Raw genomic sequence first — 380145 nt, forward strand, 5'->3', positions numbered from 1 at the left:
AATCCTTATTTGAGTCTATGGATTTGTCTGGTGGTAAAATCATTAGTCAGGTAGTATTTTTTCTTATTCTCACATTTATTAGCATTACAGCATTAAACCAAGCAGGTATTAATACTCAGATTATTACCAATAATATCAACATGATTATTGCAGCCTTTTTGTTGGCTTTTGCAATAGCTTTTGGTTTGGGCGCAAGATTAGTAGTGGGTAAATTAATGCATACCTTTTATGCAAGAAAAATGTTTGAAGCAGGTCAGAAAATTATATTTAATGACAAGGCGTATGTTATAGACGAAGTAAAAAGTATATCGGTAATACTTAAAAATGATGAAGGTAGATTGGTAGTGCCTATCAATGATTTAATGGAAAATCAAGTACAAATGCAGGATCAACTATAAGGTTAGGGTTATAGATTTTATTGTATATAAAATGCGATCCTGCCGTACTTGACCTATAAGGATGACCTCTTCAGTAAATGAAGAGGTTTTCTTTTTTTATTAGCGTTTCTTTTTATTACGCTTATTGTAATTTTTATCTCCTCTGGTTTTAGGCTTTTTATACTTCTTTGCAATCTCTCTTCTGTAAGAACCACCTAAATTTACCTTTTTGTTTTTTTCTTTCTTTTCATGAAAAGCAGGACCAGGAATATCTTCTGTGCTGCGCTTTGTAGGATTGTTTCGCTCTCTAATTTGAGGACGCTCTTCTTCAATTAATTCATTAGAAATTTCTATAACATCAGGAATCTCTTTTGTTTCAATCTTTAATTGCATTAAATCCTCAATACGATCTTTAGCTTCTTGTTCCTTTTCAGTAGAAAATAACAAAGCATGACCTTGTTTTTCTGCACGACCAGTTCTACCGATTCTGTGCATATAATTTTCTGGATAGTCTGGCGTGTCAAAGTTTATAACATGCGTTACATCATCAATATCCAACCCTCTGGCCATTACATCTGTAGCAACTAACAATCTGTGTTCACCTTCACTAAATTGCTCTATACTTCGCAATCTGTAGTTTTGAGTTTTGTTAGAGTGAATAACACAGCTCTGACCAGGAAAAAGTTCTTCGAGCTTGTCAAATAAACGATCTGCCATTTTTTTATAGGCAACAAAGATTAAAACTCTAGAAAATTCATCTTTATCGCTTAGCAAATATTCTAATAAATTGACCTTAGTATAGAAATTAGGAACATTATAACGTTCTTGTTTAATATTCTCTAAAGGTGTACCAGAAACAGCAATCTGAATTTTTGTAGGACTTATAAAAAAATCAGTTATCAACTCATCTACATCTGCGGTCATTGTAGCAGAAAACATAATGTTCTGTCTACGTTCTGGCAATATGTCAAAGATATTCATAAGCTGATGTCTAAATCCTAAATCTAGCATAACATCTACTTCATCAATGACCAACTTCTGAATAGATTTAAGTTGCAAAACTCTACTCACAGCAAGGTCATATAAGCGTCCAGGAGTAGCAACAATAATATCTAATCCTTGTGCTACAGCTTGTTTTTGCGTATTTATATTAGTACCACCATAAACACCCAAAACACGATTGTTTATATACTTAGACATTTTTTCTATTTCGCTAACAACCTGCACAACCAATTCGCGCGTTGGCACCAAAACCAAAACTCTGGGATTGTCTTGTCTAGAATACTTTAGATGTCTTAAAATAGGCAACATGTAAGCAAAAGTCTTACCAGTACCTGTTTGCGCTATACCAACAACATCTTTACCAGATGCTACTATGTTAAAAGCTTCAGCCTGTATTGGAGTAGGATTCTCAAACCCTAAGTCTTCAATGGCATTGAGTAAAGGAGTGTTTAGATTTAAATCTTGAAAAGTCACAACTATAGATTTTGTGCAAAGCTACTATTAATAATCAACATCAGTCCAACAAACCAGCATTAACTGTAATACTGTATGTAGCATTAAACGTTTTATTTGCTTCCAATTCAATAATTCCTTCTTTGTTTTTAATGTGCTGATCGGTATTTTCTGCATCTGCAATACCAATCCAAGGTTCTATACAAACGTATGGAGCGTTTGGTTTTGCCCATATACCTAAAAATGGAAATCCATCAAATTTTACATTTAGTATTTCCCCCTTGAGCTGATGTTTTAAAGCTACTTTTCTAGATTTTAAATCTTTAAAAATTAATGCATCTTCATTAAATAAATCTCCACGAAGATTAATGCGGTTTGGTGCATCAAAAGCAGTTTTCGTCTTTTCAGTAACCAAGCCATTGTCCATATTTAACAGATAAGATTGGCTGGTTTCTTCCTTTTCAAATTCTAAAAAATAATCGGTGTATAATTCGTCTTTAAATAACGGACACGTAAAAGCAGGATGACCTCCAAGTGAAAAGAAAATTGTTTTAGAATCAGTATTTTTTACAGTATGATGGATGTAGAGTGAACTGTCTTTAAGCTCGTATGTAATTAAAAATTCAAAGTCAAAAGGATATATAGTCTTTAGCTGATCGTTGGGTTTTAGTTGAAATGTAACTTCAGATTTTGTGTTAGAAATCACTTTAAAATCGTTGTTATGTCTCACAAAACCATGCTTTGGCATGTTGTATTGTTTGCCTTCGTAGATATAACTATCGTTTTTCATGGCACCTATAATTGGAAATAAGTTAGGAGCATGACTTCCCCAAACATCAGGATTTGCTTCCCAAATAAATTCAGTATTATTTTTTACTGATTGTATACTGCACAATTCGGCACCTTTTGGTTTAATTTCAATTTTAAGGAGGCTATTTTCTAAAAATGGCATAGTTTTTTTATTTTTTATTGAAAGATACAATTCTTATACTCTAGAAAATGTATTCTATTTATTTTTACAAAATTAATTTTTCCCTTTTTGAGAACTTCATATAAACAGAAATTAGCAAATTCTAAAAATTTTAAGCAGCAGTTATTGCTATGGGCACAACAATATGATGATGTTGTTTGGCTAGATTCTAACGGTAATAAAGACCACTATAATAGTTATGATGCTGTATTGGCTGTAGATGCTTTTACGAGTTTACAAACCGATTATACAGACGCTTTCGATCGTCTAAAAGAGTACCAGAAAAGTACCTCTGACTGGATTTTTGGGTACCTTACATACGATCTGAAAAATTCTATAGAAGCATTAAAATCTAATAATTATGATGGTTTAGAGTTTCCGGATTTATATTTTTTTCAGCCTAAAAAGATTATTTTAATTAAAGGCGATACTGTAGAGTTTCAATACCTAAGAATGGTAGATGATGAGATAAATAGTGATTTGTTGGAGATAGAAAAATCTGATGCTCTCAACGTCCTTGAATCTGAAAATCCTATCAAAATAAAACTTAGAATTCATAAAGATGAATACTTTGAGAAGGTCAACAAAATGTTAGCACACATACATAGAGGAGATATTTATGAAGCTAATTTTTGTCAGGAGTTTTATGCTGAAAATTCTACTATAAACCCTGTAGAAACGTACACAAAATTAAATCAAATCTCTCAACCACCTTTTGCAACATTTTTTAAATCTTTTGATAAATATTTGTTATCAGCATCTCCAGAGCGCTACATCAAAAAAATAGGAGAAACTGTAATATCGCAACCTATAAAGGGAACTGCTAAGCGGTCTCAAAATAAAAACGAAGATCAGCAATTAGCTATAGATTTAGCTAATGATCCAAAAGAACGAAGCGAAAACATTATGATCGTAGATTTGGTTCGTAATGATTTGTCTAAAACAGCAGAGAAAGGTAGTGTTAAGGTAGGGGAGTTGTGCAAAGTATATTCATTTTTGCAAGTCCATCAAATGATTTCTACCGTAACTTCAAAAATTTCAGAAAGCACACATCCTGTTGATGTTATACAAACTACATTTCCTATGGGAAGTATGACAGGAGCACCAAAAATTTCAGCAATGAAAATTATTGAAGATTTAGAAGAAACCAAACGAGGTTTGTATTCTGGAGCAGTGGGTTATTTTGAACCAAGCGGAGATTTTGATTTTAATGTTATTATTAGAAGTATATTGTATAATGCATCCAAAAAATACATTTCTTATTCTGTAGGAAGCGCTATAACAGCTAAAAGCGATCCTCAAAAAGAGTATGAGGAGTGCTTAATTAAAGAAAAAGCCATGCGAGAGGTGTTGGAGGGTTAGCATTGTAATACTTAAAATCTTAGCGTTTTTGCGCCTTTGTGAGATGATTAATTCAATATATTTGAAGAATGCTAGTATCATTTAAAAACCATATAAACACTAAATTCCCGTTTCTAAAAGATACACGTTTGGTCATTGCCATCTCTGGTGGAATTGATAGCGTTGTGTTAGCTCATCTTTGTCATAAACTCAATTTTAATTTTGCCTTAGCACATTGCAATTTTAATTTAAGAGGAAAGGAAAGCGATGCAGACGAAGCCTTTGTTTTAGATTTAGGAGAGCAATTAGATGTAGAAGTTTTTATTCAGAATTTTGATACTGAAGTCTATGCTGAAGAAAATAAATGTTCTATACAAATGGCAGCACGAGAGTTGCGATATGACTGGTTTTCTGAATTAGCACAACAACTAAACTTCGATTACATCTTAACAGCACATCATGCAGATGATAATCTAGAAACGTTTTTAATCAACTTCACCAGAGGTACAGGACTTAACGGTTTAACAGGAATACCGGAACTAAATGGAAACATTGCTAGGCCTTTATTGCCATTTTCTAGAGAAACGATAGAAGCATACGCAAAGAGTGAAAACATTGCCTGGAGAGAAGATAGTAGTAATTCTTCGAGAAAATATTTAAGAAACAAATTAAGGCATGATGTGATTCCAATTCTAAAGGAGATTAATCCAAATGTTTTAGATAGTTTTCAGAATACTCTATCAAACCTCAAGGAAACCGAAACTATAGTAAGCCAAACCATTGATGATTTTTTGAATAGAGCAATAGTTAAGAAGGAAGGTGGTACTGTGACGTATTACATTTCAGAATTTAAAAATCAAAATAATCCTAAAGCATTCTTATACGAAGTTTTCAAAAACTGTGGTTTTACCGAATGGAATGATGTTGAAGGTTTATTAGAAGCCGAGACAGGAAAATATATAGCTTCTGGCACACATAAACTCACCAAGCATCGCGAGTTTTTAATTCTTACAGATTGTCATTCTGAACTTGTTTCAGAATCTATCTCGTTAAATCAACCTATCAAAATAAGCGAAGTCGAAGTGCAAAAAAGCCAAGTTAAAACACCACTCGGTGTTTTGTTTTTTGATGAAGCAGAGGCTTTGAGAGATAATGCTCAAAACACAATTTATGTAGATTTAGAAAAGCTGAAATATCCTTTAGAATTTAGGTTATGGCAAACAGGAGATGTTTTTCATCCTATTGGTATGAGGGGCAAAAAGAAAGTGAGCAAATATCTTAAAGATGAAAAATTAACACCAAGCGAAAAAGACAATACTTGGGTTTTAACTTCAGAAGACAAAATAGTTTGGGTTGTTGGGAGAAGAGCAGATGACCGTTTTAAGGTATCAGGCCGAACCAATCAAATTTTAAAAATAGAATTAAAATAATATTGTCATTCTTGCTTAGACAGGAATCCATTTATAATATGACATTAAAAGGAAACATCGTAGATATTGAAAACCGCAGTATTTACAAAGGAGAAATCACCATAGAAAATGGTAAGATTAAATCCATTGAAAAAAGAGATTGTGAAGAAAACCACTATATCTTGCCAGGCTTTGTAGATGCACATATCCATATAGAAAGCTCTATGTTAGTGCCAAGCGAGTTTGCAAAAGTCGCTGTAAAGCATGGCACAGTAGCTACAGTTTCCGATCCACACGAAATCGCCAATGTGCTTGGTGTAAAAGGTGTGGAGTTTATGATAGAAAACGGAAAACAAACGCCTTTTAAATTCAATTTCGGTGCACCATCTTGTGTTCCTGCAACAAGTTTTGAGTCAGCTGGAGCTGTTATAAATTCCGATGACATAAAAGGCTTAATGGCAAATCCAGATATTAAGTATTTGGCTGAGATGATGAATTATCCAGGAGTCATTTACGACGATGCTGAAGTGCTCAAGAAAATTGAATGGGCAAAATATTACAACAAGCCTATTGATGGTCATGCGCCAGGTTTACGAGGTGAGGATCTAACCAAATATATTTCTGCAGGTATTTCCACCGATCATGAGTGTTTTACCTATGAAGAAGGCTTAGAAAAACTTCAAAAAGGCATGAAGGTTATTATCAGAGAAGGTAGTGCTGCCAAAAATTTTGAAGCATTGATAGGCTTGCTAGATGAGCATTATCAAAACATAATGTTCTGTAGTGATGATAAGCATCCAGATGATTTGTTGATAAGACACATTAATCAACTTTGTGCAAGAGCAGTTGCAAAAGGGAATGACATTTTTAAAGTTCTTAAGGCGGCTTGTGTCAATCCTGTTAAGCATTACAATTTAGAGGTTGGTTTGTTGCAAGTTGGGGATACAGCAGATTGTATTGTGGTTGAAGATTTAACCGACTTTAAAACCCTTCAAACCTACATCAATGGAGAATTGGTTTACGATAATGGTGAATCTAAAATACAACATGTCAGTTTCGAAATACTCAATAATTTTAATACTGAAAAGAAACAAACTTCAGATTTTCTAATTCAATCTAAAAAATCTAATCTGTCTAACGAATCTAACCCATCTAAAATCAGAGTTATAGAATGTTTGGATGGTGAGTTGGTTACCAATCAAATCATTGAGGATGCCAAAGTTGTAGATGGTAATCTTGTTTCAAACACTGAAAAGGACATCTTAAAAATGACCGTTGTTAACCGTTACCAAAATGACAAACCAGCCATGGCATTTATAAAGAATTTTGGACTCAAAGAAGGTGCAATTGCAAGTTCCGTTGGTCACGATTCCCACAATATCATTGCAGTTGGAGTATCTGATGAAGCTATTTGTAAAGCGGTTAATTTGTTAATTGAAAATGAAGGTGGTATTTGTGCAGTAAGTAATACAGAACAAAAAGTAGTCGCATTACCAGTTGCAGGTATTATGAGCGATAAAAATGCTGAAACCATTGGGAAACAGTATTCAGAATTAGACCAAATGGCGAAACAATTAGGCTCTACACTTCACGCACCATATATGAGCTTGTCGTTTATGGCATTGTTGGTGATTCCAGCTTTAAAACTGAGTGATAAAGGACTGTTTGATGGAGGGAAGTTTGCCTTTACGGATTTACAAGTTTAATCAAAATTTACTGTTTTAGCATAGCGTGTTAAAAGGTCTTGTAGGTTGTTGAAATCAACAGGTTTGGCTATAAAATCGTTCATTCCTATTTCTAAAACTCGCTTTTTGTCTTTTTCAAAAGCACTTGCCGTAACAGCAATAATAGGAGTGTGGTAATTTTTTCCAGAGAAGTCTTCTTTAAGACGTTGTGCAGCTTCTATACCATCCATTATTGGCATGTTTAGGTCCATAAAAATGATGTCATACGTTTTTTGTTCGCAACAATGTAGAGCTTCAATACCATTGCTTGCTATGTCAGACATTATGCCCATTCGCATCAAAATCTTTGAGAGTACTTTTTGATTTATTTTATTGTCTTCAACAATTAGAACCTCTTTAATACCTTCTATTTTAGAATTGATCGAAATTTTGTCTGTACTTGTAGTTATATCTAAAGGTTCGGATTTTGGTAACCTAAGCGTAAAACAAAAGCAAGTCCCTGTATTAGCTTTGCTTTTTATGCTCATTTCGCCACCCATTAATTCAATTAATTTATTGGCTATGGTTAGTCCTAATCCTGTGCCTCCATGCTTTCTGGTAGTAGATAAATCACCTTGTTCAAAAGCTTCAAACAGTCTGTGTATTTGGTTTTCGTCTAAACCAATTCCTGTGTCAATAACTTCAAAAGCTATTAAATATTCGTTATTTATTAGTTTGCTATCTACAGAAAGGGTAACGCTGCCTTTTTCCGTGAATTTTAAGGCGTTACTTATAAGGTTTATTAATATTTGTTGAATTCTTAATGTATCGCCTAATGCACAAACATTTTGTTCGCCTTTAATAATTGTTTTGAATTCTAGATTTTTTTCTAAAGCTTGAAATTTAAAAATCTTAACAAGTTTATTTATTTCATCATCTAAATAAAAAGGAAGCTTTTCTATTGAAAGCTTTTCGGCTTCGAGTTTAGAGTGGTCTAAAATCATATTGATTAAGCGCAAAAGGTGGTTCGCAGAGTACTGAGCTATTTCTAAGTGTTCTTCTTGCGATTTGCTCAAAGAATCAAAATGTAGCATTTGTAGCATACCTATTAAGCCGTTGAGTGGTGTACGCATCTCGTGGCTCATATTAGCCAAAAAGCGAGATTTGTACTCAGCATTTTTGTTGGCTTCATCTATAGAGTTTTCTAGGTCTTTTATTGTTTTAGCTAGCTTTTCTTTAAGCAAACTATAGCTGTCGTTGAGTTCGTTAACCTCTTTTATTTTAGAGCTGTATGTTGGAGTGTTGTTTTCAATATGTTTAAAATTTGACTTCACGAATTTTTCAATTCTAAGTTTTAAATGGTCAACATCTTTTGAAATAATCCTTACAAAGTAATAGCTAATAACTATAAGCAATAGTGCTAAAATTATGGTTTCTATAATAAAAGATCTTGTAAGTGCTCTATTGAAGCTGGTAAGCTCCGCATTAGATTTATGGTTAAGGGTTTCGTAAAGTTCTTCGATATAGGTTTTTTGCTGATTTATTTTGGCAAAAATTCCTTCGTTATACGAAACACCAATTGTTTTGTTTTTTAGAGCTAGTTGTTTAAAGTTGTATGAGTATTTATTCAGCAAGCTTCTGGCATCATTGCTAATGTTGTAGTATTTGTTAATGCTATCAATTAAATAATCAAATTCGGCAAGGTAATCTTCATCGCCACGCATTAGGTAATCTTTTTCGTGACGTCTAAGTTGTAAAAGCAAATCTCTATCCAATAAGTTTTTCTTCTCCAGCTCGTGAGCCAGACGTCTCATTTCACCTTCAATACCAAAATCTCTGAAACCTCTGATTTTTACTTCAGATTTAAACTGCTTTGCTAATGTTAAATGATGAGATTGCGCTTTTACAATTTGCTCTAGCTCATTTTCAATCTTTAGTGCATTAGAATGATGCTTTAAATTGTTTAATTCTGAATTAAATTTTTCCAGATTATCAATATATGTATCTATGAATATTTGGTTTCCAGAAGTGTACAGTTCAGGTTGTTTGTAACCAGAAATTAAAAAAGATTGAAAGTTCGTAAAATTCTGACTGAAAGCGTTAGAGGTTTGCGATATCTTTTGGGTAAAATTCACAACGTTTTTAGTCTTATGGTCTTTATGTAGGTAAAGAAAAAGCCATAAAACAATGATTAAAATAATTACCGAAAATGATAGGTACACATAGCTTTTTAGGCGACGAGGGGAAAAAATAAACATTAACTTAAGGGCTGCTATTAAAAATGTAAAATTAATAATAGCTTATCTGTAGATGTAAAGTTAAAGTTAAATAATGTTTAATATAAAACCTTAATTTTATACACCAGAAAATAAACTAAACGACCCAAATAATGATTAAGAATTTTACACTTGTTTTACTACTTTGTTTAGCGTTAGTTAATTGCAAAGACGAAAAACATCAAGCTCTCGAAAATCCTGAAACTGCTAAGGTTGAAGATACTTTTGTAAAGGATAATTACACTAAGCAAGAGGTAATGATAGAAATGCGAGACGGTATTAAACTTCATACAACCATTTATTCGCCAAAGGACACGTCTAAGACTTATCCAATGTTAATGATGCGTACTCCTTATAGCTGTAAACCTTATGGTGAAGAAGAGTACAGAAGTAAAATTGGACCAAATAAATACCTTATGGAAGAAGGTAATATTATGGTGTATCAAGATGTGCGCGGTCGTTGGAATAGTGAAGGAGTTTACGATAATATGCGTGCTTATATTCCTAATAAAACAGGCAAACAAGTTGATGAAGCTAGCGATACTTATGATACCATTGAATGGTTAGTTAATAATGTTGAAAATAACAATGGCAAGGTTGGTACGTATGGTATTTCGTATCCAGGATTTTATACTACGTATTCACTTTTAGACGCGCATCCTGCATTAAAGGCAGCGTCTCCGCAAGCGTGTATTGGTGATTTCTTTTTTGATGATTTTATTCATAATGGTGCTTATTTGTTGAGTTATTGGAGAGCAACGTCTGTATTTGGCTACATGAAGGACACACCAACAACAGAGTCTTGGTACAATTTTCCAGATTTAGGAACCGAAGATCAGCATCAGTTTTTCTTAGATCATATGCCATTAAGCAAGCTGAATAAATTTTACGACAGCACCAATGTGTTTATGGAACAGTTAAAAACACATGTCACTTATGATGATTTCTGGAAAAGCAGAGGCATTATTCAACATTTAAAAGATATAAAACCAGCAACGATGGTTGTTGGTGGTTTCTTTGATGCTGAAGATTTGTATGGACCATTCAATACTTACAAAAACATTGAGAACAATAGTGATAATTACAACACTGTAGTTTTTGGACCTTGGAGTCATGGTGATTGGGCAAGAAATTCAGAGAGGCAAGTTGTGGGTAATATTCACTTTGGTGATAGTATTTCAGACTATTTTCAAAAAGAAATTGAAACAAAGTTCTTTAATCATTTCCTTAAAGGTGAAGCCGATGGTAAAACAGGATTGCCAGAAGCACACATGTTTAATACAGGTACAAAATCATGGCAATCTTTTGAAAGTTGGCCACCAGAAAATACAGCCAAAGAAAGTTATTTTTTACAACCTTACGAGCGTTTAACGCAACGTGCTACTAGAAATATCGAAACTTCAGATTTTATAAGTGATCCAAAGAAACCAGTACCTTATACAGAAGATATTAAAGTTGGGTTTACACCACGAAAATTTATGACAGACGATCAGCGTTTTGCATCAAGACGTCCAGATGTATTGACGTTTGAAACCGAAGTTTTAGAAAATGATATCACACTAGCTGGTGATATTTTAGCAAAGCTAAACGTGTCCACAACAGGTACAGCAGCCGATTGGATTGTAAAAGTAATCGATGTGTATCCTGCAGATACAGAGAATACTGACGATGTGCAAGATCATTTGAAGTTGAGCAACTACCACATGATGGTACGTAGCGAAGTGTTACGTGGTCGTTTTAGAAATAGTATGGAAACACCTGAACCTTTTGTGCCAAACAAAAAGACAGCTGTAAACATTAAGTTGCAAGATGTGTTTCACACGTTTAAAAAAGGGCATAAAATCCAGGTGCAAGTACAGAGTACATTCTTTCCTTACATAGACGCAAATCCGCAGACGTATGTAGATAATATTTTTGAAGCGAAAGAATCAGACTTTAAAGCGCAGACGCACAAGGTGTTTAATGATTCGTCTATAGAGTTTTCAGTTTTGAGATAAACAATCTTTGAGCTAACTGCCAAAAGCTAATAGCCAATAGCTAGAACATGCCAATTATACAATCCACATACAAACCACCATTTTGGGCAAAGAAGAGCTTTGTGTCTACAGTATTTTCAGGATTAGCCAGAACTGTGAATGGTGTTGCGCAAACCAGAGAACGCCTGGAGTTAGATGATGGCGATTTTTTAGATTTAGATTGGAGTTATGCTAAGCAACCATCAGACAAAGTAATTATTCTATTACATGGTTTAGAAGGTAATGCACAACGACCATACATTACAGCATCAGCAAAATTATTCAATGAAAATGGAGTAGATGCATGTGCTGTAAACTTTAGAGGTTGTAGTGGTGAGCCTAATCGTTTATACAGAAGTTACCATTCTGGTGCTACGGAAGATTTAGAAGCAGTCATTGATTATATTTTAAAACAAGACAAATACAGCGACATTTATATCAAAGGCATTAGCCTTGGTGCTAACATGGCTTTAAAATATGCAGGCGAACGAGAGAAATTACCAAAAGCACTAAAAGGTATTGTTGCAGTATCGTCGCCATGTTATCTAAAAGGGTCTTCAGACGCTTTGATGCATATAAAAAACCGACATTATGCCATTAGGTTTTTAGGACATCTTAAAGACAAGATAAAACCTAAATTAGAGCAATTTCCACAAGATATTTCTATTGCAGATTTTAATACTATTAAAACCTTATTGAATTTTGATGAGGTATACACCTCAAAAGCTCATGGTTTTAAAAATGCTTTGGACTACTATGAGCAATGCAGTAGTTTACAGTTTCTACCAAATATTACTATTCCAACTTTAATCATTAATGCACTAAATGATTCTTTTTTGTCAGCAGAATGTTATCCTGTTAAGGAAGCAAAGCAAAATCCAAATCTTTATTTAGAAATGCCTAAGTATGGAGGACATGTTGGGTTTATTGATAAACGGAATGTTTATTATAATGAGAAACGTGCATTAGATTTTGTGAAAAATTAAAAATTAAGGTATGTGAAAAAAATGTTTATAATTAATTGATTTTCAGAATTATTTTGCGAAATGGTTAATTTATTTTAGTTGTAAATATTTGATTATGGCAAAAGGTAAAAATTCTAAACCAAATTCTAATTCTGGTAAAGGGAGTAGTAAAAAATCCGGAAGTTATGTTGGACTAGGTGAGTCTAAAACACCAAAAGTTAATGGTACTACCAGAGGTGTTAATACAGGAGGTAGACCTAAAAAATAGTGTAATAAAATATTACTAAAAGTACTATTCCAAGTATCATAAAACCAATTGATAAAAAATTTAAAAAAGAGGTCGTTTTATCGAAGATATTTTTTTTGGAGTCTAATAACTCCTGTTCTTTTCTATATCCCCTTTTTCTTTCTTTACTCTTTTTTGATTTTGATAATTTAAGTATACTTAATTGAGTTTGTATGTATTGTTCTTCGTAACTGTTTGCATAATAAGCTGTTATTTGAGAAATAAAGTTTATTATTATGGCTGCTAGCAGAAACGAACCAGCAAAAACTAAAATACTGGTATCTTCTATAGGTATTTTACCTGTCTTAAATTCTCTTAGAGTTTCAAGTAGCACATAAAGTCCACCACCACTAATTGTAATAGTTAATAGGTCTGTGCGTTTTTGCGAGTATGAGCTATTCTCTTTGGTAGTTCTTAAGTGCTCGTTCCACTCTTCATACTTAGTTTTCTTTATATGATTTTCATCCATTTTACCTGCTGTTTTTACCAAAATTATAAACAATAATATAACTAAGAATTATTAATCTTACTGATAAATCTACTATCTCTTTGTTTTCTTTTAAATATCCTAACTCTTTTCTCATTTTTAAAAATAAATATATTGTAAATTAATAATTTAGGTTAATCTAAGGTCAAGTTTATGTATTATATATCGTTGATTTTTGTGGTTAAAAAACTTTAATTAAGAATTCATACTACTTTTAATGTTTGTTTACTATAAATAAATTACTTTATAAAACTAATTATTAAACTCATCGAATATGAGTATTTTATATTGTCCGCAATTTTCCTACATTTAAGCAAATCAATTCTTTATGCTCAAAAAAGTTTTTGGAAGTGCCGTTTTTGGTGTCGAAGCTACAACGATTACAGTAGAAGTAAATGTAGATAAAGGTGTAGGTTACCATTTGGTCGGACTTCCAGATAATGCCATAAAAGAGAGTAATTACCGTATTGCAGCAGCTTTACAAAATAACGGTTACAGAATTCCAGGAAAGAAGATTACTATTAACATGGCTCCAGCCGATTTGCGTAAGGAAGGTTCTGCTTACGATTTAACTCTGGCTGTTGGAATTTTAACAGCATCTAATCAAATTAAAGCCGAAAATCTAGACGAGTATCTTATCATGGGAGAGTTGTCGTTAGATGGTAGTTTGCAACCTATAAAAGGTGCGTTGCCAATTGCTGTAAAGGCTAGAGAGGAAGGTTTTAAAGGTTTTATTTTGCCAAGCCAAAATGCCAAAGAAGCAGCAATAGTCAACGACTTAAAAGTTTATGGTGTCGATAATATAAAACAAGTCATCAATCATTTTGATAAAGGAGAAACCTTAGAGCAAACCATTATCAATACCCGAGATGAATTCTATAAAAACCTCGATTTCCCTGAATTTGATTTTGCTGACGTCAAAGGCCAAGAAAGCATAAAACGCTGTATGGAAATAGCAGCGGCAGGTGGTCATAATATTATTTTGATTGGTCCACCAGGTTCTGGAAAAACGATGTTGGCAAAGCGGTTGCCAAGTATTTTGCCACCAATGACACTGCATGAAGCTTTGGAAACAACCAAGATTCATTCCGTGGTTGGACGTGTTAAAGATCATACAGGTTTAATGGCGCAGCGACCATTCAGAAGTCCACATCATACGATTAGCAATGTAGCCTTAGTTGGAGGCGGAAGCTATCCGCAACCAGGTGAAATCTCACTATCGCACAACGGAGTTTTGTTTTTAGATGAGTTACCCGAGTTTAAACGAGAAGTTCTCGAAGTGATGAGACAACCTTTAGAAGATAGAGAAGTGACCATTTCCAGAGCAAAATTTACAGTTACCTATCCAAGTTCGTTTATGTTGGTGGCAAGTATGAATCCAAGTCCAGGAGGCTATTTCAACGATCCTGACGCACCTGTAACGTCGAGTCCTGCCGAAATGCAACGGTACATGAGTAAGATTTCGGGACCATTATTAGATCGTATCGACATTCATATTGAAGTGACTCCAGTTCCTTTTGAAAAACTATCCGATGACCGAAAAGGTGAATCTTCAGTAGATATTAGAAAACGTGTTACATCAGCACGAGAATTACAAACTAAACGTTTTGAAGATTTAGAAAATGTGCATTATAATGCACAGATGAATACTAAACAAATACGCGAGTATTGTAAACTCGATAAAGCTTCGTTAGAATTACTAAAATCTGCTATGGAACGCTTAAATCTTTCAGCAAGAGCGTACGACAGAATCTTAAAAGTGTCTAGAACTATTGCTGATTTAGAAGGTTCTAATGATGTCACTGGAGCACATATAAGCGAAGCTATTCAATATAGAAGTTTGGATCGCGAAGGCTGGTTGGGATAATTTTTTTACACATAACTGCAACCTTTTATGTTTTTTTCATCTTATAAGAAAAACCAATATTATGAAGCATAAAATTTTACCTTTAGTTTTATTTGTTGCAGTTTGTTTACAATTAACTAGTTGCAATAATGACGATGATATGTCAGTTGAAACTGTTGCGGTTACAGTTCCTGTTATAAAATCTAAATCAGAATTCAGAAATTCTATAACAATAGGAGATGCGCAGCCCACAAATTCTGATGGAAAAATATATGTGTATACGGATTTGTTGTTTTATATAGCTCAAAATTCAGGGATTCATATTTTTAATAATCAAAATCCTGCTTCGCCAGTAAATTTAGCATTCATTCAATTGGATGGTGTTAATGATATTTCTGTAAAGAATAATATTCTTTATGCTGATAATTATATGGATTTGGTGGTTTTTGATATTAGTGACTTGTCCAATATTCAATTGGTGAATACAGAAGAGGATATGTTACCGCATTACGCAACATTTCCAAATGATATATTGTATTATCAAGGGAATTTATATCCAGCTTCAGAAGATGAATTTGTTGCAGGTTATACTACAGTGCAGATGACGCGAGAAGAGGTGGAGAGTAATGTAAATATATATGATTGGAGTACAGATGTGTTTTTAGAGCTTTTTGATGGTGCAGTTTTGTCAAATGAAGTTGGTGTTGGTGGTTCTTATGCTAAATTCCAAATTTTTAACAATGCGCTTTACACAATAAGCGATTATTCACTGTTAACATTCGATATTACCAATTATAACTCAATAACACAAGTCTCTGAGACTTGGATGAATGCCTGGTTTGGAGGTGAGTTAGAAACTACATTTATTAGAAAAGATTACATGTTTATTGGTGCTACAAACGGTATGCACATTGTTGGGCTTCAGGATGAGTTTAACCCAGCTTACACGTCTTCATTTTTGCATGCAACAGGTTGTGATCCTGTGGTTGTTGAAGAAACTACAGCTTACATTACAGTAAGAGGAGGTAATAGCTGTGGGGCTATAGAAGATCAGGTAAATGTTATAGATGTTTCAGATATTTCGTCTCCAGTAGAGTATTCTACTTACTTTTTATCAAGTCCTTATGGTCTGGGAGTTAAGGATAATGTGCTCTATGTGTGTAATGATAATGGTATTAATGTCTTCAATGCCGCAAATCCAAGTAGTTTGGTTTTAGAAAACACATATAATGTTAATTCTAAAGATGTTATTCCTTTGGAGTCTCACCTTATATCTGTTGGTGAAAATGTAATACATCAATATAACTATACAAGTAACTTTGGGCTAGAGCTTATAGGTACTGTACAGTTTTAGACTTGTCTTATGTAATGCGTTTAATATTAAAGGGTTATTGATTGTTTAATAGTAAATATTAATAAATTTATTACATATACATAAACAAACAGATTTATACCAACTTGGATAAAAAACTTCGAATACTCATACAAAAATGTATAGAGAAAGATAGGGAAGGGCAGCGTGAATTGTACATGCTGCTTTCGCCTGTCTTGTATGGTATTTGTCTAAAGTATATGAAAAATAAAACTGAAGCAGATGATGTTTTTCAGGATGCATTTATAAAGCTTTTTCAAAAGATAGATCAGTATAAATTTAATGGAAGTTTTGAAGGTTGGGCAAAACGAATTTTTGTAAACGAGGCTTTAGAAGTTTTGCGAAAAAAGCAACGCAGACTTCATATTGCTATTGAAGATACAATTGTAGAAAACAGTATAGATGGTAACAGCGATAATAATGGTATGGCTATTTCTCAAAATGAATTATTAGAGCATATACAGCAATTACCAGATAATTATAGAATGATTTTTAATCTATTTGTTTTTGAAGATTACAGTCATAAAAAAATAGCTGAAAAATTAAATATAGCAGAGGGAACATCAAAATCCTTATTGAGTAGAGCAAAGCGCCTTTTAAGGTTGAAAATTAATGAAGAAACGAGCAAAAAAGTGTCATGAAGAAGGATAATATTGAAGAAATATATAGCGATTTAAAATCCTTTTCTAAGGAGCCACCAAAAGAGTTGTGGGATAATATTGAAGCCAGATTGCATCCTAAAAAGAAGCGAAGAGTCATCTTTTGGCTTTTTGGTTCGGCTGCGGCAATTTTGGTTCTGTTGTTTGGTTTTTTGTTGTTTAAACCTGCTTCAGGTATAGAAAATATGCCAATAAATGAATCTGTAAATAAAGTCTCTGACGTTGAGAAAAACCAGCCTAAAAACGATGCGCCCAAAAATGAATTAGACTCTACTAATAGCAACAATGCAGTTGCTGAAACAAAAACAAGTAATGACTCTACCGAAAATAGAGAGATGAACACCAATAAAGCATTACAGAATGTGGTAAATAAAAGGTCTTTAGCAAATAGTGATTCTTCAAATGCTGTTGATGAATCTTCTAATAGCAAGAAGCATAAAAATAAACTTACTAATGAGCATTTGAGTAATGGAAGTGAAGTGGTTAGTACAAAAGATAATGATTTTAAAAATAAAACTAAAAAAGAGGTCATTGGAAATAGTAATTTAATTCCAGATTTAAAGCAAAAGAACAAAAGTTTAATAGATGATACCAAAGAGGCTGTAATTGCGAGTGTGGATTCGCTAACACAAGATAAAACAGATACAAAGTTAGATTTGTATAAAGAACTGGTTGCAGAGAATAGCGTAGAAAAGGACTCGGTAAAAACCGATGTGATAGAGCGTTCTAAATGGTCGGTTGAGGTTTTAGGAGGTTTGTCTAGTACGGCTTCGGATGCTTCTTTTCAAGGTACAACGGTAAATACAAGTGCACAAAATGATTTTGTGTATACCTTTAAGGTTGGTTATGCTATTACAGATAAAATAGTAGTCAAAACAGGACTGGGAAAAAATAGTTTAGGACAGCAAGTTGATAACATTGCGTATGCAACACAAGAAGGATCTCTTTCTTCTGGTGGTGGACAATCTATTGTGGCTGATGAGTCTGTTGTGTTTTTTGCATCTCCTGAGTTGATTAATGACTCTACTTCGTATAATGATTTTGGTGAAAATGGCACCTTACAACAACAGCTAGATTATTTTCAGGTGCCTTTAGAAGTGTCTTGTAAATTACTAACAAAAGAAAAATATGATATTTTACTAGGTGTTGGTGTTAATGTGAATTTTATTTCAAACAACATGGCTTATTTAAATGGTGAAGAAATAGGTGAGAGCAAAGACGTTAATAACACTGTTTTTGGAGCAACACTTAACACCAATTTTTCTTATAATCTCACTAAAAAGACCATTCTGTTTGTAGAGCCAAGCTATAACTACTTTCAAAAGCCTATAGATAATAATGCACAAAATTTTAAAAATACACAGTTTAGGATTTTGTTTGGAGTGCAGTTAAAGCTCTAGTTTATAGTCTTTCAGGTTTAATCATACTTTTACTCTGCATTCAATTCAATTGTTTGCTTGGTTAAGATTACTGTCTTAGAACATGGATAAAGGGTAGACTAGTTTTGGGTATAAAAGTTTGTCATTATTTTTTAATGTATTTTTACTAGATACACAGGGTTTTTATTAAAAACATAAAAAAGTAATACATGAAATTTTATAAACTTCTAATCATACTTGTCTTGTTGGTAGGCTGCCAGAATTCTGAAAACGTAAAGAAAAATTCTAAGCCAGAAGCAAAAGTTGAAATTGTTGATGTTCCACAACTTAATTTAGAGCAAGCTAATCGCTTAGCGTCATTGCCAATCCATTGTATTAATACCGAATATCCTAACAAGCTAGGACAGGTTTTAGGAGGTGGTGAAGATTTAAAATCTCCGCAAGAATTGCATCCTGCATTTTATGGCTGTTTCGATTGGCATTCGGCTGTGCATGGCCATTGGAGTTTAGTAAAACTGCTGAAAGAATTTCCGGAGTTGAATAATCGTGATGAAGTCATTCAAAAATTATTAGCTAACATTTCAAAAGAAAACATAGAGCAAGAGGTCTTATATTTCAAAGGAAAACACAATACCTCTTACGAGCGTACTTATGGTTGGGCTTGGTTGTTAAAGTTGGCAGAAGAACTGCATACTTGGAGTCATCCTGAAGCTAAAACCTTAGAAGAAAATCTTCAACCTTTAACCAACCTAATTGTTGAGCGTTATTTAGAATTTTTACCAAAACTGAATTATCCAATTAGAGTAGGTGAGCACCCAAATACAGCTTTTGGGTTGAGTTTTGCTTATGACTATGCTTTGGCTACTGAGAATACACAATTACAAACTTTGATTGAAACCAGAGCAAAGGAATTTTATTCAGACGATCAAGATTGTCCGTTAGAGTGGGAGCCGAGTGGTTTCGATTTTTTATCACCTTGTTTAGAGGAAGCTGCATTAATGAAGCGCGTTTTGGCTAAAGATGAATTTTTGTCTTGGGTGAATGATTTTCTTCCGGAATTAAATAATGAAGATTTTGATATCGAAGTTGGTAAAGTGTCAGATAGAACCGACGGTAAGTTGGTGCATCTTGATGGAGTAAATTTTTCAAGAGCATGGAGTCTAAACTACATTGCGAAGGATTTACCAGAGTTTAATCATCTTCAAAATTTAGCAAACAAGCATATTAACTATTCTTTGCCAAGCATTGTAGGTGATAGTTATGAAGGAGGTCATTGGTTAGGTAGCTTTGCTATTTATGCGCTAAACTCAGTAAGTAACTAATGAAAAACTGGTTCAAAAATATTGGGCCAGGACCTTTGGTTGCAGCAGCTTTTATTGGTCCAGGAACCGTAACCGTTTGTACTCTAGCAGGTGTTAATTTTGGTTATGCCTTACTTTGGGCAATGGTATTGTCGGTTTTTGCAACCATAGTTTTGCAAGAGATGGCAGCACGATTAGGAATTATTGCCCAAAAAGGATTATCTCAGGTTATTCGAGAAGAGGTAAAAAGTCCTGTTTTAAGAGGTTTTAGTGTTGTTTTGGTATTATCTGCCATTGTTGTAGGTAATGCAGCTTACGAAGCAGGAAACATCAGTGGAGGTGCGTTGGGTTTAGAAACACTTTTAGGTCATCCAACCGTTAGTGTGTTTAATGTAGAGTTGTCTGTTGTTCCATGGGTTTTGGGTTTGCTAGCCTTTATATTACTGTACTTAGGAACTTATAAAGTGCTTGAAAAAGTTTTAGTCGGTCTCGTTATTTTAATGAGTTTGGCATTTCTGTCAACAGCAATTCTTACCAAACCAGATGTTATCAGTATACTGAAGAATATGCTACTGCCACAATTCCCTGATGAAGGTATATTAACTATTGTAGCACTTATTGGTACAACTGTAGTGCCTTACAATTTGTTTTTGCATGCGTCTTTGGCAAAAACGAAATGGAATAATAAATCAGATATTAAATTAGCCAGAAAAGATACTGTTTTAGCTGTGGTTTTAGGCGGTATTGTTTCTATGAGTATTATTATTTCTGCAGCAGCAATCAACATAAAAGAAGTAGGTAATGCAGCAGATTTGGCTTTGGCTTTAGAGCCATTATTTGGTGTTAATGCCAAATACTTTTTGTCGGTTGGTTTATTTGCCGCAGGAATCACAAGCGCTATTACAGCACCTTTGGCTGCAGCTTACGTGGCAAGTGGTTGTTTAGGATGGCAAACAGACTTAAAATCTAAGCGTTTTAGGGCAGTTTGGATATTTATCTTAGGTCTTGGAGTTGTGTTTTCTTCGGTAGGCTTTAAATCCATAGAAATTATAAAATTCGCTCAGGTTGCTAATGGTTTACTATTACCTGTAATTGCAGGCTTTTTATTGTGGGTTATGAATAAAACATCGGTTTTGGGAGTTTATAAAAACTCAAAATTCCAAAACTTTTTGGGCTTAATTATCTTGGTAATCACTATCTTATTAGGACTAAAAGTAATTTTAAGTGTTTTTAATCTTATATGAGTTTTAAAACTGTAGATATTAATGCCGATGTTGGCGAAGGTATGGGTAACGAAGCGTTGTTGATACCTTATTTATCATCGTGTAACATAGCTTGTGGAGGTCATGCAGGTGATGTCAAGACCATGACTGAAGTAGTGCGTTTAGCCAAAAATCATAAGGTGAAGATAGGTGCGCATCCTTCATTTCCTGACGTGTTGAACTTTGGAAGAGCAGTTATGGATATCTCAGCGGCAGATTTGTTCAGTAGTTTAAAATCGCAAATCCGAAGTTTGCAACAAATTCTGCATAACGAAAATGCACAATTGCATCATATAAAACCACATGGTGCGCTTTATAATTTAGCAGCTAAAGATGAAAAAACTGCAAGAATAATTATTGAAGTTGTAAAAAGCATTGCTATGCCAATTCAACTTTATGTGCCCTATAATTCTGTGATTTCTAAGCTTGCAGAACAGGAAAAAATCAGTGTCACTTTTGAAGCTTTTGCAGACCGAAATTATGAAGAGAATTTAAGCCTTGTTTCGCGAAAAAAAGAGGATGCAATTCTGCATGAAAATTCAAGAATTTTGAACCATATTTTAGGGATGATTCATCGTGAAAAAGTAACTGCAATTAATGGAGTAGAAGTGCCGATAAAAGCATCAACATTTTGTGTACATGGCGACACTAAAAATGCATTCGAAATTTTAGATTTTTTAATTAAAGAATTGCCAAAATATAATGTAAAAATTCAGTAGTTTTTTCATGGATTATGAATTGAAGTTTTCGCGTTACAATGAGTGTTCTATTTTAATAGAATGGCCTGCGGTAATGGATGAAAATATGTTGAAAGACATATTGGATTATAAAAAATCGATTCAAAATTCAAGTGTTGAATTAGTTGTTGAGGTAATCAATACATTTAATTCATTATTAATAATTTATGATTTAACTATTGATAATGTCTATGGTGAAATTTTACGATTAAAATCGCTAAAAATTAAAGCAGAAACTATTGAAGAAGCATCATCAAAATTATGGCGAATACCTGTCTGCTATGATGCTGATTTCGGCATAGATTTGGAAGCGTTTTCTAAAGAAAAACAGCTTTCAAAAAATGAAGTTATTGAACTTCATTCTTCTGCAATATACACTATTTTTTTTATTGGGTTTTTACCTGGTTTTTTGTACTTAGGAGGTCTTAATAAGAAGCTTCATTTAGATCGAAAATCCACACCTAATTTAGATATAAAAAAAGGGTCTGTTGGTATAGGTGGAAATCAAACCGGAATCTATCCAAAAAATAGTCCTGGAGGATGGCACATTATTGGTAAAACTCCTGTTGATTTTTTCAATGCAAAAAGTAGTCCTCCATGTGTTTTTAATGCAGGTGATAAACTTCAGTTTTTTGCAATTTCAAAAACGGAATTTTTAGACTTAGAGCAGGATGTTAAAAACAATAAATTTCAACTAACACCAGAATTGTATGCTTAGGATTTTGCGAGCAGGATTTTTTTCAACCATACAAGATCTTGGGAGGTTTGGTTACAGGGATAAGGGTGTTCCTGTTTCTGGAGCTATGGATTTGTATTCTGCGCAGTTTGCAAATGCGTTATTAGGTAATACTAAAGATGCTGCGCTTATTGAAATGACAATGCTTGGTGGGAAATTTCAGTTTTTAGAGCCAACTGTAATTGCGGTTTCAGGTGCTTTTATGAATCCAATGCTAAATGGTGAAGTTGTGCTTCAGAATAAATTAATTAAAATTCAACCGAATGATGTATTGCATTTTGGTACAGCAGAGAAGGGGTTTAGGACATATTTGGCTGTAAAAGATGGCTTTAAAACCGAAACGATTTTAGGAAGTAGGAGTATGTATCCATCTGTTACAACTCAAAGTGTTCTTAAAACGAATGACCAGATTATTTATAAGCCTTTTCAAGGTGTCCAACAAACATTTTCTAAAGTGAGATATGATGATACGTGCTTAGAGTCCAGTGTTTTAGATGCTTTTAAGGGTGTGGAGTTTGGTATGCTTTCAGAAAATCAAAAGCAACAATTGTTTTCAAAGGATTTTTCGGTCTCAAAGAATAACAATCGTATGGCATATCAGTTAGAGCCTAAGCTAGATAATAACTTGAAGCCAATATTAAGCTCGCCTGTTTTGCCAGGAACTGTTCAGTTAACACCCAATGGCACTTTAATTGTTTTAATGCGAGATTGCCAAACTACAGGAGGTTATCCTAGAGTGTTGCAGCTTACCCAAAGTGCAGTAAATGTGTTGAGTCAAAAAACTTTAGGAAACAGGTTGAGATTTGTTTTAAAAGAATAAATTTGTAAGAAAATAATGAATAAATGTTTATATGTTTCATAATTTCAATACTTTAGTTTCTCTATTAATCAAAATCTCAACTTTATGAAAAAATTATTATTACTGCTCTTGGGTCTAGTTATTGGCGTAGCAGGAACCTATTATTATTTATCAAGCAATCAAAATTTAGAAGAAATGACTAAACCAAAGGGATTAATTACACCAAGTGAAATTGAAGCATTAGATCAAGCCTATAATAGCAGACATACTATTATTAGTGATTCATTAATTGGTACACCAGACAATAGGTCATCTTGGTATTCTATAGAAGAGATAGAGTCTTATATCGCTTATGCAAAACAACAAGCAGGTTCTCTAGGATATACTTTAGATGGATTAAGACTTTATGCTGGTGCTTATCCAGACACTAAGGAGGGTCCAGGATTAATGACCATGTTCTTTGTTCCAACAGGTTCCCAAAATGTTTCTGAAGGCTCTATAATGCCAACAGCTCAAGGTGGTGGAAGTAATGATTTAAAAGGTGCTGATGGATTGAATATTGGTCAGCATGGTTTTCCGCCGAGTGCTAATTATCCACAATAATCTAATTTATGGATGAATTTTTAAAGGAAAATTATGCTTTAATTACTTATTCCGTAGAGTTTTTTGCTTTTTTAGCAGGTTTAATTTCGTACAGAAAATATAAAACTACACCAGCAAGAATTATAGTTTATTTTTTAGGATTTGCATTTGTTGTAGACTTGATTGGTCGATATCCTCATTTTTTATGGCAAATGGATTTGTTTCATCTTATTGAAGGAACTTTAATTGAAAGAAACTATTGGTGGTACACCATATTTTGGTGGTGTGGTTTATCATTTTTTGTTTATTATATAAACCATCAAATAGTTCAAAACATAAAGTTTAAGAGAATAATCCGTTTAGCATATTACTTATACCTACTTCAGGTAATATTAGCTTTGGTGTTTAGATTTGAATACTTGTTTAAACCAGATGAAAGGATAATTAAAATAGCAAGCCTTTGGATTGTAATGTTAAACATAATAATCTATTTTTTCGAAACCTTAAATTCTGAAAGAATCATTCGATTCTATAAATCTCTATATTTCTATTTTAATACAGCAATATTTATTTGGGTTTTGATCATGATTCCAATGGATTTTTTTGAGGCATATTTTAATCCAGAGGATTGGAACTATGTTCTTTTTAAATGGAAGATATATTTATCACTAAATATTTTCTTGTATTTAACTATTTCTAGCGCATTAATCTTTTGCGCCCCTGAAAACAAGCTGTTATTTTCTAATGGAAGGACTTGATGAATTCTTAAAGGAGAATTATGGATTAATTACCAATTTGGTAGAATTAATACCAGCCATTATTGGTTTAATTTTATTTAAGAAATATAAAAATACACCTGTAAAATATATAATATACTTTTTAATCTATGTTTTTTTTCTAGAATTAATTGGCGGCTATCCTGTTTTCCTTAAGGATATAGGATATTTTTATTTAATAGAGGGTACGCTTATAGAACAAAATCATTGGTGGTATACAATTTTCTGGTGGATTGGTTTGTCTACTATAGTGGCATACGTAAACTATCAGATAGTAGGAGAAAAGCGTTTGAAAAAGATTATTAAGTATGCTTATGGTTTATATTTATTGCAGGTAATTTTATATATCATTTTTAATTTCAAAAGTATATTTAGTCCTGAACGTTTTATAAGCATAGCAAGCTTATGGATAGTAATGCTGTGTATTATAATTTATTTTTTTGAAACTCTTAATTCAGATAAAATAGTTCTTTTTTTTAAGTCTTTTTATTTTTATTTCAATTCCATATTCTTTGTATGGATTTTAGTAATTATGCCCTTAGAATTTTTTCAAGATTATTTCATTAAGGAGGATTGGAATTTTGTTCTTTTTAAATGGAAAATTCATTTAACACTAAATATATTTCTTTATTTATCTTTAGCAATGGCACTTATATTCTGTGACTCAGAAAATAAGGTATCTATTAGTAATGGAAAGTATAGATAATTTTTTAAAAGCTAATTATAGTTTTATTACCCATTTTGTAGAATTTGTACCTGCATTATTAGGTATTGTTGTTTTTAATAAATACAAAAAGACAACAGCGAAATATATCATCTACTTTTTAATCTATGTGTTTGTTATAGATTTAGTAGGTGAGTACCCAAATGTTCTTATAGATAATGGATATTTCCACCTTATCGAAGGTACCTTGATTGAGCGAAATTATTGGTGGTTTAATTTGACTTGGTTTATTGGTTTGTCGAGCATAATGGTATATGTAAACTATAGTATTTCTAAGTCTAGGTTATTTAGAAAAATTCTTAAATATGGATACCTCTTATATCTTCTACAAATAATTTTTTATACAATATTTAAATTTGAAGATCTATTTGGTTCAGGTTACTTCATAAGTATTGCGAGCCTTTGGATTGTTTTACTAAGTATAAGTGTTTATTTTTTTGAAATTTTAAATTCAAAAAGAATAGTTTTATTCTATAAATCAATTTACTTTTATTTCAATACTTTATTTTTTATTTGGATTTTGATAACTATGCCTTTAGACTTTTTTGAGGTGTATTTTATCAAAGAGGATGGAAATTTTGTTATTTTTAAATGGAAAATTTACTTGTTATCAAATACATTTCTTTATTTATCTCTGGCAGTAGCACTTTTGTTGTGCAAAACGGAAAACGAATCATAAGTACTGAGGCAGAACGTAACCTCATAGTTTATATGATCATTGTACTATTAGTTATATGTACTTTGGTTATTTTGTTTTTTGTTATTTACCAAAAACGTAAAAACCAATTATTATTAAAAAACATTGAACAACAAAAGCAATTTGACGAAGAGCTTATAAAAACACAACAGGAAATTCAGGAGCAAACCCTTAAGAATGTTGGTAGAGAACTACATGACAATGTTGGTCAGTTATTAGCCTTTGCAACTATGCAAATGAATAGTGTCTATAGAAATGCTTCTGAAGACCTAAAACCTAAAGTAGACAATGCATCAGAAGCTTTAAAGGAAAGTTTGGCTGAAGTCAGAGCTTTATCGAAATCATTGAACAGTGATGTGATGCAGAATTTGGGTTTTAAAACGATTTTAGAAAATGAAATCAATCGCTTAAACAAATCTGGGTTAATAGAAGCGACCTTTAATATTGAAGGAGAAAACCATCTCCTTGAGAATAAAAAAGATGAAATTATTTTGTTTAGAATAATACAAGAGTTTCTTTCTAATACCTTAAAATATGCTGAAGCTGAAACCTTAAAAGTTTATTTAGAATATGCTACAGATAAGCTTAAAATTAAGGTTGAAGATGACGGAGTAGGTTTTGATCTTAAAAGTGCTGAACAAGGCTCTGGAATGACCAATATGAAAAAACGTGCAGAGCTTATAGAAGCAGAATTTAATTTAGAGTCTGAGCCAGATAAAGGAACTGTGCTTACAATTACTTATCCTTATCGAAGTGTTTAGCTTTCACACGCTTCCCATAAAGCATCATTAGGTAGAGGTGCTGTAATACCTAGTTTTTCTTTCTTTACAGGATGTGTAAATTCTAGTTTTCTGGCGTGTAAGCTTATGCTGGCATCTTTGTTACTTCTTGGAAAACCATACTTTAAATCTCCCTTTATAGGGCACCCAATTTTAGCTAACTGACAACGAATTTGGTGATGTCTACCTGTTTCTAAATCAATCTCAAGTAAGTAGAAATTATCTAAAGTTTTTAAGATACGATAATTTAAAATTGCTTTTTTACTGCCTTCAACTTCGTTATCAAAGGCAGTAGATTTATTGTTTTTTGGGTTTTTCTTCAACCAGTTAACCAGTCGGTCTTGAGATTTAGGTGGTTTGTTTTTTACCAAAGCCCAATAGGTTTTATTGGTTTTCTTTTCAGCAAATAGTTTATTTAAACGCGGTAAGGCTTTACTGGTTTTAGCAAAAAGCACAATACCTGTAGTTGGTCTGTCTAAACGGTGTACTACACCCAAATACACGTTTCCTAGTTTGTCATATTTATCTTTTAAAAAGTCTTTTACAACATCACTTAATGGTTTATCACCAGTTTTGTCACCTTGTACGATATCACCAGCACGCTTGTTAACCACAATAATGTGGTTGTCTTCGTATAGAACTTGTAAGTTAGATTTGTTAGATCTGTTAGATGCTTTAGACATGTTAGATTTTTAGAGAGGATTTAAATTTTGAAATCATTTTTATAATTTCATTTAAGTCATTGTTTACTTTCTTTAACTCTTGTTCTGAGATAAATTTTAAATCATAAGCAATTAATAACTGTGTTTCTATTTCGTAAGCAGAACCTATTGATATGGTTAAGAATCTAATAAAAATCTTTGTTGGAAGATCTCGCTGAGCCTTCTGCAATATTTGAAGGAATAGAAACAGAGGCTCTTCTTAATTGATTTACTAAACCAAATTTTTCTGTCTCTGGAAAATTAGATGTTAATTTATAGATTACAGAACAGAAAGCTCTACTTCTTTGCCATATTTGAAGTTCTTTAAACTTATGAGTCATAGAAATTAATTTAGTAAAAAAGAGCGATCTAACTAGTCTAACAATCCAATTGATCTAATTTAGTATTGCTCTTTCTCATTAGGAAAATCCTGACTCTTTACATCTTCAACATACTGACCAATGGCATTAGTCATGTCTTCATAAAGATTCATGTAGCGACGCAAAAATCTAGGATTAAATTCGTGGGTCATACCAATCATATCATGCACAACCAGTACCTGGCCATCAACACCATCACCAGCTCCAATACCAATTACAGGAATGCTTACGCTCTCTGCAACCTCTTTTGCCAAAGCAGCAGGTATTTTTTCTAATACAATGGCAAAACAACCTGCTTTTTCCAGCATTTTAGCATCCTCTCTTAAGCGTTCGGCTTCTTGTTCTTCTTTAGCTCTTACTGTGTAAGTCCCAAATTTATATATGGATTGAGGTGTAAGACCTAAATGTCCCATTACCGGAATTCCAGCATTTAAAATACGCTTTATAGAATCTTTAATTTCTTTTCCACCTTCGAGTTTTACAGCATGTCCACCAGATTCTTTCATAATTCTAATAGCAGAGCGAAGCGCTTCTTTAGGGTCACTTTGATACGTGCCAAAAGGCAAATCTACTACAACCAAAGATCGGTCAATAGCTCTAACCACTGATGAGGCATGATAAATCATTTGGTCTAATGTTATAGGCAGTGTTGTTTCGTGACCAGCCATTACGTTACTTGCAGAATCACCAACTAAAATAACATCAACTCCTGCACCATCTACAATTTTTGCCATTGTATAGTCGTATGCGGTAAGCATTGATATTTTTTCGCCTCTAGACTTCATTTCTACAAGGCTTTTTACGGTTATTCTTTTATATTCTTTTTTTGCTACTGACATAATGTTTTAAAAATTAGTGTCTGTAAAATTAACAAATAGTTTTAAAATTAGAGTCAAACTATTTATCTATATTACCATAATTTTAGATGTTAAAAAAGAGTTAAAAAGAAAAAATAACTAACTGAATTATAGTTAGTTTTAGTTTTGAAAGCTATTTTGTCTTAATTAATCAATTTAAAACAAAAATTATGAAAAAAACAATATTTACTTGTATCTGCGCATTAGGATTTTTATCATTTATTTCTAACTAAAATATAAAGAATGATAATACCATTGAAGATGACTGTGATTTATCTATAACAATTAATGGTGGCCCAGGATGTATTTATAATAACACATACCCAGGGTGGTGCACTGAAGAAGAAATGGAAGCTTTTGCTAATAATGTATATAGTTCTCCAGGCTGTAATAGACCAAATGTACCAACGAAAGCCTAGCTTTAATTAAGAATTAAATTTAAAAATAACCAAGTTAAAGACAAAATAGTTTTTTTATAGTAAGAATTATGAAATATTACACACTCCTTATTTTTTTAGTTTCAGCAATCGGTATATCACAACAAGATAATAATTTAAAAGAAGTGAGCTATACGTTTAATGTAAATATATTTAATTATAGTGAAGGTATAGAGTATAAATCTAAGCTCTTTTTTAATGATAGCACTAGCCTTTTCATTTACAATAACAGTAGCATAGAAGGGGAATCGGGCTTTTTTAAAAAAGTAAAAAATAGAGCTAATAGTTCAAATTATGTACATCTTTTTAGAGATTATGATGATATTGGTTATAAGTTTTTTTATAATTTTAACACAAAGGAACTAACTTGTAGAGAGTTGCTTAGAGAACAGTATGAGGTTATTGTAAAAGAAAAGGATATTGAATTCAATTGGGAAATAACAAAAGAGACTAAGCAAATAGGTAAATTTATATGTTACAAAGCTTTAACAAAAAATTTTAGGGGAAGAAATTATGAGGCTTGGTTTACTTACGATATTCCTGTAGCTACGGGACCTTGGAAGTTTCATGGCTTACCAGGTCTAATATTGGAAGTACACGATGATAAAAATTTAGTGGATATTACTTTTAATAGTATATCTGATAATATAGAAGAAAAAATTGAGTTTTCTGAGCCTACATCTGACGAAATTATGAGTTTAGATGAATATTTAATAGAAAACTTTAGATTGTATACAAGTTTTATTGATAACCAAAAAGGATTAAAAGCTACAGGGCAGCTACCATCAAACACTATGCCCTTAAATTATATGAATTTAGAATATAATAAAGAACAAATAAAACTACTCAATTCATATAATCAAATTGAGTACGATGCTTATGAAAAATCACTTAAATCGAAAGAATGATAATTTTTCGTTTTCTTTTATCATTAGGCACTTAATTTTTATAATTACTTTATTTTTATTTAATATTTCTCATGGTCAAGACCGAGTGGAAATTTCAGGAAGAGTACTAGACTCCTTAGGTCAGCCAATTGAGTTTGTCACAGTAGTTTTGTTTGATTTAGATAATAATTATATCTCGAACTACAGAACTCAAATCAATGGTAGATTTAAGTTTAATTTAAAACCAAATAAAAGTACTTACATTTTAAAGTTTAAATCATTGGCTTATAAAGCAACTGATTTTGAAGTCGAACTCATAGATGATTTATTTAAATATGAGTTTAATGTTACTATGCATAGCGATATAACCCAATTAGACGAGGTGGTAGTAGAAGCGGAACATCCTGTAAGTATAAAAAAGGATACTGTTTCATTTAAAGCACCTAGTTTTGTAAAGAAGAACGATGATGTTTTAGAGGATTTACTAAAGAATCTGCCTGGGCTTGAAGTGGATGAAGATGGTACGGTAAAAGTAAACGGAATACAAATAAGTAAATTATTGATTGGAGGTGATGATATTTTTGACCAGAATTATAAAATAGCAACAAAGAGTATTGATGTAAATGATATTCAGGAAATTGAAATTGTATATAATTTTAATGAAAATTCTGTTCTAAGAACAATAATTGAATCAGAGAAAATTGCTATAAACGTTACTATTAAAGATGAAAAGTTAGGGGCTGTGTATGGTAGAGCTAACTTTGGTTATGGTAATGAAGATAATTATTTAGCCGATTTAACACTTTTTAAACTAGATAAAAACATTAAAACATTTCTTATAGGTAAAACAAATACTATTGGAACTAAGGCCCAAGATAATTTAAATTCTACAATGTTTAATCGTAATGCTTCAGGGAACCTTGAAAATTACCAATCGTTTTCTAATGATATAATATCTACGGATGTAGTAACTATCAATACATTGGTAGATGAAACATATATCAATAATAATAAATCGTATTTTAATTCCTTTCATGTCTTAACTAAACCCAAAAAAAATATACATCTAAGAGGTATCTTTTATTATTTAGATGATGATATTATAAAGAGAAATTCATTCAACGCTAATTACAAAACGCTTCCAACTTTTGCTATTAATCAGTCTAAGCTTCATAATGAAGATTTGCAAGAATTTAACTATGAATTGAACATGAAAAATGCAAATGGAGGAAAGTCTTACATTGAATACAATGGAGTTGTTAATACTTCAAAACAAGCAACAGATGTTGTTTTAAAGGTTGAAGAAAATCAATTTGAAGAAACTCATAAAATTAAAGATTATTATATTTCTCAACAGGTTAGTGCTACTTTTAAAATGAATAGAAAAAATGCACTTACGCTAAGTGCATTTTTCTTACAGGATAAAAATCCACAAATATATTTTACCACCAACCCAATAATTGATGGTCAAGAAGCTGTTTTTCAACAATATGAAAACCCAATAATGCATTTTGGGGTTTACTCTAAATTGATTAGTAATAAAAGTCAATGGAATTTTGGTTTTGTTAATAAAGATGAGAAGTTGAATAGTAAGGTGTTAAATGAAAGTGGTGAGATTCTTCAGGTAGATGATTTTAATTTTATTAATAAGTTGAAATACAATAGCAAAGATTTTTTTGTATTTAGAGAATATAATTTTTCTTTCGGAAAGAATTTTAATTTAGACATTAAAGCCAAGGCAGGATATAATTATGTTTCATATAAAGATGAAACTCTATTATCAAACTTCCGAGAAACAAACGAACAATTTTATATAGAACCAGAATTAGAGTTAAGCAAAGAAATTAATAGGATAGGTAAATTTAATTTACAATATTATTTTTCTTTTAAACAACCACAAATTAGTGATATATATAATGGTTTGGTGATGACGTCTAATAGAGGGTTTAAAAAAGGGCTTAATTCTTTGTTTAATCTATATTTGCATAGAATAAGTTTGTTACATGCTAAATCAGATTTTAGAAAGAACATTTTTATTAAATCTTCATTAAGTTACAGTTACAATCAAAATACTTTTGGATATGAATTTATTAATTCATCAGATTTTGATATACTAGTTAAGGATAAGGCTAGAAATAATAGTGTATTAATGACGTCTATTAAGATTAATAAAAATATAAACACTATTAGATCAGGTTTATTTTTTGAATATGGTGGAGTGCACAGACGCAGTTTTGTCCAGATATTGGATAATCCTGAAATTGCTAAGAACATTATTAACAATATAGCAATTAAATACGGAAGCTATTTTAGAGGAAAAATTAACTTCAAATCTGGGGTGAAATTTCAGCATTCAAAATTTAGGACAAAAACTATAAAGAATGATAATACTCAATTTAGTAGTCATTTACAATTTGTATATGATATTAGTGATAAACTAATTTTTTCATTAGATACAAACCAAGTCTATCCAAGTAAATATAATGGTGTTGATAAATTGTACAATTTTGTTGATTTTGAACTAAAATATTTGGCTGTAAAAAACAAATTAAATATTAAACTTATTGGTCAAAATTTAGCCAATGAGAGAAGTTTTCAGAATAGCTATGTTACTTTAATAAAAGATGTTAATACAAATATCTTTTTTAATAAGGTCTTTTTCAATCTTTCTGCTTCCTATCGTTTTTAAAAACTTTCTTTAATCTAAGACACAAATACTGACAAATCATTAATTTGAATTAAAATTATTTCAATCATGAAAAAACTAATACTGTTAATTGTATTTTCTTTATCCCTCAGTATTCAGGCGCAAGACACAGATGCTAAAGCTGTAAAAACAACGATAACTGACTTTTTTGAAGCTTTTCACAATCAAGATACTACTGCTTTAAGAACTATGGCAAAAGGTGATATAAAGTTGCAATCTATTTCGGTAAATAAGGAAGGAAAATCAGTATTAACAGAAAGTGAATACAATCAGTTTCTAAAAAGCATTGCAAGTATTCCAAAGGATAATACATTTGAAGAGAAGTTATTAAGCTTCAATATTCAAGTAGATGGAAATATGGCAAATGCTTGGACACCTTATGAATTTTGGTACAATGGTAACTTTAGTCATTGTGGTGTTAATTCTTTCCAACTAATAAAAGAAGATGACGAGTGGAAAATTATTTATTTAGTTGATACCAGACGAAGAGAAGGATGTCAAAAGTAGATCATTAGATTTTTAGAACTTTGGATTTCTAGATTTACAATAGATTCTAATGCGTCATACAAATCTAACCAGTCTAAAAAGTCTAACTAATCTAAAAAAATCTAATTTAACAATCACTCAAATGCACACCAACAGCTAAACCACCTTCAGAGGTTTCTTTGTATTTAGTGTTCATGTCTTTAGCGGTTTCCCACATGGTGTTTACAACTTTATCTAAAGGTACTTTTACGTTATTAGGATCGGTTTCTAAAGCTAATTCTGCAGCATTGATAGCTTTTATAGCTCCCATAGAATTACGTTCTATACAAGGTATTTGTACCAATCCACCAATAGGATCGCAGGTAAGGCCTAGGTGATGTTCCATAGCAATTTCAGCAGCTACTAAAACTTGTTCTGGTGTTCCGCCAAGTAATTCGCACAATGCACCAGCAGCCATTGCAGAAGATACACCAATTTCGGCCTGGCAACCTCCCATTGCAGCACTTATAGTAGCACCTTTTTTAAAGATGCTACCGATTTCACCAGCGACGAGTAAGAATTTTTTGATATGCTCAAAATCGGCATCATGGTTTTCAATTACCATGTAGTACATTAATACAGCAGGTATAACACCAGCACTACCATTTGTTGGTGCTGTAACCACACGACCAAGCGATGCGTTAACCTCATTAACTGCTAAAGCAAAACAGCTTACCCATTTTAGGATTTGTCTAAACTTTACTTCTGTTTTTCTAATCGTTTTAAGCCATTCTTGAGGACTTTCGTAGGTATAATCGCCAATCAAATTTTTATGCATATCATATGCACGTCTGCGTACGTTGAGTCCACCAGGAAGTGTACCTTCGGTATGGCAACCAACGTACACACACTCTAGCATGGTATCCCAAATGCGTTGCAATTCAAAATCAATGGTTTCTATATCTCTTATAGACTTTTCATTTTCTAAAACAACACCAGAAATAGGTAAATTAAGCTGATGACAAAATTTCAATAATTCATCACCATAAGAAGTGGGATAAGGAAACGTACAGTAGAAGACGATTTTATTAGCTTTTGAAACTTTACGTTCTTCTTGCACTACAAATCCGCCACCAATAGAGTAGTAGGTAGACTTATAATTTCTACCATTAATTAATGCCGAAAATGACATGCCATTAGCATGAAATGGTAAAAAGTTACGATTGAACTTAATGTCTGTATTCACATCAAAAGTAATAGGTCTTTCGTTGTTAAACATTAAGGTATTTGTATTCTTAATTGAAGAGATGATGATGTCTATAGTGTCAACAGGAATACGCTCTGGATCAGCACCTGTTAAACCAAGTAAAACAGCGAGATCTGTAGCATGGCCTTTTCCTGTTAAAGACAAAGAACCGTAAAGATCTACCGTGATTTTTTCAACTTTATGAAAGCGATTTTTCTTTTTAAGCTCCGTGATCCAACGTTCAGCAGCACGCCAAGGTCCTAAGGTGTGAGAACTCGATGGTCCTACACCAATTTTTAGCATATCAAAAACAGAAATACATTCCATAAAAATCTAATAAGAATTGGGGCAAAGATACATTTTGTTTAGAATGTCATATTAAAAAAAAACAGTCTTAATTTTAAGAATTAAGACTGTTGAAATGTTGTTATCTATTTTAAGCTTATCTCTTTTTAAATTCTGTGATACCATAAAAATTCATCACTGCATTTAAGTCAGATAAATCTACTCTACCAACATTAACTGAAGGCACAACAACAACTCTAAAAACTTGGTTTTGAGTCCATATAGAATCAAGGTTGTCTAAATCAGAGCCTTCCAAGAAAAAGTCAACATAACTTTGCGTAAAGTCATAATTATACACTAAATCATTACCATCATTAAAAATAACGGTCTGAGGCAAAGGTCTCCATATTTCTGTACCGTTGCTGAGGGTTTCCCAAAGAATATAAACTAAAGGGACATCTGTTGGTAATACTTGAAAACCGTAAAACTCTCTTACTCGGTAATCATTATCAAAGTTAGTGCTTGGGTTAAAGTCTACATTTTCAATTTCAAAAGCAGAAGCTTCAAAGAAATAATTATTCTCTTGTACAATTTCTTCATTTGTACAGTTTGTAAATAATACAGTGGTTAAAAACAAGATAAGTATTCGTTTCATAATAACTAATTTTTTGTCAATAATACATCAAAACATATTCCAAAGTACAGAAAAGTGTAAAATCTTTTCATAAAAGTAATCTGACATCATGTCACATTTTTTGTCATGGCATAATCATTGACTATTAGTAAACGAGTTTAAAAATTAAATACACAAAAAATATATACACTAATATTATGAGTAAGATTATTGGAATTGATTTAGGTACAACCAACTCTTGCGTTTCTGTAATGGAAGGTAACGAGCCAGTTGTAATCCCAAACGCTGAAGGTAAGAGAACTACACCTTCGGTTATCGCTTTCGTAGAAGGTGGTGAAATTAAAGTTGGTGATCCGGCAAAAAGACAAGCAGTAACTAACCCAACAAAAACGGTTTATTCTATTAAACGTTTTATGGGTAACAAATATTCTGAGTCTAAAAACGAAGCAGAACGCGTGCCATATAAAGTGGTAAAAGGTGATAACGATACGCCAAGAGTAGATATCGATGGTCGTTTATACACACCACAAGAATTATCAGCTATGATTCTTCAAAAAATGAAGAAAACTGCTGAAGATTACTTAGGGCAAGATGTGTCTGAAGCTGTTATTACAGTGCCTGCTTACTTTAACGATGCACAAAGACAAGCCACTAAAGAAGCTGGTGAAATTGCAGGTTTAAAAGTTCGTAGAATTATTAACGAGCCTACTGCAGCAGCATTGGCTTACGGTTTAGATAAAAAATCTACTGACCAAAAAATAGTAGTATTCGATTTTGGTGGTGGTACGCACGATGTTTCTATCCTAGAGTTAGGTGACGGAGTATTCGAAGTATTATCTACAGATGGAGATACACACTTAGGTGGTGACGATGTAGATGAAAGAATTATAGATTGGTTAGCAGAAGAGTTTATTGCAGACGAAGATATGGACTTACGTAAAGATCCAATGGCTTTACAACGTCTTAAAGAAGCAGCTGAAAAGGCTAAGATAGAGTTATCATCTTCTGCACAGACAGAGATTAACTTACCTTACGTAACAGCTACTGCTAGTGGACCAAAGCACTTGGTACGTACATTAACACGTTCTAAATTTGAGCAGTTAATTGACGACTTAATTAAACGTACAATAGAGCCATGTCAAACAGCTCTTAAAGCAGCAGGTTTATCAAAATCTGATATTGACGAAGTTATTTTAGTAGGTGGTTCTACACGTATACCAGCTGTACAAGCAGCAGTAGAGTCTTTCTTCGGAAAAACACCAAGTAAAGGTGTTAACCCAGACGAAGTTGTATCTCTTGGTGCAGGTATCCAAGGTGGTGTATTAACAGGTGATGTAAAAGACGTTCTTTTATTAGACGTAACTCCATTATCTCTTGGTATTGAGACAATGGGTAATGTAATGACCAAGTTGATAGAAGCTAACACTACGATTCCTACAAAGAAATCGCAAGTATTCTCAACTGCAGCAGACAATCAGCCATCGGTAGAAATTCACGTATTACAAGGTGAGCGTCCAATGGCAGCAGATAACAAAACAATTGGTCGTTTCCATTTAGATGGTATTCCACCAGCAAGAAGAGGAACACCTCAAATTGAGGTAACGTTTGATATTGATGCTAACGGTATCATTAAAGTATCTGCTGAAGATAAAGCAACAGGTAAGAAACAAGATATTAGAATTGAAGCGTCTTCTGGATTAACTGAAGAAGAAATCCAAAAGATGAAAGCTGAAGCAGAAGCTAATGCAGATGCAGATGCTAAAGCAAAAGAAACTGCTGATAAATTAAATCAGGCAGATGGAATGATTTTCCAAACTGAAAAGCAGTTAGAAGAATTTGGTGATAAATTATCTGACGATAAGAAAAAGCCAATCGAAGATGCTTTAGCAGAATTAAAAACGGCTTATGAGTCTAAAGATATCGCAGTTATAGAACCAGCTTTAGAGAAAATAAACGAAGCTTGGAAAGTAGCTAGCGAAGAAATGTACAAAGCACAAGCAGAAGCTCAGCAAGGTGGAGCAGCAGGTCCTGATGCAGGAGCGCAAGGTCAGCCGACGGACGAAGCTAGCGATGTAGAAGACGTAGACTTCGAAGAAGTGAAGTAATTATTTGTTATTCCTGCGAAGATAGGAATCAAGAATAAAATAAAACGCAATCATTCATTTGGTTGCGTTTTTTTATGTCATAAAAATTAACCATATTTGGTTGCCTACCAATCAATTCAATATACAAATGAAGAACTTCTACGTTGCTCTTATCTTTTTCTTAATTTCATTTATAGCAAGTGCCCAAGAGCCTTTTATAACAACATGGGAGGTCACAAACGAAAGTTTGGAGATCACAATTCCTGTTCCATCATCAGAATACAGCTATGATTATACTATAGATTTTGGTGATGGTACAACAATGACTAATGTAGCTTCATCCATAACCCATACATATTCGTCAGCTGGTATTTATACTGTTGAAATATCTGGTGTGTTTCCAGCAATTAGAATCTATGATTCTGATTATGAAAATCAGATAAAATTGAAGAGTATTGAACAATGGGGAGATGTAGCTTGGCAAACAATGTATAGAGCGTTTATGAGATCTTATAATTTGGTTATCAACGCAACAGATGCACCAGATTTATCTCAAGTAACAGATATGTCTTATATGTTTGTACATGCAGAGAGTTTAAACCAATCTATTAACCATTGGGATGTGTCTAATGTAGAAGATATGTCTTGGATGTTTGAAAGTGCTTTAGTTTTCAATCAGCCTTTAGATAATTGGAACGTATCTAATGTTACAAATATGTTTAGAATGTTCTATGGTGCTGTAAGTTTTAATCAGCCTATTGGTAATTGGGATGTTTCTAACGTTACAAGCTTTGGTTTTATGTTTTCAAGAGATGTAAATGTACCTTCTACATATCCTGGTCTAATTTTTAATCAACCACTTAACTCTTGGAACACATCTAACGCAATCAACATGGATGGAATGTTTTATGGCGCAGAAGCATTTAATCAACCATTAGATAGTTGGAATGTCTCGAGTGTAACAACGATGGTATCCATGTTTAATGGTGCGACTCAATTTAATCAGCCTTTAAATAATTGGGATGTGTCTAATGTTACAAATATGGCTGGAATGTTTAGTGGTGCCACCGCTTTTAATCAACCATTAAATTCATGGAATACTAGTAGTTTAAACACTATAAGTTCAATGTTCAGTGGTGCATCAGCTTTTAATCAGCCAATAGATAGCTGGGATGTGTCAGGAGTAGATGATATGAATTATGTTTTTTACAACGCATCTAGTTTTAATGGTACTATTAATGCGTGGAATGTGTCAAATGTTGTTACAATGAGCTCCATGTTTTATGGAGCAAGTAATTTTAATCAGCCTTTAAACAATTGGAATACTTCTAATGTACAATCTATGTCTGAAATATTTAAAAATGCATCAAATTTTAATCAACCATTAGATAATTGGGATGTGTCTAATGTTGAATGGTTTGATGAAATGTTTATGAATGCCACTTCTTTTAATGGTGCAGTAAATGGTTGGGATTTTTCGAGTATAGATAATCAAGGTTTTTTTGGTGATGGTGTTGCAGATATGTTTAATGGTGCAATACATTTTAATCAGCCTGTAGATCAGTGGAATATATCTAATCTTATCAGTCTAGCTTGGTTGTTTAGAGGTGCTAGCGCATTTAATCAGCCTTTAGATAATTGGGATGTTTCTAATATAAAAAAAATGACATCAATGTTTGAGGATGCATCAGCTTTTAATCAACCATTAAATAGTTGGGATGTTAGTAATGTAGATTATGTACAGTCTATGACATCAATGTTTGAAGGCGCATCGAGTTTTAATCAACCATTAGATAATTGGAATGTTTCTAACGTTTCATGGATGAATAATATGTTTAAAGACGCTTCCAGTTTTAATCAGGATTTAAGTAGTTGGGACGTTTCTTATGTAGACCGTTTTAATAATATGTTTGAAAACGCATCTAGTTATAATCAACCTTTAAATTCTTGGGATTTTTCAGATATGGATACATCGATTTCTATATATGGATTATATAAGTTTTTAAGTCATACTAATATGAGTATAGAAAATTATGATGCTTTTTTACAGCATTTAACTACATATGATTTTTCAGCAATTTTAGGCGCAGAAGGGTTACAATATTGTGATGAAACCTCAGTAGATTATCTCGAAAATCAACTGAACTGGGATATTTATGGGCATAGTCCAGCATTGTGTAATATGGTATCAGGTACTGTTTATTTCGACTCCAACAACAATGAATGTGATGCAAGTGATGTTGAGGTGTCTAACTATTTCGTGTTTTTAGAAAATACAGAGAATCAAAACCTTTATGCAACTCAGATTATGAATGGTAATTACGAACTAGCACTATCAGGCAATAGTTTTACAGCTTCAGTTCAAGGATTACCAGATTTTATGACGGCAAGCCCTATTGATGTATCAGTAGAATTTTTAGAAGAGTCTATGAGTGAAACATTAGATTTTTGCCTTACGGCTAGTCAAACAATAGAAGACCTTAGTGTTACGATAGTTCCAATTTCTGAAGCACGACCTGGATTTGAAAGTACCTATCAATTAATTGTTGAAAATATTGGAACAGAATCTATTTCTAATATTGAAGTAAATTTAGAATTTGATGATACTATGCAAAGTTTTGTGTCTTCAATACCCACACCAAATACAACTACGACAGATAATTTACAATTTAGTTTTTCATCATTAAATCCTTTTGAAACAAAAGTTGTAGATATTAAAATGCAAGTACTTACGCCACCAATTGTAAATAGTGATGATCTACTAACATTTAATGCTTCAGTTTTACCAAGCACAAATGACTATTCGCCAGAAAATAATACATATCAATTAGAACAAATTGTTGTGAATTCTTATGATCCTAATGATATAAATGTGCTTCAAGGCGAGAGTATAACTGTTAGTCAAACAAGTGAATATTTGGATTATGTTATTCGCTTTCAAAATACAGGTACCGCAAGTGCTGTAAATGTTGAAGTTCAAAGTTTACTTCATAATAACTTAGATCCTTCCTCTTTTAGAATGTTGAATTCTAGCCATGACTATACCGTTAAAATAGAAAACAATATTATCACATTTACTTTTGAAAATATTCATTTGCCAGATGAGACTTCAGATTCAGTAGGGAGTAACGGATTTATTGCTTACAGATTAAAACCAAAATCAAACATTCAGGTTGGTGAGGTAATGGATGGTATTGCTGCAATTTATTTCGATTTTAATGAACCAATCATAACTAATATGGTATCTACAACGGTTGTGGAAAATTTAGGGATTGATGAGTATGAAAGTAATTTAGTATCCATTTATCCAAATCCTTTTAATAATGTTATTTACTTAAATTCAAAAAATGGAATAGAGGTTAATGTCATAGAAATAATAGACCTTCAAGGAAAAGTTTTAATTAAGAGTTCTAACGAAACAGATAAAATTAAGACTGATCAATTATCATCAGGTGTATATATACTTTCATTAGAAACCAATTCAGGGATATTAAACTCCAGGATTATAAAGAATTAGTTTTTTGAGGGCTATTAAAAAAACGCAATCATTCATTTGGTTGCGTTTTTTTTTCATTTTATCTATACTTTTTAATTAAAATTCTTCTTTTTGTTATACTTGTGTAAGAAGTCTAATAGCTGATGTTTTAGATTTTGAAGGCTATTAATCAATCATGAAAAAAAGAGTATCAAGTCTTAGACAAAAGATATTTTGGCTTAGAGATTCTGTAAAAGGAAATCCTATAAAAACAGAGTTGAATAGCACACAAAAGCTACTCAATAATTCTGTGCCAGATTCATTCTCAATGCAGAGTTCATTAGAGCATTTACTACAGCATGCAATAACTACAACAGATTTTTATAAAGGGTGTAATTTGCTCAATGGATTAGATAGCTTTCCTATTATTAATAAAAATACTATTAGAGATCATTTTGATGAATTTAAGTCTTCAAAATATGATGTTTCTAAGTGTCGCAAGGTCTCTACAAGTGGATCTACAGGTTCGCCTTTTAGTGTGTATCACAACAAAGAAAAAATTAAGAAGAACATTGCAGATAATATTTATTTTTCTGAAAAATCTAACTACCAGTTAGGTGATTTTTTGGTATATGTAAAAATCTGGTCAGACACTTTTAGCTTTAAAAAGAAACTTGATTTTCAGTTAAAAAATATGCATCCTTTAAGTGTTTTTAATCTGTCTGATAACGAAATAAAGGCTTTTGTTAGTAGGTTAAATAAACAATCCTCAGAGGTATGTTTTATAGGTTATGCATCATGTTTTGAGAAAATATGTAAGTATCTCGATAAGTTAAAAGAGAACCCAATAACTTTCAAAACAAAATCAATAATTACAATTTCAGAAGCTTTAAATGATTATACCAGACATTCTGTGCGGAAGTATTTTGGTGTTCAGCCTCTGTCCAGATATTCAAACAACGAAAATGGCATTATTGCACAGCAGATAGAGGAAGGAGATTTAAAATTTAAGATTAATGATTCTAGCTATGTTGTAGAAATATTTGATTTAAATTCTGATAAGAAATTAAACTATGGCGAACGAGGAAGAATAGTTGTTACCGACTTGTACAATTGGGCAACACCATTAGTTAGGTACGATACAGGTGATGTAGGAGTAATGCAATTAGACGATAACAAAAGACCTTATTTTACAGAGGTTTCAGGTAGAAAACTAGATCTGCTTTATGATACAAAAGGTAACCTAGTGCCTTCTCATCTATCAGCTAAGTTATGTAAATATGGCCAGTACAAACAATTTCAATTGGTACAAAAAACTAAAAATATATACCAAGTCAATCTTAATACAGATACAAAAATAGATGAAGAGGAATTGGTAAAAGAGTATAAGTCTTATTTTGGTTCTGATGCTGAGATAAAAATCAATTATGTAGATGATATTCCTTTATTAAACTCCGGAAAACGCAGAGAAGTCGTCAATGAGTATTACAATTCAAATCAATTAAATGGGTAAGAAAACCGTTTACTTTATTTTAGGGTTACTTGCCTTTGGTTTTAGATTATTTCAAGAACTTCAATCGTCTATCATTACAGGTATCAATGGAGGTTACTACCCAGTTCAAGTAAGAAGTATTTTAGAGCATGGTCATTTAGCTATGAATGATATGCCATTTATATTTTATGTAAATGCTTTATTGATAAAGAGTTTAGCATGGCTTTTTCCATCACAGCCGTTAGAGGCTCTCATTATTTTTGGTATAAAAATATTAGGTGCATTAAGCATTCCCTTGGTAGTAATTCCATTATATAAGATTATTAATAATTATCTTGAATATAAGCCAACAAAGCTGTTAGAATACAGTTTAGTCACGTTTGTTCTGTTTTCATTTTCGCCATTATATTTAAGTGCTGAAATGATGAAAAATGCCTATGCTATTGTAGGTTTTACTTACTTTTTGTACTTATTCCTTAGTTTTTTTAAGTGCAGATCTGTTAAGCATGGAGTACTTATGCTATTAACACTGATTTTTATTGCGTTTACACATTTTGGTGTTTTTGCTATTTCTATCATTTTTCTGTTTATTTATTTGGTAAGTATTTATAAAGTAAAAGCCCTTGTGCCTATTCTAGTTATGGCAGCTTTAGGTTTTCTGGTTGTATGGTGGTTAGATCCCTTTAGAGCTTATAATGCTATTAATATTTTTGAAGAATGGTTTGGTTTGCCATGGCGAATAGCTTTCTATCCTGCTGGCATAGCTAGTTTTATATTTAGTGTTTTAATAAGTGTAGCATTGTTTTTTTCTATTAGAAATGATGAAGTTGTAGCCAAGCAAAAACAACTAATCACGATATTTTTATGGTTTATTGTAGTGCTGTCAATACCACTGTTACGTTTTGAACTCTGGAGGCGCTTTAATCTCATGCTTTTTATACCGCAAACGATAGCTTTGCTTTTGGTGTTTCCATACCTAATAGCATCGTACCAAAAGAAGTTTGTTGTATTGCTATGTATGGTGTCTATATTATCTATAATTTATAACCTAATAATACCAAAGCAGAGTAGTATTAGTACAGACTCTTATAAGGATTTAGCTTTTGTGGCTGATGAGGTTTCTAATCCAGAGCAAACGATTATAATGGTTAGGCATGGACTAGATTGGTGGATCGTTTGGCAGTTAAAAACTAAAATAGCACAATCTCACATTAAGGTAGATAAATCTATGGTTTCTAAGTATAAAGACATTATGTTTTTAAGGCAAAATAAAGGACATAACGATTTGTATCCAGGTCCAGGAAGTCCGTTTTTTAATCCTTCAGTCCCTAAAAATAGTATACTTTTGTATAAGTCAGATTATTTTGAATTATATAAAAGAACTGATTAACAGCAACTCAAGAAATACTTTTTTTATTGAATTTAAGGCGAAACATTTTTTGGTTTTTAGATAAGATTAAAGGGCAACCTTTAAAACAACTTTGTGTAAAAACTCATGATATTTTAGAAGATAAAAGCCGAAAGAAAGCAGAAGCAGAAAATGCAGAGCAATTAAAGAAACTAATAACTCATGCAACTCAAACGACTAGGTTTTATGCAAATAAAAAGTATAGTGTTCTTCAGGATTTTCCTGTAATTAATAAAAATAGTATTCGAGAAGATTTTGATGCATTTTTTTCTTCAAAATATAAAAAAAGCGAATGCAAAATAGTTTCAACAAGCGGTTCTACTGGTTCGCCTTTTAGTCTTTATCAAAATCAAGAAAAAGTATTTAAAGTACAAGCAGATAATATTTACTTTTCAAAAAAATCTGGCTATGAAGTTGGTGATTTTTTAGCCTTCATAAGAATTTGGCCCAAACAGATTAATATTAAGCTAAGATTTAATTTTTTGCTGAAAAACTTTATGCCATGGAATATACTTGATTTGTCAGATGAAGGTATAAAACAGCTTATTTCAAAATTAAATAAACAAAATAATCTGGTTAGTTTTTTAACCTATCCTACAGCCTTAGAGAAGATTTGCAAATATATAGACGCGCTAGAAAGTAATCCTGTTCAATTTAAAACAAAATCTATAATTACAATGTCTGAGGCATTGAATGATTATACCAAAGATAAGACAGAGCAATACTTTGGTATTACGCCTTTATCTCGATACTCTAATAACGAAACAGGTATTATGGCTCAGCAAATTAGTTCTAACGATCAACGGTTTAGAATTAATGACTCTAGCTATGTAATGGAAATACTAGACTTAGACTCTGACAAAGCGTTGCCTCATGGCCAACCAGGAAGAATAGTACTTACAGACCTGTATAATTTTGCAACACCTTTGCTTCGTTACGACACTGGTGATATAGGTGTTATGGAACAGGACGAAAATGGTATAAAATATTTTACTAATATTTCTGGAAGAAAAGTAGATCAATTGTACAATACCAAAGGGGATTTAATTCCATCACATTTATCACTTCGATTAATGGATTATGGTAAGTTTAGACAATTTCAATTGGTTCAAAAAAGTAAAACAGAGTATCATATCAATCTTAATACAGACACAAAAGTAGACGAAGCTAAAATCATTACAGACTACAAAGCGCATTTTGGTAATGATGCAGTTATAACAATTAACTACGTTAACGAAATACCGTTACTATCTTCTGGCAAGCGTAGAGAAGTGGTAAATGAATATTACAAATAACTATGCAGTATGCATTAAGTCTAAATTTCTGTCTTTTTCAGTATGAATAGGCACACCAAAAGCGAGTTTAAAATCTCCAACAGATTTTAAAACCAAAGAAGCACCACCAATTATAGTGTGGTCTCCAATAGAAAGCCCTTGGCTTACAGAAGCACCCAAACAAATAGATGAACAAAAACCTATAGTAACGTTTCCTGCAATAGTAACTCCAGAAGATAAGCTAGAAAAATCTGCCATAACAGAATCGTGCCCTAAAGAAGCTTTTGTGTTGAGAAGACAAAACTTGCCAATCTTAGCATTGGCATTAACAATAGAACCAGCCATAAGTACAGCGCCTTCAGGAACTAAAATGTCTTCAGCCAAAATAGCACTAGGATGAATAATAGGAACAAAATCAATTTTAGGAGCTATTTTTTTTATGCTTCGGTAGATGTTTAATCTTAGGTCATTATCGCCAATACCAATAACAATCCCTTCAATGTTAAACTCTTTAATTACATGAGAAAGTGAACTTAGATTTCCAATGATTTTATGACCATATACTTTGGAATTTAACGGTTTATATGAATCAATAAAACCAACAAGATTGTAATCATTATTCTTCAAAATAATATCTACAATCATTTTAGCATGGCCAGAAGCACCATATATTAATATATTTTTCATATCGTTAGGTTTCGACAAATCAATTGGTCTAGGGTCAACAACTTAAATTGCCAAAGTAGATTTGGTTATGCTTCGAAGATATTTAATCACTAACAAATAGCGCAGTAAATACGCTTAACAGTGTAATTTCATCCATTAAATGTTAAAATACTGAGCTATTTAAAGCTATTTTTGTACAAAATTCTAAAAATTTAGTATCTCAGGATTATACAAATTATGACGTTTAATAGATCTTTTTCAGTACAAAACAAGCCCAAAAACTTAGCAGTTAAACTCAATGCTAAAGCAGAACAGTCTGTGGTAAAAGGACATCCTTGGGTATTTTCTAATAGTATTGTAAAGATTAATGACGATGCAAATATTGGAGATTTAGCTATTGTTTTTAGTAAGAATAAAAACAAAGTCATAGGCATTGGTTTGTACGATGCTAATTCGCCAATACGAATTAAAATGATTCATAACGCGCAGACTAAAGTGGTTATTAATCATGAATTTTTCCAACAAAAAATTGAAGTTGCATATCACAAGCGTGAAGAATTACTTAAAACCCAAACCAACAGCTACCGATTACTATTTGGCGAAAATGATGGTTTCCCAGGATTAATAGCAGATGTTTATGATACTGTTTTGGTTGTAAAATTGTATTCTGAAATATGGTTGCCATATCTTCAATGGATTTTAGAAAGTCTTCAAAGTGTATCTAATTCAGAAACTATTGTACTTCGATTAAGTCGTCAATTAGAAAACAGTAAGCATCATCATTTTTCTGATGGAGATGTTGTTTTTGGCAGCTTAGAGAATGAAGTTGTAAAGTTTATAGAGCATGGAGTTCATTTTTCTGCTAATGTTCTAAAAGGTCATAAAACAGGATATTTTTTAGACCATAGAGATAATCGTAGACGTGTAGGAGAGCTAAGTAAAGGTAAAACCATGCTTGATGTATTTTCTTATGCTGGCGGATTTTCTGTGCATGCATTAGCTAATGGAGCCAAAGAAGTAACGAGTTTAGATATTAGCAAACAAGCGCTAGATGTTGCGAGAGAAAATGGAAAGTTAAACGACTATTCTGGAGTGCATAAAACCATTTCTGGAGATGCCTTTGTAGAAATGGAAAACCTCATAAAACAAAAAAATACTTTTGATGTGGTGGTTATAGATCCACCAAGTTTTGCCAAGCAGCAAAGCGAAATAGAACTTGCCAAAAAGAAATACAAGCAATTAGCAGAATTAGGAGTACAGCTCACGTCTAAAAAAGGTTTATTGGTTTTGGCATCGTGTTCATCTCGTGTAACAGCGCAATCCTTTTTCGATTTGAATCAAAGTGTATTAAATGCACAAGGTAGATTGTATGATACAGTTTTAAAAACTAAACACGATGTAGACCATCCTGTAACGTTTCCTGAAGGAGCTTATTTAAAATGTGGTTATTATCGTTTTTTAGAGTAAAAGTGCTATGCGTGCATAATATTTTTTATATTTGAATAAACTAAATTAAAATGCAAACAAAACTAACCGAATTACTCAGCATAAAATATCCTGTAATACAAGCACCAATGTTTTTGGTGTCTAATGTGGCTATGGTTACAGAAGCCATGAAATGTGGTATTGCAGGCTGTATTCCTGCATTAAATTACAGAACATTAGACGAGTTAAGGGCTGCTATAAAAGAATTGAAAGCCAATAAAGTAGAAGGTGGTGCTTTTGGGTTTAATCTCATTGTAAATAAATCGAATCCTAAAGCAAAAGACCAACTAAGAGTAATTTGCGAAGAAGGTTGTGATTTTATTTTAACCTCTTTAGGTAGTCCTGAAGAAACCATAAGAGAAGCACACGCAGTTGGTATTAAAGTGTTTTGTGATATTACCGATTTACGTTTTGCACAAAAGGTTGAAAGTCTTGGCGCAGATGCTGTTGTAGCAGTTAATAATGAAGCTGGTGGACATCGTGGTAACATTTCACCAAAGGATTTAATTTCTAATTTGGTTGAAAATTTAAAAATACCAGTAATCTCAGCAGGTGGAGTAGGACAAAAGTCAGATATAGATAAGATGTTGAGCTATGGTGCTGTAGGTGTGTCTGTTGGTAGTCCTTTTATAGCTTCAGTAGAAGCTGGAGTTACAGACGAGTATAAACAAGCTTGTGTAGATTATGGAGCAAAAGATATTGTAATGACAGAGCGAATTTCTGGTACACCATGCACAGTAATAAATACACCTTATGTTCAAAAAATAGGAACTAAAGCTACTTGGATAGAAAGCCTGCTTAACAAAAACCGAAAGCTTAAAAAGTGGGTAAAAATGATTCGTTTTTCAATAGGTATGAAAGCTACTGAAAAAGCAGCCAAAAAAGCCACCTACAAGACCGTTTGGGTTGCAGGACCAAGTATAGAGCACACCAAAGAAATATTGCCAGTAAAGGATATAGTGGCTAAGCTGGTTAATTAGAAGCGGCTAGTAATTCCTCTTTCTTTTTCTTTTTGCGTTTGCCAGTAAAAATATTAAAAGTGTAACTCGCTGAGAGTCCTCCTAACATGGTAGATATTAGTTCGCTATTATCAAATTTTCCTGTAATGATATAACCATCATAAAACTCTTTAGACAAACCAGCTAAAGACGAAAGACCAAAGCTATACCAAAAAGCTTTGTTTTTATTTTTGGTTTTAGAGTAGACGTAAGTGTAAGTAACACTAGATATAGCTGCACCAACGGTAAAATGTAAGCCATCATCTTCTAGAGTAACCTGAGCCGAACTTAGATTGAAACAGAAAAGTGCAAATAAAATAAGTAAAGTTTTCATGTTTGTAAAAGGTTGGTTGGTAGTAATCTAACCGATTTGGTTAGGAATCCTAAATTTTTCGCTGTGACTAATATTTTTACGATAAAAGCGTTAATTTCGCTGTGTTTTACGATAAAATTTAACACCAGTTTGAAGAACACCACACTCAGAATTGCAGCATCAATTATAGTTTTGTTTTTAGTGATATCTTGCTCATCCTCAACAACAATAAAGTCGGGAGATATAGTGTTTAGAGGCGCAACACAAAGTGACTTATCTGAAGCTATAAACGAGGTGACCCAAACCGAAAAAGCTACAAATTACACACATATGGGAATTTGTAGTGTTGAAGATGGAAGTGTATTTGTCTACCACTCAGATTTGGGCAAAGGTGTGCTAAAAGAGCCTTTAGAGTTGTTTTTAAAATCAGACGATTCTTCAACTTATACAGCAGATGTATACCGAATAAAAAATAGTACCCAAACACAAATAGCAACAGCAATATCTAAAGCTAAGAATCTAGTTGGTGAGCCTTACAACGTCACCTATATTTTAGAAGACAAAGGCTATTACTGCTCAGAGTATATCTACGAATTGTTTAAAGAAGACAATGTGTTTACTCTAGAGCCTATGACCTTTAAAAATGCTAAAACCAATACCTTTCACAACGGTTGGGTTACGCACTACAAAGATTTAGGCATAGAAATACCAGAAGGCAAATCAGGCTGCAACCCAAATGGTATGGCAGCTTCTGAAACTTTAGTTTTTGTAAGGCGCTTACAATAATGTTTAAAACTACGTAAGGTTACGTATTGACTTGTTGATTTAAAAATGCGAACTTCGCTTATCGTTGGGTATAAATCATTGAAACGAATTCATATCCAAACCGTTAGGCACAATTAAGAGAAAATGCCAAGATTATTAAAAAATGACACCATTAGGTTAATAGAAGCAAGTACTGAAGCTTTAGGCTTAGCTCAAATTGGAATTTGTACGTTTAGAAAAGATCAACTTAAAGTAGAACAAGTCCGATATTCTGCTGAAATTGGACTTATCGGTAGTGCGATTGAATTAGCAATGAGTTCAATCTTAATTCAAGCGCTCGGAAAAAAAATCATTTATCGGGATTATAAAAAAGGGAAATATAAGACCGCTTCAGAAATTTTAAATGACTTCCGCTCTCTTATCAGACAAGCTTCTTCTAATACTCTATTTTTACTTAATGACGTTCCTAATCCTGACGATCATTTCCAGAAATTACTTGATCTTACAAATAGATTTCAGCTAATAATTACGAGTCGTGCTAACGGGCTGCATAATGGATATGGTCTTAAATATGAAATTGTTGCATCTTTTTTTCAAGACGTAAGTGATTTTATAAAGTTAATTGGCTTATCAAACAACTTTAAACCATATTTAGCTTGTATCCCTGAATTAGTAGGTATTACAATTGATAAAAAAGTATTAATAGATGAACTTTATCAAGATTTACAGCAAACTTCGAATGTTGAGGAAAAAAGAAATCTAATCACATCTTTATTCCTCATTCTCCCAGAAATCCCAAGTAATTTACCAGATTGGATAGAAAAGTTCGATAGCATTAAGGTTGCTCCTAAAAAGAATGATATTGTTTATTTAATTGACGCATTAGAAAAAGCAAATCCAGTTTCTCTTAATAAAGTTACTGATGGCAGTCAATCACTTGATGTTAAAATTGTAGGTAGAGATGTCGAAGGAGCTATACCTATTTCTGCTCAATTTTTAAAATCAGAATTCACGCAAATAAAAGATCAATTTTATGCAGATATTGCAACTGCAAATGGAAGACTAAAAAGTAAGCAACTTGACTTACCTCCTAAATCATCAATAAATAATGTATTTGCTCTTGGTCTCTATGATTCGAAAATTATTGAAAATGATCTAAAATTCACTGGACATCAATCTTGGCCATTTATTGTAGAAGCTCTCAATGTAGCAAAGAATAATACAACAGCACCTTATTGGTTTATAATTAGAGAAACTAAAGATTTAGGACAGCTCAAAGCAAATCTAAAAAAAGCTCAAAGGCTTGGAAATAGCTCATTGAAAAAGAATATAACAATTGTATTAGGCGGTATCGAAGCTATGGAAAACAATACTCCAATTGAGTCGACTTCCGTTTTTATCAGTAAAATTCTTAAGGATATTGAAAAATTCAACAATGAGCTTGAACATATAGAAAAAATATACCAAAAGAATGGTTTACACGGTTTAAGCGAAGATTACGATAATGAATTTAGGCTTTTATTTTCGGAAAGTATTTCTATAAGTGATTTATTGCAAAAAATTTTAGAAGATGATTCAATTGAATTGAGTAATAGAAAATATTGGGTTGCTAAATTGACTCTTATTATGCCTGAAAAACAAGATTTACCTATTCTCGCATCAATTTTAGGGAACTCGGATTTCAATAATGCGCATACGAATATTCGAAAAGTTTTTCGCGCTTATGATTTCTATAATTATGGACCAAAAATAAAAAGTGCCTAACAATGTATAAAAATAATTGCTACATTAGTGCTTAACCAAAGGTAGTTGCAATTTTGTTACGTCTGATTTTCCTGCGAAAAATCCTCGCACACAAAACCGCTACTATTCTTATACGTTACCGATAAGCGCAACTCCCAAAATTAAGCCTCAAACCTTTGGCATTGAATTTGTTTGTAACAAAACACAAGATTTTACTACCAATAAGTAAAACAAGGTTTAACTTAAAAAAGAAAAATTATGATTCAGTATAAAGGAGCATTAGTTTTAGGAGCATTAATTGGTGCAGCAGCAGGTGTTTTATTAGCACCTGATAAAGGCAGTGTTACCAGAGATCATCTTAAAAAAGAAGGCAAGGAGATAAAAGACAAACTTGTAGATGACTTTACAGAAGTAAAAGAAGATTTGTCTAAAGCTGCAAAATCTGGTAAAGACAAGTTTAAAGAAGACATGAAAGACTTTGCGTCCAAAGCCAGTTATAAAACAGAAGAAGCCATTACATTTTTAGAAAAGCAATTGGCTATCCTTAAAGAGAAGAATAAGACCTTACAACAAACGAGTTAAAAGTGTTTTCTTACTTTTTTATTCATTTTATCGAATTTAATTGATTTTTAGACTCTTGGATGTTTTTTTTGCTATAGATTGGTTTAACACTTACAGTAAAAGTTTGTAAGTATTTTTAACCAACTAAAAGCCTATGAAAATTTTTAAGAGATACACAGCAGGCACACTATTGTTAGTCTTCATAATGTCTTCATGTTCTAGAGACTTAGACAGTTTTAAAGAAGAAGCTACAACTATTAGAAACAATGTAGAGGTAGATAGTATTATTCCAGACTCAATTTTATTAAGCATCTTAGAGGAAGAAACTCTTTTTATAGAGCAAGCAATATCCCAACGTATCGTAGACACAACAGGTATGGATGTTGTAAAAACTAATCCCAAAAAGGTATATGCGCATTATATGCCATGGTTTCAGAGCAAGGATTATGATGGATATTGGGGAGCGCATTGGACAATGGCAAACAAAAATCCAGAAATTATTGATGCCAATGGTAAACGAGAGATTGCTTCGTATTATTATCCTGAGATAGGACCCTATTCATCATCTGATCCAGATCTACAAGAATATCATTTTTTAATGATGAAAATGTCTGGTATAGATGGTGTTATTTTTGATTGGTACGGAAGTAGAGATTACTATGATTACAACATAATGAAACAAGCCACAGAAACATTTATGTGGCAGTTAGAAGACTTAGGCTTAGATTTTTCTATTATGTACGAAGATAGAACAGCTGTGCAAGCTGTAGATCTTGGCTTTGCAGTAGATACCATAACTGCTGCACAAGAAGATTTTGAATATGTAAGAGATAACTACTTTACAAGTCCAAGATATATGCAATGGGAAGGTAAGCCATTATTGTTTGTGTTTGGGCCACATCATATTCAGTCTCCAGAAGATTGGGATCAGATTTTTACTGTTTTTCCAGAGCATAACAAACCAGAGTATGTAACACTTTGGGGAGCTAATGCTTGGGTAGGAGATAACGCAACAGGAGAATTTGCTTGGGTAGACGAAACGCATTTAACAGCTCATGGTCATTATTATTGGCACATGACACAACCTCAAAATATAGACAAATTAAGAGTTGGCAGTGTCTATCCTAGTTTTAATTCCTTTAGTTTACAAGGAGGTTGGGGATTAGATCATGATTGGCAAATTTATCCAGATGGTGGTGATACATTTGTAGAAACATTAAATTACACACATCATGAAACCTCAGATTTTATACAACTCGTAACTTGGAATGATTTTGGTGAAGGAACAATGATAGAGCCCACAGAAGAATTTGGGTTTTTATACCTTCAACTTTTACAAGGATATACAGGTGTTTCTTATACACCACAAGATTTAAAAACTGCTCAGGATCTTTATTTTTTAAGAAAGTCTGTTGCTCAAAATAATCAAGGTACAGCGTCTCGATCTGCAAATAACACACCCAACACTCAGCGATTTTTAGATAGAGTTTATTATTATATAAAACGAGGACAAATGAATAGAGCTCGCATTTTACTTAGAGCAGTAGAGCGATTTTACACTACAGATTAGTAATAACCTGTTTATATTATAGTGTTAATAAAATCAACATTGACCACGTGTTTGCCTTCAAACGGAAATATTTGTAATCGGTTTTCAAATAATTCTTCTGCACGTTGTTTTTCATACACAATACGCTCTGCATCTAAGTATTCATCTTCTGTGCCATAAATAAGTTTTACTTTGGTGTCTTCAGAAAGATACTCAAAGTCTTTAGCGGTCAATTCCTTAGGAATGCCTCCAGAGTGTAATACCAATTGCGAACATTGTAATTGGCGTTTGGCTAAATAACGCATAGCAACACTCACGCCTTGTGAGTAGCCAAAAACGATTAGGTTTATATTCTTTGGAAAAGTTTCAGCTTCAAACACAGCATCAAAATAGTTAAGAATGTTTTGCATACCACTTTCGGTATTGTCTCTTGTTAGCCAATTAGCACCAACATGCATTTTGGGTTGCATGTAGTATTTACTTGGTGCTTGTGGAGCTATGATATAGTTTTCTTCAGCATTTAGATGTTTAAAATAACGTAAAAAATAACGACTTAGGTAACCCATACCATGGCACACAAACCACACATTTTTAGTGCGTTCTGTAAGTGTGTTTAAAGTAGAGTAGGAGTTGCTCGTTGTATATGTGATTTCTTTTTCTTCTGAATTCATTTTTCTTGGTAGTTTCAGTATTTTTGTGTTAAATGATTAAAGATCTCGTGGCTAATCTACGAGGTATTCAAAGGATACAATTTTAAACATTTCGACGTTAATATCGGAGTGTTTAAATCTCGATTATCGAGTAAAATTAAACTTTTTATATGCAATTATCTAAGGAAATGATCTTGGCAAAAGCCAACGAAGTTTCAAAAAATACGTTAATGGAAACGTTAGATATAGAAATGGTAGACTATGGCGAAGATTTTTTAGTAGCCAGGATGCCAGTAACACCTAAAGTGCATCAGCCAGATGGTGTGTTGCATGGTGGAGCTACAGCTGCTTTAGCTGAGAGTGTTGGTAGTTTTGCGTCGCACATTTTTACAGATTTAGAGCATTATTTTGTGAGAGGTTTAGAGATTACAGCTAACCATTTAAAAAGTGTAAAAGAAGGCTATGTGTACGCTAAAGCTACTTTTTTGCACAAGGGTCGTACCACACAATTGTTAGATATTAGGGTTACAGACGAGCAGGATAATTTAATATCGGTTTGCCGTTTATCTACAATTTCATTACCGCTTAAAAAGTAATAGATGACTCAAGATTCTTTTTTTGAAACTTTAGAACTTCAGTATAAAAATAATTTGCCTTTTGTGGTCTACAGCAGACCCATAAATTCGGTTATAAAATGTTGGTTGCAAGAAGATGATGCGTTGCACACAACTTCAGACTTTAATGAAAGTGGTTTTGTTTTTTCACCCTTTGATCTAAATAATAAGAGCATATTACTTCCCGAAACCCATTGCCAACATTTTACAATAGACGCTTTGGATATAGATTTGGATGATGAGTTTACGTCTTCTTCCATAGAAAATAATGGAGAAGAAGCTCATATACACCTTGTTGAAAAAGGTATAGATACCATTAAAAATGGTTTGCTAGAAAAGGTTGTGCTATCTAGAAAAGTTGAAAAAAGCCTTGTAGACTCTAATCCAATAACCATTTTTAAACGTTTGTTTAATACCTACAAAAATGCGATGGTGTATTGCTGGTATCATCCGAAGGTAGGCTTGTGGTTGGGCGCAACACCAGAGCTATTATTTAAAGTAGAAAGCAGAAGACTTACAACAATTTCTTTAGCAGGAACTCAATCTTATGCAGAAAATAGTGAGGTATCATGGACAACTAAAGAATATGAGGAACAACAGATAGTCACAGACTACATTACAAAACAAATAGAGCCACATGCAGATGTCATAAAAGTTTCTGAAGTAGAAACTGTAAGAGCAGGAAACCTGTTGCATTTAAAGACGTACATTCATAGTCAAATAAAACCAGAGAGTAGCCTATCATCTATTATAGAAGCTTTGCATCCTACACCAGCAGTTTGTGGATTTCCAAAGGAAGCATCAAAGCATTTCATTCTCAAAAATGAAAGTTATAACCGTGAGTATTATACTGGTTTTTTAGGTGAGTTAAATTTAAAAGTCTCAAAAACCAGAAATACAAATAGACGTAATGTAGAGAATAATGCTTATGCGGTTGTAAAAAAGCACTCTAACTTCTACGTTAATCTACGTTGCATGCAACTAAAGAATGGTAAAGCTTTAATATATGTAGGAGGAGGTATAACAAAGGATTCAATCTCTCAAAACGAATGGGAAGAAACAGTAAACAAAACCAAAACTATCGCTAACGTTTTAAGTTAAAACGAAGAGAATCCTTATCTTTGTTATTCGATGAAATACTCTAAAATTCCCTTATCCCAGACGGTTGTTACACTATGCAAAACGCATAATGTTAAGCATATAATTATTTCTCCAGGAAGCCGAAATGCACCATTAACCATAGGTTTTACGCACGATGAGTTCTTTAATTGCTACAGTATAGTAGATGAGCGTTGTGCTGGTTTTTTTGCTTTAGGAATAGCGCAACAAATACAAGAACCTGTAGCATTAGTGTGTACATCTGGTAGTGCATTGCTAAATTATTATCCTGCAATTTCAGAAGCCTATTACAGTAATATTCCATTATTGGTGTTGTCTGCTGACAGACCAAAACACCTCATAGATATAGGAGATGGGCAAACTATAAAGCAAAAGAACGTGTATGGAGAGCATGTATTGTACAGCGCAAACCTTAAGCTAGATATAAAAGATAAAGAGCTTAAAACTGCTGCTGATGATTTGCCTATTATGCGAAGTATAGAAAATAAGCTTGAACGTTTTTTAGGACTTCAAAAAGATATACAATCGCATAACGAATCTGAAATACATGATGCCATAACCATTGCAAGACTAAAGTCTGGACCTGTTCATATTAACATTCCTTTTGATGAACCGCTTTATGAAACAGTAGATGAATTAAGTATAAATCCAAAGCCTTTTAGTATTTCTGATAGAACAGAGAAGATAGATGAATTTGAAATAAAAAGTCTATTAGATGTATGGCACTCAGCAAAGCGAAAAATGATATTGGTTGGTGTTTTGCAACCAAACTCAATAGAAGAGCAATGGATACAAGAATTAGCAGATGATGATAGTATTTTGGTTTTTACAGAAACAACATCCAATCTACATCACCCAGATTTTTTTCCAGGAATAGACAAAATGATTGCTCCGTTAGAAGAGGAAGAATTGCAGTTATTGCAACCAGACATTCTTTTAACCTTTGGAGGATTAGTGGTTTCAAAAAAGATAAAAGCTTTCTTAAGACAATATAAGCCAGAAGATCATTGGCATGTTGACTTATTTAAAGCAAACGACACATTCTTCAATTTAGATAAACATATAAAGCTAACACCAAATACATTCTTAAAAACCTTTTTACCTCAAGTAACACATCATACAAAAAGCGATTACAAGACCAACTGGTTAAAGGTGAGACAGAAACGCAGAAAACTTCACGATGATTATATAAAGACTATTCCATTTTCAGATTTTACGGTTTTCAACGTGTTATTAAAAAGCATACCAAAACAAAGTAACCTGCAGGTTGGTAATAGCTCTGCAATACGATATACACAGTTGTTTCAGCTTAGAAAAGATATTGCTGTATTCTGTAACAGAGGTACAAGTGGTATAGATGGTAGCACAAGTACAGCAATTGGTGCAGCAGTAGCCAATAAATTGCGTACTACATTTGTAACGGGTGACTTAAGTTTTTTCTACGATAGCAATGCACTTTGGAATAACTATATTCCAAGGAATTTCAGAATCATTGTAATTAATAACCAAGGAGGTGGTATTTTTAGAATATTACCAGGCCATAAGAATACAGAAAACTTTGATACGTTTTTTGAAACTAAACATCAGTTAACAGCAAAGCAACTCTGCGAGATGTATGGTTTTGAATATGTTAAAGCAACTAATGAATCGTCTTTAGAAGAGGTGCTAGACAGGTTCTATAATGTCTCAAAAAAGCCAAAGTTATTAGAAGTGTTTACACCATCTACAACCAATGATAATGTGCTTTTAGATTATTTTAAGTTTATAAAGTAATTTTAGTGTTACTAATGTGATAAGATGTGACTTTTCAGCTTTTTAGGTGTCTAAAAAATACTTACCTTTAGTGAGACAATTTATTTAACCTAAAACAAATATTAAAATGAGTAAAAGAGACGAATTAATCGCAAAGTACGCAGCTGATTTAAAAGACAAGTGTGGTGTTAATCCAGATATGGATCTATTAACAAAAGTTACTGTAGGTTTAGGACCTTCAATCTACAATGCAGATTCTTCAACAGTTTCTGGTTCTGACGAGAGCGAGTTGGCAACTGTAAAAAACAATTACTTAATTAAGAAATTAGGATTAAGTGAAAGTGATGATTTAGATGGTGCTATTGCTTCAGTAATGGATAAGTACGGTCAGTCTAATAGAAATAAGTACAGAGCAGTTGTGTATTATTTACTATGTACTCATTTTGATAAAGCGTCGGTTTACTAGTAGACTTTAGTATATATAAAAACATTAAGACCTTTCTTTTTTTTTGAAAGGTCTTTTTTATTTCTAAAACTTTCTACTTTTCACATGCAACTTATTTCTACCTTTGCAGCATGATACATTTAGGAGAATACAACACATTAGAAATATTAAGAGATACTGAACCAGGATTGTTTTTAGGTGATGGTGAAGAAGGAGAAGTTTTGTTGCCAAACAGATACGTCCCAGAAGATTTTGAGATAGGCGAAAAACTAGAGGTTTTTGTTTACTTAGATAATGAAGAGAGACCAGTAGCTACAACAGATAAGCCTTTTATAAAAAAGGGAGACTTTGCGTTATTACGTTGTAATGAAGTTACAAAATTTGGTGCTTTTTTAGATTGGGGTTTGGTAAAAGAATTGTTTTGTCCGTTTAAGGAGCAGGCCTTTAAAATGAAATCAGGTGGCTGGTATTTAGTGTATTGTTATCTAGACGAAGACACAGAACGCCTTGTAGCATCAAGCAAAACCAATCGATTTTTAGATAATAAAGAGCTTACTGTTCAACAGTTTGATGAGGTGGATTTAATTGTGTCGCATCCTTCCGAAATAGGAATGAATGTTATTGTAAATAAAAAGCATCTAGGACTAGTCTTTAAAGATGATATTTACAAAGATATTAGTGTAGGAGATAGGCTAAAAGGCGTGGTTAAAAAAGTACGACACGACAATAAGTTAGATATCTCTCTAAATCAAATAGGTTATAGAAACATAGAGCCAAATGCAGAGTTTATTCTCAACGAATTAAAAGATAATAGCGGCTTTTTACCATTGCACGATAAGTCTAGTCCAGAAGACATAAAAGAGCATTTACAAATGAGTAAAAAAGCGTTTAAAAAAGCTGTAGGTTCTCTTTATAAGGATCGATTAATAACCATTGAAGAAAACGGAATAAGATTAGTTTAATCTAACTAATCTTATTTATTTTCAATGCGTTGTTGAATTGTATTTAAGCTTTCGTATAAGTTATCAAAGCAAATGTCATTCCACTGGCAAAAACTGCTTTCAATTTCAGCATTCATACGTGTAGCATCAGTATAACTAACAATGCCATAAGCTGCTAAATTTGGTAATTTTTGCCTTGCATTTTTTAAATCTAATAAGGAGATAGAATAAGAATTAATTCTGTTGGCAATAATTCCAAATGGTTTAGAGGTGCCATAATAATTTTTAATAGAATTAATTGTTGGGCTTACAGCTTTTAAATCTATGTGAGTTCCTTCGTTAAACTCAATAACAGCGATGTCTCTAAAAAAATGCGTAACTCCAAACTCTGTTGAAGTTTTACCTATGATTTTTGACGCTAAAGGTGTGTGTTCAATTCCCATGTACTTCAGGTTTTAATAATAGCTAAAACTTTAAGAATCATGACTTAAAGCTATAATTAGACACGCACTTTTTTAATAAGTCACATCAAGAAATTAAATCCAATAGAATTGCAGAGAGAATTCACTGTAGAGTACTACAAAAAAAGCCTTTTTTAAAGATTAGAAAGAGTGTCTTCTACCCAGTCAATAGCGTCTTCAATATTTCTGAAAGCTCTTCTGTTGAACTTAAAAAAGCGTTCTTCTATTTCAAAAATACGCTCCGTCATAGAGCTATGTGCTACTGTAGCACAAGCCTTAGCATTAGGAAACATCTTATTGAATTTTTCAGCGTCCGAAAGATCTATAGAGTAAGAGTTTATTCTATTAGAAATATACCCAAAAGGTCTAGTTCCGTATTGAGACTTTATAATATCAGCAATTTCACCAAAATTATCAAAGTTAACGTCTATACCCTCGTTAAAAACCACAACTATATATTGGTTGTTATAACGGAGTTCGCCCAACTTTAATTTCTTCTTTATGAAATTTGTATTATTAATCTTAGGGGATGTAATCATAATAATAAAAATCAACGGCAAATATAGTGCTGAGGCTTAAATAACCAAACACATATTTAGTAGCTATGTATTATTATTAATTCCTTATTTTTGCTATCAAAATATTGAAAAAAATGAGTTCTATAGATTGGAAAGTTGCCAAATCTTATGAAGATATAACATATCATAAATGTAATGGCGTTGCTAGAATAGCGTTTAACCGTCCGGATGTAAGAAATGCCTTTCGTCCTAAAACCACATCAGAGCTATATGATGCTTTCTATGATGCTAATGAAGATGTAAATATTGGTGTTGTTTTATTAAGTGCAGAAGGACCATCATCCAAAGATGGAATATGGAGTTTTTGCTCTGGTGGAGATCAAAAAGCACGAGGACATCAAGGTTACGTAGGAGATGATGGTTACCACAGATTAAATATTTTAGAAGTTCAACGTCTTATTCGTTTTATGCCAAAAGCTGTAATTGCAGTAGTGCCAGGTTGGGCTGTAGGTGGTGGACATAGTTTGCATGTGGTTTGCGACTTAACATTGGCGAGTAAAGAGCATGCCATTTTTAAGCAAACTGATGCAGACGTTACCAGTTTTGATGGAGGCTATGGATCTGCTTATTTAGCAAAAATGGTAGGGCAGAAAAAAGCCAGAGAAATTTTCTTTTTAGGAAGAAATTATTCTGCTCAAGAGGCCTATGAAATGGGAATGGTAAATGCCGTTATACCTCACGACGAATTAGAATCAACAGCTTATGAGTGGGCACAAGAGATTTTAGCAAAGTCACCAACATCTATAAAAATGCTAAAATTTGCAATGAATCTAACAGACGATGGTATGGTTGGTCAGCAAGTATTTGCAGGTGAAGCTACACGATTAGCGTATATGACAGACGAAGCTAAAGAAGGACGTGATGCCTTTTTAGAAAAAAGAAAGCCAAATTTTCCAAAAAAGTGGATTCCTTAAAATTAATGGCTTAATGAAAAAAATTAAACCATGGCTTTCTGCCATGCGGCTTAGAACTTTACCGCTTTCTGTTTCTGGTATTATTTTAGGAACTTGTTTTGCTACATACAATGGTCGTTTTAATTGGTGGGTATTGGTATTGGCTATTTTAACCACTGTAAGCCTTCAGATATTATCTAATCTAGCAAATGATTATGGTGATGGAGTAAAAGGTACAGACAACGATGATAGAGTTGGTCCTAAAAGAGCGATACAAAGTGGAGCTATTACTCCAGAGGAAATGTTAGATGCTATAAAGTTTAATATTGTCATAGTTATAATACTTACGCTGTCATTAATTATGGCAGCTTTTGGGCCAGCTAATTTTTTGTTCTTACTTCTATTTGTGTTTTTAGGAGGTCTTTCTGTTTATGCAGCTCTAAATTACACTATGGGAGATTCACCGTATGGCTATAGAGCTTTGGGTGATGTTTTTGTATTTATATTTTTTGGTTTAATCAGTACAATAGGTAGTTATTTACTTTATGTACACACTATCGATCATGTTGTTGTGTTACCTGCAATAGCTCTTGGGTTGCTAAGTGTAGGTGTTCTAAATCTTAACAATATGAGAGATTTAGAAGAAGATGCTAAAGTAGGTAAAATTACAATTGCTGTAAAATTAGGTATAAAACGAGCTAAGCAATACCACTATTTTCTAATTATAGGTGCAATGTTTGCTTCTATAATTTTTTCAATACTGTATTATGTAGAACCATACAACTTTCTTTATTTGGTTGCTTTTGTGCCATTATTAATTCATATTAAAAAAATTAAAGCAGCAAAAGAGCCTGATGATTTTGATGGTCAATTAAAAGTATTGGCTCTAACAGCATTTCTTTTTGCATTATTGTTAGGTGTTGGGTATGTATTATATTAATTTTAGGGAAATTATTTTTCAAAAATTAATATTGAAATGAAAATCACATTTTACGGTCATGCTACATTAGGCATACAGATTAAAGATATCCATATTTTAGTAGATCCTTTTATCACAGGAAACGAAAAAGCTTCAGAGATTGATATAGAGCAGATTAAAGCCGATTATATCTTACTAACTCACGCACACCAAGACCATACCTTAGATGTAGAAACTATTGCAAAGCGTACAGGAGCTGTTATTGTTTCTAATCATGAAATTGTAACACATTATCAAAATTTAGGATTTGAAGGTCACCCAATGAACCATGGAGGCTCGTGGGATTTTGAGTTTGGTAATGTAAGATATGTTAACGCTATTCATACATCATCTTTTCCTGATGGAAAATACGGTGGACAACCAGGTGGTTTCATTATAGAAGGTGAGCACAAAAATATTTACATAGCTGGTGATACTGCATTAACTATGGATATGAAGTTAATTCCATTACGTACAAAACTAGATTTGGCTATTTTACCAATTGGAGATAACTTTACTATGGGAGTTGAGGATGCTATCCTAGCAAGCGACTTTGTAGAGTGCGATAAAGTATTAGGTTATCACTTTGATACCTTTGGTTATATAGAAATAGACCACGATGAAGCCAAGCGCAAATTCTTTGAAAAGGATAAAGATTTAATGCTTTTAGGTATCGGTGAGAGTGTAGAGTTGTAAAAAATGACAAGGAAAGAATTCTTATTTGTTATTTGGAAAAAGGCATTTAGACCAATTCTTTTTTTAGGAGTCATATATTTTTCAATAGACTTCCTTTATAAGTTATCCATTGATGGTGGAGAGGCAATCAGTACGTTAATTATTGGTGTTTTTTTCCTTTTATTACTTTACTCAGTAGTTCAACTTCTAAATGTAGTTTTTGATTATTTTTCAGTACAATTAAAGTCAATTCTTCCTAAAAAAGTAAAGGTTTGGTTCAAGTTTATCTCTAAATTATTTAGATTCTTGCCACCTATATTATTGGGTATTGCTATTTATTATCTGTGGAATAAAGATAGGTTAGCAGCTTGTTTTATGGGTGCTTACTTTGTATATGAACTGTATAGGTTAACAAAAAATGGAAGAGAGAAAAAGGATGTTTTAGACATTGCTAATTAGAAAAGTTATTCTAAGATACTTCCAACTTATATCCAATACCATGCACATTGGTTAACTTAATATTTGGATCATCTTGTAGTTTTTTGCGAAGTTTAGAGATGTAAGTGTCTAAACTTCTTCCTACAACAACACCATTATCTTCCCAAATACGTTTTGTAAGTTCTTCTCTGGAAATAATTTCATTTGGCTTTTCAGAGAAGATTTCAAGGATTTCACATTCTTTTTTAGAAAGACTTATTTCCAAAGCTTGTTTTACGAGCTTATGTTGTTCTGGGTAAAAGATAAAGCCTCCTAATTTTATTCTATCATCGTTGTCTTCTTTAGGTTTTAAAAAGGTTCTTCGTTTTAAAATGAATAGAACTATCAAAATTAAAACGAGTAGTAATGCAACAGGAATCCAAAGCGATAAACCAGTCTTATTATTGTTTTGAAATTTCACCAATAATAAATAACAAGATTTAGATAAAACGCGACCACCACAAGGAACAATTTCATTATCCTTTTTGCGCTTCATTTGGTAGCTATAAGCAATTTGGTTATCGCTACACTGTACAACTTCTATAATGTAATTTGAAGGTAATTCAGCAGTTTTAAAGTTTCGGGTTATAGTCTCTGCTAAAAATCCAGGCTCAATAGACAATTCTTTTTGAAATTGAAGTTTATAAGTCCTTGTGTCAATTTCTTCAATCGGTAAAACCAAAGAAGTAGAATCATTTTGTGCCAAAAGTAGCTCATGACCAACAGCTCTAATAGCTACTTTTATTGCATCAGAATTAGTCTCTTGCATTTTAGAAGCACAAGAGCTTAGTACAATAGCAACTACTAATAATAGATTAAAGCGATAGTGTTTTTTCATAAGCTATGTAAAGAACAGCATTTTAAACACTTTTTACAAGGCTTCACATTTCTTTTACACTTTTTTGACACTTTCTGAGCGCTAACCATCTAGTTTTGGATAAAATCTTAGAAATGAAAAAATGTCTTATCATCTTATTATTAATATCTCTTCTTGGGTGTAAGAACTCAAAAAGTGATGCCTTATCTAATGATGTTCAAATTCAAAATAATAACACATCTCAGCAGTCGATAAGTCTGGTTTTAAAAGAGAATGCAGATCTAACGATTAACGAAAGAATAGAGCTATACAGAACTCTAAAACGTAAAGAAGCTGATGCCTACAATTTTGAAAACAAGGACGAAATTACAATGTATGGTTACGGATTGCTTTGGGATAATAAACCAGGTGAAGCTTTAGAGGTTTTTAAGTTGATTGTAGAGCAATTTCCTGATTGGTATAACGCTTACGATAGTTTGGGTGAAGCATATTTTAATCTGGGTGAAATGGATTTAGCCATTAAAAATTATGAAAAATCCTTAGCAATGAATCCAGATAACTTTAATGCTGAGGATATGATAGCTCGCATTAATTTTCCGAATAAAAAACCAATAACTCCTTCAGAAAAATTTGCAAAAATATTTCCTATTGAAGATTATAAAGCCGATTTAGATCAATTGGCTAATAAGTTATTAGAAGTTCATCCCAATGCATTAAAATTTATTTCTAAAGCCAATTTTTGGAAAACAGTAAACGAAAAGAAAGCTGCCATAAACGAAAACACAACCTATGCTGAGTTTTCTTGGTATTGTCGCGAGATTATTTCTAGTATCAACTGTTCGCATACATCTAACAATTTCTCGCAAGATTGGGATGCTATGCCAATACAATTGTTGTTTCCTTTAGATGTAAGATGGATTAACGAACGACTGTATGTCATTGATGCTTGTACCAATGCCAATAAGGTTTCTGTAAAAGATGAAATCACTAAAATTAACGGATTGCCAGTTGAGGATATTGTTTCAGAAATTTACAAGCATATTCCATCTCAAGGACATATAGAGACTTATAAACGTCATAAATTTAATTATTGGGCAACAGCCATGATTCCGTATGCGTTGAATTTTCCAAAACGCTTTTCAATTCAAATAAAAGGACAAAAAGTACCAGTTATCTTAAACACTTTAGATGCTTATCCAAGTTTTAAAGAACCTTTTACCAAACCTTGTCCAGATAACCTGTGTCTCGATTTTAAGGATAATAAAACTGCTATATTAACCATTTCGAGCTTTAATTATTACCCTTGGAACAACCTTAGCGAGTTTGAAAATTTTATTGATGATGGTTTTCAAAAAATAAACCAAAATAAGACTGAAAACCTCATTATAGACTTGCGTTTTAATGGTGGAGGCTCAGCAGAATCAAGTATTCACTTACTAAAATACTTAATCGATAAACCATTTGCATACTTCTTAAATATAGATGCAGAAACAGAAGAAATTATACATCAACCCTTTAAGAAAACTTACAAAGGAAGACTGTATTTTTTAATTGATGGCAATGGCAATTCCACAACAGGCCACTTTATGGCAATGGCAAAATACCACAATCTTGGTACTGTTATAGGCGAAGAATTAGGATCTAATCACTTTTGTACGGCTGGCCAAACAGTTTTAAGATTAAAGCATACAAAGTATCAATATTATGTAGCAAACACGACATCTCAAGTAGCTATTAAGGGACTAGATGATAGTAAAGGGATACTTCCAGATTATGAAGTAATACAACCTATAAACGATTACCTCAATAATCAAGATTCTGTTAAGGAATTTGCTTTAAAACGTATTCAAAATCAATAAAATAAATCAATTATGAAACGAACAATTATTCTATTAATCTTTATGGCAGTTTGCCTTTTTACTGGTTGTAAAAATGAAGCAAACATAAACAGTGAGAGTTTATTGGTGTCAAAAGAAGAAGTACCAGAAAAAAGTACAGCAAATTTAGAAGGAAAAATTGCAATTAATTTAGAGAAGAGTGTTGTAAAATGGAAAGGTTCTATGCTTTTTAGCTTTGGAAACCACTTTGGAACGGTAGATTTTAAAGCAGGTTCACTAGAGTTTGAAAACAATGAAATTAAAGACGGTAGTTTTGTTGTAGATATGACTACTATTGTTAATACAGATGGAGATTATAGTGAAGATTTGGTAAACCACTTAAAGAATGAAGACTTTTTTGATGTTGAAAAATTCCCAGAATCTAAATTAGAGTTTATAGGTTTTGAAAAAGTTAATGACAATAGACTTAAAATAGATGCAAACCTAACTGTTAAAGATGTTACAAAGCCTGTAACGCTGTACAATGTAGATTACTTTCCTGAGGAACGAAGACTTTCCACTAAATTTAAAATAGACAGAACAGAGTTTGGAATCAATTATAATTCAAAAGGTTTTGCAAAGGTTAAAGATTACGCTATTTCTGATGCTGTAGAACTTGAGGTCGAAGTGTATTTTGATAACTAATTTAGTTGAAAATGAGAAACTACCTAACAGCACTTCTCAAAACAACCTTATGCAATAACTTAGGGAAAAAGCGTTTCAGGTAAACACCTTTAGTTTCACCTTTGCCAATATAAGCTTCAAACTTTTCTTTTTTAATGGCTTTTAGCATGCGTTTGGCAAAAACATCGACATCTAAACCATTTTCGGTTGCAGAATCTTGCTCGTTTTGTATAGAGCCATTACCAGTTAAAGCATTGCGAGCAACGTTGGTATTTACAAAACCAGGACAGATCATGGTAACTTTTATGTTGTCTTTATCATGCTCTAACCGTAAGGCATCAAAAAAACCATGGAGGGCATGCTTTGCACCACAGTATGCGGAGCGGTAAGGTGAGCTAAACTTTCCCATTAAACTGGTAACAGTAACAAAATGACCAGATTTTCGAGCTATAAAATGTGGAAGTAAGGCTTTAGACAAAGCCACTGTGCCTAAATAATCAATATCCATGAGTTTTTTGTCCACTTCAATAGCCGTATCTATGATTAAAGAGCGTTGACTAATGCCACCATTGTTGATGAGAATATCAACGTTGCCAAATAATGAAATAGCTTTTTCTGCTGTAGTAGGCATGGATTTATAATCTGCCAAATCTAGAGGGAGGACTTTGATGTTTTCAGATTGTTGGCATTTCTTTTTAACATCGTTTAAAACCGTTTCTCTCCGAGAAGAAATTATAAGTTTGCAATTCTGTTTTGCCAACTGTATAGTTAAGGCTTCACCAATTCCGCTTGAAGCTCCTGTAATCCAGATTATTTTGTTTTCAAATGTCATTTCTGCTTGTTAGAATTCAGCCATTCTTGTCGTAAATCATCACTTAATTTTCCGGTACCATCATGTTTCCAGCCTGGAGGTTTAATTAAATATTGAAAACGATCTTTTAGAGATTTCTTTCCTGTAAAAGTGTCTTTCAGCATGTTCCACCACTCAATAAAGGCAATCTTTACTGGGTTGTACGTGTTAATATTATTTACAAGTCCATATTTTACTTTTTCATCTTCTAATTCTGGTTGAAATGTGCCAAAGAGTTTATCCCAAATGATGAGTATCCCAGCATGATTTCGGTCGAGATAAATTGGGTTACTACCATGATGTACACGATGGTGCGATGGTGTGTTAAATACCGCTTCAAACCAACGTGGCAGTTTGTTGATAGCTTCAGTATGAATCCAAAATTGATACAATAGGCTTATGGACATTTGTAATAAAATCATAGCAGGATGAAACCCTAAAAGTGGAAGCCATAACCAAAAAATAAAGGAATAAAAACCTCCAGACCAAGTTTGTCGTAATGCTGTACTTAGATTGTAGTGTTCCGAAGAATGATGCACCACATGAGATGCCCAAAATAAGCGGCACTCGTGCGAGATTCTATGAAACCAATAATAGGCCAAATCATCCGCAAAAAAGAGCAGAACAAAAGACCACCAAGCGACAGGAATTGTAAACAATCTAAAGTTTTCATAAACCCAAGAAAGTGCCAATAATACTAAGACTTTACTAGCAAAGCCCAGAAAAACATTGCCTAAACCCATAGCTATAGAAGCAAAGGCATCTTTGGTCTCGTATCCTTTGGTTTCCTTGTACTTTTCTCTTGTGGTTACATAGAGTTCTAGCAACATAGAAAAGACAAAGAAAGGAATGGCAAAATGAATAAGGTTTGGGAACTCAGGCATCGATATTTTTTTAAAACATTAACTTTAAAGACGTTCTTAACTCGTATTTTTATAGCTTCAATTTATGAATTAAAATTATGAAGTTAAAATTATCTCTTATTCTTTTGCTAATACCATTATGTAATGCCTTTTCTCAAATTGATGAATCTAAGACAGGTGCTTGGTACATGTATTTTTTTAGTCATCAGTTTAAAGATAGTCAATGGGGATTTCAAGGAGATTTTCAATATAGAGATTGGCAAGGATTAAGTGATATGGAGCAGTTGCTATTACGCTCTGGTATTACGTTTTCGCCTAAAAATGCAGGTGTAAAATTTACTTTAGGATACGGAAATGTAACTTCTGGTGTATATGGTGATAGTAACGATACATCTTCGGAAAGTAGAATTTATCAAGAAGCTTTAATACCACAAAAATTAGGCAACAGATTTTATCTTACTCACAGATTTAGATACGAACAACGTTTTGTAGAAGATCAGGATTTTAGAACACGTTATCGCTACAATTTGTTTCTTAATATACCGATTAATAGTAAAGAATTATCACCAAAAACAATTTACGCAGCTTTTTATAACGAGCTTTTTATAAATGGTCAACAAGACATAGGTGATGGGAGAGAAGTAGAACTTTTTGACAGAAACCGAACCTACTTAGGTTTTGGATATGTCTTAAATCCTAAGATTAAGTTTCAATTGGGTTGGATGAACCAAAAGACAGATTCTTGGGGAAAAGGACAATGGCAAATTAGCATGCATCATAATTTATAGTCTAAAAAGTAGATTCTAAAAAGCCCGAAAATTTTGGTAAAATGAAAGCAACGTATCATAAGTATACTCTCAATTTTAAGCGTCCTAGTGGTACATCGAGAGGTGTAATGACGACTAAAGAAACTTGGTTTATTATTCTAACATCTAATGGCAAAGAAGGAATAGGTGAGTGTGGCATATTAAGAGGTTTGAGCATAGGCGATAAACCAGATTATGAAGACAAACTAAAATGGACTTGCCATAATATTCATTTGGGTTTAGAGCGTTTATTAGCAGAACTGATAGAATATCCAAGTATTCAGTTTGGGTTAGAAATGGCTTTTAAATCTTTAGAGAGTGAGATTAAATTCAATCTTTTTCCTTCAAAATTTACAAAAGGACAAGATGCTATTCCGATTAATGGATTGGTTTGGATGGGAGATGAAGCATTTATGAAGACGCAAATAAAAGAGAAAATTGAAGCTGGTTTTGATTGTATTAAAATGAAAATTGGTGCTATAGATTTTAAAACCGAATTAGATATTTTAAAATCTATACGAAGAGAGTTTTCAGTTTCAGATATAGAATTGCGTGTTGACGCTAATGGAGCATTTTTACCGAGTGAAGCGTTAGAAAAATTAAAGCAATTATCAGAGTATCAATTACACTCTATTGAACAGCCAATTAAAGCAAAACAGCATGAAGAGATGGCAAGCTTATGCGACGTTACACCTCTGCCAATTGCGTTAGATGAAGAGCTGATTGGAGTATTTTCTGAAGAAGCTAAATTAAAAGTGCTCCAAACTATAAAGCCACAATACATTATTTTAAAGCCAAGTTTAGTTGGTGGTTTTAGCGGAAGCCAGCAATGGATTAACATTGCAGAAAGCTTCAATATAAAATGGTGGATAACTAGTGCATTAGAGAGTAATATAGGTCTAAATGCCATTGCGCAATGGACATACACTTTAAATAATACAATGCCACAAGGTTTGGGTACAGGAAGCTTATTTACTAATAATTTTACTTCTCCATTAACCGTAAAAAATGGTACTTTGCAAAACAACTTAAACACTGACTGGAATTTTAAATTATGAGATTAAATTATATACAACAAGCATACAAAGGATTGCACGATGGCTGGCGCTATATTGTGGGAATAATGATTGTAATATTTTTTGTGGTTGCTGGGCAAATACCATATACAGTTGCCGCGATTGTTGAGGCTCATAGACAAGGGCTAAACCTTTTTGAACTAAATGAAAGTGATTTGATGGGACTTTTAGAGTCTAATCTTAACTTGGCATTAATGTTATTATCGTTTGCTGTTGCTTTGGTAGGTATTTTTCTGGTTAATAAGTTTTTACACAAAATGACTATAACGCAACTAACCACATCGAGATCTAAAATAGATTGGAAACGTTTTTGGGTTATATTTTTTGCTTGGGGAATTATTTCTTCAGGATTAGTGTTGTTAGATTATTTTGCTTCACCAGAGCATTATGTGTTTAATTTTGATCTTAATAAGTTTTTAATTCTTAGTGTTATAGCCATTGCATTAGTGCCTTTGCAAACCAGTTGCGAAGAATATTTTTTCAGAGGTTATTTAATGCAAGGTATAGGTGTTGTTACAAAAAATAGATGGTTGCCATTAATTGTAACCTCTGTAATTTTTGGATTGCTTCATATTGCAAATCCTGAAGTAGATCAATTAGGCTACGGAATAATGGTGTATTATATAGGTACAGGATTATTTCTGGGTATAATGACCTTAATGGACGAAGGACTAGAGCTTGCATTAGGCTTTCATGCTGCAAACAATCTTTTTACAGCCTTATTAGTTACAGCAGATTGGACAGCTTTTCAGACGTATTCAATTTTAAAAGATACATCAGATCCTACCAGAGCTGGGTTTGGAGATGTTTTTATGCCAGTATTTGTTATGTTTCCGCTAATCTTATTTATTCTGTCTAAAGTTTATAAATGGAAAAATTGGAAAGAAAAATTATTTGGAAATATACAAGAACCACCAAAAGAAGACTATAAAATTATAGACGAATAGTATGATACCTGGTTACGATAAAGTTCACAATAGATTTAAATTAAATGGTTTACATTTTGACCATGAAGATCTAAAAGAAGTAGCTTACAGTCTTATAAAAGAAGGAGAGCCTCACGAAAAAATAACAGGAAACTTTTTAATAGACTGGCTTAATACTAAGGACTATATCGAAGTAAAAACTTCAGGATCTACAGGAAAGCCAAAATTGATAAGGTTGCAGAAGCAAGCTATGGTAAATTCTGCCATTGCCACAGGAGATTATTTTGGTTTACAACCTGGGGATACAGCTTTAGATTGTTTACCAAGTCACTACATTGCAGGCAAAATGATGTTGGTAAGAGCTATGGTTTTGGGTTTAGAAATAGACCTTGTAGAGCCAAGTGCGCATCCTATTTTTGATTACGAAAAGCACTACGATTTTAGTGCAATGGTTCCTCTTCAACTTAAGCATGTTTTAAAGTATACATATAATATAAAAACAATTATCGTTGGTGGATCTAAAGTTCCTCAACCTTTATTAGAACAAATTAAAACATGTGATTCAAGCTTTTTTGAAACCTATGGTATGACAGAGACTGTAACACATGTTGCAGTAAGAAAATTACTTTCCAAAACATCTAAAGGAGAGAAGTACTTTAATGCTATTCCTAATGTTAGTTTTACCCAAGACGAAAGACAATGTTTGGTTATAACTGCCTCTAATCTGGTAGAAAAGCCATTAATAACAAACGATATTGTTGATTTAAAATCCGAAACAAGCTTTCAGCTTTTTGGTCGCTATGACAATGTTATTAATTCTGGAGGTGTAAAACTATTTCCAGAACAGATTGAAGATAAATTACAGTCAGTTATAAACGAACGTTTTATTATAGCTGGAGAAGCTGATGAAACTCTGGGAGAGCGTCTTGTTGTAATCGTAGAAAACCCGAAAAATTCTGCTGAGAGTATAGCAAATAACATTAAGCAAGTAAAAGGCTTAACAAAGTTTGAAGTGCCAAAACAGGTCTATACTGTAGATAAATTTGTAGAAACGGTTAGTGGTAAAATACAACGCAGCAAAACCATAGCATTAGTTTTAGGTTAGGTCTATTTTTGCTTAGAAAAGACCCATAAAATAAAAAACCCAATGCAAAAGCATTGGGTTTTTCTATATATTAGAACTAAGGATTAGTTACCCTCAGATAAGTTTTTCATTTCTTTTTCAACCATTTCGTAGAACTGATCGATTTTAGGCATTACAACGATACGAGTACGTCTATTCTTTGCTTTGTTTTCAGCAGTATCATTTTCTACTAAAGGCACGTAGTGGCTACGACCAGCAGCAATTAATTGCTGAGGGTTTACCTCTAAGCTCTCTAATACACGTACAACAGAAGTAGCACGTTTTACACTTAAATCCCAGTTATCAACCAATGGTGGTTTGTTGTATGGTACATTATCTGTATGAGATTCTACCATAGCTTCAAAATCTGGTTTACTGTTGATGACTTTAGCAACTTTACCTAATATTTCTTTAGCTCTGTCTGTTACTGTATAACTTCCGCTTTTGAATAATAATTTATCAGCAATAGAGATAAAAACAACACCTTTTTCAACATTAATTTCAATGTCTGGATCATTAATACCAACTGCTTTTTTAAGACTTGTAACAACAGCAAGAGTTACACTATCCTTTTTAGTTAAAGCATCTTGTAATCTAGAAATTTTTAAGTCTTTTTCTTTTAAGCTTTCTAAAGACTTTTCAAGGTTTTCTGCACCTTTTTGAGTTAAGGTTGTTAAGTTTCCTTTAGTATCAATTAAGTCTTGGTTAGCTTTACGTAAATCCGCTAACTGGTCTTTCATTGTTTCTACTCTAGCATTTGCAGCAGCAGCATCAGATAAACATTTATTTAATTTTACAGTTGCACTGTTTAATAAATCTTGTGTTTCTTGATGTTTTGCCTCAAGTGCTGCATATTCTTTCTTCGATACGCAAGATGCAAGCAACACCATTGAGCAAACACTTAATAACATTAGTTTTTTCATAATTTTCATTATAGTTTAAATTGTTAATTTTAACATATCAAAATTATAGAAAAGAAAATAGGCTAGTACATAGATTAACAAAAACTTTAACAGTTTTATAAACAATTAAAAAGACCTATTCTTCTTTATAAAGTAAGACCAGACAATAGATGAAATTTTGTAATAGCTATGACGCTTAGGAAGTTGCCTGCGCTTATTTAAAACGCTTTTTAAATTTAAATAAAACGAAAAATGAGCTTTTAAAATGGCTAAAAAATGTAATGGTTTTAATTGAAATAGAAACCTCACACCAGCAATACCATCTAAAAGCATTCTGATTATAGCCTTAGAAAAAACATTGTTGTCTGCATTTTTTACTAGCGTTATAAGACTATTTCTAAAGTTTAAGTACGTCTTTTTTGGATTGGTGTTGCTTAGAGTTGCACCACCAACATGATACACTGTAGACGCACCAACATATTGCGTTTTATAATTGCTATTGAAGGCACGCCAACACAAATCTATTTCTTCCATGTGCGCAAAATAGCTTTCATCAAAACCTTTTAGAGATTTAAAAACCTCATTTTTTATAAAAAAGCAAGCGCCAGAAGCCCAGAAAATATCTGTTATATCATTGTATTGGCCTTGGTCTGTTTCTATGCTGTCAAAAATGCGACCTCTGCAAAAAGGGTATCCATATTTGTCTATAAAACCACCTGCAGCACCAGCATATTCAAATTTAGATTTGTCTTTATAATCTAGTATTTTGGGTTGAAGAATATCTGGCTCAGCTTCAGAATTAAAGGCTATTAAAATACCATCTAGCCAATTTCCTGTAACCTCAATATCGCTATTAAGTAGGCAGAGTAGAGGCTCAGCAACATATTGTAAGACTTCATTGTAGCCTTTGGCATATCCACCATTTTCAGAATTCTGAATAATACTAACCTCAGGAAACGAAGTTTTTAAAAAATCAACAGAATTATCTGTAGAAGCATTATCAGCAACATAAATTTTAGCGCCTTCAGAATATTTTAAAACCGAAGGTAAAAATTGCTCTAGTAGCGATTTTCCATTCCAGTTTAGAATTACAATTGCGATGTCTTTATTGCTGTACATTTATGCCTTTTTATAATTAGGAATATCTCTTAAAAACTGATAGCGTTCTGCTTCTGTATCCATTTGGCAATAATAATGATTTAAACCATTGGTAACCATTAGAAATTCTGCATTTAACGCTAAATTATAACGTGCAATTTGGTCAAAAGTATTTTGGTTTATGGTAATGTCGTACGATTTGCATTCAACAATAAGCAGAATACTACCATCTGGGTTAAAAATTACAATATCGTAGCGTTTTTTTAAGCCGTTAATGTTTAATTCCTTTTCAACATTAATCAAAGATTTTGGGTATTTCTTTTCATTGATAAGGTAATGTACACAATGCTGCCTTACCCATTCTTCAGGTTGAAGAATGATAAATTTTTTCCGAATGACATCAAAAATAGAAACTTTATTTTCTGTACTTTTGAATCGGTATTCAAACTGTGGAAAGTTGAGTTTTTGCACTTCACAAAATTAAAATTATAATATCATTCGAGCAAACGATTTAAGAGATTGGACGAAGTAAAAGCATTAGTAGAAGACTTAAAAAAGGGACAAATTAAACCCATCTATTTTTTAATGGGTGAGGAAGCTTATTATATTGATAAGATTTCAGATTTTATTGAAGATAATCTTTTAGATGAAGCAGAGAAAGGGTTTAACCAAATGGTGCTTTACGGAAGAGACGTTACCATAGACGATATTGTGAGTAATGCCAAACGCTATCCTATGATGGCAGAGCGTCAAGTGGTTATTGTTAAAGAAGCGCAAGACCTTAGTCGTACTATAGAAAAACTGGCATCGTATGCCGAAAATCCACAGCCAACAACGGTTCTGGTTGTTAATTATAAGTATAAAAAAATTGATAAGCGCAAAGCGTTATACAAGGCCATAAACAAAAATGGTAGTGTAGTTTTTGAAAGTAAAAAACTCTATGATAATCAAGTGCCAGATTGGATAAGACGTGTGCTAAAAGGACATGGTTATGATATTTCGCCTAAAGCAGCCCAAATGTTGGTTGAGTTTTTAGGAACCGATCTAAGTAAGGTAAATAATGAGCTCGATAAGCTAAAAATTGTTTTACCAAAAGGCACTCAGATTACACCAGAACATATTGAAGAAAATATTGGTATAAGTAAAGACTTCAATAATTTTGAGCTTCGTAAAGCTGTTGGTGAGCGTAATATTGTAAAAGCACACCAAATTGCTAAGTATTTTGCTGATAACCCTAAGGATAATCCTATGGTGGTGACTGTAGCTTTACTGTTTAATTTCTTTTCTCAGTTGTTGCATCTTCATGGTATGACTGATAAGAATCCACGAAGTGTAGCTTCTGCCTTAAGAGTTAATCCTTACTTTGTAAATGAGTACCTTACAGCTGCTCGCAACTACCCAATGAAGAAAGTAAGCGCTGTTGTAGCTTTGCTTAGAGAATTTGATGTAAAAAGCAAAGGAGTAGGAGCAAACGCAGTGCCTCAAGGAGACTTGCTAAGAGAGTTATTGGTAAGGATAATGGGTTAATTATTCAATCAACAAGCGTTTTCTTATAGTATTTTTTCCATTGGTATCTTCAATGGTTATGAGGTATATTCCAGAAGTTAAATCTGAAACATCAATATGTTTTTTGCTTGATGCTTTTACCAACTGACCTGTTATATTATAGATTTTAGTTTGAAGATTATCTTCGCTCAATGTAATTTGGGTTTTAGCTGGATTAGGATAAAATGAAATCGATGTCAATTCAGTTTCATTCACAGAAAGGGTAGAGGTATTGAAGCTATACAAAGCTGGTTGAAGAGCACCATTTTCTTCTGCTGTTATGTAATATTCTTCAGCATTTATTGGACATATACCTTCAATTTGAAACGAATAATTTTCTGGTACAGCAATAGAGGTTTTTGTAACTGTTCCGTTAGAGAATAATCCAGAATTAAATCCAGTTAATTCAATCAAAAATGCACCATTACCATCAAATCCTGTGATAATAATTTCGTTACTTAATATGTTGAATGTAGCTCCAGATACCAAACCACCTGCTGTAATACTATCAACCATAGAAATGCTATGTGAACCAGGCGTTTTTGGTAATTCGTAAATATTGGTATTGCCATCTAGCCAATTTCTGGTAAATACATAAAGGCTGTTATTATAATGTATTAAACTCTCTGCATCAAAGTTGGTAGCAAACGGACTCGTTGTAAAATCTGTTTGGTCAGCATAGCTAAAATTGATGACATCTGCGGTAACAGAAGTGTTATTCAAATAATCTGAAATTGCGATTCTATAAACCTTTAAATCGGTTCTATCTCCTTCATAATTACCAAAATCTCCAATATATATGTAAGTATCATCTTGTGTAAGATCTTCCCAATCTACATTAGTAGCGTTAGTAATGGTTACAGTTCGTGTTACATTTCCAGTAGAAAGATCTATATCAAAAAGTTGGTTGGTATTTGCACTGTCGTTGTGTGTAATCAGTGTATTGTTAATATACAATAATCCTGAAGTTTCATTAACAGTTGTATCTAAACCTGTTTCTAATATGAATTGTTGTGCGCTGATAGAAATAAAGGACAACAAGCAAAATATGGTAAAATTGAGAATTGACTTCATAACTGAAAATTAAGACTTAAACTATAGTTCTCTGTAATAATGCAATAATTCTTCGTCTGAGGTTGGTAATACTCCTGTGCCTTTTAGTTTTAATCCTAACCGTTCTATTAACTTTCTTGAGGCTAAATTTTCTTCCAAAGTGTATGCGCTAAGTTTAGTGAGACCATAGTTGTTTTTCAGTAGTTCTATAAGCGCAGATGTTGCTTCAAACGCATAGCCTTTTCCTTCGTTAGATGGCAAAAACGCAAAACCAATATCTGGTATTTCTATGCCTTCTCTGTGGTAAACACCGCATGTACCAAGTTTTATGTTATCAGATTTTCTAATAACTACAAAATTGCCATAACCATGAGTTGCTATTTGTGGTAATGCTTTTTCTTTAATGTATGCCTCTGCATCTTCTTCAGACTTTATATTTCTGTCACCAATAAATTGAATCCATTTTGGCGAATTCATTAATTCTAAAATGAATGGAGCATCATCTGTTGTTATTGGTCTAATGTAAAGACGTTGGGTATTGAAAGAATCTTTCACAGTTCAATTAATATGAATACATTATTATTCTATTGGCTCGGAAAACCTTATTTTTACTTCCTTAAAAAAGTTTTTTCAATATACAGAATTTATACATGAAATTATTCTCAAAAGAACAAATATACGAAGGAGATAAACTCACTACCGAACGTCAAAAAATTTCTTCTACCGATTTAATGGAGCGTGCAGGAACACAAATTTTTAATTGGATTCATATGCGAATGCAAGGTGCGCAAGTACCAATACATGTGTTTTGTGGAATAGGTAATAATGGTGGAGATGGATTGGTGTTGGCAAGACATTTGTTAACTCATGGTTATAATGTAATTACTTACATTGTAAATTGTAGTGATAAGCGTTCTAAGGATTTTTTAATTAACTATGATAGAATAAAAAATGTAACCAAAGATTGGCCTGTAATGTTGAGTTGTGGTGCCGATTTCTCAGATGTAGTTATAGATGAGAGAGATATTATAGTTGACGCTGTTTTTGGTATAGGTCTTAACCGTCAGCCAAATGAATGGGTGCAAGAATTGTTTCAAAAATGGAGAGCATCTAAAGCATTTACCTTATCTGTAGATATTCCTTCTGGTTTATATACAGACAAACCAATAGAAGATGAAAATGCTGTAGTGCACGCTAACTACACCTTAAGTTTTCAGTCACCAAAATTGATATTCTTCTTACCAGAAACTTCAAAATTTACAGTACAATGGGAAGCCTTAGATATAGGTATAGATCGTGATTATTTAATGCAAACCGAAACTGAAGTTGAATTAATTTCAAAATATGAAGTCTTACCATTATACAAACCAAGAGAAAAATTTTCTCACAAAGGAGATTTTGGGCATGCTTTGGTGATAGGTGGTAGTTATGGAAAAATTGGCGCAGTTAATTTAGCCAGTAGAGCTACTTTAAGTGTTGGTGCAGGTTTGGTTACTGCCTATATTCCAAGATGTGGTTATCACAGTATGCAGGCATCTTTTCCAGAGGCGATGGTAATTACAGATAAAGATGAAGAAAATATTTCAGAGATTTCATACAGTATAGAGCCTAATGTTATTGGTGTTGGTGTAGGTTTAGGTACAGCAGAAAAGACGGTTAACGCATTAGAGTCTTTTTTTAAAACAAACAAAACGCAATTGGTTATAGATGCAGATGGACTAAACATCTTGTCTAAAAAGAAAGAATTACTAAAGTTATTACCAGAACAAACTGTGCTAACTCCACATCCAAAAGAACTAGAACGATTAGTAGGTGAGTGGTCAGACGATTTTGATAAGCTTAAAAAAACTAAAGAATTTTCTAAAACATATAACGTCATTGTTGTTATAAAAGGAGCAAACACAATTACAGTTTTTGGAGACAAGCTTTATATAAATACCACAGGAAATCCAGGAATGGCAACTGCTGGTACAGGTGATGTTTTAACAGGAATTATAACAGGCTTAATTGCTCAAGGTTACGAGCCATTAGCTGCAACTATTTTTGGAGTGTATTTACACGGAAAATCAGCTGATATCTCTTTGGAAGAATACGGTTATCAAAGCTTAATAGCAAGCCATATTATAGAAACTCTAGGCGAAGCTTATATAGACTTATTCAAACAACCAGAACAAGAGCAGCAACAGCAAGAGCAACAAGAACAAAATGCACAATAAAAAAAAGCCTTCATTATGAAGGCTTTTTTTAGTTAAATATTTAGTTCTTTAAATAGTTCTACAAGTTTTGGATTTGATGGTCTAGGAGCATCAGCGCTAACTATATTTCCATCAGGATCAATTAAAATAAATCTAGGTATACCTTCAATGGCATAATCTTTTACAAACTGAGAATTCCAATCGTTATCAGCCATTAATTGAATACCACCTAATTCTTTGTTTTTCACCATTTCTACCCATGTATTGTGCGCAGATGCTTTATCAATAGATGTACTTACAAAGGCAATATTTTTGCCATGAAATTGCTTTTCAACCTCTTTTAAAGAAGGGATTTCTCTTATGCATGGTCCACACCAAGTTGCCCAAACATCTACATAGACGTATTTTCCTTTTAAATCTTTTAGCGAAGTTGTGCCACCTTTATGGTTTTCATATTCAACAAAAGCAGGAGAAGGCATTCCCTTAGCAAGTTTAGAAACTTTATCGTATTTAGCAGTTATTTCCTCTTTGTATTTTTCATCAGAAGATAGCTTCATGATGCCATCGTAAAAGGCTTTAAGATTTTCGTTACTTGGAGAAATATCGTAACGTAAGCTTTTAGAGAAATCTTCTTTTAAATCATCGATACCAGCATTACTAACTTCATCAAAAATTAAAGATGGATTATCGCTATCTCTTAATTTTTTAGCATAATGGCTTTGTACTAACCTTTTGTAACTATCTAAAGCTTCATAATCTTTACTATTGTTATAATCAATAGAACTAAAACGTGTCATGAAATCATCAGAAGCTTTAAATTCAGCTTTTTTGGCAAAATGTTTATGATAACTAGGATAGTTTAAAAGATTTATAAGGTAATCATAATCAATGTTCTTCTTCTCTGTGGTTTTAAACTCGGAAGAAAGATTCTCTTTACTTTCTAATGATTTAACTTTACTATTTTTTAAATCTTCCATTACTGCTATAAACTCAGGCTCTTCCATAGCATAAACTTTAGAGATGTCTATATCTGCTTTCTCTTCAATTAAAATTTTTTCGGCTAAGAAATTGTTTTTGCCAGAACCAATACCTGAGTATTTAATGGTTTCATCAAACTCTTTAGTGTCTAATGAAACGTTAATACTATCACCTTTTTCTAAATACATGTAGGCTACTTCTCTGCCATGATCTAGATTATAGTATCCGTTTTCTACAGTTAATGTGTCAGAAAACGTACCATCTTGTTCAAGTTGAATTTCTTTGATTTTTTCTCTTCCTTGGAAAACTGAAACCGATTTTACAGTTGGGTTTTCAATTTTACCAGAAAATAAAACATAGTCTATTTTAGGTTCCTCTTTGCAGGCAAACAAGGTTGTGACGATACTTAATGTTAGTAGTCTTTTCATACTTTTGAATTTGATTGTTATCAAAAATAAGCATTGAATATTTCATTTTCAAGAAAGTAGGAATTATTAACAATTTCTTGTAAAACCAAAAAATATTCTCAATTTTGAAGCTTACAAATTTCAACTATGGATAGCTATCACATTATATCATCAGACGCGTTAGACATTGTCACTATTTACAATATTTTTAAGGATAATAAGAAACTTAAACTTTCAGAGTCGGCAATTCAAAATATAGAAAAATGTAAAGCTTATCTCGATAACAAATTAGCCAATAACAAAAAGCCAATGTATGGTATTAATACTGGCTTTGGCTCGTTATATAACGTTAAGATTTCAGAAAAAGACTTAACTAAATTACAGGAGAATTTGGTAATGTCTCATGCATGTGGCACTGGTGACCGAGTACCAGAATCTGTAGTTAAGGTAATGTTGTTATTAAAAATACAATCCTTAAGTTATGGTCATAGTGGAGTACAACTAAAAACAGTAGAGCGATTAATAGAATTTTTTAATAATGATATTTTTCCGTTTGTATATACACAAGGCTCATTAGGTGCTTCGGGTGATTTAGCACCATTAGCGCACTTAGCTTTACCGTTGTTAGGAAAAGGAAGTGTTGTGCATGATGGCGAAAATTATGAAGCTTCAGAATTATTGAAAAAATTTAATTGGGAACCTATAAAACTTGAAGCAAAAGAAGGTCTTGCGCTTTTAAACGGTACCCAATTTATGAGTGCGTATGGTGTGTACTTATTATTAATGTCTCATAAGACGTCTTATTTAGCTGATATCATTTCGGCAATATCTTTAGATGCTTTTGATGGCAGATTAGATCCATTTCATGATTTAGTACATGATGTAAGACCACATCCAGGACAACGTAAAGTAGCAAAACGTTTTAACGAACTTTTAGAAGGTAGCGAATTAATTACCAGAGAAAAAGAGCATGTACAAGATCCATATTCATTTAGATGTATACCTCAAGTTCATGGAGCTACAAAAGATACTTTAGATTTTGTAGAGAAAGTAATTTTAACAGAAATCAATTCTGTAACAGATAACCCAAATATTTTTTCTGAAGAGGATTTAATTATTTCAGGAGGAAATTTTCATGGACAGCCTTTGGCTTTGGCTCTGGATTATTTAAAAATAGCTATGGCAGAAATAGGCAATATTTCTGAACGAAGAATATTTCAGTTAGTCTCAGGATTACGAGGTTTACCAGCATTTTTAGTAGACAATCCAGGATTAAATTCAGGCTTTATGATTCCGCAATATACAGCTGCAAGTATTGTAAGTGCCAATAAGCAATTAGCATCACCAGCAAGTATAGATAGTATTGTGTCTAGTAATGGACAAGAGGATCATGTAAGTATGGGAGCCAATGCTGCTACACAGGCTTATAATCTTGTTAGAAATGTTGAGCGTGTTATTGCTATAGAATTGATGAATGCTTCTCAGGCATTAGAGTTTAGAAGACCTATGAAAACGTCTCCATTATTAGAATCTTTCTTAGAGCACTACAGAAAGGTTGTGCCATTTATAAAAGAAGATCAAGTATTGCATGATGATATAGAAACTTCTATTCAGTTTTTAAAAGATGTTGATATCGAAGTAGAGGAGCTCTTTTTAAATAACTATGGTGTAGAGAAACACTAATGGTATTTAAAAAAAAGATATGCTAAGAACCTTTTTCTATAAGGTTTTTAGCCCAAGTTATAGCATCATCTAATTCACTAAAAATTTCAAAAGGTTTTCCAAAAAATAGGCGCTCAATTTTGGCATTGTTTTTTGAAACATAATCATCTGAAACCACAGCAAATCCTGTAAGGTTTTTGGCTGTAGTGGTTTTTGGGTAAACATGAGGATCTACAGAGTAAGAGTGTATTCTGTGTGTTATATAAACATAAGGAGTTTCATAATGTTCGTCCATAATGTTTATCAACTTTTGATTGATTTCATGGTCTATATGTTCACCTTCGTTAATAACTGCGATTACATAACTGTCGTAAAAAGATAGTGTGCAGAAATTTAGTTTTAAAATAGTTTCTAGCATGCTATTAATTGTTTTAGGGGAATTCAAAATAAAAAAAACTCCTTTAAAAAAGGAGTTTTTTTTATTTTATTTTTTTAATCTGTTTAAGATTCAGTAGGCTTGCTAGAGCTTTTTACCTTAATATTTAATTCCTCTTTTTTAGCATCTAAATCCATAGTAATTGTATCACCTTCCTGTATCTTAGAGTTAATAATCTCTTCGGCAAGTGCATCTTCAACATACTTCTGGATCGCTCTGTTCAGAGGTCTTGCTCCATATTGTTTATCAAAACCTTTATCTGCAATGTAATCTTTAGCTTCATCTGTAAGAATAAGGTTGTAGCCTAAATCCTTGATGCGTTTTACTAGTTTTACAAGTTCAATATCAATGATTTTATTAATATCTTCTTTCTCTAAAGCATTGAATACAATAACATCATCAATTCTATTTAAAAACTCAGGAGCAAATGCTTTTTTAAGGGCATTTTCTATAACACCTTTTGCATATTCAGTCTCTTGAGATTCTTTTGCAGAGGTTCCAAAACCTACACCAGTACCAAAATCTTTAAGTTTACGAGCACCAATATTAGAAGTCATAATGATTATAGTATTTCTAAAATCGATTTTTCTTCCAAGACTATCAGTTAAATAACCGTCATCTAGTACTTGTAAAAGCATGTTGAATACATCTGGATGCGCTTTTTCAATCTCATCTAAAAGCACTACTGCGTATGGTTTACGTCTTATTTTTTCGGTAAGCTGTCCGCCTTCTTCATAACCAACATATCCAGGAGGTGCACCAATAAGTCTAGACACAGCGAATTTTTCCATATACTCACTCATGTCTATACGCACAAGTGCATCTGTGCTGTCAAACAACTCGTTAGCTAAAACTTTTGCTAATTGTGTTTTACCAACACCAGTTTGTCCTAAAAAGATAAACGAACCAATAGGCTTGTTAGGATCTTTAAGACCAGCTCTATTACGCTGAATAGCTTTTACAACCTTTGCAACAGCATTGTCTTGTCCAATAACTCTACCTTTGATAAGGTCTGGTAATTTTGCAAGTTTGTTTAGTTCTGTTTGCGCTATTTTATTTACAGGAATACCTGTCATCATAGAAATAACATCAGCTACATTGTCTTCTGTAACAATTTCTCTATGTTGCTTGGTTTCTTCTTCCCATTTTTCTTGAGCCGTTGCTAGTTCTTTTTCAAGACGTTTTTCATCATCCCTTAACTTAGCAGCTTCCTCGTATTTTTGTTTCTTAACAACACTGTTTTTAGTTTCCTTAACCTCTTCAAGTTGTTTTTCTAACTCTATAATTTGTTTAGGAACATCAATATTAGTGATGTGTACACGAGAACCTGCTTCGTCTAAAGCATCAATGGCTTTGTCTGGTAAGAAACGTTCTGTCATGTAACGGTTTGTTAACTTCACACAAGCTTCTATAGCTTCAGGAGTGTAGTCTACGTTATGATGCTCTTCGTATTTTGCTTTTATATTGTTTAATATTTCTATTGTTTCTTCAACAGAAGTAGGCTCAACAATAACCTTTTGGAAACGACGCTCTAGGGCACCATCTTTTTCTATATACTGTCTGTACTCATCTAATGTTGTAGCACCTATACATTGAATTTCACCTCTTGCTAATGCAGGTTTAAACATGTTAGAAGCGTCTAAACTTCCTGTTGCTCCACCAGCACCAACAATGGTGTGAATTTCGTCAATAAATAGAATAATATCGTCATTCTTTTCAAGCTCGTTCATAACGGCTTTCATGCGCTCTTCAAACTGACCTCTGTATTTTGTGCCAGCAACTAAGCTTGCTAAATCTAAGGTAACCACACGTTTGTTAAAAAGTGTTCTTGACACCTTTCGTTTTACAATACGTAGTGCTAAGCCTTCTGCAATAGCAGATTTACCAACACCAGGTTCTCCTATTAGAAGAGGGTTATTCTTTTTACGTCTACTTAATATCTGAGAAACACGTTGTATTTCTTTTTCTCGACCTACTACAGGGTCTAATTTGCCTTCTTCGGCAAGTACTGTTAGATCTCTACCAAAGTTATCTAAAACAGGTGTTTTAGACTTTTTATTTGTTTTACCAGACTGGCTACCTCCAAAAGGATTTTGCTTTGCATCCTCTTCTTCATTCATTTCATCATCAGAATATGATTCGGCTTTAGGCTCGTCTAGATAATCGTCTTCACTTGTAATCATAGATTTAAATTCGTCTTTAACATTATCATAATCAACTTTAAGTTTATTTAATAACTTAGTCGTTGGGTCATTTTCATTTCTTAAAATACACAACAAAAGGTGTGCAGTATTTATTGAAGTGCTTTGAAACAACTTAGCTTCTAAGAATGTTGTTTTTAAAGCGCGTTCTGCTTGCCTTGTGAGGTGCAAGTTTCTCTTTTCGTTAGATGTTGTGGCAATATTGGGATTAGCCGGACTTAGAATCTCAACTTTGCGTCTTAGGTGATTTAAATCAACCTCTAATGCGCTCAATATATCTATAGCTTTTCCGTTGCCATCTCTTAATAGACCTAACATTAAATGTTCTGTGCCTATAAAATCGTGGCCTAAGCGTAAAGCTTCTTCTTTGCTAAATGCTATAACATCCTTAACTCTTGGGGAAAAATTATCATCCATAGTAAACTCCTTTCTGCATTAAAAATAGTAAAAACATATTACGTATAAGGCAAAAATCATACCTTAAATAAAATGGTTTAACGAATAGACTAAAAAAGCATTTCAAATCAAAGCAAATTCAATGATACTTATTAACGAAAAAGATATTAAAAATTGTTAATAAAAACTCCTAAAATTAGCGTTTAAAACCACTTTAAACACTACTGAAATGCTTATATTAGCACGTTTTGAAAACCTAGAAAAAATCTAATAAATTTTATATATGGCAGAAGGAGAAAAACTCATTCCGATTAACATTGAAGATGAAATGAAATCAGCCTACATTGATTATTCAATGTCGGTCATTGTGTCACGTGCGTTACCAGATGTAAGAGATGGCCTAAAACCTGTTCACAGACGTGTACTTTACGGTATGCACGAACTAGGTGTTAGAGCAAATTCAGCACACAAGAAATCAGCAAGAATCGTAGGTGAGGTTTTAGGTAAGTACCACCCTCACGGAGATACTTCGGTTTATGATACTATGGTACGTATGGCTCAGGAATGGAGTTTACGATATATGTTAGTAGATGGTCAGGGTAACTTTGGTTCTGTGGATGGTGATAGTCCTGCTGCAATGCGTTATACAGAGGCTAGAATGCAGAAGATTTCTGAAGAAATGTTAGCAGATATTGATAAAGAAACTGTAGACCATAAACTTAATTTTGATGATACCTTAGAAGAACCAACAGTTTTACCTACACGTATTCCTGGTTTATTAGTTAATGGTGCTTCTGGTATTGCCGTTGGTATGGCAACCAATATGCCACCTCACAACCTTACAGAAGTTGTAAACGGAACCATAGCGTACATCGATAACACGGATATTGAAGTAGATGAGCTAATGCAGCACATTAAAGCACCAGATTTTCCAACAGGTGGAACAATCTACGGTTATGATGGTGTTAAAGAAGCATTTCATACTGGGCGTGGTCGTATTGTAATGCGTGGTAAAGCCAATATTGAAGAAGTCAATGGACGTGAGTGTATCATTGTAAATGAAATTCCTTACCAAGTTAACAAAGCAGATATGATTAAAAAGACTGCAGACTTGGTTAACGATAAAAAGCTAGAAGGTATCTCTACTATTAGAGATGAGTCTGATAGAAAAGGGATGCGTATCGTTTACGTTTTAAAGCGTGATGCCATTCCTAACATCGTACTTAATAAATTATACAAGTATACAGCTTTACAGTCTTCTTTTAGTGTAAATAATATTGCTTTAGTAAAAGGACGTCCACAACTTTTAAATCTAAAGGATTTAATTCACTATTTCGTAGAACACAGACACGAAGTGGTTGTAAGACGTACAAAATATGAATTACGCAAGGCAGAAGAAAGAGCTCACATATTAGAAGGATTAATCATTGCTTCAGATAATATAGATGAAGTAATTGCATTAATCAGGGCTTCGTCTAATGCTGAAGAAGCGAGAGAAAAATTAATAGAACGCTTTAAACTTACTGAAATACAAGCTAAGGCTATCGTAGAAATGCGATTACGTCAGTTAACAGGTCTGGAACAAGACAAGTTAAGAGCAGAGTATGAAGAGTTAATGAAAACTATAGAAGACCTTAAAGATATTTTAGACAAGAAAGAGCGTCGTATGAATATCATTAAGGAAGAGCTTGAAGTTATCCGTGATAAATATGGTGATGAGCGTCGTTCTGTTATAGAATATGCAGGTGGAGATTTAAGTATTGAAGATATGATTCCAGATGAAAAAGTAGTCATTACTATTTCTCACGCTGGTTATATTAAGCGTACGTCTTTAACAGAATACAAAACTCAAAATAGAGGAGGAGTTGGTCAAAAAGCATCAACAACTCGTAATGAAGATTTCCTAGAACATCTATTTGTTGGTACAAACCACCAGTATATGTTGTTCTTTACTCAAAAAGGAAAATGTTTCTGGATGCGTGTTTATGAAATTCCAGAAGGTTCTAAGACTTCAAAAGGTAGAGCTATTCAAAACCTTATTAATATAGAGCAAGACGATAAGGTAATGGCGTTTATCTGTACTCAAGACCTTAAGGATGAAGATTACATCAACAGTCATTATGTCATAATGGCTACGAAAAAAGGTCAGGTTAAGAAAACAGCATTAGAACAATACTCTAGACCTCGTACTAATGGTATTAACGCTATAACCATTAAAGAGGGTGATGAATTATTAGAAGCTAAGCTTACAACTGGTGAAAGTCAAGTAATGTTAGCGCTTAGGTCTGGTAAAGCCATTCGTTTTGAAGAAGCAAAAACAAGACCAATGGGACGTAATGCTTCAGGTGTTAGAGGTATAACTTTAGCAAATGATAACGATGAGGTAATAGGAATGGTTGCTGTTAATGATTTTGAAAGTAATATCTTAGTAGTGTCTGAAAATGGATATGGAAAACGTTCTAGTTTAGATGATTATAGAATTACTAATAGAGGAGGAAAAGGTGTTAAAACCATTTCAATCACAGACAAAACAGGTAACTTAGTCGCTATTAAAAACGTTTCTGATGAGGACGATTTAATGATTATTAATAAGTCTGGTATTGCAATTCGTATGGAGGTTGCAGACTTAAGAGTAATGGGAAGAGCAACCCAAGGTGTTAGACTTATCAACCTAAAAGGAAATGATTCTATCGCGGCAGTTGCTAAAGTGATGAAAGATGATGAAGATGAAAATGTAGAAGAATTAGATATAGAAAATGCCGGAGATCAAACAACAAATGAAGATGGCACGGCTATTGATAATACAGAAACAGAGAACTAAAATTAACAACAATAAATTATTTAACTAAAAATGAAAAAATTATTGACATTAGTGCTGGTTTTTACAGTTACAGCTGTGTCTTTTGCTCAAAAGGATGAAATTAAAGCATTAGAAAAAGCACTAAAAAAATCAAACTTTGCTGACGCTAAATCTGCTGCATCTGTAGCTGAAGGCTTGAAAGGGAATATGGATGATAAAACAAAAGCTAAGTTTTTATTTCTTCAAGCTCAAGCTTTGTATGCTAATGGTGCTGCTTCAGATAGTGATTTAGATAAGACAATTAAGACTTTAGAAGAATTAAAAAATCATGAATCTTCTATAGGAAAGTTACGCTATACTGAAGATGCTAATGAGATGAAGACTAAAATCTACAACTCTTTTTTAACTAAAGCAAACAGTGCATTTGAGAGTGGTAAATTAGCAGAAGCATCTGTAGCTTATGAGAACATTTACAAAATTTCTCCAAAAGACACTTCATTTTTATACAATGCTGCTTTATTATCAGCACAGAATAACGATTATGATACTTCGTTAAAGCATTTTATTAAGCTTAAGGAGTTAGGTTATACTGGAATAAAAATGACTTACCGTGCTACAAACAAAGAAACAGGTAAAGAAGAGCCATTTGTCGATAAGGGAGCAAGAGATTTCTCTGTAAAAACATTAAAGACTCATATTAAACCAGTAGATGTACTAGAGGAATCTAAAAGAGCATATATCGTAAAAAATATAGCATCTATTTATGTTTCTCAAGGTAAAAACGAACAAGCACTTGCAATTACTAAAGATGCAAGAAGTGAGTTTCCAGATGATAAAGAGTTATTATTAACAGAAGCAGTTGTATTAACAAAGGTTGGTAATAATGAAGAAGCTTTTGTTTTATTTAAAAAGGCTTTAGAAGAAGATCCAAATAATGCTAACTTAAACTTTAATGTAGGTGTAACAGCGATGGAAGCTAATCAATATGATGTTGCAAAATCAGCATTTGAGCAAGCTCTTAAACTTAAGCCAGATTATCTAAATGCTGCAATGAACCTTTCGTTTATTGAAGTTGACAAAGGAAATTCATTGTATGATGAGATGAATAAACTTGGCGATTCATCAGCTGATTACAAGCGCTATGACGAGTTAAAAGCACAAAAAGATCAATTATTTAAAGCTGGTGCTGAAATATTAGAGAATTTTGTAACTAACAATCCAGATGTTGCTGAAGCAGGGATTTTTAATCAGTTAGCTAATATTTACAGTGCTTTAGGTGAAACTGATAAGTATAATAAATACAAAGAGAAAGCGAAAAAAATAGAGGAGGGTAACTAAGCTAATTACTCTTTTTATATAGATAAAAAAAATGCGACTTATATAAGTCGCATTTTTTTTTAAATAATTTTTTTGATAACTCTTAGTCTGTGTGTGTGCAAGTTCTTGTCAATATTGTAGATACCGCTATGATCCAAACGATCTATCCTTACTTTTCCGTGTGCGTGGATAATATAATTATCCTCCATTATAATCCCAACATGCACAATATCTCCATCTGCATTATCAAAAAAAGCTAAATCACCAGGTTCACTTTCTTCAATAAAACTCAAAGCAACACCTTGCGTAGCTTGCTGAGATGCATCACGTAATAAATGATAACCGTTTAATTTGTATACCATTTGGGTAAAGCCAGAGCAGTCTATACCAAAAGGAGTTTTTCCTCCCCATAAATATGGCGTGTTAAGATATAAAAACGATGTGTCTATAATATTAGATTTATCACTCTTTTCTATGATCTTATTACCTTCAAATTTTTGATTTAAAAGATCTAAACAATTTAAGTCAGAACCCAGAGGAATAGGGTAAATGCTATTAGCTTCATCTGAAACAAACTGTATTAAATCCTTAGATAAATTAATATCAGACTGAGATAAGATTTGATATTGTTCCTCTTCAATCTCAAGATATTGTTTATTGTCTATCCAGCCTTCATATTTATCGTATGCAAAACGAATGCGACTCCATTTTTTGCGCTGTTCTAGCACTTTAAAAAAGTCACCATACAATGCCTGAGTCACCATTTCACTAGTGTCAGTAGGTTCTAATCGTATTGGTACAATCCCTAGATTGCAAACTCCGTATTGCATATATGAAATTTAAGGGCGTTCTAAAACCATTGCAGAAGCACCACCACCACCATTACAAATAGCAGCTGCACCAATTTTTGCATTATTTTGTTGTAAGACGTTTAATAATGTTACTAATATTCTAGCACCAGAACAACCAAGAGGGTGTCCTAAAGAAACGGCACCACCATTTACATTTACTTTATCGTCAGATAATCCTAATATTTTCATGTTAGCTAAACCAACTACAGAAAAAGCTTCATTAAACTCAAAGAAATCTACATCACTTAATTCTACATTAGCTTTAGCTAAAGCTTTAGGCAATGCTTTTGCAGGTGCAGTAGTAAACCATTCTGGTTCTTGAGCAGCATCTGCATAGCTTTTTATAGTTGCTAAAGGAGTTAAGCCTAATTCTTCAGCTTTATCTTTACTCATTAAGACTAATGCAGCTGCACCATCATTAATAGTAGATGCATTGGCAGCTGTTACAGTTCCGTCTTTAGTAAAGGCAGGACGCAAAGCTGGTATTTTTTCCATCTTTACATTAGTATACTCTTCATCTTTATTAACAACAACAGCATCTCCGCGACGTTGAGGGACTTCAACAGAAATAACTTCATTGTCAAATTTTCCGGCATCCCAAGCCGCTTTAGAGCGTTCGTAAGATTGTACAGCAAAAGCATCTTGATCTTCTCTTGTAAAATTATATTCTACAGCACAAGCATCTGCACAAACTCCCATGGCATTGTTGTCATAAGCATCTACTAAGCCATCTTTTTGCATGCCATCTTCTAATGTAGCTGGACCAAATTTAGTAGCACTTCGAGCGTGGTAGTAATGTGGTATAGCACTCATGTTTTCCATACCACCAGCAACGATTATATCGGCATCACCAAGGCTAATTGCTTGTGCCGCTTGCATTACAGCTTTCATGCCAGAAGAGCAAACTTTATTTATTGTTGTACAAGGAACGGTATTTGGGATTCCTGCAAAAATTGCAGCTTGTCTTGCTGGTGCTTGGCCAGTACCAGCTTGTACTACGTTGCCCATTAATACTTCATCTACCATTTCTGGCTTAAGGTTTATTTTATCTAAAGCTCCTTTTATAGCAGCAGCACCCAACTTTGGTGCTGGTACACTAGATAAACTTCCTAAAAAACTTCCTATAGGTGTTCTAACGGCAGATACGATTACTACGTCCTTGTTCATTATTATTTTGTTTATTATTAGTTCCTGCGAAATTAATGATTTTTTGAGATATTTCGGAATGTATTAACGAATATAGAAGGTTAAAATTTTAATATTTGTTACATTTGATTTTATATGAAATGAGCAAGATTATGATGTTGATAATAGCAGTATTAATCATTTGCGAATTCCATCTGACTTTTAAATAGAATAAAAATCAACAGATGAAAGAACTTCTAAACAAATGGTATAAGAATCATGCTTTAGTATATAAAATGCTACTGTTTCTGGTTACGACGCTTTTCATCGTTTATTTATTTCCCAAAACAGGAAAGTTTAGATATTCTTTTGAAAAAGGAAAACCTTGGCAGTCCGAAAATCTTTACGCTCCCTTTAATTTTGCGATTCAGAAGACACAAGAAGAAATTAATGAAGAGCAGTTAGAAATTGAAAACAATGCTCCCGTTTATTTTGAGATTGATCGAGAAATTCCAGAGACCATTAAACTCAACTATATAACTAAGTTTAATGAAGTTTTTAATGACTCTACAACATCTAAAAGGACCTTGTTTAGGCAGGGAACAGATATGGTTGAGACGTTGTATGAAAATGGTATTTTAGATACAGATTATCCGTATTCTAATGACAAACAGGTGGTTTTAGTAGCATCTAATAACACAGTTGAAAAACGTATAGAGTATAGAGGTCTTATTGAAATTAATCAGTTAAGAAATAGATTAGAGAGTTTTTTGAAGCAGTCAACTTCTGCTGAGAATAAAAATAAAATGATATCTCTGTTTTTTGATATTGTTAAGCCTAATGTAACATTAAATGAAACTCTGACAAAAAAGACACTTGAAGAAGAGTTGTCTCAAATTTCGCATACCAGAGGTAGTATAGATAAAGATCAGCTTATTATATCTAAAGGTCAGGTTGTTGAGGATGAAGAGTACAATATTTTAAAGTCTTTAAAATCTGAATATGAGTCTCAGGTATGGAATACAGCCAATTACAATTGGGTTTTAGTGGCATATACTTTACTGGTGGCTTTGGCACTTCTAATGTTGCTTCTCTTTTTGCAAAAATATAGGTTAGAAGTGTTTCAAAATAACACCAAAGTTACTTTTATATTTTTCAATATAGCATTAATGGTTTTGCTTACTACTTTGGTGATTAACTATAATTCACAATATATTTATGTGGTGCCATTGTGTATTTTGCCATTGGTTCTAAAAGCGTTTTTTGATGCCAGATTAGGCTTATTTTCTCATGTGTTAACAGTATTGCTTTTAGGCTTTATAGTTCCTAATAGTTATGAGTATATGTTTCTTCAGATTATTGGAGGAATAGTAACAATATTAACAGTTTCAGAACTTTATAAACGAGCTAATCTTTTCATATCAGTAGGTCAGATTACTTTGATTTATATTATTGCTTATTTTGCTTTTTTTGTAATTCATGAAGGGCAGATAACAACATTAAAATGGGATACATTTGGGTTGTTTATTCTTTGTGGTTTAGCAACACTTTTTGTGCAGCCGCTCATCTATATTTACGAAAAGATTTTTGGGCTTGTTTCAGATGTGTCGCTTTTAGAGTTATCAGATACAAATACCAAGCTTTTAAAAAAATTATCTAACAAAGCACCAGGAACATTTCATCATTCTTTAAATGTGGCTAATTTGGCTGAATCAGCAGCAAATGAGATAGGTGCTAATGCCATGTTGGTAAGGGTAGGTGCTCTATATCATGATATCGGTAAAATGAAAAATCCTACTTATTTTACAGAGAATCAAAGTAATGGTATAAACCCTCATGATGAACTTTCTAATAGAGAAAGTGCTGGTGTAATTGTAGATCATGTACTAAATGGTATAGAAATAGCAAAAAAATATAACTTACCAGATCGTGTAATTGATTTTATAAGAACGCATCATGGTACAAGTGTTGTCTATTATTTCTACATGAAAGAAAAAGCGGAAAATGAAGATGTTCAAATAGAGGATTTTTCATATCCAGGACCAAAGCCCTTTAGTAAAGAAACTGCAATTTTAATGATGTGCGATAGCGTTGAAGCTGCCTCAAAAAGCCTAAAAGAACCTACAACAACCAAGATTAATGATTTTGTAGAGAATATCATTAACAAGCAAATGGAGAGTGGTCAATTTTTAAATGCTAATATAACCTTTAAAGAAATCCAGTCCATCAAAAAGGTTCTTAAGCACAAACTTGCCAATATATATCACTTAAGAATAGAGTATCCAGAGTAAAACAAAAAAAGCCTTACTAAATTAGTAAGGCTTTTTTGTGATCGCGACAGGATTCGAACCTGTGACCGTCTGCTTAGAAGGCAGATGCTCTATCCAGCTGAGCTACGCGACCATTCAAGAGATAAACTCTGAAAATTCAATAAAAGTCGGGGTGGCAGGATTCGAACCTGCGACCTCCGCGTCCCAAACGCGGCGCGATAACCGGGCTACGCTACACCCCGAAAATTGGTTATCTTTTTGCGGAGAGACGGGGATTCGAACCCCGGCAACACTTACGCGTTGACAGATTAGCAATCTGCTCCATTACCACTCTGGCACCTCTCCAATTCAATTAAATAAAGAACGTTCTTTAAAATTGCGGATGCAAATGTAGCTTTTCATATTAATTATCGCAACAATTTTTTTGAGTTTTTTATTTCAAAAGTGTTAATGCTTTGATAGAGTATAGAATATGATTAAATTTATTGACGTATGTCAAAATATTCTAAAGATAGAGCGTTTACAAATTATATTCACAAAAAACTAGCTATTCCGTTAATTTATAATTGTTTAAGTTGGAGTGAGGTGCAATTGAGAAAAGATTACTCTAGATACATAGATATGATGGAAGGTATAGATTATGTTTTTCGAAAAGGAAATTCTATAATGAGCGTTCAAGAGCGATTTAGGGAAAAAAAATATAAAAATTTTACAGATTTTACTATTCGGTATAGGAGGGATTCCAACAAAATTAAAGATCGTCACGAGTCTGAATACTACAAAATGAAAGCACATTATTTTACTTATGGGATAATCGATAGCGCTAAAAATGAGTTGCATGCTGCTTCATCCTTTATAAAATACGCAATTGTAGATTTAAAAAAAGTGTATGAAAAATTAGATGAAAATAAAATAATTATTACCGATAATGGTAAGAATAAATGCGAGATAATTGACGGAAATCGACTGGAGTGTCCTGTAAAATATAATCTGGATGGTTCTTCATCATTTTTTCCGATTGATATATCTTATTTGGTAAAATTATGGGGAGATGATATGGTAATCGATCAGAAGGGATTTTTATAAGAGCCTATAAGTCTTTAGTACATATGATTACAATTTTATTATTGTCTTTATCGGTTGTAAAGAACAAATAAGAATTGCCTCCATCTTTTATCTTTAACTTTTTCCTGATATCGGAAACGGATAATGGAAAATTTCTAGTGGTAATATTGGCTTTAGTGATCTTTTCTTTAGCAATCGATTTTTTATTGTAAGGTATTATTTTCACTATTTTAAAGCTTCTTCCAGGGAAATCTATAACACTACTAGATGTATAAAGATGCGAATGCTTATGAAGCTTACCTATTTTTAATGCATTACCAAGCGTATTAAAAGCTCCTGCTTTTAATACAGCAGAGTTTGGTTCGTATAGATAGGTTAGAGGCTCAGTGTATTCTGCTAAAGCGTTAGACTCATTGTTTAAGTCAAATTCAAAAAATTCATTCTTATGCTTAGTTAAATTTATAGTCTTCACATTTACATCACCTTCATATTCGCGTTCCAGGATCCATAGTAGCTCTTTTACTTCATTGTTAACCGCAATAACGTGAAGTTGTTTTACATGCTTTAAATCACCCTTAGTTGCCGTTAAATCTAATAATGGTGATGTCTTAATCATTACATTCTTGGCATAATTCAAAAATAAGTTTTGAAAAGCCTTAACATCTGGTGCACAATCAGAAAGTAAAAACACCTTGTTTTTAGAGTCGTCTCTTCGAGAAGGATCTATATAAATCCAATCAAAAACCGAATGAGATTGTTTTAAAACACTAATACCATCCTCATTTTTACAATTAATATTGTTAGCTTTTAATGTGGTGTAATTGTGTTTTACAATTTCAGAAAGTTCAGGGTTTATTTCGCAATGTGTTACAGCCTCGATTTGTTTTGAAAAATAGTAAGTATCGATTCCAAAGCCTCCTGTAAGATCTATTAAAGATTTACCAGATACCAAATCGGCTTTGTACTTTGCTGTGACTTCTGATGAAGTTTGCTCAATGTTTAGTTTGTTTGGGTAGTAAATATTTTGAGTATTAAACCAAGTAGGTAGCTTTTTTTCGCAACGTTTTTTGGCTTCAATTTGCTCTATAACAATCTTAGAATCAATGGTTTTAAAAGGTATTCCTTTTAGTAATAAACTGGAAACGTCAGATTTTAAATTGGAATTTATAAATTCCTGAATTTTAGTATTTAGTATTGTCTTGTTCAAACTAAAACTATAAGTCTTTAGTGAGTCTGTTTACAATCTTATGTCCAGATAAAAACTCTTTTAAAATCACTTTAATCGCTGTGTAAGCAGGTACTGCAACGATCATTCCTGCAATGCCAAATAGAATGCCTGAAATGATGATTATTAAAAAGATTTCGAGAGGATGAGATTTTACACTTTTAGAAAAAATAAATGGCTGGCTAAAGAAGTTGTCGACCAATTGTGCTATGATAAATCCTATCATAACATAAGTGGTTTTTGGTAAAATAACATCGCTAAAATTTTCGCCTAAATTACTAGACATACTCAAAACAAGCATTAAAAAACCACTTACTAATGGCCCTACATAAGGCACTAAATTTAATAATGCACATAGGAAAGCGATAACAACTGCGTTGTCTATGCCAAAAACAAGTAGTACTATGGTGTAGATAATAAATAGTATTAAAATCTGAAATATAAGCCCAACAAAATAGCGCGATAATAGATCTTTAATTTTATTCCATGAACGCTTAGACTTGGTTTCGTTTCCTTCTGGAACAAAGGTCATAATACCATCCTCAAACAGTTTGCTGTCTTTTAAAAAGAAGAATGAAATAAACAGTACCGAAAACAAACCAATACTAAAACTTCCTAATCCGCTGACCAAGCTGTTGAAGAAATTCGGGATTAACGAAAAATCGAGTTTAGATAATATATTCGAGTCTTTTATGGACTGCTCAACATCGATGTTATTAAATTCAAAATAGTTGACGATTTGTTGGTATAAATTATCAATGTTGCGTTCTAGTTGATCAAAATCTAAGAGTGCTAAATTTTTGCCTTGATCTGTAATTAGAGGAATAAACATGCCGATTAGTCCAGCTAACAACCCAATGAATACAAGCATAGTTACAACAACTGCTATGGTATTGTTGAACTTTAATTTGCGTCTAAGAAATAGCACAATTGGTCTGCCTACTAATGAAATTACAGCAGCAATAGCTATGTAGACTATTACAGATTGTATTTTGTACAAAAAGACCAAAACCAAAGCAATACCTAAAAGAATTCCTAAGGCTCTTAAGATGCCATTTGCAATGATTTTTGAGTTCTGATTCATATCTCAAAGATGCTGAAATAAATTAAGCAAGGCAAATTTAAGAATTAAGTTGTTTTGTAAATTCATAAAGTGCAATGTTGGTAGCTTGAGCAACATTCATGCTGCTGTTATTTCCATACATATTAATATGAACGACAGCATCACATTGATTTAATACAGATTCTGAAACACCAAAATTTTCATCACCAAGAATTAGTACTATTGGTTTGTTGGATTCAAGTTTAAAAGTGCTTAGTTCTGTGCTGTTTTCGGTAATTTCTAACGCAATGATTTGGTGTGTTTTTTTTAGCTTAAGAATAACATCATCAATCTTTTCTTCGGTTCTGTGGTTCACATATTTTTCGGTAGAACGCGATGTTTTGGTCATGCGTCTTCCTATAGGAATATCATCTCCGCAAAAAATTAGTTCTTCAATATTAAAGGCGTCTGCAATACGAAATAAGCTTCCAATATTAGGTGCATTAGTAATGTTATCACAAACTATAGTGATAGGATGCTTTTGCTTTTTAAAGTTTGAAGTGTAGTGGGTGAGTTGCATATCTAGATTTTAGAAATTAGACTTGAGATAAGAGAAGTTTTGTTTTTCAGAATAAACAAGTCTCATATCTGGTGTCTATTATCTCATTTCTAATTTTCAAAAACATATTTCATAATATTCGCTCCCATTTTTAATGCTTTTTCACGTACCTCTTCTGGGTCATTATGTACTTCAGGGTCTTCCCAGCCATCACCTAAATCACTTTCAAAGGTAAAAAGTAAGACTAATCTATCTTCATGAAAAATACCAAAGGCTTGTGGTGCTTTACCATCATGCTCATGGATTTTAGGTAAACCATTAGGGAATTCGTAAGCAGCGTTGAATATTTTGTGATCTTTTGGTATTTCTTTCAACTCGTTATTAGGAAAAACCTTTTTTAGTTCTTTGGTAATGTACGGCTCCATACCATAGTTATCGTCTATGTGAAGAAAACCACCAGAGATAAGATATTTTCTTAAGTTTTCGGCATCATCTTCACTAAAGAACACATTGCCATGACCTGTCATGTGTAAAAACGGATACTGAAAAATGTCTGTGCTACCAACTTCTACAGTTTGTATATTTTCATTGATGTTGGTGTCTATATTGTCGTTACAAAACTTTACCAAATTAGGTAGTGCTGTAGGGTTGCCATACCAATCTCCACCACCTTTATACTTTAACACAGCTACATCTTGAGCAAAAAGTGAAAAAGTAAAGAGTGTAAGGAATAGAGTTGTTAATTTTTTCATATTATTCATTTACAAAAGCCACCGAATGACAAGCTGCAATAGCAGCAGTCTCAGTACGCAAACGTGTGTTACCCAAAGTTACTGGAATAAAATCAGCAGCCAAAGCCATTTCGATTTCTTTAACGCTAAAATCACCTTCAGGTCCAATAAGTATTAAAGTATTTTCATTGTTTTTTAACTGAGACTTTAAAGATTTTTTATCTGTTTCCTCGCAATGTGCAATAAACTTGGTGGCTTCAAAAGAAGAATCTACAAAATCTTTAAAAGCAATAGGCGCGTTTAGTTTTGGTAAATAGCATTGCAAAGATTGTTTCATAGCAGACTGTAGTATCTTTTCAAAACGCTCTAGCTTAACTACTTTACGTTCGCTGTTATCACAAATAATAGGTGTGATCTCTTCAATACCAATTTCTGTAGCTTTTTCTAAAAACCACTCGTACCTGTCGTTCATTTTGGTTGGCGCAACAGCAAGGTGTAAGCTATAAGGGCGTTTTGGTTGTAAGTTTTGAGATAGAATTTTTACAGAACAATGTTTAGCGTCAGCCAATGTAAGTTCTGCTGTAAACAACCAACCTTTGCCGTTGGTAATGTGTAATTGGTCACCAACTTTTTTACGAAGCACTTTCACGATGTGTCTGCTTTCGTCTTTATCAAAATTAAAGGAGGTTTCTCCTTCTGCGATGTTAGGGTTGTAGAATAATTGCATTAATCTAGGGCTTCTGAGTATTGTAAAACGGTAATTTCTTCAATGGTTTTAGAGTCGTATGTTTTAAGAACAATATAATACCAGTTTTTGTCTTCAATATCTAAAGTGAAAATTTCATTAGTATCATGGTCTTTAACAGTGTCTTCAAACATTTGGTGCATTTGTCCTTCTGGAAACCAGCCTAAATCACCACCTCTTTTTGCATTTAAGTCCATTGAGTGTAATTGTGCTAGCTTATCAAATTTATAACCTTGTTGGTATTGCGAAATAATTTTATCGCGCTTTTCATTAATCTCTTCTAATTCCATTTTATCGCCATCAAAAAAAATGTAGCTAACTCTGTAGTGTAGTGTTTTTTGCTTCTCAATAACTTTATAGTAAGTCTTTTTGTAATCTCCTTTTACAACTTTTTTTCCACCTTTAGAGAGTTTAAAAAGCTCATCTGCCAAGCGTGTTTTGTGTTTTTCTTTGTTGAATGTAAAAACCTTACTCTTATTTGTTTTTTTATGAGTTTTAGCAAAGGTTTTAGCCTCTTCGATAGAACTAATGGAATCGAGTTCGGTTTCTAAAGCATCTTGAGAAAAACTAAAAAAAGGAAAGCAGAGAAGTAGAAAAATTAGCTGTTTCATGGTGTTGTTGATTTAGTCTAATTTATTGTATATACAAAACAACTAAATTTTAAAACGCATTTGAAGCCTTGTGCTATCTGTTATCAACAGATGTTTTAACAATTTAGTTCTTATGAGTAAAATACCTGATAATACTAATAACTATATTGAAAATAAAAAGCAGTTGAGCCAGCAGTCCAATTAAAGTAATAACGGTAATTAATAATTGAAAATTTTGAGTATCATCAAAAAGCGGAAAGCAAGAAGGCGGATAAAGTAACTCCAACAATCAACTACAAATAAAATATAAAGGAAAAATTAAAATGCTGATCGAGGTGTGTAATTGAGTTAAGGCTTTTATTAGTTTGATATTTATTCTTTTGAAGAACCAATAAATGAACCCTAACAGAATATATAGAAATGCAATAAGTTGAAGAATATGAGCATGATGAATTACAAAATATGTATCATGAACATTAATATCTAACACCGCATCTTCAAAATTTAACCAGTAGATACTTAAGGAAATTAATACAATTGCAGTAATCCAGAAATAATAATAAACATTTTGTTTTAATAACTTCATATCTTCAGTCGAGCCGTAGCCATAACATCAAAATCTGAAAAGTCTTTTTCTAAATACTTTAAATATCCAACAATAGCTATCATAGCAGCATTGTCTGTGGTGTATTCAAATTTTGGAATGTAAGTAGTCCAGTCATGTTTCTTTTCGGCATCTTTAAGTGCTTTTCTAATGCCTGAATTTGCTGAAACTCCACCACCAATAGCAATGTGTTTAATGCCAGTTTGCTTTACGGCAAGTTTTAGTTTGTCCATCAAAATGCCAATAATTGTATATTGAATGGAAGCACAGATATCATTTAAGTGCTCTTCAACAAAATTTGGATTGGCTTTAGTTTCGCGTTGTACAAAGTATAGAATAGCTGTTTTTAAACCAGAGAAACTAAAATTAAGTCCATCTACTTTGGGTTTGGTAAACTTATATGCTTTAGGATTTCCTAATTGTGCTCGTTTATCAATTTCTGGTCCTGCAGGATAACCTAGACCTAAAATTTTTCCACTCTTATCATAGGCTTCACCAACAGCATCATCAATAGTTTCGCCAAGAACTTCCATTTCAAAATGGCTATTTACTTGTACAATTTGTGTATGGCCACCTGAGATGGTCATTGCTAAAAAAGGAAACGGTGGTTTTTGGTGATCTTCTTCTTCAATAAAATGGGCCAAAATATGCGCTTGCATGTGGTTAACATCAATTAAAGGAATGTCTAACCCAAATGCTAAAGACTTTGCAAACGAAGTACCTACAAGTAAAGAACCCATTAAACCAGGTCCACGTGTAAAAGCAATTGCACTTAATTGATCTTTAGAAATATCAGCACGCTCAATGGCTTGGTTTACAACAGGAACAATGTTTTGTTGGTGAGCTCTAGAAGCTAATTCTGGTACAACACCACCATATTCTGTATGGATTTTTTGGTCTGCAACCACATTGCTTAAAATAGTGTCATTACAAAGCACAGCAGCAGAAGTATCATCACAAGACGATTCTATACCTAGGATATAAATATTTTCTTTTTTCATTAACTAAAAAGGGCACAATAATTGTTAATTTTACGAATTATAGTCTAAGACTACACTTGTTAACGTATCATTAGTGCAAATGTAGTGAAGATTTAATCAACAATTAATCATTAATCCATATCAAACGAGTACTCAAAATAGTAGGTAAAGTAGCAGGTATCATTCTGTTATTGTTTCTTATTGTCTTTTTAATTTTGGGTATTCCGGCTGTACAAACCAAGCTTGGTAAATACGCTACACAAAGATTAAATGAACAGTTTAAAACCAATATAAACATAGGAAAAGTTGGGCTTCAGCTTAATGGTGATATTGAATTAAAAGAAATTCTCATCAAAGACTACAAGAAAGACACACTTTTGAGTATCGGTGAAATTAACAGTTCTATTATTAGTTTTAAGAATCTTTACGATAGTAAATTCAATCTTGGAGATATTGATATTCAAGATCTTGTATTTAATCTAAAAACATACAAAGGGGAGGAAGACACAAATCTAGATGTCTTTGTAGATAAGTTTGAAGACGATAACCCACGCGAAGGTCCAAGTAGCTTTTTATTTTCATCTAGTGATTTATCTATAGAGAATGGTCTGTTTAAATTAACAGATGAAAACCTTGAGACACCTAAAATTTTTGAATTTACAGAGCTTAATGCCAATACCACTAATTTTTTAATTAATGGACCAGACGTAAGTGCAAGAATTAATAAATTTAATTTTAAGGATAGTAGAGGGATAACGGTAGAGAATTTAAAAGCTAATTTTAAATACACCTTAGACCACATGGATTTTGGTGATTTAAATATTAAAACCACAAATTCTGAATTAGATGGAGATTTAAGATTCGATTATAAAAGAGAAGATCTAAAAGACTTTACAGATAAGGTAAATATAACAGCGAGCTTTAAAGATTCAGAAATATCATTAACAGAATTAAATGTGTTTTTTGATGAATTTGGAGTTAATCAGCGTGCAAGTTTTAATGCTGATTTATCCGGAACTTTAAATAATCTTGAAGCCAAAAACTTAAATGTTAGTACTACAAGGAATACAAGAATAATAGGAGATATCACTTTCAAAAACCTATTTGGAGTAGAGGACGATAGTTTTGCTTTAGATGGAAGTTTTACAAATTTGGCATCTAATTATAATGACTTAACAGCGTTATTGCCAAGAATTCTAGGTAATGCTATACCAACCGTATTGTCTAAAGTTGGAAATTTTAAGATTACAGGAACATCCCAAATAACAACCAAAAAAATTAATGCAGATATAGAAATAAGTACTGATTTAGGTTTTATAAAATCTGATTTAGTACTTACCGAAATTGATGATATTGATAGAGCAAGTTATGTAGGTAATGTCGTTTTTGACGAATTTGATATAGGCAAGTTAATAAGCGATCCGCAAGCCAAATACGTGTCGGCAAACCTGGATGTAGATGGTAAGGGCTTTACGTTAAATAATCTTCGCTCAGATATAAAAGGAGATATTTTTAGTTTAGAATACAACGGTTATAAATACCATGGTATATCGGTTTCGGGTGATTTAGGAAACAAAATATTTAATGGTAAGCTGGTTGTTGATGACCCAAATCTAAAATTAGATTTTAATGGTTTAGTAGATTTTGTTGAAGAAAAAAAGAAGTTCGATTTTGATGCTAATGTCGATTATGCAAATCTTAGAGTGCTAAATTTTGTTACCAGAGACAGCATTTCACAATTTAAAGGTCTTGTTAATATGACCGCTACAGGTTCTACCTTAGATGATGTAAGTGGAGCCGTTAATATTAAGAATACAACCTATAAAAACCAGGATAGCGAATATAGTTTTCAGGATTTTGATATCGTGTCTTCTTTTGAAAGTGGTGAGCGTACAATATCTATAAACTCTCCAGATATTATTAATGGAAACATTAAAGGAAAATTTAAAACCGAAGACATATTAAAACTGGTAGAAAATTCTGTAGGAAGTATTTATACCAACTATGTACCTTTCGAAATTGAAGAAGGACAGTATATAGATTTTAGATTCAATATTTATTCAAAAATTGCAGCCGTCTTTTTTAAGGATTTATACTTAGGCAAAAACACATTTATAGAAGGTAGAATAGAAACAGATGCAAGAGGATTCGATTTTACCTTTAATTCACCAGAGATTAAGTTCAAAGAATATTTTGCCAATAACATTAATCTTACTGTAGATAATAGCAATCCGCTGTATAATACATATATAGAGGTAGATACGCTTAGTGCAGGTGTGTATAATGCTTCAGACTTTAGCTTAATTAATGTAACCAGAAGAGATACTCTTTTAGTAAAAACAGAATTTAAAGGAGGCGAAAATAACAAAGATCAATTTAATCTAAACCTGTTCTACACCATTGATGAAGATAATAAGTCTGTTGTAGGTTTTAGAAAATCTGATGTATTATTTAAAGGATACGAATGGTTTATCAATTCAGAGAAAAACAGTTTTAATAAAGTACGATTTGATAGAACTTTTTCTGCTTTTGATATATTCCCAGTAACCATTAATCAAGGCAATGAAATTATAGAAGTCTCTGGAGTTATAAGTGATAGTATCAATAAAAACCTAAGAGTAGATTTTAAGGATGTAGAGTTGGTAAAGATTACACCTAGAATAGACAGTTTAGACCTTTCAGGTATAGTAAATGGTAAGTTAGATCTTGTTCAAAAAAGCGGAACCTATTTGCCAAAATCTAATTTAGAAATAAGTAATCTTTTTGTAAATGATTATGATTTAGGGAATTTAACGGCAGATGTAGAAGGAAATAATTCATTAACAAATTATAAAGTAGATATATCATTGGTAAACGATAATCTTACTTCATTTTTGGCAAAAGGAAATATAGACGTAGCAGAACGAAGACCAACAATAGATCTAGACGTTACCTTTGAAGAGTTTTTACTAGACCCTCTAAACCCTCTTGGAGAAGGTGTAATAAGTAATATTAGAGGTTTGGTTTCTGGTGAAGCCAAAGTTACAGGTAGTCTCAAAAAACCAAGAATTGATGGAGAGTTATTACTCGATAGAGCAGGTATGTCTATTCCTTATCTTAATGTTGATTATGGCTTCGATTTTGATTCTAAAGTATCCTTAAGAAACCAAAGGTTTATTTTCAATAATGTAGCCATGACAGACTCAGAATATTTCTCTCAAGGTTACTTAAATGGGTATATAGAACACAATAACTTCTCGGATTGGGAATTGGGACTAGATTTAAGTACAGACCGTTTATTGGTTTTAAATACAGAAGAATCTGAAGATGAATTATACTACGGAACAGCTTTTGTATCAGGTGAAGCAAGTATAAGTGGACCTACAGATCAGTTAATTATAGATGTTGATGGTAGCACAGCACCAGGAACAGTTTTTAATATTCCGCTAAATGATTCTGAGAGTTTTGGAGATAACTCCTATATTCATTTTTTAAGTCCAGAAGAAAAGAAAGCCAGAATTAATGGCGAAGTTACCGAAGCAATAGAGGTTAAAGGACTAGAGCTAATTTTTGATTTGGATGTAAACCCAAATGCCACCATAGAAATAGTTATAGACAAAGAAGCAGGAAGTACTATAAAAGGAAAAGGTGAAGGAAACTTAGGATTTTTTATAAATACGAATGGTACCTTTAATATGTGGGGAGATTTTACAGTGTACGAAGGTGTTTATAATTTTAAATATGGTGGACTGGTAGAGAAAAAATTCAAGGTAGAGCAAGGAGGAAGTATTGTTTGGGAAGGAGATCCTATGGGAGCAGAAATTAATCTTAAAGCAATATACAAGACCAGAGCAAATCCTTCGGTTCTGTTAGATAATCCTATCTCTCAAAGAATAGATGTTGAGGTAGATATATATTTAACAGGAGATTTAGAACAACCGCAACCAGACTTCGATTTGCGTTTTCCAACTGTGTCCTCTACAGTTAAGTCAGAGTTAGATTATCGATTATCATCAAAAGATATAAGAAATAACCAAGCACTTACGCTTCTTGGTACTGGTGGTTTTACAACAACTACAGGAGGATTAGATATTACAGGAACACTATCTGAGCGTTTAACAGGAATTTTGAATAATATTTTAGGAGACAATAATGATAATCTAGATATAGGCATTGTTGCAGAAATAGGTCAAGATACACCAGATATACAGACTAATAATTCTGTAGGTGTTACACTTCAAACAAAAATATCTGAAAAGGTTTTGGTAAACGGAAAAGTAGGTGTTCCGTTTGGGAGTGCACAACAAACAACCATAACAGGAGATGTTCAAATAGATTGGTTGCTAAATGAAGACGGCACGCTTAGAGCTAAAGTTTTTAATAGAGAAAACACCATTAGAAACTTTGGAGAAGAGATAGGCTACACACAAGGTGTAGGTCTAACCTATAGTGTAGAGTTCGATACCTTTAAAGAATTACTCGATATTATTTTTTCTGGAAAAAACCGAAAAGACAAAAAGATTACTAAGGACGAAAATGAAGACGAAAACGATGAAAATGACCTTATGCCTGCTTACATGTCTATGAAGAAAAACAAGACAAAATCGAAGTCTTAAATCTACTTTTTCTATTTTTTTTAAAATACTTATTAACGAAAACGTTTGAATTGTTTTTCGTAACATTTTTTTATGACAATACTCACTTTTTTCCGTCTATTGTTTATTAATTTTACTGTATTGAATAAAAAGTAATATGCTAAATACAATAAAAAAAGTTGCTGTTTTAACGTCTGGAGGAGATTCTCCAGGTATGAATGCAGCAATAAGATCTGTTGTTAGAACTTGTGTGTTTCATGGCCTAGAATGTTATGGCGTTTATAGAGGTTACCAAGGAATGATAGAAGGTGATTTCGAAAAAATGGATGCTCGTAGCGTAAAAGGTATCATTAATAAAGGTGGTACAGTATTAAAGTCGGCACGCTCACAAGAATTTAGAACTAAAGAAGGCAGACAAAAAGCCTATGACGCATTAAAGAAAGCTGAGATAGATGCTTTTGTAGTAATAGGAGGTGATGGTAGTTTTACAGGAGCTATGATTTTTAATCAAGAGTTTAATTTTCCTGTAATGGGAATTCCTGGTACTATAGATAATGATATTTTTGGTACTACACATACATTAGGTTACGATACAGCATTAAATACTGTAGTAGAAGCAATAGATAAAATTAGAGATACAGCGAGTTCTCATAACAGATTATTTTTTGTTGAGGTTATGGGAAGAGATGTAGGTCATATAGCACTCAACGTTGGAGTAGGTGCTGGTGCAGAAGAGATTTTAATTCCAGAAGAAGATTTAGGATTAGATAGGTTATTAGAGTCATTACGACGAAGTAAACAATCCGGAAAATCATCAAGTATAGTTGTTGTTGCAGAAGGAGATAAAATAGGAAAAAACGTATTTGAACTAAAGGATTATGTTGAAGAACATATGGAAGAATACGAAGTTAGAGTTTCTGTTTTAGGGCACATGCAACGTGGAGGAAGCCCATCTTGTTTCGATCGTGTTTTAGCAAGTAGAATGGGAGTAAAGGCGGTAGAGAGTCTCTTAACAGGAAAAAGTAATTACATGGTTGGTCTTAAAAATGATGCTATGGATTTAACACCATTTGACCAAGCAGTAAAAGGAAAATCAAAAATTAACATGGAACTACTTAGAGTTTCAGATATAATGACAATTTAAAAACAATAGAAAAATGTCAAACTTAAAATTAGGAATAAACGGATTCGGTAGAATAGGAAGAATAGTTTTTAGAGCAACAGTTAAGCGCAATGATGTAGATGTAGTTGCTATAAACGATTTGTTAGATGTAGATCATCTGGCTTATTTATTAAAATATGACTCTGTACACGGTCGTTTTGATGGTACAGTTGAAGTAAAAGATGGTAACCTAGTAGTAGATGGTAAAACCATTAGAGTTACTGCAGAACGCGACCCAAAAAATCTTAAATGGGATGAGGCAGGAGCAGATATCGTAGCAGAATGTACAGGTATATTCACAACTTTAGAAACTGCACAATACCACATAGATGGTGGTGCTAAGAAAGTAGTAATTTCTGCACCAAGTAAAGATGCGCCAATGTTTGTTATGGGAGTTAATGACGATACGTTAACAGCAGATCATACTATAGTTTCTAATGCTTCTTGTACTACAAACTGTTTAGCTCCATTAGCTAAAGTTATTGAAGACAATTTTGGTATAGAAGAAGCGTTAATGACAACAATTCACGCAGCAACATCAACACAATATACAGTAGATTCGCCTTCTCGTAAAAATTACAGATTAGGTCGTAGTGCTCTTAATAATATTATACCTACATCTACAGGAGCTGCTAAAGCTGTAGGTAAAGTAATTCCTGAATTAGACGGAAAACTTACAGGTATGGCATTTAGAGTACCAACTGCAGATGTATCTGTTGTAGATTTAACGGTAAAAACAAAAAAAGAAACTTCTTTAGAAGCTATTAAAGCTGCAGTAAAAAATGCTGCTGAAGGTTCTATGAAAGGTGTTATGGGATATACTGAAGATGCTGTAGTATCTCAAGATTTTGTAAGCGAAGTACAAACTAGTGTTTTTGATGCTGACTCTGCAATAGAGTTAAATTCAACATTTTTTAAACTAGTGTCTTGGTACGATAATGAGTTTGGTTATTCAAACAAATTAGTAGACTTAGCTCAAAAGGTAAATAGCCTATAATATTTTATAACATAAATTCTAGATTCCGTAGGATTATGTTTTTACATAGGCTACGGAATTTTTGTATATAGATGTCATTATGATTTTAATAACAGATGGAGGTTCTACAAAATGCGATTGGATTGCTATAGATAAAAATGGTAAGCAAACAGCAGATAAAATAAGAACCAAAGGTTTAAATCCTGCAATTGTTGCAGAAAAAAAGCTAAAAAAAACAATTAAAGGTAACGATGAGCTTATGGCAATAGCCAACGATGTAACTCACGTTTACTTTTATGGTGCAGGTTGTGGTACAGAAAAGCCTCGACTTTTACTAAAAGAAATTCTCGAAATATATTTCCCAAAGGCTTTGGTAGAAGTTAAAGAGGATACATACGCAGCTGTAAGAGCATGTATTAATTCTAATGATGAAGCTGCAGTGGTTTGTATTTTGGGTACAGGTTCTAACTGTAGTTATTACGATGGTAAAGATTTGCATCAGCGTGTAAATAGTCTTGGTTTTATATTAATGGATGATGCCAGTGGAAACTACTTCGGAAAACAATTAATTAGAGACTATTACTTTAATAAAATGCCAGATACTATAAGAGTGGCATTTGCGCACAAGCACAATCTCGATGCAGATTTTATAAAGTACAACTTATACAAGCAGACCAATCCAAGTGCTTATTTGGCAGATCATGCGGAGTTTATGTTCATTAATAAAGATTCAGAGTATATCCAAAATCTTATTATAAAAGGGATTCGTCTATTTGCAGAAAATATGATTCTTCAGTTCAAAAAAGAATTAGACTCAGGTGTTCCTGTTCATTTTGCAGGCTCTATTGCCTTTTTCGGAAAAGATGAAATAAAGCAAGTGGCAGATGAACTTGGGTTTAAAGTTGGTAACTTTGTAAGACGACCAATTGAAGGTTTGGTAGGTTACCATATTAACAATCTATAAATGGAAATAGCCATAATTGCACATGATGGTAAGAAAGCAGAAATGGTTCAGTTTTTAAATGAACATTCTGAAATCTTACATCAAAAGAAAATCACATTGATATCTACTGGTACAACAGGAGAGAAGGTGAAAAAAGCAGGTTTTGAAGTTAATGCTTTACTTTCTGGCCCTTTAGGAGGAGATGCACAAATAGCAGCCAGAGTTGCAGAGGGCAAATGTAATATGGTACTGTTTTTTAGAGATCCACTAGACAAACATCCTCACGAGCCAGATATTTTAATGCTTATGCGTTTATGTGATGTTCATAATGTGCCATTGGCCACAAATGAAGCAACTGCAAAGTTATTAGTTAGAGCAGTTTAGAAATAACTGTTGATTTTGTGTTAATAAATCTGATATAGGCTATTGTAAAACTTATTAATTGGTTATATCTTTGTGCAACAATTATAAATGAAACGCAATTATGTTCGATTTTGATCAATATTTAGGATTTTTAGCATTTTTAACCATATTAACTATAGGATTTTGGTTAATGATTTTCCTTTTAACCTTTGTAGTTCCTTATTGGATTTTTGGTTCTGCTATTGAGCGTTTTAAAGAAATTAAAGAAGAAAGAAAAGCTGAAAGAGAGAGTTTAACTCACTAATCAGTAAAAAATATAAAATAAAAAAGAGCGCTTAAGCGCTCTTTTTTTATGTACCATATTAAAGTTATTATACCTGTAGAACACCTAAATTAAAAGGTTTTTCAATAGGAGCGTGGTTAGCGGCTTCAATACCCATACTTATCCAGGTTCTTGTATCTAAAGGATCTATAACAGCGTCTGTCCATAATCTGGCAGCAGCATAATACGGAGATACTTGGTTGTCGTATCTCGATTTTATTTTATTAAATAATTCTTCTTCTTTTTCTTTTGTAATAGTTTCACCTCTCTTTTTTAAAGAAGCGGTTTCAATCTGAAGTAAAACCTTAGCGGCAGATTTTCCACTCATTACTGCAAGTTCTGCACTAGGCCACGCAGCAATTAACCTTGGGTCGTAAGCCTTACCGCACATTGCATAATTACCAGCACCATAGCTATTACCAATAACAATAGTAAATTTTGGTACTACAGAATTACTAACTGCATTTACCATTTTAGCACCATCTTTTATTATACCACCATGTTCAGATTTGCTTCCAACCATAAATCCGGTAACGTCTTGCAAAAAGACCAAAGGAATTTTTTTCTGATTACAATTTGCAATAAATCGAGTAGCTTTATCAGCAGAGTCGTTGTAAATAACACCACCAAATTGCATTTCGCTCGGTTTGGTTTTAGCACCTTTAGTTTTTACAATTTGTCTTTGGTTGGCAACAATACCAACAGCCCAACCGTCTATACGTGCGTATCCTGTAATTATTGTCTGGCCGTATCCTGCTTTATATTCTTCAAATTCAGAATTGTCAACCAAACGTTTAATAATCTCATTCATATCATATTGATCTGCTCTGCTTTCTGGGAGTATACCATAGATATCATCTGGATTTTCAGTAGGTTTAGCAGGTTTAGCTCTGTTAAAACCAGCTTTATCAAAATCACCAATTTTGTCAACAATATTTTTAATGGTGTTTAGAGCATCTTTATCATCTTTGGCTTTATAATCTGTAACACCAGAAATCTCGCAATGTGTTGTGGCACCACCTAAAGTTTCGTTATCAATAGTTTCTCCAATGGCCGCTTTTACTAAGTAGCTTCCAGCTAAAAATATACTTCCGGTTTTATCCACAATAAGCGCTTCATCACTCATAATAGGTAGATAGGCTCCACCAGCTACACAACTTCCCATTACGGCTGCGATCTGTGTAATACCCATACTACTCATTACAGCATTGTTTCTAAAAATGCGACCAAAATGTTCTTTGTCTGGGAAAATTTCGTCTTGCATTGGTAGAAAAACACCAGCACTGTCTACAAGATATATAATAGGTAATTTGTTTTCTATTGCAATTTCTTGCGCTCTAAGGTTCTTTTTTCCTGTTATAGGAAACCATGCGCCAGCTTTAACAGTAGCGTCATTAGCAACTACAATACATTGTTTCCCTTTTACATAACCTATTTTTACAACCACTCCACCAGACGGACACCCACCATATTCAGGATACATGTCTTCACCAGCAAAAGCACCAATTTCAATAGATTTAGATTTTGGGTCTAATAAATAATCGATACGTTCTCTGGCAGTCATTTTGCCTTTACTATGATGCTTTTCTATGCTTTTTTCGCCACCACCAAGCTTTACTTTAGCTAATCTTTTTTTTAAATCTGAAAGTTGAAGCTTATTGTGGTCTTCGTTCTTGTTGAATTTTATATCCATTTATGTAAATATGTAGTTGTACTTATTTTAGGTATTCTTAGTTTTTGATGTCACGAATTTACAAAACAATAATGTTTTATATCAAATATTACACTTTCTTAAATAAAGGTTAATTATATTTCCTTGGAATTATTTTCCTTGGAAAATAAATTTATTATTTCTAAATTTGTACTATCAAAAACAAACAGAATGAAAAATATATTAGCATTTGCAGGTAGTAACAGTAGTACATCAATAAACAAACAATTAGCAAAGTATGCGTCGTCTTTATTAAACGATGTAGAAGTTAATTTAATTGATTTAAATGATTTTGAAGCACCTATGTTTGGTGTAGATCTAGAAAGTGATTTAGATGAAGCGCCAGAAAGCGCTCATAGATTACTTAACTTAATAAAGGAGTCAGACGGTATAGTACTTTCTTTAGCAGAGCATAATGGTGTGTATGCAACGGTGTTTAAAAACCTTTTTGATTGGATGACAAGAATTGAAGGTAATTTTCTATTTAAAAAGCCAATGTTATTAATGGCAACTTCACCTGGAGCAAGAGGAGGGCAGACTGTTTTAACCATTGCAGAAGCAAGATTTCCTTGGCACGATGGAAATATTGTAGCCACATACTCACTGCCATCATTTGATGCTAATTTTGAAAATGGTAAAATTACCAACAAAGAGTTAAATAACGAGCTTCTAGAACAGGTAGAAAAACTACAAAAAGCATTGTAAAATGGGAGATATAGCAAAAGATGTTAATTCAAAATTTAAGGATAATAAAACAAAAGCCTTAATAAATATTTTGTATACCGCTAATTGGATTACAGCAAAACAAAATACATTTTTTGCAGGATTTGGAATTTCCCCTCAGCAATACAATATTCTTAGAATTCTTAGAGGCGCTAACACACCTTTGTCTATGCAAGTTGTTAAAGACAGAATGATAGAGCGAGCACCTAATGCTACGAGGCTTACAGATAAGTTGTGTGCCAAAGAATTGATAGAACGTATTCCTTGCGAAAATGACAGAAGAGTCGTTCATGTTCAAATAACCAAAAAAGGATTAGAATTATTAGAAGAAATATCAGATGATTTTAATGATGATTGGTTGGGTGAGATTACAGAACAAGAAGCAGAACAATTAAGTGATTTACTAGACAAATTGAGATAATAATAAGAAGAAAGGAAAAGAAAGATGAAAACAATAATTCACAAAGCAGAAGACAGAGGATTTGCAAATCATGGATGGTTGCAAGCCAATCATTCCTTTAGTTTTGCAAGTTGGTATAATCCTGAAAAAGTCCATTTTGGCGCATTAAGAGTGTTAAATGATGATATTATTGCACCAAAAATGGGTTTTGGTACACATCCGCACGATAATATGGAAATTATAACCATTCCATTAAAAGGTGTGTTAAAACATCGAGATAATATGGGAGAGGATTGGATACCAGTTGTTCCGGGAGAAGTACAGGTAATGTCTGCTGGTACAGGTGTGCAGCACTCAGAGATAAATGGTTCTGTTGACGAATATTTAAGTTTGTTTCAAATTTGGATTATCCCAGAAGAACGAAGTGTAAAACCTCGTTATGATCAAAAAACGTTTAGTGAAGATGATAGAAAAGGGAAACTTCAAACCTTGGTAACGTCTTTTAAAGATGAAGATGATCATAGTTTAAAAATTCATCAAGACGCCAAGTTATCTCGAATAGATTTAGAAGCCGGATCGTCATTTACCTATAAGCTAAAGAGCAATGCGCATGGAGTTTACGTAATGACTATTAGTGGTGGAGTTTCTATTTCAGAGTTTAATCTAAACTCAAGAGATGCCATAGGAATTTCAGAAACATCTAATTTCGAAATTAAAGCCACAGAAGCTTCAGAGTTATTATTTATAGAAGTACCTATGATTAACTTGTAGTCGTATTTTTATCTAGGATACAGAGCACCACAATTTGTGGTGCTTTTTTATTTTAAAATAACGATATTTGCTTCAACTAACTATCTTAAATTAAGAATAAGAATATGGCGATGAATAAAAATACGGTTTTGGCTTGGGCCACGACTATTATGATTATTGTAGGACTAGGATTAATAGCTCTAGGAGCGTTTCGATACGATGATGTTGCAGGTTGGGGATTTGCAGCTGTAGGAATTGGCTTTTTTGCTATTGCATGGGTGTTTAACGCATTAAAAGGAAGAGTATAACTATGAGTGATGATAAACAAATAATATTTTCAATGTCTGGTGTTACAAAGACATTTCAATCTGCAAATACACCAGTTTTAAAAAATATATACTTAAGTTTTTTCTATGGTGCCAAAATTGGTATTCTAGGTCTTAACGGTTCTGGTAAATCTACTTTATTAAAGATTATTGCAGGTGTAGATAAAAACTATCAAGGAGATGTTGTTTTTAAGCAAGGTTACACTGTAGGTTATTTAGAGCAAGAACCACAACTAGATGAAGAAAAAACGGTTATGGAAGTTGTTAAGGAAGGAGCAGCAGAAGTTGTTGCAATCCTTGATGAGTATAACAAAATAAACGATCAGTTTGGCTTAGAGGAAGTTTATAGCGATCCAGATAAAATGGAAAAGCTTATGAATCGCCAGGCAGAATTACAAGATCAAATAGACGCAACTAATGCTTGGGAGTTAGATACCAAGTTAGAAATAGCAATGGATGCTTTGCGTACACCAGATGGAAGTAAAAAAATAGGAGTACTTTCTGGAGGTGAGCGTCGTAGAGTAGCGCTTTGTCGTTTATTATTGCAAGAACCAGATGTGTTATTATTAGATGAGCCAACTAACCACTTAGATGCAGAGTCTGTGCATTGGTTAGAGCATCATTTAGCACAGTATAAAGGAACTGTTATTGCTGTAACGCACGATAGATATTTCTTAGATAATGTTGCAGGATGGATTTTAGAGCTCGATAGAGGAGAAGGTATTCCATGGAAGGGAAATTACTCTTCTTGGTTAGATCAAAAATCTAAGCGATTAGCTCAAGAAAGCAAGTCTGCTTCTAAGCGTCAAAAAACATTAGAACGTGAGTTAGATTGGGTAAGACAAGGTGCAAAAGGTCGTCAAACAAAGCAAAAAGCACGTTTGAAGAATTATGACAAGCTTATGAGTCAAGATCAAAAACAACTTGACGAAAAGCTTGAAATATACATACCAAATGGTCCACGTTTAGGTACTAATGTTATTGAAGCTTTAGGTGTAGCTAAAGGCTATGACGATAAATTACTATATGACGACTTAAATTTTAATTTACCTCAAGCAGGAATTGTAGGTGTAATTGGGCCAAATGGTGCTGGTAAAACCACAATTTTTAGAATGATTATGGGTGAAGAAACACCTGATAAAGGTGAATTTAAAGTAGGTGAAACTGCTAAGATTGCTTATGTAGATCAAAGTCACTCTAAAATAGACCCAGAGAAAACAATCTGGCAAAACTTTAGTGATGAGCAAGAGTTAGTGATGATGGGAGGACGTCAAGTTAATTCTAGAGCTTACTTAAGTCGTTTTAACTTCTCTGGAAGCGAACAAAACAAAAAAGTAAAGCTACTTTCTGGTGGAGAGAGAAACCGACTTCATTTAGCAATGACATTAAAAGAAGAAGGTAATGTATTGCTTTTAGATGAGCCAACTAACGATCTTGATGTTAATACATTACGTGCGCTTGAAGAAGGTTTAGAGAACTTTGCAGGTTGTGCTGTAGTTATTAGTCACGATAGATGGTTCTTAGATCGTATTTGTACTCACATTTTAGCTTTTGAAGGAGACTCACAAGTCTATTTCTTTGAAGGTGGATTTAGTGATTATGAAGAAAACAAGAAAAAGCGTCTTGGAGGTGATTTAATGCCAAAACGAATAAAGTACAAGAAACTAGTAAGATAAATGATATTAAAAAAGCCTACAGAAATGTAGGCTTTTTTTTATTCGTAAAGGTGATTATTGCTGAGTTTGTAATCACATTGTTTTTCGGTATGTTGAGATATCTCTTTAAAATTTGATTCAAATTTTATTAACTCTTCTTTTATAGAAGACTCGTGCTCATATATATAAAGCGAAGATTTCGAATATATAATTGCTATAGCTAGTATAGTTAAAAATATAAAGAAAAAAATTAACCACATATATGTTTAGTTATCTCCGTAAAGATGTCCACTAGTAAAATCTTTGTAAGATTCATCAGATTCTTTAAAGATATTTGTTTCCATTAATTTCTTGTTTTCGGCTTTTAGTCTATACATCTTAATTATAGCTAATATTATGAAAACAAGGAATATAGATGCCACAGCTATTAAAATCATTGTAAGCTGTGTTGTGGTTACTACTAAAGCTATTGAAAGCAGTATATTAAGCATGATTATAAATTTGATTTGGGTTCTATAGCGCTAATATAGAAAAAAATACAATCATAAATGGTTAATTATAAATATTTTACACTAATTTATTTATCAACAACATCGATTAAGTGTTGCTTTATTTCGATAAAAAGCAGTGTTTTAGGGCGTTTCAAGAGGTTTCTATTATGTTATTAAATTGAAAAATTTATATTAAAATTTAATACCATTTAATAAGTTCTACGTTAATAGATTTAATCGAATCATTAACAATCTTCTTAAACAATTCAACATCACTTTTACCATCAGTACCTCTATAATGGTATGGATATACGGTTTTTGGTTTAAAATCTAAAACTGCACTAGCAGCACTTTCTACAGTCATGGTATAAGGCAGATTCATACAAACAAAAGCTTTGTCTATATTTTTTAGGTTGCGCATTTCAGGAATATCTTCAGTATCTCCAGATATGTAGATACGCTCATTATTTATGGTTAATACGTATCCATTACCTCTTCCTTTAGGGTGAAACTTTAAAGCTTCTTCTCTAAGGTTGTACATTGGTATGGCTTCAATCTCAATACCTTTTGCTTCTGTCTTCTCGTTGTTGTTTAGAATTTTATATGTTGGGTTAAAGTCTTTAGGAAACTTATCTACAACCGCTTTAGGTGCAATTATCAGAGTGCTTTCTAAGTCAAATTCAAATAACGTTTTAAAACTATAGTGATCTCCATGAATGTCGGTTATCAATATAATATCTGCTTTTCCAAAGCCTTCATAAGCACTAGATTCACCTGTAGGATCTACATATACATTAGTATCTCCATATTTTAATATCATCGAAGCATGTTCAAAAGGAATAATCTTTAGCTCATTAGAGGTTTCAGTATTTGCTTTAATCTCTTCAGAGTTTTTTTCATTTTTACAACAAAAAACGGATAGACATAAGGTTGCAATGAGTGTAATTTTTAAAAGTTTCATTTGAGTTGATTTTCTATAAAGATATTCAACAAATAGCGCTAACTAAAATTTTGTAACATTTTTATAACATCTGCTACCTATAATTTGAGAGTAAAGTTTTTATAGTCTTAAAAATTTACCGAAATTGTTATCCTAAAATTTGTTCAACTTAATAATACCTTACCATATGTCTGATGATTTTGATTTATTAGAAACCAATTCACAACAAAAACCTGAAAAAGTAGATGTAAACTGGGGAAAAGCCATAGACCAGATGAAATCTAAATTGGCGCAAGAGGATGATCCAGAAAGTCGTCAAAAAATCTTAAATGCTACATTAGATAATGTTGTGGATATGGCAGAGAAGGACAGAAGTACACTTCTAGATGCTATTAAGGATTTAACAGATTATCAGGATGAAGTTGGTATTATGTTCGAAGGTTTTTCGGCATTAAATGCTGCTGAGCAAAAAATTATTGATGATGCTGTAAAACGTCTTGAGCGTGCAAAGGTTGAACTTGAAGATGCAAAGGCCAAGCCAGACACATGGTGGAATAATCTTTGGGGAAGAAAAAGCAAAATTAGAGAAGCAGAGCAAGAGCTTCAGAATGCTCAAAAAGAGCGTGATGGTGCGGATAATAAAGCCAAAGCTATGTTTCAGCAACGTATAGAAACAGCTGATGTACAGACGTTGTTAAATGAGTTGTCATTCAAAAGTCAGGCAGCCATAAAGCGTCTAAAAGATAGAGAGCTCGAAATTAAAGAGGTTGAAGAAAGTTTAAAATCCGCTATTGTAGAAGCAAGTAACAATCACACCAAAGCTTTAGAAAAAAAGAAGCAGGTAGAAACGCAGCTTGAAGAACAATATGCGCTTTTAAAGCAAGCCAGACAAGCACTAGAGGAAGTAGCAGACAAGCAGTCTACTGAATATTCTGAGGCTTTAGAAAAAGTAACAGGATTAGAACAAAAAGTTGAAGAGTTAGAAGGTCTGAAAAATGCTTACACCACATTGGCAGCTTCTAAAGATAGTTTCGTTCACAAACATAACTTAACAATTAAGGTATTAACATCTTTACGTAGTAATCTACAAACGCATCGTGCGAAACTAAAATCAGATACAGACGAGCGTCTTAAATATTACGATGGCTATGTAGTAGCATTAAAAGCACGTACAGACCAAGAGTTCACTGCGATTTTAGAGCACTTAGGTGTTAAAACCGATGAGCATATTGGTGAAACTTTAGCAGCAATGCATACAGCAAGTGCTAAAGCACGTCAGGAAATGATGGATAATATTCCTGTGCACGAAAAAGTAATGCAAGGTATTTACGGAAGTTATGCTGAAGCACTTAAAGACATTAGATCAAAGGATGCTGAAATTCAGAAAAACTTTGCAGACCGTTATGGTATTGATATGAAAGAAATTTTTGACGAATATTACAGCGCAGATTCTAACGCACCTTCAGGTGATGGTCAACCAACAGGCGAACCTAAGCCAGAAGCTAATGAAGATGATTTACTTGGATAAATCTAGTCATCAGTAACAGTATTCAGTTGCAGTTGTTAGTTAACTGAATACTGTCACTGTAAACTGAAAACTAAACCATGATTGTAACTCCCTTAGATTCCGCAGTATTAGATTCTAAAGAGCAGTATGTGTTCTATCACAAAATGATAGATTTTACACTCAAAGAATTGATTACGGCAGTTCAGGCCAAGCATATATTAAGTCAACAAGAAATATTGCTGTTTAAGCAGTACACAGATTTACTATTATATTCTATTGAAGCCATGCGTGTAAAGTACATGTATGACGATGAGGAAAACATGAAAGTTGATCTTACAGATTCTAGTTTTCCAAATTATTTGGAATTTAGATATCTTTTTAATGACCTCGAATTACGTGAAGAGTTTTTAACCAAACTCACAGATATTGATATTTTAAAAGATGAATTTCTAGACACCTTGATGCGAAAGAAAGAACCAATTTCTAAACGCAAATTATTTCAGGCAGCATCAATAGTATATTATTCTTCTGCAAAAAAGGAGTATATCTTCAATCGTTTTGTGCAAGGTAAGATTATAGCTGCACCTCAAGACTCACCAGCAGAACATTTGGTAAGCTGGAGCTTTTATGATGTTACACACAACAGACCTTTTGTTTGCTACATGTATTTTAATTACGATGGAAGGGATGTTAACTCATACAAAGACGAGATGTATTCGGTTTTAAAGAATACATCAGATCGAGAGATGAATTTGGACACCATGGCTTATGCCATAGATAAGCGTTTACCAAAAGTGTTACCAAAACTTATTAAACGTATCGATTTAGGGCCAATTCATAACGTGTTTGCAAAAGATGAAAACGAAATAACACACGCCATTTTAGATGGTATTGCTAAGAAAGATATTCCGTTAGAATCGTTTGTAGTTTCATTTAAAGTAGATGAACTCGTATCTAAAAGTGAATTTAAAGAAGGTAGCTTTTTTAGCAAGCAAACCTTTCAGAAGTGGGCAAGTCCGTTCAGACAGCGTTATGTTTTTGCACCACATAGAATAATACAATTATTATATAACAAAACACCAGAAATTATGAATAAGTTGGCAATTCCGCCAGTTCAGGTTTCTGATTTAAAAATAAAATAAGTTACAGTTTCAGTCGCAGTATTCAGGTGCTGCAAACTGAGTCTGCAAACTGAAAACTAAACCATGCAACACAACTCAACTTTTCCAATAAAACAAAATGAACTCAATATGCTTCGAGATGAAGCAACATCTTACCTAAAGTCTATTCAGTGGGAACAAAGTCAACGTGCCAAAAATAGAGATAATGATGGTAAAGATGAGTCTATTTTGTTGTACCTATCTCGAGCTAATAACGGCAGTAATGTGTCTGTAACATCAGTTTCTAAAACCATTTTAAGCTTAAAAAAGAAATTGTTACCAGAATCGGTTGCTATTCCGTTGTTTCTTAATCAGACGTTATATGCCGTACAAGAAGGGATTACACTTGGTATTTGGGTAAAGGATAGTTACTATGATGCTTCAGGTTTATCAACCTTAGTAGAAAACAAATCAGCATTAGATAACTCAGGAAAACGCGAATACGAAAGTAAAATGCTTACAGCAACAGCGTTTATGCTATTTGCTACAGCCTATAAAATTCTACACGATTTAAAACCGTATGCTTCGGACGATTTATCGGTAATGAAACAGAAGTTTGCAGGTATTCCAGAAGTGTCGTTTTTATCGCCTTTAAAAGGAATTTCGTGTCAATTGTTTTATTATGATAAGTACTTAGGACATCCAGACATTATCAAAACCGACAAAGATGTTATTGATTTTACGGTTGTTTATTTTGAAGCGCTTATAGATGAAATTCAGTTAAGAAAAAGCACCTTAGAATATACCGATACGATTGAAGATCGTTCGTTTAAATTAGAAAATTCAGACTTTACGATTGATGGTTGGAACAACGTTTTTGCAGGAACTGCCGTAAGTGTAGAGTTCAATAAAATTCAGTTTGAACAAATTGTTGGAAACAAAGATGCTAAGCACTTTGCCAGACGATTAACAGAACGATTATTAAGCTACGATTTTGAAGCAAAAAAGAATCCATTTCAAGAGCTTGGTGGTTTTATGCCAGTATTTATGGGTTACGGAATTCCAGGTACAGGAAAAAGTATGTTGATTGCAGCTATTGCTACACGATTAAAAGAGCATAGCGAAAACTTAAATATTCCATTTTTATTTCATCCAATGCCAGATACGTTGATTTCAACATTTCAAGGTGGTTCTGCAGAGAAAATGGTAGAATGGATGAAACCTTTGCAAGATCCAACTCGTCTCATTTTTGCACCAATTGATGATGCAGAGAATAACCTTCAAGAGCGTACAACGCAAGGTGTTTCGGCTGGTGTTAAGGAAGTGATTGGTGTGTTTCTAAGATATACCGAAGGTGCTTATGCGGTTAATTATGGTAACAGTTCAATAGGTTTATTTACCAACTTGCCAGAAATGTTGGATAAGGCTGTGATATCTCGTGTGCAAGGTCGTTTTAAAATTGATGGAGCACGAAACGAAAAGGACTTTGTAGATCAGGATTATCTATGGTGGAAAAAGCTCGAAGATACCATGCCAGATTTTATAAACATGAGTAATCCTAGCGATTATAACTATCTCGATGCTCAGAAAGTAGCAAAGAATCTAGGCGAAATCTTAGAAAAAATAGACAAACCAACTGAAGAACGTGTGTTAGATACGTTCGATAAAGTGTCGAGCAAATACAAAGACAATGAGCATATGTTTTATGCGCATTTATATACTGAAATACAGAAGATATTTCCATTCTTTTCTTCTCGTGATGTTAGAAATATTCAAAAGGCCGTATCGTTACGTTTAACGGATTTCGACTTAGAAGATGATTGGTTCAACAATCCTGAAGTGTATTTCAAAAAAGATTATGACACTAAATTTGGGATGCTTCAAGAATTGATGCGTGCCAATATGAAAGGACTCGATTTTAGTGACATAAGACGACAAGAAGTAGTAAGATATCTAGATAATGTAGCAACGATTGCAGATACTGACTTTAAGCGTAAAGTTGATGCCAGAATTGATCAATTAAATATAGAATCTGAGGCAAGAGAACGTTTTGGAAAAGGAAATTAAAAAGAATTTAGTTATCATTCCTGCGAAGGCAGGAATCTAAGCTATTTAAATAAAAATCATGGGATTAGGTGCAGGACATGTTTTGGATATGATAAATCGGATGAAACAAAACCGAGCACAGCGTCCATCTAATCGTGACAAGTTTAAACAAAACAATAGGGAAGGGATTTATTCTTCTGAAGTAAAGAAAAAGCCAAAATTTAAAACAGTATCTGAAGAAGAGCTATTAAAAATTAAAGAACAAATAAAAGCAAATGTCCAAAAACAACGTAAAAAGGAAATTAAGATTTTCAGTATTGTCTTTATTCTAATTATACTTATAGTGTTTGGTTTTATAAAGTTCTTACTGTAGTCTTATGACCAAACGTATCAAAAATATCAACCGAACGATTCTTTCAGATAAATACTTTACCTTATCTCAGGTAAAATTCAATTATCAACTAAAAGATGGAAATTGGGTTGAAAACAAGTGGGAAGTTTTAGAGCGTGGTAATGCAGCAGCAGCTTTGTTGTATAATATAGAAAAGCAAACCGTTATTTTGGTAAAGCAATTCCGTTTACCAGCTTATATGAATGGAGTAGAAGATGGTTTTTTATTAGAAGTACCTGCAGGAATGTTAGAAGATGATGATACTTCAGCAGCAGAAGCCATGAAAAGAGAACTGCTAGAAGAAACAGGTTATAAAATCCCTGAACTGAAAAAGGTTTATAGCGCTTTTGCCACACCAGGTGGCAGCACAGAACGATTTTCGTGTTTTGTTGGCGAATATACAGATGAAATGAATATCAATGAAGGCGGTGGTTTAGATACCGAAAATGAAGACATAGAAATTTTAGAAATACCATTTACAAAAGCCATTGAGATGATGGCAAATGGACATATAATCGATGCAAAGACAATTATGTTATTGCAGCATGCTCAGATAAATAAACTAATTCCTGCGTAGGCAGGAATCTCTAAAAACAAAAAGATTACCGCTTTCGCGGCAATAAGATGAACAAACTAAAACAAGCAAATCTATACAGAAGCGAGCTTATACCAGTAAGTGGTAAGCTGGTAGAGCGCTATAATAAATGTTTAAAAACACTTGGTTTTAAAGAGACCAAGCTTACTTCCTTTTCTATAGATGGAGTTGGCTGGAGTCCAGAAGTAGCAGAAGAAAAGAAGGATGTACATTACCTAAACCATGGAGATGCCAATCCGCATGGTATCATTATTTCACCGTTACAAAAAGGAAAACCAGTGTATTTACCGTTTCATTCTTTCGATAGAGATATGATGCAACACATCTTTAAGACACATGGAAGTAAAATAAATGATATTACCAGAGATTCGGCAATTTGTATCGATTTTGATCAGGATATTGATGTGTTTTATGAGCCTTTAGATATTTTAAAATACGACGATGTAAGCATTAGTTTTAGACTTATAGATAACTTAGAAGAGCGACAAAAGGAGCAGCTTCAATTAGTAGATAAGTTTAGAACTGGCAATAACTTTATTGATGAAGACATTCATAACGAATTACTCGAATCTGCAAAGACCTACGGAGATTTGCGCAATAGAGATTTAAACCTTCATGCATTGCATTATACCACAGGTTCGTTTTACACGCGTGCCTTTGGAGGTGTGTACTTGTTACGAGATTTTATTCAAACCATTTTGGTTTTCGAAAATGAAGATTCTTATAAAGAAGCCATAAAAGATACGGTTCACGATGTGTTGATTTATCATATCAGCCAACCAGAATTGGTCGAAAAACTTAAAAGCCACATCATTATTGAGTGCGATCTAGAATACATGGTAAAAACACCTAATTACGATCGTATTAAAAAGTTTGAATTATTCAGTAAACTGAAAGAAACTGAACATTCTATAAAAGAGATTTTAGATAGCAAAGCGCTTTTTAAAAGTTACTTAAATAAAATCGATATTTCAGCTCGAAAACAAGTAATGGGAGTCGAGTTGTATTTAGAAAAATTAGAACGAAGTAATGCTTACAAAATTGAAGATATGGTAGATGAGTCAATGTATTTTGCATTGCATCAACCACATTCGTCATTGTCGGCAGAGCATCGCGATTTAATTCATAAGTTATTAGTAAATATTTCGCCAAAAGATGTGTTGTTCTTGTACTGGTACGATAAAGAGCAGTTTTATAAGAATTATGAAACTTGGGATGCATCCTTTCAGGATTGGGTGATTGAGACGATTAGTGATAATATATAGATGGAAGTTTGAAGCAAGAGGCTTGAAGGAGGAAGCACGGATTTGAAAGTTAGAAGTAACAATTTTACGTATCAATATACTAATAGTATGAAGTTTAAATTTGAAAGCTTATTAATTTGGCAAAAGGCAATGGACTTAGGTGATAATATGGATAAGCTCACAGAGTTGTTTCCTGAAAAAGAAATTTATAACTTATCATCTCAGATACGAAGAGCTTCTGATTCTGTAGCACTGAATATTTCCGAAGGTTCAATATTGCAATCTGGTGCTGAATTTAGAAAGTTTTTAGGATATTCAATTCGTTCAATTGCTGAGGTCGTAACTTGTTTACACAAAGCAAAACGAAGAAACTATATTAGTCAAAAAGCTTTTGACGGTTTTTATAAAGATTGTTTTGATTTAATGAATATGACTATAGCTTTTAGAAATAAAGTGAAATAATAAAAAATAATTTGGCATAGAGATAGAGCTTCAATCTTCTAACTTCGTGCTTCAAACTTAATAATACCATGGCAATAGATATTATAGCATTCATAGTGGGAATTTTATTAGGAGTCTTCATTTACTGGAGAGAATCTAATAGTAATGGAGTTTACAGATTTGTAAATAAAATTATGAATAGTAAAGAATTACAAATGAGTCCAGATAACCCAAAAGGATTCATATTTAAACAAACATTTTTACCTCGGTTAATATTTGTTGTTTTTTTAGTTCTTGTTTTAGCGCTAATAGCAGAGTTTTTAACACCATTGACTGTTTTTTCAAGTTATAACGGTATTTCGGCATTTGCATCATTCGCAACAGGAACATTATTAGGCACATATCTAGCCAATTTTGTAATTAAAACCACAGAAGTGGTAGAAGAAAAAAGTGATTCTTTAAGTGATTTTGTTGATGAAGCGATGGAAAAAGGCAAAGATCTTATTGAGGATTTAAAAAACAAAGACAATAAAGCAGTAGAAGAAGCAAAAAAAGAAATCGCAAAAGATCCAGAACCAAAAGCAGAACAAAAATCTGCACGTGACCGACTGAAGGATAAGGGGCTTATGTGAAAAGTATATCATCCTGAACTTGTTTCAGGATCTCATTATTAAAATTAAAAAAGAAACAAATAGATTCTGAAACAAGTTCAGAATGACAAAAACGTATCATGATAAAAAACTATTGGAATAAAGGAAAAAAACAGAAAGCAATAACAATTATTGTTGGACTGTTATTACTTATACTATTGTTCTTTTTTAGAGACGATTACCAACCTGTTTTACTATTCTTTAGAAAGTACATTTTTGTAATTCTATTGAGTGTTATCATCTTAGTTTTAGGATTAAGAAAATTCAGAAAAATAGCAAGCACAGGTGGTCGATTAGGCATCTTAGGTATTTTAATTGTGTTTTTTGGGCTGTTGTATTTTCTTGGTTGGAACCAAGGTTTGTACGATTATATGAAGACGTACAACGTATTCAATAGTCTTAATAAAGTTGAAATAGATGAGTTACCATTAACCCAAAACGAACGTATTCAACCGTTACGAAATATATTCTCAATGGCTAACGAAAGTGTAGGTGAAACCAAAGATGTATCGCTACCTCATTTGGTAAGAATTGGTACAGAGAATAAATGGACTATGGCCATTCAACCAAGTGAGAAATACGTTATGCAGCAAGTAACAGACAACACAGAGGAAGTTTTTGCGGTGAGTAGTACCACACCATTTCCAAGATTTTCAAACGAAAACAGAATAGATGTTACCTTCTCAATAGGTGAATCATTAAAGTTTAGTAGAAATACATACAATGCAGTTGTACAGCGTTTTAATCCTTGGATGCTCTTTAATTATGAGCCAAGTGATACGTTTTACATGAAAAACGATGAAGGAAATTGGGTGCAAGTAGTCAGTTTAATAAAATGGAAAGGCTTCTTTTTTCCATATCCAACTTTTGGAGGTGTTATGATTATTGAAAGTGGTGAGCACGATTTTAATGATTACATAGAGCGTGTTGCCATTGGTAAAGGTACTTTTGTAAGTCCGGACGAAATAAAGAATTACAAGTTTTTACAAAAGCAGAATACTCTGGCAGAGAGTGTATCGCAGTTACAAGCAGAATCTTTAAAATTTTTAGGAGGCTTTAGTGATCCGTTACCTTGGAATATGGAAACTGCAGTTAAAATTCCATTGATGCCAAAAGATCAGAATCAGCAACCTTATGTAACAGATTTTGATTTTGCAGGAAGTAACTCAGATGCCTACAGTGGCTTATACCATTGGTTTGGTTTAGAACCAGTAGGTGAGGAGCGCACCAGTTTAAGCTATAGTGTGTTTGTGCCAGCAGATGGTACAGACAAGTTGTATTATTACGACCACGCTACCAAAAAACAAGGGTATGCAGGTGTTTCTGCAATGCCATTAAAAGTGAAAGAATCGCGCAAAGAATACGATTGGAATGCGAGTACACCAGTTGAATTTAGACCTTACATAAAAGATATTGCAGGTAGAAAGCGCATGTTCTTTTTAGGAACAATTTCATCAATAAGTGATACAAACTCGCAGCAATTTGATGGTTCTGCAACACCAGATTTAGTCTTAATCGATAGCGAATATCGTGATGTGATTTGGATTGATGTAAAACACCCAAGCACTTGGGACGAAACCGTTTATAATCAGTTAAACGAAGCCTGGAGATCTAGTGAAGGTATAGGATATTACTACAAAGAGCAACCAAAAGATGAAGATTTAATGCAAATGCAGATAGACTCTCTAAAAACTATTCCTCAGGTTAATGAAAACTCAGAAATGATTGATGCTTTGCAACGTCAGATTGATTCTTTGAAGGCTTTGAATAATTAAAAATTTTACAGATAAAACAAACCTATGAGTTCAAAATTCTACGATTTTAAAAATTTAAAAGGAGATTTAACAGGTGGCTTAGTTGCTGGTGTTGTAGCGTTGCCATTAGCACTGGCATTTGGTGTACAATCTGGCTTAGGTGCTATTGCAGGCCTTTATGGCGCTATTGCAGTTGGTATATTTGCTGCAATTTTTGGTGGTACAACAACGCAAGCCAGTGGACCAACAGGTCCAATGACCGTTGTGTCTGCAGCTTTGGTTGCAGCTGCGATTGAGATCACAGGAAGTTTAGAAGCTGCCATGCCAATCGTTATTCTTACATTTTTATTGGGTGGCATTTTTCAAATTGTTTTTGGGCTTATAAATATAGCAGGTTATGTAAAATACTTTCCGTATCCTGTGGTTTCTGGTTTTATGAGTGGAGTAGGACTCATTATCATTATTCTTCAATTGTTTCCTTTTGCAGGTTTAGGTTCAGAAAAATCGACTTGGTTGGTAATGCAAGACTTGCCTAGGCTATTCTCAGATTTTAATTGGCAAGCTGTTGCATTAGGTTCATTTACTGTTGTAGTGTATTTGGTATTTCCATACATCACTAAAGCCATTCCGAGTGCATTGGTAGCTTTAATATTAGCTTCTGTGGCAAGTTTCTTTTTAAAGTGGGACGTGCCAATTATTGGAGATATACCTTCAGGCTTACCAAGTTTACAAGTATCAGGATTATTTTCTATAGATGCCAGTGCTTATGCCTTAGTGTTAGAATACGCTTTAGTCTTAGCAGTTTTAGGCTCTATTGATTCCTTATTAACTTCTGTAATTGCTGATAACATGACCAAAACCAAACACAATAGTAATAGAGAATTAATTGGTCAAGGTATTGGAAACTCTATTGCAGCCATTTTTGGTGGAATTCCAGGTGCAGGAGCAACAAAAGGAACGGTTATAAATATTAATTCTGGTGGTCGTACAAGATTGTCTGGTGCAGTTCATGGTTTGTTCTTATTAGCTGTTTTATTGGGCTTAGGGAAGTTAGCAGCTTATATACCATTGTCTGTTTTAGCTGGTTTACTAATACCTATTGCGTTTAAAATTATTGATGTTAAAGGGTTGAAGCATTTATTAGTAGTACCACGAGCAGATGCTGTAGTTTTAATCATTGTGCTTTTAATTACAACTTTTGGAAGTTTAATACAAGCTGTAGGAATCGGTTTATTACTTGCGTCTTTATTATTTATGAAACGCGCCAGTGATATTGGTGAAAAAGGTATGGAAGTTGGTACTATTGCTGGTTTTGATGGTGAAAAACCATGGCAAGATGAAAAAGAATTTTATGAAGCTTATAAAGATAAAGTTTACATAAAACATCTTTATGGACCTTTATTTTTTGGATTCACGTCACACTTTCAAGATGAAATAAAAAACATACCAGAACAAGTTAAAGCATTAATTATACGTATGGATCGTGTGCCATATATAGATCAATCAGGTCTTTATGCTTTAGAAAATGCCGTTTTAGATTTAGAACAGCGTGGTATTCAAGTTTTATTAACAGCAGTACAAGAGCAGCCAAAAGACAAATTGGTTTCTATAGATATTGTTCCAGATTTAATTTCTGAAGCACATATTTTTGAAGATATCAATGGAGCTTTTGATTATCTAAAGTCCCATTTTAAACTTTAAGCTCTAGTAGCATCTTAATATCTGCACGATTGTATGGACTATTGGTTTCTACACTAAGTTCTTTAAAACCAAATTTGCGATAAAGATAAATCGCGTTTTCTAACTTGGTATTAGAATAGAGTAGAAGTGCTTTGAACTGTTTTGCTTTAGCAAAATCGATACAATGTTGTAATAATTTTTGGCCTATTTTGTAGCCACGCATCTCAGGAGATACAGCCATTTTAGTTAACTCTAAAATACCATTTTCCCCAGTTGGCATAAGCGCTACAGTTCCAACAACAATGTCATCTTTTAAAGCAAAGAATATAAAGCCACCTTTATCAATAATGTATTTGTTGGGTTTACTAAGTACTTCTTCGTCGTAAGGCTCTACATAAAAGAATGTTTTTAGCCATTCAATATTCAAATCATAGAAACGTGGTGCATATTCGGATTTATAATCTATAATTTTAATGTCCATTGGCTTTAATAAAGTCTGTAATTAAATAGGTAATGAGTTTTCCAACTTTGGTTTCTGTTTTAGATGTAGGTGCAGCTTCGCAAATGTGTAAATAACTTGCATTTTCGTGCTTAGCAAAATAATGCACAAATTGTCTGGCTTGTTTTACACTAAAACCGCTAGGTGTTGCAGCACTGCTCGGAATATTTTCTATTGCGTCGCAATCTATCTCTATACCAAAAGATTTTGTAGATACATGGCTTAGACCACGCTCTAACTCTGTATTGTAAATTAACTCATTTCTTACTTCTAAAGCTTCGTAAGTGTTGTATTTAATAGCTTTTACTTTATTTAATGTTTTAAGAAGTTTGTCTGATGTGTAATTTTCGTGTAAACCAAAGATGAAATAATTTTTCAAAAATCCTTCAGCAAAAGTATAGCTAAAACCGTTTCCGCTATGTCGTCCTTCTTCGGCTCTAAAATCGGTATGTGCATCAAAGTTAATAACATTGACTCTTTCGTTTTTTGCTAAGGATAATCCTTTAATGTTTCCGTAAGCATTGTTGTGTCCACCACCTATTATTATTGGTGTTTTTCCTGCTTTTACAATAGATGAAACTAAATATGTTACATCCTTATCAATAGTATCTACAAAGTCTCTAGCTTTGGCAATATTCTTTTTAGATGGCTTTTCGTTTACAATATTTCTTGCTTCAGAATAGTCTAAATGACCTAAAATTAAAACTCGATTAGGATTAGTATAACTGTTATTCTGAATATTTAACAAAACTTTTACAGAGGCTTCCCAAGCCTTATAAGTGCCTGTTTGTCCGTGATTTGCATAAACTCCAATGTCTTCAGAAATACCAAAAATAACATAGTCAACGTCTAAACTAGAAATATCATCGTATATGTTAGTGAGGTTAGATATTAACTGAATATGTTCTCCAAATTTTGATTCTCCTTTGCGAAGCTTTAAAAGTGTATCGCGATCTTTTGAAGTAAATAAAACGAGATTTTGCATTTGGATGTTTAAATAAAAATTGAAAAATAAAAGTACAGCTTTATTTAAAAATTTTAACCTTAATTTAGATTATTAAAACAAGAATTAACAAATTACTTAAACACAAATTTTATGGAAGGTTCACAAAAAACTAGCGTCGGTCTTAAAGTAGGATTAGGTATTCTATTAGTATTATTTTTAGGAACTGCTTTTTATGCTTCTAAGTTATATACTGAGAAAAAAGAAGAAGAAAAAGTATTTGTAACTGAAAAACAGCAGTTAATGAATGACTATAGCTCTATAAGAGACCAATATAACGAAGCCATTGCTGCAAGTGAAGTTAAAGATCAAGATTTAATTGAAGCAAGAGATCGTATTCAAGGTTTAATGGATTCTCTTAAAGTATCTCAAAAAAGTGTAAACAGTTTATGGAGTTATAAAAAGAGATTTTTAGCACTACAAGAAGAGAAAGAAGAGTTGTTAGCTGAGAATGATCGTTTAAAAGTTGAAAACGAATATTTAGCAACATCTTTAGATAGCACACAAGTGCAGTTAGCAGAGCGTACAGTATTTACAGACTCTTTATTAATACAAAATACTGAGCTAGCTACTGTTGTAAATGATGCATCTGCTTTACAGACTGTAGGTCTTAAAGGTATGGGAGTTATAGAAAGACGTAGCGGAAGACAAATCCCAACTGAAAGAGCAGGACGAAGCGATAAAATTAAAATCTGTTTTATAGTTGCAAAAAACACTATAGCAGATGCAGGTGATAAAGAATTATACGTGCAGGTTATAGATCCTAAAAACAATGTTTTAGGTGCTAACGAGCAAATACAATTTGAAGACCAAGTATTAAACTATAGTTTAATCAGCCGTTTTAATTATGAAAACAGAAACTTAAACATCTGTGAATATATAGCACAGTCTGAAGATACTGATTTTGAAAAAGGACGTTACCAAATAAACGTTTTTAATGATAAAGAATTGATTTCTACGTCAGAGTTTACTCTGAAATAAGATTTCAAAGATTGATTGATTGATTGATAGTTAAATCCGGAAGTTTTCTTCCGGATTTTTTATATCCTTTAATTGCCCATTAATAATGACTTGTTCTATAGGATTATGACCAAAAGCATAAGGTATTTCACTGTAATCGCTTAATGGTTTTGTAATGATAAGGTTTGCTTTTTTTCCTCTGGTAATACTACCATACATATTGCTTATTCCCATAGCGTAAGCACCATTTATAGTAGCTGCATTGATAGCCTCTTCTGGTGTCATTTTTAGTTTTACACAAGCAGCACTTACAATAAAGTTCATGTTTCCGCTAGGAGCAGAGCCAGGATTATAATCTGTAGCAATAGCCAAAGGCAAGCCAGCATCAATAATTTTTCTTGCAGGTGTATAAGGAATACTTAAAAAATAAGAACAACCAGGTAAAGCTACAGGTATAGTTTCAGATTTTTTTAGAGCTTTTATGTCGTTATCATCTAGCTCTTCAAGATGATCTACAGATAAAGCGTCGTATTTAGCACCAAGGCCAACACCGCCAAGAATATTAAACTGATTTACATGAATCTTTGGTTTCATGTTGTACTCGGCAGCAGCTTTTAATATGGCTTCTGTATCATTAAGATCAAAGTAGCCTTTTTCACAGAAAACATCAATATAGTGGCTAATATTTAATTTTGAAGCTTCAGGAATAAGTTCATCCGTAATAAGCTTTATATAATCTTCTTTTTTGTCTTTATATTCAGCCGGAATGGCATGTGCTGCTAAAAGCGTTGGTGTAATCTTAGCTAAACTTTCTTGTTTTATACGCTTTATTACACGAAGCATTTTTAATTCAGCATCAACCGTTAAGCCATAACCTGTTTTTATTTCAAAAGCACAGGTTCCCATTCGTATAAGCTCTTCAAGTCTATTGATGGATTGTTCATACAGGTCATCTTCAGATGTATCTTGAAGCAATTTTGCAGAATTTAAAATACCACCACCACGATTAGCAATATCCTCATAACTTAGCCCATTAATTCTATCAACAAACTCTGAGGTTCTGTTGCCAGCATAAACAATGTGTGTGTGTGAGTCGCACCAAGCAGGCAAAACAATTTTGCCAGTAGCATCTATAATGGTTTCGGCTTCAATACCATGACAATATTCCATATCTCCATATTCTATAATAGTATCGTGCTCTATATATAGATAGGCGTTTTCTAGTACAGGAAGCGTTTTCATGTCTTCACCTTTAACTATCATTACGTTATAATCGTGGACTTGTACGAGTTGTTTTATGTTTTTTATTAGAATGGACATAAGTTGGCTTTTTGGTAAAGTTCTCTATTTTTTTTGATAAAAAAAAACGCAGATTTTATAACCTGCGTTTTTTGTTTATTTGTATTATAAAATCTTATTTAAGACTACCAACCATATCTTCTGGTTTTACCCATTCGTCGTAGTCTTCTGCAGAAACATAACCTAAATTAATTGCTTCTTCTTTAAGTGTTGTTCCGTTTTTATGAGCTGTGTTTGCAATTTCAGCAGCTTTGTAATAGCCTATCTTAGTATTAAGCGCAGTAACAAGCATTAAAGAGTTGTTTAATAATTCTTTAATTACAGCATGGTTTGGTTCTATACCATTAGCACAATTTTCTTCAAAACTTACACAAGCATCACCAATTAATTGTGCGGATTGCAAAATGTTAGCAGCCATCATAGGTTTAAAGACGTTAAGCTCGTAATGCCCTTGTGTACCACCAACAGTAACAGCAACATCGTTACCCATAACTTGTGCGCAAACCATAGTTAAAGCTTCGCATTGTGTTGGGTTTACTTTTCCTGGCATAATAGAACTTCCTGGTTCGTTAGCAGGAATTATAATTTCGCCAATACCAGAACGAGGTCCAGAAGCCATCATTCTAATATCATTAGCTATTTTGTTTAAGGATACAGCTAGTTGTTTTAATGCTCCGTGAGTTTCTACAATAGCGTCGTGTGCAGCTAAAGCTTCAAACTTATTTTCAGCAGTGATAAATGGTAAGTCAGTAAATTCTGCAATATATTTTGCAACTAACACGTCATAACCTTCAGGTGTGTTTAAGCCAGTACCAACAGCTGTTCCTCCTAGTGCTAATTCACTTAAATGTGCCAGAGTGCTCTCTAGAGCTTTTAAGCCATGATCTAATTGAGATACATAACCAGAAAATTCTTGACCCAAAGTTAAAGGTGTTGCATCCATAAGGTGCGTACGACCAATTTTTACAACATCTTTAAAAGCAATGGCTTTATTGTGTAGTGTGTTTCTTAATTGTATAACACCAGGAATAGTAGTTTCTACAACTTTTTTGTATGCAGCAATGTGCATACCTGTAGGGAAGGTGTCATTAGACGATTGCGACTTGTTAACATCATCGTTTGGTTGTATGGTTTTATCTCCTTCTCCAATAACTTTACCTGCAATTTGGTGTGCTCTGTTGGCAATTACTTCATTAACATTCATGTTACTTTGTGTACCAGAACCTGTTTGCCAGATTACTAACGGAAACTGATCGTTGTGTTTGCCTTCTAAAATCTCATCACAAACCTGTGCAATAAGATCGCGTTTTTCTTTGCCTAAAACGCCTAAATCACAGTTAGCATAAGCAGCAGCTTTCTTAAGATAAGCAAAGCCATAAACCACTTCTAATGGCATAGAACCTGGAGCTCCAATTTTAAAGTTATTACGAGAACGCTCGGTTTGAGCTCCCCAAAGTTTATCTGAAGGAACTTTTACCTCACCCATAGTGTCTTTTTCTATTCTGTATGTCATGATAATGTATGTTTTTTAACGCTTCACAAAATTACAGTTTTTGTAAGTGTATTGCTATTAAAATTGAGGTTTTGTTTTTTAGTACAAAGCAAGTTTTTGAAGTAATTTGTCGTTATAATGGTTTGTTAAACCTTGTAAATTAGGTTGCTAATAATTTTTTTATATCTTGAACGTTAAATTTTTTAAACGCTATTAACTAACAAACAAGCCTCATTATCATGAAAAAAAACCTATTTGTTTTATTCCTGTTTATAGGAGTAATTAATGTTTTCGCTCAAACAGAACTTGACGACAGTAATGCAGAATCAAAATTACTTGTTAACAACGACAGATTAATCGTCTTAGATTTTTATGCTACTTGGTGTGGTCCTTGCAAAATGATGGATCCAATAATTAAGGAATTAGAAGAGAAGTATGGAGACCGTGTGGATTTTTACAAAATCGATATTGATAAAAATAAAGTAGATGATGCGTTGGGTATTACTGCTGTACCAACCTATTTTTTTATAAAAAATAGTTCAAACTTAGAACATTTAGAAGGTGCTATGAGTAAAGAAAAAATGGAAAATCTAATAAAAAAGCACATGGATGGCGAAGTAGAGGAGGTTGTTGTAACTTCTACAGACGATTATGTAGAACCGTCTAGATACAATGTGTGGGAAAAACATGATGATTCTGATGAGTTTGGGCAAGATGTGTTGGACAGTATTTGGTATTCTTGGGAAAAATTAAACACATTATCTTGGCATGCTTATCTAGAGCACAATAATGTAAAAGATTTATTAAAAGCTATAAAAGCCATAGAGCGTTCTATAGAACTAGATGCTAATAGTTTTAATACCGATACGCATGCAGCATTATTGTACAAAACAGGTAACTACACTAAGGCATTAAAAGTGGCTAAAAAAGCTATAGATTATGCTAAAGAAGAAGGCGAGAACTACGAACATACAACAGAGTTGATAGAGAAAATTATTGATGAAATGTAGATATTACAGACAAGTCTAAATAACAAAAAAAGCCCAGATAACTCTGGGCTTTTTTTGTTATGTGTAAAATTTAAGCTTATTTTTTTACAGATGTTATAACAACATTAGATTTAACGGTTTGTCCTTCAATAGAAAAAGCCATGTTAACCTCAGATTTTATAACATTTCCTGTTTTAATCTCAATACTGCTTTTTCCATCTATAGAACCTCCTGCAGCTCCAGCAACTTTTCCTGTTACTTTAAGTTCTACAGTATCATTTGTAATAGACGTTACCTCATAAGTGCTTTCAATGCTCATTCCTTTTTGTTCCTTAGTTACTGTCCACTTAGAACCAACTTCTACAGTTTCCTCAGGATATACCATGCCACCCATGTTATCTTTAAAAGCGCTAATATCTGCCATACCAGACTTAAGCTCTGTATTGGTAATGTTACCTAGTTTATCATTCTCAACAACCAAAACAGATTCTAGTAATTTTTTCATTTCAGAGTGTGCACCTTGTGCGAAAGGATCCATCTCAGACTCTTTAGTGTTAGAATCGTACTTCATTTTTTGACCCATAGATTCCATATCCATAGATACATGGCTAAATGTAGCTTCTGTTACAATATTATTGTCTTCAACATTGGTAACATTAAGATTCATAGACATGGTCATATCCATTGTCATCACTTCTCCCATGTCTTGACTCATTATTGTTTTTACTTCGTATTTATCACCTTCCTCGTAGTTTAAACGTAATAAAACTTTGTCTTGCGAAAAGCCTAATATGCTTACGCACAGTAATAAGGCTAATAGTACTTTTTTCATTTTGTATTTTTATATGTGTTATACGAGCAAATATAAGATTTAATACGAGTTGGTATCATTAAGCCTATAAAACTTTGGTATGTCTTTTATTTTTAATGATTTAAGTTGAAAAATACGTATGGTTACGTATTGATGTTTTGGTTTAAAAAGGTAACTTCGCTTATCGGTGGATATAAATCCATTTAAACAGATTCATACCCTAATCGTTGGAGGTAATTAAAACCGAAATTAATATATGATTAAAATTGATTTAGATGATACTTTTGATGCTAATTCAGCAAGTGAAGATTTAACTAGGTTTACTTTTAATTCTGAATTGAGGGATGATAATGTAGTAGAATTGCATGTTTTAATTAGTGAACATCCTGATCCATTACTGCCTGGAGTATATAATTTAGCATTTGGTCCTTTAGGAGAAGATAACGAAATAGATGATAAAATAATTCTTCGTCATAAAAATGTAAATAAAGTGTTTTCTACTGTACTTTTATTTGCAATTACATTTTTGGAAAATTATAGCGATGAAAATTATTCTATTGGAATAGATGGTTCTAATGAAACTAGAGCAAATTTATATCATAGAATGTTTAGATATAATTATGACCATCTATCAGATACGATTGTAACAGTTGGAGTTGATTGGTATGTAAAACTTTTAAGAAATGGCACAGATATTGAAAGAGATAGTGGTGGAATACCTTTATTTAAACCAAGACCTGAACCTTTTGATTTAAATAGAAGTCCAAGAGATTTATATAGATATTACATATTCTCTTTAAATAATTAAAATATATTATTATCTTTGTATTATGAGACAAACTGTTCAAAATAAGATTACTAACCTTAAAGCTTTAGCTAAAGGTAGTGTTTCTAATTCTGTTGCTAAAAGTTCTTCTCGAATAGTTAATGATAATTTATCTAAAGCTATTCGTAGTGAAAGAGATGCAAAAGTATTTAGAAAGGAACTTACTATTGCTTTTAAATTAGCAAAAGAATAAAGTTAAAAACGATTATATATAATATAGTTAGGCCTACTTTATTAAAGTGGGCTTTTTTTATTAAAATAACTACCGCCAACAATAGCTATAAATAATTGCTTGTTATGACCTATTTCCGAAAATCCTTGCAGAATTTTCAACTTGTCGTGTACTTGCAAAGTTTCGTGACAACCCACGCAACAAATCATACACAATCCGATAAGCGCAACCAAAATCTCACTAAAATTTATACCCAAACTTAAAACCTAGTGTAAAATTAAAGTGATTATTATTGTTTAAGCCTTCAATATTGCGTCTTCGGTAATCAAAATGTCCACGGTCATCAATAAGAGTGTCCGTTTCAGGATTGTAATTTCTATTTACGTTTTTAATATCAAATAACCTTACTCCAAAACCAGAGTATAAATCAATAAAGTAATTTTTGCCAATAGGATAATTTAAACCGTATTTTATATTAAATATGTTTACCGATTTGCGCACTACTAATGTTTCGTCTATGATATAGCTTATGTCTTCTGCATCTCTTCTAAAGCTAATATCTTCATTAAATTGATATCTTATAAAACGCGATTCCAAGCCAATGTATTCGTTTACTCTTGGGTTGCTGGATATACTCAGTAGGTTATAATATTTTAGCTCATACCTAAAAGATCTTCCTTTGTTTTTTACAAGTTTTATTTTAGGATTTCTTCCACTGCCAAGTCTTTTAGAAAACACAGTACCATATTCTGCACTAAGGCTTAACCTGTCTGTAACAAAATACTCTGCACCCAAGGTAAGCATAGGTTGCGAAAATACGTCCATAGCTTTTAGAGGTGTGGTGTAGACAAAAATGTCATTTCTTTTAAAATGAATGGGCTCGTTATTTGGGCTATAGAAGGTGTTTTGTGTGCTATCAATTTCGAATATAAAATTTCTCTTATACGAAAAACGGCTAGGATTGGTAAAATCTACTATAAAACCTAAATAGTATGGCGACAAAAAGTTTAAATAAAAAATACCTGAAGTACGTTTACGGTAAGCAAATTCTGTTGAGATACTATCGTTAGAAAGTTCAAACTTTAAAGAATCTCTGGAGCGTGTCGGAAAAATAATTACATGATCTTCTTTTACAATAAGTTCGTCTCCTTCAAATTTTACTTTGGTGTTTTTAGGAGCATGTATATAAACTTTATCTTTCTTGCCATTGAGTATGGTAGCACAAGAACAGAGAAAACAAAAACATACCAGTAAAAGTAGTTTGTGCATAGATTGGTTTAACCTAAGATGACAAAACTGTAAAAGGGTTGCGTAGAATGTTAAACAATTTTACCGTCAACCATAGTCAGCTTTCGGTCAGCCATATTGGCTAAATCTTGGTTGTGAGTTACAATAACAAACGTTTGCTTAAACTCGTCTCTTAACTTAAAAAAAAGTTGATGCAGTTGTTCTGCAGATTCGCTATCTAAATTACCAGATGGCTCGTCTGCAAAAATAATCTTAGGCTGATTTATTAAAGCTCTGGCAACTGCTACACGTTGCTGCTCACCACCAGACATGCTATTTGGTTTGTGGTGTATTCTGTCTTTTAAACCTAAATAATCCAGCAATTCTATAGCGCGTTTTTCAGCATCAGCTTTTGGAGTGTTGTTTATAAATGCAGGAATGCAAACATTCTCTAATGCTGTAAATTCTGGTAATAATTGATGAAACTGAAAAATAAAACCAATATGCTTGTTTCTAAACTTGGCAAGAGCTTTATCGTTGAGTGATGCAGTAGATTGTCCGTTGATTTCTAAAATGGTATCGCTTTTAAAATCGGGTTTGTCTAGTGTGCCCAAAATTTGTAGCAACGTCGTTTTACCAGCACCAGAAGCACCAACTATAGAGATAATTTCGCTTTCAGCAATGTTGACATCTACACCTTTTAAAACGTGTAAATCTTTATACGATTTGTGTATGTTGGTAGCTTTTATCATATGATAGCGAAAATACTATTTTTTTGGATTATAAGACGCTTGGTTTTCTGGACTTTTGAATTGTTAGATTTTAATGCCATTTCAATAAAAACTGAGCTGACAATTTTGCGTTGAGATAGTAAAGAGTTTACTGAAAATTAAGAGTTGATGCCGTAACGTTTTTTGCGAGTTGAAAGAAAGTTATTGGCTTGTCTGGTTTGTGGCTTGTTATTCTTCTTAAAGATAGATTTAATACCATTAAAGTCTAAGAAATACTGAAGTCTTACCGAAATAGTATGTTGTATAGGCTGATCGAAAAGTGTGTCTAAACTTTCGGAATAACTATCTTCAGACATCGTATCAAAATTGAATAATTGATTTCTGTATAAAGCCGTTAAGAAGCTGCCTGGCGCAAATTGCCAAGAGTAGCTTAAGTCTATATTCCAAGTACTAAAATTAATGTTTGGCGATTCGTCAACATTATCTACAGTATAACCTTGTTCTGTTGTAAGACGACCATTGTCTAATAAGGTAAAGAGCTCATCATCGTAATTTACAGTATCCCAATAATGTCTAAATGTTAGCGCAAGGGAGTTAAAAGGATTAAATGTATAATTTGCAGAAATCGTATTGGTTACACGCTTACGATTACGCTCGCCAAAAATTGGTTGATCATCTTGGTAAGTAGCATAGCCACGCGATCCGTTAGACATGTTTAGATTAAAACTGTAAACCATTAAAAGTTTATCATTTGGTCTTACCCTTGGACTTAGAGAGAGGTTGTAGCCAAATAAATCTCTTCCATCTTCAAATATTTTGAAGGTATTAGCATTAATATCAAAAGCAAATACTTTGTTGTAGTTAGAAGAGTAGTAGCCACCAACACTTGCTATATTTTCATATATAAAATAACGACCATCTCTAGATTCAAAATAATCGTACTGCTTGCCAGCTTCCATATCTACCCAAAATCCATAATTGTTTATAGACTTGGTTTGTGCGTTATATTCTGCACCAAAATTGGTACCTGTAAAAGTACCAGGATTAGCTAGGTTTCTATAGTTAATGTATGCGTTGGCACTGTAGCGATTTAGGTTGCCTTTCGGTTCAAAAATCTGATACCATATATCGGCACCAAAGTTGTTGAAGTTATTTCTAAAATTAAGCCCTAAATCATTAATTTCAAATTTTGTATCTGCATAACTATGGTCAAAACTATAACGTAAATTTCCATGTGATTTTGCGATATAAAAGAAAGTACTGTAGCCTGTCTGTGTAGTATCAAACTGAGGGTTTACATTACTCATTTTTGCTTCACCTCTTATAAGGTAGGTATTGCGTTTGTTTTGCAGGTTTGTAACTAATGCCGTAGCATTAGCATCTCTAAACTCGCCTTCTCGCATTACATTTGTATTAATAAGACTTACCGAAGAATTACCATTAAACTGCTGGTCTACCACTAAAATATTGTAATTGGTAAAAGGCTCTACGACTTCTCGACGCGATTCATTAGTATCTGTATTGGTAATGTTAGCATACGTTTTTTCTGTAATAGCATTAAAAATACCAATACCAAGCCCTTTCTTAGTTCTGCCAGAAACTTTTAATGCATTTAATACTTTTACCTCTTCAGGAACATCAGCTTCTTCATTATCTGCTAATTGTAAATCTCCACTTGGTTTGCTACCAACACGTCTGGAAAAGAATAAATCTCCTTTGGAAAACAAATCTACACCTTCAGTAAAGAACTGACGTTGCTCAGAAAACGTTTGTTCAAAAGGACCAAGATTTAAAACTACTCTATCAAAACCAGCTTGACTAAAGTCTGGAACCAAAGTAGCGTCTAGCGTAAAGTTGTCTGTAATGCCATATTTAACATCCATTCCGAAGGTTAAATCAGTGTCGGTTTCTCCATCAAAATTATTTACAATTCCTGTAGAGAAAGGGTAGAGGTTAAGCCTTACAGGCGGTTTTAGATTTTTTAAACCAATAAGTTCTCCATGATACAAGCCAATATTTCCTTTTGTAGGATCGAGCTCATTCCAGGTATATTGTGAGCGATCTCTTCTAAAATGTCTGTGAAACTGAAGTCCCCAAGTTGGCTCTTCTTGATCTGGAAAACGAAGCGTTCTGTATGGTATTTCCATTTCAACGATCCAACCATCATCTACAATTTGCACAGCACTTTGCCAAACAGCATTCCAGCTAAAGTCTTCTCCAATAGTAGGATTTGCAATAGCATCTGCCTGCTGACCAGAGCTAAACACAAAAAATTCTGTGTCATTTTGCGCATCATTATTTGGGTTTAAAATCACAGCAAAAAAATCGTTTTGACCAAAATTATCACGCGAAGTCAACTGCTTCATAATTTTTGAAGGGTCATCGTGCAGATAAGCAGCCACATAGATAGCATCATCATCGTAACTCATTTTTACCTCTGTACGTTGCTCTGTAGGTAATGCATTGCCAATATCTGGTTTAAACTGAATAAAATCTGAAGCTACATCTGCATTGTCCCAAATAGCATCGTCTAAAACACCATCAATTTTTGGTTTGTCTGAAGCTCTTGTAATATTGAGTATTTTTTTATCCTTAGTAAGAACTGTATTTTCTTCTTGCGAATAAGCTGCACTACAAAAAATAAGGGAAAACAGAATGAAAAGAGAACGTTGGTACATGATGATTGATTGATGATTTCTTTGGTTTGCTAATAAAGACTAACGTTTTTTATGAGTGTTACACTTTTAGCAATTAAAATTTATAACCTTAATTTTTTTTGATGGAGTTAAATTTTTACAAAACTAGTTTTAGATCATGTTCAAGCTTCTTAATTAAACGTTAAAATACCTTGATATTGTTAACAGAACCCTTGAATTAAAGGCATATCATTAAATTTTGGAATGCTTATTGCTAAATATTTAATAGTTTAATAATTAAATACCTACATGAATACATATAAAAAACTTGGACTTAGTATATTTTTTGATGCCTTAGGCTATGTGTCTTTGGTTTTTCCACCTTTTGATATTGTATGGGCACCATTGTCTGCCTATTTAATGACAAAAATGTATAAAGGAAGAAAAGGAAAAGTGGCAGCCGTTATTTCGTTTGTGGAAGAGGCATTGCCGTTTATGGATGTTGTACCTACATTCTCATTAATGTGGTTGTACACCTTTGTTTTTAATAAAGAAAAAGCAAATATTGCAAAAGCATAAAAAAAAGGCTGAATTATCAATTCAGCCTTTTTTTGTCTGTATTACAAAATAAAAAAGTTTACTGCACAGAAATAGCGTAAGTTACTTCTACGTCAGTGCTTCCACCAGCACCAGCAGCAGTTCCATCATTTGGTTTTGTTGGTTCGTGTTTTAAAACCACAGTAATACTACCTGTACCTGCAGCACCTGTTGCTAAAGTAGTTTCTATACCTACTGGGTTGTTATTTACATCAACGTCTGTTTTTGTAATTGTTAAACCAGCTGTGTTGGTGTAGAAGAATTCATGCTCATCAGCTTCTTCTTCAACTTCTAATGTAATATCGTCAGCAGGATTTTCTGTAGCATTTAATAACTGAATTGTACCAGCATAGTTAGCATTTGCTGTAAATGGTCCGGAAATGTCGTAAGTTCCATCTGTACCACCTTCTCCATCTAAATCTGTAAAGGTTAGCGTTACTACATCACCAGCATCTGCATTGTTAGTTAATTGGTAAATAACCGTCGTAATTAATTCCTCTTCGTGGTCGTGATTGTGGCCGTCATCGTCGCTAGAACAGCTTGTAAAAGCTAAACCAGACATAAAGAATACAGCTAATAATTTGATTGTATTTAATTTCATATTTATTAATTTAAAGTTTGACATTTTATGTTGTTAATAATTGAGTTTTAGTTTTATGTTAAAATTTCTGCCCAGATCATCAGCAAAATATCGCAATCTGTTTAAGTAGTTTCTGTAGGATACATTAAATAGATTTTCAACATTAAACGAAACGTTTAGTGTTGATTTATTAAAAACCTTAAAGCTCGCAGAGCTATTAAAGCTAAAAAGCGTATATGCTGCAGGTGTTGAACTTATGTCAACATACACATCGTCTTGTAGTACAGGATCGAATGTGAAAAAATTATAATCTGGATATCTTTTTTGTTGTAATACAGTATGTTGTTTTATACCAATTGATAATTGGTTAAGTTTTTTGTTATTATAGGTAATTGCATTTGAAAAATTGGTTGCAGGCATGTGTATAAGAGGTGTGTCTTCTGAAACATTGTCGCCTCTTAACAAGCTTAAACTACCATTGTAACTAAATTGGTTAGATATTTTCTTATTAATATCTATATCTACACCAAAAATTCTTGCATCTACCTGGTTGTATTCCCAAACAGGAAAAGCACCTCTTATCGTTGTGGTTGTACCTGTAGGAATGAGTTGTACAAAATTGTTGATATACTTATAATATGGACTTACAGAGAATCCAAAGTCATCATTATTTCGCTCAATAGAAGCTACAAATTTGTTAGCTACTTCTTTTTGCATGGTAAGCTTACCAATTTCTATTCTAGCAGCACTATGATGCAAACCATCGCTAAATAATTCTGAAGGATTAGGCATTCTTGAAGCCAATCCGTAATTAACAAATAGTTGAATATCGTTTTCAAACTGTTTTGTTAAGCCCAAACTAGCAGAAACATTATGAAATGTAAATTCTGGATATGTTAAGTACCTGGAATTTTCTATGACACCAGAGTTGAACTCAGGGAATAACTCATCATAATTATAAGTGTCGTCCCAATCTGTAACTCTGTATTGCTTTTCTGCTTCTATACGAGAAAAATCGTATCTAAATCCTGCGCTTATTTCGGTATTGTGGTTTAGGTCATAATTACCTGTGGCATAAACTCCAGCATCAGACTTATCAAAATCTGGTATTAGTGGACTTACACCTGTGCCAGAGATAGCATCATTCTGTTGGTAACGCAAAAGAAAACCTGTATTTATGGTTAATTTGTCTAAAGCATCAATACGTAAATTAGGCTGTAAGGATGTTGTAAATAACCTTAAATCTATCACAGGAATATCTTCTCTGTCTCCTCGTCGTAAATCAAACTCTTTTCTTCTGTTAATTTGAAAATCATACTGTAATGTAAGTTTTCCAAACCCTTGAAAACGCTTGTAGGCTTCTACTTTTCCTAAGTGATGTGTTATCTCTTGTTTAGGATTATTTATATCATAAGAGAAGTCGTTAATTACTTGTGGTGTGCCTTCATTTATAGCTCTTACCAAATCGTTAACATTGCCTATATGCGAAGCACTTAAAATTCCAATAGTATTATCGACAAAACTATAATAGGCATCAAACCCTTTTTCAAAAGACTTGTAGCCAAATCTTGCAGAAGTATTAATGCTCTTAACTCCTGTGTTTGATAAATTATAATTTGCTGCTTCAAAATCTCCAAATGCTTTGTAACTGGCTTGAGTTTTGGCATAAAATCCACTTTTAAATGTTTTTACCAATTCTGTATTAACATTTCCGCCCAAACCATTAGTATTAAAGGATAGGGAAGTGCTACCAAACAAGCTGTCTTTAGCTGCATAATTTTCTGGACGAATTAGAATTAAACCACCAATAGCATCGCTTCCATATCTTAGTGTATTAGCTCCTTTTACTACATCTATACGTCCACCAGAATTAATATCAATATTTGGTGCGTGCTCATCTCCCCATTCTTGGTCAAAAAGGCGAACATTATTATTAACTATTAATAATCTGCTACTATGTAGACCATGAATCATAGGTTTTACAATGGTATTACCTGTGTTTAAAGAGGTAACACCACTTATACTATTAAGTGCATCTCCTAATGATTTATCTGAGTACTGAGCTAACTCATTCTTAGATATTGATTGTTGTATGCTGGTGTTTTGTAGCTTAGAATTTCCTGCTATTGTAACCTCGTTAAGCTCTTCTATGTGGTGCTCAATGGCTATTTGCTTGTATGTATCGCTATCAATATTGTATGTTACGGTTTTTGTTTCGCAACCTACATGAGAAATTACAAGTGTTAATTCACCTAAACAAAGCTTTTCAATTTTAAATTTTCCATCGACGTCAGAAGTTGTGTACTTGTCTAAATTTTGCATATAAACAGTAGCACCAACGATAGGAGTATTGTTGTGAAAGTCTTTGAGTTCGCCAAGGAAAGTATAATTACAGTCTTGTGCAAAACCTAATTGTGATAGTATTATAAGTATAAGTAAAGCCTTAAGCCTCATAACTATAAAGTATAGTAAGTGGTTTGTTGCTGCGTATTAGTAAATGTCAGCAATTAAAATAGTTTGATTTACGAGAAAAATTAGGCTATAGCAGGTGGTCCTCTTAGGTATGAGGTGTCTTGTAGATGTGTTCTTAAGAACAAATAAAAGCTTGAATTAGCTTTGTTGTAATTATTAAGAATTACGGTTTCAAATGTATGGAAACCAGAATAGTAATTTGTGTTGAGTTTAAATTTGTAAAACTCGCAATCAACGTCTAGCTCATGAAAATGCGTAGTACTGTCACTATCATTTTTACATACTTCGTGCTTATGATGAGTAAAAACATGAGATAACTTAACAGCAGAAGGCAATAATACCGATAGTATTAATACCAAAGAAAGTACTTTGAATGTAGGTTTTATGATGGGTGTTTTAATCAATCTACAAAGCGTTTTAAGCCAAATCGTTTCAACATTTTTTTCTCAAATTCCCAAAAGAATTTATGTTGGCCAAATAGCCAACCAAAACTTACTAAAAGAATTTGATAAAAAATTAGCCCAATGATAATAAATAATATCCAGTAGAGTATGGGATTTAAGTTTTCTTTAGTAATTCCTAGTAGCTTTATTATTGGTCTGCCTACATACAAAGACGAAGAGCCTGTAACGGCAAAAACTATAAATACTCTTATCATTTCCCATCTGTATTCTAGCTTCCAGCGTTTTTCTAATACTTTAAAAAGCTTTAAAGTTAGTGCTAACAAACCAGCAAATAAGATAACTGATGAAATAATAGTTACAAGGATTCCAAATTCAGAAAACCAAACTAAAGCTAATTTATAGGAAGAATACCCTAAGGCTAAGAGACCAATTAAAGGAAAAATTAATTGCCAGTTGTGTTGAATTTCCCAATTTTCTTTAAACCTTTTCATAGTACTTTTAAAGTGCTACAAAATTACGCTAAATTCTAGGAATAATGGAAGTCAATTGCTGTTTATATTTTAGCTGAAAGTATAAAAAGTAATTGTATAGTTTGTAATTAACTTCATAACCATAATCTGTACGAGAATCATAATCTATTCTTACCTGATATAAATCTGGATCATAGCTGTGCGGTTGAAGATTTCTTTGGTTCCATGCTTGTACCAAGTAGATGTTTCTGTTTTCTAGATAGGATTGAGAATGAAAACCTCTTGGTCTTGCAGTACTGGCTAACCATGCATTAAAGCCAGGTTCTATTATGATAATCTCATAATCAGTTTCGTCACTACTTATAGAAACGGTGTCGTTTTCTACTAAAGCACTTTCATTTCCGTTATTAATCGTTGGGTTGCTATTGTAAGATTTACAACTGGCAATTAAAGCAATGATAATAACAAATGGAATAATCTTTTTCATAACATTAAAGGTATTAATTATTTTAATCATTTCAGAATTATTGATGTTAAAGCCAAAGTAAGTTATAAATAAGACAGTGTAAAACAGCTGATGAGTGTAGGGCTGTGTTGAGTGAGTAAAACAAGAAGAGTAGGTTATAAAAAAAACGGCTCTAAAGAGCCGCTTTTATATATGTGTACAATAGAATTGGATTTTACTTACCGAATAACCCACCTAAAAGACCTCCAATACCACCTTTTTTCTTAGCACTACCCAGTACCATTCCGGCAACATCATCAATAACACTACCATCTCCGTCTGCATCTAATATTTTTTCTAAGAAACTTTGTTCGTTTTGAGTGTCGTTTCCACCAAGCAATCCTCCTAATAAACCAGTAAGATCACTTTGAGAACTTACGTTGTTTTGACGCGATTGCTTGCCTAAAACACCCATTAAGATTGGCGCAGCCACTTTAAGGATGTTGCCAACAGAACCAGCATCTAATCCAGATTTTTGACCAATAACTTGCTCAACACCTTGTTGCTTGCTACCTAAGATATGACCAAGAATTTTAGAACCATCAGTTTTTACATCTTCATCAACTCCGCCTCCAAAAAGACCACCTAAGTTATCTAAGATACTACCATCGTGCTTATTACTTAAAGCTCCCATAAGACCTTGTGCTCCTTCTGGAGTAGAAGCGTTACGCTCCATTGCTTTCATAAGAACAGGTAATGCCATTGTTAAAACACTGCTTGTTTTCCCTTGATCAGTTCCTGTAGAACCAGAAACACCACTGATGATGGTTTTTCCTAAGTCGCTATTTAATAAGTCTAAAATTCCTTCCATTGTTTTATAAAATTAAGGTTAATACATTTAGTTTAATAAGGTACAAAAAAAGTCCTATACATTTATAGGACTCGTTTTATCTAAATAGGTCACATTTATTTTGTTAGCCTAATATTTTAATAATCTGCTCAGCAAGTTCTACACCAATTCTGTCTTGTGCTTCATTGGTTGCAGCACCTGTGTGTGGTGTTAATGATAACGCAGGGTTCATAAGTAGTTGAACTTCTGGTTGTGGTTCTTTTTCAAAAACATCTAGTGCAGCTCTTGCTACTTTTCCGCTTTCTATAGCTTTTACTAAAGCCACTTCATTAACAACTCCGCCACGAGCTGCATTTGCTAAAATAACACCATCTTTCATTTGGTTGAAATCGGCTTCATCAATAACATACTCTTTTTGTGCAGGTACATGAAGCGTTATGAAATCGGCTTGTTTTAAAACGTCTTCTTTAGAGACTGTTTTTATGTTGAAGCTTGCTTTTTGACCATCGAAGAAGTCTAACTCTAAAGTGGTTTCTTCAATAAAAGGATCAAAAGCTACAATATTCATTCCTGCTCCAATTCCTATTTTAGCTGTTGCTTGTCCGATTCTACCAAAACCGATAACACCTAGTGTTTTTCCTTTTAATTCTACACCTTTAGCGTAGGCTTTTTTTAGGGCTTTAAAGTTGGCATCTCCTTCTAAAGGCATATCGCGATTAGAATTGTGAAGAAATCTAGCTAAGCCATAAAAATGACCAAATACTAATTCTGCTACAGAATGAGAAGATGCTGCAGGAGTATTAATAACATGAAGTCCTTTTTCTCTGGCATACTCAACGTCTATATTATCCATACCAACACCACCACGACCAATAATCTTAAGGCTAGGGCAGTTGTCTATAATGTCTTTTCTTACCTTGGTTGCGCTTCTTACCAATAGTACAGAAATTTCTTTGTCGTTGATATAGTTTTGTAATTGTTCTTGTGCTACAGTTGTTGTTAACACTTCGTAACCAGCTGCTTCTAAAGCATCAATACCGCTTTGAGAAACACCATCGTTTGCTAATACTTTCATTCTTAAGTTAAAAGTTAAAAGTTAAAAGTTAAAAGTTAAAAGTTGGTAGACAGTTAACTTCTAATTTTTGATTAATATTTTTAGATTTTGAGTAAAACAACTGCTTACTGCAACTGGTTTACTATTAAATGATTTATGCTTTTCTTTCTAGTTCGCTCATAACCTCTACAAGTGCTTTAACACTATCTAAACTTAGAGCATTGTACATAGATGCTCTGTAGCCTCCAACACTTCTGTGACCATTAAGACCGTTAATTCCGGCTTCTGCCCACATGGCATCAAAGGTTTCTTTTAAGTTTTCGTTTTCTAGTGTAAAAGTAGCATTCATTATAGAACGATCTTCTTTTACGGCATAACCTTTAAATAATGGGTTTAGGTCTATTTCAGAATAAATTAAACGTGCTTTCTTTTCGTTTTCTTCTTCAATAGCTTTTATACCTCCTAAATCCTTTAACCATTGTAAGGTTAGCATAGAGGTGTATACTGCAAATACAGGTGGTGTATTGAACATACTTCCTTTGCTAATGTGTACTTTATAGTCCATCATAGAAGGAATTTTGCGAGACACTTTACCTAAGATGTCTTCTTTTACAACAACTAGTGTTGTACCAGCAGGACCCATATTTTTCTGTGCGCCAGCGTAGATTAAATCAAACTGAGTGAAATCTAACTGACGTGAGAAGATATCACTACTCATATCGCAAACCATAGGGATAGGTGAGTCTGGAAAACTCTTCATTTGTGTTCCGAAAATGGTATTGTTAGATGTGCAGTGGAAATAATCGTAATCTTCTGGGATATCGTATCCTTTAGGGATGTAGTTAAAGTTAGCACTCTTAGAAGAGGCTACTTCGTAGATATCATCATATATTTTAGCTTCTTTAATAGCCTTGTCACTCCAAGTACCAGTATTTAAATACCCAGCTCTTTTTTCAAGAAGGTTTAGCGCTACCATTAAAAATTGCGTACTGGCTCCGCCTTGTAAAAACAATGCTTTATAGCCTTTGCCTTCTAATCCTAAAAGTTCTAAGGCTAAGGCTCTGGCATTTTCCATAACATCTACAAAAGGCTTGCTACGATGCGAAATCTCTATTAGCGATAAGCCGTTGTCAAAGTTTATAAGGGCTTCTGAAGCTTTTTGAATTACAGACTTTGGTAGAACGCAAGGACCAGCACTAAAATTATGTTTTTTCATGTGTTAATGTTTATTGTTTTAATGGTCACATGTAACATCTTATTATCATTTTCGCTATGAGATTTAAGATAAATTATAGATGTTTCATGAAGAGTAAAGTTTCATTTCTGATGCATCAGAAATATGTTATTTTATTGTTTGATATGTTACAAAGGTGCTAATTAATTGGCTATAAAGCATTAATTATTTGCTAATTTTTGCATCAAATTTTTAACAAGAAATCAACAGTATCTACATTATCTGCATAATCCCAAAGTTCTGGTTTTTGGGTATTGCCAAAGGCTATTTCATCTTTTGTAAACCCATCTGAAACTATACACTGTATTTTGTCTTTATCTTCTTGTGTTTTTGCTTTAAGATCTTCTATGGTATCGTAATATTCATAAAAGACTGTAGCTATAGGAGATGCGTAGCTTTGATCTTCTTTTATCATTAGAAAACCGTTTTCTAGCATATCAAATTCACTCATAAGATACACAGCTTTGTTGTAGTCATAGTTATTGGCATACTTGGCTTCGTTAATGACTGGATGCCATTTGTACACAGCATTGAAGAAGGCATCGAAATTGTAGTCCTTAGGTAGGAATAGTTTAGAGACATTTCTGCATCCTAAACCATAGTATCTAAAGATATCGTCTGAAAGGGCTTCTAGCTGATCTTGAGTTTCATTACCATTAAGAATGGCTACAGAGTTTCTGTTTTTTCTGATGATAGACGGTTTGTTTTTGAAATAATATTCAAAATATCGCGCTGTATTATCACTGCCTGTTGCAATAACTGCATCAAAGTTTTCTAGCTTGTCTTTGGTGAATGTAATCTTGTTTTTGAAGCCAGGTTCTACAACTTCTAGATACTTGGCTAAATAGGGTAGTAGGTGCTTATCGTTAGAGGATTGCTTAACCAGTACGTTGTGCCCAGAGATGAGTACGGACAGGAAGTCGTGAAAACCTACTAAAGGTATGTTGCCAGCCATTATAATACCTATATTTTTAGGCTCTATATTGTTGAAGTTGTACTGGCTTACCCATTGGGTTATATTGCTTGTTGTTAATGCATTTGCCCAAGACTCTAGGCTAAAGTACACATTGGTGTCTGTAAACCATCCGTTGTGTTCTTTTGCTAATTTTATTTGATGTTTGAAGCCATCGAAAAACAGTTCATTAGCAGCGATATTATCGTCTTTTTGTATACCGTTTGTTGTAAATTGACTTAAAAACTGACCTAGTTTTGAGAAAGCGTTAATTCTTTGTTGTAAATCCATGTAGAGTTTGGTAAAACGCCATTTTGGCTTTATTTTTGCATCCCTGTCTGTGGACAGGCAGATGCAAAATTACGCAATAAAAACCTAAAATTTACTATGGCAATTATAATCACGGACGAATGTATAAATTGTGGAGCTTGTGAACCAGAATGTCCTAATACAGCTATCTATGAAGGTGCTGATGATTGGCGCTATAAGGATGGTACCAGTTTGGATGGCACTATAGTGTTGCCAAATGGCAAAGAAGTAGATGCTGATGAAGCACAAGAGCCAATAAGTGATGAGATATACTACATAGTGCCAGATAAGTGTACTGAATGTGTAGGTTTTCATGAAGAGCCACAGTGTGCTGCAGTGTGTCCTGTGGATTGTTGTGTGCCAGATGACGATAATGTAGAGAGTGAAGATGTGCTATTGGGCAAACAACGCTTTATGCATCCTGACGATTAGATTGATGCACTATTTTATTAATGACTGATAACAAAAAAATCCTGAGCTTATGGCTCGGGATTTTTTTGTTAAGATGCACATGTTAGCATAATGACTTGTTGGTTTACCCAGTGATTTTTAATAAATAAAGCTATATATTCGTTGATGTATAGCTGGCTGTGCGTCATTTAAAAGAAACATAAAACGATCGAAAAGACAATGAATAAAATATTAATAGTTTTGATTTTGGCATTTTTAAGTTGTACATCTGAACAGAAGAAGAGTTCGCTGGAATTGGAATCTGGCAAAAATATTACAAAAATTAAGACTGAAAAAAATGACTTAAAAGTAGTTTTAGACACATTAGTTTTTCGCAAAAATATGAACGGAGAGTTATTGACAGAAAAGTATACTTCAGGATTATCTGAATTAAAATTTTACAAACAGTTTGTCTCTGAGAATAAAATCGCAGAAAAACAAATATTGACAGAAGAGCACACAAAAACCGAAATTACATACTTAGGAATATTAAACGATTTAAACCATCAGAACTCATACCACGTAATTACAAATTTTAAAACAATCGGAATTGGTGAAATAGAATCACCACGAGGACAAAGTTATATCGCTTTTTTAGATGAAAATTTAGATAAAGCAATAGTATATCAAATGACTTTACCTGATGAATTACCTGAAAAAATAGAGGATAATATTTTATATTTTACTCTTGAATCTGAAAAAATAGGAATATCAATATTAGGAGGTTTACCACCAATACTTTGCCTTCCGATAATTGGTTGCAACTAATAAAAAAAAGAGCGTACAACAATGTGTAGGTATAATGTGGACGAAAGTGAAAAAATTAAACTTATGAACTATTAACAACATATCTCGGTAAAATTGAAAGCGTAGGCTACGTAATACTTGTACTACACTTATACTTTACCGTTTGCTGTAATTTGAAACCGAAACGATATTGAGAAAAAGAAAGAAGATTTTTATAGGTATAATAGTAATTCTAATAATAGGATTTTTGATTCCGCAGAATTTAAAAATGCCAGTTAAAGGAGCTACAAAATCTGATTATAACTCTCAGTCATTTTGGTATTATCCTTGGGGAAAATCTGTAACACATAAAGGAGTTGATGTTTTTGCCAAAAAAGGAACTGAAATCAAGTCTTCGACTTCTGGTTTAGTTTTGTATTCAGGAGAAATAAGTATGGGCGGAAAATTCGTTTTAGTACTTGGACCTAAATGGAGATTACACTATTATGCTCATTTAAATGAATTGAAAACATCATCTTTTTCTTTTGTGAATAAAAACTCAACAATCGGAACAGTTGGAACAAGTGGAAATGCAGTTGGAAAATCACCACATTTGCACTATTCTATTTTTACGATACTTCCATACGTTTGGAGAATTGATTCGGACAAACAAGGTTGGAAAAAAATGTTTTACTTAAACCCAATTGAATATTTTGAATAGAAAAAACCATAGCGAACAATGTATAACCGCAATTATAGCGGATTCGACTACGCTTCGATTTAGTTCAAAACAGGCTCAAGCGAATCCACACGGAATTACTAAATTCAGTTCTTGACCGAAAATCATTAACTTTAATTCCTTAACTGACAGTTATACGAGACCGTTGTAGCACAATTTGAATGACAAGCAAGAATCAAATATCAAAAACACCTACACTTCCTCTGATTTCAATCTACAAAAACACAGGAATTGAAATCATTAATAAAGAAACTATTAAATATTTTGAGAGGACAAGTGCTTACGGTCTGATTCAAAATAGTAGTTATGTGGAAATTTATTCAAGTGAAATGGAAATATTGAATTTAGAGCAAAAGACCGACAAATTCAAAAACACTAAATGGAATAGATTTTTAGCTAAAACCGTTTATAATCCGTCATTTGATGTAACCTTATTGTGGAAAAAAATAGGAACTTATAAATTGACCGAATTAAAAGCAAAAATTAAAGTTTGTATCGAGAAAGATGATGACATTTTAACTCAATTTGTTGAGGCTGATTTTTTAATGCATAAAGTTGAACATTCAACCGATTTTACTGAATTAGTTAATAATCTGAATAAATATTGCATTGAAGTGAAGAACGAAGAAATCATCAGGAAGGAAAATGATGAATGGAATAATAAAAAATAAAAACGTGCTACAATAATGTATAAGCGCAATTATGGCGGATTCGACTACCCTTCGACTTCGCTCTGGACAGGTTTAAATGAATCCACTCGGAATTGCTAAGGTCTATGCTTAACCGAAAATCATTAACTTTAAAACCTTAACTAACGGTTATACGAAACCGTTAGCAGTAAACTAAAAACGAGCTTATGAGAACAATCGGAACAATAATATTACTATTGATGTCAATAAATCTATATGCCCAAAATCTCGCTGAATGTGGATTGAATGATAATTCTGAACTTACTCAAACGGAATCTAAATTCCTAAATGGATATATGAATAGTGAACAAAGGAAAGGATTTGATTTCACAGGTAAAAAAGTACTTTTCATAACAGGAAAGAGAGGAGAAGGAATCGGAAATAAATCAAAATATTTTGATTACGTAAAAGAGTGGGATAAAAGCGGAAATAAAATTGCAACCTGGGTTGTTGAACTGAATGATGATGAAAAAGAGTTGATTGAAAAGACCGACTATGATGTTATTGTTACATATTGGGTAAAACATTTATCAAAAAGGAGAAAGCGAATCATATTGAATGAATTGAAAACTAATATATAACAATGGTTGTAAGTAGTTGTTTGTTTTCGTCTACTTCTGAAAATCTTTGTGTATTTCCCTCTGGTTTAAGAAGTTTTGCTAAATTAGTACTCAAAGAATGCAAAAAGCGATGTAGAAGACCGTTAGTTTTAATGCAAAAAATATTTACATCTATAAATTCAAATATATTACTATGAAAAAATTACTTTTTATTCTTGCTTTATCATTCATTGTTATAAGTTGTAGTGATGATGATAATTCACTTGAACCTGTAAACTTAAGTTCTGTTAATGTCTATGTTGCTGGGCAAAAAGATGGAAATGCTACTTACTGGGAAAATAATACCGAGATTACTCTAGATAATTCAGGGTTTAATGTTTCAATAGCTGATAAAATTATGGTTCAGAATAATAATGTCTATGTTTTTGGTAGAGGTGATTCGTCATATTTACTATGGAAAAATGGAATTATGACAAACTTAACTGAAGAATTTCAAGAGGCTGACTATGAGGTTGAATTTATAGCTGATATGTTTATAGATGGTGTTGATGAATATTTTATAGGATATTTAAAGAGTACATCTAATCCAACAAATTATGATTTGGTTTATTGGAAAAACGGTGTCAAAACGATAGTACTTGGAAATTGTGTATTCAGACATCAGCAATCTTGCATAAAAGTAATTGATGATAATGTCTATGTTCTTTCAAAAAACGAAAATAATGATTATGGTATCTTTATAAATACTACCTTCAATCAAATAAATTCTGGTTATTTACCATATGGTATAGTTAAAAATGAAAACGAAGTGTACGCTTATGGCTCTATAATTGATAATCCAGATGTATCAGGATTTTACAAAAATGTTGCTACAAGTGCTGAAACTAATTTTGAACAATCTATACGTGATTTAGCATTTGATACAAGTGATATTTATACCATGGTTCTTCACAATGATAATGTTCAATTTAGCTCTCGCAGAGAAATTAAAAAAAATAATTCTTCATTTTATGTTACACCAGAAGGTTATGAATCACATATTGTAGATTTAAAAGCTGTTAACGGTAATGTATACATCATAGTGAGAGAATTAACTTCTGCTAATTTTGGTCCTAATAAATTATTGATTAATAATGAGGAGGAATTGGTTTTAGATGAAAATCCATCAGATCTATTAAATAGTATATATATTGTAGAAGACTAAAGGCTTAGCTAAGATACTAAAGCTAACAAAGGCTTGAGGTTTCTAATAGAAATTTCAAGCCTTTTTGCTAAATTAATAGTTATTGCGGAATGATATTATCACACTATTTCTTAATGAAATTATAGTATGCATAAAACAGTTGTATTTAATATTGAAATCGAGTCCTGAAATGAAAAAATACACTTATCTCATTACTTTTTTATTGATTATTCTAAGTTGTAAAAAAGATAATCCAATTGATATAATTAAGGAGAATGAATTGGATGAATTTAGCAAGCACATTTTTGACCAAAAAATAATTGATTCAAAAGAAATACTTCGTTTGATAGAATCAAAAACAGTTACTAAATATATAGATACCACTGATTACAACAGAACACTAAAAGCCACTATTTTTGCTATCAACTCTTTCAAAACTTACTTTCAAGTATTTGTAAAACCAAAAAATGTAATATCTGCATTAGCATATTACAAAAACGGTAAACAAATATATGCCGCAGAATATTATGACAATGGAACAGTGATGTGCAAGTTTAATAGATCTAAAGAAGGTATTAGAAATGGAAAGTATGAATGCTACTACGAAAATGGAAAAATTAGAAGTACCGGAGAATATTTGAATGACAAACAAATTGGATTTCAAACAGAATATGATAGAGATGGTAACATAACTTCTGAATTAGACTTTAATGAAAAATGAGATACTACGTACAGCATTGCGGTTAAATCATTTACGGAATTTCTTAGTATTTAGCTATCTTCGTTTTACGGTGGAAAATCATAGCTGATTTTCACAGCCAGCAATAAACAAAAGATGTTACTACCAATCTAAAAAATGAACAAATTCTTAAAAACACTACTTTTTACACTCACTATATCAATTTTTACAAGCTGTGATTTTATTAATAATGCCTTTACTTATAAAGATACAACAGAAGGATTTATAGAGGCTCTTATAGAAGAAGATTATAATAAAAGCCTATCATATATGGCGACTGAACATGATGGGTATAAAAACACAAATCTTGATACATTAAAACTAAGCTTAATAAATTTCCGTCAACTAATTGTGAAAAATTTTGGAACTGAGCTTAGCTATAAGTTTATGAGCGCCAATAAAACTTTTTCGACGGTCGAAGGTGAAAGTACAGCTCCAAATACAACAAAAGCTCAAATTGAATTTTCGAACGACAGAGAGTTTGGTGTTTTAGAAATAATTTTTGATGACAACTCAAATAAAATATTCAATATCCAAACCCTTGACATAAAGGAACCAATTCCGAATATGACAATATTTTGGCTTTTTGGAATATTGGCCATTTGCATACCAATCTTTAATATTTGGATTATTAGAAAAATTAGAAAAAGTGACTTAAAGACGAAGTGGCTGAAATATATTGCAGTGATTTTCTTTAATGTACCAGCTGTAACTTATAGTGTTATAAATGGACTTTCAATTAGCTTATTGAGTTTTCAAATATTATTTGGAATTAGTTTTTCGTATATGGGTTATTTAGGCTCAGCTTGGACATTTGGAATACCACTTGGTGGCTTATATTGGTTTTGGAGATTGAATAAAAAAACTCAATTAACTGAAAATGAAACACCAACTGAATAGATGCCAATGCTAACAATAGCTATAGGTGATTGTATGTTATCGTTATGTCATTGATAAGCTAAGACTATGACTTTTGAAAATTTACAACGTGCGTCACATCATATTTATAACTAAAAAATGTGAATGTATTCTAATTTAAAAGTTAAGTAAAGGCTATTCTCATTCCCATAACTATAAATACTAATCCGCTTAATTTATTTAGCCAATAAGAAGATTGAGGATTGTTTTTTAAATTTTGACTAAAGGCACTAGCAAATAAAGACAATATTAAATACCAAACAACACCGATTAGCGCATAAATTGTTCCTAAAAAGAAAAACGGAATAGGGTTACTTATTTGACTTGCTTCAATGAATTGAGGAAAAAAAGCTAAAAAGAATAATGCAACTTTCGGATTTAAAGTGTTAGTTAGAAATCCAGACCAAAAATCATTTTTAGAACTTATTCTGACTTTTGTTTGATTGGCAGAGAAAAATTCTTTTTTATTTTTGAATTTAAATAAACCTATGCATATTAGATAGCCTGCACCTAAAATTTTGATAAATGTTAGTGCAAAAGTAGAGTTAGCTATAAGTATTGACAACCCTAATGCTGCAAAAAAGGTATGAACAAAAACCCCTGAATTTATGCCTAATGTAGCATAAAATCCTGATTTTGCTCCTTGACTAATAGATTTGTTTAGTACAAATACAGTATCTATACCAGGTGTCATAATAAAAAATAAAGCTGTTATAATAAAAGTCATTAGGTTTTCTGTTCCCATAGCGTTTAAGTAATTATGGATATTATATTTTTAGGCAAATAAAACGTTGATTTATAATTGAAAAAATACATTTTTTCGACTCATTAATGCTAATTTTGCATTAATCATGACAATTCAACAAATAAAATATTTTCTGGTTCTAGCTAAAGAACTTCATTTTTGGAATACTTCAGAGAAGGTTTATATATCGCAGTCCTCGTTGAGTAGGCAAATTCAAGCATTAGAGCAAGAACTACAAATACAACTTTTTGAAAGAGACAAAAGGAATGTTAAACTAACTAATGCAGGTAAATTTCTTCAAGAACAATGGGAGGAAAAAATAAAAGAGTTTGACCAAATTATAAGACAAGCACAACGTATTGATGAAGGAAAAGCAGGAACTATTTCTATAACATATCCAGGTTCTATTGCCTATGAGTTTTTACCAAATTTTTTAAAGGTTTTAGGGTATAGTTTGCCTGATTTAAAAATAGAGTTAACAGAGCCAACAGATGAAAATCATGAAAAACTTTTGCTAGATTTTAAGACAGATATAGCATTTAGTAGAGACAAAATAAAGAATGCAAACATAGATTCTAAAGTGCTTTATTACGAACCAATATGTTTAGTTGTTCCTCAAAATCACAGGTTTTCTAATGATAGTATTGATGGATTAGAAAATGAAAAGTTTATTATTTCTGGTTTACATCAAACTACTTTTTTTGCTTCGGTATTGAGTTCTTGGTTTTTAAAAAAAGGAATAGAGCCTAATACAATTATAGAATCAGATTTTGGTGGTATGATAATAAGTCTTGTTTCAAAAGGCATTGGAATTTCTATTTTACCGTTATCTTTTAAATCTGCACAAGTGAAAAATGTTAAGTTTATAGAATTAGATCAGAAAATAGGATTATACATTAATTGGCGAAAAAAGGAGATGAATAATACCGTCCTGAAAGTGATTGAGCTTGCTGAAAATTTTGTAAAAGAAAGATAAAACATCTGCTTGTAGTGTCTTGTTACTTTTCTCTAAAATAAGTAGATAAATAGAGGTGTGTAAAATTTGATACAAGAAAGGGTTTATTTGGCTTTAAAATTCTTGAAAGTATACAGATGAATGAGTAAAGACTTGTAGTGTTGAAATGCGTATATTGTTGATTGTTAATTTTTTATAATTAATTTGTTCACCGGTCCTCTATGCTTGTGTCATTGCAATTTACTATCTTTAGACAGCGAGTTATATACCTAACCTCCAGGTCGTATTTAGATAAACCTATCAAAATAATTAATCTAAGTCTTTAAGCTATGGATTTTATAAGCTATTTATTAGAAGTAGATCCTAATTATATAATCATTGGGTTAATTGCCCTCTTTTTTTCTTTAGAGCAAATAATGGAATCTCCATTTAGTTTTAAGAACAGATTTAATCATCTATTTCAAAATGTATTATTTCAAGTTGTACTAGTTATTTTGAATGTTTTTTTTGTAGCATTTCAAGTGTCTTCAATCGAATGGTTAAACGCACACAATATTGGTTTCTTATATCTGATAGAATTACCTCTTTGGGTAAAACTTTGTGTTTCTGTGGCTTTGTATGATATAACGGCATATTGGATTCACAGATCAACTCATAAAATTCCTTTGTTATGGAGATTTCATAGAGTTCATCATAGCGATACAACAATGGATTCTTCAACGGTTTTTAGATTTCATCCCATGGAGTTAATTCTTGTATTTGGAATTGGAAATATAATTACAGCTGTACTATTTGGAACAGATGTTTTTTCTATGGCATTGTATTATTTTATTCTTTACTTATTCTTCTTTTTTGAGCATGCCAATTTAAATTACCCAAAATGGTTGAATTCCTCTATAGGTTTAATCTTTGTAATGCCAGACCATCATAGAGTTCACCATCAACAAAATCAGGTTTACACAGATTCTAACTATGCAGATATATTTATAATTTGGGATAGATTGTTCGGAACTTTTAAAATGATGCCAGTAGAGGATATGAAATATGGGTTGGCAGAGTTTGATCTGGACGAGAAACAATCGTTTCTCTATTTAATTAAAAGTCCTTTTCTAAACATTAAAAGGAATGATTCTGATGAAAAGGCTGAGTAAAAACACTATTCTCAACAAAGCCTAGCCACACATTTTGTTAGTCACTACGCTTATGAAAAGCCTTAGAATCTCATTGTAATTAGTTTCGCTGAATCTTCATTTTATTTAATCTTTCAGCTTAACTGAAAAAGAGTATATTTAAACTTCAAACTAAATACTAGATAAACATATGAAGGGCCAACACAAACGAAAAAAAGTACATATATAGATGGTGTACTTCAAGAATAACGGTTGCCCATTATTTTGTAAATAAAAAATAGCCTATAAATTATGAAGAACTTAGTAGTTTTAGTGTTCATCCTGGTCGGTTCCAACATGTACTCTCAAGATAAAGAACAAAACCTTTTGGTAGACAATGGCATTGCAAAACGAATAATTAGAGGTTTTGAATACAAAAATGATTCTCTAGTTAAGCAAACCTATCTTGTTGACGAATTAGACGAATTTGGAAATACAGTATCTTTTAAAACGTATGACCTTAATGGTACTGTGGTTAGAGAAAGTAATTATAAATTTTCTGAGGATGGGACTACAGAATATGGTGAAATGCGTGATGAAAATGGAAATTTGAAATACTACATGGTAACCATTAAGGATAAAGAAAAACGTTCTATTAGAAAGATGCAAATAAATGCCAAACACGATACTCTTGTTGAGCAAATATGGATTAAGGATAAAAATCTAAACGATAGTATTCTTTATAGGGTAAGAAACGGAAAAAGAATTCTGTCTCGTAAATGGAACTTTAATCAAGGTAATGTAATGACTTCTGAGGAATACTATGATAAGCAAGGGGACTTTGTTGGTAGCCAATCTTACACTTATAAAAAAAACGGAGATTGTATAAAACGACGAAACGACAGGAATACTTTAGTTATGCATAAGTGTGTAGAAGGTAACAAAGAAATATGGCATTTTCTTAATAACAGAGAAGGCTATCGTTCAGGAATTACCCTTGTTTCTGAAAAAGGAGGTAAACGCGTTAAAACGACTTTAGATAATGGACTTGAAGAGAAAGTAGAGTATTTTTCTAAAAAAGGAAAGCTGTTAGCTAAGATTGAATACACCTACGAAAAAGCTGACTAGACTCATAATTATTTGATTATTTAGTATGTACAAGAAAGTATCGTTGTTTGTAACCACACTTTTAATTTCCAGCATAAGTTGTTTTGCTCAAGACACAAAGTGTACAGACTTTAAAGTAGGAACATTTGAATACTCAGATCCAAGATTTTCGGAGTGGAAGGTGAGTAGGACAGACATACTTCAAATTGAAAAAAGCACTGTTAGCGGAGTAGAAATATACAGCTCAATTAAATGGATTTCTGATTGCAACTATATTTTAACCTATAAAAAGGTTTTGAATACAGATGTTGACCCAAGTGATTTTATAGGTAAAACAATTGAAGTAAAAATAATTAAAACAGAATCAGATCGATATACTTGCCACTCTAAAAGTGATGTTATGGATTTAGAGATAGAAATGGTTAAGGTAGATTAGAGTTATGCTAAACTAAAACGGTTTATGGTTTTAGTTTAGCATACTTCAATAATCATTTTCTGGGTTTATAATCTTATTCTACGATAACTTTCATGTCTGCTAATTCAAAAACCATATACTGCATTAAGCGTTCTACAGTTGTAGCATCAGATGTGTTGTTTTCGGTATGAAACGATGAGTATAATACACCTCCATCTCCATGTAAGAAGGTATAGGCTAAATGTTTACTTTCACTTATGTCATCATATTCCACAGGACCGTAAAGCCAAGGAATAACAGTAGTAGGATCATAAGTATCTACAACTTGCCAACTACCAAGAAATTCATCTATTGTTACTGTAGCATTTGGCACTTCGATATCATAATTCAAATCTAACCAATCAATGAGCGTTGGGTCTAAAATTTCTGCTTCAGTAGATAAAGATGTTCCACTTCTGTCAGGTTCATAAAAACTTAAATAATCAGCACCTCCTTGAGTTATATAGACAAGGTATTCAAAAGCCCAATCTGTTGCATATAACAAACCACCATTAGTAACATAATCATTAAGGTTGTTAGCAAATTCTACCTTATATTCGTTTAAGCCACAGTTTAAGAAAATAATATCGTAGTTGGCTAAAAGTGTTGGTGACTCTATAAAATCTCCAAAACCAAAATCTACATTTGGTTCTAGCATTGGGTTGTCTCGTTTTGCAACAGCATTGTTTTGATGACGACCATGATGAACAGTGCTACGACCCGCAACATCCTGACCGTCAATGATATCAAAAAGTGGTTCGCCTGTTGTTGGGTCTACCAAGCCAATGTTGTGTAATACTTCTTCAATATGGTCATAATATCCTGTAACTACAGCTATTGAAGGCAGCTCATCAATTGGTAAACTATCCAAATCAAACGTAAAGGCATCAATAAGATCGCTAAGGTCTACTGATTTAGATGTTCTAAACTGACCTTTTGATATAGAAAGGTCGTAGCTATCTTTAGAAAGATTTTCTAGTATAAAATTACCTTCACTATCAGTCAACGCATCTTGTACCAAAGTACCATCTTTATAAAGCTTTACACTAGCCTTAGATACTGGATCTAAGCCATTGGGTGTTACAAATTTTCCTGAAATACTATAGTCTCCAGAACTGTTATTTGTTTGGTCTTTAGAGCACGATAGTGCAGTAATAAAAACAAGAAGAAATACGATTGATTTTTTCATAGTGATGGCTTTTGATTAGTTCTCTATAGTGTAGATAGCAATGTAATGAAAAGGTTGCGTCTATACTATAATTATATAACAGTTAGACTTTAGTTTTTCCTACTTAAGTATTTCATATTTAGAAAAATACTTAGGGTTGCTTATTGACTTTTTGGTTAAAATACCTGTACAGAACTTGTTTCAATATCAATCAAAGTAGTTCATTGAAACGGAACTATGACTTACGGTTGGCAGAAATTTTACAAAGCCCTAAAAGAATAAAGGAATAAGAAAAAAAGAGTTTTTATTTTCAACTACCGAAATAAGTATATCCAGATTGCTCTAGACACTCTAAAATTAAAAGTCATACTTGCCATTACAACAAAAGCAATAATAAAAAAGACTACAAGTGGTGATAGGTCTAATAAAACCCAAAAAATGATAAAACAAGCAATCATTTGAGCAACTGCTAGCGCATAGCTAACATACATTGCTCCGAAAAAAAAGCCAGGTTCTTTTTCGAATTTAAAATTGCATTTTTGACATCTTTCATTCATTTTAGGTATTCTGAATAAAAGAAAATTTCCTTTTGATTTAAAGATGTTATCTTTCTTGCAGTTAGGACATTTTCCTTTTAAAACATTAGCTACTTTGTTCATTGTCTTTTCTTTTAACAGTGCAAAATTAGAGTAAAAATCTATAAGGAATCCTACAGTTTTTACTCTTGTTTTTGTACTTTTAAGACATTTATGAAAACTACAGTTCTTGATATAGATCAATTTAAAACAACTCGATTACTTAATAACTTTTACGTTAATAGATTTTCTAATCATATTGAGACCAATAGCAGTATAATTGGTACACCTCATAGTCATAATTTTTATTTATGTGTATTATTTACAAAAGGAACAGGAACACACGAAATAGATTTTAGTACTTATGATATTCATCCTGGTAAAATATTCTTTCTAAAACCAGGACAAACCCATTTCTGGAAGTTTGAAACAGCACCTGAAGGATATATCTTTTTTCATTCTAAAGCATTTTATAATATGCATTATCTAACGCATAAGCTTAGTGCTTTTCCTTTTTATTATTCTTATCAAAATCCGCCTTTTTTAGATCTCTCGGATGATTATAAAGCCATAGAAGTTAAGTATCAAAACCTCTATAATGAATATTTGGATTCTAAGCCTTTTAGAGAGCTAAAAATTGTAAACACAATTAGTGATATATACATGGATTTAACAAGAAAGTATGCTGTAGATATCGATATTGCCAATTACTCACAATCAGGTTATTTAAAAATTCTTGAAAAGCTTGAAAACTTCATAGACCTGCATTATGATAAAGAAAAGCTGCCAAAATTTTATGCCAATAAGTTAAATATTACCACAAAACATTTAAATAGAGTAGTGAAGGAGACCGTAAATAAAACGACAAATCAACTCATTACAGAACGAGTTATTATTGAAGCAAAACGACTTATAGTGCATTCTAATAGCTCGCTATTTGCAATAGCAGATACATTAGGATTTAAGGATTATGCATATTTTTCGAGATACTTTAAAAATAGGGTTAAAGTCACTCCTTTAGAATTTAGAAAGCGCTATGCTTCAGTGTAAATGCGTGAAACATTCTATTTCATGGCAATCATGCTAATCTCAACATTAACAAACTTAGGAAGATTAGCGACCTCTACAGTTTCTCTTGCTGGTGCAGTATCTTCATTAAAATAAGTGCCATATACTGCATTTATTTTAGCAAAGTTGTGCATGTCACTTATGAAGATTGATGTTTTTATAACATCTTCAAACGTCATATCAGCAGCAGCTAAAACAGCTTTCATGTTCTCCATAACTTGCTTTGTTTCTGCCTCAATACTGTCCGTTATCAACTCCATTGTTTTAGGGTCTAATGCAATTTGCCCAGAAGTATATAGTGTATTGCCAACTAAAACAGCTTGGTTGTATGGACCTATAGGTGCTGGAGCGTTTGGCGTGTTGATTATTTTTTTCATGATTTTAAAAAGGATTAATTACCTAACTGACGATCTGGTTGACGACGTTGATCGTATTTTAAATCCTTAAGCAAGTTAGACTTAATGCCGATAAAGAAATTCCATGAGCTACGATCACTGAATGGTACCCAAGTAAAATTCATTCGCCAGCTTAATAAATCGCGTTCAAAACGTAATTGGGTATAGGTGAATCCTTGGTTTAAAAAGTCATAACCAGAAGAAGCACCCACAGACCAACGTGGTGAAAGTTCAATATCTCCCGAAAACATTAACGATTGCGATGTTATTTCGTCCTGTCGCCTTGTATTGGTATAATTAGCAGCATAAGATAGTCTTAAGCTCCAAGGCATTTTATAGTTATAGAATTCGTTGTTTTCTTCGTCGTCTTTATTTTTATCCTTTTTCTGGTCTCCAAGTCGTTGGTCTGCAAAATCCTGAGAAACACCAAAGAGGTCGTCAGCTCTTGCGTTTGCAGTAGAGGACCTTCGGTCGGCTTCTTCGTCTCTTTCTTCCTCTTTGTCCTTACCAGAAAAACTATCGTTATTTAAGCTATAGCTTAAGTTAATGTTAGCAGATGTCATACGGAATAGGCTACCTCCATTATTGATATTAAATTTATTGATAACCTCATTGTTACTGTCTAAGGCATAGGGATTTAATGTCATGCCAAAGTTGATATTCATTTTTTTGTTGAGGATTTGTGTACCTCCAGTTACTCTTAACGGACTCCAGTTTAGAGAATCTGCAGCTAAATCATAAGCCGTAGATAGGTTAAGGTTGTTTAATAAAAAGACTTTTTTAGGTTCTGTTTCGGTAGAATCCTTAGAGCGTATTTTGGCTTCAAAATTATTACCTACTGCAAGACCTATACTACTAGAGTAGCGATTTCCTGGTCTTCCAAAAAGCGAGTTTTCAAATCGTGTAAATTCTACCTGATCGCTAGTTGTACCATCAGCATCGATAACGTCGTAAGTCTCGTAATACTGATCAAAAGCAGGAGAAACATTGTAGCTAATAGATGGTCTCATTACGTGTCTAATAGCTTGTATTTTTGGATCTTTTCCTTTCTTCTGAAAGTTATACATACCATATAAAGTTGTTCCTATACTCGCACCAAAGTTGTAAGTTAAATAACGATCAAAACCATTTTTTTCAATTGTAACTTCTTCTTGATTTGCTGTGTCCCAAAATTTATTTAGGGTTTTTAACGTCCAGTTTTCTTCAAAATTAGCATTAACACTTGCGCTAAAATGATTAAATACTTTAAAATTTGTTGTTACTGGTATAGAGTGTCGCATACCTGCAAGTGCATCATCAAACATTTCACTTTTTCCAAATAAAGAATCGGTTGTGTTGATGCGATATTCTCCTCTGGTGTTTACTTGAAAGTTAATGTTTTGTATGGCGCCTTTTTTAGTACCAGACTTTGGTGCAAATGGATACACTCTGGTCATGGACGCTTGCATCGTTGGTAAGGTTAAGTTTATCGCTTCCGTATTTGTGTTTTGGTTGTGTGTGGCAGATAAACTAAGGTTAACCTGAGGTTCGCCTTGAAATGTTTTAGAATACGATACCGAAGATGCTAATGTGTTGGTTAGAAAGTTAGATTGGTTAATTTGATTGATGGATTGCGAAAAATACTGACTACTACCTAAGTTTACAGATGCCGAGAATCTTGAGTTAGGGTTAGCCTTAGCATCTTGGCTGTGAGACCATCTAATATTGTAAATAGTGCTTTTTGAAAAACCAGGAAAACCACGTTCTCCGTTAATCAGGTTTTCGTATCTAAACCCAAAGTTACCTCTAAACTTGTAGCGTACTGCATAGTTACTTTGCAATCTTAATCCGTAACTACCATTGGTATAATAATCTCCTAATACAGCCAAATCTACATAATCGCTTATAGCAAAATAGTAACCACCATTTTGTAAAAAATAACCTCTGTCATTACCAGTGTCTTCACCAAATGAAGGGAAAATAATACCGGAAGTTTGTTTTTTAGACATTGGAAAATAGGCAAAAGGTATGGCAATAGGAGTAGGTACATCGTAGATATACATTTGGCTCATACCAGTTACAATCTTTTTGTTGGGCACTATTTTTGCCTTATTCATTTTGATGTAATACTCAGGATCATCAATATTTTCTGAAGTAGTAAACTTACCTTGAGAAATAAAATATACGGAGTCATTTTCTCTCTTAGTTCGTTCAGCAATTACAATACCACCACTTTGTTCGGTTACAGAATTAAAGATTAATGCTTTTCTAGAATCTGTATTAAAAACTATAGAATCGGGCTCTATAACGTTAGCACCTTGAGTAAAAACAGGTTTTTGAGAATAGCCTGTAGAGTCTTTTATTCTTCCGGCATATACCAGATTTTTACTGTAGTCTATGACTATAACACCAGCTTTAATTTCCATATCTTCATACAGTACTAAAGCTTCATTATAAAGTCTAATCTGTTGCTTGGTTTGGTTTACAGCTACATAATCTTTAGCCTTGTAGGTTACAATATCTTTAAGGAAGCCTTCCTTTTTTACAGAATCATTTTCTGTAGAGTCAACGACTTTTGTGTTTAAAATAGAATCAACAGGAATTTCTACTCTGTCTTTGGCAACAGCAGTAGAGTCTGATTTTGGGTCAGTAGGAATACCATTGTTTTTTTTAGGTAATTCCTGAGCCAAGCTAAAAGTGTTGATAAACACTGTAAAACTCAAGGCAAAAAGTATGTGTAAGCTATTTGTACGCAATCCTTTTAGATGTATTTTTGTAAAAGTATGGCTCGGTTTTTGAAACGCCAAAAGTACAGATATTTTTTTGTGATTATCTTATTAAATTTCTAAAGTTTAAAAATAGATATTACAAAAAAACATAGCGTAATAATTCGAGTTTATAAACCGTTAGATTAAATATGCAAACGAAGCGAAATAATATAATAGTATTCTTAGTTCTCACTTTTATAACTTCTTTAACATGCTTTACAGCTTTGCAAGCGCAAGAAGATAAGTTTGTTGTGGTTTTAGATGCAGGACATGGAGGGCACGATTCTGGTAACTTAGGTAATGGTTATAAGGAAAAAAACATAGCACTTAATGTTACATTAGAAATTGGTAAGGAGTTAGAAAAAAATAATAATATAAAAGTTATTTACACTCGAAAAACAGATGTGTTTATCGAGTTGCACGAGCGTGCTAATATTGCAAATAGAGCAGATGCAGACTTATTTGTGTCTATACATTGCAATGCACATAGTTCTCAGGCAGCCGGAACAGAAACATTTGTTTTGGGTGAAAAAAATACAGGTAGAAATTTTGAGGTTGCTAAACGAGAAAATGAAGTAATTTTCTTAGAAGATAATTACGAGCAGCACTATGAAGGGTTCGATCCAAGTTCGCCTGAATCTACAATAGCTATTGGTATAGAACAAGAAGTATATGTTGAGCAGAGTATTGTTTTAGCTCGAAAAATTGAAGATAATTTTATAAATAATGCCAAGCGAAAAAGTAGAGGCTTAAAACAAGCGAGTTTACTTGTTATAAGAAACACTTACATGCCTAGTGTTTTAGTAGAAGTAGGTTTTTTAACTAATAATAAGGAGGGAGCTTATCTTAATACCAAGTCTGGACAATCTAAAATGGCAAAAGCGATTAAAGATGCTATTCTATCTTATAAAGCAGAAATAGATCAAAACGTAGGTAGCAGTATTCTTGGTACCGAAAAGTTAGATACAGAAACTGTTGAGACTTTAGAGAATTTACCATTGGTATATGAAGGTATTACCTTTAAAGTGCAGATTGCAGCAAGTTCTAAAGATTTAGAGACTAAACCGTATAACTTTAAAGGCTTATCTGATATCAGTAAATTAAAAGTTGGTAAGCTCTACAAGTATTTTTACGGAAGCACATCAGACTACAATAAAGTAAAACAATTACAAGAAGAAGCCAAATCTAAGGGCTACACATCTAGTTTTGTGGTTGCATACAATAAAAAAGGGGAACAAATAGAACTAGAGGAGGCTCTTAAATCTGCCACTAATTAGAATTATTATTAATAATTTTATTCCTAATTTTGTTTTCAATCAAATTTAAGCCCATTGAAAATTTCAAGAGAAGTTAAAACCGCTATATTAGTATTATCTGGTATTGCTCTATTTGTATATCTATTCACTTTCTTAAGTGGAAGTAATTTGTTTTCTAGCAAAGAAACATATTACACAGAGTTTGATTATAACGCTCTAAGTCCATCCTCTCCTGTAACCATTAAAGGGAATAGAATAGGTAAGGTAGAAGATATAAAGTACGATTTTAATACAAAAAAAACAGTAGTAGAATTCTCTGTTAATCCAGAATTAAAATTCTCTAAAAACAGTGTTATTAGACTGTATCCAACAGGTCTTATGGGAGGTAATGCTCTATCTATTATAGATGCTAATGATGGTGCAGAAGCTAAGCCAGGAGATTTTATTCAGTCTGAAGTAAAACAAGGTTTAATGTCTTCTTTAGAAAGCAGTTTGCCAAAAGTAACTTCAGGACTAGATGGTACTTTAGAATCTGCAGATACATTAGTAAAAAACCTAAATGCATTATTGTTAGATAATTCTGATCAGGGATTAAAAAACGCCATAGCAGAGCTAAATACAACCTTAAAATCTTTTACAAGTACGTCGTATTCACTACAAGGTGTCATTAAAAATAATGAAGAAAAAATAGGATCTATTTTAGATACATTTGATAAAACAAGCAAAGATCTAAGCGCATTAACCGCAGAGTTAAAAGAAGCCGGACTTTCTAACACCGTTGAAGAGTTAACTAAAACAATTAGCTCTATGAAAAGCTTGTTAGTTAATTTAGATAACGGAAAAGGTACGCTTGGAAAGCTTCTTAATGACGAAGGACTCTACGATAATTTAGAAGCTGCATCCAAAGAGTTACAACTGTTACTGCTAGATATAAAATTACATCCTGCGCGATACAGAAGAATTCTCTCTAAACGAGAAATTCCTTATCAAGAGCCTACAGAAGAGCAGATTAATAATAATTAGACCATTTAGTTATGCAATACATTCCTAATATTCTTTTTTTAATCATTTTGGTATTAGGTGTTGGGTATTTTACACTCAATATCAAAAAGTTAATACGTAATATAAAACTTGGTAGAGCAGTAGATGCCAGTGATAACAAAAGTGAACGCTGGCGTAACATGGCCAGAATTGCTTTGGGTCAAAGTAAAATGGTAAAACGACCAGTAGCAGGTTTTTTACACATTGTGGTATATGTTGGTTTTATCATCATTAATATAGAAGTATTAGAAATTATAATCGATGGTCTTTTTGGTACACATCGTATAGGACTAAAGGTATTGCCAGAATCTGTTTACGGATTTTTAATAGGCTCTTTTGAAGTCTTAGCAGTACTGGTTTTAGTTTCTGTAATTGTATTTTGGATTAGAAGAAATGTCGTAAAACTAAAACGTTTTCTTAGTTCTGAAATGAAAGGATGGCCAAAGAGCGATGGTAATATTATTCTTTATTTTGAAGTGGTATTAATGTGCTTATTTTTAGTAATGAATGCCACTGATACTACGTTTCAAAATTTAGGTCATGGTAATGTCATTTCACAATTTATAGCACCATGGTTTAGCAGCTTATCAGAAGGTACATTACACATTATAGAACGTACAGCTTGGTGGATACACATAGCAGGAATATTAGTATTCTTAAACTATCTGTATTTCTCTAAGCACTTACATATCCTTTTGGCGTTTCCAAACACTTATTTTGGTAGTGTACAACCCAAAGGAAAGTTTAATAATCTAGAGGCTGTTACAAACGAGGTAAAATTAATGATGGATCCAAACGCAGATCCGTTTGCTGCAGCACCAGAAGGAGCAGAAGAAGAGGAGCCAGCAAAGTTTGGAGCTAGTGATGTTATGGATTTAAACCAAATCCAACTGCTAAATGCTTACACATGTACAGAATGTGGACGCTGTACGTCGGCTTGTCCTGCTAACTTAACAGGTAAGAAATTATCTCCTCGTAAGATTATGATGGATACTCGTGATCGTTTAGAAGAAGTTGGAAAGAATATTGATGCAAACGGAGGAGAATTTAAGGACGACGGAAAACAACTTTTAGGAGATTATATTACCAACGAAGAACTTTGGGCATGTACTACCTGTAATGCTTGTGTAGAAGAATGTCCTGTGAGTATTAACCCATTGTCTATTATCTTAGAAATGCGTCGTTATCTGGTAATGGAGCAAAGTGCAGCGCCAATGGAGCTTAATAACATGATGACCAATATAGAAAACAATGGTGCACCTTGGCCTTATAACCAAATGGACCGTTTAAATTGGGCTAACGAAGAATAATATAAGTTATGAGCGAACAACTAAAAGTGCCAACAATGGCAGAGTTTATGGCAGAAGGTAAGCAACCAGAAATTTTATTTTGGGTAGGTTCTGCTGGTAGTTATGATGATAGAGCAAAAAAAATATCAAAGGCTTTTGTTAAGATTTTAAACAAAGCTAATGTAGAATTTGCTGTATTAGGTGAAGAGGAAAGTAACACAGGAGATGTAGCAAAACGTGCAGGAAATGAGTTTTTGTTTCAGATGCAAGCCATGATGAACATCGAAGTTCTTAATGCTTACGAAGTAAAACGTATTGTTACTTGCGATCCGCATTCTTTTAATTGTTTAAAAAACGAATATCCTAGTCTTGGTGGTAATTATGATGTTGTTCATCATACTCAATATATAAAGGAGCTTATAAGTTCTGGTCGTTTAACTTTAGAAGGAAATACGTACAAAGGAAAACGAATCACATTTCACGATCCATGCTATTTAGGACGCGCAAATAACGAATATGATGCACCAAGAGAAGTCCTTAAAAATACCAATGCCAATTTGGTGGAAATGAAGCGTCATAAAAACACAGCATTGTGTTGTGGAGCTGGAGGTGCTCAAATGTTTAAAGAACCAGAAAAAGGTAACATGGATATTAATGTCCTCAGAACAGAAGATGCCATAGCTACCAAGCCAGATATTATAGCAACAGGTTGTCCTTACTGTAATACAATGATGACAGATGGTGTTAAAGCAAAAGAAAAAGAAGGAGAAATTTCTGTTTTAGATATAGCCGAATTAATTGCTAATTCCTAAGATTTTAAAATGAAAAGAGAACCCATTCCTCTAAAAAAAGTAATTATAAATGGTGTAATAAATGGGTTAATTTTTACCCTTTTCATGGAAGGGTATTATAACTTTTTTACAGAAGATAAGTTTTCTCTTTTAAGAGTCTTTATTCACTTTTTTGCTTTTGGTTTTTTTATGGCACTTATTTTTAGATACCAATACAGAAAGAAAAATTAGTGTTTTATGCTTCGATTATCTCTTCTTTTTTTAAAATTCCAATAAAATATTATGATAAAGAAAATTACACTTTTAACCTTAGTTATGCTTTTTAGTGTAAATAGTTACGCTCAAAAGAAATCAAAAGAGGAAGTCGTAGAACTTATGGCAGAGGATACATGCGAGTGTATTGCTAAGAAAAAAATAAAGAAGTCTGCTACAACAGAAGAAAAAGAGATGGCACTTGGGCTTTGTCTTTTGCAAAGTTTTAATGCTCACAAAAATAAATCTAAGTACTACAAAAGTAAAACCTTAGATGATATGGAAGAAATAGGTGAGGATATAGGAATAGCAATGGTTGGTATTTGCGCAGAAGACTTTTTATCTATTTTCTCATCAGAAGAATTGGTAGATATAATAAATGAAGATGATGAAGATTTAGGCTTTGATACCTCTAACGATTCAGGCTTAACGATAGAGGTAGAATTAATAGCTATGAATAATGATGCTATTTCTTACATAGAAGCTAAAGACGACTTTGATAAAACACATATTTTTTTAATCACAGATGAATTTGAAGGCTACGAATTACTTAAGAAATCTAATTTTGGTAAGTTCTATACGGTAACCTTTAAAGAAGAAGAGTTTTTTGATTTAAGCGAAAAGCAATACATCACCAAAAAAGTAATCACAAAGTTAGAAGCACTTTAGTATAGCGATAACATTCTGAATCATTGGTGATTTTATAGCATTAAATATTAATAAAATCGCATAAGCTATATAGATGATAAACACAGTAAAAATCTTAACGCTTTTGGCATTTTTGTTTTTAGGTAAACCTGTTAATTCACAGTCATTAACCGAAAAAGAGAAAGCTAACGTCATTACAATCAATAAGCACTTTGGTGACTCTATAAAAATACCTGTATACACTAGTGATGTTTTAGGTTTTCAAGAAAGTGGGTTGTATTTTAAAAAGGAAAACAAAAAATGGGGATTAATTAACTCTAACACCAACAAAACATTAATTCCTTTTAAGTTAGATTCTGTATTGTCTGTTTTTCATTTACCAAACATTAAGAGTTACTTAATAAAAGAGAAAGGGAAATGGTCTAGCATTTCATTTAATAAAAAATATAAGATAGAAGACTGTGAGCCAGACACAGGATTAACAAAAGCAGATTACAGAAAAAATGGCTATGATATAGATACTTCACCTTGGAAACGATTTTTGGTCATTTTTAATGGAAAACAAGGCATCATGAATAAGGGTTATAAAACAATTGTTCCTGTGAAATATGATTATGTACGCGATAATTATTTGCATTATAACGAAGATAATAAAGATGAGAAATCTTATATCATTTACAATGATGATAAGGTAGGTTTTATAACAAATGAAGGTACAGTAGAGCCTGTTTTTGACGATATAGGAGTTTATTTTCCAGATTTCGTAGGTGATTGGGATAACCTAAAACCATCATACAAAAAGCAAGACTTAAAACTCATGTTTTTATTTGAAGACTATAAAATTATAGGTGTAACTAAAGATGGAAAAAAGGGAATTGTGGATTATACTGGTAAGCAAATAGTACCTAATATTTACGATGAAATGTTTTGTGCAGAATCTTACGTTAGAGAATTTGGAAATCATTTTATCGTTGTCAAAGATGGAAAATACGGAATTATAAGCCATCAGAATGAAATAATTTTACCGCTTAATTACGATATAATAGAGTATTTTGATACCAGTAAAAAAGGTACATCGCATATTTATCTTGTAAAGCAAAATGGTAAATATGGCCTTATTAATTCTCTAAACGAAGTTGTAAAACCAATAGAGTACACAAGAAAAGAATTAGAAAATTAAAAGTTTAATAAAACGCACAATACATACAAATGCTAGTAGATTTTGATACATTACCAGAAGAGTCAAGAGTTTGGATTTACCAAGCTAACAGAAGCTTTTCTGAAGAAGAGATAACAGAGTTAACCTCTAAATTAGAAGTCTTTATTGAAGCCTGGACAGCACATGGTAAAGATTTACAAGCAGGATTTAAAATTGTTTACAAACGTTTTATTGTCATTGCTTTAAATCAAAACCTTAATATGGCTACAGGTTGCTCAATTGATGCTTCTGTGCATTTTATTCAAGAATTAGAAAAGGATTACAATGTAGATTTAATGGATAAGATGAATGTATCCTTTAAGCAAGGAGAATTTATTGCTTATAAGCCTTTGATAGATTTTAAAAAAATGGCTAAAAACAATTCAGTATCTAAAAACACAATCGTCTTTAATAATTTGGTAACTAATATCGCAGAGTTTAAAGATAATTGGGAAGTGCCTGCGAGCGAGAGTTGGCATAGCAGATTCATTAAGTAAATTTTCTTATTGAATTCTCAGTAAATACGCTCAAAAATTACGGTATTTGTATGTTTAATAATTTTCATTTCTTAGAAAGAATGTTGATTTTTACAGTACCAAATTCGTCATTTTAAAATTGTAAATCCTCAATAGAAAGTGGGTACTGATATTTTCTTATTAAACATTTCCGGACAAGATAAACCAGGCTTAACGTCATCTTTAACCAGTGTTTTAGCAGAATACGATGCTAAAATTCTAGATATAGGACAAGCCAATATTCACGACACGTTGTCTCTGGGAATGATGTTTGAGATAAAATCTGGAAAAAAATCAGCAGCTGTTCTTAAAGATTTATTGTTCAAAGCCTATGAATTAGGTATTACTGCAAAGTTTACACCAATATCATTAGATAATTATGAGCATTGGGTAAGTATGCAAGGTAAGGATCGTTATATCGTTACCATTTTAGGAGAAAAACTCAAAGCCGAGCAAATTTCTGAGGTCACCAAAGTCATTTCAGAAAAAAACCTGAATATAGATTCTATTAAGCGTCTAACAGGTCGTACGTCTTTGGTTAAAGAAGAAGAATATCCAAGGGCTTCTATTCAATTATCAATACGAGGAAAGCTAAACGATAAATCAGAGTTTACATCAAGATTTATGCAAATATCTCATGAGTTAGATGTAGATATTGCTTTTCAGGAAGATAGCATGTTTAGACGTAACCGTCGTTTGGTATGTTTTGATATGGATTCTACTTTAATTCAAACAGAAGTTATTGATGAGTTGGCTGAGCGTGCAGGAGTTGGTAATGAGGTTAAGGCGATAACAGAATGTGCAATGCAAGGCGAAATAGATTTTCAGGAAAGTTTCAAAAAACGAATGAAACTTTTAGAAGGTTTAAGTGAAGATGTTTTAAAAGATATAGCAGAGAATTTACCAATAACCAAAGGCGCAAGACGTCTAATAGATACGCTTCATAACTACGGTTATAAAACAGCAATTCTTTCTGGAGGTTTTACTTATTTCGGAAAATATCTTCAAGAGAAATTAGATATCGATTTTGTTTTTGCCAACGAGTTAGAGATTAAAGATGGTGTGCTAACAGGAGGATATATAGGAGATATTGTAGATGGCAACAAAAAAGCAGAGTACCTTCAGTTGTTAGCCGACGATATGGGAATTGATATTGAGCAAACCATAGCAGTAGGAGATGGTGCTAATGATTTGCAAATGCTTAATCTTGCTGGTTTAGGCATCGCCTTTCATGCCAAACCAAAAGTTAAGGATAGTGCTCAAAGTTCTATATCTAGTATTGGTTTAGATGGTGTGTTATATTTGTTAGGTTACCATGATCGTCATATAGATCTGGTTTAATTCCATTTAACTGTTAATTACACAGTTTATAAAAGAATCCTAAAGTCTTTTTACTTCATATTAAATATGCTATTTTGGCATAGTATTCGTTATTGTAATTAGAAACGAGAAAAGATTAATGTATGCGATATTTGTCCCTTATTTTTATAGCTTTTTGTGTTCAAATTAATTTTGCTCAAGAGGCAACTCCAAATCCATTGTTAACTAAAGATGCGACACTACAACAAAAATGGGTAGATAGTGTTTATAACGCTATGACTTTGAAAGAGCGTGTAGGTCAGCTTTTTATGGTTCAGGTATTTTCAAAAAATGATGGAAAGGCCAATAGCAAAATTGTTGATTTAATAAAAAATGAACACATTGGAGGTGTTATTTATTCAACTGGAGGGCCACACAGACAAGCCAAACTAAATAACCTTTTACAGGCAGCATCAAAAGTACCATTATTGGTAGGTATGGATGCAGAATGGGGTTTGAGTATGCGTTTAGATTCTACGTATGCGTTTCCTTGGAATATGACACTTGGCGCCATAACTAATGATAGTTTGGTAGAGCAAACCGGAAGACAAATAGGTGAGCACTGCAAACGTTTAGGTGTGCATTTCAATTTTGCACCTGTTGTAGATATTAATACCAATCCTAAAAATCCAATTATAGGTAACCGTTCTTTTGGTGAGGATAGAGACAATGTCACAGCAAAAGGATTAGCTTTTATGAATGGTATGCAAAGTGCTGGTGTATTGGCTAACGCTAAGCATTTTCCTGGACATGGTGATACCGAAGATGATTCGCACAAAACCTTGCCAACAGTATCTTTTAGCGAAAAACGAATAGATTCTATTGAGTTGTATCCATACAGAAAACTCATTAAAGAAGGCTTATCTAGCGTTATGGTTGCCCATCTTAACATTCCAAGTTTAGAAAAACGAAGAGGCTTTCCTTCATCTTTATCTAAGCATATTGTAACTGATATTCTTAAAGGTGAGTTAGGTTTTAAAGGTTTAATTTTTACTGATGCATTAACCATGAAAGGTGCTGCTGATTATGTAGAAAAAAACCTTGATGGCATTTCTACAAGTACATTTTCAAAAGGAGGCGAGATAGATTTAATGGCGTTTTTAGCAGGTAATGATGTACTCTTAATGTCTGAAAATCCTGAAAAAGGTATAGAAAGAATTATTGAAGCTTTTGAAGCCAATAAAATTACAGAAGAGCGTTTATCGCATTCAGTTAAAAAAATCCTTATGGCTAAGTATAAGGTAGGACTGCATAATTATTCTCCAGTTGGGTTGTATAATCTAGGTAATGATTTAAACAGACTTAAAGACGATTTGCTTTACGAAAGCCTGATGGAAAATGCTATAACAGTAGTACAAAACAAAGACGAAGTATTACCTCTAAGAAATCTGCAAACCAAAAATATTGCCTATGTAGAATTAGGAGATGATAGTGGTTCTGCATTTTATGACGAATTAAAAAAATACACCAAAGTTCATCATATTCAAGGTGAGAAATTAGATGAGATCATTACTAAATTACATAATTACAATACAGTAATTGTAGGGTTTCATAAGTCTAATGCTAACCCTTGGAAAGCTTATGAATTTTCACAAAAAGAGCTAGCATGGCTGTATGAAATTTCAAGGAACACTACAGTAATATTAGATGTGTTTGCAAGACCTTATGCGTTGAATGATTTGCGTTCAGTAGAGAACATTGAAGCCATTGTAATGAGTTATCAGAATAGTGATATTGCACAACAAAAATCAGCACAGCTCATCTTTGGAGGTATTGATGCAAAAGGAACATTGCCAGTTAGTGCAGGAGAGTTTTTTCCGGTAGGTACAGGCATACCTTACAATTCAATTTTAAGTCTTAGTTATGGTTTGCCAGAGCGAGTTGGTATGGACTCAGAACGATTAAGCAAGATCGATTCTGTGGCTCATCATGCAGTTAATAACAATATGACACCTGGTATTCAACTTTTGGTAGCAAGAAGAGGAAAGGTGATTTACAATAAGAATTTTGGATATCATACCTATTCCAAAAAAAATAAAGTAGATTTTGATGATGTGTACGATGTTGCATCTTTAACAAAGATACTTGCAACGCTTCCTATACTTATGGAACTTGAGCAGCAAGGCTCAGTATCTTTAGAGTCTAAATTGGGAGATTTGCTTCCGGAATACAAAAATTCGAATAAGAAAAACATCACATTAAAAAAGATGTTATCGCATTACGCGCAGTTAAAGCCATGGATTCCTTTTTATTATGCAACACTAGATTCTGTAACTAAAAAACCAGATCCAAAGTATTATAGAACAAAGCCTTCTGGCGATTTTAATGTTGAAGTTACTAATACGCTTTACATGCGTAGTGATTATCAAGATTCAATTCAAAAAATCATAAGGGAAAGCGATTTGTTGTCTCGTCTTCGTTATCGTTATAGCGATTTACCGTATTACATTCTTAAAAATTATCTTGAAGGTTTCTACGATAAATCTTTACAAGAAATCACTCAAGATCGTTTTTATAAATCGCTTGGTGCAAATTATACAACATATAATCCCAGAAAAGTCTTTAGTCTAAAAGACATTGTACCAACAGAAGAGGATAATTATTACAGGTATAAGCAAGTGCATGGCTATGTGCACGATATGGGAGCTGCCATGCAAGGAGGTATTGGTGGCCACGCAGGAATTTTTAGTAATGCCAATGATGTTGCTAAGATTATGCAGATGTACTTGCAAAAAGGGTTTTATGGAGGCAAGCGTTATTTTAAATCCGAAACTATAGATAAGTTTAATACTTGTTACTATTGCGAAAGTGATAATAGGAGAGGTATAGGTTTCGATAAGCCTCAACTGGGAGAAGAAGGTCCTACTTGCGGTTGTATATCAATGACCAGTTTTGGGCATTCAGGATTTACAGGTACTTATGCTTGGGCAGATCCAGAAGAAGAAATCGTTTATGTATTTTTAGCTAACAGAACATATCCGGAGGCTGGTAAAAACCTATTACTCAGAGAGAACATAAGAACAGAAATTCAACGACTCATTTACGAAGCTATCATTGATTAAGCTCATAAGTTAAAAAGTGCTAAATGTTACCATGTAAAACTTCAAATCAGCTAACTTTAACACGTGCAAATGCGTTGTAAGGATTTAAATAAATTAAAGACTTTATATGTGTTAACTTTAATCATTGAAAAGTTTTAAATGAAAATAGGAATTGTTTGTTACCCAACATTTGGTGGTAGTGGTGTAGTAGCCACAGAATTAGGTTTAGAACTCTCTAAACGAGGACACGAAATTCACTTTATAACCTATAGTCAGCCAGTACGTTTAGAATTGTTGAGTAACAATGTGCATTTTCACGAAGTACACGTGCCAGAGTACCCTTTATTTCATTATCAACCTTATGAGCTGGCATTATCTAGTAAGCTCGTGGATATGGTGCAGCTTCATGGTATAGAATTGCTACACGTACACTATGCAATACCTCATGCGTATGCCGCATATATGGCGCAACAAATGCTTTTAGATAAAGGTATTATGGTGCCAATTGTTACAACGCTTCATGGTACAGATATTACACTTGTAGGAAGCCATCCGTTTTATAAACCAGCAGTAACTTTTAGTATTAATAAATCTGATGCAGTAACTTCTGTGTCTGAAAGTTTGAAGAAAGATACTATGCGTCTTTTTGATATTAAAAAAGATATTTATGTGGTTCCAAATTTTATAGATTTAGATAAGCATGTAAATGAGTTTACGGACTGTCAGCGTGCTATGATGGCAGAAGACGATGAGTTTATTATTACGCATATAAGTAACATGCGTGAAGTAAAACAAATTCCAGATGTAGTAAAGATTTTCTATAACATACAGAAAGCGTTACCAGCGAAATTAATGTTGGTAGGTGAAGGACCAGAAAAAAAGAAAGCAGAAATACTTGTTGAAGAACTAGGAATAGGAGATAAGGTAGTTTTCTTTGGTAACAGCAATCAAATAGATAGAATACTATGTTTTAGTGATTTGTTTTTGCTACCATCACAAACCGAAAGTTTTGGTCTTGCTGCTTTAGAAGCCATGGCAAGTGGAGTGCCAGTTATATCTACCAATACTGGTGGATTGCCAGAGGTTAATACAGATGGTTACTCGGGCTATTTAAGCGATGTTAATGCTGTGGCAGATATGTCTGCTAATGCCATTAAGATTCTTAAAGATGCAGCTACCTTGAAGACTTTTAAAGCCAATGCTAAAGCACAGTCTAAGAAGTTTGATATACATAACATTGTGCCACAATACGAAGCAATATATCAAGAAACCTTAAATAAGTTTTTGGTATCTAATTAAACCAAACAGCATAGCGTGCTCTGCGCAACTCTAAAGCAATTTCCTTTTCGGCAATAAGCGCGTCTTTTCGAGTTAAAAAAGGATCTATATGATTGTAAAGGCTTGGTCTAAGATACAAGCCGTATTTTTCTACAATGTTAGACGATAATTTGTATCCTTTTTTGTTTCTATAACCTGTTTTGTGTTGTTCAAAACGTTCTTTAGGGCTTTTACTAGTCATGCCAACATACAAACACTCTAAAACACCATTGTATTGTGGATTTGCTGTTCTAAACTTTGCATTTTCATTAAAAACACGTTTAGAGAGTTCTACAACATAAATTCGATATAGTGTTTTTGGCATCTTACTGTAGAGATAACGTTAAGATGCACGTAGAATTTTTTCCATCTTACGACCTTTAGCTAATTCGTCAACCAATTTGTCTAAATATCTGCACTGACGCGTGGTGTTGTTGGTGATTTCTTCAACTCTGTATCCACATATAACACCTTTTATAAGATGTGCATTTTCATTAAGGTTAGCATTTTCAAAAAAGTCTTTAAAGTTAACCTTCTGCTCAATGATATCACTAAGTTTGCTCTCATCATAACCTGTAAGCCATTCTATCACTTCGTGTAATTCTTCCTTGGTTCTGCCTTTTTTTTCTACTTTGGTAATATAATGTGGATATACAGAAGCAAAACTCATATTGGCAATGCGTTCGTCGTGGTGGCTGGTATCTGATTTGCTCATTTAATTAATTTTTTATTAAAGGTAATTAATTATATGTGTAGAAGAGTTTTATTTTTAGAGGTTATTGAATAATTCTGCTACTTCAAGTTCGCTTAAGCCAGAATTATATATTCTTACCTCATCAATAATACCTTTAAATGTATCACTTGGTAAACCTAATCTAGTGCCTATTAATAAAGGCTGATTATTTAGTGTTATGTTACCACTTATATTTTTGGTGACTTCAAGTTCTCCATTTACATACAATAACATTTTAGAATCCTTAAGTACTCCTGTAATCAGATACCATTCATTTGTTGTGTAGCCTTGTTTTCTGGCTTGATTAAATACTTGTCCGTTTTCTGTGGTTATCGAAAAGATAATATCACCTGTAGCTGAAAATGAAATACCATAAGGTAAACGGCTTGGACCATTAGTAGCTGTGCCTTTTCTGATAACATGTTGCGTTTTTATTTCTTCAGGTTTTACAAGTGCTGAGATTGTAAACTCATTAGACAGATTTAATACATTATCAGGACTTACTACTAATATAGTATCATCTATACCATCAAAGCTAAAAGCACTATTCTCATTGCCATCAATGTCAGGAGCTAAAGCAGCACCTTCAACCCAACCGTTCTGTTCAGCATTAATTTCATTTAGAGTATTGCCATTAAAGGGAAAATATAAAACTAAATTTTCAGGGTATAATTCAGTGGTAGCATTATCATCATTTTTATCACAAGAGTTAAGTAATAAGAGTAGTAGTCCAAAAAGTAAATAAGAATTTTTCATGATTGATTAGTGTGGTTTTTTTATTGTCAAAATAACACAAAGATTGTACCAATTTGCTGTTTTTTTTAGCTTATGGCTATTTTACCACCAATTTAGATTACAAATTTATTTCCAGAAGCTAAGAGAGAATATATGAGCGTTAAACTTTATCGCTTTCAAGGTAACTTTAATTAATTCACTTCATAAAAATCTAACACACCATACTTGGTAAACTTTATTTGGTATGTTGCAGTCTTAAGCGACGTTTGGTTTTGAAGTTTCACTTCAACAATGTAGTCTTTGTTTTCTAGCGCATTTTTTTCGGTGTTAATTTTTAGGTTAACACCACTAACAGAAGAAGAGCCTTTCGTCAATGCTAACTCACCTTCAATGTTTCTAAAAGCTATTAATGCGCTAGAGTGTGTGTTGGTTTCAATCTCTAAACTATAACTATTAACTTTTTCTCCAGTAGTATTATAGATCCAAGAGTTTTTACGTAAACGCACATCAATGACATAGGTGTGTTTTGGATTAACGAGCTTTAAAGGATCTTTTAGGTTAGTCTTATCAAAAACTACTTTTAGAAGCTCTTCGTCATAGTCCCTTTTATAATCCATTAAGGTGTACGTGTCATTAAATTCTCGTTGCTCATGTTTTTGAATTAGACGTGAAGCATATATGTTATCAGCCTTTATACTATCAACAATATAGATGTACTTTTGAGAAGAATACGTATTATCATCAATTTCAAAAAGCTCTCCCTTATCAATAAAGTTAAGGTCTGTATTTTCTAGGGATTTGTTCTTTTTGTTGTCTTCATAGATAGAGCTAACCTCTCTATACTTCATCTTATCTATTTCATTTTTTATAATTGAAGGCGTAAAAGGCAAAAACATCACAATCGGAAAAATGAGAAAATACCAACCATATGCCATGCCTTTAGGTTTATTTTTCACAACCATAGTCTCAGACCATTCATCATGAAATCCGTCACCTTTTTCAGAAAAAACATAAGATAATAGATCTATAACAGGTATGGCTCTCGTAAGTGTACGTTTTAATATAGTATAGCTTTTATGGTCGTCACCTTTTACAATGACCTGAGTATTGGTAAGAAACTTTGAAGGACTTCTTAAAAACAGACGTTCTGTAATAAAGTATACCAAAACAATACCTATTACAACCAATGCATAACGAAAAAGGTACTCATCTACAGGACCGTCTAGATTACCATTAAAAACACCAACTCTGGCTAGAGACATTAATATTGAACTGATTAGTAGCATAACTATAATTCTGGGAAAGCAGTCTATAAGGTAGTTCATAAAGCGCTGTCCACGACTTGCTAAAACAAATGTGGTTTCTTCCTTGGAGTTTAAAGTATAAGAGAGTTCGTCTTCAGTGTTTAATTTGGTTATAGTAGCATAATGAAATATAATTACCACTACAGCAATTACTTTGTAAGCTAAAAAGATTAGCCAGCTAGACAAAGGGAATTTATCCAATAAAAACAAACGATACGCTAAGCCACTAAAAAAGCCTAAAACCATTAGTACTATACTAATAGATAAAAGGTAACGCAATAGTCTAGAATCCTTAAATTTACTAAAACGAAAAATTAAAGCAGCAGTTAAAATAAGTAGCGGGAAAATGATTTCTATTTTATAAAAAGCATTAGCATACAGATCAAAACGGATAATTCTAATCTCTCTTAAAAAATAAACAGCTGTATATAGATTAAGATCGAAAATATTAAAAGCATTCAATAAATGATTGAAGAAACTATCTGAGCTAACATCTGTTGGTCTAAACAAATAGCTCCAAAAAATACTATACAAGCTTGTAATAGAGTAGAACCAGAATATGGTTTTGTGAGAAATATTTTTTAATAGCTTTTTCATTTAGAACATTATTGAATTATCAAAAATAGCTGTTTGATTTTTTGCTGTAAGATAAGAGAAATAACATCAATTACACTTTGGTAAGTGTCACTCCAAAAACTCCTTATAAATCTCATCATAGTAATAGAGTTCTTTTAACGGCTGTCCGTTATCATCAAAGATTTTGCTCCAGGTGTTTAGAGGTTCCCAAATGCAAGTCCCATTTCCACGGTCGTTTGGCAGGTTAAATACCATATCATTCACCTCTTTTTTAAAGGCGCTATATTCTACAACGTTAATATCTTTTTGGTAACGCTCTATAAGGTCTAGCATATTGCTGTTAAGGTCGTCTAAGGTACAATGCCAAATCGGGTAGTAGGAGAGTCCTATAATGTCAAACTCAACACCACGCGCTATCATATTATCAAACCAAAAGGTAGTTTCTTCATTTTGGCCACCAAGCGCCAAATGCATCATTATTGTAGTATTGGCATCCACTTCTCTAACGGCTTCTGTACCCGCTTTTAATAATGCAGCAAGATTGTCTAAGTTAGATATGTGACCTTCTGGCCACACCATACCATGATTAATTTCATTGCCAATTTGCACCATATCTGGCATTGTGCCTTGATCTTTTAGTTGCGTGAGTACAGATTTGGTATAGTCCTTTAATGCACTTGTAAGCTCGTTAAACTCTAAACCTTCCCAAGCCTTTGGTTTAAACTGTTTTTGCGGATCTGCCCATGTGTCGCTATAATGAAAATCTAATAACAAATTGAGTCCAGCATCCTTAACGCGCTTTGCCATTTGCAAGGTATAATCCAGTCCACAAAAGCCTTTGTCTGGTGAGTAACCTTTTTCATTTTCAGGGTTTACAAAAACGCGTAAGCGTATGTAGTTAAAACCATGATCTTTTAAAATCTCAATAGCATTCCTTTCTATACCATCATCATGAAATTTAAGTCCTCTGGCTTCTAATTGCGGTAAAAAGGAAATGTCTGCACCCAGCATTTCTTGCTCAATTTTTGGACCTTGTGTGATTTGCTCCTTAGTTGGTCTTAGCAATTTTACATCCGCAGGTATGGTATGGATCTCATGAGAAGCTGGCCACAAACTATCTGTAGAAACTTTAACCGTTATTTTGTCTGTAGTGTTGCCTGCTCTAAGCCATAACTTTTTTACACCATTACTGATGTTAGATTTCCAAACGGTAAGCGTATCAGACTTTAACACAGGTGCCAATTCTGTACTATCTATATCAATGATAGTAGCATCTCCTTTTACACTAATCTCAAAAGGTAGCGAAGCATCTTTTAGTTCCATGCCTAAGCTATCAACTGTACTTATGCGTAACAACGATTGGTCTTTACCATTGGCAAGCATTGTGGTTTTGTAACTCGCAAATACAAGAGCGCTTGGCTTGCCTGTTTCTACTTGATACCAGTCTGAGTAATCTTTTACAGGTGACTCAGTAACGGTTGGTGTGTCTTTGGGTTTGTTATTGCAAGAGATAAAAAAGACAAGAAGGAATATACTTAGAACTATACTATATTTCATTTTGGTTGGTTTTGGGGAATTGCGCTTATCGGTTTTGTGTATGAGTAGTTGCGTGGGTTAGCATTTAACTTTGCAAGTACACACCAAACTGAAAATCCGCGAGGATTATTAGAAGTAGGCGAGAACAAGCAATCATTTATTGCCATTGTTGTATGCAGTTTATTTTTTAGAGTTAAATAAATCCATACTATTATTTACCTACATTAATTATTATGTTGTCAGTTTCATTAGATGTCACTATAACTCGATAACGACCTTCCGATAAATTTGAGAAACTATATTCAGCTCTTTTCTTGTTAATACTTTTTAATACACTAAATTGAACACTACTTGGGCTTCTTACTTCAATATCGCTTATAAAATTTCCATTTGCAATAAAATATACTTTAGGTATTGGCAGAGCAGTTTTAATATCTACTAAAAATTCATTTATAAACTGGGACTTATCATTTTTAATATTTTTCTTGTCATGTAATATATTTAAAGTCGGTTCAGGAATTCCAACTTCTTGGTTGATTATAGTTTGTCTATTATCAATGATGTTATCACCTGATTCATTAACTTGAATTACTGCATTTGGCGAATCTTGAACATTGATATCTGGTTTTTTCTTTTTTGAAGATTTTTTCACTTCATTTTTAATATCAGATTGTCCTTTTTGTAAATTAGTCAATATAGAGTCTTGACTATCTAACTTCTTATTTATTTTTTCGGAACCATCAGTCACTTCCTCTTTAATTTCTAGCCTTTCCTTTTGAGCGTTTTGTTCGCTTTCGTCACTATTCAGGTTAGAATAATAGTTATAACCAAAAGCACTAATAGCAACTAAAATGGCTGATATTAGGCCTAAAATTAGAAAGAAAGTTTGCATATTTTTCGTTTTGGTCATTTTGCTGTTAAAATGATTAGTCTAATTGCTTACAACGATTCGGATATGAATCTGTTTCAATGATTTATATCCACCGATAAGCGAAGTTAGTTTTTTAATTTTTGAAAATCAATTGCTTACGGTTATTACTTTCAATATATTATTAACACAACGAAGGATTTCTTATTTTTAGCCTAATGAAAAGTCTAGAAAATTTTACAGCAGCATTTTCGTCCTTAGCTTGGGGATTGCCACTACTTATTCTGTTAGTTGGTGGTGGTTTGTATTTGTTAATACGTTCTCAATTTCTACCATTTAGGTATTTAGGGCATGCGATTAGTGTGTTGAGAGGTAAGTATGATAATCCAGATGATGCAGGTGAAATTTCACATTTTAAAGCCTTAACCACAGCGTTATCTTCTACAATAGGTATGGGAAATATCGCAGGAGTGGCTTTAGCAATTTCGGTTGGTGGTCCAGGTGCTATGTTTTGGATGTGGGTAAGTGCCATTGTTGGTATGAGTACCAAATACTTTACATCAACATTGGCAATTTTGTATAGAGGAAAAGACAGTAATGGAGATATACAAGGTGGACCTATGTACTTTATCATCGAAGGTCTTGGTAAAAACTGGAAACCTTTAGCAATTTTGTTTAGCGTATTTGGGATGTTAGGTGCATTACCTGTAGTAAATGTTAATCAGCTAAAGCAAGCGATTAACGATATTATTCTTATACCAAATGGAGTAGAAGTGTCTTTTGGTAGCAACCTTATCATTGCATTGGTACTGGTTGTAGTTACCAGTATTGTTATTCTTGGTGGCATACAACGCATAAGTAACTGGGCATCTAAAATGGTACCATCAATGGTTCTACTTTACTTCGTTTTAGTATTAGTTATTTTAGGCGCATACATAGAAGAAGTGCCAAAATATTTGTCCTTGATTGTTACAGATGCTTTTGCGGCAGATTTTTTTCCTAAAGACAAGCCGTTTTTGGGTGGTGTTTTGGGTGCATTGATTTTGCATGGTATAAAGCGAGGAGCATTTTCTAACGAAGCTGGTTTGGGTACAGCACCAATGGCGCATGGTGCAGCTAAAACAGCTGAGCCTGTACGAGAAGGTTTGGTGGCAATGTTAGGACCTGTAATAGATACATTAATTGTATGTACGCTCACAGCATTAGCAATTTTGGTAACAGGTGTTTGGCAAACCACAACGGATAATGGTGTTAGCCTTACAGCTTCGGCTTTTGAACAAGCTTTACCGTATGGTCAGTATTTATTAATGGTCTGTGTGTTTTTCTTTAGTGTGTCGTCATTATTAAGTTATTCGTATTATGGTACAAAATGCTTATCGTTTTTAATAGGTGCAGACAAAAAGCACTATTATAACTATTTCTATATTCTGAGTATTATTCTTGCAGCTACAACACCTTTTAAAGCAATGGTTAACTTTATAGATGGTGTGTTTGCATTTATGGCTATACCTACCATGATTGCCACAATTCTATTAGCACCAAAAGTATTGAAGGAATCTAAACGCTACTTTAGGAGCTTAAAGAAGACTAAGAGTTAGCAATTGAAGATTTAAACTGAGCAGGAGTCATCATTTCCATTTTTTTGAATTGCCTGTTGAAGTAACTCGTATTATTAAAACCAGATTTATAAGCAATTTCAGACATTCTCACATCTTTAGATTCTTTAATCAACTTCTTAGCAAACTTTATCTTCTCAGAATTGATGTAGTCAATAGGTGAAACACCAAGCGTGTTTTTAAACTGCTTATGAAAGTGTGAGGTACTCATATAAGCTTTCTTTGCTAATTGATCTACAGTAATATCCTTATTGGTAAGATTGTCTTTTATGAATTTTATAACTGTGCCAATACGTGTATCGTTAAAGATATTGTTGGTGTCATTAATTATTAATGATTTTGCTTTAGTTTGAAGTAATCGTACAATCAGTTCTTGAATCATTAAATCCAGCAGAACATCCTTAGATTTATTATTGTTGGTAAAGGTGTAAGTTAGTCGTTCAATGAGATGGTTAACGTCAACATTATTAATAAGATGTGATGCTGTATGGTCTAAATCCCAATTGTTGTTTTCGTTTTCAATAGCCACATTTTGATTGAATTTCTCTACAACTTCTTCAATCTTAAAAGCATCAATACCCAAAGCTAAGCACTGTGTTGGTTTTTCCACAGTAGCAAGCGGAAAGTCAATAACCATTTCTTTATTAGTTGGCATTACAACAGATTCACCTGGAAAAAAATCAAAAGCTTTAAACCCATCAATATGCATTATTTTCTTTCCGGTAAGCATGCTCGCTATTATAGGAAATCCAAATGTTAAGGACACTTTTTCAGCATAAGCATGTGTTTCATAGATATTCAACTCAGCATACTCAGCATTATAAGTGGTTCTGTTCTCAACTAAAGTTGTGAGTTTTCTATGGCTTCTATGTTGATTTAATAAGGATGTCATACTCAATATTACAAAAAATATATCCTAAAAAGTCTTAAAAAGAGATATGTTCAAAAATATGATAAATATGTTCAATTATTTCAGAATATGACAAAATAACTTTACGAAAAGTAAAAAATAGTCAATTTTTTGGCTCAAAAAATTAAGAACTAATAAATAATCAAAATTTAAGATGAGTTATTCTAAACCACAATTTAAAGCATCCTATGACAATTTTATCAATGGTAAATTTGTCGCTCCAATAGGAGGTGAGTATTTTGAAAATACGTCACCAATAGACAAGTCGTTAATAGCAAAATATCCAAGATCTCAAAAAGAAGATGTAGAATTAGCATTAGATGCGGCAAATGCAGCTAAAGAAGCTTGGGGAAATACTTCGGCAACAGAACGTGCAAATCTACTTAATAAAGTAGCAGATATTATTGAAGCCAATTTAGAAGAATTTGCTTTGGTTGAAACCTGCGATAATGGTAAGCCGATTAGAGAAACATTAAACGCAGATGTACCACTTTCTGTAGATCATTGGAGGTACTTTGCATCGTGTATAAGAGCAGAAGAAGGTAGTGCAACAGAATTAGATGCCAATACGTTATCCATGAATATTAAAGAGCCACTTGGTGTGGTTGGGCAAATTATTCCATGGAACTTCCCTTTATTAATGTTATCGTGGAAATTGCCACCAGCATTAGCAACAGGTAACTGCGTGGTGTTAAAGCCAGCAGAGCAAACACCATCTTCGGCGACTTTACTAATGGAAAAAATTGCAGATGTGTTTCCTCCAGGAGTCATCAATATTGTACATGGATTTGGCCCAGAAGCTGGTAAGCCTTTAGCGTCGAGCTCTCGTGTAGATAAAGTGGCTTTCACAGGAGAAACTACAACAGGACAGTTAATTATGCAGTATGCATCAAAGAATCTAAATCCTGTAACTATGGAGCTTGGTGGAAAATCGCCAAACATTTTCTTTAATTCTGTTATGGACGAGGATGATGCATTCTTGGATAAAGCTATAGAAGGAGCAGTATTATTTGCTTTTAATCAAGGTGAAGTGTGTACCTGTCCTTCGCGTATTTTGGTACAAGAAGATATTTACGACAAGTTTATGGAGCGTGTTGTAGCGCGTACAAAAGCTATCGTTCAGAACAGTCCTTACGATACCAATTGTATGGTTGGAGCACAAGCATCTAACGATCAATACGAAAAAATTCAGTCCTATATTAAAATTGGTAAGGACGAAGGTGCTAAAGTACTTTGTGGTGGAGGAGCTAATACAGAAGGAGATTTAGCAAATGGATTCTTTATTCAACCAACAATTTTAGAAGGTCACAATAAAATGAGAGTTTTCCAGGAAGAAATTTTTGGTCCAGTTGTTTGTGTTACTAAATTTAAAGATGAAGCAGAAGCTTTAGAGATCGCTAACGATACGTTATATGGGCTTGGAGCAGGTGTGTGGACGAGAGATGCACATCAGTTATACCAAATTCCACGAGCTATAAAAGCTGGTCGTGTTTGGGTAAACTGTTACCATGCTTATCCTGCACATGCACCATTTGGTGGATATAAAAAATCTGGATTCGGTAGAGAAAATCATCAAATGATGATGAGTCATTACAGACAAACCAAGAATATGCTAATTTCTTACGATAAGAACAAATTAGGTTTCTTCTAGAAACAATAAATTGATTATTAGCTAAAAAGGCTGAATAGTTAGGGATTCAGCCTTTTTTAATACTTTAAAATTATGAAACGCGTTGAAATTACAGAAGAAGCAAGAGAAGTGGTTAAGCAATTAAAAGATAGGTATGGTGATTTAATTTTTCATCAAAGTGGTGGTTGTTGTGATGGATCTGCTCCAATGATTTTTGAAAAAGATGATATGTATTTGGATGAAAGTGATATTTTTCTTGGTGAAGTAGTAGGTGTTCCGTTTTATATGAATCAAGATCAATTTGAATATTGGAAGCATACACATCTTACTATTGGTGTTACCGAAGGTAGAGGAGCAAGTTTCTCGTTAGAAATTCCATTAGGAATACGATTTATTATTCATTCCCGAATTTTAACGGAAGAAGAAGATGCTTATTTTAATCCCCAATCAAGTTAAAACAATAAGAAATAGTTTAACAAAACCCTGAGAATTTGAATTTCTCAGGGTTTTATATTTTATTCAAAATTTATGCTAAAATAATGTGAAATGTTTAAAATATAAGTGCTTTAAATTTGTAATAATTATAAAATAGATGTTATGCTTTTTGTATTTGTTGCTAAATTGATATATTTATGCTAAATTAATATATATGAAAATTGATCTTTGTCCAAATTGTGGTTCAGACAGCTATGTGAAAAGTGGAATAGTTAATGATAGACAGCGTTACAGGTGTAAATCGTGTAACTATTATTTTACGGTAAACAAGCTTGGTAAAAAGATAGATGACTATTATGTTAATAAGGCTTTACAGTTGTACTTAGAAGGATTAACCTACCGTGAAATTGAGCGAATTTTAGGTATTTCTCATGTAAGTATTATGAACTGGGTAAAAAAGTACAATATCAAAAGGCCATACAATTCTGCCTACCATCCAACATATAAAATCCTAAATGCAGAAGAGCTTTCATTATTCTTTTCTAATGCCAAAAATCTATCTGGTGCAGGTGCATTGGTTACTGAATTAGGTGATAAATTTATGCTTATAAAATGGGAGCGTTTTAAGGATTAAGTATATGAAATTAACATAAATATATATTAACTTTTTTTTTAGAGATTGTTTTTTCGAGTTTAGTAGTGCACATAAAACCAATGTTTAACTAACTAAACAACTAATCTTTTATGAAAAAACTAAATTGTATCATAGTGGTTCTTTCACTATGTTTTTTTTCTGGATTTTCTCAGTCTGAAACAGAATCAGGCTATGGAAAAGGCTACAGAATTAATTTTAACGACGATGGTACCAAGTACATGAGATTTATTTCTTGGGGACAATTCTGGGCTCAGTATAATGATGATGCACCAGATGGTACCGAAAAACTTGCACTTAGTGTAAGAAGAGCGAGAATACTAAGCTGGATTAAATTTAGCGACAGATTTTCAATGGTTGCTCATTTTGGGCTTAATAGCCTTAATGGCAATAACACTGGTCCTGTAGGTAAAGACGCAAGCGCTCAGTTATTCTTTCATGATTTTTGGGGAGAATATAAAGTAGCAAATGACTTTTATGTTGGTGCAGGACTTCATTACTGGAATGGTATTTCTCGTCTTAATAACCAAAGTACCTTAAACATGTTAACCTTGGATAATAATAGGTCATCTTGGTCTACTATTGGACTTTCAGATCAGTTTGCGCGTCATATAGGTGTGTATGTAAAAGGTAAATTGGGTAAAGTTCAGTACCGTTTTGCATTAAATGAAGCCAATACAAATACCTTAGATAACGATGGAACACCAAGAGATGTAGGTACGGCAACGGTATATAGAGGTAGAGAAGTATTAGGGTCTGATGAAGCAGGAAAAGTAATTCAAGGATATGTAGATGTAAATTTATTAGACCAGGAATCAAATGCTTTACCTTACAAAGTTGGTACTTATATGGGGAGTAAAAAAGTATTCAATATTGGTGCTGGTTTCTTTAGTCATCCAAGTGGTGTTGTATTGCCAAATGGTGAAGGAGATGATGTACTTTTATTTGCTGCAGATGCGTTCTACGATGCGCCTTTAGGAGATAACGGTTCTGCAATTACAGCTTATGCAACGTATCAAAACAACGATTATGGTGAAGACTTTAATCTAGGTCCTTATGCAACAGGTAATATGATTTATGGTCATGTAGGTTATGTACTTCCTGGTGATAAAACAAAAACAAGATTTCAACCTTATGTAGCATATTCTACAAGAAGTATTGATGCTATTGATGATAATGCTAATCAGTTTAAACTAGGTGCGAACATCTTCTTTACAGGTCACCATTCTAAATTAAGTTTTGATTATACAAATGATAAAGTTGGTAATGCTGATGCAACAGGAGTCTTTACTGTTCAGGCTATGATCTTTTTATAAAATCTTGATTTAACTATAACTAAATAAACAAATCAATTATGTCAGAAAAACAAAAAAATGCATCTGCGTATTGGAAGGAAAATGTAAAGTACCTTTCTATACTTCTAGTCATCTGGTTCATTGTTTCCTATGGTTGCGGAATTCTTTTTAAAGATGCTTTAAATGAAATAAGACTTGGAGGGTTTAAGCTAGGATTCTGGTTTGCTCAACAAGGCTCTATATACGTATTTGTAATTCTCATATTCGTATACGTTAGAATAATGAATAAACTAGATAAAAAATACGGTTACGACGAATAGTCCTAGCTAATAACCAAAAAATAAAAATTATGAGTGTACAAACTTGGACATGGATATTAGTAGGCGTTACGTTCGCACTATATTTCGGAATTGCAATTTGGGCCAGAGCAGGCTCAACAAAAGAATTTTATGTTGCTGGTGGTGGTGTTTCTCCACTTGCAAATGGTATGGCAACAGCTGCAGACTGGATGTCAGCTGCATCATTTATCTCAATGGCAGGTATTATTTCATTTACAGGCTATGATGGATCGGTTTACCTTATGGGTTGGACAGGTGGTTATGTGTTACTCGCCTTGCTACTCGCACCTTATTTAAGGAAATTTGGAAAGTTTACAGTGCCAGATTTTATAGGAGACAGATACTACTCTAACACAGCAAGAACTGTAGCTGTAATATGTGCATTATTAGTGTCCTTTACTTATGTGGCAGGACAAATGCGTGGAGTAGGAGTTGTATTTTCTCAATTTTTACAAGTTGATATAAACATAGGTGTTGTCATCGGTATGGCTATTGTACTTGTGTTTGCATTCTTAGGCGGAATGAAAGGAATTACCTATACGCAAGTGGCACAATATTGTGTTTTAATCTTTGCATTTATGGTACCTGCATTCTTTATTTCTATGCAGATGACAGGAAACATTATTCCACAAATAGGAATGGGAGGTGAGATTGAAAATGGAACACCTCTGTTAGAGCATCTCGATCAATTGCATACAAAACTAGGATTTAAAGAATATACAAGTGGAACAAAATCGACTTGGGATGTATTTGCAATTACACTGGCTCTTATGGTTGGTACAGCTGGTTTACCACACGTAATTGTACGTTTCTTTACAGTACCTAAGGTGAAAGATGCGCGTAAGTCTGCAGGTTTAGCATTGTTATTTATTGCTATACTTTATACTACAGCACCTGCAATTGCAGTGTTTGCAAGAACAAACTTAATCGAAACAGTAAGTAATACTGAATATACTGAGGTTCCAGATTGGTTTAAGAATTGGGAGGATACAGGTTTAATTGCCTGGTCAGATAAAAATGGAGATGGAAAAATTCAGTATGTCGCAGGAAATGCTTTAGATGGAAAACCTGCATATACAGGTGAAGCGAATGACTCAAGCGCAAGAGGAGCGCATGGAGAGCGATTGGTTTCAAATGCCAATGCTGATGCAAATGAACTTTATGTAGATAGGGATATCATGGTATTGGCAAATCCTGAAATTGCTAAACTTCCAAATTGGGTAATTGCTCTGGTTGCAGCAGGTGGACTAGCCGCAGCATTATCAACAGCGGCAGGACTGTTGCTGGTGATTTCTACATCAATATCTCATGATTTGATAAAGAAACAAATCAAACCAGATATTTCAGATAAAGGAGAGTTAATGTGGGCAAGAATATCTATTGTATTCGCTGTTGTAATAGCAGGACTTGCAGGTATTAAACCACCAGGCTTTGTCGCAGCGGTCGTCGCCTTGGCCTTTGGGTTGGCAGCAGCTTCATTCTTCCCGGCAATTATATTAGGAATTTTTGACAAGCGTATGAACAAACAAGGAGCCATAGCTGGTATGGTAGTTGGTATTTCGTTAATGTTGTTCTACATGATTAGATACAAGACAGGTTTAATTGGAGTAATGGATCCAAGACCAGCAAGCGAATGGTGGTTTGGTACTTCGCCAGAAGGCTTTGGTACCATAGCTATGCTTGTAAATGTTGTCGTCTCTGTAGTGGTCTCTCGTATGACTCCAGCACCACCACAGCATGTACAAGAAATTGTAGAGAACATCAGAATTCCATCTGGTGCAGGTGAAGCGCATAGTCATTAATTGACAAAGTTTTATTAGTTAGTAAAAACAGTGTTGTAAATGCAACACTGTTTTTTGTATTTTAGTTATCTATGAAAAAAAGACACGAACAAAAGTTAGTTATACTTTCAATTACAACTTTGGCGATACTAAATGTTCCATTTTTATTGATATTTAATCATAATGGTCATGTGTTTGGTATTCCTACATTTTATTTTTCAATTTTTTCAATTTGGCTGGTAGTTATACTTGTGTCTTACATAGTTTTAAAACGTCATTATGAGTAATTACGTTTTATTCATAATAATTGTAACCTATTTAGCGGCATTATTTTTAATTGCCTATTTGGCGGAGAAAAACTCTAAAAGTAAATGGGTAAACAATTCTGTGGTATACACTTTGTCTTTAGCTGTATATTGTACAGCATGGACGTATTATGGTAGTATCGGTATTGCAGCTAACTCTGGTGTTAATTTTCTGCCTATATATTTAGGGCCAGTAATTGCAGCGCCACTTTGGATTGTGCTGATGAGAAAAATTGTAAGAATCTCTAAGCAGCACAAGATTAGTTCTATAGCGGATTTTATTTCGTTGCGATATGGTAATCACAGATTTTTGGGAGCTTTAGTTACTATTGTCTGTTTAATGGCTATTGTGCCTTATATTTCTTTACAATTAAAAGCGGTTTCAGAAACATTTCAAATTTTATCAGATGATACTAGTTATGTTGCAACTTCGGTTTATGATGATTCAACCTTTTACATAGCATTATTGCTTGCTGTTTTTGCAACTTTTTTTGGAACGCAAACAACAGATGCTTCAGAAAAACACAAAGGGATTGTAATGTCTGTGGCTTTTGAGTCTGTGTTAAAACTGGTTTTCTTCCTGTTTGTTGGTATATATGTAACTTATGTTTTATTTGATGGTACAGAAGATATTTACACAAAAATGTCTGCTGCTGAAAATTTTGAATCATTAACAACTATCAATGGTTTTGAAGGTGGTTTCAACTGGTTATATACAATAATGTTGTCTTTCATGGCAATTTTCTTGTTACCAAGACAATTTCAGGTTTCTGTAGTTGAAAATGTTAGAGAAAAGCATTTAAAAAATGCAATTTGGATGTTTCCGCTGTATCTTCTTTTGTTTAACTTTTTTGTAATCTTTATTGCTTGGGCAGGCAATCTAACTATTGGTAATACAGTGCAGGCTGAGTATTATGCGTTGTTGTTGCCATTACAAAACGGTAATACGTTTTTGTCTGTATTGGTGTTTTTAGGTGGATTTTCAGCAGTTATTTCTATGGTTGTTGTTGCTACTTTGGCGTTATCTACAATGGTGAGTAATAATTTGGTAATTCCTTATGGTTTTTTGGATTACTTTATAAAAAGTCATCCAGAAAGAAATGCCAAATACATAAAGAATATTAGGCGAATTTCAATTTTTTTAATCATAATTAGTGCTTATGCATTTTATGTAAACTTTTCTTTTGAATTATCACTGTATTCCATTGGTTTAATGGCGTTTGTGATTATAGCACAGCTTGCACCTTCTTTTTTCATCGGATTATTTTGGAACAGAGGTTCTTCTCAGGCTACAATTGCCGGAATTATTTCAGGTATAGCAGTAGTTTTTTACACATTAATTCTTCCGTTTTCTCTTCATGCGCTAAATGGTTCAGATGATTTGGTTCAGAATGGTTTTGCAGGCATAGAGGTTTTAAAACCACATGCTTTATTCGGAATAGATTTTTTAAGTCCACCAGCACACGCATTTTTTTGGAGCATACTTGTAAACTTGTTTTGTTACATGACATTTTCTGTAATTAAAAAAGGAAATTATAGAGAGCGTAATTATGCAGAAATGTACGTCGATAGTAAAAACTATACAGATTTGCAAGATGGTGCTTTGGTATGGAAAGGAGAAGCTTATGTTGCCGATATAAAGAAGGTGTTGGTTAAGTTTTTGGGTGATACTAGAACCGAACGAGCTTTAAACTTATTTTTTAGAAAGTACGATTTGCCTATAGACACGCAAATGGCAGATGCAAGGTTAATTAATTTCTCAGAAAAACTGCTTACAGGTAGTATTGGTAGTGCTTCTGCTAAAATTTTAATTGCGAGTGTGGTAAAGGAAGATGAGGTGAGTTTGGTTGAGGTTCTTAAGATACTTGAAGAGTCCAAGGAAACCATAGCTAGAAATAAATTATTAAGAGAAAAATCTAACGAGTTAACACAGCTTACCAATCAGCTCAAAGATGCTAATGAAGAACTGATAGAAAAAGACAGACAAAAAGATGAGTTTTTAGATACGGTTGCTCACGAGTTAAAAACACCAATTACAGGTATTAGAGCAGCTACCGAATTATTACTCGACGATGATGATGATATGCCTCAAGAAATAAAAGCTCAATTTCTTAAAAATATGCTTCAGGATAGTGATAGGTTATCGCGCCTTATTCATAATATTTTAGATTTTGAAAAACTATCAAAAGGTCGTACACAGCTTAATATCAAGACACATAATATTAAAAATACAATTCAGAAAACTATAGATACTTTAAGGCATATTGCTGATAAGAAACAAGTTGAAATTGTAAATTTAAATCCTAACGACTTTGAAGTAGAGTATGATGAAGATCGTATTGTACAGGTTTTAACAAATTTAATATCTAATGCTATAAAATTTTGTGATGTTAAAAAAGGCAAGATCATTGTGGATTATAAAATTGATTTAGGATATTTGGAAGTAATAATTAATGATAACGGAAGAGGGATTCCAAAGCAAGATTTGCCTTATATTTTTGATAAATTTTATCAATCAAAAAATCAGAATATTCAAAAACCAGAAGGAAGTGGTTTGGGTCTGGCTATTTGTAAGCAAATTATTGAAAATCACAATGGTGAGGTTTGGGTAAAGAATAACGAAAAAAGTGGTGCAACCTTTGGATTTAAAATGCCTTTTAAGTAAATTGTAAACGTGTTTGAAGAATGAAGAAAATCGTAATAGTTGATGACGAACCAAATATAGTAATGACGCTAGAATACACCTTTAAAAAACATAATTTTGAAGTGTATATAGCAAGAGATGGTAGCGAGGCATTAGAGATCTTGCAAAGCGTAATTCCAGATGTTATTATGTTAGATGTTATGATGCCGAATGTAGATGGTTATCAAACACTAAAATCCATAAAAGAGAATGATCAGTTAAAGGATACTAAAGTTGTATTTTTAACTGCAAAAAATAAAGCTTCAGATATTGAAAAAGGCTTAAAACTTGGAGCAGATAAATATTTAACAAAGCCCTTTTCAGTAAAAAAAATAGTTTCAGAAATTAATGAGCTTATAGCTTAAGGTTTTTATTTAGTTAAACATTGGTTTTATGTGCAAAAAGAAACTGTGTTTAATTAAAGAAAAAACAACATGAAACGTATTCGTATTAATGCTTTAACGTCAGATATAATTATCAGTATTTACGTTATAGTAACTCTATATTTTCGTTTTAAACTAGAAAGTAAAACTGCCACAAGCCCTTTTGAATCGGTTGTAATGGGTGTTTGTTTTGTGCTTATAATTTGGGCTTTAATTAAGCTTAAAATATTAAATCCTAACTGGTTTGGATTATTTAATGCTAAAAAATCGTAGTTATGGATTATCAAAAATTTTATAATTCTAGTATAGATAATCCAGAGGAATTTTGGAAAACGCAATCGCAAAATCTAGATTGGTTTAAGCAACCAAACACTATACTTTCTAAAGATAAACACGATTATTACCAATGGTTTGCAGATGGACAACTTAACTTAAGTTATTTATGTATAGATAAGCATATTAACGATGGATTTGGAGACCAAAATGCAATAATTTATGATTCGCCAGTTACTAACACTAAAAAACACATAACCTTTAATCAATTACATAAGGAAGTATCAAAACTTGCTGGCGGATTACAAGCATTAGGATTATCAAAAGGCGATACGTGTATAATTTATATGCCTATGATTCCGCAAGCCATTTATGCTATGTTAGCTTGCGCAAGGATAGGTGTAACTCACTCGGTTGTATTTGGTGGTTTTGCGCCACACGAGTTAGCAATTCGTATAGACGATTGCAAACCTAAAGCAGTAATTACAGCGTCGCATGGTATAGAGATTAATAGAATTATTCCTTACAAACCGTTTGTCGACGAAGCTATTAAACAAACTAATAGCAAGCCAGAAAAAGTTATCGTTTTTGATAGAGAACAAGATGTAGAAATTCCTAAGAAACCTTACGATGTAGATTATAAAACATTGTTAGAAAATTCAGATTCTATCGATGCTATTCCACTAGAGGCAACTCATCCATCATATATTTTATACACTTCAGGAACAACAGGAAAACCAAAAGGAATTATTAGAGATACTGGTGGATATGCTACTGCATTAAAATTTTCGATGAAACACGTTTACGGTGTAGAAGAAGGCGATGTGTATTGGGCAGCAAGTGATGTTGGTTGGGTTGTTGGTCACAGCTATATTGTGTACGGACCATTATTAAACAGAAATACAACTATTCTTTTTGAAGGCAAGCCAATAAAAACACCAGATGCATCTACCTTTTGGCGTGTTATTAGCGAGCATAATGTAAAAGTAATGTTTACAGCGCCAACAGCTATAAGAGCAATTAAAAAAGAAGATCCTGAAGGCGATTTGATTAAAAACCATGATTTATCGTGTTTAAAATATCAATTTTTGGCTGGCGAACGCTGTGATGTCGCAACATTACATTGGACCGAGCAAAAGCTTAAAGTTCCTGTAATAGACCATTGGTGGCAAACCGAAAGTGGTTGGCCAATGCTAGCTAATATGGTTGGCGTTCAATTACAAGATGTAAAACCTGGCTCTGCAAGTTTGCCGGTTTGTGGTTATGATATTCAAATTTTAAATGAAGAAGGCCAAGAAGTAGAAGCTGGCGTAGAAGGATTGGTAACTGCAAAATTACCATTGCCACCAGGTACGCTTTTAAACCTTTGGGAAAATCCGCAACGTTTTAAATCTGGTTATTTAGAACGATTTCCAGGATATTATTTTTCTGGCGATGGTGGTTATAAAGACGAAGATGGCTACGTGTTTATTACAGGTAGAGTAGACGATATTATTAACGTTGCAGGACATAGATTATCTACTGCCGAAATGGAAGAAATTGTTGCATCTAACACTTCGGTTGCAGAATGTGCTGTTTTTGGTGTGCATTGCGAAATTAAAGGTCAAAAACCATTAGGCTTAGTGGTTTTAAAATCTGGCGCAACTACAGATTATGAGGCAATTCAAACCGAAATTATTAAAGACGTTAGAAAAGAAATAGGTGCAGTCGCATCGTTTAAAGATGTACTTGTGGTTAACCGATTGCCAAAAACAAGAAGTGGTAAAATTCTTCGTAAATTGTTACGAAATATCGCAGACGAACAGCAATTCAACATTCCATCAACCATCGACGATATCGCGATTATAGATGAAATAAAATCAGTATATCAAACCCATCATATTGGGATACATTAAATTAAAACAAAACTTAAATAACATATATCAATTATGAGTAATTATCATATCAAACACTTAGAAGAATACTACCAAGTCTACCGTAAATCGGTTAGAAATCCAGAAGTTTTTTGGGAAGAAATTGCCGAAGAACATTTTATGTGGCGAAAAAAATGGGACAACGTATTAAGTTGGGATTTTACCAAACCTGAAGTAAAATGGTTTGAAGGTGCGCAACTAAATATTACCGAAAATTGTATCGATAGACACCTATACACAAGAGGCGATAAAACCGCGATAATTTTTGAACCTAACGATCCAAAAGAAGAAGCAGAACATATCACATATCGCCAATTACACGATCGCGTTTGTCGTATGGCAAATGTGTTAAAAGAAAAAGGTATTGGTAAAGGGGATCGTGTGTGTATTTATTTACCAATGATTCCAGAATTAGCCATTTCAGTATTAGCTTGTGCGCGAATTGGTGCGATACATTCTGTGGTATTTGCAGGATTTTCATCTACAGCATTAGCAACGCGTATCAACGATTCAGAATGTAAAATGGTAATCACAAGTGATGGATCGTATCGTGGTGCAAAAACAATTGATTTAAAAGGTATTGTAGACGAAGCTTTAGAAGAATGTGATTGTATAGAAAGCGTTTTAGTAGCAAAACGAATTAATAGCGATATTACTATGAAAGACGGTCGCGACCATTGGTTACAACCTTTATTAGACGAAGCTTATCACGATTGCGTACCAGAAATAATGAATGCCGAAGATCCGTTATTCATCTTATATACTTCAGGTTCTACAGGAAAACCAAAAGGAATGGTGCATACAACTGCAGGATATATGGTGTATACGGCATACACGTTTAAAAATGTGTTTCAATACCGCGAAAAAGATGTGTATTGGTGTACTGCAGATATAGGTTGGATTACAGGACACAGTTACATAGTTTACGGACCATTATGTAACGGTGCTACTACAGTTATGTTTGAAGGTGTACCAAGTTACCCGGATTTTGGACGCTTCTGGGAAATTGTAGAAAAGCATAAGGTTAACCAATTTTATACGGCTCCAACAGCAATTCGTGCATTAGCAAAAGAAGGTGTAGACCACTTAGAAAAACACGATTTATCATCTTTAAAAGTGTTAGGAACGGTTGGTGAACCAATTAATGAAGAAGCCTGGCATTGGTACGATGATAACGTCGGACAAAGAAAAGCACCAATTGTAGATACGTGGTGGCAAACTGAAACTGGTGGGATAATGATTACGCCAATTGCATTTGCAACGCCAACAAAACCAACGTATGCGACGCTTCCTTTTATCGGAATTCAGCCAGCTTTAATGGATGAAAACGGACAAGAAATTAAAGGAAATCAAGTAGATGGTAGACTTTGTATAAAATTCCCTTGGCCAAGTATGGCAAGAACTATTTGGGGCAATCATCAACGTTACAAAGACACCTATTTCTCGGCTTATGATAACAAATATTTTACAGGTGATGGCGCGTTAAGAGATGAAGTAGGGTATTACCGTATTACAGGTCGTGTGGATGATGTCATTATCGTTTCTGGTCATAACTTAGGTACTGCTCCAATAGAAGATGCTATAAATGAACATCCAGCTGTTGCGGAATCTGCAATTGTAGGTTTCCCTCACGATATTAAAGGAAACGCATTGTATGGTTATGTTACTTTGAAAGAAACAGGCGAAAGTCGTAACCATGATAACCTACGTAAAGAGATTAACCAGTTAATTACCGAGCAAATTGGACCAATCGCTAAGTTGGATAAAATCCAATTTACTGCAGGTTTACCAAAAACACGAAGCGGAAAAATAATGCGTCGTATTTTACGTAAAATAGCTAGTAAGGATACAAGTAATTTGGGCGACACAAGTACATTATTAAATCCAGAAGTTGTTCAAGATATTATGGATAATGCATTGTAAATTATATAAACATTAAATATTCATAAAAAGCATCAAGACAATGAGTTTTGATGCTTTTTTAATTCAACACTTTGCTATCTTCGCCCAAAACAAAACAATTCTATGCTTAAAGCAGTTTTATTCGATATGGATGGTGTTATTGTAGATACAGAGCCTTTGCACCGAAAAGCCTATCATCAAATGTTTGACGACGTTAATATTAATGTAGATGAAGATTTATACGCCTCTTTTACAGGACAGTCCACTATTAACATCTGCAAGCGTTTGGTAGACCATTTCAATTTGAATGAAACACCAGAGCATTTAGTCAGTTTGAAGCGTAAGCACTATAAAATCTTCTTTGAAAACGACGATTTAGACCTTATTGATGGTGTTTTAGAAAGAATACAAGATTATCACAATAATGGTGTGAAATTGGTAGTAGCGTCTTCAGCTTCTATGCCAGGAATAAAGCAAATTTTTGAACGTTTTGACCTTAATCAATATTTCAGCGCTAAATTTAGTGGTGCAGATTTAAAAAAGTCAAAACCACATCCTGAAATCTTTCTGAAAGCAGCAGAATCTACAGGCTTCGATAAGTCAGAATGTATGGTTATTGAAGATTCTACAAACGGAATACAAGCCGCACATTCTGCAGGAATTTATTGTGTAGGTTTTAAAAGTCCACATTCAAGTCATCAAGATTATTCTCTGGCGAATAAGGTTATCACAAGCTTTGAAGAAATAGCTTACGATAAAGCTTACGACTTGGTTTAGCTGTATTTATCGGTAATTTCTTTTACCGTATTTTCAATAAATTTATTTTGGGTTTGTTGTTCTAAAGCAATTGGTTGTTCAATTCTATTCTGACTATCAAAAATGCTATAATCCTTAATTTTTTTAAGGTCTACAGTATGCGATTTTATTTTAGAATCTTCAAGAAACGCAACTTTACGTTCTAATTGTTTATCAATTAACAAGCCTAAGCTAATACTTTTAAAACTGCCTTTTTCTGAAGCGTCTTCATTAGTAGAAGTTAAAACCAAATAGCGACAATTATTGTCAGGATGCTCTATAATGTTAATTCTAAAGCTGTAATGTTTCTGTTTTTTAATAGCTGAGGTGTCTAAACTAGAAACACCAATCCATCGTCTACAGAATAGTTCCTTGGTTTCATCTTCTTTTTCAGATAAATTATTAATGAGATGCAGCTCTTTTTCAATATGATAATTGTTGTTGCCTTTCTGATGCGAAAAACGAATAAAAAAGATATTCAATAAATTGAATTCCTTAGGTAAAATATTAGTTAGTCGCTGATAGAATGTTTCAGATGAGGCATTAAAGCTTTCAATTAAAGCTAAAAATTTATCAACGTGAAAGGTTTTCTTTTCAACCAAAAGTTCCAATTCCTTAGCTAGCGGAAGTTTGGGAACGAGTAGTGCACCAGCAAAATAAGACGCGTAGAAATTATTGAGTACTTGGTCAAAATTATCAAATTTTATCCACGAGAAAGTGAATAGACGTTCTTCGTAATTCAAATAATTATAAGCAATTTCCTTAGCGTATATAAAGGTACATTGTGGGTCATCGAGCTCGCTAGAAACCAATAATGTTTTGGTTTTTGGGACAAACACAGAACGTAAACCATCGATGTGATGAGCGTCTAATTCCGATTTATTGATGGTGTATCCAAACTCTTCAATAAGAATATCCTCTAATTCGCCAGACTGAATAGGTGTGTTTAAATCTATGTGGTAAGCCTTGGCAAATTTTAAAACCTTAGTTTCAATATCGTCAAAGTAATTGTTGTTAGCTTCTTGTAAACTTCGGACTGACGCCAAATAAAAACTCTCTCTTGTAAAGCTGTAATCTTGGGCAATTTTTATAATAGTGTTTATAAACGCATTTACCTTTGCAGGTGCATTGGCAATAATATCTATTAATGTACTTTCTTGAATTCCAAAATGTTCTAATGGAATTTCCTTAAGGATTTTACCACGTAAAATTCGGCCAACAGGTGCCAGATTTTTATCAAGTTTTAAAGACACCATATGGTCATAAGGTACCTCTAATTGTTCTGCAAGAACTAAAATTTTATCCGTTTTTGGATATTTTTTTCCTTTTTCAATTTCGTTTAAATAGGATTTTGAAAGTCCTGTAAGTTTAGATAATCCAAAAAGTGAAATCCCACGTTCTGTACGGATTTGCTTCAATTTTAACCCAAAAATAAGTTTGATATAATCTTGTTCCATATACACAAATATAACACTATTTGCGAACTATCTTAAAAAGCGAAAATATATTTTTAGCGAACGTTCGCTTGTTTTTTTGAAAAATAGGTTGTAACATTGTTTCATCAAAATCAATAGGTTATGGAAATTACAACATCAAATCAACAAACTGTGAAGTTTGCTTCAGAAGTAAAAAATGTTTATCCAGAAATTTTAACGGATGACGCTTTGGTATTTTTAAATGCTTTACACGATAAATTCAATTCATCTCGTCTGGCATTATTAGAACGTAGAGAAAAACAGCAGTCGGTTTTCGATAGTGGTAAGTTTCCTTCATTTCCTGTTGAAACTGTAGACATTAGAGAGTCTGACTGGACAGCAGCACTAATACCAGAAGATTTACAAGACAGACGTGTAGAAATCACTGGTCCTGTTGACCGTAAAATGGTTATAAATGCGCTCAATTCTGGTGCTAAAACTTTTATGGCAGATTTTGAGGACAGTAATGCACCAAGTTGGACAAACAATATGGATGGGCAAATCAATCTTAGAGATGCCAATACTAAAACCATAGAGCTTATTGATGAGGCTAGAGGTAAGCATTACAAGTTAAATGAGGAAACAGCAGTACTTTTAGTGAGACCAAGAGGTTTGCATCTTAACGAGCGCCATTTATTGGTAAACAATAAAGAGATGTCTGGCAGTTTGGTGGATTTTGGATTATACGTGTTTCATAATGCTAAGACCTTGATGGAAAATGGTTCTGCGCCATATTTTTATCTTCCAAAATTAGAGCACTATTTAGAAGCGCGTTGGTGGAATGCGGTTTTTGAATTTGCACAAGCGTATCTTGGTGTGCCACAAGGAACCTTTAAGGCAACTTTACTTGTTGAAACGATTACGGCAAGTTTTCAGTTAGATGAATTTATTTATGAATTAAAAGACCATATCGTTGGGTTAAACTGTGGTCGTTGGGACTATATCTTTTCATACATCAAAAAGTTTAGAAATCACGATGGATTTGTGGTTCCAAATAGAGACCAAGTGACGATGACAACGCCTTTTATGGCTGCGTATTCTAATTTGGTAATTCAACGTTGCCATAAAAGAGGGATACACGCAATGGGCGGAATGGCAGCACAAATTCCGATTAAAAACAATCCTGAAGCCAATAAAGCAGCACTAGAAAAAGTACGATTAGACAAAGAACGTGAAGCGAAAAATGGTCACGATGGTACTTGGGTAGCGCATCCTGCTTTGGTTGAAGTGGCAATGAAAGAATTCGATAAGTATATGCCAACGCCAAATCAAATCTTCAAAAAACGTGAAGATATTACAGTAACCGAAGCTGATTTGGTAGAGTTGCCACAAGGCACAATTACTGAAGCTGGCGTTAGAAAAAATATTAATGTTGGTATACTATATATGGAAGCTTGGTTGCGAGGTTATGGTGCAGTTGCACTTTACAATTTAATGGAAGATGCAGCTACAGCAGAAATATCCAGAACCCAAGTATGGCAATGGTTAAAGAACGAAGCGTTTTTGGAAGATGGACGTCAATTTACCAAAACTTTATTTGATGAGATTTTTGATGATGAAGTTGAAAAAATCATACGAGAAGTAGGAGAGGGCAAGATAAAAAACACGAAGTTTTGTGATGCTATCAACCTTTTTAAAAAACTAGTAAAACAAGAAAAATTTGAAGAATTTTTAACGCTTTCAGCTTACAGACAAATCTAAACGTAACGTCACATCGAGTGTCCTGACCATAAGTCAGGATGTATCGAGATGCATTCAAACTAATAACAAAAAATAATCCCGCTAATGCGGCAACATTAAACGGGATTCATATTAAATCTAATATATCATTAATACATTTCAAAATTATGAAAAATTTACCACAAAGTAACTATGCTTCTGCTTTGGAAACTGTAAAGGATTTAAAAGCAAAATTTGGTAACAATTGGGCAGCAATTAATCCAGAAAATGCTGCAAGAATGGCAACCCAAAATCGTTTTAAAACAGGTTTGGATATTGCAAAATATACAGCAGCCATAATGCGTAAGGATATGGCAGATTACGATGCTGATTCGTTAAACTATACACAATCATTAGGTTGCTGGCACGGTTTTGTGGCGCAACAAAAAATGATTGCAGTAAAGAAACACCACAAAACAACAAGCAAACGCTACTTATACTTATCTGGTTGGATGGTTGCAGCATTACGTTCAGAATTTGGACCATTACCAGACCAATCTATGCACGAAAAAACGGCTGTACCAGCTTTAATTGCTGAGATTTACGATTTCTTACGCCAGGCAGATGCTATTGAGCTTAATGATTTATTTAGAAGACAAGCTAATGGCGAAGATGTGCAAAATGAGATTGATAATTTTGAAACGCATATTGTACCAATCATAGCAGATATCGATGCTGGATTTGGTAATGAGGAAGCGACGTATTTATTGGCGAAAAAAATGATTCAGGCTGGTGCTTGTGCTATTCAGATTGAAAACCAGGTTTCTGATGCTAAACAATGTGGTCATCAAGATGGAAAGGTAACTGTTCCGCACGAAGATTTTATAGCTAAGTTGAATGCTGTGCGTTATGCATTTTTAGAGTTAGGTGTAGATGATGGTGTTATTGTGGCGCGTACAGATTCTGAAGGTGCAGGATTAACACAAAAACTACCTGTAAGTAAAGAGCCAGGCGATTTGGCTTCAAAATATCTAGCATTTGTAGATGCTGAAGAAGTGACTATGGATGATGTCAAAGAAGATGAAGTATTATTGAAGCGTGATGGAAAACTCGTAAGACCAATTAGATTACCAAATGGGTTGTATAAATTCAAAAATGGTTCTAACATCGATAGAGTAGTGCTAGACTGTATTACAAGCTTACAAAATGGTGCAGATTTATTGTGGATTGAAACACCAACACCAAACGTAAAACAAATAGCTAATATGGTAAATCGTGTGCGTGAAGTGGTGCCAAATGCTAAATTGGTGTATAATAATTCGCCATCATTCAACTGGACGTTGAATTTCCGTAAGCAAGTATTTGAAGAAATGTTAGCCGAAGGCGAAAATATGACAGCGTACGACAGAAATAACCTTATGAATGCTGAATATGATGGTACGGAATTATGTCATAGAGCCGATGAAAAGATTAAGACATTCCAGATAGATGGAGCTAGAGAAGCTGGTATTTTCCACCACTTAATCACGTTGCCGACGTACCATACAACTGCATTACATATGAATGATTTAACCGAAGGTTATTTTGGTAAAGATGGAATGTTGGCTTACGTAAGAGATGTGCAGCGTCAGGAAATTAGAAAAGGTGTGTCTTGTGTAAAACACCAAAGAATGGCAGGTTCTGACCTTGGCGATGACCACAAAACATTCTTTGCTGGAGATAAAGCGTTAAAAGCAGGAGGAGCTAAAAACACTTCTAATCAGTTTGATACTAAAGGCAATGAAGTTAAAACAAACAAGAAATTAGGTATAGTGGCTTAATAGGCTTGATAATACAGTTAGTGTTACAATAATCAATTGTTTTATTAATTTAGTTAGGTGAAAACACATCCGATTCTGGGTGTGTTTTTTTATTTTTAAGGAAAGCTAAATTTAAGCTAATAGGTTTGCTTTTAGGATGTTATTTTACAATTGTACTGTATTTAAACAAGTAATATTACATTTTATCTAAATTATTCAATTCATGGTTATAAATTCATTTCTTTTGGTTAGCTATTAATGTCCCAAATAAATTAAACTTTGCGATTTATTTACCTCAACATATTATTGTTTGTGCTATTGAGTGCAAATCTTAATGCTCATGGTGATTTACACAAAAGAATTCAGAGTGTTACTGATGAGATTAAGAAGAAACCTGATAGTGCTAATTTATACTTCAAAAGAGGAAAATTATATTATCAACATAGTAACTACGAAAGTAGCTTAACAGATTTTAAGTTTTCTAAAGAATTAGGTTTAGAGAGCACAGAGCAGAATTTATATATAGCCAAAAGCAATTATCATCTTGAAAATTTTTCGGTTTGTAAGAAAACCATCAAAAAAATTTTAAAAGAAAATCCTGAAAATAATAATGCATTAAAGTTACTGGCAGATATATATTCTAAAAAAGGTAAACACAAAAAGGCTGCAGAATTATATGATAAAGTTATAGATAACTCTGAAGTTACTTATCCTGAAGATTATTTATATGCGTCAAAAGCTTGGTGTGCAACAAACTCTAAAGAAGGGCAGGTGCGCTCTCAATCTATATTAATTAAAGGGATTGATAAACTGGGTGATATTGTTGTTTTATACAATCAATTGATTTCAGTCTGTATAGATATAGAAGATTTAGAATCGGCAGTGACATATCAAAAGAAAGTTATAGAAATAAGTAACAGAAAAGAACGAGCTTATTTAAAACTTGCAAAAATTCAAATTTTACAAAAAAAATATAACGATGCTCAACAGTCTATTATTAAGGCTGAAGAACACTTTCAAAAACTACCTCATAGATTAAGGAATACTAAATTTATGAAAGTGTTTTATTCAAAATTACTATCAACAAAATCAAGCTTAAAAAATCAAAATTAGATGAAAAAAAATTATGTCTTATTACTTTCGTTGTTCATTGCTTTGTCTTCCTTTGGACAAACAATAACAAGGATACCTTATCTTCAAAAAGGTACAGAAACAGGTGTTACAATAAAATGGCGAACAGATATAAATGATGTTTCAGTTGTAGAGTATAGTACAGACGAAACATTTGCTACATATTCTACAACTAGTGATGCGTCACCAAAAGTTGACCATGAACTTGATATTACTGGTTTAGCTTCAGGAACGGTTTATTACTACAGAATTGGAACAGGCGGTAGTTTGTTGGCGCAGAATACAGATTTATATTTTAAGACGCATCCTTCGTTAGGATCTACAGATGCTTATACATTTTGGATTCTTGGAGGAATTGGTAAAGCACATCATAGTTCTAATGCAGCAAAAGCAATTGAAGTACGAGATGCTTTCTATTCTTATATAGGAAATAATAAATTAGATGGTATTATGTTAACAGGTGATAATGCCGATTCTCATGGTACAGATATACAATATCAACAAAGTTTATTTGATACGTATTCTGATAAAGTTCAGAATTCTATAGTATGGTCGACAATAGGTAACATAGATGGTAAGTATATAAATTCAGGATCGAGTATAGTAGGTGCATACTATGATATTTTTTCTTTTCCAACAGCAGGTGAATCAGGAGGTGTAGCATCAGGAACAGAATCTTATTATTCTTTTGATTATGGAAATATTCACTTTATTGTTTTAAATTCTTTTGAGGAAGATAGATCTGTAGGTGCAGCAATGTATAATTGGGCTTTAAATGATATTCAAAATACAACTCAGCAATGGATTATTGGATTATGGCATCATCCTCCATATTCTAAAGGTTGGCATACTTCTGAGGGATTACAATATGCTGGTGATCCTGCTGAAATTGAGCTAATAGAAATGCGTGAAAATATTATACCAATGCTAGAGGCGAATGGAATAGATTTGGTAATAGCAGGTCATAGTGAATCTTATGAAAGGTCATATTTTATAAATGGTCATTATGGAGAATCAGCATCTTTCGATTTTGCTACACATGCAGTTGGTCCTAATGGAGACGGAGATGGTAAGCCAAATGGTGATGGTGCATATAGTAAAAGTAGTGTAGGTGAAAACGCTGGATTAGGAACAGTATATTCTGTAAATGCAACTGCATCTCGTATTGCTAATGGTACTTTTGATCATAATGCAATGTATTATGGTGTAAAACAATATGGAACAGGTGTGTTAGAAATTGATGGAAACAACCTTTCAATGAAATTTTTAAATAGATATGGTGTTATTGAAGATAGTTTTGCTATCCATAAAGGACCAGACTATGTATATGATAATGGTTGGCAAGATGGTAACGATCCTAATGGAGTAGCTACAGATTTAGAAGATTTAGTTGTAGTTTCTGGAGATGCAAACATATCAGCAAGTACGACATTTAATACAGTTACCGTAAATCCAGAAGGAAATCTAATTGTAGATCCTAGTGTAACTTTAACGGCTAAGAGTATTATTCTAGAGTCAGATTCTGATTCTTATTCAAGTTTATTACCTTCTTCTACAAGTACTATCGTGGGTAGAGCGAGATATAAAAGGTTTGTAAACCAAATAGGTACAGCCGCTGGTAGTGGCAATGATCTTGTATCTTCTCCATTAACTGAAGGAACAATGGAGGTTTTTAGTGATTTTGCTAACTGGAATAAAAATATTGCAGCACTAAATAATATCAGAGCTTTTGCTCCTTATAATAATGTTTCAGGAGATTATGAAAATTATGATATTGTTGTAAATGAAACAACACCATTAGAGGCTGGTAAAGGCTATAGAGCAGCAACACTAGATGGTAGTCCTGTTGTTTTTACTGGTAATGTAAATGTAGGAAATGTCAATACAACTATAACTGCTGGATCGGCTAGCTCTTGGAATTTAGTAGGTAATCCTTATACAAGCTATATAGATGCTCAGGCTTTTATTAGTGAAAACGGCTCATTAGGTAATGATGTTTTAGACTCTAATTACAATGCTGTATATGGATATAATTCTGGTACAGATGGATCTAGTATATGGACAATTATAAATAATGTACAGAATGTAGGTAAAACTATTGCGCCTGGACAAGGATTTTATGTGTATTCTAATGGTACAGGAGGTGCTGGCAATTTAGCATTTACACCTACAATGAGAACAACTTCTGGTAATGATGATTTTATTTTGGGAAGAAGTAGTAGTAATTCAATATCTCATTTAAACCTAAAAATAAATAATTCTTCAAGCAGTTATAACACTGATTTTTATTTTTCTGAAGATTGTTCTTCTGGATTAGATATAGGTTACGATGCAGGATCTTTAGATGCTAGCAATTCTAATTTTTCATTATATTCTCATTTAGTTGCTGATAACACTGGTGTAGATTTAGCAATTCAATGTCTGTCTTTTGATGATATGGAAAGTGTGGTTGTGCCTCTAGGAATCAATGCTTCTTCTGGTGATAATGTTAGTATTAGTATAAATGAGAGTGACCTATCTGATGATATTAATATTTATCTAGAAGATAACTCAGATAATACATTTACTTTACTTAATACTAATACTTACAACTTTGCTGTTATAGAAGATTTAGAAGGAACAGGAAGATTCTTTTTACATTTTTCACCTTCAACATTATCAATAGACACTAACATAGTGAATGGTTTAGATATTTATACAAGTACAAATCCAGATTACTTAAATGTAAAAGGTAAATTGGTTGGTACAGCTCAATTAGATCTTTACGATGTGCAAGGTAGGTTAGTATTGTCTAGGGAGCTTGAGAGCGGAAGTAGTACAAACTCTATAAGTGTTGAATCTTTACAGTCTGGTGTATATGTTGTAAAGCTTAATATTTCTGGCATTACAAGAACAGAAAAAGTGATTATAAACTAACTTACACAGAACATAAAAAAAAGAAGCTCATCTAATTAGGTGTGCTTTTTTTTTAAACGAGTTATAATAATCCAATACGATTATGATTTTTTTCTAATTCTTTTAAGTTAAGTCTTGAGTCTTTATTGAGTTTAGCTACTAGCTTTAAAAAGAGTAATGCAGTAATATAAGCGTCTCCTGAAGCTGTATGTCTATCGTGAAGTGGAATTTTAAATCTATTTGCAAGTTCATCTAAACTAAAATGTGTTTTGCTTGTGTCTATTTTAGTTTTTTGAAATAAAGAACCAGTATCTAAAACTCTATTTTTTAATTTAGGAAGTCCTAATCTTGCAAGAGATGCATTAATCATAGCAACATCAAAAGCAGCATGATGCGCAATTAAAACAGCATTTTCTATATAATTTAAAAAAAGGTTTATGGCTTTAGATTCTTCAATTTTTATAAGTTTTCCTTCTTTTAGAAGCCCATGAATCTTTACAGTATCAGCATTAAAAGTATCTTGTCTTAGATATAACTCTAGTTGATCAGGTACTTTTATTTTTAGACCCTTAATTGCTATGCAACCTATAGATAGTATTTTATCGTTTTTGGTGTTGAGTCCAGTAGTTTCGGTATCAAAAACAACAAATCTAATTTTCTCAAGGTTCTGTTCTTGGGCTTTTGAAAAACTCTTTAAATAAGCCTTCCAAAACTCAGGATATAATTTTCGTTTAAACCAAGCCATCTTAAAGTAATTGTGAAAGTTTAAATCGCATTTTAATAAGCTCCTGAACTTCTTTAACAGCTTTAAAACTTCGTTTTAGTTGCAAGCGATTTCCTTTATCTAAAGTTTCTAAATCTATAAATCTACCAGAATCATGGTGTCTAAGACCTTGTTTTGTTCTAAATGTTAAGAGATTTTTATAGGATTCTAAGCAAAAAAGAAATGTGTCTTTGTTTTGTGGTTCTAATTCTGCTAGTTTTTCAAAACGTTCTAAAGTGTTGTTTATTCCTTTTATATTATGAGAAAGAACTAATAATCGAGCAGCATCTACAAGAGGCATCATTGCTCGTGCTTTAATATCAAACTGATCTTTATGTTCACCGTTATCTTCAACTAAAAATTGCCTAAAAAAGCTTAGTGGAGGTGGGTTTAGTAGTGCATTTCTTCCTAAATAGGTTAAAAAAATTGTGCGGCTGTCAATACTTTCAAAAATACTTTCAGATAATTGACTAACCAGCTCTTTATTGCCATATACATGCTCATAGTCAAAAAAAATGGTACAAAGCATTAGGTTGTTTTGATCTGGTGTTGTAATCCAGTTATTAAATTGTTGCGACCATTCTGAGGCTGATTGACACCACTTTGGGTTATTGGCCATCATATTAGCTGGGCACAATTTAAAGCCTACAGTTTCTAAGTCTTTGTTTATATAATCAGATAGTGTTAAAAAGTATGATTTTATGTTGTCGTAATTTTCATCTTCAACATCTTCAAAAACAAGAGCATTATCTTGGTCTGTCATTAATAATTGTTCTTGTCTGCCTTGACTACCAATAGCCAACCATGCAAATTCGACAGGTGGCTTTTTACTCATTTTATCAATTGAAAATTCAATTATCTTTTGAGTAATTGTGTCATTAATCGCTGAAACTAATCTTGAAATAAAGTCTATAGGAATGCTTTGCTCTAAGTATCGCGCTAGTAATTTTTCGGTACGTTGTCTTATGTTTTTTAACTGTTCTGCAGAATGACTTCGTTTTATTTCTTTTATAAGTGCAGAAGCATTATTTTCTCTAAGTACAATAATATCATGCTCAGACAAGATGCCTGTTAAGCTAGAATTGTTAGTGCCATCTTTTGTAATGCATAAGTGCGTAATTTTATTTTTTAGCATTGCAATCTGTGCCTCTGCCACAGTTATTGTTTCAGGATAACTAATAACAGGCGAGGACATTATACTAGAAACTTTATCACTGATTTTATACTGTCCTGTGGCAATTTTAGTTCTTAAATCTTTGTCGGTAATAATACCAATAGGCTTGTGATTATCTACGATTACAATAGACCCTACATGCTTTTCTGTCATAATACAAGCAGCATCTTTTATAGAAGTATTTGCGGCACATGTTACAGGATTTTTAGAATAATCTGCAGTTTGTAAATAGGTGTATTCTGATGAGTTTTGAAGCGTTTTTACAAAATCATCATCATTAGGATTTCTTCCTCTAGTATTTGAAACAAAGCTAGCCATAAGAAATTGGCTGGCATCAACATTTGCTGTAATATAAGTTTCTAGGTTTTTTAGCGAAATGCTATAGACTATCGTTTCTTCAATGGCTTTAGCATTCAGTTTGTATTTGCCTTTTCTTAGTAAAGCTCTAAGACCAAAAATATCTCCTTCATCACACTTATCTACCAAGTTATTGTTGGCTCTAAAAAGACCAATAGCACCATCTCGTACCACATAAAAATGATTAGCAACGGGTTGTCCTATTTCAAAAAGTAATTGGTTATTTTCTAAATAAATAACGTCAACAGATTTTGAAACAGATAAAAGTTGCTCTTTGTCTAATAAATTAAAAGGCGGAAACCCTTTTAAATAGTCATAAATGCGTTCTGCAATGGTATTCATGTAAGCAATTTAACTAAAAAATGACCTCTCTTTAATGAGAAAGGTCATTTTTGTTGCTAAAATGCTATAGGTATATTATCCTTCAAAATCAAAATCTTCATCACCATTTCCGTTTCCAGAACGATTACGTTTATTGGCTTGTTGGTTAAATCTGTAAATAAAAGAGAGATTAATTTGGCGTTGTCTCCATTGCGATTCATTGTATCTGGTAAAGAAATCAGTAGTGGTTGTAGATTGTCTTTTTCTTGAGTTTAATAAATCTCTTACGTTTAAGGATAATGTTCCTCTGTTTTTTAGAATTTCTTTACTAAATGCTAAATCAATAGAAAGAATACCATCTGTGTCTGATTGAGCATCTTGCATTGCTCCTCTATATCTTGCATTTGTTTGCCAGTCTATCTTCCAAGGTAAAGTAACTTTTGAGCTAAATCTTGCAAACCAACTTGTGTTTTTGGCACTATAATCTACACCATTAAAATCTCCTTCGGTTTCAAATTGAAAGAAATTAAAACTAGAATTTAATCTTAACCATTTAGCAGGATTGTAAAGGAATCCTAATTCGGCACCTGTTCTTTTATTAGTTGAAAGGTTAATAGGAATAGTTCTAATAATATCTATACCATCTGTGGTTTGTTGACCAGTATTTTCTTGAATACGCTCAAAAGAGTCGTCTTCGTGTTGGTAATAAACAGAAGTTGTTAATGTAAACTTCTCCCAACGTTTTAGATATCCTAAATCAAAAGTGTTTGAAAAAGCAGGCTCTATGTTAGGATTACCTTGAAAAACATTAGTTCTACTAGATCTTGAAGGAAAAGGATTTATAAACCAACCACGTGGTCTGTTGATACGTCTGTTGTATCCAAGTGTTATACTTTCTTCGTTATCAGAGTCTGAGCCATTAAGGTTGTAAATTAAGTTTAAGGTAGGGAAGAGGCCTAAATAATTATTGTCAAAATCTGTATCTATAGGAAAGCCAAAAGCTTCTACCAATTCTTCATCAGATAATCTAGAGTCTATTTTTCCTTTAAGCTGTGTGTGCTCTAAACGTAACCCTAACAGGAAAGAAAACTTACCAAACTTAGATCCGTACTGACTATAAATTGCATTTACGTTTTGGTCATAGTCAAAAATATTGGTGTAGATATCGTTAACTTCTAAATTACCGTTGTCTAAGTTTTCTTGTTCTAAGGTATAATCTGTAATTTCATTTTGAAGTGTACTTCTAAAACCAGCTTCAAAACGAGAGCCTTCGCCTAAAGGTAGTACATAGTCTGCTTGTAAAAGATATTCCTTTTGATCTTCGGTAGTGGTTTCTTGCTCAATCTGAAAAGGTTCTGGGTTTTCCTGATTTGTAAAAATGTAATCTTCATTAAGGAATGTAAAACCTTCTTCAGAAGAGTTTTCAAATTGAAAATCTGCCGTTAATTTATGATCGCTATCGTCACCAAATTGCTTTACATAATTTAAAGAGATTTGGTATCTGTTATCTTGTTCTGTTTGTTTTTCTCGTCTCAGCGTTTCTTCTACTATTGCGCCATCATTAAAACGTTCGCTATTATTTAGAGATAAATCTGCATCGCTACCTAGTCTATAAAATAAGCTACCAGTTAAAGAAGAGCTGTCATCTAAAAAGTATTCCATGCCTATATTGGCATTGTAGTTTCTATTAAGACGTTCTACTTCTTGGTCTTCTCTAATTCTTCTGTATTCTGGTTCTATTATAGTGCCATCTTCAGTTTGATCAAAATAAGTAACATCATTAAAGCTATTTCTTGGTGCATCAAAATATCTCCAACCTATATTAGAGAATAGATTGAATTTTTCTGTACGGAAGTTTAATGCTGCCGAAACTCCAACGTTATCTGGATTACCAAGCGTAAAGTTTAATGAGCCGTTAAAACCAAGTGTTTCTTTTTGACGAAGTATGATGTTTAAAATACCAGCTGTTCCTTCGGCATCATATCTAGCTGAAGGAGAAGTGATAACTTCTACGCGTTCTATGGCCTCAGCAGGAAGTTGGCTTAAAATATTGCTGTCTCCAAAGCCAGCCATAGCAGATGGCTTACCATTAATAAGTATTCTTACGTTTTCGTTTCCGCGAAGACTTATAGCACCTTCAACATCTACTGCTACTGATGGTACATTATTTAACGCATCACTAACTGTACCGCCAGCAGTGGTTAAATCTTTTCCAATGTTATAGACTTTTTTGTCTAATTTAATTTCTACAGTAGTCTTTTCTGCTACGATAGTAACTTCATCTAAAGAAGCAATGTCTAAAGCAAGTCCTACAGTACCTAAATTTATAGATTCAGATAAGGTTTTGTTTAAATATTCTTTGGTTACATACGAGATGTATTCTACGTATATGTTGTATGTTCCTGGAGTAACTTCTACACTGAATTTTCCGTCGGTATCAGTGATACCACCTGTTACAACTTTGTTGTCTGTGGTAGATTTTAGTGTTATTGTGGCATATTCTAGAGGAATATTAGTGCCTTCTTCAAGAACTTTCCCTTCAACTTTTATGTCTTTTTGAGCATAAGATAAGGATAGGGTAAAAAATAAGATTAAAAATAGAGGTAAATTTAGTTTCATTACAAGTGGTTAGTGATTTTGCCTTTTTAGATGAGCAAAAATACTTTTACTTGCGGTGCATTTGGTTAATCTTATGTTAAAGGAAAATACAGAATTTTAATTTTTAAGAACGACTTATAAAGTCTAATTATCTTTGTCTTTCTTTCTGTTTTTACGTTTTTTCTTCTTTTTCTTTTTTACCTCTTTTTCATCAAACTCTCCTTTAATCAAGTCTTTTATTTTAGCCATATCGTTTTTAGATATTAGCTCTTCTAAGTCTTTAAAATGAGATTCATCAAGTTTTTTTATGGCTTCCTCTCTTTCTAATGAGTGCTCATAGCGAGTTTTTAGAAGTTCGCTTTTTGCATCATAGTAAGAATTTAGGTATTGCTTTATTATTTCTTTTTGAAAATCATCAGCCTCAAGGGTAGTCAAAAAATTTGCAATATACTCGTCCTTTCGGTCTTCTACTTTTTGCTCGTACTTTGCAATTTCTTCTTTTGTAGGCTCTCTATTAATTATAGGGTTTCCCATGCGGTCTCTTCGACTTTGACTGTATGAGCTCAATCCTAGGAGCAACGCAAATGCAAGTAATACTATTTTTTTCATGATTAAATAATGTCTAAAATTAGTTCTTTAGGTCTTCCTATTACAGCTTTATCATTATTAACAATTATTGGGCGTTCAATAAGTTTGGGATGCTCAATCATTGCTTTGATAATTTGTTGATCGGTTAATTTCTTTCCTTTGTAATCTGATTTCCAGATGGCTTCATTCTTTCTTATCAAATCTATTGGTTTTATTTCTAATTTTGAAATAATTGCCTTTAGTTCATCTTCATTTATAAGGTCTTCAAGATATTTTACTACCTCAATTTTTTTTCCTGAATCTTCTAAAAGAGCAAGTCCTTCTCGAGATTTTGAGCATCTTGGGTTGTGGTATATTGTTATCATGATGTTGTATTATTCAATTTTTATGCCAATAGTTTAATGTAATAAAAAACAATGGCTAATCTTCATTTTTTTGTCCCATCATCATAAGATAGGCTTTTAAGAAAGGCTCTAAGTCACCATCCATAACAGCATCTACGTTACCGGTTTCATGTGCTGAACGTACATCTTTAACCAACTTGTAGGGATGCATTACATAATTTCGGATTTGACTTCCCCATTCAATTTTCATTTTGCTAGCTTCAATATCTTCTCGCTGCGCTAATTGTTTTTGAAGCTCAATTTCATACAATTGAGATTTTAGCATTTGCATTGCTCTTGCTCTGTTGTCGTGTTGCGATCGGGTTTCAGAACACTGAATTTGAATACCAGTAGGTTTGTGTAATAGTTGAACTTTGGTTTCTACTTTATTTACATTTTGACCTCCAGCACCACTAGATCGAGCAGTTGTAATTTCTATATCAGCAGGATTTATGTCTATCTCTATAGAATCATCTACCAATGGATACACATATACAGAAGCAAAACTTGTGTGGCGTTTGGCATTACTGTCAAAAGGCGAAATTCTTACCAAACGATGGACTCCGTTTTCTCCTTTTAACCAACCAAAAGCATAATCTCCTTCTATCTCTAAAGTTACAGTTTTTATACCAGCAACATCACCTTCTTGATGGTTGAGTTCTTTTACCTTAAAACCATTTTTTTCGGCATACATTAAATACATGCGCATTAGCATACTAGCCCAATCACAAGATTCTGTGCCACCAGCTCCTGCTGTAATTTGCAAAACAGCGCTTAAGCTATCTCCTTCTTCAGAAAGCATGTTTTTGAACTCTAGTTTTTCTATGGCATTTATAGCTTTTTCAAATCTAGATTCTACATCATCTAAAGTAGCTTCGTCCTCTTTATAAAATTCATATATAACTTCTACATCTTCATAGAGTGTTTTGGCAGAATTATAATCATTAACCCAGCTTTTTTTCTCGCGAATAGAACGCATTACTTGCTCGGCTTTTTTTGAATCATTCCAAAAGTTAGGATCGAAAGTTTGCTCTTCTTCGTTAGCAATTTCTATAAGTTTTGTATCTAAGTCAAAGATATTGTCTAAGTATGTCTAGACGGGAATTAAGATCTTTTATTTGATCTGATGTTATCATAATAAGTTGAAATTTTCACAAATATAATAGGCATAAATAACGTGCCATAATTTTGAATTGCTTTTTTCATCAATAAAAATGAGAACAAAAAAACCGTCTAAAATTATTTAGACGGTTTTTGAGAATATTATTTGGCATCAGTTACGATTACCACCACCAGCACCAGTTGTATGAAGGTTCGTAGTCACATAATTCGCCACCAGATGTACTAGTTCCGCTAACTACTTCTACAACACCTCTTTTGTAACCAGGACCAATATTTAAGTCACAATTAACTTTAAATTTAGTGTAGTAACAGTTGCCAACATATACATAGATATACTTACCAAATGTACCGTCTGCATTAGTTCCGCTAACAGCCATTTCATCGTTATGACCTACAACGCTATCAAATATTTTAACAGCATAGCATGTGTTTTCGTAACGTTGGTATAATCTTACTCTATAATCGTTATACCAGTCCCATTTGAATGTAATTTGGTTTACATCACCAATACAATCGTTACATTCTGCTTCTGGTAAGTCTTTAGTTATCATTATAGCCTGTACATTGTCATAATCAGCAGGAATAAGAAGTAAACCTAATTTACCACCACACTCAGGAGTATAGCCTTCACCATTAGCAACAGCAGCATCGTATATTTCATCACCTATAGCGTCATCAATATATCTTCTCCAATCACCTGGGGTAGGAGTTAAGTAATCTGTAAAGTCATTATCATAAGGACCTTCTATAAGTTTCCAGATTGCATATTGTACATGACCATAAGTGTACTCAGAATCTTCACTGATATCAATGTTGTTTAATATCCAGTTAACTTTATCAAAGTTTTGTGGGTTTGTATATACGTTTTCAAACTCACCACCTGCTAAAATTGCTGTGTCGTATGTAGATACTACAGTAAAGTCTATAAAGTCATCGTCCTCACCAAGGCTAGGTAATCTGTCAGAACAATAAGCTTGTATCATATCACCACCATCTATAGAAACATCAAAATAACCATTTGTTCCAGGTTTGTTTAAAACCTCTACATTTACAGTAGTATCATAGCCAGTTTCAAGTAATTCTGGTGTACAATCAATGTAGTCGTTGTTGTCATTGTTTTGACCACCACCATGATGTCCACCTCCGTGGTGTCCACCACCTTTAGCATAAGTTAGAGAAGGAGTTGTAAGTTCTTCACTTTTTTCGTTGAACGTTAACTCTTTGTCTTCTTCACCGTCAGATACAACCATGCCTTTTTCGTCAAATCTTAACTCGGCTTGTTGTTGATTTTCAATTTCTTGAGTACTCTCGTTTTGACAAGAAGCAAAAACGACTAGAGCCACAAGCAATACTAATTTTGAAATGTGTTTCATAATTATTTTTTAGGTTAATAGCATTAAATATTTGCGTAAAAGTATTTGTTAAAATTATTAACACGTTAAAAAGTTGACGAAGTGGGAGAATTATTAGTTAAATAGTTGAACGTCAATTTTTATCGACGAAAAAACAAGTTGTATTGGATAACAGAATTAGTGTTCAATTTGTCGAAGAAAATTTTAAATGGAGTTTAATTATTTACTTTTGAGCGGTTTAAAATAAAGTTGTATTTCTTAATGTATATGAATGCTTCTTTTTAGTGAAAATTGAAAATATCTAAGCCTTCATATTTACCAGATGAAAAATAGTCCTAACACTTTTTCGATTCTAATTCCTGATGGTGAAACAACATTGCTTTCCAATGTTGTTCATAGTCTATCTTTGATTAAAGGAGTGAAGATTTATGTTCTTTCTTCTCATAAAAAGAAGTACTTTAAATACTCAATAGATAACAGTTGTTTTAAGCATTCTAGATTTATTGAAAAATTTATTCACTACAAAAACACAACTACTCAAGATTGGATAAATAGAATTGATGATACGGTAGAGATCTATAACATAGATTTAATCTTACCAATTTTTGATGTTAGTACAAAAAGAATTTTAGAGCATCTTAGCCTTTTAAGAAACACGTCTAAGCTTTGCGCTTTATCAGATCTTAATGATTTTGAAACAGCAATTCGTAAAGACTTACTTTTTCTTTTTTTAAAATCTAAAAATTTACCTTGTCCAGATGGTATTATTGTAGATTCAGCATTTAATATAGAAGCTGCAGATATAAACTTCCCTATTGTTGCAAAACCAACTTATGGTTTTAATGGAGGGATGGGAGTGAAGCTACTTAAAAACAAGGAAGAATTAAGAGAATATATTTCTACTAGTAAATCTGAAGACCCAATATTACTTCAAAAATTTATAAAAGGATTTGATGTAACCTGCAATGTGTTTTGCGATAATGGTGATATAAAAGCTTATACTATGCAGAAGGCTGCAATGGTGAAAAATGTGAAAGTAACACCTCAGTTTGAGTTTAGTTTTTTTCATGATGAAGCTTTATTAAAGCTAATGATGAATTTAATGAAAGGACTAAACTGGTCTGGTGTTGCAAACATTGATTTTAGATTTGATGAAGTTGATAATACTTATAAGATAATTGAAATTAACCCAAGATTTTGGCTTAATACAGAAGCATCTGCTTTAGCAGGTGTTAATTTTCCATATTTATATTGTTTATCAGCTCTAAACAAAGATATAGAGTTTAAACCTGTTAAAGAAGGAGTGTTTTTGCACCTTAAGGCTTTAGTGAAGCATCTTCAGCGTAACCCTTTTTTAATTTTTAAGATTAATTATCTTTTTAATAATACACCTTTTAGATTTATAATAAAAGACCCTTTGGTGGTGTGGTGCAAGTTTGTATGGAGAAGCAATAATATTATATCTTCAAAAATTCTTAAAAGGAAACCATCCTAGTATATTATCTTTACATCATAAAATTAGTTTATGATTATAGATTTAAGAAGCGATACAGTTACTAAGCCAACACAAGGCATGTTAGATGCTATGATGTCAGCTAAGGTTGGTGATGATGTTTATAAAGAAGATCTTACGGTAAATGCTCTTGAGCAGCGATTAGCAGAAATGTTTGGAATGGATGAAGCCCTGTTTTTTCCAACAGGTACCATGGCAAATCAAACAGCATTAAAACTACATACAAATCCTGGAGAGCAGGTTATTTGCGATAAATATGCGCATATCTATAATTATGAAGGAGGAGGAGCTTCATTCAATAGTGGAATATCATGTCATTTAATAGATGGATACAGAGGTATGTTTACAGCAAAGCAAGCGGAAGCAGCAATTAACCCTCCAGAGTTTTACCATAGCCCACTAACAGCATTAATAGAAATTGAAAATACAACAAACAAAGGTGGTGGTGCGTGTTGGGATTTTGAAGAATTAAAAAAGATTAGAAAAGTAGCTGATAAGCATAGTTTAGGATATCATTTAGATGGAGCAAGACTGTGGAATGCTTTAGTTGCAAAACAAGAAAGTGCTAAGCAGTATGGAGATTTGTTTGATACCATATCTGTATGTTTGAGTAAGGGCTTGGGTTGTCCTGTTGGTTCCGTGTTAATAGGGAAATCTGAATTAATGAAAGGTGCGTTGCGTGTAAGAAAAATTCTTGGAGGTGGTATGCGCCAAGTAGGCTATTTAGCAGCCGCAGGTTTATATGCTTTAGATAACCATATAGAACGCCTTAATGGCGACCATAAAAGAGCAAAAGAAATAGGTGAGGTCTTATCTCAAATGCCTTTAATTAAAAAAGTAGAACCAATAGAAACTAATATTGTCATTTTTGAATTAAATGATGGAATTAGCGAAGTGGGTTTTCTTAATAAATTAAAAGAAAAAAACATACATATTATTGGTATGGGAAGCAATAAACTACGAATAGTTACGCATTTAGATTATACCAATAATATGCATGAGGTGTTGTTAAGTACACTTAAGCACTTATAGAAGATTATTTAAACATGTCCATGCCAGGTATGTTTGGCATACCTTCTTTTGCAACAGCTGCAATTTCAGCTTCATTTACGTTGGTTGCTTTTTCTATAGCTTTGTTAAGTGTAAGGATAAGGTAGTCTTCAAGCATTTCTTTGTCTTGTAGTAACTCATCATCTACAGAAATAGATTTAATAGTTCTGTTAGCTGTAATTGTTACTTTTAACTTACCGTCGCTACTAGCTTCGTCTATCAAAACGGTATGTAGACGTTCTTTAGTTTCTTCAACTTTTTTCTGAGCTTCTTTTAGCTTACCCATCATGCCCATCATATCTCCAAACATATGTATATCTTTTAAAAAATTACCGTGCAAAATTACTAAATTGCGCCACTTTTTAGAATAAAATTTTCTTAAAACAATTATGACAAAAAACACTAGTGTAAATCCGCCAATAGCAAAAAAGATTCCTCATGAATTAGAAAAACATGGTGATGTAAGGGTTGATAACTATTTCTGGATGAAAGACAGAGAGCATCCAGAAGTTATAGATTACTTAAATGCTGAGAACAATTATTGTGACTCTCAAATGGCACACACCAAAGCGTTTCAGAACGATTTGTTTGAAGAAATGAAAGCAAGAATAAAAGAGGATGATGCTTCTGTACCATACAAATACAATGGGTATTGGTATATTACAAGGTTTGAAAAAGGAAAAGATTACCCAATCTACACTAGAAAAAAAGAATCTCTAGATAATCCTGAAGAATTGCTTTTTGATTGTAATAAAATGGCAGAAGGACAAAGCTATTTTAAGCTTGTAGGTATAAGCATTAGTCCAGATAATAAAAAAGTATCTTATGGTATAGATACAACAGGAAGACGACAATACACCATTCAGGTAAAAGATTTAAAAACTCATAATGTTTACACAGATAGCATAGAAAATACTACAGGATCTTCTACTTGGGCAAATGATAACGAAACTTTATTTTATACTCAAAAAGATCCGGTAACATTAAGAGCATATCAAATTTTTAGACACAAGTTAGGATCTACTGCAGAAGACGAATTAATATTTCAGGAAGGTGATGAAACTTTCGGAACGGCAATTTATAAGTCAAAGTCTAGAAAGTATATTATTATTGCGTGCTATAGTACGTTAACTAATGAGTATCATATTCTTAATGCAGATAATCCTGATGGAAAATTTGAAGTTTTTCAGCCACGTGTAAGAGGATTAGAGTATAGTATTTCTCACTACGACGGTCATTTCTATATTCTTACAAATAAAGATAAAGCCACAAATTTTAAACTTATGAAATGCTCTGAAACAGATAGAGCATTAGATAAGTGGGAAGAAGTTATTCCTCATAGAGGTGAAGTACTTTTAGAGAGTATAGATATTTTTAAAAATTACCTTGTAATAAGTGAGCGCGATAATGGGCTCAACAAAATAAGAATAAAGCGTTGGGACGACACAGAAGATTATTACCTTCCTTTTGATAACGAAACCTACACAGCTTATACAACAACAAATGTAGAGTTCGATACAGAAACATTACGTTATGCCTACAATGCCTTAACAACACCAGCTTCGGTTTTAGAGTTCAATATGAAGACTAAAGCTAAAACAGTACTAAAAGAACAAGAGGTTTTAGGAGGAAAATTCAATAAAGACAACTACACCTCAGAGCGTATTTGGGCAACTGCAGAAGATGGTACTAAAATACCTATGTCTGTTGTATACAAAAAAGGTTTAAAGAAAGACGGAAGCAATCCTTTGTTGCAATATGCGTATGGTAGTTATGGCTCTACGGTAGACCCTTATTTTTCAACAATACGATTAAGTTTGTTAGATAGAGGTTTTGTATATGTTATAGCTCATATTAGAGGAGGAGAATACTTAGGAAGACAATGGTATGAAGATGGTAAACTCTTAAAAAAGAAGAATACTTTTTCAGATTTTGTAGCTTGTTCTATTCATTTAATTAAAGAGCGATATACATCATCAAAGCATTTGTATGCAATGGGAGGAAGTGCAGGTGGTTTATTAATGGGAGCGGTAATTAATATGGCACCAGAATTATACAATGGAATTATCTCAGCAGTGCCTTTTGTAGATGTAGTAACTACTATGCTAGACGATTCTATTCCGTTAACAACAGGTGAGTATGACGAATGGGGAAATCCTAATGATAAATTATACTATGAGTATATGAAATCGTATTCGCCTTACGATAATATTGAAGCAAAAGACTATCCTAATATGTTAGTTACAGCAGGATTACACGATTCTCAGGTGCAATATTGGGAGCCTGCAAAATGGGTAGCTAAGCTAAGAGAACTAAAAACAGATACTAACAAACTATATCTAAAAACCAATATGGAAGCCGGTCATGGAGGTGCTTCAGGACGTTTCGAAAGTCTTAAAGAGGATGCCGAAGAATATGCTTTTCTATTAGATTTAGAAGGTATTTCAAGTTGATTTAAAAAAAAAGTATTAGTTTTGCGAGGTTTTAGAGTGTAATTATTTACACTTGATTAAATAGCATTTATGGACAAAATCAAAAATGTATTTGATAATGTATTGCAACTTATAGGTAATACACCACTTATCAAGTTAAACAGAATGACCGCAGACTTCGACGGCGAGTTTTACGCAAAAGTAGAAGCTTTTAATCCAGGTCATTCTTCAAAGGATAGAATTGCATTACACATTATTGAAGAAGCAGAGCGCCAAGGTATTTTAAAGCCAGGTGATACAATTATAGAAACTACTTCTGGTAATACAGGCTTTAGTATAGCTATGGTGAGTATTATTAAAGGTTACGAGTGTATATTGGCTGTTAGTTCTAAATCTTCTGCAGACAAGATAGACATGTTAAGGTCTATGGGAGCAAAGGTATATGTTTGCCCAGCTCACGTTAATGCAGACGATCCAAGATCATACTATCAAGTAGCAAAACGCTTGCACGAAGAAATTAAAGGTTCTATTTATATCAATCAATATTTTAATCAATTAAATATTGATGCACATTACAACTCTACAGGTCCTGAAATTTGGGAACAAACTAACGGTGAAATTACACATTTAGTAGCATGTAGTGGTACAGGTGGAACTATATCTGGAATTGCTAAATATCTTAAAGAGCAAAACTCTAATGTTAAGATCATAGGAGTTGATGCTTATGGTTCTGTATTAAAAAAATATCATGAAACCAGAGAGTTTGATGATAAGGAAATCTATCCTTACAGAATAGAAGGTTTAGGTAAGAATTTGATTCCAACAGCAACAGATTTTGATGTTATAGATAAATTTATCAAAGTAACAGACGAAGAAAGTGCACATACAGCAAGAGAAATTTCTAACTCTGAAGGTTTATTTGTAGGCTATACAAGTGGTGCAGCAATGCAGGCTTTAAAGCAATTAAATGAAGAAGGAGAATTTAAACCAACAGACAAAGTTGTAGTTATTTTTCCAGACCACGGATCTCGTTATATGAGTAAAGTTTATAGCGATAAATGGATGGAAGATCAAGGCTTTTTCGATAGCGAAAAAGAAGTTTCTACAGCAATTCAATATATAAAGTAAAACAGTGTTTTAAAACATAAAGCCTACCATAGAAACGGTAGGCTTTTTTATGTTTAAAACTTAGTGAATAGTTAGGTTAAATTATATTATGCATTGATGATAATATTACCTAAGTTTGCAGATACTAATAAAACTAAATTAAAACTAAAAATCTACTATAAACTCATAGAGTGTATAGATGAAGATTAATGGCAAACGCAACGTATGAAGGATTTATTTGAAAAGATTTATCGAGATAAGGGACCTTTAGGAAAGTGGGCAGCTCAAGCAGAAGGTTATTTTGTATTTCCAAAACTAGAAGGAGAGATTTCTAATAGAATGAAATTTCAAGGAAAAGAAGTAATTACTTGGAGTATAAATGACTACTTAGGGTTGGCTAATCATCCAGAAGTAAGAAAAGTAGATGCTGAAGCTGCTGCTAAATATGGTTCTGCTTACCCAATGGGAGCTCGTATGATGTCTGGTCATACAGATTTGCATGAGCAGTTACAAAATGAATTAGCAGAATTTGTAAGTAAAGAAGCAGCTTATTTATTAAACTTTGGTTACCAAGGTATGGTGTCTACTATAGATGCATTGGTTTCTAAAGACGATATTATTGTATATGATGTAGATGCGCATGCTTGTATTATTGATGGTGTTCGTTTACACATGGGTAAGCGTTTTACATACAAACATAATGATGTAGAGAGTTTAGAAAAAAACCTTGAAAGAGCTACAAAAATGGCAGAGCAAACAGGCGGAGGAATCTTAGTGATTTCTGAAGGAGTGTTTGGTATGCGTGGTGAACAAGGTCGATTAAAAGAGATTGTTGCTCTTAAGAAGAAGTTTAATTTTAGATTATTTGTAGATGATGCTCATGGTTTTGGAACTTTAGGAGAAACAGGAGCTGGAGCAGGACAAGAGCAAGGTGTGCAAGACGATATAGATGTTTATTTTGCAACATTTGCAAAGTCTATGGCAAGTACTGGTGCTTTTATTGCTGGTGACCAAGAAATCATAGATTATTTAAAATATAACTTACGTTCGCAAATGTTTGCTAAATCTTTACAAATGCAACTTGTAGTTGGTGCATTAAAAAGATTAGACATGTTGCGTACAATGCCAGAATTAAAGAAAAACCTTTGGACGGTTGTTAATGCTTTACAGTCTGGTTTAAAAGAAAGAGGTTTTGATATTGGTACAACACAGAGTTGTGTTACTCCAGTATACTTAAAAGGTAGTATTCCTGAAGCTATGGCTTTAGTAAAAGACCTTAGAGAAAATCACGGAATATTCTGTTCTATAGTGGTTTATCCTGTTATACCTAAAGGATTGATTTTACTAAGAATGATACCTACAGCAACACACACATTGCAAGATGTAAAAGAAACATTAGATGCGTTTGATGCTATTAGAGAACGTTTAGAAAACGGAACTTACAAAAGAATGTCTGCAGCTTTAACAGCAGCAATGGGAGAATAATTCTTTTGAGTTAAGAACAAATAAAAAAGGCTTTGCTATCAGCAAAGCCTTTTCTTTTTTATAAATCTTTTCTAAATGTTTTGCGTCGTTTGTATACAGTAGGGCTAAAGTGTTTCCATATTTTGTGTATGGCTTCATTATCTTCTAATTCTGGAGTTCTGTAGCACGTTTTTATCCCTTTTTTTGTGAAGGTTTCATAATATTCATTAAATATCACAGCGTGTACGCCTTTGTTTTGGTATTCAGGATGTATGCCAATTAAGTAAAAGATAACATCTTTACTGTTTTTCTTAGCTTTTAAAATATGTCTAAATCCAAACGGGAATAATTTCCCTTTTGCTTTTTGAAGCGCTTCAGCAAATCTAGGCATTACGATAGCAAAACCAATCAGTTTGTCATTTTCATCTACAACAAACTTTATATATTCGGGATTAACAAAACTGATAAATTTCTTCTTAAAATATTCTTTTTGAATATCAGTAATCTCTACAAATGAAGAAAGAGATGCATAGCTTTCATTAAATAAGTCAAACATCTTATCAGCATAAGGCATTACCTCTTCAGTCTTTGTAAACTTTAAAGCTCTTAGCTTATATCGTCGTTTTATTAGGTCTTGAGCTTTAGAAAATGTTTCAGGATTAACATTCTTAAAAGGGAATTTACTCTCTGAATATTCCTTTTCAATTACATAGCCATGCGTTTCGTAATGACTTGCATAATATGGATGATTGTACCAGGTAATCATAGGTGCAATACTGTCAAACCCTTCAGTCATTACGCCAACTTTATCCAAATTAGAAAAGCCTACAGGTCCTTCTGCGTATTCAAGCTTATGATTGCGTCCAATGTTTTCAATGGTTTCTAGTAATGCTTTACTAACCGCTTTGTCATCGATAAAATCAAACCAGCCAAACCGCATTTTTTTAATTTGTTGCTTGTTTATTTCTAGCCAGTTTACAATAGCTGCAATTCTTCCAACGACTTCATTGTCCTTGTAAGCTAGAAAGAATCTAGCTTCTGCATCTTTAAAAATTGGATTTTTATCTTTATTAAATGTTTCTAATTCTTGCTTTATAATTGGCGGAACCCAGTATTTTGAGTCTTTATAAAGTGAAAACGGAAACTTTACAAAGGTTTTTAGACCTTTTTTGGTTGTAACTTCTTTAACTGTAATCATGTAGAAATTTAATTGCCTTCGGGATCAGAATCGTCTTTCTTCTTCTTTTTGTTTTTTCGCTTTTTCTTAAACTTTCCTGTGTTACCATTACCGTTATCTATTTTCTTGTCTTTATGAAAATCTAAACGGTAAGAAGCACCAAAAGCAATGTTAAATACAGAAGGTGTGTCTTTGGTATTGAAAGCTATATTTGCATCGAGTTGAAAATCTTTTGTCCATAAGTAAGCACCACCAACTCTAAAAATATTATCAGAATAAAAGTCTCCACTTATACCTTGTGCTTCTCCAAATATTACCCATTGAGGTGTAAAAGAGTGGGTAAGGGTAAATATGTATTGAAAATCTGAATACTCAGATCCAATTCTGTCCTTTATTAAGTTCATAACAAATACCCAACCTCCATTAAAATTGTTTTGAGTAGCAATCATAACTTTTGGACTAAAGCCTTCTACATCTGGTGCAGTGTAAGGATTATTTTTGGTATCAAAATTACCTCCTACATAAACAGAAACCGCAGGAATTAAAGATTTCCATTGAAACTTTCTATTGGCATGATAGCTGTAGAGGTTTGGTTTTGCTTCTTCAGCATTTTTGTAAGGATCATATACAAGGTATTTTGCTCCTAGTGTAAAATTTTTGAAATTAGAACGTTTATCTTCAATAGAAACTGAAGCGTTATTGTACGTTATATTGTCGTTTTGGTAAACACCATCTAGAGAAAGCTCAAGCTCTTCAAACAATAATCCATATCGTAAAGAGAAGTCTAGCCCAAATCCAGAGACTTCATATTGTAATGGAGTGTGCTCTTCGTTTACTGTAAATGCACCAAATTCTCCTTGTGCAATACCAGTACCTACCGAAAAAGCACTTTTAGATACACCAGGACGGTTAGAGTTAATAACTTCTGTGTACTGTGCATTTGCTGTGTTATAGGTAATTATAAAAAGAAGAATAAAAAAGGATTTGAGAACTCTCATAGTTTCTTGGTTTAGGTTCAAATATATAGAATTTATAGTTTTTTTAAGGAAATATAACGGAATATAACTAAGTATAATTGTATTTTTGAACATTACTTTTTTCTATGGTACAAGAAGCATCAATGATGGGATTATTAAGAACAATATTAATTATACTTTTGGTATGGTTTGGATTAAAGATCCTTGCTAGACTTTTTGCTCCTTACTTAATTAAATTTGTTGCTAAAAAAGCAGAAGAGCGTTTTGGTCAACAATTTGGTGGATTTCAAAATCAGTCTCAACAACGCAACGAACAAAAACGTAGAGCAGGAGAGACGGTTATTGATAAAATGCCAGAGCGACATAAATCTTCTAATGACGAAGTAGGTGAGTACATAGACTACGAAGAAATAGATTGATTTTAATGGTCTCAAATTTGAGATTATCATTAAAATTTAAGTACTTTTCAGTCTGAATTATTTAGATACTTTTTCATGTCATTTTCTTTCAAACGAATTTTACCTCATATCCTTGTTCTTATTGGGTTTGTTGTATTGTCTTTAGCATATTTTAGTCCGGTTTTACAAGGCAAAAAGATTTTTCAGAGCGATATCATGCATTATATTGGTATGGCTCAGCAACAAAAGGATTTTGCCCAAGCAACAGGCGAAGAAACCTATTGGACCAATAGTGCTTTTGGTGGTATGCCAACCTATCAATTAGGAGCTCAATACCCTCACAATTATATAAAAAAGCTTGATTTAGCACTTAGGTTTATACCTAGACCAGCGGATTATTTATTTCTGTACTTTTTAGGGTTTTATATTTTGCTGCTCTCTCTCAAGGTAGATTTTAAACTCTCTGTGCTTGGTGCTTTAGCCTTTGGTTTTTCTACATATCTTATTATTATCTTAGGAGTAGGTCATAATGCTAAAGCTCATGCTATAGCATATATGCCTATGGTACTTGCTGGTATAATTCTCACTTTTCGGAAGAAATATATTCTCGGTTTTTTACTTACTGTAGTTGCGCTTGGTTTAGAAATTGTAGCGAATCATTTTCAGATGACATATTACCTATTATTCCTAGTGATAATTTTGGGTATAGTGTATTTAATAGATGCGTATAAAAAACAAGTTTTACCTCATTTTTTTAAATCTGTAGGACTCTTAACTATTGCAGCTTTATTGGCAGTAGGTCTTAATGCTACTAATTTAATGGCAACACAAGAGTATGCTAAGGAAAGTACAAGAGGAAAAAGCGAACTCACTATAAAATCTGATGGTTCTGAAAAAGAAGTAACCACTGGTTTAGATAAAGATTATATTACAGAGTACAGTTATGGGTTGGCAGAAACTTTTAATCTGTTTATCCCAAGATTTATGGGTGGAGGAAATACTGAAGATATTGGTAAAAATTCTGAAACCTATAAGACATATGTTACAATGGGAGCATCACCAATAGAGGCATTAGATCTTGCTAAGAATGCACCTATGTATTGGGGAAATCAACCTATAGTTGAAGCACCGGCTTATGTTGGTGCGGTTATTCTGTTCTTATTTGTTCTTGGTTTGTTTTTAGTAAAGGGACGCTTAAAATGGTGGTTAGTTGCTGGTACAGTCTTTTCTTTATTATTATCCTACGGAAAAACTGAACCCTTTAGTTTTATCACAAATTTCTTTATTGATAATGTGCCACTTTACGACAAGTTTAGAGCTGTAACATCGATTCAGGTATTATTAGAATTGTGTATTCCTGTGCTTGGTATTTTTGCTTTGGTAAGATTGTTTAATGAGTTTGAAAAAGAGGAGTATAAGTTAAAAGCGCTTAAATATTCAGCAGCTATAACTGGTGGTTTGTGTGTGGTTTTCTTACTCTTTAAATCTGTGTTTTTTGATTTTGAAAGTTTTAGAGATCAAGGTATTCCAGATATGTTAGTAAAAGCACTAATAGAGGATAGAAAATCGCTATTTAACACAGATACCATAAGGTCTTTGGTTTTAGTACTACTATCTGCTGGTGCTATTTATTTGTTTTTAAAGAAGAAATTATCACAAAATTTAGTTGTTGTTGCCTTTGCTGTTCTAATTATATTCGATTTAGTAGCAGTGGACAAAAAATACGTTAATAATGAAGATTTTGTTTCAGCAATAAAAGTAGATAGACCATATCAACCAAATGCAGCAGATAAAGAAATTCTAAAGGATAAAGGTCATTACAGAGTGTTAGATATGTCTACTCAAGGGCAACGCCAACCAGCAAGAGCTGCTTATTTTCATAACTCTTTATTTGGTTATCATGCTGCTAAATTAGGACGCTATAATGATTTAATGGAATTTCATATTTACAATAACAATATGAATGTCCTAAATATGCTTAATACCAAGTATATTATTGCTGAAGATCAAGGGCAGATATTTCCGTATGATAATCCTGATGCAAATGGTAATGCATGGTTTGTTAGTGCGTTAGAAGAATTACCAAGTGCCAATGACGAAATAAAAGCTTTGGGTACATTAGATACCAAACAAAAGGCAGTTGCAACAATGTCTAATTATGGTAGTTATCCTGAAAATTCAACCTTTAAAGTGGATTCAACAGCTTCAATAAATTTAAAAGAACATAAGCCAAATTATCTTAAATACGAATCTAATAATGCAAACAATGGTTTTGCAGTTTTCTCTGAAATCTATTATAAAGATGGTTGGAATGCTTATATCGATGGTGATTTAAAACCACATATTAGAGTTAATTATGTATTACGAGGTATGGAAATTCCGGCAGGCAAGCACACTATTGAGTTTAAGTTTGAACCACAAGTTGTAGAAACAGGGAGTAAAATCGCCTTAGCAAGTTCTGCTATTTTTGGAGTGTTATTGTTGTTGGGTGTGTTTTTTCAATTCAAGAAGAAAAAGGAGGTTTAGTTCTAAATGATGAATCCTCAGAAGGTACTTATAATTGCATATTATTGGCCACCAGCAGGAGGGCCAGGTGTACAACGTTGGTTAAAGTTTGTAAAATACTTACCTGAGTTTGGTATAGAACCTATTGTGTATTGTCCTGAAAATCCTAACTATCCTATAGTCGATGAGAGTTTGGTGAATGAAATTCCAAACGGTATAACAATAATAAAACAGCCTATAAAAGAGCCTTATCAATTGGCGAATTTCTTGTCTAAAAAGAGCTCTAAAAAAATAAGTTCAGGTGTTATTCCGAAGGCTAAAAAACAATCTCTAACAGAAAAACTAATGCTTTATGTGCGTGGTAATTTCTTTATTCCAGATGCACGTAAAAACTGGATTAAACCATCGGTTGAGTTTCTTTCTGAATATATAAAAACTCATAAAATAGAAACGGTAATAACCACTGGACCACCTCACAGTATGCATATTATAGGTTTGGAGTTGAAGAAAAACTTGAACATAAAATGGTTGACAGATTTTAGAGATCCATGGACTACAATTGGGTATCATAAAGCGTTGAAACTTACAAAATCATCACAGCAAAAACACATTGAATTAGAAACAAAAGTTTTAAACTCTGCTGATGCTATTGTTGTTACCAGCAACCATACTAAAAACGAGTTTGAAACTAAAACAACCAAGCCTATTTCAGTTATAACCAATGGTTACGATAATCATTCGGTTAGAGTAGAAGAGAAGCATAAAGAATTCACCTTATCTCATATTGGATCGTTATTATCAGAACGAAACCCAAAAATTTTATGGGAGGTTCTATCAGAACTTATTTCTGAGAATGAAGCGTTTTCAAAAGCGTTTCAATTAAACCTTATTGGTGTTGTGAGTGATGATGTGGTAGAATCTATTCATAATACTGGATTAAAAAAACATGTAAATGTTATAGGTTATGTAAGTCATGACGAAGCTATAAAGTACCAGATGGCATCTCGTTTGTTGTTGTTAATAGAAATAGATTCAGAAGATACTAAAGCTATAATTCCAGGTAAATTATTTGAATATTTAATTTCTGAAACACCAATTCTGGCTATTGGTCCAGACGATTCTGATGTGCAAGAGATTATAACCAAAACGAATACTGGTGTATATTTTAATTACAATCAGAAAGAAAAATTAAAGGCTCAACTAATAGAGTATTTTGAAGCATACCAAAAAAGCAGTCTCAATATTAATGCTATAGGTTTGCAGCCATACAGCAGAAAAGCATTAACAAAATGTATGAGTGAGCTTATAAAAGCGATGTAGTATTTAGGTTAGCGACTTAAGTTGTATTTTGCGAAATAATGGGAATCGTATTAAATCAATCGTTTAAAAATACTGTAAGTACCTATGCTGGTTTTGGTATAGGAGCTATAAATACCCTTTTTTTATATACCAATTTTTTAACCGATAAGTATTATGGTCTGGTAGCCTTTTTGTTATCAGCTGCCAATATTATGATGCCTTTTATGGCTTTTGGTGTACACAATGCCATTATTAAATACTATTCTACTTTCAAAACAAAGAATAGCATAAATAGCTTTTTAACGCTGATGTTATTTTTGCCTTTTGTCTTTATAATTCCTGCGTTTTTTATTGGTTTGTTTTCGTATGAAGGCATTTCAAACTTACTCTCTAATGAGAATAATATTGCAGGAAATTACCTATGGCATATTTTTGTTTTGGCCATAGCTATGGCTTATTTTGAGATATTCTTCGCCTGGTCTAAAGTGCAACTAAAAACTGTTTTTGGTAATCTGATGAAAGAAATTTTTCATCGTGTCGCTACAATGATGCTATTGTTTTTAGTGTATCTAGACTGGTTGTCTGCCGAACAATTTATTATAGCTTTAGTTGTAGTTTACGTTGTACGAATGTTAATTATGAAGTTTTATGCATATTCTGTACGATTTCCTAAACTAAGGTTTGAAACCGTTACAGGATTTTCTAGCATCTTAAAATATGCCTTATTGATGATTGTAGCAGGTTCTGTAGCTATGCTTATTTTAGATATAGACAAATTTATGATTGGTCTAATGTTAGAAAACATAGAACAAGTAGCCTATTACAGTGTCGCCATTTTTATAGCTACAGTGATTGCAGTGCCACAACGGTCTATGCATCAGATAATGATGCCACTAACCGCAAAGTATTTAAACGATAAAGATATGAGTTCTTTAGAGGACTTGTACAAAAGAAGCTCCATTAGTCTTTTGGTTGTAAGTGGTTTTATTTTTCTATTAATTATTCTGAATATCAACGAACTCTATAAAATCCTTCCAGAAGAATTTACAGGCGGATTATTTGTGGTCCTTATAGTTAGTCTTGCTAAGCTATACGATAACAGTCTGGGTAATAATAATGCTATTTTATTTAACAGTGATTATTATAAAATGGTTTTGTTTTTTGGTGTATTATTAGCAGTTTTAGCCATAGTTCTCAACTTTATTTTTATTCCTATTTATGGTATTGAGGGCTCTGCTTTTGCAACCTTTTTGGCAATTATGGTTTACAATACTATAAAGATTGTTTTTGTAAGGCAGAAGCTCAATATGCAGCCGTTTTCAATATCTACTTTTAAGACGGTTGTATTACTAACGCTTATAACTCTGGCAATGTATTTTTGGGAATTTCCATTTCATCCTATTATCAACATTGCACTAAAATCTGGTGTAATATTGATAGTTTATTTTTGGCTGGTGCTAAAGCTGAATATTTCTGAAGACATATCAATACAAATAAAAAAGTACCTAAAATTTTAGGCACTCTTTATAAATGAGAAATCCCGTAAGGTGCTCTGAGGCATACATCATACGGGATTTCTACTAACCAACCAAAAAAATCATATTTTATCTTTTATCCTCTGGTTCTTCTTGAGCTTGATCTTGTAGAACTTTGGTTGCTTTTTCTACTGGTGTTAGATCTTGCTGAAACCGAAGATGACTTTCTTTTACTTTGAACTGTACTTCGTTGTTTACTACTTTTAGAACTACTTCTACTATATATACGAGAATTAGTGCTGTTTGGTTTTGATGCCGAAGTATTTTTTGTTCTCTTCACTTTATTAGACACAGAACTATTACCTCTGGTCACATTATTTTTAGAATTTCTACTTCTTGTAATGCTACTAGAACGCGCAGACCTTGTAGGTGTTGATACTTTAGTGCTAGATCTGGTAGTTCTAATGCTTCTACTATCATTATTATTTCTCGTATTTGGAGAAGAAATACGATTTGTAGATCGTGTTTCAGAAGTTTTATTGCTTCTAGTTATTGTTCTAGATGTTCCAGCTTCAGAATTACGAGATGCAGTACTTCTAGTTGTGCGTGTTGTTGTTTGTTCCGCTAATCGTGTTGTACGTGTTCTTGTAATTTCAGCATTTCTTCTAGATACCGTTCTCTGTACAGTGCGCTCACTTCTGTTTCTTGGAGTTTGCGCATAACTATCGCTGCTGTTTCGTCTTACAACCTGAGTTTTTCCTCTTCGTCCTGCATTAACATTATAGTATCTTACATTGTTACTGTATGGTCTGTACCAAATATGTCTAACAGGTGTATAATATTGTCTGTAAGGGTTAACATTGATTACACAATAGCTAACAGGTGGAACAATATAGAATCTGTGCCATGGTCTGTAAATGTACGTTCTGTTATATACATTTATATACCCATCATATCTCCAATACACATTGTTTCTGTAGTATACGTTTAATCCACCAATTCTACTAATTCTGTTAAAGCTATTATATGTAATGAAGATGTCTCCAATTTGGTTTACTCTTCCGTAAAAATCATAGTAGATAGGTGTGTTTTCAATCTGAATGATTGCTCCAAAACGATCATACTGTACGTAAGGATTGTAATCGTATCCAGAATTAAAACTTAGGCTAAAACCAGGAGTATCTATATTAACATTTACGTCTGGTCCATAATCCGGAATATAAAAGTCGAACTGACCGTCTCTATAAACCGAAAACTCAATACCTCCTTCTGTAAATATGAAAGAATTACCATAACCTCTCACGTAGTTATTTGTTGAAGTATCTGCTTCTGATGTTGTGGTGGTGGTTGCATATGCAGCAGTGGAAAAAGCCACTAAACTTGCAAATAAAAATAGAATCCGTTTCATAATAATTGGGTTTTAAATTAAACTCGTTATGCTTAAAACAAACAGTGTGCCAAAAACATAATATGCTGTTTTTTAGGTGCTTGTTTGAAAATGAAAAACCCTGAATTATTTGGGGAAATATTCAGGGTTTAAGAAGCCATTAAATATCTAATGGCTTTGTATTAAAATAATGTTTAGGATTTTATCTTCTTTTGCTTTTTTACTTTACCGTTCTTTCGGTAGTAGTAATAATCATTACCATTCCAATTGTCATCCCAATCATCTCCGTAAGTATTAGGATAATGATCATCTGAATAATATGCACTGTTTCTAATATTGTTATGGTTTACAAAACCTCTGGTACCTGTAACAATTCCGTGTCTATTATAAATAATTTGTAAACCACCAACTCGTTTTAGTTGTCCACGTCTGTAGGTCATATAAACAGTTCCAGCACGTTTTATTCTTCCTTGCCTGTCGTAATTGATAAATACATTACCAATTCGTCTTACTCTACCTAATCTGTCGTGTCTTATTAATACTCCTCTATTTGTATAGTAAGTATTGTTATTTGGCGCTCCAAAAGTTTGGTTTGTATTGCGCCTGTTGCGTTTGTAATAATAATCGTCATCATTAGGATATGCGGTAAATGCTTCTGTATTAAAATCGAAGCTTCCATCAGGAAAGATCAGAAACTCAACACCTCGTTCTATAAACGATATTGGTTGTGTAAAGCCATAATGATTATTCTTTAAATCTTTCCCTTCTAAAACAGCATTTCCTGCTGTTGTTGCTGAGGCAGATGTTAGTCCTGCTAACACTATTGCCAAAAAAAGTAATTTACTTTTCATAATGTATAGGTTTTTAAGATTTACCCAATTCTAGCGTATCTAGAATTTTTGGGTTTAATATTTTTAGAAAATTCAATTAGCATGCCAAAACTTTAAAGTATTGTATATTAGTGTTTTGTAACTATGTTTTTAGCCTTTTATATTTGGAGTAACTTAAAATAGGAGATACAGGTGAAGGAAGTTTATTGTAAAAATTATTACTTTTATTGAAGCTAACCAACATTTATGAGTGCCAATCTAGATACTTGTCAAAATTGTGATCAGCAATTTGAAAAAGGTTTTAAGTTCTGTCCACACTGTGGACAAAAAACCAATGAAGAGCTTACGCTTGGAGTTTTGTTTTACAATACCATAAGTAATTATTTTTCTTTTGATGCTCGGTTCTTAAAGAGTTTTATTCCGTTAATGTTTAGGCCTGGTTATCTGGCAAAGGAGTTTATTAAAGGCAAGCGTTTGTTATACTTGCATCCTGCACAGATGTACTTGTTTATTGCAGTAATCTTCTTTTTTGTGTTTAGTTTTTATGCGAGAGATGGAAGGGAACAACTTGATAAGAACATGCAACGTGTGTTAGAAAGTAGATCTGAAAAAGTGTTTGCTAAAGATAGTGTGTCGCTACAAGACTCTTTAGATATGAAAGCTTTAACAGATTCTGTAAAAAATAATAGTAGCATAATAGGCCTAAATGAAGAGGAAATTAAAGCTTTAGATTCGTTATCTAATATTAAAGTACCTAAAAAGGACATGGCTATGACTTTTAGTTTCGATCAGGAAAAGATGGATTCTTTATTAGTTGTGGGAGCTTCAGATAAAGAGTTATACAGAGCTATGGGAATGTCTGATGATGCAGGTTATTTTACTCGAAAATTTTATGCGCAAGGTTTAAAGTTTTATAAAAACATGGGATTAGGGCAAGTCTATCAAACATTTATAGACAGTATACCTCTGGCTATGTTTTTCTTATTACCAATTTTTGCTTTTTTATTGAAGATTTTCTTCTTCAGAAAAGGACGATACGCACACCATTTGGTGTTTAGTTTCTATTACTTTTCGTTTCTTTTTGTGGTCTTTACTATCATTTTTGGAGTAAATAGATTTTGGCCTATTCCAGATGCTATAGATTGGCTAATAGCTTTCTCTACATTTTTCTATTTATTGGTGGGTATTATTAAATTTTACAGACAAAGCTGGTTCTTAAGTTTTATAAAAAGTAGTGTAGTTAGCTTTTTGTTTTTGCTATTTGTATTGCCCTTATCTTTTGTGATTTTAGGATTTATTTCCTTCTTTTTCTATTAGAAAAGTATAAAGGGGTAGTCTTTTTAAAGTTTGTTAGATTCAGCATGCCAAATGGGTACATTCAAAAACCTACTCAAAACATGAGCATCATCAATAATAGATTTAATATTGCCATGGTCTATAACGTTTCGTCTGGTGCCATCTTCTAAAACTAAGTTTAATTCAAAACTTCCATAAGAGCCATTTTTGCTTCTAATGGTTTCTCCAATAATCTGAATAGCAATAATTGTTTTGAGCCTAAATTGATGTTTCAATTTTCGCTCATTTGGTTTAAAGTTGTAACCTTTGTAGTAATAACCAGATTGTTTATCAAATACACGTGGTTTGTATAGAGTATATAGCATGTAGCCACCAGCAATTGCAAACACTAAGCCAAATGCCAGACCAAAAAAATTAAACAAAGAAGGTTCTTGTATAAACCATTTATTAAAGCCGATGTTAAAGATTAAAAAGCCAAAACCAATTGCAAAAAATATGAACCCAAATAATGCACCACCAATTGAAGGTTTGTATCTCAATTGAGAAGATGTCTTCTCGATAAGTACATGTGTTTTAAAGTTTGATCCACCAGGCTTTAAAGGTGTGATTTCAACATTCTTTTTTATAGAAATATCTGTAAAATCAACAGAATCAATATCTCTATTGTCGACATCTTTTTGATTGAATCCATTTGATTGATTCATCCTATAGCTTTTCTTTTAGATATTTACCTGTAACAGAATTTTTATTAGCTGCAATTTCTTCTGGAGAGCCAAAAGCTACGAGATGTCCACCTTGTTTTCCACCTTCTGGTCCTAAGTCTATGATATGGTCAGCGCACTTTATAAGATCTATATTGTGCTCAATAACTATTATAGAATGGCCTTTTGCTATTAATGCTCTAAAAGATTTTAATAACTTTTGAATGTCATGAAAATGCAGTCCTGTGGTTGGCTCATCAAAAATGAATAAAGCGTTATCGCTTTTACTGCCTTTGCCTAAAAACGTTGCCAATTTTATACGCTGTGCTTCACCACCAGAAAGGGTAGAAGAGGACTGGCCTAAAGTAACATAACCTAAGCCAACATCTTGCAATGGTTGTAGTTTTCCTTGTACTTTAGTTTCGTTATGAGATTGAAAAAATGCAATAGCATCGTCAATCGTCATATTTAAAATATCATCGATTGATTTTCCTTCAAATTGAACTTCTAATACTTCTTTTTTGAAACGTTTACCTCCACATGTATCACAAGTAAGGTGCACGTCTGCCATAAATTGCATTTCAATAGTAACTTCTCCTTCACCTTTACAGGTTTCACAACGTCCACCATCTACATTAAAACTAAAATGCTTGGCTTTGTAATTTCTTATTTTGCTTAGTTTTTGCGATGCGTATAGTGCTCTAATATCGTCATAAGCCTTAACGTAAGTTACAGGATTAGAGCGCGACGAACGACCAATAGGGTTTTGGTCAACAAATTCTACATGTTTTATGTTACTGAAATTTCCTTTCATTTCACTAAACTGACCAGCTTTATCACTAAAACCTGTAAGTTTCTTTTGTATTGAAGGAAACAAAATTTTCTTTACCAATGTACTTTTACCACTACCCGAAACACCTGTAATAACTGTGAGCATTTCAAGAGGAAAAGTAACATCAATATTTTTTAAGTTATTTTCTCTGGCTCCAACAATATCTATATGATATTTGGATGTTTTACGCTTTTCAGGAACTTTAATTTCTAACTGTCCATTAAGATATTGCGCTGTTAAAGAGTCTGAAGTTAAGATGTCTTTAAATTTTCCTGTGGCTACAACTTCTCCACCAAATGTTCCTGCTTCAGGACCAATATCAATGATTTCGTCAGCCGCTTTCATAATGTCCTCATCGTGTTCTACCACAATTACGGTATTACCCAGATCTCGCAAGGCTTTTAAAACATTTATTAAGCGTTCGGTATCTTTTGGATGTAAGCCAATACTCGGTTCATCAAGTATGTACATAGAACCTACAAGACTACTTCCTAAAGATGTTGCCAAGTTAATACGTTGACTTTCTCCACCAGAAAGAGTGTTGGATCTTCGGTTTAGGGTTAGGTAGCTTAAACCAACGTTAGTTAAGAATTCTAAACGTGTGTTTATCTCGGTTAGTAGACGTCTGGCAATTTTTTCTTCGTATTTGTTAAGCTGTAAATCTTTAAAAAATACAGTTAATTCATTAAGTGGTAGGTCTACCAAATCTGTAATGGTTGCTCCATTAATCTTTACATAGCTGGCTTCTTCGCGTAAGCGCTTACCTTTACAAACATTGCATTTTGTTTTGCCTCTGTAACGCGAAAGCATTACACGATTTTGAATTTTATAAGCTTTAGATTCTAACTCGGCAAAGAAGCTGTCTAATCCTTCAAAATATTTGTTGCCTTTCCAGATTATGTCTTTTTGCTCATCACTCAGTTCAAAATAAGGTTTGTGTATTGGAAAATCGAATTTATGTGAATTATTCACCAACTGATCTCTGTACCAACTCATGCTTTCGCCTCTCCATGGAAAAATAGCATTTTCGAAGATAGAAAGTGCTGTGTTAGGTATCACTAAATCCTCATCCAAGCCTATAACATCACCATAACCTTCACATTTAGGGCATGCTCCATAAGGATTGTTAAAACTGAATAGATGCCCATTAGGTTCTAAAAACGTCATACCATCTATTTCAAACTTGTTATTAAAAACAGTTTGCTTATTGTCTTCCAAAGATTCTATTATGCATGTGCCTACACCTTCAAAAAAAGCAGTGTCTATGGCATCTGCAAGTCTGTTTAGAAAGTCTTCATCGTCTTTGTAAACAATTCTATCGACTACAAGATACAGGTCTTTGGCAGATGCTATGTTTTCTTTTAAAGCATCATCAATTCTAAGTACATCGTCTTTGTACTTTATCCTTGCATATCCTTGTTGTAATAAGGTTTGAAGCTTGTTTTCAACACTTCTACCTTCTTCTAAAATAATAGGTGAGAGCAGCAGCAACTTAGCGCGTTCTTCAAACGTTTTTATAAATTCTATAACATCTGTAACGGTGTGTTTTTTTACTTCACTACCAGAAATAGGTGAGTAGGTTTTACCAATTCTGGCAAATAACAACTTTAAATAATCGTAGATTTCTGTGGTTGTACCAACTGTAGAACGTGGATTTGTAGAATTTACTTTTTGCTCAATGGCAATGGCAGGCGCAATACCTTTTATATAATCTACTTTTGGTTTGTTTAATCTGCCTAAAAACTGACGCGCATAACTCGATAAACTTTCTACGTAACGACGTTGACCTTCAGCGTATAAGGTGTCGAAAGCTAAACTAGACTTACCAGAGCCAGATAGTCCTGTAATAACAACCAATTTGTTTCTGGGAATGACAACATCAATATTTTTTAGGTTGTGCAGTTTTGCACCTTTTATAATGATGTTTTCTTTTGGATTAACGTCTAAAACTGTAGTGTTCATAGGATTTTTGCGCATATAATTTTGCAAAGATACGTTATCTATTTAAGCTGATAAAATGCATTATTGTTAGATAAAATGTTAAAATTTGGTGCGAAATTTTGTTTTTTCGGAATGATTGTTGTTATATTTACCACATAATCATTTCAAAAACACCTGCGTATAGCATAATATTACTTTAAAAAATTAACCCCTTGCTAAGAAGTCCGCTTCTTACTACTAAGAGTAATATTATGAAAAGAGAACTTATCCAAGACGCAGAGTTGGTCAGCAACTACATTAGAGGAGACGAAGGTGCATTATCAGTTTTGATAGAAAGGCACAAACAAAAAATTTACAGTTTTATTTATTCTAAAGTGTATGATAGAGATATTACTGAAGATATTTTTCAGGATACCTTTATTAAAGTTATTAGAACCTTAAAACGTGGTAAGTACAATGAAGAAGGCAAGTTTTTGCCATGGGTTATGCGAATTGCACACAACTTAGTAATAGACCACTTCAGAAAAAACAACCGTATGCCTAAGTTTGATAACGCAGGTGAGTTTAGTATTTTTTCTGTGTTAAGCGATTCTAGTCTTAATGCTGAAAAAAGTATGATTAAAGACCAAGTAGAATCTGATGTGAGACGCGTCATTGAAGAGTTGCCAGAGGACCAAAGGCAAGTACTTTTAATGCGTATGTACCAGGATATGAGCTTTAAAGAAATCTCTGAGCGTACAGGTGTTAGTATTAATACTGCATTAGGTAGAATGCGTTATGCGCTTATAAATATGCGTAAGGTTATAGAGCAGAATAATATAATTTTAACAAATTAATACAATAAAGTGTTTTAAGTTACGTTTTAGCCATAGAATAACCCTAAAATTGGTAATATGGCAAACATTTACTTTAACGCTTCCCCAAAAAAGAATAATGACCTAAAACCAAAAGATGAAACGATAAGTTTCCTTTTGAATTACTCAAAGGCTTTAAGTGTTATACATTATAATAAATTGAAGTTTGAAGCACTTCAGAATTAAGTTGGAAGAAATCCTGATTGAAAAATCAGGATTTTTTTGTGAATAATAATTCTTCGTAATTATGTGTTTTTAGATATTCTTGCTGTAATTCTTTTAAAAAATTAAGTACTTCAGCTTGGTTAGGATGTTTGTCTAATAAACAATTTTTTAGATTTTCATCATAAACTGTAATAACGATATACCAATGGCCTTTTCGGGTTGTGTAATGTTTTTCGAATAAAGGGTCATTACCGTTACTACTGCGTTTTAAGTCAGTTACAACAAGTGGAAGCACCAGGCTTTTATCTGTTCTTTCAACTTCTTGGTAGCTGAAAAAACATGTTTTTCCATGAATTAAGATAGGTGAGTTTAAACCAACATTGTTATGGTTAAGTTGGTATTTAGTATTGATGTAATTATAAAACTCATCAGCATCTTTGGGATCTTTAAAGATAAAAGCGGTTTCTCTACCTAGTTTTCTTTCAAACTTTTTTGCTTTCATCACCTTGTATTCTTTGTTCTTAAATTTTGGTGCTATTTTATATGGTATACAAGATGTTAGTATTAAAAGTACTAGAAATATTAGAGCTTTTTTCATGGTTGATAGTTTAAGAAATGACCTCAATAATTATACCAACTAAGTATTATTTTTTCTTTTTATAATAGTCGTCTAAAACCGATTTTCTTCCAATAGTTTTGGTGATAATATCCTTTTCTAAATCCCAACCACGAGCAGGTGAGTACTCTCTGCCATACCAAATAATTTGAAGGTGGAGATCGTTCCATAATTCTTCAGGAAATAAACGTTTGGCATCTTTTTCGGTTTGCACTACGTTTTTGCCATTGGTTAAATTCCAACGATACATCAAGCGATGAATATGAGTATCAACAGGAAATGCAGGTATACCAAAGGCTTGAGATAATACTACAGCTGCTGTTTTGTGGCCAACTGCAGGCAAAGCTTCTAGTGCTTCGTATGTTTGAGGAACTTTACCGTCATATTTTTCAATAAGAATTTGAGATAAACCATAAATACCTTTACTCTTCATCGGAGATAAACCAACGGGTTTTATAATTTCTCTAATTTCTTCTACACTGAGCTTTACCATATCATAAGGATTATCAGCCTTTTCAAATAAAAGCGGAGTAATTTGATTGACACGTACATCTGTGCTCTGTGCAGACATTAGCACAGCTATCAATAATGTATATGGATCTTTATGGTCTAACGGGATAGGAATTTCTGGATAGAGTTCATTTAATGTATTTATAACAAAATCTACCTTTTCTTGCTTAGTCATTTGTGCTCAGATTATAAAAAACAAATTTAAAGAATTGGTTTTAAAATCCTGTAAAAACTAAGTGATAGGAAGTGTGGCTAATAATTAAAAATCACAATTAATCCTTGATTTTTCACTCTTTAACAAGTAATCGAATTTTTATTTTGATAGAATAATCAAAACCACAAAATTTGAATGCTCTTTTAGTGAAATTTTAAAAAACACATGTGAAGCTAGTATATATAGCAAATAAAATTAACGGAACATCTGGTATTCAGCGAATGATAGCTTTTCAGATTAATTATTTTATTGAAAACTATGATTATGAGATAGACCTAATTCTATTAGAGCAAAATGAGATTGAGGATAAGAACTTTTTTGAGCTCAATGAAAATGTTAGTTTACATTATTTAAAAAGAGCTACTACTAATGTAAAAAGTATTTATGCTAAGATAAAAGCCCTTAATATCACGCTAAAAAAAATTAAACCACAGATTGTTGTTGCTTGCGAAAGTGATATGTTTAGTTTGTATTTACCGCGATTTATTAAAGGAAACTTCAAACTAATTTATCAAAGACACGATACAAAAAAACTCAATTTTGAGGGTGTTAATAATACAGCAAAAGCAAAAGTTTTAAATAAAGTAAAAAAGAGATTACTGGCAAGAGCAGGTAGGCATTACGATAAGTTTGTGCTATTGTCAGAAGCACATCGCGTGGATTGGTTAAGGGTAAAAAATATTGAAATAATAAATAATCCCGTAATAATCAATACTGAAAAAAGAATTGCTAAATTAGAGAATAAGCAAGTATTAGCCATAGGCAGACATGATCCTATAAAAGGGTTTGATATGTTGCTAAAGTGCTGGAAAAAAGTAGCGGAAAAACATCCTGAGTGGAAACTTATAATTGTTGGAAAGGCTACTCATAATCTAGATCTCTTAAAATTAGCTGAAAAATTAAATATTACAGATAGTGTTACTTTTAAAGGACATACAAAAGATGTCTCTAGTATCTATTTAGACTCATCAATTCTTTTATGTAGTTCCAGGATAGAGGCTTTTCCTTTGGTGGTGATGGAGGCAATGTCGTTTGGCATTCCTGTTGTGTCTTTTGATTGTGATTATGGTCCAAGGGAGATAATTTCGCATGCTGTAGATGGTATTCTGGTGCCTCAAAACAATATTGATATATTGGCGGATTCTACATGCCATCTAATAAAAGATGAACACATTAGAAAAGAGATGGGTAAAATGGCAAGTAAAAACATTGAGAGGTTTTCTGTTGAAAAAATAATGAACCAATGGAAAGCGCTTTTTGAGGAACTTGTTATAAAATAGTTTGGTTTAACGTATTTATAACAAAATCGACCTTTTCTTGCTTCGTCATTCATTGTATTTTTACAAAAACAAATTTTAGCAATTATGACGCATTTAAAAGTAGGTGATAAAGCACCAAATTTTTCAGCAAAAGATCAAGATGGAAATACCATTTCCTTGTCAGATTATAATGGAAAAAAGTTAGTTGTTTTTTTCTATCCAAAAGCAAGTACACCTGGTTGTACTGCGGAAGCTTGTAATCTTAATGACAACTATGAACGCTTTAAATCTAAAGGCTATGAGATATTAGGTGTAAGTGCAGACAGTGCTAAGCGTCAATCTAACTTTAAAAATAAATATGGTTTTCAGTACCCTTTATTAGCAGATGAAGATAAATCTGTTATTGAAGCTTTTGGTGTTTGGGGACCAAAAAAGTTTATGGGAAGAGAGTACGATGGTATTCATAGAACCACATTTGTAATTGATGAAAACGGTATATTAGAAGATGTAATTACCAAGGTGAAAACCAAAGCACATACAGATCAAATTTTGAGTGAATAACTCAAAAAAAGATTATAAAAAAAAGCGACCTTTCGGTTACTGAGCGTAGTCGAAGTAGGTCGCTTTTTTTATGCTTTATTGTTTTTTACTTGTGCATTACTTCTTCAGATTCGCAGCCAAATAAACTCTTTTCTTTTATAAGCTTAGCAACACCTTCTGGTAGCATTTCTTCCCATCCAGAATCTCCATTTGCTATTTTCTTAAGTACAGTTCTAGAGAAAACAGATAGGTTAGAGGTGTCAAAATCAGTAATATCTACTACTTTTCCGTTGTATTTAAAGAACTTGTATAGTTCTTTCATACGAGGATGAACCTTAAGGTTTTCGCTGTTTGTAATACTTCCATCTTCATTCTGCATTGGGTAAAGATAAACTCTTAGGTCCTTGTAAAATAGTTTTCCGAAGGCTTCCAGAATACCACCACTTAAATGGCGATAGTATTTTTCGTCAAAAATGTCTACTAAATTGTTAACTCCTAAAGCTAATCCCATTCTATTTTTAGAATATTGAGAGAAGTATTCAACAAGTTTATAATACTCCTGAAAATTAGAAATTAAAACGGTTTGCCCTAACGAACAAAGCAATCTTGCTCTGTCCATAAAGTCTTGCTCGTCTATTTCTCCTTCAGCTCTTAGATTAGAAAGTGTAATTTCAAAAATAACCTGAGTATTATCTTTATCTACTTTATTTTCTTTTACAAACATTTCGTATGATTTCTCATACATGTCCATGTTTACTTTAGTTACAGGTCTAAAGCTACCTCTTAATGCTAAGATATTTTTCTTATAAAGTACACGAGCAGGTAAAACGTTATTTCCGTCTGGTGCAAACATTACAGCATCTGTCATTCCGTTTTTAACAAGTTGTAAGCTCATTAAACGATTATCTACATCATTAAAAACAGGACCAGAGAAATTAATAGTGTCAATCTCTAATTGATCTTTATCTAAATGATCGTATAAGTATCTAAGTAATTTTCTAGGTTGATTGTACTTGTAAAAAGCACCATAAATTAAGTTAGTACCTAATTTACCAAGTGTTTCTTGCTGTAATCTAGCATCGTTTTCTTTAAATCTTATATGAAGTACAATTTCATTGTATTCGCCTTCTGGCTTTACCTGAAATTTAATACCAACCCAACCATGACCTTTATATTTTTTTGCAAAGTCAATAGTAGCTACAGTATTGGCATAAGAGAAGAAAATTTTGTTAGGATTATCATCTCTAGGAATACGCTCTTCCATTAAGTTAACTTCGTGAATAAGCATTTTGCGAAGTCTAGCTTCTGTTACGTAACGCTTATCATCCTCAATACCATAAATAGCATCACTAAAGTGCTTATCATAGGCAGACATAGCCTTGGCAATAGTGCCAGAAGCACCACCTGCTCTAAAAAACTGACGCACAGTTTCTTGTCCTGCACCAATCTCTGCAAATGTGCCGTAAATGTCTTTATTAAGGTTAATACGTAAGGCTTTGTCTTTTAATGAAGGAATATTTTCTATTTCAAAGTCGCCTTTATACGTTATTTCTTCCATAGATATTGGGATTACATCGTTTTCGCAAAGGTATTAATTTACTATTGCAAACAAAAAAATAACCTTATTTTTGTTTCAAACTTAACACCTTTTGAAAGTAACATTTTTAGGTACTGGAACATCGCAAGGAATACCAATAATAGGTAGTACACATCCTGTTTGTTTGAGTGACAATCCCAAAGACAAGCGATTGCGAGTTTCTGTTCTGGTAGAATGGGATGAATATACTTATGTAATAGACTGCGGTCCGGATTTTAGGCAACAAATGCTCAAAGCAAATGTTTCTAAAATTGATGGCGTTATTTTTACTCACGAGCATGCAGATCATACTATGGGTTTAGATGATATTAGACCATTCTTCTTTAAACAAGGCGATATAGATCTATATGCACACAAGCGAGTTTTTAAGGCGTTACAAAAGCGGTTCGACTATATTTTTACGACTAAAGAAAAATATCCTGGCGTGCCAAGTGTAACGCAGCATGTTATAAAAAATAAACCATTTCAGTTAGGAAATCTAAAAGTTGTACCAATCGATGGATTGCACTATAAGCTACAGGTTTTTGGGTTTAGGTTTAAAGATTTTGCTTACTTAACAGATATGAAAACTGTTGAAGATAAAGAAATAGAAAAGTTACAAAACTTAGAAGTACTGGTTGTAAATGCACTTAGAGAAGAGCCACATATGTCTCATTTTAATCTAGAAGAGGCGCTTAGTTTTATAAAAAAAGTAAATCCAAAAAAAGCATTTTTAACACATATAAGTCATCATATGGGATTTCATGATGACGTACAACAAAAGTTGCCAGAGAACGTTTTTTTGGCATATGATAATTTAAAAATCAATATTTAAAATAGAGTTATGAAGAGTAGAATTTTTATGTACTTGTTTATTTTTTCAGCATTAGCATTCGTATTTCAATATGTGAATTCTAAAAATATTTTAGACAAGTATGAAAAAGATATAAAAACGTTTAAAGCGACCATTGAAACTCAAGAAAAAACGATAACTCAGTTAGAGGATCAAAATTTTGAGCTTACTTATTTTAATATTGAAAGAAATGACAACGCTTTGGATTATTTTATAGCTCAAGGGTATGATACTGATAAGCTGATAACTGCAATTACAGAAGGGTTATATAAAATGAACGATTATGAAGGGGAGGAGCATCCAATTGTACCTTTTGTGTCTATGACAGGTTCTAAATTGTTAATCAACAAAATAAGAATAGTAAATCACAAATGGATATTAGCCAACTTTACAGATGGAGAATATTGGGGCGAAATATTCATAAAATATGATATTGATGAAAATAACGACCTTAAATATAACTTGGTTGAGTATTTTATGTATCCGAAAATAGGCTAGAGGTAGTCTTTAAGCCAATCTCTAAAATCGTAAAAGTTTTGAGGTGCAACACCATGCCCAACAGGATATTCTTTATAAACATGATTAATGTTTAAATTCTTAAGGTATTCTGGTGTTTTTCTTGCCCAATCTACAGGTATTACTTGGTCTGCATAGCCATGAGAACTAAAAATGTTTAAGTGCGATACTTTGTTTTTGTCAATACTTTCTGGTAAAATATCTTCATTAAGATAACCACTAAGTGCAACAACATTTTTTAATTTTTCAGGATAATTCATTGCCACAGATAAACTTAAAATAGTGCCTTGACTAAAGCCTAACAGAGTAACGTTATCTTTGTTTACAGAATAAGCGTCACAAGCATAATCTATAAAGTTGGCAATTAAATCTACCGATTGTCTTGCTTGTACGTTGTCGCTCCACTTTCCTTTTTCTGCATCAAAATTTATAGCATACCAAGCATTTCCGTAAGGTTGCATGGCATATGGCGCTCTCAAAGAAATAACAAATAGTTCTTCTGGTAATTCTGAAGCAAAAGAGAATAAATCGTTTTCATCGCTTCCATAACCATGGCACATAATAAGTAAAGGTGCATTTTCTTTTAAAGAGCTTGGTCTTTTTATATAATGTAGATCTGTGGTCATTTTTCTGTTATTTTAGGTTTTTAAACCAATCTTGAAAATACTGTCCTAATACAGGAAGTAATTTATACTCTCCAATAATAGCATATATTAAACAATAGAGCCAGGAAACAAAAGTTACAAACCATAGCGCTGTTCCAAACCAAGAGTTAACGTGTTTTTCACATACATTAGAAAAAACCAGCATTATGATTAAGCCAATCATTTGTCTGGCATGAAAAAAGATATAAGGATTCTTTTTTTCTAGATTTAGAGAAATAGCAATAATTAAACCAAGTGGAGTTATGTAACCGACGGCTGCTAAGGTTTTTCCGTCTTTAATGTCTGAGTTTACCATTATTTAATAACCACTTTATTATTAGCAATAACTCCGTAAACATTTCCTTTTAGTTCCATGCCAAGAAAAGCACTGTTTTTAGATTTTGAAGTTATGTTTTCTTTGCTAAACTGAAATTTACTGTCTGGATTAAACAAGCTTAAATTAGCAGCTTCTCCAATATTTACAGTAGTTTCAGAAATACCAAATCTAGATTTTCCATTCGTAAGAATACTTATGGCTTTCTTAGTTGTAAACACAGTTTGTAATGCACCAAAAGCAGACTCTAAGCCAATACTACCATATTTTGCATGGTCAAACTCTACTTTTTTATGTTCAATATCAATAGGGTTGTGGTCAGATGTTACCATATCAATAGTGCCGTCTTTTAATCCTTCAATTAAAGCATCGCAATCACTCTGTGTTCTTAGTGGAGGTAAAACCTTGTATCTGGTATCAAATCCTTCTAGACTATCGTCTGTTAGCACCAAATTGTGCACAGCTACACTGCATGTTACATTAAGCTTTTTAGCCTTTGCTTCTCTAATAAGTTCTACAGATTTAGCAGTAGATATCGTTGGTATATGTAGTTTTCCTTCTGTGTATTCTAAAAGGAATAAATCTCTGGCAACTTGCAATTCTTCTGCCAAACCAGGATTTCCTTTTAATCCTAAGCGTGTACTATTTATGTTTTCGTTAACCACACCAAGACCAGAAATCTTTGATTCTTGTGGAAAAGACAACACTAAACCATCGAAATTACTGGCATATTGCAAGGCAATTTTCAAAAGGTTAGGATTAGAGATTGGTTTTTGATAATCGTAGAATGCTACTGCTCCTGCGTTTTTCATATCAAACAACTCTGCCAAATCTGTACTATTGCTAGCTTTTGTTAAAGCTCCAATAGGATAGAGGCTAGTGGCTTTGTTTTGGGCTTTTGCTCTTACTAAAGTAATATCAGCAAAGCTATCGATTACAGGATTAGAATTTGCGTTTAGTGCTATGGCTGTAAAACCAGATTCCGCAGCAGTTTTAAGTCCGTTTTCTATGGTTTCGCGCTCTTCATAACCTGGTTCTCCAAAAGAAACACTACTGTCAAACCAACCTTGAGAAACATGGAGGTTATCTAGTTTAATTTCTTTGTAATTATCAGGATTAGAAATGCCTTTAGAAATCTTAGAAATGCGTCCTTTTTCAATTAAAATATCTACTGTTTCGTTATGAAATTCACTTTTAGAATCAACGATAGTGGCAGATTTTATGAGTACGTTCATTTAAGATATTTTAGGAGAAGTATCTCTATTATTAAAAATACTAGCGCAAAAATAACAAACCATTTCCATAGTGCATTAATAGTTGAGCTACTTTTTATGTCGTTTATTGTAGTTGCTAAACTTTCATTTACCGAAACATTTGTGTTGCGCTTTAAGTCTAAATAATTTAAGTCGCTTTCTGTTCTATTGTAATTAAAACTTAGGTTTTGCAGTATTTTAGATTCATTTTTTACATTAAAGATACCAGCATTTACAGGGTAATCAATAGTTTCTAAAACCACAGTTTTACTATACGTTTTTTGTAGCGGAATTACAGTATTCTCATCTGTACCAAGTGTTAAGATATCATCTTGTCCAAGCACAGCATTTATAGCAATTGAATTTGGTTGACCTATAGAGTAATAGAGTTGTGGTAGCTTTAAACTTTGCTTACCTATATTATATAGTACAGGAACTATTAAAGGTGAATTTTTAAAGTTAGAGTTGTCATCATTTAAGGCGCTTGAAAAAGCATAAATTCCATCAGATCCAACCAAAAAAGCGTTGCCGTCTTCATATGATAAAACACTATTTGCATTGGAAGAAAAACTATATGAAGTTTCTACTTTTGGATACTGAAAATTACTAACTTTAGAATAAAAGGCATTGGCTAAAAGCGGATGATTATAGTTAATGGTTGTGATACGTTTTTGTTGATTGATTAAAGAATTGTATTGAGGTGTGTTAGAGTTGTTAAATAGCTGATTATAAGTGTTTAAATTTATTTCTTTTGAAGGCATAGTTAAGATGTGTCCTCCATCATCTTTAAACGACACAAGAGCTGTTCTTAGAGCATCAGATATGCTTTCTAATTCATTTAAAACAATTAGATTTTGATCTGGAATAATATTGAAATTAAGATTGTTTACTTTAAAAGAATTATACTCAAATTCATCATTTGTATAGATGCGTTTTAAGAAATTGTCAGCAGTATTTTCGTTTATGGCAAGAACCTTAATTTTTGGTTTAGAATTTATATTAAAATAAAAGCTATTATCGTATTGCAAACCTGCATCTTCAATAACTAATTTTCCATTAATTACGGCATTGTTAGAAACCGAAAATGTAGCTTCAGAATTTTTACTAATATCTACAGCATTTTTTGCTAATAAAACGTCATCATTAAATAAGGAAACTGTAGTATTCTCAATAACTTCACCTTGATTTGATAGTTTTACATTTAAGTCTAAAGTTTCAGAATTAGAATTCGCAACATAAACACTATCAATACTCACATTAGAAACTAATGCAGATTTTGGTTGAACTAACTTAAGGTTAATCGTACTGTCGGTTTCAAACGTAACAGGATTGTCTTTCTGCTGAAAATCTGAAATTAGAATAAGGTTTTTGGAAGACGATTTATCTTTAGAAAACAATTCTTTTCCTTTAATAAAAAGGGCATCATAATTTAGTTGAGTAGGCGAGTGCTCTAATTGAATTAAATCATTTTTTAAAGCCTTTAAGCTTGTGTTTCTAAAGGTTTGCGTATTAGTAAACAGACTTATTTTTTCATCCTCAGGAAAGTTGTCTATCATATCCTGAATAGCCTCATTTAATAGACTTCCGTTTTTGCCAGTAGCCTGCATACTGTATGAATTATCCAGATACACAACGGTTTCTTGTGTTTCATTAAAATCTTCAGTATTTGGTATAAATGGTTGTGCAAACGCAATAATGGCGCAAGCTAACAACAACATTCTGGTAAGTAATGTCAGCCACTTTTTTAGTTGAGAGCTTTTGCGGGTTTGTAGTTTTACGGCTTTTAGGAATTTGACGTTAGTAAACTGTACTTTCTGAAAACGACGTAACTGAAATAGATGAATAAGTATAGGAACTATCAGTAAAAAAAGTGCGTAAAGTAATTCGGGATGTTTAAACTGCATTCCTAGTGTTCAATTTTTTAAGTTAAATTATTTCTGGAGAACAAATTTATCATTTTCTAATAACCAGATTCTTATATTTCCTGTAGGTTTATAAAAGCCAACAGATGCGTCATATTCGTAATAATTATGTGATAGTTCCTTGGTTTCATAATTGTATTGTAAATTAATTCTACCAACTCTAGGTGCACCAATATGTAAATATTTCTCACCATCAAAGAAAGAATCACATAAGACTATTTCTTCATCTTTAATCTTATAAACTCTGGCTAAGCTATGATGACGTCCACCACCATGAGTTCCCCAACCTAGTAGCAGATAATAAGATTCATCTTTTATGCTAATATCATGAATATCATAGATTATAACATCAGTAGGTTCTCCGGTTTCTTGTTCAATACCAGAGTCTAATCTTTTATATTTTATCTTTCCAGATTTGGTTTTAAATTGAAGATAAGACGCATTATCATGCCAGCTTCCGCCACTAATTCTATCCCAACTGTAGGTTTTTACTAAGCTATCAGATGATGTTTCTATAGAAATGTATTCAGATAATTTTTTAAAAGGGTTGTAAAAACTTGTTGTGTCAGCTAATTTGGATACCAGTCTTTCTTCAACAATTGGCGCAATACAATAAGCCATCTCAGTATCAACAGAATATAAAGTTTCAAAGATTGAAGAATAGTAATCGTCCGTAAAGTTAGATTCACTTTCTTGTCCATGAGAATTACTTGCAAAAGCAAATAAAAGCATAATTAAGAGTGGAGCTTGTTTCATTTTCTTCATGTATGAGTAACAAATATAGATAACGAAGTCTTATTACTATGATTAGCTTTTGAGAAATTTAACAAAAGAAAAAATAATCAGTCATAGACTGCATTTTTAGCGTTTTGTAATACTGTTTTATGTCTTTTTGTGCGTCTTCATTAGCCACAGTAATAATACTTTGCGGAAGATTGAGTTGTTCTATATGTTTGTATTTTAATAGCTCTTGTCCGTAAATTTCTTTGCCTATTTTCTTTTTGTTATTACAAATCCAATAAAACAAAATATCATTTTCAATTAAGAGCTTAGCTATAGTTTTTCCTTTTTTTCCTGCTCCCCAAACAACTAAAGGCCTTTCGGGTTTATAATCTAGCTCTAAGAAGTAGTGTAATTTTATGTCTAAAAAGTAATTTGCAGCATAATGCTCGTGTGTTCTGGACGTTCGTGTACTGTAATCGCGCCAATGGAGCAGTACTTTATCGCAAGGAATACATTTGTATTTTGCTCTGTAAAACCGAAACGTTAAATCATAATCTTCAGGATAACGATTAGACTCAAAACCTTCACATTCTACAAAATCGTAACGATGTAGCATCCAGCAAGGTGAAGGAATTACACACTCTTTGTAAATTTCAGAATAGTTATTGCCTTTTTCGGTAAGCTCATTAAGCCAACGTTCGTAGCGTGCATAACCATTGCTAATGCCGTCAGTTCTAAAATACTTTACTTGCCCAACAGCAAGATGATGTTTGCCGTGTTTTAAAAGACTGTTCAGCATGACTTCAAGTCTGTTTTTGGTCATTATATCATCACTGTCCATTCTGGTGATGTAAGTGCCTTTAGAGTTGCTAAAGGCTGTTTGGAGTGCTGATATTATACCTTCATGTTTATTGTTGTGTAATTGAATTCTGTCATCATTTTCTGAAAACTTTTCAACAATAGTGTAAGATGCATCATCAGAATGATCATTTACAAAAATAGCTTCCCAATTGCTGTAAGTTTGGCTAATGATAGAAGTAACACATTCAGAAATAAAGGCTTCGGTATTTTTAAAAGGAATTAAAATGCTGATTAATGGCTGAGACATGCTACGAATTTAACAAAACCTTTAGACTTAAAGTGGTAACAGATTGTAGATTTGTGCGTCTTGTAAAAAAATTAAATAAATATTCATGAAGAACTATTTAGCCGTTTTGGGCTTAAGTGTAATTTTGGTAGGTTGTGGTTCAGCCAAGCCAAAAGCAGATGATTTAGCAGTTAATAATCCTATCGAAACTGCTTTAGATTTAACAGCAGTGGTAGATGATAAAGTGCCAGTAACTATTAATCCTGGTCGTTTTACCACAGAAACGGTAACATACAGATTGCCTAGAGTAGTGCAAGGAACATATTCTGTTAGCGATTTCGGAAAGTACATAGAAGGTATGAAAGCTTTAGACTATAAAGGGAATGAGCTTGAAGTAACTAAAGTAGATACCAACACTTGGACAATTGCAGATGCTACCAATTTAGATAAATTAACCTATTACGTTAACGATACTTTTGATATTGAATCTACTGGAGGCATAGGTGGCGAAAACCCATTCTCACCAGCTGGAACAAATATTGAAGAAGACAACTATGTATTAAATCTTCATGGATTTATTGGTTATTTCGATTCTTTAAAAAACAATCAATACGCTTTAGATGTTACTGCGCCAGCAACCTTTGTAAGAACTTCAGCTTTAGAAGACAGAGGTATGAAATCTAGTGCAGACGGAAAGTCTATAACCAGCAGTTATTTTGCACAACGTTATTTTGAAATTACCGACAATCCTATGATGTATGGTAAGCTAGATGTTGAAGAGTTTATGGTTGGTGACATTAAAATTGTGCTAAGTGTATTTTCACCAAACAAAGTGCATACCGCAGCGAGCCAAAAAGAAACGGTTTATAAAATGATGCAGGCGCAAAAGAAATATTTAGGTGAGATTAACAGTACAGCACGTTACGACATCTATTTATACTTATCAGACGGTTCTGATACAGCACCAAAAGGTATGGGAGCTTTAGAGCACCACACGTCTACAGTGGTTGTATTACCAGAATCATCTAGCAAAGAAGGTTTAGCGGCTTCGATTATCGATGTTGTAGCACACGAGTTCTTTCATATTGTAACGCCATTATCGGTACACTCTGAAGATGTACATTATTTCGATTATAACAAGCCAACATTCTCTAAGCATTTATGGATGTACGAAGGTGTAACGGAGTATTTTGCACAACACTTTCAGGTTTATGAAGGTTTAATTGAACCAACAGATTTTTACAATACTATAATGACTAAAATAGCAACATCTAAAAATTTGGATGATGCCATGAGTTTCACAGTAATGAGTGAAAATGTATTAGAAGAGCCATATGCACATAATTACTATAATGTATATATGAAAGGTGCTTTAATCGGTATGTGCATCGATATTTTAATGCGAAAAGAAAGCGATGGTAACAGAAGTATGTTGTCTTTAATGAAAGAATTATCTGCTAAATACGGAAAAGAAAAACCTTTTGATGATGATAAAATCATCGCAGAGATTACTGAAATGACATATCCAAGCGTTGGCGAGTTCTTAAAAACGCATGTAGAAGGTGATGTGCCAATTAACTATAACCAGTTTTTTGAAATGGTTGGTTTAACCATGGGTGAAACTGATGTGCCAACAAACTACATTTTTGCAGGTGGACAAAACATCATTTTTGATGGTGATCCTAACAAAGGTATTTTCTTTTCGCCAATGGCATTACAGAATTCGTTCTGGGCATCTCAAGGAGTACAAGCTGGAGATATCATCAAAAAAGTTAACGGAAAAGATTTAACGCTAGAAAACGCACAGCAAGTTATTGGTGGCATGTATGGTTGGCAAGAAGGCCAGGAGTACAGCTTAGATTTAGAGCGTAATGGCGAAGCTGTTGTTTTAAAAGGAACTTTAGGTAAAGCAACTGCTAAAAGTGAATCTTTAGTAGAAGATGAAAACGCTACTGAAGCACAAAAAGCGTTAAGACAAGCTTGGTTAAAAGGGTAACCAATTCCTGCGTCCACATGCCGCTGAAGCTTTAGCAGAGGCGCAAAGCAGGAATCTCATAATACCAAAAAAAGGCTTCCAATTCGGAAGCTTTTTTTATATGTTAAAGACAATATATATCACTAAAAAGACAAATAAGAACCCGATAATTAAATTAAAACAACCATTAGGGCTATCGTGCGTAAATTCATCAGTTTCGGAACTGTAAATGTATTCTTTGTAAGGGAGTTTGTTAGTGTTAAAAATAAAAGACCACAGTGTTGCGATGAGCCATCTTATTGTTCCACCAATGAAATTCAAAATTGTAAAAAATAGCGTTTCTCCTATAATATCTCCCATATAAGTTTTTTATAAATTTAGTCTAAAGTGGTTAATTTGACTTTATAATTAAGAGATTCCTGCTTTCGTAGGAATTTAAAACCCCTCAAAAACACCCAAACCAAACAATGCAAAATCATACTTCACAGGATCGTTAGGGTCTAACTTGCGTAAATTTGCATCCAATTCCGCTAAGGCTTTAGCATCATTCTGTTTACGTTTTAGTAAGCCTAATTTCCTGGCAACATTACCAGAATGGACATCTAACGGACAACTCAGTTGAGCAGGAGATAGGCTGTCCCAAATACCAAAGTCTACACCTGCATTATCGTTACGTATCATCCAGCGCAAATACATATTAATACGTTTTGCAGCAGACTTTTTAAGAGGATCGCTCACATGCTTTTTGGTACGCTCTAAATGCGGAATCTCAAAAAACAGTTTTTTAAACTCGTGGATACTTTGTTGTAATGAGTTAGGCTCAGCATGTTTTGCAAACACAGCTTCTAAACCATTATGCATTTTATAAATATGTTGCAGACTTTTTATAAACTGTATAAAATCATCACCATTAAATGTTCTGTGTACAAACGACTGCAAAGCCTCTAAATCTGAGTCTTGGTGTTGTGTTACAAACTCGTAAGGTGCGTGGTCTAACAGCACCATCATTTTATTGGCATTGTTAATAATGCTTTTACGATTTCCCCAGGCAATTGTAGCAGTTAAAAACCCAGCAATCTCAATATCCTCTTTTTTAGAAAATTGATGCGGCACTTGTATTGGGTCGCTCTCAATAAATTTTGGATTATTGTACAGGTGGACTTTCTCGTCTAAAAAGGTTTTGAGTTCTGATGTTTTGAGTTTCAACTTTTTTCTGATATATGATGCTTCAAATACAAACTTACAGATGTTATTCTATTTAGCCTAAAGATGATGCTGTATAAAAAAGGATACTTATTATAATTATTTTTAATGACTTATATTGCGATAAATAGTAAAATCTATATAATTGATTTTTCTTTTATGCGAAACACCTACTTTTTATTTGTAATAATTTCATTCTTTCTTGGTGCTTCAGGATTTTCCCAAGATCTACATTTAGCTGAAAGATCCGAAAGAATAATAATAGAGAAAGACTCATCTTTTAAAACAGAAGTTTCAATAATATTTAAGAAGAACGAAAACATACGTATTTATCCTGTTTTTTATGATACCGAACTTGAAAAGGTATATGATTTTGAGCTTTTTGAAATTAAAGGAAAGCGGTTAAAGAAAATAAAAATAAAAGAGATTATTGAAGAAGATGTTAAGTTAGACTATATAACAAGTAAAAAGGTCAAATCTATATTAATACCAGCTGATAAGGATATTAGTTTAAATTATACTATTTCTTGTAAAGAGTTAATGTACTTTACAAGTTTACCTTTTTTTTCATATGATAAAATCGATACACTTTTGTATCATATCGAAGTACCTAATGACTATATATTAAGTCACAATAATATAGATGAAGACTCTTTGTCGTTTTATAAAATAGATTCTACAAAATATGACGATAAATCAATTTGGAAAATAAAAGTTTCTCCAAAAAAGGTTATTCCAGATCCGTTACAGTTTTTCGGAATTTATAAAAATATCAAGGTGCCGTTAATGAGAACATTGGTTTACCCAAACTCTTATAAAAATCAGCCCAAGAAGTATCTTAATGATTGGTATTTAAAGAACTTATCTCCTCAAACAGGATTAAATATTTCTGCGTTAAATAAAATAGACGCGCTAACTATTGGTGTTCAAGACGAAACCAAAATTGTTAATATCCTATATAATTATGTAAGGAGCAATTTTAAATATGTTGCAATAGAGATAGGTATGGGAGCTTTTATTCCATCTCATGTTAATGAGGTTTTTGTGAATAAACAAGGCGATTGTAAAGATTTATCTAATTTTTTATCAGAAGCGTTAAAATATAAGGGTATTAAAAGTAATTTAGCTCTAGCAGCTACTTTTGATCATGTAAGTGATTGTGATTTTCCATCATTGGGCTCAGCTAATCATGTTATTTGTGTGGCTAAAATCGATGGAAAGGAAGTGCTCTTAGATCCTACGGATTCAGTGCATGTGGAGGGAACACCTGTTCAGAGTATACAAGGTCGAACAATATTAATTATTGAACCTTCAGGTGGTGAGTTTTACGACGTAAGTCCATTTGCTCCAGAAAGCAATGAAATTTTATATCGTTTTGATTTAAATTTAAATAGTGATAAAGATATCATTGAAGGAAGTTTTAAAATAAACTATGACGGAATTGCTGGTAACTACCTCAAGCGTATAATAAATACCAAGAAAAAAACGGATTATACAGAGATTTTAAAAACTTATTATGAGGGAATTTTTCGAGATCAAGATATTTCAAACCTTTCAACTGTAAATGATTATAATAAGTTAAGTTTTAATGGAGATATTTCAATTCTAGGGAAGACGTTTAGTGATGATAATAATAAATATCTTTTTTTTGATTTTTTACCGAGACTTTTTGAAACGGAAAATAGGGAAACCTTAATGAGTGGAACCTTTTTAGGGAATAATTTTTCTAAGAGGATACTTCTTAAAATTACTTTAGACGAACAAATTGAAGGCTTTAAACCAGTAAGTCATGAATTTGAGGAAGAGGGAGTGTCTTTAAAATTTGAAATTAATTCAATTTCGTCTAAGGAAATTGAACTCAAATATAACTTTGTCTTTGATTACGTTTTTATAGATAATAAAAATGTTGATTTTACTAATAAAATTATAACAGAATTTAATAGCATTATTAATGAGCCATTTGTTTTCAAAAAGAGCAAAAACTAGCTTGCTAGTTTTTTGTTTTAGCGTCTTACTATTTAGCATAGCAGCTTCCTTTCCTTTAATAAATGAAGACCCCTTTTTAAAAGTGTGCGAAAAATCAGATGCATACTATTTACATTCCTTCAAGGATGTTACCTATGTGAAAAATTGGGCTACGTACAAACGATATGTTGTTATAAATAATAAGTTGGTTGTAAACACAATAAAAGGGGTAGAGGATTATGCTTTTTTAAAATTAGATGAATATGTGAGTAATCATTTGAAAAGTATCAAGATAAGAACATTAAAAGCTGATGGTACAATTGTAGAATTAGATTCTAGTCTAGTTTTTAGTCAAAAATCTGATAACAAAAAATTTGGACCTATTAGTTACCCAATACCAAGTGTAGAGCCAGGTGACACAATAGAAACAGACTATGTTTATTATGAGAATTTAAAAGGGTATGAGTTAATGGATTATGTTGACTTTAACTCAATATTGCCAAGTATTAATTCACAGTATACAATTAAAACAGGACAAGATCTACAGGTAAGGTATAAGACTTATAATGAATTTCCAAAACCAAAAGTAATTGCTAACGATACATTGGTTTACTTACAATTTTCTAAGGACTCAATTAAAAGTTTAATGAGTAATGATTATAACTGTTTACCATGTGAAAAACCATATTTTTATTATACCCTAGAAAAAAAGGAAAGTGAATTAAGAACATGGAAAGATGTTTATAATGAAGAATTTAATTTTCTTACTCAACCTATGGCTTTGGATTATGAAAATTCATCATATTACAAAAGATGGAAAAAAAGAGTAATAGGAGAAGCTAAGGATAGTACCAAGTATTACAAGTTTAATCTACTCCATAAAGAAGTACTAAAAACCATAGATTTAGAACCTCTAAAAGATGGGCACGAGCTTATAAAATCTAGTGGCTATTTTTTAAAGGAGGAAAGATTTGACCCTTTAAGTATTAGGAGGTTTTACAGGCAAATTTTAGAAGATTTGAATATTAAATATTGGGCTGTCTTTGCGCGCGAAAAACGATTAGGTCCAATTGATGTAAATTTAATTAGAAAAGGTGAGTTTGCGCATGTATTTTTTGCTATTGAAAATGAAAAAGGACATTTAAAATTTCTTTATCCTCATGAAGAAAATTATAAGTATTTAATTGATGAAATACCTACCTCCTTGTATGATACACGTGCAGTATTGGTAAAGCCTATTAATATTGGTGAAGTAAAAAAGAAAGATAAGTTTATAAATAGAGACTTAAAGTTGGCCGAAGTAGATTCAGTAGCTATAGAAGTAATCAACTTACCTAGCATGAACTCTAACTATAATTATATTAGACAAACTCTTTTTAGTAAAGTAGATTTAGAGGCAAAAAGAACAGATTTAAAATATAGGTTAAAGGTGTCTGGAGGTACATCAACAGATTTGAGATCTTTTTTTGAAATGTTAAATAATAATGAAGAAGTAGAAGAGTATTATGATGCGCTTTGGGAATATGAAGGTGACGATAATACTATACAAATAGACTCGGTGTTGAATAGAATGCAAAACGGTGAAAAACCATTTGGTTTTGTTTTTGATGCTAAAGGCACCCTAAATAATGTAGTTAAATTTGTTAATGATAGCCTTGTTAGTATATCATTAGATAAGATAATTAATCATAATCAGATAGAAGATGCTTCTGAAAAGAGTAGATTGAGCTATTACTTAGATTACAGCTATTCAGATCTGTTTATATTAAATGTAGAATTTCCTTGTAAAATAGAGGTTTTGGGTATGGATGATAGCAATGTTAAATATCATAATAATTACAGCGAATATTTTTTTGATGTAAAAGCTGTAAACGAAAATCAGCTAAAAATAATATCTAATTACAAAATATTAGAAAATTATGTTCCAAACAATGATTTAATCGATATAAAAACACTCAATGAGCATTACCGTGATTCAAAAAAAAGAAGATTGTTAGTTAAACTCAAATGGAAATCTTAAAGCTAAAATTTAGACTGCAAAAATAAGGCTTTGTTAAAAATACGTAACGTTAAGTATTGACTTCTTGGTTTAAAAATGCGAAATTGGCAGATAAAGTAATTACGACTTTTAACAAAAAAAATCATAACATATAATCATACTTGAAAATGAAAAAAAAATTAACCTTTCTTTTGTTACTAATATGCCTAACATTAACTTATGGTCAGACAGAGTTTATCAAGGGTGAAGATAATGACGCCAAACAAAAAATAAACTATGTATCAAATACAGCAATACTTGAAAATGGGGATATTATAGTTCTGACGATTGGGAAAAAACAAAGTCAATTATCCTTTAAACAATATCATGCTTTAAGTCATTATGATAAGGATATGAAGCTCATTAAGCAAAAGGATATTTCAAAAGATTTTAAAGGTTCTGTTATGGGTTTCTCAGTAAAGAATAATAAAGTAAATATAATTGTAGCAAGTCCTCATGAATTAAGAATGAAAAGCATAAAAAGATACTTTTGTAACATAGATGATTTTAGTTTCGAAGAACAAACATTGTATGAAAGTAGAACTAAAGAAGCTTCACGTTTATCTTTTAATAAAGACAATTCTATAATGAGTTTAATTATTGGTGATAGGAACGAAAAAGGTTTTTCTGTTGAGCTAAATAAAGCAAAAAAACTTCTACAATATGATAGTGACTTTGAGCTAATGAGTAATATCGAACTTAATGATTTTTATAAAGGCAAAAGAAATATAAATTTTAATGATATTTATTCTCTAGATGATGGTACAATACTTTTATTAGTAAAAAAGTATAAAAATTCTAAACGATCAACATGTACATATGAGATAGTTAGAGTTACCAGAGATTCTCAAGAAGTATTTAAAATTGATACCAAAAGCAAATATGTTGAAGATTTAAAAGCTTTTGTTGATACAAATAATATATTTTTTGCAGGACATTATAGTGAATTTACCAAAGAAGACGAAAAAAAAGGCTTTTACATTTCTAAATTTAATTTGTCAAACCTTAAACAAGAATCAATAAATATTTCACCTTTCGATTCTAGATATAAAGATGATTTAAACAAGCAAATTTTGAGGAAAAAATTTAAGCAATTAAATCATGTAGAAATTAGTGATTTTTTTGTAATCAAAAATTCATACTTTATCATTAATGAAACGACTTATTCTAACACAATGACAGCCGAACAGAGGGGTTTGTCTAATGGGCAAAGCATGACAATATTTTATTATGGTAATATAGGAATTAATAAGTTTGATTTTAACGGTAACCTAATAGATTATGACATCATTTATAAAGAAAAACCAAGCAATTATTTTTTGCCTAGAACTAGTTCAGCAATAAAAGTGAACAAAAATGATAACATATATATTTATTTTAACTCATCAAAAGTGGAGAGTGAAGATGGAGAAATATATAAATATAACGAAGATGCACCATATTTATGTTACGAATTTAAATATGACTACTCAATGAATAAACAGGTTAATTCTCAAGAAGACTTTTTCTTTAGGCATATTAACAGTTTTTTTTACAACAATGATTATTTAATTTTATTAAAGAGCAAAAAAAATAATATTGGTATTCAAAAGATTATTCCTAACTAATTACTTGTTGTTAGATAATACAAAAAGTTTAATGACTAATAGCCATAGTGGATAAAAAGGCTGGAAATTACTATCAAAATGTCTAGTCTTTTTTGCTAATATTATAGTGGAAAGAAAATAGCATTCATCCAACACTGGGTAATCGCTTCACAACCAAAAACCACCCAAAAACTTTTCAAAAAACTTTAATCAAAACTATTCTAGTATTTAATTACATTTGCAATCTCTTAAAAAGAGTGAAGAAGTTTAATTAAAAAAGATTCCTGCCTTCGCAGGAAGTTAATATGAAAGCTGGAATAGTAGGATTACCAAACGTAGGAAAATCGACCTTATTTAACTGTTTATCTAACGCTAAAGCGCAAAGTGCAAACTTTCCGTTTTGTACCATAGAACCAAACATTGGTGTGGTTAATGTACCAGACCCAAGATTAGCAAAACTAGAATCTTTGGTTAATCCAGAGCGTGTAATGCCTGCAACGGTAGAGATTGTAGATATCGCAGGTTTGGTAAAAGGTGCCAGTAAAGGTGAAGGTCTAGGAAACCAGTTCTTGGCCAATATTAGAGAAACCGATGCTATTTTGCACGTATTACGTTGTTTTGATAATGATAATATTGTTCACGTTGATGGTTCTGTAGATCCTATAAGAGATAAGGAAACCATTGACATGGAGCTTCAGCTTAAAGATTTAGAAACGACTGAAAAGAAGTTAGATAAAGTAAAGCGTGCTGCTAAAACTGGTAATAAAGAGGCGCAAGCAGAAGAAGCAGTGCTTTTAAAGATAAAAAACGGTTTAGAATCTGGTGTGTCTGTGAGAGCTTTAGAGTTTTCAGACGAAGATTATGCAGACTACGTAAAGCCACTACAATTTATTACAGACAAACCTGTAATGTATGTGTGTAATGTAGATGAAGGAGCTGCAAACACTGGTAATGCTTATGTGGATAAGGTGAGAGAAGCGGTTAAAGATGAGCACGCAGAAGTATTGGTGTTAGCTGTTGGTACAGAAGCCGATATTAATGAGTTAGAAGATTATGAAGAACGCCAAATGTTCTTAGATGATATAGGATTAGATGAGCCAGGTTCGGCAAAATTAATTAGAGCGGCTTACAAGCTTTTAAATCAGCAAACCTATTTTACAGCTGGTGTAAAAGAAGTAAGAGCGTGGACGGTTAATGTTGGTGCTACTGCGCCACAAGCTGCTGGAGTAATTCATACCGATTTTGAAAAAGGCTTTATTAGAGCAGAAGTTATTGCTTACGATGATTATGTAAGTTTTGGAAGCGAAGCCAAAGTAAAAGAAGCAGGTAAAATGCGTGTAGAAGGGAAGAATTACATTGTTAAAGATGGAGATGTGATGCATTTCTTGTTTAACGTTTAAATTTTCTGAGAAAACAAGAATCTTAAATCATATTTTAGCAACTTAATCTTGTTTTTGTTGAGCAAGCTTTTGTATTTCAGATTCTGAAATCATTAAGTTGCAACAAAAAGGTTATAAAAAGAAGAGTATTTTATGTGACTATATTAGAGTATAAGCGTCTTATACTGTAAAAGAAAAATTATGCCCCAAATAATTGAACAAACTGAGATTGATTCGGATATTGAAACATGTTTCAATTTAGCTCGAGATGTTGATTTCTATAAACAATCTGTAAAAAATAATAGCGAAATTCCTGTTAATGGTAAAATAGCTGGCCTTGTAGAGCAAGGTGATTTTACAACTTGGGAAACCAATCATCTCGGTTTTATGCAGCATCTTACCTTAAAAGTATCTGAGTTAAGTAAACCTTTTTTGTTTGTAGATGAAATGATTGAGGGAGCTTTTAAAGCTTACAGGCACGATCATATTTTTAAAGAACAAAATGGAAAAACCATAATGATAGATAAGCTTTTCTTTGCTTCTAAATATGGTATTTTAGGTAAAATTGTAGATAATCTGGTATTAAAAAAGCACATTAAGGCAGTTATGATTTCCAGAAATGAAATTTTAAAGCAAAAGGCTGAAGAATTGTCTAAGCAATAAAAAAATCTTAAGGTTCTCAACAATAACGGTGCTTTATTGTTAATTACTTTACCAAAAGCGTATTTCATTTTTTAAGCTATAGTCTTATATTAGCGTTCTATCATTAATTTCGTCCTATTTTCTATGTCAGAACAAACAAACTATACTGAAGATAATATTCGTTCACTCGATTGGAAGGAGCACATCAGGATGCGACCTGGTATGTATATCGGAAAATTAGGTGATGGATCGTCTCCAGACGATGGTATTTATATCCTTGTTAAGGAGGTGTTAGATAATTCTATCGATGAGTTTGTAATGGGAGCAGGTAAAACCATTGAAATTTCCATTCAAGGAGATCGAGTTATTGTGCGCGATTATGGTCGTGGTATTCCGTTAGGCAAAGTTGTAGATGTTGTATCTAAGATGAATACTGGTGGTAAGTACGATTCTAAAGCTTTTAAAAAGTCTGTAGGTCTTAATGGTGTAGGTACAAAAGCAGTTAATGCGTTGTCAACCTATTTTAGAGTAGAGTCTACCAGAGACGGAAAATCGGCTTCTGCTGAGTTTGCTTTAGGTGAGTTAACAGATCAGGAATTTTTAGATGATACTTCTAGACGAAAAGGAACCAAAGTAACCTTTGTGCCAGATGATAGCATCTTTAAGAACTATAAATTCAGAAATGAATATGTGGTAAAGATGTTAAAAAACTATGTATATCTAAATCCTGGATTAACCATAGTTTTTAATGGTGAAAAATATTATAGTGAAAATGGTTTAAAGGATTTGCTTTCAGAAAATATCAATGAAAGCGATATACTTTATCCAATAGTTCATCTGCGAGGTGATGATATTGAAATTGCAGTAACACACAGTAAAACGCAGTATAGTGAAGAATACCATTCCTTTGTTAACGGACAAAATACCACACAAGGTGGAACGCATTTAGCGGCATTTAGAGAAGCTGTTGTAAAAACTGTTCGTGAGTTTTATGGTAAAAATTACGATGCATCAGATATTAGAAAATCTATCGTTGCAGCTATTGCAATAAAGGTTATGGAACCTGTTTTTGAGAGTCAGACCAAAACCAAGTTAGGATCTACAGATATGGGAGGCGATTTGCCAACGGTAAGAACCTACATCAATGACTTTGTAAAAACATATCTTGATAATTTTCTTCATAAAAACCCAGAAACAGCAGAGAAGTTGCAACGCAAAATTCTTCAGGCAGAACGCGAACGCAAAGAATTATCTGGAATACGAAAGTTAGCAAAGGATCGTGCAAAGAAAGCTAGTCTTCACAATAAAAAGCTTCGCGATTGTCGTATTCATTTTGGTGATACTAAAAAGGATGGGTATTTAGACACAACATTGTTTATTACCGAGGGAGATTCAGCTTCTGGTAGTATTACAAAATCCAGAGATGTCAATACACAAGCGGTTTTTAGTTTAAAAGGAAAGCCTTTAAATTCTTACGGTTTAAGCAAAAAGATAGTGTATGAAAATGAAGAATTCAATCTTTTGCAAGCTGCTTTAAATATAGAAGAATCAATAGAAGACTTAAGATACAACAACATAGTTATTGCAACAGATGCTGATGTGGATGGTATGCACATTAGATTGTTGTTAATTACGTTTTTCTTACAGTTTTTTCCTGAAGTGATAAAAGAAGGGCATTTGTATATTCTTCAAACTCCATTGTTTAGAGTAAGAAATAAGAAGAAAACAATTTATTGTTATTCAGACGAAGAACGAAAAAATGCGATTGAAGAATTAAAACCAAAGCCAGAAATCACACGATTTAAAGGACTTGGTGAGATTTCTCCAGATGAGTTTAAGCATTTTATTGGTGAAGATATACGTTTAGATCCTGTAATGTTAGACAAAGACATGTCTATTGAAGAGTTACTGTCGTTCTACATGGGAAAAAATACACCAACACGCCAAGAGTTTATTATAGAAAATCTTAAAGTAGAATTGGATGTCGTCGAATAAAAAAGAACAAAAGTATTTGAATTTTTGGCCTTTGCTGCTGATTATTGGGTGGTTGTTTCTGTTAGACTATTCAGACTTTTGGTCAATGAAAAATTTAGCAGGATTTATAGGAATATTAGCCATGATACTTTTAATGGTAGGACTTGTGGTTGGTAAAAAACTTTAAATATTGAGTAAAAAATAAATGAGAGCCGACAATAGAAAAGTAAAGAATACTGTTGTTTCAATTTATTTTATACTAATTGTCTTTGGTATACTTTTGATAACTGTATTTAATTCTCTAGAATTTCTAGTAGATAGTACATTCTTTGTTTTTCTGGGCTTGTTTGTTGTTTTGGTTTTATTTCATTCAATCGCAGGTTATTTTGAATATGATAGTGATGGCGCAAAAACTGTAATTATAAATAAAGGTCTTGTTTTAACAGAATACGTTAATTACAGAGAAAATAAAATTGAATTTGTAAGAAGCCAACTTATTGGTTATAAAATAAAAGATTATTTCCTTTACAAATCATTAGTTGTGCTGGTAAAGACAAATGATAAAGAACAAGTGAAGGAGCGTTTTAATGTAACTCTGTTAAACCGCAAAAAAATGAGATACGTAAAGCAATCGTTGCAAAAAACATTAAAAGAAAATAAAAAGCGAAAAGAAGGATAGATGGCAGAAGATCAAAATGACGAATTATTAAACGAAGACAACAGTAATCAAGAAACGATTACTAAAGTCACTGGGATGTATAAAGATTGGTTCTTAGATTACGCTTCTTACGTAATCTTAGAGCGTGCTGTACCTGCAATTGAAGATGGTTTTAAGCCAGTACAGCGTCGTATAATGCATTCTATGAAAGATTTAGATGATGGTCGTTACAATAAAGTGGCTAACATTGTTGGTCATACGATGCAGTACCATCCACATGGTGATGCAAGTATTGCTGATGCCATGGTTCAAATTGGTCAAAAAGATCTTTTAATAGATACCCAAGGTAACTGGGGAAATATCCTAACCGGAGATAGAGCAGCAGCATCACGTTATATTGAAGCCAGATTATCAAAGTTTGCGCTAGACGTTGTTTATAATCCAAAAATAACAGAATGGCAAGCTTCTTATGATGGTAGACGTAAAGAGCCAATTAATCTACCTGTAATGTTTCCATTGCTTTTAGCGCAAGGCGGTGAAGGTATTGCTGTAGGTTTATCTACTAAAATTCTGCCACATAACTTTATAGAGCTTATCGACGCTTCGGTAAAGCATTTAAAAGGCAAGCGTTTTACAATTTATCCAGATTTTCCAACCGCAGGTATTGCAGATATTAGCAATTATAATGATGGAATGCGTGGAGGAAAAGTTAGAGTTCGTGCCAAAATCTCACAAGTCGATAAAAATACGCTTGCTATTACAGAGATTCCGTTTGGTACAACAACGTCTTCGTTGATTGACTCTGTCTTAAAGGCTAATGATAAAGGTAAAATCAAAATAAAACGTATTGAAGATAATACGGCTGCCGAAGTTGAAATTTTAATTCATTTACCTCCAGGTTTATCACCTGATAAAACGATTGATGCGCTTTACGCATTTACAGCTTGTGAAACATCAATTTCACCATTAGGATGTGTTATTGAAAATAATAAACCATTCTTTGTTGGAGTAACAGAAATGTTGCGTCGTTCTACAGATAATACGGTTCAGCTTTTAAAACAAGAATTAGAAATAAGACTTGGTGAGTTTGAAGAACAGTGGCACTTTGCGTCTTTAGAGCGAATTTTTATTGAAAATAGAATCTATCGTGATATTGAAGAAGAGGAAACATGGGAAGGTGTAATTCAGGCAATAGATAAAGGTCTTCAACCACATATAAAACATTTAAAACGCGCAGTTACAGATGAAGATATTGTTCGTTTAACAGAAATAAGAATAAAGCGTATTTCTAAATTTGATATTGATAAAGCTCAGCAAAAAATAGATGCTTTAGAAGATCAGATAGCAGAAGTAAAGCACCATTTAGCTAATCTTATTGATTATTCCATTGCTTATTTTGAGCGATTAAAGAAAGATTATGGTGAAGGTAAAGAGCGTAAAACAGAATTACGAGCTTTTGACGATGTAGATGCAACAAAGGTTGTTATTAGAAACACCAAGCTTTATGTTAACAGAGAAGAAGGTTTTGTCGGAACCTCGTTAAGGCGAGATGAATATGTTTGTGATTGTAGTGATATAGATGATATTATTGTGTTTACGCAAGAGGGTAAAATGATGGTGACAAAAGTTGATTCTAAAACTTTTGTTGGTAAGAATATTATTCACGTTGCAGTTTTCAAAAAGAAAGACAAGCGTACTATCTACAACATGATTTATAGAGATGGTAAAAAAGGACCATCTTATGTAAAACGTTTTGCTGTAACCAGTATTACCAGAGACAGAGAGTATGATATGACTAACGGTAACAAGGGTTCTGTGGTGTGGTATTTCTCTGCAAATCCTAATGGTGAAGCCGAAGTTGTTACTGTATTACTGCGACAAGTAGGTAGTATTAAAAAGCTAAAATGGGATCTCGATTTTGCCGATATTTTAATAAAAGGACGTTCGTCTAAAGGGAATCTTGTTACTAAGTATTCTGTAAAACGAATAGAACTAAAAGAAAAAGGAGTCTCTACATTAAAACCACGAAAAATTTGGTTTGATGACACAGTACAGCGTCTAAATGTTGATGAAAGAGGAGAACTTATAGGTGAATTTAGAGGTGAAGATCGTTTGCTTATTATTACACAATCTGGAAATGTAAAAACTATTATTCCAGAATTAACAACACATTTTGATAGCGATATGATTGTGCTCGAAAAATGGATTCCTAAAAAACCAATTTCTGCCATCTATTATGATGGTGAAAAAGAACGCTATTATGTAAAGCGTTTTTTAATTGAACAAGAAGGAAAAGAGGAGACTTTTATATCTAGTCATTCAGAATCGCAATTAGAAATTGTTTCCACAGATTGGAGGCCTATGGTAGATGTTGAGTTTACCAAAGAGCGAGGTAAAGACCGTAAACCTAACATGGAGGTTAATCTTGAAGAGTTTATTGCAGTAAAAGGTATTAATGCTCTTGGAAATCAATTAACTAAAGAAAAAATAAATCAAATTAGTTTACTGGAGTCATTGCCTTATGAAGCACCAGAAGAAGTGCATGCAGACGAGTTAGATGTTGTAGATGAAGAAACCGTTTCTGTAGATTTAGAGGTTGATAAAACTGAAGAAAAACCTGAGCAACCTAAAGATGATTCTTCAACTAAATCAGATGAAAATGATGAAGATTTAGATGTAGACGATAAAGGTCAGGTGACGCTTTTTTAATTTATATAAAAAGCCTTATTGTTCTTTGTTTTTCTTTTTTGTTTTAAAATTTAAAAATTCAACAAATAAAGAAAAAGCTATGGCAAAGTATAAATAGCCTTTTGGTATTGCTCCTACAGTTTTACCAAAAAACTCAGTATGAGATAAGTGTGCAGCTTCGGTAATTAGCATAAAACCAATAAGAATTAAAAAGGCCAGACCTAAAATTTGCATACTTGGATTTCGGTCTATAAATTTTCTAATTGGGTTAGCAAAACCAATCATTACTGCTATAGAAATTACTACAGCAATAATCATTAAAATGAGCGTGTAGTTGTTGTTTGGATGTAATCCATTAGTCATACCAACAGCAGTTAAAATAGAGTCTACTGAGAATATAAAGTCAATAATTAAAATTTGTGTAATAGCTTGAGAAAGTGATTTTATCACTTTAGATTTCACACCTTTTTCATCATGTCCAGGATCTTCAACCTTTTCTCTAATTTCAGAAGTACTTTTGTAGATTAAGAATAATCCACCTGCAAATAATATAATAGCCTGCCAGCTTAGAGCAATGGTAAACCATTCAGATTTGTATTCAAAAAAAGGTTCGCTTAAGCCTATAAGGAATGTTACAAAAAACAATAACACAATACGTTGAATCATTGCTAAAATAAGACCTATGTTGGTAGCCTTGCTTCGTTGGTCTTCAGGAAGTTTATTGGCTGCTATGGATATAAAAACTATGTTGTCTATTCCTAAAATAATTTCTAGAAATGTAAGTGTTAGAAGCGCCATTATAGCATCTGAAGTAAGCAAAAATTCTACCATTGCAGCAATTTATTTAATTCTGTACGCAACACCTCTTTGTGCGCGAAGTGGTTTGTTTGGCTTTTTTACAGCTAATTTGTATTCAAAAGTGTAAGACGATGTGCCGTCTGTAGATAAAATCTTCATGTGCATATCATCTTTTTCAGAGTTTGTCTTTGGGTTAATGCTTTTCAAGATAAATTCGCAATCATTAATCCAACGCACAGACGAAGAGTCTACCTTACCTTCGTAATAATTGATACTTAGATTTTCTGTACGCACAAATCTGCCAGTTTTATTTTCACCGTTAATAACGTAATTAAATTCGAATTCTCCGGTTTTAAAATCGTTACAATTACGCTCTACTTCAAAGCAACTGGTTAGTAATACTAATGCACTAAGTAATAAAAAATGTCTCATTCTTGTAATTTGTACAAAGATAATTAATTGATAAGCTACATTTGAGTAAAATCTCACACATTAGAGTTGAATTATTCAATTCATATTATTTTGCATTTAGGTTAGAGTGTACAGAAAAAATAGATTCAGGGATTGTAGCTTTTAAAAGTACCATCCTTGTAGAAAATGACAATTTTTTCAATTTCAGAATTATTTGAAATAGATTTACTAATGTCAGGCTTATTTAAATTTTCAACTTTTAAATCTAATTGAGGATTCGGAATCTCAGAAATTTTGGTTTCTGTGGTAGGAAAATTTCCTCTGCCATTTAATAACCAATATAATTCTACCTCTGGATAGGAGTGAAGTATTTTCATTACAAAGTCTAAACTCGGTTTATTTCTTCCTGAAAGAATATGAGAAATGCTTGATCTCTGAACACCAATTTTTTCCGCAAAACCAGAAGCAGTTTCATCATAAAAATCTATGACTTTTTGTAAACGATTAGCGAAATCTGACGAGTTTATCATTGTAAACAATTGTAAATATTTTTAAGTGATACAAATGTAAACAATAGTCTTTTTTTATTCAATAAATTAATGTTAATCTTTAAAAACAATATGAATAATCACTTTAGTTGATGAGTGTAAAACACTGAAAAACATAATTTTGAGAATTAAATTTTAAAGTTGTTGAATTTTATTCAATGCAGTTGTTGGTTTGATGTTATTAGGGATATAATAATGTATACATCTGTAACAAAAATGAAAATCAATCTTGTTTACAATTGTAAAAAATCAAATAGTTACATTTGTAACACTTAAAAATCAACAATGAAATTAGAGCAACTTAATAGTTTATTTTCTTTACTTAAAACACCAGATTTATTTGGCAGATATATTACCAATTCTCACATAGAAAAGTGTATTGAAAAAATACCAACTTCTACAAGTTCTGTTATTGGCTTTTCTGTAGAAAATAGACCAATCTATAGTTTAAGATTTGGTAAAGGACCTAAAAAGGTTTTAATGTGGTCTCAGATGCATGGTAATGAATCTACAACCACTAAAGCACTTTTTGACTGTTTTAATTTGTTTCTCACTAACAATGAAATTACTAATTCTATTTTAGAGACTTGTACGTTGTTAGTAATACCTGTTTTAAGTCCTGATGGAGCCGAACGTTATACACGACTAAATGCTAATGAGGTTGATCTTAATAGAGATGCGCAAGATTTATCGCAGCCAGAAAGTGAGGTTTTACGAAAGGTTTTCAATGATTTTAATCCAGATTATTGTTTTAACCTTCATGGACAAAGAACAATATATAATGTAGGCGGAACTCATAATTCATCTATACTTTCTTTTTTGTCACCTTCTCAAGATACACAGCGCTCAATAACTCCTAACAGGAAGCAAGCAATGTCGTTAATTGTAGAGATAAATTCCATGTTGCAGCAAGTAATACCTAATTGTGTAGCGAGATATGATGATGGTTTTAATCTTAATTGTGTTGGTGATACTTTTCAAAACTTAAATGTCCCTACAGTTTTGTTTGAAGCTGGTCACTACCCGAATGATTATAATAGGGAAGAGGTTAGGTATCTTATGTTTTTATCTATTTTAAAAGCCTTAGAAGCTATTTCTAAAGGAATTGATGTTGAAGGCTATGAGGATTATTTCCTTATTCCTGAAAATGAAAAACAGTTTTACGACATCGTTATTAGAAATATTAAACTAGAAAGTAGTTCAGTTGAAGCTGTTGATGTTGCAATACAATATGAAGAGCGATTAGTTGATGGTAAAGTAGAGTTTATTCCTATAGTTGAAGCCATTTCTAAACTCGATAGTTTTTGTGGTCACCGAGAAATAGATGCAAAAGGTCAAGTGTTAAAAAATCAGTATAATACAATGTTAAAAGTAGCTAGCGAAAACGATTTCGTATTGCTGAATACTGAAAAAATCTCACTAAAACCTTAAAAAAAATTGTTTTTTATGCATAATTGCTAATAAAAATGATTTATTTTTGCATAAAGTTTAACGATAATACAATTATGGCAAAGTTTAAATTAGACGAAGTTGACCACCAAATATTGGATATGCTAATCGATAATACGCGTATTCCTTTTACTGATATTGCAAAAAAATTATTGATATCTGCAGGTACAGTTCATGTACGTGTTAAGAAAATGGAAGAAGCAGGAATTATTAAAGGGTCTTCGCTTACTTTAGATTATAAAAAATTAGGATATTCATTTATTGCTTACATAGGAGTGTTTCTTCAAAACACATCGCAAACTAAGTTTGTTTTAGAGCGTATAGAGAGTATTCCTTATGTTACAGTAGCTCATATTACTACTGGTAAGTTTAATATTTTCTGTAAAATTAGAGCAAAAAACACAATGCATGCTAAGGAAATCATTTTTAAAATAGATGATATAGAAGGTGTTTACAGAACAGAAACAATGATATCTTTAGAGGAGAGCATTAACGATAAGAAACGTTTAATGCATACTATTTTTAATGAATTATAGTAAACCTGTCTAAAAAGAATAAAAAAAACCTTAGCAAGCGCTAAGGTTTTTTTATGTCTATACTAAGCATTGTAGTGCTTAAATGCTTCTAGTAAAATATCATTATTTACTTCGCAATTAATTTTTGGCTTACCAATAGCTTCTAATAAAACAAATTTTACTTTACCATGACTGTTTTTCTTGTCATATTGTAATAGGTCTATGATAATTTTTTGATCACTTTCGCTGATTTCAACTTTTGAGAAGGTTTTTAGTATGCCTTCTTCTATTTCTTTAAACTCATTGTTAGATAAACCAGCTATTTTTGTTGAAATATAGGCTTCTAAAAGCATTCCTATAGCAATGGCTTCTCCATGTAATAAAGGAGTTTTATCTGCATTGCCTAAAAAATAGCTTTCTATAGCGTGACCTAATGTGTGTCCAAAATTCAAAATTTTTCGCAGACCTTGTTCTGTTGGGTCTTCAGTTACTATTTTGTTTTTTATTACAACAGAATCATAAATCATTTCATTAAGCGCAGAGCCATCTAAATTTTCAAAATTGATAAGTGTATTCCAATATGAATCATCATAAATAAGACCATGCTTTAGCATTTCGGCATAACCAGAAACCATTTGGTTGCTAGGGAGAGTTTCAAGAAAGCTAGTGTCTATTAAAACCATACTGCCTTCACTTATAACTCCAATCTGATTTTTTAAATTGCCGAGATCAACTCCTGTTTTTCCACCAACAGAGGCGTCTACCATGGCTAGTAGTGATGTAGGCACATTAATATAGTCTATACCTCTCATATAAGTACTGGCAACAAAACCACCAAGGTCTGTTACAACTCCACCACCCAAATTTATAATAAGGCTTTTTCGGTCTGCATAATACTCTGACATGGCTTCCCAAACACCAGTGCATATATCTATGGTTTTATGATCTTCGCCTTCTGGCATTTCCATAACTTCAACCACAATATCTCCAGACTCAACTTGAGACAAAAATTTAGGAAGACAAGCATCGTGTGTATTTGTGTCTACAAGAACAAATATTTTGGATGGATTGGTAGATTTTATATATGCATTAAGTTCATTATAAACGTTATCGTTGAAATGAACAATTGCATTTTTTGTCTTTATAGATTTCATTTTTGTTAATTCCTCAATTTAAGCTGTGAAAATACTCCCTTTTTTTAGAAAAAAGTAAGCAAAGGATTAAATATATTTGCAATATTTATTTTTCAAAATTTATGATTAACCGTTCACTCTTTGAAAACACAGCAACTGCTTTTGCGCTAAAATCTGATTCTGAATTAGAGCGCGCTTATTTTTTGTTTAAAATGATTTCTTCGCAGCCTTTAGTGCGTATTGGCACAGCGGCAACCAACTTTGCTCTTAAAGCAAAGTTGCCTGTAGAAGGTTTAATTCGATCTACCGTTTTTGACCACTTTTGTGGTGGTGTTAATGAAGAAGATTGCTTGTCTGTAATAGATAAGTTATATACAAAGCGAGTTAGCTCTGTTTTGGATTACTCTGTAGAAGGCAAAGAAGTAGAAGAGGAGTTTGATAGTGCTCTTGAAAAAATATTGAAAATCATTAAATTTTGTGATGATAGAGAGGCGATGCCAATCGTTGTTTTTAAGCCAACAGGATTCGGTAGATTCTTATTATACCAAAAGAAAACTGAAGGGCAAGAGCTTACTTCTTCTGAAAGTGAAGAGTGGAATAGAATCGTAGAGCGTTTTGATGCTGTTTGCAAGCTTGCAAAAGAAAAGGATGTTGAAGTTTTAATTGATGCTGAAGAAAGCTGGATGCAAGATGCTGCCGATGATTTGGTAGAGGATATGATGCGCAAATACAACAAAGGAAAAACAACAGTTTATAACACTTTGCAGTGTTACCGTTGGGATAGGCTAGACTACCTTAAAGCATTGCATGAGCGAGGTAAAAAAGATGGCTTTAATGTTGGAATGAAGATTGTTCGTGGCGCTTATATGGAAAAAGAACGCAAGAGAGCAGAAGATAAAGGGTATAGATCTCCTATTTGTGAAAATAAAAAAGAAACTGATGACACTTTTAACAACACTCTATCTTACATTTTAGAGAACTTAAATGATATTTCCGTTTTTATAGGCACACACAATGAGGCAAGTTGTTATTTGGCAATGGAGCTTATGGAGAGGTATAATATAAGTAAAGAGGATAATAATGTATGGTTTGGGCAGTTGTATGGTATGAGTGACCACATTAGTTATAACCTTGCTGCTGATGGTTATAATGTAGCTAAATATATTCCTTTTGGGCCTGTTAAGGATGTTATGCCGTATCTTATTAGAAGGGCAGAGGAGAACACTTCTGTAGCTGGCCAAACAAACAGAGAACTAACGTTGTTAAAAACAGAAAGAAAGCGTCGAAAATTGTAAACGCCCTATCTAAATTAGATAAGGCGTTCAAAGATATTTTTTAAGAAAAGCTATACCATTTTTTCTTACGATTAGGGTTGTTGCCATAACCGTATCCATAGCCATATCCTTTTTTACCTGGTTTAACACCGTTAAGAAGTAATGTCATATTTGGAAGACGTTTGTCTTCATATAATGGTTGTGCAATATTAACAAGTCTTCTTTTGTCTACATTATCTGCGCTAACAACATAAATAAAGATGTCGGCAAGTTCAGAAATAAGAAGTGTATCGCTAACTAAACCTACAGCAGATGTGTCTGCAACAATGTAGTCGTATTTGTTTTCAAAATATTTAAATAGCTCATTTACTCTAGGATTCATTAATAATTCGGAAGGATTTGGTGGAATTGTACCAGACGGAATTATATCTAAGAATTTGTTCTCTGGATGCTTTATAACAACATCTTGAGGTTTTATTGAGCTATCTGCAATATAGTCAGAAAGTCCTTTTTCTGGTTTTTCTTTTATTTCCAGATAATCTAGAATCTTAGGAACACGTATATCCATCTCAATCAATAACACAGACTTTTCAGAAAATGATATTGAACTTGCTAGGTTAGTGCTTGTATGGGATTTTCCTTCCTGAGCTTTGGTAGATGTTATAAATAATCGCTTTTGTTTGTCTTTTAAGTTTCTAAGAATAAAGTCAATATTAGATCTTACTATCCTAAAAGCCTCGGCTTTTGGTGAGTAATCTACTCTTTTTATTAATTTTTGCTTTTTTGAAGTTTTAGGAATGTCTCCTAAGTATGGAATGTCTAAAACATTAACTAAATCATTTTTATTATAAATCTTAGAATCTAATAGATTGATTAAATAGATTATGCCTATAGGAATCATTAAACCTAAAATTAAGCAAGCCATGTATATAATTGTAGGTTTTGGAGCAATAGGTAAATATGAAGAGTAAGCGTTCTCAATAATTTTAGCATTTGGCGTATACATACCAAGTCTTATTGCAGATTCTTCACGTTTTTCTAAAAGATATAAGTAAAGAGATTCTTTAATATCTTGTTGTCTTTTTATATCTCTAAATTGTCTTGCTTTAGTAGGAGCTGCATAAAGCTGACCTCTAATTCTAGAATTTTCTTTGTTTAAGTTATTTAAGGTTAACTCAGACGTTTGTCTCATATTACTTAATGAACGCTCAATATTAGATTTTATAGCATTAATCTGATCATTAAGATTAATAATTACAGGGTTTTTAGGGCTTGAATTTTTTAAAATTCTATTACGTTCAGCAACTAATTCATTATGGCTGGCAATCATTTGTGCAGTAGACGCATCGCCAATACCAACATCTGCAGGAAGCATATCGCTTGTTCGGTCTTCTGCTTGAATTTCTTCTTGTAAATAAGAGATCTTTTCGATATTTATAGATGTGCTAACTATTTGTTGTTCTAACTGTTTGTTAGCCTGTAAATTGAGATCTGCTTGAGATCCTAAAGCTGTAAGATTGTTTCTTTTTTGAAGTTCTTCTGCAGTGTAATCTACTTCTTCTAACTCTTGAGATACCTTTTGTAGTCTGTTTGTAATAAAATCTGAAGTTACTTTAACAACTTCCTCTTTGTCCTTAAGCACATCATTGTTGTACTCTTTTATAAGCTCATCTAAATAATCGACAGCTCTTTTAGCTACGGTTTCTTTTAATTCTAATCCTATAACACTAGACCCTTTTTCGGTAGTAATAGCTACATTTTTTGTGTATTGATTAATTAGTTTTCTTACAGGAATAATAGCAATTTTTATACTTGTGCCTTTTTTGGGTGTGTATTTGCCATCATTAGGAACAATGTAAAAGCCTCCGTAACGTGTCTCTACTTTTTCTCCAAAATCATATAGCTTTCCTTCAGAGTCTTCTCTATCATCAAATAGTGATTGCTCTTTGTCTTTAAATAGTAGATATTGAGTTGGTGATTTTATTTTAATATAGAGAATTTGGTTAACTCTGTCTATAATTGAGTCACTTTCAAAGAAATTAATTTTAATTGGCGAGTCCTTATAAAATTCTTTCTCTTTTATTTTTCCATCAGCATAATATCTAATGTTAAGATCTAATTTTTTAACTATGTTTTCAGCTATTTCACGAGATCTAATAACTCTAATTTCATCTTTAATTTTGTCAGCACCTCCAGAAAACAAACCATTTGCCTTTACATCATCTAGACTTGGTAACTTTTGAGATTGCTCTTCATCTCTAATTTTTATTGTAGCATTTGCTTTGTATTCATAATCAGCATAACGAAGATGTGTAAAACCAAGAACTATGGCTATAATTACACATAGAAGTATCCATTTCCAATACGAAAGGAATAATTCTAAAGTTTGTTTTAAGTCTACAGTGGATGTGTTGGGCTTCATAAATTGTTTTTACCTTCTTAATTTCTTACCAAGAATACTGCGATAATAGTTGTTAGTGTACCAATGGCAGAAATTAATACGCTATTGTTTTGGTTGTAGGATGACGCTCTAATTTTGGCATTATTTGGCTCTACATAAATAACATCGTTTTGCTGAAGATAGTAAACAGGTGAGTTTACAGCGTTAACAGAGGTTAGGTCTATTTTAGCAAACTTCTTTTTACCATCAACTTCTCTAATAAGCAAAACATTTTTACGTTTACCAAATATGGTAAGGTCGTCGGCAAGACCTAAAGCTTCTAAAACAGTAATTCTTTCGTCTTGTATAGTAAACGTTCCAGGATTTCTAACTTCACCTAAAATAGTAATTGTAAAATTAGATAATCTTACATTTACGATTGGATTTTTAGCGTACTCACTTATTTTTTCAACCAGCATAGCTGTTAATTCAGATCTGTTTAAACCAGCAACTTTCAATTTACCTAGAACAGGAAAATCTATGTTTCCGTCATAATCTATAAGGTAAGATTGAAATTGTCTTTGACCATTTGCACTCATTAAATTAGCGTCATTATTAGAAACCACCTGAAGGTTGAAAGGTTTAACAGTATCAGGATCTAATGCTGATACATTTATAGTTAAGATGTCATCTGGTTTGTATATAATAGGTTTAGGTTCAGAAACTAAAACACCGTCTTCAATAGGTTCGTCTTGAAAATAAACAATGTCTTTTCGAGATCCACAAGAAGCTAAAACTAATATAGCTATTAATTGAAGTACTAGGTTGCGTGTTTTCATGGTTTGGCTTTTAAGGAGTGGTTTTTTGTAAGATTATTTTTTTGAATCTAAAACCTCATAAGTTGAGTTGTTAGATATATATTCTGGTATTAGTGCTTTAATAGATGAAACAATTTCTAACGGTTGTGTTAGAGAGTTAATACCTGTAAGTTTATTAATTTGTTTTTCTACGGTTTCTGTATCAACATGTCTAGACTTAGCGATCATTATTTTTTCATGATATGTTTTCTTAGTGTTTTCGCCGTCAGCTAATAATTCTTCATAAATTTTTTCACCTGGTCTTAAGCCTGTGATTTTAATGTCTATATCTTCAGGATACCTTAGTCCTGATAATATAATCATATTTTTTGCAAGATTAAAAATCTTTATAGGTTCTCCCATATCAAAAACAAAAATCTCACCTCCATTACCCATAGCTGCAGCTTCTAATACTAGCTGACAAGCTTCTGGAATTGTCATAAAATAACGTGTTATTTCTTTGTGAGTAACAGTCAAAGGGCCACCTTTTTCAATTTGCCTTTTAAATAACGGGATAACAGAACCATTAGATCCTAATACGTTTCCAAATCGTGTTGTAATAAACTTTGTGTGTCCTTTGTCTTTTAAGCAAGATACATAAAGCTCAGCGATACGCTTGGTTGCACCCATTACATTTGTTGGATTTACAGCTTTATCGGTAGAAATTAATACAAACTTATCAACGCTATGCTTAACAGCTACATCTACAACATTTTTAGTACCTCCGATATTTACGCTAACAGCTTCGTAAGGGTTGTTTTCCATTAAAGGAACGTGTTTGTATGCGGCTGCATGAAAAACAATTTTTGGTTTATAAAGGTTGAATATTTGGTCTATTCTTGCTTTGTTTCTTACATCTGCTACTATAGCTACAATATTATCTAAGCCTTGTTGTCTAAATTCTTGCTGAATATCATATAATGCAGACTCAGCATTATCAACAAGTATCAGTTTTTTATAATTGTATAGGCTTGCTTTTCTGCAAATCTCACTACCAATAGAGCCTGCAGCTCCTGTAATTAGGATTACCTTGTTGTCGTACTGATCTATTAAATCAGGATTTTTAATGTGTATTGGATCTCTTCCTAATAAGTCTTCAATTTTAACTTCCTTGATTTGCCCAACACTTAAGTCACCATCTATCCAGCTTTGCACTGGAGGAACAATTTTTACCTTTAAACCAAGGTTGAATAAATTTCCGGTGATTTGAAGTAGTCTTGAAGGATCAATATTCTGAATAGAGATGATTACATCTTCTACATTATTCTTCTTTATAAAACCTTCATTAATATCAGAAAGACCGTAAACTGTAACTAGATTTATTTTTTTTCCTATTTTTCTTTCGTCATCATCAATAAAACCAACGACTTCAAATCCATTTTTAGTGTCGTTTTGGATAGCGTCGTAAGTAAGCATTCCAGAGTTACCAGCGCCAAAAATTAAAACGTTAGATGTTTTGTGAAAATCTTGTGTAATTTGATTGTATAAAGATTTTATAAATAGCTTTGCTCCAATTAGAAATAAAATATTTAGCAGTAAGTGGATATAAATAATTGATCCTGAAATATTAAAAATACTACTTTCACCTAAAAATTTTCTACTTAAAAAAGTACAACATATAAGTATGGTGGCTAAGATGTTAGCTCCAATAATAACATTAATAATATCTTTGAAACCAGTAAACCTTACGACTCCTTTATAAGTTCCTACTGCAACTAAACTAATAGCAGCAATTACCATAACGTAAGGTACTTGCGTTAAAAGGGTAGAAAAATCAAAATCTAAAGTAAAATTATATCTTATTAAATACGCTAAGAAAAAAGCAGCTGCAACTACTATTGTATCAAATAATAGCACCAACCATTTAGAGGCGTACCTTTGCGATATTTTATTTAGATATTTTTCTAACATGCTGCAAAATACGTATTTATAGCTGAAATTACTCTATCTAACTCTTCTTTGCTAAGATTAGAGCCGCTAGGCAAGCATAAGCCTCTGTTAAACAAATCGTCAGAGACTCCATTAAGATAATTAGGTGCATCTTTAAAGACAGGCTGTTGATGCATAGGTTTCCATAGTGGTCTAGATTCTATATTTTCATTTTCTAATGCTAATCTTAAGCCTTCTCTTGTTTCAAAAGAATCTAAAAGAATACAAGATAACCAGCGGTTAGAAAAATGCCCATTAGGTTCTTGTAAAAAGGTTATTTGTTCTATACTCTTAAAAGTATTATAGTATAACTCGTGATTAGATCTTCGGTTAGCTACGTGACTATCTAAAATAGTCATTTGTCCTCTGCCAATACCAGCAACGATGTTAGACATTCTATAATTATAGCCTATATGTGTGTGTTGGTAATGAGGTGCATTATCTCTAGCTTGCGTTGCTAAAAAAACAGCTTTATTTTTATTCTCTTCACTTCTTGTTACTAAAGCTCCACCACCAGAAGTAGTTATAATTTTATTTCCGTTGAAAGATAAAATTGATAAATCACCAAAAGTACCACAGTTTTGACCTTTATAATGGCTTCCTAATGATTCTGCACTATCTTCTATAACTGGAATTTCATATTTTTCAGCAATGCTATGAATTTCATCTACTTTATATGGCATTCCATAAAGATGTACAGCAATTATAGCTTTAGGCTTTTTACCTTTTGTTATTCTGTCTTTAATTGCAATTTCTAATTGAATAGGGCAGATGTTCCATGTTTCGGCTTCGCTATCTATAAAAATAGGTGTAGCTCCTTGGTAAACAATTGGATTGGCTGAAGCTGAGAATGTCTTACTTTGGCAGATAACTTCATCACCATTTGTAACTCCTAATAATATTAAGCTAAGGTGAAGTGCAGATGTGCCAGAAGCTAACGCAGCGACATGTCGATTTTCTTTTAGATAAGACTCTAAGTCTTTCTCAAATCCATTAACATTTGGCCCTAAGGGTGCTACCCAATTGGTGTCAAATGCTTCTTTAATATAAGTTTGTTCTGCTCCACTCATATGAGGTGAAGACAACCATATTTTCGGTTTCATAAGTAAAAATTGTTTAAGTAATTTATAATTACTCTATCAATTTCATGTCTTAGAGGGATTTGGGACACGATCTAAAATCGGTTTAAATATGCATTAATATTATTTCTTATCCCAAATAAAGACGATAAAAGGTAAATATTTACGTTGTTAAATTGTAGACTCAATAGTTTATGTACTAAAGAATTAACTTTGATAAACAGGTGTTTAGCTTGTGCTAAATATTTGTTTTTCCTTCAGTACCCATAAATTCTGGCATAGGTTGGTTTGTAGAAGAATTGATATCTTTTTTACCAATGACATTTTGTATGGTCTTAAAAAAGATTTTACAATCTAAAATAAACGATTGATTATCTACGTAGTACGTGTCTAGCTTAAACTTTTCTTCCCAACTTATAGCATTTCTACCATTAACCTGTGCCCAACCTGTAATTCCAGGTGTTACGTTATGCCTTCTAAACTGTTTTTTTGTATAGCGAGGAAGATATTTTGGAAGTAGAGGACGAGGACCAATTAAACTCATATCTCCCTTTAGCATATTAAATAGCTGAGGAATTTCGTCTAAAGAGTAGCGTCTGCATATATCTCCGACTTTAGTGATTCTTACATGATCTGGTAAAAGATTGCCATCTGTATCTTTTTTGTCGTTCATGGTTTTTAGCTTTACGATGGTAAATATTTTTCCACCTTTTCCTGTTCTCTTTTGATAGAAAAACGGTTTGCCATTGTTGGCTACAGCTAATAAAATTATAATGGTAATTATGATTGGAGACAGAATTAAAAGGCCTATCAAAGCAATCATAAAGTCTATTAGTCTTTTAAAAAATAACTTATACATAATTGGTTGATTAATGGATTGTTACTTATATTTAATTATTCTATGACTTTAATGTGATTTATTGGTGTTTTATTAAAGTGATTTATTGATAAGTTCAATTAAATCATTATTAATAATATCTACATCAAAACGTTCTTCAGCGTACTTACGACTATTAATACCCATCTCCTTTATTTTATCGGGATTGATAATAAAAAATTCCATAGCATCAATTAAAGCTTCTAAATTTTGAGGCTCTATTAATTTTCCGTTTACACCTTCTTTTACAGATTCTCTACAACCTACAGAGTCTGTCGTAATTATTGGGTTTCCACAGGCAAGCGCTTCAAGAGTTGTTCTTGGTATGCCTTCTCTGTAGTAACTTGGAAGTACAAAAATATCTCTTTGATGAAGATGTTTGTCAACATCCATTTGCCTTCCGTGAAAAACGATAATATTTTTCTCATGTAATTCGTGTAATTCATCTTCACTAATAGCACTAGGTGAAGTTTCTAAAGCGCCAATAACATGAAATTCAGCATTTGGATATTTTGGCTTCAATGCTCTGGCAGCATCCATATATAATGAAATACCTTTTTCTTTAATTAATCTGGCAATAAGTAAAAAGCTTACTTTATCTGATGGATTTTTTTCTTTGAAGGTGAATTCATTAAGATTTACACCAGAGCCACTTACAAACGCTACAGGTTGTTTTTTTGAAATTACTTTACGATCTAAAAACAGTTGATAATCATCCTTGTTTTGAAAGACAATAAACTTATTTTTTCTAATTGATAGTTTGTATAAAGTTTCATTAAAACGCTGTAAAATTCTTGCTTTTCGTGTAAGTCCTGTAAACGCAAAGCCTAATCCTGTAATTAATGAAATTACCGGAACTTTACTCATATTAGCTGCTAAAGAACCATAGATTACAGGTTTTACCGTATAAGGAAACACTAAGTCTATTTTGTTTTCCTTCATTATAGATTTTAATTCTAATATGGATTTAAAATCCTTAAAAGGATTTAAACCTGTACGTTGCAAATTAAATTCTATAGGATGTGCACCGCGTTCTTTTATTAATTGTAAGTCCTCTTCGGTATAACTTGGTGATGCTGTAAAAACCTCAAAACCATTAGCAACTAAGCTTTTGATAAAGTCGCCTCTAAACCGAATTAAAGAACCAGCAAAGGATGCTATAATAAGTACTCTCTTCTTTTGCATTGTATTAGTTTTCATTTAGAAAATTAAATTTGTACCACTTTTGAAAACAGTAGTAAGACCATACTCTAAACGTACTATCTTTCTTACTGTCAAGATGATCTTGAACCAATTTGGTTATAACGTCTACTTTAAAAATACCTTGTTTTTTCAGCATTTCTGGCTCTATATAACTTTCTAATTCTTTTCGCAGACTTTGTCTTAGCCAATCTCCTGTTGGTGAGCCAAATCCGCTTTTACCTTTTTCTAAAAAGTCTTGTGGAAATTGATCTCTAAAAGCTTCTTTTAGAATGTACTTTTTATTCCAACCTTTCATTAAGTAGCTTTCTGGTAAAGTATTGGTGAATTCCCAAATAGACTTGTTTAAAAATGGTGCTCTACATTCTAAAGAGGTTAGCATGCTAGTTCTATCTACCTTTGCTAACATACCACCTTCAAGACTTAAAATCTTGTCTACAAGCCTAAAATCTGTAAGGCTTTCAATCTTTTGTTTACCTAAAACTTCTTTATACTCTAGAAATAAATCACTATCGTAATAATCGTCTTGCATTATTTCTGAAAGTAATTTGCTGGTATTGGCTAACGAAATGATATCCCAGTAAAAATCTCCTTCATAATTAATAGCATTTAGTAGCTTATTAATTTGAAATCTTTTACCACGCGTATCATCTTTATTGATTAAGTATTTATTACTTAATTTGGCAATAGTTTTATGAAGCGCTTTTGGTACTACACTGGTGTACCTTTTGTTCATCTTGCCAATGTAATATTTGTTGTAACCTCCAAATACCTCGTCACCACCATCACCAGTTAAAGCAACAGTAACGTGCTCTCTGGTTTTTTCTGAAAGTAGATGAGTGGGTAATGCAGCAGTATCAGAGAAAGGCTCATCAAAATTAACGAGAATCTCATGTATATTGTGCTTTAAATCATCTTCATCAATGATAAATTCATGATGATTACTGTCTAACATTTTAGCAACCACACGAGATTTATCGGTTTCATCATAAGATGCTTTTTTAAAACCTATTGAAAAGGTATCAATCTTTTTGTCTGTAGCTTGCGATAAACAAAGTGACACTATAGAGGAATCTACACCTCCAGATAAAAATGTACCTAAGCCAACATCTGCAATAGATCTACTGTCTACACTGTTGTAAACCAGTTCTTTTGTTTTTGCCTTAGCATCTTCAAAAGAGATATCTGCTGTTTTTGGTGCTGGTTCGTGGTTGATTTTATGAATGCTATATTGGAATGATTCAAAATCATATTCTAGATAGTGATTAGCCTCTAACTTGTGAATGCCTTCATAAATTGTATGTGGAGCAGGAATGTAGGTGAGTCTAAAATAAAGATTCAATCCTTTTTTTGAGATATTTGGCTTATGGTCAATAGTTTTTATAATAGACTTTAATTCTGAAGCCCATAAAAACTGATTGTCATTTTGAGTGTAGTATAATGGTTTTTCACCAAAGAAATCTCTGGCAATAAAAAGCTTGTTTATATTTTTATCATAAATGCTAAAGCCATACATACCATCTAACCATTGAAATGACTCAACACCATACTTTTCGTAAGCTTTTAAGATAACTTCAGTATCGCTTGTAGTATTGAAGGTTACACCTTCTGATACTAATCTAGACTTAATAGTTTTGTAATTGTAGATTTCACCATTAAAAACAATAACAATCTGTTTGTCATCAGAAAAAATAGGCTGCTTTCCAGATGATAAATCGATGATAGACAAACGACGCATTGCCATACCTACTGTATATTTGTCGTTTTGTTCTGCAAAGACACCGTCCTCATCTGGTCCTCTATGAATGATAAGATTATTCATAGCATTAAGAACAGAAGCCATACTATCTTTATTAATCTTGGTTTTATCTATAAGTCCGTTAATTCCGCACATATACTTAGCTTTTAATAAATTGGTTGAATTGGCTGTAAATAGATTTTAGCTCATAAGCTTTTGCGCGTTCTAGGCTTAGTTGACTAAAGCGCTCTCTTTCAGCAGGATTTTGATGATAATAATCTAAAGCTTTACTTAGTCCGATATGGTCGTCATTATTAACCAACAAACCATATTTTCCTATGTAAAACTCTCCATTTTTTATGTTAATTGGTTCGTTTTCATTTAATAATTCTAACGGACCAGATAAGCAATTTGTAGATACACTTGGCAAACCAATTGCCATAGCTTCAATTAATGCGTTTGGGAAACCTTCGGTAAATGATGAAAGTACAAAACACTCATTATCTATAAGATACTCATTTACTTTTTTTACTCTTCCTTTGAGTGTAATTTGATCTTCTAATTTAAACTTTGCTATTTCTTCTGTTAGATAATTTCTTAAATCTCCATCTCCAAGAATAGAAAAATCGTAATCTAATTTAGATTCCTTTATGGCTCTAACGACCATAATCTGATTTTTTCTTTTATTAATGGTGCCTGCTGTAATAAGCTTTAACTTCTTTGAGTTGTTATTTAGGCTTTCTGGATGTATTGCTTTATTTGGTAGTTCTATTGGATTATAGATAACCTCCATAGGAATTTTAATGCCAAAATTGTCTTTTAAATCTTCATTGATATAGACCGAATTTGAAAATAACTTATCACATTTGTTATATAAAATAGGGTAGAAGATCTTGGAAATATAAAAGGATAGTTTGCTAGTTACATTGTCTGAAGGAAACCCTCTTTCGCTAATAATTGTTTTTACATTTTTATTAAATGTGGCCACAATTCCGTTTATTAAATTAGGAAACGCTAAAAATGAAATAGAGATTTCAATATTATTCTTTTTAATAAATCGGTAATACCTAAAAATAAAGCTGATAGAATCAAAAAACTTCTTGTAGAAAGGTCTGTTAGCATGTTTATCGCTCATGGCGAAAACTTCCACACCTTCAGGAACTGGAAAATGCAGAACTTTATGAAAAAGAACTAGAGTAACATTGTAATCATGTCTTAACTCCTTTAAAAGTAAGCTAATAACTTTTTCTGCGCCACCACTTGCAAGAGATATGGCTAATATCGTTATGTTTTTTTGTTGGTTTGGGGTCATAAAACAAATATCTTATTGATATTATGAGCATTAGTGTCAAACATAACAACAATTAAACTTCTAAACCTATTTTTTCGATTATTGTAGGTTTTATATGTTTAACCGTTTTTGTAATTAAAAATTACATCAAAAAATCATGTAAAAATCGATTAGAGCTTTAAGGTATCACACTAATTAATAAATTTTCGTAATCATTAATGATCTTGTTTTTATTGAATTTTGAAATAACAGATTCTCTAACTTTCTCAGGGTACCAGTCTTGTTTGTGGTTTAGCTTCTCTATAAACTGTTCTTCAGTTTCAACCAAGAAGCCATTAAGCCCATTTTCTACAATTTCATCTAAACCTCCTGGTGCTTTAAAAGCAATAGTTGGCGTACCAACAGAACAACTCTCTATAAGGCAATTAGGAAAACCTTCTGCGTAAGAAGCCTGAAGGTAAAAATCGCTTTCTGAGAGGTATTTTGAAACTTCATTAGTATAAGGCACATGTGTTATTTTGTCTTCAATGCCCAGTTCTTGAGCTTGTTTGAAAATATTATCTTTTTCTGGACCGGAACCGATGATAGTGTATTGAAATGGATAATCTATTTTTGATAAACAGTTTAGGATTCTTTCGTGACCTTTTAATTTTTTTAATCGTGCTACAGTAATAAATTTAACGATATCACTCTTGCTTGAAGTGTTCTGCTTTAATTGAAAATTATCTGTTATAGGGTTATTGATAGTTCTTAATTTTTCTTCAGGTATATTATACTTTTCTTTCATATCATTATACATATCCTTGGATTGGCATAATATGATATCAAGTAATTTATAAGCAAAATCAAAAGACTTAACCACTTTTCTTTTTGCAGAGGTTTTCTTTTCTACCTTGAGTTTTACAGTGTCTTGACTTACAATTGTATGTCTTCCTATGAATTTAACTTTTGGAAATAGAACAGAAATTAATCCCATAGTAATGTTGAGATGAGAAATAGCACTCATTACAACCTGAGGCTTTTCTTTTCTAATCATTTTAATTAGCGGAAGAGCAGCACTCATAACCCTGTCTTTGTTAAGGTAACGTACAGAGATTCCTTCTATATCGTATTTGTTATCTTTTTCAAAACCTATAACTACTAATGTGCTATCAAATTTATTTTTATCTAAATTTTGAGACACAAATGACATTACTCGTTCTGCACCACCAGCAAAGAGGGTTGGAATAACAAAAAAAACTTTTACTTTTTTTTTCATTTTAGGATTGACTTTATTTTTTTAATGCTGAAATATCTAACATGTCTCCAAACTTTTCATCACATTCCTTTTGATAAAAAGCCTGAAACCCTGAAGCATGGTAAAAAGTTAATTCACCAAAAAAGATTTGAGATTTTACTAAATAGAGGTCAACCCTAACATATGCGAAGTCCTCTGCTAATTTTTCTGCAACAGCAATCATCTCATCTAGATTTGAAGGTTTTTCCATGTCTCTACCATATGGTCTTCCCCAATTACATGGAATTAAATTCCACTCAGAATCATAGAGGTTTCGTGTTCTTAATTCTCCAAACCTATCAAAATCTACCATTATAAAAGCTACCTTACCGTTAAAACAATGAAACTTTATATCCTCTGGTATGCTACCATCTTCATAGGTTAATAATTGCTCTGCTATAATTCTAGGTTCAATGTTTTTATATTGCCATTCTGTTGTGCTGTAATAGTGGTTTTCGTTCAGTAAGCGCTTAAACCTTTTTTGAGCCTTTTTCCAGTCTACTTTGTTTTTGTCTCTAACAATTAAACCACCAGAACTGTTATGGTTGGCTTTTATTATAAAGTTTGGCTCAGGTAAATTATCAGGTGTCAGGTCCTTCTCATTTTTAGATTCAAATAAAAGAGGGATTAAGTATTTGTCGCCTACTTTATTCTTAACATAATCTCTTACTTTATATTTATCAGCTAGTATTGTTTGTATCGGCTTTCTGTTGTGGAGTTTTAGCCAGTTTATTTTTTCGTTTAAAGTTCTAGGGTTGTCTAAATTAAGATCATAACCCATATGTTTTTTAAAACTTCTTTTAATTATAAATTGATCTGGTGTTATTCTAAGTCCTAGCTCATATATTTTATAGAAAGGTCTTAAAATAGAATATCCAATATCAGAATCTCTGTAAATGTTAGAAATAAATTTTCTAAGCTTAAAACTGGCTTTGTTTTTAGGATTTTGGTACATTAAAGATATTTTATAATTTGACTAATATCGACATTACCTATAACTTTTGCCGGAACACCGGCTATTATAGTATTTTCTTCTTCAAAAGATTTGTTGACAACAGCATTAGCGCCTATTGCTGTATTGCTAGCAATAGTTATATCTCCATAAATTTTGGCACCTGGAGCTATGTAGATATTATCTCCCAGTTGTGGTGCTTTAGGTATTCCGCCAGAAGCACCAATGTTCACACAAGCATGCATTCTGCAATTAGCACCAATTTTTGTGGCTCTATTTATAACTATTGTACCATAATGAACAATTGATAATCCAGGCCCAAAAACATTAATAGGTATTGAAAAACCTAGCTTAACAGATATTTTTTTATACTTATATCTTAAGTATGCTATATGTATTTTTCCTAGACCTTTATTTTTACAGTTAGTAAAATATTCGAGCTTACGCATTCGCTTTTGGAATGTGTAAATTAAATCTGGCGAGATTATACTAATTACTTTGCTTTCTAACGTATTAGATTTAATATTCAAAGCAATTTTATCGCGCTTTAAATAGTATTGGTAATCAGCTTTTGACTTTATCATTGGATTGGTATGGTTAACGAAAGGTTATAAATATAATTTAATTCATTTTATTTAGATAGCTTGTTGATAACTAATGCTTTTACTCTTAAACAAAAGACTTTAAATCCAGGAACAAATAAATATAACATAGTACCATATATTATAGTAACAGCAATAGTAATTTGAAGAGCATAAATAACCCATTTTAAAAGAGTTATATTTTCAAAATCATAATAAAAGTAATCCTTAACAAAATTGATAAAGAAAGTAGAAATTACAAAAACTAATAGCATTGGAGCTAAGCCTTTCCAATAAAGAAATACACTTTTCTTAAATCCGTTTTTGTATAAGAAATAAGGTTTCCATAGCACTACGATTAAAAACATACTCACCACAGTGCCTAAAACTATACCAGAAATGCCATACAGTGAACCAAAAACGAAAGAGATAATTAGATTAATTATAGCTTCAGTAATGGCTGCCCAAGTGTCAGAATACAAACCATAAGCGTTTTTAAACCTTTCTATAGGTGAACTTATTTGTATCATAAAGAAGTTGGCTATCATCAGTAGTAATATAGTTTGTGATAATATATACTTTTTCCCTAACCATAACATAATAAATGCATCCATTGTATGGTATATAACAAGACTAAAGAAACCTGCAATAAAAAATTGAATAGCAATAAGTTCCCAAAGTACCTTTTTTATATTTTTTTTATCATTTTCTGCTATCAAATTACCAACAGCTGAGCCTGTACCAGCAAAAGCCATTTTCACAAGTCCAATAAGTTTAAGAAATATTAATTGATAGTTACCAAAAAAAGCTACACTCTGTAGGTTAATAAGTGCATAAATCAATAAGTTGTCAGTACCATTTTTTACAAAAGCACTCATCTTATGAAAGAAAACTTGTTTAATCTTTACTATTACCTCTGGATATTCTTTAACAATTTCTGTCTTTTGAGAAGCATTAATAATCAGCCAAGGATACTCTTGTTTTATTTTAGAGCGTACCACGATACTATATACTATGCTAAAAACTAATTCTAAGGATATGTACACATAGAAACTTTTTAAATAAAGCGCAACAATTACCTGAAGAATTACACGAGCTATATTAAAAGTTTGAAAATATTGCTGAACAATATATCCCTTTTGATCTGCACCTAATAGACTAATATGATAATTAACAAAATAGCTTAAAAGAACTGATATTAATAAAGAATAAAATACATAGTAGATAAGCAATAAAGAGAATGGTGTATCATCAAAAATCAAAGGAAAAAATAGAGAAATAATAAAACCAACTCCAAAAATGACAAAGCCAATTTTTCTGTAGAGCACACCAAGAAGTGCAATAATTTTATTAATTTCTTTATAATCTTTATCAAAAATAGGCTTGTATAAGGTAAAGCCAATGGCTGTACCAATGCCTAACTCTGCTAAATTTAGAAAACTAAGAATACTTCTTAATGTCGTTTCTAAGCCTATAAATTCATCTCCGAGATTGTCTAAAAATATCTTCCTAGAAAAGAACTGAACAAAAATTGATAGTATAAAGAAAAACACACCAACTTTTGCATTTTTTAAAGATTTGGAGACTCTAGACATCTATGCATTAATTATATATGCAACAATATTAAAAAATGAATATGATTAACATTAATTTTTATGACAATTTACCGTAAAAAACGTCCAAAGAACATTTTGAAAATTCGTTTTCATTTTGACAGACACTTGTTTTTCTTCTATTTATCTAGCTTTCAAGTATTTTTATATCTCTACACAATTGTTAATAAACTTGTTATAACTTTTTTATATTCCTAACATTCTCACTATCAATAACCATTTTATATTTTATAATTTCGGATTTTATCGACGTAGGTAATTTTATTGTAAGAAAAAACTTTTTTATGTTAAATAATATTTTAAGTAATCCAATTGTGTGCTTTTTAACGTATTTATGTTGCTTTTCATGGAGAAAAGATAAAAAGAATAGTATTTTCTTACAAAAAAATGATTTTAATCGAATTTTAATGTATTTAGACTCTATAAACAGATTTAAATAATTATTATTGTTTCACCCCGAATAATTGATTAATAGAAGAATGAAAATGAAACCATTAAGAAGCCTACTTACTTGCAATAAAAAACATGCAATATTTTTACTTTTTGTAGCACTAACTCTTACTAGTGTCTACAGTCAGCAGTTAGCTTTTCCAACAGCAATGGGCGCAGGTGCATACACATCTGGAGGTCGAGGAGGAATTGTGGTGCATGTAACTAATTTAAATGATAGTGGTATTGGTTCGTTACGAAGCGCATTAGTAGATTACCAAGATCAAGATAGAACAATAGTTTTTGATGTTAGTGGAATTATTAACCTAGATTCTAACATTGTACTTAGTAGCCCAGAACAAGGAGGTAATGCTTCTGGAGGAATTACTCTTGCAGGACAAAGCGCACCATTGGGTGGTGTTACCATAACAGGTGGAAAAATTAGAATGTTTGGAGTTGATAACGTAATTGTTAGATACCTAAAATTTAGAGAGACAACAGCAACCGATGGATGCTTAAGTAATACTGATGGTAACAATGTTATTTTTGACCATTTATCGGCATCTAATACTCCTGACATATGTTTTGCATTAACTTCTAATTCAGAAATATCAACAGACAAAACAATACAATATTGTTTAATGGCTCAATCTAAGAATGCTCTTATTGTTGGAGATACCACTCCTCAAGGAGATGTAGATTATGGTGAGGTTTCAATAATTAGAAATGCCTACTACAATATTAGTCATAGGATACCAATGAAAGGTGGTGCAGCAATTAAAGTAGATGCCATTAACAATATTGCACACAATTGGAAGTCTCGTTTAATAAGAATGGACGATTGGGATTTCACTTTAAATCATATAGGAAACTATTATCAAGGTGGAACAAACACTACTAATGTTTTAAAACATTGTGCTTACAACAATAATCCAGATGGTAATTATCACATATATAATGATAACAATTATATGGATCCAAACGAAACAACCGATGAATATCAATCGGACGAAAGCGTTGTTTGGACAGAATATCAAAATAATTTTGAACCATTACCTCAAGATGTATTTGTAACTTCTCCTTTCCCGTTAAAAGGAAACAGTAACTTTACTATATATGATTCTAGTGAATTAAAAACAGAAGTTTTACCTCAAATAGGTTCTTATAAATATATTGATGATAATGGTAACGTTGCTGAGTATAGAGATGTTTATGACACAGAACACATAAATGGTATAGACATAGATGATGCATCAACAAGAGTTACAGCTATAGAGTTACCTATTCAAACATTATCTAACACGAGACCAGATGATTTTTATCAGTCTAATTCTCATATTCCTGAAGTTTGGTTTACTGCAAATGTTCCTGCAGGACAAGATCATAACGATATTGCACCAAGTGGATACACATGGTTAGAAGAGTATTTAAATCAAGTAGATAATACTGAACCTATTCCTGTTGTAAATGTTACAGGTGTTGATGTAACTCCTGAGACTGCTGAAGTCTTAATGTCTGAAACTATAACATTGAATGCAAATGTAAACCCTAGTAATGCAACAGATCAATCTGGTGTATGGACTAGTAGTGATGAAACTATAGCAACTGTTGATGTTAATGGAGAAGTTACACCAGTAATGGTTGGTGAAGCTACAATAACTTTCACAACAAATGATGGAGGATTTTCAGATTCATCAGTCATAACGGTTTTGCCAGAAGCGTTCGAAGCGAACGCTGGACCAGACCAAACTATTTGCCAAGGGGAGTCCGTTGTGCTATCAGCATCTGGTGGTCAAAGTTATTTATGGAGTAACGGAGAGACTACACCTTCTATAAATGTTAATCCAACTGAGACAACAACATATACTGTCACTGCTTTTGATGAATTTGATAACAGTGATGAGGATACGGTTACTGTAACTGTCAATGAATTGCCAAGTGCAAACGCAGGTGACGATCAAACCATATGTGAAGGTGATACAATAACACTTACAGCAACAGGTGGTGATGATTATTTATGGAGTACAGGTCAAACCACAGCTTCTATTTCTGTTACACCAAGTTCTAATACAACATACACAGTAGAAGTAACCAATGATAATGCTTGTTCAAACTCAGATGATGTTACTGTATTTGTAAGTCCTTTACCAAATATAACTGTTAGTAATGATGTAACTATTATGAATGGTGAGTCTACAACACTAACAGTAACTGGTAGTGATAATTATACATGGAGTACTGGAGAAACTACATCTACTATAGAGGTATCTCCTTCAGAAACGACAACTTATACTGTTTCTTCTACTTCTGAAAATGGATGTACAAGTAACGGGGAAGTTACAGTGACTGTAATACCTGAGTTAATAGCAAATGCAGGTGATGATGTAGAAATATGTAATGGAGAAGAAGTTGTATTAACAGCCTCTGGTGGTGTAAACTATGAATGGAGTACAGGTGAAACGTCTGCACAAATAACCATAAGCCCAAACACTACAACAACATATACGGTTACAGTTAGTGATAATTTTGGAAACTCAGATTCAGATTCTGTAACTGTAACTGTTAATGATATTCCAACATTAACAATAACTGAAGATGTAACCATTATTGAGGGTGAAAGTGTTCAACTTAATGTTTCTGGAGCTTCAGACTATGAGTGGAATACAGGTGAAACAAATGAAGCCATAATTGTAACACCAAGTACAACAACCACCTATACTGTTACAGGATCTACAGCTAGTTGTTCTGCTGAAGCTCAAGTAACCGTTACTGTAGAAGAGGTGTTAGTTATATCTGCAGGTCAAGATGAACACGTTTGTGAAAATGATTCTTACGAAGTGGTATTAACAGCAACTTCTGGTGATAGTTATTTATGGAGTACAGGTGAAACAAGTCAAAGTATTGTAGTTAGTCCTTTCTCAACCACAACATATACTGTAACTGTAACTTCGGGAATACAAGAAGCTACTGATACTGTTACAGTTTTCGTAGATCCTAATCCTGATGTGGTAATCTTAAATGGTGAAAGTGTTGATATAATGAGTGGTGATTTCGTAACATTATCTGCATCTGGCGCTAACACCTATGAATGGAATAATGGAGGTACACAGCCTAACATAGCTGTTAGTCCTTCTCAAACAACAACTTATGAGGTAAGAGGTTATATTGGAGAGTGTTACGATGAAAAACAAGTAACTGTTAATGTAATACCAGAAGTTGAGGCAGACGCTGGCGAAGATCAAGAGATTTGTTTAGGTGAAACTGTAACTTTAACAGCAAGTGGAGGAGATGAGTATGTATGGAATACAGGTGAAACAACTCAGTCAATACAGGTCTCTCCAACCGAAACTACAGAATATACTGTAACAGTGTTTAATGCACTAGATTTTGATGAAGATACCGTAATTGTTTTTGTAGATAATGATTGTAATGATGATGGAGCTGTAATTGAAGATCCTAATGGTACGGCTTTAGAGTTTGAATTTACAGTATATCCAAATCCTGCAAGAGAATATGTAGATATTAAGTTAGCTGGAAGTGATCAACTAACAGGCTTTTATTTATATGACTTAACAGGAAAGTTAATTTTTCAAAAAAGTGTTGAAAACGAAAGTTTAAGTGTTTCCTCAACAACTAGAGTAGATGTTAGTGGGTTACGACCTGGTATGTATTTAATTAAATTAGCCGATGTTGAAAGAGAACTATACAAAAGGCTAATTGTAAGATAAGTATATAAATTTAAATAATTTAAAAGGCAGGTTTTTAACTTGCCTTTTTTTTACACACTAATTAATTCCTCTTCTTCATTATCATTTTTCGCTAGCTCAACTTGGTACTGAATCCACATAGTAGCAAATGATACATAATAAAAAGTAAAAAAATTGTGATTAGCCATTAAAAACAGAGATAATGCAATAGTTTGCATAATCAAATTAGGCTTTTTGTTAAAGTAAATTATACTCATAACAATGAGGTAACCAATGTAAATTACAAACAAAATAAAAGGTAAAATTCCAGCTTCACCAAGCACCATAAGATAAGAATTATGAACACCTAAGCCATGACCTTCTTTTCCTGAAAATGATCCATAACCATTACCAATAATAGGCGAGTCTAAAATTTTATCATAGAATAATGCCCAAGTATCTGCTCTAGAGTCTTCATTTATTTCTTCTGTATCTACACCTTCATTATTAACTATGCTTTTTAATTGATCAAATCTAGGGTTATTAAGACCAACAACTTCATCTATAAAAAAAAGAGTTCCAATAATTAAAAATCCCAAACCAAATATCCTGATGTTTTTTATACTTATTTTCAATGAGATAACATTAATTAATAACCATATAACGATAAATGTTCTTGAAAAAGTTAAAAGACCTGCTAGTGTAAATAAAAATTGCCCTATGAGTTTGGCAGTTGTATTTTTTAATCCGTAAGTTGTTGCGTAGCCAGTAATACATATAAAACCTGCAACATTGGCATTAATATAAAAGCCAGCATATCTTCCATATTCACTTGTAAAAAGAAGTGCCTCTAAAGGTACTGTAAGAGCTCCTATCAATAGAACTACATTAAACTCAGCTATACTAGTGTTTTTTACCAGCTCATATGCGCTAATTAAATAGATAAAATACTTAATTGTGTCATAGATAAAACCAGAAGTAAGGCCTATAAATTGTAGGCCTCCAATCATAAAAAATAAGATAGAAATGATTATTAGCCACCAATTTGGTCGTGTTTTTTTTTCAAAGAAGTAGTATACTGCTAATAATAAAATCGTTACATAACTTAATAAACTCCCTATACCACCTCCATAAGCCGAAAGAGCTATAGAAGGTATGTTTAGCATCACTAAACCAAAAGTTACATACTTTAGGGCTTTCATTTGTTTTTATGATATTTGATAGTTAGTTAAAATTGAAAATAAATAAACTCTTGCTGCTCACCTGTAAAGCTAAATATTAAAATTATAAGCAAAAAATAAAAACTCCAACGTATTGGTTTCTTCATAAAATCAACATTTTGTATAGCATACTCACCAGATCTACCAAGCCATTCTATAAACATAAAGAAGACCACTAACCCTAGTATTGTTAAAGGAAAAATTTCAGGTATTGAGAATAATGTTTCTGAGAATATATCTTTAATATAAATAAATGCATCAGTAACATTATTTGCCCTAAAGAATATCCAGGCAATGAGTGTTATAAAAAAGGTTATTGCCATTTGAGATAACTCTTTAAAGGTTGGGAAATACTTTCCTTCAGCTACCAAATTAGTATTAACCCTATTCTTGTTTAATAGGAGTAAGGGTAAAAAGTAAATAGCATTTAAGGCGCCCCAAACCACAAATGTCCAATTGGCACCATGCCAAAATCCACTAACAATAAAGATGATAAATGTGTTTCGTATCTTCATTTTTAATCCACCTCTGCTACCACCCAAAGGAATGTACAAGTAATCTCTAAACCAAGTAGATAATGATATGTGCCAACGCCTCCAAAACTCAGCTATATCTCTTGAAAAATAAGGAAAAGCAAAATTTCGTTTAAGGTTAAATCCAAATAAACGAGAGATACCAATAGCTATATCGGAATATCCTGAGAAATCACCATATATCTGAAAAGCAAAGAAAAATGCACCAAGAAGAAGTGTGCTTCCAGAATAATCGTCTTGATTATTAAAAATCATATTAGCATATGTAGCACAATTATCTGCAATGACTACTTTTTTAAATAAACCCCAAAGTACTTGACGCAAGCCGTCTACAGCTTGCTCATAAACAAACTCTCTCTTTTTATGAAACTGCGGCAGTAGGTTTGTAGCTCTTTCAATTGGTCCTGCAACCAACTGAGGAAAGAAACTAACAAATGCCATAAACCCAAAGAAGTCTTTAGTTGGTTCTAGTTTTTTATTATAAACATCTATAGTGTAGCTTAAAGTTTGAAATGTATAAAAACTAATCCCTACAGGTAATATAATGTTTAAAGTATTGATACTAAGTTTTCCTCCAAAAAACGTAAAAGAGTCTACAAGACTATCTACAAAAAAGTTGTAGTATTTAAAGAATCCCAGAAAACCCAAATTGACACAAATACTTATCCAAAGAAGTGTTTTTCGTTTAGAGGGTTTGTCTTCAGATTGAAGCTTTAGGCCAATTGTATAATCTACTAAAGAACTGAATAAGATTAAGAATAAAAATCTCCAATCCCACCAACCATAAAAGACATAACTTGCTATAGCTATAAGCACATTTTGTTGCTTAATCTGTTTATTTCCAATTAGCCAGTATAAAGCAAAAACTATGGGAAGAAAAATGAAAAATTCTAGTGAATTAAAAAGCATAACTGTTTTTAATTATTTTTTTGAATGGTTTTTATAATATCAACAAGCTGTTTACTCATTTTATAGGCACCATCAATGTTAGCATGATGATAATCTGAAAAATCTTGATCTGTAAAAACTTCTGGTTTATGTGTATTTAAATCATAGTAACTAACATCTTTATAGTTTTTCAAATAGTTATAAAAAAAGTGTTCTTCGTCTTTATTATCATCTATTGTTAAACGAGAAGGAGGATAAGGAGTTCTAATAACTATAAGTTTAATTCCCTTAGTCTTTGTAAGGTCATATATTTTATTAAAATAGGTTGTGAAACGGTCTTCATTAAAAGATGAACTCTTAATATTTGGCATAGGTCTTAGAGACTTTATTTGTTTTTCGGTAATAACAGTTGAGTCATTTAAAAAACCTTTATACCAATTAATTTCAGGAGCTTTTTTTGGCTTATTAGAAAATAGAGAACTAATATCTTTTTTTATGTAGCTGTTAAACTTTATTAGTGGTATTAAGTAGTTAGTTATTCCTTTACTACCATAACCATCGACAATTAGATTAAACTTATTTTTTGTGGAATTAAAAAATGAGGCATTAGAAAAAATTTGATAAAAGTCATGTCTGTCATTAGATAAATCTAAAAAAGACTCAAGAACAATATATTTTGGATTTTGATAATCTAAAATTTCGACAAGAGAGTAGTAAGATTCTGCTATATCCTGTGCTGAAGTTCCCATGTTAAAAGATTCAATATTTAATTCCTTATCAATAACCTTAGGGTTAAAACCTGTGTAACACCTACTAGAACCTAAGATTATTAAATCATAAGTGTTTTTGTTGGTGTGAATGCTATTCCATTTTAAGTAATTTTTATGAGTCTTATTTTTTATAGCCTTATACGCAGGATATTCATACTTTATAAGTATTAATATGTTGATTAATGCAAAGAAAAAGAAACCGTAAGCAATATGTTTAAGAAATTTTTTCATTTAAAAATGTTGGTTTATTACATTCTTCCATTTTTCTGTTACTTTTTTACTAGTATAATTTAAAGATGTCTCAATTGCGTTTATAGAAAACTGTGCTTTTAGCTTATCATCTTTTATTAATTCATCTATCTTTTTTACTAATATACTTTGGTCATTAACAGGCACTAAAAAACCATCTTTACCATCAGTGATAAGGTCAGAAGGGCCATAGTTACAGTCTGTAGATATACAAGGTAAACCAAAATGCATGGCTTCTAGTAACGCATTTGGAAAGCCTTCTGCTTTAGAGGTAAATACAAATATTGAAGCTTTCATGTAATAGTCATGAATGTTTTTGATATTTGATAAAATTTCTATTTGATCAGACAGGTTAAGACTTTCAATAAGGTTATTTAATTTATCTTTGTTCGGTCCTTTTCCTATTATTATAACTTTCCAACCTTCTAATTTAAGTTCGTTTACCGCCTTAATTAACTTGTCTTGCCTCTTATCATTATTTAATCTTCCGACTGTTAAGATTATTTTCTCTCTTTTGGCTTCATTCTTTCTGAGTTGTGATAAATCTGAAGAAATTGGATTTGGTAAAACCGTAATACTCTTGTGATTTAACATGCTGGTATATATAGCCTTAACCTTTTCGGTTTGTACTATAAGATTGTCTGATTTTGGATAAACAAGTTTCCTTAGTATTAACCAAAAACGCGGAATATCTTTTTTTAACGGATCATTTCTTTCGCTAATTAAACTAGGGATACCATTTCTTTTGGCTGCTAATGTTGCTATTATATTAGCTGAAGTTATAAAGCCTATTAATAAGTCTATTTGCTCGCTCTTAACTATCGAAGTTACTTTTTTTAATATGTTATAATTTAGTTTTATTGAGCCAAATACAGATGTAGGTTTATCAATTTTATCAAAACATGAAATAACTTGAATTTTTTCATCTAATCTATAAAAAGGTTTTGATTTTTTGAAAGTAATTATCGTAACATCAAAATCGTCAATCAGTCCATTACTGAGTGTAGAAATAACGCGTTCTGCACCTCCTGGTGTTAAAGCACCAATAACAAATGCTATTTTCTTTTTCTTATATTGATTAAGGCTCAAAGCTTAGGTTACTTTAAAGTTAGTTTTAATTTGTTTAAAAATGCATTCGCTTTTAACTTTTTTCTCATGTAGTTACCTAAGGGTTTTTCTATGTATTTATTAATTGCATATGAAGCAAAAAGCATAGCCATAATAACAACAAAAAGTAAAAGCCATTTGTTAATATATAAACCAAAACTATTGAAAATTATGTATCCAATTTTTTGATGTATTAGGTATAAAGGATAGGTGAGGACACCAAAGTATAAGAATATCTTTTTATTAAAAATATTAAGCTTATCCATGCTCACTAAAAACATAACAATAAAAAATAATGTTATTAAGAATATCACAGTATAAACGTCATATACACCATCATACCTTAAATTTCGAGTTTCAGTACCTTGAAAAGCTAAGTATATAGCTAAACTATAAGACACTAGTATTGGTAATACATTTTTTATAATGCTTTTATTATTTTTTAATAAGAAAAAGAACATACCAGCTACAAAATATGGACTGCTTTTAACAAAACATAAATAATATAAAGTTTTAAGTGCTATGTTAGCTTCTGAAAAAGGTATAAATATTTGTAACACACATACAAGTATTAAAAACCAACCAAATGCTTCGATATATTTTATAAGTCTAAAAACTAAGAGAATACCGATGAGTATATAGAATTTTAATTCTACCATTAAAGACCAATAAACACCATCTACATGATCCACACCAACAAAACCATTAAACATCGTCATATTAACTAAAACCTGTTTTAGATTTACGCTAAAAAGTGGTGCTCCGAATAAAGCTATTACAGATGCGGATAGCAAAACACAAAACCAAAATGCAGGATATAACCTTGTAAAACGTGAGATGCAAAAGTTGATTAAATTAGAGTTTCTTGCAGACATAAGGATTACAAACCCACTAATCATAAAAAATAATTCGACACCTAAATAACCATATTTAGAAAAGTCTTCAAGCGATTGAAACTGAAGAATAGAATAATTGTCTTTTGCAAAACCTCTGAAACAATAGTGATAAAAAACCACATATAATGCTGCAAGAAATCTTATTAAATCTAGATGATAGAGTCTTTCTTTTTTTACAGCTGCTACGCTCATTGGTTAGGTTTGTAGATTTAGAATTCAAATATTAACAAAAGATTTTAATAAATGTAGTTTTTAAGTTAATAAGATAAAAACTTCGATGTCTGTTAATAAAACACTCTTATTAAGAGTTTTATTGAAACTAATTTGCGCTAATTAAGTCATTTAAAGCGTATTTAGACAAAATTTCATGCTCTCCTTCAAAGACTTCTATGCTTATATTTTTATATGATTTTCTTAAGAAAACTTTTCTATTTGATATAAAGCCATAGTTGCCTAGTGGTTTTCTGTTTTCTAGTAACAACAGTTTTTCTTTTTGAGATACATAATAAGTAGAATCACTAACATTTAAATCTCTTAATATTTTATTATAAAAATTTATAGAGTGGGTGATAGGCACACTACCTTGCAAGCCATCATATATTCCTGCATAAAGTTTTAACTCTTGGTGTTCTAGTTTAGATATTGAAGCATCCCAATGAATTGGAGACTTTTGTTTTGCTATTTCAAGATTGAGATCATTAATTGAATTTGTGCATTTTAGAATATCATTTACATATTCTAAGTTTTCTAATATTATACTTTCGTTATACCATGACTCCAAATTTGAAATAGATGCCCATGCTGAGAACTTTTTAATATTATGCTTAGACTTCATGAAAGTACTAAGAGTTGCATATCCACCACCACTAAAACCAACAACATAAATTTCACTATCGTCAACATTAAAATTCTCTAAGGCATAGGTTATTGCATCATCAATGTCTGCTAATACTAGGTCACTACAACAAGCTTCTGAAGTGTTATTTGGACCTCTAAAATCTGGGTGTATATAATTAAGGTTATTTTTTAAACAAAGCTCAGCTAATGCATCATACTGAGCATAGTTACCATTCCATGTATGTAAACTTACTACTAGAGGTTTAGGTGATTTTGATTTTGTTTTGTAGTAATAAGCTTTTTGGATTGTATTATCTTTACTAGATTTTATATTGGCTATAGTAAATGTACTTTCCCACCTATCTATTTTAGAGTTATTGTTTACATAAAATTTTTGAATAATCGACCAGCTCTGTTTACTATGTCTCAAAAGAACACCAATTGCAATCCCAAAAAAAAGCGTAGTAATAAAAAATATTGATTTACTAATCTTGTTTTTCATCACTACGCTCCTGTATTTATTCAAATGTGATATTTATCTCAAATATTGAATTCTATTGATTTTATAATTTACCACTACTTTCCAATAGAAGAATATTCAAAACCTATTTCGGTCATTTCATCTTTATTTAAGATGTTTCTACCATCAAATATGAAAGCAGGTTTTTTCATAAGACCAAAAATCTTTTTCCAATCATAAGTTTTAAACTCATCCCATTCTGTCATTATTGCAATGGCATGTGCATCTTTTACAGCATCATAAGGGTTATCAAAAGTTTCAACTAAATCTTTATTCTCTTCCTCAGAACGCGTTTGTAAGTAATCTAAATCACTATAAACCTTTTGACTTGGCACTTTAGGGTCATATACAGCAATATTAGCCTGTTCATTTAATAAGTGATCTGCTACGTAAATAGCAGCTGACTCTCTTGTGTCATTGGTATCTTTCTTAAAAGCCCAACCAAGCATAGCAATTTTCTTACCAGATACAGTATTATACAACGTGCTTATTAAATTGTCAGAGAATCTTCTTTTTTGATGATCGTTAAGAATAATTACTTGTTCCCAGTAGTCAGCCACTTCATTTAACCCGTAGCTTCTAGCAATGTATACTAAGTTTAGTATATCTTTCTGAAAACAAGATCCGCCAAAACCAATAGAAGCATTTAAGAATTTAGAACCAATTCTAGAATCCATTCCAATAGCTCTTGCTACTTCGCTTACATCAGCTTCTGTTCTTTCGCAAAGCTCAGAAATAGCATTAATTGAAGAAATACGTTGTGCTAAAAAAGCATTAGCGGTTAACTTTGATAACTCAGAAGACCATACATTAGTTCTTAAAATTTGATCTTGTGGCACCCAGCTACCATATATATTAGCTAAAGCCTCAATAGCCTCTTCAGATTCACCACCTATTAAAACACGATCAGGATTTAATAAATCTTGAATAGCAGTACCTTCAGCTAAAAATTCAGGATTTGATAAAATATCAAACTTTACATCACTTCCTGTATTGTGTAAAATACTTTTTATGGCCTGAGCTGTCCTAACAGGAAGCGTAGATTTTTCAACTACAATCTTATCTGTTTTAGCTACATCTGCAATGTTTCTGGCACAAAGTTCTACATATTTTAAGTCTGCAGCCATTCCTTTTCCTTTACCATAAGTTTTGGTTGGAGTATTAACTGAAATAAATATCATTTCAGACTCATCAATGGCTTTATTTATTTCTGTTGAAAAGAATAAATTTTTCCCTCTGGTTTCAGCTACTATTTCTGCTAATCCAGGTTCATAGATTGGTAATTTTGAAACATCTTCATCATTCCATGCAGCAATTCTTTCTGCATTAATATCTACAATAGTAACTTGAATGTTTGGATTCTTTTTAGCGATTACAGCCATGGTAGGTCCTCCTACATATCCAGCTCCAATACAGCAAATTTTAGAAATTTTCATTTTATTTTTATGTGTTTGACTCGGGTTAATTTATTAAGCTTAACAAAAGTGTGGGATTTATTTAATTATCTGCAAATTAATATATCAACGACTAGTTTTTACGATAAACTTCATTCAGTAATTTTTGAAGTGAATATTATATCGTTCTACATCATTGAAATTATTTATTATAGTAAGATTTATACCAATTTACAAACGACTTAACTCCTTCTTTTATAGAAGTGTTAGGTCTGTAATCATAGTCTTTTATGAGTTGGTCTACATCTGCCCAGGTTTTTTCTACATCTCCTGGTTGAATAGGCATCATATTTTTATCCGCTTCTTTACCTAAATTAAATTCTATTTCTTTAATGAAGTCTAAAAGCTTAACAGAATTATTGTTTCCTATATTGTATACCTTGTATAAAGAATTTGAATCTAAACGCTCTTGTGTTTGCTTTTCGCAAATACGAACAACACCTTCTACTATATCATCTATGTAAGTGAAGTCACGCTCCATTTTACCATGATTAAAGACTTTAATAGGTCTGTCATTTACAATGGCATCTGTAAATAAAAACATGGCCATATCAGGTCTTCCCCAAGGGCCATAAACGGTAAAAAATCGTAAACCGGTAGTTGGTATATTAAATAAGTGACTGTATGTATGAGCCATTAATTCATTACTTTTCTTTGTGGCAGCATACAAGCTTATAGGATGATCTACATTATCATCTGTTGAAAAAGGGATCTTTTCATTTAATCCGTAAACACTAGAACTACTTGCGTATACCAAATGTTTAATATTGTTGTGTCTACAACATTCCAGAATGTTTAAAAAGCCAACTAAGTTAGAATCTATGTATGTTTCTGGATTTTCAAGGCTGTATCTAACACCTGCTTGCGCAGCAAGGTTACATACAACATCAAATTTTTCCTGTTCAAAAAGTTTTGGTAATGCTTCTCGGTCTTCAAGATTCATTCTAACAAATGAAAAGTTGTCATTAGTACTTTTACAAAAGTTATTGAAATTTTCGGCGTCACTTTTGTTAATTCCTAATTCTCCTAATCTTGAAAACTTAAGGTTGACATCGTAGTAATCATTAATATTGTCTAGACCTACAACTTCATGTCCTTTTTCTAATAATACTTTTGAAGTGAAAAAGCCAATGAATCCTGCAGCACCAGTTACAAGTATTTTCATTTTTTTGGTAGATTTAAGTTAAGAATCCAAATATTACAATTAAATATTTAGAATAGATATTTATACTATGAAACTATAATTTTATTCGTTAATATAACTCATAACTAATATTTTAGCTATTGAATCGCAATTTTCAATACTCATTTTAATGTCTTTGTCTTTATAAATATTATCTAAGTGATAAATTTTACAAGAATCTAATTTAGTATTACTCTTCGAAAAATCCACATTACCATACTTAATGAGATTAAGCACTGTAGACGAGTCTATGGAATGTGTAGTTACAAAATTTGAGACTTCAGAAGAATAGCTAATTTGCTTAGAACTAATGTTTTTTACGGTTCTTGCATTAGGGCCATAATCGCAAGAAGCGTCTTTTCCATTAAGGAAAAACATTAATATAATAAGACCAATAGAAAATCCTCCCAGATAATAGGCTAAACGTTGTGTAAATTTCATGTATTTGATTGATTAGAATATTAATAAGTTGGCATCGTTATAATCTAAGCCAAACCATTCTGCAACAGATTTGTTAGTTAAAATACCGTGGTAAAAATACAATCCATTTTTTAATCCTCTATCAAAACGTAAAGCATTTTCTAGTCCTCCATATTCTCCAATTTCAAGAAGGTAAGGTGTAAAAATATTACTTATAGAAACAGAAGCTGTTCTAGAATATCTTGCAGGAATATTAGGAACACAATAATGAATAACTCCATTGTGTTCAAAAGTAGGGTGGTCGTGAGTGGTAACTTCACTTGTTTCAAAACAACCTCCCATATCTATGCTTACGTCTATAATTACAGATCCAGGTTTCATATGGTCTACCATAGTCTCTGTTACGACTACTGGCGCACGATTGTTGCCTCTTACTGCACCAATAGCAACATCACATCTTTTTAATGCTTTAAGTAAATTTTTTGGTTGCATAGTAGATGTATATACAGATCTCCCCAGATTATTCTGAATACAACGCAGTTTGGTTATAGAGCTATCAAATATTTTGATATTAGCACCAAGACCAATAGCAGATCTGGCAGCAAACTCTCCAACTGTTCCAGCACCAAGAATAAGAACCTCTGTTGGTGGTACACCATTAATATTGCCCATCATTAATCCGTTCCCACCATTAACATTAGATAATAATTCTGATGCAATCAATATAGACGCAGTGCCTGCAATTTCACTCAGAGAGCGAACCGCTGGATAAGCACCATCTTCGTCTTTAATATATTCAAAAGCTAGTGCTGTAATTCGTTTTTTAGCTAAGGCTTCAAAATAAGCTTTGCTTTGTGTTTTTATCTGTAAAGCAGATATTATTATGGTTTGTGGGTTTATAAGCGATATTTCATCTAAAGATGGAGGCTCAACTTTTAAAACCATAGGGCAGGAGTAGACCTTAGCTGTGTCTTTAGTAACTTCAGCTCCGGCTTCACTGTAATCTTTGTCTTTAAAATTTGCTCCTTTACCTGCACCAGATTCAAATAAAACACGATGGCCATTGGCTGTTAATGCAGATACGGCATCTGGTGTAAGACATACACGACTCTCTTGAAAATGGGTTTCTTTAGGAATTCCTATAAATAATTCCCCTTTTTGCTTAAAAATTTCTAAAGTCTCTTCTTGAGGCAGTAATTGAGCTTTAGTAAATGGTGATAAAGATTTACTCATTAAGTTAGTAATTGACTTAGTTGTTGCAAGATAATAAAAACACAATCTTGCAATCTCAATTTATCCAACTTTTAAGTTACAAATTAAATTTTAGTGCTAAAAATTTTGCTTAAAAATATTGTTTAATCTTACCCCAAAATGTTTTTGGCTTAATCATAAACTCTTCTTCAAGTTCTTCCATAGTCTTATCTGCATCATTTATTTGATTAAACATTTTTGCTCTTATCAAGTAGATAGAAGGAAAAACTATAGCCATAAAAGGAAGTAGCCAAATAATATGTAATTCATCCATGTAAACTATATCGTCATTAAGAGCACTTAAACATTGAAACGAAAACATAGCTATTGGAATAATTAAAACATGATACCACCAGTGCTTGCATGTAAAAAACCATATAAAAGACAAAAGCAAAGGAATGACTTTCATCATTAAAACCCATACACCAACGTTTGCGCTGCCATACAGATTGCTGTTGTATGTTCCAAATATAGTTTCCCATGTTTGAGTATCTGGCACATACTCATATACGTAGAATAAAAAAGGAGTACCAGCTATTATTGTAGCAATGATACTCCCTAATAGAATTTTTCTATTGTAAGACTTCTTATCCGTGTGTTGGGATTTTAAGTTTTCTTTTGTCAACTTGTGTTGTAGTTTGTCCATCTAAGTCGATAATGTTTGTTGCTTGAGCTGTAAATAAAACTCCACCGAAGATAGCTACTGCTAATACTAATTTTTTAGTTTTCATAATTTAAAAAGGGATTTAAAATGATTAATTAATTTGATACAAATGTATAGTGATAGTTCACCTTGTAAAAATCAACTAATGTTAAAATCCAAGAAATTATGATGTTTTCGTTACGGAAAAACCGTAACCACAAAACTATTTCGTTAGAATGTCATTGAAATTACTTAAAATTTCGGTTCAGTCATAGCTTTATTTTCGGTTAAAAGTTTATCGTTTATTGATAATTTGAGGTTTCTTGTCTCGTTGTCAATCTTAGTAATGGTAACGGTTTGAGTGTTCTCTGGTAATATTTCTTCTATACGATCTGGCCATTCTATAAATAGCCAATTGTTACTATATAGGTAATCTTCTATTCCAAAATTATAAGCTTCATCTAAAGATTCTATTCTGTAAAAATCAAAATGATAAATACTTCCTTTTGGCGATTTGTATTCGTTAACAATAGAAAATGTTGGGCTTGTGGCAATATCTTCACTTTTCATAGCTCTTAATATTGCATTAATTAGCGTTGTTTTGCCTGCACCCATTTCACCATTAAATAAAAGTGCTTTGTACTCTAAATTATTGAGCACTTTTAATGCTACATCATCAATTTCATTTATATGATATGTTAACTCAATATTTTGCACGTCAACCTATTACTAAATTTGGACACAATGTTAGTAATAATTTTTTTAAAAACCTAGGAAAAAGTGTATTTCGTCGGATTTTTATGCTTTTTAAGGATTTACTTGGGGTCTAATACTACAAATGGAATAATCATTTCTTCTAATGAAACACCTCCATGCTGGTAAGTATTTCTATAATAACTTACATAATGATTATAATTATTTGGGTAGGCTAAAAACAAATCTCCTTTAGCAAAAATAAAAGAACTACTCATAGATAATGCTGGTAGATGTACTGACTTAGGGTTTTTAATTGCTAACACATCTTTTTCTTGATAAGTAAGACTTCGTCCTGTTTTGTATCTTAAGTTGAGACTTGTGTCTCTGTCTCCAATAACTTTAGAAGGTGCTTTTACATTTATAGTACCATGGTCTGTGGTTAAAATTAATTTAAAACCTAGTTGTTGGGACAACTGAATCATTTCTAATAAAGGTGAATTTTTAAACCAGCTTTGGGTAAGAGAACGATAGGCTTTATCATTAGACGCTAACTCTTTCACAACTTCCATTTCTGTTTTAGAATGCGATAGCATATCAACAAAATTGTATACTATAACACTTAAATCATTGTTTTTAAGACTTCTAAAATTTTCAACTAATTTTTTACCAGATTTTAAATTTGTAATTTTATGGTATTCATATTTAAGATTTGTAAGTCCAAGACGTTTTAGTTGCTCTCTTAAAAAATCATCTTCATGTAGATTTTTGCCACCATCATCTGTGTCGTTTTTCCAATATTGAGGGTACAGCTTTTCCATATCAGCAGGCATAAGACCAGAGAATATTGCATTTCTGGCATATTGTGTTGCTGTAGGTAGAATACTGTAAAATGGTAATTCTGAAGTTTTTTTGTAGTAATTGTTTACTATAGGCTCAAAAGCTTTCCATTGGTCGTAGCGTAAATTATCTATTACAACCATTATCGTCGGTTGTTGGTCACTTAACTCTGGTACAACTTTGTCCTTAAATAGCGTGTGAGACATCACAGGAGCGTCAGCTTTTGATTGAAACCAATCTTCATAATTCTTTTCAATAAATTTTCCGAATTGCAGATTGGCTTCAGTTTTTTGAGATTCAAGAATATCTGTCATTCCAACATCTTCAATATCCTCTAATTGAAGCTCCCAATATATCAGCTTTTGGTATAGGTCAGTCCACTCTTCGTATGTATTTACCATAGACAAGTCCATGGCTATTTTTCTAAACTCTTGTTGGTAATTAGATGTTGTTTTCTCAGATATTAAACGAGAATGATCTAAGTTCTTTTTTAAACTCAGTAAAATCTGATTTGGGTTTACCGGTTTTATGAGGTAATCAGCTATTTTACTACCAATTGCTTCCTCCATAATATATTCTTCTTCACTTTTTGTAATCATTACAACAGGAAGATTAGGACGACGCTCTTTAATTTCGTTTAATGTTTCTAGGCCAGTTAATCCTGGCATGTTTTCATCTAAAAAAACAATATCAAAGTTAGTATCGTTAATAATCTCTAAAGCTTCTGTACCGCTTTGACATTTAGTTACCTTATATTGTTTTTGTTCTAAAAAGAGAATATGTGGCTTTAATAAATCAATTTCGTCGTCTACCCAAAGAATATTTATGTTGTTCATGTATATTTGTTTTCTAATTAATGAATATTCATTTTGAAGTCTAATAATAAACTTAAAATATTTAACGATCCAATTTACGGATTTATTACCATTCCTAATTCGTTAATTTTTGATCTTATTCAGCACAAATACTTTCAGAGACTACGTAGAATTACGCAAATGGGATTATCGTATTTAGTATATCCAGGAGCGCACCATACACGTTTTCATCATGCATTAGGAAGTATGCATTTAATGCAAAAAGCTATCAATGTCCTTCGTTTTAAGGGAGTTTCAATTTCTAAAGATGAAGAAAGTGGTCTCTTAATTGCTATTTTATTGCACGATATTGGGCATGGTCCTTTTTCTCATGCAATGGAACATAGCATTGTAAATGACATTTCTCATGAAGAAATTTCACTTCAATTCATGAAAAAACTCAACGATGAGTTTAACGGAAGTTTAACGTTAGCGATCTCAATTTTTAAAAGCGAGTATCCTCGAAAATTTATGTGCCAGCTTATATCTAGTCAGTTAGACATGGATAGAGCAGATTATCTAAAACGCGATAGTTTTTACACTGGTGTAGCAGAAGGCAATATTAATAGCGAGCGTTTAATAACCATGCTCAATGTGGTAGATGATGAGTTGGTTGTAGAGGAAAAAGGGATTTATAGTGTAGAAAAATTTTTGGTAGCCAGACGCTTTATGTATTGGCAAGTTTACTTGCACAAAACAGGTATAGCTGCAGAGCAATTATTAACTAGAATCTTAAAAAGAGCAAAAGAATTAGTGCAACAAGGAGAACAGCTAAGTTGTAGCGAGCCTTTAAACTTCTTTTTAACATCTGAAGTTAACCTAAATAGCTTTGATAATAATACCTTGGCAATATTTGCTAAACTAGATGATTACGACATTGTTGCTGCAATGAAAGTGTGGAGAAATAACAAAGATTTTGTTCTTAGTAATCTGTGTCAAATGATTCTAGATAGAGATTTATTAAAAATAAAAATAAAGAATAAGCCTATAAAAACATCAGAATTACAAATGCATCACAATGCATTAATGCATAAGCATGGTGTATCAAAAGAAGAGGCAGATTATTTTGTGTTTAGTGGCGAAATAACCAATGTGGCGTATCAGAGTAAAAAACAGCACATTAACATACAATTAAAGTCTGGAAAAATAAAAGATATTGTAAAAGCATCGGATCAACTCAACCTAAAAGCACTTAGTAAACCAGTGACTAAATACTATATGTGTTATCCTAAAAAGAAAATGTGATACATTTTTTCTATTTTTGCGAAAACCAACTATGATCATAAAATCAAATAATTGAAGTTTACAGCAGAACAAATAGCAGGTATTTTAGAAGGTACAGTTGTTGGTAATCCTAATATTGAAGTTTCTAAACTTGCTAAAATAGAAGAAGGAACAGAAGGGTCTTTAACCTTTTTGGCAAATCCTAAGTACAAGTCATTTATATACACTACAAAATCATCGATAACAATAGTTAATTCAGATTTTGAGCCAGAAGAAGACTTAAGTACTACACTTATTAAAGTAGATGATGCCTATGGTGCATTTACTAAACTCTTAGAATATTACAACCAAATAAAACTGAATAAATCGGGAATTGAACAACCTAGTTTTATATCAGATTCAGCAAAAATAGGTGAGGATATATATATAGGAGCATTTACATATATAGGAGATAATGTAACATTAGGAAAAAACGTAAAGATATTTCCAAACTCATATATAGGAGATAATGTTACAATAGGAGATAATACCATTGTTTTTTCTGGTGGTAAAGTTTACTCCGATTGTATTATAGGAAATAATTGCGTTATCAACTCTGGTGCTATAATAGGTGCAGATGGATTTGGTTTTGCTCCAAATGAAAAAGGTGAATATTCTAAAGTACCTCAAATCGGAAATGTAATTCTAGAAGATTTTGTAGATATAGGTGCTGGTACTACTATAGATAGAGCTACTCTAGGTTCTACTATTATAAGACGAGGAGTTAAGCTAGATAATCAAATACAAATAGCGCACAACGTAGAAATAGGAAAAAATACTGTAATTGCTGCACAAACTGGTGTTGCTGGTTCTACCAAAATTGGTGAAAATTGCCAGATTGGAGGCCAAGTTGGTATCGTTGGGCATATTTCAATAGGTAATAATGTAAAAATCCAAGCGCAGTCTGGTATTGGTAGACATGTAAAAGATAATGAGGTTTTACAAGGATCACCAGCATTACCTTATGGAGACTTTAATAAGTCTTATGTGTATTTTAAGAATTTACCAAAGATCGTAAAAAATATAAATGAAATTGAAAAGAAAGTAGATGGCAATAATTAAAACAGAAGTAAAACAGAAGACCATTGAAAAAGAAGTAAAACTTCATGGAGTAGGACTTCATACAGGTGCTGATGTAACATTAGTATTTAAACCTGGTGCAGAAAATTCCGGTTATTTATTTGAACGTGTAGATCTAGAAGGAAACCCAAAGATTGAAGCAGATGCAAATTATGTAACCAATACTCAGCGTGGCACATGTTTAGAAAAAAATGGCGTAACTATACAAACTTGCGAGCATGTCTTGGCGGCATTAGTAGGTCTAGACATAGATAATGCTGTTATAGAATTAAATGCTTCAGAGCCACCAATAATGGATGGGTCTTCTAAGTTTTTTGTAGAAGCCATTGAGAGTGCTGGTATTGTAGAGCAAAAGGCTTTTAGAGAAGAATACGTGGTAAAAGATGTAGTTTCTTATGCAGACGAATCTACAGGTAGCGAGATTATTCTTATGCCTTCAGAAACATATAGAATTACTACAATGGTAGATTTTGGGACTAAAGTTTTAGGAACTCAAAACGCTACAATGAATTCTGTATCAGAGTTTAAAACCGAAATATCAGAAGCAAGAACATTCAGTTTTTTACATGAATTAGAAATGTTGTTAGAACATGGTCTAATAAAAGGAGGAGACCTTAATAACGCTATAGTTTATGTAGATAAGGAATTATCAGAAGAAACTATGGACAAGCTTCGTCATGCTTTTGATAAAGAAAGCATAGCTGTAAAACCAAATGGTATTTTAGATAACTTAACTTTGCATCATCCTAATGAAGCTGCACGTCACAAACTATTAGACGTTGTTGGGGATTTAGCATTAATAGGAACACGCATAAGAGGTAAGGTTATTGCTAATAAACCAGGACATTTTGTAAATACTCAGTTTGCAAAAAAAATGTCTAAGATTATAAAAAACGAAAGACGCAACAACGTTCCACAAATAGATTTGAATTCTACACCATTAATGGACGTAAATCAAATTATGAACATGTTGCCTCATAGACAACCTTTCTTATTACTAGATAAAGTATATGAGTTAACAGAGAATCACGTTATTGGTATGAAAAATGTTACCATGAACGAAGAATTCTTCAAAGGTCATTTTCCTGGTGCACCAGTAATGCCAGGTGTTCTTATAGTAGAAGCTATGGCTCAAACTGGTGGAATTTTAGTTTTAAGCACTGTTCCAGATCCGGAAAATTATTTAACTTTTTTCATGAAAATGGATAATGTAAAGTTTAAACAAAAAGTAGTTCCTGGTGACACACTAATATTTAAGTGCGAACTTATAACACCAATAAGACGAGGTATATGCCACATGCAAGGTTATGCCTATGCCAATGGTAAGCTTTGTGCAGAAGCCGAGTTAATGGCGCAAATAACAAAAGTTAAGTAATGAACCGAGCGAATATTAATTTTAAAATCGCTCATAATATGTTAATAGGCGAACACATTTTCACCTATTTATCAAAAATTAAATTCCGAAAATGAATCAACCTTTAGCATACGTACATCCTGGAGCAAAAATTGCAAAGAATGTAGTAATAGAACCATTCACAACAATACACAATAATGTAAAAATCGGTGAAGGTACATGGATTGGTAGCAATGTTACCATCATGGAAGGTGCCCGAATTGGTAAAAATTGTAATATTTTTCCTGGTGCTGTTATTTCTGCAATTCCTCAAGATTTAAAGTACAATGACGAAGATACAACTGTAGAAATCGGTGATAATGTAACCATAAGAGAATGCGTTACCATCAATAGAGGTACTTCAGATAAAATGAAAACTGTAATTGGTAACAATTGTCTAATCATGGCTTATAGTCATATTGCACACGATTGTATAGTTGGCAATTACTGTATCTTTTCAAATAATACAACTTTAGCAGGTCATGTTACTATTGGAGATAATGTAGTATTAGCTGGTATGGTTGCAGTGCATCAGTTTGCATCTGTTGGTAATCATGCTTTTGTTACAGGTGGTTCTTTAGTAAGAAAAGATGTGCCGCCTTACGTAAAAGCGGCAAGAGAGCCGTTATCTTATGTAGGGATTAACTCTGTAGGATTAAGAAGAAGAGGGTTTACAACCGAAAAAATTAGAGAAATTCAAGATGTTTACAGAATTCTCTATCAAAAAAATTACAACAATACTCAAGCTTCAGAAATTATTGAAGCAGAAATGGAAGCCACACCAGAACGTGATGAAATTCTTCAATTTATAAAGAATTCTCACCGTGGAATTATGAAAGGCTATTTTAAATCAAATTAATAATGAAATAAAAACAAAATAATGGCAAGTACATCAGATATTCGCAACGGATTATGTATTAGATACAATCACGATATTTATAAAATTATTGAATTTTTACATGTAAAGCCTGGTAAAGGTCCTGCTTTTGTAAGAACAAAACTAAAGAGTGTAACTACCGGAAAAGTTATAGATAATACTTTTTCTGCTGGTCATAAAATTGATGACGTAAGAGTTGAAACACACAAGTTTCAGTATTTATATAATGATGGAGAATACTATCATTTTATGAATGAAGCAGATTATTCTCAAATTCAATTAACAGAAGGTGCCTTAGATAGACCAGATTTAATGAAAGAAGGTGAGATTGTAACAATTCAAATCAACACAGAAGATAATATGCCGTTATCAGTAGATATGCCTGCAACTGTTATTTTAGAAATTACACATACAGAGCCAGGTGTTAAAGGTAATACTGCAACAAACGCTACAAAACCAGCAACTGTAGAAACCGGAGCTACTGTTAATGTTCCTCTTTTTATCAATGAAGGAGATAAGATTAAAATAGAAACTGAAAAAGGAACTTACAAAGAGCGTATTAAGGAATAAATGAAATTTCCAAAGCCATATACTCTAAAAGAAATTGCCAATTTAATCGGTACAGATTATGTTGGTTCTGATGATTTTCCAGTTTTAGGCATGAACGAAATTCATGTTGTAGAACCAGGTGATATCGTTTTTGTAGATCATCCTAAATACTACGATAAAGCACTTCAATCTGCAGCTACAATTGTCTTAATCAATAAAGAGGTGGAATGCCCAGAAGGTAAAGCGCTTTTAATTTCAGACGATCCTTTTAAAGACTTCAATAAGTTAACGCTTCATTTTAAACCATTTAAATCATCTAATGTTTCTATTGCTGAGGATTCTAAAATTGGTGAAGGTACAATTATACAACCCAATTGCTTCATTGGTCATAATGTTACCATTGGAAAAAACTGTGTTATTCATTCTAATGTTAGTATATATGATGATGCTGTTATTGGAGATAACGTCATTATCCATGCTAATACAGTTTTAGGTGGTAGTGCATTCTATTACAAAAAAAGACCAGAAGGATTTGATCAGTTAATTTCTGGAGGTCGCGTTGTAATAGAAAACAATGTCGATATAGGTGCTGGTTGTACCATAGATAAAGGAGTAACTGGAGATACTACAATAAAAGAAGGTACAAAAATAGATAATCAGGTACAAATTGGACATGATACTATTATTGGTAAAAAATGCTTAATTGCCTCTCATGTAGGTATTGCAGGTTGTACTGTAATTGAAGACGAAGTTACTATTTGGGGACAAGTAGGCATTACTAGTGGAGTTACAATCGGAACTAAAGCTGTTATTTCGGCTAAGGCAGGTGTAAGTAAGTCTCTAGAAGGTCACAAAAGTTATTTTGGGATTCCTGCAGATGATTTTAGGTCTAAATACAAAGAGATTGCATCGATTAAAAAAATCCCTGAAATTCTTCAAAAATTAAAAGATTTATAATTCCTAACAGAAAAAATAAAAAGGGCTCGTAAATACGTTTCAAAAGACTTATTTTTGTGCAACTAAATTTATAAAAACTTAAAAATAACAATATCAAATGAGCGTTTTAGTAAATAAAGATTCTAACATCATTGTTCAAGGTTTTACAGGTAGTGAAGGTACATTTCATGCTGGTCAGATGATCGAGTATGGTACAAATGTAGTTGGTGGTGTAACACCAGGAAAAGGTGGCCAAGAGCACTTAGGAAAGCCTGTTTTTAACACAGTTGCAGAAGCTGTTGAAAAAGCAGGAGCAGACACAACTATTATTTTTGTACCACCAGCATTTGCTGCAGATGCAATTATGGAAGCCGCTGACGCTGGAATCAAAGTTATTATTACGATTACTGAAGGTATTCCTGTGGCTGATATGGTAAAAGCTGCAGATTACATCAAAGATAAAGACTGTAGATTAGTTGGTCCTAACTGTCCAGGTGTTATAACTCCAGGTGAAGCTAAAGTTGGTATTATGCCAGGATTTGTTTTTAAATCAGGTAAAGTAGGTATTGTATCAAAATCTGGTACATTAACTTATGAAGCTGCTGATCAAGTTGTAAAACAAGGATTAGGAATAACAACTGCTATTGGTATTGGTGGTGATCCTATTATTGGAACAACAACTAAAGAAGCTGTTGAGTTGTTAATAAACGACCCAGAAACTGAAGCCGTTGTAATGATTGGTGAAATTGGTGGTCAATTAGAAGCTGATGCTGCGAACTGGTACAAAGCTAGTGGAAGCAAAAAACCTATCGTTGGTTTTATAGCTGGTGAAACTGCACCTGCTGGTCGTACAATGGGTCATGCTGGCGCTATCGTAGGTGGTAGTGATGATACTGCACAAGCTAAAAAGAAAATTATGAGAGAATGTGGAATTCACGTTGTAGATTCTCCTGCTGAAATAGGTAAGAAAGTTGCTGAAGTTTTAGGTTAATAACTTAAAATAAGAAACAGAAACTCTTTTCAGAATAAAACTGTTAAAAACCTTACAAAATGTTGTAAGGTTTTTTATTTGGTACAATTTGTAATTATTATCTTTGATAAGATAATCGAAAACGTAAAATAACTAAACCAAGAATATTAAATATGAAATTATTAGAAGGTAAAACAGCTATAATAACTGGTGCAAGTAGAGGTATAGGAAAAGGAATCGCTGAAGTTTTTGCAGATCATGGTGCTAATGTAGCTTTTACTTATAGCTCTTCTGTTGAAGCTGCTAATGAATTAGAAAATGAACTAAACAGTAAAGGAATTAAAGCTAAGGGCTACCAAAGTAATGCAGCTAGCTTTGAAGAAGCTCAAAAATTAGCAGAAGATGTTGTAGCTGAGTTTGGCTCTATAGATATATTAGTAAACAATGCTGGTATTACAAAAGACAATTTGCTAATGCGTATGGGAGAAGAAGATTTTGATAAAGTTATCGAAGTTAACTTAAAGTCTGTGTTTAACATGACTAAAGCCGTACAACGCACAATGCTTAAGCAAAGAAAAGGCTCTATCATTAACATGAGCTCTGTTGTTGGTGTAAAAGGTAATGCTGGGCAAACTAATTATGCAGCTTCAAAAGCTGGTATTATTGGGTTTTCTAAATCTGTAGCATTAGAATTAGGTTCTCGTAACATTAGAAGTAACGTGATTGCTCCTGGTTTTATTGAAACTGAAATGACTGCAAAATTAGATGAAGAAACTGTAAAAGGCTGGAGAGCAGCAATTCCTTTAAAACGTGGAGGAAATCCTGAAGATATTGCTAATGCTTGTGTTTTTCTTGCAAGTGATATGAGTGCTTATGTTACAGGACAAACCTTAAACGTTGATGGAGGTATGCTTACCTAAGCAAAAACAGCAGAATATTAACCATTAAACTATAAATTATGAAACTACTAATGACATCCATCTTTTTGTTTGTATTTGCATCAACAATAACAGCTCAGGATTGGAAGAAATACAAATCAGAAGAGCTTGCTTTTGTAACTGAATTTCCAGGAACTCCTGAAGAATCTGTTCAAAAAGTACAAACCGCTGTTGGCGAGTTAGATATGAATATGGTTGGGTATACATCTGTAGAAACAGGAGATAATGCCTATTATAGTGTCATTAGCAGTGATTATCCTGAAGAGCAATTTTCAGATATATCTGATGAGAAAATAAAATCTATATTAGATGGTGCTGTTAATGGTGCTGTAAAAAATACTAACGGTACTCTAGAGTTTGATGAAAACATTACCTTAAATGGTTATCCTGGAAGAAAAATAATGATTAAGTCTAGTGGTATGGAATTATATATGAATGCCTATTTAGTAGGTAACGTTATGTACATAACTCAGGTTATAGCATTAGAAGGTAAAGTAAATACTAAAAACTTGAATAAGTTTATGGACGCCTTTGATTTAATCAATAAAAAAGAATAGTGCATGACTAAATTTAATTTTATAAGTATTAAATATTCACTTATATCTTTTGCACTATTATTTTTTATCAACTCCTTTTCTCAAGTTAGTATTGGTCCAAGACATGTTGGTAAGTCCAAAAAGTTTCCAAAAGAAAGGTTAGGTAAATTTAAAAATACCGAAACCATCTTTGTGCTTTCAGATATCATAGACACAGAGACTTATGAAAAACTACTAAGTGACTCTTGGGATATTACCTCATATCAGTTAGTTAAGAGAGAGGATTTTAATCTCTTAAATTATTTAGATGGTAATTATTCATTTGCGAATTTAGAAGGCTATCACAAGCAGAAACAGATGAAATCTGGAGCTATTGTAGATTACATCTATATCTATATAAACTTTTTTATGCTAGATAATGAAGGCTTAAAAAAGGATATAAAAAAATTAGATCCAGAGAGTAAAAAGTATGAGCGAAAACTCAATAAGGCAATTTCATCTAATAGAGAAAATATTGCCAGAGTAGATTTATTTCCAAAAGATACGTTTCTCCCAACTGCATTGAGTTCAGATACATCAGTAATCATGGATAGTATTTACAGCAGAGATGTGTTTTACAATTATAAATCTGGTTTTCTAAAAAATTATTTTCAAAAAGTTAATGATCAATTAAAAACTGGTGAAGAGTATTGGATGTACGATAATGATTATTTACCTGAGTTAAAAAATCTATCTAAACAAACACTTTACATACCAAACTATCATTTAATTAAATATAATCCTTGGAAAATGACAGCCAAAGAAGACAAGGATGATTTTAAAGACACCTTTGATAGTTACGATTATAAATTCGAATTTCAAGATGAAGACGAGATTGATAGAAGAATTTTGGCAGGAGAAGAGTTTTACTATCTGCGATTTGTTAGAGTAAATTCTCAAAAGTTCATTCATATCGTTAATTCAAAGACTGGAGAAATAGTATATAGAAATTATGTTGCAGGTATGCTTTCTTCGTATAACCTAAAGAAGAGGCATGTTAAAGACATTAATTCTCACATAAAAAAAGCATTAAAAAAGTAATTGCAAACAGATACAATAATCTATATCGTTATTGCAGCATTAACAGCGCTTTTATTAGCGCTGTTTCAATATGCTTACAAGTCTAAGCTAAATACCCAATTAAAGACAACATTAACGGTATTAAGAACGATTTCTGTATTAGGTATACTTCTGCTACTCATCAATCCTAAATTCGAATCAAAAACCTTTTATGACGAAAAGCCGACACTTGTTGTCGCTATAGATAATTCAGAATCGGTTTCATACCTTGAACAAGATCAAAATGCAACGGAAATATATCAATTATTAAATGGTAATTCCGAAATCAAGAAACGATTTAATGTAGATACATATAGCTTCGGAAAAGCTTTAAAACCAATTGATTCTTTAAACTTTTCAGAACAACAATCCAATATTTCAAATTCACTAAAACAAATAGGAGAGGTGTATGCTAACCAAGTAGCACCTATAGTTCTATTAACTGACGGAAACCAAACGTATGGCTCAGATTACAGCTTTGTAAGTAATACGGTAAAGCAACCTATTTATCCTGTGATATTAGGAGATTCTACAATCTACACAGATGTAAGTATTAAACAACTCAACGTTAATCGTTATGTGTTTTTAAAAAATAAATTTCCTGTTGAAGTAATCGCAAATTACAACGGCAACGAAACTGTAAATACTGAACTAAAAATATGGTCTGGAAACAGTTTGGTTTTTAGAAAAGCAATTCAGTTTAATGCAGAAAAAACATCTGAAATAGTTTCAACAACTTTACTTGCCAATTCAGTTGGTGTAAAAACATACAAAGTAGAATTGACTCCGCTTAATCAAGAAAAAAATACGGTAAACAATTCTAAAAATTTTGGTGTAGAAGTTATTGATCAAAAAACAAATATTGCCTTAGTATCAGATATTTTACATCCAGATTTAGGCGCATTAAAAAAGTCTATAGAGAGCAACGAGCAACGAAGTGTTTCGGTTTTAAAGCCGAATGAATATGTTGAAAATGTAAATGATTTTCAATTAGTTATACTTTATCAACCAAACAATAACTTTAACAAAGTCTTAAGCAATATTTCAGATAAAAACTTAAACAGTTTTATAATTACTGGCAATACAACAAACTTTAGTTTACTCAATAATTCTCAATCTGCTTTTAAGCAAACAGTAACAAATCAATCTGAAGATTTTCAACCAAAATTAAACCGAAACTACAGCACATTTATTGTAGATAATTTATCTTTTGAAGACTATCCACCATTACAATCAGAATTTGGAACTATAGAATTTTCTGTACCTAATGATGTTATTTTATCAAAATCTGTAAATGGTATAGATACTAATCAACCGATGCTATCAACTTTCGAAATCGGTAGCACAAAGCACGCGTTATTATCTGGTGAAGGTTTATGGAGATGGAGAGCTCAATCTTTTTTAGAGTCTGAAAGTTTCAATGATTTCGATAATTTTATAGGTAAATTAGTTCAATATCTAAGCTCTAACAAAAAGAGAAGTCGTCTTAATATCGATTACAAATCTTTCTACAACGGAAATGACGATGTTATTATTACAGCTCAGTATTTCAACAAAAATTATGAATTTGATAATTCTGCTGCACTTACCATAGTATTAAAAAACAAGGAAGATAATAGTGTTAGAGAAGTGCCTCTTCTGTTAAGCAATGGCAGTTATAGTGTGGATCTAAGTGGAATCTCTTCTGGTTCCTATGATTTTACTATAAAGCATAACACAGAATCTGTTGCTGCTTCTGGCAGTTTTGAAGTTTTAGAGTATAATGTTGAACAACAGTTTCTAAATGCTGATGTAGAAAAGCTTCAATCGTTAGCTAAAAATAGCAATGGAAATGCAGTTTTCAATACAGAAATAGAGGACCTAATTTCAGAATTATTGACAGATTCTAGATACGCTACCATTCAAAAAAGCTCTAAAAATATCGTACATTTGATCGATTGGAAATATCTACTTGGTATCATAGTTTTAAGCTTATTTGCAGAGTGGTTTATTAGAAAATATAACGGATTAATTTAAAAATATTAAAATGGAAAGATTACCCAAAATAGCACTTCCAGTCGTAATAGGACTAGTGGTTTTAATTATACTAATTGCAAAATCTGCAGTAACAATAGGACCTGGTGAAGGTGGTGTTATTTTTAAAAGATTTGGAGATGGTATTGATACATCACAAACCTATGGCGAAGGATTTCATATTGTTGCACCTTGGAATGATATGATTATAAAAAAGGTGAGGCAACAATCTATTTCAGATAAAATGAATGTATTATCTGTAAATGGATTAGAAGTTAATGTTAACGGAACAGTTTGGTATGAGCCAGAATACAGCAAATTAGGCTTATTAATAAAAACAAAAGGTGAAAATTATGTTCAAGAATTATTAGCACCTGCTGTAAATGCTGCTGCTAGAAGTGTAGTTGGTAGGTACACACCAGAGCAATTGTATTCTAGTAAAAGAGATGTTATTGAGCAAGAAATTTTAGATGAAGTCACAAAATTACTAGATCAACAATATGTAAATGTTAAACGTGTTTTAGTAGAGGATGTTCAACTACCAGCAACGATTAAGCAAGCGATAGAGCGTAAATTAAAGCAAGAGCAAGAATCTTTAGAATACGAATTTAGATTAGTTACAGCTCAAAAAGAAGCCGAAAAACAACGTATAGAAGCACAAGGTAAAGCGGATGCTAACAAGATTTTAAGCGCGTCTTTAACGGATAAGATTCTTCAAGATAAAGGTATAGAAGCAACAAATAAATTGGCTGAATCACCTAACAGTAAGGTGGTTGTCATCGGTTCAGGCGATAGTGGAATGCCAATAATATTAGGCAATCAGTAAAAAATTTTGTTAAACGTTTGGAATTCTAAATATATTTTTTGAAAATTTGTCCAGAACAAAACAAGACATGACTTTTATTCAATTACATCATCATCATTTTCATACTTGCACTCAAGCGAGCTGAAGATGTATTGAATAAAACCAAGATATTTTTAAAACCGTTTGAGTAAATCAAGCGGTTTTTTTCATTCCTGTGAAAACAGGAATCTTACCCAAAAAGATTTACTCAAACACTTTAACAAAAAAGAAAAATGAGTAAACTAAAAATTGCAATTCAAAAATCAGGACGATTAAATGAGGATTCTATGAAAATCCTTAAAGACGTTGGTATTTCTATTGATAATGGTAAAGATCAACTCAAAGCATCGGCTAAAAATTTTCCTCTAGAAGTCTTTTATTTACGCAACGGAGACATTCCTCAATATTTAAAAGATGGTGTTGTAGACGTCGCTATTATCGGTGAAAATGTCTTGGTAGAAAAAGGACAAGACATCACGATTGCAGAGAAACTAGGGTTTTCTAGCTGTAAAGTGTCTGTAGCGATTCCAAAAGGAAAAAGCTACAATTCCATTAAAGATTTAGATGGAAAACGTATTGCAACGTCTTATCCAAACACAGTCAACCAATTTTTAAAAGACAACAACGTTAACGCCAATTTACACATCATTAACGGTTCTGTAGAAATTGCGCCAAACATTGGATTAGCAGACGCAATTGTTGATATTGTATCTAGCGGAAGCACACTTTTTAAAAACAACCTTAAAGAAGTTGAAGTCATTTTAAAATCGGAAGCTGTTTTAGCAGTTTCACCTCAAATTTCTTCTGAAAATCAAGCGATTTTAAACAAGTTACAGTTTAGATTACAATCGGTTTTAAAAGCTAGAAACTCACGCTACGTGTTACTAAATGCACCAAATAACAAGGTTGACGACATTATAAATATTTTACCAGGAATGAAAAGTCCAACTGTTTTACCGCTAGCTGAAGAAGGTTGGAGTTCACTACACTCGGTAATCAACAAAAACGATTTCTGGGAAATTATAGACGAATTAAAAGCCAATGGTGCTGAAGGCATATTAGTTTGTCCAATTGAAAATATGGTGCTCTAAATTCCTGCGCAGGCAGGAATCTAATATTTAAAATTAATGTCTGGCTGAGCGCAGTCGAAGCCTAATTAACGAGAAGAAATGAAAATAATAAAATACCCAAATAAAAACACGTGGTCAGAACTTTTAAAGCGACCAACACAAACCGTAAACGATATAGAAAGTACGGTTAATCAAATTTTTGAAGACGTACAACGCAACGGTGATACTGCTATAAATAAGTGCACTAGCTTATTTGATGGCGCTGATTTACAATCTAATCTCGTAACTAAACAAGAGATCGAAGAAGCATCTTCAAAATTATCATCAGAATTAAAAGCTGCGATTAACCAAGCAAAGTCAAACATTGAAACATTCCACAAAGCACAAAAAACAGAAAGGGTAAGCGTAGAAACATCTATTGGAATTACCTGTTGGCAAGAAAAACGTGCCATACAAAAAATTGGAATTTATATTCCTGCTGGTACAGCACCATTATTTTCAACAGTTTTAATGCTGGCAATTCCTGCAAATATCGCTGGTTGTAAAGAAGTTGTTTTATGTTCGCCACCAAATAAAGACGGTAAAATTGCTAACGAAATTTTATACGCAGCTCAACTTTGCGGTGTGACTAAAATTATAAAAGTTGGTGGTATTCAAGCGATTGCTGGATTAACATTTGGAACCGAAACTATTCCACAGGTCTATAAAATCTTTGGTCCTGGAAACCAATTTGTAACTGTTGCTAAGCAATTGGCCACAAAATATGGTGTTGCTATCGATATGCCTGCAGGACCAAGCGAACTGTTGGTTGTGGCAGATGATAGCGCCAATGCAAGTTATGTGGCTTCAGACTTATTAAGTCAAGCAGAACACGGAACTGATAGTCAAGTGATTTTAGTATCAACGTCTGAGAATTTTATAAATGAAGTTGAAACTGAAATTAAAACGCAAATTAAAGTATTACCAAGACAAAATATTGCGGAACAAGCTATCAATAATTCAAAATCTATTTTAGTGAAAACTAATGAAGAAGCGTTAGAATTAATTAATGATTATGGTCCAGAACACTTTATTGTTGCTACTAAAAACAACAACTTTTATGTTAATGGCATTCAAAATGCAGGTTCGGTATTTATTGGTAATTACACACCAGAAAGTGCTGGCGATTATGCGTCAGGTACCAATCACACCTTACCAACCAATGGATTTAGCAAAGCCTACTCAGGCGTAAATTTAGACAGTTTCACAAAAGCCATTACGTTTCAAAACATCACAAAAGAAGGTTTGAAAAATATAGGAAACACCATAGAACTAATGGCAGAAGCAGAAGGTTTACAAGCGCACAAAAACGCAGTTTCTATTAGATTAAAAGATATCATTCCTGCGCAGGCAGGAATCTCAAACTCGAAAACAGAATAATAATGAGAAGTAAAGATTTTGATTTATTGAAACTGGTTAGACCAAACATCTCAGCCTTAAAACCGTATTCTTCTGCGAGAGATGAGTTTAAGGATGCAACATCAAACCAAATAATTTTCTTAGATGCAAATGAAAATCCATTTGAAAATGGTGTAAATCGTTATCCTGATCCGCAACAAAAGGATGTAAAATCGATGTTGTCAAGCATAAAAAACATTCCAACCGAGAATATCCTGTTAGGTAACGGAAGTGATGAAGTTTTAGACTTAATTTTTAGAGCGTTTTGCGAGCCAAATCAAGATAACATCATTACATTACCGCCAACTTACGGTATGTACGACGTATTAGCTAATACAAATGCTATAGACGTTTTAAGGGTTGAATTGGATACTGATTTTCAACCTAAAGTTGACGATATTCTTAACACTCAAAACGACAATACAAAACTGTTATTTTTATGTTCGCCAAACAATCCAACAGCGAATAGTTTTGAAGCGTCTAAAATTGAAAAATTATTAACTGATTTTAGAGGAATTGTAGTCATTGATGAAGCGTATATCGATTTTTCAGAAGAAGAAAGTTGGATATCAAAATTATCAGATTTTCCAAATTTAATAGTCACGCAAACGCTATCTAAAGCTTACGGAATGGCAGGAATCAGACTAGGGATTTGCTTCGCATCTACCGAAATTATTTCAATTTTAAATAAAATAAAACCACCATATAACGTCAATCAATTAACGCAGCAAAAGGCAATTCAACGTTTAGAAAAGCAACAAGACGTTAAAAACGAAATTCAGGATATAATTTCAGAAAGAAGCTTGTTAATTAAAGCCTTAAAGTCGATTACTTGGATTGATACTATATATCCAACACAAGCTAATTTTGTGTTAGTAAAAGTTGATGATGCGACTAATCGATACAATCAGTTAGTAGAAAAAGGCATCGTTGTTCGCAACCGAACCAATCAGCCGCTTTGCAACAACTGTTTACGTTTTACGGTTGGCACAAGTGATGAGAATGAGAAATTGATTGCAGTAATGCAATCAATTTCGAAATCCTGAACTTGTTTCAGGAACTTTAAATAAATGGAAAAACTAAAAACATATTACACTTATATATTATCTAATAAGAACAGGACTGTTTTATATGTTGGGTATACTGAAAATATTAAAACGCGATTAATTCAGCATAAAAATGGGAAAGGTTCCGTATTTACTAAAAAGTATAATGTTTTTGATTTGATTCATTTAGAAACATTCGAAAAGAAAAAAGAGGCTAAACAAAGAGAAAAACAATTGAAAAATTGGCATAAAGAGTGGAAATGGAATCTTGTAAAAGAAAACAATCCAGAACTAAAAACATTGAAAATTTAAAATAGATCCTGAAACAAGTTCAGGATTGATTAACAAGTTAATCAAATGAAAAAAGTACTATTCATAGACCGTGATGGCACATTGATTAAAGAACCAGTAGACGAGCAAATCGATAGTTTTGAGAAGTTGGTATTTTATCCAAAAGTCTTCACGTATTTAAGTAAAATCGCAAAAGAATTAGATTTTGAAATCGTAATGATTACCAATCAAGATGGATTAGGAACAGATGTGTATCCAGAAAATACGTTTTGGCCTGTTCACAATTTTGTACTTCAATCTTTTGAAAACGAAGGTGTTCTTTTTGAAGAACAATTTATCGACAGAACTTTTGCTAAGGATAACGCACCAACTCGAAAACCAAATACAGGTTTGCTAACCAAGTATTTTAGCGAAGATTACGATTTAGAAAATTCATTTGTTATTGGTGACCGATTAACCGATGTCGAATTAGCCAAAAACCTTGGCTCTAAAGGTATATTTATCAATGATAATACCAATTTAGGAACGGATGAAATTACGGTACAACGAGATGCTTTAGATCAGTTTATCGCTTTAGAAAGTAACGATTGGGAAGAAATCTATAAATTCTTAAAAACCAAAGAACGCACAGGAAGCATCGAGCGAAACACAAACGAAACCAAGATTAAAATCGATTTAAATCTTGACGGAACAGGACAAAGTAATATCGATACTGGTATTGCGTTTTTCGACCATATGTTGGACCAAATTGCGCGTCACGGACAATTAGATTTAAATATTAAAGTTGATGGTGATTTAGAAGTAGATGAGCATCACACTATTGAAGATACAGCAATTGCTTTAGGTGAAGTGTTTGCAACGACTTTAGGAAACAAATTAGGAATAGAACGATATGGTTTCAGCTTACCAATGGATGATTGTTTTGCGCAAGCTGCAATAGATTTTGGTGGTAGAAACTGGCTGGTTTGGGAAGCCGATTTTAAACGCGAAATGATTGGTAAAATGCCAACCGAAATGTTTTTTCACTTCTTTAAATCCTTTACAGATGGCGCAAAATGTAACCTAAACATCAAAGCAGAAGGTACAAACGAGCATCACAAAATTGAAGCGATTTTTAAAGCATTTGCTAAAGCAATAAAAATGGCTGTAAAACGCGATGTTGAGAAAATGATTTTACCAAGTACAAAAGGAATGTTGTAATTAGCTTCTAGTCTTTAGCGTTTAGCTGTTAGCTAAAAACTAAAGGCCAAAAGCCAAAAGCTTAAAAATGAAAATAGTCATCATAAATTACGGTGCAGGAAACATCAAAAGCATTCAATTTGCTTTTAAACGCTTAGGTTTTGAAGCGTTGTTAACCAATAATCCTGAAGAAATTAAAGCAGCAGATAAAGTGATTTTTCCTGGTGTAGGCGAGGCGAGTAGTGCAATGCAAAAGCTAAAAGAATCAGGTTTGAATCGTTTGATTCCGCAGTTAAAACAACCTGTTTTAGGAATTTGTTTAGGTATGCAATTAATGTGTAAATCTACAGAAGAAGGTAATACAAAAGGATTAGGCATTTTTGATGTAGATGTAAAACGCTTTTCAAACACGGTAAAAGTGCCACAAATGGGTTGGAACACGATTAATAACCTTCAATCAGATTTGTTTAAAGGAGTTAAAGATGATGAGTTTATGTATCTAGTGCATAGTTATTATGCAGAACAATGCAAAGACGCAATCGCAACAACAACTTATGATGTAGCATACGCTTCAGCATTACAAAAAGATAATTTTTACGGTGTGCAATTTCATCCAGAAAAATCATCCTTAGCAGGTGAACAAATTTTGAGAAATTTCATCAATTTATAAAATGAAAATGTCAGGCTGAGCGCAGTTGAAGCCTGTATATTAACTAAAAAAATTCCTGCCTACGCAGGAAATGATTATGAGAATAATACCAGCAATAGATATAATAGAAGGAAAGTGCGTAAGATTAACTAAAGGCGATTATAGCACTACAAAAATGTACAATGAAAATCCGTTAGAAGTTGCCAAGCAATTTGAAGATGCAGGCATAGAATACTTGCATATGGTAGATTTAGAAGGCGCTAAAGCAGATCACGTAGTCAATTATAAAGTGTTAGAAAAGATAGCGACAAAAACCAATTTAAAAATTGATTTTGGTGGCGGACTTAAATCTGACGACGATGTATTTATAGCATTTAATTCTGGTGCTAAACAAATTACAGGTGGCAGTATAGCTGTAAAAAACACCGACACTTTTTTACGATGGATTAATAAATACGGAACCCAAAAAATCATTCTTGGTGCCGATTGTAAAAATGAAAAAATCGCTATTTCTGGTTGGTTAGAAGAAAGTAGTTTAGAAGTTGTTCCGTTTATTCAGGAATATCAAAAAAATGGTATTCAGTATGTGGTTTGTACAGATATTTCAAAAGACGGAATGCTTCAAGGTCCATCCGTAGATTTGTATAAAAAAATAATTAACCAATGTACTAATGGTAGCTCAGATCAATCTGTAAAGCTAATCGCTTCTGGTGGAGTAACAACAATTAAAGATGTTGAAGTATTATCTGAAATTGGTTGCGATGGAGTAATTATCGGGAAAGCCATTTACGAAAACAGAATAAGTTTAAAAGAATTAGAACGTTTTTTATAATATAAATAATTAGCCTTTAGCCTTTTGCTTTTAGCAACACGTTAGAAGCAAAAAGCCAAGAGCCAAAAGCCAAATAAATGCTAACAAAACGAATCATACCTTGTCTAGATATCAAAAACGGTCGAACCGTTAAAGGCGTTAATTTTGTTAATTTAAGAGACGCAGGCGATCCTGTAGAATTAGCAAAACAGTATGCGGTAAAAGGCGCAGACGAACTGGTGTTTTTAGATATTTCAGCAACTTTAGAAGGTAGAAAGACAATGATTGAAATGGTGCTTAAAGTCGCCGAACAAGTCAATATTCCATTTACCGTTGGTGGCGGAATTTCAAGTGTTGAAGATGTAGATTTACTTTTAAAATCTGGTGCAGATAAAATATCTGTAAATTCTTCAGCAGTAAAACGACCAGAATTAGTAAACGAATTGTCAAGTAAATTTGGTAGTCAATGTGTTGTGGTTGCTATAGATGCTAAACAAGTTAATGGACAATGGAAAGTGCATTTAGCTGGTGGAAGTATTCCAACCGAATTAGATTTATTTGATTGGGCAAAAGAAGTTGAAACAAGAGGCGCAGGCGAAATCCTGTTTACCTCTATGAATAATGACGGAACAAAAAACGGATTTGCAAATCAAGCTTTGGCTAAACTATCAGAGACTGTAAATATCCCGATAATTGCTTCTGGTGGAGCAGGAACTATTCAGCATTTTACAGATACCTTTAAAGAAGGAAAAGCAGATGCAGCTTTGGCTGCAAGTGTATTTCATTTTGGTGAAATTGAAATAAAAAATTTAAAAGAAGAATTAAAACAGAAAGGTGTTTCTGTGAGATTATAACTTGTCATTAAGAGCAAAGCGAAGAATCTTTAAAATTATGAGATTTCTCGTCGCTGTGCTCGCTCGAAATGACAGAAAAGCTAAGAAAAATGAACATAAATTTTAATAAAAATAACGACGGATTAGTCCCAGCAATCATTCAAGATGCCACAACCAAAAATGTGTTAATGCTTGGCTATATGAATGAAGAAGCGTTTAAAAAAACACAAGACACTAAGTTGGTGACCTTTTTTAGTCGTACCAAAAAGCGACTTTGGACCAAAGGTGAAGAAAGCGGTAACGTTTTAAACTTAGTAGATATTAAATTAGATTGTGATAATGATACTTTATTAATTACGGTAAATCCAAAAGGACCAACGTGTCATAAAGGAAGTGATACGTGTTGGAATGAAGACAATACCGAATCTTATGGGTTTTTAACCAATTTAGAAAACACGATACAAAGTAGAGTAGAAGCTGGTAACACAGAAAAATCGTATGTAGCATCATTATTTGCAAAAGGTATCAATAAAGTGGCTCAAAAAGTTGGTGAAGAAGCTGTAGAAGTCGTTATCGAAGCTAAAGACAATAACGACGATTTATTTTTAAATGAAAGTGCCGATTTATTATTCCACTATTTAATGTTGTTGCAGGCTAAAGGATTCAAGTTAGAAGATGTTATTTCTATTCTTCAAAGAAGATCTGAATAATTGAAATAATCGACTAAACGTATATTTTCACGACAAAACGTTGTTTTTTGCTGAAAATGTGTATATTGCGGCTTTAAATTTTAACTTAATTCTAAATGAAAAACTTTACAATTCTAATTGTATTTGCAATTTTTTCAATGTTTTCTTACTCAGTTTTTGCACAGCAATGTGCTTTTGACAAACAAAGAGAATCCTTATTGCAAAACTCAAATTATGTTCAGCAAGAGCAATTAGCTGAGCAAAAGATTCAAAATTTTATATCCAATAGTGATCTAGCGTTAAGAAATGGAACTGTTTTTACCATTCCTGTGGTTGTGCATGTACTTCACTTAGGTGAAGCAGAAGGTACAGGTTCTAACATTTCTGATGCTCAAATTCAAAGTAGTATCGATAATCTAAATGATTTTTACAGAGGACAAACTCCTGGTAGTTCTGTTGATTTTGAAATTGAATTTGTTTTAGCTCAAAGAGATCCTAATTGTGCTGCAACTACTGGAATAAACAGAATTGATGCTTCTGGTATACCTGGTTATGCTAGCAACGGTGTTAATGTGGTTAGCTCTGGTGGTGCTGATTATGAAACGATAAGAGATTTTATTAGTTGGCCATCAACTGAATATTTAAACTTTTGGATTGTAACAGAATTAGATAATAATGATGGTGGTTTTGGTTTTCAAGGCTACGCTTATTTTTATAATGAATTTAGCAATTACTATGGCTCTGTAATGATGGCTTCTGTTTTTGGTTATGATCCAGGAAACACGAATGGTTGGGGATTAAATTCTAATGGAGATAATAGTACTGTTGTTCATGAAGTAGGGCACTTTTTACATTTATATCATACGTTTCAAGGTGATGACAGTAATAATGATGGTGTAGCTGATACATGTCCTGCAGATGTTACTGTAGGTTCAGATAGTGATGGTTGTGCAGATACTGTTCCACACCAAAGAGAGACAAGTACTTGTCCTGCCAATAACACTTGTACAGGTAATCCTTGGGTAGATAATAACACAATTAACAACGTAATGAGTTATTATTATTGTACAGATAGACTAACTGAAGATCAGAAAACAAGATCAAGAGCAGCTATGACAGATACTGCAATTATTGAATCTAAAGGAGGTGAAGCACCAGTAACTGGTTTTGTGGCACCTTCTGCGGTATGTTCTGCAAATTCACCAGCTAGTAATGATGTAGCTGGTATATTGAGTGTAGAATTAAATTCTACAACTTTTACATCATCGACAACAAATGGTGATGGAGGTAACTTAGATAGAAGTGTTAATTGTAGTGGTCTTTTCAGTATAAATTCTGATAATCCTTATACAATGAACGTTGAAATTACTGGAGGAAACTTTCATCAGTTAGCCGTTTGGATAGATTGGAATAACGATGGTGATTTTGATGATGATGCCGAAACACAACATTTTTCTGAAGATATTGTTGGTGGTGCAATAGTACCTGTATCATTAACATACCCTTCTACCATTCCTTATGATAGTTATGTAAGGATTAGATTGATGACAGATGTTGATGATATGTTTGGTGTAGGAGATATAAATTCGCCTTGTTATACCTCATTAGCTTATGGGCAGTCAGAAGATTATGCGCTGTACATTGAGCCAAACACTTTGTCAATAGAAGATGTAAATACTGTTGAGTTAAATGTGTTTTCTGACAATTCTAATAGTCAGTTAGTAGTTAAAGGACAATTGTTAGAAGCTTCTACAGCAAATCTATACGATATACAAGGTAGATTGGTTAAAAGCAAAATTATGAACACTACATCTTCTAGAAACACTATTGATGTGTCTGGATTAAGTAGTGGAATTTATATTGTAAAAGTTTCAAACAGTATTCAGTCAAAAATTAAGAAAGTTATTTTAGATTAATAAATAGTTAGTAATTCTTAAAGGGCTGTCAACATTTTAGTTGATAGCCTTTTTTGTTTAGGTGAACTTTTTGCAGTCTTCGATAAAATAACGTTCTTGTTGCCATGTTTGAAAAACGTTACTATTACCTTATAAAAATTCAATATTTAGGCTATCGATTTCATGGTTGGCAAAAGCAACCAGATGTAAAAACATTACATCTTATGATAGATAGAACATTAAAATATATTCTAGGAGACACAAGATTTAAAACTCTTGGAGCTGGACGAACAGATGCAATGGTATCTGCAAACGAGGCTGCACTTGAGCTTTTTATTTATAACAATCCTATTGATGATTTTGATAGCTTTTTAGATTTATTTAATCATAATTTACCACAAGACATAAGAGCGTTATCAATTAACGAAGTTGATAAGACCTTTAATATCATTCAAGATTCTAAAGTAAAGGAATACCACTATGTGTTTTCTCAAGGGCAAAAAAACCATCCATTTTGTGCGCCGATTTTAACAACTATTTTAGAGCCTCTTAACATAGATTTAATGAAAGAAGGAGCTAAACTTTTTGAAGGCTCTCATTACTATAAAACCTACTGCTATAAAGCCACGGACAAAGGCGAATATCATAGAACGATAGAGCATTGTAAAATTGTAGATAACGATATTTATAAGGCAAACTTTTTTCCACAAGAGTCTTATGTATTTATTGTAAGAGGAAAAGGGTTTATGCGAAACCAAATCCGTTTAATGATGGGTTGTCTTATAAAATTGGGTAGAGGAGAGGTAACATTAGATTATATAAAAGAATCCTTAAAAGAAGACAGCAAAGAAGTTATGGATTATATAGCACCTGCTTCTGGCTTAATTCTTCATAAATTAGATTTTGAATAAAAAAAAGGAATCAACAAATGTTAATTCCTTTCTTATTTTTGATTGGTTGTGTATTTAGTGTATCCAACCTTTTTTTGCAGAATGGTTTGAAAACCAAACTAAAAACAAAGCAAATACAATAATCATATAGCTCATTATTTCGTTAGCACTAAAATCTACACCTTTTAAATCTGCTATAAACAAGAAATAAACCATTTGTATAGTTGCAGCAACAAAAGATATAATAAGAAGAAACTTCGCTGCTTTTTTCCTCAGCAATAATAGTAAACATCCTAAAGCACCAGTAAAAACGGCAATAGCAAATAATGCTGTATACCAAGAAGGCAAAGTAGATATAACCTCTAACTGATCTGTAGTATAAGCGTCAGTGTACGCTGATAATTCATAAGCTTGGCTTATGTAACCGTGCACACCAAGGCTGTTCCATAAAAGTGCAATCGCACTCACAATCCAAAACCAGATTGGTGGTTTTTGTAATGAATTTGTCATAATAAATTGATTTAATTAGTTAGTTTTTTTGGTATTAATAAAACACCATTTAATTAACAATTTATAAAAAAAATCATAGACTATAATTACAGTCTATGATTTAAGAGAAATAAAAAAGGGTAAAATTCTTAGTTTTACCCTTTTAGTGTTTTGTATATTTTAGTTATTCTACAACATGTAATTTTGGTTCTTTTTCTACAAATTTTCCATTTACAGACTCACCTAATATAAGCACTTCTTTAGAACGCTCGTACATTTTTATTGCTCTGTGCATTTGTAATTTAGTGCCACTGTATAGTTTAACACCCGTTTTAGAACCCTTGTTTCTGATTTCGATATAGAAACCATCTTTAAGCTTTGTTGGTCTTGTTGCTGGTCTACCCATAAAATTAGTGTGTATTTTTAAAAGTACCGCATTATACTGAAAATTATGCCAACTCACAAGTTTATTTAAAACAATCCCTCTTAAGATATTAACACGTTAAGAACTCTTAACATTTCAGATAATCTTTAACAAAAAATTATGTTAATAGAAGTGCTAAATGGTTAAAGCATGTTAAGTCACTTGACACAAGCCCATATGCCTTATATATTGAATGGAAACGAAACAAAACAAACAAAAACAATAGTTATGAGCTACTTAAACATGAATGACGAAAAATTATTACCAACTGTTGTAGAATTAAACACTTTGTTAGCAGACTACCACGTTTACTATCAAAATTTAAGAAATTTCCACTGGAACATTTTAGGAGATAATTTTTTTGAATTACACGAAAAATTTGAAAAATTATATACAGATGCAAGAGTGAAAATTGATGAAATAGCAGAACGTATCTTAACACTAAGATACCATCCTATGAGTAATTTAAAAGATTACCTAAAAGCATCTTCAATTGAAGAAGTTTCTTCTAAAAAAACAGACAAAGAGATGGTAGAGGCTATTTTAGACAATCATGCAACCTTACTAAAGCAAATGTCTAAAGTTATTGACAAAGCCGAACAAACTAACGACGAAGGAACAATAGATCTTATTGGTGCCTACATTAGAGAACTAGAGAAAAGCAGTTGGATGTTAGATGCATTCACCAAAGAAACCGCATCACAATTAAATGAAGTGTAAAAAGCCTATTTCAAGCAGGTAAACACAACATTTAATAACAAAAACATCACAAAATGAAAGAGCAATTTAATACTGCCCTTGGGAATTTAGTATCTAAACTTGAGGGTTGGTTTAACACAATAATAGAATACATACCCAACTTTATACTAGCCATTTTGGTTATGGTAACATCTTATTTTGCTGCCAAGTATATAAGTAAGTTAGTAAGCAGGTTGGTATCAAAAAAAGTAAACCAACAATCTATAACTACTGCAATATCAAGAGTTACAGCAGTAGTGGTAGTTGCTCTAGGTTTGTTTATATCTCTTGGAGTGTTAAACCTAGGTAAGGCCTTAACCTCTTTATTGGCTGGTGCTGGTGTAGTAGGTTTAGCAATAGGTTTAGCCTTACAAGGTACACTCGCTAATACATTTGCAGGTCTTATATTATCGTTCAGAAAGAAGATTCAGATTGGTAATTGGGTAGAAACTACAGGATATTCGGGTGAAGTTATAGATATCAATCTTAAAGATTTTACTCTAAAGGAAGCAGACAACAATATAGTTGTAATTCCAAATAAAACCATTTTAGAAAACCCGTTAAAAAACTATTCTTTAACAACAAGAATGCGTGTATTCCTAGAATGTGGAGTAGGTTATGAGTCTGATCTTGAAAAAGTAGAACAACTAACTAAAGAAGTCATCGCTAAGACTTTTGATCAGGTACAAAAGCCAGAAGATGTAGAATTTTATTACACAGAGTTTGGTGACAGCTCTATAAACTATCTATGTAGATTCTGGATTGATGCCGAAAGCATGCTCGAAAAATTAAGAGCAAAAACCAAAGCCATTATAGAAATAAAAAAGGCTTACGATAAAGAAGGTATTAATATTCCTTTCCCTATCAGAACATTACAGTTTGACAATAAGCTTAGTGTAAACTCACCAGACTTACAAGAAGCATTTTCAAACAACTAAACCTAGCACTTCCTACGCATTTTATTATTCGGTGAAAGTCACTGAGTGATACATGGTTTCTGAAAGTCAGAAATCGAATAACACTAATTATTTAAAACTTAAAATTATGTTACGTTGGACAATCACATTTATCATTATTGCAATTATTGCCGGAATCTTAGGATTTGGCGGAATAGCTGGAGGAGCAGCAACAATAGCTAAAATATGTTTCTTCTTGTTTTTAGTACTTTTTGTAATCTCTCTTTTTAGAGGAACTACAAAAAAACTGTAAACCAAAACATATAAAAAAACCAAACATTAACCACTAAAATTTAAAACAATGAAAAAGTTCACATATTTATTTATCGCATTATTCAGTCTAAGTTTATTAACTACAAGTTGTAGAGAGCAAAAATCTACAGGAGAAAAAATAGAGGAAGCAGTAGATGATACTGGAGATGCTATTGAAGATGCAGCAGATGATGTATCTGATGAAGTTGAAGACGCAGTTGATAACAAATAAAAAAAACAGACCACAATGAAACGATTATCATATTTGTTTTTAGCGCTATTTAGTTTAAGTATTTTAACTACAAGCTGTAGAGAGCAAAAAACACCAGACGAAAAAGTTGAGCAAGCATTAGATGAAGTAGGAGAAGAGCTAGAAGACGCTAGCGATGATGTAAAAGATGCTGCAGAAGACTTACAAGATGAAATAGAAGAGGTTAAAGAAGAAAACGGAGGTAAGTAATACCTTAAGACTTTAATCACAGAATAAAATAAATCATACAAGATGAAAATTAAAATATTAGCCTTGGCACTTACAATGTTTGTAAGTGTTCAGGCTCAAAAAGAAAACAAAGACAAAATAGTTGAGACCAAAACCAGAGTCATTAACGTCATGGAAGACGGTAAAATGATAGAAAAAAAGGTTATGGTAAAAACAACTAAAGAACAAGAAATTAAAACAGATCCTAGTTACAAAGGCAAACTTAATGCTCCAAGGGTTTTTCCCGCTACCAAAGTTTCTAAAGTTATATATATAGACAATGATAACGATCCGTTTTATGACGAAACGGCAACAGTAACCTATTACCAAAAAGATGGAATGGTTTACAATTTTAACCCAACAGATTCTGGATTCGAAATTGTAGACAACAAGTCAAAAAAAATGATTGGTAATGCAAGGTTTTCTAATAATGCCGAAGTATACCTATTTAATACTAAAGACTATAGTGGAATAGGGTACTTTAAAGACAACATGTTTGTTGTTGAGTATTATGATGATGAAGGTACACTAATCATTGAAAAGTTTAACGACAGTAAACTGTAATTGCAGAATACATAACTACAAAAAGCCATCACAATTGATGGCTTTTTTTTATTTTTATGCAAATAAAAAACTATGAGCACTACCATACCAAAAGATACGTTTTCTTTCTTTAATAAATTAGCCAAAAACAACGACAGAGACTGGTTTAATGAGCATAAACCAGAATTTAAAGCTATTGAAGCTAAAGTAAAATCTGCTTACAGCCATTTAGGAGAATTAATGGCCACACACGACCAGATTGAAAAAATGAAAATCTTTAGAATTTATAGAGACGTGCGTTTTTCAAAAAACAAACAACCATACAAAACACATTTTGGAGGTTCGTTTACAAGAAAAAAACCAGAACTAAGAGGTGGTTACTATCTTCATATTCAACCCAACAACGAGTCTTTTATAGCAACTGGTTTTTGGGAACCAAATAAAGAAGATTTGCTCAGAATTAGAAAAGAATTTGAAATGGATGATAGCGAAATGAGAGCTATTCTTAATGACAAAACCTTCAGTAAAACTTGGGGGAGTTTTGTAGGTGATGAGCTTAAGACTGCACCAAAAGGTTTTGATAAAGAGCATCCTGCAATAGATCTTATTCGTAAAAAGCAATACATTTTCATCAAAAAATATTCAGACAAAGAAGTATTACAAGACGATTTTCTTGAAAATGTAAATGATGCATTTAAGAAAATTAGACCTTACTTTGATTATATGAGCGATGTGCTTACTACAAATCTTAACGGAGAGTCTTTGCTATAATATAGCTTTAATCTCGTAAGATTTTCCATTAAACTCAAATTGGTAACCTACAGATTTAGATTTAATAAGCTGTCCTATTGGAGACTGAATTGAGATAATGTAGTAATCCTCATCGCTAACAGTAACTTTGCCTTTGCTTATAGCTATATAAAAGTTGATGCTATCAGTTTTTACAATACTTCCCAAAACAACGTTTTGAGAAATAACATTAGGTTTTACCAAATTAAGATAGTCTTTAGCCTTCTGAGCGTCGTTAAGGTAATTTAGGTTCTTTTCTAAGTCCTCTAGCAATTGAGAATTGCCAGATTCACCTTCCTCATCGCTAACTTTATCATTACTTTCAATTGACTCTTTTATAAAGGATATTTCATTTTTGTAGTGCGAAATTCTTTTGCTTACATCCTGTAAGCAAATATCCAGTAGTTCTTGTTTTAATTTCATTTAGTGTCTAAACCGCCTTCAATATTTCAGGCTTTGCAAATGCTTGTATACTGTCTAATAAACGTTCTTTTACAATATTCATCATGCGCTTATTTAATGCTGATGAATTTTTAATATATAATGCATATTCTTCTTCTGTAAATTGCCCAATAATCATTCCTTTTACAGAGTTTCTAAACTTCATATCCTTATGAATAGCGTTATCTATGTAAACCAGTTGTTTTGGTAAAGTCAACTCATAGAAAACATTCTTACGTTTGGCGATGTAATTTTTAAAAACAGCAATAAACAGATCGTGCTGCATCTTTATGATTGGTCGTAATGTTTTATTCTGAAATAACTCATCAGAACTCATAGAATCATAAATTTTAGCAGACGAAATTACGGGTCTAATAGATAACAAATACTCAGTGCGTGTAGCCATGGTTAAGTTATTTAGGATTAATGATGTATTAAAATTAGCCATTAAGACAATTTGTATATAAAGAGGCAAATATTGTTGTTAACGTTGTTATTAACATTTAAGATTTTAGTATTCAAAAATCTAATTCAAAATACGGTTGCAACTCGCTATTAACTACTATATTTGAGAAAACTCATTTTATGAAATTCGGAAGTGTAGACCATCCAGAAGAAATAGATTTTACTCTGCCAAAAGACCATACAGACACCTTAAAAACACTGCAAAAAAATCCTTCAGGTCATACGCAAGTGTTTGTAGGTTGTGCTAAGTGGAACAAGGCAGATTTAAAAGGATTCTACCCAAGAGGAACAAAAGACGAGTTAGAGTATTATTCGCGTCAGTTTAATTCTATTGAGCTCAACGCAACATTCTATAGAATTTTTCCACCTGAGCAATTTGAGAAATGGCACGATAAAACACCTGCTGATTTTAAATTCTTTCCAAAGCTAAATCAAGAAGTTAGCCACTGGAAACGCCTAAATGATGATGTAGCTCCTGTGGTAGATAATTACCTTTACAGCGCTGTTAACCTCAAAGAAAAGTTGGGTTGTGTCTTTCTGCAAATGCATAACAATTTTGCACCAAAGGATTTTGATCGTGTGATAAATTTTGTTGAAGGTTGGCCAAAAGAAATTCCGTTAGCTGTAGAGTTTAGACATACCGATTGGTACAATGACAAAGCCATTGCTGAAGATTTATATCAACTTTTAGAGGCTAATAATGTTTCAAATATTATTGTAGATAGTGCCGGACGACGCGATATTATGCACATGCGTTTAACCAATTCCAGAGCTTTTGTGCGTTACGTTGGTGCCAACCATGCAAGCGATTATACACGCTTAGATGATTGGGTAGAGCGACTAAAGTATTGGAAAGACAATGGTCTTGAGCATATCAACTTTTTTGTTCATCAAAATATTGAAAAAGAATCGCCTTTACTTTCAGCATATTTTATAAAAAAGCTAAATGCTGAATTAGGAACAGATTTAAAGATTCCTAATGAAGATACTGACGGACAACAAAAATTATTATAATTCAAATTTCAAAACAATCATTTAATGAAACATGCATTTTTCATATTATTTCTCTTTCCGTTAATAGTTCTTTCACAAGAGAATGAAGACTTCAAAATATATAAAAACAAAAATTATTCAATTGAATATCCTCTGAATTGGAATTTAGATACATCTGGTGATAACGGAACTGAAATCTACATTTATCCGAAAGAATCAAACAATTCTGAGATTTTTGTAGAGAATATTAATTTATTGATACAGAATTTAAACGATTCAACAGCTACAATTGAAAGTTGTAAAATTTTAGTAGAACAACAAATTGAAGCTATGATGACGGATAGCAAGTTTATTGTTAGTGAAATTGTAAATAAGGACAAACATAAGTTTCACAAATTAATAGCTGAAGGCACTTATAATACCTATAAGTTTAAAACTATTATTTACACTTGGTATTTTAATAAGCATATCTATACATTGACTTTTGTAACCTTGAGTGAAGATTATATAAACAATCATACATTGGCACTTAAAATAATGGATAGTTTTTCATTAGAAAACAACAATTAAACGACACCACAAATCAACAATAACATGAGATTCCACACACGAAAATGGGTAAAACCCGAAGATTTAAATCCTAATAGCACACTTTTTGGAGGTCAACTTTTGGCATGGATAGACGAAGAAGTGGCCTTGTATACCGTTATTCAGTTAGAAAATCCTAAAGTGGTTACTAAATACATGTCTGAAATAAACTTTATGGCTTCTGCTAAAAAAGGAGACATTATTGAAATTGGAATTGAAGTCATAAAATTTGGCAATTCGTCTTTAACTATGAAGTGCGAAGTCCGAAACAAAATGACAAGAGAAACCATACTCACCATAGATAAAATTATTATGGTAAATCTTGGTCCGGATGGCAAACCAAAACCACATGGTAAAACAGAAGTAGAGTACGTAAAAGACAGGTTAAATAACGACTAGGTTTTGCTTTAAATAGCAAGTTCGTAGATTTCTAAATCAAAATACTTTACGGAAGCTAGCACATGGTCAAAAACATCGCCAATGATGTACTCATAGTTTTCCCAACGAATATCGCTACTAAAAGCATAAATTTCCATAGGAATACCTTGTGGAGTAGGCTCTAGTTGACGCACCATTAAAGTCATATCTTTATTAATGGCAGAGTGGTTATCCATGTAAGTTTGTAAGTACTTTCTAAAAATGCCGAAATTAGTAAGATTTCTACCGTTGATTAAAATAGATTTATCAACCCCTTTTTCGGTATTAAATTTCTTTATTTCTTTAGAGCGTTGTTCTAAATAATTAGAAATTAGCTCAATATTCTTAAAGCGTTCGATATCTTCATCAGATAAAAACTTAATGGTAGAGGCTTTTATAATTACTGATCGCTTTATACGTCTGCCACCAGAGTTCATCATACCTCGCCAGTTTTTAAACGAGTCAGATATCAGTGCATAAGTTGGAATTGTGGTTATCGTTTTATCCCAATTCTGAACCTTTACAGTAGCTAAATTAATTTCTATAACATCTCCATCAGCTCCATACTTTTCAAACGTAATCCAATCTCCAATACGCACCATATCGTTAATAGATACCTGGATACTGGCAACAAAACCAAGAATTGTGTCTTTAAAAATTAATAGAATTACTGCAGATGCTGTTCCTAATGAAATAGCAAATTTTATAAAAGTAACACCTGTAAGAATAGAAAACGCTGCAAAAATGCCAAGCATCCAAGCAAATATCATAAATACTTGTATGTAGCTGTCTATAGGCTTATCCTTATAACGTGGTAAAGTTTTTAGGTAATCTTTTATAGAATTAAAGAAACTCCTAATTATTCTTAGCGTCAGTAGAATAGCTATAATCTTAAGCGTTTTTTCAACTATATTTTCAAAATAGGCAAAGTCCGAAAACACATCTGGAACAAACTCTATAAGTATAATTAGCGGAATTATATGAGCAACATTTCTAGGAAGTTTATTGTTTATTAAAATGTTGTCAAAGTTTGTTTTTGTTTTACTGGCTACTGTAGCAGAAAACTTCCACAAAATACGCTTGGTGATGTAATCTATAATAAAAGCAACGATAAGAAGCCCAATTAACAAACCCAACATATTTAAATATTGCGCTGTAATATCAGGCACACCTTGTTCTACAAGAATATCGTATATATAGTGTCTTACACTAAGCATTTACAGACTTTAGATACTTTTTATCTATATAAAATGTTCCGAAAGGAATAATAGAAGCAACAAGCACTATCATTAATGTCTTACCATCCCATTTCATATCTTTACTCATTAATACTGCCATAACAACATATGCTATAAACAAAAGACCATGTGGCATTCCTAGTAATCTTACATATTGCGGATCTTCAGCAAAATATTTTAAAGGTGTTGCTATAAACAATAATAAGATATAAGATAGACCTTCTAAATGGGCTACAATTCTAAATGTCGGTAATAATTTTGACATACTCTATTTTTTTTGCAAAAGTACAGTACAACTAAGGAATAATCATAGCATTTTAACAGCTTTTAAGAATTAAAATATTGAGTTTATTTATTCATTATAATTGAATTAATCTTCTTAAGAACAAAATGAATTATAAATAGTAGTATCTTAGAGCCAAAATAAGAATTATGAAAAAGCTATTTATACTTTGTTTATTGTTTGCATTAGCAATGCCATCTGCTGGTTTTTCTCAAAATCCATTAACAAAAGAAGAAAAAGTACAGGCAATGTACGACCTAAATAAGAAATTGATTAAATCTCAAAATTTTAGTTTTATAGCCACTTGGGTTTTTGGAGAGGATAATAGAAGTGAAGTAGCTGAAAATGAAAATAAAATAACAATCAATGGTGGTAATATTTATGGTCCATTATCTACACTAGAAGTTAACAAACCTCTAATGCTAAAAGGTGGATTAGAGAATTACAAGACAACTTTTAACGATGAAAATCATGTAATTACTATCAACTTTAAAATTGGTGCTCACGTTGCTGAAATAGAAGTAAAGCCAACTGGAAAGGCTTTTTTAAAGCTTGAAAATATCAACAGTGGTCAAAAACTATCTTACAAAGGAGGTTTAAAATAGTCTATAAGAGTGCAACCTAAGATTGTAGCACTTACAGAAAAAAAGGTTGTTGGGATGCAGAGCAAAATGCTTATGCATCAATATGAAAATATCATAAAGCTTTGGAAAAGTTTTATGCCTAAGAAACATGAGTTAAAAAACACCATTAACCAAGAACTCATTGCCATACAAGATTATCCAGATTTTGGAAATCTTGAAACATCATACAATATATGGGCTTGTGCAGAAGTATCTGATTTTATAAATATACCAGATTCTATGCAACCTTTTACAATTTCTGAAGGATTGTATGCTGTTTTTCTTCATAAAGGCATGGATGCTGGCAAAACATATCAGCGAATAATGACAGAATGGTTGCCAAACTCTGGGTACAATATTGATGATAGACCGCATTTTCAGGTGATGGGAGACAAGTACAAAAATGGAAGTCCAGATTCTGAAGAGGATTTTTACATACCTGTAATAATGACCACTTAGATTTTTATGAAGTAAAATATATCAAAAGTTTACTCTAAAATCACATCCCGTTTTATAGTTGCTACAACCAAAAGCTGTTTTTCCTTTAAGCACACTACCTGTTTTGCATTTCGGACAAGTATCACCAGCTTTAATCTGTGGTTTACCTGTTTTTTTAGGTTCTAGCTTGAGTTTAAAACTATCATCAAAACGCAATAAACCCTCAACAGAATTGCCGTCTACTTTAAACCCTTTAAGATTTACCGTAGAGCCTTTATCTAGTAAACGTAAATATTGATTGTCTGATATTTTCTTCTCACCAAATTTAAAAGGTAAGATAAAATCGCACCCTTTGCCATATACACTACAGCCATAAGCAGACTTGCCTTTTACAAGTTCGCCAGATTTACATTTAGGGCAAGATGACCCAACCACTTTCTTAGACTTTGTTTTTGCCTTCGCTTTAGGCTTTGTTGCAGGCTTATTATTTACTGCCGAAATGCGCGTTTCTACCTTTTCGCTTCGTACTTCATAGACTAAAGCATCAACCATACGCTTCATACCTTTAATAAACGTATTAGCGCTGATTTCGCCTTTTTCTATATCCTTTAATTGCTTTTCCCAAGTACCTGTTAGTTCTGCAGATTTCAACAATTCATTCTGAATAGTGTCTATTAACTGAATACCTGTAACTGTAGGTAAAATTTGTTTTTTATTTCGCTTTATGTATTTACGCTTAAAAAGGGTTTCAATAATATTGGCTCGTGTAGATGGTCTTCCAATGCCATTTTCTTTCATTAAATCTCGAAGTTCATCATCATCTACTTGTTTGCCTGCGGTTTCCATAGCGCGTAGGAGTGAGGCTTCTGTATATTGTTTGGGTGGTTTGGTTTGTTTTTCTAAAAAAGAAGGTTCGTGTGGTCCTTTTTCTCCTTTGGTGAAAGTAGGTAGAATAGATTCTCCTTTTGTTTTAGAGCCATCAGATTCAAATACTACACGCCAACCTTTTGATAAAATTTCTTTACCAGTAGTTTTAAAATTTACATCATCTGCTTTTCCTATAACCGTTGTGTTAGACACTTTACAATCATCATAAAAAACAGCGATAAATCGCTTTACAATAATATCATAAACTTGCTGTTCTGCTGGTTGCAAATGGGTTTGCATTCCAGTAGGTATAATAGCATGGTGATCTGTAACTTTTTTGTCATTAAAAACCCTTGAAGATTTTTTTATCTTTTTGTTTAAAACAGACTGCGTAAGACTTGAATAATCAGTCAGTTTAGACAATATACCTTTAACCTTTGGGTAAATGTCATCTGGTAAAAATGTAGTATCTACTCTAGGATAAGTAACTACCTTTTTTTCATAGAGTCGCTGTGCTATTTTTAAGGTGTCATCTGCAGAAAAACCAAACTTAGTATTGCAATACACCTGTAATCCTGTAAGGTCAAAAAGTTTAGGTGCATATTCAGTGCCCTTCTTCTTGGTTATTGAGATAATCTCAAACTCATGTTCTTTTACCTTGTTAGCTAATTTTTCACCATCTTCCATTTTAAGAAAACGACCTTCTTCATAACTAAATAAAGTATCTCTGTATAAGGTTTGTAGTTCCCAGTAAGGCTGTGGTACAAAGTTTTCTATTTCTTTATAGCGATTAACCAACATGGCAAGGGTAGGAGTTTGCACACGACCTACAGACAATACTTGTTTGTAACCACCATGTTTTACTGTATATAATCGCGTTGCATTAATACCTAAAAGCCAATCTCCAATAGATCTAGAAAAGCCTGCATAATAAAGGTTATCATAATCTTCAGCTGGTTTTAAGTTTTCAAAACCTTCTCTTATAGCTTCAGTCGTTAGAGACGAAATCCACAAACGCTGAACTCTCCCTTTGTATTTTGCTTCGTTGATGACCCAACGTTGAATCAATTCTCCTTCTTGTCCAGCATCACCACAGTTTATAACCACATCTGCCTTATCAAATAAGCTCTTTACAATGTTAAACTGTTTTTTTATGCCTTTATCATTAGAGACTTTTACTTTAAATTTTTCAGGAAGCATTGGCAGGTTGTTAAGATCCCAACTCTTCCAATAAGGCTTATAATCACTTGGTTCGCAAAGTGTACAAAGGTGTCCAAAAGTATAGGTTACTGCATAGCCATTACCTTCAAAATAGCCATCGTGCTTGGTTGTAGCTCCAAGAACAGCAGCAATTTCTCTTGCAACACTAGGTTTTTCGGCAATGCAAACTTTCAAAAGACAATAAATTTAAAATTAATTAAAGCTCTAAAATTAACTTCTGACCAATTCTTAACGTAGATGTACGCTTTATTTTATTGGTTCTGCATATAGAAGCAATGCTTGTACGATTGCGTTGAGAAATACGAGAAAGAGTATCTCCTTTTCTAACAACATATACTTTGCGTTGCTTTTCTAAACTTGCCAACGCATCTTCTTTGGTTTCAAAAAGCGAAAGTTTAGATAAACGTATAGAACTATGATAGCTTGGTCTGGTCCATTTTCTGGTTACCCAAATATTTTGAGAGCGAATACTGTTTGTATCATCAAAATTAAACAAATAATCAGGATGAATATATTCTCCTCTGTAACTCGTTACTAAATGCAAATGACTGCCTCTTGAGCGCCCTGTATTACCGCCTTTTCCTAAAAACTCTCCTTTAGAAACAGTATCGTTAGCCTTAACTGCTATGTGCGATAAATGTGCATATGTTGTTTCTAACCCATTATAATGTCTTACAACAACGGTTTTTCCATGGCCACGACTATAACGTGCAAAACGCACAATACCTTCTAGCACAGACACTACAGAGTCTCCGGTTACCAAATCAATATCTATCCCTTTATGAGGTCTGCCACGTCTCCAGCCATAACGAGAGGTTACAACTTTTGGGTGAGAAACAGGAGAAGAATAAGTGCTATCGGTAAAAGTAAGTTCTATAGGAAATTCTGTTACAACATTTCTGTAAGGGTTATAAACTGTATTGTCCCAATATTCAGCTTTAATATCTATAACTTCATTTTCTTCTGAAGAAGCACTGCTTTCTGAAGGAAATTCAACTTCTTTAATAATGAAACTTTTTCCGTCTACAGTGGGTATTTTTAACTTTATTGAATTGTTTTGAGAATCTTCTTGTGCAAAACATAAACAGGCACTAAACAAAAATCCAATGCAAAAAAGTCTGTATTTCATGTATTTAAATGTAATTTTATAGTCAATTTGTAATAACGACGACGTAAAAATAATATTGTTTAGTAGATTACATTTGGATGGCTTCAGAATTTATTAACAGCTATTGTAGAAAAGTATCGTAAATTTGCACTTTCCCAAAAAAAATTAAATCCATTTATGTCTGAAACAAAACAAGCTGTTCAAGAGAAGAAAACCGACAAAGAATTATATGATTATCAACAAGGTGCCATAAGTCAGATTTTTGAAAAATTTGATAATGCTCCAGACGATTACCATTTGCTATACCAATTGCCTACAGGTGGTGGTAAAACAGTTATCTTTTCTGAAATGGTACGTCAATACCTAAAAAACCACAACAAAAAGGTATTGGTAATGACGCATCGTGTAGAGCTTTGTAATCAGACCTCAAAAATGTTAACGAGTTTTGGTGTTGCTAATAAAGTGGTAAACAGTAAAGCTAATCTAGATGACCAGGCAGACTATTCTTGTTTTGTAGCCATGGTAGAAACTTTAAATAACCGTCTTAACGACAACAAGCTAGATATATCTGATGTTGGTCTGGTTATTATAGATGAGGCGCATTACAACTCGTTTACTAAACTTTTTAAGTTTTTTGAAAACTCATTTATTCTTGGTGTTACGGCAACACCTCTAAGTTCTAACAAAGAATTACCTATGAAGGGTAATTACAACGAACTTATTACAGGCGAAACAATTGAAAGCCTTATAGAAAATGAATTCTTGGCACGTTGTGAAACCTATGCTTACGACATGGGATTAACATCGCTAGAAGTAGGTTCTAATGGAGATTATACAGTAAAATCTTCAGAAGATTTATATTCTAGTCCTGCAATGCTTCAAAAAACAGTAGATGCTTACAAAAAACATTCGCTAGGTAAGAAAACCTTAATCTTTAATAATGGTATTAACACTTCAATAAGTGTTTACTATGCTTTTAGAGAAGCTGGTCTGCCAATAATGCATCTAGATAATACAGCAACAAAAAAGCAACGTAAACAAATCCTAGATTGGTTTCACGAAACACCAAATGCCATCTTAACTTCTGTAAGTATATTAACCACTGGTTTTGATGAGCCTACGATAGATACAATAATCTTAAACAGAGCAACAAAATCGTTAACACTATACTACCAAATGATTGGTCGTGGTTCTCGTATATTAAACAACAAAGAGAAGTTTACAGTTATAGATCTTGGTAACAACTTATACCGTTTTGGTCCTTGGGGAGCAGACCTTGATTGGCAACTGATTTTTAAATCTCCTAATTGGTATGCAGACAGAATTAAAAGTGATGAGGCTATTGAGGCAGATTTTAAGCACGACTTATCAGATGATATTAAAGATGAGTTTTCTAAGTCTGAAAACACCTATTTTGATATTAGACAAACCTACAAAGACGCTGTAGCTGCAGGCGAATCTTCAAAAGTTGTATTAGAGCGCTCAATAGAACATCATGCTAAAATATGTATAGAAAACAGTGAAGATGTTTACGATGCAATTGCTCTAGCCAAATTGCTAAAGGAAGATATTAATCAGCGTATAGAAGTATATGCAAAATGTATTAGTAAGAGTACTTATAATTTTTTAAAGTGGTTAAAAGATGATTACCAAAAGAAATTAAATTCGTATCTACGTACTAACTTTGATGAAAAGTTTGAAGAAATACATGGCTATCCACCAGAAGAATAAGATATGAGAATTTTTAATGCTTCAAGACTCAAGATGCTTAAAAGCAAACGCTTAAAGAACTATATACTTTATGCCTTGGGCGAAATCATCTTAGTAGTCTTGGGCATTTTAATTGCACTCAAGGTTAATAATAACAATCTTGAAAACCAAAAACAGCAACAGCTTTTAGGCTCTGCAAATAGAGTTTTAGAGCTTATGCAAAAAGACGATTCTGATATCGATGATGTTCTTAAACATTGGGTTAATGTTGAAAAAACCATCGACACGGTTTTAGTTATCACCAAAGCTACTGAGCCAATTGTTAATTGCGAATCGTGTTTAAACCTGCTTTTAAGCATAAAACTACCTGAGTTAGATGATGAAATTGTACAATTAATCTCTAACGAAGACCTTTCTAATTCTGAGCTTGATACCACTTTAAAAGCTATAGCAAAAGATTATAAAAGCATATTAATCACAGCAAATTTTTATAAAGAGTCATCTACAGAAGTTTTAAAAGATCATTTGGGTTACCTAAAAGAAAACTATGCTTGGTTTGCACAATATGTATACAACGGCATATGTGATGAAGCGTGCCAGGAATATCACAATAATAGTTCAGATTACAGAAATAAAGTAGCCTATCTAAACTTTATTCTTTATGATAGCTACCAATACGATTTGTTAGTTTTTAAGGACAGATTAAAAAATCATATATCAAAACTAAAAAGCATTCTAAATAATTGATAATAAAAAATTTAAGTGTGTTTTGTTAATTTTTTAGTTTAATATTAAAGTCCATCAAAATTGTAGAGCTTAGATTAGTCAATTTCTTATTTTATTATAAATGAGTACAAAAAAGAACAATACCACAAAGAAACCAGATTTGGTAGTGTTTGATGAAGAAAAACAACGCTACGATGCTGCATTTAGACCTTATGCAACGAGTGTTGGCGCACCACAAATAAAGCTACCAAATAACGGTACATGGAAGAGTTCTCAAATCCATAAGGCCAACAAGCAGCTAAAAGCCAAATATGAAGCTATTAAAGCCGAGTACGATGCACTGATAAAAGTTATGGAGTATAACGAGCTTGTTACTAATGCAAAATTCACCTTTGAGCCTCTCATTGGAGAAACCTATCATCTTTACAATAATCAAAAGCAAGAACCTTTTTTATCTATTATAGAACCAGACAGTTGCAACTTTAAACATCTTGGCAGTTTTCGTTTAAACTCTAACTACCTATGGGAAAAAATAGAGCAAAATAACACTACATTTTTAGATAAGATCTAGTCTTTATTCTATCAATTTTTCAAAATTTATTTTTAAAACAAACGGATAAATAGTATTTTGTTCGGTAGAATAGAATCTACCCTTATGCGTTTAGAAAAAGATAAGATAATAGAACGTCAGCTTCGTTTTCAAGAGTTGTTGATTAGTATTTCTACAACTTATATCAATGCTGATATCTCTGACATAGATCAAATCATTCAAAAATCTCTAAAACAAATAGGTGAGTTTGTAGAATCAGATCGTAGTTATATTTTTTCATACGATTTTACAAATAACACCACAACAAACACATACGAATGGTGTGCTCAAGGCATTACACCAGAGATTGATAATCTCAAAAACATTCCTTTAGATTTTATTCCACAATGGTTAGAAGCGCACCGCAAAAGTGAAGCATTTTGGGTAGAAGACGTTAGTGCTTTACCAGATGATGGCGAGCTTGGCCTTAAAGCTATTTTAGAACCTCAAGGTATCAAAAGCTTAATTACAATACCTAAAATAAAAAATAATGAACTTGTTGGTTTTATAGGTTTTGATTCTGTAAACAAACTCAATAAGTATAATGATCGCGAAAAAGAAATCCTATTTGTCTATGCCAATATGCTGGTCAACTTAGAGCAGCGCAAAGAATACGAAGAACGTATACAGGAACAAGAAGCCAAAAAACAAGAACTTTTAGAGCATCTTTCTCAACAAAACAAGGCTTTAAATGAGTATGCACATGTAGTCTCTCACGATCTTAAAGCTCCGCTTATTAATATCCATACATTAGTAAGCTGGTTTATGGATGACAACAAAGACAAAATCACAGAAGATGAGTATTTTCCTTTGCAAAAAGTCTTGTTTAATGTAGAAAAAATGGATTTGCTTATTAAAGGAATCTTAGATTACTCAACCATAGACAGGATAGATACAGAAGACAGTTTGGTAAATCTTAATAAAACTATTGAGGAAGTCTTACAAACCTTGCTCATCCCAGAGCATATAACCATTAAAGCTCAAAATAACATGCCAACATTGTTTGGCAACACTTGGAGATTTAAGCAAGTGTTTCAGAACCTTATTCAAAATGCTGTTAAATACTGTGATAAGACTCAAGGTAGAGTAGAAGTTGGTTTTACCGAAAATGAAGACATGTATCAATTCTTTGTAAAAGATAATGGTATCGGCATCAACCCAAACTATTTTCATAAGATTTTTAAAATCTTTACCAAGCTAGAAAGTACTGGCTCATCTTCTGGTATTGGGCTATCCATTGTAGAAAAAATTATAAAATACTACAAAGGCGAAATCTGGGTAGAAAGCAAAGAAGGTATGGGTACTGTCTTTTATTTCACCTTACCTAAAACATTATAAAACCTTCCATTACAGCCTGTTTTTCTTCAATATGAGATTTTGGTCATTCTCACAAAAATAATGGTTATAAAAAACCTTGGTTTTGCTGATAATTTTGTTCTCTCAAAAACAAATCAAAAAAATCGAGATTAAAAATGAAGAAAAATAGTTTAAATACCAGACAGTTTTCAAAGTCTATTTTTATGATTATAGGCTTCTTAGCTATAATAATTTTGGTTTCGGCTTTCACGTTAAACGACACCAATGAGGACGCTGAAAATACCAATGCTGCACCACAGGCCATGCCTGTAGAAATAGCTTTACCTGTTTCTGAAACCATTACTGAGTGGGACGAATACACAGGTCGTTTTGAAGCCAGCAACAAAGTAGACGTTCGTGCACGTGTAAGTGGTTTTTTAGAACGTGTAAACTTTAAAGATGGGCAAATTGTTAACAAAGGTGATGTGCTTTTTATTATAGACAACAGACCTTTTGTTATTGCTTTAGACCAAGCCAAAGCTGATTTAGCACAAGCGAAAGCTAACTTAGAAATTGCACAAGATAACTTTAACCGTGTTGAAAATTTAAAAGAAACTGGAGCAGTATCTATTGAAGAGTTCAACCGAAGAAAACAAGCTCTAGAATATGCTAAAGCTAGTATTCAGTTATCGCAAGCTCGTGTAGCGGATGCAAAATTAAACTTAGAATTTACACGTGTTAAAGCACCTATTTCTGGCTTAGTAAGTAGAGATCGTGTTAATGAAGGCAACCTTATAGATGGTGGTTCTTCAAATTCTACATTACTAACAACCATTGTAGCTACAAGTCCTATTCACTTTTATTTTACAAGTAGTGAATCTGATTACTTACGTTATGTGCGTTTAGCTAATAATGGTGAAAGAAAGGCTGTACGTGCAAACGGACTTCCGGTGCTTATTAAACTTCAAGATGAAGACGAGTTTGTTCACGAAGCTAAAATAGATTTTGTAGACAATCAAATTGATAATAGTACAGGAACCATAGAAAACAGAGCTATTTTACCTAATAAAGACTTGATATTAGAGCCTGGAATGTTTGGTAAGGCTAGAATTAGCGGAAGTGCTGAGCACAAAGCCATAATGATTCCTGAAGATATAATTGGCACCAACCAATCATTACGTTATGTTTATGTTTTAGGCGAAAATAATACGGTGACCAGTAAAAACATCACCTTAGGACCATTACATTCTAACGGCTTACGTATTGTTAGAGACGGTTTATTAGAAACAGATCAATTAATCGTTAACAACATTCAAAAAATTAGACCTGGTATAGCAGTTACACCAGTAGAAACCAATTTAAAAACCAAAAAAGAACTTGCTATAAACCAATAACAAGTTATTAGCTAATCATATTAAAACATACTTGTTTACAGTTTCTTACCCTTAAAAAGGATAATGAAACAGCCAGAGTTATGTTCAAATTTTAACAAAGCAAAATGAAATTTAGCCACATATTTATTAAAAGACCAATATTTGCAGCAGTACTAAGTGTACTTATACTTATAGTTGGTGGATTATCCTATTTTTCATTACCTGTCTCACAGTTTCCAGATGTTGCTCCACCAACCGTAGAAGTGGTTGCTTCATATCCAGGAGCAAGTGCCAAAACACTATCCGAAACTGTTGCTGCACCTTTAGAAAAAGAAATTAATGGTGTAGAAGGTATGATTTATATGACCTCACAATCTTCTGCCGATGGTAGAGTTACTGTACAAATTGCATTTGAACTAGGAACCGATTTAGATCGTGCGCAAGTACAGGTACAAAACCGAGTTGCTATCGCAGAACCGCGTTTGCCAGAGTCAGTACGACGTTTAGGAATTACCACAAAGAAGATATCACCAGATATTTTACTCTTAGTTAACCTTATTTCACCTAATGAAACCTATGATCAAATTTACATGGGTAACTATGCCACATTACAGCTTAAGGACGAGTTGGCACGTTTAAAAGGTATTGGTGACATTCAGATATTTGGTGCGGCAGAATATGCAATGCGCATCTGGTTAGATCCTGATAAAATTGCAAATTTAGATATGACGGCTGGTGAAGTCGTTGCGGCATTACGTGCTCAAAACGTACAAATTGCCAGTGGTACATTAAACACTTTACCATCAGGTACACAATCAGCTTTCGAAGTAAATATTCAAACACAAGGAAAACTAATTACACCTGAAGAGTTTGAAAACGTCATCGTTAAATCTGCTGAAGACAACAGAATTGTAAAACTTAAAGACGTTGGCCGTGTAGAATTAGGCGCACAAAACTATGCCACAAAAGGGTATTTAGGTAAAAAACCAGCTATTGCGATGCCTATTTTTCAGCAACCTGGTGGTAATGCATTAGAAACAGCAGCGAGTATTAAAGAAACTATGGAAAGATTATCTAAAAACTTTCCTGAAGATCTAGAGTATAAAATTGAATATAACCCAACAGAGTTCATTCAAAAATCGGTAGATCAAGTATACAGCACCATTTTTGAAGCGGTAATCCTAGTAATTTTAGTGATTTTACTATTCCTTCAATCTTGGCGTGCTGCTATTATCCCAATTTTAGCCATTCCAGTATCCTTAGTTGGTACGTTTGCTATTATGCAAGGTATTGGGTTTTCACTTAATAACTTAACATTGTTTGGATTGGTATTGGCTATTGGTATTGTGGTAGATGATGCAATTGTCGTCGTAGAAAACATGGAACGTTATCTCGAAGAAGGCTATTCACCAAAAGAAGCTGCTTTTAAAACCATGAACGAAGTTGGTGGTGCCTTAGTAGCAATCGGATTAGTATTAATTGCTGTATTTATTCCTACTGCTTTTTTAGACGGATTCTCAGGTCAGTTTTACAAACAATTTGGTGTTACCATTGCTGTAGCCACAGCTATTTCAGTATTTGTGTCACTAACGCTAAGTCCGGCTATGGCTGCATTATTAATGCGTCACGAAGATAAAAGCAAAGCGAAAAAAACACCTTTGGTATTAAAACCGTTTGTGTTTTTGGGTAATGCCTTTAACCGTTTTATGGACAAGATTTCTGAGAAATATGGTAAAAGTGTTCAAAAACTAGTACGAACAGGCACCATGGTTATGGTGGTTTATGGTGGATTAATTGCTATAACAGGATTTGAATTCAACCGTGTATCTCAAGGATTTGTACCTGCAATGGACCAACAGTATTTTGTAACAGTTATACAGTTACCTCCTGGTTCTTCTTTAAGTAGAACAGACGAAGTTGTTAAAAAGATCTTAGACATAACACTAGATACTGATGGTGTAGAAACGGCTGTTTCATTTACAGGTTTTGATGCCGCTTCGTTTACCAACGCTTCAAATGCAGCTGCCATTTTTATAACACTTGAAGATTTTGATAAAAGAACCGAAAAAGGTATAGAATACAATAATCTTCTTAATACACTCCGTGGTAAAGTCGCTGTTGTAGATGATGCTGTTGTATTTGTTATACCACCTCCATCGGTTGCAGGTATTGGTAATGCAGGTGGATTTAGAATGATGGTACAAGACCGAGCCAACTTAGGTACGGAAGCTTTAATTGAAGCAACAAATAACTTAGCAATGGCAGCCAACCAAGATCCAATCTTAAGTAATGTATTTACTTTTTTTAATGATAGAACACCTCAGCTATATTTAGACATTGATAGAAACAAAGCTCAGCAATTGGGTGTTAATGTCAATGAAGTGTTTCAGTCACTAGAAATTTATATGGGATCTGCGTTTGTAAACGATTTTAACTATTTGGGTAGAACGTTTCAGGTAACAGCGCAAGCCGATTCACCAAACCGTTTAACACCAGACGACATTGCACGTATTAAAGTACGTAACAATAAAGGTGAAATGGTACCATTAGGAACCATTGCCACTCAAAAAGATATTTCTGGTCCTTCTAGAATACCACGTTTTAACTTGTATCCTTCAGCATCTTTAAATGGTGATGTGTCAGCAGGCTTTAGTTCTGGTCAGGCATTAGCACGTATGGAAGAATTGGCAGAAGATATTTTACCACAAGGTATTTCTTACCAATGGACCGAAATGGCTTATCAAGAAAAGCAAACAGGTAACACAGCTGGCATCGCCTTTTTATTAGCAGTAATATTTGTATTCTTATTATTGGCGGCACAATTTGAAAGTTTAGTGCTACCATTAGCAGTGATCTTTATTGTACCTATGGTATTACTATCGGCAATTGTTGGTATTGATTTAGCTGGATTAGACAACAATATCATGGTGCAAATCGGTTTAATTGTATTGGTTGGTCTAGCTAGTAAAAACGCGATTCTTATTGTAGAATTTGCCAAGCAATTAGAAGATCAAGGTACTGATCTAAAAACAGCCGTTATACAAGCATCAAAACTGCGTTTACGACCTATTTTAATGACAGCAATGGCTTTTATTTTGGGTGTAGTTCCATTAGCCATTTCTACTGGAGCTGGTGCCGAATTGCGAGTATCCTTAGGTATAGCAGTATTTAGCGGTATGCTAGGTGTTACCATCTTCGGTATTTTCTTAACACCAGTATTTTATTACCTAGGTAGAAAATGGACAACCAAAAAACAAACACTATAACAATGAAAACAATAAACTATATAAGTCTTGTCACACTAGCTGTAATACTAACATCTTGTGGTATTACAAAACGCGATTTTAACGTGCAGTCTGGTGTCACTGTATCTGACGCTTTTTTTGAAGACAATCTACAAAAAGAGATTTATGTTAGTACAGAAACCACTCAAAAATGGTGGACAGAATTTAACGACCCTATTTTAGATACGCTAATTAGTAAAGTTCTACAGCACAACTTAGATATTAATACTGCTGTTGCTAATTTTGAAGCATCTCGCGCCTTTTTAAAAGGTACAAAATTAGACCGTTTCCCTACGGTAACGTTAAACGGTAACTACACCAGAACACGATTAGGAGAAAATGTTTTTGTACCTGGAGCAAACCCAACGTACAATAATTTTAATGGTAGTTTTGATGCCTTTTGGGAAGCCGATGTTTTTGGTCGTGTATCTAACCGTATTAAAGGCGCTTACGCCAACAGTCAGTTAGCATTAGCAGATATGCAAAGCGTATATATTAGCATATTTGCAGAAACTGCCAGAAATTATATGGAATTACGAGGTACACAACACATGTTAAGTATTGCAGAGCGTAATCTAAAAGGTCAGCAAAGTACTTATGATTTAACAGTGAAATTGTTAGAAGCTGGTACAAGTAATAATTTAGATGTGTCAAGAGCGTTAGCCCAATTAGAGAATACCAGAGCAACAATTCATCCTTTAAAGGCACGTATTGAAGCTTTAAAAAATAGTTTGAACGTACTAATTGGTGAAGTACCAGGTGAGATTGATGATACCTTATTAACAGAGCAACCATTACCAAGCTTACCAGAAACGGTTGCTTTAGGCGATGTTAATGAGTTGTTACGTCGCAGACCAGATGTTAGAAGTGCTGAAGCTACTTTACAAATACAGATTGCAAAATATAATATTTCGGTAGCCGATTTGTATCCTAAAGTACAATTTGGTGGTTCTATTGGATTTTCGGCTGTAGATTTTTCTAACTTTGCCCAAAAAGAATCATTTACATGGAGCATTATGCCTAGTATAACATGGGCAGCTTTTAATTTAGGTCGTGTAAAACAACAAATTAATCAAAACGATGCCTTAACGCTTGCGGCTTTAAACCAGTATGAAAAAACCGTTTTAAAAGCTCTAGAAGAAACTAAAACCGCATTAGCAAATTATGCCAACGAGCTACAGAGACGCGAAAACCTACGCGCATCATCAGAAGCTAGTGCTAAAGCTGCTACTATAGCTAAACAACGTTACGAAGCAGGTTTAGACAATTTTATAGATTATTTAAGCGCTGAAAATACCATGTTGGTATCCGAAAATTTATTAGCTACCAGCGAAATAACTGCTTCCACATATTTAATTGCTATTTATAAAGCATTAGGTGGAGGATGGGATATCATAACAGAAGACGATATTAAAACTAAAATAGAGCTGTTAAAACAAAAAGAAACCTCATCAAAATAAGTAATGAAAAGCAAATCGAAACGACAGTAAATAATAGTTTCGTAAACAAAACAGTATCCAACCAACAGAATATGTCTAAAACACAAGTTCCTGTTTTTAAAAATAGTAATGATTTATATGAGGCTATCGGTTTCCCTCACAGAAGCCACATACCCAATTTTGACATACATGCCATTGATGAATTAGAACCTTCATCTAGCAGATGTATGCCTCCATACAGACAAGATTTTTTTCAAATAGCATTGCTCACTTATGTAGGCAATAGCCGTTTAAATATTAATACAGATTGGTTAGAGTTAGGCGAACATCCATTATGGTTTACAGTACCAGGACAAGTAGTCTCTTGGGTTAGAGACGAAAAAATTGCAGGTTTTAATATTACTTTTAAAAAAGAATTTTTAATGCAAGTAATTCCTAACCTAATTGAAGATTTCCCGTTCTTAAAAATGTCAGAAAACCAAGTGTTAATGATGACTAAGGACGAATTAAACTCGTTATTATTCGATGCCAAACGAATGATTTCTGTATTTCAAAACCCACATCCTTACCAAGAAAAAATGCTGGAAGGAATGTTGGTATCAATTCTGTATTATTGCAAAGCTATTTTCGAGAGACATAAGACTACCGAAAATAGCTTGTCGCGTGGGCAAGTCATCACTCAAAAATTTGAAAACCTCGTAGAGAAAATGTACATAGACACTAAGAATGTTAGCGATTATGCAGATGTATTAAATATTACTCCGAGTTATTTAACAACAATGATAAAGCAACAAACAGGAAAAAGTGCTAAAGACATTATACAAGAACGCTTATTACTAGAAAGTAAAAGCCTCTTAAAGTTTTCAGATTTAGATATTGCAGAAATAGGATACCGTTTAAATTTTCAAGAACCAACGCATTTTACCAGGTTCTTTAAAAAATTAAGTGGTACAACACCAAATCGTTTTAGGCAAGAGGGCTTATAAACAACTAAAAACCAAACAATACAATTTTAAAATAGGTTTCAATTTTTGACATTTAAGTAAAGAAAGTGGTTATTTTAAAAGTTAATTTATGATTAATTTTGATTATTAAATTTAGAATTTATGAACGCAAATAGAAAAGCAGTAGTTACGGATTCTGGCAATGGATTAGGAAGAACTTTTGCCAATATTTTACTCAAAAATAACTATGACGTTATTCTGGCTGCATCCCAAGATAGTTTTAATGCATTGGCTGTAGAGACCGATGATCTACACCAATACAAACTCGTTAAAACAGATTTTACTTCAAACGATAGTGTTTCAGAATTAAGAGATACCATTATTAGTACTTTTGGCCATCTGGATCTATTGATTAACAATGCCGAAATTGCCAATGGCTTTGGGCAAAAAATTGAACAAATCAATATAGAAGACGTAAAAGCAGTATACGACATTAATGTATTTGCTGTTATGCGTGTGGTAAAAACGCTAAAACCTTTGCTAGAAAAAAGCAATGATGCCAGAATTATAAACGTTACCAGCGCACTAGGCGATCTTACCAAAATGAAAGACGATTCCTTTTGCTATTCTAACTATTGTATGACGGCTTATGCCAGCTCTAAAGCGGCATTAAATATGTACACACATCTGCAATGCAAAGAGTTTAGTCCTTCAAAAATAAGCATCAAAACCTTTGATCCTGTTGCCTTAAAAAACTGTACACACAACTCTGTAAAGATTTGTAATGATGTTAAAGATGAGTTTATAGCACTAATCAAGCATAAGGCATAAACCTGCTAAAACCAAACAATATCAACGGTAGAGTAGTGGCTGGCACTATCTAAATACTTTCCGTAGCAATAGCTAAATCAGTGTTAATATTCTGGCACTTACAAGCACAATTAGCTATCTTTAAGTGGTTATGAAAACGCGTGGCAACATAAAACACTTCATGTATGGTTTAGCTCTAGCAACCATGGCATTAATTATGGCATGCAAATCATCACAACCCTCTGTAGAGCAAACTCTGGCATTCAATAATTTAGAAACCAAGCTCAAGAGCAAAAGCTTTAAGATAGATGTACATACTGCTTTGCCATTTACCACAATAGCGACAACCCAAGTCCTTAACCAACTCATGCAAAACACAGGCAATACAGCCAACCACATTACTATAAATGGTTACGACATTACATTTAAAAACGATAGTATTTCTGGACGATTGCCCTTTTATGGCGAACGTCAGTTAGGCAGTGGTGCCTACAATGGCAATTTAGGTATTGCTTTTAGCGACATACCGAACAACTATAGCATAACTAAGCACAAAAAGAAAGAAGCCTACATCATTAAGTTTAATATAAATGATAAGGATGACCAATCAGAAATCCATAGAGTTACTATCACACTCTTTGCTAATAATAGTGCAGACATCAATATCATTCCATCGCATCGCAATAACATTAGCTATAGAGGGCAACTGATAGATACAGAATAACATTAAAAAAAACATCGACTAGAGTAAATTCAATTCTCATTTAAAAAACTATTTTTTTTAAATTTGAATACCACATGAACAGAGACATCATCAATATCAATGACTTCATCATTTTGGTGGAAGAAGCTAACCTTAATAGCAATGGTACAGATGTGGTGTCTGAAACCAGCGCTTGCACTTTTGATGAGCCTGTAATAGCAGTAGCCTTCTACGGCTCTGGCAATGTAGATCTCAAAGTAGAGTATGGCAACAAGCATAAAGATTTTAATTACACCAAAGGCTTAGCTTTATCTTTCTATGCCAATGAAAAAGTCGTCTTTCAGCATACAGTAGAAAACAATAAACCTTTGCAATGTCTTCTTATAGCTACTACAACAAGTGCTATAGACAAATTACCAAATCAAGAAGGAGAACTTTTTGCCGAAATGCTTAACGAGCTCGTTAATCCATCCGACCATTATGTAGAAGGTCCAAGTTTCATTATGACTCCTCAGATGCAATCTATTGTCGATGGTCTATTCAATATTCAATACCAAGGCAAAACCAAAATGATGTTCTTTCGCAGCCAGGTTACTGCATTGCTCTCACATTTCTTTGGTGAACTTGCCAGTTTAAAAACCGAAAAATTAAACACACCGGAGCGCGAAAAACTCAATCAAGCACGCGACATTCTATTAAACAATCTAGATAATCCTCCTTCCTTAAATGAAATATCAAAACGCATAGGACTAAACACCTTTAAACTCAAAAAGGAATTTAAAGCACTATTTGGTGTGCCAGTATTTAAATATCTGCAAAATCAACGTCTTACCATAGCGCATAAAATGATTAGAAATCAAGATGCTACAGTACAAGAAGCCGCATGGCACGTTGGCTACGACAGTTTAAGTTCCTTCTCCAACGCTTTCGAAAAAAAGTTTGGCTATAGACCTAGCCAAATCAAGTAAATTCCCTTTCAAACAAATCGTAATCCGTTTTAAACAAGTCAACCCTTAGCCTTAACCATAGTTTTGTCCTGAAATTAAAAACCAAAAGGACATGAAAACAAAAACAGCTATCGTAATTGGGTTTATCATCTGGATGATTGCCATACTATGCTACACCATAGCTGGCAGTATAGCAGTATCTCAACAGTTAGAACACCTTCCCGGAACAGTCTTATTCATAGTAGTAATGCCATTGGTATGGTTGGGTTCAGAGTACTATTACAAAGAAGACAATAAAACCCATGGCTATTGGGTAGGACAAACCATGCTACTTACAGCAGCAGCTTTAGATGCTCTCATTACAGTGCCAGTATTTATAATACCATTGGGTGGTAGCTACTACAGTTTTTTTACGGCTTTAGAATTCTGGATTATCGCTTTCGAATTTTTAACCGTAGCAACACTCTACTGGTACATACGAGTATATCCTAAACACAAAACCTCAAAAGCTTAAGCCATGAATATCTCCTTAGAATACATGGCAATCATTGCACTTATCGTATTAACCGGATTATCAGCAGGCTTATGCTTTACATGGTCTAATGCCATTACTACAGGATTAGGACGATTAGATAATATAGGTTACGAGTGCCTTTCAGCAAATCAACAGAACCATTCTTAATCCAACCTTCTTTATAGTATTCTTTGGCCCATTCTTCTTAAGCATTATCAATATATATGTTTTTAGAAATGCACCATCAAACATAAAGAGGTTGCTAATTGCAGCGGCAATAATATATGCAATTGGAGTAGTGCTGGTCACCATCTTTGGAAATGTACCCTTAAACGAACTGGTAGACAAAACCAATATAGCTACAGCTAGCGTTGAAGATCTAAAGGCATTAAGAGCAACTTTTGAAACCAAATGGAATCAATTTCACAATATCAGAACCATAACAGCAACAACAGCCTTTGTACTATTCATCATTAGTGCAATGCAAATCGCAAAAAACAATCTGTAAATCATCAATCAAAAAACGAACAATAATCAAAACACAACAATCATGCAAAACAAACAAAACATCTTAGTCATTGGCGGCACAGGCAAAACGGGTCGCAAAATCGTAAACAAACTAAACTCCTTAGGACACAACGTTAGAATAGGATCAAGATCAGCAACACCAGCCTTCAGTTGGGACAATCCAGACACTTGGCAAGACGTTATGCAAAACATAGACAAGGTTTACATCACTTTTCAGCCAGACTTAGCAGTTCCTGGGGCATTAGAAGCTATTGAAACTCTTGTTAAAAAAGCAAAAAGCTGTAAAGTAAAAAAGCTCGTACTCTTATCTGGAAAAGGTGAAAGAGAAGCAGAACTTTGTGAACAGGTGGTTATACATTCAGGATTAGACTATACCATAGTAAGAGCAAGTTGGTTCAATCAAAATTTTAGCGAAAGTTTCTTAATAGAACCTATTCTTCAAGGAGTCGTTGCATTACCTCAAGCCGAAGCCAAAATCCCTTTTATAGACACAGATGATATAGCTGAAGTAGCTGTAGAAGCGCTTTTGCACAATAAACACAACGGAAAAACATACCAGCTTACAGGTACCAGAACCTTAACATTTAAAGAAGCCGTAACAGAAATTGCGCTAGCTACAAAGAGAGACATCACCTTTACACCAATTGCCATATCAGCATACACACAGATGCTTAAACAACATGGTGTACCAACAGACTTTGTGTGGCTAATCGAATACCTGTTTACTGAAGTTTTGGGCAATCCAAACAATTCAGAGATTACAAACGATGTAGAGCTTGTTCTCGGCAGAAAACCAAAAGACTTTTCAGACTATGTTTCAGAAACAGCCAAAACAGGTGTCTGGAATCAGCAACTACAAACACACAAGTAGTCCACACACAAGGCATAATCTTAGGTGTAATTTTTCATGTGCAATTCAGACTCATATATCCAATAATCACAACAAGGACTTATGACTAAACAAGAAAAACAAAACATCATAAAGATAAGCTGGGAGCTACACAATAAAATAGAAAGCAACTATATCAATCATCCTGCCAAAAAGGGGAGTGCCAACTGGTTAGAAAAGCAGCACCTCCTTTTAGCAGATATGGCACTACATCTTTTACAAACAGCATTGCATTCAGAAGATTCAAAACACTACAGACTACAAGATAATCTCTATGCCATACTCACCATTTCAGATCAGTTTTTACCAAAAGCCAACCTAAAAGAAGCCACAAAACACATCTATAACAAATAATGCAGTATTCAAATTAACACAGCATCATAGTTCAACGTGTTTCAAATGATGAAAATAGCAAGGAATTTACATTCTTGCCGTAAACACATCATAATTAGACTGTTACAATTTACAGTAGAGAGCTTTTGGTAAAAGTATTTTCATTTTGTTTGGTTTTTGTATAGGTTCATTTATTTGTTTCTTATAAAGCATTGAGTATAATTGATTTACTAAATAAATAAACTATGCTTATTAACAAACAATCAATTTTCAAAATGCTGATAGCGTTATTGCTATTAGCAAATTCTTTAAGCATCACTGCTCAAGAAGTGGTCAATGTAGGTAATGGAAGCTACACAACAACGTTTCCTGGTACCGATGGCGCTGGTAGAAATGGATTTCCCTCGGGTGCTCCTCAATTAAGTGGCAATGCTATTGGCAAGCCAGTACCAACAAATGACTGGTGGTCAACATTAATCAAGGAAAATCATGCCGACAACCTGTTTAATTATCCAATGACCATGAAAACAACCAACCAAGGTTTAATAGTAACCTATATTCCTTGGGGACCAATCGGAGATTCTGCTCCAATTGAGATTGGTCTTACTGGTTTAAATGCTTCTATGGCAACCGTATCAGACTATTCAGACTGGACAGTGACCATGAACTGGAACGACGGTGTACACAACTTTAAAGCAACATCAGGAATAGGAATGCCTTTTGTTTACTTCGATAAAAGCAGTAGCGATACTGTTGAAATAACAATCAACTCTGGTGTAGTAACAATTTCAAACGAAATCATCACAGTACAAGACGCTACTTCTGGAGCAGATTTTGCCCTATATGCGCCAACTGGGAGTACTTGGACGCAATCCGGATCGACCTATACATCCACGCTAAACGGTAATAATTACTGGTCCTTAGCCATGTTACCACAAAGTACTTCAGATGTCAATGCAATGGCACAAGAGTACAAAAAGTACGCTTACGTATTTCCTACAAATACAATTACCAGTTGGAACTACAACGAATCCAATTCAAAATTAACATCAACATTTACGGTAACTACTGATGTCAAAGAAGGAACGGATACCAATGTCTTGTTAGGATTACTACCACATCAATGGAACAACTTATCTTCGAGCTCTTCAACACCAGACGAATACAGTTACAACACGGTTAGAGGTGAACTAAAAACCTTAGATGGTAACACTTTTGAAGTAGAAAACATCTTTAAAGGCATACTGCCAACACTACCCAATTTAGGGCAGTACAGTGCAGGTTATGATCCTGCGGAACTAAACAGTAAAATCGCAGCAATACAAAACGATCAATTAGCAACTTGGACAGATTCTTACAACGAAGGTCAGGTAATGAATCGTTTAATACAAACAGCCAGAATAGCAGATCAAATAGGCAATACTGAAGCTAGAAACACCATTATAAATACCATAAAAGAACGCTTAGAAGATTGGTTAACCTACCAATCTGGTGAAGTAGCATTTTTGTATTATTACAATGATACTTGGTCTGCAATGTTAGGGTATCCTGCTGGCCATGGTCAAGATAATAACATCAACGACCATCATTTTCATTGGGGATATTTTATTCATGCAGCAGCGTTTATCGAGCAATTTCAGCCTGGTTGGGCTACACAATGGGGAGACATGATTAACCTGTTAGTAAGAGATGCTGCCTCAGACGATAGAAACGATGCTTTGTTTCCTTTTTTAAGAAACTTTAGTCCGTATGCAGGCCACAGCTGGGCAAACGGATTTGCTTCGTTTCCACAAGGAAATGATCAAGAATCCACATCAGAAAGTATGCAATTTGCGTCGTCATTAATTCATTGGGGCGCAGTTACAAATAACAATGCCATAAGAGATTTGGGTATATTCATCTATACCACCGAGCAAACTGCTGTAGAAGAGTATTGGTTCGATATGTATCAACAAAATTTTTCCCCTTCACATCCTTACGAATTTGTATCAAGAGTTTGGGGCAATTCCTATGATAATGGTACATTCTGGACAGGCGATATTGCAGCATCTTACGGCATAGAGCTCTATCCCATACATGGTGGCTCTTTATATTTGGGGCACAACCAAAGTTACGCGCAATTACTATGGTCAGAGATCTCTTCAGATACAGGTGTTTTAAGCAACGAAGAAAACCCAAACTTATGGTACGATACCTATTGGAAATTCCTCGCATTAACCGATGCACAAAGCGCTATAGACCTTTACAATTCTTACCCTAACAGAGCACTTAAATTTGGCATTTCAGATGCACACACGTACCATTGGCTGCATAATATGAATGCCTTAGGCACACCAGAAGCTTCAATTACAGCAAATAACCCTCTGGCAGCAGCCTTTAATGATAATGGAACCATTACTTACGTAGCTCAAAACTATTCAGGCACAGCTACAACAGTAACATTTTCAGATGGCTATATGCTAGATGTACCAGCGTATACCTTAGCCACAAGTAGAGACATAGATGTTACCGGAGTTTTATCTGCTAATCCTTCAGAACCTAACGAAAATGACAATGTAGAGCTATCAGTAAGCACTACAGGTACAGGGATTACCAAGGTAGAATTTTATCATAACGGAACCTTGCTGGGCGAAGATACTACAGCGCCTTACCAATACACGCTTCCAAACATCAGTTTAGGCATACACAATGTCTATGCTAAAGTTTATCAAGGCACATCATCTATAATTACCAACAATATTACATTAACCATAGGCGATCAAGTACCATATTTAGGATCACCAAGCATTATACCTGGTGTAATAGAAGCTGGGCATTACGACCTTTTTGAAGGTGGAAACGGCCAAAACATAGCGTATTTTGATACCTCTATGGACAATCAAGGCGGTTTTAGACCATCAGAATATGTAGATGCAGCAACAGATGCCACAGAAGGCGAAACAATCGGTTGGCTTGCAGCAGGTGAGTGGTTAGAGTACACAGTAGATGTACAAACAACAGGATGCTACAACTTAGATATCCGTTATGCATCAGGCAATACCAATGGAGGAGGCCCTATTAAGTTTGAAGTAGATGGCGTACAAGTCAGTCAAGACATTATATTTTCATCAACAGGAGACTGGGGAAGCTGGAGTACAAAAGCTACAAGCAACGTAGATTTAATTGCTGGTGTACATGTTTTACGATTAACAGCAACCAATGGCGAAGTTAATTTAGGTAGAATGACGTTTTCTTACAATGATGTGGTATGCGAAGAACCAGGTAACAATACAGGACTGCCATTCTACTTTGAAACCACACCAGTAACGGCAGATTTCACTAATTTTGATGGTGCTACAGCCACTGTAGAAGCAGTTGCTCCACCACAAAGCATAGGAAATAACAGTGCCAACTTAGCCAAAATTGTTAGAGATGGCGGACAAACGTGGGCAGGCGCTTTCATTAACCTTAATGATGCTTTAAACTTTAACACAGCGCAATACATTACCCTAAACCTCTGGACCGAAGCACCTGTAGGCACACAAGTACTTATGAAACTAGAGCAGCAGAGTGGTGGTTCTACCTTTGAGTTATCGACACCAACAACAGTTACAGGAGAATGGGAAACATTAAGTTGGGACTTTAGTGCTCTTGGTGTCAGCCCATACGATAAGCTAGTCTTTATGTTCGATTTTGGAAACGTTGGTAACGGTAGCGCAACATCTACATTTTATTTTGATGATGTTATGCAAGTATCTACATTAGCTACCAATGTGTTTGAAACCAATGAGGTAAAACTATATCCTAACCCAGTTGATGGAAAATTATTCATACAGTCTGCCATTGATTTTTCTAAGGTAGAAGTTTACTCGCTACTGGGCGAAAAACTTATCGAAGTTTCAGAGAACACCAATACTATAGACATGCAACAATTGCCAACCGGAATTTACTTTGTAAAAGTATATTCTGAAAATTCGTCTATAACAAAGAGAATAATTAAGAATTAGGTAAAATAGTTTATACATTATAACCAAAACAAAAGCGAAGAATGGGATAACAATAACTCTCGTTCTTCGTTTTTTTTTTTTTTTAGGATTTAGATTCTATACCTCACACTATTTAGATGCTCAAAATAATCATAACCTATTCATACTGAATCACTCAAAGTTTGTCATCCTGAAATTACCTGTGCTGAACTTGTTTCAGTATTTCAGGATCTAATTAATTTAACCCAACCGTCAGTCTGAGCCTGTTGAAGACCATTAAATAACAAAGAATTAACCACAAAGAGAGTCAAACCCAATTCCGACACAGTCGGAAGCAACGATTTTCAGAAGTAATGAGCAACCATTAATCTTAAGTATTCAAATCTAGTATTAAAGAACAATCATCAATAATAAAACAGCTCATACAACCATCAGCGAATGGTGCTTGCAACTTCCTATAAATCGTTTTGATTTTTTGGTTCGTTTTGTATCAAGACAAAATGAACATAACAATTTTGAGTAATTTCTGGTTCGTTTTCTATCAAGAACTGCGAAGCACATCATGAGTTCTTAAACAATAAACACTGATTATAAGTAATTTACAATAGTAATTAGTTTTTTTTACTATTTTTAAAAAGTTAAACAACTCAAAACCAATGCCTAAACAAAAAGGGCTTATAAAATTCACAGGCACATTAAACGGCATGTGCTATTACATGCTCAATGGGCAATACATTGTACGCAAAGCAGCAGGCCCATCAAAAGAGCGCATTAACAACGATCCCGCATTTGCAAACGTAAAATCCAACAACCAGGAGTTCGCAGCAGCCTCAAAACTCTCAAAAGCCATAAGGCAAGGCTTAGGCAATACCGCCAAAGAGTTCAAAGACACCTATATGGCAAGCCGTTTAACAGGAGCTTGCCGCAAAATCATACAAAAGGGGAGAGGTAGCCTCGGTCAAAGAGAAGCAAACCTGCACAACGCACCAACAGCACTAATCGGTTTTCAACTCAATAAAGCAGTACCATTACACTACATATACAGCGCAAAACCAAAAGTAACAGCCAATAGCAACCGCACAACAATAACCATCAGCATACCAAAAAGCAGCAAAAACCATCTCAAACAAATCCCAAAAAACGCCACACATTACCAGCTCAAAGCAGCACTAAGTACAGTATCAGCTTACGAGTGGCAACCAAACACCAACGCGTACACAGCAGTAAACCCAGAGCAAAACGCATTTGGCTCAACAACCCAAACCCAACCAATATTATGTAAAATACCCCAAACAAATCTAAACCTACAACTACAAATACCCAACAGTACCAACATACCAAGCACAACAGCCATCACAATCTGGCTAGGCATCACATACCTAAAAGAGCAAAACAACACCCACACAGCCTACAAAACACCAAAAGCCATGCAATGCATCGCCTTAATCTAAACATAGTATTGTTATCATATATAAACAAAATCCGTTAAAAATGGCTGAAGCCTTGGAAGCCATTATTGTCATGCTGAACTTGATTCAGCATCTCATCATAATACAAGTATTTTCAATCAACAACAAAACAACACCAAACAACAGGTTCACCCGTATGTACTTCGGGTCTAATCCAGATCTAATTCGGGTTAACTTCAGATAAGCCACGGATAGCATTCGGACACATAGCGAATAACAACACACAAAGTTTTATACAAGACCAAAAGTCAACACAGCAACTTAACATTCCAAATATACAATTGTCCTATAATTTACATTATGTAAAATGGTGTTTATAAAACCACGCACTATTCTTCAAATATCAAACAATTAAAATAACACCAATACCGCTTCTGTAAAACAATCTACAAGCAACAAGCCTTATTGAATACTATAATATCAGCACACAAAAAAACCTGTACATTACATACAGGCCTTAAAAACAAAATATATGAATAATTACTTATTCATGTTTTCTTACAAGGATTATAGCGCTGCTGTCAAAACAAGATCCAAAAAACGCACCACCACCAAAATTAGGATTAAAACTCATCACATACGGATGGTAACCAACTTTAGTAGACGTCCAATAAAAAAGGGTTTCATCAAAATTACCAAGACCTTGCATATGCACATTATTAAATATAGCTTCTATAGAGCCTTTACTTGGTACAAACCAATCATCATAGTCTCTATATACCAAATCTGTAACAATCTTAAAAACATAATCATCACTGCCAAATTCTAACCCATTTGGTACAGTACTGTTATCATTAAGGTTACCATCTACCAAAAGCTGAGTATTAGTTTGTCCGTCACCAATAAGGTCTCCATTGGTTAAATCAAAATGGTCTCCCCAGGATTTAGTTCCAATTTCAGAGTAATCTGTAGCAATCATTAAAGAGCCATCCGTATCATCAACATAATAGATATAACCACCACCATATTCTAAGCCATATAAGGCTTCTACTCCAACTTCAGCAGTAATATCAAGCACAGCAACACCATTGTCCAAATTCTGTAATACAGTAAGACTGGCATTATACTGTGTAAGATCAGTACTCGTATCATCGTCGTTAGAACAATTAAACATGAGTAATGCCAGTACAATAAGATAAACGTTTTTCATAGTCATTAATATTTTTTTGGTTTCTATATACAAAACACCTTAGGACCAAAAACTCCTGAAAAACGTTTCATATTTTCAAAATCACAGCTATCATATTTCGAAATCATTAAATCTTTATAAAGTTTCCTTAAATCGCTTGTCAGCACTTTATATTATAGTTTGCTTTGTAAAAAAAGAACAATGCTTACAATATTTGTAGATATGGACGATGTACTTGCCGACACTTACGGTAAGCACATAGAATTATACAACCAAGAACACAAACAAGAACTCTCACTAGCCAACATAGAATCTGGCGAAGTTTGGCACAATGTCCCAGAAATTCATAAAGAAAGCATCTTACAACATGCTTACCAAGATGGCTTCTTTAGAGACTTAGAGCCTATTAAAGATAGTATACAAGTTATGGAAGCGTTATGCAACAAGCACAATGTATATATTGCTACTGCTGCAACTCAGTTTCCAAACTCATTAAAGGAAAAAAGCGACTGGCTAGATGAGCACATGCCTTTTATAACCTGGCAACATCGCATTATGTGTGGGCATAAGTTTATACTCAACGGAGATTTACTTATAGACGATCGTAGTTATAACTTAGAGCGTTTTGCTGGTGATACCTTATTATTTAATTCGCCACACAACCAACACGAAACAGATTATACTCGTGTAAATACTTGGTTAGAAATTGCGGAAAAATTATTATAATCTATTTTAACAATTACGAATCAATTATTTTAATTGTTCAGTAAGCCATAATGGATTTTTGTTAAAGGCTTTCCAGTCCTTTTCTAAAGCTTCATAAAGTGTATCTAGTGCTTTAAAATCAGTAATACCACTACTCGCTTCTTTTTTTAGTGACAGAATATAATCCATTAATTCATAGCAGGTAGTAAAGTGCCCACAAGCTATTAAAGTATCCATTCTGTTTTTCTCTATGTCGGTTTTATCCCACCATAATGTGGTTGGAGTTTCAGATGCTGTTAGGCAAACACTTTTAAGGCTTTTAGTTGGTTTGGGTTTTATGGCATCGTTATATGTTCCTTTAGTGTATGGTGTCTCTTGTCCGTTTAGTTTATAAACCGTAGAGGTTAAGCGCTTATGATTTAGACTGGATTTAGAATAAAACAAATCATAATTAAGTCTACGCATTTGCTTTAGAAACACATCGTTTATCATCTTTACAGCAGAAGTAGCTCTATCTGTAAGCATACGTTGTACCAAGGTAATATCTAATTTCTGAAATGTAAGAATGTCATCTAACAGTGGTTCTGGAACATTCTTTCTAAAAAGGTTTTTAAGCTTGCTTAAGGTAAACCCTTTGATTACTGCTGCCAAAAGTCCTAAAATGGTCATGGTAAGCCCGATTCCTGTAATTATACTACCAATAATATAAGGAGCTGTCCATGCTTTGTCTTCAGTTTCAAAATATGAATTGGCAATAATGATAATGAGACCTATTACTAAAGTGATCCAATAAATTGGTTTTATAGTGAAATACTGCAATACCTTATTCACTGCTTTCTGAACGGTAGAGGTTTTACCAATTTCGGCAGTGTCTTGCTGCCATGGCACCATTTTATAACTGCCTACATCATTGACCATAATAAGATCTAGTTTGCCTTTCATGCGGTCATTTATTTTCATCATACTACCAATACCTTGATTATCGGCAATACCACCATCCATAATACCCACTCCGTTGATGTAGCAATCTAATCCTTTTAGATTTTTATAATCTTGAGTATTTTGATCTTTAAAATAATCATCCGGAAATACTAAAGGTTCAAAACCCAAAGGAAAACACGACGATGATGCTATAACATCTCCAAGTTGTACTTTACCTCTAAGAGCATCTACTTCTTTTCTGTTTCCATTATATAATGGACTATTACCAAAGAAGCCTTGATTCTGAAAACGGTAAGTCAACCCAAATGAAAAGTCCGTAGCATTGAAGCAAACTTGCTCTAAACCTTTTATAGAAGCTTTGTTGAAATATTCGAAATCTCCAGAAAACACAGGCATTTCTGCATACGTTAAGGCAAAGGCATTAATCAGTGAGCGCTTTTTATGCGGATGGGTTTTCCAAACGTTATCGTCTTCAAGCTTTGCAATTGCATTTTCTAATAATGTATCATTTTTAGGTGTAAATGTGTTGTAAAATGACTTGAAGAATGTTTTAAAATTATAGTCCTCTTTTTGCAATGCTTTTGCAAATGCTACACCTAGTAATGTTCCACCGCTAACGGTACTAATCGCTTTTACTGATTTGAGTAAGGATTGGTCTTTGTACACCAAATGATCTAAATAAGACACAACACCTAGAGCGAAGAATGTTGCACGATAGCCTCCTCCACTAAAACAGAGTCCTATATTTTCTAAGGGTTGAAATTGATGATCTGCCATGACATAACACTTATAATTTCACTTTACTATTACCTGTATTTAGTCCCCAATGAATACCAAATATGGTCAATAGGTTATCGTCAGTAACTGAAAAATCTTTACCAAAACCACCAGATATGCTAATATCTTTATTAATGCTGTAGCTAATATTACCTACAGAACGCTCACTATTAAATGTGCCATTTCTAGAAATGTACTCGTAACCAAAAGTGAGTTTACCAAATTCAAAATCTATTTTACCACCAAAATCTCTGTAATAAGTGGTGAAAAAGTCTTCGTTAGTATTCATGTTAAAACCATCTTCAATATATCGAGCAGTGACAAACAAATTGAAATAATTATTGGTTTTTGCATCACTTCCTTCATTTAAAATAAGACTGGTTTCTGAGGTTAGCCACGCTCCTATTCTATCTGCAGTGCCAGATGAAATAGAGTTCTCTTTAAACATGGTACTATATCCAGCTGCTGCATCTAATCTAAAAATTGGTTTAATGGTTTTTTCAAAAGGTTTTAATAAAGCATTAATCTCATCTTGCTTTTCGTTATAATAATTTTGAATGGCCTCCTCTCCTTGTATTAAAACACTTTGTGGCACTACTATATTAGACAAGGCTGTTGCCATAGCTTCAGTGTTTTTGTGTACCTTTTCTTTATTGTAAAAGCGCAGTAATGTTGTTCTAGCACCTATTGAATAGGTTTTGCGTTCATCGGCTAATCCGTTAAACTCTTTATCTACATACGCCAGAGAAATAGTAGTCGTTTTTAAACCACTAAAAGGGTTTTGCTTAAGTTCTCCAGAGTCATTTTTAGTAACACCAATATATTTTTGATAAGTACGATTTTTACTCTCTTGGTTAATTAAAAAATAAGGTGTGGCTTCTATTGAAAAACTTTCACCAAAATTATCTAAAGCATGCAATGCTAATGCTTTAAAATTATCTGGTGTATATATCGCTGTTGGTGTTTCTTCTACCAAAACAAATGCAGGACTAGAAGGGTTAGATAGTGTAAACTGACTTAAATCTACATTTTGAGCTATACAAAATGAGTTTACAACTATTACCATTAGGCTTAGTAACTTTTTCATCTTATACTTTTTTGAATTTTACAACTATGTAAGCCATAAATAATACTGAACTAATCTTCACTTTTTCTGAAGTAACTTCTGTAAAGCTTGTTTCTGAAGCGAAAGTATTCACCACATGTGTGGTTTCAATTATTGCATCTATGTTTCCACCAAGAACAAAAAAGTTAGAAACAACAGATAAGGTATTGTCATCTAATTGTTCTATTTCACCTAACTCCACATTAAAATTGTTAGTGATACTCTTTTTTATAACCGCATCATTAAGACTTACATTAGAACCAGCATTGGCATCAGAACTAATTTTTACATTGAGCTTAACCTTCTCGCCTGCTTTAATTTCAATAGTATTCATACTTTATATATTTTATTAAATGTATACCATATTTATACATAAATACTTACCCAATATTGGGTAAACATTACATCAACAAAAAATTAAAAAGGGAATTAATTAAGGGATAGCTAAAGATATAAATTTATTTGATGACATTAAGCCTCTTTAAAGATTTAAGAAACTTATGAAAATAAAAAAGCCCAGAACTTAACATTCTGGGCTTTTGCGGTTATTTAGTTATGTACTGACTATTTTGTTGATTCAGCATCATCAGACAACACTATATCTTTTTTGGCTACTAAAATGCCATCTTCTTTCTTCGTAGTTAAAATTCGTTTGGTGTTCCCTTTTTTAGCTAAACGCTTTCTACAACGCTTGGTTAACATAGGATCATCATCAAATAATAAAGATTCTAATTGTACTTCTTCTTTAGAAACTTCTTTAATAATTGGAAATATTTGTTGCATTTGATTGTAACGTCTATCATTTCCTGGTATAAAAGTGTAAAAGGTATATCTACCGTCTTCATCAGTTTTTACCCAACTTCTATGAAACACATAACGTTGGTCCCCCGTTTTTCTTAGATCAAAATCACCATCCTCATCTGGTTGTTCTATAAATAAGATAACATCTTTTGCAGGTGTAACACCATCACTTTCATATATAACACCTGTTAATTTTAATTTATTAGTCTTAGATCTAAAATCTGGAATGGTATCTGTGTTCGTTAACTGGTCCTCTGCTCTATCATATATTGGACTCTCTTGTGCATATGAAGCGTTAAATGCACTATAAAAACAAATCAAACAAAAAGCTACGATTAAATTTTTCATGACGAATAATGATTTGGGTTTCGTCAAATTTGCTTTAAATTATCTGTAGCTCCTTAAAAATCATATGATTGCAATAATTTTGCGATAAACTGTAGAAAAATGCAAAAAATCACGATGAAATACATCAAAAATGCAATCATAGAAGAAGGTAATTTTAATAAAATCATGTTGTTAATTATCATTTTTGAATCACAAAGATTTTAATTTTTCAACCTTTTTCACCACAATTATCAAGCTTATAAATGTTAAAATTTACACATGTATTTTGTCGAAAAAATCAGCACTTAATCCACTATTTATGCAGTTTATCCATGAAATATGCATTTAAAGTGTTAAAATTTTTTAAAGAAAAATGACGAAAATTAGTTGTTTTTGTGATAATTTTATATAGATTTGTCACAGTAAGCCCAAATCAAAACTATAAATATGAAAACAAAACTTACATTATTTAGTGCTCTTTTTATCCTTATGATAGGTTTTGGAAATGCTCAGAAAGCTGACACATCTAAGGGAGATAATTCTCAAAGTATTATTAGTGGTAAGGTAAATATTTCTAAGTACCATAGTAGAGACCAATTAGACGATATGTCTAAAGGTGAATTACTAACACTATATATAGAGCGTATAGAAGTTATTGTAAATATTCTACCAAATATTGCATTTGCTACAAAACCTGGTGTAACAATGAAATCACTAGGTATTCCGGAAACTAAAGAAAATAAAAAAGCATTAGAAGACAATAAAGAAGCTTCTGATGAATATTTTGAAAGTACTGTAGAATTTCAAACCAAAATCCTGCCCTATTCAGATACTAACGATCTTATAGCTGCGATTTTGTTTTATGAATCTACTCTAAAAGCATTACATACGTACAACGATTTTAAAGAGGATTAGTCTATAATCAATTTCATGTTTTTTAGCCTCGCAATTTTGCGAGGTTTTTTATTTTTCTAAAAACAAAACCCAACACACTAATATTCAGGCTTTTAAAATTTATTGTATCAATTGGTTGATATTTTAAATTTTTGTAAGAAAATTATTATATAAGTATTAAAATTATGTATTTCAACGATAATTTCTTGTATTTCATAGGATTAATTCCTATGTTTGAGGCAATTAGTTGAAAAATTACTTAAAACCCCAAATTATCAAATTAACTACTATGAAAAATTTTATTCAAACCGCGCTTATTTTTCTATTAGTGTTAAGCAACTGTTTTGCACAGCAGGAAAAAGGAATAATTGGCTATGACAATTGGCTGAATTCATGGACAGAGTTTAAACCTAGCCAATCTGAGTATGGCGAACCAACTCAAATTCTGAGTGGTAAAATAACTAAAGACACAAAATTGCTTAAAAGAGATGTTTATCTTCTATTAGGTGATGTTTTTGTTACAGACAGTGCAACTTTAACAATAGAACCAGGTACAAAAATCCTTGGCGATTTTGATTCTAAAGCTTCTTTAATAATTAGCAAAGGATCTAGACTGGTTGCTAAGGGAACGCAAACAGATCCTATTGTATTTACATCTAGCAGAGGAAGCAAAAAAGCTGGTGATTGGGGCGGAATATTCATGTTAGGTGATGCTCCTTTAAATACCTACGGACAATTAGCGTCTTTAAATTATGGATTAAACCCGTCTTCTACAGATCATATTGCTTATGGTGGTAATAACACTGAAAGTGATTCTGGGATTTTAAAATATGTTAGAATAGAATTTGCAGGAAAAAGAACGAAGAGATTTGGCTATTATAATGCTTTAACTCTTGCTGGTATAGGAAACAAAACGGTTATTGAAAATGTAATGATTAGTTATTGTGCTGGCAATTCTTTCAATATTCTTGGTGGTTCTGTTATTCTAGAAAAATTAGTGTCTTACCGTTCTAAAAGCAATGATTATGAATTTAACTTTGGTACACAATGCCAATTAATTAACTCGCTTGCTATTAGATCTCCATATGTGTCAAGTGCTAACGGTTCAAGATGTATGGTTATAAAATCTTATGACGATAAAGAAGAGTCAGATATTTCAAAAAGACAAACATTTGTTAATGCAGAAAACTTAACCTTAGTAAATGTTTCTGATGATATAAAATCAGATATACAAGTTGGCCTTGTGCAAGAGGCTATATATGTAGGAGCTGATGCTTCTTTTGCCATTAATAAAAGTGTTATTTCTGGCTTCTATCCTGCTGTTATATTAGATGATAATATTGCGCTTAATAACGAAAATCTTGAAAAAATACAGTTTACAAAAACCTACTTTAATAACTGTAAAGGAAATATTTATCGTAAAGGATATTCTAATAATGACGATTTAGAAAGCTGGTACGGTAGCAGAGCGTTTAGCAATTTATATGCAAAAAGTTCTGATAAAGAAACTTTTATTGCTGCACATAGCATTAAAAATCCAGATTTTAGATTGCAAGTTAATAGAATCATTGCTTCTAATGATTTTATAGATGACGATGATGAAGATTAATTTTCTGTGCTATGAATAATTAATGAATCATCTTAAATACCAAAAGCCTATAGATTAAACATTACAATAAGCATATGCCTCAAACCACTAAACTATATAAACTGCTTATATCTCTATGCCTTGTTACTGCGTTTTTTACTGCAGATAAAATTGAGGCTCAAATGGTTATCGGCCAACCTAACCTAGGTTTTAGTCAGGCATGTGCTAGTGATAGCTTTAATACTTATAGTACTACATTTGTATTTTCGCCAGAATCTGCTTTAAACGCTTCTAATCAATTTACAATAGAATTATCCGATGCTGATGGAGACTTCTCAGATGCACAAATTATATACACAAGTTCTGAAGGTGCAATAACAACATCTCCTGCTACAATAGAATTTTCAATTCCAGAAACAACAGCTGGAGAAAATTACAGAATAAGAATTAAAAGTAGTTCGCCTGTAGCTACAAGCACACCGTCAGTTCCGTTTGCTGCATATTACAAACTTCAAGATTCACCATTCACAATTAATAATTTAGTATCAACTGGTGCTTATTGTACAGGAGGTAATTATCTATTAACTATTGATAATCCTGGTACAGGAAATAACGATTCCCCTCTTAACTATCCTTCGTTAACATTTAACTGGTACAAAGAAACAAGTGAAACAACTTCTGTATTTGTTGCTGAGGGTTCTTCCCTACTTGTAAGTGAAGAAGGAACTTATTTTGTAGAAACTAATTACGGAACATGTACATCAAATTCCTTTTCTAACAGAGTTACCATAAGCGAAGTCAGTACCTCTGGTGAAGGTAATGTAACGATATCGTCTAGCTTAGGCAATCCGTATTGCCCAGAACAAGGCTTAACAACTTTGAGTACTGTTGGTGGCAATAGTTATCAATGGTTTAAGGATGGAATAGAAATTCCGGATGCAACAAATCAAATGTACCAAACTAATGAGTCTGGTACGTTTTCAGTTCAGGTAGATTTGGGAGATTGTTCTGCTTTTGGATCAATAGATTTAGTTAGCGAACTTTTTAATAGCGAAATAAATGTTGATGAGGTTAATCAAATTTTTGAAGACGAAACATTAACTATCGAAATTACAACAGATGCTATAAGTCCAGAATTTACTTGGTATTTCAACAATCAAGTCATTACTGGTGCTACAGAAGATTATTATGATGCCACAGAAATAGGAGATTATAGTGTTGTTATTACAGAAACCGCTGGTTGTAATGGATCTAGAACCTACAACTTTACCATAGAACGTGGTTTAGAGCCATTTCCAGATGTACCTAATATACCTAATGTTATTAGCCCAAACGGAGATTTAATTAATGACACTTGGGTAATTCCGTTACAATATACAAGCGGTACCAATACTGAGGTAATGATACTTAACGAACAAGGAAAAGTCGTTTTTCAAACCTTAGATTATCAAAATAACTGGCCAGAAGACGATTTAAATCTTACAAGTGTCAACAAAGTATTCTACTACATTATTACACCAGTAGAAGGTAAAGAGAAAAAAGGATCAATAACAATAGTCAAGTAGCATGAAAACACACCTATTCATACTATTTATATTTATCCTTACTATAGAGGTTGCATTTTCTCAACAAGAAGATGGAGTTGTTTCTTATGATTTACCTATAAGAAACTCTTTGGTTTTTAATCGTTACAACATTAACCCAACATTCACTTTTGTTAGAGAACAAAACAAGTACATAAGTTTCAATAATAAACGAGAATGGGTGCAATTCGATAATGCTCCTGAAATGTACTTAGGAAGTTATTCTGGTCGTTTTTCAGAAAACATAGGTGCTGGTGTAGCTGCCTTTCAACAAAACTATGGAGTACTAACTACCTTTGGTGGATTAATAAACTTTGCTTATAACGTAAAATTAAACACAAATAGCAATTTAACATTTGGACTTAATACTGCTGCATACAAAAGCGGTATCAATACTTCAAATATTGTAACAAATTTTGATGATCCTTCTTTACAAAATGTAACAGAAAACTTTTTGTTAACCGTGAATCCTGGTATCAACTATGGAACAGAATTTTTAGATTTTGGGGTTTCTATAAACAATTTAGTGTTATATAATATTGAAACATCTTCCATGATTGAAGATGATCCAAAACAAAGCATTAAAGCTCATGTAATGCATACAGGTTTTTTTGATGGTCGTGGTTTTTTTGAAGACACAAAATTCTCAGGAATTATTATGTCAGAATTCAGAAAAGACGAAACTATAATCTCTGGTATGGCAATCCTAAGTGTACCTAAAGGCATATGGTTTCAATTTGGATATAACAATCGTTATGGTGTATCTGGAGGATTAGGATTAAACGTAACAAAAAATATAGCCTTAGAATATAATATTGAAAAATCTATTGGTGAACTAGTAGAATTTGGCATGTCTCACGAAGTTACATTAGCCTACAGATTTATCACCAAAAAACGATTAGATTATAGTGGCGACGAAGACGTTAGTGGTTTATTTACAAGAAAACGTAAAAAACCAATTGTAAAAGCTACAGAAGAAGAATTGGCAGGTATAAGAGAACGTGCTGCGGAAAGAAGAGCTCAGGCAAAATTAGACAGAGAGGCAGAAGAAAAAGCTAAAAAAGAAGCTGAAGCTACTGCTCTTGCTGATGCGCAAGCAAAAGCAAAACAACTCGCTGAAGAAAAAGCAGAGCGTGAAGCTAAAGAAAAACGTGCTCGTGAAGAAGCTGCTGAAAAAGCTAGACTATTGGCCGAACAACAAGCTAAAGAAGAGGCAGAAAGAAAGGCGCAACAAGAAGCTGATGCCAGAGCTAAACAATTGGCTGAGCAAAAAGCTAAAGAAGAAGCTGAGGCTAAAGCCAAGGAGCAACAATTAGCAGAACAAAAGGCTCGTGAAGAAGCTGCTGAAAAAGCTAGACTGTTAGCAGAACAACAAGCTAAAGAAGAGGCAGAAAGAAAGGCGCAACAAGAAGCTGATGCTAGAGCTAAACAATTGGCTGAGCAAAAAGCCAAAGAAGAAGCTGAGGCTAAAGCCAAGGAGCAACAATTAGCAGAACAAAAGGCTCGTGAAGAAGCTGCTGAAAAAGC

General features: G+C 32.8%; 345 protein-coding genes and 3 tRNA genes (1 of these 348 running past the window's edge). 210 read left to right on the forward strand and 138 right to left on the reverse strand.

Annotation, left to right across the window (positions count from 1 at the left end; translation table 11 throughout):
* On the forward strand, positions 1-398 hold the 3' portion of the coding sequence (locus P7122_RS05870) for a mechanosensitive ion channel family protein (RefSeq protein WP_278004849.1). The gene continues 436 nt to the left of window position 1, outside the view; 398 of the gene's 834 nt are visible here — the last part of the coding sequence; its start codon lies beyond the left edge, outside the window; it ends in the stop codon at positions 396-398.
* Positions 399-497: 99 nt separating this feature from the next.
* On the opposite strand, the gene P7122_RS05875 is transcribed toward P7122_RS05870, so the two are convergent.
* Complete coding sequence (locus tag P7122_RS05875) at positions 498-1853, reverse strand: DEAD/DEAH box helicase (protein ID WP_278004850.1); 1356 nt, start codon at positions 1851-1853, stop codon at positions 498-500.
* 40 nt (positions 1854-1893) lie between these two features.
* Positions 1894-2784 carry an aldose 1-epimerase family protein gene (locus P7122_RS05880; protein ID WP_278004851.1) on the reverse strand — a complete coding sequence of 297 codons (891 nt, stop codon included), beginning with the start codon at positions 2782-2784 and terminating at the stop codon, positions 1894-1896.
* A gap of 87 nt (positions 2785-2871) precedes the next feature.
* Between P7122_RS05880 and P7122_RS05885 the strand changes: the two genes are divergently transcribed.
* The 3 genes from P7122_RS05885 to ade all read left to right on the forward strand — a co-directional run bounded on the left by P7122_RS05885 (position 2872) and on the right by ade (position 7258).
* Positions 2872-4164 carry an anthranilate synthase component I family protein gene (locus tag P7122_RS05885; RefSeq protein WP_278004852.1) on the forward strand — a complete coding sequence of 431 codons (1293 nt, stop codon included), beginning with the start codon at positions 2872-2874 and terminating at the stop codon, positions 4162-4164.
* A gap of 68 nt (positions 4165-4232) precedes the next feature.
* On the forward strand, positions 4233-5573 hold the full coding sequence (tilS, locus tag P7122_RS05890) for a tRNA lysidine(34) synthetase TilS (protein WP_278004853.1): 1341 nt from the start codon (positions 4233-4235) through the stop codon (positions 5571-5573).
* A gap of 38 nt (positions 5574-5611) precedes the next feature.
* Positions 5612-7258 (forward strand): adenine deaminase, encoded by a 1647-nt coding sequence (gene ade / locus P7122_RS05895; RefSeq protein WP_278004854.1) that lies wholly within the window; start codon positions 5612-5614, stop codon positions 7256-7258.
* Here the strand turns inward: ade and P7122_RS05900 are convergent.
* Entirely contained in the window at positions 7255-9351 is a 2097-nt protein-coding gene (locus P7122_RS05900) for an ATP-binding protein (RefSeq protein ID WP_278004855.1), read from the reverse strand. The genes ade and P7122_RS05900 overlap by 4 nt on opposite strands.
* Positions 9352-9605: 254 nt before the next feature.
* Here P7122_RS05900 and P7122_RS05905 point away from each other — a divergent pair, with 254 nt between their 5' ends.
* From P7122_RS05905 to P7122_RS05915, 3 genes are all read left to right on the forward strand, one after another.
* On the forward strand, positions 9606-11489 hold the full coding sequence (locus P7122_RS05905; protein WP_278004856.1) for a CocE/NonD family hydrolase: 1884 nt from the start codon (positions 9606-9608) through the stop codon (positions 11487-11489).
* 47 nt (positions 11490-11536) lie between these two features.
* On the forward strand, positions 11537-12493 hold the full coding sequence (locus P7122_RS05910) for a YheT family hydrolase (protein ID WP_278004857.1): 957 nt from the start codon (positions 11537-11539) through the stop codon (positions 12491-12493).
* Positions 12494-12587: 94 nt separating this feature from the next.
* Positions 12588-12740, forward strand: coding sequence for a hypothetical protein (locus P7122_RS05915; RefSeq protein WP_278004858.1), 153 nt, complete (start codon positions 12588-12590; stop codon positions 12738-12740).
* Here the strand turns inward: P7122_RS05915 and P7122_RS05920 are convergent.
* On the reverse strand, positions 12730-13248 hold the full coding sequence (locus P7122_RS05920) for a hypothetical protein (RefSeq protein ID WP_278004859.1): 519 nt from the start codon (positions 13246-13248) through the stop codon (positions 12730-12732). The genes P7122_RS05915 and P7122_RS05920 overlap by 11 nt on opposite strands.
* Positions 13249-13573: 325 nt before the next feature.
* Between P7122_RS05920 and P7122_RS05925 the strand changes: the two genes are divergently transcribed.
* The 13 genes from P7122_RS05925 (at position 13574) to P7122_RS05985 (ending at position 26876) form a co-directional block, all read left to right on the forward strand.
* A complete protein-coding gene (locus tag P7122_RS05925) occupies positions 13574-15112 on the forward strand; it encodes a YifB family Mg chelatase-like AAA ATPase (RefSeq protein WP_278004860.1) in 1539 nt (512 codons plus the stop codon).
* A 61-nt stretch (positions 15113-15173) separates the two neighbouring features.
* Positions 15174-16445 (forward strand): LVIVD repeat-containing protein, encoded by a 1272-nt coding sequence (locus P7122_RS05930; RefSeq protein ID WP_278004861.1) that lies wholly within the window; start codon positions 15174-15176, stop codon positions 16443-16445.
* 170 nt (positions 16446-16615) lie between these two features.
* Positions 16616-17104, forward strand: a complete 489-nt coding sequence (locus P7122_RS05935; protein WP_278005237.1) for an RNA polymerase sigma factor — start codon at positions 16616-16618, stop codon at positions 17102-17104.
* A complete protein-coding gene (locus P7122_RS05940) occupies positions 17101-18522 on the forward strand; it encodes a hypothetical protein (RefSeq protein WP_278004862.1) in 1422 nt (473 codons plus the stop codon). Before P7122_RS05935 ends, P7122_RS05940 begins: the two co-directional genes overlap by 4 nt.
* A 188-nt stretch (positions 18523-18710) precedes the next feature.
* Positions 18711-19823, forward strand: a complete 1113-nt coding sequence (locus tag P7122_RS05945; protein WP_278004863.1) for a DUF2891 domain-containing protein — start codon at positions 18711-18713, stop codon at positions 19821-19823.
* Positions 19823-21046, forward strand: a complete 1224-nt coding sequence (locus tag P7122_RS05950) for an Nramp family divalent metal transporter (RefSeq protein WP_278004864.1) — start codon at positions 19823-19825, stop codon at positions 21044-21046. The genes P7122_RS05945 and P7122_RS05950 overlap by 1 nt, the downstream gene beginning before the upstream one ends.
* Positions 21043-21783: a 5-oxoprolinase subunit PxpA gene (pxpA, locus tag P7122_RS05955; RefSeq protein ID WP_278004865.1), complete on the forward strand. Its 741-nt coding sequence runs from the start codon at positions 21043-21045 to the stop codon at positions 21781-21783. The genes P7122_RS05950 and pxpA overlap by 4 nt, the downstream gene beginning before the upstream one ends.
* 7 nt (positions 21784-21790) lie before the next feature.
* Positions 21791-22519, forward strand: coding sequence for a 5-oxoprolinase subunit PxpB (gene pxpB, locus P7122_RS05960; RefSeq protein ID WP_278004866.1), 729 nt, complete (start codon positions 21791-21793; stop codon positions 22517-22519).
* Positions 22512-23357 carry a 5-oxoprolinase subunit C family protein gene (locus tag P7122_RS05965; protein ID WP_278004867.1) on the forward strand — a complete coding sequence of 282 codons (846 nt, stop codon included), beginning with the start codon at positions 22512-22514 and terminating at the stop codon, positions 23355-23357. The genes pxpB and P7122_RS05965 overlap by 8 nt, the downstream gene beginning before the upstream one ends.
* A gap of 84 nt (positions 23358-23441) precedes the next feature.
* Positions 23442-23939 carry a hypothetical protein gene (locus tag P7122_RS05970; protein WP_278004868.1) on the forward strand — a complete coding sequence of 166 codons (498 nt, stop codon included), beginning with the start codon at positions 23442-23444 and terminating at the stop codon, positions 23937-23939.
* Between the two features lie 8 nt (positions 23940-23947).
* Positions 23948-24676: a hypothetical protein gene (locus tag P7122_RS05975; protein ID WP_278004869.1), complete on the forward strand. Its 729-nt coding sequence runs from the start codon at positions 23948-23950 to the stop codon at positions 24674-24676.
* Positions 24663-25400 carry a hypothetical protein gene (locus P7122_RS05980; protein WP_278004870.1) on the forward strand — a complete coding sequence of 246 codons (738 nt, stop codon included), beginning with the start codon at positions 24663-24665 and terminating at the stop codon, positions 25398-25400. Before P7122_RS05975 ends, P7122_RS05980 begins: the two co-directional genes overlap by 14 nt.
* A 609-nt stretch (positions 25401-26009) precedes the next feature.
* Positions 26010-26876 carry a sensor histidine kinase gene (locus P7122_RS05985; RefSeq protein WP_278004871.1) on the forward strand — a complete coding sequence of 289 codons (867 nt, stop codon included), beginning with the start codon at positions 26010-26012 and terminating at the stop codon, positions 26874-26876.
* Here P7122_RS05985 and P7122_RS05990 read toward each other — a convergent pair.
* The 4 genes from P7122_RS05990 to panB are packed head-to-tail and all read right to left on the reverse strand — an operon-like array spanning position 26873 to position 28814.
* Positions 26873-27577: an RluA family pseudouridine synthase gene (locus tag P7122_RS05990; protein WP_278004872.1), complete on the reverse strand. Its 705-nt coding sequence runs from the start codon at positions 27575-27577 to the stop codon at positions 26873-26875. The genes P7122_RS05985 and P7122_RS05990 overlap by 4 nt on opposite strands.
* Before the next feature lies 1 nt (position 27578).
* Positions 27579-27785 (reverse strand): four helix bundle protein, encoded by a 207-nt coding sequence (locus tag P7122_RS15825; protein ID WP_347402807.1) that lies wholly within the window; start codon positions 27783-27785, stop codon positions 27579-27581.
* A complete protein-coding gene (locus tag P7122_RS15830; RefSeq protein WP_347402808.1) occupies positions 27742-27936 on the reverse strand; it encodes a four helix bundle protein in 195 nt (64 codons plus the stop codon). The genes P7122_RS15825 and P7122_RS15830 overlap by 44 nt, the downstream gene beginning before the upstream one ends.
* A 59-nt stretch (positions 27937-27995) precedes the next feature.
* The gene (gene panB / locus P7122_RS06000; RefSeq protein ID WP_278004873.1) at positions 27996-28814 is read right to left on the reverse strand and encodes a 3-methyl-2-oxobutanoate hydroxymethyltransferase; all 819 of its coding nucleotides are present in this window, start codon (positions 28812-28814) and stop codon (positions 27996-27998) included.
* Positions 28815-29319: 505 nt separating this feature from the next.
* Here panB and P7122_RS06005 point away from each other — a divergent pair.
* The 3 genes from P7122_RS06005 (at position 29320) to P7122_RS06015 (ending at position 33370) form a co-directional block, all read left to right on the forward strand.
* Complete coding sequence (locus P7122_RS06005; protein WP_278004874.1) at positions 29320-30177, forward strand: GLPGLI family protein; 858 nt, start codon at positions 29320-29322, stop codon at positions 30175-30177.
* On the forward strand, positions 30149-32845 hold the full coding sequence (locus P7122_RS06010) for a carboxypeptidase regulatory-like domain-containing protein (RefSeq protein ID WP_278004875.1): 2697 nt from the start codon (positions 30149-30151) through the stop codon (positions 32843-32845). Before P7122_RS06005 ends, P7122_RS06010 begins: the two co-directional genes overlap by 29 nt.
* Positions 32846-32911: 66 nt before the next feature.
* Positions 32912-33370 carry a nuclear transport factor 2 family protein gene (locus P7122_RS06015; protein ID WP_278004876.1) on the forward strand — a complete coding sequence of 153 codons (459 nt, stop codon included), beginning with the start codon at positions 32912-32914 and terminating at the stop codon, positions 33368-33370.
* Between the two features lie 106 nt (positions 33371-33476).
* On the opposite strand, the gene P7122_RS06020 is transcribed toward P7122_RS06015, so the two are convergent.
* The gene (locus P7122_RS06020; RefSeq protein WP_278004877.1) at positions 33477-34901 is read right to left on the reverse strand and encodes an L-serine ammonia-lyase; all 1425 of its coding nucleotides are present in this window, start codon (positions 34899-34901) and stop codon (positions 33477-33479) included.
* 115 nt (positions 34902-35016) lie between these two features.
* Positions 35017-35514, reverse strand: coding sequence for a hypothetical protein (locus P7122_RS06025; RefSeq protein ID WP_278004878.1), 498 nt, complete (start codon positions 35512-35514; stop codon positions 35017-35019).
* A gap of 176 nt (positions 35515-35690) precedes the next feature.
* Here P7122_RS06025 and dnaK point away from each other — a divergent pair, with 176 nt between their 5' ends.
* The 5 genes from dnaK to P7122_RS06050 all read left to right on the forward strand — a co-directional run bounded on the left by dnaK (position 35691) and on the right by P7122_RS06050 (position 45247).
* A complete protein-coding gene (dnaK, locus tag P7122_RS06030; protein WP_278004879.1) occupies positions 35691-37598 on the forward strand; it encodes a molecular chaperone DnaK in 1908 nt (635 codons plus the stop codon).
* Between the two features lie 127 nt (positions 37599-37725).
* Positions 37726-41094 carry a BspA family leucine-rich repeat surface protein gene (locus tag P7122_RS06035; RefSeq protein WP_278004880.1) on the forward strand — a complete coding sequence of 1123 codons (3369 nt, stop codon included), beginning with the start codon at positions 37726-37728 and terminating at the stop codon, positions 41092-41094.
* A 154-nt stretch (positions 41095-41248) separates the two neighbouring features.
* Positions 41249-42565, forward strand: a complete 1317-nt coding sequence (locus P7122_RS06040; protein WP_278004881.1) for a phenylacetate--CoA ligase family protein — start codon at positions 41249-41251, stop codon at positions 42563-42565.
* Positions 42558-43934, forward strand: coding sequence for a glycosyltransferase family protein (locus P7122_RS06045; protein ID WP_278004882.1), 1377 nt, complete (start codon positions 42558-42560; stop codon positions 43932-43934). The genes P7122_RS06040 and P7122_RS06045 overlap by 8 nt, the downstream gene beginning before the upstream one ends.
* A 26-nt stretch (positions 43935-43960) precedes the next feature.
* Positions 43961-45247, forward strand: coding sequence for a phenylacetate--CoA ligase family protein (locus P7122_RS06050; protein WP_278004883.1), 1287 nt, complete (start codon positions 43961-43963; stop codon positions 45245-45247).
* On the opposite strand, the gene P7122_RS06055 is transcribed toward P7122_RS06050, so the two are convergent.
* Positions 45248-45913, reverse strand: a complete 666-nt coding sequence (locus tag P7122_RS06055; RefSeq protein ID WP_278004884.1) for an acetyltransferase — start codon at positions 45911-45913, stop codon at positions 45248-45250.
* A gap of 216 nt (positions 45914-46129) precedes the next feature.
* On the opposite strand from P7122_RS06055, the gene P7122_RS06060 reads away from it, so the two are divergent.
* Positions 46130-47359, forward strand: coding sequence for a class I SAM-dependent rRNA methyltransferase (locus P7122_RS06060; protein ID WP_278004885.1), 1230 nt, complete (start codon positions 46130-46132; stop codon positions 47357-47359).
* A gap of 50 nt (positions 47360-47409) precedes the next feature.
* Positions 47410-48357 carry an NAD(P)H-dependent flavin oxidoreductase gene (locus P7122_RS06065; RefSeq protein WP_278004886.1) on the forward strand — a complete coding sequence of 316 codons (948 nt, stop codon included), beginning with the start codon at positions 47410-47412 and terminating at the stop codon, positions 48355-48357.
* Here the strand turns inward: P7122_RS06065 and P7122_RS06070 are convergent.
* Positions 48350-48709, reverse strand: a complete 360-nt coding sequence (locus tag P7122_RS06070) for a YfiM family lipoprotein (protein WP_278004887.1) — start codon at positions 48707-48709, stop codon at positions 48350-48352. The two genes, P7122_RS06065 and P7122_RS06070, sit on opposite strands and share 8 nt — an antisense overlap.
* Before the next feature lie 129 nt (positions 48710-48838).
* Between P7122_RS06070 and P7122_RS06075 the strand changes: the two genes are divergently transcribed.
* From P7122_RS06075 to P7122_RS06090, 4 genes are all read left to right on the forward strand, one after another.
* Complete coding sequence (locus P7122_RS06075) at positions 48839-49474, forward strand: YiiX/YebB-like N1pC/P60 family cysteine hydrolase (protein WP_278004888.1); 636 nt, start codon at positions 48839-48841, stop codon at positions 49472-49474.
* Between the two features lie 123 nt (positions 49475-49597).
* Positions 49598-51217, forward strand: a complete 1620-nt coding sequence (locus P7122_RS06080) for a hypothetical protein (RefSeq protein WP_278004889.1) — start codon at positions 49598-49600, stop codon at positions 51215-51217.
* Between the two features lie 237 nt (positions 51218-51454).
* Positions 51455-51778, forward strand: coding sequence for a YtxH domain-containing protein (locus P7122_RS06085; protein WP_278004890.1), 324 nt, complete (start codon positions 51455-51457; stop codon positions 51776-51778).
* A 133-nt stretch (positions 51779-51911) separates the two neighbouring features.
* Complete coding sequence (locus P7122_RS06090; protein WP_278004891.1) at positions 51912-53327, forward strand: glycoside hydrolase family 99 protein; 1416 nt, start codon at positions 51912-51914, stop codon at positions 53325-53327.
* 11 nt (positions 53328-53338) lie between these two features.
* Here the strand turns inward: P7122_RS06090 and P7122_RS06095 are convergent, their stop codons facing one another.
* The gene (locus P7122_RS06095; RefSeq protein ID WP_278004892.1) at positions 53339-53977 is read right to left on the reverse strand and encodes an alpha/beta hydrolase; all 639 of its coding nucleotides are present in this window, start codon (positions 53975-53977) and stop codon (positions 53339-53341) included.
* Positions 53978-54126: 149 nt separating this feature from the next.
* Between P7122_RS06095 and P7122_RS06100 the strand changes: the two genes are divergently transcribed.
* From P7122_RS06100 to P7122_RS06120, 5 genes are all read left to right on the forward strand, one after another.
* A complete protein-coding gene (locus P7122_RS06100; protein WP_278004893.1) occupies positions 54127-54552 on the forward strand; it encodes a PaaI family thioesterase in 426 nt (141 codons plus the stop codon).
* Positions 54553-54555: 3 nt separating this feature from the next.
* Positions 54556-55671 carry a chorismate-binding protein gene (locus P7122_RS06105; RefSeq protein ID WP_278004894.1) on the forward strand — a complete coding sequence of 372 codons (1116 nt, stop codon included), beginning with the start codon at positions 54556-54558 and terminating at the stop codon, positions 55669-55671.
* 30 nt (positions 55672-55701) lie between these two features.
* Positions 55702-57462 (forward strand): 2-succinyl-5-enolpyruvyl-6-hydroxy-3-cyclohexene-1-carboxylic-acid synthase, encoded by a 1761-nt coding sequence (gene menD / locus P7122_RS06110; protein WP_278004895.1) that lies wholly within the window; start codon positions 55702-55704, stop codon positions 57460-57462.
* A 106-nt stretch (positions 57463-57568) separates the two neighbouring features.
* Positions 57569-57907 carry a DUF2853 family protein gene (locus tag P7122_RS06115; protein WP_278004896.1) on the forward strand — a complete coding sequence of 113 codons (339 nt, stop codon included), beginning with the start codon at positions 57569-57571 and terminating at the stop codon, positions 57905-57907.
* 110 nt (positions 57908-58017) lie between these two features.
* The gene (locus P7122_RS06120) at positions 58018-58848 is read left to right on the forward strand and encodes a CvfB family protein (protein ID WP_278004897.1); all 831 of its coding nucleotides are present in this window, start codon (positions 58018-58020) and stop codon (positions 58846-58848) included.
* 11 nt (positions 58849-58859) lie between these two features.
* Here the strand turns inward: P7122_RS06120 and P7122_RS06125 are convergent, their stop codons facing one another.
* Together P7122_RS06125 and P7122_RS06130 are read right to left on the reverse strand one after the other, a co-directional pair.
* Positions 58860-59270 carry a hypothetical protein gene (locus P7122_RS06125; protein WP_278004898.1) on the reverse strand — a complete coding sequence of 137 codons (411 nt, stop codon included), beginning with the start codon at positions 59268-59270 and terminating at the stop codon, positions 58860-58862.
* Positions 59271-59422: 152 nt separating this feature from the next.
* A complete protein-coding gene (locus tag P7122_RS06130; RefSeq protein WP_278004899.1) occupies positions 59423-59827 on the reverse strand; it encodes a hypothetical protein in 405 nt (134 codons plus the stop codon).
* Between the two features lie 113 nt (positions 59828-59940).
* Between P7122_RS06130 and P7122_RS06135 the strand changes: the two genes are divergently transcribed.
* Genes P7122_RS06135 through P7122_RS06150 form a run of 4 tightly spaced genes read left to right on the forward strand, consistent with a single transcriptional unit; the run spans position 59941 to position 62851 of the window.
* Positions 59941-60780, forward strand: coding sequence for a 1,4-dihydroxy-2-naphthoyl-CoA synthase (locus tag P7122_RS06135; RefSeq protein WP_278004900.1), 840 nt, complete (start codon positions 59941-59943; stop codon positions 60778-60780).
* 13 nt (positions 60781-60793) lie between these two features.
* Positions 60794-61699 carry a 1,4-dihydroxy-2-naphthoate octaprenyltransferase gene (gene menA / locus P7122_RS06140; RefSeq protein ID WP_278004901.1) on the forward strand — a complete coding sequence of 302 codons (906 nt, stop codon included), beginning with the start codon at positions 60794-60796 and terminating at the stop codon, positions 61697-61699.
* A gap of 36 nt (positions 61700-61735) precedes the next feature.
* Positions 61736-62413 (forward strand): metal-dependent hydrolase, encoded by a 678-nt coding sequence (locus tag P7122_RS06145; protein ID WP_278004902.1) that lies wholly within the window; start codon positions 61736-61738, stop codon positions 62411-62413.
* Positions 62414-62416: 3 nt separating this feature from the next.
* A complete protein-coding gene (locus P7122_RS06150; RefSeq protein ID WP_278004903.1) occupies positions 62417-62851 on the forward strand; it encodes a hypothetical protein in 435 nt (144 codons plus the stop codon).
* 10 nt (positions 62852-62861) lie between these two features.
* Here the strand turns inward: P7122_RS06150 and P7122_RS06155 are convergent, their stop codons facing one another.
* A complete protein-coding gene (locus tag P7122_RS06155) occupies positions 62862-63707 on the reverse strand; it encodes a winged helix-turn-helix domain-containing protein (RefSeq protein WP_278004904.1) in 846 nt (281 codons plus the stop codon).
* Between the two features lie 113 nt (positions 63708-63820).
* On the opposite strand from P7122_RS06155, the gene P7122_RS06160 reads away from it, so the two are divergent.
* Both P7122_RS06160 and P7122_RS06165 read left to right on the forward strand, forming a co-directional pair.
* Positions 63821-65545: a S41 family peptidase gene (locus P7122_RS06160; protein WP_278004905.1), complete on the forward strand. Its 1725-nt coding sequence runs from the start codon at positions 63821-63823 to the stop codon at positions 65543-65545.
* Between the two features lie 12 nt (positions 65546-65557).
* Positions 65558-66208 carry a YceI family protein gene (locus P7122_RS06165; RefSeq protein ID WP_278004906.1) on the forward strand — a complete coding sequence of 217 codons (651 nt, stop codon included), beginning with the start codon at positions 65558-65560 and terminating at the stop codon, positions 66206-66208.
* Between the two features lie 19 nt (positions 66209-66227).
* Here P7122_RS06165 and P7122_RS06170 read toward each other — a convergent pair whose 3' ends face one another.
* Together P7122_RS06170 and P7122_RS06175 are read right to left on the reverse strand one after the other, a co-directional pair.
* Entirely contained in the window at positions 66228-67019 is a 792-nt protein-coding gene (locus tag P7122_RS06170; RefSeq protein WP_278004907.1) for an SDR family oxidoreductase, read from the reverse strand.
* Complete coding sequence (locus P7122_RS06175) at positions 67016-67921, reverse strand: sterol desaturase family protein (RefSeq protein WP_278004908.1); 906 nt, start codon at positions 67919-67921, stop codon at positions 67016-67018. Before P7122_RS06175 ends, P7122_RS06170 begins: the two co-directional genes overlap by 4 nt.
* A gap of 77 nt (positions 67922-67998) precedes the next feature.
* On the opposite strand from P7122_RS06175, the gene P7122_RS06180 reads away from it, so the two are divergent.
* The 4 genes from P7122_RS06180 to P7122_RS06195 are packed head-to-tail and all read left to right on the forward strand — an operon-like array spanning position 67999 to position 71813.
* Entirely contained in the window at positions 67999-68688 is a 690-nt protein-coding gene (locus P7122_RS06180) for a DUF2490 domain-containing protein (RefSeq protein WP_278004909.1), read from the forward strand.
* Between the two features lie 41 nt (positions 68689-68729).
* The gene (locus P7122_RS06185; protein ID WP_278004910.1) at positions 68730-69764 is read left to right on the forward strand and encodes an o-succinylbenzoate synthase; all 1035 of its coding nucleotides are present in this window, start codon (positions 68730-68732) and stop codon (positions 69762-69764) included.
* Positions 69761-70729 (forward strand): CPBP family intramembrane glutamic endopeptidase, encoded by a 969-nt coding sequence (locus P7122_RS06190; RefSeq protein ID WP_278004911.1) that lies wholly within the window; start codon positions 69761-69763, stop codon positions 70727-70729. Before P7122_RS06185 ends, P7122_RS06190 begins: the two co-directional genes overlap by 4 nt.
* Position 70730: 1 nt before the next feature.
* The gene (locus P7122_RS06195; protein ID WP_278004912.1) at positions 70731-71813 is read left to right on the forward strand and encodes an AMP-binding protein; all 1083 of its coding nucleotides are present in this window, start codon (positions 70731-70733) and stop codon (positions 71811-71813) included.
* Positions 71814-71896: 83 nt separating this feature from the next.
* Here the strand turns inward: P7122_RS06195 and P7122_RS06200 are convergent, their stop codons facing one another.
* The 3 genes from P7122_RS06200 to P7122_RS06210 all read right to left on the reverse strand — a co-directional run bounded on the left by P7122_RS06200 (position 71897) and on the right by P7122_RS06210 (position 74302).
* Positions 71897-72754, reverse strand: coding sequence for an OmpA/MotB family protein (locus tag P7122_RS06200; protein WP_278004913.1), 858 nt, complete (start codon positions 72752-72754; stop codon positions 71897-71899).
* Between the two features lie 105 nt (positions 72755-72859).
* Positions 72860-73852: a glycosyltransferase family 2 protein gene (locus P7122_RS06205; RefSeq protein WP_278004914.1), complete on the reverse strand. Its 993-nt coding sequence runs from the start codon at positions 73850-73852 to the stop codon at positions 72860-72862.
* Positions 73853-74302, reverse strand: a complete 450-nt coding sequence (locus P7122_RS06210) for a type I restriction enzyme HsdR N-terminal domain-containing protein (protein WP_278004915.1) — start codon at positions 74300-74302, stop codon at positions 73853-73855. It lies immediately after the preceding gene.
* Between the two features lie 48 nt (positions 74303-74350).
* Between P7122_RS06210 and holA the strand changes: the two genes are divergently transcribed.
* Complete coding sequence (holA, locus tag P7122_RS06215; RefSeq protein ID WP_278004916.1) at positions 74351-75358, forward strand: DNA polymerase III subunit delta; 1008 nt, start codon at positions 74351-74353, stop codon at positions 75356-75358.
* On the opposite strand, the gene P7122_RS06220 is transcribed toward holA, so the two are convergent.
* Positions 75359-76450, reverse strand: coding sequence for a T9SS type A sorting domain-containing protein (locus P7122_RS06220; RefSeq protein WP_278004917.1), 1092 nt, complete (start codon positions 76448-76450; stop codon positions 75359-75361).
* Positions 76451-76471: 21 nt separating this feature from the next.
* Positions 76472-76984 carry a GNAT family N-acetyltransferase gene (locus tag P7122_RS06225; RefSeq protein ID WP_278004918.1) on the reverse strand — a complete coding sequence of 171 codons (513 nt, stop codon included), beginning with the start codon at positions 76982-76984 and terminating at the stop codon, positions 76472-76474.
* A 95-nt stretch (positions 76985-77079) separates the two neighbouring features.
* On the opposite strand from P7122_RS06225, the gene P7122_RS06230 reads away from it, so the two are divergent.
* Entirely contained in the window at positions 77080-78645 is a 1566-nt protein-coding gene (locus P7122_RS06230) for an NAD(P)H-hydrate dehydratase (RefSeq protein ID WP_278004919.1), read from the forward strand.
* Positions 78646-78677: 32 nt separating this feature from the next.
* Here P7122_RS06230 and P7122_RS06235 read toward each other — a convergent pair whose 3' ends face one another.
* Positions 78678-80030 (reverse strand): TlpA family protein disulfide reductase, encoded by a 1353-nt coding sequence (locus P7122_RS06235; protein ID WP_278004920.1) that lies wholly within the window; start codon positions 80028-80030, stop codon positions 78678-78680.
* A 126-nt stretch (positions 80031-80156) separates the two neighbouring features.
* Between P7122_RS06235 and hutH the strand changes: the two genes are divergently transcribed.
* On the forward strand, positions 80157-81692 hold the full coding sequence (gene hutH, locus P7122_RS06240) for a histidine ammonia-lyase (RefSeq protein WP_278004921.1): 1536 nt from the start codon (positions 80157-80159) through the stop codon (positions 81690-81692).
* 22 nt (positions 81693-81714) lie between these two features.
* Here hutH and P7122_RS06245 read toward each other — a convergent pair whose 3' ends face one another.
* Both P7122_RS06245 and P7122_RS06250 read right to left on the reverse strand, forming a co-directional pair.
* The gene (locus tag P7122_RS06245) at positions 81715-82089 is read right to left on the reverse strand and encodes a hypothetical protein (protein ID WP_278004922.1); all 375 of its coding nucleotides are present in this window, start codon (positions 82087-82089) and stop codon (positions 81715-81717) included.
* An 83-nt stretch (positions 82090-82172) separates the two neighbouring features.
* Positions 82173-84725: an ATP-dependent Clp protease ATP-binding subunit gene (locus P7122_RS06250; protein WP_278004923.1), complete on the reverse strand. Its 2553-nt coding sequence runs from the start codon at positions 84723-84725 to the stop codon at positions 82173-82175.
* A gap of 262 nt (positions 84726-84987) precedes the next feature.
* Between P7122_RS06250 and gyrA the strand changes: the two genes are divergently transcribed.
* Both gyrA and P7122_RS06260 read left to right on the forward strand, forming a co-directional pair.
* The gene (gyrA, locus tag P7122_RS06255) at positions 84988-87525 is read left to right on the forward strand and encodes a DNA gyrase subunit A (RefSeq protein WP_278004924.1); all 2538 of its coding nucleotides are present in this window, start codon (positions 84988-84990) and stop codon (positions 87523-87525) included.
* A gap of 30 nt (positions 87526-87555) precedes the next feature.
* Complete coding sequence (locus P7122_RS06260; protein ID WP_278004925.1) at positions 87556-88842, forward strand: tetratricopeptide repeat protein; 1287 nt, start codon at positions 87556-87558, stop codon at positions 88840-88842.
* A 59-nt stretch (positions 88843-88901) separates the two neighbouring features.
* On the opposite strand, the gene P7122_RS06265 is transcribed toward P7122_RS06260, so the two are convergent.
* Positions 88902-89651, reverse strand: a complete 750-nt coding sequence (locus tag P7122_RS06265) for a C40 family peptidase (protein ID WP_278004926.1) — start codon at positions 89649-89651, stop codon at positions 88902-88904.
* Between the two features lie 9 nt (positions 89652-89660).
* Positions 89661-90839, reverse strand: coding sequence for an acetyl-CoA C-acyltransferase (locus P7122_RS06270; protein ID WP_278004927.1), 1179 nt, complete (start codon positions 90837-90839; stop codon positions 89661-89663).
* A gap of 203 nt (positions 90840-91042) precedes the next feature.
* On the opposite strand from P7122_RS06270, the gene P7122_RS06275 reads away from it, so the two are divergent.
* Positions 91043-93088: an HD family phosphohydrolase gene (locus P7122_RS06275; RefSeq protein WP_278004928.1), complete on the forward strand. Its 2046-nt coding sequence runs from the start codon at positions 91043-91045 to the stop codon at positions 93086-93088.
* Between the two features lie 38 nt (positions 93089-93126).
* Here P7122_RS06275 and P7122_RS06280 read toward each other — a convergent pair.
* The 3 genes from P7122_RS06280 to P7122_RS06290 all read right to left on the reverse strand — a co-directional run bounded on the left by P7122_RS06280 (position 93127) and on the right by P7122_RS06290 (position 93412).
* Positions 93127-93200 (reverse strand) — tRNA-Arg (locus P7122_RS06280).
* A gap of 34 nt (positions 93201-93234) precedes the next feature.
* Positions 93235-93309: transfer RNA gene (locus P7122_RS06285), tRNA-Pro, on the reverse strand.
* A gap of 19 nt (positions 93310-93328) precedes the next feature.
* A tRNA-Ser gene (locus P7122_RS06290) sits at positions 93329-93412 on the reverse strand.
* 147 nt (positions 93413-93559) lie between these two features.
* Between P7122_RS06290 and P7122_RS06295 the strand changes: the two genes are divergently transcribed.
* A complete protein-coding gene (locus P7122_RS06295) occupies positions 93560-94153 on the forward strand; it encodes a hypothetical protein (RefSeq protein ID WP_278004929.1) in 594 nt (197 codons plus the stop codon).
* A 4-nt stretch (positions 94154-94157) separates the two neighbouring features.
* Here P7122_RS06295 and P7122_RS06300 read toward each other — a convergent pair whose 3' ends face one another.
* From P7122_RS06300 to tsaD, 7 genes are all read right to left on the reverse strand, one after another.
* Positions 94158-95339: a class I SAM-dependent methyltransferase gene (locus P7122_RS06300; protein ID WP_278004930.1), complete on the reverse strand. Its 1182-nt coding sequence runs from the start codon at positions 95337-95339 to the stop codon at positions 94158-94160.
* Between the two features lie 7 nt (positions 95340-95346).
* A complete protein-coding gene (locus P7122_RS06305; RefSeq protein WP_278004931.1) occupies positions 95347-96441 on the reverse strand; it encodes an AI-2E family transporter in 1095 nt (364 codons plus the stop codon).
* Positions 96442-96478: 37 nt separating this feature from the next.
* Positions 96479-96979 (reverse strand): TrmH family RNA methyltransferase, encoded by a 501-nt coding sequence (locus P7122_RS06310; protein WP_278004932.1) that lies wholly within the window; start codon positions 96977-96979, stop codon positions 96479-96481.
* Positions 96980-97068: 89 nt separating this feature from the next.
* Positions 97069-97710 (reverse strand): DUF4159 domain-containing protein, encoded by a 642-nt coding sequence (locus P7122_RS06315; RefSeq protein WP_278004933.1) that lies wholly within the window; start codon positions 97708-97710, stop codon positions 97069-97071.
* A 1-nt stretch (position 97711) separates the two neighbouring features.
* Complete coding sequence (locus P7122_RS06320) at positions 97712-98416, reverse strand: 16S rRNA (uracil(1498)-N(3))-methyltransferase (RefSeq protein WP_278004934.1); 705 nt, start codon at positions 98414-98416, stop codon at positions 97712-97714.
* Positions 98416-99045 carry a peptidylprolyl isomerase gene (locus P7122_RS06325; protein WP_278004935.1) on the reverse strand — a complete coding sequence of 210 codons (630 nt, stop codon included), beginning with the start codon at positions 99043-99045 and terminating at the stop codon, positions 98416-98418. The genes P7122_RS06320 and P7122_RS06325 overlap by 1 nt, the downstream gene beginning before the upstream one ends.
* Positions 99046-99606: 561 nt before the next feature.
* Positions 99607-100629 (reverse strand): tRNA (adenosine(37)-N6)-threonylcarbamoyltransferase complex transferase subunit TsaD, encoded by a 1023-nt coding sequence (tsaD, locus tag P7122_RS06330; protein ID WP_278004936.1) that lies wholly within the window; start codon positions 100627-100629, stop codon positions 99607-99609.
* A 194-nt stretch (positions 100630-100823) separates the two neighbouring features.
* On the opposite strand from tsaD, the gene P7122_RS06335 reads away from it, so the two are divergent.
* The 6 genes from P7122_RS06335 to P7122_RS06360 all read left to right on the forward strand — a co-directional run bounded on the left by P7122_RS06335 (position 100824) and on the right by P7122_RS06360 (position 108930).
* Positions 100824-105203 (forward strand): translocation/assembly module TamB domain-containing protein, encoded by a 4380-nt coding sequence (locus P7122_RS06335; protein WP_278004937.1) that lies wholly within the window; start codon positions 100824-100826, stop codon positions 105201-105203.
* A 136-nt stretch (positions 105204-105339) separates the two neighbouring features.
* Entirely contained in the window at positions 105340-106326 is a 987-nt protein-coding gene (pfkA, locus tag P7122_RS06340) for a 6-phosphofructokinase (RefSeq protein ID WP_278004938.1), read from the forward strand.
* Between the two features lie 13 nt (positions 106327-106339).
* A complete protein-coding gene (gene gap, locus P7122_RS06345) occupies positions 106340-107341 on the forward strand; it encodes a type I glyceraldehyde-3-phosphate dehydrogenase (protein ID WP_278004939.1) in 1002 nt (333 codons plus the stop codon).
* Positions 107342-107420: 79 nt separating this feature from the next.
* Positions 107421-108284: an N-acetylglucosamine kinase gene (locus P7122_RS06350; RefSeq protein ID WP_278004940.1), complete on the forward strand. Its 864-nt coding sequence runs from the start codon at positions 107421-107423 to the stop codon at positions 108282-108284.
* Positions 108285-108647 carry a methylglyoxal synthase gene (locus P7122_RS06355; RefSeq protein ID WP_278004941.1) on the forward strand — a complete coding sequence of 121 codons (363 nt, stop codon included), beginning with the start codon at positions 108285-108287 and terminating at the stop codon, positions 108645-108647.
* Between the two features lie 100 nt (positions 108648-108747).
* Positions 108748-108930 (forward strand): hypothetical protein, encoded by a 183-nt coding sequence (locus P7122_RS06360; protein ID WP_243472168.1) that lies wholly within the window; start codon positions 108748-108750, stop codon positions 108928-108930.
* 67 nt (positions 108931-108997) lie between these two features.
* Here P7122_RS06360 and P7122_RS06365 read toward each other — a convergent pair whose 3' ends face one another.
* The gene (locus P7122_RS06365) at positions 108998-110641 is read right to left on the reverse strand and encodes an acyl-CoA carboxylase subunit beta (protein ID WP_278004942.1); all 1644 of its coding nucleotides are present in this window, start codon (positions 110639-110641) and stop codon (positions 108998-109000) included.
* A 189-nt stretch (positions 110642-110830) separates the two neighbouring features.
* Between P7122_RS06365 and P7122_RS06370 the strand changes: the two genes are divergently transcribed.
* From P7122_RS06370 to ettA, 5 genes are all read left to right on the forward strand, one after another.
* Positions 110831-111364 (forward strand): NADPH-dependent FMN reductase, encoded by a 534-nt coding sequence (locus P7122_RS06370; protein ID WP_278004943.1) that lies wholly within the window; start codon positions 110831-110833, stop codon positions 111362-111364.
* Between the two features lies 1 nt (position 111365).
* Positions 111366-111803, forward strand: a complete 438-nt coding sequence (locus P7122_RS06375; RefSeq protein ID WP_278004944.1) for a MarR family winged helix-turn-helix transcriptional regulator — start codon at positions 111366-111368, stop codon at positions 111801-111803.
* 24 nt (positions 111804-111827) lie between these two features.
* Complete coding sequence (locus P7122_RS06380) at positions 111828-112553, forward strand: pirin family protein (protein WP_278004945.1); 726 nt, start codon at positions 111828-111830, stop codon at positions 112551-112553.
* 104 nt (positions 112554-112657) lie between these two features.
* A complete protein-coding gene (locus P7122_RS06385; protein ID WP_040249340.1) occupies positions 112658-112840 on the forward strand; it encodes a CAL67264 family membrane protein in 183 nt (60 codons plus the stop codon).
* A 2-nt stretch (positions 112841-112842) separates the two neighbouring features.
* Positions 112843-114534 (forward strand): energy-dependent translational throttle protein EttA, encoded by a 1692-nt coding sequence (gene ettA, locus P7122_RS06390; protein ID WP_278004946.1) that lies wholly within the window; start codon positions 112843-112845, stop codon positions 114532-114534.
* Positions 114535-114779: 245 nt separating this feature from the next.
* Here the strand turns inward: ettA and P7122_RS06395 are convergent, their stop codons facing one another.
* Both P7122_RS06395 and P7122_RS06400 read right to left on the reverse strand, forming a co-directional pair.
* Entirely contained in the window at positions 114780-115004 is a 225-nt protein-coding gene (locus P7122_RS06395) for a hypothetical protein (protein WP_278004947.1), read from the reverse strand.
* A gap of 199 nt (positions 115005-115203) precedes the next feature.
* Entirely contained in the window at positions 115204-115965 is a 762-nt protein-coding gene (locus P7122_RS06400) for an MBL fold metallo-hydrolase (protein WP_278004948.1), read from the reverse strand.
* A 166-nt stretch (positions 115966-116131) separates the two neighbouring features.
* On the opposite strand from P7122_RS06400, the gene P7122_RS06405 reads away from it, so the two are divergent.
* The 10 genes from P7122_RS06405 (at position 116132) to P7122_RS06450 (ending at position 127373) form a co-directional block, all read left to right on the forward strand.
* Positions 116132-117472, forward strand: a complete 1341-nt coding sequence (locus P7122_RS06405; protein ID WP_278005238.1) for a microtubule-binding protein — start codon at positions 116132-116134, stop codon at positions 117470-117472.
* Positions 117473-117549: 77 nt separating this feature from the next.
* Complete coding sequence (locus tag P7122_RS06410; protein ID WP_278004949.1) at positions 117550-118593, forward strand: hypothetical protein; 1044 nt, start codon at positions 117550-117552, stop codon at positions 118591-118593.
* A 63-nt stretch (positions 118594-118656) separates the two neighbouring features.
* Positions 118657-120618: an AAA family ATPase gene (locus P7122_RS06415; protein ID WP_278004950.1), complete on the forward strand. Its 1962-nt coding sequence runs from the start codon at positions 118657-118659 to the stop codon at positions 120616-120618.
* Between the two features lie 58 nt (positions 120619-120676).
* Positions 120677-120970, forward strand: a complete 294-nt coding sequence (locus P7122_RS06420; protein WP_278004951.1) for a hypothetical protein — start codon at positions 120677-120679, stop codon at positions 120968-120970.
* A gap of 4 nt (positions 120971-120974) precedes the next feature.
* Complete coding sequence (locus tag P7122_RS06425) at positions 120975-121565, forward strand: NUDIX domain-containing protein (RefSeq protein ID WP_278004952.1); 591 nt, start codon at positions 120975-120977, stop codon at positions 121563-121565.
* A gap of 47 nt (positions 121566-121612) precedes the next feature.
* Positions 121613-122848, forward strand: a complete 1236-nt coding sequence (locus tag P7122_RS06430; RefSeq protein ID WP_278004953.1) for a DUF6638 family protein — start codon at positions 121613-121615, stop codon at positions 122846-122848.
* An 87-nt stretch (positions 122849-122935) separates the two neighbouring features.
* Positions 122936-123289, forward strand: coding sequence for a four helix bundle protein (locus P7122_RS06435; protein WP_278004954.1), 354 nt, complete (start codon positions 122936-122938; stop codon positions 123287-123289).
* A 68-nt stretch (positions 123290-123357) separates the two neighbouring features.
* A complete protein-coding gene (locus P7122_RS06440) occupies positions 123358-123900 on the forward strand; it encodes a hypothetical protein (protein WP_278004955.1) in 543 nt (180 codons plus the stop codon).
* 98 nt (positions 123901-123998) lie between these two features.
* Positions 123999-125693, forward strand: a complete 1695-nt coding sequence (locus P7122_RS06445; protein ID WP_278004956.1) for a hypothetical protein — start codon at positions 123999-124001, stop codon at positions 125691-125693.
* Between the two features lie 24 nt (positions 125694-125717).
* Positions 125718-127373 carry a SulP family inorganic anion transporter gene (locus P7122_RS06450; protein ID WP_278004957.1) on the forward strand — a complete coding sequence of 552 codons (1656 nt, stop codon included), beginning with the start codon at positions 125718-125720 and terminating at the stop codon, positions 127371-127373.
* Here the strand turns inward: P7122_RS06450 and P7122_RS06455 are convergent.
* Both P7122_RS06455 and P7122_RS06460 read right to left on the reverse strand, forming a co-directional pair.
* Positions 127363-127833, reverse strand: a complete 471-nt coding sequence (locus tag P7122_RS06455) for a GNAT family N-acetyltransferase (RefSeq protein WP_278004958.1) — start codon at positions 127831-127833, stop codon at positions 127363-127365. The genes P7122_RS06450 and P7122_RS06455 overlap by 11 nt on opposite strands.
* Positions 127823-128836, reverse strand: coding sequence for a formimidoylglutamase (locus P7122_RS06460; RefSeq protein ID WP_278004959.1), 1014 nt, complete (start codon positions 128834-128836; stop codon positions 127823-127825). The genes P7122_RS06455 and P7122_RS06460 overlap by 11 nt, the downstream gene beginning before the upstream one ends.
* Positions 128837-128947: 111 nt before the next feature.
* On the opposite strand from P7122_RS06460, the gene P7122_RS06465 reads away from it, so the two are divergent.
* Positions 128948-129835 carry a DUF8428 domain-containing protein gene (locus tag P7122_RS06465; RefSeq protein WP_278004960.1) on the forward strand — a complete coding sequence of 296 codons (888 nt, stop codon included), beginning with the start codon at positions 128948-128950 and terminating at the stop codon, positions 129833-129835.
* A 30-nt stretch (positions 129836-129865) separates the two neighbouring features.
* On the opposite strand, the gene hutI is transcribed toward P7122_RS06465, so the two are convergent.
* Together hutI and fumC are read right to left on the reverse strand one after the other, a co-directional pair.
* The gene (hutI, locus tag P7122_RS06470; RefSeq protein ID WP_278004961.1) at positions 129866-131134 is read right to left on the reverse strand and encodes an imidazolonepropionase; all 1269 of its coding nucleotides are present in this window, start codon (positions 131132-131134) and stop codon (positions 129866-129868) included.
* A 94-nt stretch (positions 131135-131228) separates the two neighbouring features.
* Positions 131229-132626, reverse strand: coding sequence for a class II fumarate hydratase (fumC, locus tag P7122_RS06475; RefSeq protein ID WP_278004962.1), 1398 nt, complete (start codon positions 132624-132626; stop codon positions 131229-131231).
* A 218-nt stretch (positions 132627-132844) separates the two neighbouring features.
* On the opposite strand from fumC, the gene P7122_RS06480 reads away from it, so the two are divergent.
* Complete coding sequence (locus tag P7122_RS06480) at positions 132845-133615, forward strand: thioredoxin family protein (RefSeq protein ID WP_278004963.1); 771 nt, start codon at positions 132845-132847, stop codon at positions 133613-133615.
* A 76-nt stretch (positions 133616-133691) separates the two neighbouring features.
* Here P7122_RS06480 and P7122_RS06485 read toward each other — a convergent pair whose 3' ends face one another.
* Complete coding sequence (locus P7122_RS06485; RefSeq protein WP_278004964.1) at positions 133692-134426, reverse strand: DUF6263 family protein; 735 nt, start codon at positions 134424-134426, stop codon at positions 133692-133694.
* A gap of 235 nt (positions 134427-134661) precedes the next feature.
* Between P7122_RS06485 and P7122_RS06490 the strand changes: the two genes are divergently transcribed.
* Complete coding sequence (locus tag P7122_RS06490) at positions 134662-135213, forward strand: DUF6934 family protein (RefSeq protein WP_278004965.1); 552 nt, start codon at positions 134662-134664, stop codon at positions 135211-135213.
* A 22-nt stretch (positions 135214-135235) separates the two neighbouring features.
* A complete protein-coding gene (locus tag P7122_RS06495; protein WP_278004966.1) occupies positions 135236-135424 on the forward strand; it encodes a hypothetical protein in 189 nt (62 codons plus the stop codon).
* Positions 135425-135643: 219 nt separating this feature from the next.
* Here the strand turns inward: P7122_RS06495 and P7122_RS06500 are convergent, their stop codons facing one another.
* The 3 genes from P7122_RS06500 to P7122_RS06510 all read right to left on the reverse strand — a co-directional run bounded on the left by P7122_RS06500 (position 135644) and on the right by P7122_RS06510 (position 140039).
* Positions 135644-136672 carry a hypothetical protein gene (locus P7122_RS06500; protein WP_278004967.1) on the reverse strand — a complete coding sequence of 343 codons (1029 nt, stop codon included), beginning with the start codon at positions 136670-136672 and terminating at the stop codon, positions 135644-135646.
* Between the two features lie 50 nt (positions 136673-136722).
* The gene (locus tag P7122_RS06505) at positions 136723-137382 is read right to left on the reverse strand and encodes an ABC transporter ATP-binding protein (RefSeq protein ID WP_278004968.1); all 660 of its coding nucleotides are present in this window, start codon (positions 137380-137382) and stop codon (positions 136723-136725) included.
* Between the two features lie 137 nt (positions 137383-137519).
* Positions 137520-140039 (reverse strand): DUF5916 domain-containing protein, encoded by a 2520-nt coding sequence (locus P7122_RS06510; protein ID WP_278004969.1) that lies wholly within the window; start codon positions 140037-140039, stop codon positions 137520-137522.
* A gap of 267 nt (positions 140040-140306) precedes the next feature.
* On the opposite strand from P7122_RS06510, the gene P7122_RS06515 reads away from it, so the two are divergent.
* On the forward strand, positions 140307-140576 hold the full coding sequence (locus tag P7122_RS06515) for a hypothetical protein (protein ID WP_278004970.1): 270 nt from the start codon (positions 140307-140309) through the stop codon (positions 140574-140576).
* Positions 140577-140634: 58 nt separating this feature from the next.
* Here P7122_RS06515 and P7122_RS06520 read toward each other — a convergent pair whose 3' ends face one another.
* From P7122_RS06520 to P7122_RS06560, 9 genes are all read right to left on the reverse strand, one after another.
* Entirely contained in the window at positions 140635-141195 is a 561-nt protein-coding gene (locus P7122_RS06520; protein WP_278004971.1) for a type 1 periplasmic binding fold superfamily protein, read from the reverse strand.
* A 33-nt stretch (positions 141196-141228) separates the two neighbouring features.
* Positions 141229-143628, reverse strand: coding sequence for a TonB-dependent receptor (locus P7122_RS06525; protein WP_278004972.1), 2400 nt, complete (start codon positions 143626-143628; stop codon positions 141229-141231).
* 80 nt (positions 143629-143708) lie between these two features.
* Positions 143709-144050: a hypothetical protein gene (locus P7122_RS06530; RefSeq protein ID WP_278004973.1), complete on the reverse strand. Its 342-nt coding sequence runs from the start codon at positions 144048-144050 to the stop codon at positions 143709-143711.
* Positions 144047-144541, reverse strand: coding sequence for a DUF6787 family protein (locus P7122_RS06535; protein WP_278004974.1), 495 nt, complete (start codon positions 144539-144541; stop codon positions 144047-144049). The genes P7122_RS06530 and P7122_RS06535 overlap by 4 nt, the downstream gene beginning before the upstream one ends.
* 28 nt (positions 144542-144569) lie before the next feature.
* Positions 144570-145037 (reverse strand): DUF6146 family protein, encoded by a 468-nt coding sequence (locus tag P7122_RS06540; protein ID WP_278004975.1) that lies wholly within the window; start codon positions 145035-145037, stop codon positions 144570-144572.
* 163 nt (positions 145038-145200) lie between these two features.
* Complete coding sequence (locus P7122_RS06545; protein WP_278004976.1) at positions 145201-145836, reverse strand: DUF937 domain-containing protein; 636 nt, start codon at positions 145834-145836, stop codon at positions 145201-145203.
* A 103-nt stretch (positions 145837-145939) separates the two neighbouring features.
* Positions 145940-146890, reverse strand: a complete 951-nt coding sequence (locus P7122_RS06550; RefSeq protein ID WP_278004977.1) for a D-2-hydroxyacid dehydrogenase — start codon at positions 146888-146890, stop codon at positions 145940-145942.
* A gap of 133 nt (positions 146891-147023) precedes the next feature.
* Positions 147024-148085: a 3-phosphoserine/phosphohydroxythreonine transaminase gene (gene serC, locus P7122_RS06555; protein ID WP_278004978.1), complete on the reverse strand. Its 1062-nt coding sequence runs from the start codon at positions 148083-148085 to the stop codon at positions 147024-147026.
* Positions 148086-148287: 202 nt separating this feature from the next.
* Positions 148288-149346 carry an acyl-CoA reductase gene (locus tag P7122_RS06560; RefSeq protein ID WP_278004979.1) on the reverse strand — a complete coding sequence of 353 codons (1059 nt, stop codon included), beginning with the start codon at positions 149344-149346 and terminating at the stop codon, positions 148288-148290.
* Positions 149347-149442: 96 nt separating this feature from the next.
* Between P7122_RS06560 and P7122_RS06565 the strand changes: the two genes are divergently transcribed.
* From P7122_RS06565 to P7122_RS06600, 8 genes are all read left to right on the forward strand, one after another.
* Complete coding sequence (locus P7122_RS06565; protein WP_278004980.1) at positions 149443-149796, forward strand: 4Fe-4S dicluster domain-containing protein; 354 nt, start codon at positions 149443-149445, stop codon at positions 149794-149796.
* A gap of 198 nt (positions 149797-149994) precedes the next feature.
* A complete protein-coding gene (locus P7122_RS06570; protein WP_278004981.1) occupies positions 149995-150582 on the forward strand; it encodes a hypothetical protein in 588 nt (195 codons plus the stop codon).
* A gap of 247 nt (positions 150583-150829) precedes the next feature.
* Positions 150830-151261 (forward strand): M23 family metallopeptidase, encoded by a 432-nt coding sequence (locus tag P7122_RS06575; RefSeq protein WP_278004982.1) that lies wholly within the window; start codon positions 150830-150832, stop codon positions 151259-151261.
* A gap of 179 nt (positions 151262-151440) precedes the next feature.
* Entirely contained in the window at positions 151441-151950 is a 510-nt protein-coding gene (locus P7122_RS06580; RefSeq protein WP_278004983.1) for a hypothetical protein, read from the forward strand.
* Between the two features lie 185 nt (positions 151951-152135).
* Entirely contained in the window at positions 152136-152549 is a 414-nt protein-coding gene (locus P7122_RS06585) for a DUF8192 domain-containing protein (RefSeq protein ID WP_278004984.1), read from the forward strand.
* A gap of 172 nt (positions 152550-152721) precedes the next feature.
* Positions 152722-153732, forward strand: coding sequence for a hypothetical protein (locus P7122_RS06590; protein WP_278004985.1), 1011 nt, complete (start codon positions 152722-152724; stop codon positions 153730-153732).
* 169 nt (positions 153733-153901) lie between these two features.
* Entirely contained in the window at positions 153902-154432 is a 531-nt protein-coding gene (locus P7122_RS06595) for a toxin-antitoxin system YwqK family antitoxin (protein ID WP_278004986.1), read from the forward strand.
* 135 nt (positions 154433-154567) lie between these two features.
* Complete coding sequence (locus tag P7122_RS06600; RefSeq protein ID WP_278004987.1) at positions 154568-155350, forward strand: hypothetical protein; 783 nt, start codon at positions 154568-154570, stop codon at positions 155348-155350.
* Positions 155351-155492: 142 nt separating this feature from the next.
* On the opposite strand, the gene P7122_RS06605 is transcribed toward P7122_RS06600, so the two are convergent.
* Positions 155493-156113: a LysE family translocator gene (locus tag P7122_RS06605; RefSeq protein WP_278004988.1), complete on the reverse strand. Its 621-nt coding sequence runs from the start codon at positions 156111-156113 to the stop codon at positions 155493-155495.
* A gap of 106 nt (positions 156114-156219) precedes the next feature.
* Here P7122_RS06605 and P7122_RS06610 point away from each other — a divergent pair, with 106 nt between their 5' ends.
* The 4 genes from P7122_RS06610 (at position 156220) to P7122_RS06625 (ending at position 159720) form a co-directional block, all read left to right on the forward strand.
* A complete protein-coding gene (locus P7122_RS06610) occupies positions 156220-157089 on the forward strand; it encodes a LysR substrate-binding domain-containing protein (RefSeq protein WP_278004989.1) in 870 nt (289 codons plus the stop codon).
* Between the two features lie 308 nt (positions 157090-157397).
* Positions 157398-158219 (forward strand): sterol desaturase family protein, encoded by an 822-nt coding sequence (locus P7122_RS06615; RefSeq protein WP_278004990.1) that lies wholly within the window; start codon positions 157398-157400, stop codon positions 158217-158219.
* Positions 158220-158489: 270 nt separating this feature from the next.
* A complete protein-coding gene (locus P7122_RS06620; RefSeq protein WP_278004991.1) occupies positions 158490-159305 on the forward strand; it encodes a hypothetical protein in 816 nt (271 codons plus the stop codon).
* A 25-nt stretch (positions 159306-159330) separates the two neighbouring features.
* Positions 159331-159720: a hypothetical protein gene (locus P7122_RS06625; protein WP_278004992.1), complete on the forward strand. Its 390-nt coding sequence runs from the start codon at positions 159331-159333 to the stop codon at positions 159718-159720.
* A 73-nt stretch (positions 159721-159793) separates the two neighbouring features.
* Here the strand turns inward: P7122_RS06625 and P7122_RS06630 are convergent, their stop codons facing one another.
* A complete protein-coding gene (locus P7122_RS06630) occupies positions 159794-160927 on the reverse strand; it encodes a carboxypeptidase-like regulatory domain-containing protein (protein WP_278004993.1) in 1134 nt (377 codons plus the stop codon).
* A gap of 293 nt (positions 160928-161220) precedes the next feature.
* Positions 161221-161565 (reverse strand): DUF983 domain-containing protein, encoded by a 345-nt coding sequence (locus P7122_RS06635; protein ID WP_278004994.1) that lies wholly within the window; start codon positions 161563-161565, stop codon positions 161221-161223.
* 90 nt (positions 161566-161655) lie between these two features.
* Here P7122_RS06635 and P7122_RS06640 point away from each other — a divergent pair, with 90 nt between their 5' ends.
* Positions 161656-162531, forward strand: a complete 876-nt coding sequence (locus tag P7122_RS06640; protein ID WP_278004995.1) for a helix-turn-helix domain-containing protein — start codon at positions 161656-161658, stop codon at positions 162529-162531.
* Between the two features lie 14 nt (positions 162532-162545).
* On the opposite strand, the gene P7122_RS06645 is transcribed toward P7122_RS06640, so the two are convergent.
* Together P7122_RS06645 and P7122_RS06650 are read right to left on the reverse strand one after the other, a co-directional pair.
* A complete protein-coding gene (locus P7122_RS06645) occupies positions 162546-162926 on the reverse strand; it encodes a RidA family protein (protein ID WP_278004996.1) in 381 nt (126 codons plus the stop codon).
* Positions 162927-162940: 14 nt separating this feature from the next.
* The gene (locus P7122_RS06650; RefSeq protein WP_278004997.1) at positions 162941-165730 is read right to left on the reverse strand and encodes a putative LPS assembly protein LptD; all 2790 of its coding nucleotides are present in this window, start codon (positions 165728-165730) and stop codon (positions 162941-162943) included.
* A 110-nt stretch (positions 165731-165840) separates the two neighbouring features.
* On the opposite strand from P7122_RS06650, the gene P7122_RS06655 reads away from it, so the two are divergent.
* From P7122_RS06655 to bshA, 11 genes are all read left to right on the forward strand, one after another.
* Entirely contained in the window at positions 165841-166968 is a 1128-nt protein-coding gene (locus P7122_RS06655) for an N-acetylmuramoyl-L-alanine amidase family protein (protein WP_278004998.1), read from the forward strand.
* 54 nt (positions 166969-167022) lie between these two features.
* Positions 167023-167970, forward strand: a complete 948-nt coding sequence (locus tag P7122_RS06660; RefSeq protein WP_278004999.1) for an MlaD family protein — start codon at positions 167023-167025, stop codon at positions 167968-167970.
* 11 nt (positions 167971-167981) lie between these two features.
* Positions 167982-169298, forward strand: coding sequence for a 4Fe-4S dicluster domain-containing protein (locus P7122_RS06665; protein WP_278005000.1), 1317 nt, complete (start codon positions 167982-167984; stop codon positions 169296-169298).
* A gap of 8 nt (positions 169299-169306) precedes the next feature.
* A complete protein-coding gene (locus P7122_RS06670; RefSeq protein WP_278005001.1) occupies positions 169307-170089 on the forward strand; it encodes a (Fe-S)-binding protein in 783 nt (260 codons plus the stop codon).
* A gap of 9 nt (positions 170090-170098) precedes the next feature.
* Positions 170099-170299, forward strand: a complete 201-nt coding sequence (locus P7122_RS06675; protein ID WP_278005002.1) for a hypothetical protein — start codon at positions 170099-170101, stop codon at positions 170297-170299.
* A gap of 51 nt (positions 170300-170350) precedes the next feature.
* Positions 170351-170989: a hypothetical protein gene (locus P7122_RS06680; RefSeq protein ID WP_278005003.1), complete on the forward strand. Its 639-nt coding sequence runs from the start codon at positions 170351-170353 to the stop codon at positions 170987-170989.
* A gap of 73 nt (positions 170990-171062) precedes the next feature.
* Complete coding sequence (locus tag P7122_RS06685) at positions 171063-172148, forward strand: WG repeat-containing protein (protein WP_278005004.1); 1086 nt, start codon at positions 171063-171065, stop codon at positions 172146-172148.
* A 29-nt stretch (positions 172149-172177) separates the two neighbouring features.
* The gene (locus P7122_RS06690; protein WP_278005005.1) at positions 172178-172663 is read left to right on the forward strand and encodes an ABC transporter ATPase; all 486 of its coding nucleotides are present in this window, start codon (positions 172178-172180) and stop codon (positions 172661-172663) included.
* A gap of 138 nt (positions 172664-172801) precedes the next feature.
* Complete coding sequence (serB, locus tag P7122_RS06695) at positions 172802-174022, forward strand: phosphoserine phosphatase SerB (RefSeq protein WP_278005006.1); 1221 nt, start codon at positions 172802-172804, stop codon at positions 174020-174022.
* A gap of 122 nt (positions 174023-174144) precedes the next feature.
* The gene (locus P7122_RS06700) at positions 174145-177102 is read left to right on the forward strand and encodes a serine hydrolase domain-containing protein (RefSeq protein ID WP_278005007.1); all 2958 of its coding nucleotides are present in this window, start codon (positions 174145-174147) and stop codon (positions 177100-177102) included.
* Positions 177103-177240: 138 nt separating this feature from the next.
* Entirely contained in the window at positions 177241-178380 is a 1140-nt protein-coding gene (gene bshA / locus P7122_RS06705; protein ID WP_278005008.1) for an N-acetyl-alpha-D-glucosaminyl L-malate synthase BshA, read from the forward strand.
* Here bshA and P7122_RS06710 read toward each other — a convergent pair.
* The 6 genes from P7122_RS06710 to P7122_RS06735 form a co-directional block, all read right to left on the reverse strand.
* The gene (locus tag P7122_RS06710; protein ID WP_278005009.1) at positions 178373-178723 is read right to left on the reverse strand and encodes a ribose-5-phosphate isomerase; all 351 of its coding nucleotides are present in this window, start codon (positions 178721-178723) and stop codon (positions 178373-178375) included. The two genes, bshA and P7122_RS06710, sit on opposite strands and share 8 nt — an antisense overlap.
* Before the next feature lie 18 nt (positions 178724-178741).
* The gene (locus P7122_RS06715; RefSeq protein WP_278005010.1) at positions 178742-179113 is read right to left on the reverse strand and encodes a DUF2200 domain-containing protein; all 372 of its coding nucleotides are present in this window, start codon (positions 179111-179113) and stop codon (positions 178742-178744) included.
* Positions 179114-179167: 54 nt separating this feature from the next.
* Positions 179168-179887: a LamG domain-containing protein gene (locus tag P7122_RS06720; protein ID WP_278005011.1), complete on the reverse strand. Its 720-nt coding sequence runs from the start codon at positions 179885-179887 to the stop codon at positions 179168-179170.
* 170 nt (positions 179888-180057) lie between these two features.
* Positions 180058-181767: an RDD family protein gene (locus tag P7122_RS06725; RefSeq protein WP_278005012.1), complete on the reverse strand. Its 1710-nt coding sequence runs from the start codon at positions 181765-181767 to the stop codon at positions 180058-180060.
* Between the two features lie 87 nt (positions 181768-181854).
* Positions 181855-183303 (reverse strand): glycosyl hydrolase 53 family protein, encoded by a 1449-nt coding sequence (locus P7122_RS06730; protein ID WP_278005013.1) that lies wholly within the window; start codon positions 183301-183303, stop codon positions 181855-181857.
* A gap of 190 nt (positions 183304-183493) precedes the next feature.
* Positions 183494-184192, reverse strand: a complete 699-nt coding sequence (locus P7122_RS06735; protein WP_278005014.1) for a hypothetical protein — start codon at positions 184190-184192, stop codon at positions 183494-183496.
* A 176-nt stretch (positions 184193-184368) separates the two neighbouring features.
* Here P7122_RS06735 and P7122_RS06740 point away from each other — a divergent pair, with 176 nt between their 5' ends.
* Positions 184369-185748, forward strand: coding sequence for an alanine/glycine:cation symporter family protein (locus P7122_RS06740; protein ID WP_278005015.1), 1380 nt, complete (start codon positions 184369-184371; stop codon positions 185746-185748).
* Here P7122_RS06740 and P7122_RS06745 read toward each other — a convergent pair.
* Positions 185738-186658: an AraC family transcriptional regulator gene (locus P7122_RS06745; RefSeq protein WP_278005016.1), complete on the reverse strand. Its 921-nt coding sequence runs from the start codon at positions 186656-186658 to the stop codon at positions 185738-185740. The two genes, P7122_RS06740 and P7122_RS06745, sit on opposite strands and share 11 nt — an antisense overlap.
* A gap of 172 nt (positions 186659-186830) precedes the next feature.
* Between P7122_RS06745 and P7122_RS06750 the strand changes: the two genes are divergently transcribed.
* From P7122_RS06750 to P7122_RS06805, 12 genes are all read left to right on the forward strand, one after another.
* The gene (locus tag P7122_RS06750; RefSeq protein WP_278005017.1) at positions 186831-188327 is read left to right on the forward strand and encodes an aldehyde dehydrogenase family protein; all 1497 of its coding nucleotides are present in this window, start codon (positions 186831-186833) and stop codon (positions 188325-188327) included.
* Between the two features lie 72 nt (positions 188328-188399).
* A complete protein-coding gene (locus tag P7122_RS06755; protein ID WP_278005018.1) occupies positions 188400-188762 on the forward strand; it encodes a DUF779 domain-containing protein in 363 nt (120 codons plus the stop codon).
* Positions 188763-188955: 193 nt separating this feature from the next.
* A complete protein-coding gene (locus tag P7122_RS06760; RefSeq protein ID WP_278005019.1) occupies positions 188956-189375 on the forward strand; it encodes an IS1/IS1595 family N-terminal zinc-binding domain-containing protein in 420 nt (139 codons plus the stop codon).
* A gap of 110 nt (positions 189376-189485) precedes the next feature.
* Positions 189486-190709, forward strand: coding sequence for a hypothetical protein (locus P7122_RS06765; RefSeq protein ID WP_278005020.1), 1224 nt, complete (start codon positions 189486-189488; stop codon positions 190707-190709).
* Positions 190710-190747: 38 nt separating this feature from the next.
* Positions 190748-191008, forward strand: a complete 261-nt coding sequence (locus P7122_RS06770) for a DUF4212 domain-containing protein (RefSeq protein ID WP_278005021.1) — start codon at positions 190748-190750, stop codon at positions 191006-191008.
* A 29-nt stretch (positions 191009-191037) separates the two neighbouring features.
* Entirely contained in the window at positions 191038-192828 is a 1791-nt protein-coding gene (locus P7122_RS06775) for a sodium:solute symporter family protein (protein WP_278005022.1), read from the forward strand.
* A 258-nt stretch (positions 192829-193086) separates the two neighbouring features.
* A complete protein-coding gene (locus P7122_RS06780) occupies positions 193087-195777 on the forward strand; it encodes a sensor histidine kinase (protein WP_278005023.1) in 2691 nt (896 codons plus the stop codon).
* A gap of 20 nt (positions 195778-195797) precedes the next feature.
* Positions 195798-196160: a response regulator transcription factor gene (locus P7122_RS06785; RefSeq protein WP_278005024.1), complete on the forward strand. Its 363-nt coding sequence runs from the start codon at positions 195798-195800 to the stop codon at positions 196158-196160.
* A gap of 69 nt (positions 196161-196229) precedes the next feature.
* A complete protein-coding gene (locus tag P7122_RS06790) occupies positions 196230-196451 on the forward strand; it encodes a hypothetical protein (protein WP_278005025.1) in 222 nt (73 codons plus the stop codon).
* A gap of 2 nt (positions 196452-196453) precedes the next feature.
* Entirely contained in the window at positions 196454-198346 is a 1893-nt protein-coding gene (locus P7122_RS06795; protein ID WP_278005026.1) for an acetate--CoA ligase, read from the forward strand.
* Between the two features lie 33 nt (positions 198347-198379).
* Entirely contained in the window at positions 198380-200287 is a 1908-nt protein-coding gene (gene acs, locus P7122_RS06800) for an acetate--CoA ligase (RefSeq protein ID WP_278005027.1), read from the forward strand.
* A 102-nt stretch (positions 200288-200389) separates the two neighbouring features.
* Positions 200390-201043: an HAD family hydrolase gene (locus P7122_RS06805; protein ID WP_278005028.1), complete on the forward strand. Its 654-nt coding sequence runs from the start codon at positions 200390-200392 to the stop codon at positions 201041-201043.
* Here the strand turns inward: P7122_RS06805 and P7122_RS06810 are convergent.
* Positions 201040-202518, reverse strand: coding sequence for a helix-turn-helix domain-containing protein (locus P7122_RS06810; RefSeq protein WP_278005029.1), 1479 nt, complete (start codon positions 202516-202518; stop codon positions 201040-201042). The two genes, P7122_RS06805 and P7122_RS06810, sit on opposite strands and share 4 nt — an antisense overlap.
* A gap of 120 nt (positions 202519-202638) precedes the next feature.
* Here P7122_RS06810 and aceB point away from each other — a divergent pair, with 120 nt between their 5' ends.
* The 4 genes from aceB (at position 202639) to P7122_RS06830 (ending at position 210041) form a co-directional block, all read left to right on the forward strand.
* The gene (aceB, locus tag P7122_RS06815) at positions 202639-204237 is read left to right on the forward strand and encodes a malate synthase A (RefSeq protein WP_278005030.1); all 1599 of its coding nucleotides are present in this window, start codon (positions 202639-202641) and stop codon (positions 204235-204237) included.
* Positions 204238-204383: 146 nt separating this feature from the next.
* Complete coding sequence (locus tag P7122_RS06820) at positions 204384-206015, forward strand: isocitrate lyase (protein ID WP_278005031.1); 1632 nt, start codon at positions 204384-204386, stop codon at positions 206013-206015.
* 297 nt (positions 206016-206312) lie between these two features.
* Complete coding sequence (locus P7122_RS06825; protein WP_278005032.1) at positions 206313-207107, forward strand: tetratricopeptide repeat protein; 795 nt, start codon at positions 206313-206315, stop codon at positions 207105-207107.
* On the forward strand, positions 207108-210041 hold the full coding sequence (locus P7122_RS06830; protein WP_278005033.1) for a DUF8693 domain-containing protein: 2934 nt from the start codon (positions 207108-207110) through the stop codon (positions 210039-210041).
* Between the two features lie 61 nt (positions 210042-210102).
* Here P7122_RS06830 and P7122_RS06835 read toward each other — a convergent pair whose 3' ends face one another.
* The 7 genes from P7122_RS06835 to P7122_RS06865 all read right to left on the reverse strand — a co-directional run bounded on the left by P7122_RS06835 (position 210103) and on the right by P7122_RS06865 (position 218699).
* A complete protein-coding gene (locus P7122_RS06835; protein ID WP_278005034.1) occupies positions 210103-210765 on the reverse strand; it encodes a 3'-5' exonuclease in 663 nt (220 codons plus the stop codon).
* A gap of 1 nt (position 210766) precedes the next feature.
* Positions 210767-212656, reverse strand: a complete 1890-nt coding sequence (locus P7122_RS06840; RefSeq protein ID WP_278005035.1) for a DUF294 nucleotidyltransferase-like domain-containing protein — start codon at positions 212654-212656, stop codon at positions 210767-210769.
* Positions 212657-212731: 75 nt separating this feature from the next.
* Positions 212732-215254, reverse strand: a complete 2523-nt coding sequence (locus P7122_RS06845; RefSeq protein ID WP_278005036.1) for a TonB-dependent receptor — start codon at positions 215252-215254, stop codon at positions 212732-212734.
* A gap of 123 nt (positions 215255-215377) precedes the next feature.
* The gene (locus tag P7122_RS06850) at positions 215378-215842 is read right to left on the reverse strand and encodes a hypothetical protein (RefSeq protein ID WP_278005037.1); all 465 of its coding nucleotides are present in this window, start codon (positions 215840-215842) and stop codon (positions 215378-215380) included.
* Between the two features lie 2 nt (positions 215843-215844).
* Positions 215845-216186: an arsenate reductase (glutaredoxin) gene (arsC, locus tag P7122_RS06855; RefSeq protein ID WP_278005038.1), complete on the reverse strand. Its 342-nt coding sequence runs from the start codon at positions 216184-216186 to the stop codon at positions 215845-215847.
* A gap of 55 nt (positions 216187-216241) precedes the next feature.
* Positions 216242-217340 (reverse strand): peptide chain release factor 2 gene (gene prfB / locus P7122_RS06860; RefSeq protein WP_278005039.1). Its coding sequence is split into 2 segments (ribosomal slippage): positions 216242-217276 and positions 217278-217340, totalling 1098 coding nucleotides; the frame shifts between segments, so codons are not numbered across the junction.
* 147 nt (positions 217341-217487) lie between these two features.
* Positions 217488-218699, reverse strand: a complete 1212-nt coding sequence (locus P7122_RS06865; protein WP_278005040.1) for a hypothetical protein — start codon at positions 218697-218699, stop codon at positions 217488-217490.
* A 301-nt stretch (positions 218700-219000) separates the two neighbouring features.
* On the opposite strand from P7122_RS06865, the gene P7122_RS06870 reads away from it, so the two are divergent.
* Together P7122_RS06870 and P7122_RS06875 are read left to right on the forward strand one after the other, a co-directional pair.
* The gene (locus P7122_RS06870; protein ID WP_278005041.1) at positions 219001-220173 is read left to right on the forward strand and encodes an ATP-binding protein; all 1173 of its coding nucleotides are present in this window, start codon (positions 219001-219003) and stop codon (positions 220171-220173) included.
* Positions 220174-220203: 30 nt separating this feature from the next.
* Positions 220204-221223, forward strand: a complete 1020-nt coding sequence (locus P7122_RS06875; RefSeq protein WP_278005042.1) for a threonine aldolase family protein — start codon at positions 220204-220206, stop codon at positions 221221-221223.
* A gap of 4 nt (positions 221224-221227) precedes the next feature.
* Here P7122_RS06875 and P7122_RS06880 read toward each other — a convergent pair whose 3' ends face one another.
* Entirely contained in the window at positions 221228-221551 is a 324-nt protein-coding gene (locus tag P7122_RS06880) for a YbaB/EbfC family nucleoid-associated protein (protein ID WP_278005043.1), read from the reverse strand.
* 79 nt (positions 221552-221630) lie between these two features.
* Between P7122_RS06880 and P7122_RS06885 the strand changes: the two genes are divergently transcribed.
* The 3 genes from P7122_RS06885 to capB all read left to right on the forward strand — a co-directional run bounded on the left by P7122_RS06885 (position 221631) and on the right by capB (position 226265).
* Positions 221631-223694 (forward strand): S9 family peptidase, encoded by a 2064-nt coding sequence (locus tag P7122_RS06885; protein ID WP_278005044.1) that lies wholly within the window; start codon positions 221631-221633, stop codon positions 223692-223694.
* A 69-nt stretch (positions 223695-223763) separates the two neighbouring features.
* On the forward strand, positions 223764-224801 hold the full coding sequence (gene capA / locus P7122_RS06890) for a cysteate synthase (RefSeq protein ID WP_278005045.1): 1038 nt from the start codon (positions 223764-223766) through the stop codon (positions 224799-224801).
* A gap of 204 nt (positions 224802-225005) precedes the next feature.
* Positions 225006-226265, forward strand: coding sequence for a cysteate-C-fatty acyltransferase (gene capB, locus P7122_RS06895; RefSeq protein ID WP_278005046.1), 1260 nt, complete (start codon positions 225006-225008; stop codon positions 226263-226265).
* A gap of 58 nt (positions 226266-226323) precedes the next feature.
* Here the strand turns inward: capB and P7122_RS06900 are convergent, their stop codons facing one another.
* Positions 226324-227442 (reverse strand): GNAT family N-acetyltransferase, encoded by a 1119-nt coding sequence (locus tag P7122_RS06900; protein ID WP_278005047.1) that lies wholly within the window; start codon positions 227440-227442, stop codon positions 226324-226326.
* Positions 227443-227450: 8 nt separating this feature from the next.
* On the reverse strand, positions 227451-228419 hold the full coding sequence (locus tag P7122_RS06905; RefSeq protein ID WP_278005048.1) for a transporter: 969 nt from the start codon (positions 228417-228419) through the stop codon (positions 227451-227453).
* 104 nt (positions 228420-228523) lie between these two features.
* Between P7122_RS06905 and P7122_RS06910 the strand changes: the two genes are divergently transcribed.
* The 4 genes from P7122_RS06910 to P7122_RS06925 all read left to right on the forward strand — a co-directional run bounded on the left by P7122_RS06910 (position 228524) and on the right by P7122_RS06925 (position 234117).
* Entirely contained in the window at positions 228524-228817 is a 294-nt protein-coding gene (locus tag P7122_RS06910) for a DUF4834 family protein (RefSeq protein ID WP_278005049.1), read from the forward strand.
* A 75-nt stretch (positions 228818-228892) separates the two neighbouring features.
* A complete protein-coding gene (locus tag P7122_RS06915; RefSeq protein WP_278005050.1) occupies positions 228893-231322 on the forward strand; it encodes a YfhO family protein in 2430 nt (809 codons plus the stop codon).
* A gap of 9 nt (positions 231323-231331) precedes the next feature.
* Entirely contained in the window at positions 231332-232621 is a 1290-nt protein-coding gene (locus P7122_RS06920) for a glycosyltransferase family 4 protein (protein ID WP_278005239.1), read from the forward strand.
* A 38-nt stretch (positions 232622-232659) separates the two neighbouring features.
* The gene (locus tag P7122_RS06925; protein ID WP_278005051.1) at positions 232660-234117 is read left to right on the forward strand and encodes an oligosaccharide flippase family protein; all 1458 of its coding nucleotides are present in this window, start codon (positions 232660-232662) and stop codon (positions 234115-234117) included.
* 94 nt (positions 234118-234211) lie between these two features.
* On the opposite strand, the gene P7122_RS06930 is transcribed toward P7122_RS06925, so the two are convergent.
* Together P7122_RS06930 and P7122_RS06935 are read right to left on the reverse strand one after the other, a co-directional pair.
* Entirely contained in the window at positions 234212-235483 is a 1272-nt protein-coding gene (locus P7122_RS06930) for a hypothetical protein (protein WP_278005052.1), read from the reverse strand.
* A gap of 173 nt (positions 235484-235656) precedes the next feature.
* Positions 235657-236313, reverse strand: coding sequence for a hypothetical protein (locus P7122_RS06935; protein WP_278005053.1), 657 nt, complete (start codon positions 236311-236313; stop codon positions 235657-235659).
* 225 nt (positions 236314-236538) lie between these two features.
* Between P7122_RS06935 and P7122_RS06940 the strand changes: the two genes are divergently transcribed.
* Entirely contained in the window at positions 236539-237609 is a 1071-nt protein-coding gene (locus tag P7122_RS06940; protein ID WP_278005054.1) for a DUF3667 domain-containing protein, read from the forward strand.
* Positions 237610-237632: 23 nt separating this feature from the next.
* Here the strand turns inward: P7122_RS06940 and P7122_RS06945 are convergent, their stop codons facing one another.
* Together P7122_RS06945 and uvrA are read right to left on the reverse strand one after the other, a co-directional pair.
* Complete coding sequence (locus P7122_RS06945) at positions 237633-238292, reverse strand: hypothetical protein (protein ID WP_278005055.1); 660 nt, start codon at positions 238290-238292, stop codon at positions 237633-237635.
* 1 nt (position 238293) lies between these two features.
* Positions 238294-241083, reverse strand: a complete 2790-nt coding sequence (gene uvrA, locus P7122_RS06950) for an excinuclease ABC subunit UvrA (protein WP_278005056.1) — start codon at positions 241081-241083, stop codon at positions 238294-238296.
* 230 nt (positions 241084-241313) lie between these two features.
* On the opposite strand from uvrA, the gene P7122_RS06955 reads away from it, so the two are divergent.
* The gene (locus P7122_RS06955; RefSeq protein WP_278005057.1) at positions 241314-241898 is read left to right on the forward strand and encodes an RNA polymerase sigma factor; all 585 of its coding nucleotides are present in this window, start codon (positions 241314-241316) and stop codon (positions 241896-241898) included.
* Positions 241899-241955: 57 nt separating this feature from the next.
* Positions 241956-242102, forward strand: a complete 147-nt coding sequence (locus P7122_RS06960) for a hypothetical protein (protein WP_278005058.1) — start codon at positions 241956-241958, stop codon at positions 242100-242102.
* Positions 242103-242127: 25 nt separating this feature from the next.
* On the opposite strand, the gene P7122_RS06965 is transcribed toward P7122_RS06960, so the two are convergent.
* On the reverse strand, positions 242128-242679 hold the full coding sequence (locus P7122_RS06965; protein WP_278005059.1) for a hypothetical protein: 552 nt from the start codon (positions 242677-242679) through the stop codon (positions 242128-242130).
* 46 nt (positions 242680-242725) lie between these two features.
* A complete protein-coding gene (locus tag P7122_RS06970) occupies positions 242726-243382 on the reverse strand; it encodes an endonuclease III domain-containing protein (RefSeq protein WP_278005060.1) in 657 nt (218 codons plus the stop codon).
* 206 nt (positions 243383-243588) lie between these two features.
* On the opposite strand from P7122_RS06970, the gene P7122_RS06975 reads away from it, so the two are divergent.
* Positions 243589-244701 (forward strand): glycosyltransferase, encoded by a 1113-nt coding sequence (locus tag P7122_RS06975; RefSeq protein WP_278005061.1) that lies wholly within the window; start codon positions 243589-243591, stop codon positions 244699-244701.
* An 84-nt stretch (positions 244702-244785) separates the two neighbouring features.
* The gene (bcp, locus tag P7122_RS06980; protein ID WP_278005062.1) at positions 244786-245241 is read left to right on the forward strand and encodes a thioredoxin-dependent thiol peroxidase; all 456 of its coding nucleotides are present in this window, start codon (positions 244786-244788) and stop codon (positions 245239-245241) included.
* Between the two features lie 85 nt (positions 245242-245326).
* Here bcp and P7122_RS06985 read toward each other — a convergent pair whose 3' ends face one another.
* Entirely contained in the window at positions 245327-246778 is a 1452-nt protein-coding gene (locus tag P7122_RS06985) for a TonB-dependent receptor (RefSeq protein ID WP_278005063.1), read from the reverse strand.
* A gap of 91 nt (positions 246779-246869) precedes the next feature.
* On the opposite strand from P7122_RS06985, the gene P7122_RS06990 reads away from it, so the two are divergent.
* On the forward strand, positions 246870-247631 hold the full coding sequence (locus tag P7122_RS06990; RefSeq protein ID WP_278005064.1) for an MBL fold metallo-hydrolase: 762 nt from the start codon (positions 246870-246872) through the stop codon (positions 247629-247631).
* A 9-nt stretch (positions 247632-247640) separates the two neighbouring features.
* Entirely contained in the window at positions 247641-248147 is a 507-nt protein-coding gene (locus P7122_RS06995) for a hydrolase (protein ID WP_278005065.1), read from the forward strand.
* Here P7122_RS06995 and P7122_RS07000 read toward each other — a convergent pair.
* From P7122_RS07000 to P7122_RS07025, 6 genes are all read right to left on the reverse strand, one after another.
* Positions 248144-248791 (reverse strand): alpha/beta hydrolase, encoded by a 648-nt coding sequence (locus P7122_RS07000; protein ID WP_278005066.1) that lies wholly within the window; start codon positions 248789-248791, stop codon positions 248144-248146. The genes P7122_RS06995 and P7122_RS07000 overlap by 4 nt on opposite strands.
* Before the next feature lie 7 nt (positions 248792-248798).
* Entirely contained in the window at positions 248799-249125 is a 327-nt protein-coding gene (locus tag P7122_RS07005; protein WP_278005067.1) for a hypothetical protein, read from the reverse strand.
* On the reverse strand, positions 249125-250378 hold the full coding sequence (locus tag P7122_RS07010; protein ID WP_278005068.1) for a dihydroorotase: 1254 nt from the start codon (positions 250376-250378) through the stop codon (positions 249125-249127). The genes P7122_RS07005 and P7122_RS07010 overlap by 1 nt, the downstream gene beginning before the upstream one ends.
* Positions 250375-252300: a BatA domain-containing protein gene (locus P7122_RS07015; protein WP_278005069.1), complete on the reverse strand. Its 1926-nt coding sequence runs from the start codon at positions 252298-252300 to the stop codon at positions 250375-250377. Before P7122_RS07015 ends, P7122_RS07010 begins: the two co-directional genes overlap by 4 nt.
* Before the next feature lie 27 nt (positions 252301-252327).
* Positions 252328-253074 (reverse strand): hypothetical protein, encoded by a 747-nt coding sequence (locus P7122_RS07020; protein WP_278005070.1) that lies wholly within the window; start codon positions 253072-253074, stop codon positions 252328-252330.
* A gap of 67 nt (positions 253075-253141) precedes the next feature.
* Entirely contained in the window at positions 253142-254149 is a 1008-nt protein-coding gene (locus P7122_RS07025; RefSeq protein WP_278005071.1) for a glycosyltransferase family 2 protein, read from the reverse strand.
* A gap of 85 nt (positions 254150-254234) precedes the next feature.
* Between P7122_RS07025 and P7122_RS07030 the strand changes: the two genes are divergently transcribed.
* Complete coding sequence (locus P7122_RS07030; protein ID WP_278005072.1) at positions 254235-256124, forward strand: M61 family metallopeptidase; 1890 nt, start codon at positions 254235-254237, stop codon at positions 256122-256124.
* A gap of 414 nt (positions 256125-256538) precedes the next feature.
* Here the strand turns inward: P7122_RS07030 and P7122_RS07035 are convergent, their stop codons facing one another.
* A complete protein-coding gene (locus P7122_RS07035) occupies positions 256539-257309 on the reverse strand; it encodes a TIGR02757 family protein (RefSeq protein WP_278005073.1) in 771 nt (256 codons plus the stop codon).
* A 105-nt stretch (positions 257310-257414) separates the two neighbouring features.
* Here P7122_RS07035 and P7122_RS07040 point away from each other — a divergent pair, with 105 nt between their 5' ends.
* The 8 genes from P7122_RS07040 (at position 257415) to P7122_RS07075 (ending at position 270257) form a co-directional block, all read left to right on the forward strand.
* Positions 257415-259292, forward strand: a complete 1878-nt coding sequence (locus P7122_RS07040) for a transglutaminase domain-containing protein (RefSeq protein ID WP_278005074.1) — start codon at positions 257415-257417, stop codon at positions 259290-259292.
* An 82-nt stretch (positions 259293-259374) separates the two neighbouring features.
* Complete coding sequence (locus P7122_RS07045) at positions 259375-261291, forward strand: DUF3857 domain-containing protein (RefSeq protein ID WP_278005075.1); 1917 nt, start codon at positions 259375-259377, stop codon at positions 261289-261291.
* A gap of 146 nt (positions 261292-261437) precedes the next feature.
* Complete coding sequence (locus tag P7122_RS07050) at positions 261438-262916, forward strand: hypothetical protein (RefSeq protein ID WP_278005076.1); 1479 nt, start codon at positions 261438-261440, stop codon at positions 262914-262916.
* Between the two features lie 284 nt (positions 262917-263200).
* On the forward strand, positions 263201-264295 hold the full coding sequence (ychF, locus tag P7122_RS07055) for a redox-regulated ATPase YchF (protein WP_278005077.1): 1095 nt from the start codon (positions 263201-263203) through the stop codon (positions 264293-264295).
* A gap of 180 nt (positions 264296-264475) precedes the next feature.
* Positions 264476-264937 carry an SRPBCC family protein gene (locus tag P7122_RS07060; RefSeq protein ID WP_278005078.1) on the forward strand — a complete coding sequence of 154 codons (462 nt, stop codon included), beginning with the start codon at positions 264476-264478 and terminating at the stop codon, positions 264935-264937.
* A 123-nt stretch (positions 264938-265060) separates the two neighbouring features.
* Positions 265061-266911 (forward strand): DNA topoisomerase IV subunit B, encoded by a 1851-nt coding sequence (locus P7122_RS07065; protein ID WP_278005079.1) that lies wholly within the window; start codon positions 265061-265063, stop codon positions 266909-266911.
* Between the two features lie 184 nt (positions 266912-267095).
* The gene (locus P7122_RS07070; RefSeq protein WP_278005080.1) at positions 267096-267569 is read left to right on the forward strand and encodes a hypothetical protein; all 474 of its coding nucleotides are present in this window, start codon (positions 267096-267098) and stop codon (positions 267567-267569) included.
* Positions 267570-270257, forward strand: coding sequence for a DNA gyrase/topoisomerase IV subunit A (locus P7122_RS07075; protein WP_278005081.1), 2688 nt, complete (start codon positions 267570-267572; stop codon positions 270255-270257).
* Between the two features lie 15 nt (positions 270258-270272).
* On the opposite strand, the gene P7122_RS07080 is transcribed toward P7122_RS07075, so the two are convergent.
* The 3 genes from P7122_RS07080 to P7122_RS07090 all read right to left on the reverse strand — a co-directional run bounded on the left by P7122_RS07080 (position 270273) and on the right by P7122_RS07090 (position 271975).
* Positions 270273-271067 (reverse strand): TerC family protein, encoded by a 795-nt coding sequence (locus P7122_RS07080; protein WP_278005082.1) that lies wholly within the window; start codon positions 271065-271067, stop codon positions 270273-270275.
* Positions 271068-271076: 9 nt separating this feature from the next.
* Entirely contained in the window at positions 271077-271466 is a 390-nt protein-coding gene (locus P7122_RS07085; RefSeq protein ID WP_278005083.1) for a hypothetical protein, read from the reverse strand.
* 125 nt (positions 271467-271591) lie between these two features.
* Complete coding sequence (locus tag P7122_RS07090; protein WP_278005084.1) at positions 271592-271975, reverse strand: helix-turn-helix transcriptional regulator; 384 nt, start codon at positions 271973-271975, stop codon at positions 271592-271594.
* Positions 271976-272278: 303 nt separating this feature from the next.
* Between P7122_RS07090 and P7122_RS07095 the strand changes: the two genes are divergently transcribed.
* Together P7122_RS07095 and P7122_RS07100 are read left to right on the forward strand one after the other, a co-directional pair.
* Positions 272279-273424, forward strand: a complete 1146-nt coding sequence (locus P7122_RS07095) for a M14 family zinc carboxypeptidase (RefSeq protein WP_278005085.1) — start codon at positions 272279-272281, stop codon at positions 273422-273424.
* Between the two features lie 74 nt (positions 273425-273498).
* The gene (locus P7122_RS07100) at positions 273499-273978 is read left to right on the forward strand and encodes an Lrp/AsnC family transcriptional regulator (RefSeq protein ID WP_278005086.1); all 480 of its coding nucleotides are present in this window, start codon (positions 273499-273501) and stop codon (positions 273976-273978) included.
* A gap of 62 nt (positions 273979-274040) precedes the next feature.
* Here the strand turns inward: P7122_RS07100 and aroB are convergent, their stop codons facing one another.
* Positions 274041-275111: a 3-dehydroquinate synthase gene (gene aroB, locus P7122_RS07105; protein WP_278005087.1), complete on the reverse strand. Its 1071-nt coding sequence runs from the start codon at positions 275109-275111 to the stop codon at positions 274041-274043.
* Positions 275112-275212: 101 nt separating this feature from the next.
* Between aroB and P7122_RS07110 the strand changes: the two genes are divergently transcribed.
* The gene (locus tag P7122_RS07110) at positions 275213-276385 is read left to right on the forward strand and encodes a proline dehydrogenase family protein (RefSeq protein WP_278005088.1); all 1173 of its coding nucleotides are present in this window, start codon (positions 275213-275215) and stop codon (positions 276383-276385) included.
* Between the two features lie 40 nt (positions 276386-276425).
* On the opposite strand, the gene P7122_RS07115 is transcribed toward P7122_RS07110, so the two are convergent.
* The 12 genes from P7122_RS07115 to P7122_RS07170 form a co-directional block, all read right to left on the reverse strand.
* On the reverse strand, positions 276426-278786 hold the full coding sequence (locus tag P7122_RS07115; RefSeq protein ID WP_278005089.1) for a GumC family protein: 2361 nt from the start codon (positions 278784-278786) through the stop codon (positions 276426-276428).
* Between the two features lie 17 nt (positions 278787-278803).
* Entirely contained in the window at positions 278804-279583 is a 780-nt protein-coding gene (locus P7122_RS07120; RefSeq protein ID WP_278005090.1) for a polysaccharide biosynthesis/export family protein, read from the reverse strand.
* A 33-nt stretch (positions 279584-279616) separates the two neighbouring features.
* The gene (locus tag P7122_RS07125) at positions 279617-281512 is read right to left on the reverse strand and encodes a polysaccharide biosynthesis protein (protein ID WP_278005091.1); all 1896 of its coding nucleotides are present in this window, start codon (positions 281510-281512) and stop codon (positions 279617-279619) included.
* Positions 281506-282633, reverse strand: a complete 1128-nt coding sequence (locus P7122_RS07130) for a DegT/DnrJ/EryC1/StrS family aminotransferase (RefSeq protein ID WP_278005092.1) — start codon at positions 282631-282633, stop codon at positions 281506-281508. Before P7122_RS07130 ends, P7122_RS07125 begins: the two co-directional genes overlap by 7 nt.
* Before the next feature lie 214 nt (positions 282634-282847).
* Positions 282848-283468, reverse strand: a complete 621-nt coding sequence (locus P7122_RS07135; protein WP_278005093.1) for a sugar transferase — start codon at positions 283466-283468, stop codon at positions 282848-282850.
* Positions 283469-283540: 72 nt separating this feature from the next.
* The gene (locus P7122_RS07140; protein ID WP_278005094.1) at positions 283541-284671 is read right to left on the reverse strand and encodes a glycosyltransferase family 4 protein; all 1131 of its coding nucleotides are present in this window, start codon (positions 284669-284671) and stop codon (positions 283541-283543) included.
* A 4-nt stretch (positions 284672-284675) separates the two neighbouring features.
* On the reverse strand, positions 284676-286580 hold the full coding sequence (asnB, locus tag P7122_RS07145; protein WP_278005095.1) for an asparagine synthase (glutamine-hydrolyzing): 1905 nt from the start codon (positions 286578-286580) through the stop codon (positions 284676-284678).
* Positions 286581-286584: 4 nt separating this feature from the next.
* Positions 286585-287736 carry a glycosyltransferase gene (locus P7122_RS07150; protein ID WP_278005096.1) on the reverse strand — a complete coding sequence of 384 codons (1152 nt, stop codon included), beginning with the start codon at positions 287734-287736 and terminating at the stop codon, positions 286585-286587.
* Positions 287737-287893: 157 nt separating this feature from the next.
* Positions 287894-288973: a glycosyltransferase gene (locus P7122_RS07155; protein ID WP_278005097.1), complete on the reverse strand. Its 1080-nt coding sequence runs from the start codon at positions 288971-288973 to the stop codon at positions 287894-287896.
* A gap of 13 nt (positions 288974-288986) precedes the next feature.
* Positions 288987-289946 carry an ATP-grasp fold amidoligase family protein gene (locus P7122_RS07160; RefSeq protein WP_278005098.1) on the reverse strand — a complete coding sequence of 320 codons (960 nt, stop codon included), beginning with the start codon at positions 289944-289946 and terminating at the stop codon, positions 288987-288989.
* Positions 289946-290527, reverse strand: coding sequence for a serine O-acetyltransferase (locus P7122_RS07165; protein WP_278005099.1), 582 nt, complete (start codon positions 290525-290527; stop codon positions 289946-289948). The genes P7122_RS07160 and P7122_RS07165 overlap by 1 nt, the downstream gene beginning before the upstream one ends.
* Positions 290528-290574: 47 nt before the next feature.
* A complete protein-coding gene (locus P7122_RS07170; protein ID WP_278005100.1) occupies positions 290575-292119 on the reverse strand; it encodes a lipopolysaccharide biosynthesis protein in 1545 nt (514 codons plus the stop codon).
* A 503-nt stretch (positions 292120-292622) separates the two neighbouring features.
* Here P7122_RS07170 and P7122_RS07175 point away from each other — a divergent pair.
* Positions 292623-296294, forward strand: coding sequence for an Ig-like domain-containing protein (locus P7122_RS07175; RefSeq protein WP_278005101.1), 3672 nt, complete (start codon positions 292623-292625; stop codon positions 296292-296294).
* 50 nt (positions 296295-296344) lie between these two features.
* On the opposite strand, the gene P7122_RS07180 is transcribed toward P7122_RS07175, so the two are convergent.
* The 14 genes from P7122_RS07180 to porX form a co-directional block, all read right to left on the reverse strand.
* The gene (locus P7122_RS07180) at positions 296345-297454 is read right to left on the reverse strand and encodes an O-antigen ligase family protein (protein WP_278005102.1); all 1110 of its coding nucleotides are present in this window, start codon (positions 297452-297454) and stop codon (positions 296345-296347) included.
* A gap of 26 nt (positions 297455-297480) precedes the next feature.
* Positions 297481-298914: an MBOAT family O-acyltransferase gene (locus P7122_RS07185; RefSeq protein ID WP_278005103.1), complete on the reverse strand. Its 1434-nt coding sequence runs from the start codon at positions 298912-298914 to the stop codon at positions 297481-297483.
* Positions 298915-298922: 8 nt separating this feature from the next.
* Positions 298923-299894, reverse strand: coding sequence for an LB_356 family protein (locus tag P7122_RS07190; protein WP_278005104.1), 972 nt, complete (start codon positions 299892-299894; stop codon positions 298923-298925).
* A complete protein-coding gene (locus P7122_RS07195) occupies positions 299895-301001 on the reverse strand; it encodes a glycosyltransferase family 4 protein (protein WP_278005105.1) in 1107 nt (368 codons plus the stop codon). It lies immediately after the preceding gene.
* An 8-nt stretch (positions 301002-301009) separates the two neighbouring features.
* A complete protein-coding gene (locus P7122_RS07200) occupies positions 301010-302107 on the reverse strand; it encodes an acyltransferase family protein (RefSeq protein WP_278005106.1) in 1098 nt (365 codons plus the stop codon).
* Positions 302108-302234: 127 nt separating this feature from the next.
* Positions 302235-303254, reverse strand: coding sequence for an alpha/beta hydrolase family protein (locus P7122_RS07205; RefSeq protein WP_278005107.1), 1020 nt, complete (start codon positions 303252-303254; stop codon positions 302235-302237).
* Positions 303255-303328: 74 nt separating this feature from the next.
* A complete protein-coding gene (locus P7122_RS07210; RefSeq protein ID WP_278005108.1) occupies positions 303329-304708 on the reverse strand; it encodes a nucleotide sugar dehydrogenase in 1380 nt (459 codons plus the stop codon).
* A gap of 160 nt (positions 304709-304868) precedes the next feature.
* Positions 304869-305891 (reverse strand): NAD-dependent epimerase, encoded by a 1023-nt coding sequence (locus P7122_RS07215; RefSeq protein WP_278005109.1) that lies wholly within the window; start codon positions 305889-305891, stop codon positions 304869-304871.
* Positions 305892-305972: 81 nt separating this feature from the next.
* A complete protein-coding gene (locus P7122_RS07220) occupies positions 305973-306350 on the reverse strand; it encodes a hypothetical protein (RefSeq protein WP_278005110.1) in 378 nt (125 codons plus the stop codon).
* 12 nt (positions 306351-306362) lie between these two features.
* Positions 306363-307562 carry an alanine dehydrogenase gene (locus tag P7122_RS07225; RefSeq protein WP_278005111.1) on the reverse strand — a complete coding sequence of 400 codons (1200 nt, stop codon included), beginning with the start codon at positions 307560-307562 and terminating at the stop codon, positions 306363-306365.
* 109 nt (positions 307563-307671) lie between these two features.
* The gene (locus P7122_RS07230; protein ID WP_278005112.1) at positions 307672-308205 is read right to left on the reverse strand and encodes a hypothetical protein; all 534 of its coding nucleotides are present in this window, start codon (positions 308203-308205) and stop codon (positions 307672-307674) included.
* Complete coding sequence (locus P7122_RS07235; RefSeq protein WP_278005113.1) at positions 308168-308311, reverse strand: hypothetical protein; 144 nt, start codon at positions 308309-308311, stop codon at positions 308168-308170. The genes P7122_RS07230 and P7122_RS07235 overlap by 38 nt, the downstream gene beginning before the upstream one ends.
* Positions 308312-308475: 164 nt before the next feature.
* Positions 308476-308940, reverse strand: a complete 465-nt coding sequence (tsaE, locus tag P7122_RS07240; RefSeq protein WP_347402809.1) for a tRNA (adenosine(37)-N6)-threonylcarbamoyltransferase complex ATPase subunit type 1 TsaE — start codon at positions 308938-308940, stop codon at positions 308476-308478.
* A 98-nt stretch (positions 308941-309038) separates the two neighbouring features.
* Positions 309039-310592, reverse strand: a complete 1554-nt coding sequence (porX, locus tag P7122_RS07245) for a T9SS response regulator signal transducer PorX (protein ID WP_278005114.1) — start codon at positions 310590-310592, stop codon at positions 309039-309041.
* A gap of 33 nt (positions 310593-310625) precedes the next feature.
* Here porX and P7122_RS07250 point away from each other — a divergent pair, with 33 nt between their 5' ends.
* The 23 genes from P7122_RS07250 (at position 310626) to P7122_RS07360 (ending at position 333918) form a co-directional block, all read left to right on the forward strand.
* Positions 310626-311855 (forward strand): HD domain-containing protein, encoded by a 1230-nt coding sequence (locus P7122_RS07250; protein ID WP_278005115.1) that lies wholly within the window; start codon positions 310626-310628, stop codon positions 311853-311855.
* A gap of 51 nt (positions 311856-311906) precedes the next feature.
* Positions 311907-312935, forward strand: coding sequence for a UDP-3-O-(3-hydroxymyristoyl)glucosamine N-acyltransferase (lpxD, locus tag P7122_RS07255; RefSeq protein WP_278005116.1), 1029 nt, complete (start codon positions 311907-311909; stop codon positions 312933-312935).
* On the forward strand, positions 312922-314328 hold the full coding sequence (locus P7122_RS07260) for a bifunctional UDP-3-O-[3-hydroxymyristoyl] N-acetylglucosamine deacetylase/3-hydroxyacyl-ACP dehydratase (protein WP_278005117.1): 1407 nt from the start codon (positions 312922-312924) through the stop codon (positions 314326-314328). Before lpxD ends, P7122_RS07260 begins: the two co-directional genes overlap by 14 nt.
* Before the next feature lie 91 nt (positions 314329-314419).
* Positions 314420-315205: an acyl-ACP--UDP-N-acetylglucosamine O-acyltransferase gene (lpxA, locus tag P7122_RS07265; RefSeq protein WP_278005118.1), complete on the forward strand. Its 786-nt coding sequence runs from the start codon at positions 314420-314422 to the stop codon at positions 315203-315205.
* Between the two features lie 21 nt (positions 315206-315226).
* A complete protein-coding gene (gene efp / locus P7122_RS07270) occupies positions 315227-315793 on the forward strand; it encodes an elongation factor P (protein ID WP_278005119.1) in 567 nt (188 codons plus the stop codon).
* Positions 315794-316729: a UDP-3-O-(3-hydroxymyristoyl)glucosamine N-acyltransferase gene (locus P7122_RS07275; RefSeq protein ID WP_278005120.1), complete on the forward strand. Its 936-nt coding sequence runs from the start codon at positions 315794-315796 to the stop codon at positions 316727-316729.
* Positions 316730-316826: 97 nt separating this feature from the next.
* Positions 316827-317699: a succinate--CoA ligase subunit alpha gene (sucD, locus tag P7122_RS07280; protein WP_278005121.1), complete on the forward strand. Its 873-nt coding sequence runs from the start codon at positions 316827-316829 to the stop codon at positions 317697-317699.
* Positions 317700-317851: 152 nt separating this feature from the next.
* Complete coding sequence (fabG, locus tag P7122_RS07285) at positions 317852-318598, forward strand: 3-oxoacyl-[acyl-carrier-protein] reductase (protein ID WP_278005122.1); 747 nt, start codon at positions 317852-317854, stop codon at positions 318596-318598.
* A gap of 38 nt (positions 318599-318636) precedes the next feature.
* On the forward strand, positions 318637-319173 hold the full coding sequence (locus P7122_RS07290) for a hypothetical protein (protein ID WP_278005123.1): 537 nt from the start codon (positions 318637-318639) through the stop codon (positions 319171-319173).
* A 3-nt stretch (positions 319174-319176) separates the two neighbouring features.
* Positions 319177-320232 (forward strand): hypothetical protein, encoded by a 1056-nt coding sequence (locus P7122_RS07295; protein ID WP_278005124.1) that lies wholly within the window; start codon positions 319177-319179, stop codon positions 320230-320232.
* Entirely contained in the window at positions 320233-322266 is a 2034-nt protein-coding gene (locus P7122_RS07300; RefSeq protein WP_278005125.1) for a VWA domain-containing protein, read from the forward strand.
* Positions 322267-322276: 10 nt separating this feature from the next.
* Positions 322277-323089 carry a prohibitin family protein gene (locus P7122_RS07305; RefSeq protein ID WP_278005126.1) on the forward strand — a complete coding sequence of 271 codons (813 nt, stop codon included), beginning with the start codon at positions 322277-322279 and terminating at the stop codon, positions 323087-323089.
* Between the two features lie 251 nt (positions 323090-323340).
* A complete protein-coding gene (hisG, locus tag P7122_RS07310; protein WP_278005127.1) occupies positions 323341-324198 on the forward strand; it encodes an ATP phosphoribosyltransferase in 858 nt (285 codons plus the stop codon).
* Positions 324199-324276: 78 nt separating this feature from the next.
* Positions 324277-325596 carry a histidinol dehydrogenase gene (hisD, locus tag P7122_RS07315; protein WP_278005128.1) on the forward strand — a complete coding sequence of 440 codons (1320 nt, stop codon included), beginning with the start codon at positions 324277-324279 and terminating at the stop codon, positions 325594-325596.
* A gap of 2 nt (positions 325597-325598) precedes the next feature.
* Entirely contained in the window at positions 325599-326660 is a 1062-nt protein-coding gene (gene hisC / locus P7122_RS07320; protein ID WP_278005129.1) for a histidinol-phosphate transaminase, read from the forward strand.
* Between the two features lie 24 nt (positions 326661-326684).
* A complete protein-coding gene (locus P7122_RS07325; protein ID WP_106688738.1) occupies positions 326685-326972 on the forward strand; it encodes a GIY-YIG nuclease family protein in 288 nt (95 codons plus the stop codon).
* A 45-nt stretch (positions 326973-327017) separates the two neighbouring features.
* On the forward strand, positions 327018-328151 hold the full coding sequence (gene hisB, locus P7122_RS07330) for a bifunctional histidinol-phosphatase/imidazoleglycerol-phosphate dehydratase HisB (RefSeq protein ID WP_278005130.1): 1134 nt from the start codon (positions 327018-327020) through the stop codon (positions 328149-328151).
* Positions 328152-328218: 67 nt separating this feature from the next.
* On the forward strand, positions 328219-328800 hold the full coding sequence (gene hisH / locus P7122_RS07335; protein WP_278005131.1) for an imidazole glycerol phosphate synthase subunit HisH: 582 nt from the start codon (positions 328219-328221) through the stop codon (positions 328798-328800).
* Positions 328801-328876: 76 nt separating this feature from the next.
* A complete protein-coding gene (hisA, locus tag P7122_RS07340; protein ID WP_278005132.1) occupies positions 328877-329611 on the forward strand; it encodes a 1-(5-phosphoribosyl)-5-[(5-phosphoribosylamino)methylideneamino]imidazole-4-carboxamide isomerase in 735 nt (244 codons plus the stop codon).
* Between the two features lie 77 nt (positions 329612-329688).
* Positions 329689-330444, forward strand: a complete 756-nt coding sequence (gene hisF / locus P7122_RS07345) for an imidazole glycerol phosphate synthase subunit HisF (RefSeq protein WP_278005133.1) — start codon at positions 329689-329691, stop codon at positions 330442-330444.
* A gap of 89 nt (positions 330445-330533) precedes the next feature.
* Complete coding sequence (hisIE, locus tag P7122_RS07350) at positions 330534-331133, forward strand: bifunctional phosphoribosyl-AMP cyclohydrolase/phosphoribosyl-ATP diphosphatase HisIE (protein ID WP_278005134.1); 600 nt, start codon at positions 330534-330536, stop codon at positions 331131-331133.
* A 95-nt stretch (positions 331134-331228) separates the two neighbouring features.
* Positions 331229-333028 carry a zinc-dependent metalloprotease gene (locus P7122_RS07355; RefSeq protein WP_278005135.1) on the forward strand — a complete coding sequence of 600 codons (1800 nt, stop codon included), beginning with the start codon at positions 331229-331231 and terminating at the stop codon, positions 333026-333028.
* Between the two features lie 104 nt (positions 333029-333132).
* Positions 333133-333918, forward strand: coding sequence for a tRNA pseudouridine synthase A (locus tag P7122_RS07360; RefSeq protein WP_278005136.1), 786 nt, complete (start codon positions 333133-333135; stop codon positions 333916-333918).
* Positions 333919-333972: 54 nt separating this feature from the next.
* Here P7122_RS07360 and P7122_RS07365 read toward each other — a convergent pair whose 3' ends face one another.
* Together P7122_RS07365 and P7122_RS07370 are read right to left on the reverse strand one after the other, a co-directional pair.
* The gene (locus P7122_RS07365) at positions 333973-334407 is read right to left on the reverse strand and encodes a hypothetical protein (protein WP_278005137.1); all 435 of its coding nucleotides are present in this window, start codon (positions 334405-334407) and stop codon (positions 333973-333975) included.
* A gap of 163 nt (positions 334408-334570) precedes the next feature.
* Positions 334571-334792 carry a hypothetical protein gene (locus P7122_RS07370; protein ID WP_278005138.1) on the reverse strand — a complete coding sequence of 74 codons (222 nt, stop codon included), beginning with the start codon at positions 334790-334792 and terminating at the stop codon, positions 334571-334573.
* A gap of 246 nt (positions 334793-335038) precedes the next feature.
* Between P7122_RS07370 and P7122_RS07375 the strand changes: the two genes are divergently transcribed.
* The 7 genes from P7122_RS07375 to P7122_RS07405 all read left to right on the forward strand — a co-directional run bounded on the left by P7122_RS07375 (position 335039) and on the right by P7122_RS07405 (position 338548).
* Positions 335039-335530, forward strand: coding sequence for a Dps family protein (locus tag P7122_RS07375; RefSeq protein ID WP_278005139.1), 492 nt, complete (start codon positions 335039-335041; stop codon positions 335528-335530).
* Between the two features lie 53 nt (positions 335531-335583).
* Positions 335584-336486, forward strand: a complete 903-nt coding sequence (locus tag P7122_RS07380) for a mechanosensitive ion channel family protein (protein ID WP_278005140.1) — start codon at positions 335584-335586, stop codon at positions 336484-336486.
* Positions 336487-336592: 106 nt separating this feature from the next.
* The gene (locus P7122_RS07385) at positions 336593-336757 is read left to right on the forward strand and encodes a DUF1328 family protein (RefSeq protein ID WP_278005141.1); all 165 of its coding nucleotides are present in this window, start codon (positions 336593-336595) and stop codon (positions 336755-336757) included.
* Positions 336758-336805: 48 nt separating this feature from the next.
* Positions 336806-336988, forward strand: a complete 183-nt coding sequence (locus P7122_RS07390) for a hypothetical protein (protein ID WP_278005142.1) — start codon at positions 336806-336808, stop codon at positions 336986-336988.
* Positions 336989-337003: 15 nt separating this feature from the next.
* Complete coding sequence (locus P7122_RS07395) at positions 337004-337216, forward strand: hypothetical protein (RefSeq protein WP_278005143.1); 213 nt, start codon at positions 337004-337006, stop codon at positions 337214-337216.
* A gap of 42 nt (positions 337217-337258) precedes the next feature.
* Positions 337259-337798 carry a hypothetical protein gene (locus P7122_RS07400; protein ID WP_278005144.1) on the forward strand — a complete coding sequence of 180 codons (540 nt, stop codon included), beginning with the start codon at positions 337259-337261 and terminating at the stop codon, positions 337796-337798.
* Positions 337799-337870: 72 nt separating this feature from the next.
* Positions 337871-338548: a DUF2461 domain-containing protein gene (locus tag P7122_RS07405; RefSeq protein WP_278005145.1), complete on the forward strand. Its 678-nt coding sequence runs from the start codon at positions 337871-337873 to the stop codon at positions 338546-338548.
* Here the strand turns inward: P7122_RS07405 and P7122_RS07410 are convergent.
* Positions 338543-338989: a hypothetical protein gene (locus P7122_RS07410; protein ID WP_278005146.1), complete on the reverse strand. Its 447-nt coding sequence runs from the start codon at positions 338987-338989 to the stop codon at positions 338543-338545. The two genes, P7122_RS07405 and P7122_RS07410, sit on opposite strands and share 6 nt — an antisense overlap.
* Positions 338990-338996: 7 nt before the next feature.
* Positions 338997-339413, reverse strand: coding sequence for a glyoxalase (locus P7122_RS07415; RefSeq protein ID WP_278005147.1), 417 nt, complete (start codon positions 339411-339413; stop codon positions 338997-338999).
* A 179-nt stretch (positions 339414-339592) separates the two neighbouring features.
* Here P7122_RS07415 and P7122_RS07420 point away from each other — a divergent pair, with 179 nt between their 5' ends.
* The 3 genes from P7122_RS07420 to P7122_RS07430 are packed head-to-tail and all read left to right on the forward strand — an operon-like array spanning position 339593 to position 341452.
* Positions 339593-340486 carry a DUF72 domain-containing protein gene (locus P7122_RS07420; RefSeq protein ID WP_278005148.1) on the forward strand — a complete coding sequence of 298 codons (894 nt, stop codon included), beginning with the start codon at positions 339593-339595 and terminating at the stop codon, positions 340484-340486.
* A gap of 24 nt (positions 340487-340510) precedes the next feature.
* Entirely contained in the window at positions 340511-341035 is a 525-nt protein-coding gene (locus P7122_RS07425) for a hypothetical protein (RefSeq protein WP_278005149.1), read from the forward strand.
* A gap of 24 nt (positions 341036-341059) precedes the next feature.
* A complete protein-coding gene (locus tag P7122_RS07430) occupies positions 341060-341452 on the forward strand; it encodes an acyl-CoA thioesterase (RefSeq protein WP_278005150.1) in 393 nt (130 codons plus the stop codon).
* A gap of 8 nt (positions 341453-341460) precedes the next feature.
* Here P7122_RS07430 and P7122_RS07435 read toward each other — a convergent pair whose 3' ends face one another.
* Together P7122_RS07435 and P7122_RS07440 are read right to left on the reverse strand one after the other, a co-directional pair.
* Positions 341461-342687 (reverse strand): mechanosensitive ion channel family protein, encoded by a 1227-nt coding sequence (locus tag P7122_RS07435; RefSeq protein WP_278005151.1) that lies wholly within the window; start codon positions 342685-342687, stop codon positions 341461-341463.
* Entirely contained in the window at positions 342680-342973 is a 294-nt protein-coding gene (locus P7122_RS07440) for a DUF3817 domain-containing protein (RefSeq protein WP_278005152.1), read from the reverse strand. Before P7122_RS07440 ends, P7122_RS07435 begins: the two co-directional genes overlap by 8 nt.
* Positions 342974-343140: 167 nt before the next feature.
* Here P7122_RS07440 and P7122_RS07445 point away from each other — a divergent pair, with 167 nt between their 5' ends.
* Both P7122_RS07445 and P7122_RS07450 read left to right on the forward strand, forming a co-directional pair.
* Entirely contained in the window at positions 343141-343596 is a 456-nt protein-coding gene (locus P7122_RS07445) for a DUF4251 domain-containing protein (RefSeq protein WP_278005153.1), read from the forward strand.
* A 9-nt stretch (positions 343597-343605) separates the two neighbouring features.
* Complete coding sequence (locus tag P7122_RS07450; RefSeq protein WP_278005154.1) at positions 343606-344073, forward strand: GyrI-like domain-containing protein; 468 nt, start codon at positions 343606-343608, stop codon at positions 344071-344073.
* Positions 344074-344094: 21 nt separating this feature from the next.
* Here the strand turns inward: P7122_RS07450 and P7122_RS07455 are convergent, their stop codons facing one another.
* A complete protein-coding gene (locus P7122_RS07455) occupies positions 344095-346314 on the reverse strand; it encodes a DNA topoisomerase 3 (RefSeq protein WP_278005155.1) in 2220 nt (739 codons plus the stop codon).
* A 22-nt stretch (positions 346315-346336) separates the two neighbouring features.
* A complete protein-coding gene (locus tag P7122_RS07460; protein WP_278005156.1) occupies positions 346337-347269 on the reverse strand; it encodes a peptidoglycan DD-metalloendopeptidase family protein in 933 nt (310 codons plus the stop codon).
* A 156-nt stretch (positions 347270-347425) separates the two neighbouring features.
* Here P7122_RS07460 and P7122_RS07465 point away from each other — a divergent pair, with 156 nt between their 5' ends.
* From P7122_RS07465 to P7122_RS07550, 18 genes are all read left to right on the forward strand, one after another.
* A complete protein-coding gene (locus P7122_RS07465) occupies positions 347426-348979 on the forward strand; it encodes a DEAD/DEAH box helicase (RefSeq protein ID WP_278005157.1) in 1554 nt (517 codons plus the stop codon).
* Between the two features lie 3 nt (positions 348980-348982).
* Positions 348983-349705 carry a hypothetical protein gene (locus P7122_RS07470; protein ID WP_278005158.1) on the forward strand — a complete coding sequence of 241 codons (723 nt, stop codon included), beginning with the start codon at positions 348983-348985 and terminating at the stop codon, positions 349703-349705.
* A gap of 100 nt (positions 349706-349805) precedes the next feature.
* Positions 349806-350255, forward strand: a complete 450-nt coding sequence (locus tag P7122_RS07475) for a DUF2452 domain-containing protein (protein WP_278005159.1) — start codon at positions 349806-349808, stop codon at positions 350253-350255.
* Positions 350256-350339: 84 nt separating this feature from the next.
* Complete coding sequence (locus P7122_RS07480) at positions 350340-351611, forward strand: GAF domain-containing sensor histidine kinase (RefSeq protein WP_278005160.1); 1272 nt, start codon at positions 350340-350342, stop codon at positions 351609-351611.
* Positions 351612-351745: 134 nt separating this feature from the next.
* Positions 351746-352963 (forward strand): efflux RND transporter periplasmic adaptor subunit, encoded by a 1218-nt coding sequence (locus tag P7122_RS07485; RefSeq protein WP_278005161.1) that lies wholly within the window; start codon positions 351746-351748, stop codon positions 352961-352963.
* Between the two features lie 104 nt (positions 352964-353067).
* A complete protein-coding gene (locus P7122_RS07490; RefSeq protein ID WP_278005162.1) occupies positions 353068-356208 on the forward strand; it encodes an efflux RND transporter permease subunit in 3141 nt (1046 codons plus the stop codon).
* A gap of 2 nt (positions 356209-356210) precedes the next feature.
* Positions 356211-357686, forward strand: a complete 1476-nt coding sequence (locus P7122_RS07495) for an efflux transporter outer membrane subunit (RefSeq protein ID WP_278005163.1) — start codon at positions 356211-356213, stop codon at positions 357684-357686.
* Positions 357687-357757: 71 nt separating this feature from the next.
* The gene (locus P7122_RS07500) at positions 357758-358651 is read left to right on the forward strand and encodes a helix-turn-helix domain-containing protein (RefSeq protein ID WP_278005164.1); all 894 of its coding nucleotides are present in this window, start codon (positions 357758-357760) and stop codon (positions 358649-358651) included.
* A gap of 120 nt (positions 358652-358771) precedes the next feature.
* Entirely contained in the window at positions 358772-359440 is a 669-nt protein-coding gene (locus tag P7122_RS07505) for an SDR family NAD(P)-dependent oxidoreductase (protein ID WP_278005165.1), read from the forward strand.
* A gap of 130 nt (positions 359441-359570) precedes the next feature.
* On the forward strand, positions 359571-360143 hold the full coding sequence (locus P7122_RS07510; RefSeq protein WP_278005166.1) for a DUF4251 domain-containing protein: 573 nt from the start codon (positions 359571-359573) through the stop codon (positions 360141-360143).
* 74 nt (positions 360144-360217) lie between these two features.
* Positions 360218-361090 (forward strand): helix-turn-helix domain-containing protein, encoded by an 873-nt coding sequence (locus P7122_RS07515; protein WP_278005167.1) that lies wholly within the window; start codon positions 360218-360220, stop codon positions 361088-361090.
* A gap of 91 nt (positions 361091-361181) precedes the next feature.
* Positions 361182-361583: a DUF5367 family protein gene (locus tag P7122_RS07520; protein ID WP_278005168.1), complete on the forward strand. Its 402-nt coding sequence runs from the start codon at positions 361182-361184 to the stop codon at positions 361581-361583.
* Positions 361584-361586: 3 nt separating this feature from the next.
* Positions 361587-361751, forward strand: coding sequence for an anthrone oxygenase family protein (locus P7122_RS07525; protein WP_278005169.1), 165 nt, complete (start codon positions 361587-361589; stop codon positions 361749-361751).
* Positions 361752-361803: 52 nt separating this feature from the next.
* Entirely contained in the window at positions 361804-362091 is a 288-nt protein-coding gene (locus tag P7122_RS07530; protein WP_347402810.1) for an anthrone oxygenase family protein, read from the forward strand.
* Positions 362092-362133: 42 nt separating this feature from the next.
* Positions 362134-362982 (forward strand): SDR family oxidoreductase, encoded by an 849-nt coding sequence (locus P7122_RS07535; protein WP_278005170.1) that lies wholly within the window; start codon positions 362134-362136, stop codon positions 362980-362982.
* Positions 362983-363063: 81 nt separating this feature from the next.
* Positions 363064-363354 (forward strand): hypothetical protein, encoded by a 291-nt coding sequence (locus tag P7122_RS07540; RefSeq protein WP_278005171.1) that lies wholly within the window; start codon positions 363064-363066, stop codon positions 363352-363354.
* A 224-nt stretch (positions 363355-363578) separates the two neighbouring features.
* Positions 363579-367319 (forward strand): glycosyl hydrolase, encoded by a 3741-nt coding sequence (locus P7122_RS07545; protein ID WP_278005172.1) that lies wholly within the window; start codon positions 363579-363581, stop codon positions 367317-367319.
* Positions 367320-367954: 635 nt separating this feature from the next.
* Positions 367955-368749, forward strand: coding sequence for a hypothetical protein (locus tag P7122_RS07550; RefSeq protein ID WP_278005173.1), 795 nt, complete (start codon positions 367955-367957; stop codon positions 368747-368749).
* Positions 368750-369251: 502 nt separating this feature from the next.
* On the opposite strand, the gene P7122_RS07555 is transcribed toward P7122_RS07550, so the two are convergent.
* Entirely contained in the window at positions 369252-369917 is a 666-nt protein-coding gene (locus tag P7122_RS07555) for a hypothetical protein (protein WP_278005174.1), read from the reverse strand.
* Between the two features lie 180 nt (positions 369918-370097).
* Between P7122_RS07555 and P7122_RS07560 the strand changes: the two genes are divergently transcribed.
* On the forward strand, positions 370098-370622 hold the full coding sequence (locus tag P7122_RS07560) for a 5' nucleotidase, NT5C type (protein ID WP_278005175.1): 525 nt from the start codon (positions 370098-370100) through the stop codon (positions 370620-370622).
* 24 nt (positions 370623-370646) lie between these two features.
* Here the strand turns inward: P7122_RS07560 and P7122_RS07565 are convergent, their stop codons facing one another.
* The 4 genes from P7122_RS07565 to P7122_RS07580 all read right to left on the reverse strand — a co-directional run bounded on the left by P7122_RS07565 (position 370647) and on the right by P7122_RS07580 (position 374574).
* Positions 370647-372320 (reverse strand): patatin-like phospholipase family protein, encoded by a 1674-nt coding sequence (locus tag P7122_RS07565; protein WP_278005176.1) that lies wholly within the window; start codon positions 372318-372320, stop codon positions 370647-370649.
* A 10-nt stretch (positions 372321-372330) separates the two neighbouring features.
* A complete protein-coding gene (locus tag P7122_RS07570) occupies positions 372331-373407 on the reverse strand; it encodes a hypothetical protein (protein ID WP_278005177.1) in 1077 nt (358 codons plus the stop codon).
* 1 nt (position 373408) lies between these two features.
* Positions 373409-373759 carry a hypothetical protein gene (locus tag P7122_RS07575; protein WP_278005178.1) on the reverse strand — a complete coding sequence of 117 codons (351 nt, stop codon included), beginning with the start codon at positions 373757-373759 and terminating at the stop codon, positions 373409-373411.
* A 230-nt stretch (positions 373760-373989) separates the two neighbouring features.
* Complete coding sequence (locus P7122_RS07580) at positions 373990-374574, reverse strand: hypothetical protein (protein WP_278005179.1); 585 nt, start codon at positions 374572-374574, stop codon at positions 373990-373992.
* Between the two features lie 426 nt (positions 374575-375000).
* Between P7122_RS07580 and P7122_RS07585 the strand changes: the two genes are divergently transcribed.
* From P7122_RS07585 to P7122_RS07600, 4 genes are all read left to right on the forward strand, one after another.
* Entirely contained in the window at positions 375001-375468 is a 468-nt protein-coding gene (locus P7122_RS07585) for a hypothetical protein (RefSeq protein ID WP_278005180.1), read from the forward strand.
* Positions 375469-375736: 268 nt separating this feature from the next.
* Entirely contained in the window at positions 375737-377056 is a 1320-nt protein-coding gene (locus P7122_RS07590; RefSeq protein ID WP_278005181.1) for a beta-helix domain-containing protein, read from the forward strand.
* Between the two features lie 74 nt (positions 377057-377130).
* Positions 377131-378600, forward strand: coding sequence for a T9SS type B sorting domain-containing protein (locus tag P7122_RS07595; RefSeq protein ID WP_278005182.1), 1470 nt, complete (start codon positions 377131-377133; stop codon positions 378598-378600).
* A 1-nt stretch (position 378601) separates the two neighbouring features.
* On the forward strand, positions 378602-380145 hold a 1544-nt coding region (locus P7122_RS07600), incomplete at its 3' end, for a PorP/SprF family type IX secretion system membrane protein (protein WP_278005242.1).

It is taken from the genome of Winogradskyella marincola (genome assembly GCF_029624125.1).
GTDB lineage: Bacteria > Bacteroidota > Bacteroidia > Flavobacteriales > Flavobacteriaceae > Winogradskyella > Winogradskyella marincola.

Bases quoted from the DNA above. Each gene is read 5' to 3' on its own strand.
- P7122_RS06640 (WP_278004995.1), top strand. From the start codon at position 161,656: ATGAAAACTACAGTTCTTGATATAGATCAATTTAAAACAACTCGATTA.
- P7122_RS06905 (WP_278005048.1), bottom strand. From the start codon at position 228,419: ATGAGAGTTCTCAAATCCTTTTTTATTCTTCTTTTTATAATTACCTAT.
- P7122_RS07460 (WP_278005156.1), bottom strand. From the start codon at position 347,269: ATGAAATACAGACTTTTTTGCATTGGATTTTTGTTTAGTGCCTGTTTA.
- P7122_RS06565 (WP_278004980.1), top strand. From the start codon at position 149,443: ATGGCAATTATAATCACGGACGAATGTATAAATTGTGGAGCTTGTGAA.
- P7122_RS06590 (WP_278004985.1), top strand. From the start codon at position 152,722: ATGAAAAAATTACTTTTTATTCTTGCTTTATCATTCATTGTTATAAGT.
- P7122_RS07180 (WP_278005102.1), bottom strand. From the start codon at position 297,454: ATGAAAGCCCTAAAGTATGTAACTTTTGGTTTAGTGATGCTAAACATA.
- P7122_RS06230 (WP_278004919.1), top strand. From the start codon at position 77,080: ATGAAATTATTCTCAAAAGAACAAATATACGAAGGAGATAAACTCACT.
- P7122_RS06265 (WP_278004926.1), bottom strand. From the start codon at position 89,651: ATGCAATACGGAGTTTGCAATCTAGGGATTGTACCAATACGATTAGAA.
- P7122_RS07155 (WP_278005097.1), bottom strand. From the start codon at position 288,973: ATGAAAAAAAAAGTAAAAGTTTTTTTTGTTATTCCAACCCTCTTTGCT.
- P7122_RS07400 (WP_278005144.1), top strand. From the start codon at position 337,259: ATGAAAATTAAAATATTAGCCTTGGCACTTACAATGTTTGTAAGTGTT.
- P7122_RS06480 (WP_278004963.1), top strand. From the start codon at position 132,845: ATGAAAAAAAACCTATTTGTTTTATTCCTGTTTATAGGAGTAATTAAT.
- pfkA (WP_278004938.1), top strand. From the start codon at position 105,340: ATGCTAAATACAATAAAAAAAGTTGCTGTTTTAACGTCTGGAGGAGAT.
- P7122_RS06750 (WP_278005017.1), top strand. From the start codon at position 186,831: ATGAGTTATTCTAAACCACAATTTAAAGCATCCTATGACAATTTTATC.
- P7122_RS07395 (WP_278005143.1), top strand. From the start codon at position 337,004: ATGAAACGATTATCATATTTGTTTTTAGCGCTATTTAGTTTAAGTATT.
- P7122_RS06840 (WP_278005035.1), bottom strand. From the start codon at position 212,656: ATGAATACCATTGCAGAACGCATTTATGACTATTTAAAAGGGTTTCCG.
- P7122_RS06655 (WP_278004998.1), top strand. From the start codon at position 165,841: ATGCAAACGAAGCGAAATAATATAATAGTATTCTTAGTTCTCACTTTT.
- P7122_RS06425 (WP_278004952.1), top strand. From the start codon at position 120,975: ATGACCAAACGTATCAAAAATATCAACCGAACGATTCTTTCAGATAAA.
- P7122_RS15830 (WP_347402808.1), bottom strand. From the start codon at position 27,936: ATGACTCATAAGTTTAAAGAACTTCAAATATGGCAAAGAAGTAGAGCT.
- P7122_RS06615 (WP_278004990.1), top strand. From the start codon at position 157,398: ATGGATTTTATAAGCTATTTATTAGAAGTAGATCCTAATTATATAATC.
- P7122_RS06310 (WP_278004932.1), bottom strand. From the start codon at position 96,979: ATGCAACTCACCCACTACACTTCAAACTTTAAAAAGCAAAAGCATCCT.
- P7122_RS06940 (WP_278005054.1), top strand. From the start codon at position 236,539: ATGAGTGCCAATCTAGATACTTGTCAAAATTGTGATCAGCAATTTGAA.
- P7122_RS06760 (WP_278005019.1), top strand. From the start codon at position 188,956: ATGAAAATTGATCTTTGTCCAAATTGTGGTTCAGACAGCTATGTGAAA.
- P7122_RS06465 (WP_278004960.1), top strand. From the start codon at position 128,948: ATGGAAGGTTCACAAAAAACTAGCGTCGGTCTTAAAGTAGGATTAGGT.
- P7122_RS06435 (WP_278004954.1), top strand. From the start codon at position 122,936: ATGAAGTTTAAATTTGAAAGCTTATTAATTTGGCAAAAGGCAATGGAC.
- P7122_RS07380 (WP_278005140.1), top strand. From the start codon at position 335,584: ATGAAAGAGCAATTTAATACTGCCCTTGGGAATTTAGTATCTAAACTT.
- P7122_RS06620 (WP_278004991.1), top strand. From the start codon at position 158,490: ATGAAGAACTTAGTAGTTTTAGTGTTCATCCTGGTCGGTTCCAACATG.
- P7122_RS07205 (WP_278005107.1), bottom strand. From the start codon at position 303,254: ATGAAAAACAAGATTAGTAAATCAATATTTTTTATTACTACGCTTTTT.
- P7122_RS06010 (WP_278004875.1), top strand. From the start codon at position 30,149: ATGAAAAATCACTTAAATCGAAAGAATGATAATTTTTCGTTTTCTTTT.
- P7122_RS07470 (WP_278005158.1), top strand. From the start codon at position 348,983: ATGAGAATTTTTAATGCTTCAAGACTCAAGATGCTTAAAAGCAAACGC.
- P7122_RS07425 (WP_278005149.1), top strand. From the start codon at position 340,511: ATGAAACATGCATTTTTCATATTATTTCTCTTTCCGTTAATAGTTCTT.
- P7122_RS06970 (WP_278005060.1), bottom strand. From the start codon at position 243,382: ATGACTAAGCAAGAAAAGGTAGATTTTGTTATAAATACATTAAATGAA.
- P7122_RS07560 (WP_278005175.1), top strand. From the start codon at position 370,098: ATGCTTACAATATTTGTAGATATGGACGATGTACTTGCCGACACTTAC.
- P7122_RS06520 (WP_278004971.1), bottom strand. From the start codon at position 141,195: ATGAAATTAAATACAATCAAATTATTAGCTGTATTCTTTATGTCTGGT.
- P7122_RS06575 (WP_278004982.1), top strand. From the start codon at position 150,830: ATGCCAGTTAAAGGAGCTACAAAATCTGATTATAACTCTCAGTCATTT.
- P7122_RS06195 (WP_278004912.1), top strand. From the start codon at position 70,731: ATGATACCTGGTTACGATAAAGTTCACAATAGATTTAAATTAAATGGT.
- P7122_RS06580 (WP_278004983.1), top strand. From the start codon at position 151,441: ATGACAAGCAAGAATCAAATATCAAAAACACCTACACTTCCTCTGATT.
- P7122_RS07120 (WP_278005090.1), bottom strand. From the start codon at position 279,583: ATGAAAACACGCAACCTAGTACTTCAATTAATAGCTATATTAGTTTTA.
- P7122_RS07260 (WP_278005117.1), top strand. From the start codon at position 312,922: ATGGCAATAATTAAAACAGAAGTAAAACAGAAGACCATTGAAAAAGAA.
- P7122_RS06765 (WP_278005020.1), top strand. From the start codon at position 189,486: ATGAAAAAACTAAATTGTATCATAGTGGTTCTTTCACTATGTTTTTTT.
- P7122_RS06040 (WP_278004881.1), top strand. From the start codon at position 41,249: ATGAAAAAAAGAGTATCAAGTCTTAGACAAAAGATATTTTGGCTTAGA.
- P7122_RS07040 (WP_278005074.1), top strand. From the start codon at position 257,415: ATGACTTATATTGCGATAAATAGTAAAATCTATATAATTGATTTTTCT.
- P7122_RS06810 (WP_278005029.1), bottom strand. From the start codon at position 202,518: ATGGAACAAGATTATATCAAACTTATTTTTGGGTTAAAATTGAAGCAA.
- P7122_RS06495 (WP_278004966.1), top strand. From the start codon at position 135,236: ATGAGACAAACTGTTCAAAATAAGATTACTAACCTTAAAGCTTTAGCT.
- P7122_RS07440 (WP_278005152.1), bottom strand. From the start codon at position 342,973: ATGTCAAAATTATTACCGACATTTAGAATTGTAGCCCATTTAGAAGGT.
- P7122_RS06260 (WP_278004925.1), top strand. From the start codon at position 87,556: ATGAAAAAATTATTGACATTAGTGCTGGTTTTTACAGTTACAGCTGTG.
- P7122_RS06065 (WP_278004886.1), top strand. From the start codon at position 47,410: ATGCAAACAAAACTAACCGAATTACTCAGCATAAAATATCCTGTAATA.
- P7122_RS06545 (WP_278004976.1), bottom strand. From the start codon at position 145,836: ATGGAAGGAATTTTAGACTTATTAAATAGCGACTTAGGAAAAACCATC.
- P7122_RS05940 (WP_278004862.1), top strand. From the start codon at position 17,101: ATGAAGAAGGATAATATTGAAGAAATATATAGCGATTTAAAATCCTTT.
- P7122_RS06415 (WP_278004950.1), top strand. From the start codon at position 118,657: ATGCAACACAACTCAACTTTTCCAATAAAACAAAATGAACTCAATATG.
- P7122_RS07555 (WP_278005174.1), bottom strand. From the start codon at position 369,917: ATGAAAAACGTTTATCTTATTGTACTGGCATTACTCATGTTTAATTGT.
- P7122_RS06130 (WP_278004899.1), bottom strand. From the start codon at position 59,827: ATGATTACATCCCCTAAGATTAATAATACAAATTTCATAAAGAAGAAA.
- P7122_RS06595 (WP_278004986.1), top strand. From the start codon at position 153,902: ATGAAAAAATACACTTATCTCATTACTTTTTTATTGATTATTCTAAGT.
- P7122_RS06830 (WP_278005033.1), top strand. From the start codon at position 207,108: ATGAAAAAAAATTATGTCTTATTACTTTCGTTGTTCATTGCTTTGTCT.
- P7122_RS06720 (WP_278005011.1), bottom strand. From the start codon at position 179,887: ATGAAAAATTCTTATTTACTTTTTGGACTACTACTCTTATTACTTAAC.
- P7122_RS06505 (WP_278004968.1), bottom strand. From the start codon at position 137,382: ATGATAAAAGCTACCAACATACACAAATCGTATAAAGATTTACACGTT.
- P7122_RS06945 (WP_278005055.1), bottom strand. From the start codon at position 238,292: ATGAATCAATCAAATGGATTCAATCAAAAAGATGTCGACAATAGAGAT.
- P7122_RS06535 (WP_278004974.1), bottom strand. From the start codon at position 144,541: ATGAAAAGGTTTAAAGAAAATTGGGAAATTCAACACAACTGGCAATTA.
- P7122_RS06930 (WP_278005052.1), bottom strand. From the start codon at position 235,483: ATGAAACGGATTCTATTTTTATTTGCAAGTTTAGTGGCTTTTTCCACT.
- P7122_RS07185 (WP_278005103.1), bottom strand. From the start codon at position 298,914: ATGCTTTTTAATTCACTAGAATTTTTCATTTTTCTTCCCATAGTTTTT.
- P7122_RS07295 (WP_278005124.1), top strand. From the start codon at position 319,177: ATGACTAAATTTAATTTTATAAGTATTAAATATTCACTTATATCTTTT.
- P7122_RS06780 (WP_278005023.1), top strand. From the start codon at position 193,087: ATGAGTAATTACGTTTTATTCATAATAATTGTAACCTATTTAGCGGCA.
- uvrA (WP_278005056.1), bottom strand. From the start codon at position 241,083: ATGAACACTACAGTTTTAGACGTTAATCCAAAAGAAAACATCATTATA.
- capB (WP_278005046.1), top strand. From the start codon at position 225,006: ATGAAGGATTTATTTGAAAAGATTTATCGAGATAAGGGACCTTTAGGA.
- P7122_RS07160 (WP_278005098.1), bottom strand. From the start codon at position 289,946: ATGTACCAAAATCCTAAAAACAAAGCCAGTTTTAAGCTTAGAAAATTT.
- P7122_RS06690 (WP_278005005.1), top strand. From the start codon at position 172,178: ATGCTAGTAGATTTTGATACATTACCAGAAGAGTCAAGAGTTTGGATT.
- P7122_RS05910 (WP_278004857.1), top strand. From the start codon at position 11,537: ATGCCAATTATACAATCCACATACAAACCACCATTTTGGGCAAAGAAG.
- P7122_RS07545 (WP_278005172.1), top strand. From the start codon at position 363,579: ATGCTTATTAACAAACAATCAATTTTCAAAATGCTGATAGCGTTATTG.
- P7122_RS06885 (WP_278005044.1), top strand. From the start codon at position 221,631: ATGACAAAAAACACTAGTGTAAATCCGCCAATAGCAAAAAAGATTCCT.
- P7122_RS06150 (WP_278004903.1), top strand. From the start codon at position 62,417: ATGACAAGGAAAGAATTCTTATTTGTTATTTGGAAAAAGGCATTTAGA.
- P7122_RS06400 (WP_278004948.1), bottom strand. From the start codon at position 115,965: ATGAAACTTTTAAAAATTACACTCATTGCAACCTTATGTCTATCCGTT.
- P7122_RS06790 (WP_278005025.1), top strand. From the start codon at position 196,230: ATGAAACGTATTCGTATTAATGCTTTAACGTCAGATATAATTATCAGT.
- P7122_RS07475 (WP_278005159.1), top strand. From the start codon at position 349,806: ATGAGTACAAAAAAGAACAATACCACAAAGAAACCAGATTTGGTAGTG.
- P7122_RS06560 (WP_278004979.1), bottom strand. From the start codon at position 149,346: ATGGATTTACAACAAAGAATTAACGCTTTCTCAAAACTAGGTCAGTTT.
- P7122_RS06525 (WP_278004972.1), bottom strand. From the start codon at position 143,628: ATGAGGCTTAAGGCTTTACTTATACTTATAATACTATCACAATTAGGT.
- pxpA (WP_278004865.1), top strand. From the start codon at position 21,043: ATGAGTTTTAAAACTGTAGATATTAATGCCGATGTTGGCGAAGGTATG.
- P7122_RS07355 (WP_278005135.1), top strand. From the start codon at position 331,229: ATGAAAAACTTTACAATTCTAATTGTATTTGCAATTTTTTCAATGTTT.
- P7122_RS07225 (WP_278005111.1), bottom strand. From the start codon at position 307,562: ATGAGTAAATCTTTATCACCATTTACTAAAGCTCAATTACTGCCTCAA.
- P7122_RS07505 (WP_278005165.1), top strand. From the start codon at position 358,772: ATGAACGCAAATAGAAAAGCAGTAGTTACGGATTCTGGCAATGGATTA.
- P7122_RS06165 (WP_278004906.1), top strand. From the start codon at position 65,558: ATGAAACGAACAATTATTCTATTAATCTTTATGGCAGTTTGCCTTTTT.
- P7122_RS06405 (WP_278005238.1), top strand. From the start codon at position 116,132: ATGTCTGATGATTTTGATTTATTAGAAACCAATTCACAACAAAAACCT.
- hisA (WP_278005132.1), top strand. From the start codon at position 328,877: ATGAGAATAATACCAGCAATAGATATAATAGAAGGAAAGTGCGTAAGA.
- P7122_RS07495 (WP_278005163.1), top strand. From the start codon at position 356,211: ATGAAAACAATAAACTATATAAGTCTTGTCACACTAGCTGTAATACTA.
- P7122_RS06915 (WP_278005050.1), top strand. From the start codon at position 228,893: ATGTCATTTTCTTTCAAACGAATTTTACCTCATATCCTTGTTCTTATT.
- P7122_RS06090 (WP_278004891.1), top strand. From the start codon at position 51,912: ATGAAAATTTTTAAGAGATACACAGCAGGCACACTATTGTTAGTCTTC.
- P7122_RS07210 (WP_278005108.1), bottom strand. From the start codon at position 304,708: ATGAAAATTTCTAAAATTTGCTGTATTGGAGCTGGATATGTAGGAGGA.
- P7122_RS06880 (WP_278005043.1), bottom strand. From the start codon at position 221,551: ATGTTTGGAGATATGATGGGCATGATGGGTAAGCTAAAAGAAGCTCAG.
- P7122_RS06005 (WP_278004874.1), top strand. From the start codon at position 29,320: ATGAAATATTACACACTCCTTATTTTTTTAGTTTCAGCAATCGGTATA.
- P7122_RS06410 (WP_278004949.1), top strand. From the start codon at position 117,550: ATGATTGTAACTCCCTTAGATTCCGCAGTATTAGATTCTAAAGAGCAG.
- gyrA (WP_278004924.1), top strand. From the start codon at position 84,988: ATGGCAGAAGGAGAAAAACTCATTCCGATTAACATTGAAGATGAAATG.
- P7122_RS06105 (WP_278004894.1), top strand. From the start codon at position 54,556: ATGACTCAAGATTCTTTTTTTGAAACTTTAGAACTTCAGTATAAAAAT.
- P7122_RS07360 (WP_278005136.1), top strand. From the start codon at position 333,133: ATGTTTGAAAAACGTTACTATTACCTTATAAAAATTCAATATTTAGGC.
- P7122_RS07390 (WP_278005142.1), top strand. From the start codon at position 336,806: ATGAAAAAGTTCACATATTTATTTATCGCATTATTCAGTCTAAGTTTA.
- P7122_RS07595 (WP_278005182.1), top strand. From the start codon at position 377,131: ATGCCTCAAACCACTAAACTATATAAACTGCTTATATCTCTATGCCTT.
- P7122_RS06835 (WP_278005034.1), bottom strand. From the start codon at position 210,765: ATGGCTTGGTTTAAACGAAAATTATATCCTGAGTTTTGGAAGGCTTAT.
- P7122_RS06370 (WP_278004943.1), top strand. From the start codon at position 110,831: ATGAAAAATATATTAGCATTTGCAGGTAGTAACAGTAGTACATCAATA.
- P7122_RS06515 (WP_278004970.1), top strand. From the start codon at position 140,307: ATGAATACATATAAAAAACTTGGACTTAGTATATTTTTTGATGCCTTA.
- P7122_RS07080 (WP_278005082.1), bottom strand. From the start codon at position 271,067: ATGGTAGAATTTTTGCTTACTTCAGATGCTATAATGGCGCTTCTAACA.
- dnaK (WP_278004879.1), top strand. From the start codon at position 35,691: ATGAGTAAGATTATTGGAATTGATTTAGGTACAACCAACTCTTGCGTT.
- P7122_RS05905 (WP_278004856.1), top strand. From the start codon at position 9,606: ATGATTAAGAATTTTACACTTGTTTTACTACTTTGTTTAGCGTTAGTT.
- P7122_RS06600 (WP_278004987.1), top strand. From the start codon at position 154,568: ATGAACAAATTCTTAAAAACACTACTTTTTACACTCACTATATCAATT.
- P7122_RS06375 (WP_278004944.1), top strand. From the start codon at position 111,366: ATGGGAGATATAGCAAAAGATGTTAATTCAAAATTTAAGGATAATAAA.
- P7122_RS07420 (WP_278005148.1), top strand. From the start codon at position 339,593: ATGAAATTCGGAAGTGTAGACCATCCAGAAGAAATAGATTTTACTCTG.
- P7122_RS06055 (WP_278004884.1), bottom strand. From the start codon at position 45,913: ATGAAAAATATATTAATATATGGTGCTTCTGGCCATGCTAAAATGATT.
- P7122_RS07030 (WP_278005072.1), top strand. From the start codon at position 254,235: ATGAAGAACTATTTAGCCGTTTTGGGCTTAAGTGTAATTTTGGTAGGT.
- P7122_RS07000 (WP_278005066.1), bottom strand. From the start codon at position 248,791: ATGACCACAGATCTACATTATATAAAAAGACCAAGCTCTTTAAAAGAA.
- P7122_RS06315 (WP_278004933.1), bottom strand. From the start codon at position 97,710: ATGAAAAAATTAACAACTCTATTCCTTACACTCTTTACTTTTTCACTT.
- P7122_RS06785 (WP_278005024.1), top strand. From the start codon at position 195,798: ATGAAGAAAATCGTAATAGTTGATGACGAACCAAATATAGTAATGACG.
- P7122_RS07135 (WP_278005093.1), bottom strand. From the start codon at position 283,468: ATGTATAAGTTATTTTTTAAAAGACTAATAGACTTTATGATTGCTTTG.
- P7122_RS07575 (WP_278005178.1), bottom strand. From the start codon at position 373,759: ATGAATACTATTGAAATTAAAGCAGGCGAGAAGGTTAAGCTCAATGTA.
- P7122_RS07115 (WP_278005089.1), bottom strand. From the start codon at position 278,786: ATGAAGCCCAACACATCCACTGTAGACTTAAAACAAACTTTAGAATTA.
- sucD (WP_278005121.1), top strand. From the start codon at position 316,827: ATGAGCGTTTTAGTAAATAAAGATTCTAACATCATTGTTCAAGGTTTT.
- P7122_RS07140 (WP_278005094.1), bottom strand. From the start codon at position 284,671: ATGCAAAAGAAGAGAGTACTTATTATAGCATCCTTTGCTGGTTCTTTA.
- P7122_RS06115 (WP_278004896.1), top strand. From the start codon at position 57,569: ATGAGTAAAAGAGACGAATTAATCGCAAAGTACGCAGCTGATTTAAAA.
- P7122_RS07570 (WP_278005177.1), bottom strand. From the start codon at position 373,407: ATGAAAAAGTTACTAAGCCTAATGGTAATAGTTGTAAACTCATTTTGT.
- P7122_RS06135 (WP_278004900.1), top strand. From the start codon at position 59,941: ATGAGTTCTATAGATTGGAAAGTTGCCAAATCTTATGAAGATATAACA.
- P7122_RS06635 (WP_278004994.1), bottom strand. From the start codon at position 161,565: ATGAACAAAGTAGCTAATGTTTTAAAAGGAAAATGTCCTAACTGCAAG.
- P7122_RS07550 (WP_278005173.1), top strand. From the start codon at position 367,955: ATGCCTAAACAAAAAGGGCTTATAAAATTCACAGGCACATTAAACGGC.
- P7122_RS07410 (WP_278005146.1), bottom strand. From the start codon at position 338,989: ATGAAATTAAAACAAGAACTACTGGATATTTGCTTACAGGATGTAAGC.
- P7122_RS07075 (WP_278005081.1), top strand. From the start codon at position 267,570: ATGGCAGAAGATCAAAATGACGAATTATTAAACGAAGACAACAGTAAT.
- P7122_RS06180 (WP_278004909.1), top strand. From the start codon at position 67,999: ATGAAGTTAAAATTATCTCTTATTCTTTTGCTAATACCATTATGTAAT.
- gap (WP_278004939.1), top strand. From the start codon at position 106,340: ATGTCAAACTTAAAATTAGGAATAAACGGATTCGGTAGAATAGGAAGA.
- P7122_RS06910 (WP_278005049.1), top strand. From the start codon at position 228,524: ATGGTACAAGAAGCATCAATGATGGGATTATTAAGAACAATATTAATT.
- hisB (WP_278005130.1), top strand. From the start codon at position 327,018: ATGAAAAAAGTACTATTCATAGACCGTGATGGCACATTGATTAAAGAA.
- P7122_RS07565 (WP_278005176.1), bottom strand. From the start codon at position 372,320: ATGGCAGATCATCAATTTCAACCCTTAGAAAATATAGGACTCTGTTTT.
- P7122_RS06200 (WP_278004913.1), bottom strand. From the start codon at position 72,754: ATGAAAAAACTAATGTTATTAAGTGTTTGCTCAATGGTGTTGCTTGCA.
- P7122_RS06305 (WP_278004931.1), bottom strand. From the start codon at position 96,441: ATGAATCAGAACTCAAAAATCATTGCAAATGGCATCTTAAGAGCCTTA.
- P7122_RS07535 (WP_278005170.1), top strand. From the start codon at position 362,134: ATGCAAAACAAACAAAACATCTTAGTCATTGGCGGCACAGGCAAAACG.
- P7122_RS07125 (WP_278005091.1), bottom strand. From the start codon at position 281,512: ATGTTAGAAAAATATCTAAATAAAATATCGCAAAGGTACGCCTCTAAA.
- P7122_RS07110 (WP_278005088.1), top strand. From the start codon at position 275,213: ATGATTAACCGTTCACTCTTTGAAAACACAGCAACTGCTTTTGCGCTA.
- P7122_RS05925 (WP_278004860.1), top strand. From the start codon at position 13,574: ATGCTCAAAAAAGTTTTTGGAAGTGCCGTTTTTGGTGTCGAAGCTACA.
- P7122_RS06100 (WP_278004893.1), top strand. From the start codon at position 54,127: ATGCAATTATCTAAGGAAATGATCTTGGCAAAAGCCAACGAAGTTTCA.
- P7122_RS06965 (WP_278005059.1), bottom strand. From the start codon at position 242,679: ATGAAAAAAGCTCTAATATTTCTAGTACTTTTAATACTAACATCTTGT.
- hisC (WP_278005129.1), top strand. From the start codon at position 325,599: ATGAGAAGTAAAGATTTTGATTTATTGAAACTGGTTAGACCAAACATC.
- P7122_RS06245 (WP_278004922.1), bottom strand. From the start codon at position 82,089: ATGCTAGAAACTATTTTAAAACTAAATTTCTGCACACTATCTTTTTAC.
- P7122_RS06740 (WP_278005015.1), top strand. From the start codon at position 184,369: ATGAAAAGTCTAGAAAATTTTACAGCAGCATTTTCGTCCTTAGCTTGG.
- P7122_RS06450 (WP_278004957.1), top strand. From the start codon at position 125,718: ATGAGTTCAAAATTCTACGATTTTAAAAATTTAAAAGGAGATTTAACA.
- P7122_RS06325 (WP_278004935.1), bottom strand. From the start codon at position 99,045: ATGAAACAGCTAATTTTTCTACTTCTCTGCTTTCCTTTTTTTAGTTTT.
- P7122_RS07520 (WP_278005168.1), top strand. From the start codon at position 361,182: ATGAAAACAAAAACAGCTATCGTAATTGGGTTTATCATCTGGATGATT.
- P7122_RS06295 (WP_278004929.1), top strand. From the start codon at position 93,560: ATGTCAAAATATTCTAAAGATAGAGCGTTTACAAATTATATTCACAAA.
- P7122_RS07170 (WP_278005100.1), bottom strand. From the start codon at position 292,119: ATGTCTAGAGTCTCCAAATCTTTAAAAAATGCAAAAGTTGGTGTGTTT.
- P7122_RS06645 (WP_278004996.1), bottom strand. From the start codon at position 162,926: ATGAAAAAAATAATCAACACGCCAAACGCTCCAGCACCTATAGGTCCA.
- P7122_RS07165 (WP_278005099.1), bottom strand. From the start codon at position 290,527: ATGATAAAGTCAAAAGCTGATTACCAATACTATTTAAAGCGCGATAAA.
- P7122_RS07200 (WP_278005106.1), bottom strand. From the start codon at position 302,107: ATGAGCGTAGCAGCTGTAAAAAAAGAAAGACTCTATCATCTAGATTTA.
- P7122_RS06745 (WP_278005016.1), bottom strand. From the start codon at position 186,658: ATGACATCCTTATTAAATCAACATAGAAGCCATAGAAAACTCACAACT.
- P7122_RS07010 (WP_278005068.1), bottom strand. From the start codon at position 250,378: ATGAACGTACTCATAAAATCTGCCACTATCGTTGATTCTAAAAGTGAA.
- P7122_RS06865 (WP_278005040.1), bottom strand. From the start codon at position 218,699: ATGAAACACATTTCAAAATTAGTATTGCTTGTGGCTCTAGTCGTTTTT.
- P7122_RS06430 (WP_278004953.1), top strand. From the start codon at position 121,613: ATGAACAAACTAAAACAAGCAAATCTATACAGAAGCGAGCTTATACCA.
- P7122_RS06020 (WP_278004877.1), bottom strand. From the start codon at position 34,901: ATGGAATGTATTTCTGTTTTTGATATGCTAAAAATTGGTGTAGGACCA.
- P7122_RS05985 (WP_278004871.1), top strand. From the start codon at position 26,010: ATGGAAAATTTACTTGTTATCAAATACATTTCTTTATTTATCTCTGGC.
- P7122_RS07515 (WP_278005167.1), top strand. From the start codon at position 360,218: ATGAACAGAGACATCATCAATATCAATGACTTCATCATTTTGGTGGAA.
- P7122_RS06485 (WP_278004964.1), bottom strand. From the start codon at position 134,426: ATGAAAAAAGTACTATTAGCCTTATTACTGTGCGTAAGCATATTAGGC.
- P7122_RS06770 (WP_278005021.1), top strand. From the start codon at position 190,748: ATGTCAGAAAAACAAAAAAATGCATCTGCGTATTGGAAGGAAAATGTA.
- P7122_RS07220 (WP_278005110.1), bottom strand. From the start codon at position 306,350: ATGAAATTTACACAACGTTTAGCCTATTATCTGGGAGGATTTTCTATT.
- P7122_RS07060 (WP_278005078.1), top strand. From the start codon at position 264,476: ATGCCCCAAATAATTGAACAAACTGAGATTGATTCGGATATTGAAACA.
- P7122_RS07065 (WP_278005079.1), top strand. From the start codon at position 265,061: ATGTCAGAACAAACAAACTATACTGAAGATAATATTCGTTCACTCGAT.
- P7122_RS07415 (WP_278005147.1), bottom strand. From the start codon at position 339,413: ATGGCTACACGCACTGAGTATTTGTTATCTATTAGACCCGTAATTTCG.
- P7122_RS07290 (WP_278005123.1), top strand. From the start codon at position 318,637: ATGAAACTACTAATGACATCCATCTTTTTGTTTGTATTTGCATCAACA.
- P7122_RS07070 (WP_278005080.1), top strand. From the start codon at position 267,096: ATGAGAGCCGACAATAGAAAAGTAAAGAATACTGTTGTTTCAATTTAT.
- P7122_RS07585 (WP_278005180.1), top strand. From the start codon at position 375,001: ATGAAAACAAAACTTACATTATTTAGTGCTCTTTTTATCCTTATGATA.
- P7122_RS07090 (WP_278005084.1), bottom strand. From the start codon at position 271,975: ATGATAAACTCGTCAGATTTCGCTAATCGTTTACAAAAAGTCATAGAT.
- P7122_RS06170 (WP_278004907.1), bottom strand. From the start codon at position 67,019: ATGACATTTGAAAACAAAATAATCTGGATTACAGGAGCTTCAAGCGGA.
- P7122_RS07325 (WP_106688738.1), top strand. From the start codon at position 326,685: ATGGAAAAACTAAAAACATATTACACTTATATATTATCTAATAAGAAC.
- ade (WP_278004854.1), top strand. From the start codon at position 5,612: ATGACATTAAAAGGAAACATCGTAGATATTGAAAACCGCAGTATTTAC.
- P7122_RS07500 (WP_278005164.1), top strand. From the start codon at position 357,758: ATGTCTAAAACACAAGTTCCTGTTTTTAAAAATAGTAATGATTTATAT.
- menA (WP_278004901.1), top strand. From the start codon at position 60,794: ATGAAAAAAATTAAACCATGGCTTTCTGCCATGCGGCTTAGAACTTTA.
- P7122_RS06365 (WP_278004942.1), bottom strand. From the start codon at position 110,641: ATGGATATAAAATTCAACAAGAACGAAGACCACAATAAGCTTCAACTT.
- P7122_RS06755 (WP_278005018.1), top strand. From the start codon at position 188,400: ATGAAACGCGTTGAAATTACAGAAGAAGCAAGAGAAGTGGTTAAGCAA.
- P7122_RS07215 (WP_278005109.1), bottom strand. From the start codon at position 305,891: ATGAAAATACTTGTAACTGGTGCTGCAGGATTCATTGGCTTTTTCACT.
- P7122_RS06875 (WP_278005042.1), top strand. From the start codon at position 220,204: ATGATTATAGATTTAAGAAGCGATACAGTTACTAAGCCAACACAAGGC.
- P7122_RS05990 (WP_278004872.1), bottom strand. From the start codon at position 27,577: ATGTCTAAAGCATCTAACAGATCTAACAAATCTAACTTACAAGTTCTA.
- P7122_RS05970 (WP_278004868.1), top strand. From the start codon at position 23,442: ATGAAAAAATTATTATTACTGCTCTTGGGTCTAGTTATTGGCGTAGCA.
- P7122_RS07580 (WP_278005179.1), bottom strand. From the start codon at position 374,574: ATGAAAAATTTAATCGTAGCTTTTTGTTTGATTTGTTTTTATAGTGCA.
- P7122_RS06920 (WP_278005239.1), top strand. From the start codon at position 231,332: ATGAATCCTCAGAAGGTACTTATAATTGCATATTATTGGCCACCAGCA.
- P7122_RS07015 (WP_278005069.1), bottom strand. From the start codon at position 252,300: ATGCAGTTTAAACATCCCGAATTACTTTACGCACTTTTTTTACTGATA.
- acs (WP_278005027.1), top strand. From the start codon at position 198,380: ATGAGTAATTATCATATCAAACACTTAGAAGAATACTACCAAGTCTAC.
- P7122_RS06175 (WP_278004908.1), bottom strand. From the start codon at position 67,921: ATGCCTGAGTTCCCAAACCTTATTCATTTTGCCATTCCTTTCTTTGTC.
- P7122_RS07510 (WP_278005166.1), top strand. From the start codon at position 359,571: ATGAAAACGCGTGGCAACATAAAACACTTCATGTATGGTTTAGCTCTA.
- P7122_RS06935 (WP_278005053.1), bottom strand. From the start codon at position 236,313: ATGAAAAGTAAATTACTTTTTTTGGCAATAGTGTTAGCAGGACTAACA.
- P7122_RS05975 (WP_278004869.1), top strand. From the start codon at position 23,948: ATGGATGAATTTTTAAAGGAAAATTATGCTTTAATTACTTATTCCGTA.
- P7122_RS06805 (WP_278005028.1), top strand. From the start codon at position 200,390: ATGCTTAAAGCAGTTTTATTCGATATGGATGGTGTTATTGTAGATACA.
- P7122_RS06025 (WP_278004878.1), bottom strand. From the start codon at position 35,514: ATGAAACGAATACTTATCTTGTTTTTAACCACTGTATTATTTACAAAC.
- P7122_RS06630 (WP_278004993.1), bottom strand. From the start codon at position 160,927: ATGAAAAAATCAATCGTATTTCTTCTTGTTTTTATTACTGCACTATCG.
- P7122_RS06675 (WP_278005002.1), top strand. From the start codon at position 170,099: ATGAAAAGAGAACCCATTCCTCTAAAAAAAGTAATTATAAATGGTGTA.
- P7122_RS06730 (WP_278005013.1), bottom strand. From the start codon at position 183,303: ATGAAATATAGTATAGTTCTAAGTATATTCCTTCTTGTCTTTTTTATC.
- P7122_RS07405 (WP_278005145.1), top strand. From the start codon at position 337,871: ATGAGCACTACCATACCAAAAGATACGTTTTCTTTCTTTAATAAATTA.
- P7122_RS07095 (WP_278005085.1), top strand. From the start codon at position 272,279: ATGAAATTAGAGCAACTTAATAGTTTATTTTCTTTACTTAAAACACCA.
- P7122_RS07465 (WP_278005157.1), top strand. From the start codon at position 347,426: ATGTCTGAAACAAAACAAGCTGTTCAAGAGAAGAAAACCGACAAAGAA.
- P7122_RS07485 (WP_278005161.1), top strand. From the start codon at position 351,746: ATGAAGAAAAATAGTTTAAATACCAGACAGTTTTCAAAGTCTATTTTT.
- P7122_RS06125 (WP_278004898.1), bottom strand. From the start codon at position 59,270: ATGGGAATTGAACACACACCTTTAGCGTCAAAAATCATAGGTAAAACT.
- P7122_RS06500 (WP_278004967.1), bottom strand. From the start codon at position 136,672: ATGCACAAACTACTTTTACTGGTATGTTTTTGTTTTCTCTGTTCTTGT.
- P7122_RS06710 (WP_278005009.1), bottom strand. From the start codon at position 178,723: ATGCCAAAAACACTATATCGAATTTATGTTGTAGAACTCTCTAAACGT.
- lpxA (WP_278005118.1), top strand. From the start codon at position 314,420: ATGAATCAACCTTTAGCATACGTACATCCTGGAGCAAAAATTGCAAAG.
- P7122_RS06490 (WP_278004965.1), top strand. From the start codon at position 134,662: ATGATTAAAATTGATTTAGATGATACTTTTGATGCTAATTCAGCAAGT.
- P7122_RS07540 (WP_278005171.1), top strand. From the start codon at position 363,064: ATGACTAAACAAGAAAAACAAAACATCATAAAGATAAGCTGGGAGCTA.
- P7122_RS07025 (WP_278005071.1), bottom strand. From the start codon at position 254,149: ATGTCTCAGCCATTAATCAGCATTTTAATTCCTTTTAAAAATACCGAA.
- P7122_RS06700 (WP_278005007.1), top strand. From the start codon at position 174,145: ATGCGATATTTGTCCCTTATTTTTATAGCTTTTTGTGTTCAAATTAAT.
- P7122_RS06185 (WP_278004910.1), top strand. From the start codon at position 68,730: ATGAAAGCAACGTATCATAAGTATACTCTCAATTTTAAGCGTCCTAGT.
- ychF (WP_278005077.1), top strand. From the start codon at position 263,201: ATGAAAGCTGGAATAGTAGGATTACCAAACGTAGGAAAATCGACCTTA.
- P7122_RS06440 (WP_278004955.1), top strand. From the start codon at position 123,358: ATGGCAATAGATATTATAGCATTCATAGTGGGAATTTTATTAGGAGTC.
- panB (WP_278004873.1), bottom strand. From the start codon at position 28,814: ATGTCAGTAGCAAAAAAAGAATATAAAAGAATAACCGTAAAAAGCCTT.
- P7122_RS06445 (WP_278004956.1), top strand. From the start codon at position 123,999: ATGATAAAAAACTATTGGAATAAAGGAAAAAAACAGAAAGCAATAACA.
- P7122_RS06715 (WP_278005010.1), bottom strand. From the start codon at position 179,113: ATGAGCAAATCAGATACCAGCCACCACGACGAACGCATTGCCAATATG.
- capA (WP_278005045.1), top strand. From the start codon at position 223,764: ATGGACAAAATCAAAAATGTATTTGATAATGTATTGCAACTTATAGGT.
- P7122_RS06995 (WP_278005065.1), top strand. From the start codon at position 247,641: ATGAAGAGTAGAATTTTTATGTACTTGTTTATTTTTTCAGCATTAGCA.
- hisH (WP_278005131.1), top strand. From the start codon at position 328,219: ATGAAAATAGTCATCATAAATTACGGTGCAGGAAACATCAAAAGCATT.
- P7122_RS07375 (WP_278005139.1), top strand. From the start codon at position 335,039: ATGAGCTACTTAAACATGAATGACGAAAAATTATTACCAACTGTTGTA.
- P7122_RS06085 (WP_278004890.1), top strand. From the start codon at position 51,455: ATGATTCAGTATAAAGGAGCATTAGTTTTAGGAGCATTAATTGGTGCA.
- aceB (WP_278005030.1), top strand. From the start codon at position 202,639: ATGGAAATTACAACATCAAATCAACAAACTGTGAAGTTTGCTTCAGAA.
- hisG (WP_278005127.1), top strand. From the start codon at position 323,341: ATGAGTAAACTAAAAATTGCAATTCAAAAATCAGGACGATTAAATGAG.
- P7122_RS07525 (WP_278005169.1), top strand. From the start codon at position 361,587: ATGAATATCTCCTTAGAATACATGGCAATCATTGCACTTATCGTATTA.
- P7122_RS06455 (WP_278004958.1), bottom strand. From the start codon at position 127,833: ATGGACATTAAAATTATAGATTATAAATCCGAATATGCACCACGTTTC.
- P7122_RS06680 (WP_278005003.1), top strand. From the start codon at position 170,351: ATGATAAAGAAAATTACACTTTTAACCTTAGTTATGCTTTTTAGTGTA.
- P7122_RS06160 (WP_278004905.1), top strand. From the start codon at position 63,821: ATGAAAAAATGTCTTATCATCTTATTATTAATATCTCTTCTTGGGTGT.
- P7122_RS06350 (WP_278004940.1), top strand. From the start codon at position 107,421: ATGATTTTAATAACAGATGGAGGTTCTACAAAATGCGATTGGATTGCT.
- P7122_RS06670 (WP_278005001.1), top strand. From the start codon at position 169,307: ATGAGCGAACAACTAAAAGTGCCAACAATGGCAGAGTTTATGGCAGAA.
- P7122_RS06095 (WP_278004892.1), bottom strand. From the start codon at position 53,977: ATGAATTCAGAAGAAAAAGAAATCACATATACAACGAGCAACTCCTAC.
- tilS (WP_278004853.1), top strand. From the start codon at position 4,233: ATGCTAGTATCATTTAAAAACCATATAAACACTAAATTCCCGTTTCTA.
- P7122_RS06900 (WP_278005047.1), bottom strand. From the start codon at position 227,442: ATGATTACAGTTAAAGAAGTTACAACCAAAAAAGGTCTAAAAACCTTT.
- P7122_RS06235 (WP_278004920.1), bottom strand. From the start codon at position 80,030: ATGAAAAGACTACTAACATTAAGTATCGTCACAACCTTGTTTGCCTGC.
- P7122_RS07190 (WP_278005104.1), bottom strand. From the start codon at position 299,894: ATGAAAAAATTTCTTAAACATATTGCTTACGGTTTCTTTTTCTTTGCA.
- P7122_RS06820 (WP_278005031.1), top strand. From the start codon at position 204,384: ATGAAAAATTTACCACAAAGTAACTATGCTTCTGCTTTGGAAACTGTA.
- bcp (WP_278005062.1), top strand. From the start codon at position 244,786: ATGACGCATTTAAAAGTAGGTGATAAAGCACCAAATTTTTCAGCAAAA.
- P7122_RS06850 (WP_278005037.1), bottom strand. From the start codon at position 215,842: ATGAAAAAAATAGTATTACTTGCATTTGCGTTGCTCCTAGGATTGAGC.
- bshA (WP_278005008.1), top strand. From the start codon at position 177,241: ATGAAAATAGGAATTGTTTGTTACCCAACATTTGGTGGTAGTGGTGTA.
- P7122_RS07480 (WP_278005160.1), top strand. From the start codon at position 350,340: ATGCGTTTAGAAAAAGATAAGATAATAGAACGTCAGCTTCGTTTTCAA.
- P7122_RS06320 (WP_278004934.1), bottom strand. From the start codon at position 98,416: ATGCAATTATTCTACAACCCTAACATCGCAGAAGGAGAAACCTCCTTT.
- asnB (WP_278005095.1), bottom strand. From the start codon at position 286,580: ATGTGCGGAATTAACGGACTTATAGATAAAACCAAGATTAATAAAGAT.
- P7122_RS07050 (WP_278005076.1), top strand. From the start codon at position 261,438: ATGAAAAAAAAATTAACCTTTCTTTTGTTACTAATATGCCTAACATTA.
- menD (WP_278004895.1), top strand. From the start codon at position 55,702: ATGAAATACTCTAAAATTCCCTTATCCCAGACGGTTGTTACACTATGC.
- P7122_RS06985 (WP_278005063.1), bottom strand. From the start codon at position 246,778: ATGGAAGAAATAACGTATAAAGGCGACTTTGAAATAGAAAATATTCCT.
- P7122_RS06550 (WP_278004977.1), bottom strand. From the start codon at position 146,890: ATGAAAGTATTAGCAAACGATGGTGTTTCTCAAAGCGGTATTGATGCT.
- tsaD (WP_278004936.1), bottom strand. From the start codon at position 100,629: ATGAAAAAAGAAAATATTTATATCCTAGGTATAGAATCGTCTTGTGAT.
- P7122_RS06625 (WP_278004992.1), top strand. From the start codon at position 159,331: ATGTACAAGAAAGTATCGTTGTTTGTAACCACACTTTTAATTTCCAGC.
- P7122_RS07100 (WP_278005086.1), top strand. From the start codon at position 273,499: ATGGCAAAGTTTAAATTAGACGAAGTTGACCACCAAATATTGGATATG.
- P7122_RS06155 (WP_278004904.1), bottom strand. From the start codon at position 63,707: ATGAAAAAACACTATCGCTTTAATCTATTATTAGTAGTTGCTATTGTA.
- P7122_RS06540 (WP_278004975.1), bottom strand. From the start codon at position 145,037: ATGATTAAAATAATTAATACCTTTAATGTTATGAAAAAGATTATTCCA.
- P7122_RS06775 (WP_278005022.1), top strand. From the start codon at position 191,038: ATGAGTGTACAAACTTGGACATGGATATTAGTAGGCGTTACGTTCGCA.
- P7122_RS06270 (WP_278004927.1), bottom strand. From the start codon at position 90,839: ATGAACAAGGACGTAGTAATCGTATCTGCCGTTAGAACACCTATAGGA.
- P7122_RS07005 (WP_278005067.1), bottom strand. From the start codon at position 249,125: ATGGTAAACTCAGACATTAAAGACGGAAAAACCTTAGCAGCCGTCGGT.
- P7122_RS06460 (WP_278004959.1), bottom strand. From the start codon at position 128,836: ATGCAAAATCTCGTTTTATTTACTTCAAAAGATCGCGATACACTTTTA.
- P7122_RS07020 (WP_278005070.1), bottom strand. From the start codon at position 253,074: ATGAAACAAGCTCCACTCTTAATTATGCTTTTATTTGCTTTTGCAAGT.
- P7122_RS06190 (WP_278004911.1), top strand. From the start codon at position 69,761: ATGAGATTAAATTATATACAACAAGCATACAAAGGATTGCACGATGGC.
- aroB (WP_278005087.1), bottom strand. From the start codon at position 275,111: ATGAAATCTATAAAGACAAAAAATGCAATTGTTCATTTCAACGATAAC.
- P7122_RS07430 (WP_278005150.1), top strand. From the start codon at position 341,060: ATGAGATTCCACACACGAAAATGGGTAAAACCCGAAGATTTAAATCCT.
- P7122_RS07235 (WP_278005113.1), bottom strand. From the start codon at position 308,311: ATGAAAACTAAAAAATTAGTATTAGCAGTAGCTATCTTCGGTGGAGTT.
- P7122_RS07445 (WP_278005153.1), top strand. From the start codon at position 343,141: ATGAAAAAGCTATTTATACTTTGTTTATTGTTTGCATTAGCAATGCCA.
- P7122_RS07590 (WP_278005181.1), top strand. From the start codon at position 375,737: ATGAAAAATTTTATTCAAACCGCGCTTATTTTTCTATTAGTGTTAAGC.
- P7122_RS06685 (WP_278005004.1), top strand. From the start codon at position 171,063: ATGATAAACACAGTAAAAATCTTAACGCTTTTGGCATTTTTGTTTTTA.
- P7122_RS06250 (WP_278004923.1), bottom strand. From the start codon at position 84,725: ATGGATGATAATTTTTCCCCAAGAGTTAAGGATGTTATAGCATTTAGC.
- P7122_RS07365 (WP_278005137.1), bottom strand. From the start codon at position 334,407: ATGACAAATTCATTACAAAAACCACCAATCTGGTTTTGGATTGTGAGT.
- P7122_RS06045 (WP_278004882.1), top strand. From the start codon at position 42,558: ATGGGTAAGAAAACCGTTTACTTTATTTTAGGGTTACTTGCCTTTGGT.
- P7122_RS05945 (WP_278004863.1), top strand. From the start codon at position 18,711: ATGAAATTTTATAAACTTCTAATCATACTTGTCTTGTTGGTAGGCTGC.
- hutI (WP_278004961.1), bottom strand. From the start codon at position 131,134: ATGTCCATTCTAATAAAAAACATAAAACAACTCGTACAAGTCCACGAT.
- P7122_RS07275 (WP_278005120.1), top strand. From the start codon at position 315,794: ATGAAATTTCCAAAGCCATATACTCTAAAAGAAATTGCCAATTTAATC.
- porX (WP_278005114.1), bottom strand. From the start codon at position 310,592: ATGAACAACATAAATATTCTTTGGGTAGACGACGAAATTGATTTATTA.
- P7122_RS06845 (WP_278005036.1), bottom strand. From the start codon at position 215,254: ATGAAACTAAATTTACCTCTATTTTTAATCTTATTTTTTACCCTATCC.
- P7122_RS07435 (WP_278005151.1), bottom strand. From the start codon at position 342,687: ATGCTTAGTGTAAGACACTATATATACGATATTCTTGTAGAACAAGGT.
- P7122_RS06380 (WP_278004945.1), top strand. From the start codon at position 111,828: ATGAAAACAATAATTCACAAAGCAGAAGACAGAGGATTTGCAAATCAT.
- P7122_RS07385 (WP_278005141.1), top strand. From the start codon at position 336,593: ATGTTACGTTGGACAATCACATTTATCATTATTGCAATTATTGCCGGA.
- P7122_RS06355 (WP_278004941.1), top strand. From the start codon at position 108,285: ATGGAAATAGCCATAATTGCACATGATGGTAAGAAAGCAGAAATGGTT.
- P7122_RS06275 (WP_278004928.1), top strand. From the start codon at position 91,043: ATGAAAGAACTTCTAAACAAATGGTATAAGAATCATGCTTTAGTATAT.
- P7122_RS06070 (WP_278004887.1), bottom strand. From the start codon at position 48,709: ATGAAAACTTTACTTATTTTATTTGCACTTTTCTGTTTCAATCTAAGT.
- P7122_RS05980 (WP_278004870.1), top strand. From the start codon at position 24,663: ATGGAAGGACTTGATGAATTCTTAAAGGAGAATTATGGATTAATTACC.
- efp (WP_278005119.1), top strand. From the start codon at position 315,227: ATGGCAAGTACATCAGATATTCGCAACGGATTATGTATTAGATACAAT.
- P7122_RS06120 (WP_278004897.1), top strand. From the start codon at position 58,018: ATGATACATTTAGGAGAATACAACACATTAGAAATATTAAGAGATACT.
- P7122_RS07175 (WP_278005101.1), top strand. From the start codon at position 292,623: ATGAAACCATTAAGAAGCCTACTTACTTGCAATAAAAAACATGCAATA.
- P7122_RS05915 (WP_278004858.1), top strand. From the start codon at position 12,588: ATGGCAAAAGGTAAAAATTCTAAACCAAATTCTAATTCTGGTAAAGGG.
- P7122_RS06205 (WP_278004914.1), bottom strand. From the start codon at position 73,852: ATGTACAGCAATAAAGACATCGCAATTGTAATTCTAAACTGGAATGGA.
- hisD (WP_278005128.1), top strand. From the start codon at position 324,277: ATGAAAATAATAAAATACCCAAATAAAAACACGTGGTCAGAACTTTTA.
- P7122_RS06220 (WP_278004917.1), bottom strand. From the start codon at position 76,450: ATGAAGTCAATTCTCAATTTTACCATATTTTGCTTGTTGTCCTTTATT.
- P7122_RS06395 (WP_278004947.1), bottom strand. From the start codon at position 115,004: ATGCTTAATATACTGCTTTCAATAGCTTTAGTAGTAACCACAACACAG.
- pxpB (WP_278004866.1), top strand. From the start codon at position 21,791: ATGGATTATGAATTGAAGTTTTCGCGTTACAATGAGTGTTCTATTTTA.
- P7122_RS06610 (WP_278004989.1), top strand. From the start codon at position 156,220: ATGACAATTCAACAAATAAAATATTTTCTGGTTCTAGCTAAAGAACTT.
- P7122_RS06015 (WP_278004876.1), top strand. From the start codon at position 32,912: ATGAAAAAACTAATACTGTTAATTGTATTTTCTTTATCCCTCAGTATT.
- P7122_RS06735 (WP_278005014.1), bottom strand. From the start codon at position 184,192: ATGACCAAAACGAAAAATATGCAAACTTTCTTTCTAATTTTAGGCCTA.
- serC (WP_278004978.1), bottom strand. From the start codon at position 148,085: ATGAAAAAACATAATTTTAGTGCTGGTCCTTGCGTTCTACCAAAGTCT.
- P7122_RS07150 (WP_278005096.1), bottom strand. From the start codon at position 287,736: ATGACCCCAAACCAACAAAAAAACATAACGATATTAGCCATATCTCTT.
- P7122_RS07305 (WP_278005126.1), top strand. From the start codon at position 322,277: ATGGAAAGATTACCCAAAATAGCACTTCCAGTCGTAATAGGACTAGTG.
- P7122_RS06510 (WP_278004969.1), bottom strand. From the start codon at position 140,039: ATGTACCAACGTTCTCTTTTCATTCTGTTTTCCCTTATTTTTTGTAGT.
- hisIE (WP_278005134.1), top strand. From the start codon at position 330,534: ATGAACATAAATTTTAATAAAAATAACGACGGATTAGTCCCAGCAATC.
- P7122_RS06385 (WP_040249340.1), top strand. From the start codon at position 112,658: ATGGCGATGAATAAAAATACGGTTTTGGCTTGGGCCACGACTATTATG.
- P7122_RS06360 (WP_243472168.1), top strand. From the start codon at position 108,748: ATGTTCGATTTTGATCAATATTTAGGATTTTTAGCATTTTTAACCATA.
- P7122_RS07130 (WP_278005092.1), bottom strand. From the start codon at position 282,633: ATGAAACCGAAAATATGGTTGTCTTCACCTCATATGAGTGGAGCAGAA.
- hutH (WP_278004921.1), top strand. From the start codon at position 80,157: ATGGATAGCTATCACATTATATCATCAGACGCGTTAGACATTGTCACT.
- P7122_RS06870 (WP_278005041.1), top strand. From the start codon at position 219,001: ATGAAAAATAGTCCTAACACTTTTTCGATTCTAATTCCTGATGGTGAA.
- fumC (WP_278004962.1), bottom strand. From the start codon at position 132,626: ATGACATACAGAATAGAAAAAGACACTATGGGTGAGGTAAAAGTTCCT.
- P7122_RS06420 (WP_278004951.1), top strand. From the start codon at position 120,677: ATGGGATTAGGTGCAGGACATGTTTTGGATATGATAAATCGGATGAAA.
- P7122_RS06080 (WP_278004889.1), top strand. From the start codon at position 49,598: ATGCCAAGATTATTAAAAAATGACACCATTAGGTTAATAGAAGCAAGT.
- P7122_RS06665 (WP_278005000.1), top strand. From the start codon at position 167,982: ATGCAATACATTCCTAATATTCTTTTTTTAATCATTTTGGTATTAGGT.
- P7122_RS06925 (WP_278005051.1), top strand. From the start codon at position 232,660: ATGGGAATCGTATTAAATCAATCGTTTAAAAATACTGTAAGTACCTAT.
- P7122_RS06035 (WP_278004880.1), top strand. From the start codon at position 37,726: ATGAAGAACTTCTACGTTGCTCTTATCTTTTTCTTAATTTCATTTATA.
- P7122_RS07490 (WP_278005162.1), top strand. From the start codon at position 353,068: ATGAAATTTAGCCACATATTTATTAAAAGACCAATATTTGCAGCAGTA.
- P7122_RS05930 (WP_278004861.1), top strand. From the start codon at position 15,174: ATGAAGCATAAAATTTTACCTTTAGTTTTATTTGTTGCAGTTTGTTTA.
- ettA (WP_278004946.1), top strand. From the start codon at position 112,843: ATGAGTGATGATAAACAAATAATATTTTCAATGTCTGGTGTTACAAAG.
- P7122_RS06060 (WP_278004885.1), top strand. From the start codon at position 46,130: ATGACGTTTAATAGATCTTTTTCAGTACAAAACAAGCCCAAAAACTTA.
- P7122_RS06795 (WP_278005026.1), top strand. From the start codon at position 196,454: ATGGATTATCAAAAATTTTATAATTCTAGTATAGATAATCCAGAGGAA.
- P7122_RS06955 (WP_278005057.1), top strand. From the start codon at position 241,314: ATGAAAAGAGAACTTATCCAAGACGCAGAGTTGGTCAGCAACTACATT.
- hisF (WP_278005133.1), top strand. From the start codon at position 329,689: ATGCTAACAAAACGAATCATACCTTGTCTAGATATCAAAAACGGTCGA.
- P7122_RS06585 (WP_278004984.1), top strand. From the start codon at position 152,136: ATGAGAACAATCGGAACAATAATATTACTATTGATGTCAATAAATCTA.
- P7122_RS05950 (WP_278004864.1), top strand. From the start codon at position 19,823: ATGAAAAACTGGTTCAAAAATATTGGGCCAGGACCTTTGGTTGCAGCA.
- arsC (WP_278005038.1), bottom strand. From the start codon at position 216,186: ATGATAACAATATACCACAACCCAAGATGCTCAAAATCTCGAGAAGGA.
- fabG (WP_278005122.1), top strand. From the start codon at position 317,852: ATGAAATTATTAGAAGGTAAAACAGCTATAATAACTGGTGCAAGTAGA.
- P7122_RS06605 (WP_278004988.1), bottom strand. From the start codon at position 156,113: ATGGGAACAGAAAACCTAATGACTTTTATTATAACAGCTTTATTTTTT.
- P7122_RS06725 (WP_278005012.1), bottom strand. From the start codon at position 181,767: ATGAAAAAGCTATTAAAAAATATTTCTCACAAAACCATATTCTGGTTC.
- P7122_RS07085 (WP_278005083.1), bottom strand. From the start codon at position 271,466: ATGAGACATTTTTTATTACTTAGTGCATTAGTATTACTAACCAGTTGC.
- P7122_RS06960 (WP_278005058.1), top strand. From the start codon at position 241,956: ATGGCAAACATTTACTTTAACGCTTCCCCAAAAAAGAATAATGACCTA.
- P7122_RS05880 (WP_278004851.1), bottom strand. From the start codon at position 2,784: ATGCCATTTTTAGAAAATAGCCTCCTTAAAATTGAAATTAAACCAAAA.
- P7122_RS06145 (WP_278004902.1), top strand. From the start codon at position 61,736: ATGAAAATCACATTTTACGGTCATGCTACATTAGGCATACAGATTAAA.
- P7122_RS05965 (WP_278004867.1), top strand. From the start codon at position 22,512: ATGCTTAGGATTTTGCGAGCAGGATTTTTTTCAACCATACAAGATCTT.
- P7122_RS06570 (WP_278004981.1), top strand. From the start codon at position 149,995: ATGAATAAAATATTAATAGTTTTGATTTTGGCATTTTTAAGTTGTACA.
- P7122_RS07370 (WP_278005138.1), bottom strand. From the start codon at position 334,792: ATGGGTAGACCAGCAACAAGACCAACAAAGCTTAAAGATGGTTTCTAT.